At 68.0% G+C, this 455,113-nt stretch carries 404 protein-coding genes, 2 tRNA genes, 1 other RNA gene, 1 pseudogene and 1 riboswitch (1 of these 409 only partly in view); of the genes and pseudogenes, 190 read left to right on the top strand and 218 right to left on the bottom strand.

Going from position 1 to position 455,113, the window contains the following annotated elements:
* From ACK3BB_RS18285 to ACK3BB_RS18295, 3 genes are all read right to left on the bottom strand, one after another.
* Positions 1-735: the 5' portion of an 8-oxoguanine deaminase gene (locus tag ACK3BB_RS18285; RefSeq protein ID WP_428926074.1), read on the bottom strand. Its footprint begins 600 nt before the window's first position; 735 of the gene's 1,335 nt are visible here — the first part of the coding sequence; the start codon lies at positions 733-735; the stop codon falls past the left edge of the window.
* Positions 732-1,532 carry a histidinol-phosphatase gene (gene hisN / locus ACK3BB_RS18290; RefSeq protein WP_428926075.1) on the bottom strand — a complete coding sequence of 267 codons (801 nt, stop codon included), beginning with the start codon at positions 1,530-1,532 and terminating at the stop codon, positions 732-734. Before hisN ends, ACK3BB_RS18285 begins: the two co-directional genes overlap by 4 nt.
* Before the next feature lie 83 nt (positions 1,533-1,615).
* Positions 1,616-1,993 carry a helix-turn-helix domain-containing protein gene (locus tag ACK3BB_RS18295; RefSeq protein WP_428926076.1) on the bottom strand — a complete coding sequence of 126 codons (378 nt, stop codon included), beginning with the start codon at positions 1,991-1,993 and terminating at the stop codon, positions 1,616-1,618.
* Between the two features lie 362 nt (positions 1,994-2,355).
* Between ACK3BB_RS18295 and ACK3BB_RS18300 the strand changes: the two genes are divergently transcribed.
* A complete protein-coding gene (locus tag ACK3BB_RS18300; protein ID WP_428926077.1) occupies positions 2,356-3,315 on the top strand; it encodes an NADPH:quinone oxidoreductase family protein in 960 nt (319 codons plus the stop codon).
* 40 nt (positions 3,316-3,355) lie between these two features.
* Here the strand turns inward: ACK3BB_RS18300 and ACK3BB_RS18305 are convergent, their stop codons facing one another.
* Entirely contained in the window at positions 3,356-4,234 is an 879-nt protein-coding gene (locus ACK3BB_RS18305; RefSeq protein WP_428926078.1) for a LysR family transcriptional regulator, read from the bottom strand.
* Between the two features lie 123 nt (positions 4,235-4,357).
* On the opposite strand from ACK3BB_RS18305, the gene ACK3BB_RS18310 reads away from it, so the two are divergent.
* From ACK3BB_RS18310 to ACK3BB_RS18320, 3 genes are all read left to right on the top strand, one after another.
* Positions 4,358-4,561: a DUF1127 domain-containing protein gene (locus ACK3BB_RS18310; protein WP_428926079.1), complete on the top strand. Its 204-nt coding sequence runs from the start codon at positions 4,358-4,360 to the stop codon at positions 4,559-4,561.
* 435 nt (positions 4,562-4,996) lie between these two features.
* A complete protein-coding gene (locus ACK3BB_RS18315; RefSeq protein WP_428926080.1) occupies positions 4,997-5,767 on the top strand; it encodes a Bax inhibitor-1/YccA family protein in 771 nt (256 codons plus the stop codon).
* A gap of 474 nt (positions 5,768-6,241) precedes the next feature.
* On the top strand, positions 6,242-6,661 hold the full coding sequence (locus ACK3BB_RS18320; protein ID WP_428926081.1) for a GFA family protein: 420 nt from the start codon (positions 6,242-6,244) through the stop codon (positions 6,659-6,661).
* 376 nt (positions 6,662-7,037) lie between these two features.
* Here the strand turns inward: ACK3BB_RS18320 and ACK3BB_RS18325 are convergent, their stop codons facing one another.
* From ACK3BB_RS18325 to ACK3BB_RS18335, 3 genes are all read right to left on the bottom strand, one after another.
* Positions 7,038-7,205 (bottom strand): hypothetical protein, encoded by a 168-nt coding sequence (locus ACK3BB_RS18325; RefSeq protein ID WP_428926082.1) that lies wholly within the window; start codon positions 7,203-7,205, stop codon positions 7,038-7,040.
* A gap of 437 nt (positions 7,206-7,642) precedes the next feature.
* Entirely contained in the window at positions 7,643-7,810 is a 168-nt protein-coding gene (gene rpmG, locus ACK3BB_RS18330; RefSeq protein ID WP_005630270.1) for a 50S ribosomal protein L33, read from the bottom strand.
* Between the two features lie 155 nt (positions 7,811-7,965).
* On the bottom strand, positions 7,966-8,328 hold the full coding sequence (locus ACK3BB_RS18335; RefSeq protein ID WP_428926083.1) for a hypothetical protein: 363 nt from the start codon (positions 8,326-8,328) through the stop codon (positions 7,966-7,968).
* A 318-nt stretch (positions 8,329-8,646) separates the two neighbouring features.
* Here ACK3BB_RS18335 and ACK3BB_RS18340 point away from each other — a divergent pair, with 318 nt between their 5' ends.
* Positions 8,647-9,246 (top strand): hypothetical protein, encoded by a 600-nt coding sequence (locus ACK3BB_RS18340; RefSeq protein WP_428926084.1) that lies wholly within the window; start codon positions 8,647-8,649, stop codon positions 9,244-9,246.
* A 409-nt stretch (positions 9,247-9,655) separates the two neighbouring features.
* Here ACK3BB_RS18340 and rnpB read toward each other — a convergent pair.
* The 6 genes from rnpB to ACK3BB_RS18370 form a co-directional block, all read right to left on the bottom strand.
* An RNA gene (rnpB, locus tag ACK3BB_RS18345) (RNase P RNA component class A) lies at positions 9,656-10,046 on the bottom strand.
* A 73-nt stretch (positions 10,047-10,119) separates the two neighbouring features.
* On the bottom strand, positions 10,120-10,692 hold the full coding sequence (locus ACK3BB_RS18350) for an N-acetylmuramoyl-L-alanine amidase (protein ID WP_428926085.1): 573 nt from the start codon (positions 10,690-10,692) through the stop codon (positions 10,120-10,122).
* 83 nt (positions 10,693-10,775) lie between these two features.
* Complete coding sequence (locus ACK3BB_RS18355; RefSeq protein ID WP_428926086.1) at positions 10,776-11,612, bottom strand: hypothetical protein; 837 nt, start codon at positions 11,610-11,612, stop codon at positions 10,776-10,778.
* Between the two features lie 132 nt (positions 11,613-11,744).
* Positions 11,745-13,190 (bottom strand): Asp-tRNA(Asn)/Glu-tRNA(Gln) amidotransferase subunit GatA, encoded by a 1,446-nt coding sequence (gene gatA, locus ACK3BB_RS18360; RefSeq protein WP_428928765.1) that lies wholly within the window; start codon positions 13,188-13,190, stop codon positions 11,745-11,747.
* A 55-nt stretch (positions 13,191-13,245) separates the two neighbouring features.
* On the bottom strand, positions 13,246-13,533 hold the full coding sequence (gene gatC / locus ACK3BB_RS18365; RefSeq protein WP_428926087.1) for an Asp-tRNA(Asn)/Glu-tRNA(Gln) amidotransferase subunit GatC: 288 nt from the start codon (positions 13,531-13,533) through the stop codon (positions 13,246-13,248).
* Positions 13,534-13,771: 238 nt separating this feature from the next.
* A complete protein-coding gene (locus ACK3BB_RS18370; RefSeq protein ID WP_428926088.1) occupies positions 13,772-14,962 on the bottom strand; it encodes an MFS transporter in 1,191 nt (396 codons plus the stop codon).
* 188 nt (positions 14,963-15,150) lie between these two features.
* On the opposite strand from ACK3BB_RS18370, the gene ACK3BB_RS18375 reads away from it, so the two are divergent.
* The gene (locus ACK3BB_RS18375; protein WP_428926089.1) at positions 15,151-15,843 is read left to right on the top strand and encodes a metal-dependent hydrolase; all 693 of its coding nucleotides are present in this window, start codon (positions 15,151-15,153) and stop codon (positions 15,841-15,843) included.
* A gap of 134 nt (positions 15,844-15,977) precedes the next feature.
* Here the strand turns inward: ACK3BB_RS18375 and ACK3BB_RS18380 are convergent, their stop codons facing one another.
* Both ACK3BB_RS18380 and ACK3BB_RS18385 read right to left on the bottom strand, forming a co-directional pair.
* Positions 15,978-16,379 carry an ATP-dependent Clp protease adaptor ClpS gene (locus ACK3BB_RS18380; RefSeq protein WP_428926090.1) on the bottom strand — a complete coding sequence of 134 codons (402 nt, stop codon included), beginning with the start codon at positions 16,377-16,379 and terminating at the stop codon, positions 15,978-15,980.
* A gap of 266 nt (positions 16,380-16,645) precedes the next feature.
* Positions 16,646-17,101 (bottom strand): nucleoside deaminase, encoded by a 456-nt coding sequence (locus ACK3BB_RS18385; RefSeq protein ID WP_428926091.1) that lies wholly within the window; start codon positions 17,099-17,101, stop codon positions 16,646-16,648.
* Positions 17,102-17,370: 269 nt separating this feature from the next.
* Between ACK3BB_RS18385 and ACK3BB_RS18390 the strand changes: the two genes are divergently transcribed.
* The 18 genes from ACK3BB_RS18390 to ACK3BB_RS18475 all read left to right on the top strand — a co-directional run bounded on the left by ACK3BB_RS18390 (position 17,371) and on the right by ACK3BB_RS18475 (position 39,191).
* Entirely contained in the window at positions 17,371-18,429 is a 1,059-nt protein-coding gene (locus ACK3BB_RS18390; protein ID WP_428926092.1) for a pseudouridine synthase, read from the top strand.
* 464 nt (positions 18,430-18,893) lie between these two features.
* Entirely contained in the window at positions 18,894-19,802 is a 909-nt protein-coding gene (locus ACK3BB_RS18395; protein WP_428926093.1) for a 5-bromo-4-chloroindolyl phosphate hydrolysis family protein, read from the top strand.
* A gap of 36 nt (positions 19,803-19,838) precedes the next feature.
* A complete protein-coding gene (locus tag ACK3BB_RS18400; RefSeq protein ID WP_428926094.1) occupies positions 19,839-21,029 on the top strand; it encodes a toxic anion resistance protein in 1,191 nt (396 codons plus the stop codon).
* Positions 21,030-21,067: 38 nt separating this feature from the next.
* The gene (locus tag ACK3BB_RS18405) at positions 21,068-21,979 is read left to right on the top strand and encodes a DUF2927 domain-containing protein (protein ID WP_428926095.1); all 912 of its coding nucleotides are present in this window, start codon (positions 21,068-21,070) and stop codon (positions 21,977-21,979) included.
* Between the two features lie 97 nt (positions 21,980-22,076).
* Entirely contained in the window at positions 22,077-23,201 is a 1,125-nt protein-coding gene (locus ACK3BB_RS18410) for an SPFH domain-containing protein (RefSeq protein WP_428926096.1), read from the top strand.
* 1 nt (position 23,202) lies between these two features.
* Positions 23,203-23,367: a hypothetical protein gene (locus ACK3BB_RS18415; RefSeq protein WP_428926097.1), complete on the top strand. Its 165-nt coding sequence runs from the start codon at positions 23,203-23,205 to the stop codon at positions 23,365-23,367.
* A gap of 65 nt (positions 23,368-23,432) precedes the next feature.
* Positions 23,433-24,542: a primosomal protein N' (replication factor Y) - superfamily II helicase gene (locus tag ACK3BB_RS18420; protein WP_428926098.1), complete on the top strand. Its 1,110-nt coding sequence runs from the start codon at positions 23,433-23,435 to the stop codon at positions 24,540-24,542.
* A gap of 485 nt (positions 24,543-25,027) precedes the next feature.
* Complete coding sequence (locus tag ACK3BB_RS18425) at positions 25,028-25,702, top strand: nitroreductase (protein WP_428926099.1); 675 nt, start codon at positions 25,028-25,030, stop codon at positions 25,700-25,702.
* A 4-nt stretch (positions 25,703-25,706) separates the two neighbouring features.
* On the top strand, positions 25,707-26,147 hold the full coding sequence (gene dtd / locus ACK3BB_RS18430; protein WP_428926100.1) for a D-aminoacyl-tRNA deacylase: 441 nt from the start codon (positions 25,707-25,709) through the stop codon (positions 26,145-26,147).
* Positions 26,147-27,250, top strand: coding sequence for a glycerate kinase type-2 family protein (locus ACK3BB_RS18435; RefSeq protein ID WP_428926101.1), 1,104 nt, complete (start codon positions 26,147-26,149; stop codon positions 27,248-27,250). The genes dtd and ACK3BB_RS18435 overlap by 1 nt, the downstream gene beginning before the upstream one ends.
* 162 nt (positions 27,251-27,412) lie before the next feature.
* A complete protein-coding gene (locus tag ACK3BB_RS18440) occupies positions 27,413-28,717 on the top strand; it encodes an NAD(P)/FAD-dependent oxidoreductase (RefSeq protein ID WP_428926102.1) in 1,305 nt (434 codons plus the stop codon).
* A 429-nt stretch (positions 28,718-29,146) separates the two neighbouring features.
* Complete coding sequence (locus ACK3BB_RS18445) at positions 29,147-31,141, top strand: CocE/NonD family hydrolase (protein ID WP_428926103.1); 1,995 nt, start codon at positions 29,147-29,149, stop codon at positions 31,139-31,141.
* Positions 31,142-31,508: 367 nt separating this feature from the next.
* Positions 31,509-32,603, top strand: a complete 1,095-nt coding sequence (locus ACK3BB_RS18450; RefSeq protein ID WP_428926104.1) for a leishmanolysin-related zinc metalloendopeptidase — start codon at positions 31,509-31,511, stop codon at positions 32,601-32,603.
* Positions 32,604-33,110: 507 nt separating this feature from the next.
* Positions 33,111-34,694 carry an ABC transporter substrate-binding protein gene (locus ACK3BB_RS18455; RefSeq protein WP_428926105.1) on the top strand — a complete coding sequence of 528 codons (1,584 nt, stop codon included), beginning with the start codon at positions 33,111-33,113 and terminating at the stop codon, positions 34,692-34,694.
* A gap of 1 nt (position 34,695) precedes the next feature.
* Positions 34,696-35,655 carry an ABC transporter permease gene (locus ACK3BB_RS18460; protein WP_428926106.1) on the top strand — a complete coding sequence of 320 codons (960 nt, stop codon included), beginning with the start codon at positions 34,696-34,698 and terminating at the stop codon, positions 35,653-35,655.
* Between the two features lie 112 nt (positions 35,656-35,767).
* Entirely contained in the window at positions 35,768-36,580 is an 813-nt protein-coding gene (locus tag ACK3BB_RS18465) for an ABC transporter permease (protein WP_428926107.1), read from the top strand.
* Positions 36,577-38,208 (top strand): ABC transporter ATP-binding protein, encoded by a 1,632-nt coding sequence (locus ACK3BB_RS18470; RefSeq protein ID WP_428926108.1) that lies wholly within the window; start codon positions 36,577-36,579, stop codon positions 38,206-38,208. Before ACK3BB_RS18465 ends, ACK3BB_RS18470 begins: the two co-directional genes overlap by 4 nt.
* Before the next feature lie 569 nt (positions 38,209-38,777).
* Positions 38,778-39,191: a RidA family protein gene (locus ACK3BB_RS18475; RefSeq protein ID WP_428926109.1), complete on the top strand. Its 414-nt coding sequence runs from the start codon at positions 38,778-38,780 to the stop codon at positions 39,189-39,191.
* Positions 39,192-39,354: 163 nt separating this feature from the next.
* Here the strand turns inward: ACK3BB_RS18475 and ACK3BB_RS18480 are convergent, their stop codons facing one another.
* The 4 genes from ACK3BB_RS18480 to ACK3BB_RS18495 form a co-directional block, all read right to left on the bottom strand.
* Positions 39,355-40,278, bottom strand: a complete 924-nt coding sequence (locus ACK3BB_RS18480; protein ID WP_428926110.1) for an alpha/beta hydrolase — start codon at positions 40,276-40,278, stop codon at positions 39,355-39,357.
* 34 nt (positions 40,279-40,312) lie between these two features.
* Entirely contained in the window at positions 40,313-42,193 is a 1,881-nt protein-coding gene (locus ACK3BB_RS18485; RefSeq protein ID WP_428926111.1) for an acyl-CoA synthetase, read from the bottom strand.
* Between the two features lie 249 nt (positions 42,194-42,442).
* Complete coding sequence (locus ACK3BB_RS18490) at positions 42,443-44,242, bottom strand: ABC transporter transmembrane domain-containing protein (protein ID WP_428926112.1); 1,800 nt, start codon at positions 44,240-44,242, stop codon at positions 42,443-42,445.
* A 508-nt stretch (positions 44,243-44,750) separates the two neighbouring features.
* Complete coding sequence (locus ACK3BB_RS18495) at positions 44,751-45,542, bottom strand: phosphodiesterase (RefSeq protein WP_428926113.1); 792 nt, start codon at positions 45,540-45,542, stop codon at positions 44,751-44,753.
* Between the two features lie 319 nt (positions 45,543-45,861).
* Between ACK3BB_RS18495 and ACK3BB_RS18500 the strand changes: the two genes are divergently transcribed.
* From ACK3BB_RS18500 to speB, 9 genes are all read left to right on the top strand, one after another.
* Complete coding sequence (locus ACK3BB_RS18500; RefSeq protein ID WP_428926114.1) at positions 45,862-46,335, top strand: nucleoside deaminase; 474 nt, start codon at positions 45,862-45,864, stop codon at positions 46,333-46,335.
* 133 nt (positions 46,336-46,468) lie between these two features.
* The gene (locus ACK3BB_RS18505) at positions 46,469-47,602 is read left to right on the top strand and encodes an ABC transporter substrate-binding protein (protein WP_428926115.1); all 1,134 of its coding nucleotides are present in this window, start codon (positions 46,469-46,471) and stop codon (positions 47,600-47,602) included.
* A 73-nt stretch (positions 47,603-47,675) separates the two neighbouring features.
* The gene (locus ACK3BB_RS18510) at positions 47,676-48,545 is read left to right on the top strand and encodes an ABC transporter permease (protein WP_428926116.1); all 870 of its coding nucleotides are present in this window, start codon (positions 47,676-47,678) and stop codon (positions 48,543-48,545) included.
* The gene (locus tag ACK3BB_RS18515; protein ID WP_428926117.1) at positions 48,542-49,318 is read left to right on the top strand and encodes an ABC transporter permease; all 777 of its coding nucleotides are present in this window, start codon (positions 48,542-48,544) and stop codon (positions 49,316-49,318) included. Before ACK3BB_RS18510 ends, ACK3BB_RS18515 begins: the two co-directional genes overlap by 4 nt.
* A gap of 8 nt (positions 49,319-49,326) precedes the next feature.
* Positions 49,327-50,400: an ABC transporter ATP-binding protein gene (locus ACK3BB_RS18520; protein WP_428926118.1), complete on the top strand. Its 1,074-nt coding sequence runs from the start codon at positions 49,327-49,329 to the stop codon at positions 50,398-50,400.
* Positions 50,397-51,908 carry an amidohydrolase family protein gene (locus ACK3BB_RS18525; protein WP_428926119.1) on the top strand — a complete coding sequence of 504 codons (1,512 nt, stop codon included), beginning with the start codon at positions 50,397-50,399 and terminating at the stop codon, positions 51,906-51,908. The genes ACK3BB_RS18520 and ACK3BB_RS18525 overlap by 4 nt, the downstream gene beginning before the upstream one ends.
* Entirely contained in the window at positions 51,905-52,684 is a 780-nt protein-coding gene (locus ACK3BB_RS18530; RefSeq protein WP_428926120.1) for a creatininase, read from the top strand. Before ACK3BB_RS18525 ends, ACK3BB_RS18530 begins: the two co-directional genes overlap by 4 nt.
* Positions 52,681-53,973, top strand: a complete 1,293-nt coding sequence (locus tag ACK3BB_RS18535) for a cytosine deaminase (protein ID WP_428926121.1) — start codon at positions 52,681-52,683, stop codon at positions 53,971-53,973. The genes ACK3BB_RS18530 and ACK3BB_RS18535 overlap by 4 nt, the downstream gene beginning before the upstream one ends.
* Complete coding sequence (gene speB / locus ACK3BB_RS18540) at positions 53,970-54,917, top strand: agmatinase (RefSeq protein ID WP_428926122.1); 948 nt, start codon at positions 53,970-53,972, stop codon at positions 54,915-54,917. Before ACK3BB_RS18535 ends, speB begins: the two co-directional genes overlap by 4 nt.
* A 194-nt stretch (positions 54,918-55,111) precedes the next feature.
* Here speB and ACK3BB_RS18545 read toward each other — a convergent pair whose 3' ends face one another.
* The 9 genes from ACK3BB_RS18545 to ACK3BB_RS18585 all read right to left on the bottom strand — a co-directional run bounded on the left by ACK3BB_RS18545 (position 55,112) and on the right by ACK3BB_RS18585 (position 63,508).
* Positions 55,112-56,035, bottom strand: a complete 924-nt coding sequence (locus ACK3BB_RS18545; protein WP_428926123.1) for a polysaccharide deacetylase family protein — start codon at positions 56,033-56,035, stop codon at positions 55,112-55,114.
* 11 nt (positions 56,036-56,046) lie between these two features.
* The gene (locus ACK3BB_RS18550; protein WP_428926124.1) at positions 56,047-56,775 is read right to left on the bottom strand and encodes an SDR family NAD(P)-dependent oxidoreductase; all 729 of its coding nucleotides are present in this window, start codon (positions 56,773-56,775) and stop codon (positions 56,047-56,049) included.
* A gap of 225 nt (positions 56,776-57,000) precedes the next feature.
* Complete coding sequence (locus tag ACK3BB_RS18555) at positions 57,001-58,200, bottom strand: hypothetical protein (protein ID WP_428926125.1); 1,200 nt, start codon at positions 58,198-58,200, stop codon at positions 57,001-57,003.
* A gap of 38 nt (positions 58,201-58,238) precedes the next feature.
* Positions 58,239-58,949, bottom strand: a complete 711-nt coding sequence (locus ACK3BB_RS18560) for a hypothetical protein (protein ID WP_428926126.1) — start codon at positions 58,947-58,949, stop codon at positions 58,239-58,241.
* Positions 58,946-59,941, bottom strand: a complete 996-nt coding sequence (locus ACK3BB_RS18565; RefSeq protein ID WP_428926127.1) for a VWA domain-containing protein — start codon at positions 59,939-59,941, stop codon at positions 58,946-58,948. The genes ACK3BB_RS18560 and ACK3BB_RS18565 overlap by 4 nt, the downstream gene beginning before the upstream one ends.
* Positions 59,942-59,954: 13 nt before the next feature.
* On the bottom strand, positions 59,955-60,920 hold the full coding sequence (locus ACK3BB_RS18570) for a VWA domain-containing protein (protein ID WP_428926128.1): 966 nt from the start codon (positions 60,918-60,920) through the stop codon (positions 59,955-59,957).
* Position 60,921: 1 nt separating this feature from the next.
* Positions 60,922-61,440, bottom strand: coding sequence for a hypothetical protein (locus ACK3BB_RS18575; RefSeq protein WP_428926129.1), 519 nt, complete (start codon positions 61,438-61,440; stop codon positions 60,922-60,924).
* Positions 61,441-61,522: 82 nt separating this feature from the next.
* Positions 61,523-62,407 carry a DUF58 domain-containing protein gene (locus tag ACK3BB_RS18580; RefSeq protein WP_428926130.1) on the bottom strand — a complete coding sequence of 295 codons (885 nt, stop codon included), beginning with the start codon at positions 62,405-62,407 and terminating at the stop codon, positions 61,523-61,525.
* Positions 62,408-62,530: 123 nt separating this feature from the next.
* Positions 62,531-63,508 carry an AAA family ATPase gene (locus tag ACK3BB_RS18585; protein WP_428926131.1) on the bottom strand — a complete coding sequence of 326 codons (978 nt, stop codon included), beginning with the start codon at positions 63,506-63,508 and terminating at the stop codon, positions 62,531-62,533.
* Between the two features lie 140 nt (positions 63,509-63,648).
* Between ACK3BB_RS18585 and ACK3BB_RS18590 the strand changes: the two genes are divergently transcribed.
* From ACK3BB_RS18590 to ACK3BB_RS18640, 11 genes are all read left to right on the top strand, one after another.
* The gene (locus ACK3BB_RS18590) at positions 63,649-64,515 is read left to right on the top strand and encodes a pyridoxal kinase (RefSeq protein WP_428926132.1); all 867 of its coding nucleotides are present in this window, start codon (positions 63,649-63,651) and stop codon (positions 64,513-64,515) included.
* Positions 64,516-64,717: 202 nt separating this feature from the next.
* Positions 64,718-65,356, top strand: a complete 639-nt coding sequence (locus ACK3BB_RS18595; RefSeq protein ID WP_428926133.1) for a Crp/Fnr family transcriptional regulator — start codon at positions 64,718-64,720, stop codon at positions 65,354-65,356.
* 719 nt (positions 65,357-66,075) lie between these two features.
* Complete coding sequence (locus tag ACK3BB_RS18600) at positions 66,076-69,501, top strand: DUF2126 domain-containing protein (protein WP_428926134.1); 3,426 nt, start codon at positions 66,076-66,078, stop codon at positions 69,499-69,501.
* Between the two features lie 170 nt (positions 69,502-69,671).
* Positions 69,672-72,290 (top strand): circularly permuted type 2 ATP-grasp protein, encoded by a 2,619-nt coding sequence (locus ACK3BB_RS18605; protein WP_428926135.1) that lies wholly within the window; start codon positions 69,672-69,674, stop codon positions 72,288-72,290.
* 11 nt (positions 72,291-72,301) lie between these two features.
* Positions 72,302-73,180, top strand: coding sequence for a transglutaminase family protein (locus ACK3BB_RS18610; protein WP_428926136.1), 879 nt, complete (start codon positions 72,302-72,304; stop codon positions 73,178-73,180).
* Between the two features lie 477 nt (positions 73,181-73,657).
* On the top strand, positions 73,658-74,659 hold the full coding sequence (locus tag ACK3BB_RS18615) for an AAA family ATPase (protein ID WP_428926137.1): 1,002 nt from the start codon (positions 73,658-73,660) through the stop codon (positions 74,657-74,659).
* A 4-nt stretch (positions 74,660-74,663) separates the two neighbouring features.
* Positions 74,664-75,611, top strand: a complete 948-nt coding sequence (locus ACK3BB_RS18620) for a DUF58 domain-containing protein (RefSeq protein ID WP_428926138.1) — start codon at positions 74,664-74,666, stop codon at positions 75,609-75,611.
* Positions 75,608-76,099: a DUF4381 domain-containing protein gene (locus tag ACK3BB_RS18625; protein ID WP_428926139.1), complete on the top strand. Its 492-nt coding sequence runs from the start codon at positions 75,608-75,610 to the stop codon at positions 76,097-76,099. The genes ACK3BB_RS18620 and ACK3BB_RS18625 overlap by 4 nt, the downstream gene beginning before the upstream one ends.
* Positions 76,096-77,070, top strand: a complete 975-nt coding sequence (locus ACK3BB_RS18630; protein ID WP_428926140.1) for a VWA domain-containing protein — start codon at positions 76,096-76,098, stop codon at positions 77,068-77,070. The genes ACK3BB_RS18625 and ACK3BB_RS18630 overlap by 4 nt, the downstream gene beginning before the upstream one ends.
* The gene (locus ACK3BB_RS18635; RefSeq protein WP_428926141.1) at positions 77,067-78,575 is read left to right on the top strand and encodes a VWA domain-containing protein; all 1,509 of its coding nucleotides are present in this window, start codon (positions 77,067-77,069) and stop codon (positions 78,573-78,575) included. The genes ACK3BB_RS18630 and ACK3BB_RS18635 overlap by 4 nt, the downstream gene beginning before the upstream one ends.
* A gap of 395 nt (positions 78,576-78,970) precedes the next feature.
* Positions 78,971-80,248 carry a hypothetical protein gene (locus tag ACK3BB_RS18640; RefSeq protein WP_428926142.1) on the top strand — a complete coding sequence of 426 codons (1,278 nt, stop codon included), beginning with the start codon at positions 78,971-78,973 and terminating at the stop codon, positions 80,246-80,248.
* Positions 80,249-80,378: 130 nt separating this feature from the next.
* On the opposite strand, the gene ACK3BB_RS18645 is transcribed toward ACK3BB_RS18640, so the two are convergent.
* The 4 genes from ACK3BB_RS18645 to ACK3BB_RS18660 all read right to left on the bottom strand — a co-directional run bounded on the left by ACK3BB_RS18645 (position 80,379) and on the right by ACK3BB_RS18660 (position 85,270).
* The gene (locus tag ACK3BB_RS18645; protein WP_428926143.1) at positions 80,379-81,050 is read right to left on the bottom strand and encodes an SOS response-associated peptidase; all 672 of its coding nucleotides are present in this window, start codon (positions 81,048-81,050) and stop codon (positions 80,379-80,381) included.
* A 319-nt stretch (positions 81,051-81,369) separates the two neighbouring features.
* On the bottom strand, positions 81,370-82,776 hold the full coding sequence (locus tag ACK3BB_RS18650; RefSeq protein WP_428926144.1) for a cytochrome P450: 1,407 nt from the start codon (positions 82,774-82,776) through the stop codon (positions 81,370-81,372).
* Between the two features lie 208 nt (positions 82,777-82,984).
* On the bottom strand, positions 82,985-84,547 hold the full coding sequence (locus ACK3BB_RS18655) for a bifunctional metallophosphatase/5'-nucleotidase (protein ID WP_428926145.1): 1,563 nt from the start codon (positions 84,545-84,547) through the stop codon (positions 82,985-82,987).
* A 153-nt stretch (positions 84,548-84,700) separates the two neighbouring features.
* Complete coding sequence (locus tag ACK3BB_RS18660; protein ID WP_428926146.1) at positions 84,701-85,270, bottom strand: TetR/AcrR family transcriptional regulator; 570 nt, start codon at positions 85,268-85,270, stop codon at positions 84,701-84,703.
* 187 nt (positions 85,271-85,457) lie between these two features.
* On the opposite strand from ACK3BB_RS18660, the gene ACK3BB_RS18665 reads away from it, so the two are divergent.
* The 4 genes from ACK3BB_RS18665 (at position 85,458) to arsC (ending at position 87,565) form a co-directional block, all read left to right on the top strand.
* Positions 85,458-85,712 (top strand): hypothetical protein, encoded by a 255-nt coding sequence (locus ACK3BB_RS18665; RefSeq protein ID WP_428926147.1) that lies wholly within the window; start codon positions 85,458-85,460, stop codon positions 85,710-85,712.
* 83 nt (positions 85,713-85,795) lie between these two features.
* On the top strand, positions 85,796-86,134 hold the full coding sequence (locus ACK3BB_RS18670) for a DUF952 domain-containing protein (RefSeq protein WP_428926148.1): 339 nt from the start codon (positions 85,796-85,798) through the stop codon (positions 86,132-86,134).
* A 25-nt stretch (positions 86,135-86,159) separates the two neighbouring features.
* Positions 86,160-87,218: a quinone-dependent dihydroorotate dehydrogenase gene (locus ACK3BB_RS18675; RefSeq protein ID WP_428926149.1), complete on the top strand. Its 1,059-nt coding sequence runs from the start codon at positions 86,160-86,162 to the stop codon at positions 87,216-87,218.
* Positions 87,215-87,565, top strand: coding sequence for an arsenate reductase (glutaredoxin) (gene arsC / locus ACK3BB_RS18680; RefSeq protein ID WP_428926150.1), 351 nt, complete (start codon positions 87,215-87,217; stop codon positions 87,563-87,565). The genes ACK3BB_RS18675 and arsC overlap by 4 nt, the downstream gene beginning before the upstream one ends.
* A 306-nt stretch (positions 87,566-87,871) precedes the next feature.
* On the opposite strand, the gene ACK3BB_RS18685 is transcribed toward arsC, so the two are convergent.
* Genes ACK3BB_RS18685 through ACK3BB_RS18695 form a run of 3 tightly spaced genes read right to left on the bottom strand, consistent with a single transcriptional unit; the run spans position 87,872 to position 90,163 of the window.
* Positions 87,872-89,197, bottom strand: coding sequence for an MATE family efflux transporter (locus ACK3BB_RS18685; protein ID WP_428926151.1), 1,326 nt, complete (start codon positions 89,195-89,197; stop codon positions 87,872-87,874).
* On the bottom strand, positions 89,190-89,744 hold the full coding sequence (locus ACK3BB_RS18690) for a PaaI family thioesterase (RefSeq protein ID WP_428926152.1): 555 nt from the start codon (positions 89,742-89,744) through the stop codon (positions 89,190-89,192). The genes ACK3BB_RS18685 and ACK3BB_RS18690 overlap by 8 nt, the downstream gene beginning before the upstream one ends.
* Positions 89,744-90,163 (bottom strand): PaaI family thioesterase, encoded by a 420-nt coding sequence (locus ACK3BB_RS18695; RefSeq protein WP_428926153.1) that lies wholly within the window; start codon positions 90,161-90,163, stop codon positions 89,744-89,746. The genes ACK3BB_RS18690 and ACK3BB_RS18695 overlap by 1 nt, the downstream gene beginning before the upstream one ends.
* 121 nt (positions 90,164-90,284) lie before the next feature.
* On the opposite strand from ACK3BB_RS18695, the gene ACK3BB_RS18700 reads away from it, so the two are divergent.
* The 9 genes from ACK3BB_RS18700 to ACK3BB_RS18740 all read left to right on the top strand — a co-directional run bounded on the left by ACK3BB_RS18700 (position 90,285) and on the right by ACK3BB_RS18740 (position 99,499).
* Complete coding sequence (locus ACK3BB_RS18700) at positions 90,285-90,653, top strand: MerR family transcriptional regulator (RefSeq protein WP_428926154.1); 369 nt, start codon at positions 90,285-90,287, stop codon at positions 90,651-90,653.
* A 335-nt stretch (positions 90,654-90,988) separates the two neighbouring features.
* Positions 90,989-91,393, top strand: a complete 405-nt coding sequence (locus ACK3BB_RS18705) for a MerR family transcriptional regulator (RefSeq protein WP_428926155.1) — start codon at positions 90,989-90,991, stop codon at positions 91,391-91,393.
* Positions 91,394-91,426: 33 nt separating this feature from the next.
* Positions 91,427-93,208 (top strand): acyl-CoA dehydrogenase C-terminal domain-containing protein, encoded by a 1,782-nt coding sequence (locus ACK3BB_RS18710; protein ID WP_428926156.1) that lies wholly within the window; start codon positions 91,427-91,429, stop codon positions 93,206-93,208.
* Positions 93,209-93,266: 58 nt separating this feature from the next.
* Positions 93,267-93,479 (top strand): hypothetical protein, encoded by a 213-nt coding sequence (locus ACK3BB_RS18715; protein WP_428926157.1) that lies wholly within the window; start codon positions 93,267-93,269, stop codon positions 93,477-93,479.
* Between the two features lie 485 nt (positions 93,480-93,964).
* The gene (locus tag ACK3BB_RS18720) at positions 93,965-94,600 is read left to right on the top strand and encodes a glutathione S-transferase family protein (RefSeq protein WP_428926158.1); all 636 of its coding nucleotides are present in this window, start codon (positions 93,965-93,967) and stop codon (positions 94,598-94,600) included.
* Positions 94,601-94,611: 11 nt separating this feature from the next.
* Positions 94,612-95,823, top strand: a complete 1,212-nt coding sequence (locus ACK3BB_RS18725) for an acetyl-CoA C-acetyltransferase (protein ID WP_428926159.1) — start codon at positions 94,612-94,614, stop codon at positions 95,821-95,823.
* Complete coding sequence (locus ACK3BB_RS18730; protein ID WP_428926160.1) at positions 95,823-96,284, top strand: cupin domain-containing protein; 462 nt, start codon at positions 95,823-95,825, stop codon at positions 96,282-96,284. The genes ACK3BB_RS18725 and ACK3BB_RS18730 overlap by 1 nt, the downstream gene beginning before the upstream one ends.
* Before the next feature lie 51 nt (positions 96,285-96,335).
* Positions 96,336-98,537 carry a 3-hydroxyacyl-CoA dehydrogenase NAD-binding domain-containing protein gene (locus ACK3BB_RS18735; RefSeq protein WP_428926161.1) on the top strand — a complete coding sequence of 734 codons (2,202 nt, stop codon included), beginning with the start codon at positions 96,336-96,338 and terminating at the stop codon, positions 98,535-98,537.
* Positions 98,538-98,572: 35 nt separating this feature from the next.
* Positions 98,573-99,499, top strand: coding sequence for a hypothetical protein (locus tag ACK3BB_RS18740; RefSeq protein ID WP_428926162.1), 927 nt, complete (start codon positions 98,573-98,575; stop codon positions 99,497-99,499).
* A gap of 66 nt (positions 99,500-99,565) precedes the next feature.
* On the opposite strand, the gene ACK3BB_RS18745 is transcribed toward ACK3BB_RS18740, so the two are convergent.
* On the bottom strand, positions 99,566-100,222 hold the full coding sequence (locus tag ACK3BB_RS18745) for a sulfotransferase family 2 domain-containing protein (RefSeq protein ID WP_428926163.1): 657 nt from the start codon (positions 100,220-100,222) through the stop codon (positions 99,566-99,568).
* A gap of 93 nt (positions 100,223-100,315) precedes the next feature.
* Between ACK3BB_RS18745 and ACK3BB_RS18750 the strand changes: the two genes are divergently transcribed.
* Both ACK3BB_RS18750 and ACK3BB_RS18755 read left to right on the top strand, forming a co-directional pair.
* Positions 100,316-101,941, top strand: a complete 1,626-nt coding sequence (locus tag ACK3BB_RS18750) for an AMP-binding protein (RefSeq protein ID WP_428926164.1) — start codon at positions 100,316-100,318, stop codon at positions 101,939-101,941.
* A gap of 75 nt (positions 101,942-102,016) precedes the next feature.
* On the top strand, positions 102,017-103,033 hold the full coding sequence (locus ACK3BB_RS18755) for a hypothetical protein (RefSeq protein WP_428926165.1): 1,017 nt from the start codon (positions 102,017-102,019) through the stop codon (positions 103,031-103,033).
* A 371-nt stretch (positions 103,034-103,404) separates the two neighbouring features.
* Here the strand turns inward: ACK3BB_RS18755 and ACK3BB_RS18760 are convergent, their stop codons facing one another.
* From ACK3BB_RS18760 to ACK3BB_RS18775, 4 genes are all read right to left on the bottom strand, one after another.
* Positions 103,405-104,991 carry an SPOR domain-containing protein gene (locus ACK3BB_RS18760; protein ID WP_428926166.1) on the bottom strand — a complete coding sequence of 529 codons (1,587 nt, stop codon included), beginning with the start codon at positions 104,989-104,991 and terminating at the stop codon, positions 103,405-103,407.
* A 68-nt stretch (positions 104,992-105,059) separates the two neighbouring features.
* Complete coding sequence (gene upp, locus ACK3BB_RS18765) at positions 105,060-105,692, bottom strand: uracil phosphoribosyltransferase (RefSeq protein ID WP_428926167.1); 633 nt, start codon at positions 105,690-105,692, stop codon at positions 105,060-105,062.
* A 99-nt stretch (positions 105,693-105,791) separates the two neighbouring features.
* Complete coding sequence (locus ACK3BB_RS18770; RefSeq protein WP_428926168.1) at positions 105,792-105,989, bottom strand: helix-turn-helix transcriptional regulator; 198 nt, start codon at positions 105,987-105,989, stop codon at positions 105,792-105,794.
* Positions 105,986-106,357, bottom strand: a complete 372-nt coding sequence (locus tag ACK3BB_RS18775; RefSeq protein WP_428926169.1) for a hypothetical protein — start codon at positions 106,355-106,357, stop codon at positions 105,986-105,988. The genes ACK3BB_RS18770 and ACK3BB_RS18775 overlap by 4 nt, the downstream gene beginning before the upstream one ends.
* Positions 106,358-107,020: 663 nt before the next feature.
* Between ACK3BB_RS18775 and ytfQ the strand changes: the two genes are divergently transcribed.
* From ytfQ to ACK3BB_RS18800, 5 genes are all read left to right on the top strand, one after another.
* Positions 107,021-107,974, top strand: coding sequence for a galactofuranose ABC transporter, galactofuranose-binding protein YtfQ (ytfQ, locus tag ACK3BB_RS18780; protein WP_428926170.1), 954 nt, complete (start codon positions 107,021-107,023; stop codon positions 107,972-107,974).
* 78 nt (positions 107,975-108,052) lie between these two features.
* Entirely contained in the window at positions 108,053-109,567 is a 1,515-nt protein-coding gene (locus ACK3BB_RS18785; RefSeq protein WP_428926171.1) for a sugar ABC transporter ATP-binding protein, read from the top strand.
* Positions 109,567-110,613 (top strand): ABC transporter permease, encoded by a 1,047-nt coding sequence (locus ACK3BB_RS18790; protein WP_428926172.1) that lies wholly within the window; start codon positions 109,567-109,569, stop codon positions 110,611-110,613. The genes ACK3BB_RS18785 and ACK3BB_RS18790 overlap by 1 nt, the downstream gene beginning before the upstream one ends.
* A complete protein-coding gene (yjfF, locus tag ACK3BB_RS18795) occupies positions 110,613-111,605 on the top strand; it encodes a galactofuranose ABC transporter, permease protein YjfF (RefSeq protein WP_428926173.1) in 993 nt (330 codons plus the stop codon). Before ACK3BB_RS18790 ends, yjfF begins: the two co-directional genes overlap by 1 nt.
* On the top strand, positions 111,602-112,318 hold the full coding sequence (locus ACK3BB_RS18800; RefSeq protein ID WP_428926174.1) for a FadR/GntR family transcriptional regulator: 717 nt from the start codon (positions 111,602-111,604) through the stop codon (positions 112,316-112,318). The genes yjfF and ACK3BB_RS18800 overlap by 4 nt, the downstream gene beginning before the upstream one ends.
* 1 nt (position 112,319) lies before the next feature.
* Here the strand turns inward: ACK3BB_RS18800 and ACK3BB_RS18805 are convergent, their stop codons facing one another.
* Entirely contained in the window at positions 112,320-113,531 is a 1,212-nt protein-coding gene (locus ACK3BB_RS18805) for a polyhydroxyalkanoate depolymerase (RefSeq protein WP_428926175.1), read from the bottom strand.
* Positions 113,532-113,646: 115 nt separating this feature from the next.
* Between ACK3BB_RS18805 and ACK3BB_RS18810 the strand changes: the two genes are divergently transcribed.
* Positions 113,647-114,300: a glutathione S-transferase family protein gene (locus ACK3BB_RS18810; protein ID WP_428926176.1), complete on the top strand. Its 654-nt coding sequence runs from the start codon at positions 113,647-113,649 to the stop codon at positions 114,298-114,300.
* 402 nt (positions 114,301-114,702) lie between these two features.
* On the opposite strand, the gene ACK3BB_RS18815 is transcribed toward ACK3BB_RS18810, so the two are convergent.
* Both ACK3BB_RS18815 and ACK3BB_RS18820 read right to left on the bottom strand, forming a co-directional pair.
* A complete protein-coding gene (locus ACK3BB_RS18815) occupies positions 114,703-115,593 on the bottom strand; it encodes an NAD(P)/FAD-dependent oxidoreductase (RefSeq protein ID WP_428926177.1) in 891 nt (296 codons plus the stop codon).
* An 11-nt stretch (positions 115,594-115,604) separates the two neighbouring features.
* Positions 115,605-116,048 (bottom strand): RrF2 family transcriptional regulator, encoded by a 444-nt coding sequence (locus ACK3BB_RS18820; protein WP_428926178.1) that lies wholly within the window; start codon positions 116,046-116,048, stop codon positions 115,605-115,607.
* A 455-nt stretch (positions 116,049-116,503) separates the two neighbouring features.
* Between ACK3BB_RS18820 and ACK3BB_RS18825 the strand changes: the two genes are divergently transcribed.
* From ACK3BB_RS18825 to ACK3BB_RS18835, 3 genes are read left to right on the top strand one after another with little or no spacing between them, the layout of a single operon-like run.
* Complete coding sequence (locus ACK3BB_RS18825; protein ID WP_428926179.1) at positions 116,504-116,734, top strand: hypothetical protein; 231 nt, start codon at positions 116,504-116,506, stop codon at positions 116,732-116,734.
* 43 nt (positions 116,735-116,777) lie between these two features.
* The gene (locus ACK3BB_RS18830) at positions 116,778-117,755 is read left to right on the top strand and encodes an ABC transporter substrate-binding protein (RefSeq protein ID WP_428926180.1); all 978 of its coding nucleotides are present in this window, start codon (positions 116,778-116,780) and stop codon (positions 117,753-117,755) included.
* 4 nt (positions 117,756-117,759) lie between these two features.
* Positions 117,760-119,475, top strand: a complete 1,716-nt coding sequence (locus tag ACK3BB_RS18835) for an ABC transporter permease (RefSeq protein ID WP_428926181.1) — start codon at positions 117,760-117,762, stop codon at positions 119,473-119,475.
* Between the two features lie 46 nt (positions 119,476-119,521).
* Here ACK3BB_RS18835 and ACK3BB_RS18840 read toward each other — a convergent pair whose 3' ends face one another.
* The 6 genes from ACK3BB_RS18840 to ACK3BB_RS18865 form a co-directional block, all read right to left on the bottom strand.
* A complete protein-coding gene (locus ACK3BB_RS18840) occupies positions 119,522-120,538 on the bottom strand; it encodes an ABC transporter ATP-binding protein (RefSeq protein WP_428926182.1) in 1,017 nt (338 codons plus the stop codon).
* Positions 120,539-120,674: 136 nt separating this feature from the next.
* Positions 120,675-121,124, bottom strand: a complete 450-nt coding sequence (locus ACK3BB_RS18845) for a MarR family winged helix-turn-helix transcriptional regulator (RefSeq protein WP_428928766.1) — start codon at positions 121,122-121,124, stop codon at positions 120,675-120,677.
* Between the two features lie 209 nt (positions 121,125-121,333).
* The gene (locus ACK3BB_RS18850; RefSeq protein WP_428926183.1) at positions 121,334-121,774 is read right to left on the bottom strand and encodes an acyl-CoA thioesterase; all 441 of its coding nucleotides are present in this window, start codon (positions 121,772-121,774) and stop codon (positions 121,334-121,336) included.
* 55 nt (positions 121,775-121,829) lie between these two features.
* A complete protein-coding gene (locus ACK3BB_RS18855) occupies positions 121,830-123,020 on the bottom strand; it encodes an iron-containing alcohol dehydrogenase (protein WP_428926184.1) in 1,191 nt (396 codons plus the stop codon).
* 111 nt (positions 123,021-123,131) lie between these two features.
* Positions 123,132-123,542, bottom strand: coding sequence for a c-type cytochrome (locus ACK3BB_RS18860; RefSeq protein WP_428926185.1), 411 nt, complete (start codon positions 123,540-123,542; stop codon positions 123,132-123,134).
* Between the two features lie 86 nt (positions 123,543-123,628).
* Positions 123,629-124,237, bottom strand: a complete 609-nt coding sequence (locus tag ACK3BB_RS18865; protein WP_428926186.1) for a DNA-3-methyladenine glycosylase I — start codon at positions 124,235-124,237, stop codon at positions 123,629-123,631.
* Between the two features lie 369 nt (positions 124,238-124,606).
* On the opposite strand from ACK3BB_RS18865, the gene ACK3BB_RS18870 reads away from it, so the two are divergent.
* From ACK3BB_RS18870 to ACK3BB_RS18890, 5 genes are all read left to right on the top strand, one after another.
* Positions 124,607-125,671: an NAD(P)H-dependent glycerol-3-phosphate dehydrogenase gene (locus ACK3BB_RS18870; protein ID WP_428926187.1), complete on the top strand. Its 1,065-nt coding sequence runs from the start codon at positions 124,607-124,609 to the stop codon at positions 125,669-125,671.
* A gap of 4 nt (positions 125,672-125,675) precedes the next feature.
* Entirely contained in the window at positions 125,676-126,458 is a 783-nt protein-coding gene (locus ACK3BB_RS18875; protein ID WP_428926188.1) for an HAD-IIB family hydrolase, read from the top strand.
* 1 nt (position 126,459) lies between these two features.
* The gene (gene ggpS, locus ACK3BB_RS18880; protein WP_428926189.1) at positions 126,460-127,962 is read left to right on the top strand and encodes a glucosylglycerol-phosphate synthase; all 1,503 of its coding nucleotides are present in this window, start codon (positions 126,460-126,462) and stop codon (positions 127,960-127,962) included.
* A gap of 291 nt (positions 127,963-128,253) precedes the next feature.
* Entirely contained in the window at positions 128,254-129,069 is an 816-nt protein-coding gene (locus ACK3BB_RS18885; RefSeq protein WP_428926190.1) for a metallophosphoesterase, read from the top strand.
* Positions 129,070-129,125: 56 nt separating this feature from the next.
* Entirely contained in the window at positions 129,126-129,809 is a 684-nt protein-coding gene (locus ACK3BB_RS18890) for a response regulator (RefSeq protein WP_428926191.1), read from the top strand.
* On the opposite strand, the gene ACK3BB_RS18895 is transcribed toward ACK3BB_RS18890, so the two are convergent.
* The 4 genes from ACK3BB_RS18895 to ACK3BB_RS18910 are packed head-to-tail and all read right to left on the bottom strand — an operon-like array spanning position 129,793 to position 134,050.
* Positions 129,793-130,899 (bottom strand): sensor histidine kinase, encoded by a 1,107-nt coding sequence (locus ACK3BB_RS18895; RefSeq protein WP_428926192.1) that lies wholly within the window; start codon positions 130,897-130,899, stop codon positions 129,793-129,795. The genes ACK3BB_RS18890 and ACK3BB_RS18895 overlap by 17 nt on opposite strands.
* A gap of 41 nt (positions 130,900-130,940) precedes the next feature.
* A complete protein-coding gene (locus tag ACK3BB_RS18900; RefSeq protein ID WP_428926193.1) occupies positions 130,941-131,390 on the bottom strand; it encodes a response regulator in 450 nt (149 codons plus the stop codon).
* Complete coding sequence (locus ACK3BB_RS18905) at positions 131,383-132,861, bottom strand: sensor histidine kinase (protein ID WP_428926194.1); 1,479 nt, start codon at positions 132,859-132,861, stop codon at positions 131,383-131,385. The genes ACK3BB_RS18900 and ACK3BB_RS18905 overlap by 8 nt, the downstream gene beginning before the upstream one ends.
* 4 nt (positions 132,862-132,865) lie before the next feature.
* The gene (locus ACK3BB_RS18910; RefSeq protein ID WP_428926195.1) at positions 132,866-134,050 is read right to left on the bottom strand and encodes a sensor histidine kinase; all 1,185 of its coding nucleotides are present in this window, start codon (positions 134,048-134,050) and stop codon (positions 132,866-132,868) included.
* 252 nt (positions 134,051-134,302) lie between these two features.
* Between ACK3BB_RS18910 and ACK3BB_RS18915 the strand changes: the two genes are divergently transcribed.
* The gene (locus ACK3BB_RS18915; RefSeq protein ID WP_428926196.1) at positions 134,303-135,334 is read left to right on the top strand and encodes a histone deacetylase family protein; all 1,032 of its coding nucleotides are present in this window, start codon (positions 134,303-134,305) and stop codon (positions 135,332-135,334) included.
* Positions 135,335-135,400: 66 nt separating this feature from the next.
* Here the strand turns inward: ACK3BB_RS18915 and ACK3BB_RS18920 are convergent, their stop codons facing one another.
* The 16 genes from ACK3BB_RS18920 to ACK3BB_RS18995 form a co-directional block, all read right to left on the bottom strand.
* Positions 135,401-136,276, bottom strand: coding sequence for an isocitrate lyase/PEP mutase family protein (locus ACK3BB_RS18920; protein ID WP_428926197.1), 876 nt, complete (start codon positions 136,274-136,276; stop codon positions 135,401-135,403).
* A gap of 5 nt (positions 136,277-136,281) precedes the next feature.
* Positions 136,282-137,556, bottom strand: a complete 1,275-nt coding sequence (locus tag ACK3BB_RS18925; protein WP_428926198.1) for a TRAP transporter large permease — start codon at positions 137,554-137,556, stop codon at positions 136,282-136,284.
* Entirely contained in the window at positions 137,553-138,050 is a 498-nt protein-coding gene (locus ACK3BB_RS18930; RefSeq protein WP_428926199.1) for a TRAP transporter small permease, read from the bottom strand. The genes ACK3BB_RS18925 and ACK3BB_RS18930 overlap by 4 nt, the downstream gene beginning before the upstream one ends.
* 94 nt (positions 138,051-138,144) lie before the next feature.
* Positions 138,145-139,122 (bottom strand): TRAP transporter substrate-binding protein DctP, encoded by a 978-nt coding sequence (dctP, locus tag ACK3BB_RS18935; protein WP_428926200.1) that lies wholly within the window; start codon positions 139,120-139,122, stop codon positions 138,145-138,147.
* Between the two features lie 296 nt (positions 139,123-139,418).
* Complete coding sequence (locus tag ACK3BB_RS18940) at positions 139,419-140,975, bottom strand: ABC transporter substrate-binding protein (protein ID WP_428926201.1); 1,557 nt, start codon at positions 140,973-140,975, stop codon at positions 139,419-139,421.
* A gap of 80 nt (positions 140,976-141,055) precedes the next feature.
* The gene (locus ACK3BB_RS18945; protein WP_428926202.1) at positions 141,056-142,132 is read right to left on the bottom strand and encodes a DUF917 domain-containing protein; all 1,077 of its coding nucleotides are present in this window, start codon (positions 142,130-142,132) and stop codon (positions 141,056-141,058) included.
* A 3-nt stretch (positions 142,133-142,135) separates the two neighbouring features.
* On the bottom strand, positions 142,136-143,260 hold the full coding sequence (locus tag ACK3BB_RS18950; RefSeq protein WP_428926203.1) for a DUF917 domain-containing protein: 1,125 nt from the start codon (positions 143,258-143,260) through the stop codon (positions 142,136-142,138).
* Positions 143,253-144,803 carry a hydantoinase/oxoprolinase N-terminal domain-containing protein gene (locus ACK3BB_RS18955; RefSeq protein WP_428926204.1) on the bottom strand — a complete coding sequence of 517 codons (1,551 nt, stop codon included), beginning with the start codon at positions 144,801-144,803 and terminating at the stop codon, positions 143,253-143,255. Before ACK3BB_RS18955 ends, ACK3BB_RS18950 begins: the two co-directional genes overlap by 8 nt.
* Before the next feature lie 15 nt (positions 144,804-144,818).
* Positions 144,819-146,507, bottom strand: coding sequence for a nickel ABC transporter ATP-binding protein NikE (nikE, locus tag ACK3BB_RS18960; RefSeq protein ID WP_428926205.1), 1,689 nt, complete (start codon positions 146,505-146,507; stop codon positions 144,819-144,821).
* A complete protein-coding gene (locus ACK3BB_RS18965; RefSeq protein ID WP_428926206.1) occupies positions 146,508-147,365 on the bottom strand; it encodes an ABC transporter permease in 858 nt (285 codons plus the stop codon). It lies immediately after the preceding gene.
* Positions 147,362-148,393 (bottom strand): ABC transporter permease, encoded by a 1,032-nt coding sequence (locus ACK3BB_RS18970; protein ID WP_428926207.1) that lies wholly within the window; start codon positions 148,391-148,393, stop codon positions 147,362-147,364. The genes ACK3BB_RS18965 and ACK3BB_RS18970 overlap by 4 nt, the downstream gene beginning before the upstream one ends.
* Before the next feature lie 92 nt (positions 148,394-148,485).
* Positions 148,486-151,086 carry a response regulator transcription factor gene (locus ACK3BB_RS18975; protein ID WP_428926208.1) on the bottom strand — a complete coding sequence of 867 codons (2,601 nt, stop codon included), beginning with the start codon at positions 151,084-151,086 and terminating at the stop codon, positions 148,486-148,488.
* A 243-nt stretch (positions 151,087-151,329) separates the two neighbouring features.
* Positions 151,330-152,304, bottom strand: coding sequence for a glycosyltransferase family 4 protein (locus tag ACK3BB_RS18980; protein WP_428926209.1), 975 nt, complete (start codon positions 152,302-152,304; stop codon positions 151,330-151,332).
* A gap of 54 nt (positions 152,305-152,358) precedes the next feature.
* Positions 152,359-153,360 carry a glycosyltransferase family 2 protein gene (locus ACK3BB_RS18985; protein WP_428926210.1) on the bottom strand — a complete coding sequence of 334 codons (1,002 nt, stop codon included), beginning with the start codon at positions 153,358-153,360 and terminating at the stop codon, positions 152,359-152,361.
* 24 nt (positions 153,361-153,384) lie between these two features.
* On the bottom strand, positions 153,385-154,299 hold the full coding sequence (locus tag ACK3BB_RS18990) for a glycosyltransferase family 2 protein (protein ID WP_428926211.1): 915 nt from the start codon (positions 154,297-154,299) through the stop codon (positions 153,385-153,387).
* Positions 154,300-154,302: 3 nt separating this feature from the next.
* A complete protein-coding gene (locus ACK3BB_RS18995; protein ID WP_428926212.1) occupies positions 154,303-155,526 on the bottom strand; it encodes an oligosaccharide flippase family protein in 1,224 nt (407 codons plus the stop codon).
* Positions 155,527-155,799: 273 nt separating this feature from the next.
* Between ACK3BB_RS18995 and ACK3BB_RS19000 the strand changes: the two genes are divergently transcribed.
* Positions 155,800-157,038, top strand: coding sequence for a polysaccharide biosynthesis/export family protein (locus ACK3BB_RS19000; RefSeq protein WP_428926213.1), 1,239 nt, complete (start codon positions 155,800-155,802; stop codon positions 157,036-157,038).
* Here the strand turns inward: ACK3BB_RS19000 and ACK3BB_RS19005 are convergent.
* The 3 genes from ACK3BB_RS19005 to ACK3BB_RS19015 form a co-directional block, all read right to left on the bottom strand.
* On the bottom strand, positions 157,022-159,622 hold the full coding sequence (locus ACK3BB_RS19005) for an ATP-binding protein (RefSeq protein WP_428926214.1): 2,601 nt from the start codon (positions 159,620-159,622) through the stop codon (positions 157,022-157,024). The two genes, ACK3BB_RS19000 and ACK3BB_RS19005, sit on opposite strands and share 17 nt — an antisense overlap.
* A 46-nt stretch (positions 159,623-159,668) precedes the next feature.
* Positions 159,669-160,187 (bottom strand): molybdopterin-dependent oxidoreductase, encoded by a 519-nt coding sequence (locus ACK3BB_RS19010; RefSeq protein WP_428926215.1) that lies wholly within the window; start codon positions 160,185-160,187, stop codon positions 159,669-159,671.
* 115 nt (positions 160,188-160,302) lie between these two features.
* The gene (locus ACK3BB_RS19015) at positions 160,303-161,667 is read right to left on the bottom strand and encodes a WecB/TagA/CpsF family glycosyltransferase (RefSeq protein ID WP_428926216.1); all 1,365 of its coding nucleotides are present in this window, start codon (positions 161,665-161,667) and stop codon (positions 160,303-160,305) included.
* A gap of 363 nt (positions 161,668-162,030) precedes the next feature.
* Here ACK3BB_RS19015 and ACK3BB_RS19020 point away from each other — a divergent pair, with 363 nt between their 5' ends.
* The 3 genes from ACK3BB_RS19020 to ACK3BB_RS19030 all read left to right on the top strand — a co-directional run bounded on the left by ACK3BB_RS19020 (position 162,031) and on the right by ACK3BB_RS19030 (position 165,988).
* Entirely contained in the window at positions 162,031-162,648 is a 618-nt protein-coding gene (locus tag ACK3BB_RS19020) for a LuxR C-terminal-related transcriptional regulator (protein WP_428926217.1), read from the top strand.
* Positions 162,649-163,220: 572 nt separating this feature from the next.
* On the top strand, positions 163,221-164,678 hold the full coding sequence (locus tag ACK3BB_RS19025; protein ID WP_428926218.1) for a GumC family protein: 1,458 nt from the start codon (positions 163,221-163,223) through the stop codon (positions 164,676-164,678).
* Positions 164,675-165,988, top strand: a complete 1,314-nt coding sequence (locus ACK3BB_RS19030) for an O-antigen ligase domain-containing protein (RefSeq protein WP_428926219.1) — start codon at positions 164,675-164,677, stop codon at positions 165,986-165,988. Before ACK3BB_RS19025 ends, ACK3BB_RS19030 begins: the two co-directional genes overlap by 4 nt.
* 106 nt (positions 165,989-166,094) lie before the next feature.
* Here the strand turns inward: ACK3BB_RS19030 and ACK3BB_RS19035 are convergent, their stop codons facing one another.
* From ACK3BB_RS19035 to ACK3BB_RS19070, 8 genes are read right to left on the bottom strand one after another with little or no spacing between them, the layout of a single operon-like run.
* Complete coding sequence (locus tag ACK3BB_RS19035) at positions 166,095-167,183, bottom strand: protein-glutamate methylesterase/protein-glutamine glutaminase (RefSeq protein ID WP_428926220.1); 1,089 nt, start codon at positions 167,181-167,183, stop codon at positions 166,095-166,097.
* A gap of 3 nt (positions 167,184-167,186) precedes the next feature.
* On the bottom strand, positions 167,187-168,050 hold the full coding sequence (locus tag ACK3BB_RS19040; protein WP_428926221.1) for a CheR family methyltransferase: 864 nt from the start codon (positions 168,048-168,050) through the stop codon (positions 167,187-167,189).
* Between the two features lie 11 nt (positions 168,051-168,061).
* The gene (locus tag ACK3BB_RS19045; protein ID WP_428926222.1) at positions 168,062-168,598 is read right to left on the bottom strand and encodes a chemotaxis protein CheW; all 537 of its coding nucleotides are present in this window, start codon (positions 168,596-168,598) and stop codon (positions 168,062-168,064) included.
* 17 nt (positions 168,599-168,615) lie between these two features.
* Positions 168,616-170,547: a methyl-accepting chemotaxis protein gene (locus ACK3BB_RS19050; RefSeq protein WP_428926223.1), complete on the bottom strand. Its 1,932-nt coding sequence runs from the start codon at positions 170,545-170,547 to the stop codon at positions 168,616-168,618.
* Positions 170,548-170,567: 20 nt separating this feature from the next.
* Positions 170,568-171,050, bottom strand: coding sequence for a chemotaxis protein CheW (locus tag ACK3BB_RS19055; protein WP_428926224.1), 483 nt, complete (start codon positions 171,048-171,050; stop codon positions 170,568-170,570).
* Between the two features lies 1 nt (position 171,051).
* Positions 171,052-173,040, bottom strand: coding sequence for a chemotaxis protein CheA (locus ACK3BB_RS19060; protein WP_428926225.1), 1,989 nt, complete (start codon positions 173,038-173,040; stop codon positions 171,052-171,054).
* Positions 173,041-173,044: 4 nt separating this feature from the next.
* Positions 173,045-173,410, bottom strand: a complete 366-nt coding sequence (locus ACK3BB_RS19065; protein WP_428926226.1) for a response regulator — start codon at positions 173,408-173,410, stop codon at positions 173,045-173,047.
* A gap of 14 nt (positions 173,411-173,424) precedes the next feature.
* A complete protein-coding gene (locus ACK3BB_RS19070; protein WP_428926227.1) occupies positions 173,425-173,673 on the bottom strand; it encodes a hypothetical protein in 249 nt (82 codons plus the stop codon).
* 181 nt (positions 173,674-173,854) lie between these two features.
* On the opposite strand from ACK3BB_RS19070, the gene ACK3BB_RS19075 reads away from it, so the two are divergent.
* Entirely contained in the window at positions 173,855-175,525 is a 1,671-nt protein-coding gene (locus ACK3BB_RS19075) for a hypothetical protein (protein WP_428926228.1), read from the top strand.
* Positions 175,526-175,958: 433 nt separating this feature from the next.
* Here ACK3BB_RS19075 and ACK3BB_RS19080 read toward each other — a convergent pair whose 3' ends face one another.
* The 10 genes from ACK3BB_RS19080 to ACK3BB_RS19125 form a co-directional block, all read right to left on the bottom strand.
* Positions 175,959-177,140 (bottom strand): methyl-accepting chemotaxis protein, encoded by a 1,182-nt coding sequence (locus ACK3BB_RS19080; protein WP_428926229.1) that lies wholly within the window; start codon positions 177,138-177,140, stop codon positions 175,959-175,961.
* A 142-nt stretch (positions 177,141-177,282) separates the two neighbouring features.
* Positions 177,283-178,287, bottom strand: coding sequence for an alginate lyase family protein (locus ACK3BB_RS19085; protein WP_428926230.1), 1,005 nt, complete (start codon positions 178,285-178,287; stop codon positions 177,283-177,285).
* 75 nt (positions 178,288-178,362) lie between these two features.
* On the bottom strand, positions 178,363-181,191 hold the full coding sequence (locus ACK3BB_RS19090; protein ID WP_428926231.1) for a hypothetical protein: 2,829 nt from the start codon (positions 181,189-181,191) through the stop codon (positions 178,363-178,365).
* A gap of 3 nt (positions 181,192-181,194) precedes the next feature.
* Positions 181,195-182,586 (bottom strand): alginate O-acetyltransferase AlgX-related protein, encoded by a 1,392-nt coding sequence (locus ACK3BB_RS19095; protein WP_428926232.1) that lies wholly within the window; start codon positions 182,584-182,586, stop codon positions 181,195-181,197.
* Between the two features lie 77 nt (positions 182,587-182,663).
* Positions 182,664-183,449 carry a hypothetical protein gene (locus ACK3BB_RS19100; RefSeq protein WP_428926233.1) on the bottom strand — a complete coding sequence of 262 codons (786 nt, stop codon included), beginning with the start codon at positions 183,447-183,449 and terminating at the stop codon, positions 182,664-182,666.
* Positions 183,446-185,020 carry a NosD domain-containing protein gene (locus ACK3BB_RS19105; RefSeq protein ID WP_428926234.1) on the bottom strand — a complete coding sequence of 525 codons (1,575 nt, stop codon included), beginning with the start codon at positions 185,018-185,020 and terminating at the stop codon, positions 183,446-183,448. Before ACK3BB_RS19105 ends, ACK3BB_RS19100 begins: the two co-directional genes overlap by 4 nt.
* Positions 185,013-186,506 carry a mannose-1-phosphate guanylyltransferase gene (locus ACK3BB_RS19110; protein WP_428926235.1) on the bottom strand — a complete coding sequence of 498 codons (1,494 nt, stop codon included), beginning with the start codon at positions 186,504-186,506 and terminating at the stop codon, positions 185,013-185,015. The genes ACK3BB_RS19105 and ACK3BB_RS19110 overlap by 8 nt, the downstream gene beginning before the upstream one ends.
* 13 nt (positions 186,507-186,519) lie before the next feature.
* On the bottom strand, positions 186,520-188,271 hold the full coding sequence (locus ACK3BB_RS19115; protein ID WP_428926236.1) for a hypothetical protein: 1,752 nt from the start codon (positions 188,269-188,271) through the stop codon (positions 186,520-186,522).
* Between the two features lie 14 nt (positions 188,272-188,285).
* Positions 188,286-189,767 (bottom strand): glycosyltransferase, encoded by a 1,482-nt coding sequence (locus tag ACK3BB_RS19120; RefSeq protein WP_428926237.1) that lies wholly within the window; start codon positions 189,765-189,767, stop codon positions 188,286-188,288.
* 6 nt (positions 189,768-189,773) lie between these two features.
* A complete protein-coding gene (locus tag ACK3BB_RS19125; protein ID WP_428926238.1) occupies positions 189,774-191,093 on the bottom strand; it encodes a nucleotide sugar dehydrogenase in 1,320 nt (439 codons plus the stop codon).
* Between the two features lie 461 nt (positions 191,094-191,554).
* Here ACK3BB_RS19125 and ACK3BB_RS19130 point away from each other — a divergent pair, with 461 nt between their 5' ends.
* The 8 genes from ACK3BB_RS19130 to ACK3BB_RS19165 all read left to right on the top strand — a co-directional run bounded on the left by ACK3BB_RS19130 (position 191,555) and on the right by ACK3BB_RS19165 (position 199,446).
* Positions 191,555-192,028 carry a hypothetical protein gene (locus ACK3BB_RS19130; protein WP_428926239.1) on the top strand — a complete coding sequence of 158 codons (474 nt, stop codon included), beginning with the start codon at positions 191,555-191,557 and terminating at the stop codon, positions 192,026-192,028.
* 197 nt (positions 192,029-192,225) lie between these two features.
* A complete protein-coding gene (locus ACK3BB_RS19135) occupies positions 192,226-194,271 on the top strand; it encodes an ABC transporter substrate-binding protein (protein WP_428926240.1) in 2,046 nt (681 codons plus the stop codon).
* A 111-nt stretch (positions 194,272-194,382) separates the two neighbouring features.
* On the top strand, positions 194,383-195,387 hold the full coding sequence (locus ACK3BB_RS19140; RefSeq protein WP_428926241.1) for an ABC transporter permease: 1,005 nt from the start codon (positions 194,383-194,385) through the stop codon (positions 195,385-195,387).
* A 3-nt stretch (positions 195,388-195,390) separates the two neighbouring features.
* Complete coding sequence (locus ACK3BB_RS19145) at positions 195,391-196,515, top strand: ABC transporter permease (protein WP_428926242.1); 1,125 nt, start codon at positions 195,391-195,393, stop codon at positions 196,513-196,515.
* A complete protein-coding gene (locus ACK3BB_RS19150; RefSeq protein WP_428926243.1) occupies positions 196,512-197,516 on the top strand; it encodes an ABC transporter ATP-binding protein in 1,005 nt (334 codons plus the stop codon). Before ACK3BB_RS19145 ends, ACK3BB_RS19150 begins: the two co-directional genes overlap by 4 nt.
* Positions 197,513-198,376, top strand: coding sequence for an ATP-binding cassette domain-containing protein (locus ACK3BB_RS19155; protein WP_428926244.1), 864 nt, complete (start codon positions 197,513-197,515; stop codon positions 198,374-198,376). Before ACK3BB_RS19150 ends, ACK3BB_RS19155 begins: the two co-directional genes overlap by 4 nt.
* 3 nt (positions 198,377-198,379) lie before the next feature.
* The gene (locus ACK3BB_RS19160) at positions 198,380-199,000 is read left to right on the top strand and encodes a class I SAM-dependent DNA methyltransferase (RefSeq protein ID WP_428926245.1); all 621 of its coding nucleotides are present in this window, start codon (positions 198,380-198,382) and stop codon (positions 198,998-199,000) included.
* Entirely contained in the window at positions 199,000-199,446 is a 447-nt protein-coding gene (locus ACK3BB_RS19165; protein ID WP_428926246.1) for a GNAT family N-acetyltransferase, read from the top strand. Before ACK3BB_RS19160 ends, ACK3BB_RS19165 begins: the two co-directional genes overlap by 1 nt.
* 371 nt (positions 199,447-199,817) lie before the next feature.
* On the opposite strand, the gene ACK3BB_RS19170 is transcribed toward ACK3BB_RS19165, so the two are convergent.
* The 7 genes from ACK3BB_RS19170 to ACK3BB_RS19200 form a co-directional block, all read right to left on the bottom strand.
* Positions 199,818-203,222, bottom strand: a complete 3,405-nt coding sequence (locus ACK3BB_RS19170) for a calcium-binding protein (protein ID WP_428926247.1) — start codon at positions 203,220-203,222, stop codon at positions 199,818-199,820.
* Positions 203,223-203,465: 243 nt separating this feature from the next.
* Complete coding sequence (locus tag ACK3BB_RS19175; RefSeq protein WP_428926248.1) at positions 203,466-203,897, bottom strand: hypothetical protein; 432 nt, start codon at positions 203,895-203,897, stop codon at positions 203,466-203,468.
* Positions 203,897-204,268, bottom strand: coding sequence for a hypothetical protein (locus tag ACK3BB_RS19180; RefSeq protein WP_428926249.1), 372 nt, complete (start codon positions 204,266-204,268; stop codon positions 203,897-203,899). The genes ACK3BB_RS19175 and ACK3BB_RS19180 overlap by 1 nt, the downstream gene beginning before the upstream one ends.
* Entirely contained in the window at positions 204,265-204,828 is a 564-nt protein-coding gene (locus tag ACK3BB_RS19185) for an RNA polymerase sigma factor (protein ID WP_428926250.1), read from the bottom strand. Before ACK3BB_RS19185 ends, ACK3BB_RS19180 begins: the two co-directional genes overlap by 4 nt.
* A 167-nt stretch (positions 204,829-204,995) precedes the next feature.
* Positions 204,996-205,301 carry a hypothetical protein gene (locus ACK3BB_RS19190; protein ID WP_428926251.1) on the bottom strand — a complete coding sequence of 102 codons (306 nt, stop codon included), beginning with the start codon at positions 205,299-205,301 and terminating at the stop codon, positions 204,996-204,998.
* A 117-nt stretch (positions 205,302-205,418) separates the two neighbouring features.
* Complete coding sequence (locus ACK3BB_RS19195) at positions 205,419-205,811, bottom strand: hypothetical protein (protein ID WP_428926252.1); 393 nt, start codon at positions 205,809-205,811, stop codon at positions 205,419-205,421.
* Positions 205,812-206,013: 202 nt separating this feature from the next.
* Positions 206,014-206,598 carry a TetR/AcrR family transcriptional regulator gene (locus tag ACK3BB_RS19200; protein WP_428926253.1) on the bottom strand — a complete coding sequence of 195 codons (585 nt, stop codon included), beginning with the start codon at positions 206,596-206,598 and terminating at the stop codon, positions 206,014-206,016.
* Positions 206,599-206,683: 85 nt separating this feature from the next.
* Between ACK3BB_RS19200 and ACK3BB_RS19205 the strand changes: the two genes are divergently transcribed.
* The 8 genes from ACK3BB_RS19205 (at position 206,684) to ACK3BB_RS19240 (ending at position 216,828) form a co-directional block, all read left to right on the top strand.
* Positions 206,684-207,862 carry an efflux RND transporter periplasmic adaptor subunit gene (locus ACK3BB_RS19205; protein ID WP_428926254.1) on the top strand — a complete coding sequence of 393 codons (1,179 nt, stop codon included), beginning with the start codon at positions 206,684-206,686 and terminating at the stop codon, positions 207,860-207,862.
* Positions 207,863-207,865: 3 nt separating this feature from the next.
* Complete coding sequence (locus tag ACK3BB_RS19210; RefSeq protein WP_428926255.1) at positions 207,866-210,973, top strand: efflux RND transporter permease subunit; 3,108 nt, start codon at positions 207,866-207,868, stop codon at positions 210,971-210,973.
* On the top strand, positions 210,970-212,337 hold the full coding sequence (locus tag ACK3BB_RS19215; protein ID WP_428926256.1) for an efflux transporter outer membrane subunit: 1,368 nt from the start codon (positions 210,970-210,972) through the stop codon (positions 212,335-212,337). Before ACK3BB_RS19210 ends, ACK3BB_RS19215 begins: the two co-directional genes overlap by 4 nt.
* 379 nt (positions 212,338-212,716) lie before the next feature.
* Entirely contained in the window at positions 212,717-213,313 is a 597-nt protein-coding gene (locus ACK3BB_RS19220; protein ID WP_428926257.1) for a DUF4178 domain-containing protein, read from the top strand.
* Positions 213,310-214,596 (top strand): hypothetical protein, encoded by a 1,287-nt coding sequence (locus tag ACK3BB_RS19225; protein WP_428926258.1) that lies wholly within the window; start codon positions 213,310-213,312, stop codon positions 214,594-214,596. Before ACK3BB_RS19220 ends, ACK3BB_RS19225 begins: the two co-directional genes overlap by 4 nt.
* 4 nt (positions 214,597-214,600) lie before the next feature.
* Entirely contained in the window at positions 214,601-214,762 is a 162-nt protein-coding gene (locus ACK3BB_RS19230) for a hypothetical protein (protein ID WP_428926259.1), read from the top strand.
* An 84-nt stretch (positions 214,763-214,846) separates the two neighbouring features.
* Positions 214,847-215,062, top strand: a complete 216-nt coding sequence (locus ACK3BB_RS19235; RefSeq protein ID WP_428926260.1) for a DUF350 domain-containing protein — start codon at positions 214,847-214,849, stop codon at positions 215,060-215,062.
* Positions 215,063-215,307: 245 nt separating this feature from the next.
* Positions 215,308-216,828, top strand: a complete 1,521-nt coding sequence (locus ACK3BB_RS19240) for a polyamine aminopropyltransferase (RefSeq protein WP_428928767.1) — start codon at positions 215,308-215,310, stop codon at positions 216,826-216,828.
* Positions 216,829-216,879: 51 nt separating this feature from the next.
* On the opposite strand, the gene ACK3BB_RS19245 is transcribed toward ACK3BB_RS19240, so the two are convergent.
* Entirely contained in the window at positions 216,880-217,173 is a 294-nt protein-coding gene (locus tag ACK3BB_RS19245) for a DUF2218 domain-containing protein (RefSeq protein WP_428926261.1), read from the bottom strand.
* A gap of 163 nt (positions 217,174-217,336) precedes the next feature.
* On the opposite strand from ACK3BB_RS19245, the gene ACK3BB_RS19250 reads away from it, so the two are divergent.
* The 5 genes from ACK3BB_RS19250 to ACK3BB_RS19270 all read left to right on the top strand — a co-directional run bounded on the left by ACK3BB_RS19250 (position 217,337) and on the right by ACK3BB_RS19270 (position 223,333).
* A complete protein-coding gene (locus tag ACK3BB_RS19250) occupies positions 217,337-218,233 on the top strand; it encodes a siderophore ABC transporter substrate-binding protein (protein ID WP_428928768.1) in 897 nt (298 codons plus the stop codon).
* Positions 218,234-218,249: 16 nt separating this feature from the next.
* On the top strand, positions 218,250-219,194 hold the full coding sequence (locus tag ACK3BB_RS19255) for an iron chelate uptake ABC transporter family permease subunit (RefSeq protein ID WP_428926262.1): 945 nt from the start codon (positions 218,250-218,252) through the stop codon (positions 219,192-219,194).
* A gap of 307 nt (positions 219,195-219,501) precedes the next feature.
* Positions 219,502-220,446, top strand: coding sequence for an iron chelate uptake ABC transporter family permease subunit (locus ACK3BB_RS19260; RefSeq protein ID WP_428926263.1), 945 nt, complete (start codon positions 219,502-219,504; stop codon positions 220,444-220,446).
* Positions 220,443-221,222, top strand: coding sequence for an ABC transporter ATP-binding protein (locus ACK3BB_RS19265; protein ID WP_428926264.1), 780 nt, complete (start codon positions 220,443-220,445; stop codon positions 221,220-221,222). The genes ACK3BB_RS19260 and ACK3BB_RS19265 overlap by 4 nt, the downstream gene beginning before the upstream one ends.
* A gap of 137 nt (positions 221,223-221,359) precedes the next feature.
* Positions 221,360-223,333 carry a TonB-dependent receptor domain-containing protein gene (locus tag ACK3BB_RS19270; RefSeq protein WP_428926265.1) on the top strand — a complete coding sequence of 658 codons (1,974 nt, stop codon included), beginning with the start codon at positions 221,360-221,362 and terminating at the stop codon, positions 223,331-223,333.
* A gap of 67 nt (positions 223,334-223,400) precedes the next feature.
* Here the strand turns inward: ACK3BB_RS19270 and ACK3BB_RS19275 are convergent, their stop codons facing one another.
* Positions 223,401-224,942, bottom strand: a complete 1,542-nt coding sequence (locus ACK3BB_RS19275; protein ID WP_428926266.1) for an AAA family ATPase — start codon at positions 224,940-224,942, stop codon at positions 223,401-223,403.
* Between the two features lie 267 nt (positions 224,943-225,209).
* Here ACK3BB_RS19275 and ACK3BB_RS19280 point away from each other — a divergent pair, with 267 nt between their 5' ends.
* From ACK3BB_RS19280 to ACK3BB_RS19305, 6 genes and pseudogenes are all read left to right on the top strand, one after another.
* Positions 225,210-225,872, top strand: a complete 663-nt coding sequence (locus tag ACK3BB_RS19280) for a paraquat-inducible protein A (RefSeq protein WP_428926267.1) — start codon at positions 225,210-225,212, stop codon at positions 225,870-225,872.
* Positions 225,869-226,462, top strand: a pseudogene (locus ACK3BB_RS19285) (paraquat-inducible protein A); the annotation flags it as partial. The gene ACK3BB_RS19280 and the pseudogene ACK3BB_RS19285, both read left to right, overlap by 4 nt.
* A gap of 272 nt (positions 226,463-226,734) precedes the next feature.
* Positions 226,735-229,557 (top strand): MlaD family protein, encoded by a 2,823-nt coding sequence (locus tag ACK3BB_RS19290; RefSeq protein ID WP_428926268.1) that lies wholly within the window; start codon positions 226,735-226,737, stop codon positions 229,555-229,557.
* 3 nt (positions 229,558-229,560) lie between these two features.
* A complete protein-coding gene (locus tag ACK3BB_RS19295) occupies positions 229,561-230,112 on the top strand; it encodes a PqiC family protein (protein WP_428926269.1) in 552 nt (183 codons plus the stop codon).
* 420 nt (positions 230,113-230,532) lie between these two features.
* Positions 230,533-232,452 carry a primary-amine oxidase gene (locus ACK3BB_RS19300; RefSeq protein WP_428926270.1) on the top strand — a complete coding sequence of 640 codons (1,920 nt, stop codon included), beginning with the start codon at positions 230,533-230,535 and terminating at the stop codon, positions 232,450-232,452.
* Positions 232,453-232,938: 486 nt separating this feature from the next.
* Entirely contained in the window at positions 232,939-233,775 is an 837-nt protein-coding gene (locus ACK3BB_RS19305; RefSeq protein ID WP_428926271.1) for a quinoprotein dehydrogenase-associated SoxYZ-like carrier, read from the top strand.
* Between the two features lie 42 nt (positions 233,776-233,817).
* On the opposite strand, the gene ACK3BB_RS19310 is transcribed toward ACK3BB_RS19305, so the two are convergent.
* From ACK3BB_RS19310 to ACK3BB_RS19360, 11 genes are all read right to left on the bottom strand, one after another.
* Positions 233,818-235,092, bottom strand: a complete 1,275-nt coding sequence (locus tag ACK3BB_RS19310; RefSeq protein ID WP_428926272.1) for an L-fuconate dehydratase — start codon at positions 235,090-235,092, stop codon at positions 233,818-233,820.
* Positions 235,089-235,931 (bottom strand): fumarylacetoacetate hydrolase family protein, encoded by an 843-nt coding sequence (locus ACK3BB_RS19315; RefSeq protein ID WP_428926273.1) that lies wholly within the window; start codon positions 235,929-235,931, stop codon positions 235,089-235,091. Before ACK3BB_RS19315 ends, ACK3BB_RS19310 begins: the two co-directional genes overlap by 4 nt.
* A gap of 11 nt (positions 235,932-235,942) precedes the next feature.
* Positions 235,943-236,662, bottom strand: a complete 720-nt coding sequence (locus ACK3BB_RS19320) for an SDR family oxidoreductase (protein ID WP_428926274.1) — start codon at positions 236,660-236,662, stop codon at positions 235,943-235,945.
* The gene (locus tag ACK3BB_RS19325; RefSeq protein ID WP_428926275.1) at positions 236,659-237,111 is read right to left on the bottom strand and encodes a MaoC/PaaZ C-terminal domain-containing protein; all 453 of its coding nucleotides are present in this window, start codon (positions 237,109-237,111) and stop codon (positions 236,659-236,661) included. The genes ACK3BB_RS19320 and ACK3BB_RS19325 overlap by 4 nt, the downstream gene beginning before the upstream one ends.
* Positions 237,111-238,157 carry a Gfo/Idh/MocA family protein gene (locus tag ACK3BB_RS19330; RefSeq protein ID WP_428926276.1) on the bottom strand — a complete coding sequence of 349 codons (1,047 nt, stop codon included), beginning with the start codon at positions 238,155-238,157 and terminating at the stop codon, positions 237,111-237,113. Before ACK3BB_RS19330 ends, ACK3BB_RS19325 begins: the two co-directional genes overlap by 1 nt.
* Complete coding sequence (locus ACK3BB_RS19335) at positions 238,147-238,476, bottom strand: L-rhamnose mutarotase (protein WP_428926277.1); 330 nt, start codon at positions 238,474-238,476, stop codon at positions 238,147-238,149. Before ACK3BB_RS19335 ends, ACK3BB_RS19330 begins: the two co-directional genes overlap by 11 nt.
* Complete coding sequence (locus ACK3BB_RS19340; protein WP_428926278.1) at positions 238,476-239,594, bottom strand: mandelate racemase/muconate lactonizing enzyme family protein; 1,119 nt, start codon at positions 239,592-239,594, stop codon at positions 238,476-238,478. The genes ACK3BB_RS19335 and ACK3BB_RS19340 overlap by 1 nt, the downstream gene beginning before the upstream one ends.
* Positions 239,594-240,688: an ABC transporter ATP-binding protein gene (locus ACK3BB_RS19345; protein ID WP_428926279.1), complete on the bottom strand. Its 1,095-nt coding sequence runs from the start codon at positions 240,686-240,688 to the stop codon at positions 239,594-239,596. The genes ACK3BB_RS19340 and ACK3BB_RS19345 overlap by 1 nt, the downstream gene beginning before the upstream one ends.
* A 3-nt stretch (positions 240,689-240,691) precedes the next feature.
* Positions 240,692-241,558: a carbohydrate ABC transporter permease gene (locus ACK3BB_RS19350; protein WP_428926280.1), complete on the bottom strand. Its 867-nt coding sequence runs from the start codon at positions 241,556-241,558 to the stop codon at positions 240,692-240,694.
* Positions 241,558-242,454: a carbohydrate ABC transporter permease gene (locus tag ACK3BB_RS19355; RefSeq protein WP_428926281.1), complete on the bottom strand. Its 897-nt coding sequence runs from the start codon at positions 242,452-242,454 to the stop codon at positions 241,558-241,560. Before ACK3BB_RS19355 ends, ACK3BB_RS19350 begins: the two co-directional genes overlap by 1 nt.
* 69 nt (positions 242,455-242,523) lie before the next feature.
* Entirely contained in the window at positions 242,524-243,840 is a 1,317-nt protein-coding gene (locus tag ACK3BB_RS19360) for an ABC transporter substrate-binding protein (protein WP_428926282.1), read from the bottom strand.
* Between the two features lie 178 nt (positions 243,841-244,018).
* Between ACK3BB_RS19360 and ACK3BB_RS19365 the strand changes: the two genes are divergently transcribed.
* Both ACK3BB_RS19365 and ACK3BB_RS19370 read left to right on the top strand, forming a co-directional pair.
* Positions 244,019-244,801, top strand: coding sequence for an IclR family transcriptional regulator (locus ACK3BB_RS19365; protein ID WP_428926283.1), 783 nt, complete (start codon positions 244,019-244,021; stop codon positions 244,799-244,801).
* A gap of 207 nt (positions 244,802-245,008) precedes the next feature.
* Positions 245,009-245,854 (top strand): amidohydrolase family protein, encoded by an 846-nt coding sequence (locus ACK3BB_RS19370; protein ID WP_428926284.1) that lies wholly within the window; start codon positions 245,009-245,011, stop codon positions 245,852-245,854.
* A 504-nt stretch (positions 245,855-246,358) separates the two neighbouring features.
* On the opposite strand, the gene ACK3BB_RS19375 is transcribed toward ACK3BB_RS19370, so the two are convergent.
* From ACK3BB_RS19375 to ACK3BB_RS19385, 3 genes are all read right to left on the bottom strand, one after another.
* Entirely contained in the window at positions 246,359-247,462 is a 1,104-nt protein-coding gene (locus ACK3BB_RS19375; protein WP_428926285.1) for an extracellular solute-binding protein, read from the bottom strand.
* Positions 247,459-248,649: a CaiB/BaiF CoA transferase family protein gene (locus ACK3BB_RS19380; protein ID WP_428926286.1), complete on the bottom strand. Its 1,191-nt coding sequence runs from the start codon at positions 248,647-248,649 to the stop codon at positions 247,459-247,461. Before ACK3BB_RS19380 ends, ACK3BB_RS19375 begins: the two co-directional genes overlap by 4 nt.
* Positions 248,650-248,888: 239 nt before the next feature.
* Positions 248,889-249,545 carry a GntR family transcriptional regulator gene (locus ACK3BB_RS19385; protein ID WP_428926287.1) on the bottom strand — a complete coding sequence of 219 codons (657 nt, stop codon included), beginning with the start codon at positions 249,543-249,545 and terminating at the stop codon, positions 248,889-248,891.
* Between the two features lie 137 nt (positions 249,546-249,682).
* Between ACK3BB_RS19385 and dctP (ACK3BB_RS19390) the strand changes: the two genes are divergently transcribed.
* The 5 genes from dctP (ACK3BB_RS19390) to ACK3BB_RS19410 all read left to right on the top strand — a co-directional run bounded on the left by dctP (ACK3BB_RS19390) (position 249,683) and on the right by ACK3BB_RS19410 (position 255,575).
* On the top strand, positions 249,683-250,669 hold the full coding sequence (gene dctP / locus ACK3BB_RS19390; RefSeq protein ID WP_428926288.1) for a TRAP transporter substrate-binding protein DctP: 987 nt from the start codon (positions 249,683-249,685) through the stop codon (positions 250,667-250,669).
* 207 nt (positions 250,670-250,876) lie between these two features.
* Positions 250,877-251,425, top strand: a complete 549-nt coding sequence (locus tag ACK3BB_RS19395; RefSeq protein ID WP_428926289.1) for a TRAP transporter small permease — start codon at positions 250,877-250,879, stop codon at positions 251,423-251,425.
* Positions 251,425-252,741: a TRAP transporter large permease gene (locus tag ACK3BB_RS19400; protein ID WP_428926290.1), complete on the top strand. Its 1,317-nt coding sequence runs from the start codon at positions 251,425-251,427 to the stop codon at positions 252,739-252,741. The genes ACK3BB_RS19395 and ACK3BB_RS19400 overlap by 1 nt, the downstream gene beginning before the upstream one ends.
* A complete protein-coding gene (locus ACK3BB_RS19405; RefSeq protein WP_428926291.1) occupies positions 252,738-254,048 on the top strand; it encodes a malonyl-CoA decarboxylase in 1,311 nt (436 codons plus the stop codon). Before ACK3BB_RS19400 ends, ACK3BB_RS19405 begins: the two co-directional genes overlap by 4 nt.
* A gap of 12 nt (positions 254,049-254,060) precedes the next feature.
* On the top strand, positions 254,061-255,575 hold the full coding sequence (locus ACK3BB_RS19410) for a malonate--CoA ligase (RefSeq protein WP_428926292.1): 1,515 nt from the start codon (positions 254,061-254,063) through the stop codon (positions 255,573-255,575).
* 568 nt (positions 255,576-256,143) lie between these two features.
* On the opposite strand, the gene ACK3BB_RS19415 is transcribed toward ACK3BB_RS19410, so the two are convergent.
* Genes ACK3BB_RS19415 through ACK3BB_RS19435 form a run of 5 tightly spaced genes read right to left on the bottom strand, consistent with a single transcriptional unit; the run spans position 256,144 to position 260,008 of the window.
* Positions 256,144-256,659, bottom strand: a complete 516-nt coding sequence (locus tag ACK3BB_RS19415) for a DUF3299 domain-containing protein (protein WP_428926293.1) — start codon at positions 256,657-256,659, stop codon at positions 256,144-256,146.
* A gap of 26 nt (positions 256,660-256,685) precedes the next feature.
* Entirely contained in the window at positions 256,686-257,228 is a 543-nt protein-coding gene (locus ACK3BB_RS19420) for a DUF3299 domain-containing protein (protein WP_428926294.1), read from the bottom strand.
* A 15-nt stretch (positions 257,229-257,243) separates the two neighbouring features.
* Positions 257,244-258,491, bottom strand: coding sequence for an ABC transporter permease (locus ACK3BB_RS19425; RefSeq protein WP_428926295.1), 1,248 nt, complete (start codon positions 258,489-258,491; stop codon positions 257,244-257,246).
* Positions 258,488-259,189 carry an ATP-binding cassette domain-containing protein gene (locus tag ACK3BB_RS19430; RefSeq protein ID WP_428926296.1) on the bottom strand — a complete coding sequence of 234 codons (702 nt, stop codon included), beginning with the start codon at positions 259,187-259,189 and terminating at the stop codon, positions 258,488-258,490. The genes ACK3BB_RS19425 and ACK3BB_RS19430 overlap by 4 nt, the downstream gene beginning before the upstream one ends.
* 3 nt (positions 259,190-259,192) lie before the next feature.
* The gene (locus tag ACK3BB_RS19435; RefSeq protein ID WP_428926297.1) at positions 259,193-260,008 is read right to left on the bottom strand and encodes a ZrgA family zinc uptake protein; all 816 of its coding nucleotides are present in this window, start codon (positions 260,006-260,008) and stop codon (positions 259,193-259,195) included.
* 810 nt (positions 260,009-260,818) lie between these two features.
* Here ACK3BB_RS19435 and ACK3BB_RS19440 point away from each other — a divergent pair.
* The 3 genes from ACK3BB_RS19440 to ACK3BB_RS19450 are packed head-to-tail and all read left to right on the top strand — an operon-like array spanning position 260,819 to position 266,213.
* The gene (locus tag ACK3BB_RS19440) at positions 260,819-261,931 is read left to right on the top strand and encodes an efflux RND transporter periplasmic adaptor subunit (RefSeq protein WP_428926298.1); all 1,113 of its coding nucleotides are present in this window, start codon (positions 260,819-260,821) and stop codon (positions 261,929-261,931) included.
* Positions 261,928-263,175 carry an efflux RND transporter periplasmic adaptor subunit gene (locus ACK3BB_RS19445; protein WP_428926299.1) on the top strand — a complete coding sequence of 416 codons (1,248 nt, stop codon included), beginning with the start codon at positions 261,928-261,930 and terminating at the stop codon, positions 263,173-263,175. The genes ACK3BB_RS19440 and ACK3BB_RS19445 overlap by 4 nt, the downstream gene beginning before the upstream one ends.
* On the top strand, positions 263,172-266,213 hold the full coding sequence (locus tag ACK3BB_RS19450; protein WP_428926300.1) for an efflux RND transporter permease subunit: 3,042 nt from the start codon (positions 263,172-263,174) through the stop codon (positions 266,211-266,213). Before ACK3BB_RS19445 ends, ACK3BB_RS19450 begins: the two co-directional genes overlap by 4 nt.
* A 133-nt stretch (positions 266,214-266,346) precedes the next feature.
* Here the strand turns inward: ACK3BB_RS19450 and ACK3BB_RS19455 are convergent, their stop codons facing one another.
* The 6 genes from ACK3BB_RS19455 to ACK3BB_RS19480 form a co-directional block, all read right to left on the bottom strand.
* Positions 266,347-268,248 carry a GMC oxidoreductase gene (locus tag ACK3BB_RS19455; RefSeq protein WP_428926301.1) on the bottom strand — a complete coding sequence of 634 codons (1,902 nt, stop codon included), beginning with the start codon at positions 268,246-268,248 and terminating at the stop codon, positions 266,347-266,349.
* 238 nt (positions 268,249-268,486) lie between these two features.
* Positions 268,487-269,350: a glycosyltransferase family 25 protein gene (locus tag ACK3BB_RS19460; protein WP_428926302.1), complete on the bottom strand. Its 864-nt coding sequence runs from the start codon at positions 269,348-269,350 to the stop codon at positions 268,487-268,489.
* Positions 269,347-270,522 (bottom strand): DegT/DnrJ/EryC1/StrS family aminotransferase, encoded by a 1,176-nt coding sequence (locus ACK3BB_RS19465; protein ID WP_428926303.1) that lies wholly within the window; start codon positions 270,520-270,522, stop codon positions 269,347-269,349. Before ACK3BB_RS19465 ends, ACK3BB_RS19460 begins: the two co-directional genes overlap by 4 nt.
* Before the next feature lie 48 nt (positions 270,523-270,570).
* Positions 270,571-271,812 carry a glycosyltransferase family 4 protein gene (locus ACK3BB_RS19470; RefSeq protein WP_428926304.1) on the bottom strand — a complete coding sequence of 414 codons (1,242 nt, stop codon included), beginning with the start codon at positions 271,810-271,812 and terminating at the stop codon, positions 270,571-270,573.
* A 71-nt stretch (positions 271,813-271,883) separates the two neighbouring features.
* The gene (locus tag ACK3BB_RS19475) at positions 271,884-272,516 is read right to left on the bottom strand and encodes a sugar transferase (protein WP_428926305.1); all 633 of its coding nucleotides are present in this window, start codon (positions 272,514-272,516) and stop codon (positions 271,884-271,886) included.
* A gap of 370 nt (positions 272,517-272,886) precedes the next feature.
* On the bottom strand, positions 272,887-273,831 hold the full coding sequence (locus ACK3BB_RS19480) for a glycosyltransferase family 2 protein (RefSeq protein WP_428926306.1): 945 nt from the start codon (positions 273,829-273,831) through the stop codon (positions 272,887-272,889).
* Between the two features lie 299 nt (positions 273,832-274,130).
* Between ACK3BB_RS19480 and ACK3BB_RS19485 the strand changes: the two genes are divergently transcribed.
* Entirely contained in the window at positions 274,131-275,213 is a 1,083-nt protein-coding gene (locus ACK3BB_RS19485) for a GNAT family N-acetyltransferase (protein WP_428926307.1), read from the top strand.
* 10 nt (positions 275,214-275,223) lie between these two features.
* Here the strand turns inward: ACK3BB_RS19485 and ACK3BB_RS19490 are convergent, their stop codons facing one another.
* From ACK3BB_RS19490 to ACK3BB_RS19500, 3 genes are all read right to left on the bottom strand, one after another.
* Positions 275,224-276,513: a glycosyltransferase family 4 protein gene (locus ACK3BB_RS19490; protein WP_428926308.1), complete on the bottom strand. Its 1,290-nt coding sequence runs from the start codon at positions 276,511-276,513 to the stop codon at positions 275,224-275,226.
* A complete protein-coding gene (locus ACK3BB_RS19495) occupies positions 276,510-278,153 on the bottom strand; it encodes a hypothetical protein (protein ID WP_428926309.1) in 1,644 nt (547 codons plus the stop codon). The genes ACK3BB_RS19490 and ACK3BB_RS19495 overlap by 4 nt, the downstream gene beginning before the upstream one ends.
* 137 nt (positions 278,154-278,290) lie before the next feature.
* The gene (locus ACK3BB_RS19500; RefSeq protein ID WP_428926310.1) at positions 278,291-279,727 is read right to left on the bottom strand and encodes a hypothetical protein; all 1,437 of its coding nucleotides are present in this window, start codon (positions 279,725-279,727) and stop codon (positions 278,291-278,293) included.
* A gap of 654 nt (positions 279,728-280,381) precedes the next feature.
* Here ACK3BB_RS19500 and ACK3BB_RS19505 point away from each other — a divergent pair.
* The 3 genes from ACK3BB_RS19505 to ACK3BB_RS19515 are packed head-to-tail and all read left to right on the top strand — an operon-like array spanning position 280,382 to position 285,561.
* Positions 280,382-282,469, top strand: coding sequence for a GumC family protein (locus tag ACK3BB_RS19505; protein ID WP_428926311.1), 2,088 nt, complete (start codon positions 280,382-280,384; stop codon positions 282,467-282,469).
* Between the two features lie 18 nt (positions 282,470-282,487).
* Positions 282,488-284,137, top strand: a complete 1,650-nt coding sequence (locus ACK3BB_RS19510) for a glycosyltransferase (RefSeq protein ID WP_428926312.1) — start codon at positions 282,488-282,490, stop codon at positions 284,135-284,137.
* Between the two features lie 8 nt (positions 284,138-284,145).
* Positions 284,146-285,561, top strand: coding sequence for an oligosaccharide flippase family protein (locus ACK3BB_RS19515; protein ID WP_428926313.1), 1,416 nt, complete (start codon positions 284,146-284,148; stop codon positions 285,559-285,561).
* A 63-nt stretch (positions 285,562-285,624) separates the two neighbouring features.
* Here the strand turns inward: ACK3BB_RS19515 and ACK3BB_RS19520 are convergent, their stop codons facing one another.
* Positions 285,625-287,202, bottom strand: a complete 1,578-nt coding sequence (locus tag ACK3BB_RS19520) for a glucosamine inositolphosphorylceramide transferase family protein (protein WP_428926314.1) — start codon at positions 287,200-287,202, stop codon at positions 285,625-285,627.
* Positions 287,203-287,523: 321 nt separating this feature from the next.
* Between ACK3BB_RS19520 and ACK3BB_RS19525 the strand changes: the two genes are divergently transcribed.
* The 3 genes from ACK3BB_RS19525 (at position 287,524) to ACK3BB_RS19535 (ending at position 292,386) form a co-directional block, all read left to right on the top strand.
* Complete coding sequence (locus tag ACK3BB_RS19525) at positions 287,524-288,078, top strand: hypothetical protein (RefSeq protein ID WP_428926315.1); 555 nt, start codon at positions 287,524-287,526, stop codon at positions 288,076-288,078.
* 205 nt (positions 288,079-288,283) lie between these two features.
* The gene (locus tag ACK3BB_RS19530) at positions 288,284-288,763 is read left to right on the top strand and encodes a (2Fe-2S)-binding protein (protein ID WP_428926316.1); all 480 of its coding nucleotides are present in this window, start codon (positions 288,284-288,286) and stop codon (positions 288,761-288,763) included.
* Complete coding sequence (locus ACK3BB_RS19535) at positions 288,760-292,386, top strand: molybdopterin cofactor-binding domain-containing protein (RefSeq protein ID WP_428926317.1); 3,627 nt, start codon at positions 288,760-288,762, stop codon at positions 292,384-292,386. Before ACK3BB_RS19530 ends, ACK3BB_RS19535 begins: the two co-directional genes overlap by 4 nt.
* Before the next feature lie 100 nt (positions 292,387-292,486).
* On the opposite strand, the gene ACK3BB_RS19540 is transcribed toward ACK3BB_RS19535, so the two are convergent.
* Together ACK3BB_RS19540 and ACK3BB_RS19545 are read right to left on the bottom strand one after the other, a co-directional pair.
* Positions 292,487-294,220, bottom strand: coding sequence for a hydantoinase B/oxoprolinase family protein (locus tag ACK3BB_RS19540; protein ID WP_428926318.1), 1,734 nt, complete (start codon positions 294,218-294,220; stop codon positions 292,487-292,489).
* Positions 294,217-296,280 carry a hydantoinase/oxoprolinase family protein gene (locus ACK3BB_RS19545; RefSeq protein ID WP_428926319.1) on the bottom strand — a complete coding sequence of 688 codons (2,064 nt, stop codon included), beginning with the start codon at positions 296,278-296,280 and terminating at the stop codon, positions 294,217-294,219. The genes ACK3BB_RS19540 and ACK3BB_RS19545 overlap by 4 nt, the downstream gene beginning before the upstream one ends.
* Positions 296,281-296,936: 656 nt before the next feature.
* On the opposite strand from ACK3BB_RS19545, the gene ACK3BB_RS19550 reads away from it, so the two are divergent.
* The 7 genes from ACK3BB_RS19550 to ACK3BB_RS19580 all read left to right on the top strand — a co-directional run bounded on the left by ACK3BB_RS19550 (position 296,937) and on the right by ACK3BB_RS19580 (position 302,711).
* Positions 296,937-298,451 (top strand): 6-hydroxynicotinate reductase, encoded by a 1,515-nt coding sequence (locus ACK3BB_RS19550; RefSeq protein ID WP_428926320.1) that lies wholly within the window; start codon positions 296,937-296,939, stop codon positions 298,449-298,451.
* Complete coding sequence (locus ACK3BB_RS19555) at positions 298,448-299,323, top strand: UPF0280 family protein (protein WP_428926321.1); 876 nt, start codon at positions 298,448-298,450, stop codon at positions 299,321-299,323. Before ACK3BB_RS19550 ends, ACK3BB_RS19555 begins: the two co-directional genes overlap by 4 nt.
* On the top strand, positions 299,316-299,900 hold the full coding sequence (locus ACK3BB_RS19560; RefSeq protein ID WP_428926322.1) for an amino acid synthesis family protein: 585 nt from the start codon (positions 299,316-299,318) through the stop codon (positions 299,898-299,900). Before ACK3BB_RS19555 ends, ACK3BB_RS19560 begins: the two co-directional genes overlap by 8 nt.
* Positions 299,900-300,484 carry an amino acid synthesis family protein gene (locus ACK3BB_RS19565; protein WP_428926323.1) on the top strand — a complete coding sequence of 195 codons (585 nt, stop codon included), beginning with the start codon at positions 299,900-299,902 and terminating at the stop codon, positions 300,482-300,484. The genes ACK3BB_RS19560 and ACK3BB_RS19565 overlap by 1 nt, the downstream gene beginning before the upstream one ends.
* A 116-nt stretch (positions 300,485-300,600) precedes the next feature.
* Complete coding sequence (locus ACK3BB_RS19570) at positions 300,601-301,185, top strand: MarR family winged helix-turn-helix transcriptional regulator (RefSeq protein ID WP_428926324.1); 585 nt, start codon at positions 300,601-300,603, stop codon at positions 301,183-301,185.
* A 3-nt stretch (positions 301,186-301,188) separates the two neighbouring features.
* Positions 301,189-301,731, top strand: coding sequence for a cysteine hydrolase family protein (locus ACK3BB_RS19575; RefSeq protein ID WP_428926325.1), 543 nt, complete (start codon positions 301,189-301,191; stop codon positions 301,729-301,731).
* Between the two features lie 92 nt (positions 301,732-301,823).
* On the top strand, positions 301,824-302,711 hold the full coding sequence (locus tag ACK3BB_RS19580) for a hypothetical protein (RefSeq protein ID WP_428926326.1): 888 nt from the start codon (positions 301,824-301,826) through the stop codon (positions 302,709-302,711).
* 3 nt (positions 302,712-302,714) lie between these two features.
* Here the strand turns inward: ACK3BB_RS19580 and ACK3BB_RS19585 are convergent, their stop codons facing one another.
* A complete protein-coding gene (locus ACK3BB_RS19585; RefSeq protein WP_428926327.1) occupies positions 302,715-304,907 on the bottom strand; it encodes an MGH1-like glycoside hydrolase domain-containing protein in 2,193 nt (730 codons plus the stop codon).
* Between the two features lie 69 nt (positions 304,908-304,976).
* Entirely contained in the window at positions 304,977-306,044 is a 1,068-nt protein-coding gene (locus tag ACK3BB_RS19590) for an ABC transporter substrate-binding protein (protein WP_428926328.1), read from the bottom strand.
* A gap of 305 nt (positions 306,045-306,349) precedes the next feature.
* On the opposite strand from ACK3BB_RS19590, the gene ACK3BB_RS19595 reads away from it, so the two are divergent.
* The 4 genes from ACK3BB_RS19595 to ACK3BB_RS19610 are packed head-to-tail and all read left to right on the top strand — an operon-like array spanning position 306,350 to position 310,406.
* A complete protein-coding gene (locus ACK3BB_RS19595; protein WP_428926329.1) occupies positions 306,350-307,213 on the top strand; it encodes an ABC transporter permease in 864 nt (287 codons plus the stop codon).
* Between the two features lie 10 nt (positions 307,214-307,223).
* Positions 307,224-308,006 carry an ABC transporter permease gene (locus tag ACK3BB_RS19600; RefSeq protein WP_428926330.1) on the top strand — a complete coding sequence of 261 codons (783 nt, stop codon included), beginning with the start codon at positions 307,224-307,226 and terminating at the stop codon, positions 308,004-308,006.
* 2 nt (positions 308,007-308,008) lie between these two features.
* Positions 308,009-309,088, top strand: a complete 1,080-nt coding sequence (locus ACK3BB_RS19605) for an ABC transporter ATP-binding protein (protein ID WP_428926331.1) — start codon at positions 308,009-308,011, stop codon at positions 309,086-309,088.
* Between the two features lie 13 nt (positions 309,089-309,101).
* On the top strand, positions 309,102-310,406 hold the full coding sequence (locus ACK3BB_RS19610; RefSeq protein ID WP_428926332.1) for an NtaA/DmoA family FMN-dependent monooxygenase: 1,305 nt from the start codon (positions 309,102-309,104) through the stop codon (positions 310,404-310,406).
* A 310-nt stretch (positions 310,407-310,716) separates the two neighbouring features.
* Here ACK3BB_RS19610 and ACK3BB_RS19615 read toward each other — a convergent pair whose 3' ends face one another.
* From ACK3BB_RS19615 to ACK3BB_RS19685, 15 genes are all read right to left on the bottom strand, one after another.
* Positions 310,717-312,180: a right-handed parallel beta-helix repeat-containing protein gene (locus ACK3BB_RS19615; RefSeq protein WP_428926333.1), complete on the bottom strand. Its 1,464-nt coding sequence runs from the start codon at positions 312,178-312,180 to the stop codon at positions 310,717-310,719.
* A gap of 200 nt (positions 312,181-312,380) precedes the next feature.
* Positions 312,381-313,190 carry a reprolysin-like metallopeptidase gene (locus tag ACK3BB_RS19620; protein WP_428926334.1) on the bottom strand — a complete coding sequence of 270 codons (810 nt, stop codon included), beginning with the start codon at positions 313,188-313,190 and terminating at the stop codon, positions 312,381-312,383.
* A 48-nt stretch (positions 313,191-313,238) separates the two neighbouring features.
* Entirely contained in the window at positions 313,239-313,646 is a 408-nt protein-coding gene (locus ACK3BB_RS19625; protein ID WP_428926335.1) for a hypothetical protein, read from the bottom strand.
* Entirely contained in the window at positions 313,639-314,004 is a 366-nt protein-coding gene (locus tag ACK3BB_RS19630; RefSeq protein WP_428926336.1) for a hypothetical protein, read from the bottom strand. Before ACK3BB_RS19630 ends, ACK3BB_RS19625 begins: the two co-directional genes overlap by 8 nt.
* Positions 314,005-314,070: 66 nt before the next feature.
* Positions 314,071-316,134: a hypothetical protein gene (locus ACK3BB_RS19635; RefSeq protein ID WP_428926337.1), complete on the bottom strand. Its 2,064-nt coding sequence runs from the start codon at positions 316,132-316,134 to the stop codon at positions 314,071-314,073.
* A complete protein-coding gene (locus ACK3BB_RS19640) occupies positions 316,131-316,664 on the bottom strand; it encodes a hypothetical protein (protein WP_428926338.1) in 534 nt (177 codons plus the stop codon). Before ACK3BB_RS19640 ends, ACK3BB_RS19635 begins: the two co-directional genes overlap by 4 nt.
* A 203-nt stretch (positions 316,665-316,867) precedes the next feature.
* Positions 316,868-317,890 (bottom strand): phosphatase PAP2 family protein, encoded by a 1,023-nt coding sequence (locus tag ACK3BB_RS19645; RefSeq protein WP_428926339.1) that lies wholly within the window; start codon positions 317,888-317,890, stop codon positions 316,868-316,870.
* A gap of 16 nt (positions 317,891-317,906) precedes the next feature.
* The gene (locus tag ACK3BB_RS19650) at positions 317,907-319,523 is read right to left on the bottom strand and encodes a hypothetical protein (RefSeq protein ID WP_428926340.1); all 1,617 of its coding nucleotides are present in this window, start codon (positions 319,521-319,523) and stop codon (positions 317,907-317,909) included.
* 401 nt (positions 319,524-319,924) lie between these two features.
* On the bottom strand, positions 319,925-320,737 hold the full coding sequence (locus tag ACK3BB_RS19655; protein WP_428926341.1) for a metallophosphoesterase: 813 nt from the start codon (positions 320,735-320,737) through the stop codon (positions 319,925-319,927).
* Entirely contained in the window at positions 320,734-322,587 is a 1,854-nt protein-coding gene (locus tag ACK3BB_RS19660; protein WP_428926342.1) for a dipeptide ABC transporter ATP-binding protein, read from the bottom strand. The genes ACK3BB_RS19655 and ACK3BB_RS19660 overlap by 4 nt, the downstream gene beginning before the upstream one ends.
* Position 322,588: 1 nt before the next feature.
* Positions 322,589-323,407: an ABC transporter permease gene (locus tag ACK3BB_RS19665; protein ID WP_428926343.1), complete on the bottom strand. Its 819-nt coding sequence runs from the start codon at positions 323,405-323,407 to the stop codon at positions 322,589-322,591.
* Entirely contained in the window at positions 323,404-324,351 is a 948-nt protein-coding gene (locus ACK3BB_RS19670) for an ABC transporter permease (protein ID WP_428926344.1), read from the bottom strand. The genes ACK3BB_RS19665 and ACK3BB_RS19670 overlap by 4 nt, the downstream gene beginning before the upstream one ends.
* 66 nt (positions 324,352-324,417) lie before the next feature.
* The gene (locus ACK3BB_RS19675) at positions 324,418-325,896 is read right to left on the bottom strand and encodes an ABC transporter substrate-binding protein (RefSeq protein ID WP_428926345.1); all 1,479 of its coding nucleotides are present in this window, start codon (positions 325,894-325,896) and stop codon (positions 324,418-324,420) included.
* A 392-nt stretch (positions 325,897-326,288) separates the two neighbouring features.
* The gene (locus ACK3BB_RS19680; RefSeq protein ID WP_428926346.1) at positions 326,289-327,035 is read right to left on the bottom strand and encodes a tyrosine-protein phosphatase; all 747 of its coding nucleotides are present in this window, start codon (positions 327,033-327,035) and stop codon (positions 326,289-326,291) included.
* Positions 327,032-327,907 carry a metallophosphoesterase gene (locus ACK3BB_RS19685; protein WP_428926347.1) on the bottom strand — a complete coding sequence of 292 codons (876 nt, stop codon included), beginning with the start codon at positions 327,905-327,907 and terminating at the stop codon, positions 327,032-327,034. Before ACK3BB_RS19685 ends, ACK3BB_RS19680 begins: the two co-directional genes overlap by 4 nt.
* 114 nt (positions 327,908-328,021) lie before the next feature.
* Here ACK3BB_RS19685 and ACK3BB_RS19690 point away from each other — a divergent pair, with 114 nt between their 5' ends.
* The 4 genes from ACK3BB_RS19690 to ACK3BB_RS19705 all read left to right on the top strand — a co-directional run bounded on the left by ACK3BB_RS19690 (position 328,022) and on the right by ACK3BB_RS19705 (position 335,812).
* Positions 328,022-328,618 (top strand): TetR/AcrR family transcriptional regulator, encoded by a 597-nt coding sequence (locus ACK3BB_RS19690; RefSeq protein ID WP_428926348.1) that lies wholly within the window; start codon positions 328,022-328,024, stop codon positions 328,616-328,618.
* A 1,020-nt stretch (positions 328,619-329,638) separates the two neighbouring features.
* Positions 329,639-333,742: a HigA family addiction module antitoxin gene (locus ACK3BB_RS19695; protein ID WP_428926349.1), complete on the top strand. Its 4,104-nt coding sequence runs from the start codon at positions 329,639-329,641 to the stop codon at positions 333,740-333,742.
* Between the two features lie 289 nt (positions 333,743-334,031).
* Positions 334,032-335,102: a hypothetical protein gene (locus tag ACK3BB_RS19700; protein WP_417682790.1), complete on the top strand. Its 1,071-nt coding sequence runs from the start codon at positions 334,032-334,034 to the stop codon at positions 335,100-335,102.
* Between the two features lie 110 nt (positions 335,103-335,212).
* Positions 335,213-335,812 (top strand): hypothetical protein, encoded by a 600-nt coding sequence (locus ACK3BB_RS19705; protein ID WP_428926350.1) that lies wholly within the window; start codon positions 335,213-335,215, stop codon positions 335,810-335,812.
* An 84-nt stretch (positions 335,813-335,896) separates the two neighbouring features.
* On the opposite strand, the gene ACK3BB_RS19710 is transcribed toward ACK3BB_RS19705, so the two are convergent.
* From ACK3BB_RS19710 to ACK3BB_RS19765, 12 genes are all read right to left on the bottom strand, one after another.
* Positions 335,897-336,955, bottom strand: coding sequence for a type IV secretion system protein (locus ACK3BB_RS19710; RefSeq protein ID WP_428926351.1), 1,059 nt, complete (start codon positions 336,953-336,955; stop codon positions 335,897-335,899).
* A complete protein-coding gene (locus ACK3BB_RS19715; protein WP_066009844.1) occupies positions 336,955-337,365 on the bottom strand; it encodes a hypothetical protein in 411 nt (136 codons plus the stop codon). Before ACK3BB_RS19715 ends, ACK3BB_RS19710 begins: the two co-directional genes overlap by 1 nt.
* Positions 337,366-337,529: 164 nt before the next feature.
* Positions 337,530-339,074: a relaxase/mobilization nuclease domain-containing protein gene (locus tag ACK3BB_RS19720; protein ID WP_428926352.1), complete on the bottom strand. Its 1,545-nt coding sequence runs from the start codon at positions 339,072-339,074 to the stop codon at positions 337,530-337,532.
* Complete coding sequence (locus ACK3BB_RS19725; protein WP_428926353.1) at positions 339,068-339,556, bottom strand: plasmid mobilization protein; 489 nt, start codon at positions 339,554-339,556, stop codon at positions 339,068-339,070. The genes ACK3BB_RS19720 and ACK3BB_RS19725 overlap by 7 nt, the downstream gene beginning before the upstream one ends.
* Positions 339,550-340,428: a hypothetical protein gene (locus ACK3BB_RS19730; RefSeq protein ID WP_428926354.1), complete on the bottom strand. Its 879-nt coding sequence runs from the start codon at positions 340,426-340,428 to the stop codon at positions 339,550-339,552. The genes ACK3BB_RS19725 and ACK3BB_RS19730 overlap by 7 nt, the downstream gene beginning before the upstream one ends.
* A 340-nt stretch (positions 340,429-340,768) precedes the next feature.
* A complete protein-coding gene (locus ACK3BB_RS19735) occupies positions 340,769-340,972 on the bottom strand; it encodes a hypothetical protein (RefSeq protein ID WP_417682801.1) in 204 nt (67 codons plus the stop codon).
* 107 nt (positions 340,973-341,079) lie between these two features.
* Entirely contained in the window at positions 341,080-341,871 is a 792-nt protein-coding gene (locus ACK3BB_RS19740; RefSeq protein WP_428926355.1) for a hypothetical protein, read from the bottom strand.
* A complete protein-coding gene (locus ACK3BB_RS19745) occupies positions 341,849-343,021 on the bottom strand; it encodes a tyrosine-type recombinase/integrase (protein WP_428926356.1) in 1,173 nt (390 codons plus the stop codon). Before ACK3BB_RS19745 ends, ACK3BB_RS19740 begins: the two co-directional genes overlap by 23 nt.
* A 148-nt stretch (positions 343,022-343,169) precedes the next feature.
* Positions 343,170-343,259, bottom strand: a tRNA-Ser gene (locus ACK3BB_RS19750).
* A 68-nt stretch (positions 343,260-343,327) separates the two neighbouring features.
* Positions 343,328-344,320: an asparaginase gene (locus ACK3BB_RS19755; RefSeq protein ID WP_428926357.1), complete on the bottom strand. Its 993-nt coding sequence runs from the start codon at positions 344,318-344,320 to the stop codon at positions 343,328-343,330.
* 41 nt (positions 344,321-344,361) lie between these two features.
* On the bottom strand, positions 344,362-344,892 hold the full coding sequence (locus ACK3BB_RS19760) for a flavin reductase (RefSeq protein WP_428926358.1): 531 nt from the start codon (positions 344,890-344,892) through the stop codon (positions 344,362-344,364).
* Between the two features lie 231 nt (positions 344,893-345,123).
* Positions 345,124-346,047, bottom strand: coding sequence for a LysR substrate-binding domain-containing protein (locus ACK3BB_RS19765; protein ID WP_428926359.1), 924 nt, complete (start codon positions 346,045-346,047; stop codon positions 345,124-345,126).
* A gap of 629 nt (positions 346,048-346,676) precedes the next feature.
* Between ACK3BB_RS19765 and ACK3BB_RS19770 the strand changes: the two genes are divergently transcribed.
* The 3 genes from ACK3BB_RS19770 (at position 346,677) to ACK3BB_RS19780 (ending at position 349,831) form a co-directional block, all read left to right on the top strand.
* Positions 346,677-347,420: a GntR family transcriptional regulator gene (locus ACK3BB_RS19770; protein WP_428926360.1), complete on the top strand. Its 744-nt coding sequence runs from the start codon at positions 346,677-346,679 to the stop codon at positions 347,418-347,420.
* 191 nt (positions 347,421-347,611) lie between these two features.
* Positions 347,612-348,694 (top strand): pyrimidine utilization protein A, encoded by a 1,083-nt coding sequence (gene rutA, locus ACK3BB_RS19775; protein WP_428926361.1) that lies wholly within the window; start codon positions 347,612-347,614, stop codon positions 348,692-348,694.
* 441 nt (positions 348,695-349,135) lie between these two features.
* Positions 349,136-349,831, top strand: a complete 696-nt coding sequence (locus ACK3BB_RS19780; RefSeq protein ID WP_428926362.1) for a YoaK family protein — start codon at positions 349,136-349,138, stop codon at positions 349,829-349,831.
* Between the two features lie 148 nt (positions 349,832-349,979).
* On the opposite strand, the gene ACK3BB_RS19785 is transcribed toward ACK3BB_RS19780, so the two are convergent.
* From ACK3BB_RS19785 to ACK3BB_RS19800, 4 genes are all read right to left on the bottom strand, one after another.
* On the bottom strand, positions 349,980-350,471 hold the full coding sequence (locus tag ACK3BB_RS19785; protein WP_428926363.1) for a flavin reductase family protein: 492 nt from the start codon (positions 350,469-350,471) through the stop codon (positions 349,980-349,982).
* 95 nt (positions 350,472-350,566) lie between these two features.
* A complete protein-coding gene (locus ACK3BB_RS19790; RefSeq protein ID WP_428926364.1) occupies positions 350,567-351,562 on the bottom strand; it encodes an ABC transporter permease in 996 nt (331 codons plus the stop codon).
* Entirely contained in the window at positions 351,559-353,241 is a 1,683-nt protein-coding gene (locus ACK3BB_RS19795; RefSeq protein ID WP_428926365.1) for a sugar ABC transporter ATP-binding protein, read from the bottom strand. The genes ACK3BB_RS19790 and ACK3BB_RS19795 overlap by 4 nt, the downstream gene beginning before the upstream one ends.
* Positions 353,238-354,509 carry a sugar ABC transporter substrate-binding protein gene (locus ACK3BB_RS19800; protein WP_428926366.1) on the bottom strand — a complete coding sequence of 424 codons (1,272 nt, stop codon included), beginning with the start codon at positions 354,507-354,509 and terminating at the stop codon, positions 353,238-353,240. The genes ACK3BB_RS19795 and ACK3BB_RS19800 overlap by 4 nt, the downstream gene beginning before the upstream one ends.
* Positions 354,510-355,322: 813 nt before the next feature.
* On the opposite strand from ACK3BB_RS19800, the gene ACK3BB_RS19805 reads away from it, so the two are divergent.
* Together ACK3BB_RS19805 and ACK3BB_RS19810 are read left to right on the top strand one after the other, a co-directional pair.
* On the top strand, positions 355,323-356,564 hold the full coding sequence (locus ACK3BB_RS19805) for an MFS transporter (protein WP_428926367.1): 1,242 nt from the start codon (positions 355,323-355,325) through the stop codon (positions 356,562-356,564).
* Positions 356,565-356,770: 206 nt separating this feature from the next.
* Positions 356,771-357,208 (top strand): hypothetical protein, encoded by a 438-nt coding sequence (locus ACK3BB_RS19810; protein ID WP_428926368.1) that lies wholly within the window; start codon positions 356,771-356,773, stop codon positions 357,206-357,208.
* 245 nt (positions 357,209-357,453) lie between these two features.
* Here ACK3BB_RS19810 and ychF read toward each other — a convergent pair whose 3' ends face one another.
* On the bottom strand, positions 357,454-358,551 hold the full coding sequence (gene ychF, locus ACK3BB_RS19815; RefSeq protein WP_428926369.1) for a redox-regulated ATPase YchF: 1,098 nt from the start codon (positions 358,549-358,551) through the stop codon (positions 357,454-357,456).
* Positions 358,552-358,692: 141 nt separating this feature from the next.
* Here ychF and ACK3BB_RS19820 point away from each other — a divergent pair, with 141 nt between their 5' ends.
* The 5 genes from ACK3BB_RS19820 (at position 358,693) to ACK3BB_RS19840 (ending at position 363,182) form a co-directional block, all read left to right on the top strand.
* A complete protein-coding gene (locus tag ACK3BB_RS19820; RefSeq protein ID WP_428926370.1) occupies positions 358,693-359,115 on the top strand; it encodes a VOC family protein in 423 nt (140 codons plus the stop codon).
* 514 nt (positions 359,116-359,629) lie between these two features.
* Complete coding sequence (trpA, locus tag ACK3BB_RS19825) at positions 359,630-360,421, top strand: tryptophan synthase subunit alpha (protein WP_428926371.1); 792 nt, start codon at positions 359,630-359,632, stop codon at positions 360,419-360,421.
* Positions 360,422-360,590: 169 nt separating this feature from the next.
* The gene (locus tag ACK3BB_RS19830; protein ID WP_428926372.1) at positions 360,591-361,757 is read left to right on the top strand and encodes an alpha-hydroxy acid oxidase; all 1,167 of its coding nucleotides are present in this window, start codon (positions 360,591-360,593) and stop codon (positions 361,755-361,757) included.
* A 24-nt stretch (positions 361,758-361,781) separates the two neighbouring features.
* Positions 361,782-362,396 (top strand): hypothetical protein, encoded by a 615-nt coding sequence (locus ACK3BB_RS19835; RefSeq protein WP_428926373.1) that lies wholly within the window; start codon positions 361,782-361,784, stop codon positions 362,394-362,396.
* 162 nt (positions 362,397-362,558) lie between these two features.
* The gene (locus ACK3BB_RS19840) at positions 362,559-363,182 is read left to right on the top strand and encodes a 50S ribosomal protein L25/general stress protein Ctc (protein ID WP_428926374.1); all 624 of its coding nucleotides are present in this window, start codon (positions 362,559-362,561) and stop codon (positions 363,180-363,182) included.
* 317 nt (positions 363,183-363,499) lie between these two features.
* Here ACK3BB_RS19840 and ACK3BB_RS19845 read toward each other — a convergent pair whose 3' ends face one another.
* Positions 363,500-363,811 carry an antibiotic biosynthesis monooxygenase family protein gene (locus ACK3BB_RS19845; protein ID WP_428926375.1) on the bottom strand — a complete coding sequence of 104 codons (312 nt, stop codon included), beginning with the start codon at positions 363,809-363,811 and terminating at the stop codon, positions 363,500-363,502.
* 66 nt (positions 363,812-363,877) lie between these two features.
* Here ACK3BB_RS19845 and pth point away from each other — a divergent pair, with 66 nt between their 5' ends.
* The 4 genes from pth (at position 363,878) to ACK3BB_RS19865 (ending at position 368,153) form a co-directional block, all read left to right on the top strand.
* Positions 363,878-364,732: an aminoacyl-tRNA hydrolase gene (gene pth / locus ACK3BB_RS19850; protein ID WP_428926376.1), complete on the top strand. Its 855-nt coding sequence runs from the start codon at positions 363,878-363,880 to the stop codon at positions 364,730-364,732.
* Between the two features lie 52 nt (positions 364,733-364,784).
* Positions 364,785-365,813 (top strand): DUF2332 domain-containing protein, encoded by a 1,029-nt coding sequence (locus ACK3BB_RS19855; protein WP_428926377.1) that lies wholly within the window; start codon positions 364,785-364,787, stop codon positions 365,811-365,813.
* Between the two features lie 167 nt (positions 365,814-365,980).
* Positions 365,981-366,361, top strand: a complete 381-nt coding sequence (locus ACK3BB_RS19860) for a DUF2237 family protein (RefSeq protein ID WP_428926378.1) — start codon at positions 365,981-365,983, stop codon at positions 366,359-366,361.
* Positions 366,362-366,398: 37 nt separating this feature from the next.
* Positions 366,399-368,153, top strand: a complete 1,755-nt coding sequence (locus ACK3BB_RS19865) for a mechanosensitive ion channel family protein (protein WP_428926379.1) — start codon at positions 366,399-366,401, stop codon at positions 368,151-368,153.
* 46 nt (positions 368,154-368,199) lie between these two features.
* Here ACK3BB_RS19865 and trpB read toward each other — a convergent pair whose 3' ends face one another.
* Together trpB and ACK3BB_RS19875 are read right to left on the bottom strand one after the other, a co-directional pair.
* Positions 368,200-369,432: a tryptophan synthase subunit beta gene (trpB, locus tag ACK3BB_RS19870; protein WP_428926380.1), complete on the bottom strand. Its 1,233-nt coding sequence runs from the start codon at positions 369,430-369,432 to the stop codon at positions 368,200-368,202.
* A 273-nt stretch (positions 369,433-369,705) separates the two neighbouring features.
* Positions 369,706-370,200: a fasciclin domain-containing protein gene (locus tag ACK3BB_RS19875; protein ID WP_428926381.1), complete on the bottom strand. Its 495-nt coding sequence runs from the start codon at positions 370,198-370,200 to the stop codon at positions 369,706-369,708.
* A 500-nt stretch (positions 370,201-370,700) separates the two neighbouring features.
* Between ACK3BB_RS19875 and ACK3BB_RS19880 the strand changes: the two genes are divergently transcribed.
* On the top strand, positions 370,701-371,099 hold the full coding sequence (locus ACK3BB_RS19880) for a rhodanese-like domain-containing protein (protein ID WP_428926382.1): 399 nt from the start codon (positions 370,701-370,703) through the stop codon (positions 371,097-371,099).
* Between the two features lie 29 nt (positions 371,100-371,128).
* On the opposite strand, the gene ACK3BB_RS19885 is transcribed toward ACK3BB_RS19880, so the two are convergent.
* The 8 genes from ACK3BB_RS19885 to trmB all read right to left on the bottom strand — a co-directional run bounded on the left by ACK3BB_RS19885 (position 371,129) and on the right by trmB (position 378,745).
* Positions 371,129-371,827, bottom strand: coding sequence for a phosphoribosylanthranilate isomerase (locus ACK3BB_RS19885; protein WP_428928769.1), 699 nt, complete (start codon positions 371,825-371,827; stop codon positions 371,129-371,131).
* 16 nt (positions 371,828-371,843) lie between these two features.
* On the bottom strand, positions 371,844-372,191 hold the full coding sequence (locus ACK3BB_RS19890; RefSeq protein WP_428926383.1) for a lipopolysaccharide assembly protein LapA domain-containing protein: 348 nt from the start codon (positions 372,189-372,191) through the stop codon (positions 371,844-371,846).
* Entirely contained in the window at positions 372,192-372,479 is a 288-nt protein-coding gene (gene ihfB, locus ACK3BB_RS19895; protein WP_428926384.1) for an integration host factor subunit beta, read from the bottom strand.
* Between the two features lie 361 nt (positions 372,480-372,840).
* Positions 372,841-374,520: a 30S ribosomal protein S1 gene (gene rpsA / locus ACK3BB_RS19900; protein ID WP_428926385.1), complete on the bottom strand. Its 1,680-nt coding sequence runs from the start codon at positions 374,518-374,520 to the stop codon at positions 372,841-372,843.
* A gap of 356 nt (positions 374,521-374,876) precedes the next feature.
* Complete coding sequence (locus ACK3BB_RS19905) at positions 374,877-375,875, bottom strand: aldo/keto reductase (RefSeq protein ID WP_428926386.1); 999 nt, start codon at positions 375,873-375,875, stop codon at positions 374,877-374,879.
* 9 nt (positions 375,876-375,884) lie between these two features.
* A complete protein-coding gene (locus tag ACK3BB_RS19910) occupies positions 375,885-376,508 on the bottom strand; it encodes a (d)CMP kinase (protein WP_428926387.1) in 624 nt (207 codons plus the stop codon).
* Positions 376,505-377,878: a 3-phosphoshikimate 1-carboxyvinyltransferase gene (gene aroA / locus ACK3BB_RS19915; protein WP_428926388.1), complete on the bottom strand. Its 1,374-nt coding sequence runs from the start codon at positions 377,876-377,878 to the stop codon at positions 376,505-376,507. The genes ACK3BB_RS19910 and aroA overlap by 4 nt, the downstream gene beginning before the upstream one ends.
* A gap of 165 nt (positions 377,879-378,043) precedes the next feature.
* Positions 378,044-378,745 (bottom strand): tRNA (guanine(46)-N(7))-methyltransferase TrmB, encoded by a 702-nt coding sequence (gene trmB, locus ACK3BB_RS19920; RefSeq protein WP_428926389.1) that lies wholly within the window; start codon positions 378,743-378,745, stop codon positions 378,044-378,046.
* Positions 378,746-378,834: 89 nt separating this feature from the next.
* Here trmB and cls point away from each other — a divergent pair, with 89 nt between their 5' ends.
* Both cls and ACK3BB_RS19930 read left to right on the top strand, forming a co-directional pair.
* Positions 378,835-380,250: a cardiolipin synthase gene (cls, locus tag ACK3BB_RS19925; RefSeq protein WP_428926390.1), complete on the top strand. Its 1,416-nt coding sequence runs from the start codon at positions 378,835-378,837 to the stop codon at positions 380,248-380,250.
* A 5-nt stretch (positions 380,251-380,255) separates the two neighbouring features.
* The gene (locus ACK3BB_RS19930; protein WP_428926391.1) at positions 380,256-380,987 is read left to right on the top strand and encodes an endonuclease/exonuclease/phosphatase family protein; all 732 of its coding nucleotides are present in this window, start codon (positions 380,256-380,258) and stop codon (positions 380,985-380,987) included.
* On the opposite strand, the gene metK is transcribed toward ACK3BB_RS19930, so the two are convergent.
* The 7 genes from metK to ACK3BB_RS19965 all read right to left on the bottom strand — a co-directional run bounded on the left by metK (position 380,971) and on the right by ACK3BB_RS19965 (position 387,335).
* Positions 380,971-382,137: a methionine adenosyltransferase gene (gene metK / locus ACK3BB_RS19935; protein WP_428926392.1), complete on the bottom strand. Its 1,167-nt coding sequence runs from the start codon at positions 382,135-382,137 to the stop codon at positions 380,971-380,973. The two genes, ACK3BB_RS19930 and metK, sit on opposite strands and share 17 nt — an antisense overlap.
* Before the next feature lie 6 nt (positions 382,138-382,143).
* Positions 382,144-382,194, bottom strand: a riboswitch (SAM-SAH riboswitch).
* A gap of 31 nt (positions 382,195-382,225) precedes the next feature.
* Positions 382,226-383,746 (bottom strand): apolipoprotein N-acyltransferase, encoded by a 1,521-nt coding sequence (gene lnt, locus ACK3BB_RS19940; protein ID WP_428926393.1) that lies wholly within the window; start codon positions 383,744-383,746, stop codon positions 382,226-382,228.
* An 8-nt stretch (positions 383,747-383,754) separates the two neighbouring features.
* Positions 383,755-384,636 carry a hemolysin family protein gene (locus ACK3BB_RS19945; RefSeq protein WP_428926394.1) on the bottom strand — a complete coding sequence of 294 codons (882 nt, stop codon included), beginning with the start codon at positions 384,634-384,636 and terminating at the stop codon, positions 383,755-383,757.
* A gap of 10 nt (positions 384,637-384,646) precedes the next feature.
* Complete coding sequence (ybeY, locus tag ACK3BB_RS19950) at positions 384,647-385,171, bottom strand: rRNA maturation RNase YbeY (protein ID WP_428926395.1); 525 nt, start codon at positions 385,169-385,171, stop codon at positions 384,647-384,649.
* A gap of 118 nt (positions 385,172-385,289) precedes the next feature.
* Complete coding sequence (locus tag ACK3BB_RS19955) at positions 385,290-386,297, bottom strand: PhoH family protein (RefSeq protein ID WP_428926396.1); 1,008 nt, start codon at positions 386,295-386,297, stop codon at positions 385,290-385,292.
* Between the two features lie 163 nt (positions 386,298-386,460).
* Positions 386,461-386,754, bottom strand: a complete 294-nt coding sequence (locus ACK3BB_RS19960; protein WP_428926397.1) for a hypothetical protein — start codon at positions 386,752-386,754, stop codon at positions 386,461-386,463.
* Positions 386,755-386,765: 11 nt separating this feature from the next.
* Positions 386,766-387,335 (bottom strand): OmpA family protein, encoded by a 570-nt coding sequence (locus ACK3BB_RS19965; protein ID WP_428926398.1) that lies wholly within the window; start codon positions 387,333-387,335, stop codon positions 386,766-386,768.
* Between the two features lie 419 nt (positions 387,336-387,754).
* On the opposite strand from ACK3BB_RS19965, the gene ACK3BB_RS19970 reads away from it, so the two are divergent.
* Complete coding sequence (locus ACK3BB_RS19970) at positions 387,755-388,078, top strand: hypothetical protein (RefSeq protein WP_428926399.1); 324 nt, start codon at positions 387,755-387,757, stop codon at positions 388,076-388,078.
* 66 nt (positions 388,079-388,144) lie between these two features.
* Here the strand turns inward: ACK3BB_RS19970 and miaB are convergent, their stop codons facing one another.
* A complete protein-coding gene (miaB, locus tag ACK3BB_RS19975; protein ID WP_428926400.1) occupies positions 388,145-389,467 on the bottom strand; it encodes a tRNA (N6-isopentenyl adenosine(37)-C2)-methylthiotransferase MiaB in 1,323 nt (440 codons plus the stop codon).
* Positions 389,468-389,605: 138 nt separating this feature from the next.
* On the opposite strand from miaB, the gene ACK3BB_RS19980 reads away from it, so the two are divergent.
* Positions 389,606-390,469: a hypothetical protein gene (locus ACK3BB_RS19980; RefSeq protein ID WP_428926401.1), complete on the top strand. Its 864-nt coding sequence runs from the start codon at positions 389,606-389,608 to the stop codon at positions 390,467-390,469.
* A gap of 122 nt (positions 390,470-390,591) precedes the next feature.
* On the opposite strand, the gene ACK3BB_RS19985 is transcribed toward ACK3BB_RS19980, so the two are convergent.
* Positions 390,592-391,803 carry a THUMP domain-containing class I SAM-dependent RNA methyltransferase gene (locus tag ACK3BB_RS19985; RefSeq protein ID WP_428926402.1) on the bottom strand — a complete coding sequence of 404 codons (1,212 nt, stop codon included), beginning with the start codon at positions 391,801-391,803 and terminating at the stop codon, positions 390,592-390,594.
* A gap of 99 nt (positions 391,804-391,902) precedes the next feature.
* Positions 391,903-392,319 carry an iron response transcriptional regulator IrrA gene (gene irrA / locus ACK3BB_RS19990; RefSeq protein ID WP_428926403.1) on the bottom strand — a complete coding sequence of 139 codons (417 nt, stop codon included), beginning with the start codon at positions 392,317-392,319 and terminating at the stop codon, positions 391,903-391,905.
* Positions 392,320-392,894: 575 nt separating this feature from the next.
* On the opposite strand from irrA, the gene fabA reads away from it, so the two are divergent.
* The 11 genes from fabA (at position 392,895) to ACK3BB_RS20045 (ending at position 403,069) form a co-directional block, all read left to right on the top strand.
* On the top strand, positions 392,895-393,404 hold the full coding sequence (gene fabA, locus ACK3BB_RS19995; protein ID WP_428926404.1) for a 3-hydroxyacyl-[acyl-carrier-protein] dehydratase FabA: 510 nt from the start codon (positions 392,895-392,897) through the stop codon (positions 393,402-393,404).
* A gap of 49 nt (positions 393,405-393,453) precedes the next feature.
* On the top strand, positions 393,454-394,683 hold the full coding sequence (gene fabB, locus ACK3BB_RS20000) for a beta-ketoacyl-ACP synthase I (protein WP_428926405.1): 1,230 nt from the start codon (positions 393,454-393,456) through the stop codon (positions 394,681-394,683).
* A 5-nt stretch (positions 394,684-394,688) separates the two neighbouring features.
* On the top strand, positions 394,689-395,480 hold the full coding sequence (locus tag ACK3BB_RS20005; RefSeq protein ID WP_428926406.1) for an enoyl-ACP reductase FabI: 792 nt from the start codon (positions 394,689-394,691) through the stop codon (positions 395,478-395,480).
* A 316-nt stretch (positions 395,481-395,796) separates the two neighbouring features.
* Positions 395,797-396,063, top strand: a complete 267-nt coding sequence (locus ACK3BB_RS20010) for a hypothetical protein (RefSeq protein WP_428926407.1) — start codon at positions 395,797-395,799, stop codon at positions 396,061-396,063.
* Between the two features lie 380 nt (positions 396,064-396,443).
* Positions 396,444-397,130, top strand: coding sequence for a haloacid dehalogenase type II (locus ACK3BB_RS20015; RefSeq protein WP_428926408.1), 687 nt, complete (start codon positions 396,444-396,446; stop codon positions 397,128-397,130).
* Complete coding sequence (locus tag ACK3BB_RS20020; protein ID WP_428926409.1) at positions 397,130-397,975, top strand: alpha/beta fold hydrolase; 846 nt, start codon at positions 397,130-397,132, stop codon at positions 397,973-397,975. Before ACK3BB_RS20015 ends, ACK3BB_RS20020 begins: the two co-directional genes overlap by 1 nt.
* Positions 397,957-398,937 (top strand): threonine ammonia-lyase, encoded by a 981-nt coding sequence (locus tag ACK3BB_RS20025; protein WP_428926410.1) that lies wholly within the window; start codon positions 397,957-397,959, stop codon positions 398,935-398,937. The genes ACK3BB_RS20020 and ACK3BB_RS20025 overlap by 19 nt, the downstream gene beginning before the upstream one ends.
* Positions 398,938-399,059: 122 nt before the next feature.
* A complete protein-coding gene (gene pcaD / locus ACK3BB_RS20030) occupies positions 399,060-399,848 on the top strand; it encodes a 3-oxoadipate enol-lactonase (RefSeq protein WP_428926411.1) in 789 nt (262 codons plus the stop codon).
* A 23-nt stretch (positions 399,849-399,871) separates the two neighbouring features.
* Positions 399,872-401,212: a lyase family protein gene (locus tag ACK3BB_RS20035; RefSeq protein WP_428926412.1), complete on the top strand. Its 1,341-nt coding sequence runs from the start codon at positions 399,872-399,874 to the stop codon at positions 401,210-401,212.
* A gap of 53 nt (positions 401,213-401,265) precedes the next feature.
* The gene (locus ACK3BB_RS20040; protein WP_428926413.1) at positions 401,266-402,474 is read left to right on the top strand and encodes an MFS transporter; all 1,209 of its coding nucleotides are present in this window, start codon (positions 401,266-401,268) and stop codon (positions 402,472-402,474) included.
* Between the two features lie 307 nt (positions 402,475-402,781).
* Positions 402,782-403,069, top strand: coding sequence for an ArsR/SmtB family transcription factor (locus ACK3BB_RS20045; RefSeq protein ID WP_428928770.1), 288 nt, complete (start codon positions 402,782-402,784; stop codon positions 403,067-403,069).
* Between the two features lie 335 nt (positions 403,070-403,404).
* Here the strand turns inward: ACK3BB_RS20045 and ACK3BB_RS20050 are convergent, their stop codons facing one another.
* The 12 genes from ACK3BB_RS20050 to ACK3BB_RS20105 all read right to left on the bottom strand — a co-directional run bounded on the left by ACK3BB_RS20050 (position 403,405) and on the right by ACK3BB_RS20105 (position 411,968).
* The gene (locus ACK3BB_RS20050; protein ID WP_428926414.1) at positions 403,405-404,436 is read right to left on the bottom strand and encodes a ribonuclease E/G; all 1,032 of its coding nucleotides are present in this window, start codon (positions 404,434-404,436) and stop codon (positions 403,405-403,407) included.
* Between the two features lie 12 nt (positions 404,437-404,448).
* Positions 404,449-405,024, bottom strand: a complete 576-nt coding sequence (locus ACK3BB_RS20055; protein ID WP_428926415.1) for a Maf family protein — start codon at positions 405,022-405,024, stop codon at positions 404,449-404,451.
* Between the two features lie 16 nt (positions 405,025-405,040).
* Positions 405,041-405,259 (bottom strand): translation initiation factor IF-1, encoded by a 219-nt coding sequence (gene infA / locus ACK3BB_RS20060; protein ID WP_023849011.1) that lies wholly within the window; start codon positions 405,257-405,259, stop codon positions 405,041-405,043.
* A 163-nt stretch (positions 405,260-405,422) separates the two neighbouring features.
* Positions 405,423-406,301, bottom strand: a complete 879-nt coding sequence (locus ACK3BB_RS20065; protein ID WP_428926416.1) for a carbon-nitrogen hydrolase family protein — start codon at positions 406,299-406,301, stop codon at positions 405,423-405,425.
* Positions 406,302-406,637: 336 nt separating this feature from the next.
* Positions 406,638-407,219, bottom strand: coding sequence for a GNAT family N-acetyltransferase (locus ACK3BB_RS20070; RefSeq protein WP_428928771.1), 582 nt, complete (start codon positions 407,217-407,219; stop codon positions 406,638-406,640).
* Positions 407,219-407,611, bottom strand: a complete 393-nt coding sequence (locus tag ACK3BB_RS20075; protein WP_428926417.1) for a ketosteroid isomerase-related protein — start codon at positions 407,609-407,611, stop codon at positions 407,219-407,221. Before ACK3BB_RS20075 ends, ACK3BB_RS20070 begins: the two co-directional genes overlap by 1 nt.
* Entirely contained in the window at positions 407,596-408,069 is a 474-nt protein-coding gene (locus ACK3BB_RS20080; protein ID WP_428926418.1) for a low molecular weight phosphatase family protein, read from the bottom strand. Before ACK3BB_RS20080 ends, ACK3BB_RS20075 begins: the two co-directional genes overlap by 16 nt.
* A 4-nt stretch (positions 408,070-408,073) precedes the next feature.
* Complete coding sequence (locus tag ACK3BB_RS20085) at positions 408,074-408,553, bottom strand: UPF0262 family protein (RefSeq protein WP_428926419.1); 480 nt, start codon at positions 408,551-408,553, stop codon at positions 408,074-408,076.
* Between the two features lie 6 nt (positions 408,554-408,559).
* Positions 408,560-409,861, bottom strand: coding sequence for a histidinol dehydrogenase (hisD, locus tag ACK3BB_RS20090; RefSeq protein ID WP_428926420.1), 1,302 nt, complete (start codon positions 409,859-409,861; stop codon positions 408,560-408,562).
* Positions 409,862-410,035: 174 nt separating this feature from the next.
* Positions 410,036-410,515, bottom strand: coding sequence for a DUF2948 family protein (locus ACK3BB_RS20095; protein WP_428926421.1), 480 nt, complete (start codon positions 410,513-410,515; stop codon positions 410,036-410,038).
* Positions 410,512-411,780 carry a UDP-N-acetylglucosamine 1-carboxyvinyltransferase gene (gene murA, locus ACK3BB_RS20100; RefSeq protein ID WP_428926422.1) on the bottom strand — a complete coding sequence of 423 codons (1,269 nt, stop codon included), beginning with the start codon at positions 411,778-411,780 and terminating at the stop codon, positions 410,512-410,514. The genes ACK3BB_RS20095 and murA overlap by 4 nt, the downstream gene beginning before the upstream one ends.
* Before the next feature lie 5 nt (positions 411,781-411,785).
* Positions 411,786-411,968 (bottom strand): hypothetical protein, encoded by a 183-nt coding sequence (locus ACK3BB_RS20105; protein WP_428926423.1) that lies wholly within the window; start codon positions 411,966-411,968, stop codon positions 411,786-411,788.
* An 83-nt stretch (positions 411,969-412,051) separates the two neighbouring features.
* Between ACK3BB_RS20105 and ACK3BB_RS20110 the strand changes: the two genes are divergently transcribed.
* The 8 genes from ACK3BB_RS20110 to ACK3BB_RS20145 all read left to right on the top strand — a co-directional run bounded on the left by ACK3BB_RS20110 (position 412,052) and on the right by ACK3BB_RS20145 (position 419,976).
* Positions 412,052-412,126 (top strand) — tRNA-Thr (locus ACK3BB_RS20110).
* Between the two features lie 713 nt (positions 412,127-412,839).
* Positions 412,840-413,835 carry a BMP family lipoprotein gene (locus ACK3BB_RS20115; RefSeq protein WP_428926424.1) on the top strand — a complete coding sequence of 332 codons (996 nt, stop codon included), beginning with the start codon at positions 412,840-412,842 and terminating at the stop codon, positions 413,833-413,835.
* A gap of 111 nt (positions 413,836-413,946) precedes the next feature.
* Positions 413,947-415,470, top strand: coding sequence for an ABC transporter ATP-binding protein (locus ACK3BB_RS20120; protein ID WP_428926425.1), 1,524 nt, complete (start codon positions 413,947-413,949; stop codon positions 415,468-415,470).
* A 1-nt stretch (position 415,471) separates the two neighbouring features.
* Complete coding sequence (locus tag ACK3BB_RS20125; protein ID WP_428926426.1) at positions 415,472-416,566, top strand: ABC transporter permease; 1,095 nt, start codon at positions 415,472-415,474, stop codon at positions 416,564-416,566.
* Complete coding sequence (locus ACK3BB_RS20130; protein WP_428926427.1) at positions 416,563-417,198, top strand: LysE family translocator; 636 nt, start codon at positions 416,563-416,565, stop codon at positions 417,196-417,198. Before ACK3BB_RS20125 ends, ACK3BB_RS20130 begins: the two co-directional genes overlap by 4 nt.
* 8 nt (positions 417,199-417,206) lie before the next feature.
* Complete coding sequence (locus ACK3BB_RS20135) at positions 417,207-418,172, top strand: ABC transporter permease (RefSeq protein ID WP_428926428.1); 966 nt, start codon at positions 417,207-417,209, stop codon at positions 418,170-418,172.
* 92 nt (positions 418,173-418,264) lie between these two features.
* Positions 418,265-419,185: a sulfite exporter TauE/SafE family protein gene (locus ACK3BB_RS20140; protein WP_428926429.1), complete on the top strand. Its 921-nt coding sequence runs from the start codon at positions 418,265-418,267 to the stop codon at positions 419,183-419,185.
* Entirely contained in the window at positions 419,185-419,976 is a 792-nt protein-coding gene (locus ACK3BB_RS20145) for a TIGR02186 family protein (RefSeq protein ID WP_428926430.1), read from the top strand. The genes ACK3BB_RS20140 and ACK3BB_RS20145 overlap by 1 nt, the downstream gene beginning before the upstream one ends.
* Positions 419,977-420,046: 70 nt before the next feature.
* Here the strand turns inward: ACK3BB_RS20145 and ACK3BB_RS20150 are convergent, their stop codons facing one another.
* The 6 genes from ACK3BB_RS20150 to ccrA form a co-directional block, all read right to left on the bottom strand.
* Positions 420,047-420,778, bottom strand: a complete 732-nt coding sequence (locus ACK3BB_RS20150; protein ID WP_428926431.1) for an SDR family oxidoreductase — start codon at positions 420,776-420,778, stop codon at positions 420,047-420,049.
* The gene (locus ACK3BB_RS20155; RefSeq protein ID WP_428926432.1) at positions 420,775-422,307 is read right to left on the bottom strand and encodes an ATP-dependent DNA helicase; all 1,533 of its coding nucleotides are present in this window, start codon (positions 422,305-422,307) and stop codon (positions 420,775-420,777) included. The genes ACK3BB_RS20150 and ACK3BB_RS20155 overlap by 4 nt, the downstream gene beginning before the upstream one ends.
* Before the next feature lie 42 nt (positions 422,308-422,349).
* The gene (locus ACK3BB_RS20160; RefSeq protein WP_428926433.1) at positions 422,350-422,988 is read right to left on the bottom strand and encodes an acyl-homoserine-lactone synthase; all 639 of its coding nucleotides are present in this window, start codon (positions 422,986-422,988) and stop codon (positions 422,350-422,352) included.
* Between the two features lie 140 nt (positions 422,989-423,128).
* Complete coding sequence (locus ACK3BB_RS20165; RefSeq protein WP_428928772.1) at positions 423,129-423,848, bottom strand: helix-turn-helix transcriptional regulator; 720 nt, start codon at positions 423,846-423,848, stop codon at positions 423,129-423,131.
* Positions 423,787-424,005, bottom strand: coding sequence for a hypothetical protein (locus ACK3BB_RS20170; protein WP_428928773.1), 219 nt, complete (start codon positions 424,003-424,005; stop codon positions 423,787-423,789). Before ACK3BB_RS20170 ends, ACK3BB_RS20165 begins: the two co-directional genes overlap by 62 nt.
* Positions 424,006-424,243: 238 nt before the next feature.
* Entirely contained in the window at positions 424,244-425,533 is a 1,290-nt protein-coding gene (gene ccrA, locus ACK3BB_RS20175) for a crotonyl-CoA carboxylase/reductase (RefSeq protein ID WP_428926434.1), read from the bottom strand.
* A gap of 330 nt (positions 425,534-425,863) precedes the next feature.
* On the opposite strand from ccrA, the gene ACK3BB_RS20180 reads away from it, so the two are divergent.
* From ACK3BB_RS20180 to deoD, 3 genes are all read left to right on the top strand, one after another.
* Positions 425,864-427,831, top strand: a complete 1,968-nt coding sequence (locus ACK3BB_RS20180) for a protein meaA (RefSeq protein ID WP_428926435.1) — start codon at positions 425,864-425,866, stop codon at positions 427,829-427,831.
* Between the two features lie 144 nt (positions 427,832-427,975).
* Positions 427,976-428,305, top strand: coding sequence for an H-NS family nucleoid-associated regulatory protein (locus tag ACK3BB_RS20185; RefSeq protein WP_428926436.1), 330 nt, complete (start codon positions 427,976-427,978; stop codon positions 428,303-428,305).
* 318 nt (positions 428,306-428,623) lie between these two features.
* Positions 428,624-429,328 carry a purine-nucleoside phosphorylase gene (gene deoD / locus ACK3BB_RS20190; protein WP_428926437.1) on the top strand — a complete coding sequence of 235 codons (705 nt, stop codon included), beginning with the start codon at positions 428,624-428,626 and terminating at the stop codon, positions 429,326-429,328.
* 16 nt (positions 429,329-429,344) lie between these two features.
* On the opposite strand, the gene ACK3BB_RS20195 is transcribed toward deoD, so the two are convergent.
* The 3 genes from ACK3BB_RS20195 to ACK3BB_RS20205 form a co-directional block, all read right to left on the bottom strand.
* Positions 429,345-430,193: an urea carboxylase-associated family protein gene (locus tag ACK3BB_RS20195; RefSeq protein ID WP_428926438.1), complete on the bottom strand. Its 849-nt coding sequence runs from the start codon at positions 430,191-430,193 to the stop codon at positions 429,345-429,347.
* Between the two features lie 199 nt (positions 430,194-430,392).
* Complete coding sequence (locus ACK3BB_RS20200) at positions 430,393-430,542, bottom strand: hypothetical protein (protein ID WP_428926439.1); 150 nt, start codon at positions 430,540-430,542, stop codon at positions 430,393-430,395.
* Between the two features lie 128 nt (positions 430,543-430,670).
* A complete protein-coding gene (locus tag ACK3BB_RS20205) occupies positions 430,671-431,843 on the bottom strand; it encodes a type III PLP-dependent enzyme (protein ID WP_428926440.1) in 1,173 nt (390 codons plus the stop codon).
* Between the two features lie 292 nt (positions 431,844-432,135).
* Here ACK3BB_RS20205 and ACK3BB_RS20210 point away from each other — a divergent pair, with 292 nt between their 5' ends.
* Positions 432,136-432,582 (top strand): GNAT family N-acetyltransferase, encoded by a 447-nt coding sequence (locus ACK3BB_RS20210; RefSeq protein ID WP_428926441.1) that lies wholly within the window; start codon positions 432,136-432,138, stop codon positions 432,580-432,582.
* A 60-nt stretch (positions 432,583-432,642) separates the two neighbouring features.
* On the opposite strand, the gene ACK3BB_RS20215 is transcribed toward ACK3BB_RS20210, so the two are convergent.
* The 10 genes from ACK3BB_RS20215 to ACK3BB_RS20260 all read right to left on the bottom strand — a co-directional run bounded on the left by ACK3BB_RS20215 (position 432,643) and on the right by ACK3BB_RS20260 (position 440,488).
* Entirely contained in the window at positions 432,643-433,425 is a 783-nt protein-coding gene (locus ACK3BB_RS20215) for a succinate dehydrogenase iron-sulfur subunit (protein ID WP_428926442.1), read from the bottom strand.
* Between the two features lie 69 nt (positions 433,426-433,494).
* Positions 433,495-434,370, bottom strand: a complete 876-nt coding sequence (locus tag ACK3BB_RS20220; RefSeq protein WP_428926443.1) for a hypothetical protein — start codon at positions 434,368-434,370, stop codon at positions 433,495-433,497.
* Between the two features lie 76 nt (positions 434,371-434,446).
* Positions 434,447-436,252 carry a succinate dehydrogenase flavoprotein subunit gene (gene sdhA / locus ACK3BB_RS20225; RefSeq protein WP_428926444.1) on the bottom strand — a complete coding sequence of 602 codons (1,806 nt, stop codon included), beginning with the start codon at positions 436,250-436,252 and terminating at the stop codon, positions 434,447-434,449.
* Between the two features lie 14 nt (positions 436,253-436,266).
* On the bottom strand, positions 436,267-436,638 hold the full coding sequence (sdhD, locus tag ACK3BB_RS20230) for a succinate dehydrogenase, hydrophobic membrane anchor protein (protein ID WP_428926445.1): 372 nt from the start codon (positions 436,636-436,638) through the stop codon (positions 436,267-436,269).
* 12 nt (positions 436,639-436,650) lie between these two features.
* Entirely contained in the window at positions 436,651-437,034 is a 384-nt protein-coding gene (sdhC, locus tag ACK3BB_RS20235) for a succinate dehydrogenase, cytochrome b556 subunit (protein WP_428926446.1), read from the bottom strand.
* 214 nt (positions 437,035-437,248) lie between these two features.
* Positions 437,249-437,458: a hypothetical protein gene (locus ACK3BB_RS20240; RefSeq protein ID WP_428926447.1), complete on the bottom strand. Its 210-nt coding sequence runs from the start codon at positions 437,456-437,458 to the stop codon at positions 437,249-437,251.
* A 383-nt stretch (positions 437,459-437,841) separates the two neighbouring features.
* Positions 437,842-438,870, bottom strand: a complete 1,029-nt coding sequence (locus ACK3BB_RS20245) for a MaoC family dehydratase (RefSeq protein WP_428926448.1) — start codon at positions 438,868-438,870, stop codon at positions 437,842-437,844.
* A complete protein-coding gene (locus ACK3BB_RS20250) occupies positions 438,871-439,077 on the bottom strand; it encodes a DUF1737 domain-containing protein (RefSeq protein WP_428926449.1) in 207 nt (68 codons plus the stop codon). It abuts the gene before it with no gap.
* Positions 439,074-439,628, bottom strand: a complete 555-nt coding sequence (locus ACK3BB_RS20255; protein ID WP_428926450.1) for an NnrU family protein — start codon at positions 439,626-439,628, stop codon at positions 439,074-439,076. The genes ACK3BB_RS20250 and ACK3BB_RS20255 overlap by 4 nt, the downstream gene beginning before the upstream one ends.
* A 2-nt stretch (positions 439,629-439,630) precedes the next feature.
* Positions 439,631-440,488: an HpcH/HpaI aldolase/citrate lyase family protein gene (locus ACK3BB_RS20260; RefSeq protein ID WP_428926451.1), complete on the bottom strand. Its 858-nt coding sequence runs from the start codon at positions 440,486-440,488 to the stop codon at positions 439,631-439,633.
* 467 nt (positions 440,489-440,955) lie between these two features.
* Here ACK3BB_RS20260 and ACK3BB_RS20265 point away from each other — a divergent pair, with 467 nt between their 5' ends.
* Positions 440,956-441,264 (top strand): hypothetical protein, encoded by a 309-nt coding sequence (locus ACK3BB_RS20265; protein ID WP_428928774.1) that lies wholly within the window; start codon positions 440,956-440,958, stop codon positions 441,262-441,264.
* Positions 441,265-441,283: 19 nt separating this feature from the next.
* Complete coding sequence (locus tag ACK3BB_RS20270; RefSeq protein ID WP_428926452.1) at positions 441,284-441,550, top strand: hypothetical protein; 267 nt, start codon at positions 441,284-441,286, stop codon at positions 441,548-441,550.
* 27 nt (positions 441,551-441,577) lie between these two features.
* On the opposite strand, the gene ACK3BB_RS20275 is transcribed toward ACK3BB_RS20270, so the two are convergent.
* Positions 441,578-442,333, bottom strand: coding sequence for a sulfite exporter TauE/SafE family protein (locus ACK3BB_RS20275; protein WP_428926453.1), 756 nt, complete (start codon positions 442,331-442,333; stop codon positions 441,578-441,580).
* Between the two features lie 158 nt (positions 442,334-442,491).
* On the opposite strand from ACK3BB_RS20275, the gene mdh reads away from it, so the two are divergent.
* The gene (gene mdh, locus ACK3BB_RS20280) at positions 442,492-443,454 is read left to right on the top strand and encodes a malate dehydrogenase (protein ID WP_428926454.1); all 963 of its coding nucleotides are present in this window, start codon (positions 442,492-442,494) and stop codon (positions 443,452-443,454) included.
* A gap of 221 nt (positions 443,455-443,675) precedes the next feature.
* Here the strand turns inward: mdh and ACK3BB_RS20285 are convergent, their stop codons facing one another.
* A complete protein-coding gene (locus tag ACK3BB_RS20285; RefSeq protein WP_428926455.1) occupies positions 443,676-444,881 on the bottom strand; it encodes a phosphatase PAP2 family protein in 1,206 nt (401 codons plus the stop codon).
* A gap of 277 nt (positions 444,882-445,158) precedes the next feature.
* Between ACK3BB_RS20285 and sucC the strand changes: the two genes are divergently transcribed.
* The 7 genes from sucC to ACK3BB_RS20320 all read left to right on the top strand — a co-directional run bounded on the left by sucC (position 445,159) and on the right by ACK3BB_RS20320 (position 455,030).
* Positions 445,159-446,352 (top strand): ADP-forming succinate--CoA ligase subunit beta, encoded by a 1,194-nt coding sequence (gene sucC, locus ACK3BB_RS20290; RefSeq protein WP_428926456.1) that lies wholly within the window; start codon positions 445,159-445,161, stop codon positions 446,350-446,352.
* Between the two features lie 31 nt (positions 446,353-446,383).
* Positions 446,384-447,868 carry a glycosyltransferase family 39 protein gene (locus ACK3BB_RS20295; protein WP_428926457.1) on the top strand — a complete coding sequence of 495 codons (1,485 nt, stop codon included), beginning with the start codon at positions 446,384-446,386 and terminating at the stop codon, positions 447,866-447,868.
* 116 nt (positions 447,869-447,984) lie between these two features.
* The gene (gene sucD, locus ACK3BB_RS20300) at positions 447,985-448,866 is read left to right on the top strand and encodes a succinate--CoA ligase subunit alpha (RefSeq protein ID WP_428926458.1); all 882 of its coding nucleotides are present in this window, start codon (positions 447,985-447,987) and stop codon (positions 448,864-448,866) included.
* Positions 448,867-448,932: 66 nt separating this feature from the next.
* Positions 448,933-449,796 (top strand): hypothetical protein, encoded by an 864-nt coding sequence (locus ACK3BB_RS20305; RefSeq protein WP_428926459.1) that lies wholly within the window; start codon positions 448,933-448,935, stop codon positions 449,794-449,796.
* A 289-nt stretch (positions 449,797-450,085) separates the two neighbouring features.
* Positions 450,086-453,052 carry a 2-oxoglutarate dehydrogenase E1 component gene (locus ACK3BB_RS20310; RefSeq protein WP_428926460.1) on the top strand — a complete coding sequence of 989 codons (2,967 nt, stop codon included), beginning with the start codon at positions 450,086-450,088 and terminating at the stop codon, positions 453,050-453,052.
* A 4-nt stretch (positions 453,053-453,056) separates the two neighbouring features.
* Positions 453,057-454,571, top strand: a complete 1,515-nt coding sequence (gene odhB / locus ACK3BB_RS20315) for a 2-oxoglutarate dehydrogenase complex dihydrolipoyllysine-residue succinyltransferase (RefSeq protein WP_428926461.1) — start codon at positions 453,057-453,059, stop codon at positions 454,569-454,571.
* A 69-nt stretch (positions 454,572-454,640) separates the two neighbouring features.
* On the top strand, positions 454,641-455,030 hold the full coding sequence (locus ACK3BB_RS20320; RefSeq protein WP_428926462.1) for an MAPEG family protein: 390 nt from the start codon (positions 454,641-454,643) through the stop codon (positions 455,028-455,030).
* Positions 455,031-455,113: the final 83 nt, after the last annotated feature.

Below are 455,113 nucleotides of genomic sequence, written 5' to 3' on the forward strand. Positions count from 1 at the left end.
GCCGTAGGTTTCCAGTGAATAGGCCACGTCCTCGGCATTCTCGGCCAGGTGGGTATGCAGCATCACCCCCTTGTCGCGGGCCAGCAGCGCCGCGTCGCGCATCAGCTCGCGGCTGACCGAAAAGGGCGAACAGGGCGCGACGGCCACGCGGACCATGGCATCGGGCATCGGGTCGTGGAAGGCGTCGATCACCCGGATGCAATCGTCAAGGATCGCCGCCTCGTCCTCGACCAGCGCATCGGGCGGCAGCCCGCCCTTGCTCTCGCCGATGCTCATCGCCCCGCGCGTGGCCTGGAACCGCAGCCCGATGGCCTGGGCGGCGGCGATGGAATCGTCCAGCCGGGCGCCGTTGGGATGGATGTACTGGTGATCCGAGGTCAGCGTGCAGCCCGACAGGGCCAGCTCGGCCAGGGCGGTCAGCGCCGAGACATGGATCTCTTCGGGGCCGAACCGCGCCCAGATCGGGTAGAGCCGGCGCAGCCAGCCGAAGAGCAGCGCATCCTGCCCGCCGGGCACCGCGCGGGTCAGGCTCTGGTAGAAATGGTGGTGGGTGTTGACCAGCCCGGGCGTCACCACGCAGCCCCGCGCCTCGATCACCGTGCCGTCGGTGACCAGCCCGTGGCCCAGCTCGGCCACCATGCCGTCGCGCAGCAGCAGATCCGCCCCGGCCAGCTCGCGCCGGTCGTCATCCATGGTCAGGATCGTGTCGGCCCCCCGGATCAGGGTCTCGCTCATCCGACGCTGCCCAACCGTTCCAGCGCCGCCGCATGCAGCGTGGCATTGGCCGCGGCCAGCGCCCGGCCGCCCTGGTGGACCGGCCCGCCTTCCCAATCGGTCACGACGCCGCCCGCGGCTTCGATCACGGCGATCGGGGCCTGGATGTCATAGGCGTTCAGCCCGGCCTCGATGACCAGGTCGACCTGGCCGGCGGCCAGCAGGGCATAGGCGTAACAATCCATGCCATAGCGCACCAGCTTGACCTGGCCCGCCACGGCGTCAAAGGCCGCCCGGTCGGCCGGCGTGCCGATCTCGGGGAAGGTCGTGAAGAGGATGGCATCGGACAGAGCCGCCGTCGCCCGCGTGGCCAGGGCCTGGCGCCCGCGCGGGCCGGTGTATTCGGCCACGCCCATGCCACCGGTGAACCGTTCGCCGATATAGGGCTGGTCGACCACGCCCATCACCGGGCCATCGGCCTCGGACAGGGCGATCAGCACGCCCCAGGTCGGCGTGCCCGAGATGAACCCCCGCGTGCCGTCGATCGGGTCGAGCACCCAGGTCCGGCCGCTGGTACCCGGTTCCTGGCCGTATTCCTCGCCCCAGATCCCGTCGTCGGGCCTGTGCTCGGCCAGCAGTCGGCGCATCGCGGCCTCGGCCGCGCGGTCGGCCACGGTGACCGGGTCGAACCCGCCCGCTTCGGCTTCCTTGTTGTCGGTATCAAGCCCGGGCTGCCGGAAGTACGGCAGGATGGCATCGCGCGCGGCGTCTGCCATGAGATGGGCCAGGTCGAGGTCGGTAAGGGAAAATCCGGACATGGCATTGTCGTGCCAGCCCGGACCACTGAATACAAGCATAAGCAGAGGCCGGACGGATCCGCCCTCGGCCGGGACGTGGCAGATCAGGCTACATCGCTCAGAACACGGGCCAACTCAAAGAGGCGGCGGCGCTGGTTCTCGGGAATCGCATAGTAGGACCGCACCAGGTCCAGCGCTTCCTTGTCGCCCAACAGGTCGTTGGGAACGGCGGAATCGGCATTGGCCGTTTCCTCGGCAGAAGTGTCCTGCAGGCCCTCGAAGAAGAAACTGACCGGCACTTCGAGCGCATCGGCGATATCCCAAAGGCGGGACGCGCTGATTCGGTTCGCACCGGTTTCGTACTTCTGGATCTGCTGGAACTTGATACCGACCCGTTCCGCAAGCTGCTGCTGGGTCATGCCAATCAGCCAGCGACGATGGCGGACGCGCTTGCCCACATGCACGTCGACGGGATGGGTCATTTCGGTTCTCCTTTAGTTAACTATTTAAGCGACACGTGCTACCTAGTAATACGGCCAAAGTACCGCCCGAGCGCCTGCACAACTCCTCCCGGCAGCGCACTGATATCCCCAGCGTCCAGTTCGCCTTCCTCGGTGTCGTGAGTGTACGTTCTTTTCGGTTGAATACAAGCGAGCGATTTCCCGGTTTACGAGAAATTGAATCCAAATCGACGATTTCACCGGGGAATTCCGCCTATGTGCACATTGTTGCGGCGTACTTGGGATACCAAGTGCATCGCCACGGCGACCCGCAAACCGCCACCTTTGCCATGCTTGCCCGAAGCCCCCGCGGCGGGTAATCCGCAATGAGGGAGGGATTCCATATGCTTGCTTACCATGTTCTTGCCGCTGGGTCAGCGCCCGAATTGACGCAGGTGTCGCTGCCGGACCCCGGGGCAGAGCAGATCCGCCTGCGCATTCACGCCTGTGCGCTGAATTTCGCCGACCTGCTCATGATCAAGGGCACGTACCAAGACACGCCCCCGGCGCCCTTCACGCTCGGGCTCGAGGTGGCCGGCGAGATTCTGTCCGTCGGCCGGAACGTCACCGGGCTGGTGCCGGGGGACCGGGTGGCGGTTTATTCCGGCCAGGGCGGGCTGGCCGAAATGGGCAATTTCGATGCCTGCCGGGCGGTCAAACTCCCTGATCACGTGTCCTACGAGGCCGCCGCGGCCTTTCCGATCGCCTATGGCACGAGCCACCTTGCGCTGGACCACCGGGCCCGGATGCAGCCGGGCGAGACGCTCCTGGTGCTGGGCGCGGCCGGGGGTGTCGGGCTGACGGCCGTCGAGATCGGCAAGCTGATGGGCGCGACGGTCATCGCCTGCGCCCGGGGCGCCGAACGTCTGGCCATCGCCCGGGCGGCCGGGGCCGATCACCTGATCGACATCGAGGCGCCGGACCTGCGCGAGCAGATCATCGCCCTCGGCCGGGCCGACGTGGTCTATGATCCGGTGGGTGGCGCGGCCTTCCAGGCGGCCTTTCGGGCCTGCAAGCCCGAGGCCCGGCTGTTGCCCATCGGCTTTGCAAGCGGCGATGTCCCGCAGGTGCCGTCGAACCACCTGATGGTCAAGAACCTGTCGGTGCTGGGCGTGAACTGGGGCGGTTACATGCGGTTTGCGCCCGAAGTGCTGACCGGATCGCTGCACACCCTGCTGGGCTGGATCGCCGAAGGCCTGCTGACCCCGCATGTCAGCCACGTGCTGCCGCTGGACCGCGCGGGCGAAGGGCTGGAGCTGCTGCGCAACCGTGAGGCGACCGGCAAGGTCGTGATCACCACCTGAGGCCTGCCCTCATCGTTTGACTACAAACGACTAACGAAGGTCAGGCCGCCGACTCGACGGCCCGCACGCCCCCCGCCCCGGCAAAGCCCCGGCGCATCATGTCGGCCAGTTCCGCCACCATCGCCGTCTGGGTCGTGGCCGTGTACATGTTGATCAGCTGCACCGGCAGGTCGGGCAGCGCATCGCCATGGGGGATCTGTTCCAGATGCGCCGGCTCGGTCCCGGCGATCATCGTGGTCACGGCCAGGTCGGCCGCCACCGTCGCCTCGATCGTCCGGTCGCTGTCGGTCTCGACGGCCGTTTCCCAGGCCACCCCGGCCCGGTCCAGCGCGGCCAGCGATTGCGGGCGAAAGGCACAATGCTGCTGCGAGGCCACCCGCAGCGGTTTCTGCCGCCAGACCGACCCGCCCGGCGCGCCGATCCAGGCCAGCGGACGGTGGGCCAGCGTCTCGGCCCCTTCGCCGGCGGTGATTTCGGTCGTCAGGATCAGGTCGCAATCGCCCCGGGCGAACTCGGTGCGCAGGCTGGCCGAATAGGATGTCTTCAGATGCACCTTCACCCGGGGATAGGCCGCGTGGAACTGCTGCATCACCCGGGGGATCACCGGGTAGACAATGTCATGGGGCACGCCCAGCGTGATCTCGCCCTCGAAGGCCTGGTCGGTCAGCCGGGCCACCACCTCGTCGTTCAGCGCCACCATCCGCCGGGCATAGCTGAGCAGCTGATCCCCCGCCGCCGTCAGCGACACGCCACGCCGGGTCCGGTCGAGCAATTCGATGCCCAAGAGCTCTTCGAGCCGCTTCAGCTGCATCGACACGGCCGATTGCGTCAGGTTGAGGTAACCCGCCGCCCGGGTCACCCCGCCGGCGTCGGCCACCGCCACGAAAGAGCGCAGCGTGGTGATGTCCAGGTTTCTCATATCACAACCCCTGATGACTTATCGCACGAACATTCGTTTCCGGAATGTACCACGATCCTCCATATGTTCAACATGATTGATGAATGACCGCCCTGACATAACGATCAACGATAGGAGTTCCCGATGACCCAGATGATCCGCCGCACCGTCCTTGCCCGCCCCGCCCCGCGCCTGCGGCTGGCTGCCTTCTATGCCCTGTGGCGCCAGCGCCGCGCCCTGGCCCGGCTGGACGACAGCGCCCTGCGCGACATCGGTGTCAACCGGCGCGACGCCGCCACCGAGGCCGGCCGGCCGTTCTGGGACGTGCCCGCCAACTGGCGCGACTGATCCGGGCGACGGATGCACCGGCCCCCAGGGGGCCGAAGTGACTCGGACGGGCCCCTGTCGGGGCTCGGGTGCTCCCTAAGATCCTTTCGATCCTGAGCCGGCATGCCATGCAGCCCCCATCGGCATCCGGCCAGCCCCCCATCGGCACCCCGACGATCCCCCGTCGGCAGCCCCGCCGGTCCCGCGTCGGCATATTGCCGCAGGGCCGCTCCCTGCCGCCCCCCAATGCCGCCCCACCCACCCCGCGCCGCGCCTTTCGGCCGGGGCCGGGCGGCCCCCTGCGCCCGGGGCGAAGCGGAAACAGTCGGTCGCGACACATCCCGTCGAATTCGCACCGGAAAAGCTTGAACCGGAGCCGGCTTGCCACGATATTTCCCTTCGAGTGCGCGCGACCGAGAGGCCGCGCCCGTTAACGAACCCTAAGGGAGACCTAGAATGGCAGAATACCAAGGTGTCCGGTCCGCGGCTGGCATACGCACGGCAGCGATCGACGAGGGCCTCCGCGCCCACATGAACAAGGTTTACGGCACCATGTCCGTGGGCATGGTGATCACCGCGCTGGCCGCCTGGGCCATCGCCGGCCTGGCCGTGACCAACGTGCCGACCGAATACCAGATCGGCGCCGGCGAATACCTGACCCAGTTCGGCTATGCGATCTACGCCAGCCCGCTGAAATGGGTGATCATGTTCGCGCCCCTGGCCTTTGTCTTCGGCCTGAGCGCCGCCGTGAACCGCCTGTCGGCCTCTGCCGCGCAGCTGCTGTTCTACGTCTTTGCCGCCGTGATGGGCCTGTCGCTCAGCTCGATCTTCCTGATCTACACCGGCACCTCAATCGCCCAGGTCTTCCTGATCACGGCCATCATGTTCGCCGCGCTGTCGATGTACGGCTACACCACCAAGAAGGACCTGTCCGGCTGGGGCACCTTCCTGTTCATGGGCGTGATCGGCCTGGTCATCGCCTCGATCGTCAACATCTTCCTGGCCTCGGACGCGCTGACCTTCGCGATCTCGGTCATCGGCGTGCTGGTCTTTGCCGGCCTCACCGCCTACGACACCCAGCAGATCAAGACGACCTACATCCAGATGGCCTCGCATGGCGATCAGGAATGGCTGGCCAAGTCGGCCATCATGGGCGCGCTGAGCCTCTACCTCGACTTCATCAACATGTTCATCATGCTGCTGCAGCTCTTCGGGTCGCGCGAATAAGACCTGGCAGATCTGCCATTCAGTGACACCGAAAGGGCCGGCCCAAGGGACCGGCCCTTTTTCTTTGGCCATCGGGTTGGCCGGCCCGCGCGGTTGGACGTGTCGAACGGGTGATGCGATTGACCGATGCCGCTTGGCAAAACCCGGGGCATTGCCCATGGCGATCCGGTTCCACGGCCCCAATTGCCGCCTGCGCCATTACCCGCGCCGGTTTCCACGCCCATTTCCCCCGTCGCATTGCTGCCGCCGCTTTGCCTCGCCTATTCCCCGTCGCGCATTCCCCTCTTGCGCATGCCCTTTTCATTCCCCTTTCGCATCCCCCCGACCATTTCCACCTTCGCCCAATACCCAACCTGCCGCCCCTGCCCGGCCGATTGCCAAACCGTTTCCACCACCCGTGGCGGCTTTGCCATTGATCCCGGTGCGGGCCGGACATTACCAATGGCGGGCAATTGCCAGGAGGAGTGGCCGGACATGAGCGAGATTTCGACCGGAGGGTGCCTGTGCGGCGCCGTGACCTACCGGATCACCGGGCCGTTCAAGGGCTTCTTCCTGTGCCATTGCTCGCGCTGCCGCAAGGCCACGGGATCGGCCCATGCGGCCAATCTCTTCTCGGATGCCGCGCAGATCGACTGGCTGTCGGGGGGCGAGACGGTGCAGAACTTCCGGTTGGAGGGCACGCGCTTTACCCGCAGCTATTGCCCGGGCTGCGGCGCCTCGGTGCCCACGGTGTCGCGCGACGGCACGCGGATGATGGTGCCGGCGGGCGGGCTGGACAGCGACGTGGCCCTGCGGCCGGACGCCCATATCTTCTGCGCCAGCCGAGCCAATTGGGACAGCGCCCTGGACGCGGTCATCAAGCTGGAGAACGGCCCCGGCAGCGACGAGACCTGAACCGTGGATCCGGTCATGGAGCGATCTTGGTCGGCGCTCGAAGGCGACGCCGGTTGAACTTGCGTCCAGGCGCCGTGACACCCGATCGCCCGCCGGGCGCCAAACAGACTGAGCGGCATCCGGACACGGTGGCCCTGCCACGTTCCCAGCACGGTACAACAGGAGCAGGACCGAGGGCGCTGCGCAGATCGGACAAGCCCCGGGGCGCGAGGCGGCTTCAACCGGCCCCGCATGGGATTGTCCAGCAAGGCCCCCGAGCGCCGCGCAACGCTGCAAGCGCCCCGCGCACAACACGGCCCGACAGGGCCCGCGTGGTCAAAGACCGCGCGTCTGCCCGGGCGCGCGCCTGTGAACGCCCCGAGGCGATCAGGCGTGATCAGGGCCAGCTGGACTGGTCGACATAGACCAGCGGTTCCGGCGCGGCGGTGGCCTGCGGCTCGGCGCCAATGCCGTTGAACCCGGCCCCGCGCGGCGGCGTGCAGGCGGCCAGCAGCCCGGCCAGGACAAGGCCGGTTGCGGCCGTCGTGAAGATCTTGCGCAGCATGTCACATCCCCTCGTGCATCTGTCTGTCGGTGAACATGCCGCCCCACCTGCACCGCAATGATGACCGTTTTGGCCCGGCTTCGGGGCGGAAATGGGAATGGCCACGCCGGGATGACCCGGCTTGAGCTTGCAGATTGGCAGCGGCCGGACGGCCCGGCGGCGAAAGCCCCGATGGCCCGAGGGCAATTTGCCCGGCCGGGTGGATCTGCCGTGCGGGTCGGCCGGATGACCCCGGGAATAGCATTGGCCTGGATGGCCCTGCGGCAAGCCACGCACTGGACGCCCCCCAAGGCACGGCATCGCGCCCGGCGGCTTGGCCCAACGAGCCCCCGGGGCCGACACATATGGCCGAATGACACGCCAGTCGGCAGATGCAACGCAAAAGGCCACGCGCGGGGCGTGGCCTTGGCAAACCGTTCAAAAGGAACGGGAAAGGCTTACTTGATCTTGCCTTCTTTGTATTCGACGTGCTTGCGGGCCACGGGATCGTACTTACGCACGGTCATCTTCTCGGTCATGGTCCGGGCGTTTTTCTTGGTCACGTAGAAGTGGCCGGTGCCGGCGGTCGAATTGAGGCGGATCTTGATGGTTGTGGGCTTCGCCATGGTTGGTCTCCTGCATCGGGCGCGCAGGGCCCGGGTGTGTCTCGTGAAACCGGCGTTTTACGGAGATTTCGCCCTGAGTCAACCGTGAATTCGGTCACGCCCGGGGGGCCCGGATCCATGATCCGGGCTACCTTTCCGTCACGCCGGTGGCCGGGTCACTCGCCGCTGTAGCCGGCAGTTTCGCCCGTGGTGGTGCTGTCGCTGTCGCCACCGGTGGCCACCACGACGACCAGCAGCGCGGCCGCCGCTGCCGCGGCAACCTGGCCGGCGGTCAGCGCGGTGCCCTGCAGTTCGGCCGGCAGGCCCTGCGTCGGGGTCTGCGATCGGCAGGTCGCGCGCAGCAGGTTGCCGGACAGGTAGGTGGCATCGACCACGGTGCCGGTGCCACAGACCAAGCGCTGGCGCGCTTCGGCAAGGGCCTGGGCCGGAGATCCGACGGGTGTCTGGGCAAAAAGGGTGGAGGTGCTTGCGAAAAGGATGCCTGCGGCGATACAGGCGGATTTAAATGACGTTTTCATTGTTTAACCAAAATTGACCTATCCCATGGGGTACCATAGCCGGAGACGCGGATGTTCACAATTGTTGCGTCATGCGTTTGTCAGGCCAGCGGAATTCGCCCTTTTCTGCTAATTCCCATACGTCGCGGGGCAATCGCCCGGAGGCTTTGATTTCAGACCGATTCGCCCGGCACGCAGGTGCAGGGCCGGCCCACCCGCGACGGATTTGTCGGCGAATTCAATTGCCGGACGCAAAAGGCATGGCCCCATGCGCAGGCAAATTGTGCGACAGGGCAAAACATGCTCTAAATGGGCGCAGTTCTTTCGGAGGTTCATTTCATGTTTATATCCCGCGCCGCTGCCGGCCTTGCATCCATTTCCCTTGCCGTTGCGCCCTTGATTGCCGGGCCGCTGGCTGCCCAGACGGCGCCCGGCGCGCTTTACACCGTTGTCGTGCCGGCCGGCCAGTTCGGGTCCTCGGCCTACCTGACCCACGTGCTGCAGGGGCTGAGCGCGGCCCGGGCTTTCTGCGCGGCACTCAATGACGAGACGCTGAATGTCGATTGCCTGGCCGAGCGGCTGGCCGAGATCGGCGAGGAAGTGCCGGATGACACCGATTACGTCGAGATCCGTTCGATCCTGAACGACACGGCCGACCAGCTGGCCGACCTGGCGCGGACCAACCGCGATTCGGGCCGGTCGCGGGTGACGGCCAGCCAGCCCGGCCAGGAGCCGGGAACCATCGTGGCCCAGACGACCCGGCCGCTGGTGCCGGTGCGCCCCGAGACGCTGGCGGCGGTGAACAGCCAGGCGGTGGCGATCCTGGAAGAGACCGAGACGCTGCTGCTGCGCAGCGCGGCGTCGGGTGAGCAAAGCACGCAATATGCGCGGATTGCCGATGCGCTGGATTCCAACAAGGTGCTGCTGCGCTCGGCCTGACCCGCCGGTGATGGCGCGCGCCGCCGATGGGACGCGGCACGCGCCGGACCAAATCGGCGCGACGGGCTGGCCGTTGCGCCCAGCCCCCTGGACTGCGATGCGGTGTGCGTTGCCAAGTTCCCGCGACGCGGCAAGCGATTTGCGGGCGGCCCGGCACTGGGTCGGGCGATACTCACACGCGACGTGCCTGCCCGGGGGCGGAGCAGCACGCAAATGTCATGTGCCGCCGCGTGGGGGCCATGCGGAATATAGGCGCCCGGCAAGGGCGCGCGGCGATGTGCAAATGACCCGTGCTGCCGCGGCGGCCGCTCGGAATGCGCCTCCGATCAGGGCGGATCAAACCGCGGATACGCCCCACGGGCCGGAGTGAAATGAGGATGTCACCCGCCCGCAAAGGGGGCGAAGCAATTTGCGCGGAGAGCCTGTAAGCCGGATTCTGTCCAGGGGTTGCCCCCTTGGATGACCATTCCTCTGGGGTCCGTGTCGCCACGGCCCTCAAGCTGCCAACCCGACCCCTCTCGGCTGAAGCGGGCCTAGCCGGATCGCCCGAAGGTGACGCGGCGCGGGGGTCCTATTCGGCATTGCTCCCGGTGGGGCTTGCCATGCCGCCCCTGTTGCCAGGAGCGCGGTGGGCTCTTGCCCCACCGTTTCACCCTTACCCCCGGCCAGGCCGGAGGCGGTCTGTTTTCTGTGGCGCTTTCCGTCGGGTTGCCCCGCCCGGGCGTTACCCGGCACCGTTGCTTCAGGGAGTCCGGACTTTCCTCGAACCCTGACGGGCCCGCGGCCATCCGGCCCTCCGCGCGAGGGCTGGATATGCACCGGGCGGGGCCCATGGTCAATGGCGCGCATGTGGCCGGCCCCGGGCAGGGATATTTAGAAAGAGAAAGAAGCAGCAGGGGCCAGCGCCCGGGCATCGGCCGGGTCGAGCGGCCCCGTGGCCCAGGGGCGCAGGCGCAGGCGGACGGCGCGGAGCAGGTCGTCTTCGCCGGCCGTGGCCGGGTAGCCGGCAGAGATCGCGAGATCGCGGAACGAGGCTGCCGGATCCGGCGAGACCGCCCGGGGCGGGCGGGAGAGCCCGGCCCGGTCCAGCCGGGCCCAGTCGAAGCGCGGGCCGGGATCAGACTTGCGCCCCGGGGCCATGTCGGAATGGCCGATCACCCCGTCCGGCGGAATGTCCCAGCGCGCGCGGATACCGGCCACAAGCGTTTCAAGCACCTGCATCTGCGGTTCGGGAAAGGGCTGGCGCCCGTTGTTGTCCAGCTCGATGCCGATCGAACGTGAATTGACATCCGCCCGGCCCTGCCAGCTGCCCTGCCCGGCATGCCAGGCCCGGCGGTCTTCATCGACCAGCTGCCACAGCCGGCCATCCAGCCCGACGAGGTAATGGGCCGAGACCTCGTAGGCCGGATCGCACAGCCGGTCCAGCGCGGCCCGGGCGCTGGCCATGGCCGTGTAATGGATGACGATCAGCCCGGGCCGGGCGCCATCGCGCCGCGGCCCGTGGTTCGGCGAGGGATGGGCGATCGGGGTCAGTTGCCCGCCCGGCGGAAGGGCGCGGGATCCCAGGCGCAGGCATAGCCGTCTCCGTCGGGGTCCAGCCCCAGCCGGTCGCGATCGGGCCCGCCGCGGGCCAGGAAATCCATCTGGGCCTGGTCGGGCGACGGGTATTTCGCGCAGTTCCGCTGGGCCTTGGACGCCAGGTTGATGCCCGAGCGGGTATAGACCCGGGTGCCCTTGGCATGCTGGGTCGACAGGGCATATTGCACGATGTTCGGATCGGTGCCCGTCGGGCGCTGGGGCACGGCGGTCGGCGTGATGACCTCGAACTGGGCGCGCTGCTGGGCCAGGCGTTCGGCATCGGAGGCGATGGATTCGCGCTCGGCCACGGCCTGGAAATCGTTCTCGTCGGAAATGCCCGGGTTGTTCAGGGCCACCGGCGCATCGTTCTCCGGGCTGGCCTGGACCGGGGGCACGCCCGAATTGGCCTGGGCCGCGGCCAGGGCAGCGGCGGTTTCGGCGGCGATGTCGGCGCCGCCCGTGCCGCCCTGCCCGGTCGACAGGTTGGCCGAGGACGCGCCGGTCACCGTCGGGCTGAGCCCCGGGGCGACATTGTCGGAACTGGCCGAGCTGAGCGACGGGGCCGAAGGCGTGGCCGGGGCCAGCGTGACCTGCTGGGCGGGCAGCGCTTCGGAGGAAATGGCATCGGGCGGCGGCAGGGGCGCCCCCAGGGGTTCGGTCGCCGCCGGGCGGGGCGTGCCGTCGAAACCGGCCCCGCTGTCGGGGATCTCGGGGGCACAGGCGGCCAGCCCGAGAAGGGCAAAGGCGCTGATGCCGGTGCGAAACGCGGTGCGCAGGTCTGCTGTCATAGCGGGTCCGCCCCGTCTCCTTGCAGATGTCGCGGGCCGGCCGATCCGGCCCGGTAATGGATATGCGGGCCCGTGCAACCGGCCCGATCTCGGATGACGGGCCGGGTCACCCGGCCCTGTCGATCCGTGGTGCTACCACCATTTCTCGGGCTTGGCCACAAAGCCCGCGGCCTGTTCCAGCGCATAGGCGGTGTTGAGCAGATCGCCCTCTTCCCACGGCCGGCCGATCAGTTGCAGGCCCAGCGGCAGGCCCTTGCGGTCGACCCCGGCAGGCACGGCAATGCCCGGCAGCCCGGCCAGGTTGACCGTAACGGTAAAGACGTCGTTGAGATACATCTGCACCGGATCATCCTCGGTCACTTCCCCGAGACCAAAGGCCGCCGAGGGCGTGGCCGGCGTCAGGATGGCATCGACCCCGGCGGCAAAGGCCTCTTCGAAGTCGCGCTTGATCAGGGTGCGGACCTTGCGGGCCTTGTTGTAATAGGCGTCGTAGAACCCGGCCGACAGGACATAGGTGCCGATCATCACCCGGCGCTGAACCTCGTGGCCAAAGCCCTCGGCCCGGGTCTTTTCGTACATCTCGGTGATGCCGTCGCCCTGGTCCAGCTTGGCACGATAGCCATAGCGCACGCCGTCATATCGCGCCAGGTTCGACGAGGCCTCGGCCGGGGCGATGACGTAATAGGTCGGCAGGGCGTATTTCGTGTGGGGCAGCGAGATGTCGACGATCTTGGCGCCGGCATCCTTCAGCATGGCGGTGCCATCGTTCCACAGCTGCTCGATCTCATCGGACATGCCGTCGAGCCGGTATTCCTTGGGAATGCCGATGGTCTTGCCCTTGATGTCGCCGGTCAGCATGGCTTCGAAATCGGGCACGGCCAGCTCGGCGCTGGTGCTGTCCTTGGCATCATGGCCGCACATGGCTTCAAGCATGATCGCCGCATCGCGCACCGACTTGGTCATCGGCCCGGCCTGGTCCAGCGACGAGGCAAAGGCCACGACACCCCAGCGCGAGCAGCGGCCATAGGTCGGCTTGATGCCCACGGTTCCGGTGAAGGCCGCCGGTTGCCGGATGGATCCGCCGGTATCGGTGCCGGTGGCGGCCAGGCAGAGATCGGCGGCCACGGCCGAGGCTGATCCGCCCGACGAGCCGCCCGGGGTCAGGGCGGTGTCCTCGTTGCCCCGGCGCCAGGGGTTGATGGCATTGCCATAGACCGAGGTCTCGTTCGACGAGCCCATGGCGAATTCGTCCATGTTGAGCTTGCCCAGCATGACGGCGCCGGCATCGGCCAGGTTCTGGCTGACGGTGGATTCGTATTCCGGCAGGAAGCCTTCGAGGATCTTCGACGCGGCCTGGCTCGGCACGCCCTTGGTGCAGAACAGGTCCTTGATCCCGATCGGCAGGCCGCACATCGACGGCGCGTCCCCACCGGCAAGCCGGGCATCGGCCGCCCGGGCCCGCTCGACGGCGATCTCGGGGGTCTTGTGGACAAAGGCGTTCAGTGCATCGGCGCCCTCGATGGCCGAAAGGCAGGCTTCGGTCAGCTCGACCGAGGTGACCTCGCCAGCGCGGAGCATGTCGCGGGCCGCGGCAAGGCCCAGTTTGTTCAGGTCATTTGTCACGTCGCGTTCCTCACTCGACCACTTTCGGCACGGCAAAGAAGCCCTCGCGGGCATCGGGGGCATTGGACAGGACCTTGTCCTGCTGGTTGCCGTCGGTCACCGCATCGGCGCGGCGGCGCAGGCGCATGGGCGTGACCGAAACCATCGGTTCGACGCCCTCGACATCCACCTCGCCCAATTGTTCGATGAAGCCCAGGATCGTGTTGAATTCCGAGGCCAGCGCCGGCAGGCGGTCCTCTTCGACCCGGATGCGGGCCAGCTTGGCCACCCGGGCGGCGGTGTCTTGGTCGATCGACATGGGCGATATCCCTCATCTGGCGTTCAGGGGCATTTACCGCCGCTGGCCATGGCCCGCAAGGGTGGCCGCCCGTGAATGCGGCCACGGCCTTTGCCGGACGTCATGCCGATGGCCACGGCCCGTATGGATACTTGGAAAGAGAAAGAAGCAGCACGCGCGCCCTGTCCTGCTTCTTTCTCTTTGAAAATATCCGGCAGAACGCCGCCGCCCCACGGTGGTTTCGGGCAAGGGCCGCGTCTCAGCCCGCCCGGGCCGTGTCCGGGCGCGGCAGGGTCAGGATCAGCCCCAACGCCAGGGCCACGCAGAGGCTGAGCCCCAGGAATGCCGGGAAATACCCGCCCAGCCGGTCAAAGGCCGCCCCTGCCAGAACCGGGCCGAAGGCAGCAAAGGACGTGCCGCAAAAGACAATGGCCGCAAAGATCGCCCCATGGGCGCGCATGCCGAAATATTCGGCAACGATCGGCGAGATCACCACGAAGAGCCCGCCATGGGCCATGCCATAGACCGCTACCGCCGCAAACAGCGGCCCCGGCGCGCCGGCCCAGGTCAGGCCGTTCAGCCCCGCCAGCAGGCAGCCCATGCACAGCACGAAGGCATTGCGTCCGCCGATCCGGTCGATCCCCTGCCCCACGACCAGCCGCCCCAGGATCGAAGCCGCGCCGATCACCGACAGCAGCAGCGCCGCCCGGGGCGCGGGCAGGCCCATGTCCATCCCGTGCAGGGCCAGGTGGAAGGGCACGGTCATCAGCGCCGGAAAGAACAGCGCCTGGATCGCGCACAGCGTCCAGAACGCCCGCGTTGCCCGGGCCTCGCGCCAGCCCAGCCCCGCGCCCGCCGGCGCCGCCTGCCCGGCGCCGCGGCTGACCTCGCCGTCCCGCGGCCGGCGCATCACCGAGGCCGCGGCCAGCAGCAGCACCCCGGCGGCCAGCCCCAGCCCCGTGGCCGCCACGCGCCAGCCCAGCCACAGGATCAGCGCCGCGGCCAGCGGCGGCACCGCCATCTGCCCCAGCGCCGTGCCGACCTTGGCCAGCGCCGTCATCAGCCCCCGCCGCGCCTCGAACCAGCGCGCCACGCTGCCCAGCGTCACCACGTCATGCGAGGCCAGCCCCGCTCCCAGCGGCAGCGCAAAGACCACGACCAGCTGCCAGGGCGCGCCGATCCGCGCCAGCAGAACCCAGCCCAGCCCGTAAAGCGCCCCGGTCACCGCCAGCACCCGCCCCGGCCCCAGCCGGTCGGCCAGCGGCCCGGCCACCAGCGCCAGCGCGCCCATCATGAAAAACGCAATCGAGGAACAGGCCGACAGCAGCGTCCGCGACCAGCCGAACTCGGCCTCCAGCACCGGGATGAACAGCCCGAAGCTGAACAGCAGCCCGATGACCACGAACTGGGTCAGGGCCGCCCCCACGACGACCAGGTACCGCGCCTGCATGGATCCCGCCCTCCCCCGGCGCCTTCTCCCGACGCCCGAGGCTAGCCCCTGCCGGCCGCCCCGTCCACGCGGATCTTGCCCGCCCGTCATGGACTTGCCACCCCCGCGTGCTAGTCTGACCCGGACACCACACCCGACACCGCCCGGCGCGATCCCCGCTCCGGGCGGCACCGCGAATGGAGGCACCCATGAAGATCACCTGGCTGGGCCACGGCAGTTTCCGCATCGAGATCGGCGGCAAGGTCCTGCTGCTCGACCCCTGGCTGACCGGCAATCCGGTCCTGGCCGAAGACCAGCACGAGGCCGCCGTGACGGGCGCGACCCATATCCTGCTGACCCATGCCCATTTCGACCATGCCGCCGATGCCATCAACCTGTCCCGGAGGCTGGGCGTGCCCGTCGTGGGCCAGTTCGACCTGATGGGCGTCTGGGGCGAAACCGAAGGCATCGAGACCATCGGCTTCAACAAGGGCGGCACGGTCGACCTCGGCGGGGTCAAGGTGTCGATGGTCTTGGCCCAGCATTCCTCGACCTTCACCACCCCCGACGGGCTGAAGGCCGCGGGGTCCGAGGTCGGCTACATGATCGCCGGCGAAGGCCACGTGATCTATGCCAGCGGCGACACCGACATCATGGCCGACATGGACTGGTTCGGCGATTTCTACAAACCCGATATCGGCATCCTCTGCGCGGGCGGCCATTTCACCATGGACATGGCCAAGGTCGCTTATGCCGCCGGGCGCTACTTCAACTTCAAGACCCTGATCCCGGCCCATTACAAGACCTTCCCGATCCTCGAACAATCGGCCCAGCCCCTGATCGATGCCCTGCCCGACGTGCAGGTCATCGAACCCAAGGTCATGACCGCCATCGAGATCTGACCGGCCCGGCGCCGATCCCCCGCCCGGCCGCCGCAACCGGCCGGGCACACCGATGACGCCCGGACCGCCGCCGGGCAAGGGCGCCGCGCCCCTGCTTCTTTCTCTTTGAAAATATCCGGCCCCGGCTTCGGGGTTCAGTCCTCGCGCTCGGTGGTGAAGGCCAGCGGATAGCCCCAGGACCGGCCGGTCTCGCAGCCTTCCATTGCCTTCATCTCGGCAACCTCGCAGGTATAGACCGCCACCACGCAGGCCCCGCGCCGATGCGCCGTCAGCATCACCCCGCCGGCCTCGGCCTCGCTCATGCGGAACACTGCCCTCAGCACCTTGACCACGAAATCGCGCGGCGTGAAATCGTCGTTGAGCAGGATGACCTTGTAGAGCCTCGGCCGGTCGGCCTGTGCCCCGGTGGCCGGGCGAGTCCGGGGGCGGGTCTGGGTGCCCGGCCGGCGGATGGTTTCGGATTGCGGGCCGGATGCAGAGCCGCCCGTAGGAATGGACGGGCAGCCGATCGCGGGACCGGGCGTGGGTCCCGACACGTGGCTGATCGGGGATCTGCTCGGGGAGCCGGTCGCGGGGTCGAAAGTAGGCCTGAACCGGGGCTTGGGTCTGGGCATTGCGCTGCCTTTCCAAGGTCCGTTGCGGGGGATGTCTTGCCTGGGTCTGTCGTGATCCGGTCTGGCGGCTGTCGGGCTGACCGCGGGCCGGCGGGCGATGCGCCCCGGCCACGCCTCATCCTAGCACCATTTCGCGCCTGCGTCAGCCTTTCGGCCCACACCCCCTGCCCCGCGCCCCGACCTGCCCGTCAGCCCTGTCGCCGGTCCCGGAAAAACGCCCGCAGCAAGTCCGCCGCCGCCTCTCCGGCGATGCCGTCATAGACCTCGGGCCGGTGATGGGCCTGGGGATGGGCAAAGACCCGCGCACCATGGGCCACGCCCCCCGATTTCGGATCGGCCGCCCCGTAATACAGCCGGGCGATGCGTGCGGCGGCGATGGCCGCGGCGCACATGGCGCAGGGTTCCAGCGTGACATACAGATCGCAGCCCGTCAGCCGCTCGGACCCCAGCGCCGCGCAGGCCGCGCGGATGGCCAGCAGCTCGGCATGGGCCGTCGGGTCGTTCAGCTCGCGCGTGCGGTTGCCCGCCCGGGCCAGGATGCGCCCGTCGGGACCCAGGACAATCGCGCCCACGGGCACCTCGCCGCGCGCCGCCGCCGCCCGGGCCTCGGCCAGGGCCGGGCCCATATGTGAAGTGAAGACCATGCGCCCTACCTGCCGGGTCGGGCGGCCTCGTGCAAGCACGGCCGCGCCCTTGCCCGTCGCCGGGGCCAGTCGCCTGGCTCCACTTGCAGGCCCATGCGTGGCCCACGGCCATGCCATACGCGCCCCTCAGCGGCCCTCACCCGCCCCGGTGCCTGCATGCCCCTGCCCGTCCCCCGCCCCGCTCCGTGTCCGCATGCCACCGCCACGGCACCACGCCAACGGCAACACGGGCGCTTCCTCCGGCCCGCGCATTGATCTATGAGCATCCCATGAGCGACAAACCCAGCGATACCCCTCCGGCGGGCGACCGGATTGCCAAGGTCCTGGCCCGGGCCGGCGTGGCCTCGCGCCGCGAAGCCGAGCGCATGATCGAAGCCGGCCGGGTGGCCGTCAACGGCAAGCCCATCGACAGCCCCGCGCTGAACGTCACCCCCGCCGACCGAATCACCGTCGACGGCAAGCCCGTCGCCGCGCCCGAACCGGCCCGCCTGTGGCTCTACCACAAGCCCACCGGCCTGGTGACCAGCGCCCGCGACGAACAGGGCCGGGCGACGATTTTCGACGACCTGCCCCCCGAGCTGCCCCGGGTCATGTCGATCGGCCGGCTCGACCTCAATTCCGAGGGCCTGTTGCTGCTGACCAATGACGGCGAGCTCAAGCGCCGGCTCGAACTGCCTTCGACCGGCTGGCTGCGGCGTTACCGCGTGCGGATGAAGGGCGCGCCCAAGGACAGCGATTTCGAACCCCTGCGCAAGGGGCTCAGGATCGGCGACGAGAAATTCCAGCCGATGATGGTCAGCATCGACCGCCAGCAGGGAGCCAATGCCTGGGTCACCGTCGGCCTGCGCGAAGGCAAGAACCGCGAGATCCGCCGGGCGATGGAAGAGCTGGGCTTTGCCGTGAACCGGCTGATCCGCATTTCCTACGGGCCGTTCCAGCTGGGCAAGCTGGGCACCGGCGCGGTCGAGGAAGTGCGCCGCAAGGTGCTGCGCGACCAGCTGGGGCTCGATGGCGAGGACACGCCCGAACCGGCGGGTGGCACCGCCCGGCCCGGCCCGCCGCGCGGCGGCAAGGGCGGTCAGGGCAGCAAGGGCGGCAAACCCGCGCCCAGGGGTGGGCCGCGCAGAGCCGGCCCGTCCGGCGGGCCGGGCGATGCCCCCACGGGCGGCCGCGGCGGACCCGGGCGTACCGGCTCCAAGAGCGGCCCCAGGGACGGCGGCAAGGGCGCGCCCCGTGACGGCCGGCGCCCGGCCGGACGCGGCAGCGATCGCGGCGGCTCCGGCCGCACCGGCGGCGGTGGCCGCCCGCGCTCCGGCCCGCGGTCCTGATCCCGGGCCATCGCGCCCCGGGCCGCCCGGCCCGGTCCCCTGCCCCGCGACCGGTCGTGCCCCGCGACCAATGCCAGCCACCCGGCACAGCGCCCGGCACACCCCGGGCCACACCACCCACCCCGCTCTGCGCCCGGCCATACACCCCGGACCACGCCAACCGGCCGGTCCACGACCGGTCACCCGCCCCTGCACGTTCATCCGCCCCGCCCCTGCACAGCCCTCCACGCCACGCCGGCACCTCCACCCGCAACCACCGGCGGCGAAACCTTGTCCAACGGACGGGAAACCATATCTGATCAGGAACTTGCTGTAGCCTCACGCGCTGCAATGGCCTAATTTGCAACTGCAGACGTCCAGGAGGCGCACCCATGCCCCGATCCGCTTTCCGTAACATCGCCTACGCGGCGCTGCTTGTCGTGCTGTTCGGCACGGCCTCGGGCTGGCTGGGAGGTCTCTGAGCCATGGCGCAGCGTTTCGGCGGCAAGTACAGCCCCACCGGCGCGGATGAGCCCGACGCCCCCGGGGGCGCCGGCGGCCCATCCGACCGGCCGCATTACCACGGCGCCCAGGCCGATCCGGCCGGCGCCCGCACCAATGTCCTGTTCCTGCCGTCGGTCGTGCTGGTCGCCACCTCGCTGTCGGGCGGCGCCATGGCCCTGGCCACCGGGCTGATCGCCGCCGGCCTGCTGGCCGGGGCGGCCTTTCTCACCCGCGAGGGCCTGCGCGCCGAGGTTGCCTTCAACGCCCGCCGGGTCGCCCGCAAACCCGCCCTGCCCCGCAAGATCCTGGCCGCCCTTCTGACCGCCGCCGGCACCGCCGCCGCGGCCTTCCGCAACGATGGCGAACCGCTGGCCGCGCTGATCTACGGCCTGGCCGCCGGCGGGCTTTATGTCGCGGCCTTCGGCATCGACCCGCTGCGCGACAAGGGCACCGCCGATATCGACGATTTCCAGCAGGCCCGCGTGGCCCGGGTCGTCGACGAGGCCGAAGCCTACCTGCGCGCCATGTCCGAGGCCGTGGCCCGCGCCGGCGACCGCACCGTGCAGGCCCGGGTCGAACGGTTCCAGGCCACCGCCCGCGAGATGATCCGCACGGTCGAGGAAGACCCGCGCGACCTGACCGCCGGGCGCAAGTACCTGGGCGTCTACCTGATGGGCGCGCGGGATGCCTCGGTCAAGTTCGCCGATCTCTACCTGCGCACCCGCGACACCCGGGCCCGGGCCGATTACATCGCCCTGCTCGACGACCTGGAACAGAATTTCGCCGCGCGCACCGCCAGGATGCTGCAGGATGACCGCACCGACCTGACCATCGAGATCGACGTGCTGCGCGACCGATTGCAACAGGAAGGGGTCCGGCTGGACGGCTGACCCGCCCCCCACCGACGTAACCGAGGAAATTGAACGATGTCCGATGAAATCCGCCAGAAGGCCCAGGCCAGCGAGGCCATGGTGCGCGAAGTGACCGAGGTTCAGCTGGTCGAACCGGGCGGCGAGGTCGTGGCCGTCGAGGCCGCGGATGCGCCGACGCAGGACGCCATCCGCAAGCGCGTGGCCGAGATCGACATGAGCGACACCAATTCCATCGTGTCCTTCGGCTCGGCCGCCCAGGCGGAATTGCAGCAGATCAGCCAGGCCATGCTGGCCGATGTGCGCAACAAGGATGTCGGGCCCGCCGGCGACAGCCTGCGCGACATCGTGTCCACCCTGCGCGGCTTTTCGGTCGACGAGCTGGACGTGCGGCGCGAGCGGACCTTCTGGGAAAAGCTGATGGGCAAGGCCGCGCCGATCGCCCAGTTCAAGGCCAAGTTCGAAACCGTGCAAAGCCAGATCGACAAGATCACCGACGAGCTGCTGGGCCACGAGCACACGCTGCTCAAGGACATCAAGTCGCTCGACATGCTCTATGACCGCACGCTCGATTTCTACGACGAGCTGGCGCTTTACATCGCCGCCGGCGAGGCCAAGCTGAAGACCCTCGACACCGTCGAGATCCCGGCCAAGTCGGCCGAGGTCGACGCGGCGCCCGAGGCCGACCAGGTCATGAAGGCACAGGAGCTGCGCGACCTGCGCGCCGCGCGCGACGACCTGGAACGCCGGGTGCACGACCTGAAACTGACCCGCCAGGTGACAATGCAATCGCTGCCCTCGATCCGGCTGGTGCAGGAAAACGACAAGTCGCTGGTCACCAAGATCAACTCGACCCTGGTCAACACCGTGCCGCTCTGGGAAACCCAGCTGGCCCAGGCCGTGACCATCCAGCGCTCGGGCGAGGCGGCCAAGGCCGTGCGCGACGCCAACGACCTGACCAACGAGCTGCTGACGGCCAATGCGGCCAACCTGCGCGAAAGCAACAAGGTCGTGCGCCAGGAAATGGAACGCGGGGTCTTTGACATCGAGGCCGTGAAACAGGCCAATGCCGACCTGATCGCCACGATCCAGGAAAGCCTGCAGATCGCCGACGAGGGCAAGGCCCGGCGCGCGGCCGCCGAGGAGGACCTCAAGCAGATGGAATCCGACCTGCGCGACACGCTGGCCGCGGCCAAGGCGCGGGGCGACGGCACCGGCGACAACGCCGGCACCGCGGTGCCCGGCTGACGCGCATGGGACGGGGGCTTTGGATGGCAGGCGCGGGGTTGGCCCTCGCGCTGGCGGCCTGCGAGGAGATCCCGCCGGCCAGCGCCCCCGCGCGCCCCGATCCCGTGGCACCCCAGGCCTCGCCCCGGCCGCAGCCGACCGAGCAATCGGATGCCTCGCTGCGGGTGTCGCAATATTACGCCCGCCGGCAGGCCGATCTTGAGACCCGCGGACTGCTGCGCACCGATGGCGGCGGGCCCGACACGCCTTATTCGCCCGACAAGCTGGCCGCGAATTTCGAGAAGATCGTGTTCTACGACGAATATTCCGGTGGCATCGGCACACGGGCCGGCCAGTCGGGCCAGCTGCGCCGCTGGGACGGGCCGGTGCGCATCGATGTCGAATTCGGGGCCAGCGTGCCCAGCCAGCAGCGCCGCGAGGATGCCGCCGATGTCGCCCGCTTTGCCGCCCGGCTGGGCCGGATCACCGGCCACCCGATCTCGCGGTCGCAGACCGGCACCAATTTCCACGTCCTGGTCATGGGCGAGGACGACAAGGACCAGCTGACCACCCGCCTGCGCGAACTGGCCCCCACGATGTCCGACGACACGCTGGCGTTTTTCCGGGCCATGCCGCTGAGCATCGAATGTTCGGTCCTGGCCTTTTCCTCGGGCGACAATCCGCATGCCTATACCCGGGCCATCGCCCTGATCCGGGCCGAGCTGCCCGACCTGCTGCGCCTGTCCTGCATCCACGAGGAAATCGCCCAGGGCCTGGGCCCGGCCAACGACAGCCCCGAGGCCCGGCCGTCGATCTTCAACGACGACGACGAATTCGCCCTGTTGACCAGCCACGACGAATTCCTGCTGCGCATGCTCTACGATCCGCGCATGAAAGTCGGCATGAGCGCCATCGAAGGCGAAGCCGCCGCACGGATCATCGCCCGCGAACTGATGGGGCAGGACCTGTGAGCGTGCCTCGGTGTCCCGCCCCGTCTGCCACCCGATCTTTCGCCGCCCGCGCCGCATCTGCCGGGTAAGCCCCGCCCAACCAGAAGGACCCAGCCCCATGGCCATCTTCGATTTCCTCAGCGGACAATTCATCGACGTCATCCACTGGACCGACGACACCCGCGACACCATGGTCTGGCGCTTCGAACGCCAGGGCCATGAAATCAAGTACGGCGCCAAGCTGACTGTCCGCGAAGGCCAGTCGGCCGTCTTCGTCCACGAAGGCCAGCTGGCCGATGTCTTCACCCCCGGTCTCTACATGCTCGAGACCAACAACATGCCGATCATGACGTCCCTTCAGCACTGGGACCACGGCTTTCGCTCGCCCTTCAAATCCGAGATCTATTTCGTCAACACGACGCGGTTCAACGATCTGAAATGGGGCACCAAGAACCCGATCATGCTGCGCGATCCCGAATTCGGCCCGGTGCGCATCCGCGCCTATGGCACCTATTCGATCCGCGTCGCCGATCCCGCCCGGTTCATGACCGAAATCGTCGGCACCGACGGCGAATTCACCACCGACGAGATCACCTTCCAGATCCGCAACATCATCGTCCAGGAATTCTCGCGCGTGATCGCCTCGTCCGGCATTCCCGTGCTCGACATGGCCGCCAACACCGCCGACCTGGGCAAGCTGATCGCCACCGAAATCGCGCCGACGCTGGACGGTTACGGCCTGTCGATCCCCGAGCTTTACATCGAGAACATCTCGCTGCCTCCGGCCGTCGAGAAGGCGCTCGACAAGCGGACCTCGATGGGCATCGTCGGCGACCTGGATGCCTATACCCGGTTCTCGGCCGCCGAGGCCATGACCGCCGCGGCCCAGAACCCCGCCGGCGGCGGCATGGCCGCAGGGCTGGGCGCGGGCATGGGCATTGCCATGGCCCAGCAGATGGCCCAGCCGCAGCAGCACCACGCCCCGCATTCTGCCCAACCGGCCGCCGCCGCGCCGCCGCCGCCTCCCCCGCCGGTCGAACATGTCTGGCACATCGCCGAGAACGGCCAGACCCGCGGCCCGTTCTCCAAGGCCCAGATGGGCCGCATGGTCAGCACCGGAGAGCTGACCCGGGGCACCCATGTCTGGACCCAGGGCCAGGACGGCTGGAAGACGGCCGAGGACGTGCAGGAGCTGGCCCAGCTCTTCACCATCCTGCCGCCGCCGCCCCCGCCCGGCGTCTGACATGCGCCTGCGCCTGTTTGCCCCGCTGCTGATCGCCGCGCTGGCCGGTGCCGCCTGCACCGGCCCTGGCGGGCCATCCGCCCCGCGCGCCCCGGCCGAACCGGCCCCCGCCGCCCAGAGCGGCGTCAGCGTCAGCGGCTATGCCCGCGCCGGGATCCGCTTCTAGCGCCTTTCCCACCGCTGCGTCCCTACCGTCCCTGCCCGGACCCCAAGCCGAAACAGGTCCCGCCCATGCCCGATCCGTCCCGCCCGCAAGATCACCGCTTTCCCTGCGAACAATGCGGCGCCGATTACCGTTTCGATCCCGAGAAAGGCGCCCTGGTCTGCGATTTCTGCGGCCACGAGGAACCGATCGACGCCGGCCCCTGGAAGGGCGGCGCCCTGCGCGAACAGGATTTCGCCGCCGCCGCCGCCGGCCACGTGGCCGAGGCCGACATCATCGAGGCCCGGATTTCCAAATGTCCCAATTGCGGGGCCGAGATCACGCTCGACGATGCCACCCATGCCGGCCAATGCCCGTTCTGCGCCACGCCCGTGGTCACCGACACCGGCACCCACCGCCAGATCAAGCCGCGCGGCGTGCTGCCCTTTGCCTTCGACGAACGCACGGCCCACAAGGCCATGGACGACTGGCTGGGCCAGTTGTGGTTCGCCCCCAACGGGCTGAAGGACTACGCGCGCAAGGGGCGCAAGATGGACGGGGTCTACGTGCCCTATTGGACCTTCGACGCCCAGACCGCCTCGCGCTATCGCGGCGAACAGGGCATCGTCTATTACGAAACGCGCACCGTCATGCGCGACGGCAAGCGCGAACAGGTCCAGGTGGCCAAGGTCCGCTGGCGGCCGAAATCGGGAGCCGTGGGGCGGTTCTTCGACGATGTGCTCGTGCTGGGCTCGACCTCGCTGCCCAAGAGCTACACCGACGCGCTGCAGCCCTGGGACCTGTCGGCGCTGGAACCCTACCAGCCGCATTACCTCTCCGGTTTCCGGGCCGAGGCCTATACCGTCGAGCTGACCGATGCCTTCACCGAGGCCCGGGCCCACATGGACCGGGTGATCGAGCGCGACGTGCGGTTCGACATCGGCGGCGACCGCCAGCGCATACACCACATCGACACCACCCTGTCCGACGTGACCTTCAAGCATGTGCTGCTGCCGGTCTGGACGGCGGCCTATCGCTACCAGGGCCAGTCCTATCGCTTCGTGGTCAACGGCCGCACCGGCCAGGTGCGCGGCGAACGGCCCTGGTCGGCCATCAAGATCCTGGTCGCCGTGGTGCTGGGCCTCGGCCTGGCCGCGGCCGTGGGCTATGCCTATGCGCTGAGCCAGGGCGGGTTCTGACCGGCCAGCCGGTCAACAGGGCGCCGGCCTGGAAGGGCCGGCAACCCGGCCAGCCCCCGCCGGTCGGCGGCCCGGCCCGACGCACATGGCATACCCCGCGCCGGCCACCCCGCACGACCAGCCCCAAGCGCCCCGACCCACGCCACCCGACCCGCATGGACCCGGCCCGAGGGCCGGCCCATGCGTCACCAGCTCACCATTTAACGACAAAAAAGATGGCGTCACCCCGCCCGGCTCTCCCTCCGGACGAGGTGACGCTGATCCCGGTCTGCGGGCACGCCCGGCCCCAGCGCAGTTCCCTGCAGGGACGTGCCCGGTCCCTTGCCCCTCTCACCGGACGGCAGGACACCGGAATGCCCCCATCCTGCCCTAACGGAATCGCGGTCGCTTTGATCTGGCTCAAATCGGCGCGATTTTTCGCCCCCTTGCCCTTCGGCTACCGCCGGGTCATCCTGCCCGCCGACAGGGGGGGCCGATTACTGCACATGTCCGACCATGACACGCTCGACGCGATCCTCGCCGCGCGGTTTTCCTGCCGTGGGTTCCGGCCCGATCCGGTGCCCCGCGGTGATATCGACCGCATCGTCGCCTCGGCCCGCCGGGTGCCCTCGTGGTGCAATGCCCAGCCCTGGGCCCTGACCATCAGCTCGCCCGGGCGCACCGAAGACTTCCGCGCCGCCCTGGCCGAACACATCGCCGCCGGCGCCCCCGCCGCGCCCGACCTGCCCTTTCCCACCGGCTATTCCGGCCCCTACCGCGAACGCCGGCGCACCTGCGGCTGGCAGCTCTACGAGGCCGTCGGCGTGGCCCGGGGCGACCGCCAGGGCTCGGCCCGCCAGATGATGGAGAACTTCCGCCTCTTCGGCGCGCCCCACCTGGCCATCCTGTCCTCGCCGGCCGAACTGGGCCCCTATGGCGCGATGGATTGCGGCGGGTTCCTTGCCGCCTTCACCCTGGCCGCCCGCTCGCTGGGCGTCGACACCATCGCCCAGGCCGCCCTGGCCAGCCATGCGCCCTTTCTGCACGATCATTTCGCCATTCCCCGCGACCGGCTGATCCTGTGCGGCATTTCCTTCGGCTATGCCGATCCCGACCACCCGGCCAACGGCTTTCGCACCGAACGGGCCGGGCTGGACGACATCATCACCTGGCAGGACTGACCCCATGCGAGCCCTTCTTCAACGCGTCACCGAAGCCCGCGTCTCCGTCGGCGGGGCCGTCATCGGCGAAACCGGCCCCGGCCTGATGATCCTGGTCTGCGCCATGGCCGGCGACACCGAGGCCCAGGCCGACAAGCTGGCCGCCAAGATCGCCCGGCTGCGCATCTTCCCCGACGAGAACGACAAGATGAACCGATCGATCCTCGACATCCGCGGCTCGGCCCTGATCGTCTCGCAATTCACCCTGGCCGCCGACACCGCGCGCGGCAACCGCCCGGGGTTTTCCACCGCCGCGCCGCCGGCCGAAGGCGAACGGCTCTACAATCATTTCTGCCGGCAGGTCACCCTGCAGGGCATCCCCGTTGCCACCGGCCGCTTCGGCGCCGACATGGCCGTATCGCTCGTCAACAGCGGGCCCGTCACGATCTGGATGGAGGTAGACTGATGTCCCCCGAACAATTGCTCCGCGGTCTCTGGGATGCCGGTGTCGATGCCGTGGGCGGCCATGCCTCGGTCGCCCGGGCCGTGGCCGACATGGACCGGCCCGACCGCATCGTCGCCGTGGGCAAGGCCGCCGGGGCCATGACCCGCGCCGCGCTCGACCGCTGGCCCGACCTGCCCGCCCTGGTCGTGACCAAGGACGGCCATGCCGACGAGGTGCCCGAGGGCGCCACGGTGATCGAAGCCGCCCATCCCGTGCCCGACGACCGCTCGCTGACCGGCGGCCGCGCCCTGCTGGACTGCGTGTCCGACATGGGCCCCGACAGCCACCTGCTGCTGCTTGTCTCGGGCGGCGCCTCGGCCCTGGCCGAAGCCCCTGTCGACGGCGTGTCGCTCGACGATCTCAAGCGCCTCAATGCCCACCTGCTGTCGCGCGGCCTGGACATCACGGCAATGAATGCCGAGCGGCGCAAGGTCTCGCGGATCAAGGGTGGCGGCCTGCTGCGGGCCTTCTCCGGCGCCCGGGCCACCGTGCTGACCATTTCCGACGTGCCCGGCGACGATCCGGCCGTCATCGGATCGGGCATCGGCCTGCCGCCCGAGGCCCCCGATTACGCCTGCACGCTGACCTGCACGGCCTCGAACGCCATCGCCCGCGCGGCCGTGGCCGAGGCCGCCACCGCCGCCGGCCTGACCATCCTGTCCAACAGCGAAACCCTCTACGACGATGTCGACGAGCTGGCCCGCAGCCTGGGCCCGCGCATCGCGGCGATGGACAAGGGCGTGATGATCTTCGGCGGCGAACCCACCGTGCACCTGCCCACCAATCCCGGCGAAGGCGGGCGGAACCAGGCCCTGGCCCTGGCCCTGTCCGAGGCCATATCGGGGCGCGACGACATCACCATCCTGGTCGGCGGCACCGATGGCACCGACGGCCCCACCGAAGCCGCCGGCGGCATCGTCACCGGCGCCACCTGGGGTCCCGGCGCGGCCGAAGCGCTGGCCGCGGCCGACAGCGGCACCTACCTGGCGGGCAAGGATGCGCTGTTGGTCTCTGGGCCGACGGGCACGAACGTGATGGACGTGGCGATCGCGATCCGGGTCTGACCGCACAGCCCGCAGGCTGTGGCCGGGCCTACCACCACACGCTTTAGTGTATTGCAAGGATTGGGAAATTTCGCCGAACCCGGCCCTGGCCACTGGCCAATGCGACAAAACACCCCTATATGGCCGCGGATGGGAGGAGCGTCTTGCAATTTGAGAGACCCCATGGATCGCAAACATCATGTCGTGGTGGTCGGGGCCGGTTTCGGCGGCCTGGCCTGCGTCAAGGCGCTGAAATCCCGTGATGTCGACATCACCCTGATCGATCAGCGCAACCACCATCTCTTCCAGCCCCTGCTCTACCAGGTGGCCACGGCCATCCTGCCCACCTCCGATATCGCCTGGCCGATCCGCACCCTGCTGCGCGACCGCCCCGACGTGGAAACCCTGATGGCCGAGGTCACCGGCGTCGATCAGCAGGCCCGCACGGTCGAACTGTCCGACGGGGCCAGCGTGCCCTACGACACGCTGGTCCTCGCCACCGGCGCGCGCCACAGCTATTTCGGCAATGACAGCTGGGAAGAGGCCGCGCCCGGCCTGAAGACCCTCGAAGACGCGACCTCGATTCGCCGCAGCGTGCTGACGGCCTTTGAAAAGGCCGAACGCAGCACCGATCCGGCCGAGCGCGAGGCTCTGCTGACCTTTGCCGTGGTCGGCGCCGGGGCCACCGGGGTCGAGCTGGTCGGCATCATCGCCGAGCTGGCCCAGCAATCGCTGGTCAAGGAATTCCGCCATATCGACACGCGCCAGGCCCGTGTGCTGCTGGTCGAGGCCGGGCCCCGCGTTCTGCCGGCCTTCCCCGAAAGCCTCTCGGCCTATACCGAGAAGGCCCTGACCGGGCTGGGGGTCGAGGTGCGCACCGGCGTGCCGGTGACCGAATGCGATACCTCCGGCATCACCATCGGCACCGAGCGCATCCCCGCCCGGACCACGATCTGGGCGGCCGGGGTCAAGGCCTCGCACGCGGCCCGCTGGCTGGGCCTCGAAGGCGACCGCGCCGGGCGCGTGGCCGTGCAAGAGGATCTCTCGATCGAGGACCACCCCGAGATCTTCGTGCTGGGCGACACGGCGGCGGTGACGAACGTCGACGGCAAGCCGGTCCCGGGCATTGCGCCCGCGGCCAAGCAACAGGGCGAATACGTGGCCCGCAAGGTGCTGTCGCAACTGGGCCAGCGCCGCGATCCGGGGCGCTTCCGCTATCGCCACCGGGGCAGCCTGGCCACCATCGGCCGCAAGGCCGCCGTGGCCGATTTCGGCTTCATCCGGCTGAAGGGCACGCTGGCCTGGTGGTTCTGGGGCGTGGCCCACATCTACTTCCTGATCGGCGCCCGCCACCGGGTCGCCGTGGCGATGAGCTGGCTCTGGAGCCACGTCTTCCGCGAGAAAAGCTCGCGGCTGATCACCCAGACCAAACCCACGGCACCGCTGTCCCCGGCCGCGCCCACCAGCCCTCCGCTGCTGTCCGAATAACCGGCCCGGGCGGTGCCTGCTGCTGCAGCGCCGCCCCGCCGAAAACGCGGGGGCCGACCCGAACCTGGCCAATCCGCCCCGACGCCCCGACATTTCTGCCCGGCGCCCACCCGTCCCGGCCACGCCGGACCCTGCCAAGCGCCCCACGGCACCAGTGCCCCCGTCACCCCGGCCGCGCGCCCATGCTTCGGAACGGGCCAATCCCCCACACCACCACTGTCTCTCCCCGAATACGGCAAAGGTCCCCGGCCCCGTTTCCCCGTCCGCCTTTGCTGAATTGCACCGCATTTGTTCCGGGCCCTTCCCGGCGGCCCGATCCATCCGCCGCACCAAGCCCCTGATTTCATGGCCTCCGCGCCCTGCCCCACGGCTGCCTCTGGCCGCGCCCCGCTTGACAGCCCCGGCCGCGACCGGCACAGCCTGCGCCCCATGACAGACCGGTCCAACACCCTCCGCGACATCGAAGAGATCCCCGATCTCGGCATCACCCTTTCCGACGGCTGCCGCCTCTCTGCCCGGGTCTGGCGACCCGTGGATGCCGGCGACGACCCCGTCCCGGCGATCCTGGAATACCTGCCCTATCGCAAGCGCGACGGCACCACCGCCCGCGATGCCCTGACCCATCCCTATTTCGCCAAGCGCGGCTATGCCTGCATCCGCGTCGACATGCGCGGCAATGGCGACAGCGAAGGGCTGATGACCGACGAATATACCGCCCAGGAACAGGCCGACGCCGTCGAGGTCATCGACTGGCTGGCCCGCCAGCCCTGGTGCAACGGCGCGGTCGGCATGATGGGCATCTCCTGGGGCGGGTTCAACGGGCTCCAGCTGGCCTACCTTCAGCCCGAGGCGCTGAAGGCCGTGATCACCCTGTGTTCGACCGTCGATCGCTTTGCCGACGACATCCATTACAAGGGCGGCTGCCTGCTGAACGAGAACCTCGGCTGGGGGGCCACGATGTGGGCCTATTCCTCGCGCGCGCCTGACCCGATGCTGCGCGAGGACTGGCGGGCGCTCTGGCTCGACCGGCTGGAAAACGAACCCTTCCTGCCCTCGACCTGGCTGCGCCACCAATCCCGCGATGCCTATTGGCAGCACGGTTCGGTCTGCGAGGATTTCTCGCGGCTCAAGGCCAAGGTGCTGGCCGTCGGCGGCTGGGGCGATGCCTACAAGAACGCCGTGCCCCAGCTGGTCGAACAGGTGCCCGGCGCCAAGGGCATCGTCGGGCCATGGGTGCATAAATATCCCCATTTCGCCGCGCCCGAGCCGCGGATCGGCTTCCTGCAGGAAGCCCTGCGCTGGTGGGATCGCTGGCTGAAGGACATCGACACCGGCGTCGAGGACGACCCCGATTACCGGGCCTACCTGATGGACGGCGTGCGCCCGGCGACATGGTACCTTGAACGGCCCGGCCGCTGGATCGCCGAGGACACCGGCGCCACGTCGCACCTGCCCCAAACCGTGCTGCACCTGAACGCCGACGGGCTGGGCGCGGCGCCGGGCGCGGTCGAGACCGTGATCAACTCGCCCCAGACCTGCGGCATGGCCGCCGGGGAATATTGCGCCATCTGGCTGGGCCCGGAAATGCCCGGAGACCAGCGGCGCGACGATGCCCTGTCGGCCTGTTTCGATGCCGCCCCCGCCGAGACCGCGCTGGATATCGTCGGCGCGCCGCGGGTCACCCTGCGCCTGGCCAGCGACCGGCCCCAGGGCCAGATCGCCGTGCGGCTGTGCGACGTGCATCCCGATGGCGCCTCGACGCGGATCACCTACGGCGTGCTCAACCTGTCGCACCGCAACGGCAGCGGCGAGACCGCCCCGGTCGGGGTGGGCGAGCCGACCGAGGTCACGCTCGACCTCGACCACATCGCCTATCGCCTGCCCGCCGGCCACCGGCTGCGCCTGGCCATTTCATCGGCCTATTGGCCGCTGGTCTGGCCCTCGCCCGAACGGACCGAACTGACCCTGACCCAAGGCAGCCTGGCCCTGCCCCTGCGCCCGCTGGCCCAGGGCGACGAATGTGCCTTTCCGCCGCCCGATGCCGAAACGCCCTGGCAGACCCGCGAATTGCGCCCCGAAGCGCATGTCCGCCGGATCGAGGAAGACCAGGTCACCGGCCGCGTGACCCTGGTGATCGAAGACGATTTCGGCAAGGTCGAGGATTGTGATCACAAGCTGATCAACGGCACCGTGGCCCGCGAATGGTGGTCGATCCACCCCGACGATCCGCTGTCGGCCCGGGGCAAGTGCCACTGGACCGAAGAGCTCGGCCGGGGCGACTGGCAGATCCGCACCGAGACCTTCTGCGAGATGTGGTCGGATGCCACCACCTTCCATCTCACGGCCCGGCTGGAGGCCTGGGAAGGCGACACGCTGATCTATGAGCGCGACCTGACCGACGCCATCGCCCGCCGCGATCTCTGACGCGGGCCTGGCCTCTTTGCCCGCCGGTCACCGGCGGGCCCTGCAAGGCGCGGACCGGCTCCCCGGGGCCGCGCCTTTTGCCTGTCACCGGCGCCATGCCCCGGCCTGACAGGCCGCGCCCCCGGGCCATGCGGGGGTGCCTGCAAGCCATGCCGGGCCGGCCGGCGGTCCGCATGCCAAGGCCAGACGAACGGGCGCATCGGTGCCGGCTCCCCCCAGGGATGCGCAGGTTAATGCCATTGCAACCAGAACGCACGAATTCGGCAATTCCAGACTTGTTTGAAAAAGGGCTTCGCCCGATAAATGAGCTGCCGACCTGGCCTTTGTGCCGCAATTTACCTGTATTTATTCAAACCGGATCACCGACATGCGCTCCATTCTTTCAAATGACCTCACTCTCCGCGATCTCTTCGTCTTTGCCGATACCGACACGGACACCCCCGAGCCCACGCCCGCCGAAACCGCAACGCCGCTGACCCGTGGCGAGACCCTATCGCTGCGCGGTGACCGCGACACCCTGCGCGCCACCCAGGACGATGACGGCGGCCTGATGACCGTCGGCTTCCAGGTCAAGATCGCCAAGGCCGAGGTCACCATGCCCAAGGCCGAAAGCATCGCCCTGCCGGCCGGCGACCTGATCAACCAGGTCATCTTTGGTGCCGACCTCGAAAGCGAGCGTGGCAGCGGCCCGCTGCGCAGCCGCCTGATCACCGACACCTACACCTCGGGCGCCCAGAACGGCGACGGCTTCAACGTCCAGATCGATTTCCGCGGCCAGTGGGACGACGCGCTGAAGCAAAGCTTCATCGACGCGGCCGACCTGATCTCGTCGATCATCACCGGCGACATCGCCGATGCGCGGGTGCCGGGCTTTGGCATCTTCCGCAGCAACATCGTCGACGACGTGCGCATCGATGCCTCGCTGGCGGACATCGACGGGTCGGGCGGCGTGCTGGGCCAGGCCGGACCGACGGCCTATCGCACCGACAGCCTGCTGCCGGCGACGGGCATCATGGAATTCGACGTGGCCGATGCCGCCGATTTCGATGCGATCAACATGTTCAACGACATCGTCTTTCACGAGATGATGCATGTCCTGGGCTTCGGCACCCTGTGGGAGGCCATGGGCCTGGTGACCAACAACGGCAACGGCACGTCGGATTTCAACGGCGCCAACGTGGCCACGGCCTATGCCGCCGAATTCGGCGGCTCGGGCCCGTCGATCGAAACCGAGGGCGGGCCGGGCACGGCGGGCGGCCATTGGAACGAGGACGGCTCGGACGGCTATGCCTTCGAGAACGAAATCATGACCGGCTATATCGACGTGACGGGCAATTACCTGTCCAATACGACAATCGCGGCGCTGGAAGACATGGGCTATGAGACCGTCTTTGACGCCTCCAACCCGCTGGACGCGACCGCGGGGCTGGACCTGAGCATCCTCAACGACCACCTGGCCTGAGCGACGCGCGACGCGACCCGGACGCCACGGGCGAGCGGCCGGCCGGCGGGCCTGCCCCTGCGCCCGCTGCGGGCGAATGATCATCCGCCCGTCGGGGGGCATGCGCCGGGTCCGGCGGGCCTGTCACGGGCCGTCATTCCCACTCATCAGCAGGGCCGGATCCGGGCGCATCCCGGGTCCGGCCCTGGCCGTTCAGGGCGGGTGCAAACGGCCACTCCGGCGGGCACGGGCGAGTGGTTGCAGGGCCTTCCTGCGGCCTCTGTGCGGGCCGGTCCGGAACATGGTCGCCCCGGGTAAATGCACCGGCCACAAAAGAAAATGCGATTACCGCACAACGGCGCCCCGCCCCCGGCCCAGCAGGCAGGCAGAAGGGCCGCGTCCGGCGGGCCATATTTCCACAAAACTGATTATTGCTTGCGGGCCATGGCCGATTGCGCGATCCTCCGCGCGCAATGGAACCAACTGCGCAGACAGAACGCAGGGTAATCAAACGGGAGTTTGAAACCAATGAAAAGTCAACTTTCCTTCTATGCCCGCCGGGTGACGGCCGGGCTGATGAGCCGTCGGGAATTCCTGGGCCGGGCCGCCGCGCTGGGGCTGACCGCCGCCGCTGCCAACAGCTTCCTGTCGCAGGCCGTGCGCGCCCAGGGCGCCCAGACCGGCGGCACGATCCGTGTCGGCGTGCAGGGCGGGGCGACCACCGACAGCCTCGATCCGGCGCTGGCCGCCAACCAGGTCGCGCTGATGGTCACCCGGCTCTGGGGTGAGCCGCTGGTCGAACTGTCCGAGGACGGCGGGATCGAAGGCAAGGTGGCCGAAAGCTTCGAAAGCTCGGCCGATGCCACGACCTGGACCTTCAAGCTGCGTTCGGGCATCACCTTCTCGAACGGCAAGCCGGTGACCGCCGAGGACGTGGCCGCATCGCTGATGCGCCATGCCGGCGAAGACACCAAGTCGGGCGCGCTGGGGATCATGCGCACGATCAGCTCGGTCACCGCCGAAGGCGACACCGTGGTCATCGGGCTGGACAGCCCCTCGGCCGACCTGCCCTACCTGATGGCCGATTACCACCTGATCATCCAGCCCGGCGGGGGCGTGGACGATCCGGCAGCCGGCATCGGCACCGGGCCCTACATCCTCAAGGACGTGGACATGGGCGTGCGCTTCGTGGCCGAAAAGAACCCCAACTACTGGGGTGATCTGGGCTATGCCGCGACCATCGAGCTGATCGTCATCAACGACAACACCGCCCGCGTGGCCGCGCTGCAATCGGGCCAGGTCGACATGATCGACCGCCTGCCCCCGCGCACCGCCGGCCTGGTGGCCCGCGCGCCGAACATCAACGTGCACCAGACCTCGGGCCCGGGCCATTACGTGTTCATCGCCCATTGCAACACCGCGCCCTTCGACAACAACGACGTGCGGCTGGCCCTGAAATACGGGATCAACCGCGAGGAAATGGTCGAAAAGATCCTCTTCGGCTACGGCTCGGTCGGCAACGACACCCCGATCAACGCGTCCTATCCGTTCTTCACCGAAATGGAACAGCGCCCGTTCGACCCGGACAAGGCCAAGTTCCACATGGACAAGGCCGGTGTCGACGGGGCGATCCTGCTGCGCACCTCGGAAAACTCGTTCCCCGGCGCGCCCGATGCCGCGGCACTGTTCCAGCAGTCGATGGCCTCGGCCGGGCTGCAACTGGACATCAAGCGCGAGCCGAACGACGGCTACTGGTCGGAAGTCTGGAACGCCCAGCCCTTCTGCACCAGCTACTGGGGCGGTCGCCCGACGCAGGACCAGATGTACACCACGGCCTACCTGTCGACGGCCGACTGGAACGACACGCGGTTCAACAACGAACAGTTCGACCAGCTGCTGCTGGCCGCACGGGGCGAGCTGGACGAAGCCAAGCGGACGCAGATGTATGCCGACATGGGCAAGATCCTGCATGACGAAGGCGGGCTGATCTGCCCGATGTTCAACGACTTCCTCGATGCCACCAGCGACCGGATCGCCGGCTGGAAGGACGGCGTGGCGGGCTATGCCCTGATGAACAGCTACGCGCCCATGAAGATGTGGGTTACCGGCTGAGATGTCCTCTGTCGTGACACTTCTGGCCCAGCGCATCGCGCTGGGCCTGCTGCTTCTCTTCCTCGTCTCCATCCTGATCTTCGTCGGAACGATCATCCTGCCCGGAGACGTGGCCCAATCCATCCTCGGCCAGTCGGCCACGCCCGAGGCCCTGGCCAACCTGCGCCGCGACCTGGGCCTGAACGACCCGCCCCTGACACGCTATCTCGACTGGGCGACGGGCGTGTTGCACGGGGATCTGGGCACTGCGCTGACCTCCGGTCAGGACATTGCCGAGAGCCTCGCATCGCGGTTGTCGAACACGCTGTTCCTGGCCTTCTGGGCGGCGATCATCGCCGTGCCGCTGGCCGTGTTCCTGGGCCTGCTGGCCGTGCGCTACCGCGACCGCTGGCCCGACAAGCTGATCTCGGCGGTGACGCTGGCCTCGATCTCGCTGCCGGAATTCCTGATCGGCTACCTGCTGATGTTCTTCCTGGGCGTCAAGCTGCGCTGGTTCCCCTCAACAGCCATCGGCTATCGGCCTGACGCAGACGTGTTCACCCGGCTCGAAGCCATCGCCCTGCCCGTCGCCGTGCTGACGCTGGTGGTCCTGGCCCACATGATGCGCATGACCCGGGCGGCCATCCTGAACGTGATGCAATCGGCCTATATCGAGACGGCCGAGCTGAAGGGCCTGTCGACCTTCCGGGTGATCTGGAAACATGCCTTTCCCAATTCGATTGCCCCGATCGTCAACGTGGTGATGCTGAACCTGGCCTACCTGGTCGTCGGTGTCGTCGTGGTCGAGGTGGTCTTTGTCTACCCGGGCATGGGCCAGTACCTGGTCGACCACGTGTCGAAACGCGACGTGCCGGTCGTGCAGGCCTGCGGGCTGATCTTTGCCGCGGTCTACATCGGGCTGAACATGCTGGCCGACATCATCTCGATCCTGGCCAACCCGCGCCTGAGGCATCCCAAATGAGCGTGGCGCAGATGACATCCCGCCCCGCCGCCGGCCCAGAAAATTCGACGAATTTTCTCGGTCCCCGCCCATTGGCAGACCAATACGCCGACATGCAAAGCGAGGCCCTGGCATGAGAATACCCATCGCCGCCCTTGCCGGGCTGATCCTGACCGCCTGCTATTTCCTGGTGGCCATCTTCGCCCCCCTCCTCGCCCCTTACGGCATGGCCGAAGTGGTTGGCGGGGTCTGGGAGCCGTCCTCCGAAGACTTCCTGCTGGGCACCGACAATATCGGCCGTGACCTGCTCAGCCGGATGATCTACGGCGGCCGCACGACGATCTTCATCGCCACGGCCGCCACCTTCCTGTCCTTCACCACCGGCGCCGTGCTGGGCTTCACCGCCGCCGTGCTGGGCGGCTGGGCCGACCAGGTGCTGTCGCGCTTCGTCGACCTGCTGATGTCGATCCCGACGCTGATCTTTGCCCTCGTCGTCCTGTCGGTCATGCCGGTCACCGTGCCCATGCTGATCCTGGTCATGGGCCTGCTCGACAGCACCCGGGTCTATCGCCTGGCCCGGGCCGTGGCCGTGGACATCGAGGTCATGGATTACGTCGAAGCCGCCAAGCTGCGGGGCGAAGGCTATCGCTGGATCATCTTCCGCGAGATCCTGCCCAACGCCCTGTCGCCGCTGGTCGCCGAAATGGGCCTGCGCTTCATCTTCATGGTGCTCTTCGTGTCGACCCTGTCGTTCCTGGGCCTGGGCGTGCAACCGCCCCAGGCCGACTGGGGGGGCATCGTCAAGGAAAACGCCGATGGCATCGTCTACGGCATCGGCGCGGCGCTCTACCCGGCCGTGGCCATCGCCACGCTGGCCATTTCGGTCAACCTGGTGGCCGACTGGGTGCTGAACCGCACGACCAGCCTGAAAGGAGGCCGGGGATGAGCGATCTTCTGGAGATGAAGAACCTTAAAATCGGCGCCACGGTCTATCCTCCGGGCGAGGCGCCCCACGACATCGAGATAGTCAAGGGCGTGTCGTTTTCGCTGGAAAAGGGCAAGGTCCTGGGGCTGATCGGTGAATCCGGGGCCGGCAAGTCGACGATCGGCCTGGCCTCGATGGGCTATGGCCGCGGCGGGGTCGAGATCACCGGCGGCGAGGTCTGGATCAACGGGCGCGACATCCTCAAGGGGGGCATGAAGGGCCTGCGCGCCCTGCGCGGGGCCGAGGTGACCTATGTCGCCCAATCGGCCGCCGCGGCCTTCAACCCGGCGCGCAAGCTGATGGAGCAGGTCACCGAATCCACCCTTCAGCACGGCCGCTGCACCAAGGCCGAAGCCGAGGCCCGGGCCGTCGAGCTTTTCACCAAGCTGGGCCTGCCCAACCCCGAGACCTTCGGCAACCGCTACCCGCACCAGGTCTCGGGCGGCCAGTTGCAGCGGGCGATGACGGCCATGGCGCTTTGCCCGCAGCCCGACCTGGTGATCTTTGACGAACCGACCACGGCGCTGGATGTGACCACCCAGATCGACGTGCTGGCGGCGATCAAGGACGCCATCCGCGACACCGGCGTGGCCGCGCTCTACATCACCCACGACCTGGCCGTCGTGGCCCAGGTCAGCGACCACATCATGGTGCTGCGCCACGGCGAAAAGGTCGAATATGGCACGGCCGAACAGATCATCACGGCCCCGCGCGAAGACTACACCCGCGCGCTGGTGACCGTGCGCCAGATCGACCATCCGGAAAAGGCTCCGGCCGAGCCGGTGCTGACGGCCAGCAACATCACCGCGCGGTATGCCGGTACCAGGTTCGACGTGCTCAAGGATGTCTCGGTGGCCCTGTCGCCGGGCCAGACCCTGGCCGTGGTGGGCGAAAGCGGCTCGGGCAAATCGACCCTGGCCCGGGTGATCACCGGCCTGCTGCCCCCTGCCGAAGGCCAGATCGACTTTGCCGGCCGCGCCCTCTCGCCCGCCCTTGCGGGCCGGTCTCGGGAGGACCTGCGCGAGCTGCAGATGATCTACCAGATGGCCGACGTGGCGATGAACCCGCGCCAGACCGTGGGCACGATCATCGGCCGGCCGCTGGAATTCTACTTCGGCATGACCGGCAAAAAGAAACGCGACCGGGTGCAGGAACTGCTCGATCAGATCGAGATGGGCGAAGGGTTCATCGACCGCTACCCGGCGGAACTGTCGGGCGGCCAGAAACAGCGGGTCTGCATCGCGCGGGCCTTGGCGGCCGATCCCAAGCTGATCATCTGCGACGAGGTGACCTCGGCCCTCGATCCGCTGGTCGCCGATGGCATCCTAAAGCTGCTGCTGGACCTGCAGAAGAAGCAGAACGTGGCCTACCTGTTCATCACCCACGACCTGGCGACGGTCCGTGCCATCGCCGACAGCATCGCCGTGATGTACCAGGGCAAGGTCGTGCGCTACGGGCCCAGAAGCGAAGTCCTGGCCCCGCCCTTCGACGATTACACGGACCTGCTGCTCAGCTCGGTGCCCGAGATGAAGCTCGGTTGGCTCGAAGAGGTCCTGGCTCACCGCAAGATGGAAAGCGCCGGCCACTGAACCGGTCCGCGCTGACCCGGGACCATCGCGGGGCGGCGGCTGCGGAGCCGGGTATTTGGGACCAAGAAGAAGACAGGAGCGCCGCGCCCGTGTCTTCTTCTTGGGTCAAGTACCCTCGGGGGAGTCGCCCCTGGGCGACGGGGGCAGCGCCCCCAGGCAACGGCGGCGCTGGCGACGAGCTTGGCTTTTGTGCACTGGCGACGGCCCCGCTCATCGACACAATCGGTCGAGGTTGGCGCCCGGTTCCTATTCGACGGTGGCCTGCAGGCCGAGGTTGTCCGCCTGACGGCGAAAGGGAAGCCGGGCCGCTTCTGTGAGATTGCTTTCGACAGGTTCGAGAAAGCAGACTGGTCGAACGCCTGGTCCGGCATCCACAGGTCCACGATGCCCGCCCACATCCAGAACCTTGCCGGGCGGTACAGGCTCCAGTTGGTCATTGGCCGCGCCTTGAGACCACCATCGTTGCGGGCGACACCCACAGCGGCCGCGTTCCTGTGGGTGAGAAAACCCATACCGGGGTTCGGGCTGCCAGGCCCTGCCCTCCACATCCCAAACAGAAAGACACAACCATGGCGTCAGAAGTTCTGCAGATCCCGCAAGGCAACGAGATGTTCGAAGGCTATCGGGCGGCATTCGAAAAATACGGCTTCTCCCCGGCCGTCAAATCGCGCGGGTTCCTGTTCATCTCCGGCCAGGTCGGCGCCCGGCCCGATGGCAGCGCTCCCCAAGACGTTGCCGGTCAGACCGAATGGGCCTTGAAACGCGTCGCCGAGCTGCTGCGGATCGCGGGCCTGGATCTTGGCGATCTTGTCGATGTCACCAGCTATCACGTGGACATCGAAGAGACGCTTCCCGCGTTCATGGAGGTCAAGCAGCGCTTCATTAAGAGCCCCTACCCGGCCTGGTCGATCATCGGCATCTCGGGGCTGAGCCGGCCCGAGCTCAAGGTCGAGATCCGCGCCGTTGCCGCCCTGCGGGAATGACCGCCGACAATCGGGCCTTCGCGCTCAATCGGACTGAATTCGCGCGAAAAGCCCAAACCCACGGCCGTTGCGGTCGACTGGTGGCCTCAGGATTGCGCCTCGCCCACGATCACAGGCATCCGGCACCAGCCGCGCCATTTGCCGGCCGGACGGGGGCGCCGGATCAACCGTATGGCCAGATTCCCTGGCCGAGGGCCTCGATGGCCAGGGAGATCCGCTCAAAGCTGTGGCGGGCCCTTTCCGAGCTGGCGCGGGCCCGCAGGTAACCGTGCACCAGCCCTTCCTCGTTGATCCATTCCACCGGCACGCCGGCCGCGCGCAAGCGGTCGCGGTAGCGCGGGCCGTCGTCGCGGATCGGGTCGCAATCGGCGGTGAAGATCACCGTCGGGGGCAGGTCACCGAAATCGCTGTCGTCGAGCGGCGCGAAGGTCGGATCGTCCTTGGGCAGCCCACCCCCGGTGCGGATGGTCCGATAGAACAGCACCTCTTCGCGGGTCAGCAGCGGGGCCTCGGCATGGTCGTGCATCGACGCGCTGTCGGGGTCGAAGCCCAGCCCGGGATAGATCAGCACCTGGCCCAGGATGCCCTTCAGCCGCCCGCGGGCATGATGGGCCACCGCCGCGGCCAGGTTGCCCCCGGCGCTGTCACCGGCCAGCACGATCGGCTCGGGGAATTGCCCGGCCGCCCAGGCCGTCGCTGCAAAGGCGTCGTCGAAGGCCGCAGGGTGCTTGTGCTCGGGGGCCAGCCGGTAATCGACCGACAGCACCCGGTAGCCGGTCTGCTGGCAAAGTTCGGCACAGACGTCGTCATGGCTGTCCAGCCCGCCGACGACAAAGCCGCCGCCGTGGAAATAGACCACCGTGACCGACGGGTCGCCCGCCGAGTAGAGCCGGCAGGGCACCCCGTCGGCCGTGATGTCGGTCACGCCCACGCCTTCGGGATAACCCTGGAAGAACGCCCGGCACATGGCGTCATAGACCTGCCGCTGTTCACTGATCGTGCGGGTCACGGCATCGGCCGGGTAATAGCTGTTCGTCCGGTCGATGAAGGCCCGGATCTCGTCGTCGATCAGCTTGTCGTAATCCATGAATGTCCCGGTGTCCTGGTCCGCCAGTGGTCCGTCAGTCGGACCACTCCCACGGGCGGACGTAGTCATCAAGCACTTTCGACACCGCGTCGGCCTCGGCCCCGTTGCGGGCCAGCCGGGCCGTCAGGCCGCGTTTCTTGTCGTCGATCACCTCGGCCACGCGCGCCGGCAGGCCGGCCTGTTCCAGCGCCCCGTCATAGACCCGGGCGATGGCTTCCTTGCGCAGGTCGGGCTTGAAGATCTTGCCGACCGCCGTCTTGGGCAGCTCATCCATGATGACCACGTGCTTGGGCTGGGCTGCCCGTTCATGCACATGCACCTTGCAATACTCCATCAGCTCTTCGGGCGTCACGCTGGCCCCGTCGACCAGTTCGACATAGGCGCAGGGCATCTCGCCGGTGCGCGGATCGGGCTGGCCGATGGCCCCGGCAAAGGCCACGGCCTCGTGGCCCAGCAGGGCTTCCTCGATCTCGGCCGGGTCGATGTTGTGGCCGCCCCGGATGATCAGGTCCTTGGCCCGGCCGGTGATCCACAGGTAGCCATCGGCGTCGATCCGGCCCAGGTCGCCGGTGCGCAGGTAGATGTCATGGTGGAACAGCCGGTGGTTCTTGTCCTGCTCGATATAGGTCGACCCGGCCACCACCCCGGGGTTCGACACGCAGATCTCGCCGATCTCGTCGGTGCCGCAGGCCATCGGCCCATCGGGCGTGTCCCGCAGGATGCGCACTTCGGTATGGGGGAAGGGAATGCCGACCGAGCCGATCTTCTTGACCCCGTCGACCGGGTTGCACGACACCACGCAGGTGGCTTCGGTCATGCCGTAGCCTTCGATGATCTCGATCCCGGCGGCCTTTTCGAAACGTTTGAACAATTCGACGGGCAACGGGGCCGAGCCGGAAAAGGCGTATTTGACCGTCGACAGGTCGGCATCGACCGGGCGCTGCATCTTGGCCGCGATGGCCGTGGGCACGGTGAAGATGAAGGTCACCTTCCAGCGTTCGCAAAGCTTCCAGAAATTGTCAAAGACGCCCTCGCCCCGGTAGCCCGCAGGGGTCGGAAAGACCACATGCGCGCCCGAGGAAATCACGCCCATGACCACCGGATGGCAGGCAAAGACGTGGAACAGCGGCAGCGGGCACATCACCACGTCCTTCTCGGTATAGAGCATCTGCTCGCCGATCCAGCCGTTGTAGATGGCGCCCGAATAGTAATGCTGGGCGACCTTGGGCATGCCCGTCGTCCCGCCGGTGTGGAAGTAGAACGCCGGGCGGTCGCCGGCGCTGTCGGCAAAGGCCAGGGCCGTGGGCTGGCCGTCGAGGGCCCGGTCGAGATCGAGATAATCGGCATTGGGCGCCGGTTCGACCTTGGGCCGGATCAGCGGGATCAGCCAGGATTTCGGCGGGGCGAGGTATTTCTTGAGGTCGATTTCAAAGACCGTGCGCACGCCCGGCGCGTGGCGGACGGCCTCGGCCACCTTCTGGGCGATGTCGGTCTTGGGAAAGGGTTTCAGCGTGACCACCGCCTTGGAATTGGTCTCGCGCAGGATGGCCGCGATCTGGCTGGGTTCCAGCAGGGGGTTGATCGGGTTGACGATGCCGGCCACGGCCCCGCCGAGAAACGTGATCAGCGTGTCGTTGCAGGTCGGCAGGACATAGGAAATCACGTCGCCTTCGCCGATGCCATGGGCGCGGAACAGGTTGGCCGCCTGGCTGACCCGGTCGAACAGCTCGGCATAGGTCAGGGTCTCGGCCTTGTCGTCCGGCCCCGAGGTCAGCTGAAAGCTGGTGGCCTTGTTCTGCGGATAGCGCCGCGTGGTGCGTTCGAGCAGGGCATAGAGCGTTCGGGGCACGTCCCGGTCCGTCCAGTCCATCTCGGCTTCGAAGGCCAGTTTGTCGGCCAGCGTCGGCATGCCCATGTCTTGATCCTCCCATGTCGGAGCACGTTGCGGCTCCAGTCTCCCTTGGCGACAGGATATGGGAAAGCCCCAAGCGATCAAGGCACTGGCCGCGTTCTGACGTGACGCCACTCGGCCCGCGGGGGCAACCGGAAGCAACGTCACCCGGGTCCTGCCGGCGGCAAACCGCCCGACGCGGGCGCGCGCCCCACCCTCCCCCTGCCGCCGCCCGCCATGGACGCGGACATCGGGCGTGCCGGTTCGCACGGGTTACTCGGCGGCGATGCCGTCGGTGAACTGCAACCGGGCCAGCCGGGCATAAAGCCCGCCCTGCGCCACCAGCGCGTCATGGCCGCCCTGGGCCACGATCCGCCCGCCTTCCATCACCACGATGCGGTCGGCTTTCTTCACCGTGGCCAGCCGGTGGGCGATGACCAGCATGGTGCGGCCCTCGGCCAGCGTGTCGACGGCCTCCTGCACGGCCCGTTCGCTCTCGGCGTCCAGCGCGCTTGTCGCCTCGTCCAGCAGCAGCACCGGCGCGTCGCGCAGGATGGCCCGGGCGATGGCGATCCGCTGTTTCTGGCCGCCCGACAGCATCACCCCGCGCTCGCCCACGTAGGAATCATAGCCCTCGGGCAGGGCCGAGATGAACTCTTGGGCGGCCGCGGCCCGGGCGGCGGCCTCGACCTCGGCATCGCTGGCCTCGGGCCGGCCAAAGCGGATGTTCTCGCGGGCCGAGGCGGCAAAGATCACCGGATCCTGGGGCACCAGGGCCATGTGCTGGCGAAAGTCCTTGCGGGCCACGGCGGCCAGGTCGATCCCGTCCAGCGTGATGCGCCCGCCATCGGGATCGTAGAAGCGCAGCAGTAATTGCAGGATCGTCGTCTTGCCCGCTCCCGACGGGCCGACAAAGGCCACCGTCTCACCCGCGCGCACGGTCAGGTCGATGCCATCCAGCGCCGCCCGGTCGGGCCGCGCGGGATAGCGGAACTGCACGTCCTCGAAGGTGATCTCGCCCCGCACGGGCTGCGGCAGGGCCAGGGGCGCGGCCGGGTCCTGCACGCTGTCTTCCAGGTGCAGCAGCTCGACCAGCCGTTCCGTCGCCCCCGCCGCGCGCTGCAGCTCGCCCCAGATCTCGGACAGGGCGGCGACCGAGCCCGAGACCATGACCGCGTAGATCACGAACTGGACCAGCGTGCCTTCGGTCATCACGCCCGAACGCACGTCGTTGGCCCCGATCCACAGCACACCGACGATGCCCGAGAAGATCAGGAAGATCACGATGATGGTCATCGCCGCCCGGGCACGGATGCGCCGGCGGGCCACGTCATACGAGGTTTCGGTGACATCGCCAAAGGCCGCGCGACTGGCGAGCTCATGGGTGAAGGCCTGCACCGTCTGCACCGAGGACAGCGCCTCGGAGGCATTGCCCGACGAGGCGGCGATCCAGTCCTGGTTTTCCTTGGATATGGCGCGCAGCCGCCGGCCCAGGGTCAGGATCGGCACGATGACCAGGGGCACCAGCAGCAGGACCAGCCCGCTGAGTTTGCCCGAGGTCAGCATCATCAGGATCAGCCCGCCGATGAAGATCAGCGCGTTGCGCAGGGCGATCGAGATCGACGAGCCGATGACCGACTGGATCAGCGTGGTGTCGGTGGTGATCCGGCTGAGCACCTCGCCGGTCATGATCTTTTCGAAGAAGGCCGGGCTCATGCCGATGACCCGGTCGAACACGGCCTTGCGGATGTCGGCCACGACCCGTTCGCCCAGCCGGGTGACCAGCGCGTAGCGCAGGCCCGAGCCCAGGGCCAGCAGGCCGGCAATGCCCAGCGCGGCCAGGAAATAGGTGTCGAGGATCTCGGACGAGCCGACGCGGAAATTGTCGACCACCCGGCGCACGGCCAGCGGCAGGGCCAGCGACACGCAGGCCGTCAGGACCAGCGCGGCCAGGGCCTGGGCGATCAGCCCGCGATAGGGCCGCATATAGGGCCACAGGGCCGTCAGCGAGCCGATCTTCTTCGATTTCTCGCGCGGCTCGGTCTTGCCCGGTGCGGTCCGTCTGTCAGCCATATTCGATCCCCTGGCGTCCTCCCGACCCGGCCGCCGGTGTCGATCGCCGGGGCCGGGCCGGGCAATGTCATGGCCGGTCAGACCGCGATGGTCAAGCCGGCCATAGGGCGCGGGTCGGGGCCGGCCAGGGTGCGGGCATGCGGGTCAGGCAATGCCGGTTGGGCTGAAACGGAGCCGGACAGGGCGGCTGGCCGACCGCCCCGTGCAGAAGGCAACGGCTCACGCCCCCACAACCGCCGCACGGGTTGTGGCCGGGTGGCACCGGGACATGCGCCTTAACTGATGCACGCGTCGCGGCTGGGCCGTACCGGGCCACGCTGATCCAGCCGTCGCGCGGGTTGTGGCCAGGCGGCACCGGAACACGCGCCGCGACCGGCGTACAGTCTGTGGCCAGACGGCATTGAGACACGCGCTGCGACCGGCACACGGGTTGGGACCGGGTGGCCTCGGGCCGCCACCGGCAACCGGCCCGCGGGGGCCGGCTGGGCGGGCGGCGGAGCCGCCGGGATCAGAAGAAATCGTAAGGCCCGTCGAACCGGCCGATGGGCAGGTAATGGGTGACGATCGGCCCCGGCCGCCGGGCATCGTGTAACAGCATGGCCGGCGGTTCGAGCCAGGATGCCCCCGGCGCCCCCGGGTCCAGGCGCAGGGCGATAGCCGTGGCCGTGCTGGGCGCGCAGATCAGCTGGGTGCCGGCAAAGGCCTGCTGCATGTGGCGGTGGATATGCCCGCAGAGCAGCCGCTCGACCTGGGGATGGCGGCTGATCACCGCGGCCAGCAGGTCGGCGCCCCGGCACTTGTAGGCATCGATGCAGGTGATCCCGGTTTCGACCGGCGGCTGGTGCATCAGGATCAGCGTCGGCCGGTCGGGCGCTTCGGCCAGGGTCCGGTCGAGCCAGCTGGCCGCCGGATCGTCGACCAGGCCGTGATGGGCGCCCGGCACGGTCACGTCAAAGCCGATCACCCGCACCGGCCCCTCGATGCAGAAATGCAGCGGGCCGGTTTCGGGCAGGTGGCCGGCCCCGGCAAAGGCCCGGCGAAAGCCCTCGCGCGTGTCGTGGTTGCCCGGGATGGCATGGACGGGCATGTCCAGCCGGGCCAGCTTCTCGGTCACGGTGGCATATTCGGCCGGCGTGGCCTCGTCGGTGAGGTCGCCGCCGATGATCACCATGTCGGGCGCCGGGTCCAGCGCGGTCAGCGTGTCGAGCGCCCGGTCGAACAGCGCATTGCTGTCGACGATCCCCTGGTAGAGCTCTCCGCGCGCGCGCAGGTGCGGATCGGACAGGTGGGCAATCAGCATTTCAATCCTCCGTTGGGCAGATGCGCCGGGCCGGCCCGCATAGGGGCCGCGCCCGGGCCAAAGCCTCTCGCCCACCGGCAGGGGCCGCAAGCCCCCTGCCCGGTCGGTGGCGGCCCGCTGCCCATCGGCGCGCGGGCCGGCCTGCCCCATCGTCACCCGCCGCCATAAATTTGACCATTTGATCCAGAATGCGCCCATTCGCTGGGCGCCGCGTCCCGGCGGCCGACCGCTGGCACCCTCCGCGTTGACATGGGGTCACCCGGCTCGCCCAGTGGCCCCAGTGACAGGGGTGACATCAGTGAACGACCGGGGATCGACCATGCCGGAGCCATCCGACTTCATGGCCCGCGCCATCGAGATCAGCTGCAAGGCCATGCTCGAAGACGGCGCCGCACCCTTTGCCGCGATCATGGTCAAGAACGGCCGGATCGTGGGCGTGGGCGTGAACAACGTGGTCAACAAATGCGACCCGACCTCGCATGGCGAGGTCGAGGCGATCCGCGATGCCGGGCGCAACCTGGGCACCTGGGACCTGTCGGGCTGCGAACTCTACACGACCTGCGAGCCCTGTGAAATGTGCGTGGCCGCGATGTTCTGGGCCAATATCGATCAGCTCTATTACGCGGCCACTCTGCAGGATTGCGAGGCCATCGGCTTTGACCTCGGCCCGCTGACCAGGATGGTGCGCGCCGATCTCGACGACCGCGCCCTGCCGGCCCGGCAGCTGATGGCCAGCGAAAGCCGGGCCGTGCTGCAATTGTGGAGCCGCCAGCCCGGGTTCGACACGTTCTGACGGCCCGCCCCCTGCCCTTAGCGATTGCCCCTTTGCCCCAACCCGACCCGAACTTGCCCCGGCGATCCCGGACAGACCCCGACGATCGCCGACCCATTCCAAGAGCCCCAAGACGACAGACAGGGAAGATACCATGACCAAGCTCATCACACCCCGGACCGGCCTGATCCAGCGCCGGTCGGTTCTCAAGGGGATCGGCGCCGGCGCCACCCTGCTGGCCGCGCCTTCGATCCTGCGCGCCCAGGACAGCGACCGCACGCTGAACCTGCTGACCTGGCCCGGCCATACCGACCCGGCCGTGATCGGCCCGTTCGAGGAAGCCACCGGCATCAAGGTCGTGGCCAAGGAATATGTCGGCGGCGACAACATGGTGGCCCTGGTCAACCAGTCGCCCGTGGGCACCTATGACCTGATCCTGTCGGATGCCGAATATGTCATCCAGCTGGTCCAGGGCGGGTTCATCGACCCGCTGACCCCCGAGGATTACCCGTTCGAGGATTTCTTCCCCGAGTTCCAGCATTTCCCCGGCCACTGGATCGACGACGACCTCTATTCGGTCATCATCCGCTTCGGCTATCTCGGCGTGTCCTACCGCACGGACATGCTGACCCGCGAAGAGGTCGACACCTACCAGGTGCTCAAGGATCCCAAGGTCAGCGGCAAGGTCGGCTATTTCGACTGGTACCTGCCGTCGATGGGCTGCCTCAGCTGCGGGGCGGGCAATGTCGGCCATCCCTACGACATCAACGACGACGAATTCGCCGCCCTGCTGGGCTTCATGGACGAGGTCAAGCCGAACACCACGGGTTTCTATTCCATGGCCGACACCTTCTCGTCGCTGACCAACGGCGATGCGGCGATCATCCCCGGCGTGGGCGACTGGATCACCCAACTGCTGGCCGCCGACGGGGTGCCGGTGTCGTCCTGGGTGCCCAAGGAAGGCGGCGTGCAATGGACCGAAAGCCTGTGCATCGGCAAGGACAGCCCCAAGGCCGACCTGGCCCGGGAATACATCCAGTACATGACCTCGCCCGAAGGCCAGGCCCTGTCGGCCACGATGCCGGCCTATAATGCCTCGGTGCCGTCGAAGAAGGGCTGGGAAGTCCTGAACGAGACCAACCCCGAAGCGGCCAAGCGCCTGCGCCTGACCTTCTCGGACAACAACGTCATGGACGATTACGCCGAGGGCAAGATCAACATCCGCCAGACCCCGGTCCAGCAGGACATCGAGGACTGGACCGACGCCTTCACCGACTTCAAGTCGTAAGCCGCCGGTCGCCTCTCTCTCCATGCAACCGGGCCGCGCCTGACACGGGCGCGGCCCCCCAGCCCAAGACACCATGGCCCAACCAAGCAAATCCCGTCGCCTGATCGACGGTTTCGCCGCCTTCTGGGCGGCCCCCGCGCTGATCTGGCAAACCGCCTTCTTCCTTGCGCCCCTGCTCGTGCTGATCTCGATGAGCTTCTGGGTGGTGAAGAACTATCGCCTGACCCCGGACTTCGTGCTGAAGAACTGGGAGCGGATGTTCACCCGCGACTATTTCTGGGCCGCCTACCTGCATACGTTCGAACTGGCGCTGCTGGTTGCCGTGATGGCCAGCGTCATCGCCTTTCCGGCCGCCCATTTCCTGGCTTTCAAGGCCCGGCCCGCGACCCGCCGCTGGGCCATGTTCCTGCTGATCACGCCGTTCTTCACCAGCTACCTGGTGCGCGTCTATTCGTGGAAGATCATCCTGTCGACCGAAGGGGTGCTGAACGTGGTCTTCGGCTGGCTGGGCCTTGGTCCGTTCGAGTTGCTCAACAACACCTTCGGGGCCTGCGTCGGCTACCTGACGCTTTGCCTGCCGCTGGTCATCCTGATCCAGCTCTTCGCCCTGTCGAACGTCAACCGCGACCTGATCGGCGCGGCGCACAACCTGGGCTGCGGACCGCTCAGGACCACGTTCACCGTGACCATCCCCGCCGCGCGCATCGGGCTGATCCTGGCCGGCACCTTCGCCTTCATCCTCAGCTTCGGCGATTACGTCAGCCCGGCCTACCTGGGCGGAGGCAAGCCGCCAACCATGTCGATCCTGATCGTCGACCAGACCAAATCCGGCAACCACTGGCCACGCGCCTCGGTCGTGGCCGTGACCATGGTCGTCACGCTGATCGTCGTGCTCTTCGGATCGCTCTTTGCCGCCTACGGGCGGTCGGGAGGCCGCAAATGAGGGACCGCTGGCAGGTCATCTGGACGGTGCTCGTCTTCGTCTTCATCCTGGCGCCGATCGCCTCGATCGTCGTCTTTTCCTTCAATGCCGACCGCTTCCCCTCGCTGCCCTGGGGCGGGTTCTCGCTGACCTGGTACCAGGCGATCCTGACCGATGACACGGTGATCGCGGGGTTCATCCGGTCGCTCAAGGTCTCGGCCGTGGTCTCGGTCGTGTCGACCTTCATCGGGTTTGCCACGGCCTATACCGATTACCGCTTCAACTTCACCGGCAAGACGCCCTACCTGGCGCTGGCCGCCCTGCCCCCCACGGTGCCGGTGCTGATCCTGGGCCTGGCCATGCTGTCGTTCTTTTCGATGGTCAACCTCGTGGGCACCCTGCGCGCCGTCATGATCGGCCACGTGGTCATCTGCGCGCCCTTCGCCATGGCGCTGATCCGCATGCGGCTGGCCGACATGTCGCCCGACATCGAACCGGCGGCCTGGAACCTGGGCGCCTCGCGCTGGACGACGATGCGCTCGGTCACCATTCCCTGGTGCCTGCCCTCGATCCTTGCCGCGCTGGCCATCACCGCAGCCGTGTCCTTCGACGAGTTCATGATCGCCTGGTTCGTCTCGGGGCTCGAAGAAACCCTGCCCGTGCGCATCCTCGCGCTGCTGCAAGGCCAGGTCTCACCCCGGATCAATGCCATCGGCTCCATCGTCTTCTTCATCTCGGTGACGCTTGCCGGCGTGGCGCAATTGCTTGCCACCCGCCGCGACCGCAAATCCTGAAGGTCTCCATGCGCCATATCCTTACCCTCGACGGCGTCACCAAGCGCTTTGGCTCCAACACCGCCCTGCACCCGACATCCTTTTCGGTGGAAAAGGGCGAATTCCTGGCCCTGATGGGCCCCTCGGGCTGCGGCAAGTCCACCACGTTGCGGATGCTGGCGGGGCTGGAGTTTCCTTCCGACGGGGCGATCCGGCTCTGGGATCGCGAGATCACCGACCTGCCGCCCTGGGAACGCGACATGCCCATGGTCTGGCAATCCTACGCGCTGTTTCCCTTCATGACCGTGGCCGAGAATGTCGAATTCGGGCTGAAGCAGAAAGGCCGGGCCACGGCGCCCGACCGGCGCCGGAAGGCCGGCGAATGGATGGAACGGCTGGGCATTTCCGATTTCGCCAAACGCAAGGTCGACCAGCTGTCGGGCGGCCAGCGCCAGCGCGTGGCACTGGCCCGCGCCCTGGCTTTGGAGCCGGAAATCCTGCTGCTGGACGAGCCGCTGTCCGCGCTCGACGCCCACCTGCGGCTGCACATGCAATCCGAGCTGAAGCGCCTGCACCGCGAACTGGGCATCACCTTCATCTACGTGACCCATTCGCAATCCGAAGCCTTTGCCCTGGCCGACCGCGTGGCGATCATGTCCGAAGGCCGGGTGCAGCAGATCGGCGCGGCCAGGGATGTCTATCGCGCGCCGGCCAACCGTTTCGTTGCCGAATTCGTGGGCGCCAACACGATCATCGCGGGCCAGGTTGCCCCCGACGGGCGCATCGACACCGCCCTCGGCCCGTTCCGCGCCACCGATGGCCAACAGGCCGCGCCGGGCGACAAGGCCGTGTTCCTGGTGCCGGCCGACCGCGTGACCCTGTCGGCCACGCCCACGGGCGCCGAGAACGAGGTCGCGGCCACGCTGCTGACCGAGGAATTCACCGGGTCCTTCGTGACGCTCCTGCTGGAGCTGGCCGATGGCACCGGGATGAAAGTGCAGAAACAACAGAGCGAGCTTGACCGGCTGTCGCTGGACGTGGGCACGACGATCCATGCCAGCTGGCCGGCCGAGGTTGCCTATGTCCTGAAGGAAGACCAATGAGCATTGCCATCAAGGGCGCGCGCATCCTGTCGATGGATGCCGAGAACGGCGCCCGGCCCTTTACCGCCGATATCCTGATCGAAGACGACCGGATCGCGGCCATCGGCCCGGGGCTGGACCTGTCGTCCGCCGACACGCTGATCGACGGGACCGACAAGCTGGTGATGCCCGGGCTGGTCAACAGCCACATGCATTCGAACGAGGCGCTCTACAAGGGCCGCTATGACAACATGCCGCTCGAGGTCTGGATGCTTTATGCCTATCCGATCCTCGGCGCGCCGGTGCTGTCGCCCCGGCTGGTCTATTTGCGCACCGCGCTCTGCGCCATCGAATCGCTCAAGACCGGCACGACCTGCGTGACCGACGATGTTTACGAAAGCCCCTACCAGACACCCGACCAGCTGGACGCGCTGTTTCAGGCCTATGACGACGTGGGCCTGCGTGCGACGATCTCGGGGCATGTGGTCAACCGGCCGTTCCTCGACACGATCCCCTTTGCCCGCGATTTCGTGCCCGCCGATGTGCAGGCCCGCGCCGATGCCGGCACGCCGATGGCGGCCGAGGACTGGCTGGCCATCTGCAAGGACGCGCTGACCCGGCTGCATGGCCGGTCCGGCCGGCTGAACTTCATGCTGGCCCCGTCCGCGCCCCAACGCTGCACGGTCGAGCTGATGCAGGCGGCGATGGAGCTGGCCGAGGCCCATGACGTGCCCTTCCACACCCATATCCTGGAAACCAAGGTGCAGGCGGTCACCGGGCAGGAATTCTTTGGCGAAACCCTGATCGCCCATATGCACCGCCACGGTCTGCTGAAGAAACGCACGACGATTGCCCATTCGATCTGGGTGACGGATGCGGATATCGAGCTGATAGGCGAGGCCGGCTGTTCCATCGTGCACAACGTGATTTCCAACCAGAAGCTGGGCGCGGGCGTGGCCCCGGTGCGGCGGCTCTTGAACGCGGGGGTGAACGTGGCGCTCGGTTCGGACGGGATTTCAACCTCGGACACCACGCGGATGTTCCCGGTGATGCATGCCGCGGGGCTGATCCACAACGTGCAGACGCCCGACACCGATTTCTGGCTCTCGGCCGAGGACGTCATCCGCGCGGGCACCCTGGGCGGCGCCCGCTCGGCCTGCCTGGGCGACCAGGCCGGCTCGCTGGAGCCGGGCAAGAAGGCCGACATGCTGGTCATCGACCTCAACACCCTGCCATTCACCCCGCTCAACGACATCGCCAACCACGTGGTCTATTGCGAGGACGGCCGGTCGATCACCCATGCCATCGTCAACGGCGAGATCATGGCCGAGAACGGCCAATGCCTGCGCGTGAACGAGGCCGAGCTTCTGGCCGAACTGCGCGAGGAAATGCCCGCCTTCATGGCCGCCCACGAGGAAACCGAGGCGCTGAACCGGGCGTTCGAAGCGGCCTTCTGGCAGGTCCATCGCAAGGCCAATGGCCGCGATGTCGGCGTGCACCGGCTGGGACAGGAGCCCGCCTGGACATGACACGACTGGACCACATGACCTGGGAAGAGCTGGACGCCCGTATCAAGGCCGGCCCGCCGATCGTCATCCTGCCCACCGGCGCGCTGGAACAGCACGGGCCGCACCTGCCGCTGGGCACCGATGCGATGATGCCCACCATGCTGGCCGAACGGGTGGCCGGCCATCTCGATGCATTGGTCGCGCCGACGCTGTCCTATGGCTACAAGTCGCAGCCGAAATCGGGCGGCGGCAACCACATGCCCGGCTGCGCGGCTCTGGATGGCAACACCTACACGCTGATGGTGCGCGACCTGATCTGCGATTTCGCCCGCCACGGGCTGACGCGGATCGTGCTCTTTGACGGGCACATGGAAAACCAGATGTTCCTCACCGAAGCCTCGGACCTGGCCCTGCGCATGCTCAGGGCCGAAGGGATCGAGGGCACGCGGATCGTGAAGCTGGGCTATTGGATCATGATCGACGAACCGCTCGAAGAGATGCTCTTTCCCGAAGGCCTGATCTCGTGGGAGCTGGAACACGCGGCGGTGATGGAAACCTCGTCGATGATGCACCTGCGGCCCGACCTTGTGCGCGCCGACCGGATCCCCGATCATCCGCCCGCAGAGTTTCCGCCCTACGACGTCTACCCGTTCGATCCGCATTCGGTCTGCCATTCCGGGGCGCTGTCCTCGGCGGCGGGCGCCTCGCCGGAGAAGGGCAAGGCGCTGGTGGAGGCCCTGGTCCCCTCGCTCGCCCGCCAGATCGCGGGCGCCTTCGGAATGGAATATCGCGCATGAGCTTCGACACGCTGATCACCAACGCCACCCTGCCCGACGGCCGGACGGGGATGGACATTGCCATCGCCGATGGCCGGATCGCCCGGATCGCCCCGGGCCTGAGCGGCGGCCAGACCATCGATGCCGCCGGGCGGCTGGTCTCGACGCCCTTCGTCGATTGCCATTTCCACCTCGATGCCACCCTGTCGCTGGGGCTGAACGGTGAATACAATCAAAGCGGCACGCTGGCCGAGGGCATCGCGCTCTGGGCCCGCATGGCCCCGGATTTCACCTTCGAGGATTACAAGGAACGCGCCCGGCGCTATTTCGACATTGCCGTATCCCAGGGCCTGCTGGCCGTGCGCACCCATGTCGACGTGACCGACCCGGACCTTGTCGCGGCCAAGGCGCTGGCCGAGGTCAAGGAAGAGGTTGCCGATTACATCGACCTGCAGCTGGTGGCCTTTCCGCAGATGGGGTTCTACTGCCGCGAGACCATGGGCGACACGATCCGCGAGGCGCTCGACCTGGGCTTTGACGTGGTCGGCGGCGCGCCGCACCTGGAAAAGACCGCCGAGCTGGGCCGGGCGTCGATCACCGCGCTCTGCGAGATCGCGGCCGAACGCGGCGTGATGGTCGACATGCATTGCGACGAGAACGACGACCCCAATTCGCGCCACATCGAAACGCTGGTCTACGAGGCCGAACGGCTGGGCCTGCATGACCGCGTGACGGGCTCGCACCTGACCTCGATGCATTCGATGGACAATTTCTATGCCGCCCGCCTGATCACCCGGATTGCAGCCTCGGGCATCAACGTGGCGGTGAACCCGGCGGTGAACACCCATCTGCAGGGCCGCTACGACAGCTATCCCAAGCGCCGCGGCATGGCCCGGGTGCCCGAGCTGATGGCCGCCGGCGTGACGGTGGGCTTTGCCCAGGATTGCGTGCTGGATCCCTGGTATCCGCTGGGCCGCTGCGCCCTGGGCGACGTGGCCTTCCTCGCGGCGCATGTGCTGCACATGACCGATGTGGCCGGGCTGGGCCGGGCCTTTGACAACGTGACCACGGCGCCGGCCGGGATCATGAAGCTCGACCACCTGGGCCTGGAACCGAGATGCAGCGCCGACCTGGTGCTGCTGGATGCCACGTCGTCCTGGGAGGCCCTGCGCCTGCGCCCGGCCCCGCGCATGGTCATGCGGCGCGGACAGGTCATTGCCGAAACCGCGCCGTCCCTGCCCCGGCTGTCGCTGCCCGGCCGGCCGCAAAGCTTTGACCCGGCGACCTATTTCCAGGGAGCGGACAAATGAGCCACGGCTACGAGAGCGGCCGGCTGAACCTGCCCTTCGTGGGCATCGCGACCTTCGGCAAATACCCCTATGTCGAAGATTGGGACGCGATCGACGCCGATGTCTGCATCCTGGGCGCGCCTTTCGATTTCGGCACCCAGTGGCGCGCCGGGGCGCGGTTCGGCCCGCGGGGCATCCGCGAGGCCTCGACGCTGTTTGCCTTCGGCCATGCCGGGGCCTACGACCACGAGGACGACGTCACCTACCTGGACGGCGCGCGGATCGTCGACCTGGGCGATGCGGATATCGTGCATACCGACACCATGGCCAGCCATGCGGCCATCGAACACGGGGTGCGCAAGATCCTGGCGGCGGGCGCGCTGCCGGTGGTGCTGGGCGGCGATCATTCGGTCAACATCCCCTGCATCAACGCCTTTTCCGATCACGGGCCCATCCACGTGGTGCAGATCGATGCCCATCTCGATTTCGTCGACGAACGCCACGGGGTGCGCTACGGCCACGGCAACCCGATGCGGCGTGCTGCGGAAAAGGACTATGTCACGGGGCTCAGCCAGTTCGGCATCCGCAACGTATCCTCGACGGCGAAGGAAGGCTATGACGATGCCCGGGCGCGCGGGTCCGACATCCTGTCGGTCCGCCAGATCCGCGCCCTGGGCGTCGAGGCCGTGGCCGCGCGGGTGCCGGCGGAGGTGGATCTCTACCTGACCATCGACATCGACGGGTTCGATCCCTCGATCGCCCCGGGCACGGGCACGCCCAGCCACGGCGGGTTTGTCTATTACGAGGTGCTGGAGCTGATCGCGATCCTGGCCCAGCGCCAGAGGATCGTGGGCATCGACCTGGTCGAGGTCGCGCCCGATTACGATCCGACCGGCTCGACATCGATCCTGGCGGCGCAGGTGCTGCTCAACATCATCGGTCGGATCCTGCACGCACGGGGGTAAGTGGGGGCGCTGCCCCCGTCCTCCGTTGGAGGACTCCCCCGGGAATACTTGGAAAGAGAAAGAAGCAGGAAGATCGCGCCCTTGCCGACCGATTGCAGCAGCCGGCACAGGGCGCCGGCCTGCTGCTTCTTTCTCTTCTTAAATATCCGGCCGTCCGTCGGCCACCCACACCCGGTTCCGGGCAAGGGCGCGGATCAGTCGCCGGGCATACTCGACGGCAGGGGATCCGGCAGCGGCGATTGCCCACCGTAAAGGGGGAGCGTCTCGCGCCGCAGGGCAAGCGCGCCGCTGTCGTTGAGCGTCTTGCAATGGCTGGCGATCTCTTCCAGCGTGGCAAACCAGACCTCGCCGGTCTCCTGCATGTCCTCGATCATCTGTTCCACCCGCTGCCAGCGCGACAGCCGCCCCGAGACAAAGGGATGCCAGACCGCGATCCACAGCCCGCCGCCGGCCCGCAGCATGGCGTGGAACTCGGCCATGAAGACTTCCATCGCGCGGTCGGGCGACATGACCTGGAACATGTAGTCCAGGTCGATCGAATGCACGTAGGGCGGCCAGTCGTCGGTGGCCCAGCTGACCGGCAGCTCGATCAGCTCGCCCTGCGGCGGGGCCAGCAGGTAGGGCACGTCATCGCCCATCAGCGAGCTGTCGTAGAGAAAGCCCTCTTCGGCCAGGAAGCCCGGCGTATGCTGCGACATGTTGTAGAGCGGCGAACGGTTGCCGCGCGGCCGCTTGCCCGTGAACCGCTCGATCACCTCGATCGAGCGCTGCATCCAGTATCGTTCCTCTTCGGGCGGCAGCGCATTGGGCGCTTCGTGGATATAGCCGTGAAAGCCCACTTCGTGGCCGGCCTCGACGATGGCCTCGACCGTCCGGGGATGCTGTTCGATGCACCAGGCCGGGATGAAGAACGTCTGTTTCAGGCCGAAGCGGCGGTAACCGTCGAGGATGCGCGGGATGGCCACCTCGGGCCCGTAGCGCAGCATCGAGATCGTCGAGAGATAATTCACCCCGGCGCGGCCTTTCTCGATGTGGATCAGGCTGTCGGTATCCATGTCGAAACTGATGGCCACGGCAACCTTGGCGCCGCCCGGCCAGGGGATGGGGGTACGGATCATGGGGATCTCCTTCAGAGCATCACCGCCCCGCCCGACGGGCAGAGCGTCTGGCCGGTCATGAAACCGGCGCCCGGCGACACCAGCCAGAGTACGGCCGAGGCGATTTCGGCCGGCGTACCGATGCGCTGCATCGGGTTGTCGGCCTCCCGGGCACGCCATTCGGCCGACATCGTGTCGGCGCCCAGCATCGGCGTGTCGGTCGGCCCGGGGGCCACGCAATTGACCCGGATGTCCGGGGCGAATTCCCGGGCCAGGGCCCGGGTCAGGCCGATCACCCCGGCCTTGGTCGCGCAATAGCCCGCGAAATCGGCCCGGCCCAGCACACCGAGTTCTGAGGCCGTCAGCACCAGGTTACCGGCCCCGCGCGGGGCCATGCCGCGCAGCGCGCCCTGGGCCACCAGGAAGGACCCGCGCAGGTTGACCGCCACCTGGCGGTCGAACGCGGCGACATCCATGTCGAGCGTCGGGCCTTCGAGCAGGATGCCCGCGCAATGCACGACGATATCCAGGGGACCGGCCGCCGCGTAAAGCGCGTCCACGCTGTCGGCGTCAGCAACATCGACGCGCAGGCCGTCGGGCCCGCCGGTGCGGGCGGTTGTGGCGGCGCAATCGGCCAGGTCGGCGGCGATGACCTCGGCCCCCGCCCCGGCCAGGGCCAGCGCGCAGGCCTGCCCGATGCCCGAGGCCGCGCCGGTGACCAGCGCCCGTTGTCCGGCCAGCTGGCCCTGCCCTTCGTTCATTCCTGCGGTCCTTTCGGTCGTGTCCTGGCGATGTTGCCGCAGCTGAGACAAAGGCCCGGCCGGGGGCAAGACACCCGGCGGGATGGCAGCGGAATGTGCCGAAGAAACGGGCGATGGGGCGGGGAAATGCCCCGGATCGGTCAGGGCGTGAACACCCGGCGCCAGGCCACCGCCCGAGCCCCGGAATTTTCGAAAATTCCGGGCCGTTTTCCGTGGGAAAACGGATCAGGCGGAGAGGCCGGCCAGTAGGTCGCGGCGAAAGGCGGCCAGGTCGGGCGCGGCGGGCGGATCGGCGAATACCGCGGTTTCGAACCGGGCCAGGGCGGCGCGGGCGCCCGGCCCCGGATGGCGGGCCAGCAACCGGCGCGCCGCGCGCCAGGCCGCCGGCGCATCGCCACGCCGGGCCGCCCGGGCCAGCGCCCTCTGGTCGGGGTCCAGCCCCAGCTGCCACAGGATCCGCGCCCGCCCGCCCGGCCGACGCCCGGCGACCAGCGCGCCAAGCCCGACACCCAACCCCAGCACCAGCGCCACCACCGCCAGCCCGGCACGCGGCCGGCCCGGCGGCTGGGGCGGCGGCAGAGCCGCCATGGCCGCGCTGCCCATGGCCACCCGCTGGGGCGAGATCGTGACCAGCCGCATCTCGCGGGCCAGCGTGTCGAAGAACCGGATTTCGACCGGCTCGACAATGGCCGACGGCGGGTCCTGGGGCATGATCGTCCAGCGCCAGAAGGCCACGGCCACCGGCCCCTGGGGCGACAGGTCGACCAGCCGTTTCTCGGGATGGGGAAAGATCACCGCCCCGGGGCTCTTCAGCTCGGGCATCGGCGGCAGAAGGTCGGGCGAGATGCCCAGGGCTTCCAGCCGGATGACGCGCAGCACGCCTTCGCCGGCGCCCAGCTGGTCGGGCGCATTCGACCAATCGTCCGACACGCGCAGCTGGCGGACGGGCAGCCACCAGCCTTCGACCTCGGGCTTGGGCGCAACGGTGATGTCGACCGGCGCCGAGCGGATGTCATGTTCGACCCATTTGTTGTGCGGCCCCAGCAGGGTCAGCCGGTGGGTGAAGGCCCCGATGGTCAGCGGCCCGGCCCGTTCGGGAAACAGGGCCATGCGCCGGCGGAAGACCTTGACCGGGTAGCCGTCGACGCGCTGGTCCGACCAGTAATCGGTGCCCAGCTGCATCCAGCTGAACCCCTCCAGCCTGGGCTGGATCAGCTCTTCGCGGATGATCGGCAGGCGGAAGGTGCCGATCAGCGTGACCAGGACCATCTCACCGACATAGGGCACCGCGGGCCCGTCCTCGATGCGCAGTTCCAGGGTCAGATCGCCCGGGCCGACGTCCTGGGCCCGGGTCGTGACGGGCCACAGCACCAGGGTCACGAGGGCGCACAGGGCCGGCAACAGGCGCGCCAGGGCGACAGCCAAGCGGGCATGCCACGCGCCTGCACAGGCGCCTGCCCGGCTCATTGACCGTCCTCCGCCGGCGGCGGGGCCAGCCCGGCGGCGATGCGGCGCTTGCGTTCCTCGGCGATCCGCGCGGCAAGGAAGGCCCCGGGCACGTCCGACAGCGTGCGCAGCCAGCGGTCGTTGGCCAGCATGAACCGGTCGTCGAACTGCTTGCGCACGCCCAGCCGCTTGCGCGAGGTCAGCTCGGCCATCGACAGCGAGGTCCCCGCGTTGGTCGCTTCGTCGCCGCTGCCCGCCGCGCGGACATTGCCCAGGCCGACCTGGGCCTCGGCTGTCGGCCCGTCGTCCTCGCGTTCGATCAGGGCAAAGGCCGCGTCCAGCGTGATGGCCGTGCCGGCATAGATCCGCGTGACCAGCTCGAAATTCGCCGCCGCCTCGCGGTCGTCGGGATCGGCGGCCACGGCCCGGTCAAAGGCCTCGAGCGCGGCGGCATAGCGACCGTCGCGGGCCAGCGCCACGCCGGCGTTGAAATCACCCCCCGGCGCAAGGGCGAAACTGCGGGCCGCGGCGGCGTGATCACCGGCCCGCGCGGCGGCGGTGGCCTGCCAGGCCGGATCGGCCAGGATCAGCCGGGCCGGCCCGGTCAGCCCCAGCGCCAGGGCCAGCCGCCCGAAGGGCGCACCGCCGCCCAGCACCAGCGCCAGCCCGAGGCAGGCCAAGGCCCCGGCCCCCAGGCCGAGCCGCAGCGCGGCGGGCCGGACGCTCATGCCGGCCTCCGGAACAGCAGCGCCAGCAGGGCCAGGGCCGGCAGCAGCAGCCAGGGCCCGAGATCGCGCAGCGAGACGAGGGCGATGTCGGTCTCGGCCAGGCGCCGGGCCTTGCCCCGGGTGATCGCATCGACCAGCGGCCCGGCCCGGTCGGCCGCAAAGGCCTCGCCGCCGCCGGCCTGCGCCAGGGCCGCAAGGCCCGGGTCTGCCCCCACAGGACCGGAACGGCCCCTGTCCGCGCCCGCAGGGGCCGCAAGGCCCTCGCCCGCCACCGGGACCGCGCCCGACACACCCACGTCACCGCCCAGATCCGCCCCGCCTGGCGCCAGCACCCACAGCCGGTGCCCGCCGGCGGCCAGCGCCCGGGCGGCGGCCTCGGCCGTGGCGTCCAGCCCGCCGCCATCGCTGAACAGCACGACATCACCGGCCACGATCCGCGCCTCGTCCAGCAATTGCCCGGCCAGGACCAGCCCCCGGCCCGGCCGGCTGCCCGGATCGGGCACGATGCTGTCGTCCAGCAGCGCAACGGTCAGGCCCAGCTGGCGGGTGTCGCTGGTCAGCGGTGCGGCGACATAGGCATCCCCGGCAAAGACAACCAGCCCCGCCGGCCGGGCTCCCAGCCGGGCCAGCACCACCCGGGCGGCCGTGCGCAGGGACGCAAGCGCATCGCCGCCGGTCACCGAGGGCGACAGGTCCATGACCAGCACCACCCCGTCAAGATTGCGGAAGCTGGGCGCGTCGCGCCGGTCGACGGCCGGGCCGGCCAGGGCCAGGGCCACCCATCCGGCGGCCACCAGCGGCACCAGCGCCACCCGGCCCTGCCGGGCCTCGGGCACCCGGCCGATCCGGGCCATGGCCGCCAGCAGCGCCGGATCGATCGCCGTGGTCCAGGCTCCCAGCGCCGCCGGCCGGCGCCACAGCCACAGGCCCAGCAGGGCGATCAGCGGCAGGGCCAGCAGCCACAGCGGGCGCAGAAAGACCAGCCCGCTCATCCGCCCCGCCCGCTCATCCGCCCCGCCCCCGCAAGGGCATCAGCACCAGGCAGACCATCCCGGCCAGGGCCGGCCAGATCCACAGCGGCCGATAGACCTCGGCCGGCACGCCGCCCCGCTCGACCGGCTCCAGCGCGTCGATGGCCCGGGCCACGGCCTGAAGATCGGCCATGTCGCGCACGCGGAAGGTCTCGCCGCCGCTCAGCTCGGCCATGGCCGCCAGGGTCGCGGCATCGACCACGCCCTGGGTGCCGGCCTCGGCCGCGGCCATGTCCAGCGGCCCAAGGGCGATGGTGTGCACCCGGATGCCCATGCCCGCGGCGAGCGCAGCCACGTCGCGCGGCCGGGCGGCGCCGGCATTGCTGGCCCCGTCCGACAACAGGATGACCACCCGCGACGGGGCGTCCGAGGCCTCCAGCCGTTTCATCGCAAGGCCCAGCCCGTCGCCGATATTGGTGGCCCGGCCGGAAATGCCGATCACGGCCTCTTCGATGGTCCGGGCGACGGCCTCGACATCATGGCTGAGGGGGGCGGCGACAAAGGCTTCGGAGCCGAAGATCACCAGCCCCACCCGGTCGCCGCCCCGGCCGCGCACAAAGGCCCCGCCGACCTGCTTGACCGCGTCCAGCCGGCTGAGCGCCCGGCCGTCCAGGGCGAAATCCTCGCGCACCATCGAACCCGACAGGTCGAGCGACAGGATCAGGTCGCGGCCCGAGACGGGCAGCGCGGCGGTGGGCACGACCTGGCGCGGGCCTGCCAGGGCCGAGACCAGCAGGGCCCAGGCCACCAGCGGCAGCAGGGCGCGCAGCCGGGCCGGACCGCCGCCCCCGCCCTGCCGGCTGCGGGCGGCAAACCAGCCAAAGGTGGCCTCGGGGGCGATCAGCGCCGGCTCGCCGCCGCGCAGGGGCGGCAGCAGGCGGCGCAGCAGCAGGGGCAAGGGCAGCAGCAAAAGGGCCAGCGGCGCGGCGAGCGAGACCATCTCAGCGATCCTCGCGCAGGGCGCGCTCGATCTCGGCCGCCGGGGGCAGGCCCCCGGGGCGGTAGAGATCGGCGCGGAACCGGGCGGCGGCCCGTGGCGCGTCACGGGCGGCCAGGTTCAGCAGGGCGGGAATGCGGATGTCATCGGGCTGGTCGGCCAGGGCGGCGATCGCGCTGTCGAGATCGGGCGCGGCGGGGCGCGGGCGGGTCAGGCGCAGGACCAGCGGGGCCAGCAGCGCGGCCAGGGCCAGCCCGACCCCCAAAGCGGCGGCCAGGTCGGCCAGGCCCTGGAACGGCACATCGGGCGGCAGGCGCAGCCCGTAGAGCCCGGCCAGCGGATCGCCTTCGTGCGGGGCGACCAGCGGCTGCGGCTCTGTCAGCAGCGCGGGTGCGGCATCGGTGGCGGTCGCGGGGGGCATAGTCGCGGGAGCATTGGCATCGGCCGCCCCAGCCGCATCGGTGGCACCGGAGGTATCGGCCGTGGGTACGGCATCGGCAGCGGGGGCATCAACCGTGGGCATGGCACCGGCATCACCGGCACCCGGGGCACCGGCCGAAGGTTCTGCACCGGCCGCAACGGGGGCATCAGACTGGGCAACGGGATCAGGGCCGGCCATGGGCCATGTCCAGGATCTGCAGCGCGCGGGCCGGCGGCAGCGCCGGGTCGATCACCGGGTCGGCCAGGGGATCGGCCAGCGGATCGGAGGGACCGGCGGGCGGCCCGTCCCCGGCCCCGGAGAACACTGCGCCCACGGCCTGGCCCGACGGGGTGGCCAGCCGGTAATGCCCCGCCGGCAGCCCGCCGCGCAGCCCGTCGTCGATGCGGATGCGGCGCAGCTCGCCCCGGTCGGCCAGCTCGGCCAGGGCCAGGTCGAGGCCCGCACCCGGCGTGTCGAACCCGCTGGCCAGGCAGATTTCGCCCCGCCGGCCGGCAATGCGCAGCACCTTCTGCAGGGCGGCATCGAGCGGCGGGTCGTCCAGCCCGTCCGCCGCCGCGCGCAGGGCCAGGTCATGGGCGCGGACCAGCGCGCCGATCACCGCCAGCATCGCCCGGGTGCGCCCCCGGGCCGGCACGGCGATATTGCCCCGGGCGGTCAGGGCCACGCCCCCCACCCGCCCGCCGGCCTCGACCGCGCGCCAGCCCAGCAGGGCCAGGGCCTCGGCCGCGGCGACCGACCGGAAGGCCCGGCGCACACCCCACAGCATCGACGGCCGGAAATCGGCGACCAGCAGCAGCGTGCGGTCGCGGTCGGCATGGTGGGTGCGCACGTGCAGCGTGCCGGTCCGGGCGGTGACATTGCGATCGACGGCCCGGGCGTCATCGCCGGGCACATAGGCCCGGATGTCGGCCACGTCCTGGCCCTGGCCCTTCTGGCGGGCGCGGAAATTGCCGGGCAGACCGCCCAGCCCCTCGGGCAGGCGCGGGGCGGCCCCGGCCAACCCGCGCAGGGCGACCAGGTCGGCGGCGCGCAGCTCGGCCCCGCTCATGCCCGGCGATCCGATGGCCCGGGGCGGCACGATCCGCCCCCAGGTGGAACGCGACCCGACGAGGAGAGCATGTCGGGCCACGTTCCGTCGCGGCCGAAGCCGCGGCCCGGGAGGAGCCGGGGATCAGAGCGCATGGGTCCGGTCGAGGATCTCGGCCACCAGGGCGCGGGCCGTGCGGCCTTCGGCCCGGGCCGACCAGCTGAGCACCAGGCGGTGGGCCAGCGCATCGCCGGCCAGCGCCTGGACATCGTCCGGCAGGGCATGGTCGCGGCCATCCAGCCAGGCCCGGGCCTTGGCCGCGGCGGCCAGGGCCAGCGAGCCGCGGGGCGAGACGGCGTAATCGACAACCTCGGCCAGCTCGGGCCCGCGCGTGGCCATGACCAGTCGCACGATGTAGTCGCGCAGGACCGGCGACAGGTGGACCTGCATCGCCTCGCTTCGGGCTTCGAGCAGCATGTCGGGACCGATGGGCGCCGGCGCATCGGCGCTGCCGCCCGGCCCGTCGCCCCGGCTTTCGGCCTCGACCAGGTCGAGGATGCGGCGTTCATCGGCCGCCCCGGGCAGGTCCAGCGCGACGTGAAAAAGGAACCGGTCGAGCTGGGCCTCCGGCAGGGGATAGGTACCTTCGTGCTCGATCGGGTTCTGGGTGGCCACGGCCAGGAAGGGATCGGGCAGCCGGTGGGTCTCCCCGCCCGAGGTCACCTGGCCTTCGGCCATGGCTTCCAGAAGGGCCGACTGGACCTTGGGCGGGGCGCGGTTGATCTCGTCGACCAGCACGACATTGTGGAAGACCGGGCCCCGGACGAATTCAAAACCGCCGGTATCGGGCCGGAAGATCGCCGTGCCGGTCAGGTCGGCGGGCATCAGGTCGGGCGTGCACTGGACCCGGGCAAAAGAGCCGCCGACGGCCCGGGCCAGCCAGTTGACCGCCCGGGTCTTGGCCAGGCCCGGCGCGCCTTCGATCAGCACGTGGCCTCCGGCCAGCGCGGCGATCATCAGGCGTTCGATCAACCTTTCGTGTCCGATCAGCCCGGCGGCCAGCCGGTCCTGCACCCCGCGCAGGCCGGCGCGGCTGCGGCTGCGGTCATCCTTCGGACTCATCTGCGTTCTCCCCCTCCCGGGATGAGGACAGGTTAAGGATTGGGCGATTGCCCCCAAATACGACTTTGGTCAGGGGCATGGATGGACGTGGGGGAAGTCGGCCGTTAGGGTCCGCAGGCAAGCGCCCGGGAGGCATCATCATGGACAGGCAGAACACGCAGGGGCCGGGCCGCGTCCTCGCCCTGTCGAGCCAGGTGGCCCTGGGCCATGTCGGGCTGTCCGCGGCGGTGCCCGTCCTGCAGGCCCTGGGCCGGGGCGTGACGGCCCTGCCGACGATCCTGCTGTCGAATCACCCGGGCTGGCCCAACGTGGCCGGCCGGCCCGTGGCCGTGGACGAATTGCAGGCGATGATCGACGCGCTCGAGGCCAATGGCTGGCTGGACGACCACGACACCCTGCTGACCGGCTACCTGCCAAGCGCCGGCCACGTGGCCCTGGCCGCCGGGCTGATCGACCGGATGCGCGGGCGGGTGCCCGGGCTGCGCGTGGTTGTCGACCCGGTGCTGGGCGATGCGCCCAAGGGGCTCTACCTGGATCGCGGCGCGGCGGCGGCCCTGCGCGACGAACTGGCGCCCCGGGCCGATGTGCTGACGCCCAACCTGTTCGAACTGGGCTGGCTGACCGGCCGGACCGGGCCGGACGGAAAGGCGGGCGAGATGATGGGCGAAACCGGCACCGAGCCCCGGGACGCGCAGGGCCAGACCCTTGCCGCGGCCCGCACATTCGGCTGCCGGGTCATCGTGACCTCGGCGCCCGCCGGGCCGGGGCGGACCGGCTGCCTGGATGTCGCCGGGACTGCCGACCCGGCCCCGCGCCTGCTGACGACGCCCCTGCAACAGGGGGTGCCCCATGGCGTGGGCGATGCCTTTTCGGCCCTGATCGCGGCGGGCTGCGAGCCGCCTGCCGCCCTGGGCCACCTGCAGGCCCTGATCATGTCCAGCCTGGGCACCGGGCACCTGCGCATCGCCGAGACCGCCCCGGCCTGGCTGCGCGCCCCTCCGGTCTGACCGGATCACAAGACCGACGGGCATGGCCAACAGGACACGTTAACCGGTACCTGGCCATTGTTCGTTCAACGAAACACATTCATACATGCGGCCCAGCACGCCATGCCGGCCAAAGCCGCCGGATCCCGGATGCAGGATGCATCGTCACGGGAAGGTTCGGGAGAACGCCGTTTTGAAAGCGAAGCCGGGGAGGAACCCTTCGATGTCACTTGACCAGCAGCAGGCCCCATCCGCGTCCAGCTGGATGCTGACCATGCCCGAGCCGCTGATCGAAAAGCTGCTGGCCAACACCCGGTTCAGGACCGTGCAGCGCGGGGAATACATCTTTCGCCAGGGCGAGCCGCCGGAAGGCATCTACCGGGTGCTGCAGGGGGTGATCTCGGTGCAGAGCCCCGAGGCCACGCCGCTGATCGGTCACCTGCTGGGCCCCGGGGCCTGGTTCGGCGAGGGCGCGGCCCTGACCCACCAGCCGCGGGTGGTGTCGACCATGGCCATTGCCGAGACCCGGCTGGCCTTCCTGCCGCTGGCCACGCTGGAAGAGATCGGCCGGCAATATCCCGAGCTGTGGCGCGGGCTGGCCTCGCTGACGGCGTCCAATGCCGAGGTGGCCGTGGGCATCGCCCGCGACCTGATGCTCACCCGGCCCGAGGACCGGGTGATCGCCGTGCTGCGCCGGCTGACGACCAGCCTGGGCCGCGAGGCGGCAATCCCGCTGTCGCAGGAACAGCTGGCCGACATGAGCGTCCTGTCGCGCGGGGCGGTGTCGCGCATCCTGTCGCGGCTGGAAGCCGCCGGCCGGGTGCGCCGGGGCTACCGCGAGTTGTGGTGGCTGGACAATTAGCTGACCCCGGCCACCTGATCGCTGCCACCTGACCCCGGCCACCGGCCCGCGGGCGGATCGATCCCGGCCCTCTGACGGGCGCCGACCCTCTGACGGGCGCCGGTCGTTTCCGGCCGTGGGGCGCCTGTCGGTTGGTTCCGGCCCCCATGCGCCCGCCCGTTGCTCCAGCCCTCTGGGATGACAAGCAACGGACCATGTTGGCGCTGACCCTGGCGCGCCGGCTGTTGGCCGAGAGATGTGCAGCCGGCCTTGTCGGGTCTCCCGACGTTTTGTGGCGTGCCGAACGACAGCAAATCAGCAAATGTCGACGGCGGGGTAGCAGCCACCCGACACGCCGGGACGGGACCGGCCATCGCGCACGGGGCCCGACCGGACGGGCCGCACCGTGCCAAACAGGATGGTCCGGCCCGACTGGCAGGGCAGCCGACCAAGCGACTGTCGCGGACCGGCGCAACCCGGCCGGACCATTGCGCTCCCAGGCGGGCCGTGAAGGAGCCGGCCACGGCCCCCGAAGCCCGATCAAGCCCCTCAGGCACAACCGAACCCGCCGCACCCTGCCGGACCGGAAGACCCGGCGGGGCGGCCGACTAACGGCTAAGCGCCGCTGCGGGTTCTCGGGCACAGGCCTGCCGCTTCGGCAATCGCAGGGTTTACAAGCGCCCCGCGCTCGCCTCTGGTGGTGGGGACCGATCTCATCGACCGAAGGACAGGGCGCTGACATGGCCATCAAGGCAAGCATCCGGCACGTCACCCATTACAAGTACGACCGCCCGGTCACGCTATCCCCCCAGATCATCCGCCTGCGCCCTGCCCCGCACAACCGCACGCGGGTCATATCGCATTCTCTGCGGGTCTCGCCGGCCGGGCATTTCGTCAACCACCAGCAGGACCCCTATGGCAACTGGCTGGCCCGCTTCGTCTTTCCCGAGCCGGTGACCGAATTCAAGATCGAGGTCGACCTGGTGGCCGACATGACGGTCTGGAACCCGTTCGACTTCTTCGTCGAGGAAAGCGCCGAGTTCTGGCCCTTTGACTATCCGATCGACATCGACACCGACCTGTCGATCTACCGCAAGCCCGAGGAAACCGGCCCGGCGCTTGAGGAATATCTCGACACGATCCCGCGCGAAAAGGCCAAGACCGTCGATTTCCTGGTCGAGCTGAACCGCAAGTTGCAAGAGCGCATCGATTACATCGTGCGCATGGAACCGGGCGTGCAGACACCCGACGAGACGCTGAGCATCGGCAAGGGCTCGTGCCGCGACACATCCTGGCTGCTGGTCCAGATCCTGCGCCACCTGGGTTTTGCCGCGCGGTTCGTCTCGGGCTACCTGATCCAGCTGAAACCCGATCTCGAGGCGCTCGACGGCCCGTCGGGCACCGATCACGATTTCACCGACCTGCATGCCTGGTGCGAGGTCTACCTGCCCGGGGCAGGCTGGATCGGGCTGGACCCGACCAGCGGCCTGCTGACCGGCGAAAGCCACATTCCCCTCGCCGCCACGCCCCATTACCGCAACGCCGCGCCGATCGTCGGCGGGTTTTCGGGGCACAAGGACACCAAGACCGATTTCGAATTCGAAATGGATGTCCGCCGGGTGGCCGAACATCCGCGCATTACCAAGCCCTTTTCCGAGGAAAGCTGGCAGGCGCTGGACGCCCTGGGCCACAAGGTCGACAAGGTCATGGCCGAACAGGACATGCGCCTGACCATGGGCGGCGAGCCGACCTTCGTGTCGATCGACGATTTCCAGAGCGCCGAGTGGAACACCGCCGCCGTCGGCCCGATGAAACGCGGGCTGGCCGACGGGCTGATCCGCCGGCTGCGCGACCGGTTCGCCCCGGGTGGCATGCTGCATTACGGCCAGGGCAAGTGGTATCCCGGCGAGACCCTGCCCCGCTGGACCTTCTCGCTCTACTGGCGGCGCGACGGCGTGCCGATCTGGAAGGACGAGGCGACCATCGCCCGCGAAGGTGCGCGCACCGGGGTGACGGCGGCCAAGGCCGGGCTGTTCCTCAAGACCTTCGCCGACCAGCTGGGCCTGGATCCGGGCTTTGTCCAGCCGGCCTTCGAGGATCCGGTGGAATGGATCCTGAAGGAAGCCGACCTGCCGCCCAACGTCACCCCCGACGATCCCAAGCTCAAGGACCCCGAGGCCCGCGCGCGCATCGCCCGGGTCTTTGCCCGGGGCCTGACCGAACCGGCGGGCTTTGTCCTGCCCGTCCAGCGCTGGCAATCCAAGGCCCGGGCCGAACGCTGGCGGTCCGAGTTGTGGCGCCCCCGGCGCGGCCACCTGTTCCTGATCCCCGGCGACAGCCCGGTGGGCTTCCGCCTGCCGCTGGGCTCGCTGCCCTATATCCCGCCCAACGCCTATCCCTATACCTATCCCACCGACCCGACGGTCGAACGGGCCGACCTGCCCGATTACCTCAGCGAGGTCGAAAAGCAGAAGGCCGACATCCTCGACACGCTGGCCCGGATCGCCCGCGAAGAGGCCGCGGCCCTGCCCGATGTCACCCCGGGCCGCGAACAGCCCAGCGAAAAGGGCCAGGACACCGGCGAACGCCAGGAATTCAACCGCCAGAAGCTGATGCCCGAGGATGGCACCGACCCGGCCGGCGGGGCCGTGCGCACGGCCATTGCCGTCGAACCGCGTGACGGGCGGCTTTGTGTCTTCATGCCCCCGGTCGAGGCGCTCGAGGATTACCTGGAAATCCTGGCCCGGGTCGAGGCCACCGCCCGGGCGCTGGACCTGCCCGTGCATGTCGAAGGCTACACCCCGCCCGGCGATCCGCGGATGAATGTCATCCGCGTGGCGCCCGATCCCGGCGTGATCGAGGTCAACATCCACCCGGCACACAGCTGGGAAGACTGCAAGGCCATCACCAACGCGGTCTACGAAGAGGCCCGCCAGTGCCGCCTGGGCGCCGACAAGTTCATGATCGACGGCCGGCACACCGGTACCGGCGGGGGCAACCACGTCGTCGTCGGCGGCGAGACCCCCAACGACAGCCCGTTCCTGCGCCGGCCCGACCTGATGCGCTCGCTGATCCTGCACTGGCTGCGCCATCCCTCGCTCAGCTACATGTTCTCGGGCACCTTCATCGGCCCGACCAGCCAGGCGCCGCGGATCGACGAGGCCCGCCACGACACGCTCTACGAGCTGGAAATCGCGCTCAGCCAGATCCCCGACCCGGGCGAAGGCCTGGCGCCCCAGCCCTGGCTGGTCGACCGGCTGCTGCGCAACATCCTGATCGACGTGACGGGCAACACCCACCGGGCCGAGATCTGCATCGACAAGATGTTCTCGCCCGACGGGCCCACCGGCCGGCTGGGCCTGGTGGAATTCCGCGGGTTCGAAATGCCGCCCGACGCCCAGATGAGCCTGGCCCAGCAGGTGCTGATCCGGGCCCTGCTGGCCCGGTTCTGGAAGGCTCCGGTCAAGGGCCGGCCGGTGCGCTGGGGCACCACGCTGCACGACCGGTTCATGCTGCCCCATTTCCTGTGGGAAGATTTCATGGACGTGCTGCGCGACCTGGGCGACCACGGCTTCGACCTGCGCCCCGACTGGTACGAGGCCCAGGCCGAGTTCCGCTTCCCCTTTGCCGGCGAGGTCGATTACGACGGCGTGCACCTGGAAATCCGCCAGGCCCTGGAACCCTGGCACGTGCTGGGCGAACGCGGGGCGATCGGGGGCACGGTGCGCTATACCGACAGTTCGGTCGAACGGATGCAGGTCAAGCTGACGGCCACCGAGCCCGACCGCTACATCGTGGCCTGCAACCAGCGCAAGGTGCCGCTGACGGCCACCGGCACCAGCGGCGTGCGGGTCGGCGGGGTGCGGTTCAAGGCCTGGCAACCGGCCGAGGCGCTGCACCCGGTGCTGCCGGTCAACGCGCCGCTGACCTTCGACATCTTCGACACCTGGACCGGCCGCGCGCTGGGAGGCTGCACCTATCACGTGGCCCATCCGGGCGGGCGCAATTACGAAACCTTCCCGGTCAACACCAACGAGGCCGACGCGCGCAGGCTTGCGCGTTTCGAAAAGTTCGGGCACACGCCGGGCAGTTATTGGCCCGCCGTGGAGCATACCCATCCGGATTTCCCGATGACACTGGACCTGCGGCGCATGCCCGGGCTGTGATCGTCGCGTCCGGACTGGTCGCAAATTGACGCATTTCGGCCCTTGCGGGGCGGGCCGCGTGTGACCAACTGGATACGGCATTCCGGCCGGGCCCCTGGCCCGCACCGGGACATCGGTGCCACCGGGGAAAGGTGCCACCGGTGAAAACCGGGAAAACGGGGACAACGGACGTGAGAAAGTGGCGGCCCGAGGGCCGCAGACGACATCCCGGCCTGATCGAAGGCTATGACGCGCCCGACGGCGTGGCGGACGAGCTGCTCAAGCCCGACGGTTCCCTGCGGCCGGTCTGGCGCCCGCTGATCAACCACCTGGCCGCCCTGCCGCCCGAGGCCCTGGCCCAGCGGTTCGCCCGTGGCGACCAGTACCTGCGCGATGCCGGGGTCTATTACCGCCAGTATTCCGACGCCGGCTCGACCGAACGGGCCTGGCCGCTCAGCCATATCCCGGTGATGATCGGGCAGGACGAATGGGCGGGCCTCGCCGAAGGCATCGCCCAGCGGGCCGACCTGCTGGAACGGGTGATCGCCGATCTCTACGGCGAGGGCCGGCTGGTGCAGACCGGGGCGATCCCGGCCGGGCTGGTGGCGCAGAACCCCGAATGGCTGCGCCCGCTGGTCGGGACCGAACCGCAATCGGATCATTTCCTGCATTTCCTGGCCTTCGAGATCGGCCGCTCGCCCGATGGAAGCTGGTTCGTCCTGGGCGACCGGACCCAGGCCCCGTCGGGCGCGGGTTTTGCCCTGGAAAACCGCATGGCCACGGCCCGGGTCTTTCCCGATTTCTACGCCCGGGCCCATATCGAACGGCTGGCCGGCTTCTTCCAGAGCTTCCGCACGGCGCTTTACGACCAGCGCCTGGATGCCGAGGGCCGCGTGGCCATCCTGACCCCGGGCCAGAACACCGACACCTATTTCGAACATGCCTATATCGCGCGTTACCTGGGCATCATGCTGCTGGAATGCGAGGATCTGAAGGTCGTCGACGGCCGGCTGATGGTGCGCACGATCAACGGGCTGGAACCGGTGTCGGTGCTGTGGCGCCGGCTGGACAGCCGCTTTGCCGATCCGCTCGAACTGGACGAGGACAGCGCGCTTGGCACGCCGGGCATGGTCAGCGCCCTGCGCGGGCGCAAGGTCACGATGATGAACTGCCTGGGCTCGGGCGTGCTGGAAGCCCGGGCGCTGATGGCCTTCCTGCCCCGGATCTGCCGCGAGCTGACCGGCGAGGAACTCAAGCTGCCCAACATCGCCACCTGGTGGTGCGGCCAGGCCAGCGAACGGCAATACGTGCGCGAGAATCTCGAACGGATGATGATCGGCCCGGCCCTGTCGACCAAGCTGCCCTTCGACATCGATGCCTCGACCGCGCTGGGGGGCAAGTTCCGCAGCGCGGCCCATGTGCCGATCGGCGACTGGCTGGAAACCGAAGGCGCCAGCCTGGTCGGCCAGGAGGCCGTGACCCTGTCGACCACCCCGGCGATGATCGACGGCCAGCTGGTGCCCCGGCCCGTCATCGTGCGGGTCTTTGCCGCGCGCACGCGGTCGGGATGGGAGGTCATGCCGGGCGGCTATGCGCGGATCGGCCGGACCGACGACCCCACGGCCCTGGCCATGCAGGACGGCGGATCGGTGGCCGATGTCTGGGTCGTGTCCGACACCGAGGTCGAGCGCCCGACCCTGGCCGACAGCGATGCCACGCCCTTTGTCCGCCGCCTGCCGGGCCGGCTGCCGGCGCGGGCGGCCGACAACCTGTTCTGGCTGGGCCGCTATGTCGAACGGGCCGATTTCGCCCTGCGCGCGCTGCGGGCTTACCACCTGCGCCGCACCGAGGCCGGGCCGGTGGCCACGCCGCTGCTGACCAAGGTCGAGCCGTTCATCCTGGGCCTGGGCCACGGGCTGGACCGGGCGATCCCCGACAGCCTGATCGATCTCTTCGAACAGGCGCGCAACTGCGCGACCAAGGTGCGCGACCGGTTTTCCACCGATGGCTGGACGGCGCTGGACGAGCTGGCCGAGACCGCCCGGGCGCTGGCCGCCGAAGAGGCCGAGGACGAGCCGCTCATGCCGCCTGCCACCGATGGCCCCGACGGGCCCGGCGCGGACGATGCAGGCAAGGCCCCGGGCGCAAACTCGGGCACCGATGCGGGCACGGATGCGGGCCAGGACACGGGCCAGGACACTGGCGCGGATACGCGCCAAGCTACGCCCCCGGATACCGACACCGATGCAAACGGAACCGATGACCGCGACCTGCGCGCATCGGACGAGATCGACGCCAGCCGCAAGCTGAGCCAGCTGCTGCGCCAGCTGGCGGGCTTTACCGGGCTGGTCCATGACAACATGTTCCGCTTTGCCGGCTGGCATTTCCTGACCATGGGCCGGGCGCTGGAACGGGCCGGGCTGATGACCGACCTGCTGGCGGAATTCTCCGATCGCGACGCGCCGCCGGGCAGCTATGACATGGCCATCGAGATCTGCGACAGCGTGATGACCCACCGCCGGCGCTATTCGGTCGATGTCACCCGCAACACGGTCGTCGACCTGCTGGCGCTCGACACCGACAACCCGCGGTCGGTGATGTTCCAGGTCAGCCGACTGAAGGAACAGCAGGCCCACATCCCCCGCCGGTCCGGCAGCACGGCCATGACCGAGGCCGCCCGGCGCATCCTCAGCCTGGAAACCCGGCTGGCCGTGGCCACGCCCGAACAGGTCTCGGCCGCGGATTTCCGCCAGATGCGTGACGAGCTGCGGGGCATTTCCGATGCGCTCGGCCAGCTCTATTTCGATTGAGGCCGCGACAGATGAGCGTGCTCTACGACATCCGCCTGACGATCCGCTACAGCTACCAGAGCCCGGCCGGGGCCAACCGCACGATCCTGCGCATGCAGCCGGTGACCACGCCGGAACAACGGCTGATCTCGGGCATGCTGTCGGTCGATCCGGCCCCCGATTTCCGAGCCGACGGCCAGGATTTCTTTGGCAATGCCCGCACCGAGGTGGCCTATGACGGCCAGCTCAGCGAATATGCCTTCCGCTTTGCCGGCCGGGTCGAGCGCAGCTTCGATCCCGGCGAGTTCGATCTGTCCTGCCCGCTGATCGCCCTGCCCCGCGAGATTGCCGAAACGGCCTCGATCGCGCCGGGCGCGCCGCATCATTTCCTGGGCGCCTCGCCGCGCATCCCGTCCAGCCCCGATATCGCGGCCTTTGCCCGCGAGCTGCTGGAACCGGGCCTGTCGAGCTACGAGATGCTGACCCGCCTCTCGGCCGCGCTGCATGGCGAGATCGCCTTTGACCCGTCGGCCACCGACGTGACCACCACCCCGGCCGAGGCCTTTGCCGCGCGCCGCGGGGTCTGCCAGGACATCAGCCACATCATGATCAGCGCCCTGCGCGCCGTGGGCATCCCGGCGGGCTATGTCTCGGGCTTCCTGCGCACCGAGCCGCCCGAGGGCGAGGAGCGGCTGGAAGGGGCCGATGCGATGCATGCCTGGGTGCGGGCCTGGTGCGGGGCCGAAATGGGCTGGGTCGAGATGGATCCGACCAACGACATGCGCGTGGGCGAGGACCACGTGACCGTGGCCATCGGGCGCGACTATGCCGATGTCGCGCCGGTCAAGGGCTCGCTGCGCACCGCCGGGGCCCATGTCACGAGCCACGCCGTGGATGTCGTGCCGGTCTGATCGGCCGGCCCCGGGCTGCGCGGCGGGTGAGTGTTCGGCTCGGTGGGCGCTATGGATGTCATGCAGAGCTGAACGCCTGGCACGGGGCGCACGGTAGAGGCAGAACCGGTCCGAAAGCATGGCCCGGGACAGGCACTGGATGGCGCGTCGGCCTGACCACCCGGCCCGAGCCACGCGCTGAACGATGTGCCGATCTCATGACCTGGCATGGGCGCGGACGGCGGATATCGTACCGACCTGAACGCCCGGCACGGGGCCTGCGGCGGGTTTCGCACCGGTCCGAAAGCCCGGCCCGGGGTACTCGGCGGATATCCTCTTGGCCGGACGACCCCGCCCAAGGCCCGCAAACCGAAACCCATTGGAATCACGGCGCTCTACCGCCCGGCCAGCCCGCCTTCCGCAAGGGAAATCCGCACTTGCCATGCCCCCCGCTTCCGCGCAGTCTCGACCCCGGGACAATTCAGGAGAGGCGGGACCATGGCACAGACACGCGAGGCCATCGAGGCGCTGCGCGGGCGCATGGGCGAGGCGATCATCGGCCAGCGCGCGGTCATCGACCGGCTGATCATCGGCCTGCTGGCCAATGGCAACCTGCTGATCGAAGGCCTGCCCGGCCTGGCCAAGACCCGGGCGATCAAGGCCATGGCACGCAATCTCGATGCCAGTTTCAGCCGCATCCAGTTCACCCCCGACCTGCTGCCCTCGGACGTGACCGGCACCGAGGTCTATGCCCAGACGCCCGAAGGCGGCCATTTCCGTTTCGATCCCGGCCCGATCTTTGCCAACATCGTGCTGGCCGACGAGATCAACCGCGCCCCGGCCAAGGTCCAGGCCGCGCTGCTGGAAGCGATGGAAGAGCGCCAGGTCACCGTGGCCGGCAAGACCCATGCGATGGAGCCGCTCTTTACCGTCATGGCCACGCAGAACCCGGTCGAACAGGAAGGCACCTATCCGCTGCCCGAGGCGCAGATGGACCGTTTCCTGATGCATGTGCAGATCACCTATCCCCCGGTCGAGGACGAGGTGGCCGTGATCCGGCTGGTGCGGAGCGAGGAAAACGCCGCCGCCGGGGTCAGCGAGACTGCCAGCGACAACAGCCCGGCAGAGCGGCCCGCGCCGATCCCGCAATCGGTGGTCTTTGACGCGCGGCGCGAGATCGGCGGCATCCATGTGTCCGACCAGATCGAACGCTACATGGCCGACCTGGTCCAGGCCACGCGCACGCCGGCCGGGTTGTCCGACGACCTGGCCTCGTGGATCGAGATCGGCGCCAGCCCGCGCGCCTCGCTGGCGCTGGACAAATGCGCCCGGGCCCATGCCTGGCTGGAAGGCCGCGACTACGTCGACCCGGTCGACGTGCGGGCGATTGCGCCCGACGTGTTCCGCCACCGCATTGCCCGGTCCTACGAGGCCCAGGGCGACGGCATCGTGACCGACGCCATCACCGACGAGATCCTGCGCCTCGTCGCCCTGCCCTGATCCGATGGCCGTGCCGCCCGATATCGCCGAGGATCCGCGCATCCATGTCACCGCCCGGGGCCTGCAACGGCTGGCCGGGGCGGCACGCGACCTGCGGTTCCTGCCGCGCCAGCCGGCCCGGTCGGTGCTCAACGGGCGCCATGGGTCGCGGCTGCGCGGGCGGGGGCTGAATTTCGAGGAACTGCGCGATTACGTCGATGGCGACGACATCCGCACGATCGACTGGAAGGTCACCGCCCGGACCGGCAGCCCCCATGTGCGGGTCTATACCGAAGAGCGCGACCGCCCGGCCCTGCTGCTGGTCGACCAGCGGGTGTCGATGTTCTTCGGCAGCCAAGTCTACATGAAATCGGTGATCGCCGCCGAGGCCGCCGCGCTGGCCGCCCATCGCATCCTGGCCCAGGGTGACCGGGTCGGCGGGCTGGTCTTCACCGACACGACCATAGCCGAACACCGGCCCCAGCGCAGCGCCGCCGCGCTGCACCGGCTGCTGGCCTCGACGGCTCGGGCCAATCGCGGGCTCAGCGCCGATCTGCATGTCGAGACGCCGCTGCCGATCGACCGGGTGCTGCGCGCGGCTCGGCGGATCACGGCGACGGGCGGGCTGATCCTGGTGTTTTCCGATTTCGACGGGCTGACGCCCGACAGCGAGCGCCACATCCGCGCCCTGGCCCGCCACAACGACCTGCTGCTGTTCCAGGTCCATGACCCGCTGATGCGCAACCTGCCCGATCGCGCCCGGCTGCCGATCTCGGATGCCCGCCAGCAGGCCGAGCTGGACATGGGCGCCAATGGCCAGCGCCGGGCGGTCAGCGATTTCCTCGACGGCCGGCTGGCCGCACTGGCCGGCTGGTCGCGGCGCTATGGCGCGCCGCTGCTGCAGCTGTCCACCGACCAGCCCGCCAGCGACCAGCTGCGCCGGCTGATGGGGCTGGCGGAGGCGCGGCGATGACCGAGGAATTCGAAGGGCTGTCGCTGACCGGGCTGATCGACCTGCTGGAGCCGGCCCCGGTGCCCGACCCGGTGTCGATGTGGCCGCAGACCGCGGCCTGGGCCTGGGTCGGGCTGGCCGTGCTGGGGCTGGTCTGGCTGGCCGTTGCGCGCCTGCTGGCGCGGCACCGGGCCAATGCCTATCGCCGGGCGGCGCTGAGGGCGCTGGACGGGGCCGGGCCGGATGCCGCCCGGATCGCGGCGATCCTGCGCCGGGCGGCGCTGGCGGCCTATCCCCGGGCCGAGGTCGCCGGACTGACGGGCAGCGACTGGCTGGCCTTCCTCGACCGCAGCTATGGCGGCACCGGGTTCAGCCAGGGCCCCGGCCAGGTGCTGGCCCGGGCGCCCTATCGCCCCTGCCCGCCCGCGCCCGACCTGCTGCCGCTGGCCCGCGACTGGCTGCGCCGCCACCGCCCCGGGCCGGCGCCCACCGCCGGGGGACGCCCATGAGCCTTGCCCATCCCTGGCTGCTGATCCTTCTGCCCCTGCCCCTGGCCGTGATCTTGCTGGTGCCGCCGCATCGCGAGCGCGTCCAGGCCATCCGCATTCCCTTCTTCCGCGAGATCACCCGCGCCGCCGGGATCGAGGCCCACGATGGCGCCGGCATCCTGGCGCGCAGCCGGGTGCAGCTGGTCGCGGCCGTGCTGATCTGGACCCTGAGCGTCGTGGCCCTGGCCCGGCCCGAACGGCTGGGCGATCCGGTGACCGTCGAGACCGCCGCCCGCGACATCGTTCTGGCGCTCGACATCTCCGGTTCGATGGACGAGCGCGATTTCACCGGGGCCGACGGCCAGCGCCAGCAGCGGCTGGCCGCGGTCAAGGAGGTCATCGCCCGGTTCATCGACGAGCGCGACGGCGACCGGGTGGCGCTGATCGTCTTCGGCACCCGGGCCTTTGTTCAGGCGCCCTTTACCGAGGACCTGGCCAGCCTGGGCGGGTTCCTCGACCAGATCCGCGTGGGCATGGCCGGGCCGAACACCGCGCTGGGGGATGCCATCGGCCTGGCCGTGCGCACCTTTGATGCCTCCGAGATCGACGACCGCCTGCTGATCCTGCTGAGCGACGGGGCCGACACCGGCAGCCGCATGCCCCCGATCAACGCGGCCAGCATCGCCGCCGAACGCGGGGTGACGATCTTTACCGTCGGTGTCGGCGATCCCAAGGGCAGCGGCGAGGGCCGGGTCGACCTGGACACGCTGGCCCGGGTGGCCGAAACCACCGGCGGGCGCAGCTATTATGCCTCGGATCAGGCCGCGCTGGCCGAGATCTATGACGAGATCGACACCCTGACCCCGCGCAAGACCGACTCGCTCAGCTTTCGCCCGCGCGAGGACATGACCCACCTGCCCCTGGCGCTGGCCCTGCTGGTGCTTGTCGGGGCCACCCTGCTGATGCGCCTGCGCGCCGGGCGGCCGGCATGAGCGGCGCGGTCGAGGCCTTTCACTTCCTGCGGCCCTGGTGGCTGCTGGCCCTGCCGGCGGTGGCCCTGCTGTGGTGGTGGCTGCGCCCGCGCCGGGCCGGGGCGGCCGAGGCCCTGGCCGACAGCATCGCCCCCCACCTGGCCGCTGCCCTGCGCACCGGGGCGGGCCGACGCCGGCGCATCCACCCGCTGGACCTGGTCATGGTCACCGGCCTGTTGCTGGGCCTGGCCGCGGCCGGCCCGACCTGGAGCCGCCTGCCCGATCCGCTGGTCGCCGATACCGCGCCGCTGGTCGTGGCGCTGAAGGTGACCGACAGCATGCTGGCCGATGACCTGGCGCCCTCGCGGCTGGACCGGGCGCGGTTCAAGATCCTCGACCTGATCGAGGCCCGGGCCGGGGCGCGCACGGCGTTGGTGGCCTATGCCGGCAGCGCCCACCGGGTGGCCCCGCTGACCGAAGACCCCAACATCCTGCGCCCGCTGCTGGAAGGGCTCAAGCCCCAGGTCATGCCCCAGGCCGGCGACAACCCGGCCGCCGCGGTGGACCTGGCGGCCGAGATCCTGGGCGACGAGGCCGGGGCCGTGCTGCTGGTGCTCGACGATGTCGATCCTTCGGCCGTCCCGGCGCTCGAAGACCCGCCGGTGCCCGTGCTGATCCTGCTGGCCGCGCCCGATGGCACCGGCCTGCCCCAGCTGTCGGGCCTGCCGGTCATCCCGCTGGCCCATGACGGGCGCGACATCACGCGGATCGAACGCCAGCTGCGCGCGGCCCAGGCCGCGGCCCTGCGCGACGACGACCGGCTGCAATGGAACGACCGGGCCTGGTGGCTGGCCTGGCCGGTCGCCCTGCTGACCCTGCTGTGGTTCCGCCGGGGCTGGACGATGCGCTGGCGCATGGCCCTGCTGGCTGGCCTGCTGGCGCCCCTGCTGGGCCCCGGCCAGGCCCGGGCCGACGGGCTGGCCGATTGGTTTTGGACCCCGGACCAGCAGGGCCAGCGGGCCGAGACCTCCCGCGACTTCGCCCGGGCGGCCACGCTTTATGCCGATCCGTACCGCAAGGCTTACGCCATGACCCGGGCCGGCCAGTACGAAGAGGCCATCGACATCCTGGACAAGCTGGACACGCCGGACGCGGCCTTTCTGCAGGGCCTGGCCGAGATCCGCTTCCGGCGCTACCGGCCGGCGGTGCGGTCCTTCGAGACGGCGCTCGAACGGCGCCCGGGCTGGGCCGAGGCCGAGCGCAACCTCGAGGTGGCCAAGGCCATCGTGGAGTATGTCGAGACCACCCAGGAGCAATCGGACACCGGCGAGGACCGGGGCATCGGGGCCGATGACACGGTGTTCGACAACGAGACCCAAAAAGGCGCCGAAACCCAGGTCGAACAGCCCAGCGAGGGCGAGGCGGGCATGCCCACGGCCGAGCAATGGATGCAGTCGATCGACACGGACATGGGCGATTTCCTGAAATCCCGCTTTCGCTTCGACCTGTCGGAGAGCGGATCATGATGCGCCTGCGCCTCTTGTCCGGCCTGTCGCACGTTCGGTCCTGCGGCATGTCCCGGGTCCCGTGCCTGGTGCTTTCTCTCGTCGTGTTCCTCGCCCTGCCCCTCCTGTCTTTCCTCGTTCTCTTCATCGTCCTGTCCGCAACTCTCTCCCCCGTCCTGATCCTTGCCCTGTTGACTGTGCTCCTGCACTTCTCGTCCCTGGTCTTGCCCCGCATCCTGTCACCGGTCCTCTCCACCGTCCCGTCCGGTGTCCTGACCCGCGACTTCCCCTTTCCGTCCCGGCTCCTCGTCTCATTCCCCTCCCGTGTCCTGCCCAGCAGCCTGTCCGCAGCCCTCTCAACCGCTCCGTCCGATATCCTGCCCCACGCCTTCTACCCCTTTCCGTCCCGCTCCCCCTTGCCCTCGCGCATCCTGCTCGCCGTCCTGGCCTGCGCACTGATCATCAGCCCGGCCTCGTCGCGCGCTCAGCAGGCGCCACGGGTCACGGCCGAGCTGTCGGCCGAGGAAACCATCGTCGGCCAGCCGCTGATGCTGCGCGTCAAGGTGCTGGTGCCCAGCTTCATGCCCTCCCCCCCGGTCTTTCCCGATTTCGAAGTGCCCGGCCTGCTGATCCGCCTGCCCGAACGGGCCAGCAGCCCGACCAGCGAGACCATCGGCGGCGAAAGCTGGTCGGGCGTCCAGCGCAGCTATCGGCTCTATCCGCTGGTGCCGGGGCCGGTGACCCTGCCCGGCGGCGATCTGCAGGTGACCTATTCGACCGGCGGGGCCAGCGATGCCGAGACCACGGCCGTGCCGCTGCCGCCGATCACCTTCACGGCCACCCTGCCCGACGGCGCGCGAGACCTGTCGCCGCTGATCCTGGCCAGCGGCTTCACCCTTGAGGAAACCGTCGAGATCCCCGAAGACCTGGCCGTCGGCGGGGCGGTGACGCGGGTGGTCACGGCCAGCATCGCGGGCACCACGCCCATCCTGATCCCGCCGCTGACCGGGGCCGAGACCCCGCCCGGCCTGCGGGCCTATCCCGACGAGCCCCGGGTCAGCGACCGCGAAGAGCGCGGGGTGCTGTCGGGCGAGCGGGTGGAACGGGTGGTCTTTCTGCCCGAGCTGGCCGGGTCGGCCAGCCTGCCGGCCATCGCCTTCGACTGGTACAACATCGAAACGGGCAAGATCGAGCGAGCCGAGCTGCCGGAGCATGCATTCGACGTGGCCCCCGGCCCCGAGCCGGCCCGCCTGCCGCCCGATCCGCGCCAGCTGGCCCTGATCGTGGCGCTGGTGACGGCAGCACTGGCCCTGCTGGAGGCCGTGCGGCGCTTTGGCCTGCCGCTGGCCCGGCGCTGGCTGGCCACGCAGGTGGCGCGCTGGCGGGCCTCTGAACACCATGCCCATCACCAGGTCACGCGGGCGCTGGCCCGGCGCGACCTGACCGCGCTGAACCGGGCGCTGGCGGTGTGGCAACCGCAGCTTGAGGCCATGGCCGACCCGGCGCTGCTGGCCCCGGGCCGGGCCCGCCTGGATGCTGCGCTGGCCCGGATCGGGGCGGCGCGATACGGGCCGAACAGGGGGACGGGCGAGGATGCCGGCTGGACGGCGGCGCGGCAGGCCTGTGCAGCGCTGCGCCGGGTCGCCCGGTCCGGCCGGGCCGGGGTTGCGGCGCTGCCGGCGCTGAACCCCTGAGGCCATCGCAGCGGGGCCGATCCGGGCGACGGCAACCGTTGTCGCGCCGGCACCGAACGTGGCCACGACACCGATCATGGCACGCGCTGTCGCGAACCCGTCGCCATGCCGCCTCCCGCCGCGCAGCGGTCTAGTCGGACTCGTCGAACGGCTCGATCAGCTCCGGCCCGCTGGCCCGGTTGGAATTGACCCGGGGATGGACCCGGTGAAAGCTCAGCAGCTCCTCGTCCCCCGGCCGCATCAGCCGGGCCGCGCCCTTGCCCGCTTCGCCCAGCCACAGCGGCCAATCCTCGGGATCAAGGATCAGGGGCATGCGGTGATGGATGCGCGACATGGCCTCGGAGGCGCCGGTGGTCACGATGGCACAGGTGCTGCGCCGGTCCTCGTCACGGCCCCAATCCTGCCAGACCCCGCCAAAGGCGATCGGCGCGCCATCGGCCCGGCGGATGTACCAGGGCAGGCGGTTGCCCTCGGCGTCCTTGGTCCATTCATAGAAACCCGTGGCCAGGATCAGGCAGCGCCGCGCGCGACAGGCGGCACGAAAGGCCGGTTTCTCGGCCAGGGTCTCGGCCCGGGCATTGATCAGCAGCGGGCCGGCGGTCTCGGAGGCGTACCAATGGGGCAGGAAGCCCCAGCGCATGGGCAGCAGGGAACGCCCGGTCTCGCCCAGGCGCACCACGTGGACCTGCACCGTCGGGCAGACATTGTAATTGGGCACCTCGGGCAGGTCGTTGGCCGGCTGGGCGGCAAAGAGCTGGGCCATGGCATCGGGCGGCAGGGTTACGGCGAAACGTCCACACATGGGCGCAGGTTAGCCGCCCGGCGGCCCGGCCGTCGAGCCTCGGTTGGCACTGGCGGACCCGCGACCGGCCGGAACGGAGCGGGCGCCGGCAGCCGACAGGGACGGACGAAGAGCTTTGGTCTGCGGCCGGCCGAGGCGGAGTGAGGGGACTGGCCTACGCCCGGCAGGGGCGGTGCGAGGGATCAGGAGCGCGGGCGGCCGGGGTGAACGGAGAGCCTTTGGCCCGCGACCGCCAGGGGCGGAGCGAGGGCACTGCTCAGCGACCTGCTGGGACGACGCGAGGAAGCAGGAGCGTGCTCGGCCGGGGCATTGACGGGGATCAGGGACGCGGCCGGATCGTCAGCGGGGTGATGCCCCGGGTGCCCGACAGCCCCCTGAGCCGGGGTGGTGCGCCGGTCATGACCATGTCGGGCCAGGCCGCGGCCACCCCCTTGAGCGCCTCTTCCAGCTCGACCCGGGCCAGCGCCTCGCCCAGGCAGCGATGCGGGCCGGCGCCGAAGGCCGGGGTATGGCGCGGGTGGTCGGTGCGGGAGATGTCGAACCGGTCGGGCTCGGCATAGACGGCCGGGTCGCGCAGGGCGGCGACGAGGTTGGGCGACAGGATCGTGCCCCGGGGAATGCGCGCACCCTCCAGCGCGAAATCGCGGATCGCCACCCGGCCCAGCCCGCCAACCACCGGATCGTATCGCAGCGCCTCCTCGACGGCGGGGCCGGCCCAGGTTTCGGGGTCGGCCTTGAGAAGTGCCCATTGCTCGGGATGTTCCAGCAGCCGGGCCAGGGCCATGGTCAGCTGGGCGCGGGTGGTGTCGGAGCCGCCGAAGATCACGGTGACCAGCTGCACGCGGATCTCGGTCTCGTCCAGCCGATCGGCCGCATCGCGCACGAAGCGCGACAGGAAATCCTGTTGCGGCGCGGCCCGGCGGCGGGCCATCAGGTCGCCGACATAGGCGTTGAGCCGGTCCAGGTCGGCCACTGCCGCGTCGATCACCTCGGGGTTGCGGTTCTGCAGGACGCGGATGGCCGAATAGACCAGGCCGGCGAAATGCGGTGCCTCGTCGGCCGGCACGCCCAGCACGCGGGCAATGACCCGGGCGGGCAGCGGGCCGGCCAGGGCGTCGAGAATGTCGATCTCGCCCTGCGCCCCGGCGCCCGGTCCGGTCCCGGTTCCTTGCCCGCCACCGGTCTCCTGTCCGGCGTCCGTTCCCGGATCGACCCCGGCCCCCTGTCCGGCGTCCACCCCCGGTTCGGCCCCGGGCCCCTGCCCGGCCCCTGCCCATTGCCCGCCCCCCGCTCTCAACCCGATCCCCGCCCCATGCCCGGCCTCGGCCAACAGGTCGTCGACGGCCTGGCGCACCTGCGGCCGCAGCGCACGCATCAGCGGAAAGGCAAAGGTCCGGGCCAGGGCGCCCCGGCGGCGCTTGTGCGGTGCGCCGTTCGAGGTCAGCAGCGAATGGCCGAAGAATTCCCAGGCCGGCGCCGCGCGGATGCCCCGGGCCATCAGCGTCTCGGTCTCGATCTGGCGGGTCACGTCGTCATCGAGAATGGCAAAGAGCGCCGATTGCGGAAAGGCATGCACGATGCCCACGCTGTCGCGGGCGAGCGGGCCCCTGGCCCATTGCGCCCGGACGTGATCGAGATCCGTAACCCCCGGCGCACGCTTCTCGAACCGGGGCAGATCCCGCACCGCCGTCAGCCCGTCGGGCAGCTCTGTCGTTACGTCGGCCATGTGTCACCTCTGTGCTGTGCCCCGGTAGGCATGTCCTGGCCCTTGGTCGGGGCCAGGCGGCGGTGGGTTCAAAAAGAAGGCGGCGCGCCCGGTCCGGGGCGCGCCGCCATGAGCCGTTGCGGCCAGGGTAACATGAAACCGGCAAACCGGCGCCGTGACGTGGCGCCAGTTCCCCCGCCGCGTGTGGACGACGCGGCGGGGCGCGGCCTCACTTGGCCGAGATGCGGCCGTCCTTGTAGGGCGTGTAGGGCGAGTTTTCGGCCAGGAATTCGGCCGTCACGTCGGCCAGGTCGGGGCCGAAATCATAGGCATTGGCCGCGTCCTTGAACATGGCATAGCCGTCGCCACCGTTGCGCACGTAATTGTTGGACACCACGCCATAGGTCTTTTCCATGTCCAGCGGCTCGCCGCCCACGGTGACCTCGACGATGCGGTTGCCCGGCTCGGCGGCGGCATCGAAGACATAGGTCATGCCCGCGACCTGCGGGAAGCGCCCGGCGCCTTCCTCGATCTGGCCGACCCCGTTTTCCAGTGCTTCCTTCAGCACGGCGCCGGTGACCTGGAAGGTCGACAGCGTGTTCTGGAACGGCAGCACGGTCAGCACCTCGCCCATGGTCACCGGGCCGGCGTCGATCGACGCACGGATGCCGCCGCCGTTCTCGATGGCCACGTCGATGCCCTGGTCGGCCACACGGGCCAGCATGGCATCGGTGATCAGGTTGCCCATGGCGCATTCCATCGCCCGGCATTCCTCGCGCACGCCGACGATCTCGGTGGCGGCCTCGGCAACGACTTCGGACCGCACCTCTTCCAGCGGCTTGGCCAGCTCGGCGATGCGCGACACGGTCGCCGCATCCTCGGTCACGGCCGCATCCATGATCAGCGGCTCGCCGGTGGCGCTGGTGATCACGCCGTCATCGTCGAAGACCACGTTCAGCTCGCCCAGGAACTTGCCATAGGCATAGGCCGAGACGATCGCCGTGTCGCCGACCATCGTCGGATAGGGGCCTTCGGCCCGGTCCGAGGTGTTGGACAGGAAGGTGTTGGAATGGCCGCCGACGATGACATCGACGCCCGTGGTTTCCGCCGCGACCTTCTGGTCGACGCCATAGCCCGAATGGCTGAGCACGATGATCTTGTTGATGCCCTCGGCGGTCAGCTTGTCGACCTCGCCCTGCACGGCGGCAACCGGGTCGGTGAAGGTGATGTTGGGCCCGGGGCTGGCCAGCTCGTCGGTGTTCTGGGGCGTCAGGCCGATCAGGCCGATCTTCTCGCCGTCCTTCTCGATGACCGTCGATTTCATCAGCGTGTCGGCCAGCAACTCTTCGCCCGACACGTCGGCATTCGACATCAGCACGGGGAAGTCCACGGAATCCATGAAGCCGCGCAGGACCTCGGGGCCGTCGTCGAATTCGTGGTTGCCCACGGTCATCGCGTCATAACCCATCTTGTTCATCATCTCGGCCGCCGCCGCACCCTTGTAATAGGTGTAGAACAGCGTGCCCTGGAACTGGTCGCCGCCATCGACCAGGATCGAGTTGTCCGACCGCGCGCGGGCCTCTTCGACGGCCGTGACCAGCCGGGCCGAGCCGCCAAAGCATTCGCCGGCGGTGTTGTCCTCGGCCGAGCAGCCGCTGTCGTATTTGCTGATCGGTTCGAAACGGGCGTGGAAATCGTTGGTGTGAAGAATGGTCAAAGCGTAATCGGCAAATGCCGGCAATGCGCCGATGGAAAGGAAGGCGCTGGCCAGGGCCGCGTAAGACGTGCGCATGAGAAACCTCCGTATGCAGACACTCGGTGTTACATCAGCCGCTTTTGATCACGATTTCAAACACGATTTGTGACAGGCGCCCGGGTTCGGCCCGGGTTCCGCAGGGGCCGGCGCGCCGCTGTGCCGCTTTGCGCGCCATCGCCCGGCGGCCGTCTAGCGCGCCCAGCCGCGCACCAGGGTCCGGGCCATCCCCGCCGTATCGCCATCCATCCGGCCGACCAGCAGGTGCAGCCAAGCCATGCCCATCACCGCCCGGGCCATGTCGCGCCGGGGCACGGCATCGCTCAGCTCGCCCCGCGCCGCGGCCCGGTCAAAGATCTCGGCCAGGGTGTCCAGCCGCGATTCGCGGTAGCTGTCGAGCGCCGCGCGCATGTCGTCATCGCCCTGGGCCGCGGCGATGATGTGGCGGAATAGCCGGCCCTCGGGCCGCGACCAGTGATCGAACAGCAGGGCCAGAAGCGCGCCGACATCGCCTTCCAGGCTGCCGGTGTCGGGATAGCCGGCGAATTGCTTTTGCTGCTGGTAGGTCGCCATCAGCAGCGCCCCGCGCGTCGGCCACCAGCGATAGAGCGTGGCCTTGCCGGCCCGGGCCCGCCGGGCCACGGCCTCCATCGACAGCCCGTCAAAGCCCTTTTCGTCCAGGATTTCGGCAGCGGCCTTGAGAATGGCCGCTTCCGTCTCGGGATTGCGCCGGGGGCCTATGGATCTGCGCGGCTCCTTCATGTCACTCCTGCCCGGCCTCCCTGCCCGCATGATGCCCGATCGCGGGTTGTCGCCCCGCCGGCATGTCTTCCGCCCCGGGGCCCTGCATTGGTCCGGCCCCGCGTCCTGCCCCGTCATACCGCCCCTTTACGCCGGGGCCAAGCCAAGATAAGAACGGAACGTATCGTTCACATAGGAACCCCTGCACATGTCCTCCCCTGCAGCCGCTTCCCCCGATGTGCCGCCCGCACCGGCCCGCCCGGCCCCCCGCCGCCACCGCCTGGCGGTTTTTGTCTTTCTCGGGGTCTACCCGCTGGTCACGGCGATGATCTACCTGGTCGGAGCGATGACCCCGGGCTGGCAGATCTGGCACCGCACGCTGGTCATGGTGCCGATCATCGTCACGGCCATGATCTGGTTCATCATTCCGCTGATCCACCGCCGTCTCGGCCACCTGCTTTGACACCGGCCCAGGCCATCGGCCTCCGGGCCCGTCGCCCTGCCGGGGATTGACCGGCCGGGCGTTTCGCTGCATTCGCTGGATCCATGCTGATCTACAAGATTTTCCGCCGCGCCGAATGGGACGACCTGGACGCGCAGGGCGAGACCGCCGGGGCGCCGGTCGACCTGGCCGACGGCTTCATCCATTTCTCGACCGCCGAACAGGCCCGGGAAACCGCCGCCAAGCACTTTGCCGGGCAGGACGATCTGGTCCTGGCCGCCGTCGATACCGCCCCCCTGGGCGAGGACCTGAAATGGGAGCCCTCGCGCGGCGGCGCGCTGTTTCCCCATCTCTACCGCGCCCTGCGCCGGGACGAGATCGCCTGGACCGCCCCCCTGCCCCTGGACGGCGCGGACCATGCCTTCCCGGACCGCATGACATGACCACCATCCGCCCCGGAGATTGCCGATGAAGGCCCTGGAGACCCTGGGCCTTGCCGCCCTGCGCCGGATCGATCCCGAACGTGCCCACGGGCTGGCCCTGCGTGCGCTGGCCTCGGGGCTGGTCACACCCGACGCCCCGGTGCGCTCGCCCCGCCTGGCCACCCGGCTGGCCGGGCTCGACCTGCCCAACCCGCTGGGCCTGGCCGCCGGGTTCGACAAGCACGCCGAGGCCGTCGGCCCGCTGTCAGCCTCGGGCTTCGGCTTTGTCGAGCTGGGCGGGGTCACCCCCCGGCCGCAGCCGGGCAACCCCCGGCCCCGGCTGTTCCGGCTGACCGAAGACCGCGCGGTGATCAACCGCTTCGGCCTGAATTCCGACGGCGCCGAGGCCGTTGCCGCCCGCCTGGCCGCCCGGCCGGCAGGAGGCATCGTCGGCCTGAACCTGGGCGCCAACAAGGACAGCGCCGACCGGGCCGCCGATTACCGCACCCTGATCGAGATCTGCGGGCCGCACCTGGATTTCGCCACGGTCAATGTCTCGTCGCCCAACACCGAAAAGCTGCGCGACCTGCAGGGCAAGAACGCCCTGACCGCCCTTCTGCAGGGCGTGATGGACACCCGTGCCACGCTGGACCGCCACCTGCCCGTGTTCCTCAAGATCGCGCCCGACCTGACCCGCCCCGAGCTGGACGACATCGCCGACGCGGCGCGCGACACCGGGGTCGACGCCATCATCGCCACCAACACCACGGTCTCGCGCGAGGGGCTGACCAGCCCGCACCGGGTGGAAACCGGCGGCTTGTCCGGCGCGCCGCTCTTCGAGCCCTCGACCCGCGTGCTGGCCTACCTGTCGCATGTCACCCAGGGCGCCATCCCGCTGATCGGCGTAGGCGGCATCGCCTCGGCCGAAGAGGCCTATGCCAAGATCCGTGCCGGCGCCTCGGCGCTGCAGCTCTACTCGGCGCTGGTCTACAAGGGGCTGGGCCTGGTCACCGAGATCAACCGCGGGCTCGATGCCCTGCTGGCCCGCGACGGCCATGACAGCCTGGCCGCGGCCGTGGGCACCCGCCGCGAGGACTGGCTGTGAGCACCCCGGTGACGATCTGGCACAACCCGCGCTGTTCCAAGTCGCGCGAGACCCTGGCCCTGCTCCAGGACAAGGGCTGCGAGATCACCGAGCGGCGGTATCTCGATGCCCCGCCCGATGCGGATGAACTGCGTGACGCCCTGGCCCTGCTGGGCCTGCCCGCGCTCGGGCTGGTCCGCCAGCGCGAGGCCGCCTTTGCCGAGCTGGGCCTGTCCCGCGACAGCAGCGACGACGACCTGATTGCCGCCATGGCCGCCAATCCCCGGCTGATCGAACGGCCGGTCGTCTTCGCCAATGGCCGCGCCGCCCTGGGCCGCCCGCCTTCGGCCGTCCTGGCCATCCTCTGACCCGGCCGCCGCCCCCGCCCGATGCCGGGCCGGGGCGCGCCTTGCTGCTTCTTTCTCTTTCCAAATATCCGGCCGCCGGACCGCCACATGGCGCCCCCTCGGAATGGGGCGCAGCAGACGGACATCGGGTCAGGCCACACTGCCCGACCTACGCATGGCGCGGCCAGGACAGCCACGCGACCAGGCCACATCGCGCGCCTTCGGCATGGCGCGGCCAGAACAGCCACCCCACCAGGCCAGGCGACATCCCTTCCGCATTGTGCGCCCCGGATAACCGCTCGCCGCACTCCGGTCTCACCGCATGGCTCAGGCCACCCCTGCCTCCAGCCGCGGATATCGCCGGGCCAGAGTCACGCCCCGGGCCAGGTTCAGCACCATCAGCGCCAGCCACAGCCCGTGATTGCCCATCAGTGGCAACAGGATGGCCAGCGCCATCACGTAGATCGCCACCGCCTCGATCATCGCCCCGCGCATCTGCCGGGTCCAGGTCGCGCCGATGAAGATGCCGTCATACATCCAGGACGCCACGCCGATCACCGGCGCCAGCACCAGCCAGGGCAGATAGGCCCGCGCCTCGCCCCGGACCGCTTCGGCCGTGGTCATCAGGTCGATGATCATCCCCCCGAAGACCCAATAGACCAGCCCCAGCGCCAGCGCCCCGGCCACGCCCCATTGCGACGCGATGATCGCCGAGCGGCGCAGCCGCGCGCGGTCGCGGGCGCCCACCGCCCCGCCGACCAGCGCCTCGGCCGCAAAGGCAAATCCGTCCAGCGCAAAGGCCGTGATCTCCAGGAACTGGATCAGCACCTGGTTGGCCGCCAGCGTCACGTCGCCCAGGTCGGCGGCCAGGAACAGGAAGGTCATGAACGACCCGGTCAGCAGGATCGACCGGATCATGATGTCGACATTCACCGCCATCATCCGCCGCAGCCGCGCCGGGTCGAAAACCCGCGCCCAGTCGCGCCATTGCGCCCCTGAAAACGCCCCGCGGCACAGCCACAGCCCCAGCGCCAGCCCGCTCCACTCGGCGATCAGCGTGGCGCTGGCCACCCCGCCGACACCCCAGCCCAGGCCCAGCACGAACCACAGGTCCAGCCCGATGTTCAGCCCGTTCATCCACAGCTGCAGCATCAGCACGCCCCGCGTGCGCTCCATGCCGATCAGCCAGCCGGTCACGGCATAGATGCCGATCGCCGCCGGTGCCCCCCAGATGCGGATCGACAGGTATTGCCGGGCCAGCGCCTCGACCTCGGCCGAGGCCGGCGACAGCCGGAAGGCCCCCCAGAACACCGCCGCCTGGGCCAGCACCAGCACGACCCCGCCAATCGCCCCGACCAGCAGGCCCCGGGTCAGCAGCGCCCCGGTCTCGGCCACGTCGCCGGCGCCCTTGGCCTGGGCCACCAGCCCGGTCGTGCCCATGCGCAGGAACCCGAAGATCCAGTAGACCGCCGACAGGATCACCGCCCCGATGCCCACCGCCCCGATCGGTGCCGCCGCGCCCATCTGGCCGACAACGCCGGTGTCGACCGCGCCGAGGATCGGCACGGTGGCGTTGGACAGCACGATGGGCACCGCGATCTGCAGCACCCGCCGATGGGTGATCGCCCCGCCCGGGGCCGTGGCCTCACTCACCGGGGGCGGCCGTCTTGGAACTGTCGCCGTCGCCCGCCCCGCCCGCCGGGCCGGGCATCAGGAAATGGCCCGTGGCCTGGGCAAAGAGCCTATCGCGGTTGTCCTGCCAGGCCAGCACGTTGACCGAGGCATAACGCCGGCCGCGCCGCACGATCTGGGCCCGGGCATAGGCATCGCGCGGCAGGCCCGAGCGCAGGTAATCGACCGTCAGGTCGATGGTCTTGGGCAGGCGCGGCAGGTCCCCGGCGGCGATCCGGTCATGATCCAGCACGCCGCTTTCCAAATCGTCCCAGAGCGCGGCCCAGCCCAGCGACAGGATCGCCGTGACCTCGAGAAAGGCCGCCGTCACCCCGCCATGGATCGCCGGCAGGAAGGGATTGCCGATCAGGTCCTCGGAATAATGCAGCACGCCGGTCAGCTCGTCGCCGCGCCGGTCGAAGGAAATGTCGAGGAACCGCACGTAGGGCACGCCATCGACCAGCGCCTTCAGCGCGGCATCGCGGCGCTGCTTGACGACCTGCACGGGTTCGGGACGCGGACGGGCCATCAGCTGCGCTCCGCCGTGAAGGACCCGGCCGCCGAGGCCACCGGCACATTGCTGCGTTCGTCCACCGCCGTCGCCCGCACGAAGGCCACCGACCGGGCCACGTGGTAACATTCGGCCGTGGCCACCAGGGTCTGGCCCGGCGTGGCCGCGCGCATGTAGTCGATGCGCAGGTCGATCGTCGCGGTCTGGCCGGGCTGCGAAGGATGGCTCATGACCGCCGCGCCGCAACAGGTGTCCAGCATGGCCGACACCGCGCCGCCATGGATCACCCCGGTCTTGGGATCGCCGATCAGCTTTTCGTCGTAGGGCATCGAGATCACGGCCCGTCCGGCCCCGATCTCGACCAGTTCCAGCCCCAGCGCGCGGGCGTGGGGAATGGCCTCGATGAACTGGCGGGCTATTGTCGCGATCTCGACCATGGGCGGGCTCCTGCTGTCTGTTACCGACTTTGTGGCCCGCCCCTGCAACCAAGGGCAAGCCCGAGTGTTGCGTCACACGTCAGGACCGCATAGGTTTCGGGCAAACGGGAGAGGGTCTGGAATGGCCGAAAAACGCTTGTCCTTCAAGGAAATGTGCGCCGCTTTCGACGTCACGCCCAGGACGCTGCGCTATTATGAGTATATCGAACTGCTGCAGCCGGACCGCGAAGGCCGGTCGCGGTTCTACGGCGCGCGCGAACTGGCACGGATGAAGCTGATCATGCGCGGCCGCCGCTGGGGCTTTCAGCTGGAGGAAATCCGCCAGTGGCTGACGATCTACGAGCGCGACGGCACCCAGGTGCAGATGCGCGCCTTTGTCGAATCGGCTGACCGCCAGCTGCAATCGCTGGCCGAACAGCGCGCCCAGCTGGACGAAGCCATCGACGAACTGCAGCGCCTGCGCGACGAAACCAACGCCTCGCTCGACTGAATTTCGCAATTTCCGGAAAAAACCACCGGGCGACGTCACGTCACCCGGCCAGACCGGACATGTTCGCGCTCGCCTTCCGCGACGAAATCTGTAGAACCCGCGCCCTGACGTGGGGTCACGGCCTGCAAACCTCCGGTAATCCATACCTTACCGCAGGGCAGGTTCTCCTTATGTCACTGCGACCACGTCGACCCTGTTTTGGTTGACGTGATGTTATCCCACGTCAACTTTGTAGCTGACGTGACGTCCCGCTTACGTAAACTTGGGACGCATGTTGTAACCACTCCAACCAGCGCGGTCGGGGCCGATGCCTGCGTCCGCCAAGGACAAGAAAAATGACCAACGACACGATGACGATTCGGGAAATGTGCGATGCGTTCGAGGTGACCCCCCGGACCCTGCGGTTCTATGAATCCAAGGAATTGCTGTTTCCCCTGCGCCTCGGGCAGAAGCGTCTCTTCACCCGGCGTGACCGCGCCCGGCTCAAGCTGATCCTGCGTGGCAAGCGCTTCGGGTTCAGCCTGGAAGAGATCCGCCAGCTGCTCGACCTGTACCATGTCGGCGACCAGCAGCAGACCCAGCTGGTGCGGACCTACGAAGTCGCCTGCGACCGGCTGCGCGCGCTGGAAACCGAACGCGCCGAGCTGGATCGCAACATCGACGACCTGAAGGAACAGCTCAAGTGGGGCGAGAAGATGATCGCCTCGATCCAGTCGCCGACCAGAACGGCGGCGGAGTGACCCAAGCCAATCAAGACTGACGGGAGGACCACCATGCCCAGCTATACCGCACCCACCAGGGACACCCAGTTCGTGCTGCACGACGTGCTCAAGGTGACCGAAGCCGGAATCCCCGGCTATGACGAGATGGAGGCGAGCTTTACCAGCGCCATCCTCGAGGAAGCGGGCAAGCTGAGCGGTGAGGTTCTGGCGCCCCTGAACGTCGTGGGTGATACCGAGGGCTGCGTGCTTGAGAATGGCGTGGTCCGCACCCCGGCCGGCTTTGGCGAGGCCTTCGACCAGATGAAGGCCGGCGGCTGGACCGGTATCGATTTCCCCGAAGAATTCGGGGGCCAGAACATGCCCTATGTCATGTCGACGGCGGTGGGCGAGTATTTCTCGGCCGCCAACCAGGCCTTCACCATGTACCAGGGGCTGACCCACGGGGCGGCCTCGGCGATCCTGGCCCACGGGACCGAGGATCAGAAGGCCACTTACCTTCCCAACATGGTGTCCTGCGAATGGACGGGCACCATGAACCTGACCGAGCCCCATTGCGGCACCGACCTGGGCCTGATGCGCACCAAGGCCGAGCCGCAGGGCGACGGCAGCTACAAGATCACCGGCCAGAAGATCTTTATCTCGGCCGGCGAACACGACATGGCCGACAACATCATCCATCTCGTGCTGGCCAAGATCCCCGGCGGGCCCGAAGGCATCAAGGGCGTGTCGCTCTTCATCGTGCCCAAGTTCCTGGTCAACGAGGACGGCAGCCTGGGCGCGCGCAACGGCGTGAGCTGCGGCAAAATCGAAGAAAAGATGGGCATCCACGGCAACTCGACCTGCGTGATGAACTACGACGGGGCCACCGGCTGGCTGCTGGGCGAGGAGCACAAGGGCATGCGGGCGATGTTCACGATGATGAACGAAGCGCGCCTGGGTGTCGGCATGCAGGGCCTGGCCCAGGCCGACGCGGCCTATCAGAACGCCGTGGATTACGCCAAGGACCGGCTGCAGGGCCGCGACGTGACCGGGGCCAAGAACCCCGACGGGCCGGCCGATCCGCTGATCGTGCATCCCGACATCCGCCGGTCGCTGATGGACCAGAAGAGCTTTGCCGAGGGCGCCCGGGCGTTTGTGCTCTGGGGTGCGGTGATGATCGACCGGGCCCACCGGCTGGAAGACGCCGATGCCGACGGGATGATCTCGCTGCTGACGCCGGTCATCAAGGGCTTCCTGACCGACAAGGGCTACGACATGACGGTCCAGGCCCAGCAGGTCTATGGCGGGCATGGCTACATCGAGGAATGGGGCATGTCGCAATTCACCCGCGATGCCCGGATCGCGATGATCTACGAAGGCGCGAACGGCGTGCAGGCGCTGGACCTCGTGGGGCGCAAGCTGGCCCAGCAGGGCGGCAAACATGTCATGGCCTTCTTCGAACTGGTCAAGGGCTTCTGCAAGGAAAACGCCGAGGCCGACGAGGCCTATGTGACCGGCTTCATCGAGCCGCTGAAAGCGGCGTCCAAGGACCTGCAGGCGGCGGGGATGTATTTCATGCAGAACGGCATGAAGAACCCCAACAACGCGCTGGCCGGGTCCTATGACTTCATGCACATGTTCGGCCATGTCTGCCTGGGCCTGATGTGGGCGATGATGGGCAAGGCCTCGATGGAGGCGCTGGCCGCGGGCAGCTCTGACGTGACGTTCCACGAGACCAAGCTGGCCACGGGACGGTATTACATGGCTCGACAGCTGCCGGCGACGGCGATGCACCTGGCGCGGATCCAGAGCGGGGCCGAACCGGTCATGGCGCTCGACGCGGCGAACTTCTAAGGTCCGGGCAACGGTGGGTCGCAACGACCCACCCTACCCTGCCGAAGGAGAGGCCCCGATGCCCAAGCGCTTTCGCCTGACCCGCCGTTTTCCCGTCGCGATGACGGAAGACGGGTATCGCCGACTGCGCCGGTTCGCGCGCGAGGCGGGGCTGGACGAAGGCGAGGCGCTGAGCTTCCTCTTCGAACATTTCGACAGCGTGACCGACCTGGACGCGCTGAGCCACAGGCTGCGGCTGTTCAACGCGGAGCTCGACGACCGCAAGCGCTGACGGCAGGCCGGGATCTGCGATCGGGGAGGATCGAGGATGAGGGAAACGGGGATCGCAGGCGTGGCAGGCACTGGCACCCGGTTTTCGGGGGTTGCGCCTGTGTTGTCTGCAGGATGCCTGCGGCAGCGGTATTTTTGCCAAGAAGAAGACAGGGCGTCGCGCACGGGTCCATTTCGTACGGGTCGACGTCGACCGGGCCAACGTCGGGGCCCCTGCCCTACGCGCCCGGCTCCTGCCCCAGGTCTGGTGCCAGGTCCGGTGCCAGGTCCACCCCGCCGCGCGGCCCGACCGCCCGGCGGAACGCAGGCGCGGCGGCGGAGCTTCTCCTTGGGCGGTCATCGGCTCCTCAGCCTGTACCGCGCCTGTCATGAAACGCCATCAACCTTAACAAAGGGTTACGGGAAGGGCGCAACTGCAGCTTCTTCTTGGCCCAAATACCCGACGCCAACCCCGGCCACGGGCCATGACCAGGGAGTATCAGCCCCATGACGATCAAGCTTCATTGCTTCGGCGAATCCGGCCATTCCTACAAGGCCGCCCTGGCCCTGCAGTTCCACGGGCTGGACTGGGAACCGGTCAAGGTCGATTTCTTCAACGGCGAGACCCGCACGCCCGAGTATCGGGCCAATGTCAACGAGATGGGCGAAGCGCCGGTCCTGGTCGACGGTGACATCCGCCTGTCGCAATCGGGCGTCATCCAGCAATACCTGACGGACAAGACCGGCAAGCTGGGCGGCGAAGGCACGGACCGCTACGAGGTCCTGCGCTGGGTGCTCTGGGACAACCACAAGCTCAGCTCCTTTGCCGGCATCACCCGTTTCCTCATGAACTTCCTGCCCGAGGACAAGCGACCCGCCGAGACCATCGCCTTCCTGCAGGGCCGCCTGAAAGGCGCCTATGCCATCCTCGACGCCCATCTCGACGGCCGCGACTGGCTGGTCGGCACCGGCGTGACCAATGCCGACCTGACCTGCTGCGGCTATCTCTACTACCCCGAGCCCTTCGGCTTTGACCGCAAGGACTGGCCCAATATCGACGCCTGGTTGACCCGCCTCAGCGCCCAGCCCGGCTGGAAAGCCCCCTACGATCTGATGCCCGGCAACCCTTCGGACCGGGCCTGAAGGAGACCAAGATGACCGACGCTTATATCTACGACGCATTGCGCACCCCGCGGGGCAAGGGCCGCAAGGACGGCGCCCTGCACGAGATCACATCGCTCCGGCTCTCGGCCCAGACGCTCAACGCTGTCAAGGCACGCAACAACCTCGACGGTCATGCCGTCGAGGACGTGATCTGGGGCAATGTCACCCAGGTCATGGAACAGGGCGGCTGCCTGGCCCGCTCGGCCGTGCTGGCCTCGGATCTTGACGAATCGATCCCCGGCCTGGCCATCAACCGGTTCTGTGCCAGCGGCATGGAGGCCGTGAACCTGGCCGCCAACCAGGTCAGGGGCGGCGCGGGCGAGGCCTATATCGCCGGCGGGGTCGAGATGATGGGCCGCGTGGCCATGGGCTCGGACGGGGCGGCGATTGCCGTCGATCCCAGCGTGGCCATGGACAGCTATTTCGTGCCCCAGGGCATCAGCGCCGACATCATCGCCACCAAGTACGGCTTTACCCGCGACCAGGCCGATGCCCTGGCCGTGGAATCCCAGCGCCGGGCCAAGGCCGCCTGGGACGACAACCGCTTTGCCAAGTCGGTGATCACGGTGACCGACCAGAACGGCCTGCCCCTGCTGGACCATGACGAATACATGCGCCCGCAGACCGACATGCAGGCCCTGGGCGCGCTGAACCCGTCGTTCCAGGCCATGGGCGAGGTCATGCCCGGCTTCGACAAGATCGCCCTGATGAAATACCCCGAGCTGGAGCGGGTGAACCACATCCACCATGCCGGCAATTCCTCGGGCATCGTCGACGGCGCGGCAGCCGTGCTGATCGGCAACAAGGAGTTCGGCGAGAAATACGGGCTCAAGCCCCGCGCCCGCATCCGCGCCACGGCCAAGATCGGCACCGACCCGACCATCATGCTGACCGGCCCCGTCCCGGTGACCGAGAAGATCCTCAAGGACAACGGCATGGCCATCGGCGACATCGACCTCTTCGAGGTCAACGAGGCCTTTGCCTCGGTCGTGCTGCGCTTCATGCAGGCCTTCGACGTCGATCCCGGCGTGGTCAATGTCAACGGCGGCTCGATCGCCATGGGCCACCCGCTGGGCGCCACCGGCGCGATCATCATCGGCACCCTCCTGGACGAGCTGGAACGCTCGGACAAGGAAACCGGGCTGGCGACGCTGTGCATCGCCTCGGGCATGGGCGCGGCAACGATCATCGAGCGGGTCTGATGCCCAAACTCGATCCCGACGCCCTGAAGGCGGCGGCCCATCGCGATGCGGACGAGCTGGGCGCCTTCGAACGCATCACGCTCGGCGATCCCGGCGGGCTGACGCAATTCGGCGTCGCGATCGAGACGCTCATGCCCGGCGCGCGGTCGTCGAACCGGCACTGGCATCTCAGGGAGGACGAATTCCTGCTGATGCTGGACGGCGCGGCCGTGCTGGTCGAGGAGACCGGCGAAAGCGCCATCGGCCCCGGGGACGCGGTCTGCTGGCCGGCCGGGGCGGCAAACGGGCACATGGTGGTCAACCGATCCGATGCGCCCTGCCGGTTTCTCATCGTCGGCACCCGCGCGACGGACGACATCTGCACCTACCCCGACCTGGGGCAGACGCTTTACAACGAAGGCCCGAACTGGCGCCTGGTCGATGATGCGACCGGGGCGATCATCCGGCAGGGCACCCGCTGATCCGGACGCGGCCATCGGCCCGCGATCCGCAGACAAACGACGGAGATGGAAATGAACGATTTCACCATGGCCAAGGGCGACGACGGCGTCGCGGTGATCACCTGGGACGTTCCGGAAAAATCGATGAACGTGATGTCCCTGCATGGCTTGCAGGAACTGAGCGACCTGTTCGATGACGCGCTGGCCGACGAGGCCGTCAAGGGCATCGTCATCACCTCGGGCAAGGACGGCTCCTTTGCCGGCGGGATGGATCTGAACATCCTGGCCAAGATGAAGGAAGACGCCGGCGACGACCCGGCCCGCGGCCTGTTCGAGGGCACGATGCAGATGCATGCCCTGCTGCGCAAGATCGAGCTGGCCGGCATGGATTTCAAGACCAAGAAGGGCGGCAAGCCCGTGGCCGCCGCCCTGCCCGGCACCGCCGCCGGCATCGGGCTGGAACTGCCGCTGGCCACGCACCGGATCTTCGTGGCCGACAATCCCAAGGCGCGGATCGGCCTGCCCGAGATCATGGTCGGCATCTTCCCCGGCGCGGGCGGCACCACCCGGCTGGTGCGCAAGCTGGGCGCCATGGGAGCTTCGCAATTCCTGCTGGAAGGCAAGATGGTCGACCCCAAGAAGGCCAAGTCGGCCGGGCTGATCGACGAGGTGGTCGCCGACCCGCTGGCCGCCGCCAGGGACTGGGTGCTGAACGCCAAGGGCGCCGACCTGGTCAAACCCTGGGACGCCAAGGGCTACAAGATGCCCGGCGGCGCACCCTATCACCCCGCAGGCTTCATGACCTTCGTGGGCGCCAACGCCATGGTCCATGGCAAGACCCAGGGCGCCTTCCCCGCGCCCAAGGCCCTGCTCTCGGCCGTCTACGAAGGCGCGCTGGTCGATTTTGACACCGCGCTGCGGATCGAGGCCCGCTGGTTCACCAACGTGCTGATGAACCCGTCGTCGGGCGCGATGATCCGGTCGCTCTTCCTCAACAAGGAAGCGCTGGAGAAAGGCGCCGTGCGGCCGGCCGGCGTGCCGGACCAGACGGTCAAGAAACTGGGCGTTCTGGGCGCCGGCATGATGGGCGCGGGCATCGCACTGGTCTCGGCCATGGCCGGCATCGAGGTCGTGCTGATCGACCGTGACCAGGCAGCGGCCGACAAGGGCAAGGCCTATGCCGAAAGCTATGCCGACAAGGGCATCAAGCGCGGCAAGTCCACGCCCGAGAAGAAAGAGGCCATGCTGGGCCTGATCAATGCCACGCCCGACCTGGACGCGCTCAAGGGCTGCGACCTGATCATCGAGGCGGTCTTCGAAGACCCATCGGTCAAGGCCGAGATGACCCAAAAGGTCGAGGCGATCATCCCCGAGGATTGCATCTTTGCGTCCAACACCTCGACCCTGCCGATCACCGAACTGGCCAAGGCCAGCGCCCGGCAGGAGCAGTTCATCGGCATCCACTTCTTCTCGCCGGTGGAAAAGATGCTGCTGGTCGAGATCATCAAGGGCGCCAACACGGGCGACCGCGCGGTGGCCAAGGCGCTGGATTACGTGCGCCAGATCCGCAAGACGCCCATCGTGGTCAACGACGCCCGGTTCTTCTACGCCAACCGCTGCATCATCCCCTACATGAACGAGATGCTGCGCATGATCACCGAAGGCGTGGCCATGCCCCTGATCGACCATGCCGCGCTGCAGATGGGCTTCCCCGTCGGCCCCGTCCAGCTGAACGACGAGACCTCCATCGACCTGGGCGCCAAGATCGCGCGGGCGACCAAGGCCGCCATGGGCAATGCCTACCCGGACAACCCGGGCGACGATCTGATCTTCTGGATGGAAGAACAGGGGCGGCTGGGCCGCAAGTCCAAGGCCGGGTTCTTCGACTATGACGAGGCCGGCAAGCGGCAGGGCTACTGGGCCGGGGTGACCGACAAGTATCCGCTGCTCGACGACCAGCCCGACCTGATCGAGGTGCAGGAACGGCTGATGTTCTCGCAGGCCCTGGAAGCGGTGCGCGCGCTGGAGGAAGGCGTGCTGATGGACATCCGCGAAGGGGATGTCGGCGCGATCCTGGGCTGGGGCTTTGCGCCCTGGTCGGGCGGGCCGCTCAGCTGGCTCGACATCATCGGCACGCCCTATGCGGCCGAACGCTGCGACGCGCTGACCGAGGCATTCGGGCCGCGGTTCACCTGCCCGCCGCTCCTGCGCGAGATGGCAGCCAAGGGCCAGAGCTTCTACGGCCGGTTCGGCCCGAAAGCCGCGGCGGCCTGAGCGCCGCCCGACCGGCACCCTGACGGAGGATCGCGATGACCCCGCCGACCACCCTGCCCTGGCCGGCCGTCGCGATCCTTCTGGGCACATCGCTGGGCGCGGCGGCCCTCGCCGCGCTTGTCTCTCCCGCCGCCGCCCTGCCCGCGCTGGCCGGCGCACTGGCCGGGCTGGTGGCCGGGTTCCTGGCCCCGCCCGGGCGCGAGACCCTGCCGCTGCTGGCCGGGCTGGCCGCCCTGGCCCTGCTGTTGGCCTCGCCCGGCCCGGCCCTGCTGGGCCTGCTGGCCCTGGTGCTCTGCGCCCTGTCCGGCTGGGAGGCCATGGCCAGCGGCGGACGCGCCGCGGTGCTGGCGCTCTACATCTGGCTTGCCGTCCAGGTCATCCCGGCCATGCCCGGTACCGCCCTTGCCGTGCCCGTTGCCGCCGCCGCCCTGCTGGCCGGCTGGGGCGTCGCCCGGGCCTCCGGCCTCTCGGGCAAGGCCGCCCGGCCACCCTGTTCGCCCCTGCACGGGTTGATCCTGGCGCTCTACCTCGCCTTCGGCCTGGGCCTGGCCCTGCTGGTCATGCACCATCTCGACAGCCCCTTCGCCCATTGGATCATGCTGATCTTCACCATGCGCGCCCTGGCCCCGCCGGCCATGACCGCCCGCGCCACCCTGCGCTTCGGCCTGGGCGCCGGGCTGGGCTGCCTGGCCGGGCTGGCCGCCATCGCCCTGCATCCGCCCCATGGCCTGGCCATCGCCCTGGCCCTGGCCTGCCTCGTCGGTGCCATCCGCCTGGTCCCCCATCCCCGGCCCTTCACCCCGGCGCTTGTCTCGGCCGCCGTCCTGCTGCTGGTCGCCCCCGATGCCCATGCCGCCCTCTTCCGCATGGAAATCACCGCCCTGGTCGTCACCCTGTCGCTCGGCCTCTCCACGGCCCTGGGCCTGCTGCTGACCGACCCCCGCGCCCGCCCCGCCGCCTGAAGCTTGCCTGGCCGGTCAGGCGCCACGATCCTGCTTCTTTCTCTTTGAAAATATCCGGCCGCTCGGTCAGCCCCCGGGCCCGAACCCGTAAGAAAACCGGGCCACGTCCGCCGCACAGGCCCGGCCCACCGCCTCGGCCGCCGCATCGGTGTAATAGCCCCGGTAATCCCGCTCCCGTTGCGACACGTTCTCGATCGGCAGCTCCAGCCGGAACCCCAGATGCGCCCAGAGCGGCGCGGCATCCGTCTCGAAATGTTCCAGCCGGATATAGGCCGCGCAATGTTCGACCCCGTCGGCCCGGGTCATGTAGCTGGCCGCCGGCGTCGCCCGCAGCGAGGCCAGGATCATGGCATCGGTCGCGAAATCCGCGAATTCCAGCCGCCGGGCCCGGGCCACGGCCGGATGGTCGAACGCCTGCGCCCGCAGCCAGTGGTAATAGCTGACCATCCGGTCCCAGGGATTGCGCACCAGGGTAAAGGCAAACAGCCCGGCCAGCTCCTCGCCCGTCACCAGCCCGTCGATGTCGCGCAGGGTCGAATGTTTCCACAGCCGCCCGCGGCTGGCGACGTCCTTGACCCGGTGCCGCCGGCGCCGGGCCTTGGGCGTGTCGCCCAGCAGGATGTCATCCTTCATCGCCCGGCCTTCCAGCGCCAGCGCCAGCGCCGTGCCCCCGGTCTTGGGAATGTGAACGAAGACATAGCCCCGCCCTCGGCTGAGGATCATGCGCCCCCCTTTACGGCCCTTTTCATTGCCCCGATCGCCCCGCATTATGCTGCCTTGTCAGGACAATAGATCGCATCGGCAGGGAGGAAAACCATGGGCTGGATGAGCGACGAGACCGGGCTGGACAAATGCGAGGCCAACCACGTGCCGCTGACCCCGCTGTCGGGCCTGCGCCGGGCGGCGGCGGTCTACCGGGACGAACCGGCCGTGGTCTACGGCGACCACCGCAAGACCTATGCCGAATACATCGACCGCGTCACCCGGCTGGCCTCGGCCCTGGCCGCCATGGGAGTCACCCCCGGCCAGGTGGTGGCCACGATCCTGCCCAACATCCCCGCCCATGCCGAGGCCCATTTCGGTGTGCCGGCCTGCGGTGCCGTGCTCAATGCCATCAACACCCGGCTCGATGCCGGGACGGTGGCCTATATCTTCTCCCATGGCGAGGCGAAGGTGGTGCTTGTCGACAGCCAGTTCATCCCCCTGGCCGAAGCGGCCATCGCCGCGATGGACGGCCCCGGCCCGGTGATCGTCGAAGTGCCCGACGCGGCCCATGGCCACCCTGCCACCGGCCGTCACCGCTGCTATGACGACCTGCTCGCCGGGGGCGACCCGGCCCAAGGCTGGATCATGCCCGAGGACGAATGGGAAAGCCTTGCGCTCAACTATACCTCGGGCACCACGGGCAAGCCCAAGGGCGTGGTCTATTCCCACCGCGGCGCCTACCTGAACGCCATGGGCCAGGTGATCAGCTGGAACATGGTCCAGCGCCCGCGCTACCTGACCATCGTGCCGCTCTTTCACTGCAACGGCTGGTGCCACACCTGGATGATGCCCATGGTCGGCGGCTGCGTCGTCTGCTGCCGCGACATCACCGCCCCGGCGATCTTTGCGGCCATCGCCGACGAAGGCGTCACCCATTTCGGCGGCGCACCCATCGTGCTGAACATGCTGATCAACGCCCCGCGCCACGAGCGCCGCGATTTCGGCCACGTGGTCGAGGTCTTTACCGCCGGCGCCCCGCCGGCCCCGGCCACCCTGGCCAAGATCGAGCCGATGGGGTTCAACGTCACCCATGTCTACGGGCTGACCGAGGTCTATGGGCCTGCCACCGAATGCACCTGGGGTCCGGGGCTCGACCGCCTGACCGGCACCGACCGGGCCCGGGCCAAGGCGCGGCAGGGCGTGGCCATGCCCTTCATGGAAGACGTCACCGTCGTCGACGCCAACATGGACCAGATCCCCATGGATGCCACCGCCGACGGCGAGATCGTCTTCAAGGGCAACGGCGTGATGAAGGGCTATTACAAGAACCCGGAGGCCACGGCCGAGGCCTTTCGCGGCGGTTATTTCCATTCCGGCGACATCGCCATCCAGCACCCCGACACCTATGTCCAGATCACCGACCGGGCCAAGGACATCATCATCTCGGGCGGCGAGAACATCTCGTCCGTCGAGGTCGAGGCCGCGCTGATGGATCACCCGGCGGTGTCGCTGGCCGCCGTCGTGGCCCGGCCGGACGAGACATGGGGCGAAGTGCCCTGTGCCTTCATCGAGCTGAAGGACGGCGCCGAGGCCGACGAGGCCGGGCTGATCGCCCATGCCCGGGCGCGTATCGCCCATTACAAGGCGCCCAAGCACGTGATCTTTCAGGAACTCCCCAAGACCTCGACCGGCAAGATCCAGAAGTTCGAACTGCGCGCCATCGCCAAGGCGCTGTGACCGGAGTATGTTTGCCGCCCACGCGAGAGCCGTGATAAGCTCGGCCAAAACAATGAGGCAGCAGACCCCATCCCGATGACCGCGCTCACCCGGTACCAACGGATCGAAGCCACGGGGCTTTGGCGGGCCAGTCCCGACGACCAGAGACGCGAAGTCATCGTGTCGCTGGGCGAGGCCACGCTTGTGATCACCGATCTCAACGACCGGGCCCTGACCCATTGGTCGCTGGCCGCCGTGATCCGCCAGAACCCGGGCGAACGGCCGGCGATCTTTCATCCCGACGGCGATCCCGGCGAGACGCTGGAACTGGCCGAATCCGAGGCCGAGATGATCGAGGCCATGGACACCCTGCGCCGGGCCATCGACCGCGCCCGCCCCCGGCCGGGGCGGCTGCGCGTGCTGTCGGTCGTGCTGTCGGTGGCCATCGTGGCCGGGCTGGGGGTGTTCTGGCTGCCCGGCGCGCTGAAGCGCCAGGCCGTGACCGTGGTGCCGTCGATCAAGCGCCAGGACATCGGCGAGGCGCTGATGGGCCGGCTGGAGCGCATGACGGGCCGGGCCTGTGCCCAGAATACGGCCGGGGCGCCGCTGCACCGGCTGGCCCTGCGGACCCAGCTGCGCCAGATCGCCGTGATGCCCGAGGGCGTGCGCGATGCGCTGTTGCTGCCCGGCGGGCTGATGCTGGTGAACCGGCGGCTGATCGAGGATCACGAGGACCCGGCGATCCTGGCCGGCTACATGCTGGCCGAAAAGGCCCGGGCCGCGCAGCGCGACCCGCTCGACGAGTTGCTCAGCTTTGGCGGGCCGGCGGCCTCGTTCCGGCTGCTGACCACCGGCGCCCTGGCCGAGGAGACGCTGAGCGACTATGCCGAACACGTGCTGACCCGGCCCCGGCCCGACCCGGACGAGGCCATCCTGCTGGACATCTTTGCCAAGGCCCGGGTGACAACGGCGCCGTATGCCTATGACCGCGACGCCAGCGGCGAGACGGTGCTGGGCCTGATCGAGGCCGATCCCACCGCCGGCCAGGCCGCGCCGCCGGTCATGACCGACCGCGACTGGGTGCTGTTGCAGAACATCTGCCTGTCGGAATGAGGTCGGATTATTCGCGCTGAGCTGACTGGCCGGCAAGATCGGGCGTGCCGGGCGCTGCTGTGACATGGGCCCTGCGCCCGGCGCGGTGTCCACTGCGCCTTTGCCCCTGCGGGAAGGCATGGATGCCCCGTCCCGATGCCTGACGTTCTTTGGTCAGGCGGGCGCGGCATGGATCCGTTGCGCGCTGCGTATGGCCCGAGCGGCGGGGCCAGCCCCGCCCTACCTTCACCAACGCAATAGAAACCGCGCTCTTGCAGGACAGGCGGGCCTCGGGCACCTGCCCGGTGCGTCCTCCGCCTCTTAGGGCAGGTGGAACATTGCCACCCGCCCCGATGCGTGTCGTCCAGCGGAACAGCCGCGCCGCCCGGCGATCAGCGGGTGATGCGCGCGCCCGAATAGCCGGCGCCGCGCACCTTGCCCAGGGCGGATTGCGCCGCGGCATCCGAGGTAAAGGGCCCGGCCAGCACCAGCTTGTAGGTCCGGCTGCCCTTGGTCGCCGTGCCCAGCCGCATGGTCAGCCCGCTGCGCCGCGCCAGCTGCTGCGCCGCCCGGCGCGCCTCGGCATCGGAATTGAACGCCCCGACCCGCACGTATTGCGGCGCCACGGCCTGGGGCTGCGGTTGCGCCTGGCGGACCTTGCCGACGGTATCGGTGCGCACGGAATCGATCCGGCGAGGCGGGCTCGACGTGGTGGTCCGGGTGGTGGTGCCGACCCGCCGCACCTGGGCGTCCTTCAGCACCGTGTCGGCCGATTGCACCCGGTCGGTGCGGGCCATGGCCACTTCGGCGGGCACCGGCACGGCCCGCGTGCGCGGCACGTCGTCGTTCCAGATCGCCGCCGTCTGGGCATTGCCCGCCGCGCTGGTCACGCCGCGCATCGGGTTCAGCCGGTCGTCCTCCCAGGCCGGCCGGTAACCCGCCGGCACCTGGGGCGCGCGCTGGCTGGCCGGGGCCAGGGTGCGCACGCCGCGTTGCGGGTTCAGCCGGTCATCTTCCCAGACCGAACGATAGCCCTCGGGCACCGGCAGGTTCATCGCGTTGGCCCGCTCTTCCCAGACATGCCGGGGGATGGCCCGGGTGCCCGGCGGCAGGCTGGCGGCGTCGATGACACGGGTCACCGGGGCCTCGTCCTGCGGGCCGCAGCGCACGGCCAGCCGGCTGCCGTTGGAGATGTATTGCTGGCTCAGCGCCGAGGCGCCCGGGCAGGTGCTGGCCGTTGTCGCGGGCGCCGGACGCGCCGTGGGCACGGCGGTGCTGCGCGTGGGGGTCGTTGTCGTGGCCACGGCGGGCGCGGATGCGGCGGCCACCGGCGCGGCGGCAGTCGTGCGCGGCACGGGGGCCGGAGCCGGCGGCGCGCGGTAGACATTGGTCGGCGCGGTGGCAAAGGTCGTCGGCGGGACAACGGCCCGCGCCGGGGCCTGTGTTTGGGCCGGAGCCGGTTCGGATTTCGTGGTCTCGAAAACGGTCGGCGGCGGGGCCGGCGACGGCGTGCGGCCCGACGGCGTGCCGAAGAGCGCGGTGAACGGATCGACCGCCGGTTTCGGCGCCGGGGCGGCGCTGGCGGTGGTATTCGACGTTGTCCCGGTCGTGGTCGTGCCGGTGGTCGTGCGGGCGGTGGTCGTTGTGTCCTGCGGCGCGGCATCGGCCGGGGCCAGGGTGATCTGTTCGACCTGCTGCCCCCCGCCCGACGGCGCGGTCTGGGCCGTGGCCGTGGTGCTGGTCGGCTTGTAGCCGCAGACCAGCTTGCGATCGCGCGACACGCGCGGCACCCAGGTCACCGCTCCATCGATACCCGCCCGGATATAGACGCAGCCCCGGCTGTCGACATATTGGTTGCCCGTGTAGGACGCCGGCGGAAACTCGGCCGGCATCGACCCGTTGCGCAGGCTCTGGGCCTGGGCCGGAGCGACAAGACAGGCCGACAGCAGCAGACCGGCGACAGGTTTCGTAACGCGCATCGTTGCCCCCACAAGATGTAGGCCGATGATGCCGGAAAACCGCGGACCAGTAAAGCGGTGTGCCATGGTCACTTGGTGCCGAACATGCGGTCTCCGGCGTCGCCCAGCCCGGGCACGATATAGCCCTTGTCATTCAGCTTCTTGTCGACCGACGCGGTGACGATATGCACGTCTGGATGGGCCTCTTTCATGCGCGCGACGCCTTCTGGCGCGGCCAGCAGGCAGAGGAATCGGATGTCCTTGGCCCCGGCCTGTTTCAGCAGGTCCACCGCCGCGGCCGAGGAATTGCCCGTGGCCAGCATCGGATCGACGGCAATGACCAGCCGGTCGTCCAGGCCTTCGGGCACCTTGAAGTAATATTGCACCGGCTGCAGCGTGGCCTCGTCGCGGTACAGCCCGACAAAGCCCACCCGGGCCGAGGGCACCAGTTCGAGCACGCCGTCGAGCATGCCGTTGCCGGCCCGCAGGATCGATACAACGGCCATCTTCTTGCCGGCGATGACCGGCGCGTCCATTTCCTCGACCGGGGTGTCGATGGGCTTGGTCGTCATCGGCAATTCGCGGGTGATCTCGTAGGCCAGCAGCAGCGTGATCTCGCGCAGGAGCTGGCGGAATTCGGACGTCGGCGTGTCCTTGTCGCGCATCAGGGTCAGCTTGTGCTGGACCAGCGGGTGATCGACGATCGTAAGATGTTCGGACATGTGACGGCCTCCGGCTTTTGCCCCGTTGTGCGACATGGCGCGGGCCGTATCAAGCGGCATCCCCGGCCCGGCCGCCCCCCGGGCGCGATTATCGGCGGGTCAGTCGGGATCGGGGTGGAAGATCTGTTCGATCGGGCGGCCGAACAGGCCGGCGATACGAAAGGCCAGCGGCAGGCTGGGATCATAGCGGCCGCGTTCCAGGGCGTTGACGGTCTGGCGCGAGACATCCAGCCGCCGGGCCAGTTCGGATTGCGACCAGCCCCGGTCCTGGCGCAGATCGGCGATATCGTTTCTCATCTATGGCGCAGGTGGCCCAGCACCAGGCCCAGCCCCCAGAGCCCGGCCATCAGCGGCCAGACGGCAAACATCGACAGGCGGGGATAGCCGATGTTTTCGAGGAACCCGTAGGAAAAGGTCAGCAGGGCGGTGCCGGCAAAGGCCATGGCCAGCGCGTCGAACTGCAGCTTGCGCTGGAATTCGTCGATATCGGTCAGGGTGCGGATGATGACCAGGCACATGGCCGCGGCCGGGATCATCGGGGCCAGTGTCAGGACCAGCTGGCCGGCGGTCGAGGACACTCCGCCGGAGAGCAGGCGCAGCGACACGACCAGTACGGCGACATAGGCGGCCAGGCTGAGCAGCAATTGGAACAGACGACGGGGCATGGGGTCACCTCGGGACGGGTATTGTAAAGCTTGCTTTACAATAGGCGTGACCGCGACAGCTGTAAAGGTCGCTTTACAAAAGGTAGGCCGCAAGGGAGACGCCATGGCGGATGCAGAGGGCGAGCGCAGCAGGGAGGATACCAAGGGCAGGCACTGGGCAAAGCGGTCCGGGCAAACTGCATTGGGTCAACACAGGGACAGAGGAAAACCCACCGGGCAACTTGCCCCTGCCCCGCCGGGGCGAAGCGGGCGCCTCAAGACCGCTCAGACACATCAGCCCCGGCACCGGATGACGCCCGTCGCCCGGCACACCCTGCCCCTGTCGCCAAAACGTACCGCCCTGTCGCCGCCTCTGCTCCCCTGCCTCGGGCCTGGGCACCCGCCACAAGCGCCCGAAATCACCACATCTTCCTCGCCCTTGGCGCGCCATGTCCGCCTCGGTTGCGCACCATGACTGCCCTTACCCCAGCCGTAAAAACTCACCGCAAGCCCCCGCCTCGCGCAGGCCATTTCACATGCCAGATCGCGTCCGGCCTGGACGAGCCGGCCACAGCTTTAACGCGAACACCGATCACGGAACCGCACGAATCCGGTTTACAAAAGCCATAAAGTAATACTTAATACCTCGCGCCAACACGGCATGTTCAAAGGGAGGAGAACCAGATGAACATCAAGGCCACGCTCATGGCGAGCGCCGTTGCCCTGTCGCCCATCGTCGCCCATGCCGCCGATCTCACCATCGGCTTTTCGCAGATCGGATCGGAATCCGGCTGGCGCGCGGCCGAGACGACGGTCACCCGGCAGGAAGCCGAGAAACGCGGGATCGAGCTGAAATTCGCGGATGCCCAGCAGAAACAGGAAAACCAGATCAAGGCGATCCGGTCCTTCATCGCCCAGGGCGTTGACGCCATCCTGATCGCCCCCGTCGTGGCCACCGGCTGGGACGAGGTTCTGGAAGAAGCCCAGGATGCCGATATTCCGGTCATCCTGCTGGACCGCACCGTCGATGCCTCGGACGATCTGTACCTGACGGCCGTGACCTCGGACCTGGTGCACGAAGGCAAGGTGGCCGGCGAATGGCTGGTCTCCGAGATGGGCGACAGCGATTGCCGCATCGTCGAGCTTCAGGGCACCACCGGCTCGTCGCCGGCCATCGACCGCAAGACCGGTTTCGAACAGGGCATCGACGGCCACGCCAACCTGGAAATCGTGCGCAGCCAGACCGGCGATTTCACCCGCAGCCAGGGCAAGGTCGTGATGGAAAGCTTCCTCAAGGCCGAGGGCGGCGAGAACATCTGCGCGCTTTATGCCCATAACGACGACATGGCCGTCGGCGCGATCCAGGCCATCAAGGAAGCCGGGCTGAAACCGGGCGAAGACATCAAGATCGTCGCCATCGACGCCGTGCCCGACGCCCACCTGGCCATTGCCCAGGGCGAGATGAACGCCACGATCGAGCTGACGCCCAACATGGCCGGCCCGGCGCTGGACGCGCTCGAAGCCTACCTGGCCGATGGCACCGTGCCGCCGAAATGGATCCAGACGGAATCCAAGCTCTTCACCGCCTCGGACGACAACCAGTCGATCTACGAGATGAAGAAGGATCTCGGCTACTGAGCCGGGCCGCGCGGGGGCCCGCCCCCGCGCATTCCCCCATTGCCACGGCCCCCGGGCCGGCGGCCACGAGGCGGACCGATGACAGACGATCAAACAGTGATGCTGCACGCCAGCGGCGTGTCCAAGTTCTTTCCCGGCGCGGTGGCGCTCGACGATGTCGAGCTCAAGCTCTACCCCGGTGAAGTCCATGCCCTTCTGGGCGAAAACGGCGCGGGCAAGTCGACGCTGATCAAGTGCCTCACGGGGGTCTACCGGCGCGACGGCGGCACGATCGTGCTGGATGGCGAAGCGATCGACCCCCATTCGACCCAGGACAGCCAGAAACTGGGCATCGGGACGGTCTACCAAGAGGTCAACCTGCTGCCCAACCTGACCGTGGCCGAGAACCTCTTCCTGGGCCGCCAGCCGATGCGCATGGGCCTGCTGGCCCGCCGCCGCATGGTGGCCGAGGCCCGGCGGGTGCTGGGCGATTACGGGCTGGACATCGACCCCGGCGAGCCGCTGACGGCCTATTCGGTGGCCGTCCAGCAGGTCGTGGCCATTGCCCGGGCGGTCGAGATGTCGGGCAAGGTGCTGATCCTCGACGAACCCACCGCCTCGCTCGACCGCGACGAGGTGCAGCTGCTGTTCTCGGTCATCCGCCGGCTGAAGGACCGCGGTCTGGCCGTGGTGTTCATCACCCATTTCCTCGACCAGGTCTTCGACATTTCGGACCGGGCGACCGTGCTGCGCAACGGCCGGGTCGTCGGAACGCGCACGCTGGAAGGCGTCAGCCAGAAGGACATCGTGACGCTGATGCTGGGCCGCCAGCTGGAAGCCCGGGTGCATGACCGGGCGCCGTCGCGGGTGGGCGAATTGCTGATCGAGATCGACGGGCTGGCGAAATCGGGCATGCTGGACCCGGCCAGCATGCAGATCCACAAGGGCGAGGTCGTCGGCCTGGCCGGGCTGCTGGGATCGGGGCGGACCGAGACGGCCAACCTGATCTTCGGTGCGGTGCCAGCCGACCAGGGCCGCATCCTGCGCGACGGCCGCGAGATCCGCGTGACCAACCCGCGCGAGGCCGTGGCCCAGGGTTTCGCGCTGTGCCCCGAGGACCGCAAGACCGACGGCATCGTCGGCGACCTGTCGGTGCGCGACAACATCATCCTGGCGCTGCAGGCGCGGCAAGGCTGGTCGCGGCCGATCCCCCGGGCCAAGGTCAACGAGATCGCCGAGCATTACGTCAAGGCGCTGGATATCCGGCTGGCCAGCCTCGACATGCCGATCCGCCTGCTGTCGGGCGGCAACCAGCAAAAGGCCCTTCTGGCCCGCTGGCTGGCCACCTCGCCCGATTTCCTGATCCTCGACGAACCGACCCGGGGCATCGACGTGGGTGCCCATGCCGAGATCATCGCGCTGATCGAATCGCTGCGCGAACAGGGCATGGCCCTGCTGGTCGCCTCGTCCGAGCTGGAAGAGCTGGTGGCCTATTCCTCGCGCGTCATCGTCCTGCGCGACCGCCGCCAGGTCAGCGAGCTGACGGGCAGCCGGATCACCGCCCATAACATCGTCCATGCCATCGCGGACGAACCGCTGCAGGAGGCCTCGTGATGGCCGGCACGACCACATCGACCTTTCGCCGCATCCTGCCCCAGCTGGTCATCCTGGCCTGTGCGCTTGTGCTCAACGTGCTGGTCTTTCCCGATTTCTTCCGCATCGAATTCCAGAACGGCCGGTTGTTCGGCAACCTGATCGACGTGCTGAACCGGGGCGCGCCGGTGGCCCTGCTGTCGATCGGCATGACCCTTGTGATCGCCACCCGGGGGATCGACCTGTCGGTCGGCGCGGTCATGGCCATCGCCGGGGCGACGGCTGCCAGCATCGTCGTCGACGGCCATGGCTGGGTCACCGCGCTGATCGGCGCGCTGGCCGTGGGCGCGATCTGCGGGGCGTGGAACGGGGTGCTGGTGGCCGTGCTGCGCATCCAGCCCATCGTGGCCACGCTGGTGCTGATGGTGGCCGGCCGGGGCATCGCCCAGCTGATCACCGAAGGCACCATCCTGACCTTTCTCAACCCCGGCCTGATCCGGCTGGGCGCGGGCACGATCATGGGCGTGCCGACGCCGATCATCCTGTGGATCGCCCTGGGCGCCTTTGCCGCCTGGCTGGTCCGGCGCACGGCGCTTGGCCTGCTGATCGAATCCATCGGGGTCAACCAGGCCTCGTCGCGGCTGGCGGGTATCAACGCCCGGGTGCTGCTGGTCTCGGTCTACCTGGTCTCGGGCCTCTGTGCGGCGCTGGCCGGGGTCATCGTGGCCGCCGACATCAAGGGCGCGGATGCCAACAACGCCGGGCTGTGGCTGGAACTGGATGCCATCCTGGCCGTGGTGATCGGCGGCAATTCCCTGCTGGGAGGCCGGTTTTCCATCGTGGCCTCGCTGCTGGGCGCGCTGATCATCCAGTCGGTCAATTCGGTCATCCTGCTGTCGGGCATGCCGCCCGAATTCAACCTGGTGATCAAGGCCCTGCTGATCCTGGCCATCCTTGTCATCCAGTCGCCCAAGGTCGGCCATGCCGTCTACATGCTGCGCGCGGCCGGGCCGCGGGCCTTCAAGGCCCGGGCCGATGTCGCGCCGCGCCCGCAGGAGGAACAATGATGATCCGCTCCCACCACCTGCCCCTGATGGTCACCCTGGCCACCTTCGTGCTGGCCTATGCGCTCTGCGGCATGCAGTACCCGTCGATGTTCTCGACCCGGGTCGTGGCCAACCTGCTGACCGACAACGCCTTTCTGGGCATCGTCGCCGTGGGCATGACCTTTGTCATCCTGTCGGGGGGCATCGACCTGTCGGTCGGGTCGGTCATCGCCTTCTCGGGGGTCTTCCTGGCCGTGATCCTGCGCGACACCTCGATCCATCCGCTGACGGCCTTTGTGCTGGTGTTGTGCATCACCACGGCCTTCGGCGCGGCCATGGGGGCGGTGATCCACTACCTGGAAATGCCGCCCTTCATCGTCACCCTGGCCGGCATGTTCCTGGCCCGTGGCGCGGCCTACGTGCTGTCGACCGACAGCGTGCCGATCGACCATGCCTTCTATGACGTGCTGAAAGATGTCTACTGGAAGGCCCCCTCGGGCGGGCGTTTTCGACTGATCGGCGGGCTGATGATCCTGACCTTCGTCGTTGCCGGCATCGTCCTGCACCGCACGCGCTTTGGCCAGAACGTCTATGCCCTGGGCGGCGGTGCGGCCACGGCCCGGCTGATGGGCGTGCCGCTGGCCGGCACCACCGTCGGCATCTACGCCGTGTCCGGCGGGCTGGCCGGGCTGGCCGGCATCGTCTTTTCGCTCTACACCTCAGCGGGCTATTCGCTGGCCACCGTGGGCGTCGAGCTGGATGCCATTGCCGCGGTCGTGATCGGGGGGACCCTGCTGAGCGGGGGGTACGGGTTTGTCGCCGGAACGTTCTTCGGCATTCTCATCATGGGTCTGATCCAGACCTACATCGTCTTCGACGGCAGCCTGTCGAGCTGGTGGACAAAGATCGTCATCGGCGGACTGCTCTTCGCTTTCATCCTGCTCCAGAAGGGACTGACTTGGGCAACAACGGCGCGCAGGAAAACCGCGACTGGCTTCGCCACGCAATCATGACACTGGTCTCGCCCGGCGCGCGGCTGGAACGGGCGTCCAACCACACGAATTTCGTGGTGGAGCAGATCGGCCGGGCCATCGTGGCGGGCGAATACCCGGCGGAATCCATGATCCCGCTGGACCCGGACCTGTGCGAGATGTTCGACGTCTCGCGCACCGTCGTGCGCGAGGCCAAGAAGACCCTGGCGGCCAAGGGGCTGATCCAGTCCAAGGCCAAGGTCGGCACCCATGTGCGCCCGGCGGCGGAATGGAACCTCTTCGACGAGGACGTGCTGCGCTGGCATACCTCGATGAAGAACCCCGGGCGGTTCTACGAGGAATTGCTGGAAATCCGCCTGATATTCGAGCCCGCCGCCGCTGCCCAGGCCGCGCGCCAGGCCAATGATGCCGATTGCACGCGGCTCTTCGGGCTGTGCGACCGGCTGGCCGATGCCCGGACACGGGCCGATTTCGTCGTGGCCGATTACGAATTCCACCAGCAGGTGCTGGTCCTGTCGGACAACCGTTTCCTGCAATCGCTGGGCCATATCGTGCAGACGGCGCTGTATTCGCTGTTTCTCAAGGAGCCCGAGGCCAGCTTTCTGGACGCCCGGGCCGAAGTGGCCGGCAATCACCGCCTGATCGCCAAGGCCATCTGCAACGGCCTGCCGGCCGAGGCCCACGAAGCCATGGCCCGGGTCATCCGCGACGGCCACCTGCGGGCGGCCGGCTAGGTCATTCCATCGCCAGGATCATGTTGCGCACCACCGGATAGATCTCGCGTTCCCAGCGCCGGCCGTTGAACACGCCGTAATGGCCGACATTGGCCTGCAGGTGGTGGCGTTTCAGATGCGGGCGCAGCGACCGGCAGAGGTCATGGGCCGCCGCCGTCTGGCCCAGCGAACAGATGTCGTCGCGCCCGCCCTCGACGGTCAGAAGCGCGGTCTGGCGGATCTCGCCCGGGTCGACCAGGTCGCCGCGATAGGTGAATTCGCCCTTGGCCAGCTCGGCACGCTGAAAGATCCGGTCGATGGTTTCCAGGTAGAATTCGGCCGTCAGATCGAGCACGGCGAAATACTCGTCGTAGAAATCCTTGATCTTCATGGCCTCGGCCATCTCACCCCGGGCGAGGTGGCGATAGAGCTTGTTGTGCTGGTCGCGGTGGCGATCCATGTTCATCGCCATGAAGGCCGTCAGCTGGACAAACCCCGGGTAGACCTTGCGCCCTGCCCCGGCATAACGGCTGGGCACCTCGGCGATGACGTTCTTCTCGAACCACTCGTAGGGCTTGTCGAAGGCCAGCTCGTTCACCGTCGTCGGGCTTTCGCGCACGTCGATCGGCCCGGCCATCAGGGTCATCGTCCGCGGCGTGGCCGGGTTCTTGTCCTTCGACATAACCGCCACGGCAATCAGCGCCTGCACGCAGGGCTGGCAGACCGCCAGCAGGTTGCCCCCCGGCCCGATCTCTTCGAGGAAGCGGATCAGGTATGCGACGTAATCCTCGACCCCGAACTCCCCCGCCGACAGCGGCACGTCGCGGGCGTTCTTCCAATCGGTGATATAGACATCGTGGTCGCGCAACAGCACCTCGACCGTGCCGCGCAGCAGGGTCGCGAAATGGCCCGACAGCGGCGCCACGACCAGGACGGGCGGCTGCGGCGTGTCGATGTCCTTGGCGAAATGGCGCAGCTCGCCGAAAGGCAGGTCCAGCGTCACTTCCTCGCGCACGGCCACCTCGCGGTTGCCGACCATGACCGAGGGAATGTTGAAGCCGGGGCTGTGGTGGGTCAGCCGGAACCGGGCGATCATTTCCAGCCAGGCATCGGTATGCGGCACCGCCGGGTTCCAGGCGCCCCACCCCGCCCAGCCATCCAGCCGCATCGTCCGGGCCATGGCCCGCATCGGCGCAATGAGGTCATCCTGGAACTGGTAAAACTGGTAAAGCATGTCAGTTTCCTTATCCGTGCCCGCAGAATTCTCCCTTGGCAAAAAGCCTAGTCCGTTTCATGCTGCACTGCGACATAAATTATCTGCGTCGCAGAATTGCAGCGAGGGACGGGACATGGGCCGTGCGACACTGACGATTTCTTCCAAGAATTATTCCTCGTGGTCCCTGCGTGGCTGGCTTTTGTGCAGGATGGCCGGCATCGATTTCGACGAGAAGGTCGTCGACGTGGATGACCCGGAAAACCGGCAGGAATTGCTGCTTCTGTCGCCTTCGGTCCGGGTGCCGCGCCTGTCCCATCGCGATGTCGAGGTCTGGGACACGCTGGCGATTGCCGAATATCTGCACGAAATTTCACCAATGGCCGGTCTTCTGCCCGAAGACAGCAAGGCCCGGTCACATTGCCGGTCGATCTCGGGCGAGATCCATTCGGGGTTCTACAACCTGCGGTCGGCCCTGCCGATGAACATCAAGGCGCGCCACCAGTCGTTCAAGATCTTCTCGGGCGCCCGGCCCGACGTGGCCCGGGTCAAGGAGATCTGGTCGGAATGCCTGGACGCCCATGGCGGGCCGTTCCTGTTCGGCGAACCGACCATGGCCGATGCGATGTATGCCCCGGTCTGCACCCGGTTCCGCACCTATGCCGTCGAGATGGAGCCCGAGCTGGAAGCCTATTGCCAGGCGGTCTTTGCCTGGGAGCCGATGGCCGAATGGTGCAACGCGGCACTGCAGGAACCCGACGAGGTGGTCGAACTCGAAGTCGAGTTCTGAACGCCCCCGGGCTCGGCCGGTCATTCCTGACACTCCGGCCGACCTGGCCCGTTCGTTCAGCCCCGGCCCGTTCAGGCCGGCTCGCCCGGTCACCCCGACCCGCCCGGTCAATCCGGTCCGCCGTTCAGCCCAACCCGCCCGATCGTCCCGGCCCACCCGATCGCCCCGGCCCGCGCAGTCACTTCAGCCCTCTCAGTCACTCCAAGCCGCCCGGTCAACCCCACATACCGATCTAACCGACCTGCCCGATCAAACCGGCCCGCGCATCCACTCCTGCCCGCGCATCCACCCCAACCCGCCCGGACAACCCGACCCTGCGTGTAGGACCGACCGACCGCGTCAACCGAACCGACCCGGTCAGACCGACCGGCCGGGTCAATCCGCCCCGCCCGATCAGCACCTTCAGCCGTCCGGCCAGACCAGCGAACGATGGATCTGCGCCCCGGCCCAGGCCCCGTCCCCCACGGCCAGCGACACCGAATGGGGCATGCGCGCGACGTCGCCGCAGGCAAAGACCCCGGGGACCGAGCTTTCCTTGGCCTCGTTGGTGCGGATCATCCGGCCCATGGCGTTCTCGGTTGTCTCGCAGCCCATCTGTTCGGCCAGGGGCGTGGCCGGGCGGGTCGTCGAGGCCGTGAAGAGCCCCGCAAAGCCCAGCCTGCGGCCATCGGCCAGGGTCACGTCGGCCGTGCCCGACAGGCCCGTGATCGGCCCTTCCTCGATGGTCACGCCCCGGGTCTCCAGCATCCGCCGGGCCTCGGCATCCGGCCCCTCCGTGCCGTTCAGCAGGAAGGTGACCCGCCCCCATTCCGGCAGAAGCTGGGCCTGGTGCACCGACATCGGCCCGGTGGCAATCACGCCGATCTCGCCCTGGTCCAGCTCGTACCCATGGCAATAGGGGCAGTGAAACACCGACCGCCCCCAGCGCTCGGCCAGCCCGGGAATGTCGGGCAGGATGTCCCGCACCCCGGTCGCGAACAGCAGCCGGCGGCCCCGGTGTGTCACCCCGGTGTCGGTGCCTACGGCAAAGTCATCCCGGGCGCCCTCGGCCGTATGCGCCGTGCCCTCGACCCAGGTCAGGGTGGGATAGCGCATCAATTGCGCCCGGGCGCTGCGGGCGATCTCGGCCGGGTCGATGCCATCCTGGCCGATGAAGCCGTGGCTGTGGCTGGCAAAGCGGTTGCGGCGCAGCCCCGCGTCGATCACCAGCACCTTGCGGCGGGCACGCAGAAGCTGCAGGGCGGCGGCCATTCCGGCGTAGCTGCCCCCGACGACGATCACGTCATGGGTCATTGTCCTGTCCTTCAGTCCTTCGATTGGCGGCGTGCGTCGAACCGCCGTGTGAAATCGCGCGACAGATCCGCCAGCGTCACGCCGGCGAACCGATCCAGCAACAGGGCCTCGGCCTCGGCAAAGGCCCCGTCGAGCGCGGCATTGACCGATTGCTCGACCAGGCATTCGGGCGTCTCGTTGCGGTTGCCGATGGCAAAGATCGCCGGTTCGCCCAGGGCCTCGTGCAGGTGGCGCAGGGTGACCGCCGACAGGTCGGCCGAGATGCGCCAGCCCCCGGCATGACCCCGTTCGGATTGCACCAGCCCGGCCTTGCGCAACAGGCCCATCGTCCGACGGACGACCACCGGGTTGGCACCCAGGCACTGGCCCAGCATGTCGGATGTCATCGGCCCGTCATGGTCGGCCATGTGCAGCAGCGCATGCAGGACCGAGGAAAGGCGGCTGTCTCTTTTCATGTAACTTTATATGTTACGATTCGGGGCGCAGGTCAAGATCCCCACCCGCCGCCGCTCCTTTACCCGGACCAGCCACTGCCCGTGCCGAGCCGCACATTGCCGATCACCGAACCCGGTCGCCTCATGCCCCACATCGGGCAGGTCCCATGGCGCTGGCGTATGGGCCGCGCCAGTCCCGTCCCGCCGCCCATCCCGGGCCGCATCTTGCCGAACGCTGGCCCGCGTCGAGCCCAGCCCCCTGCCGAGCAATTTGGCGGCGCGAGCTCACGGACCGCGCCGGGGCCCGGACCAACAAAACGGTCGGGTCAGCCGCGGCGGGTGGGTCGGACATGCTGGACATGTGGGGTGTGTCTGACGCGTCAGGCGAGCCGAACATATCGTAGGTGCTGATCCCTTCAGGCAGGCCAGCCGCGTCCGATGTCTCCCACCTGTCGGCCGTATCGGACGGGCCAACCGTGTCGACACTGTCGGTCTTAGCGGACATCTCGGGCACCTCATTCACGCTGGTCGCCTCGTTCACGCTGGTCGCCTCGTTCACGCCGGACGTCTCGGGCGTATCGGACCTGTCGGACCAGCCCAACCCGTCGGACCCGTCGGACCCGTCGGACCCGTCGGACGACGCAACGCCCACGTCATCCTGCTCTGTCAAGAAACTGCAATACATCGCTGCTACCCCGCCCCAATAGCCGCCCCGCCTCCTCGGGGCGCCACCGACTTGGGGATGAACACATGAAAACGACGCTTCTTCTGTCCGCGCTGGTCGCGGGCCTTGCCGGCACCGCCATGGCCGATCCGTCGGGCAAGCTGGTCCTTTACACCTCGCAGCCCAATGCCGACGCCCAGCAGACCGTCGACGCCTTCACCGCGAAATATCCCGACGTCGAGGTCGAATGGTTCCGCGATGGCACGACCAAGGTCATGGGCAAGCTGGCCGCCGAATTCGAAGCCGGCCAGCCCCAGCCCGACGTCCTGCTGATCGCCGACATGGTCACCATGGAAGGGCTGGAAGCCGAGGGCCGGCTGATGGCCTATCCCGAGGCTGATACCTCGGCCTATGGCGACCAGCTGATGGATGCCGAGGGCCATTACTTCTCGACCAAGCTGATCACCACCGGCATCGTCTACAACACGTCGGCCGAAATGGTCCCGACCTCCTGGAACGACCTGCTCAAGCCCGAAGCCAAGGGCCAGATCGTCATGCCCTCGCCGCTGACCTCGGGCGCCGCGACGATCCACATGGCCGCGCTGACCTCGAACCCCGACCTGGGCTGGGATCTCTACCAGGGCCTGGCCGACCAGGGCACCAACCCGCAGGGCGGCAACGGCGGGGTCTACAAGGCCGTGGCCGGAGGCGAGAAGCTGTACGGTTTCGTCGTCGATTTCCTGCCCATCCGCGAGCTGTCCAACGGCGCGCCGGTGGCATTTGTCTTCCCCGAGGAAGGCGTGTCGGCCGTGACCGAACCGGTGGCCATCCTGTCGACGGCCCGCAACCCCGAGGCCGCCAAGGCCTTTGTCGATTTCCTCATCTCGACCGAAGGCCAGGAACTGGCCGCATCGATGGGCTACCTGCCGGCGCATCCCGACGTGGCCGCCCCGGCCGGGTTCCCGGCCCTGTCCGACATCAAGCTGATGGATTTCGACCCGGCCAAGGCGCTGGCCGAGGACCAGGCCAACAAGCAGAAGTTCCTGGACATCTTCGGCGGCTGACCTCTTGACCCGCCTGCAAGACCTGTCGCGCGGCGAGGCAATGTCCCTCGCCGCGCTTCTCCTTTTCTTCCTGGTGCTCTTTGCCCTGCCCCTTGGCCTGCTGGCCAAGGTCGGGCTCAGCGATGCCGGCCTGCCCTCGCTGGGCCCGCTGGCCGAGGCCCTGCAAAGCGGCTCGGTCCGGCGCGCGGCCTGGCGGTCGTTCGAAAGCGCCGCCGTCTCGGGCCTGGGCGCGCTGGTGCTGGGCACGGTGCTGGCCCTGGCCCTGGGCCTGACCGACGTACGGATGAAGGGCACGGCGATCTTCCTGCTGCTGCTGCCGATGATGATCCCGCCCCAGGTCACGGCCATTGCCTGGGTGCAGGCCATGGGCCCGGGCAGCCCGGTGCTGGGCTGGCTGGGCATCGCCCCGCCGCCCGGCACGCCGCATCCGCTCTATTCGGCCTTCGGGGTCATGCTGTTGCTGACCTTCCAGCATACGCCGCTGGTCATCCTTGTCGTGCTGGCCGCCCTGCGCGCCATCCCGCGCGAAATGTCCGAGGCCGCGCGGATCTCGGGCGCCGGGCCGCTGCGCCTGTTGCGCCGGGTGCTGTTGCCCCTGCTGGCCCCGACGCTGTTGGCCGGTTTCATGCTGGCCTTTGTCTCGGCCCTGGGCAATTTCGGCATCCAGGCCATCCTGGGCATTCCCGCGCGCTATACCACCCTGCCCGTGCTGATCTGGCGGCGGCTGTCCAGCTTCGGGCCGTCGGTGCTGACCGACGTGGCCGTGATCTCGATCCTGCTGGCCATTGTCGCCGGGCTGGCCATCATCCTGCAGATGGCCCTGCAACGCCGGTTTCGCGCCCATGTCACCGGCCCGCCCCAGCCGCCCCTGCGCATCGCCCTGGGCCGCTGGCGCCCGGCGGTCGAAGCCGGGCTGGGCGTCTATATCCTGGCCACGCTGGTCCTGCCCCTGTCGGCCCTGCTGGCCACGGCCCTGGTGCGCACCTACGGCCTGCCCCTGACAGCCCAGACCGTCACTTTCGACAATTTCGCCGAGATCCTCTTTCGCCAGGCGGCCACCGCCCGGGCCTTTGTCAATTCCTCGCTGACGGCCGGGGCCGCAGCGCTGGTGCTGGCCGCGGTGTCGGTGCTGACCGGCATGTTCCTGGCCCGACCCGGGCGCAACCGCGCCGGCCGGCCCGTCGCCGCGCTGGTCTCGGGCGGGGCGGACATGAGCTATGCCATCCCCGGGCTGGTCATATCCATCGCCTTCATCCTGGCTTTCATCCGGCCGCTGCCCGTGGTCGGCCTGTCGCTCTACAACACCCTGGCCATCATCTTCCTCGCCTATCTTACGGCCTTCCTGTCGATCGCCCTGAAACCGGTTGTCGCGGCCTTTGCCCAGCTGGACCCGGCCCTGGACGATGCCGCCCGGGTGTCGGGCGCGGGGTTCGGCCTGCGCCTGCGCCGCATCCTGGCCCCTGTGGTCGCCCCGGCCGCCGCATCGGGCGCGATCCTGGTGTTCCTGACGGCCTATAACGAGGTCACCGTCTCGGCGCTGCTGTGGTCGGCCGGCAACGAGACCATCGGCACGGCGATCTTCAACTATGAAGACGGGGGCTATACCACCCTGGCCGCGGCGATGTCCTGCGTGACGGTCGTGGCCACCGTTGCGCTGATGGCCGCGCTGGACCGGGCCGGGCGGCACCTGCCCCCCGGGGTCGTGCCCTGGCGGATGTAAGGCCCGGCCATGCCCGGGGCGAACAAGAATTTTCTCCGGAAAATTCTCACCCGGCGGCGGGCAGCGCCCAGGCCCGGGTCAGCCGCACGCCCAGGGTGTCACCGTCGCGGAGCGGCACGGCGGCGCTGACCGGCAGCGGCTCGGCCAGGCCCTCGACCCGGACCAGCGCCTCCCATCCGCCGCCGCGGTAGAACGCGCTTTCGACCCGCCCGGGCAGGCCCTCTCCCAGCACCACGTCACCCGGGCGCACCACCAGCCGCACCGGCCCCTCGCGCCCCGGGCAGGCCACCGACACCGGCCCCGCCACGGCCTGCCCACCGCCGGCCACGGCATCCAGCAGCGCGGCCCGGCCGATGAACCGGGCGACCTCCTCTGTGGCCGGGCGGTCGTGGATCTCCTGCGGCGGGGCGACCTGCAGGAACCGCCCGCCCCACATCACGGCGATCCGGTCGGCCAGGGCCATGGCCTCGCGCTGGGAATGGGTGACATACATCGTCGTGCCCCCGGCCTCGCGGTGGAACCGGGTGATCTCCGTTTCCATCCGCCCGCGCAGATGCGGGTCGAGATTGGCCAGCGGCTCATCCATCAGCACGGTGCTGGCCCCACCCGCCAGGCAGCGGGCCAGCGCCACGCGCTGGCGCTGGCCGCCCGACAGTTCCGCCGGCATACGCCCCGACAGCGCTCCCAGGTCCACCGTGTCGAGATGGGCCATCGCCCCGCGCCGGGCCTCGGCCCGCGACCGGCCCGCCGCCTCGGCCGGAAAGGCCACGTTGCCCAGCACATCCATGTGCGGCCAGAGCGCGTAGGATTGGAACACCACGCCCACCTGGCGGGCCTCGGGCGGCACGTGCAGGCCCGGCCCCGACACCGGGCGGCCGTCCAGCCGGATCTCGCCCCGGTCGAGCGTTTCCAGCCCCGCAACCAACCGCAGCAACGTGGATTTCCCGCAGCCCGACGGGCCGAGCACGACAAAGAACTCGCCCGGCGCAAGGGTGACATCCACCCCGTCGATCACCCGGTTGCCCCGGATGCTCTTGCCCAGCCCCGACATCTGAACCGACATGGACCAATCCCCATCTGACCCGCATCAGCGCCCTAGCCGCGGCGCTGCCGGCGCGCAAGGGAGGGTCATGAAACTGTCATGCGAGACCGCCTGCCAGGGCGGATGAGCGGCGCTGGCGGGGCCCGCGAAACAGACCTCAGCGGTCTTCGGGCCGCACCAGCGGTGCCCGGCTCTGGATATTCCCCGCATCCGTCAAAAGCTTGAGACAACGCATGAATTCCGTCCGTTCGCCATCCGCCAGGCTGGCCAGGATCGCGCCCTGCACATCACTGATCTCGGGCTCGACCCGGGCCAGCACCCGGGCGCCCCGGCGCGTCAGGTTCAGCTCGCGCGCGCGCCGGTCGCGCATGGACACCTGGCGCGAGATCAACCCCTTGGTCTCCAGCCGGTCGACCACCCCGCCAATCGTCGCCCGGTCATAGGCGATCAGCCCGGCCAGCGTGGCCTGGTCGATGCCCGGCCGTTCGGCCAGCACCGAAAGCGCGCCGTATTGCACCGCCGTCAGGTCCAGCCCCAGCGCCGCGATCCGCTCGTGAAACATGGCCATCGAGATCTGGTGCAGCCGCCGGATCAGGTGGCCGGGCATGTCGTGCACACGGTGATTTCCGGGCTCGTTTGCAGTCACTTGGCCCATACCCCCTGTTCGCCGGGGTTGCGCCCGTCGCCTCTTTGCGGCATCCGCCCGCCCCTCCCCGAGCATGGCTGGTGCAATCGCGACCAGATTATGTCGCATGACATACCAGGGCAAGGATTCTTGGCCCCGCGGCCCGTCCCGCCCGGCCTGCCCGGGGCCGGTCAGCCCAGCACCAGCCGGCCCAGGATCGCCCGGCGATCCGCGTCGATGGGCACGGGCCGATGCGATCCGCGGGCCACGTAGACATGCACGAAAAACCCTTCGGCCGCGGCCTCGTCCACGCCCCGGGCAAAGAGTCCGATCTCGTAACGTATTGACGACGTGCCCAATTTGGCCACCTTCAGCCCGGCATCGACCCAGCCGGGAAAGGCCAGCTCGGCGTGATATCGGCAGCCGGTCTCGACGACCAGCCCATAGCTCTCCGAGGTCTTGGGATCGAGCAGACCGTGGTCCATCAGCCAGCCGTTCACCGCCGTGTCGAACAGGGAATAATGGACCACGTTGTTCATGTGGCCATAGATGTCGTTGTCCATCCAACGGGTCTGGAGGGGCACGAATTCTGCGTAATCGGCGCGCGTCGCGCGCGGGGGTCGGTCGGCCATGGCAGGGATTTGGTCCGTTTTGTTCAAAGGGAAGGCTGGGGCAGAGGCAACGGGCTCAAAGCGCGGCGCGATAGATCTGCCGGGCGTGCTCCTCGGTCACCGGCCGGGGGTTGTTGACCAGCAGCCGGGTCTGCTTCATCGCATCCGCAGCCAGCCGGTCGATATCACCTTCGCCAATGCCCACCCCGCGCAGCCCCGGTTGCAGGCCCAGCTCGGTGTTCAGCGCGGCCAGCCGGTCGATCAGCTCGGCCGCGATGGCCTGGCTGTCGCGGTCCCGGTCGATATCGGGAAACACATGCGGGGCCAGGGCGGCATAGTCCGCGGCGCAGGCCGGGGCATTGAACCGCATGACCTGGGCCAGGACCAGCGCGTTGGACAGGCCGTGCGGCACGTGGAACAGCGCACCTACCGGGTAGGCCAGGGCATGGACCGCAGCGACGGGCGAATTGGCAAAGGCCTGGCCGGCCAGCATCGCGCCCAGCAGCATGTCGGACCGGGCAGCCAGATTGCCTCCGTCGGTCACGGCGGTGCGGATGTTGGCGCCCAGCAGGTCCAGCGCCTGGCAGGCCAGCATCCGGCTGAGCGGGTTGTTGTTGGCCGAGGCCGAGGTATAGGCCTCGATCGCATGCACCATGGCATCCACCCCGGTGGCCGCGGTGATGGCCGGGGGCAGGCCCAGGGTCAGATCGGCATCCAGCAGGGCCAGGTCGGGCAGGATCAGGGGCGAGACGACGCCTTTCTTCTCCGAGGTGCCGGTGGTCAGGATCGAGACCATGGTGACCTCGGACCCGGTGCCGGCGGTCGTGGGCACCAGGACCAGCGGCAGGCGCTGGCCGCGGGCCAGGCCCAGGCCATACATCTCGTCCAGCGGCTGATCCGACCGGGCGGCCAGGGCAGCGACCTTGGCGACATCCATCGACGAGCCACCGCCAAAGCCCACCACGCCCGCCGCGCCGGTCTCGCGGGCCAGGGCAGCGGCGGCCAGGACGGTGTCGGCCTTGGGGTCGGGCGCGACCCGGTCGAAGAGCTTGACGGCAAAACCGGCGCGGGCCAGATCGGCCAGCGCGGCATCGGCCAGGCCCAGGGACATGATGCCCGGATCGGTGATGAAGAGCAGCGGCACGGGGGCCGCCCCCCCGGGAGCGGCCCCCAGGGCCGGCATATCGGTCAGCAAGGCGCCCAGCCGGGCGGCGCCGCCCGGGTCCTGGCGGATCGCGCCGGTGGTGTTGAATGTGAAACTGGTCATCTGGCCCTCCCCTGCCCCGATGCCCGACATTTCACACCACGGAATGGCGTTTCGCAAGTCCGACACCCGTAGGATGGGTTTTCAAACCCATCGCGCCGCGGGTGCGGGACGTCACTCGGTGCGTTGCAGGCTTTCGAGATATTCGGCCAGGGCCACCAGCGGCGCGGGCGTGGGCGTCAGCACGCCATCCCCGGCATCGTAGGACACGACCGGCCCGTCGGCCAGGATGGCGCCGAACTCGGGCATGACCACGTCCCCGTGCTGGACCCGGGTGAACCCGTCGATCGTCGACATGACTCGGGTCATCGGAAAGGTGCCCCCGTTGCGCGCGGCGATCAGGGTCAGGTCGGGCACGTCGATGCCGTAGTCCTGCGCCAGGGGCCCGTCGCCCCGGGCCGACAGGCCATGGCACGAGGTGCAATTCTCGGCAAAGAGCAGCGCGCCTTGCGGCTCGGACGGTTGGGTGCAGGCCGCGGCGAGGGCAAGCCCCGCGACAAGGCCGATGGGCAGAAGGGCTTTCATGGCATCTTCCCGGTTGTTCCTGGCCCCAGTCTTGGCCGGTCGCGCCGGCGGGCGCAACCACATCCGCCGCCCGCGATGCGCCCCGGTCAGACCGGGGGCGTGAACGCGGCCCGGGCGGCGGCGGCCTGGTCCCGCAGGGCGCAGCCCGTGGCATGGTCGTTGATCAGCCCCATGGCCTGCATGAAAGCATAGACCGTCGTCGGCCCGACAAAGCGCCAGCCGCGCTTCTTGAGGTCCTTGGACAGGGCGACCGAAGCCTCGGAGGTCGAGGCGCTTTGCGGGATGGCCAGGCTGGCCGGATCGGGCTCGAACCGCCAGACATAGGCGGCCAGGGACCCTTCGGCGGCCACGAGGTCGCAGCAGCGGACGGCATTGTTGATGACGGCCGTGATCTTGCCACGGTGACGGACGATGCCCGCGTCGCCGAGCAGGCGGGCGACATCCGTGTCGTCATAGGTGGCAACCTTGCGGAAATCGAACCCGTCGAAGGCGGCACGGAAATTCTCGCGCTTGGCCAGGATGGTGCGCCAGGACAGGCCGGACTGAAAGCTTTCCAGGCAGAGCTTTTCGAAGAGACGGATATCGTCCCCCACGGGAAAGCCCCATTCCGCGTCGTGATAGGCAAAGAACTCGGGCGCCGAGGCGCACCAGGCGCAGCGCGGGCGGCCGTCGGGGCCGGGGATGGTGCCGGTCATGGCTATGCTCCTTGGGGTTGGGCAATTGGTAGCAGGCCGGGTGCGGGCCGCGCAATCGGGCGAAGGGGCCGGCGCGCCGAAACGGGGGGGCCGGGCTTGTCCGCCGTGACCGGCGGCCGCGCGGACATGCGGACAGGGCGGACATGGGCGGGTTTCTGCGGGTGCGCGGGAAAAATGTTGCGCTGCGGCGGAACCGATCCCGCGCGCGCGCGTTGACCCAGCGTCGGGACCATCAGGCCCCGGCTGGATTTCGCGACTTCGACCGGCGGGGCCTGGCCCCGCCGGTCTGACCTGACACCAACCCGAGAGGCCGGACCGATCCCCGAAGGAACCCTGAACAGCTCCCCCATCCCTTACCGAAACCTTGCCGTGCTGGGCTCCGGCTCATGGGGCACGGCGCTGGCCATGGTGCTGGCCCGCAATGGCCACGCGACCAAGATCTGGGCCCGCCGGGACGACCTGGCCCGCCGGATCAACGCCGACCGGCAAAACGCCGAATACCTGCCCGACATCCTTTTGCCCGCGGGGCTGACCGCAACCTCCGACCTGGGCGATGCGCTGGTCGCGGCCGAGGCCGTGCTGCTGGTCACGCCCTCGTCGTCGCTGCGCGAGATGTGTCGGGCGGCGCGGCCGCACCTGGCCGAGGGCGTGCCGGTGGCGCTGTGCTGCAAGGGCATCGAACGGGGCACCGGGCTGTTGCTGTCGGAAGTGGTGGGACAGGAGCTGCCGGGCCATCCGGTCGGCGCGATCTCGGGGCCGACCTTTGCCCGGGAAACCGCGCTGGATCATCCGACGGCCGCCACGGTGGCCTTTGAATGGCGCTACGAAGACCGGTTGAACCCCGAGAACTCTCCGGCCGCGCGCATGGCCATGTCGCTGTCGGGCGGCGGGTTCCGGCCCTATGTGTCCGACGACCTGATCGGCGTCGAGGTGGGCGGCGCGGTGAAGAACGTCATCGCCATCGCCTGCGGCATGCTGTCGGGCGCGGGCTTTGCCGAGAACACCCGGGCGGCGCTGATCACCCGGGGCACCGACGAGATGAAGCTGATGGCCGAGGCCCTGGGCGGCCGGCGCGAGACGGTGACGGGCCTGTCGGGCGCGGGTGACCTGACGCTGACCTGTTCGTCGACGACCTCGCGCAACATGTCGCTGGGCTTTCAGCTGGGCCAGGGCCTGGCCCGGGCCGATTGCTTTGGCGGGCGCAACGTGGTGGTCGAAGGCGAGGTCAACGCGGTGTCGGTCACCGACCTGGCCCGGCGCATCGGCGTGTCGATGCCGATCTGCGAGACGGTCCATGCCGTGCTGCACGAAGGCGCGGCGCTGGAGGCCAGTTTCAACGCGCTGTGGTCGCGGCCGATCGAGGCCGAGCCCCGGGCGCTGGACCTGTCCCTGGCCCATCCCGAACCGACGATGACCCTGCAATTCGGAAGCTGATCCCATGAACGTCATGCAACCCGCCCGCCCCGCCATCGCGGAGCGCCGCTTCACCCTGGCCACCGACCTCGACGGCACCTTCCTGGGCGGCACGCCCGAAGCGCGCCAGGTGCTCTATGACTGGATCGAGGCCAACCGGTTCACCATCGGGCTGATCTTTGTCACCGGACGCGACCCGGAATTCATCATGCAGATGTGCCGCGAAAACGGCCTGCCCTGGCCGGAATACGTGGTCGGCGACGTCGGCACGACCATCGCCCATGTGACCGGCAACGGCGGCATCGAACCGATCCCGACCTTGGAAGAGGACATTGCCGCCCGCTGGGCCGATCACGGCCCCCGCGTGCGCGAGGTGCTCGACGGCCACCCGGGCCTGCGCCTGCAACCCACGGCCTTCCGCTACCGGGTCAGCTATGACCTCGACCGCGACAGCTTTGACGACAGCGCCTGCGAAAAGGTCAAGGCGCTGGGGCTCGACTGGCTGATCTCGGACAACCGCTATTTCGACGTGCTGCCGCGCGGCGTGTCGAAAGGCCCGTCGATCCGCCGGCTGGTCGAACACCTGGGCATCCCCGAAGACCGCGTGCTGGTCGCCGGCGACACGCTCAACGACCTGTCGATGCTGGAATGCGGCCTGCCCGCCGTGGCGGTCGGCAATTCCGAAGAGGCCCTGATGGCCCGCGTCGGCCCGCTGGCCCATGTGCACAAGGCCCGCGCCCATGGCGCCGCCGGCATCCTGGAAGCGATCGACGCCCATTCCCTTCACGACATTCCGAAAGGCAGCTGACATGCCCTCGAACCTGGTTATCGTCTATCACCGCCAACCCTATGAAGAGGTTGTCGAAAACGGCAAGACCGTCTACCGCGAGAACAAATCCCCCAATGGCATCGTGCCGACGCTGAAATCCTTCTTCGGGCGGTTCGAAAGCGGCGCCTGGGTGGCCTGGAAAGAGGCCGAGGATCCGTCGAACCCCGATTTCGAACGGGTGGTCGAGATCGAGGACAAGTTCGGCAAGTATTCCGTCTCGCGCCTGCCGCTGACCAAGGAACAGGTCAGCAGCTTCTACCATGTCTCGTCCAAGGAAGCCTTCTGGCCGATCCTGCACGGGTTCAAGGAGCGCTACAATTACGACCCCGTCGACTGGCCGACCTTCCGCGAGGTCAACTGGGCCTTTGCCGAGGCCGCCGCCGCCGAAGCGGCCGAAGGCGCGGTGGTCTGGGTTCATGATTACAACCTCTGGCTGGTGCCGGGCTACCTGCGCCAGCTGCGGCCGGACGTGAAGATTTCCTTCTTCCACCACACGCCCTTCCCCGGGGCCGACATCTTCAACGTGCTGCCCTGGCGGCTGGAGATCCTGCAATCGCTGCTGGCCGCCGACGTGGTGGGCTTTCACATCCCGCGTTACGTCAACAACTTCGTCTCGGCCGCGCGCTCGCTGCTTGAGGTCGACGTGACCAAGCGCGAGAAGGTCAAGCCCGAGATGTCGTCGCAGGCCACGGCCCTGTCGGAACAATCGGTGCCCACCGAGATCAGCTTTGAAGGCCGCAAGGTCACGTTGCAGGCCTCGCCCGTGGGGGTGGATGTGGATTACATCGAAACCCTGGCCGGCACCGAGAAGACCCGCGCCCGGGCACGCAAGATCCGCGAAGGGCTGGGCGAGGCGCAGCTGGTGCTGTCGGTCGGGCGGACCGATTACACCAAGGGCGGGATCGAGCAGCTTGAGACCTTTGAGCGGCTGATCGAGACGCGGCCCGACCTGCGCGGCAAGGTGCAGCTGATGCATGTGTCGGTGCCGGCCAATCGCAACATGACGGTCTATGAAGAGATCCAGGAAAGCCTGGAGGCGACAACGGGCCGGATCAACGGGCGCTTTGGCTCTCTCGACTGGCAGCCGATCACGCTGGTGTCGCGGGCCGTGCCCTTCGAGGACCTGGTGGCCTATTACCGGGCGGCCGACGTGGCCTGGATCACGCCGCTGGCGGACGGGATGAACCTGGTCTGCAAGGAATATTGCGCGGCGCGCACCGATGGCGACGGCGCGCTGGTGCTGTCGGAATTCGCCGGCGCGGCGGTCGAGATGGGCTCGGCCGTGCTGACCAACCCGTTTTCCTACCGTTCGATGGACAGCGCCATTGCCCAGGCGCTGGAAATGTCGACCGATGACCGGCTGGGGCGGATGAAGGCGCTGCGCGAGATCGTGCGCAAGCAGGATATCCGCAATTGGGCCGAAGAGCAGATGTCGGCCATGGCCGGGGTGGAATTGCTGGAAACCGCGCCCGAAGTGGCCTGAGGCCGGGCTGTTTCCACGGTTTGCAGGGGCACCGCTTTGGCGGTGCCCTTTGCGTTTGGGCCGGGCGGTCGGCGACAAGCCGCCGTCCCGCGGCCACGGCGGGAACCGGCAGCCGGGCCTGTGCATTTGTCTAGCGCACCTGCCGGGGCTGTACCCAATCGCCCCTCCGGGGCTTTCGTTTGTCGCCCCTCCGGGGACTTCAAATTGTCGCCCCTCCGGGGATTTAAAATTGTCGCCCCTCCGGGGCGAAACCATGTTGCCCCTGGCCGGGGGTTTGCCACGGGAGTTAACATGCTCAAGATCGTCGTTCTCAGTGACCTGCACCTGCGCCCCAAGGGCGTGCTGTCGCACGGGCTGGATACCCATGACCGGCTGGTGCAGGGCATCGACTGGCTGAACCGCATGCATGCGGATGCCGACCTGTGCGTGCTGGCCGGCGATCTTGTCGACCTGGGCGAAAAGGCCGCCTACGAGCGGCTGAAGCACCAGATCGTCCGGGCCAAGGTGCCCATCGAGATGACGATCGGCAACCATGACGACCGCGATACCTTCCTGGCCGTCTTTGGCGAACGCCACCGGGCCGAGACCGGTTTTGTCGACAAGTGTCTGGATCTCAAGGGCTATCGCGTGATCATCCTCGACAGCGCCATCACCGGCGATCCGGCCGGGCGGCTGGAACCGGAACAGCTGCACTGGCTGGGCCAGCGGCTGGACCAGGCGGCCGACCGGCCGGTCATCGTGATCACCCATCACCATGCCAACCCGCTGATGACCCGGGTCGACCGCATCCTGATGCAGAACGGCACGGCCTTTGCCCGGGTGCTGAGCCGCCACAAGGATATCCGCCAAGTCATTGCCGGGCATGTGCATTATACCTCGACGGCGATCTGGCACGGCATCCCCTTCACGACCATCGCCGGAGGGCATTATTCCGTGCAGGCCATGCTGGACCCGGACGAACCCGTGCCGCACCTGACCGGGCCGGCGCAGATGGCCGTGGTGCTGGGCGGGGCGGATGGCACGATCGTGCATTTCGACGACTACATCAACGGCAACCCGGCGCTGGCCCCGGCCGGGCAGACCCTGCGCCAGGCGGCCACGGCTTAACCCTTTGTAAGGCTTTGCCCCCTAGACTTGCCTATTGGTGGAACAGGGGAACAACCATGGGGAAAGCCGAAGAGACCGGCGGCCTTGGGGCCGCGACAGAATTCGAACTGAACATCGTTCTCGTCGATGACGAGGCCTTTGACAGGCGCAACCTGTCGCGGCTGGCCGGCAAGCTGGGCCCGTCGATCAATGTTCAGGCCTGCGCCGACGAGGCCGAGTTTCGCAAGACGCTGGATGGCGGTGTCTTTGACATCTGCTTCGTCGACAACAACATGGGGGCCTGGAACGGGGTGCAGGCGGTGGACCTGCTGCACCATCACCCCCGGCATCGGGACACGCCGGCCGTCATGGTCTCGGCCCGCGACGACAGCGAAACCGTGGTGCGGGCGATGAAGGCCGGCTGTGCCAATTACCTGGAAAAGGGGCAGCTGACGGCCGAACGGCTGCGCGAAACGGTCTATGACGCGCTGAGCGATGCGCTGGCGGAAACCGTCGGGCGGGATCAGCTGGCCCATGTGGCCGATTGCATCGTGACGGGCATGTCCAACGGCTGCATCGGGGAATTGCGCCCCCGGCTGCGCACGATGTACCGCCAGATCAGCTTTATCCGCAGCTGCCACGTCAACGGGCTGCTGCCCTCGCCCGAGGCGCTGGACCTGCTGGAAACCCAATGCCTCGAGATCTGGCGCTTTACCGACGAGCTGGCCAATTACGGGCGCACCTTTACCCGGCTTCACTGATCGGGCCGGCCGCCTGGGCTTCGGCCGCGGGCAGATGCACGATGAAGGTCGACCCGACCCCGGGTCGGCCTTCGCACCATATGCGGGCGCCGTGACGGTCGGCAATCTTGCGGCAGGTGGCCAGGCCCAACCCGGTGCCGGCAAATTCCTCGGATCGGTGCAACCGGCGGAACGGCTCAAAGATCTCGGCAGCGCGGGCCGGGTCGATGCCGATGCCATTGTCCGACACCGCCAGCTCCCATCCACCCTCGACCGGCTCGGCCGACACATGCACGCGGGGCCGGTCGGAGCGGTTGTATTTCACCGCATTGGCCACGAGATTCTGCAACAGCTGTTCGATCTGCGGCTTGTCGCCCCGGATGTTCGGCAAGGCCCCGTCACAGAACACCTCCGCCCCGGCGGCGTCCAACTCGGCGGCCAGTGTCCGGCAGACCATGTCCAGCGCATCGCCCAGGTCGACCGGGCCGAATTGCGGCGGCGCCAAGTCGATCCTTGTATAGCTGCGCAGCGACAGGATCAGCGCCTCCATCCGCGCGGCACCGCCAGTGATGAATCCCATGACCTCGGCCATTTCGGCGGCAATCCCGGCGGGCAGGTCCTCTTCGAGCATTTCGATCGCGCCGCGGATCGTCTGCAACGGCCCGCGCAGGTCATGCACCAGCACATGGGCAAAGGTTTCGAGGTTGCGCCGGTGATCGTCGATCTCGCGCTGCATGGCCGCGCGTTCCAGCGCGTTGGTCACCGACCGGTGCAGCCCCTCGGGCGTGATGTTGCCCTTGGTCAGGTAATCCTGGGCACCACAGCGCATGGCCCGCACGGCGATATCCTCGTTGCCCTGGCCGGTCACCATGACCACGGCGGCAAAGGGCGCCCGGTCATGGATCGCGTTCAGCGCCTCCATCCCGTCGCAGCCGGGCAGCGAATAATCCAGCAGGACAACATCGCTGCGCGCCACCGGGTCCAGCCAGTCCAGCGCCTTGTCCAGCCCGAACACCTCGTCGATGCGCACCGGCGGGTCGGGCATGCGGGCCACCGCCCGGCGCAGCATGTCACGGTCATCCTCGTTGTCGTCGACGATCAGAAGGCGCATCCCATCCCCCTTGCTCTGGTCGGGCGACCCTGGCGGGCCGGTCATTTCGGGCGCAGCGCATAGCGAAACCAGTAATCGTAGAGCTGGGCCATCGAATCGGAAAATTCCTGCCAGGACACGGGCTTGCGCATGTAGGTATTGGCGCCCTCGGCATAACATCGGTCGACATCGCGCTGGTCGACCGAGGTGGTCATGATCACCACCGGGATCCGCGCCAGGTCGTCGCGCGCCTTGATCCGGGCCAGCACCTGGCGCCCGTCGAGCCCGGGCATGTTGAGATCCAGCAGCACCAGCCCCGGCGGCCGGGCGGCGCCCGCCCCCTGGAACCGGCCGGACCCGGTCAGGTAATCCCAGACCTCGGCCCCGTCGCGGAACCGGCGGATCGGGTTGTCGATGCCGCGCTTGCGGATCAGCGCCCGTTCAGCCGCTTCGAAATCGTCGTCATTGTCCTCGACGATCAGGATGTCCTGCTGCACCGCCGTTTCAGCCATGTCGCACCTCGGCAAGCCCGTCGGCCGGCGGCGGAATGACCGCGTCATGGGGCCCGAAATCGATGTAGAACGTGCTGCCCTGCCCCGGCGCCGATTGCAGGGTGATGCCCCCGCCGCGCGCCTCGGCCAGGCGGCGGACAAAGGCCAGCCCGGCCCCGGTGCCGGGCCCGTATTCCCCCGGCTGCACCAGGCGTTTGAACATGCGAAAGACATCCTCGTGGAATTCCGGGGCGATGCCGATGCCGTTGTCGCGGACATAAAAGACATCGCGCAGGACCTGGCCGCCGACGCTGACCCGGGGCGCAAAGCCAAGGTGCACCTCGGGCCGGACGGCATCGGAATAGGTCAGGCCATTGGCGATCAGGTTGCCCAGCACGGTCGCCACATCAGCCGGGTTGCCCCGGATCGGCGGCAGCGGCGTGTCGATGGCCACCAGCCCGCGGCGGGTCTCCAAGAGATTCGCCAACCGGTCGCGGATCGTACCGATGACGCTGGCCGGATCGACATCCTCGATGCCGCTGTCGGGATCGAGCCGCGAATAGGCCAGCAGGGTATCGGTCAGCGCCTCGGCCTGGCCGCAGAGATCCTGCATCCGCGCCAGCCGCCGCCGGGCCGCGTCGGGCAGGTCGTCGCCATGGTCCTCGACCAGGAAGCTGGCATGGTTGGCCACCCCCCGGATCGGCGCCTTGAGGTCATGGGCGGCCACGTGGGCGAATTCGTTCAGCTTGTTGTTGGTCATGTGCAAGTCGTTGTTTGCCTTATGCAATCTGGCATTTTGATCATCCAGAACCCGGTTCAACCCGGCGATTTCGGCAATCCGCCGACCCTTGTCGCGCAGCCCCGCCCACATCAGCACGATGACCGTGCCGGGCAGCAACAGCAGCAGGGTCGACACAAGGCCGAGCAGCACCATCATGTCGCGCCGTCGGGCATTGGCCCGGCCGAGCAGGGCCGTGGATATGGCATGATGGGCCTCGGCCAGGCCGGCGGCGGCGGCGCTGTCGGGAATGCGCACGCGGGCGTCGATCTCGGCGATCGGCAAGCCGGCGCGATGGCCTTCCTCGACCAGGATCAGCGCCCGGCGGTAATCGGCCAGGGTCCGGCGCAGGGCGCCCAAGCGAATGTTCAGCCCGACATCCACGGCCAGCCCTTCGAGAGCCACCAGCGCGCGCAGGGCCTCGTCGTACCGCAGCCGGGCGGCGGCGGCATAGGCCGGCTCATGGCCGCGCAGCACGGCATTCTTGAAATCGTGGATAAAGCCGGAATAGCCGATGGCCCGTTCGAAATCGAGAAGCAATTCAGGCAGTTGCCGGGTGAGCAGCCCCATGTCCGACCGATAGCGGGCCCGCAGGTCCAGAAGCGACACGGCCGCCGGCACATAGATCGCCACGGCGAGGAAGGCGGCCAGCCAGATCCACAGCCGCCGCCCCGAGGTGGCTGGTTTCGCCCTGTTCCGCACCCGCTCGCCCATCCGCTCAGGCTCCCTGAGCCAGGCCGGGCATGGCGCCGGCGTCAGTGGATTCCGCCGGGTCGGGCGCCAGCACGATGTAGAAGGTCGCGCCTTCTCCCGGCGCCGATTTCAGCACGACCTGACCGCCGATGCTTTCGACGACACGCCGAACAAAGGCCAGCCCTGCCCCCGTTCCGGGCCCGAATTCCTCGGGCTGGTGCAGGCGCTTGAACATGCGGAAGACCTGTTCCTGCTGGGCCTCGGGAATGCCGATGCCGTTGTCGCACACGTAGATCACGTCGCGCAGCCAGCGCCCGCCCTGCTCGACCCGGTCGAGATGGCCGATATGGACCGCCGGCGTATCGGATCGGTTGTAGGTCAGACCGTTGACCACCAGGTTGCCCAGCACGGTCGACAGGCCCGCCGCGCTGCCCCGGACCATCGGCAGGGGCGTGTCGATAACCAGGCTGGCGCCCTTTTCGGCCAGGGTTTCGGCCATCTGGTCGCGCAACTCGTCCACGACGGCGGCCAGATCGACGGTACCGTCCGATTCGTCGCGCCCGATCCGCGAGAAATCCAGCAGGGTGACGATCAGGTGTTCCATCTGCCGGCAAAGGTCCTGCATCCGGGTCAGCCGGCGCTGCGCATCCTCGGGCAGATGGGCGCCGTGATCCTCGGCCAGGAACCGCGCGTGATTGGCGATGCCGCGCATCGGCGCGCGCAGGTCATGCGAGGCGATATGGGCAAATTCCGTAAGCTTGTCATTGGCTTCGCGCACCCGACGGGATTCCACGCGACTGCTTTGCAGGGCCTCGTCCCGGGCGGCAAGATCGGCCCGTGACGGCATCGTCAGGAAGGCCGGCAACAGGCGCGCCAGCTCGACCGCCGTATAGACCGACACCACGGCCGTGGCGGCCTTGATCAGCCCCTGGAGGCCGTAGATCGGCAGCCACAGCGTGACCAGCCCGGCCAGGTGGCTGAGCGCACAGGCGGTTATGAAAGCGGCGAACAGCCGGGCGACCTTGGCATCGACCAGGTCCGGCCGGCGGCGCGCGGCCCGCAGGATGACCAGCGGGATGGTGAAATAGGCCAGCGCGATCATGACATCCGACAGCCCGTGCAGCGCCAGCAGGTCGGGCCGCCACAGCAGGCACATGCCATGGGGCATGAAGACATCCGACAGGAACAGCTCCTTCCATCCGTCCAGCATGTCCCGTCCAACCCTTCCCCGCCCGATCCGGGCCAGACCCGCAGCAGATCCGCGCCAGATGGAGACCCGTTTCCGGCCCGATCAACGCCCGGCCCGACACACCCCGTGCCCGGCCCCTGCGTCCGTTGCGCCCAGTCTGGACCCAGGACCTTATCAAAGGGTTAATTCTGCCCCGCCCCCATGACGAACCGCTGGCCCCCGCGGCGATTTGCGCTAGGCTCGCCGCCAGTTCAGACCATCCGGACACGACACATGCGCATCTTCCATTCCGAAACCCACCGCCGCCATTTCCCCCAGGGCGAGCTGAACGGCGGCGAGCTTGTCACCCCGTTCGAGCGCCCCAGCCGCGTGGAATACGTGCTGAACCGGCTGAAGGACCGGGGCCTGACCGATATCGTGGCGCCCGATGCGCCCGACCGGGCGGCGATTGCCGCGCTCTGTGATCCGGGCTACCTGGAATTCCTGGAAACGGCCTGGGATCAATGGGTTGCCGAAGGCTTCCGGGGCGAGATCATCGCCGCGTCCTTCCCCGTGCGGCGGATGCAGACGGCCCGCCCCCCGCGCAATATCGACGGCAAGGCGGGCTATTACTGCCTGGCCGCCGAAACGGCGATCACCAATGGCACCTGGGAGGCCGCGCTCGGCTCGGCGGCCTGTGCGCAATCGGCGACCCGGGCGGTGATCGGCGGCGCCCGCGGAGCGTTTGCGCTCTGCCGGCCGCCCGGCCACCATGCCACGGCCGACATGTACGGCGGCTATTGCTTCATCAACAACGCGGCGCTGGCGGCCGAGGCCCTGCGCGCGGGTGGCGCCGGGCGGGTGGCCGTACTGGACATCGACTTCCACCATGGCAACGGCACCCAGGACATCTTCTACGCCCGCGACGACGTGTTCTTCGCCTCGCTGCACGGCGCGCCCGAAGATGCCTTTCCCTATTTCCTGGGCTATGCCGACGAGACCGGCAGCGGCGCGGGCGAAGGTGCCACGCTGAACCTGCCGATGGCCCCCGGCACGCCCTATGCCACCTGGAGCCAGGCGCTGGACACCGCGATTGCCGCGATCCGCGCCCATGGGGCCGAGGCGCTGGTCGTGTCGCTGGGGGTGGATGCCTACAAGGACGACCCGATCAGCTTCTTCAAGCTCGACAGCCCCGATTTCACCGATGCCGGTCGGCGTATCGCCGGGCTGGGCCTGCCGACGGTCTTCTGCATGGAAGGCGGCTATGCCATCGAGGCCGTGGGCATCAACACGGTCAACGTCCTCGAAGGCTTCGAAGGCGCGTGAGCTGCGGGATGGCGGGCGGGGCGTCGCTGCCCGGGGCAGCGCGCGTCCGTCCCGCCGGCCCGGCCATCAGCTGCGGCGCGACGAGGCGTAGGTTTCCGACATCTCGTAGTAATCGTCAAAGCCGATGCGCTGGCGCAGCTCGGTGAAATCCATCTGGCCGGGGCGCCGGTCCTCGCGCATGGCCCGCAGCGTGGTGACCATGGCCTGCATGGCCGAGGCCATCAGCGACAGCGGATAGGCCGCGATCGAATAGCCGATGTCGCGCAGCTCGGCATTGGTCAGGTCGGGCGTCTCGCCACCTTCGACGATATTGGCCATCTTGGGCCCGGGCAGCTCGTCGCAGATCCGGCGCATCTCGGCCACGTCCTTGGGCGCTTCGACGAACAGGATGTCGGCGCCCAGCTCGGCAAAGCGCGCCGCCCGTTCGATGGCCTCGGACAGCCCGTGTTCATGGCGGGCATCGGTGCGCGCCAGGATCAAAATGTCCTGCCCCTGTTCGCGCAGGGCGCTGCGCTCGTCCACCGCCGCGCGGATGCGGTCAAAGGCTTCCTCGCGCGTGACCACGGCCTTGCCCGGCGTATGGCCGCAGCGCTTGGGCGCCAGCTGGTCCTCGATCATGACCGAGGCACAGCCGGCCTTGGCAAAGCCCGACACCGTCCGGCGCACGTTCATCGCGTTGCCATAGCCGGTGTCACCGTCGCCGATCAGCGGAATGTCGATGGCATCGGTGATGTTGCGGGCCTGGTCCAGCACCTCGGAATAGCTCATCAGGCCAAGGTCGGGCGCGCCGATCCGGCTGGCCGAGGTGGCAAAGCCCGACATGAAGGTCAGCGGATAGCCTTCCTGCTGGATCAGCTTGGCCGAAAGGGCATCGAAACAGCAGGGCATCGTGTGGCACTCCTCCTGCGCCAGCAGGACGCGGAGATTGTCGGCAACGGTCATGGGTCTCACCATTTGAACGGGATATAAAGCGCGAGATCGGGCACGGCATAAAGCGCGGCAACGGTCACGAGCATCAGGACAAGGAAGGGCCAGACCCCCCGGGCGACCTGCGCCAGCGAGGTTCGGGCCACGGATTGGATGACATAGAGGTTCAGCCCGACAGGCGGGGTGATCAGGGCGATTTCGACCATGATGACCATGTAGATGCCGAACCAGACCGGGTCAAAGCCCAGGGCCAGCACGGTGGGCAGCAGCACGGGCGTCATGATCAGGATCATGGACATGGCCTCGAAGACCAGGCCCATCAGCACCAGCACGACCGACACGGCCACGATGAAACCCAGCGGCCCGTCGAACGTCTGGGCCAGGAAGGCCGAGACATCCTGGGGGATGCGATAGAGCGCGATGGCCTTGCCGAAGACCTTGGCCCCGGCGATGATCAGCAGGATGGCCACGGTGGTCAGCGCGCTTTCACGCACGGCGGCCCAGAAATCGGCCAGGCTGAGCGAGCGCAGCCAGAAGGTCGTGATGACCAGCGCCGCGGCAAAGCCCACGGCCGCGCCTTCGGTCGGCGTGAAGGCCCCCGAGTAGAGCCCGGCAATGACCAGCAGGGCCAGGGCCAGCGAGGGCAGCGCGCGCTTGGTGGCCTGCACCCGCTCGGGCCAGCTGGCCGGGGCCATGGGCGTGTAGGCCTGCGAGAACCGGCTGTAGAGCATCGAAAACACGACAAAGAGCGCGATCAGCACGATGCCCGGGGCGATGCCCCCGAGAAAGAGCGCAATGACCGATTGCTCGGTGACAAAGCCGTAGACGATCATCGGGATCGACGGCGGGATCAGGATGCCCAGCGTGCCCCCGGCGGCCAGCAGGCCGTAGACAAAGCGCCGGTCATAGCCCCGGCTGATCATCTCGGGGATGGCCACCGTGCCGATCGTCGCGGCGGTGGCCACCGACGAGCCGGAAATCGCGGCAAAGAGCGCACAGCTGAGGATCGTGGCCACGGCCAGCCCGCCGGGCCAGTGCCCGACCCAGGCCTGCACGGCGGCAAAGAGGTCGCGCCCCACCCCGCCTTTCAGCAGGACGTTGGACATCAGCAGGAACAGCGGCACGGCCAGCAGGATGAACCCGTCCAGCGTCGACAGCACGGCCTGCGGGGCCATCAGGGGCGAGAACCCGCCCAGCATGAGCATGCCAAGCCCCAGCCCGCCCAGGGCAAAGGCCACGGGCACGCCGAGCAGCAGCAGCGCGAACAGCGCCAGAAGGATCAGGATGACGGTCATTCGTGGCTGCTCCCCAGGGTCACGGTTGTGCCGTCGCGAAGGCCGGCCAGTTCGGCCAGGGCCTGCAGCGACAGCAGGGCAAAGCCCACGGGCACCGACAATTCGGCCACCCAGGCCGGCAGGTCCAGGATCGACCCGGTGGTGCGCCCGCGCACCCAGCTTTCATGGAAGATGTCCCAGCCGTACCAGGTCACGATCAGCGAAAAGACCAAGACGAAGACGAGGGCAAAGGCCACGCAGGCCCTCTGGACCGGGCGGGGCAACAGGCCGGTCACGGCATTGACCGTGATGTGGTGGCGCAGGGCCAGCACATGGGCCATGGCCAGCAGGCAGCCCCAGATCAGGCAGAGCTGGCTGAGCTCGGCCGCCCAGATCGTCGGGCGGGTGAAGAAATAGCGGGCGACGACCTCGTAGGTCAGCATCGCGCCGGTCGCGGCCAGAAGCACCGCGCCCAGCATGCCCGCCAGGCGGGACACTTGTGAAATCAATGACATGGGGGCCTCAGACACGAGCCGGGAATGGGGCAACTCGCCCCGGAAAGATCGACCGGCGGGCGCGTGTCGGCCCGCCGGAGAGCGTGCGGCGGCGTCAGTCGCCCAGGCTGTCCAGGATGCCCTGGCCGGCCTCGCCCGAGGCGGCGACGTAATTGTCGTAGACCGGCTGGACGACCTCTTTCCAGGCCGCCAGGTCCTCGTCCGACAGCTCGACGATGGTCATGCCGTTCTCTTCGGCCGCGGCATAGGCCTCGGCCTCGATCTGGGACATGCGGTCGCGCACGTCTTCCTGGGCCACGGCCGCGGCCTCGGTGATCTGGGCGCGGATCTCGTCGGACAGGCCGTTCCACCAGTCGGTGTTGACGACAACGACAAATTCGATGTCGGCATGGTTGGTCACGGTGATCGTGTCCATGACCTCCCACAGCTTGCGCGACTTGACGCCCGACACGCCGGTCATGCCCACGTCGACGGTGCCGCGCTGGTAGGCCAGGTATTGTTCCGATCCCGAGATCAGCGTCGGCGCGCCGCCCGCGGCGGTCACGAAATCGCCCAGGGTCTTGCCGAAGACCCGGACCTTCTTGCCTTCCAGGTCCTCGGGCCGGGTGATCGGGCCGCCCTGCGACAGCAGGATCGCCCCGCCATAGGCCTGCCAGTAGAGGATCTGGCCGCCGGTCTCGGCCACGGCCGTCTCGATCGTGTCGCGCACGGTGCTGCCCTGGGCCACGGCCGCGCGGACCTTGTCTTCGGTGTTGAAGAGGAAGGGCATGTAGAACACGTCGACCACCGGCGCGTCACCGACATAGCGCGTCAGCGAGGCCACCCCGGCCTCGATCGCGCCGGAGCCGACGGCGGCGGGCACTTCCTTGTCCTTGTAGAGCGTGGCGCTGTCGTAGATCTCGACATCGATGGCGCCGCCGGTGCGCTCCTCGACCTCTTTCTCGAACAGCGACAGGTTTTCGCCCAGGTGGCTGGTCAGGGGCAGCTGCAGCGAGATGCGCATCTTTTCCTGGGCCACGGCCGTGCCGGCAACAAGGGCGCCGATGGCGGCGCCAAGCAGAATACTCTTCATGGTGTCTCCTCCCGATGGCCCATGGCCTCCCCGGCCCCGGGCGGCGACCACCTTAGCCGCTGGGCCACGTCGCGCAACCCCCTTGATCTGCGTAATATTTCCACAACTGCACCGGATGGTGCAAAGTCCGGCGACCGTCCGACCGGCCCGGCCGCGCCCCCCCGCCCCCGCGTGCCGCCAGGCGGCCGGACGGGCCGGGCGGTGGGGTAAACCCCACCCTACGGGCGGCCGGCCGAAACGGCACCGCCCGGGCCATGATGACCCGGGCGGCGTTCGGTACGTCCTGCGGGAAGAGGTCAGTCGCAGGTCCAGTACATGGTCGAGAAATCGTAATCCCAGCTCATCATCGGCTTGAAGCCATAGCCCTGCAGGCACTCGCTCATGGCGTGGCGCTTCTGCTGGACCAGCATGTAGACGTCGGATGCGCTTTCATGCAGCTTGACCTGGATCTCCTTGTAGATCGCGTTCTGCTCGGCCACGTCGGTGGTGGCCCGCGAAGCATCGATCAGGGCGTCGATCTCGGGATCCTGCTGCCATTCCATCGACGCCCAGGTGCCGGCGCTGTCGGAATGGTATTGCACGTAGAACACCGAATCCGGCGAAGGATAGGACGGGCCGTTGAAGACCTGGGTGGTCGCCGGCGTGGTCTCGGCGGCGCCGGCCAGTTCGGTGATGCGGTTCCAGGGCTCGGGCTTGAGGTCGAGCGTGATGCCGATGGCTTCGAGATTGGCTTGCATCAGCAGGGCGATGTCTTCCTCGAAGGACAGGCCCGCCACGTAGGTATGGCTGATGGTCAGGTCCTGGCCTGCATATTTCGACTTGGCCAGTTCCTCGGCAGCCTTTTCCAGGCTGTATTCCGGGGCCGGCAGATCCGAGGCATAGGCATCGGCAAAGGCCGGGGCCATCGGGCCGTTCATCGGCGCGCCGGGGTAGATGACCGACTGGATCGTGTCGTAATCGGTGGCATACTGGATCGCCCGGCGGACATGGACGTCATCGGTCGGCGCGACCTTGGTGTTCATCTTGATGTAGAACCCCGTTGCCGTGGGGATTTCCTCGACCCGGTAATTGTCCATCGCGGCGATGGCCTCGAAGGTCTCGTTGGCATGGGCATTGGCCGAGAACGCCAGTTCCCCCGAGCTGGCCAGGGCCTTGACCGTGGCCTCGTCGTTGGTGATCACGAAGCGGATCGTGTCGATCGGCGTGCCCTTGTCCCAGCCGGCGTGGTAATCGGCATACCGTTCGACCACCATTTCCGAACCGCGGTTCCAACTGGCCAGCCCGTAGGGCCCGGCGCCGAAGCTGGCCGCACCCACGGCATCCTCGCCCCATTCCTCGCCCGAGGCGGCCTTGACGGCCTCTTCGTTCAGCACCAGCAGCAGGGGCGTCGTGGTGATGAAGGGGGCAAAGACCTTGGTCAGGCCGATGCTGACGGTCTTGTCGTCGACGGCGGTGACCGCCGCGGGGTCGACCAGGCCGGTGAACAGGTAGGACGGGCCTTCGTTCAGGGCCAGCAGGCGCTGGATCGAATAGACCACGTCCGAGGCCTGGACCGGCGAGCCGTCCTGGAAGGTCGCGCCGTCCTTCAGGGTGAAGGTATAGGTCAGGTTGTCGTCGGAAACCTCCCAGCTGTCGGCCAGCTGGGGCACGATGGCGCCGTCGGTGTCCAGCGTGGTCAGCCCGTCATAGAGGTTCACCGCGCCCATGTACTCGGTGTAATCGTTGACCTTGGCCGGGTCGATCGTGCCGAAGACCTGGGTGGCGTTGACGGTGATCGCCACCTCGGCCAGGGCCGGGGCGGTCATCATCGTGGTTGCGGCCAACGCCGCGAGGGTACGTTTCGTGAGTGTCATCTTTGGTCCCTGTTGTTGTGTCGGAGAGCTTGGGGGGCGCCTCCTTCCCCTCGCCCGCCCGGCGGGCGAAACTGGTGCCCTCACCCGCCCAGCGGGTGAAAGGCGTGGTCGTAGCCAAAGTAGCCCGGCCCGGCGAGCGCGATGCCCGCGGGCGTGCGCCATTGCGGGTCGGACGGCACGCCGGTCAGTTCGATCATCAGCCCGTAGCGCAGCTGTTCGGTGGTCACGGGCATGCCCATGTCGGCATCCAGCGCGCAGATCAGGTCGGGCGTGGAACAGACGACCTCGCCCTGGGCCGTCTCGGCCAGGAGGAATTCGTTCTGGAAGCGCACGACCATGTCCTGACCGTGGAAGGCATCGACGCCGCGCACCTTCAGCGTGCCCCGGGCAAAGCCCCCGGTGGTCGCGCGTTCGACATCGGTGACCCGGCCGGTGAACAGGTGCGTCCCGCCCAGCTTGCCGCGCAGGGCCGGGCCGGGATGTTCCGACCGGGCGCGCGACGACAGGATGGTCTGGCCGATATCGCGGATCAGCGTCATCGTGCGCCGCAGGATCGAGGCCTTCATCTGGGCGCCCGACATCGGGTAGGCCGCGACCAGCGCCGCGCCGCCCATCTGCACGGTGACCGCCCGGGCCAGCCGTTCGGTCCAGGCGTTGTCGATGGTCGAGAAGACCGTCGAATTGCCCTTGTCATCGGCCAGCGCCAGGGGCGTGGCGGCGATGTCATGCATGGTAAAGCTGACCATCTGCAGCTCGGGAAAGGCCCGGCCCATGCCGTCGCCGTCGATCAGCGGCAGGCCGGTGGTGGCGGCCACGGCATAGGGAATGGTCGAATTCAGCCCGCCGGCCTCGACACAGATCAGCGCCCCGGCCTTCTGGCCCAGGAATTGTTCCAGCTCGGCCAGCGCTTTGAGGATCTCGTCGCCCGAGGGCAGCTTTTCGACCATGACGGTCGGCGCGCCCATCATGAAGACCGGCACGCAGAGCGTGTCGTCATCGACCTCGTCGGCATCGATCACCCGGACCGGCCCGCTGTCGGCCAGCGCGTTGCGGGCCATGAGCTTGCCGATATAAGGGTCGCCGCCCCCGCCGGTGCCCAGGAAGGCCCCGCCAAGCGCAATGGCATCGAGATCCTCGGCGGTCACATCGTATCCCATGGCTCAGCCCTCCTTCAGCGGGGTGAAGGTCAGGTCGAGGCCAAAGGCCGCCGGCCCGACGACATCCAGCGCCTGCGGGCTGCGCAGCAGGTCGTGGCAGGGCAGCGCCACGATGGCCACGCGCTGGCCATAGCGCAGCATCTCGGTGGTGATCGCCTCGCCCGTGTCGACATCCAGCACCAGGATCAGGTCGGGCACGCAGCATTCCATCTGGCCGTCGTGGAAGAACACCAGGTTCTCGTTCTGGATCAGCACCGACCCGCTTTCGCCGTTGTGGGTGTCGATGCCCGACAGCTGGACCTCGCCGCGCACGAACCCGCCTTGCAGGTGGCGCTTGAGATCGGTGATCTTGCCGGTGAACAGCTTGCGCCCCTTCTCGACCCGGCAGATCTCGGCAATCGGGTCGTCATGGGCCGCCTGGGCGCGCAGCACGGCCCGGCCGAGGTTGATGGCCTGGGTATAGCTGTCGGGAATGCCGAACTTCTTGATGAAGGCCCCGCGCATCGGCGCCGAAGCCAGGGTCGATGCCCCGCCCTGCGACACCACGCAGGCCCGGGCCATGCGCTCGTGCCAGATCTCGGAGGCCGCGTGCTGGAACACCACGGCATTGCCGTGCACGTCGCACATGGCCGAAGGCGTCGAGCGGTGGCCGTAGATCGAATAGGTCGTCATCTGCATTTCCGGGAAGGCCCGGCCCATGCCGTCGCAATCGATGACCGGCAGGCCGGCAAAGGCCCCGACCATCAGCGGCTCCATCGAGTTCGACCCGCCGATCTCCTCGCAGGCCACGGCATCGACCGTCACGCCCAGGTGCTCTTCGAGCACGCGGACACAGCGCAGGCCCTCGCGGCCCTCGCGGATGCGCTCGACGCCCACGACCGGCGCGCCGATGCCGCCCAGCGACACGCAAAGCGCGTCATCGGCGATCTTCTGGTGCGGCAGGATGGTCAGCTTGAACCCTTCGCGCATGGCCTCTTCGGCGCGCAGCCGGCCGATGTAGGGGTTGCCCCCGCCGCCGGTGCCCAGGATGCCCGCGCCGATTTCCAGCGCGCGCAGGTCGTCGTGATCCAGCACCCACAGGTCGGCGGGATCATAGGCCAGGTCCTTGACCGTTGCGGCTTCAGCCATGGGTCGCCTCCATCTCTCCGACGACCTTGACGTGGATGCGCGTGGCATTGCCCGGCAGGTAGGCCAGCGGCACGTCTTCGCGTTCGATGACCTGGATCGTGTCGCGCGCGGCACCGGCGGCCACGGCGTTTTCGGTCGCCTCGGCCTCGGCCTGGGCCAGGCAATCCTCGCGGGTCAGACCGTTTTCCAGGGCAAAGACCCGGTCCACCTCGCCCGAGATCTGGGCGATGGCCGCGCCGACGGCATTGGCCACGGCAAAGTTGTCGGGCCGGATGACCGTCAGGTCGCCGACCGTGCCGGGCATCAGGATCGACCCGCCGCCCACGGCGATCACCGGGATCGGGTCGGGCGACACGCGCGAGCGTTCGACGGCGTTTTCCAGCATGGTCGTGATCGTGTTCAGCGCGGCGGTGACCAGATCCGAAGACAAAGCGCCAACCCGCTCCGCATCGCCCACCGCCGCCTTGCCGCCGGCCACCGCGATATCCGTGGTGGTCAGCGTGTCACCCCCGAAGACGAGGGCCTTTTCCGTGATGCGGTATCCTACCGATTGGGGACCTACCTTGGCGCCGTCTTCGGCAACGAGCGAACCGCCGCCCAGGCCGATCGAGAAGACATCCGGCATCCGGAAATTCGTGCGCACCCCGCCGACGTCCACCACCGTGGCCGCCTGGCGCGGGAAGCCCAGGTGCAGCGCGCCCACATCCGTGGTCGTGCCGCCGATATCGACGACGATGGCTTCCTTGACGCCCGTCAGGAAAGCCGCGCCGCGCATGGAGTTCGTCGGCCCCGAGGCAAAGGTCAGCACCGGGAAGCGCTTGACCGTCTCGGCCGCCATCAGCGTGCCGTCGTTCTGCGTGATATGGAAGGGACAGTCCAGCCCCGCATCCCGCAGCGCCTGGCCAAAGGCCGTGACGGTCTTGTCGGCCAGTTCCAGCAGCGAGGCATTCATGATCGCCGCGCTTTCGCGCTCCAGGATGCCGATGCGCCCGATCTCGGTCGACAGCACGACCGGCACGCCGGGGCAATGTTCGGCAAAGATCTCGGCCGCGCGCTGTTCCATCGCCGCGTTGATCGGGCCGAAGACACAGGTGACGGCAATGGCCTTCAGCCCGTTGTCGCGCACCTCTCCGGCGATGCGGATCAGCTCGGCCTCGTCCAGCGGCGCGATCTCGCGGCCGTCGAATTCATAGCCCCCGTGCACCAGGTAGCCATGGCGGTCGACCACGTATTTCAGGTCTTCGGGCCAGTCGACGGTGGGCGGCAGGCAGGCCGTGGCCGGCAGGCCCAGCCGCACGGCGGCCACCTGGGCCAGGTGGCGGCGTTCGATCACGGCATTGGTGAAATGCGTCGTGCCGATCATCACGTTGCCGATCGCCGCCCGGTCGATCCCGGCCGCCTCGATCGCACCGTTCATGGCCGCGACAACCCCGGTGGTCACATCCTCGGAGGTCGGTGCCTTGATGCCCGACAGCACCTTGTCGCCATCCATCACGACCGCGTCGGTGTTGGTGCCGCCTACGTCAATTCCAAGTCTCAGCAACGGGTCTCTCCTTCGTCACGCATCCCGGCCTTCCGGCGCGGCCAAGGCCCCTGCCCCGGTCGGCACGAGGAATTTCGCGCGTTCTTCTTCGGTTACAGTCGGTTTCTGCGCCTGCTCGGCCTCGGTCAGGACCGGGATCGCCGAGATCAGCGCGCGGGTGTAGGGATGGCGGGTCTCGGCAAAGACCTGCGCCGGCGTGCCCTGTTCGACGATCCGGCCCTTGAGCATGATCGCAATGCGCGAGCAGAAATTCCGCATCAAGGACAGGTCATGCGAGATGATCACGTAGGTCAGCCCAAGGCTGTCGCGCAGCTCCAGCAGCAGGTCGATGACGGTCTTCTGCACCGACACGTCCAGCGCCGATGTGGGCTCGTCGAGGATGATCAGCCTTGGCTTGGCCGCCAGCGCCCGGGCAATGGCCACGCGCTGTTTCTGGCCACCCGACAGCTCATGCGGGTATTTCGACAGGAACGACACCGGCAGGCGCACCAGGGTCAGCAGTTCCTCCATCCGGGCCTGCCGGTCGCCGGGCGCCTCGGTATGGGCCAGCGGCACGGCCAGGGTCTGGGCCACGGTGCGCTTGGGGTTCAGCGAGGTGCCCGGGTTCTGGTAGACGATCTGGCTCAGCCGCCGGGCGCCCTCGGCCGGCGCGCCATCGACGGCCACGCTGCCCCGGGTCGGCTCCAGCAGGCCCATCATCATCCGGGCGACGGTCGTCTTGCCCGATCCGCTTTCCCCGGCCAGGCCAAAGATCTCGCCCTGGGCGACGTCGATGTTGATGTCGTCGACGGCCAGGTGGCCCGTGCCGCGGCCGAACATGCCGCGCTTGCCATAGACCTTCTGCACGTCCTTCAGCGACAGGATCGGGGCCATGTCGCTGACAGGCTGGTCGGTGACGCCCGGGCCATAGAGCGGCGGCACGGCGGCCATCAGGTCGCGCGTGTATTGATCCTGCGGCGCGTCAAAGACCTGGGCCAGCGGCCCCTGTTCCACGATCACCCCGTGGCGCATGACCAGCACCCGGTCGGCGGTCTGGCGCACGACGCCCAGGTTGTGGGTGATCATCAGCAGCGACAGGCCCTCTTCGTCGACCAGCCGGTTGATCAGGCGCAGGATCTCGTCCTGGGTCGTCACGTCCAGCGCCGTGCCCGGTTCATCCGCGATCAGCATCCGCGGCCGGTGCAACAGGGCCAGCGCGATCAGCACCCGCTGGCGCATGCCGCCCGACAGCTCGAACGGCCAGGCGTCATAGACCCGCTGCGCATCGGCCAGCTGGACCTTGCGCAGGGTGTCGAGGATGCGCGCCTTGCGCTCCCGCGCCGAGGACACCACGCCCCGCCGCCGGTCAGCATGGTACATCACGTCGTCCAGGTGCTGGCCGATGCGGAACACCGGGTTAAAGGACGACAGCGGGTCCTGCATGATGATGGAAAAGGCCGTGCCCTTGAGCTTTTCGCGCTCGGCCATGGATTGGCGGAACAGGTCCAGCCCGTCGAAGGCAATCGCGCCGCTGTCGACCGAGGCATTGCCCGGCAGAGTGCCCAGGATCGCCTTGGCCGTGACCGACTTGCCCGACCCGGTTTCCCCGATCAGCGCGACCCGTTCGCTCTTGCCCACGGAAAACGACACATCGTGCAGCACCTGGCGGGTCTGGCCGTAGCCCGAGAACGAGATGTTCAGGCCCTTGACGTCAAGCAATGCCATTTATGCCTCCACGTCGAACATGTCGCGCAGCCCGTCGCCCAGCAGGTTGAAGCCCAGCGTGGCGTAGAAGACGGCGAAACCGGGGGCGAGGACCTCCCACCATTTCTCGGGCAGGAACTGGCGGCCGTCGGCCACCATCGACCCAAGGTCGGGCGTGGGCGGTTTGACCCCGAAGCCCAGGAAGGACAGCGTCGCCCCGAAGAGGATGACAAAGGCCGCATCCAGCGTTGTCTTGACCGAGATCACGGCGATGCAATTGGGCAGGATTTCCCGGAAGAGGATGTGCACCGGCCCGGCGCCGGCCAGGCGGGCGGCCTCGATGAAATCCTCGCCGGCGACCGACACGGTGACGCGATAGACCAGCCGGGCGTGCCAGGTCCACCACAGCAGCGTGATGGCGAACATGGCGTTGACCAGGGTGGGTTCCAGCACGTTGCCGATGGCCAGCGCCATGACCAGCGGCGGCATGGCCAGCATGACATTGGTGAAGCCGGTGATGATCTTCTCGGCCCAGCCGCCGAAATAGCCCGCGCACATGCCCAGCACGGCGCCCACGGGGACCGAGATCACCAGCACGCCGAAGACCAGCATCAGCGAGACCCGGAAACCGAATATCGTGCGGGTGAAGATGTCGCGCCCGGCCTTGTCGGTGCCCATCCAGTTGGTCGCCGATGGCGGCGCGTGGCGGTTGCGGAAATCGACGACCGATCCGACATGTTCGGGGAACGGCGTGATCAGCGGGGCCAGGGCGGCCATGACCAGCACCGACAGCACGATCAGCGCGCCGATGATGGCGGCCGGATTGCGCGAAAAGCGGTACCAGCCCATGTAAGCGGCGGTCATCTGCGTATCGCTCATGCCTTTGCCCCCCGAAGCCGCAGGCGCGGGTCGATCAGGCTGAGCGCCAGGTCGACCAACAGGTTGGCAAAGATGAAGAACAGGCCCGAAATCAGAACGACGGCCATGAGCGCATTAAGGTCCTTTTGCAGGATCGCCGTCAGCCCGTATGAGGCAAAGCCGCCCCAGCCAAAGACCATTTCGACCACGAAGGCGTTGCCGATGAGCGAGGCGAACTCCAGCCCCATGATGGTCAGCGGCGCGATCGACGACAGTTTCAGCAGGTAACGAAAGACGACGACACGCTCGGGCACGCCGAAACTGCGCAGGGTCAGGACATGGTCCTTGCGCAGGTTCTCGATCATGGCCGAGCGGGTGATGCGGGTGATCTGGCCGATCCCGGCCATGGCCAGGGCCAGGGCGGGAAAGGCCAGGTGCTGGGCGGCATCGACAAAGACATCGAACCGGCCATGGGCCAGGCTGTCGATCAACAGCAGGCCGGTCGGCCCGTCGGGTGCGTTCAGCTTGTAATCGACCCGGCCCAGGATCGGCCAGTTCGGAAAGAACGTGCCGGCCAGCAATTGCAGGCCCACGGCGAACAGGAACGACGGGATCGTCACGCCGAACAGCGAAAAGAACCGCCCGGCATTGTCGATCCAGCGGTCGCGGTAACGGGCGGTCAGCACGCCCAGGGGCACCGAGATCACGAAGACCAGCACGACGGTGACCAGCACCAGCTCCAGCGTGGCGGGCAGGAATTCGGCAATGTCGTCGGTGACGGGCCGGTTGGTCACCAGCGACTGGCCCAGGTCGCCGCGCAGGGCGTTGCCCATGTAGCGCCCGTACTGGACGATGATCGGCTGATCCAACCCCATCTCGGCCTGCAGTTCAGCCACCTGTTCGGCCGTGGCCGACGGCCCCAGCGCCATGCGGGCGGGATCGCCCGGCACCACGCGGGCCAGCACGAAGATCATCAGCGACAGCACGAAAAGGACCAGTAGAACCGCCCCCGTGCGCCTCAGGATGCCTTCGATGATCTGTCGTCCCATTCCGTGACCTCCGTTCTTCGGCCCATCATGGCGGGGCGCCGGGCGGCCGCTCAAGCCGCAGAACGGATAGGTTTTGCCCGGATAGGGATAGGTTATCTGATCCAGCCCAGGGCCCGGGCGGCCTGGACCGCCTCGGCCCGGCGGTGGCAGCCGAGCTTGGCGTAGAGATTCTTGAGGTGGAACTTGACCGTCGGTTCCGACACGCCCAGCTGGCGGGCGATGATCTTGTTCGACGCGCCTTCGGTCAGCAGCATCAGCACTTTCAGCTCCTGCCGGGTCAGATGCGCCCGGGCGGCCTCGGTCCCCGGGATCACCCGGCTTTTCTCCAGCCGGCGCATGACCGACCGGGCCGGGCCGACGGCCGTGAGATAGGCCGCCGTCGCCGCATCGCGCCACATCTCGGTCAGAAAGACCTGCTCCTCGGCCAGCACCGACAGCGCGCCGTTGCGCGCCACGGCATCGAACACCCCGCGCAACAGGGCGCGCATCTGCGACAGTTCGCGGGACTGGCGGGCGACATGGGCCCGCCAGATGTCCAGGGCGATGCGCTGGCGCCCGGTCAGCCGGTCATTGGCCGCCATCTGGTCCAGCTTGCGCCCGAGGTAGGGCAGGCCCGGCCGGTCATGGACGATCTGGCGCAGCCAGCACAGGGCCAGCTGGATGTCGTCGCGGGTGGCCAGCCGGGCAAACTCGGCATCGGCGCTTTCAACCCAGACCCGGTCGATCCGCGCCTGCACCGGGCTCAGCGTGCGCGCGGCCTCGCCCCAGCGGCCGGCATTCTGCAGGACCTGGGCCTTGCGCAGATCGAGCAGCACGCGGAACTGGCGGTTCATCGCCAGCCGCACCCACCAGCGGTCGACATAAGCCAGCGCCGCGCCGGTCGACACCTGTTCGGCAAAGGCCTGGCTGCCGAACAGCACGGCCAGCTCGACCAGGGTGGGCCAGGTCTCGCCCCCGGCAAACCCGTCGAGATCCTCGTCGAGGAAGGCCAGGATCGGCTGGGGGTCGCCATCCTCGTGGCGCACCACGGCTTCGACCAGGCGCAGGATGCGCCAGTCGGACGGGCTGTCGAATTGCAACCGGTCCAGCCAGATCCGGGCATCGTGCAATTCCGGCGCGGCCGCCCCGCTTTCCCCGCGCAACAGCCGCATCACCGCCCGGTGCAGGGCGATGTAGAACCGCAGCAGCGGCGCCCGGCCGCGTTCATAGGATTGCGCCGCGCGCAGGGCGACATCCTCGGCCTCGGCATAGCGGCGCTGGCGCAGGAAGATTTCCAGCAGGGCGTTGTAGACCGTTCCGCGCGGCAGGTGGGCATCGAGCGGCAGCCGGGCCAGCACGTCGAGCAGGGTCTCGATCGTGGCATCCGGCACGGTGATGTCCTCGTAGATCATCAGCGCGACGCGAAAGACCTGCGCGCGCCTCGGCAGGGCGGATGCGGGCGAAAAGGCCCGGGCCAGTTCCAGTTCCGCCGCGCCGAAGCGATCGGCCATCAAGCGGCGGGCCAGCCCGGTCTCGCCGGCCTTCAGGGCCAGCAGGGCGCGGGCCAGAACCAGCTCGGTATCGGTGTCGAGCAGGTCGCGGGGCATGGCGTCGATCAGGGCGGCGAAATCGCCCGGGGCCACGGCATAGAACAGGTACCACCCGCCCGATTGGCGAAACAGGCGCAGGGCCTCGTTCGGTGCGCCAGCCTGCAACAGCCGGTGCACCATGCGCAGGGCCAGCCCCGGACGCGGCGGCAGGATGGAGTCGGTGCCGCCCAGGGGCGTCGGACCATCGGCCAGCAGCCGCGCGCCCAGGGCGGTTTCCAGCGCCTCGGGAAGAAGGGCGCGGAACTGCGTGTCGCCCGGCAGGCGCAGGGGCGGGATCAGCGCGGCCAGCTCCCCGCCCTCGCCGGTCTGACCGGCCGAATCCAGCAGCGCGGCCAGCAGGCTTTCGGCCGGCAGGGCCGACAGCACGTCGCGGGCCAGGAAGGCGGCCAGGTCGGCCGCATCGCCCTGCCCCGCCCCGCCGGCCATCAGCGGCCAGCCGGCCGACCGGGCATGGGCCTCGGCCGGCAGCTCGTCGGGGCCGAACAGCAGGTCATCGGCCGGAATGTCGAAGAGCCGGCCGTAAAGCCGCAGCCGGGCCAGGCCGGGCGGCTCCTGGCCGGGCCGGCAGAGGATGACCAACCGCCCGGGCATGTCCAGATCGAGCGGGTCGAGCGCGGCGGCGCTGGTGGTGACCGGAGGGGCATTGGCGTCGTCGGCGGGAGGGACTGGACCGCCGGAGGTGGCCCGTGCGCTCGCGGCGGCAGTATCGACAGGGACACCGGCGGCGGCCGTCGCTGGGGCGCCAAGGGCGACCGGGACGCCGGCGGCGGCGGGGGGGCCTGGCGGACCGGCTGCGGCGGGGGTGTCTGGTGCACCCGCGGCTGCGGGGTTGACGGCATCATCCGGGGCACCGGGCAGGCCGAGGGAACCCGGAACCCCGGGCGCAATGTCGCGAATGTGCCAGCCGCCGCCGTCGAATGCACCGGGACGCCCCGGCACCGGGTGGGCCGAGACGGCGGCGGCCAGCTGTTCGGCCAGGACGGTCTTGCCAAAGCCCGCGGGGGCCACCAGCAGCGTCACCGGCCGGACATCCGAACGGATCCGCGCGATCAGCGCGGTCCGGTGGATCAACGGGGCGGGCAGGATGGCAGGCGGGGCGGACATGGTCCCTGGGTGTTTCCTTCGAACGGTGCCGGCCTGCCCCGTGTGGTCCTGTTGGCCTTCCCCGGGCCGGGCCGTGCTGACCCCCGGCACTTATCACGTGCCTGGGTGGTTGCACATGCCCGGCCCCGTCCGTGCGGGGCCCGTCCCAAGGCCCCACGGCAAGGCCCGTCCCAAAGGCCCTGATCCGGGAAGGTCACATGGTCGGCCGGGGCAAGATGCCCGGCCCGACCGGTCGTGTCGTGGTCAGGCCGCCGGGGCCAGCCCGTCGAGCAGCTGGCGCCAGCCGCCGATGGTCCGCGTCTCGGCGGTTTCGCGGTCCAGCCGCGGGGCCTGCGGCGGGCGGGTCACCAGGTTGGACAGCGCGCGGGTCCAGCGCGGCTCGGTGAACTCGGGCACCCGGCGAGCGCCGTCGGCCTCGTGCCCGGCCAGCCCGTCGGCGCCCGAAACCAGCAGCGGCCGGCCGCCGGCCAGGGCCTCGGTGGCCACCAGGCCAAAGGGCTCCCAGCGCGAAGGCATGACCACGGCATCGCTGCAGGCCAGCGCGGTTTCCGGCGGGGTATGGCCGTGGAACCGGATGCGCCGGTCGCTGCCGGCCAGGGCCTGCAGGGCGGCCCGCTCGGGCCCGTCCCCGAAGATCTCGAGGGTCACGTCGCGGAAGGGCAGCGCGCGGAAGGCCTGGATCAGCAGGTCAAAGCCCTTCTGGGTGTCCAGCCGCCCGATTGCCCCGATCCGGCGGACCTGGGCGCCCGGGGCGACCAGCTCGGCCAGCGGCGCCAGCGCGACACAGGGCGGGATGACCGTCAGCCGGTCGGCCGGCACCAGGTTCGAACGGGTCATCCAGGCGGCCTGGGGCGCGCTGACGGCGACAACCTTGTCGAACAGGGCATAACCGGTGCGCAGCATGGCCCGGAACCGGCGGCGGCGGGTGACGTTGATCGCGGCAAAGCCTTCGCAATAGCTGTGCTCGACATGGATCAGCGGCGTGCCGGGATACAGCGCGCGCAGGCCGAACAGGCCGGGCAGCCCGCGCCACGACAGGGTCAGGTGCGACACGATCACGTCGGCCTTGATGCCCGACCGGGCGGCCCGGGTGCGCGGCACCGGCAGGATCTCGTGGCGGGCGATGGCTGCCATGCCCGGATGGCTGGCGATGAAATCGAGGTAGCGGGTGACCCCGCCGGGGTTCTGGTCGTCGATGAGGTGAACGATCTTGAGCATGTCGAATACTCCTGGAAACTGGTTAACCGGCCGGCCCCTGCCGGCGGTGGAAGGTCAGGCGGTGCGGCGATCGGTGTCGGCGTCGCTGTCGGTATCGCGGCCCAGCAGCCGGAACAGGGCGTCGGCCCCGATCACGGCCAGCAGCAGCGTGGCGGCCACGGTCGTCGCGGTCTTGACCGGCTCTTCGACGGCCGGGCGCCACGAGGCGGCAAAGGTCGCGCGCAGGTGCCGCAGGGCCTGGGCCCCGTCGCCCGAGCTGACCGCCCGGCGGGCGAGATAGCGGTACTGATACGCCCGGGCCGCGCCGGCGTGGCGGGCGAAGAAGGCCGGGGCGATGGGCGTCAGCTTGTCCACCATGCGTTCCCAGGCGGCCAGCTGCTTGAGCGTCGCCGCCGACAGGCCGCCGGTCACGATGCGATAGCGGGTCAGGTCGCCGGGGATGCCCTCGATCTCCCAATCGGTGGTCAGGGCAAAGCGCAGCCAGCATTCGATGTCCTCGGACTGGCGGAAGGTTTCGTCGAACCACCAGGTCCGGGCCTCCGGCCCGTCGGGCTGAAAGGCGATGCTGTCCAGCGCGGCGCGGCGGATCACCGGGGCCGAGCCGTTGCCGATGGGGTTGCGGCGAAAGACATGGGCGGCGGTGATGCCGGCCAGGCGGGGCGATTGCGACAGGCCCATGGGCTGGCTGTCGGCCGAGATCATCTCGGAGCCGGAATAGCTGATGCCGACGGTCGGGCGCTCGGCCAGGTGACGGACATGGGCGGCCAGCTTGCCCGGGCGCCAGAGGTCGTCGGCATCGCAGAAGCCGATGACCTGGCCACGGGCCTCGGCGATGCCGGTGTTGCGGGCACCGGCCAGGCCGCGGTTGGCCTGGCGCACCACGCGGATGCGCGGATCGGGATGGGCCTCGGCCATGGCGGCGGTGTCGTCGAAGGAACCGTCATCGACGACGATGATCTCGAAATCGGCAAAGGTCTGGGCGCTGAGGCTGTCCAGCGTTTCGATCAGCGTGGCGGTGACGTTGTAGGCGGGAACGACGATCGAGGCGAAGGGCATGGGGACTACTCCGGGTCGACGGGATCAGCAGGCAAAGAGCGACCGGCGCAGGGCGTCGGGCAGCATCGGGGCGGCCAGCGCGCCGGCCAGGGTCAGCGCACCGCGGCGCATGTCCGAGAACCAGCCGCGCGGGCTTTGCAGGCAGCCCTTCAGGGCCAGCGACAGGGCTTCGGACGGCGGCGCGCCGATGCGCAGGGCGCGACGGGCGAGGTAGCGCAGGTAGATGGCCTCTTCCCAGGGGCGCACGTCGAAACCGTAGCGCGCGGCGCTTTGCAGGGCGGCCCGGCGGCCTTCGCGCAGGGCGGCCAGGTCCGACGACAGGCCGCTGACCGAGGTGCGGTAATCGACCAGCACGCGGTTGATCCCGGCAACCCGGTGGCCATCGCCGACGGTGCGGATCAGCCAGTCGAGATCCTCGTTCTGCACCAGCGTTTCGTCGAACCCGCCGGTGGCCATGAAGACATCGCGGCGCACGGTGAGATTGGACAGGGTGCAGACCGGATTTTCGCCCAGCAGCATCGGCAGGGTCAGGTCGCCATCGACCGGGGCCGAGACCGACCGCGCCCGGGTGCCGTCGAAGAAGGCGATGCGGGCATAGGTGGCGCCGACCTCCGGGTCCGAGAACAGCCGGGTCATGCAGGTCAGCTTTTCCGGGCGCCACAGGTCATCGGCATCGAGAAAGGCCAGGATTTCGCCCCGGGCGGCGGCGGCCCCGGCGTTGCGGGCGGCCGAGGGGCCCTTGCCGTCGTGGGTGACCAGGCGGATGCGGGCATCGTCCTCGGCGGCCTCGGCGATCAGGGCGGCGGTGCCATCGGTCGAACCGTCGTCGATGACCAGGGCTTCCCAGTCGCCGCAGGTCTGGGCAACGAGGCTGCGCAGCGTGTCGGCCAGCGTGGCTTCGGCATTGTAGCAGGGCAGGATGATCGAGAAACGGGGCATGGATCAGGCAACCTTTGCAGCAAGCGTGGGACGGAAGGCCGGGGCAAGCGCGGGAAGCGCGGCGCCGACCTGGATGAGCGTGGCGAGCACGAGATAGCCCAGGGCGATGGCTTCCAGCCCGTAGGGCGCGGCCAGGGCGGTGTTGGCGATCAGGGCCAGGGTCAGGGCCAGGGTGACGACGAATTCGACATGCGGCCGGTCATGGGCCCGCAGCCACTGGGCGGCGTTGGACCAGATCACCCCGGGGATGGCGGCCAGGCACAGCAGCGAGACAACGCCCGAGATGTCCTGCCAGCCGGCCCCGAAGAGGATCGGCACATAGACCGGGGCCAGCGCGGCCTGCAGGGCGACCAGCGGGGCGATGACACCGACGCTGAGCTTGAGGGCATGGCGCAGGGCACCGGCGCGGTCGGTGGCGGCGCACAGATGCGGGAACAGGGCGACCGACACGGCCTGCGAGAACGAGGTGGCCAGGCCCAGGCCGGCGTTGAAGGCCATGAAGTAGAGGCCCAGGGCCTCGGCGCCGAGCAGCGCGCCGATGACCAGTTTGTCGGCCTGCAGGCGCAGGGCGCGGACGATCTCGACACCCAGCACGGCCGACCCGTAGCGCAGGAAGGGGCGCACCGGGGCCGGGGCGACATCGCGGCGCGGCGTCCAGGGGTGCAGGCGGCGCATGGCGATCAGCCAGATCGGCGCGGTGGCCAGGCGCGGCAGGACAAGGGCCAGCGGGCTGGGGAAGACAAAGGCCAGCGCGGCCGACAGCAGGTTGGCAGCAACCACCTGGCCCCCGGCAATGGCCGCCGTCTCGCGCAGCTTGCCGGCGCGCATGGCCAGCGCGGCCTGAACGAGACCCGCGGGCATGAAGAGGTATTCGCCGGCCAGGACCAGGATCAGCCAGAACATGACCGGGCTGCCGGTGACGGCCCAGATGATCGCCCCGGCGGCAACCTGCAGGGCAAAGAGGCCCAGGCACCAGGCGTTGAAGATCCGGCGGGCGGTGCGGCAGGTGGCCTCCAGCTCGGCGGCCGGGGCCTGGATGATGCGCTGGCCGACGCCGTTTTCGGTCAGGGCCTTGACGATGTCACCGGCGGCGATGGCCGCGGCGGCGATGCCGATGGCCTCGGCCTCCATGCAGCGCGCCACGGCCACGACCACCAGCAGCCGCGAGGCCTTGGCGGCGGCCTCGGAGAGGCAGTAGGCCATGAGGTGGCGGGTGAAGGGCGGCATCGTCGGGGCTCCTGGTCGGGGTGAGGCGGGTCGGGTTGGCGTTTGGGGGCGGTGCGGGGTCTGGTGCGTGTCTCTTTCGGGCGGCGGTGTCCGCCGCGTTGACCAATGATTACCCGCGGGCGTTCGTCCCGTCCCTTCTCCGGGGGGAGATCGCACCGGCGCGAGTGGCTGACCCCCTATCCAAAGGGGGTATCCGCCGGTTGGTTCGATCAGCGTTTTGAATGGCGGCGCAGATGGTTATACAAAGGGACGGACACCAGCCGGAGACCCGCGATGAAGCTGCCCCGACGCCCCTGCCTGGCCTCTGCGCTTGCGCTTCTGGCCCTTGCCGGCTGTACGTCGACACGCCATGCCAACAACCTGGAGCCGGTGGCCGTGGGCGACGGATACCAGGCGCAGTACCGGGACTTCGATGCAACCGACGATCAATCCTACCTGCGGGCCAAGACGCTGAACGCCCGCGAGTGCCGGCCCCCGGCCGGCGGGGCGGGCGACGGCAGCGGCGGCAAGGCCGCCTCGGTTGGCCGGGTGCCCTCGGCGCTGGCCGGCGACATGCTCAGCCGGGGCGACCTGGTGCGCCTGCGCATGGTCGACGACGTGGAATTCAGCGGCGATTACGTGATTTCCCGCGATGGCACGCTCAAGCTGCCCTATCTCGCGCCGATCCCGGCGCAGGGCCGGTCGACCGCCGCCGTGGGCCAGGACCTGCGCGCGGCGCTGGTGGCCGGGGATTTCTACCTCGACCCGCCGGAACTGTCGGTGCTGGTCATGGATTACGCCGCCGCCCGGGTGGCCGTGTCGGGCGCCGTGTTCGACCCCCAGGCCATGGATATCGGCGGCGTGCCCGGCGACGAGGTCGACAGCCTGCGCCAGGCCGCGCTCGGCGCCTCGACCGAGGCGCGCAACCTGTCCGTTGCCCTGCGCGCGGCCGGGGGCGTGCGCCCCGATGCCGACCTGTCGGCCGTGCGCATCACCCGCGACGGCACGCAATACACCCTGGACCTGCGCGGCATCATCACCGGCCATGATGCCGGCGATGTCATGCTGATCACCGGCGACGAGGTCTACGTGCCCTCGCGCCAGTGTTTCCAGGACGACCTGATGGTGCCCAGCCCGATCAGCCCGCCGGGCGTGTCGCTCTACCTGTCCAACCTGACCCAGCCGGCCACGGCCAATGCCCAGTCGGCCATCGGCCAGACCGTGCGTGAAGTGCCCTATGGCTCGCGCTACATGCAGGCCGTGGTCGACAGCAACTGCGTCGGCGGCGCCCGGGCGACCAGCGCCAGCCGCTCGGCCGCCCTGTTCTCACGCAACCCGATGACCGACGTGTCCGTCGTGATGGAACGGTCGGTCGAGGAAATGCGCGCGCGGGGCGACCGCGACGATTACGACCCCTACCTGCTGCCCGGCGATGCCATCGCCTGCTACGACAGCACGGTGACCAATATCTCCGAGGTCGCCCGGGTGCTGGGCCTGGTCGGGGCGGCGGTGGCGATCAGCACGCTTCAGTGAAGGCGTCGGCGATGTAATCCTCGATCGCCTTGCGGCTTTCGTGCCAGAGCGGCCCCAGCGCGGCCAGGTCGGCCGGCGTCGGCTGGTCGCCCAGCTTGATCGTGGTTTCCACCCGGGCCAGCGCCAGGCGCATCGATTCCGCCCCGAAGGCCCCGCAGGAACCGGCGCATTTGTGGGCCACGGCCTTCAGGTCGGGATCGTCGGGCTCGGCCTCGGTCAGCGACAGCAGCTCTTCGCCCGTCTCGTCCAGGAACCGGCCCACCAGCTTTTCGACCTCGGCCGCCGGCACGCGCGACACCAGCATGCGCAGCACGCCGTCATCCAGCAACCGGCCTTCGCGTTTGGGCGCGGCCGGGGCCGGCGCATCCTCGGCGCGACCGCCATCGACCAGTTCGCGAATCGTGCGCAGCAGCAGGTCGCGGTCCACCGGTTTCGACAGGCAGGCGGCCATGCCGATCCGCTGGAACCGCTCGCGTTCTTCCGGCAGGGCATGGGCGGTCAGGGCCACGATCGGCACGTCGGCCGACGCCTGCCCGCCGCCACGGATCGTTTCGGTGGCCTGGGTGCCGTCCATCACCGGCATCGAGATATCCATCAGGATCAGGTCGAACCGGCGCAGGGCCGCGCAATTCACGCCCTCGCGCCCGTTCACCGCCTCGACGACCACGTGGCCCGCCGCTTCGAGCATTTCGCGCACGATGAACCGGTTGACCTCGTTGTCCTCGACCAGGAGGATTTCGTGGGCCCTGGCCGGCGCGGCCGGCGCCACATCGGTCGCATCGGACGTCTCCGAAGCCTCGGCCTGCGGCGCGTCGGCCGGCGCCAGCGGCACCCGGATCCAGAACATGCTGCCCTCGCCCGGCTCGCTCTCGGCGCCCAGCTCGCCCCCCATCAGCGTTGTCAGGCGGCGCGAGATGCCCAGGCCCAGCCCGGTGCCCTCGGCCTCGCGGGCGTAAGAGCTGTCCAGCGTCTCGAAATCGAGGAAGATCCGCTCCAGGTCCTCTTCGGCAATGCCGATGCCATTGTCGATGACCCGTAGCTCGACCTGGTCGCCGGCCAGGCATTCGCCTTCGATCTCGACCACCCCGTTGCGCGTGAACTTGACCGCGTTGCCGACCAGGTTCAGCAGGACCTGCCGCAACCGCCGGGCATCGCCCATCACGTGATCCGGCTGCGGGCCGACCCATTGCCAGTCGAGGCTGTTGCCATAGCTGCGCGCCACCGGCCGGGCGGTCTCGACCACGCCGTTCAGCAGGCGGTCGAGCTCGAAAGGCGCGTTCTCGGCCTTCATCTTGCCGGATTCGTACTTGGACAGGTCCAGCACGTCGTTGACCAGCCCCAGCAGCAACTGGCCGGAATCGCGCATGCGCGTCAGCAGGTCGGACTGGCGTTCGGTCAGCTGGTGGTCGTTCATCAGCTGGATCGTGCCCAGCAGCCCGTTGAGCGGCGTGCGCATCTCGTGGCTCATCACCGCCAGGAATTCCGACTTGGCCCGTTCGCCGGCCAGCGCCTGGTCACGCGCCGCGCGCAGCTCTTCCTCGGCCCGGACCCGGCGCGAGATGTCGCGGATATGGGCCACGTAGATCGGCTGGTCGGCCTCGGCCCGGTCGATGGCGAATTCGGCCGGGAAGTCGTGGCCGTCACGGCCCCGCAGGACAATTTCGAAATGGCGCTCGTCGGCTTGCGGCCGGCGGCGCTGCTCGGCAAAGGCCAGCTCGTTCTGGCGGGCGCGGTGCTGGTCCTCGGCGGGCACCAGCAGCTCGATCGCGTTGCGGCCCCGGGCCTCGGCGCGGGTATGGCCAAAGATCCGTTCGGCCGCCGGGTTGAATTCGCGGATCGTGCCGACCTCGTCGGTCACCACGATGGCATGGGGCGAGGTCTGCACGATGGTGCGCATCCGCGTGCCGGCCGTCTCGACCATGTCGGCCCGGCGCTCGGACAGCCGGTGCAGGCGGAAATGCGACACGGCAAAGAGCGCCAGCGCGGCAAAGATCACCACAAGCACGACGGCCAGCCAGGCCATCAGGCCCAAAAGGCTCTGGCGGCGCATGTCGGACAGTTCGGCAAAGCCGATCAGGGCAGCCAGCGAAAAGGCCCGCACGTCGTCGCGCGCGGCCTGGGCGGTGGCCGAGATGTCCGGCAGCGCGGCGCGCAGCGTGTCGTCGGACCCGTCGATCAGCGGCACGGTGTCGTCCAGGAAGGCCCGGACCCGGTCGCGCGGGCCGTCAAACCCGGGCGTGCCGCGCATGGAGCGAAAGACCGGGCCCCGCTCGATCGTCGAGATCCGGCTGTAGAACACGTCAAAGCCCCGGCGCATCTCCATCAGCGCCTCGGGGCTGCCCCCGGTGCGTTCGGCCTCGTCCAGGGCCAGCTGGAAGCGCAGGAATTCGACCTGGGCCTGTGACAGGCTCCATTGCAGGTTGTCCGAATTGGCCGACGACATCCCGTCGATCTGCTTGAGCACGGACAGGGCCATCCAGCCCACCAGCCCGACACACAACACCAGGGCCGCCACCGCGGCCCCGGTCGTTCCCTTGAAAATCGGTCGGCGACGACGCGCCGGCCGGTGGTCTTGAACGTCCATCAGCAGGTCCAGTTGCCCGGGGGCTTCGGTCCCCCGCAGGACCACCTTACTCTCCGACAACGATCCGGTCGAGTTGCCAGATGCTGCGCGAGTAGATCACTTCGGATCGGTACTCGGCATCGGAATCATAGGGATAGACGATCCAAAGAGGGCCCTTGTCACGCACCGACATGGGCGCGCCGTTGCGGGCATAGGCCAGCATGGGCCCCTCGCCCGACCAATCCTCGAAAGGAATGTCGACGGCGTAATCGTTGATCGCCGTGGCATGGATCGTGACCTCGTCGGCCGCGACCACGTCCAGCAGCGCCGCCAGCGGCACGCCGGTAAAGGTCTGGGGCCCCTCGGTCCAGATGGTCGTCGTCTCGATGGTGCGCGCCGGCAGCGCCTCGAGCATCTCGCGGTCGAACTGGGCGGTACCGCCGGCATTGGTAACCGCGATGTCGCCCGACACGGTCAGCATGACGGTGCCGGTCGGCGTGGCCAGGTCCTCGGCCAGGACCGCGGCCGGTGCGGCGACAAGGCAGGCGCAAATCGCCACGCCTGCGAGCGTAGAAGACAAGTGCATTTTATCGATTCCTGTTGTCACACGTGTTGATCATGACATTTCGGGGGGTGTCCGGGCAGACGGCCGCCCGGACACCCCCCTATCCTTTCGGATAGGTTTTGACCCCTGATCGGCGTCAATACGCTCCCCGGCCGCTGACCACGGCCCGGGCGGTGAGGGCCAGCAGCATCAGGTTCAGCCCCATCGAGCGCGAGCGGATATAGGCCAGGTCCATGTCGATCATCTGGTCAAAGCCGATCTCGGCACGGCCCGAGACCTGCCAGATGCCGGTCAGCCCGGGCTTGACGGCCAGCCGGCCGAGGGCGCGGGCGGGATAGGCCGCAACCTCCTTGGGCAGCGCCGGGCGCGGGCCGACGACCGACATCTCGCCGCGCAGCACGTTGATCAGCTGGGGCAGCTCGTCGATGGACCAGCGGCGCAGCAGCCGGCCGACGCGGGTGACGCGCGGATCCTGGCGGGCCTTGAAACAGATGCCCTCGCGGTCCGACATGGCCTCGATCGCGGCGCGGCTGGCCTCGGCGTCCTGCGCCATCGAGCGGAACTTGAACATGGTGAAGGGCGTGCCGTCCTTGCCGATCCGCGTCTGGCGGAAGAAGACCGGGCCGGCGCTGTCGGCGCGCACGGCCAGGGCGACCACGGCCAGCAGCGGCGACAGGGCCAGCAGCGTGCCCCCGGCCACGGCCAGGTCAAGCCCGCGCTGCAGGACGGACCGGCGGTCGATGCCAGCCAGGGCCGACAGGCCGGCGCGGGCCAGGAAGCGCGGGTTGCCCATGACATAGCGCCGGGCCATGCGGCGCGGCTCGATCGCCAGGCGCCAGATCCATTCGCAACGCGCCTTGCGCACCCGTTCCGGCGCCCGGGCGACCCGGCCGGCCAGGAAATCGAACAGCGCGCCGACACCCATGGTCAGCCGCGGCGCCAGCCGGGCCTCGTTGCGGGCCAGCCAGCTGTCCTGGAAGGGCACGCCAAGCGCGACCAGCAGGATATCGGCGCCCGAGGCGTTGATCTGGTCGATGGCCGCGTCCTCGTCGGCCATGCCGTCGAACCCGTCGCGGGTGCCGGCGATGCGCAGCCCGGGGATGCGGCGGCAAAGGCCAAGCGCGGCGCCTTCGGCCACACCGGTCCGGCCCCCCAGCAGAAAGACGCTCTGGCCCCGGCGCGCGGCCCGCTCCAGCAGGGCCGGGACGAAATCGGTGCCGTTGAGGTTCTCGGTCAGGCGCTGGCCCCGGAACCGCGCGGCCAGCTCGATGCCGATGCCGTCGGGCAGGACCATGTCGGCGCTGGCCAGGGCATCGCCATAGGCCCGGTCACCGGCGGCGACATTGCTGCAATGGGCGTTCATGAAGGCCACCCGGGCGCGGTGGCCGGGGGTCAGCAGGGTGTCGATCACCTGCGCGGCGGTTGCATCGACAAGGTTGACGCCCATGACCGGCAGGCGCGGCAGGGTGTCGGGCGAGGCGATGGCAAGAGCGAGGGTCATGTCGGCAACTCCTTTGCGAGAACTCTGAACTTGCCGTCGAGATTGCCCGTTAACCTTCCTTTGCATCAGCTGTGCCGGGGGATAGCCCGGGGCCCCGCGCGCAGCATCCCCTGCCCGGCCGAACAGGGTTTGCGCGCCCCGTCCGGTGGCCCCCTTCCCCACCGGAAGGTAGCCACGTCACCCGGCCGGCTATTGACACCTACCCTTCGGTATATGTTTCCTTTACCGATGTTTCTCCTGACGCCCCCTTCGCCTTCGGCTATGACCAATGGTACGGTTTGAAAGCAAAAATTGCGGCGCCGGGTGTGTAATGGGTATAATGGTTCACCGAGGAGCGGAACTTTGACAGGACAGGCCGATGCAATGCGCATCCTGATAGCGGACGATCATTCCCTGCTGCGCGATACGCTGCAGGTCTTCCTGGATGGCGAGGGCAGTTTCGAGACGATCACCGTCGCCAGCTATGCCGAAGCCGAGACGCTGGTGGCCGAAGGCCCGGCCTTCGACCTGGTGCTGCTGGATTACACCATGCCCGGGATGAACGGCCTGGACGGGCTGAAGCTGATGCTGTCGCGCGACAATGCCAAGCGCGTGGCGCTGATCTCGGGCACGGCCAGCCGCGACATCGCCGACGAGGCGCTGGCCACCGGGGCGGCGGGTTTCCTGCCCAAGACCCTGTCGGCCAAGTCGGTGGTCAATGCCGTGCGCTTCATGGCCATGGGCGAACAATATGCCCCTCTGGAATTCATGCGCGCCGAGGAAGACGAGACGCCCGACCATCCGCTGGCCGAACGGCTGTCGCGGCGCGAGCTGCAGGTGCTGGAATGCCTGACCCAGGGCAAGTCCAACAAGGAAATCGCCCGCGAGCTGGATATCCGCGAGCCGACGGTCAAGCTGCATGTCAAGAAACTGTACCGCAAGATCAATGCCAACAACCGCACCCAGGCGGCGATGATCGCCAAGGAAGCCGGTCTGTTCTGATCCCGGCCCCGCGCAGGGGCCGCGCCTCCCCGGCCCGCATGGGTGCATGGCGCGGGATCGTCCTCGCGGATCTGCTGGTCGACACTGCCCCCGGCCCGCATCGGCGCATGGTTAACGCCCTTCAAGGTTAACACCCCCCCGGTGGCGTGGCCCCTGGACCCGTGACACCCACCTCCGCGGCGCCCGTCCTGGCCCCGTTGCACTCGCCCGAGCCCGGCGGCGCCGGCCCAGGCCCCGTAGCGCCCGCCCCAGGCCCGTGGTTCCCCCCGACCAATCGCGTCCGCGCTAGACCCGCGGCCCCCACGCTGAGCCTTTTGCACCCGCGCTGGACCCGTGGCCCCACCCTGGGCCTATTGCGCCCGCACTAGGCCCATGCCCCCTAGCCTCTTGCATTCGTTAACCAAATTTCGCCCTGTCCAAGGCGGTTTTCGCAGGATCAACCGGCACATTCGGTCCAGGCATACCCCTTTCGGACAGGGGGTCCTCCGGGCAGGCAGGCCCCCACATCCCGGCGCGCATGGTGCCCGGCACAGCGTTAACAGGTATTTCCTTGACGGAAAGGAGATGCCCCCATGCCTCGCCAGACCCAAGACGCCCGCAAGCCCCGACTGAGCCTGTCGCGCATCCTGCGCGGGGGCAATGTCGGCGACCGCAGCCGCCTGCCCCGTTACCTGCTGCTGGCCAGCGCCGGCGCGGTGGCGATCTGGGCGCCGATCACCGGCTATCTCTCCAAGGCCCCGCTGACCTACCGGTCCGACATGTCGCTGATCCTGCCCGGATCGGGCGCCTCGGCCTCGGTCAACCTCGACAGCATCGGCCAGGCCTCGTCTTATGCCAACTCGGCCTTTGCCTCGAACGCGGTCAGCCCGACCGAAACCTACAAGCGCCTGATGGCCGCCGAGCGCATCCTGGACGCCGCGGCCGACAGCATGGGCATCGACCCCGAAGATTTCGGCAAGCCCCGGGTCGAGCTGGTCGACCAGACCGGGCTGATCCATGTCTCGCTGACCGGCCCTTCGGCCGACGAGGCCCAGGCTCGGCTAAACGCCCTGCGCGCGGCCTTCTTCGGCGAGATCGAGGCCCTGCGGTCGGACGAGATCAACACCCGCGAGCTCGGCGCCGGCGCGGCGATCGACGAATATCGCCAGTCGGTGACCGAAACCCGGGCCGAGATCACCCGCCTGCAGGAAGAGACCGGCCTGATCTCGCCCGAGCAATACGACGCCCTCGTGGCCGAAACCGATGCCCTGGCCCGGCGCGTCGATGATGCCGCCGCCGACCTGGCCGAGCAGACCGAAGCCGTGGCCGCGCTGGAACGCGCCCTGGGCCTGACGCCCGAGTTGGCGGCTGCAACGCTGAAACTGCATGCCGATACCGAATTCGCGGCCCTGGCCGAAGAGATGTCGGACGCCGCGGCCAAGCTGTCGCAGGCGCGCGGCCTCTATGGTCCGCGTCATCCCAAGGTGCAGGCTGCCGAGGCCGGCCATGACAGCGCCCGTGGCGAAACCCGCGCCCGCGCCCGCCTGCTGACCCGGCTGGGCGATGGCGCGCTCGACCTTCTTGACCTCAGCCATGTCGGCGACCGCGCCGCGTTGCTCAGCGAGTTGGTCGAGCTGGAAACGGCCCGCGCCGGGCTCGCGGCCGAACATGCAGCCCTGGCCGCCCGCCTGGCCCAGGCCCGCACCGATCGTGCCGCGCTCATCGCCCCGGCGGCCCGGCTGGAAGACCTGCAACGCGACTTTGCCGTTGCCGAGGCGGTCTTTGCCTCGGCCATGGCGCGGACGCAGTCCAGCAAGGCGGATCTCTTTGCCTCCTATCCGCTGGTCCAGGTGCTGGAAGATCCCTCGATGCCCGAAGACCCGGCCTCGCCCCGGCGCAAGCTGGCTGTGGCCGCCGGCGGGGCCGCGACGATGTTTCTGTTCTTCGGCATGTTCCTGGGCTGGATGCGGCGCCCGATGATCGACTGGCTGCTGGCCGCGCCTGCGTCCACCCCGGCACCGGCCTATGCCTCCATGGTTCCGGCGGAATGAGCGCGCCCTTCGCCACCCGGTCGCCCGCCGAGGCGCTGGTCCTGACCACGCTGCGCTGGACCTGGCCCTTCTACGGCCTCGGCGCGCTTTACGTGGTCGGGCCGGTGCTGGCCTGGGTGCTGGGCGGCCTGGCGCTGCTGTCGCTCTTTCTCGGCCCGGCCATCCGCGAAGACCTGCGGGCCCGCGGGCCGATCCCGCCGGTGGTCTGGGCCTGGATCCTGGGCATGGCGGTCATGCTGGTCGCGCTCTGGGCCGGGCACCTGGATTGGAACCTCGGCATGATCAAGACGATCAAGTCGTCGATCGGCTGGGCCAAGGGCTGGGCCCTGCTGGCGCTGTTTCCCCTGGCCGGGGCAATCCTGCCGATCCGGCGCAGCGTGCTGGTGCGTGGCCAATGCATCATCGGGCTGTGGACCCTGGCACTGACGCCGATCCTCTTTGCAGCGCCCTATATAGGCCTGCCCGAACGCATCTTCACTTCGCCGCTGCGGGCCATCGGCGGGCCGGGGCCCGAGTATTTCTCGGTCTATTTCTTCACTTGGGATCCGGCCAGCTGGACCCCGCGGTGGCAATTCTATGCGCCTTGGTCGCCCTTTGCCGCGCTGCTGGGCGTGCTGCAGGTCTGCTTTGCCCTGGAAGAACCCGAGAAGCGCTGGCGTTACATCGGCATCGCGGCCGGGGTGGTCATGATCGTGCTGTCGAAATCGCGCATGGGCATGGTCGGGTTGGTGGCCTGCACGCTGGGGCCGCGGATGATGCCGCTGGTGCTGCGGGTCTGGGCCTGGATGGCCCTCGCCGGGCTCACGGCTTCGCTGGCGGTGATCGGCACGGCGGTGGTCTCGGCGCTGAACGACGCGGTGTCGGCTTTCAAGGGCGCGCGGGCGGATTCGACCCGGGTGCGCGAGACGCTTCAACGGATCGCCGGTGAGCGCTGGCAGAACGAGGCCTTCTGGTTCGGTCACGGCACCGTTCAACCGGGCGCGCATATTGTCGAATACATGCCGATCGGGTCGCATCACACCTGGTGGGGGCTGCTTTTCGTCAAGGGACTGGTGGGCATGCTGGCGCTGCTGGTGCCGATGGTCTGGCAGACTGGGCTGGCTCTCTTCGATGCTGCGCGCGGACCGCGCGGGCGGCTGCCCCTGTCGGTCATGATGACGCTGGTCCTGCTGTCCTTCGGCGAGAACATCGAGATCGAAGCCTACATGCTTTGGCCCGGACTGATGGTTCTGGGCATCCATGCAGCGGAGTTGCAGGCGGAAGCCAGGCAACGCCGCGCAACCGGGACGGCCGCCGCCATGGCGGCCTGACGGAGGGGCAACCCGTGGCACCTTCACCCCCATCCCACAGCCACGGGTTGCCCTTTCTTTACAAGGGCATGGGCCACCGGTCGAGCGGTGGGTGCAAGCACCCACCCTACGCATTGGCCAGGCGCACCGCAGCCTGCGCGATCTGGTCTAGGGGCAGTTCCTTTTCCACGCCGCCGGCCTTCATTGCTTCCTTCGGCATGCCGTAGACCACGCAAGTCGCCTCGTTCTGGCCGAGGGTGCGGGCCCCGGCATCGCGCATTTCGCGCAACCCCCGCGCTCCATCGTCGCCCATGCCCGTCATGATGACGCCCACGGCGTTCTTGCCCGCCACGCGCGCCACGGAACGGAACAGCACGTCAACAGAAGGCTTATGGCGCGACACCAGCGGGCCATCGCGGATTTCGACCCCGTAATTGGCGCCTGACCGGGTCAGCAGGGTGTGCAGGTTGCCCGGGGCGATCAGCGCATGGCCGCGCAGCATGCGGTCGCCATCACGGGCCTCTTTCACCGTGATGGCGCAGAGCCCGTCGAGCCGTTCGGCAAAGGCGCCGGTGAAAGTGCCCGGCATGTGCTGCACGACGATGATGGGCGGGCTGTCGAGAGGCATGGCCTCGAGCACGGCGCGCAGGGCTTCGGTGCCGCCGGTCGATGCGCCGATCGCCAGGATCTTTTCCGTCGTCCGTGCCATGGCCGCGCGGGCGCCGGGCGGGGCAAGCATGGCGTCCGCGGTCAGTTTCTTTTCGACCTTCATCATGGGTTGGCGCGGCTTGAGACGGGCCTGGGCCGCAGCCTTGACGGCCGTGCGGATGCGCTCGCAGCTTTCCTCGAAGAATTCGCGCACACCCAGCTCGGGCTTGCAGACCACATCAACGGCGCCGGCCTCAAGCGCCTGCATCAGCGTTTCGGATTGCTCGGAGACCAGCGATGAACACATGACAACCGGGATGGGTTTCTGGGCCATGAGCTTGCGCAGGAAGGTGATGCCATCCATGCGCGGCATCTCGACATCCAACGTGATCACATCCGGCAAGCGCCGCTTGATGCGTTCGGCCGCCGCCACCGGATCGGGCGCCGTGGCGATGACCTCGAGATCGGGATCTTCGGACAGGATGGTCTGCATCGTCTGGCGGACCACGGCGCTGTCATCGACGATCAGCACCTTGTAGGGCTTGGCGGGCGGGCGGTCGAAGGCCATCTGTCACACCTTTCGATAGATCGTCGGCCGCACCGTTTCCAACATGGGATGCGGACCGAGCGGCTCGGCATGGCCGGTGAAGAGAATTCCACCCGGCCGAAGGCGACCGGCAACATTGGAGACCACCCGGTTGCGCCCGTCTTCATCGAAGTAGATCAAGACGTTGCGCAAAAAGGCGATATCGGCACTGAACGGGGCCAGGCCCTTGAGATCCTGCAGGTTGACCCGCTGGAACCGGGCGCGGGCCCGCAGATCGGGCGCGATCCGGTAGATCGGGCACCCGTTGCGATCCCGCAGCTTGCGCGAGCGCAAGAGGAAGCGCGCGGCCCGGGATGGGGTGATCCCGGTGATTTCATCCTCGGCAAAGGTGGCCGCCGTGGCCCTTTGCAGGATCCGCTCCGAGATGTCCGTTCCGATCAATTGCCAATCGGTGGGCCCATGCCCCTTATCATTGCGTTCAGCCAGGATCATGCCCGCCGACCAAAGCTCGGCCCCTATGGACGCAGCCGCGCTCCAGACGACAAATGGCCCGCGATCACGACCCTCGAGCAAGCGGTCGATCCCTTCCTGTTCGAGCCAATCGTAGTGGCGGTGTTCCCGGAAGAAGCTGGTCGTGTGTGTGGTCAGCGCTTCGACGAGGTGGCGGACCTCTTCGCCGGCAGAATCGCGCGACAAGACCTGTAGATAGCCTTCGAAACTGTCGAGGCTGAGCGCGGCAAGCCGGCGCCCGACACGCAGCCGCACGAATTCCAGTTTCCCCGCATCGATGCGAATACCGGAGATCTGTTCCGCCCGGGCCACGATCGCTCGTGCAAGGTCCGGGGTCAACTCGGATTGCGCCGCCGGCATGATGGATTGGGATGACATCTTTGCCGATATCAATCGAAGTCAAATGGCCCGGGCGTGTCCGTCTTGCAGAGGATACGCTCGATTTCCAGGATCATGGCGATACCGTCATCGGTGCGCAGCATGCCTCCAGCAACATCACACCGCCAATCCGACATTGTTTCAGGCACCGGTTCGATATCCGTGTTGGCCATTTCCCGGACCCGCAGCACCTTTTCGGCAACAACGCCCAGCGAGGTTGTCGCCTCACCATTGGGGAATTCGAAGACAATAATACGAGCGTCTTCGTTCCGTGCGGGCGGAGCGCCGATCTTGGCCGCAAGATCCACGATGGCGATGCCCTGACCGCGCAAATCAATCATGCCCAGTACATCATGAGGCGCATTGGGGAGCGGGCTGATATCGGTGAGGTCCAGGATCTCCTGTACACGGTGCACATCAACCGCAAAGACTTGGGTTCCCAGCACAAATGTCAGCACCGTGGGCGGTTGGCTATCCTCTTCACTCCTGTCATCGTCCGCCTCTTCGAAGCCAAATGGATCGAGCGTCATTTCCGAAACGTCACTCATGGTAGCCTCCACTGGTTTTACGACGCCTTTGACATCGGTTCGAACTCGCTGTCGGGGATGTCATCACTGAACAGGTCGAGCGCATATCCTTCCTCAGTCGGCCGATGGCGCGGCGCAGCAGGTTTCGCGGCAGTTGTCTGGGATTGGGTGGTCCCCTCGCCCGTATCTTTTGTTACTTTGGCAGGGATTGCCGCCGTCTTCTCCTTGGTCGAGAGCTTTCCGGCCCGACCGCCGCTTCCTGGTCCCGCCGCTATTGCCGTAGATTTTCCGCCGATGTGAGGAGACTCGGAGGATTTGTTTTTTCGTTCTGAGATCTCGCCAGGCGCAATCTTGTATTGGCCGATAGAGCCGCGCAGTTTGGTCGCCTGCTCCGCCAGGTCCTGGCTAACGCCGGCCGAATGTGTCGCAGCAGCCGCGTTCTGTTGAATGACAGCATCCAGTTCCTGGATCGCCGTATTGATCTGATCCGCCCCGATACTCTGCTCTCGCGTCGCCGCAGACACTTCGCGAACAAGATCCGACGTGCGCTGGATCGCAGGCAGCAATTCCTTCAACTTTCGACCGGCAACTTCGCTGACCTTCAATGTCTCGCTGGACAGTTCACCGATCTCCGCCGCGGCATTCTGACTTCGCTCCGCGAGCTTTCGCACTTCCGAGGCCACTACGGCAAAACCCTTGCCGTGATTTCCGGCCCGTGCGGCCTCCACCGCCGCGTTCAAAGCCAACAGGTCGGTCTGGCGCGCAATCTCTTGCACAATGGTGATTTTCGCCGCGATGATCTTCATTGCTTCCACGGCCTTTTCCACAGCCGCACCACTCTCTCTGGCTTCTTCACTGGCCTGGCTTGCAATCTTTTCGGTCTGTTCCGCATTCTCGGTCGAATGGCGAATATTGGAGGACATTTCCTCCATTGCCGCGCTGGCCTGCTCTGCGGCAGCGGCCTGTTGCGACGTGCCTGCATTCAGCTTTTGGGACGTGTCGTTGACCGCCTGCGCGCTCGCCGCAACGTTTTGGGCATTGGCGGTCATGTCCCCCATGACACCGCGCAACCGCGCGACCATCCGCTGCAGCGATTGCCCCAGTTGATCTTCTGCGGACCGAGGCTGAGCATCAACGGTCAGGTCACCATCCGCGATTCGATCTGCGACACGCGCCATTCCGGACAATTGAGCATTCATGTCGGCCATGGCAGCCAGCAATGCACCGATCTCGTCGTCATGGCGACTTGCGCAATCCACGTTCGGATTGCCTTGCGCCACCTTCGCGACAACACTTGCGGCCCGTTTGAGACCACCCGAGATGAGCATCGACATCCAAACCGCAGCCGCAATGCCGATCACAACAGCCAAAGCAGCCACGGCAACCACGATCGTGACCGACGCATCATAGATTTCCTGCGTGCGGGCCTGATCCTCCTCCATGAGACGAATGTGCCGTTCGGTGATGCGGGCCAAAATCCCCTGAGCTTCGGTCAAGACATCCGTCGCCGGACCAAAGAGCAATTGCGTCGCCTGGGCCCGCTTGATCACTCGTTGACCGGAAGACTGCAGGCCTTCGACCGCCAGGTCGTGGATCTTCTTCTCCATGTCAGCAAATCGCGCCAGTGTCTGATCGAACTCGGCAAGATCCTCCAGATCCTCGGGTGTGGCGACCTCTTTCAACCGTCTGGCTAATTCAGCCACGGCCGCCATCTGCTCGCGCGCCTTGCTGTCGGCCTCTTCGATAGCCTCGAAGTCGGACAGCAGGACAATTCGCGCCTGCGTGTTTGCGAAGGCGTCTATTTCCGCGGTCATCTCGACCGGCAACCGGGCAGCATCCGCGGAGATATCCACGAAATGGCGTAGCGCATGATTGAATTCGGCGAACCGCGACACCGCCACCAGGCACAGCGCGGCCATCAGGGCGAGCACGATCCCGAAACTCACCGACAATTTCGCCTTGATCGTCATTTGTGATCCTCCGTTTCAGGCTACGCAGCCTGCGCGGCGTTGGGTGCGAAAAGAGTTTCGGTTTCCAGTAGCACCACCAGGTCACCGTCGCGCCGTATGGCCCCGCGCAGATAGATTTGCGGCCAACTGGCCCCCAGGTCAGGAACCTTCTCAATCTTGGTCAGATCTGCTTCGATCACCTTTTCCACCGCGTCGGCACTAAAGGCGATCTTGGTCGGGCTGCCATCGACGCAATGCTCGACAACGATCATGCGCGACGTCTCCAGCCCTTCGGCAGGGCCCATGCGAAGCCTTCGTCGCACCTCGATCACCGGCACGACAACGCCACGCACGTTGATAAGCCCCGGGGCAAATGGATCCGCATTCGGAACCATCGTCGGATCCTGCGGGTCGAGGATTTCGTGAACCGAATTGACGGACACCCCGAAACTCTCGCCCTCCAATCGGAAGATCAGCAGCATGGACATGGCGTCTTCAACCGGCTGATTATGGATGACACTCATCTCAAGCCACCTTGCTCAGCGTTTCGCTGTGCCGCGATTCCGCCCAGCGCACGAGCGTAGCCACGTCGATGATGATGGCCACGCGCCCATCGCCGAGAATGGTGGCTCCGCCCAGCCCGGGCAGATCGCGGTGATAGGCGCTGAGGCTCTTGATCACGGTCTGCCCCTGACCAAGGATGTCATCGACAACCAAGCCGATCCGCTGGCCACCAACACAGACAACGACCACCCGTCGTCGAGTCTCTTCACTCGGTGGCAGTCCGAAGATGCGATCCAATGGCAGGTACGGAACGACATGTTCGCGGATCTGCAGAACCGAACGGCCGCTTGTCCGCCCCGTCTCGGCTGCATCCATTTCGACGCATTCTTCGACCGCCGAAAGCGGGATGACATATATGGAAGCTCCAAGCCGCACGCGCAGACCGTCGATAATAGCCATGGTTACCGGCAAGCGCAGTGTCACCCGTGTGCCCTGCCCCTCTCGGGACACCACGTCGATACTGCCGCCCAGACTGTCGATCGTGCTGCGCACCGCATCCATGCCGACCCCACGCCCTGATACCGAGGAAACGGTTTCAGCCGTCGAGAACCCCGGCTCGAAAATCAGGTTTTGCAGATCGCGTTCGCTCAGGTCGTCTTCGGCCTCGATCAAACCGCGATCAATGGCCTTGCGTCGAATGGCATCGGTCTGGAGCCCGCCACCATTGTCTTCGATGGCAATGATGATCTCGCCGCCTTCCTGCCGGGCCGACAACCGTACGATCCCTTGGTTCGGCTTGCCCGCCGCAGTGCGTGCCTCGGCCGTCTCGATCCCGTGATCAATCGAGTTTCGGATCATGTGAACCAGCGGATCACCGATGCAATCGATGACATTCTTGTCGACTTCGGTCTCACCGCCGCGGGTCACCAGGCGGACATCCTTGCCGAGCTCTTGCGACAGGTCGCGCACCACCCGGCGAAACTTGCCAAAAACGGTCTCGATAGGCAGCATCCGGATAGACAGCGTCGCATCGCGCAGCCCAAGAACGAGCCGGCCGACCTCTTCGACCACCGCATCAAGTGTTGAATCGCCCAACCGCTCCGACACGGCATCCAGGCGCGCCTGGGCGATGACCAATTCACCGATACTGTCCATCATGTCGTCCAGCCGCGACGAGGCGACGCGAATGTTCTCGGTCTTGCTTTCCACCCGCGTCGGAGGGCGGGCGGCCGGCTCATCGGCAGCCCCCAAGTTAGGCCCGATTTGCTCTGGATCTGTCGGGGTCTGGCTTTGTGGATCTGCGGCTTCTATCAACAGATCGGCGTCATCAGCGAAGATGAAGACATCCTCCACCGCCGCGCGGCCGGCCGTCGTTTCCACGACGATCACCCAAGTCAGATAGGCCTCGGTCGGGTCGAGTTCGGTCAGATCATGCAGATCAGCCCCCTCGAAACGCACATCCACGGCACCAAGCTCATTCAACTCGCGCAGCAAAAGATCCGGCCGCATCCCGTTGCGCAGGGATTCGGGCAAGGGTTTGAAGCGTATTGAAAAACGCTCCATTGCCTCATCCGTTTCCATGCGGGTTGTGCTGGGGTCGCTCGCGGAAACGGTCGGTTTCGCTGACAGCGTCAGGGATTGTATCCGGTCAATCAACTGGCCGGTTTCCCGAGATTGTGACAGAGCCTCGCTCTCGGGGCCGTCACCTCCCAAGGCGAGAAACCGCACCATCAGATCACGTGCTTCAAGCGACAGATCGATCAGGTTCCTGTCGATCGGCAGATCGCCGGCACGGACCAGTTCGAACGCATTTTCAAAGTGATGTGTAAAATGGGCCAGGACCGTATAGCCAAACATGGCCCCAGATCCCTTGACCGTATGCAACCCGCGGAACACGGCGTCCACCGTCTTCTGATCGTGCTGCTCTTCCAGGCCGAGGATCAGGTCCTCTAGCTCGGAGAGGATTTCCTGCGCCTCCTGTACAAAGGCCGCGACGGCTTGTTCGATCATCCTGTTACCCCAGCAACTTACGCGTGACGGCGATCAGCTTGTCGGCATCGAACGGCTTGTTGATCCAGCCCGTCGCGCCGGCGGCCTTGCCCCTGGCCTTCATGTCCGGCGCGGACTCCGTCGTGAGCATGACGATGGGAATCCCGCTGCCCGCGGCATCACCGCGCGCCTTGGAAATGAATTCCAGGCCATCCATGACCGGCATGTTCAGATCAGTGATCACCAAGGCGGGCCGGTTCGCGCGCAACTTGTCCAGCCCATCGGCGCCGTTTTCGGCCCCCACCACCCGATACCCTTCCGGTTCCAGCGTAAAGGTCACCATGTCGCGCACGGCCTTGCTGTCATCGATTGTCAGAATCGTCTTGCTCATGGGCAGGTCCTGTCTCAGGCGCTGGCTTTGTCGAGAAGAGCGGTCGCGTTGGGGCCGAATGTCATGTCGATCCCGTCGTCCTTCGCGCTGCGCGCCGTGGCGAAGAGCAATTGCAATGCGATCTGGGTGGCATCCGTGCCGGACACTTCGAGTGAAGCGGCGGCATCGCTGGCGGTTTTTTGGCCCAGCCAAGATTGCAACCGGTCGCAAAATTCCCGGGCCGAGGCGACGTCGAGGTCGCCCGGCAAAAGCATGTCGGTCATTCCGGATCCCTTCCAGATGGCGGAGCAAAGTCCCCATTTCTTCCGTCAGGGTAGTTCTCGGCCAAAAACCTTAAGGCATGGTTCCCGTGAATTTAGAATTGTGCCCTTTTCCAGCGGCATGGCTTTACCGGTTGTTTATCCCTGCCGGTCCATCTTCGGGCGAGGAGCGGGAAGCGATAACATGCAGGCATTCGACCTTGGCCATTCGGCCGCAACATCAGTGTCGCGACCGCAGGTCGGTGACCATGTGCGACTGTCCGGTGAGCTGGCCGCCGAAGCGGTGGCCGCCTTTGCGACCGTCATGGACGAATTGGGACGCATTCGGGAATTTCACGCCGAGATTTGCGGCAACCTCGACCAATTTTCGGATCTCGTCGCCAATGGCAACGGCGAAGATGACGCGATTGAAACCCTTGAGGCGGATGTCGACGCGCTGGCCACGGCCCTGCAACGCTTCTCGACCCTGGCGGTCAGCCCCGAGGCGCACCGCCGGTTGCGTTCGGTCAGGGGCGAGCTGGGCACCATCGATCAATGCGGGCAGGTCTTGACGGCCATCGCCTCGTTGATGGGCACGACGGTCGCTTCTCTGGGCCTAGGCAACCTTGGCGCCTTCATCAATGAGCTTCGCAAGACCGCCGACGACATACAGAATTCGGCCACGGCGGTGACCGGACACCTGGATCACCTGGACGAGCGCGGCGCCCGTCTGCTGAACAGCTGCAATCGAGCCGGCTTTGCCCTCGGGGCCTTGCCCGAAAGGGTGGCCGCCCCCCGCGACCGGCTGGACAAACTGGGTGCCGAGGAGCGTCGCGCGGCGGATGCGGTGACCGGGCGGGCCCGGCAATTGACGCAGGACGGGCGCCATCACCTGAAATCCTTTGTCTCCGCCATGCAGTTTTCCGATCGTCTGGCACAGAGGCTGGATCATCTGTCCGCGATGCTGGGCAATGCGGATGGCCATGTGGCGCGGCTGGCGGCGGCCCATGCGCAAAGCTGTTCAGATGACATTGCCGGCATCTCGGCCGAAGTACGCACCACGATGGGCCTGCTGGCCGAGCTCGGTCATGCCGGGGCGCAAGTCTTTTCAGAGGGCGAGTTGGCGCGAACGATTGCAGCCGCGCTGTCGGCCCGGGCCGACCTGACGCAATTGGTGACCGAGGAATTGTCATCGGTCCAGAAGGTGGTCGAAAACGCGCGGGCCGAGGCGGAATACACAACCGAAATGGCCACTGCGACCAATGCCAGTTTCGACGGTTTGAAAGACGCCTCGAAGAACCTGACCCTAGCCTCCTTCAATTCCATGCTGGTGTCCAACCGATACAGCAAGGCCTGCGGGCCGATGAAAGTGTTGTCGAAGGAAGTCCGTCAGATTGCCTCCGATTGCCTGGGTGCGGTCGACCGGGCACGCAGCAGCATCGGCGACATGACATCCGGCAGCGAAGCTGCCCAACAAGACCTGGTCACAGCCGCCGGTGCGCTGGAGGAACGGGTGGGCGAGTTTCGCGGGCGGACTTCGGCTGGCGAGCAACGGCTGGCGGACATCAATGCCATGCGGAAGACCTCGCAGGACTGCGCGCAGAACCTGCTCTACATGGTTGATGCCGTGACCGACAGCATGGCGCGGGTCGATCACGTCGGGGCCCGGCTGAGCACCCTTGCCACATCGCTGCTGGAGGCCCAGCAAACCGATGCGCCCGTGGACGCGGCGCGGATCAGCGCGATCTGGGACAGTTACACGATGGATGAAGAGCGCCAGGTTCATATCAAGGTCTTTCCCGACATCCCCGGCGCCGATCTCGCTGCGGGCCCGGCCGATACGGCGGATGACGATATCGACGACCTCTTGTTCTGACGGGGCGGCGGCCCTGCTTCTGACGGGATGTTGGCCCTGTACCTACCCAAAGGTGGTTGGGGCCGGGTTCCGGGCTCTTGAACAGTCCGAGTCCGGCTGTCGGACTGCTTTGAAGAGCTCTGAACCACGTTGATCCGGCTCGATCGACCGAACGTTTCCAGTGGCTCCTATTGATCCTTGCTCCGCTTTCCAAGCGGCTCCCGCCAGTGCGCTGTCCAGGCGGCACCCATCGCTTCGTCAGCGCCAAGGGGCAATGGCTTTCATGGCTCGCCAGACCATTGAAAGCCGTATCACCACACCCGTTCGGGACATCAGACAGGTTCAACACGGGACGCCCCTGTGTGTCCTGCCCAAATCCCCAAGACCCAACAAAAATGCCCGCCGCCCCCTTGCGGGGCCGGCGGGCGGCTTGGCTGGGAAGCATTCGAAATTGTCAGGCGGCGCGGGCTTCGGAGCCGTCGTTCTGGCGCACCAGGTTGCCGTCCTCGTCGCGGAACCCGTCGATCAGCTCGCGCAGGTTCTCGGCACTGTCGGTCAGCATGTTCGTCGTGCCCGCCGCCTTCTGGGCCGCGGCCGCATTGGCCTGGATGACCCGGTCCAGCTCGCTGATCGCCGAATTGATCTGTTCCGACCCGATCCGCTGTTCCTGGGTCGCCGCCGAAATCTCCTGCACCAGGTCGGCCGTGCGCTGGATTTCCGGCACCAGCGAGGTCAGCTCTTCGCCGGCCTTGCCCGAGGTTTCCGCCGTGGAGCGCGACAGCGACACGATCTCGTCGGCCGCAACCTGGCTGCGCTCGGCCAGGCGGCGCACCTCGGCCGCAACGATGGCAAAGCCGCGCCCGTGGGCGCCGGCCCGGGCGGCCTCGACCGCGGCATTCAGCGCCAGGAGGTCGGTCTGACGGGCGATTTCCTGAATGATGTTGATCTTCTCGGCAATCGTCTTCATCGCCTCGACCGCTTCCTGCACGATCTCGGCCGACGCCCGTGCCTGTTCGAGGGAACGGTTGGCGATCTTCTCGGTCTGGGCCGCGTTCTCGGCATTCTGGCGGATGTTCGCGGTCATCTCTTCCATCGACGAGCTGGCCTCCTGCGCCGCCGAAGCCTGTTCGGTCGCGCCCTCGCTTACCTTGGTCACCGCCGCGGACAGGTCCGTGCAGCCGCTCAGCACGTTGTCGGCGCTGAAACTGACCTGGCCCAGCAGGCTTTCCAGCGCCGCATATTCCGCCGTGATGTTGCGCACAAAGGCCGCGTAGCCCCAGGAATTGCCCACCCGCATCTTGGACAGCGCCAGCGACACCGACACTTCGGTGCCATCCTTGCGCACCAGTTGCAGATCCCGGCTGGACCCCACGATCTTGTCATGGCCGGTCCGCCGGTTGGCCTCGACATAATTGTCGTGGGGCGGCTGATGTTCGCGCGGCACCAGCATCTTGACGTTGTGGCCCAGCACCTCTTCGCGGCGATAGCCCCAAAGCTCTTCGGCCGCGCTGTTGAAGAAGATCACACGGTTCGACGTGTCGATCACGACCACCGCGTCGATCGCGTTTTCCAGCGTCGACATGGCCATGGCCGCCGGAAGCGTTTCCTTTTTGGGCGTCCGGTTCGAGAATCTCATGTGACATCCCTCGCTCGTCATCAATCGAGCGGAGGTTAGGAAATGTCCCTTTTCGAAACCCTAATCCTGCCCCGAAACCGCCCCGGCAAGTGGCTAAAATTCGACCGACCCACTTGAACGGCCTCGGCGGGCGGCACCCGGATCAACCCTCGCCGCCGTAGATCAGCGTCTGGTTGCCGCCCAGCTTGGAATAGCCCAGCGGGCGCATCGAGGCCGCGAGGGCGGCGATCTCGGGGTCGGGATCAAGGCGCAGGTAGGCTTCCAGCCAGGCCAGTTGCCAGGTGTCCAGCGTGTCGGACCCGTCGAAATAGCTTTGCACCTGGCCGGTGATCTCCGCACTCCGCGCGCCGTCCTGCAGATCCGACAGGCCAAAGCGCACGGCCCGGCCCAACGCCCCGTCGCAGCGGGCGGTCAGGTCCAGCCCGCCCTCCTTCAGCACCAGCGCGGCGGTCGTCAGCGGCGCCAGCGCATGCAGCTGATAATGCAGGGCATATTTGCCGCGCCGCATCTCCTGCGGCAGGCTGCCATCGGCATCGGCGCTGCACAGCACATAGGTCACCGACCAGGCGGCCCAGCCGAACATCACCGGGTCGTCGACCAGCCCGGCCGTGGCCGCCCCGGCCAGTGCCGCCCAGGCGCGCAGGTTGTTCTGGCTGGCCCGGTCGGGCGCGGTTTCCCAGAACACCATCTGGGCTTCCATGCGACGGGTCAGCCAGGCGCGGATGTCGTCCAGGTCGGGGCTGTCGGGGGCCAGCGGCGCGGCATGGCCGGCCATCAGCGCAAAGGCCGCCAGGCGCGACCCGATGGTCAGCTCGACCGTCCGCGTGCCCAGCTCGGCCAGGGCATCGGCCCGCGCCCAATCCCCCATCTGCGCCAGCAGGCAGGCCGCCCCTGCCCGGGCCTCGGCCGGATAGGCCGCCGACAGGGCGTCTTCGAGCTCGCCCGCCAGGTCCGAGATGAACCCGTCCAGCGGGTCCAGCGCGGCCTTGGCCGCCGCCTCGCGCTCTTCGTCCAGCGTCGCCCGGGCGGCGTCGCCCTCGGCGTAACGGCTTTCGAAGGCCAGGTTCAGCACGGGGGCCGGGGCCGCCGCGCAATCGGCCCGGGCGGCCAGCGGGGCAAGCCCCCCCGCGCCAAGGGCAAGGCCCATCACCAGGCCTGCCGCACTCCGTCGGGCGTATCCGGGTCCCTGGGTCCGATCAAACCGCATCTGTTCCTCCTGTCGTTACGGGCTGGCCGCGCGGATCATGTGGGCCAGGTCGTCGGCGCGCGGATGGCTGGTCTGGGCGGCCCGGGCCAGCCAGTCCAGCGCCGCCGCGCGGTCGCGCGGGATGCCCAGGCCAAAGCCCATGGCAAAGCCCAGCTCGACCATGGCATCATCCTGTCCGGCCTCGGCGGCAACCTCCAGCCAGCGGGCCGAGCGCGCCAGGTCATCCGGCCCGCGCGCCGTGTCACGCAGGATCATGCCCATGGCAAAGGCCGCCCGGGCATCGCCGCTGTCGGCGCCGCGGCGAAAGACCTGGGCCAGATCGACCTGGCCGGCCACGATCTCGCGCACCTCGGGGCCGGCCTCGCGCCAGGCCGCAAAGGCCCAGGCCAGGTCATCGGCCTCCAGCCCGGCCACGATCTGGGCCGCGGCGGATTGCGGGGCATAGCTGGTCAGGTCGGGATCGCCGCTGAGCAGGAACAGCCGGCGATGGGCCGTGTCCCGGCCCTCGGCCCGGGCCCGTTCGGCCACCGCCGGGGCATCGGGCGCCCGGCCGTCTTCGAACCGGCCCATCTGGGCGTCGGACAGGCGCAGCTTGGACAGCACGTTGCCGCCCTCGATGGCCAGCCCGACCTGGCGCCAATGGTAGGACATCGCCGGCTTGGCGCTCAGCGCATAGGCCTCGCCCAGCTCGTCGCTGTCCTTGGTCCCGCAGGTCATGACCGACACGGCCCGGTCGATGTAATCGTCCAGTCGGTGTTCGCTGATGTAGGGAATGGCAAACATCAGGGCCAGGAAATCGCCGCGCTCCTCGATGACCTCGGCAAATTCGGCATAGACCGCGCCCTGGGGAATGCGATCGGCCCTCAGCCGGGCCAGCAGGCGGATGGCCGCCCCCTCGCCCCGGTTGCCCGCCCGTGTCAGCAGGTCGACGATCTCGGCGGCGATCTCGGGGTCGCGGCCATTGTCCTCGACCAGCGCCACGGCCAGGTCGAGCGCCGTGGTCACGCCGTTGTTCAGATAGATCCGCCGGAAGAACTCGATGGCCTGGGCCCGTTCGGCCGGGCTGGTGGCCAGTTCGAACTGCAGCTCGGCAAAGGCTTCGAGGGCCTGGTCGGAATTGTCCAGCCGGTCGGCCCAGTAGCGCAGGGCGACCAGCGAGGGCATGCCCCCCGATTGCACCCGCTGGGCCTGGTTGGCGATGGCCATGGGCCGGCCGACAACGGCCTGCGACTGGATGTGGGCGATGGTTTCAGGGTCCTTGTAGGGATCCAGCGCGATCAGGTCGGTGGCCGAAATGCCCACCAGCCGGTGCGAGGTATCCGCGTAAGCCCGGGCCCAGTGGTCGGCCTCGTCCCGGCGCGGGGCATCGTTGAGCTGGCAGCGATAGAGCGCGTCGAGCCGGTTCATTGCCGTCGCCGCGCCATGGCGATCGACCGCGTCGAGCAGCAGCGCCTCGGCGCGCTGGACCTGCACGCTGTCGTCGCGGTAGCGGATCAGCCGCTGGGCCAGCTTCTGCTTGCCGTCCGGGTCGTCGCGCCGGGCGGCCTCTTCGAGCAGGGCAATGATGTCGGTCTCGGCGGCCCAGCGGCCCCGGCGCACGGCAACCTCGTCGGCCAGCCGGGTAAAGACATGGCCGGGCGCCTGCGGCAGGGTGGCGATTTCCTCGAGATATTGGAGGTACAGGCTGTCGTCGTCGGCCGTCTTGCCGTCGATGTTGATGTCGAGCTGCAGGAAGGGGATCAGCGACCGCGCCGCCCGGTTGCCCTCGGCGCTGGGGTTCTCGCCCAGGATCGCGGCCACGTCGCCGGGCGTGATCTGGCCGCTGGCCGCCAGCATGTCGGCCTCGGCCGCCGTCACGTTGCGGCCCAGCCCGACGGCCCGGCGCAGGTAATGTCGCAGCTCTGCCGTGTCCTTGCGCTCGGCCGGGGCGTTGAGATGGTATTCCACCACCCGCCAGGCCGCTTCGGCCCCGCCCAGGTCGGCGGCAAAGCGGCGCCAGGCCAGGGCGATCTCGGGGTTGAAGGCCACCAGCTCACCCTTGAGATATTCCTCGGCGATGCGCTCGGCCCGGCGGCAGACGCTGGGCGTCATCTCGCCCAGCATGCCCCCGAAGGCCATGGTCACCGTCAGGTCCAGCGGCGCGGCCCAGCCGTCGACCATGCGGCCCCGGGCCTGCATGCTGGCGATCTCCAGCAGCGCCCCGGCATGGCCGCCATAGGCCGCATCGCGGATCATCTCCTGGGCCAGCGCCTCGTTGCGCGGCACGCCCAGGCCCATGCGGTAATATTGCGCCAGCCTGACCAGGTGGTTGTTGGCCAGGGCCTCGCGGTTGCGTTCCAGCCCGGCCACCAGCCCCGAGGCCGCCAGCGCGTCGAACCGTTCGGCCCGCTGGTAGAGATTGATCCGCGCCAGGGTTTCCTCGACCCCGGCAAAGCCCGGGTCGAGCTGGGCCTTGCGGGTGATCAGGGCATTGATGAAATCGAAGTAAAGGACGGCGTCGCGGCGCTGGTAGGTCAGGATGTCACCCGACAGGAAGCGGATGCGCTGCGCATCGGTCAGCTCTTCCTCGCCGCCCTCGGTGGTCAGGTCGGTCTGGCCCGTGGGCGTGGACGTGCGGTTGCACAGGTCCTGCGGGGCCATGTCGGGCGGCAGGAACGCCAGCGGCAGAGGTAGCGGCCGGGCCTCGGCCGGGGCGGTCTGGGCCGTGGCCGGCCCAAGGGGCACCGTCATCCCGGGCAGCACCAGGGCCGTGGCCAGCAGCAGGGCGGCCACCGGCCGGGGCGCTGTGGCAGGGCGGACCAGCGGTCGGGACGTGGCGGGACGGCGGAACAGCGGTCGGATCATGGCTCAGATCTCCTCGCAGAGGGTCAGGCGCGGCTGGCCGCCGATCGGCCCGTCGGTCACGATGTCGACGCGCGCCGCGCCTTCGGGCCAGAGCCCCGACAGGGGCATGGCCACCCGTGCGGTGGGCGCCTGGCGCGGATGGCGTTCGACAATGCGCGCGCGGGTTTCGCCGCGCACCGAGGTAAAGCGGAATTCCACCCGGTCCAGCGCCCGCCCGCCTGTGTCGAGCAACAGCGCGCCATGGCGCACCGGGCCGGACAGCTCGGCATAGACATTGCCGTCGCGGGCCTGCGACAGCGGCAGGTTCAGCCCGCAGGTCGCCGGCGCCCCGGCCAGGGTGATCAGCTCGTCCATCGGCCGGGCCCCATGACGGCCCAGGTTCAGCCAGACCGGGTTGGCCCAGACCAGCACCCGGGGCCGTTCGGCCGCAAAGGCCGCCGACCCCATGTAGGACGAGATCGCCCCGAAGGCATCGGCCAGGCGGTCCTCGCCCGGCACCATCGCCGCGGCCACGCCCATCCGCGCCTCGGCCGCCAGGAAGCTGGCCAGGCCCAGGGCCGGGTCGACGGCAATCTCGGTGCCCACGACAACCACCGGCGCGGCCTGGCCCAGCGGGCTGTTCGCCGTACCATGTCCAGTGCCATGGCCCGTGCCGATTGCCGCGGGCAGCAACACGCCCCCGCGCGTGGCCTCGATGATCGGCAGGCGCACGTCGGGCAGTTCGGCCACACAGCTGGATTGCAGGCGCATGCGCATGGCCGAAGGCAGCACGATCTCGCCCCTGCGGGTCACCTGCCAATCCTCGTCGGCGCTGTCGGCCATGACGGGCAGCGCGCGGATCTGCGCCGCGATGGCCAGGGCCAGGGCCTCGGCCCCGTCGGGGGTCAGCCGCGGATCGGCCTGGAACACCGGGTCCGCGCCGCGCAGGGCCTGCTGGCGCAGGGCCAGCCGGGCGTCGATGGCAGTGACACCGGCCTCGTCCAGCCGGCGCAACATCTCGCCATAGACCGACGCGGCGATCTCGGGGTCATAGCCCATGCGCACGGCCGAAGGCGGCACACGGTCGGGCATGGTCAGCGACTTGCTCGGCACCGGCACATAGATCAGCCGGGTGCCCTGTTCGGCCAGCCGGGCCGACAGCCGGGCCAGCTGGTCGATGCCCTGGTCGCCGATCCAGTGATAGCTGCTCAGGTCGGGGCCGAACCGGAAGAACATGCCCCCCGCGCCCTCGACGCTGGCCTGGGCGCCGGCCGTCAGGATGTCGCCACAGCCATAGCCGTCATCGGCCCGCGCCGCGCCGGCCCCCGCGCCAAGGCCCATGGCCGCGGCCAACAGCGCCGCCAGCCCGGCGCCCCCGCGCCGTCCTCTGCCCTTTCTCAAGGTCTTGCCCGTCATCTGCCCCACCTTTTTCTGGGCCGGCGGCATCTTGTCTTGCCTGTGCGCCGCTCGGCCGGGAAGTCAGTCCTGTTCTTCTATTCCATGCCGTAACGCTGCTCCATCAGCGTCAGCAGGTTCTCGGCCGTCGCCCGGGCGGCCAGGCTGTCGGCCCGGGCCGCCTGTTCCAGCAACCGGCGCGCCTCGGCCGTCTCGTCCGGGGTCATGCCCCCGCTCACGCCCTTTTCCAGTAGCGCCAGCGCCATGCGCAGTTCCAGCCGGCCGTCGGCATTCTGCCCGGCCTGTTCGATCATCCGGGTGCGGGTCTTGTCCGACAGCGCGCCGAACAGCCTGCCCTCGCCGTTGAACTCGGCCACGGCGTCCAGCGCCATGGTGTTGCCGCCCCAGGCTTGGCCGTAGAGCACCGAGATATACTTGCGCACCCGCGCTTCCGGCTCGCTGGCCGGGTCCAGTTGGCGCATGGCCGCGATCATGTCCGGCAGGGTCCAGATCCGGCCGGTGCCCACGGCGATCGCGGCGTAATAGGCAATGTCGGACGGCCGGGCACCGTCCTGGCCGATCAGCACCCGCGCATAGCGCTGCGCGGCCAGCCCGTCGCCCAGGTCGGCCAGCTCGCGCAGGGCGGCGGGCGGCAGGGCAATGCCGTCATGCATCTGGCGGCGCAACTCGCGCAGGCGGGCCGTCGGCACCTGGCGCATAGAACGCACGCCGGGGGTGATCACGACCGACACCTGGCGATCCTCGGCGCTGTCGGCCAGCGGCACGGGAATGGTCTGGGCCGTTGTGCCCACCGGAACGGCCAGGGCAAGGGCACTCAGGGCAAGGGCCGGCAGGACGGCCCTGGTGAACAGGCGTTGCATCATTGTCCTTCTCCGCCGCAGACGCCGGGCATCTGCGGCACGTCGGCCCGGCCGCCGGCGGTCAGCAGCACCGGTTCGCGGCCCTTGAGATCGCGGGCCACCACGGCATTGACCGGCACCAGGTCGCCGCTGACCAGCCGGGGCATCTGGCCGGTCAGGTCGTTGCCCATCAGCACGATCCGCTGCGCCGTGGCCGTGGCCAGCCCCTCGCCGTTGCCGGCCAGGATGTTGTGGGTCAGGTGGGTGACCGCGCCCTGCGGCTGGCCGGAAATCCAGATCGCCGAACTGTGCGATCCGCTGATCAGGTTGCGATGGACCAGCGTGCCCCGGCTCTCGCGCACCTCGATTCCCTTCTGGCGCCCGTCCAGGGCGATGTTCATGGCCACGTGGCCGCAGGATGTGCGCAGGAACTTGATCGCCGCGCCCTCGCGCCGCCAGATCACGTTGCCCACCACGCGCACCCGGTCGCTGCCCTGGCCGATCAGGATGCCCGCCCGGCGCCCGCCCAGCAGCATGTTGCCCGACAACACCGCGTCGCCGGTGCCGTCCAGCAGGCGGATGGAATTGGTCGGCGCGCTGCCGTGGAACAGGTTGCCCTGCACCCGTGCGCCGGGCGCCCGCGACAGGCGCAGGGCATTGTCGCGCACGTCGTGGAACCGGTTGTCCAGAACCCGCGCCCCCGGCGTGCCACTCAGTGCCAGCGACACCACCCGGTCCAGCCGGCTGCGTTCCACCCGGCTGATGCCCAGCGGCCGCATGAAGGGATGCGCCGCAACCGACACGCCCGAGAACTTCTCGGTCCAGCCAAAGCCCAGCCCGTGGACCGAGCTGTCTTCCATGATCAGCCGGCCGCCGCCGGCGACGGTCAGGAAGGGCACGAATTCGGTGCTGTGCGGATTGGCCCCGCCGGTCACGCTCAGCTCGGTGCCGCGGATCTCGACCTGGCCCAGGCTGATGACAAAGGCCCCGCCCGGACGGCTGAGGGCCAGCCGGGTGCCCGGGTCGAGCCGCAGCAGCGTGTCCTCTTCCAGGACCACCGGCCGCACCAGCACCACGCCCCCGCCGCCGCCCGGGGCGGATACCCCGCCGGGCGCGGCCGGGCGCAGGGCGCCGGCGGCCTGCAGGTCGGCCAGGGTCACGATGCCCGACCGGAAGGACAGGACCTGGCTGTCGGCCCCGCCCGGGGCGGCCAGCACGTCGCCGTTGTCCTCGTCGGAATAGCTCTGGCTCAGGATGGCCAGGGGCAGGCGCAGATCGCTGGTCCCGGCCATGGCCGGGCGGTCGGGCACCGTCAGGCGCACCGGGCGTTCGGGCGTGGCGATCCGTTCCTCGGCCGCCAGCTGGCCCGACAGGTGATCCAGCCCGTGGCGCGTCAGCAGGTCCGACAGCGACCGGCCCGCGGCATGGGTGTCGCGGGACAGCGCGCTGTCGAGCGCCCCAAGCCGGGCGCGCAGGTCATCGACCCGCGCCCCGGTCCGGTTGCCGGTCGCAGCCGCAAGCGGCAGGGCCGCCGCCAGGGACAGCGCCGTTGCCAGCGCCGCCCACAGGGTCCCTGCCCGCCCGGCCCTAGCCATGACCGACGACGGTCAGGGCCGGATCGGCCACCGCGCCCGGCATGGCCGGGCCGCGCGTCTCGACATTGACGTAGAGCAGCTCGACCTGCATGTCGCCGGCGTTCTCGACCCGGATCGGGCCGTTGGCATCGCCATAGATCCGGCCGCCTTCGGACACCGTCTTGGACCAGCCGGCCCCGGTGACATGGACCGTGCCATGCACGATGATCACCTGGCGCGTGGCCGGGCCGGCCGGCAGGTCCAGCGCCTGGCCCACGGCGATCTCGCCCATTCCCAGGTTGAACCGGTCCGATTGCAGTGCCGCGGCCCCGGTGTCGGTGGCCACGTCCAGCGTGATCGGCGCGACCGGCGGGACGATCTCGGCATGGCGCTCGGTCTCGGGCCGGGCCTGGGCCTTGAGCGTCTCGACGATGTGCTTGACGTTCTGGGTGGCATCCATGTGGGCCACCAGCAAGGCGTCGGGCGTGTCGATCACCACGACATCGGACAGGCCGACGACACTGACCAGCCGGGTATCGGCCCGCACCATCGTCTGCGACGCGCCATGGGTGACCACGTCGCCCTGCAACACGTTGCCGTTGCGGTCGCGCGGCGAGATCTCGTACATCGCCCGCCACGAGCCGACATCGTCCCAGGCCACGTCGAGCGGCGCCAGGGCAATGCGATCGGTGCGTTCGAACACCGCCTGTTCGGTCGGCTGCTTGGCCGCCATGCGGAAGGAATCGCCTTCCAGGAAGACCCCGTCCCTGGTCCGCTCGGCCTTGTCCAGCGCGGCGGCCACATGGCCGTGGGTTGCCGGGTCGAACCGGGCATATTCGGCGTCGATCGTGGCCGCGGCGAACATCGACAGGCCCGAGGCCCAATAGGCTCCGCCGCTGGCGATCAGCTTCTCGGCCTCGGCGGCGGGCGGTTTCTCGACAAAGCTGCCGACCTTGCGCAGCACGCCCTGGCCGTCATCCTCGGCCTCCAGCGCGCCGGCATCGATGATGTAGCCAAAGCCCGTCTCGGCATAGCGCGGCGCGATCCCGAAGGTGACGATCCGTCCTGCCCTTGCCCCCGCAAGGCAGGATACGATCGTCCGCGTCAGCGGCCCTTCGATCACGTGATCGGCCGGGATCACGACGACCACGGCCTCGGGATCCTCTTCCATCAGCAGCCGCGCGGCGGCCAGGACGGCCGGCCCGGTGTTGCGCCCCATCGGTTCGCACAGGATGCGCCCGCCCGACTGGATCTCGCGCAGCTGGCGCGCCACGGTGCCCCGGTGCTGGGCGCCGGTGACGATGCAGGGCTCGTGGTACTGCGCCCCCCGGTGCCGCTGCACGGCGGCCTGGAAGAACGTCAGGCTGTCCGGCCCGCTGATCCGCTGGAACTGCTTCGGGCTGGCCGTGCGCGACAGCGGCCACAGCCGCGTACCGGTCCCGCCGCAGATGATCAGCGGATAGATGCGACCCGGCGGGGCATTGGACTGGGCAAGGTCTTGGGACATGGGGGGCAGCTCCTCAATTGATCCCGATACGGTGAAGCAGGTTCGGCGTGATGCGCAGCCGGGCCGTCTGGCCGATGTCGGCATCGCTGAGCGCCGAAGGGTCGGTGGCCCGCAGGGTGACGGGCAGGAACATGTCGCCGGCCAGGGTGGCCGCGCGGGTGGCGGCCGTGGGCACGGCCTCGACCTGCACCGAACGCCCGCCGGCAAAGTCCAGCCACAGGGCATCGCCGTTCATCGTGCGCGACAGGCCCTTGACCGACATCATCGTGTTCATGGTCGGGCCGGCCTCGGGCTGGTAGACCGTGGCGATCAGGTCGGCCGGCAGGACCGTCGTGCCCGCCGTGACGCCGGGCTGCATGTCGATCTCGCAATCGCAGGGCATCTGGAAGTTCAGCACGTCGCCGGTATTGGCATTGACCGAGAAGACCACCTCGCCCTGCCCGGCCGCCGGGTTGACGAAGCCGATCTGGCCGCCGACCGTGGCCTTCATCTGCTGGCCGGCCCGGTCGATGAAGACCGGGTGCATTTCCTGGCCGGTGGTGTAGCGGTTGAAGACGATGACCGCCGCGGCCAGGGCGATCACGGCCGACAGGCCAAGGACCGAGATCGACCGGATCCGTTCACGCCGGCCCTGGGCGGGCGTCGGCGCGGGCTTGGCCTGTTTCGGAGCGGTCGGGCCGGTATAGGCCAGCATGCCGTTCATCGAGACGACATCACCGGCGATGTAGCTGTTGATGACATAGCGCAGCTGCGGCAGGTGATCGCCGGTGGGATCGGTGAATTGCACCACGACCTGGCCGTCGGGCGCTTCCTGCAGCACCGTGACCTCGGGTTCGAGGGTCAGGCCAAAGCCGGAATAGCGCATCAGCACGCTGGCCAGGTGGCGGCCGCCGGTGCCCAGCCGGGCGCCGCCCTCGGCGCGCAGGACCATCTGCGTGACCGAGATCGCCTCGCCGGCATAGCTGTGCCCGTCGATGACCACGCTGAACGGGATGGCCAGCAGCGGATGTTCCTTTTCCAGTCCGAAATCCGCCGGCAGCGCCGGGGCGGGTTGGACCGCAGGCGCGGCCTGTGCGGCGGGCGCTGCGGGGGCGGCCTGTGCGGCGGGGGTGGGCTGTGCCGTAGGCGCGGGCTGTGCCGGGGCCGGAGCCGGGGCATGTGCAGGCGCGGCTTCGGCCGGGGCGGCGGATGCCGTGGCGCCGACGACGGGCGGCGTGCCGGCAAAGACATGGCCGGCCGGTTCGGGCGGCACGGTCGGCTCCGGCTGAAGCTGGGGCATCGCCCGCCCGGACATCTCCTGGCGCGGCTCCTGCTGCGGCGCATAGGCCGGTGCGGGAGCGGCATCGCGCGCCGGTTCGCGCGCTTGCTCGTAGGACGGGTCATAGGACGGCTCGCCGGCCGGGCGGGCCGGCTGGCCCGACCGGTGCAGCACGCGCCCCTGGGGCGCCTGCGGAGCCGGGCGCGGTGCGGGCCCGGCGTGATGGGGGTCATAGACCGGCTGCTTGGCCGGCGGCGCCTGAGGCGGCTGCGGTGCTTGCGGCGCCTGGGGCGCGTGCGGCGCCGGCTGCGGCTGGGCCATGGCCCGGGCCACGCTCTCGGCCAGCCCGCCATGGCGTGCGCCGCCCTGGGGGCCGGCCTGGCTCTCGTCGGCCCATTGCCCCTGGTTCAGTTCTTCGACGGTCAGCGCACGCCTGCGCGCGCCCTCGCCCTGCTGGTTCTGCCCCGACAGGGCATTCATCCGGTAGATTTTCGTTGCTTCCGACACGGTGCGCCCCAACCCTATTCGACGGTGTTCAGAAAAAGGATCGCCAAGGCCAGAAACGTCAGGGCGACCGAGTGATGTGCCAGCGATTCCCATTGCTTGACACGGTCGAAGAGCGACGTGGTGGAACCGCCCGACGACGAAGATTGCCTGGTCCACTTCTGCCGGTCGAGCCGGAAGAAGACATAGGTCTTGAGCATCGCACCGAAGACCTGGCTGAAATACAGGACCAGCGGATGGGTGACCGGGAACCATGTCCCGTTGAAGACCGAGATGATCGCGCAGAAAACATAGCGCGTCAGCATGACCCACCCCAGGTACAGCGGGATCACGTATGGCGTGTGCAGGACAGCCGTGAACAGCACCGACAGCGGGCCGACAAGGGTTGTCCACATCGACACCTTCTGGTCGAGGATCGACCACCAGGTGAAATAGCCGATGCGGGCCGGCGACTGGCGCAGGGCGCGGCCGTTGGTGCGCATCATGTTGCCGAACCAGCGGATCATCAGCGTCTTGGCGCTGTCGACAAAGCCGGGCTTGGGCTGGGTCTCGACCGATTCCGACTGCACGTCGGGCAGGTAGATCGTCTGGTAGCCATGGGTCAGCAGCCAGTACCAGGTCGACTTGTCGTCGCCGGTCAGAAAGTCGACACGGCCCAGCCGCCAGTGATCCAGGTAATCCTGCCCCACTCCGCGGATGAACCCCGGATCGGTGGCCAGCGAGGCGCGAAAGACCGACAGGCGGCCGGTCAGGGTCAGCACGCGCTTGCTCAGGCCCATCGACGACATCATCACGTTGCGCTGGTGAAAGCGCAGGTCGAACCAGTCGCGGAAGAGGCCCCTCTCATCGATCAGCGCCGCCTCGTCGGTGGTCAGGGCACCGACCTGCGGATCCGAGAACACCGGCGCCGATTGCGCCCACAGGTCGTCCGGCGGCGCGGTGTCGCCGTCGATGAAGACCATGATGTCGTGCTGGGTGGGATGGAAGGTGGCCAGGATGCGCAGGGCCTTCATCATCGCGTCGCGCTTGCCGTTGGCCTTGATCCGATCAATCACCAGCCGGGTGTTCGACAGGTCCTCGCGCGAGGTCTCGTAGATCTGGCGGATCAGCCGTTCGTCCGCCCCGTCGACCACCGAGGCCACGATCGTCGCCCCGTCGCGCGCATTGGCGCAGGCCGCGAAGAGACGGCGATAGACCATCAGCGTGACCTCGGGATCGACCATGTAGGACGTGATCATCACGTACATGTGCGACCGCGCGCCGATGGCCTCGAAACCGCGCTGGTACGCGGCCTTGCGGCGCGGCCAGGCCCAGAGCCGGTAGACGAACGCCCGGCCGAAGTTGATCATCGCCCAGCTGTAGCGCCACATCCCCAGGAACCCGACGATGAACAACGTCTTCGTCGTATCCTGGAGATCGCCCAGAAAGCCCATCGGGACCATCGCGAAGAGCAGCGCGATGGTCGAGAAATAGGCGATATGGGTCAGCGCAAGCGTCATTGGTCCTTACCAGCAGATGCCCTGGTAGCCGCCGGCCGAGACCAGGTCGCGGTGCAGCCGCGTCAGGTCCAGCACCTTGCGGGTCTGGGCGGCCTCTTTCAGGCGCTCGACGGTTTCGTTGTAGTAATTGCCGACCAGCACGGCCCCGGCATCGTTGATCAGCTGGTCCAGGTCGCCGACGAGGCGCTGTTCCAGGTCCGGCACGCCGTCGTTGCCCCGGCCCGCCCCGGGCGTGCCCAGGTCATAGGCCTCCTTGACGAAGGGGTCGTAGATATCGACCTCGATGCCCTTGTCGATCAGCCGCGCGGCCAGCGAGATCAGCGGGCTTTCCCGCAGGTCGTCGGTGCCCGGCTTGAAGGAAATGCCGACAAAGCCGACCTTCTTCGCGCCGCTTTCGATGACCATTTCCTCGGCCCGCGCGATCTGGGCGGCATTGGCTTCGAGCACGGCGTTCAGCAGGTGGGCCGGCGTGTCCTGGCTGGCCGCCAGGTGGCGCAGGGCGCGCACGTCCTTGGGCAGGCACGACCCGCCAAAGGCAAAGCCCGGGCGCATGAAGTATTTCGACAGGGCGACCTTTTCGTCGGAACACAGGATTTCCATCACCGTCTGGCCGTCGATGCCGTTGGCCTTGGCGATGTTGCCGATCTCGTTGGCAAAGGTCACCTTGACCGCCCGCCAGGTGTTGGACGTGTATTTCACCATCTCGGCGGTGCGGATGTCGACCTTGTGGATGTCGCAGGGCAGGCCCGCGTTCAGCTCTTCCAGCAGTGTTTCGGTGCGCGCGTCCAGGCTGCCGAAGACGATCAGGCCCGGGTCGTGGTAATCGGCAATGGCCGTGCTCTCGCGCAGGAATTCCGGGTAGTAGCCCAGGCCGATCTGATCACCGACCGTCTTGCCCGAGGACCGTTCCAGCGCCGGGATGCAGGCGCTTTCGGTCGAACCGGGCACGATCGTCGAGCGGATGACAACCGAATGGAACCCGTCCTTGTCGCGGAGCGCCCGGCCGATGACCTCGCAGACGCTTTCGACATAGGACAGCCCGACCGAACCGTCCTCGGCCGAAGGCGTGCCCACGCAGACGATGCTGAGATCGGTGGCCGCGATGGCCGCCTCGGCGTCGGTCGTGGCCCGCAGGCGGCCGCTGGCCACCATCTCGCGGGTCAGCGCGTCGATGCCGTTTTCCACGATGGGCGACTGGCCCGCCTTGATCGCGTCGACCTTCCCCTGGTCAACGTCGACCGCGATGACGTCATGGCCACTTTTCGCCAGGCAAGCCGCCGACACGGCGCCGACATAGCCAATGCCGAAGACACTGATCTTAACCATTTCCTGCCTCATTTTCGGCGCTTTTCAGACACGCCTGTGTTTGAGTTGAGCTAATCCGGGCGGAGTTAACCAAGCAACTGATTTATTGAACTTCGGGCGTTAACCGCTTGGTTACCTGTGCTTTGTCGGAAACATTTCGGACCGGCCATGGGCGCAAATATGGCAGGATTGTGTCAATTTGCCCGCGTTAACATTGTGGAAAAATGCGTTTCACCAAGTGAAACAAATTTATGACGTTTACGGTCTTAACCAAGCGGCCGACAGCAACCGGCGAGAATCGGCCGAGAATTCCGCGAGGGCTGGAACCGATGATTCGCATGCCTAGATCGGGGGTGTCCGGGCCCGGCCAAAATCGCGCCAACAGACCGGACAGCCCCGACCGAGCCCGACAACTTGTCCCGCCAGGTACAAATGAAAAGGTGACCACCTCTCCCGGTGCTCCGATGAAAGGACCCCACGACATGACCTTCGGCTTCCGCTGTCCTCCCCTGGCAGCCGCCTCGCTGATCGCCCTGCCCCTGGCCGCCACTGCCCTCACCCCGGCCCTTGCCGCCGACATGCCCGCCCAGGTCGAACAGGTCGTCCGCGACCTGGACCTGAGCGATGTCGACTACCGGCCCGACCCGCGCGGCACGGACCTGACCGGCCAGCTGCCCGACGGGTCGTTGGTGCGCATCGATTTCCACGACCGCGGCCGCGAAGAGCTGGAAGAGATCGAGGCCCATGGCCGCGATGCCGTGCCGCTGAGCCAGGTGGCCGCCGTGCTGCCCGAAGGGCTGCTGGCCGCCGGGCCGATCGGCCCCGATGACGGGTTCTACGAGATCGATTTCGATGACGATGGCAGCGTCGACATCGAAGGGCTGACGGCCGATGGCCGCCGCTTCGATGCCGAATACGACCGCGCCGGCCGTCTGGACGAGCTGGACTACGACTGATCCCCTGCCCGACCGCCGCGCACCCCGGCGCGCCGGGCATCGGGCGGGTTTCAGCACAGAATTCAGGCGCAGGCCCCGCCGGGCCGCGCCGTCACCGTGGTGCATGGGGCTGGCCGCTTCCCCTGGGGCAGTTCCTTTACAAAAGTGTCGTTCAGGGCCGTTAGGCCCCAATATCAACGACAACAGGGGGATGTACGATGACACGTACCTTCATGACCACCACGGCGATGCTGCTGCTCGCCACCACCGCCGCACGGGCCGCCTGCCCGGCCATGACCATGGCCGACGACCAGGGCATCGCGCCGGGCGCCTTTCCGCAGCAATACGACCTGGCCGAATACGAGGCCGCGGCGGGCTGCGAGATGGCATTCTCGGAAAACCCCGAGATCGCCGATCTGAACGGCGCCATCCAGGGCAACCCCGACCTGCCCCCGCTGGCCGAGCGCCTGCCCGAGGAACCGCTGGTTGTCGTGCCCTATGAGGCCGTCGGCACCTATGGCGGCACCTTCGACGCGCTGTCCAATGCCACCGAGGCCGGCACTTCGGATTTCCTGTCGGTGCGCCACGTCAACCTCGTGCGCTATTCCGACGACCTGGCCACCATCGTGCCCAACGTGGCCAAATCCTGGGAATGGAACGACGATTTCACCGAGCTGACGGTCACCCTGCGCAAGGGCCACAAATGGTCCGACGGCGCGCCCTTCACCTCGGAAGACGTGCGCTTCTACTTCGAGAACCTCGCGCTTGATCCCAACATCATCGAAAAGCCCAAGGATTACGTGCTGGCCGGCGGCGAGCCGATCGAGGTCGAGATCGTCGACGACCAGACCTTCACCCTGAAGCTCGCCGCGCCCAAGCCCGGCCTGCTCGCGCATTTCGCCACGTCTTATGCCCAGCCCTTCCAGCCCGCGCATTTCCTCGGGCTCTATCACCCCGCCCTGGCCGACGATGCCGATGCCAAGGCGCAGGAGCTGGGCTATGAAAACGGCTATGCCCTGATCAACGCCTATTATGGTGCGTCCGACTGGACCGACACGCCGACGCCGATGCTGCGCGATCCGGCCCAGGCCGAGGGCCTGCCCTATGGCACCCAGCCCACGCTGGAAAGCCACATCTACATCACCGACACGACCGAAGGCCGCAAGCTGGTGGCCAACCCCTATTTCTTCCAGGTCGACACGACGGGCCAGCAGCTGCCCTATATCTCGCGCCAGGACGAGCTTTACAAGAACGACAACGAGGTGCGCATCCTCGCGCTGGTCAACGGCGAGGTCGATTACAAGTCGCAATCGCTGCAGCTGCCCTCGGCGCCGATCCTGCTGGAGAACCAGGAAAAGGGCGGCTACACGATCCAGCTGAAGCCGACCATCGCCCTGCCCTCCTTCTCGTTCAACGTGACCTCGCCCGACGAGACCAAGCGCGCGCTGTTCAACGACGTGGCCTTCCGCGAGGCGATGTCGCTGGCCATCAACCGCGACGAGCTCAACGAGATCGCCTTCTTCGGGCTGGGCACGCCCCAGACCTACCTGGGCTTTTCGCCCGTCCCCGATTTCGCGGCCGAATTCGTCGATGCCGGCACCGGCTATGATCCCGACACGGCCATGGTCGCGCTGGACGGGCTGGGCATGGTCGATGCCGATGGCGACGGGTTCCGCGACCTGCCGAACGGCGAGAAGATCACGCTGAACCTGCAATTCACCACCCAGGGCATCGGTGGCGAGGTCGTCGAGCTGGTGGCGCAATACTGGTCCGACGTGGGCGTGGCCACGACGGTCAAGGAAGTCACCCCCGATGAATACCGCGCCGCGCAATCGGCCAACGAGCTGGACGTGCAGATCTGGCAGCAGGGCACGCCCGTGGCCATCGCGCTGGGGTCGTCGGAACGCTTCGTGCCGCCCTACGGGTCCTATTTCGACCACCGCGTCGGCATGGGCTGGGCCGAGTGGATCGACAGCGAAGGGGCATCCGGCATCGAGCCGCCGCAATACGCGATGGACATGATCGCCGACATCGACGCCTTTCAGCAGGCCGTGCCCGGATCGGCCGAAGCCGCCGAGATCGGCAAGCGGATCGCCAAGAACTTTGCCGACAGTTACCTGTTCATCGGCACGGTCAACGCGCCCGCCCCGATCTATGTCCGCAACGGGCTGAAGAACGTGCCCGAGTTCCAGACCTGGAGCTACGAATACTACCGGACCTACCCCTATCGTCCGACCCAGTGGTTCCTGGCCGAGGACAACTGAGCCTTTAACTTGTGCAAATGATCCGGGGACCGGGTGGCCAGGCCATCCGGTCCTTGATCCGAGGGGCCGGCCTCTGGAACGCTCGGCCCGAACAGGGACGCGCAGGATTCCATGGCCAATTTCATTCGTTTCGTCGCCATTCGCGCGGCTCTTGCCATCACGACATTGCTTCTGGTGTCGCTGATCGTCTTCTCGCTGATGGAAATGGTGCCCGGCGATTGTGCCGAACGCTACCTGGCCTACAAGAACACCCAGGGCCAGAACCTGACCCGCGACGACATCGAGGCCGAACGTTCGCGCCTGGGCCTGGACCGGCCGTTCATGGTGCGCTGGGGCAGCTGGGTGGCCGGGGCCTTTGTCGGCGAGTTCGGTGAAAGCTGCATCCTGCGGGTCGGCATCAGCCAGCTGCTGGGCAACAAGTTCCTGATCTCGGCAGCGATCTGCTTTGCCTCGCTGTTGCTGGCCTACCTGATCGCCATACCCGTGGGCATCTATGCGGCCTCGTCACGAAACCCGTTCATCAACAACCTTCTGCGCTTCGTCTCCTACCTCGGCCTCGCCATGCCGAATTTCCTGCTGGCCCTGATGATCATGCTGGTCTCGACCGTCTGGTTCGGGGATTCCATGTCGGGGCTCTTTTCCAAGGAATTCCGCGATGCGCCCTGGTCGATGGCCAAGCTGCTGGACTTCCTGTCGCGCGCCTGGCTGCCGGTCTTCATCTTGGGCTGGTCGGCCACCGCCTTTGCCCTGCAGACCGTGCGGGCCCTAATGCTGGATGAAAACGACAAGCTTTACGTCACCGCCGCCCGCGCCCGTGGGCTCTACGGCCGCCAGCTGCGCTGGCGCTACCCGGCGCGCCATGCGCTGGGGCCGATCGTCAATTCGCTGGGCTTCGATCTCAACCGCATCTTCAACGAATTGCCCATTGTCGCGGTGATCCTGACCCTCACCGAGGCCGGATCGCTGCTGCTCGAAGCGCTGGCCCGGTCGAACGACCAGCAGCTGGCCGGAGCGATCATCTTCCTTCTGACGGCCACCATCGTCACGCTGAACTTCGTCACCGACATCGCGCTGGCCTTCATCGACCCGCGGGTCCGCAAATCGGTGATGGGGTAACACATGACGGCAACCATCGACCGCAAGCGGCGCGAAGCCTATTACACCGCCTCGCAGCGCCAGCTGATCTGGGCGCGGTTCCGGCGCAATACCTCGGCCATGATCGCCGCCGGGGTTCTGCTCTTCCTGATCCTGCTGGGGCTCTTTTCCGATTTCGTCGCGCCCTATGACCCGACCATTGCCGGGGCCGACAAGGAATATACCAACGGCGCGCCCCAGGTGCCGCAATTCTGCGACCACAACGGCTGCTCCGCCAGGCCCTTCATCTACGGCATCAAGCGCGAACGCTCGATCGAGACGAATTTCCGCTGGGTGACCTCGATCGACACCGAAGACCGGCATTACATCCGGTTCTTCGTCCAGGGCGATCCCTACCGCATGTTCGGCATTCCCGGCTCGCTGCATCTGTTCGGGGTCGAGGACGGCTATGTCCATCTCTTCGGCACCGACGACCTGGGCAAGGACATCTTCAGCCGCACCCTGCATGCCATCGAAACCTCGATGGCCGTGGGCACGCTGGGGGTGCTGATCTCGTTCGTGATGGCGCTGATCATCGGTGGCGTAGCGGGCTATTTCGGGGGGATCACCGACGCCATCCTGCAGATGATCACCGATGCCATCCGCACGGTGCCCGCGATCCCGCTCTTCATGGCGCTGGCAGCCTTCGTGCCGGATACATGGTCGGCCGAACAGAGGTTCTTCTTCATCTCCATCATCCTGGGCTTCATCGGCTGGCCGACGCTGGCCCGCCGGGTGCGCACGCACCTGCTGGTCGAGCGCAACCAGGAATATGTCCTGGCCGCCCGGCTGTGCGGCGCGTCCCCGGGCCATATCATCGCCCGCCACCTGCTGCCGTCCTTCACGTCCTATATCATCGTCGACCTGGTGATTTCGTTTCCCTACATGGTGCTGTCGGAAACCGCGCTGTCCTTCATCGGCCTCGGGCTCAAGGACCCGGTGACCTCGCTGGGCGTGCTGCTGCAGAACACCACCTCGGCCGACGTGCTGCTGAACTACCAATGGTATTTCATCCCCGTCCTGTTCTTCATCGCCCTGGTCATGGCCTTCGTCTTTGTCGGTGACGGGCTGCGCGATGCCGCCGATCCCTATGCGGAGGCCCGCAAATGACCCTGCTCTCGGTTCAGGACCTCGACATCAAGTTCCGCACCGACGAGGGCCTTGTCACGGCCGTCGACGGCGTGTCCTTCGACATTGCCCCCGGCGAGGTGCTGGGGCTGGTCGGCGAAAGCGGTTCGGGCAAGTCGGTGACGGCCAAGGCCCTGATGCAGCTCAACGGGCGCAACACGGTCTATGGGCCGGGCAGCCGGATCAGCCTGGACACCGGCGGCGCCACCCCGCTGGACGTGCTGGCGCTGAAACGGGAACGCGACATGCGCCCGATCCGGGGCGGCGCGATCTCGATGATCTTCCAGGAGCCGATGGCCAGCTTTGCCCCGGCGATCACCGTGGGCAACCAGATGGTCGAACAGCTGCTGATCCACACCGACATGTCCAAGCGCGAGGCCCGCGACTATTCCATCCACATGCTGGACCGCGTGGGCATCACCGAGCCGGCCCGGCGCATCGATCAATATGTCTTTGAATATTCGGGGGGCATGCGCCAGCGCGCCATGATCGCCATGGCCCTGTCCACGAAACCCAGGCTGCTGATCGCGGATGAGCCCACCACCGCGCTCGACGTCACGATCCAGGCGCAGGTGCTCGACCTGATGTCGGAACTGGTCGCCGAATTCGGCATGGGCATCCTCTTCATCACCCATGATCTGGGCGTCATCGCCCAGGTGGCCGACCGCGTGGCGGTGATGTACCTCGGCCGGATCATGGAGATGGGCCCGGTCCGCGATGTCATCCGCCACCCCGCCCATGCCTATACCCAGGGCCTGCTGCGCGCCCTGCCCCAGCTTGACGATCTCGACGCGCCGCTGGTGCCGATCCCCGGTGATATCCCCTCGCCGCTCGAACGCCCGTCGGGCTGCGTCTTCCACCCGCGCAACCCGACGCTGCGACCGGGCTCGCGCTATGAAACCGAAGTGCCGCCCCTGTCCGAGGTCGCCCCCGGCCATGTCGCCGCGCTCTTTCCCGAAGACATCCCGGAGCGCCGCGCATGACCCGCCCCCTCGTCAGCATCGAGAACCTGACCGTGTCCTTCCCGCTGGGCCGGCGGCTGCTGGGCAATGCGCCCGAGCTGAAGGCCGTGAACAACGTGTCGCTGGCCATCCCCCGGGGCGGGTTCGTGGGGCTGGTGGGCGAAAGCGGATCGGGCAAGACCACCCTGGGCCGGGCCATCCTGAAGGCCGCGCCGATCACCGGCGGCCAGATCATCTATGACGACGGGCGCAACCAGTTCGACGTCGGCGCCATGAGCCGGCGCCAGGAAAGGGCCTATCGCCGCCATGCCCAGCTGATCTTTCAGGATCCCTATGCCGCGCTGTCGCCGCGCATGACCGTGCGCGACATCATCGCCGAGCCGATCGAGCTGCTGGGCCTGACCAAATCGCGGGCCGAGACCGACGAGATGGTCCGCGACATCGCCGCCAAGTGCCGGCTGAACCTGGAACACCTGCGCCGCTATCCCCATGCCTTTTCCGGCGGTCAGCGCCAGCGCATTTCCATCGCCCGCACCCTGGCCGCCCGGCCCGATTTCGTCGTGGCCGACGAATGTGTCGCCGCGCTCGACGTGTCGATCCAGGCCGATATCCTGAACCTGCTGAAATCGCTGCAACGCGATCTCGACCTGACGATCCTGTTCATCAGCCATGACCTGTCGGTCGTGGCCCATGTCTGTGATCACGTGGCTGTCATATATCTGGGCGAGATTGTCGAAGCCGGCCCGACCCGGCAGCTCTTTGCGAACCCGCAGCACGATTACACCAAGGCCCTTCTGGCCGCGATCCCGTCGCTGGATCCCGACGCCAAGTCGCGGATCCCGCAGTTCGAACGCGGCCGGCCGGCCGTGACGAAAGACTGACCCATGCCCGATTACGACCTGGACCGCGCCTACGAGATCAAGGGCCCGGAAAGCGCCCGCGAGCTCTATGGCAAATGGGCGGCCACCTATGACGACAGTTTCGCCGACGATTGGGGCTTTGTCGCGCCGCAGCGCATCGCCGAGCTGTTCCTGGCCGAAAGCGACGGCAACACGCCAATCCTCGACATCGGCGCCGGCACCGGGCTGGTGACCGAGCACCTGCGCGGCGAAACCGTCGATGCCTTCGACATCACCCCGGAAATGCTGGACGTGGCCCGGACCAAGGGCCTCTACCGCGATCTGATCCAGGGCAACCTGCTGGCCCCGCTCAAGCTGGACGATGCATCCTACGGCGGGGTGATTTCCTGCGGGACCTTCACCCATGGCCATGTCGGCCCGGCCTGTTTCCCCGAATTGCTGCGCGTCGTGCGGCCCGGCGGGCTGTTTGTCTGCGGCACGATCCCGGCGGTGATGGATGGCATGGGCTTCGGCTCGGCGCTGGCCACGATGCAGGCCCGCGGCCAGATCACGCCCCTGCGCTTTGCCGAGATCGAGATCTATTCCAACAAGGACCATCCCCATGCCGATGACCGCGGGCTGGTCATGATCTTCCGCAAGTCCTGATGCTGACCCCTGCCCGGCCCGACGAGGCCCCTGACTTTGCCGCCCTGCTGACGCTGGCCTTCACCGACTATGCCCGCGACATGGGACGCGCCGCGCCCGGCCCCTATGATTGGGTACCCGACCGGCTGGCCCGGGGTGAAGGCTTCTGGCTCGGCGAGCGGCGCGAGGGCGTGGCGGTGATCCACCTCGACGGGCGGATCGCCCGGCTGGACATGCTGGGCATCCGCCCCGGGGCGCAGGGCGGCGGGATGGGCGCCCGGGCGGTGGCCGCGATCGAGGCGCATCTGCGCGATCTGGGCGCCACGGCCCTGCACCTGCAGACGGCCCAGCGGTGCACCCGGTTGGTGGCCTTCTATTCGCGCCTGGGCTTTCGCGTGAACGGCGTGGGCCCGCACCGGGACGGGCTGGACGACCGGTTGCGGGTCTACATGGTCAAGCGGCTCTGATCCGGTCGGCGGGCTGGCGCCCCCACGGGCCGCCATGTGATCCGGCCGGCCGCGCAGGGCACGCCAGGCGCGCAAGGATCGGTCGCGCCCCAAAGTCCTGTTGCCCAATAAGGGCCGTTCTGGCCCGCCCGGCTGGTCCAACGGCGCAAGGCCCGGCTGGATCGGCCCGGCCCAATCAGGCCCGATGAAAGCAATCAGCCGCGTGGGGACAAACCTACCCCGCCGGCCCCGACCAGCGCCGCCGATCCCATCCAGCCCGATAGCCCCCCAAACCAACCAGAGCCACCGGGCCCGACACGGCCCGCCACACTCAAACAGGTCCGACGGTCTTTATCGGCCCCGCCAATCCCAACCGGCCCGGCATAGTCCGGTCAGGCAAAGACGAAATTGGCCGGGTTCAGCAGCTGGCGATAGGTGAAATCGCCCTTCACCAGGATCGTGCCATGGCCGGCCACGGTCACGTAGAACCCGCCGTCATCGCCGTGGTTGGCCTTGATCACCAGGTCGTCGACCGAGGTCACATCCTCGAAGTCCAGCTCGATGACATCCTCGCCCACGGTGAAATCCTCGATCGTGTCGCCGGTCGAAATCTCGTCCTCGGCATAGACAAAGGTGTCGTGGCCGGTCCAGCCGGTGGCCTTGTCGGCCCCTTCGCCGCCCTGGATCGTGTCCCAGCCCACGCCCCCGTTCAGCTCGTCGTCGCCCTTGGCCCCGATCAGCGTGTCGGCGCCCTTCTGGCCTTTCAGCACGTCGTCGCCCTGGTTGCCCGACAGTTTGTCGTTGCCCTCGCCGCCCTCCAGCAGGTCGTCACCGCCCCAGCCATAAAGCCGGTCGTTGCCCTCGCCCCCGTAGAGCCCGTCCGCCCCGAGATCGCCGGTCAGCTTGTCGTTGCCCGCCTGGCCATAGATCAGGTCGTCGCCCTCGCCCCCGGCCAGGTCGTCGGCCCGGCTGGTGCCATGGATCACCCGGTCGTCGATCGCATCGCCGATGTCGCTCCCGTCGCTATCGGACAGGTAGAAGGTCAGCTCGACCATCTCGTAGGGCCGCAGGTCGAATTCCAGCTGGGTGCTGTCGACCTCGTAATCGGTCAGCTCGCCCCGCGTGTCATGTTCGCCGTAATAGAACCGCTCGCCCCCGACGATCAGGTAGGGCGCCTCGACCTTGCCCTCGCCCTGGACGAAATGCACCCCGTCCGAGCTGGTGTTGGTCTGATCCATGCTGACCCGCACGGCCTTGGCGCTTTCGAACTCGGGCAGGACCGACGACAGGTCGAGGTCGATATGGGTCTCGGCCGCCACCCGCGAGGCGACGTAGAACACCATCTTGTCGTCGTCGTGATAGCCGTTGATCTCGACCGTGCCATCGGCGCCGGTGTAATCCAGCGCCAGGTTTTCCATGCCCGGAAGGCTCTCGCGCATCAGCTCGTAGGTCGCCGAACGCACGGTGTTGACCATCCGCCCCTCGTCATCCAGCAGCACGCTGTCGCCCGAAGCCCCGGCCAGGTCGGTTGTCGTGTTGTGCTGGATCGCCCAGATATGGGCCGTGTCGGCGCCCAGGGTCACGGCATATTCCATCTGTTCGGAAAACGCCCCGGTGTATTTCAGCCCGTTCTGCGCCAGGTTCGTCGTCTTGAGGTTCCATTCCGTCAGGTAGAGATCGAGGTCCTTGTCGAAATTCTCGTCCCAGACGGCGTAATCGACATCGATGTTGTTCACCTCGAAACTGCCGCGTTCGAAGATGTCGAGCTTTTCGTTGTAGTAGTAATGCTCGATCACCCCGTCGATGGCCTGTTTCGACTGGGCGTCCAGCGTGTCGATGATCTGCTGGTTGGCCGCTTCGACCCGGGTCAGGAAGCCCCGGTCGTCGACCGAAACGTGGAATTCCGACCCGGCATTGGGCGTGGCCATCTGCACGATGATCTGCGGTTCGTCCTCGGCCGCCACCCCGGCCGCATCAAGGCCCTTGAGGATGGCGTCGATGGCGATGTTGGCCTTGGTCGCATAGGCCGTCTCGCCCATTTCCCAGTATTCGTTGCCGATCTCGAACGCATGGACGACATCGCCGTAATCGGTCATCACCGCTTCGGTGAAACGCTGGATCTGGGGGGCGAAATCCTCGTAATCCTCGGTGTCGAGGAACTTGGTCGGGATGACCAGCGTGACCATCTTGGCATCCGACGTGTCGCCATCGCCATCGGGGTCGCGGGCCCAGTCGAGGAAATCGGTCAGCTCGGGGCGCAATTCGCGTGCGCCGTCCTCGTTGCGCACCATCTTGACGACGTTGAGCCATTCGACCCGGTCATCGGCGGCATCCTGGCCATCGCCCTGGCCGGCCGGAAAGCGGATGTGATCCTGGTCCAGCTCCTGCACGGCATCGATGAAAGTGTCGATCGGGTCGCCCTGGTCGGTGTTGACCTTGTAGACCGCGTTGGCCCCGAACAGCCCGTCTGACACGATGTTGCCCGTGAAGGTCGCGCCGGTGACATCGATATCCAGCGTGCCGGTGGCATCGACGCCCCCCAGGGCGAAATCGGCAAACGAGATCCGCTGCGCCGCATTGGCCGTGGCCGTCGCGGCGGCGGCCGAGACCTCGGCGCCGTTGCCGTCCTCCTGCGCATCGCCCTGGGTCGGCGGCGTGGTGTCGCCGAACTGGGCCTCGTAGGCGTTCAGCGCGAAACCGGTGTCCAGCGCCACGGCCACGACCCGGCCGTCGTAGAGATAGGCCAAGGCATCGTAATCCGAGACCTCTTCGACGACCAGGTTGGCGGCCAGGTCGTCGGCCGGGATGTCGCTGCCGTCGGGCGCGATGAACTGCAGGTTGTCGCCGATGACCAGCCCGCCATCCAGCACATCGGTGACCAGCACCACCGGATCGGCCTCGGCGCTGTCCGAGATCACCACGCGGAAGATGTCGTTGCCCTCGCTGTCGGGCACCAGCAGGCCGTCTTCGAGGCGCACGTCGACCAGGTAATCGCCGTCGTCGCCGGTCAGGATGTCGTCGCCGGCCCCGCCCGAGACCAGGTCGAAATCTTCCGACGGGCCGCTGATCTCGCGGGCGTCGATCCGGTCGTTGCCCAGCCCGCCGTCGAGGTAATCGGTGCCGTCGCCGCCGACGATCACGTCGTCGCCGGCCGCGCCTTCGAAATAATCGTCCTTGTTGTCGTAGAGATCGCCGATCAGGATGTCGTCGCCCTCGAGCCGCGACACCACGGCGGGCGAGAAATTGGCCACCCAGACCGACTGGGTGTTCAGCACGTCGGCATCCTGGCCCAGGATCGTGGCCACGTGCCTGTCGTTGTAATAGAGATCCGCGCCCGTGCCGTCTTCGCTGGCCTCGGCGATCAGCCCGGCTTCGAGCACGCCGCGATAGCTGACGACCTGCCCCGCGCGATTGACGAAGACCACACGGTCGGGCTGGTCCTCCAGGTCGTCGAGCGCGAAATCGAGGTCTTCGATGATGACCGGATCGGCGTCGTCATCGCCGATGACGATCTCGAAGAGATCGGTGCCCGCCCCGCCCGACAGCACGTCGCCATTGTCGCCGGCCAGCACGTCGTCGCCGGCCCCGGCCTCGATCCGCACCGGGGCGGTCTCGGCGGGCGTGATCCCGTCGCCTTCGGCCACGCCGCTCAGAACATCGGTGCCATCGGTGCCGGTGATCACCTCGACCGGTTCGCCGCCATTGCCATCGGTGTCGGTTTCGGATGTGTCGTCATCGTCGCTACCGACATGGACGAAGGCCGCCGCGCCCATGGCGGCGAGAAAGAGAAACGCCAATGGCCCCAATGTCGGATCCCCCGGAAGGTCTTGCGTGTTGTCCGTTGCCGGAGGGCCCTACCCGACGCCCCGGTTAACCAACATTTTATGTACCGTGTGCGGGTTTGGAAACAAAAACACGCCCCATGCGGCTGCGACGCCGGGGCGCAAGGGGGATGGCCGGGGCAACCGTTTCCGCCATGGCGACAATCGACGCCAGGACACGATTTTGACACGATTCGGCGCACCACGGGCCGCGCCCGATCAGGGGCGCTCCGTCGATCCGCCGTTGCCGGCGGCCTCCGGGCGGACACCGGCATGGGTCTCAAGCCCGTCCAGCAGGGCGATCTGGACCGCGTCGAGAAGCTGGTCGATGGCCAGGCGGGTCTCGGCCATCCGGTCCAGGGTGGCCTGGCGGTCGAAAGGCTCGGCCGAGCCCGTCTCCATCGCGGCCATCCGGGCCCGCAGGACGGCGCGCAGGGCCGGCGCGATGGTGTCGCGATGGGCCACGAGCGCGGCGTTCAGGGCCCGGCGGACCTCGGGCTCCTGCAGGCCGGCATAGGCCTGGTCGCCCAGCAGGTCGGCGCGCAGGCGCAGCAGACGCAACCCGGCACCGATCGCCAGGGCATTGCCCAGCAGGGACAGGGCCAGGACGGCCACGAGGACCATCCGCCCGTTGACGGAAAACCGACGCATCAGTGACCTCCGATCATCGTGGTAAAACGGGCCAGGTCGGCCAGGGCCCGGCCCAGTCCGCCATCGACAAGCGGCACCAGCCCATAGCCCAGCCCAGCCGCCAGAAGCAGCAGGCCACCGAACCCCAGCGCCCAGGGCCAGGGCTCGGACAAGACCTCGGACCGGGGGACATCGCGGGCCGCGGATGGCCCTTCGGCCAGCGCGGTCAGCACCGCCCGCGACAACAGGGCGACGTCGGTGTCACCGTCGCGGGCCAGGCGGGCGGCCAGGGCCCGGTCAAACTCCGCATCCGTATCGGGCATGCCCGGCCCTTGCCGGTCATCCGGGCCGGCCGCCGTCGATGCATTGGGCATGTCGGTCTCCCTGGTCATTGTGGCGGGTCCTCTCCTTCGATGGCCCGGCGCAGGGTGTTGCGCGCCCGGACCAGCAATTGTTCCACCGCCCCTTCGCTCGTTCCCAGCGTCGCGGCGATCTCGGCGGTGCTCAGCTCTGCCGATGCCCGCAGCAGGATGGCCCGACGCTGACGGTCCGGCAGGGCGGCGATGGCCGCCCGGGTCCGGGCCAGGCGCTGGCGCGCGGCCATGTCGGCCTCGGGCCCGGGGGCGTCATCCTCGGGTTCAGGCAGGCTGTCCAGCCCGACAAGGCGCCGGAACCCGCCGCGACGGTTGCGGTCGATGCACAGGTTGACCGCGATCCGATAGAGCCAGGTCGACACCGCGCCCTTGTCCGGATCATAGCTTGCCGCCTTGCGCCAGGCCCGCAGAAAGACCTCCTGGGCCACGTCCTCGGCATCGGCACCGACGGTCAGGGCCTGGGCGGCATAGCGCCGGATGCCGGGGCCATAGACCGCGATCAACGCGGCCAGGGCCCGGCGATCCCCGTTCACGAGGGCAGCCATCAGGCCCTTGGCTTCAGCCGGTGTCACCTGCATCGTGGAGCATCATCCATGGGTCGTGGCCGGCGGGCGGGCGGACCGGGCGGCGGGCAATGGCACCGGACAAGCCGGACCAGACGGCGCGCGCCCTGGCAAGGGCCTTGGGGCCCCGGCCCGCCCCCGGGCCGGCCGGTTGCCCGGCCCGGGGAGGCATCTGCACAGAATCAGTTCGACCGGGTGATCTTTCGGGTCTTCGTGCCCGACTGGCCGTTCGGCCCCATGCCCGAAACGGTTGTCGTGGTGCCCCCGGCATCGGTCGTGCGCAGGCGGTTCTTGGTCGCCGTCTTGCCGTTGGCCGTGGTGGCGGTCGACGTGGTCTCGCAATTGGCCGCGCCGTTGCCGCGGATGCAATCGCGATCCTTGGACATCGTGCCCCCGTTGCCGGTGGTCACGGTGACGTTCTGGGCACCGGCCGGCAGGGCCAGGCCGAGGGGCAGGAGCAGGGCAAGGGCAAGCGTGACAGGTTTCATGAGGGTCTTCCTTTCGTGTCGGGGATGATCGGATCGGGGAAAAGGCCCCGGCGGCCTGGGAAACCGCCGGGGCGGGACTGACGGAACGTGACCGGGGATGGCGGTCACCGGGCGCCGTCAGCCCCTGGCCCTGGCCATGAATTGCTCAAGCCGGGCCAGTTCCTGTCCGCCGAGGACGCCGTCCCGGTTGCGGTCGGCGCGCGTGAACCCCGGCGCCTGGGACAGGAATTCGGTTTGTGTCAGGGCACCATCGCCATTTCCGTCACGCGACATGATGTTGCCGGACTTGCCACCCCGGGCGTCGATCTCGGCCCGGGTCAGCAGGCCATCGCCGTTGCCGTCGAGGCCGTTGAACGTGTCGACCTGGGCGGCCTGAAATTCGGTCCGGTCCAGCACGCCATCGGCATTGGCATCATATGCGCTCAGCAGGCTTTGCTGGGCCAGGGCCGCGCCGGCCATGGCAAGAGGCAGGGCCAGGCTGGCAACTGCGGCGGTCAAGAGGGGGCGCATCGGGCTCTCCTTCAAGGTTGCGATACCCTGAATACGTGGCGCCCCGGGCGGCCCTACGCCCGGCAATGCATTTTTCGCCCGGCCCTGAATTTATCCGGGCCTGCCCGGGCATGCCGGGTGCCCTGCCCCGCCTGTCGGTTTCGGATGGATCGTGGCCGTCCGCCTGAGCGCTGCGCCGGGCCGCCGAGCCGCCCGTCCGCCCTCAGGCGGCCAGGAAACAGGCCAGGTCCTGTTGCACCTTCCACGACCGGGCCAGCGCGTCGGACAGGGTGGCATCGTCCTTGCGCACCCAGGACTTGATCGCCGTTCCGGCGCAATTCATCGCCCAGGTCGCCAACGCCTTGCGCAGCTGGGGCGACATGTCGGGCTGGCGCGTGGCCAGCGCGGTTTCCAGGTCGCCCGACATCTCTTCGATGACCTCGTCCATCAGCCAGCGAATCCGGCTGTTTTCGCGCCAGAGCTCGCCGATGGCCTCGATGATGTCACCGCTGTCGACCAGCTGGTCCAGGTGGATGCCCAGCGCCGTGTAGAGATCTGCGCAGATCGCGCCGGTGCCATTTGCGATCAGGTTCAGGGCATCTTCAGGAAAATGCGGTTTGATACCGACGGCCGCGGCTTCCTTGTTCGTATAATAGTTGAAGAAGGTGCGCGGCGAGATGCCCGCCCGCTCGGCGATGGCCTCGGTCGTGACGTGGTCAAAACCGACTTCCTGCGCAAGCGCCAGTGTCGCGCGCTGGATGTCGAGCGCGGTCTGGATCTTGCGGCGTTCCCGCAGCGGAAGTTTCATCAAAAGCAAACCTTGCAGACACTGCAAACTTTTCCTAGATTGCACGCCGAGGGGGATCGGGTCAACCAAGCAGGTACGCCAAAACATGAAACGTCACGTCTCCGCCAGGAGCCATCTCGGGCTTGCTTTGCTGGCCTGCCTTTCGACCGCCACGGCGGCCATGGCGCAGCAGGAAGCGCCCCCGATGCAGGTCGGGACGATCACGCTGGAACGCCAGGCCGTACCGCGAATCGTCACCCTGCCCGGTCGGGCAGTTGCCTATCAGCAGGTCGACATCCGCCCCCGCGTCGGCGGGGTGGTAGAGGAAATTCTCTATACACCGGGTGCGGACCTGTCGGTCGGCGACCCGCTCTTCCGCATTGATGACGCCTCGTATCGCGCCTCTGTCGCGGCGGCGCAATCCGACCTGGCCACGGCCCAGGCCAACCTGCCGGTGGCCCAATCGGCCAAGGACCGGGCCGAACAGCTGGCCGGCCGCGGTTACACCGAGGCCGAGGTCGACAGTGCCCGGGCCTCGCTGGCCGAGGCCCAGGCCACGCTGGATGCCGCCCAGGCCGCGCTCGACTATGCCCAGACCGAATTGTCCTGGACCACGATCACCAGCCCGATCGAAGGCGTGGCCGAGGTCGCTTCGGTCTCGGTCGGCGACCTGGTCACCTCGGGCCAGTCCGATGCCCTGACCACCGTCACCCGGCTGGACCCGATCGAGGTCGAGATGCTCGAAGCCTCGGCCCGCATGCTGGAGCTGCGCCAGGAAATCGCCTCGGGCACACTGGAACAGAACCCCGAGCTGGAAGCCCGGCTGCTGCTGGAAACCGGCGCGGTCTACGAGGGCACCGGCCGGCTGGTCAGCCCGGGCAACACCGTGTCGACAACGACCGGCACCTTCACCGTGCGCTTCCGCTTCGACAATCCCGACCGCATGATCCTGCCCGGCATGTTCCTGCGCGGCGAGATCACCGTCGGCACGATCAATGCCTTCCTGGTGCCGCAACGCGCGGCCGAGCGCAGCAATTCCGGCGCGCTGACGGTCTATGTCGTGGGCGCCGACGGCACGTCCGAACAGGTCACCCTGAACGAGATGGGCGCTTACGAAAACGCCTGGATCGTGCCGAGCGGGCTGGACGACGGCGCACAGCTGATCGTCGACGGCCTGAAATCCATGCAGCCGGGCCTGCCCGTCAGCCCCGTTGCCGTCGAGATCGACGAAAACGGCCTGACCCAGGATCTCCCGGCCGCGGCAGCAAGCGACAGCGGCAACTGATCCATGGCATCTTTCTTCATTCACCGCCCGGTCTTCGCCTGGGTGCTGGCGATCGTCGTCATGCTTGCCGGGGCGTTCTCGCTCTTCAGCCTGCCGATCTCGCAATATCCCGACATCGCACCGACCACGGTGCGGATCTCGGCCACCTATACCGGGGCTTCGGCCGAAACCGTCGAGAACTCGGTCACCACGGTCATCGAGGACGGCCTGACCGGCCTCGACGGGCTGACCTACATGACATCGTCCTCGAGCGAGGGCTCGGCCAGCATCTCGCTGACCTTCGATGACACGATCGACCCGGACATGGCCCAGGTCCAGGTGCAGAACAAGCTCCAGCTGGTCGAATCCTCGCTGCCCACCTCGGTCACCCAGAACGGCGTCCGCGTGAACCGGTCGACCTCGTCGATCCTGATGGTCGGCGCGCTGGTCTCCGAGGACGGCACCTATTCCACCGTCGAGCTGGGCGACATCCTGGGCTCGACCCTGGAGGACCCGGTGCAGCGGACCGAGGGCGTCGGCTCGATCAACGTCTTCGGCACGCAATATGCCATGCGCATCTGGCTGAACCCGCTGCGGCTCTACCAGTACCAGCTGACCCCGTCGGACGTGACCTCGGCCGTGTCCGAGCAGAACACCAACGTGACCGTCGGCTCGCTGGGCGACCAGCCGGTCGTCAAGGGCCAGCAATTCACCGTGTCGCTCTCGGCCCAGTCGCAGCTGACCTCGATCTCGGATTTCCAGCAGATCCTGCTGAAGACCAACGAGGACGGCTCGGCCGTCTACCTGGCCGACGTGGCCACGGTGGAACTGGCCGAAGAGGATTACGGCTCGCGGTCGCGCTACAACGGCAAGCCCGCCGCCGGCTTCGGGGTCAACCTGGCCACCGGGGCCAATGCCGTGGAAACCGCCGAGCGCGTGCGCGCGGTGATCGAAGGCCTGGAAGGCGCCCTGCCCGAAGGCGTGACGATCGAATATCCCTACGACACCTCGCCCTTCGTCGAACAATCGATCGAACAGGTCTACCACACCCTGGGTGAAGCCATCGTGCTGGTGTTCCTGGTCATCCTGCTGTTCCTGCAGAGCTGGCGGGCCACGCTGATCCCGACGATTGCCGTGCCGGTCGTGCTGCTGGGCACCTTCGGGGTGCTGGCCGCCTTCGGCATGTCGATCAACACCCTGTCGATGTTCGCCCTGGTGCTGGCCATCGGCCTGCTGGTCGACGACGCCATCGTCGTGGTCGAAAACGTCGAACGGGTGATGGAGGAAGAAGGGCTCGACCCGGTCGCGGCCACCGAGAAATCGATGGGCGAGATCTCGTCGGCGCTGGTCGGCATCGTGCTGGTCCTGTCGGCGGTGTTCCTGCCCATGGCCTTCATGTCCGGCTCGACCGGCGTGATCTATCGCCAGTTCTCGGTGACGATCATCTCGGCCATGGTCCTGTCGCTGTTTGTCGCCCTGATCCTGACCCCGGCCATGTGTGCGTCGCTGCTGAAACCGTCGCACGGCCCGGCGCGCTTTGCGCCGATCCGCTGGTTCAACGGCGGGCTGGACCGGCTGACCAACGGCTATGGCAACACCGCCCGGCGCATGGGTCGCCGGCCGTTCCGGGTCATCCTGATCCTGGCGGCCATCGGCTACGGCGCGTGGTGGGTCTATGACCGCCTGCCCTCGTCCTTCCTGCCGACGGAAGACCAGGGCGTGCTGATGGCCATGATCGAACTGCCCGAAGGCGCGACGGTCGCCCAGACCGAAGACGCCGTGGCCAAGATCGAGCAGCACCTGCTGACCAATGAAAGCGAGATGGTCGACAGCGTCTTTGCCGCCGTGGGCTTCAGCTTCAGCGGCTCGGGCCAGAACAACGCCATGATGTTCGTCAAGCTGAAGGAATATGCCGACCGTCCGGGCATGGATGCCGGCGACCTGATGATGCGCACCAACGGCGCCTTCTGGAACAACCGCATGGGCCAGGTCTTCTTCCTGCAACCCCCGGCGATCCAGGGCATGGGCACCAGTTCGGGCTTCACGATGTATCTCGTGGACCAGTCGGGCAACGGCCAGATCGACCTCAAGGCCGCGGCAGACGAGCTTGTCGCCCAGGCCCAGGCCGACGGCCGGGTGGCCAACCTGCGCGGCAATGACGACGCCACCAAGCCTTCGCTGCGGCTGGACATCGACCAGCAGAAGGCCGAGGCCCTCGGCGTGTCGCTGTCGGATGTCAACTCGCTGCTGGCCACGGTCTTTGCCGGGTCCTATGTCAACGACTTCCCGCTGGGCAACGACCTGCGCGAGGTCATCGTCCAGGGCGATGCGCCCTGGCGGATGCAGCCCGGCGACATCGATGCCTGGTACGTGCGCAACTCGGATGGCGACATGGTGCCCCTGTCGTCCTTCGTCACCCGCAACTGGGACACCGTCACCCCGTCGCTGGCCCGCTACGGCGGCACCCGGGCGATGGAAATCTCGGGCGCGGCCAATGGCGTCAGCTCGGGCGTGGCGATGGACATCATGGAAGAGATCACCGCCGATCTCGATGGCGGCTACGGCTCGGCCTGGACCGGGTTGAGCTATCAGGAACGGCTGTCGGGCAACCAGGAACCGCTGCTCTACTCGCTCTCGGCCCTGGTCGTCTTCCTCTGCCTGGCGGCGCTCTACGAAAGCTGGACGGTGCCCTTTGCCGTCATGCTGTCGGTGCCGGTCGGCATCCTGGGCGCGCTGGTCGCAACCTGGTATTTCGACCAGTCCAACGATGTCTACTTCAAGGTCGGCCTGCTGACGACAATCGGCCTGGCGGCCAGGAATGCCATCCTGATCGTCGAATTCGCCGAGGCCCTGAAGGCCCAGGGACAGGATCTGCTGGAAGCGACGATCACCGCCTCCCGCCAGCGCCTGCGCCCGATCCTGATGACCTCGCTGGCCTTCGGCTTCGGCATCCTGCCGCTGGCCATGGCCGATGGCGCGGGGGCCAATGCCCAGCATTCGATCGGCATCGGCATGCTTGGCGGCATCATCTTCTCGACCCTGTTCGGTATCATCCTGGTTCCCGTCTTCTACCTTGCAGTCCTAAAGGCCGTGGACCTCTTCCGCCGCCGTCCGAAGGAAGCCACGTCATGAAATACGCCTCTCTCCTCGCGCTGCTCGCCGCCGCCGGCTGTGCCGTCGGGCCGGATTACCAGCGCCCGGCCGCCGATCTGACCACGCGGTTCGTCAATGGCGATGCGGCGTCGGTCGGCCAGGTCGCGGCCGACCGCTGGTGGCTGGATTACCAGGATGCCACGCTCAACGACCTGGTGGCGCGCGGGCTGGACCAGAACCTCGACGTGCTGCAGGCCATCGAGGTCATCAACCAGGCCCGGGCCAACCTGCGGGCCACCGGGGTCAATGCCCAGGCCAGCGGCGGCCTCGACGCCGCGGGCACGGAATCGGGCGGCAGCTCGATCAACGGCACGGTCGACGGGTCCAGCGCCACGCTGGGCGCGGCCTATGTCATCGACATCTTCGGCGGCTACCGCCGGGAACGCGAGGCGGCCGAGGCCAATCTCGTCGCGGCCCAGGCCGATGTCGAGACCACCCGCCTGGCCTGGCTGGCCGAGCTGGTCGCGGCCTATTCCAACGCGCGCTACTACCAGGCCGCGCTGGAGCTGACGCGCCAGACGATCTCGGCCCGGGAAGAGACCGTGTCGATCACCGAAGGCCAGTACAACGCCGGGGCGGCCACCGAATACGAGGTAGCCCAGGCCCAGGCCCTGCTGGCCACGGCGCGGGCCAACCTGCCGCAATACGCCGCGCTGTTCGATTCCAACGTCTATGCCATCGCGACGCTGCTCAACGAACCGGCCGGCCCGATCCTGTCGGCCATGCAGCGCGGCGCGCCCCAGCTGCGCACGCCCGGCGGCCAGGCCACCGGCGTGCCGGCCGACCTGCTGCGCAACCGGCCCGACGTGCGCAGCGCCGAGGCCGACCTGGCCGCGGCGGTGGCCAATGTCGGCGTGGCCGAGGCCGATCTCTATCCCTCGCTGACGCTCAGCGGCACGGTGGCCCGGGCCAGCGCGGCATCGACCTGGTCCTTCGGCCCGACGCTGTCGCTGCCGATCTTCAACCAGGGCGCGCTGCAGGCCAACCGGGATGCGGCGGTGTCGCAGGCCAAACAGGCCGAGATCACCTGGCGGGCCTCGGTGGTCAATGCCGTCGAGGACGTGCAGGTCGGCGCGTCGAACCTGGCGCGCTATCGCCAGCGGGCCAGCGCCCTGCGCCGGGCGGTCGACGATTACAACCGCGCCCTGACCCTGGCGCAGGAGAATTACCGCGTCGGCGCGATCACCCTGCTGGACCTGCTGGATACCGACCGGGCCACGGCCACGGCCCGGATCACCGCAGCCTCGGCGGTCAACGATTCCGCCCAGGCCTGGGCCTCGCTCAAGATCGCCACCGGCGCCGGCGCCACGGCCACCGTCGCGGGCAGCCCCGCAGGCGGCTGACCGTCCCTCCGACCGACAAGACAAAAGCCCCCGCATCCCCCGATGCGGGGGCTTTTTCATGACCGCCCGTACACTGCCCCCCGTACACTGTGCCCCGTACACTGCCCCCCGTACACTGTGCCCCGTACACTGCCCCCCGTACACTGGGGGCCCCTGTGCACTGTGCCCCCGCACACTGTGCCCCGCCCGTGCACTGCGCCCCCTCGCCCGCCCTTTGCCCATCGCCCGCACCTCGCGTCGAAACCGCCGCCTCCCTTGCGCCAAGGCCCTGCCCCACCGGCCTCGTCCCCAGCATCCCCGGCAACCTGCGCCCCGGCGCCCTTGGCAGCCCCCCCGCTTATCCCGTAGACAGCGGACGAACCCCAGCAGGACGCCGCCCATGGCCCAATGCCCCAATTGCGGAGACCACGTCGCCGAGGCCCTGGCCACGGCCCCCATGGCCGTCTGCCCGTCCTGCGACACCACGGTCTATGCCCTCGACGGCCGCCTGCTGGCCGCCGGGACGGCCGGCCAGATGCATGATGCCCCGCTGCTCTTTGCCCTGGGCGACAGCCTGCGCCTGGGCGATGTCTGGCACCAGGCCGTGGGCCATGTGCGCCTGGCCTATGCCACCGGCTGGTGGGACGAATTCTGGGTCGAGGACCACCACGGCGCCGGCCAGTGGGTCAGCATCGACGAAGGCGACATCGTGGCCCAGCAGGCCATGGCCGATCCACCGCGCATCGCCCCGCCGCGCCGGGTCGGCGCCGTGCTGTCGCATGGCCCGGGCTTCCGCGTCACCGAGATCGACCAGGGCCGCTGCATCGCCCTGCGCGGCCGCTTCCCCGAACGGCTGGCCGTCGGCGACACCCATGATTACGTCAATGCCATGGCCGAGGACGGCCGCCTGCTGTCCTGCGAAACCCATGCCGGCCGGTCCGAATGGTTCCTGGGCCACTGGCTCGATCCCTTCGACCTCGAGATCCGCCGCGCATGACCGCCGAGATCCGCGCCATCAACTGCCCCACCTGCGGGGCCGGCCAGACGGTGCCCGGCGGCGGCCGGATCCGCACCCATGTCTGCCCCTATTGCGGCTCGGCCCTCGACGCGCTGGACGATTTCCGCCTGCTCGCCCGCTACGACCGGATGTCCCGCCCGGCCGGGGCGATGGACCTGGGCCGGACCGGCCGGATCCGGGGCGTGGAGTTTACCGTCATCGGCATCGCCGGCTGGGTCGAACGCCACGGCGGGCGCAGCTGGCGCTGGACCGATCACCAGGTCTTTTCGCCGACCCATGGCTATGGCTGGGTCACCCGCGAGGACACTGGCCACTGGACCTTTACCCGCAAGCTGCGGGCCTATCCCCGGCAATGGCTGTCGCCCACGGCCGTCGAGATGGCCGAAACCCGCCCCCGCCTGTGGGTCGACGGCCAGCGCATGGCCTATTACGAAACCTCCCTGGCCCGGATCGATTTCCTGGAAGGCGCGTTCAACTGGCTGCCCGAGATCGGCACCCAGGTGCAATCGGTCACGCTGGTCGGCATCGGCCGCATGGTCACGCTGACCGGGTTCGACGCCCGCACCGAACGCGAGATCGAGCAGACCCGCCTGCTCGACCCGGATGAACGCGAGAGCTTTGGCCTGGGCGAGGAACGCCCCCGGGGCCGCCACCCGCTGCAGGCCGGGCGGACCTGGCGGCACCATGACTTTGTCATGGGCATGTCGGCGGCCTTCCTGGCCCTGGCCCTGGTGACCGGCGTCATCGCCCGCGGCGCCGGCGCCGACGCGCTGGCCAGCACCGGCCCCGTCGCCGTCCAGGATCTGCCGGTCACGCTGGAATTCGACGCCCCGGCCCGGGCCAGGCTGTTCCGGCTGCAACTGGACACCGACCTGTCCAACGGCTGGGCCTATTTCGACGTCGGGCTCGAACATGTCGCCTCGGGCGACGAGCTGGAAGCCGGGCGCGACATGGCCTTTTACTGGGGGCGCGACGCCGACGGGCGCTGGAGCGAAGGCTCGAACACCGGCCGGCTGGTCTTTCCGGCCGGGGCGCCGGGGCCCTACCGCATGACCATCGACATGCCGGAATACGGCTCGGGCGAGACCGGCACCGAGCGGACCAACACCATGGTCGAAGCGCGGGTCATCGGCCTGCGGTTCTCGTGGCGGCCGCTGCTCGCCGCGGCCGGGGTCTTTGCCCTGATGGCCGGTGCAACCTTCCTGCGCGAGACCTGGCGGCACCAGCGGTTGCTGACCGGGTCGGACTGGACCGAGGATTGATCCGATGAGCCCCGCCCGCCTGATGTTCGTCCTGTTCTGCCTCGCCATCCTGGGCGGCGGCTATTACCTGTCGTCGCAGGGCGTCTGGGGGGCCGTCGGCGGCGTGACCTCGGTGCGCGCGGGCAGCCCGGGCGCCACGGGCGGCGGCATCGGCCGGGTGAAGTAACACCGGGCAACTGACACCGGGCAAACGACACCGGGCCCACCAACACCGGGCAAACCGACACAAGGACAACAAGAGGACAACGCGATGGACGCCATCGAACTTTCCGAGATCATCAGCACGATCTTCTACACCTTTCTCGGGCTCGGCCTGCTGGTGATCTGCTGGCTGGTGATCGAACGCATCACCCCGCTGTCGCTGCGCAAGGAGCTGGAAGAAGACCAGAACACGGCCATTGCCATCGTCATCGGCGCGCTGTTCCTGTCGCTGGCCATCATCATCGCGGCCGTGATCCTGTCTTGACCGGCGGCCCGCCCCGGGAACCGGCCGCGCCTGCCTCTGCCACCCGCACCGGGCAGGCCCCCGCGCAGACGGCCGCGGGACCCGCCGACGCGGCCAGGCCGGCCGCCGGCCATGACGCTGCACCGGCCGGCACGGACCCTGCCGCGCCCAACCTGGCCGGAACCGCCCCTGCCGGAGCCGGCCCCGACCCGACCGGAACCGACCCGACCGGCCCCGCCCCCACCGGACCAAAGGGCCGGGCCGGGCTGGCCTGGCTGCTGGTCGCCACCTTCCTCGTGGCCGTGGCCGGGCTGGTCTACGAGCTGATCGCGGCCACGGCATCCAGCTACCTGCTGGGCGACAGCGTGCGGCAATTCTCGCTGGTGATCGGTGTCTTCCTCAGCTCGATGGGCCTGGGCGCCTGGCTGTCGCGCTTTGTCGGCGACCCGGCCATCGGGTTCATCCGCGCCCAGATCGCCCTGGGCCTGATCGGCGGGTTCAGCGCCGTGGCCATCTTTGCGGCCTATGCCGGCTATGGCGTCATCGGCCTGCCTCTCTATGGCTCGCTGATCGCCATCGGCGCCCTGTCGGGCATGGAAATCCCCCTGATCGCCCGCGTGCTCGACCAGATCGGCGCCCGGGATTTCCGCTTTGAAAACGTGCTGACCTTTGACTATCTCGGCGCATTGGCGGCCTCGGTCGCCTTTCCCCTGCTGATCATTCCCCATCTCGGCCTGATGAGCGCCGCCCTGGCCTTTGGCTGCCTCAACCTGGCCGTGGCCGGCCTGTCGCTGTGGCTGTTCCGCGCCCGGGCCGGGCGGGGCAGCTGGATCGCCTGGGCCCTGGCCCTGGGCCTCAGCGCCGGCGCCCTGGCCCAGTCCGAACGCATCGTCTCGGCGCTGGATGCCGCGCTGTACCAGGACGACATCATCCTGGCCGAGCGCACGCCCTACCAGGCCATCACCATCACCCGGTTCCGCGACCGGGTGCGGCTGTTTCTCGACCAGTCGATCCAGTTCGACAGCCGCGACGAGCACCGCTACCACGAAGCCCTTGTCCATCCGGTCATGGCCCGTGTCGCGCGCCCGGCCCGCGTGCTGATCCTGGGCGGCGGCGATGGCATGGCCGCCCGCGAGGTGCTGCGCCATCCGGCCGTGGAATCGGTCACGCTGGTCGATCTCGATCCCCGGGTGACCCAGATCTTCCGCGATCACGACGACCTGGCCGCGCTGAACGGCGGGTCGCTGCGCGATCCCCGGTTGCGGGTCGTCAATGCCGATGCCTGGACCTTCCTGGCCGGGGACGGGCCGGCCTATGACGTGATCATCGCCGATCTGCCCGACCCGCGGAACCTGGCCCTGTCCAAGCTCTACAGCCGCGAGTTCTACCAGCTGATGGTCCAGCGCCTGGCCTTTGGCGGGGCCTTCGTGACCCAGGCCGGATCACCGCTCTATGCCCGCCAGGCCTATTGGTCGATCGTGGCCACCCTGGCCGACACCCCCTCGCCCGCGGCCCCGGGCGACAGCCTGGCCGTCACGCCCTACCACGTGCTGGTGCCCAGCTTCGGCGATTGGGGATTTGTCCTGGCCCAGCCGCTGGCCCCGGCCGCCGATATGCAGGCCGGGCTGACCCTGCCGCCGGGGCTGCGGTTCATGTCGGCGGATGTCTGGGCCACCGCGCAGGTCTTTGACGGTGATACCGGGCCGGTCGCGGCCGAGGTCAACTCGATCCGCAACCACCCGTTGGCGGCCTATTACCAGGACGGCTGGGATTACTGGTTCGAATAACCCATGCGGGCATGGCGGGAGTCAAATGGGGCCAGTACGACCTCCCGCCCGTCACTCGGCCAGCGGCTGCCAGCCCATGCCGGTAAACGCCTCGCGAAAGGCAAACCGGCCGAGGTGATCGTCGATGATGTGGCGGGCCAGTTCCAGCCCCTGTTCGTCGGCGGCCGAGATCTCGACCCGCAGCGCCTCGGGCGTGGCCGTCAGGATGGCCAGGCCCGGGGGCAGATCGGCCTCGCCCCGGGTGTCGTCATAGCGCACGTCGACCTTGTGGGCGAAATGCTTGCACAGCTGTTGCAGGTACCTGGCCGCGTTGGGCGTGGCAAAGCTGCCGGCTTCCTTGCGCATGGCTCACTCTTTCGTGAATATCTGAATGTTTTAGTCAAGTTTCGACTTGTATGCCTCAGGCCATGCCCCTAGGCAAGTCTGGCGGCGGGCGCCCCCCGGGGCCCGTCCGCCGCCCGCATTTCAGTTCAACAGACCTTCCGGAGGTCCCATGTTCGCAAAACCGATGGCCATCCTCGCGCTTGGCGCCACCCTCAGCGGCGCGGCCGCCCTGGCCCAGGAGACCACCGTGGACACCGCCCGCGGGCCGGTTGCCGTGCCGCAATCGCCCGCGCCGCTGGCCGTGTTCGACATTGCCGCCGTCGACACGCTGGACGCGCTCGGCGTGACCATCGACGGCATGCCCCAGCCCAACTACCTGGGCTATCTCGATGACGTGGCCGGCGCCGCGGCGCCGGTGGGCACGCTGTTCGAACCCGACATGGAAGCCCTGGCCCGCATGGCCCCGGAGCTGGTGATCATCGGCGGGCGGTCCTCGACCCAGCTCGAGGCCCTGTCGAAACTGGCACCGACGATCGACATGACGATCTGGGGCGACGGCCATGTCGACCAGGTCCATGCCCGCCTGGCGGCCTATGGCGAGATCTTCGAACGCCAGGCCGAGGCCAGCGCCCTGGCCGATGCGCTGGACGACAAGATTGCCACGGCGACCGCCGCGGCTGAGGGCAAGGGCGATGCGCTGATCCTGCTGACCAATGGCGGCAAGCTGTCGGCCTATGGCGCGGATTCGCGGTTCGGCTGGGTACATGGCGCGCTGAACCTGCCCGAGGCCAAGCCCGGCCTGTCGACCGACACCCACGGCCAGGCCGTGTCCTTCGAATTCCTGGCCGAGGTCGATCCCGATTGGATCCTGGTCATCGACCGGGGCGCGGCCATCGGCCAGGCCGGCGAAGCCGCGGCGGCCACGCTGGACAACAAGCTGGTGGCCGGGACCAAGGCCGCGCAGAACGGCCATATCGTCTATCTCGATGCCGGCCCGATCTATATCGCCGGTGGTGGCGTGCAATCCATGATGGGCACGCTGGACGAGCTGATCGCCGCCTTCTCGGACAGCGACAGCTAAGACCGGACGACCGCCGATGCGCTTGCTACTGCCCGGCCTGGTGCTGCTGGCCCTGTTCGGGCTGAGCCTGGCCATCGGTGCGGCCTCCGTCGGGTCGGGGGGCGACCTGTCGCTGGCCACCCTGCTGTCGGTCAGCCGCCTGCCCCGCACCTGCGCGGCCCTGCTGGCCGGGGCCGGGCTGGCCCTGGCCGGGGTGGTCGTGCAGCAGGCCGTGCAGAACCGGTTCGTCGAACCGGGCCTGACCGGCACATCCGAAGCGGCGATGCTGGGCCTGCTGGCCATCACCCTGCTGGCCCCCGGCGCGACGGTCGGCTGGAAGATGACCATCGCCGCGATCACGGCCATGGCCGGCACCGCCGGTTTCCTCTGGCTGGCCCGCTACGTGCCGCGCTCGGACCCGATGCTGCTGCCCCTGGTCGGGCTGATCTACGGCGGCATCCTGGGCGCCGCGCTGGCCTGGATCGCCTGGATGACCGACCTGATGCAATATGTCGGCATCTGGCAGCTGGGCGAGTTTTCGGGCGTGGTCCAGGGCCGCTACGAGCTGCTCTGGATCATCGCCGGGCTGGGCGTCGTGCTCTACCTGCTGGCCGACCGGTTCACCCTGCTGGGCCTGGGCGAGGCGCAGGCCCGCAGCCTGGGTCTGGATTACCGCCAGACCCGGGCGCTGGGGCTGGTCATCGTCGCGGCGATCACGGCGGTTGTCGTGGTGACCGTCGGGGCCTTTCCCTTTGTCGGGCTGGTCGTGCCCAACATCGTGTCGCGCTGGCGCGGCGACAACCTGAGGGCCAACCTGCCGGTCGTGGCCCTGGGCGGGGCCGGGCTGGTGCTGGCCGCCGACATCATCGGGCGGGTGGTGATTTTCCCCTACGAACTGCCCGCCGCCACGATCTTTGCCGTCTTCGGCTCGGCCGTCTTCCTGTGGCTGCTCTTTGCCTCGCCGGGCGGTTCGCGGGGCTGAGCTGAACATGTCGTCTTTCACCTCTGTCCCCGCCCAAGGCACCGCCACCAACAGTGGCACCGTCCAGGGCGCCGTCCAAGACACCGCATCTGACACCGGCACCACGCAAAGCACCGCCCCCGGCCACGGCCCCACCAACGGCGCCGTGCAAGGCGCCTGCCCTGACAACGGCACCGCTCAACGCGCAGGCACGAACTACGGCCCCGCCCAAGGCAACGGCGCCATCAACGGCCCTGCCCACGGCAGCGCCCGCGCCGACGGGTCCGACAATGGCCGCCTCCCGGGTCCGCGCCGCCCGCTGGGTGCCTTGCGACGCCTGCCGCCGCTGGCCCTGCTGGGCCTGTTGCTGGCCGGCTCGGTGGCCCTGTTCCTGGGCTGGGACCTCAGCGGGCCGGTGGGCTTCATCCTGTCGCTGCGCGTGACCAAGCTGGTCGCGCTGGTGCTGGTCGGCGCGGCCGTGGGCATGGCCACGGTGCTGTTCCAGACCCTGGCCGCCTCGCGCCTGCTGACCCCGGGCATCGTCGGCTTCGACGCGCTTTTCGTCTTTCTGCAGACCCTGCTGATCCTGACCCTGGGCGGGCTGGGCTATACCACCCTGCCGCCGATGGCCAAGTTCCTGGCCGAAACCGCGATCCTGGTCGCCGCCGCCCTGCTGCTCTTCGGCCTGCTGCTCAAGGACGGCGCCCGCGACATGACCCGCATGATCCTGGCCGGAGTGATCCTGGGCGTACTGCTGCGCGGGCTGGCCGGGCTGGGCCAGCGGCTGATGGACCCGTCGGAATTTGCCGTTGTCCAGCAGGCCAGCTTTGTCAGTTTCACCTCGGTGCCCGAAGACCAGCTGGCCATCGCCGCCGCGGTGCTGGCCGTGGCCGCCGGGCTGGCCCTGCGCCTGGCCGGGCGGATGGATGTCGCCGCCCTGGGCGAGCGCACCGCGCGCAGCCTGGGCCTGGCCTATCGCCGCACCGCCCTGCAGGCCCTGGCCCTGGTCGCCGCCATGGCCGCCGTGTCGACCGCCCTGGTCGGCCCGATCACCTTCCTCGGACTGCTGGCCGCCAGCCTGGCCCACCACCTGGCCGGCACCCACCGTCATGCCATCCTTCTGCCCGCCGCCGGCCTGATCGGCGCGACGATCCTCGTCTTCGGGCAATTCGTCTTCGAAAGGCTCCTGTCCATGCAATCCTCGCTGGCCCTGCTCGTCGAATTTGCCGGCGGGCTGCTCTTTCTCGCCCTGGTCCTGAGGCGCCAGCGATGATCCGCGTCGAAGGGCTGGGCCTGTCGATCCATGGCCACGACATCCTGCACGACGTCTCGGCCGAGATCCCGAAGTCGGGCATCACCGCGCTGATCGGGCCCAATGGCGCGGGCAAGTCATCGCTGCTGCATTGCATCGCCGGGCTCAGCCGGCCCAGCACCGGCCGGGCCGAGGTCGATGGGCTGGACATTGCCCGGGCCGGCGACCTGGACCGCGCCCGCACCCTGGCCATCCTGACCCAGAGCCAGGCCGTGTCCAGCCGCCTGCGCGTGGCCGACCTGGTGGCCTTCGGGCGCTGGCCCCACCACCAGGGCCGGATCACGCCCGAGGACCGCGAGATCATCGACGAGGCCCTGCGCTGCTTTGGCCTGCAGGACCTGCGCGACCGCTATCTCGACACCCTGTCGGGCGGCCAGCGCCAGCGGGCCTTCGTGGCCATGACCCATGCCCAGGCCACCGGCTGGCTGCTGCTGGACGAACCGCTGAACGCGCTGGATCCGCGCCATGCCCATGACCTGATGAGCCGCCTGCACGCCATGTCGCGCCCCGGCCCCGAGGCCCGGGCCGTGGTCATCGTGGTGCATGATCTCAACGCTGCCGCGGCCTGGGCCGACCGGGTCATCGCCATGAAGGACGGCCGGATCACCGCCGCCGGCCCGCGCGACGCGGTGCTCACCGAATCCACCCTGACCGACCTTTTCGACACACCCTTCGGCGTGACTGCGCAATCAGGGCGGCTGTTCATCTTTACAACCGACCGGACCGACGCGCATTAGATACCTGACGCAATGATTCAGGTATAAGTGAACAATAACCGGACTTGCGTCCTGGCTGCTGCCAGATCCGCCACGCCAGGTCCGGGCCGTCCGAGGTTCCTCCCCGCAAGGCATTTCAGAGAGAGAGGAACTGGGACATGGTTCGATCCACCATGGGCCGTCTGCTGCTGGCGACGGCCCTGACCACATATGCGGGTGTCACGACGGCCCCCGCCGCCCTGGCACAGGACAGCGAAGAGGACAGCGCCACCTACCTGGGCGAGATCCGCATCGGCGAGGCCGCCGCGCAGGACGTGCTTGGCAACAAGACGATCTCGGAAGAGGAGATCGAGGAACGCAACCCGTCGAACATCCGCGAGGTCTTCGATGGCGAAAGCTCGGTCCAGACATCGGGCGGCGCGGCGATCGGGACCAAGGTCTTTGTCAACGGCATCGAGGAAAGCCTGCTGTCGGTGACCATCGACGGCGCCCGCCAGAACAAGTCGGCCTTCCACCACACCGGCAACGTGCTGCTTGATCCGGCGATGCTCAAACAGGTCGAGATCAGCGCCGGCCTGGCCCCGGCCGATGCCGGCCCGGGCGCCTCGGCCGGTGCGATCGCCTACACGACCAAGGATGCGTCCGACCTGCTGCAGCCGGGCGATGCCTTTGGCGGGCGGATCATGCTGTCGGGCGGTGACAACGGCTATGGCTTCCGGGGCAACCTGTCTGTCTTCGGCCAGGCCCAGGGCTTTGAGTACCTGCTCAGCGGCACCTACCAGCATGGCGACGATTACGACGATGGCGACGGCACGACGATCCAGGGCACCGGCGCCGACATCCAGGATTACCTGGGCAAGTTTTCCTACACGTCGGACAGCGGGTCCAGGCTGACCTTCTCGGCCAGCGTGACCGAAGACACCGGCCCGCGCGCCGCCCAGCCCGGACCGGGCGGGCTGCTGTTCATCCGCCCCGATTTTGCCGGGGTCGACGGGGTCGACAACATCATCATCGACGGGCTGAGCCGGCGGACCTCGCTGTCGCTGACCTATACCGAAGAGGCCCCGGCCGGCTGGTGGGATCCGTTCATCCAAATCGCCTACAACGAACAGGAAATCGACGCCGGTGGCGTGTTCGGCACCAACAAGAGCTTCAGCGGCGTGGTGCGCAACGAGTTCTTCATCGGCAACGGCACGCTGACGACGGGCATCGATTTCTTCGACGACAGCGCCGAGGGCGGATCGGATGCGCCGCTGAGCACCTCGGGCAAGGAAACCCTGAGCGGCATCGGCGTCTTTGCCCAGGCCCGGCAGAACCTGGGCCAGCGGGTCTCGGTGTCGTACGGGGCGCGGTATGATTACCAGTCCTTCGAAGGCACCGGCGGGCAGGAATTCGACGACGGCGGGTTCAGCTTCAACGGCTCGATCGACGTGATGCTGTCGGACATCTGGACGCTGAATGCCGGGCTGAGCCATGGCTGGGGCGGGTACCAGCTGGGCGAGGCCGCGGTCATGAACCTCAGCGGGCCGTGGGATTACACCGGCTTTACCTCGTCGACGTCCAAGTCCGCGCGGCTGGGCCTGCGTTTCGACACCGGCACGTGGCAGGGCCGGGCGGCGCTGTTCTACACCGAAGTCGACGACCTCAGCGCCATCCTGCCGACCGGCGGCGCCCGGGGTGAACTGGCCGACGTGGTCAGCCAGGGTGTCGATGCCTCGCTGGGCTACCTGTGGAACAGCGGCTTTGCCCGGCTGAACTACACCTATGCCGATGTCGACATCAACGGCGACCCGGCTTCGACGACGGCCTATTACTATGGCCGCCCCCTGGGCCACATCTTTGCCCTCGAAGCCGGCTGGGACATCGACGACCAATGGCGCATCGGGGGCACTGCCGAGATCGCGCTGGAAAACGACGATGCGGCGGTGACGCTGTCGGGCTACGAGGTGCTCAACCTCTACGCGGCCTACGTGCCGCGCCGGTTCGACAATCTCGAACTGCGGCTGGACCTGCGCAATCTCTTCAACGAGACTTATTCCAGCCGGTCGTCCGACGGTCTGGACAGCTCCCGGGTCATTGCGCTGACCGAACCGGGGCGCACCGTCACGCTGACTGCCGCGCTGTGGTTCTGACCGGAGCCTGATGGGGGCTTCTGACGGGGCCCCCTGACCGGGGGAGCCAGACCTCCCCGCCAAACCATCAGCCCGGGCGCGCGATATCCAGCCGGACACGCGCCCGGGCTTCAAGGTCGTCCATCGGCCCGCCGGACTGCAGGCGGGTCCAGTCGATCGCCCCGGGATCGCGGGCCATCTGGCCGGCGACAACCGCCGCATCGGCATCCGAGGCATCGCCCCGCCGGGCATCGACCCGGGCCGTCAGCACGTCCTGCGGCGCTTCCAGCCAGATCCCGTCAAAGGGCACCCCCGCCCGGCGCGCCAGTTCGGCCGCGGCCCGGCGTTCATGCGCATCCAGGAAGGTCGCATCCAGGATCACCGACTGGCCGGCCGCCAGCAGGGTTTCGGCCCGGGCGCACAGGCGGTCATGCACGGCCCGGCTGGCTGTCGGCGCATAGGCCGTTGCCGGCAGGCGGGTCAGCGGGTCGACCCCGGCCAGGTGCTTGCGTTCCAGGTCGCTGCGCAGGTGCACGGCCCCCGGCGCGGCGCCCAACCCCGGGGCCAGGCGGCGGGCCAGCGTGGTCTTGCCGGTGCCCGAGGGCCCGCCCACGGCGATCAGCCGCGGCGGCGGCGGAGCGAGAAAGCGCAGGGCCTGGGAAAGGTAGGCCCGGGCGTCCTCGTTGGCCCCGGCGGCATCGTCGGCGGCCCTGCCGGCCTGGACATCGACCATGGCCCGGATGCCCGCGCGGATGCCCAGGAAGAACGGCAGGCAGGCCAGGGCGGCATCCTCGTCGCCCCCGGCCTCGAAGAGCCAGGCATTCAGCGCCAGGGTGGCCGGCCGGGCCAGGTCGCGATGCAGCAGGTCCATGACCAGGAAGGCCATGTCGTAGAGCACGTCGCAGGTGCCCAGGACCTCGTCGAATTCCAGCGCGTCGAAGGGCACGGGCCGGCCGTCGATCAGCACCAGGTTGCGCAGGTGCAGGTCGCCGTGACAGCGGCGCAGGCGCCCCTCGTCCGACCTTGCGGTCAGCCTCGGCCCCTGCCCGGCCAGCGCGGCGGCCACCGCGTCGCCGAACCGCGCGACCGGCGTGGCGCCCAGCTCGGCGGTCATGCCGGCAAAGGCCGTATCCAGCTCGTCGACGATGGCCGCCATCATCGCCGCGCCATCGCCGTCGCGCCGGGGCGCCCGGGCGTGGTAGCGGGCGACCGACCGGCCCAGCTCTTCGGCCAGGGCATCATCCAGCGCGCCCCGCTCGGCGACGGCTGCCAGCTCGTCCTCGCGGGGGAAACGGCGCATGCGCAGGACCCATTCGACCGCCTCCGCGCCGGGGGCTGCCCCGTCGCCAAAGGCCAGCCCGCCATCGGTCCGCACCACGGGCACGACATCGAGATAGATCCCGGGCGCGGCGGGCTGGTTGAGATCGAGCTCGCGGCAGAGCATGTCGCGGCGCTGCCGCAGGGTCGAGAAATCCATGTAATCGTACTTGACGGCCCGCTTGATCTTGTAGGCCTTGTCGCCGGCCAACACGACATGGGCGCCGTGGGTCTCGACATGGCGCGGCCGGTCGCCACCATGGGTCGCCGGATCCATCAGCCAGTCGATCACCGCGCTCTGGTCCTGTGCCATCGGGGGTCCTTTCCGGGTCCGTGGGGGATGTCAGGCATCAGCCTAGGCCATCGCCGCAGTGCAGAGAAGACGGCAGATTTGCCCGGGCGGAGCCTTGCCGCAGCCGGTGCAAGGCCATCGCCGGGCGGGAGCAGACACAGGCACCAGACGTCTTTGGGGCAAGCATCGCCCGGCCCGGGGCGAAGTTGATCGCCCGATTGGCCTGCCAGCCATGGATTTCACCGCCTTCACGCTATATCAAGGGGCCGACATCCCTGCGAAGACGACATGCAGCCGCTGACCCCGAATGACACCGCCCACCCGTTGCAGGACACCGATGGCGCGGACCTGATCGCCTGCCCGTCCTGCGACGCGCTCTACCGTGAGCAGATCCCGCCCAAGGGCGGCCGGGCGGTCTGTGCGCGGTGCAGTACCGTTCTGATCCGCCCGCGGGCGCATGCCGGGCTGCGCATCATCGCCCTGACCCTGGCCATCAACATCCTGGTCACGGCCGCCGTCTTCTTTCCCTTTCTCGAGATCCATGCCGCCGGGCTGGGCAACCGCACCTCGCTGCTGGATATCGCCACCTCGTTCCGCTCGGGCATCCTGGTGCTGGTCTCGGTCGCCACGATCAGCATGATCGTCCTGATCCCCCTGCTGCGCACGGTGCTCCTGCTCTATGTCCTGGTGCCCGTGGTCTATGACCGCCCGCCGGCCCGCCACGCCCGCACGGCCTTTCGCCTGGCCCAGGAGGTCAAGCCCTGGGCCATGACCGAGATCTTTGCGATCGGCTGCGCCGTGGCCCTGGTCAAGATTTCCGACATGGCCCGGCTGGATTTCGGCCCGGCCTTCTGGATGTTCTCGGCGCTGGTCGTCATTGTCGTGGTCAACGACGCCTACATGTGCACCTGGTCGGTGTGGAAGAGCCTCGAAACGGAGGATGACGCATGATCACCGCGCGCGAGGCCGGGCTGGTGGCCTGCCAGGTCTGCGCCCGGGTCTGGCCGGCCGGGCAGAGCCATTGCACGCGCTGCGGCAGCCGGCTGCGATCACGCGACGAGACCAGCCTGCAGCGGGTCTGGGCCTGGTGGTTTGCCGGGGTGCTCTGCTACATCCCGGCCAATGTCACGCCGATGCTGATCACCCGCACGCTGATCTCGAAACAGGACAACACGATCATCGGCGGCGCCGTCGAGATCGCCCGCCATGGCGACGTGCTGATCGCCCTGATCGTGCTGGTGGCCTCGGTGATGATCCCGGTGGGCAAGTTCATTGCCATCGCCTATCTCGCCCTGACCCTGCGCCGGGGCACGATCCAGAGCGCCCATGGCCGGCAGGTCATGTACGAAGTGGTCGATTTCATCGGGCGCTGGTCGATGATCGACGTCTTCGTCGTGGCCATCCTCAGCTCGCTGGTGCAATTGTCGGTCGTTGCCTCGATCCGCCCGGGTCCGGCCGCCCTGACCTTTGCCATGTCGGTGATATTCACGATGTTGTCCGCCCAGTCCTTTGACAGCCGCCTGATCTGGGACACCGCCCGGCGCGATCCTTCGGCCGGGCCCGATAGACCTGATGCCCCCACGGCCGGGCCCGACACGCCCGCCGCCCCGATGGCCGGCACCGTCACCCCCACCAACGCACCCGCCGCCCCGACAGCCGGCCCCGGCACGCGCGCCGCCACGCCAATCGCCCCGACGGCCGGGCCCGACACCGCGGCCGAGGCCGGCGGGGCGACCGCACGCCCCGCGCACCGGACCGCCCCCCAGACCGACAGCGCCCCGGCGCCCACAGCCCCCCGCGAAGGCCATACCGCATGACCGACACTCCCAATTCCGCCCCCCATCCCGACGATCTGCCGGTCGAGGACGGCAAGCCCCGCCGCCAGGTCTCGCTGGTCTGGGCCGTGCCGGTGGTGGCCCTGGTCATCGCCCTGGGCGCGACATGGCAGAACTTTTCCCAGCGCGGGCCGCTGATCCGGGTGTGGTTCACCGATGCCGCCGGCATCCGGGCCGACGAGACCGAACTGCGCTTTCGCGACATCCCCGTGGGCATCGTCGAGAGCGTGGGCTTTTCCGACGATCTCAAGAAGGTCGTGGCCGAGATCCGCGTGCACAAGGACGTGGCCCACCGGATCGATGCCGATGCCCGGTTCTGGGTCGTCCGGCCGCAGGTCACCGCCCAGGGCGTGCGCGGGTTGGATACCGTCCTGTCGGGGGTCTACATCCAGGGCGCCTGGGACAATCACCCCGGGCCGCATGTCGACGATTTCGAAGGCCTCGACGAAGAGCCCCTGCTGAAGGCCGGCGAGAGCGGCACGATGTTCACGATCTATTCGGACACCACCCTGCCCTCGTCGGAAACACCGATCTTCTACAAGGGCATCGAGGTCGGGCGCATGGATGGCGGCAAGATCTCGGGCGATGGCATGCGCGTCGAGGCCCAGGCCGTGATCCTCGACCCCTACCAGAAACTGGTGACCTCGTCGTCGCGGTTCTGGAACGTCTCGGGCTTCAGCTTCACCCTGAACCCGGGCGGGGCCAGCCTCGATTTCACCTCGATCGCCTCGCTGGTGGCCGGGGGCGTGACCTTTGACACCCTGGCCTCGGGCGGCGAAGAGCTGCGGGCGGGGATGGATTTCGAACTGCATCCCGACGCCGAGAGCGCGCGCGAGGATTTCTATCTCGACGGCCAGGGCAACAGCGTCGAGCTGATGATGATCTTCGACGAGAACCCCCCGGGGCTGGCCGCCGGGGCAGCCGTCGAGATGGGCGGGCTGAAGATCGGCGAGGTCCAGGCGATTTCCGGCATGGTCGATGTCGAACGTTTCGGCGATCCCGACGTGCGGCTGGTGGCCACGCTCAAGGTCAACCCAGGCCGGCTGGGGCTGGAAGACGACGGCGATGTCGAACCGGGCCAGGAAGACCTGCTGGATTACCTCGACCTGCGCATCGCCGCGGGCATGCGGGCGCGGCTGACCAATGCCTCGATCCTGACCGGCGGGTTGAAGATCGAGATGGTCGATGTTCCCGGCGAAAGCGGGGGCAGCGTCGACCGCACGGCCCAGCCCTTCCCGGCCGTGCCGACGGCGCCGTCCAACATCACCGACGTGACGACCACCGCCCAGGGCCTGTTGCAGCGGGCCAGCGAATTGCCCATCGAGGACCTGATGGCCTCGGCCGTGGGTTTCCTGAACTCGGCCCGCGAACTGGTCGGCAGCGAAGAGCTGCAGGCCGCGCCGGGTGAGCTGCGCGCGGCGCTGGCGGCGATCCGCGACGTGGCGACCAGCGATGCGATCCAGGGCCTGCCCGGCCAGGTCACGGCCGTGGCCGACGACATCCGGGGCGTGATCGGCCGGGTCGACACGCTGCTGGCCCAGCTCGACGAGGAACAGGCCACCGAAAAGCTGGTGGCGGCCATCGAAAGCGTGACCCGCACGGCCGACAGCCTGCCCGACCTGGTCGGCGATGCGCGCGGCTTGCTGGAAGACGCCCGGGCCCTGCCGCTGCAGGACCTGGCCGACCGGGCCGGCGCGCTGCTGGCCTCGGCCGAGGCCGTGCTCGACCAGGACAGCACGCGGGCCATCCCCGCCGAGGTCAACGCCGCGCTGGAAGACCTGCGCGACACGCTGGCCTCGGTCCGGGCGATCACCGCCGGCGAGGAGGTCCAGCGCCTGAGCACCGAGCTGGCCGATGCCTCGGCCCGGCTGAATGCCATCCTGACGCGGATCGAGGATGACGACGTGGTGGGCAGCGTCACGGCCACGCTGGGCAGCATCGACGATGCCGCCGCCAGCCTGCCGCCGCTGACCGAAGATGCCCGGGCGCTGATCGCCCAGGCCCGGGCCCTGCCGCTGGACGAGCTGACGACGCAGGTCTCGGACCTGCTGACCGCCGCCCAGCAGATCATCGACCAGGGCGCGGCCCGGGCGATCCCGTCGGAAATCACCGCCGCCCTGGGCGAGATGCGCGACACGCTGGTCGCCGTGCGCGGGCTGGCCGAAGGCGACGACCTGCAATCGATCCCGACCCGGGTGGTCGAGTTGACGGCCCAGCTGAGCCAGGCGACCGAGCGGGTCAACGGCTTCCTGGCGACCTTCGATGCCGATGGCACGGCCGACAAGATCACCGCGGCGATCGACGACCTGGCCACCGCGGCCGACAGTCTGCCCGGCCTGGCCGACCAGGCCCGCGCCCTGCTGGACGAGGCCCGGGGCCTGCCACTCAACGACCTGGCGGCCCGGGCATCCGAGCTGCTGGACGCGGCCGAGCGCATCCTCGACCAGCCGAGCGCCCGCGACCTGCCGGCCGAGCTGAACGGCACGCTGGCCTCGCTGCGCATCACGCTGGACGAATTCCGGGCCGGGGGCGTGGTGGAAAACACCAATGCCACGCTGGCCTCGGCCCGCCAGGCCGCCGAGGCCGTGGCCCGGGCCTCGGAAACCCTGCCCGAGCTGTCGGACCGGCTGGGCCGGCTGGCCGCGCAGGCCTCGACCACGCTGGCCGGCTATGACCGGACCAGCGAATTCTCACGCGACATGCTGGTGGCCATCCGCCAGGTCAGCGCCGCGGCCGAGTCGATCTACCGGCTGTCGCGGCAGCTGGAGCGCAATCCCAATTCTCTCATCTTCGGGCGGTAAGTCATGCGTCATTTCCTGATCCCCCTCCTCTGCGCTGCCGCCCTGGCCGCCTGTTCCTCGGACACCCGCTATGGCTTTCCGACGCCTGCGCCCGAAGAGCGCGTGGCCTCGCGCTATGGCGAGCTGGAAATCCTGCAGGTCACCCTGCCCAGCTACGGCTCGTCGGAAGAGATCTACATCCGCAAGGCCGACGGCAAGATCGAGCCTCTGGGCCCGCTGTGGGCCGATGATCCGATCCGGGCCGTCACCCTGCAGGTCGCCCGCGACCTGGGCCAGATCACCGGGGCCGTCGCCGCGCCCTCGCCCTGGCCGTTCCGCGACCTGCCCGATGCGCGGGTCGACGTGCGGATCGAGGAATTCCTGGCCACCGATGACGGCACCTTCCTGTTGACCGGCCAATATTTCGTGGCCCCGGAGAGCGGCGCGCGCAACCGGGCCAAGCGGTTCTCGATCTCGGTGCCCCTGGTCCAGCCGCCCACCCCCGGAGCCATCGTCAGCGCCCGCGGCGCCGCCGTCTCGCGGCTGGCCCTCGACATCGCCCGCACGGGCCTCTGACCCGCTGATACCCGCCCGGCGCGCCTCTCCGCGCGCCGGGTCTGCCGGCCCTGCCCCGGCACTCCCCCCCCTCGCGCCCGCGGCCCGCGACCCTTCTGCCCCTCACGGCCCTTGCCCGGCACAGGCCCCGCGGGGCGCCTGATCTCCGACCCACCGCCCATCCCGGCTCTGCCCGATACGCCTTGCCGCTCGCCCGCCCCGCCGCGACCGATGCGGCAGTTTCGCCCTCAGCCCGGTACGCGGCCCCGACCATCCCGGCCCCCGCCCAGCGCGAAAATCGGGCCATGGAGCCGATCCGCGCCCGCGAAATGGTCATCGCCGGCCCACCGCCCCCTGCCCCGGCCCGCCCGGGGCGTTCCGGCCATGGTCCCGCGCCCGCCCTCGCCTACCCTGATCGCGACCGAGTGACAGGAGTGAGCCATGAACGTTGCCGACCGCACCGCCTTCGACACACGGGTGTCCCACCCGCTGGACCCGCTGTCGGGCGCCGAGATCGAAACCGCCGCCAAGCTGGTCGCCCGCCACATGGGCGGCGACGACCTGCGCTTCGAGACGATCGAGCTGAAGGAACCGGCCAAGGCGGCCGTGCGGGCCTTTGGCCAGGGCGGTGCCCGGCCCCGGCGCGAGGCCCGGGTCAATGTCTTCCGGCCCGGCAGCATCGGCGTCTGGCGCTTTGTCGTGGCCCTGAGCGACGGGGCCATCGCCAAGGAAGAACACCTGCCCGAAGCCTGCCCGATGATCATGCTGGAAGAATTCATGCTGATCGAGGACACGGTTAAGGCCCATCCCGATTTCATCGCCGCCTGCGCCCGGCGCGGGATCGAGGACATGGACCTGGTCTGCGTCGATCCCTGGTCGGCCGGCAATTTCGATGTCGACGGCGAAGAGGGCAAGCACCTGGCCCATACCTTCTGCTGGGTGCGGATGCGGCCCGACGACAATCTCTATGCCCATCCGATCGAAGGCCTGAACCCGGTCGTCGACATCAAGGCCATGGAGGTCGTGCGCGTCGATGATTACGGCGCCGTGCCGGTGCCAGAGATGGAGGTCAATTACGACGCCCAGTTCATCGACGAGACCCGCGAGGACCTGCGGCCCATCGACGTCATCCAGCCCGACGGCGTGACCTTCACCATGGAAGGCCGCACGATCAAGTGGCACGACTGGTCCATCCTGATCGGCTTCAACGGCCGCGAGGGGCTGACCCTGCATGACATCCGCTACGCGGGCCGGCCGATCCTCTACCGCGCGTCGATTGCCGAGATGGTGGTGCCTTACGGGTCTCCGGACAGCCAGCACGCGCGCAAGAACGTCTTCGACATCGGCGAATACGGGCTGGGCAAGCTGGCCAATTCGCTGGAGCTGGGCTGTGATTGCCTGGGCGTGATCCATTACCTGGATGCCGAGATTTCCGGCATCGAAGGCAAGGCCGAGACGATCAGGAACGCCATCTGCATTCACGAGGAAGACACCGGCATCCTCTGGAAACACTGGGATTTCCGCACCGACAAGACCGAGGTCCGGCGCGGGCGGCGGCTGGTGATCTCGTCGATCTCGACGGTGGGCAATTACGAATACGCGTCCTATTGGTATTTCTACCTCGACGGCAAGATCGAGTTCGAGATGAAGGCCACGGGCATCATCAATACCGTCGGCAAGACGCCCGAGACCGACATGCGCTTCGGCACCGAGGTCGCTCCGGGGGTGATCGGACAGATCCACCAGCACCTCTTTGTGGCCCGGCTGGACCTGGCCGTCGACGGCGACGAAACCCGGGTGGTGGAATGCAACACCCGGGCGCTGCCGATGGGGCCGGACAATCCCTATGGCAATGCGTTCTATGTCGAGGAAACGCCGCTGACGACGGAATGCGGGCGCAAGATCGCGCCCGAGACCCAGCGCTACTGGAAATTCGCGTCAGCCGGGACGACCAATTACATGGGCAAGCCCACGGCCTACAAGCTGGAGCCGACCCATGCGGTGACGCCCTTCAACCATCCCGACGGGCCGTCAGGCCAGCGCATGCCGTTCATCTACAACCACCTGTGGCTGACCGAATACCATGCCGACGAACGCTTTCCCGCCGGGGATTTCATGAACCATTCCGACGGGTCCGAAGGCGTGCACAAGGCGGCCGAGCGGGGCAATTCGATCGATGGCAAGGACGTGGTGGCCTGGCATGTCTTCGGGCTGCACCACAATGTCCGGCTTGAGGATTTCCCGGTGCAGCCGGTGATTTCGACCGGGTTCATGCTGATGCCCAACGGGTTCTTCGACGGCAATCCCTGCCTGGACCTGCCCCCCGAACGCAACGCGGCCAGCTGCTGCGCGGCCGGCTGATCCGCACCCCGTTCCGGGGCGATTACGGAGTGGAAAGGGGTGGCGCCTGGGCGGCGGGGGTTGTCCGGCGGGAGGACCGTCTTGTGCAGCGGCCGGATAAGGCCTTGCGGCATGGCCCGGTGACAGCCCCCATGGGCCGGAGGACAGGGTGTGCAAGGCCACCTGTACGGCCGCCGGGTCGTGGCCTTACCGCAAGGCCTGCGGGCGGCCAGTGGCAGGCATATTGGCGCGCCCGGGCATCGGCGGGCCCTCTGCCTAGCGGCGGGCAAGTCGCGTGGCGGAATGGGGGCCCTCCAGGCCATCAGCCGGCCCCATGGGACGGCCTGCAGCCAACCGGGGGCTGCCAGTCTGTACGGCGTCCGGTCCAAGGCGCGGCGAAACGGGCCGAAGGGTGGCGGGTGAGACCATCGACCTATTCGGCGGCATGCGACTTTCGTGCTAGTCATGGACCATGGGGACCGGACGAGGCCGGTCCGGAGGAACGCCATGAGACCCGAACGACCCGCCCGCCGGGGCGCGAATATCCTGTCGGCCGTGACCGGCCTGGCCCTGGCCGTCCTGTCGGGGCCGACCACAGCCGGCGAAAGCTGGGATTACATCCGGGCCGAGCTTTACGATGCGCGGCCCCTGCGCGACGGCGGGGACATCATTGCCATCGACGCGCCCATGCGCACGCGCGACGACGCCCGCACCCAAATCGCCGCCCAGGTCGTGGCCCCGCCCGGCCTGCGGCTGGGCCGGGTGACGCTGGTGCTCGACGAGAACCCGATGCCCGTTTCGGCCGTCTTCGCGCTGGACGACCCGCTGGAGAGCTTCTTCTTCGATGTCACCATGCGGGTGAACGGGCCGACGCCGCTGCATGTTGTGGCCGAGACGACCGACGGCCAGCTCTGGGTGGCCGAGACCTTCGTCAAGACCTCCGGCCAGGGCGCCTGTGCCGCGCCGCCGGTGGGCGATCCGGCGCTGGCCCTGGCCAGCCTGGGAGAGATGCAGCTGGAGGTCACCGCCCTGCCCGGGGCCGGGGGCACGCTGGCGCAGCTGTCGGCGCGGTTGCGGAAGCTGGACGTGGATATCTCGCATCCCTCGCATTCGGGCATGCAGATGGACCAGGTGTCGCTGCTTTACATCCCGATGCGCTATGTCGAGGACGTGCAGATTGCCCTGGACGGTGCGGGCTATGTCGGCGTGACCGGGTCGATCTCGCTGTCCGAGAACCCCCGGCTTGGCCTGTCGGTGCCGGCGCGGACCCAGTCGGTCGACGTGACGATGACCGATACCGAGGGCACCGTCAGCCGAGCCCACAAGCGGCTGGCCGGGTATTAGCGGTAGGATGGGTGCGAGCACCCATCCTACGGATCCAGCCTGTCAGCCGGCGAACCGGAAGGCCGCGCGGGTTTCGGCCTTGATCTCGATCGAGAACCCCGGCGCCGAGGGCGCGAGATAGGCGCCGTTGTCCACCCGGCAGGGATCGGTGAAATGCTCGTGCAGGTGATCGACGAACTCGGTCACGCGGCCCTCCTTCGTCCCGGCCACGGCGACATAGTCGATCATCGACAGGTGCTGCACGTATTCGCACAGCCCCACGCCCCCGGCATGAGGCCAGACCGGCAGGCCGGCCTTGGCCGCCATCAGCTGCACGGCCAGCACCTCGTTCAGCCCGCCCAGCCGGCAGCTGTCGATCTGCACCACGTCGATGGCCCCCGCGGCGATGAACTGCTTGAACATCACGCGGTTCTGGCACATCTCGCCCGTCGCCACCTTGACCGGCGCCACCGCCTCGCGGATCGCCTTGTGGCCAAGGATGTCATCCGGGCTGGTCGGTTCCTCGATGAACCAGGGCTTGGCAAATGACAGCTGTTTCACCCAGTCGATGGCCTGGCCGACCTCCCAGACCTGGTTGGCGTCGATCATCATCGTCACGCCCTCGCCCAGCTCTTCGCGGGCAATGGTCAGGCGGCGGATATCGTCCTGCAGATCCCGGCCGACCTTCATCTTCACATGGGTGAACCCGCTGTCCTTCGCCTCGCGGCAGAGCCGGCGCAGCTTATCATCCGGGTATCCCAGCCAACCGGCCGAGGTCGTGTAACAGGGATAGCCCTCGCCCAGCAGTGTCTCGATCCGCGCGGCCTTGCCGCCCTCGGCTTCCTGGAGGATCTCCAGCGCCTCGCCCGGATCCAGGTAATCCGTCATGTAGCGGAAATCGGGGATCTTCACGAGCTGCTCGGGCGCCATCTCGCCCACGAACCGCCAGACAGGTTTCCCCGCCTCCCGCGCCATCAGGTCCCAGACCGCGTTGATCACGGCACCGGCGGCCAGGTGGATGACCCCTTTCTCCGGCCCGACCCAGCGCAGCTGGCTGTCGCCGGTCACCGCGCGCCAGAAGGCGCCCGGATCAGCCAGGATGTCATCGGTGTCGCGGCCCACGACCTGCGGCGCCAGCGCCTCGATCGCGGCCACGCACAGCTCGTTGCCGCGCCCGATGGTGAAAGTCAGCCCGTGGCCCTCGTGGCCCCCGTCCGTCTCCAGCGCCACGTAGGCGGCCGAGTAGACCGGATCGGGGTTCATCGCATCCGACCCGTCCAGCCCCCCTTCGGACGGGAACCGCAGGTCCCAGGTCCGAAGGCCCGTGATCCGGCTCATGCGTCCGCCACCACGTCCTGGCGCTGGGTGCCCAGCCCTTCGATGCCCAGCTCGACCACGTCACCGGCCTTGAGGTAGCGCGGCGGTTTCATGCCCAGGCCAACCCCCGGAGGCGTGCCGGTCGAGATCACGTCACCGGCCTGCAGCGACATGAACTGCGACAGGTAGCTGACCAGGTGTTTCACGCCGTAGACCATGGTGTTGGTCGAGCCGTCCTGCATCTTTTCGCCGTTGACCGTCAGCCACATGGGCAGGTCCTGCACGTCGGCGATCTCATCCGGCGTCACCAGCCACGGGCCGATCTGGCCGAAATTGTCGCAGCTCTTGCCCTTGGTCCACTGGCCTTCGCGCTCGATCTGGAAACCGCGTTCAGAGACGTCGTTGGTCACGGCAAAGCCCGCGACGTGGTCCATGGCATTGGCCTCGTCGATGTACTTGCCCGGCTTGCCGATGATCACGGCCAGCTCGACTTCCCAGTCGGTCTTTTCCGAGTTGCGCGGGATCACGATCGGGTCATTCGGGCCGCAGATGGCCGAGGTGGCCTTCATGAAGATGATCGGCTCGGGCGGAACGGTGGCGCCGGTCTCGGCGGCGTGGTCGGAGTAGTTCAGCCCGATGCAGATGAACTTGCCGGTGCCGGCGACGCAGGGGCCAAGGCGCGGATCGCCCTCGACCAGAGGCAGGGTGGACGGATCCACGGCGGCGATCTTGGCGATGCCTTCGGGGCCGATGGCGTCTCCGGCGATGTCGGGGACGATGACCGAGAGGTCACGGATCGCACCGTCATACAGAAGGCCGGGTTTTTCGGCGCCGGGCGCGCCATAACGAAGCAGTTTCATAGGTTTGTCCCTCAGATGGTCCAGCCGCCGTCGATGCAGACAGCCTGGCCGGTGGTGTAGGTTGCGCCCGCCAGTTGCACGGCGAGATCGGCGATTTCTTCCGGCTCGCCGATGCGGCCCATGGGCTGGCGGGCGATGAAATCGGCGCGGGCCTTGTCGTAATCGCCCGTGTCTGCAAGGCGCTGGTCGAGCGATGGCGATTGCACCGTGCCCGGGCAGATCGCGTTGCAGCGGATGCCCTGGGTCACGTAATCTGCGGCGACCGATTTGGTCAGGCCCAGCACGGCGGCCTTGGTGGCGGAATAGACAAAGCGGTTCGGCACACCTTTGATCGAAGACGCCACCGAGCTCATGTTGATGATGGCGCCGCTTTCGCGCTCCAGCATGCCCGGCAGGACGGCCTTGATCATGCGGACCATGGCCTTGACGTTCAGGTCAAACGCGAAGTCCAGGTCGCTGTCCGGCGCCTCGAGGATCGAGCCGCCATGCACCACGCCTGCGCAGTTGAAGAGCACGTCCACCGCGCCGATCTTTTCGACTAGGGCATTCACGGCGTCCGTGTCCAGCACGTCCAGCTTGGCAGTCTGGCACTCCAGCCCCGCCAGCGCCTCGGCATTGATATCCGTTGCCCAGACATTGCATCCGGCCGCGATGAAGGCCTCGGCCGAGGCGCGGCCGATGCCCTGGGCGGCGGCGGTGATCAGGACGGTCTGGCCGGCGATTTTGCTCATGCCATCACCTCTTTCTTTTCAACGATGTAGATATGTTCACAGGCCAGAACGACCTGGTCGCGCTGGTTCAGCACTTCGACCTTTTCAAAGAGCTTGCCGGAGGTCGGCCGTTTGGGGTCGTCTTCCTTCCGTGCCGCCGTGACGCGGGTGCGGATCGTGTCGCCGATCATCACCGGGCGGACAAAGCGCAGCCGGTCGTAGCCGTAGGAAAACGCCAGCGGGTTGATCTCGGTCGCGGTGAGGCCGACGCCGATGGCGAAGATCATCGTGCCATGGGCGATCCGGCCGCCGAATTCGGATTTCGCCATGAACTCGGCATCCATGTGATGCGGGAAGAAATCGCCGGTATGGCCGGCATGGACGACGAAATCGGTTTCGGTGATCGTGCGGCCATAGGTCTCGCGGCTTTCGCCGATCTCGTAATCTTCAAGGTAGCGGGGGCGTTCCATCAGGGCCTCTTCTCGATTGGGGTCATGGGCGCGGCAGAGGACGCATAGGCGGCCTCGACCAGCGCCATGGTGCGCCAGCCGTCGGCGACGGGCGCGATGAGGGTGTCTTCTCCAGCGGCGGCGCGTTGCAGGTTGTGCATGCGGGCGGTGAAGCTTTCGGTGAACCAGGATCCGCGCAGGGGGATGTCGTGCCATTGCCCGCCGGTGTGGATCTGCAGGATGTCCGGTTCGCCCTTCGGGTAGTCGAGGTTGACGCCCAGCTTCATGTAGGCGGCGCCTTCGGTGCCCGCGATGCGCATCTCGCAGGCCTGGTGCGGGCGGCCGTAATCCCAGTCGTGGTTGACCGACAGGACACAGCGGATGTCCGCGCCGTAATCCAGGATCGCCGCTGTACGCGTCTGGGCGACCTTGTGGGACGGGTGGCCGATGGTCTTGGCGTGGATGCCAGCCGGGTCGCCCAGCAGGTGGCGGATCAGGTCGAGGTAGTGGATCGAATGCATGGTGATCTCGATCCGGGGCAGGCCTTCGAGGAATTCCCAGAGGCCCCATGGCGTGGCCAGCACGCCGTGCATCTCGATATCGACGACGCGGCCCAGCAGGCCCCTGTCGATGGCGTCCTTCAGCGCGACGGCCATGGGCGCAAAGCGCAGCTGGAAGTTCATCGCGGCCTGAAGGCCCCGGGCCTCGCAGATGTCCAGCACTTCGGAGGCGCCTGTCAGGTCGGACCCCATGGGCTTCTGGATCAGACAGGGCGCGCCCTCGGGGAGGGTCTTCAGGATCGAGGCATGGGCGGCGGGCGGCGTGGCCAGGTCGTAGACGGCGTTCTCGACGGCCAGCGCCTGATCGACGGTCAGCGCCTGCGTGCCGTGTTCCGAGGCCAGTGCCTGGGCCTTGGCAAAGTCCGGGTCGGTGATCCCGGCGACCGTGTAGCCCCCGGCCTTCCACGCCGGCAGATGCGCGTCGCGGACGATGGAGCCGGCGCCGAAGATGACGATGGGGCGGCGGACGGAGGGCAGATCCCATTCCTGTTTCAGCTCAATCGACATGGAAGACCTCCTCCATGTCGGCCCACCAATCGCCGTCCTTGCGGGTGTCCAATGGCACCTGACAGGGCATGCAGACGGCCCACCAGCGCTGGGTTTCCTCGTCGGCGGCCATCTTGGCGGCGTCGGCGGCCCAATCGTCTCCGTGATATTCGAAGGTGGCGAACAGCAGGTTCTCCGGCTCGCGCAGGAAGATCGTGTAGTTGCGGATGTTGCATTCGGCGATCTTCGCCAGCACGCCGGGCCAGACTGCGGCGTGCAGCTCCTTGTACTCGGCGATCTTCTCGGGGCTGACCCCGATCACCTGTCCCATGCGGACCATCAGACCCCCTCCCCGAGGTTCATGGTGAATTCGGCGACCGACCGGCGGTCGATCTCGGCAATGTCCCAGTCGATGCCGATGCCGGGGGCTTCGGGCGCCTGCGCCATGCCGTTTTCTATGACCAGCCCCTGCCCGGTGATCTCGTCGAGCTGGGGGATGTATTCCACCCACATGCCGTTGCGGATCGCGCAGACGAGCGAGGCGTGCAGTTCCATCAGGAAATGCGGCGCCACGGCGAGGCCATGGCATTCGGCCATATGCGCGACCTTGAGCCAGGGGGTGATGCCGCCGATCCGGCCGGCATCGACCTGGATCACGCTGGCAGCCCCCCGCGCGACGTAATCGGCGAAATGGCGGATGGAATAGAGGCTTTCACCCACCGCCACAGGCATCGACGCGATGCGCGCCAGCTCGGCGTGGCCTTCGATATCGTCGGCGGCCAAAGGTTCCTCGAGCCAGCCCAGGTCGAAATCCGCGAGCGCATTGGCCCGGCGACGGGCGGTGTCGCGCAGGAAGCCCTGGTTGGCGTCGACCATGATCTCTTGGCTTGGCCCCACGGCATCGCGGATGGCGCCGATGCGGGCGGCGTCCTCGGCGGCGGAAGGCTTGCCGATCTTGACCTTGGACCCCTTGAACCCGGCCTCTTTCGCGGCAATCGCGTCGTCTACCAGCGCTTGCGTCGGGATATGCAGCCAGCCGCCTTCGGTGGTGTAACAGGGTGCCTGCGCCTTCGCGCCACCGGCCAGTCGCCAGAGCGGCAACCCGGCGCGTTTGCAGCGCAGATCCCACAGCGCCGTATCGACAGCCGCCAAGGCAATGGAAGTCAAAGCCCCCACCGTCGTCGCATGGGTGTGGAATTCGAGGTCGGTCCAGATCGCCTCGACCTCTTCGGCCTCGCGGCCCAGCAGACGCGGCGCAAGGTGGTCGGACAGCAGCCGCATGACCGACGACCCGCCGGTGCCGATCGTGTAGGAATAGCCCATGCCCACCGCCCCGTCGGTGTCGGTGATCGTGACGAGGGGCGTCTCCTGGCTGACGAAGGACTGGATCGCGTCGGTGCGTTTCACCTTGGGCGCCAGGTCCACCATCTGCAGCTTGATATGGGCGATCCGGGCCATCAGGCGCCCCGCAGCGACAGGCCGCTGTCGGCATCGAAGAGATGCGCGTTCGACAGGTCGAGATGGAAGGTCATGATCTCGCCCGGCGTCACTCGCCGGGGGTTGAGCATCCGCCCCGTGAACCGCTGCCCGGCCAGGTCGGCGAAAAGCAGCGTCTCGTTGCCCAGCGGTTCGGACAGATCGACGGTCAGCTGCATCGAGGTCACGGCATGGCCGCCCTCGGAATGGATGCCATGGCCTTCGGGGTAGAGATCATCGGGGCGCAGGCCAAAGACCACGTTGCGCCCGGGGGCGACGTTGAAGGCCGGGGGCATGGGCAGCTCGGTGCCATCGGCAAAGCGCAACCCGGTCTCCGTGGTCACGGCCTCGGCCATGTTCATCGGCGGCGAGCCGATGAAGCCCGCGACGAATTGCGAGGCGGGGCGGTTGAAGACCTCGTCGGGGGTGCCGACCTGCTCGATATTGCCGTCCTTCATGATCACGATCCGGTCGGCCAGGGTCATCGCCTCGACCTGGTCGTGGGTCACGTAGACAACCGTGGCCTTGAGCCGGGCGTGCAGCTGCTTGATCTCGGTCCGCATCTGACCGCGCAGCTTGGCATCGAGGTTCGACAGCGGCTCGTCAAAGAGGAACACATCCGGGTTGCGCACGATGGCCCGGCCCATGGCCACCCGCTGGCGCTGACCACCCGACAATTGCGCCGGGCGGCGTTCCAGCAGCGGGGTGATTTCCAGGGCACGGGCGGCCTCGGCCACGGCGGCGTCGATCTCGGCCTTGTCCTTGCCGGCGATCTTGAGCGTGAACCCCATGTTCTCGGCCACGGTCATGTGCGGGTAAAGCGCGTAGGACTGGAACACCATCGAGATGTTGCGCTGGCGCGGGGCCAGGTCGTTGACCACCCGCGCGCCGATGCGGATGTCGCCGCCGGTGATGTCCTCCAACCCGGCGATCATCCGCAGGGTGGTGGACTTTCCGCAGCCCGAGGGGCCGACGAGCGCCACGAATTCGCCGTCGGACACGTCGAGGTCGATGCCCTTGACCGCGTGGAAGGCGCCATAGTTCTTGTCGAGTTTGGAAAGCGTGAGCGTTGCCATGTCTTACCCCTTGATCGCGCCGGACGTCAGGCCCGAAACCAGGTGCTTTTGCACCGCGTAGGTGAGGATGAGAGCCGGGATGATCATGACCACGGCCAGGGCGCACATGCCCCGCCAGTCGATCGTGAACTCGGCGGTGTAGTCGAGAAGGCCGACGGGCAGCGTCTTGCTGTCGGTCGAGCGGGTCAGCTGCGAGGCCAGGGCAAACTCGTTCCACGAGGTGAGGAAGGCGAAGATGCCGGCGCTGGCGATGCCGGGGCGGGCCAGCGGGAATTCGACCTGCCAGAAGGCCTGCCAGCGGGTGCAGCCGTCGATCTGGGCGGCCTCGGCCAGGTCACGGGGCACCTGCCGGAAGAACCCGTCGATCAGCCAGATGGTGAAGGGCACGTTCAGGGCGGTGTAGGCCAGGATCATGCCCATGTGGGTGTCGATCAGCCCGACCTTGGCGAAGACGAAGAACAGCGGCAGCGACAGGGCGATACCCGGCACCGTGCGGGTCAGCATGAGCCCAAGGAACCAGCCGTTCTTGCCCTTGAACCGGTAGCGGGCAAAGGCGTAGCCGCCCGACATGCCGATGGCCAGCGAGATGATTGTCGAGGTGACGGCGATGATGACCGAGTTGCGGAAATAGCTGATCACCGGGATGCCGCCCTCGCCCACGCCGGAAAACATCGCGACATAGGCATCGAAGGACAGCTGCTGGGGGATCCAGATCGGCGGCTTGGCCATGATCTCGACCGTGGGGCGCAGCGAGTTCAGCACGATCCACAGGCCGGGCAGGCAGATGATCGCCATGGCCACGAAAAGTGCGATGTTCAGCGTCCAGTTCGAGGCCGTCTTCTTCAGGCGGGCTGTTGCGTTCTCGTCCATTACCAATCCGCCCCGACCTGGGCCCGGGCCTTGCCGAGTTGTGAGAAGAAATATGCCGTGAAGGCGATGGACAGCAGGATCGCGACATAGGCCATGGCATTGGCCATCCCCATGCGCGCGTCCGAATAGGCGGTCCGCGCGATCAGGGTCCAGAGCACCTCGGTCCGGCCAGCCGGCCCGCCGTCGGTCATGATCTTGATGATGTCATAGGCCCGCGCCACGTCCAGCGACCGGATCGTCATGGCGATGAAGGCAAAGGGCATCAGGAAGGGCCAGGTCACGTATTTGAACGTCTGCCAGGGGGTGCAGCCGTCGACGCGGGCGGCCTCGAGCGGGTCGCGCGGCATGGCCATCAGGCCGGCCAGGATGAAGATCGCGAAAACCGAGGTCGAAGACCAGATCTCGGCCGCGCAGATGGCGATGAAGGCCAGCGTGCCGTCGATCAGCCAGGGGATGGCGCTGTCGGTCAGGCCCAGCGATTGCAGGGCGTTGTTCACCAGGCCGATATTGTCGTTGAACATGAACTTGAACTGAAAGCCCACGAGGATCGGCGAGAACATCATCGGGAACATCAGGATCGTGCGCAGGATGCGCTGGCCCCGGGAAAACCGTTCGACCAGCATGGCCAGGCCCAGGCCCAGCAGCATTTCCAGGTTCAGCGCCACGGTCAGCAACAGCACGGTCCGCCCGAAGGCGATCCAGAAATCGGCATCGGTGAAGATGCGTTCGTAATTGCGGAACCCGACCCAGTCATAGATCGTCTCGGGCCGCGTCAGCCTGAACGGGGTAAAGCTCGAATACAGGGACAGCAGCAGCGGCAATAGCACGATGGCTGCCAGCACGATGACGGCAGGCAACAAGAGCAACACCGGCGGAGGCAGACGCCAGGCCTTCATGGACTTCTCCAGTGGGGATGGGGGCATGGGTCGGGGGCCGCGAGGGGAGCGGCCCCCGGACGGGCGCGCTTAGAGCTCGCCCGCGTCTTCAAGGATGTAGGTCGCTTCCTTGGCGGCATCATCCAGCGCCTCCTGCGGGGTCTTGTCCCCCAGGATGGCGGCTTGCAACTCGGGATAGAGCACGTTGGTGATCTCGATCCAGCTGGGCGTCTGCGGCACCGGGAAGGCCGTCGCGGCGGCTTCCTGGAAGGCCATCAGCACTTCGGACCGGTAAGGGTCGTCCTTGGCCTGTTCGATCACGTATTCCCAGACAGAATCGCGGGTGGGCAGCGGGCCGGCGGCGCTTTCCAGCTTCTGGCTGTCCTCGTTGGTCAGGAACCAGACCAGCGATGCGGCGGCCTCGGGGTTTTCGCAATCCTCGGTGACCGAGAAGCCGTGGAAGCCCGACCAGCCGGTGCGCTTGTCGGCCGAGCCTTTCGGCGGCGGGGCGACGCCCACGTTTCCGGCCACGCGGCTGGCATCGGGGTCATTGAAGAAGGCGGCCCAGCCCGGCCAGTCCAGGTTCAGCGCGACGGTGCCCGAGGCAAAGCCCTGGCCCAGGTCGTCCCACAGGTAGTTCGGCACGCCGACCGGCACGGCCTTGGCCGAATAGAGATCCACGAACCATTGCAGGGCCTCGACCCCGGCCTCGGAATTGAAGGCCGGCTCGCCGTCGGCGTTCAGGAATTCGCCGCCATTGGCCACCAGCAGTTCATAGAACCGGCCGGCGATGGCTTCTTCCTTGCCGGCGTATTGGGTGCCGTAGAAATTGGGCGCATCGGCAAAGAACTTGGCCTGGTCGGCCACCTGGTCCCAGGTTTCCGGCACCGCCAGGGCATAGCCGTACTCGGCCTCAAAGGCCGCCTGGTTGTCGGCGTCGTCGTAGATGTCCTTCTGGTAATACAGGGCCGAGACATCGAATTGCGCGCGCGGCAGCATGACCAGCTTGCCGCCCAGCGTCGCCGCGCCGAGGTTGGCATCGACGAAATCGGCCAGCGCGTCCTCGGACAGCAGGGCGGACAGGTCGGTGTAGATGCCCGGATATTGCGGTGCAAAGGACGAATGGTTCGACCCCACGCACCAGCCCAGCTCGCCCGTGGCGATGTCGGACTTGATCTCGCGGTCCAGCTCGAAATGGTTCTTCTTCGAGATCACGTTGACCGTCGCGCCGGTGGCCGCTTCCCATTCGGCGATGCGCCCGTAAAGCGACTCGTATTGCTGGCCGCCGATCAGCTTGGCGTCGATCGTCACGCCGTCGTAGCTGCCCGGCAGATCCTGGGCCGAAGCGCCCGTGGCGCCGACGGCCAGGGCCAGCACGGCGCACATCGTCGTTGCAGAATATCTCATGTCTGTCCTCCCTGACATCCGTGAGGTCTTCCCTAAGATCCCCACTTATGGATAATCTATTCATATGCAAATCTCACCCGGGCGGCGCTGTCAAGGTTTTCCGCTGGATATGAGAGAACTATTCACCTATGAACGCCCAGCTTCACAGGGGCGTAACAGGGGGGCAAACGGAGGCAAGATGACCGACGACACCGACCGTTACCGCGCGCCGGCGCTGGACAAGGGGCTGGACATCCTCGAACTGCTGTCGGGCATCGACGGCGGGCTGACCCAGGCCGAGATCGCCAAGGCCCTGGGCCGCAGCCCCAACGAATTCTACCGCATGCTCGACCGGCTGGCCCGGCGGGGCTATGTCGCCCGGGTCGATGGCGACCGTTATGCGCTGACCCTCAAGCTGTTCGGCCTGGCCCATCTACACACGCCGGTGCGCCGGCTGGCCTCGCTGGCCACGCCCTTGCTGCGCGAGCTGGCCAAGCAGACCTGGCAGGCCAATCAGCTGGTCGTGCTGGACCGGGGCAACCCGGTTGTCGTGGCCCAGCAGGAAGCGCCGGGCTACTGGGGCATCTCGATTCGGGTGGGCTCGCATATCGGGCTGTTCGACACCGGGTCGGGCCATGTGCTGCTGGCCTTTGCCACCACCGAACGCCGGCGCGAGATCGTGGCCGAAAACCGCGACACCGGCGCCCCCGCGCGCGAGATCCCGCCCGAGCTGGAGGCCCGGTTCGAAAAGATCCGCGCCCAGGGCTACGAGGCCATGCCCTCGGCCCAGACCGTCGGCGTGACCAACCTGTCGGCCCCCGTCCTGGCGCCCAACGGCGAGGTCGTGGCCGCCGTCACCATTCCCTACCTGCCGCTCAAGGACACCACCGGCGCGCCCTCGATTGACGATGCCGTTCCGGCCCTGCTGGAAACCACGCGGGCGCTGTCGGCGCTGATCGGCCGCGACGAAACCCCGGACTAGGCCCCGCCCCCCTGCACCGCACCGCACCGCACCGCACCGCACCGCACCGCACCGCACCGCACCGCACCGCACCGCACCGCACCGCACCGCACCGCACCGCACCGCACCGCACCGATGGGTGCGCGGCAATCGGCGGCGATGCAAGGGGGAAGACATTCGCATCTGAATGATCCATTTTTGGGTGAATGAACCACGCGGGAGGACACCATGCAGACCGAGACCCTGATCGACACACATCTCCACCTCGTAGACCGGACCCGGCTCGACTACCCCTGGCTGAAATCCGCCCTGCCCCTGCGGCGCGACTGGCCGCTGGCCGATTATGCCACCCAGGCCCGCCAGCTGGGCATTTCCGAGGCCCTCTTCATGGAAGTCGACGTGGCCGAGCCGCGCATCGAGGACGAGATCACCTGGGTCGAGGAACAGGCCGCGGCCGGGGTCTTTCCCATCACGGGCATCATCGCCTCGGGCCGGCCGGAATCGCCCGATTTCCCGGCCTATCTCGACCGGCTGGCCGACCGGCCGCTGGTGCGGGGCATCCGGCGGGTGCTGCATGTCATGCCCGACGAGCTGTCGCAGGCCGCGGCCTTCCGCGAGAATGTCGCACGCATGGCCGGGCCCGACCTGCCCTTCGACATCTGCGTGCTGGCCCGGCAATTGCCCCTGGCCCAGGACCTGGCCGATGCCGCGCCGAACGTGCGCTTCGTGCTGGACCATTGCGGCGTGCCCGACATTGCCGGCGGGGCCTGGGACGAATGGGCCCTGAACATCCGCGACCTGGCCCGCCGGCCAAATGTCTGGTGCAAGATCTCGGGCGTGGTGGCCTATGGCGGCGACGGCTGGGCGCTGGACGACCTCGGCCGCTGGGTCGACCACGTGGCGGAATGTTTCACCCCCGACCGGCTGTGCTGGGGCGGCGACTGGCCGGTCTGCACCCTGGGTGGCGGGCTGCCGACCTGGGTGGCCGCTACCCGCGCCATGGTCGCCGGCTGGAGCGCCGACGAACGCGCCCGGCTCTATGCCGGCACGGCCCGGGAGATCTGGCGGATCTGACGCGCCGCGGGCAGCCTGCGACGGCGGGGTGGGCGGGCGGGAGCCGTCGCGGGCTGCCCGCCCCCGCCACCTGCACCTACGGTTTGCGTCCGTCTCGCAGCCCGGGTCCGCCGCTTTCCGCCCACAACAGGTCTACATCCAACGCCCGACTGTGACCTACCGGCCCGGTGCCATCGCCATCGCGCCGATCTGCTGCCACCCGCCCGGGCCCTGCGATCATCGGCGCCGTCCTGCACCTCTCGGACCGGTCCTGCCGCTCTCAGCCCCGGCCCGCAGCTTCCGCCCCGGTCCCCTCCCAGGCCGGCAGTCTCCCGGCCCGGTCCCGTTGTTGTCGCCCTTGGCCTTTGGTCTGCCAGCCCGGTCCCGTGGCCATCGGCATGACGTCTCACGGTCAGATCCTGCCGTCATCGCCCCGGCCTGCAGCCTCCCGCTCCGGCCTGCCCTACAGCCCCGGCCGGCTACACAAAGGCCGAGGCCAACCTGGATCCGCCCTGTCACGCCGCCCTAACCGAAGCTCTGCGTGAACATCGCGTCCAGGTCATCCAGCGCGGCGGTGATCCGGCCGTCTGTCAGCGCCTGGTTCACCCGTTCGGCCGCCGCCTGCTGGAACGGCATGTAGCCATCGTGGCGCGGCCGCATCCAGGCCCCGTCCAGCGTGGCCAGCGTGCCCGAATAGAACCCGCCGGCCGCCGCATCCCCGCCCGCGCTGGTCCAGCCGGCCCGGTGCCCGGCCTGTCCGCCGGCCTCGATGTAAAGCCCGGCCTGGGCCTCGGGCCCGGCGATATGGCGGGCAAAGGCCAGCGCGGCCTCGGGCGCCTTGCAGAACGCCGACACCGCAATGCCCGTCCCGCCCAGGGCGCTGCCTCCCACGCCGCCCGCACCGGTCGACGGGATGTCGTGAAAGGTCACCCGCTGCGGCCGCATCCCCGGGATGGCATAGGAAATATAGCCGTAGATCAATGGCGCGCAGGCAATGGTCCCGCCCGAGGTCATCTCGTCCAGCACCTCGATCGGATCCTGGCCGAAACAGCGCGGATCGACCAGGTCGGCCAGCGCCTTGAGCCGGTCCAGCGCCTCGCCCGCCCCGTCGCGGTCACAGAACGCCTGGCCCCGGCCGGTCCGGCAGGGATGGCCCAGGTTGGCCGCCAGGGTGAAGAACGACATCAGCCCGTGCGGCGGGCGCAGCGGGATGGCCACGCGGCCGTCGCGGGCCAGCGCCATCACGTCGTCCCAGCCGGTCAGCGGCCCGGTCAGGTCCGGCCGCACCGCCTGCACCTGGGCCGCCGCGTCGATCGGCCAGGCCCATTGCCGACCCTCCCAGGTATAGCTCTCGAACGACCCGCCCACCGAACCGGCGGCAATCTCGGGCGCGTCGGGCAGCGGATGCAGGCAGCCTTCGGCCGTGATCTGGCCGACATGGGGGTGATCCATGACGATCAGGTCGAAATTGCGGGCCAACTCCTCGACCGGGTAACTTTCGAAATCCTGCAGCGAGCGTTTCTCCCAGGTGATCTCGACACCGTGGCTGTCGGCCCAGCTGCGCGACAGGGCCAGCAGCGGGTCGATGCCGCGCGGGTGGTCCCAGGTCATGCCTTTCAGACGGATCATAGGTCGAACTCCTTGCGGATCGCGTCACTGTGTTCCCCGACCTGCGGCGCGGCCCGCCGGCCGCGCGGCCGGATGCCGTCGAAGGTCAGCGGCGCGCAGGTCGTGTCGATCGACACCCCGTCGTCGCGGGTCACCGTCTGCAACAGGCCCAGCCGGCGAAAGGCCTCTTCCTCGACCAGGTCGCCCCAGTCCAGCACCTCGGCGCACCAGATGTCGGCCGGCTGCAGCACGGCCAGCCAGTCGGCCACCGTGCGCTCGGCCACCCGCCCGGCGATCCGCGCCTTGATCCCGTCGCGCTCGGCAAAGGGCGCATTGGCCGGCAGCCCGGCCAGCTCGGGGATCTCCATCAGCGCGGCCAGCCGGTCCAGCGGGGTCATGGCCAGGGCCAGGTGCCCGTCGGCCGCCGCATAGACGCCATAGGGCGCGCCCAGGTAGGCATGGGCGGAATTGCTCTGCGACCGGCTGGGCAGACGTCGGCCGTCGTTCAGCCAGGTGGTCAGCACTTCGAATTGCAGGTCGACCAAGGCTTCGAGCAGGCTGGTTTCCACGTGGCGCCCGCGCCCGTCGATGCCCCGGCGCACCAGCGCCGCCAGGATGCCCTGGCTCAGCGCCACGCCGGCAAACATGTCGCCCACGGCCAACCCCATGGGCACCGGGCCCTGGTCGGCATCACCGGTCAGCCACATCAGCCCCGACCGGGCCTGGGCCAGCAGATCCTGCCCCGGCAGGCCGACCCAGGGCCCGTCGGTGCCGTAGCCCGAGACCGAGCCCATCACCAGCCGCGGGTTCAGCGCATGGACGGTGTCCCAGCCCAGGCCGATCCGTTCGGCCACGCCGGGCCGGAAGTTCTGGATCATCACGTCGGCCCGGGCCAGCAGCCGCTTGAGCGCGGCCAGGTCGGCGGGCTGCTTGAGATCCAGCGCCAGGCTTTCCTTGCCCCGGTTGATCGCGTGGAAAATCGTCGAATCGCCGCCGATCTCGGTGTCCGACAGGTAGAGCTGGCGCGAAAGGTCCCCCTGCCCCGCGCGCTCGATCTTGATCACCCGCGCGCCCAGGTCCGACAGCCGCAACGAGCAATAGGGCCCCGACAGGAACTGGCTGAGATCCACGACCAGCAACCCCTCGAGGGGCCGTTCGGGCGCGGGGTCGGTCTGATCCGCCACGGCGTTCGTCTCCATTTGGCTCATGATAATTCTTCTGTGAATGTCTCCCTCACATATGAATGATGCATCGGGACATGGCTCGTCAAGGCCGGTAACGCCACCGGTTGCCCATCGGCCGCCCGCAATCAGGGCACAGGCCGGTGAAGGAAAGGACACGGACAGGGCATCGGCCGGCCGAAAGCCGCGCGGCCGCCGGTCACGGCGGACAAGCAGGGCACGCGCCAGAACAGGACCGGAACCGGGCCGAAACCGCCCCGCCTGCCTTACTCGGCAGCCGGTTTCAGGCTGGCCATCAGGTGGTGGAATTTCTCGCCCTGCACGGCCACATGGGCGTGGATCGCCTCGGCCGCCCCAGCCTCGTCACCTGCGGCCAGCGCATCGACAACCGCCTCGTGCTCGGCCATCGACTGGCCCAGGCGCCCGCGCAGGCGCAGTTGCAACCGGCGAAAAGGCTTCAGCCGCCGGTGCAGGCGCAGGCATTCCTGTTCCAGGAACCCGTTGCCCGATTGCCGGTAGAGCATGTGGTGGAACCGCTCGTTCTCGCGGTAATAGAGATCGGTGTCACCGGCCTGCACGGCCTGCTGGCACAGGGCATTGACCGCCCGCATGCCCTCCAGCGCCGCATCCGAGATCCGCCGGGCGGCCAGCCGGGCGCAGATCGCCTCCATCCCGGCCATGACCTCGAACATCTCGATCAGCTCGACCGGCCCGGGCTGGCGCACGAAGACGCCCCGCCGGGGGATCTGTTCGACCAGGCCGGACAGGGCCAGCCGCTGGAAGGCCTCGCGGATTGGCGTGCGCGAGACATCGAACCGCGCGGCCAGCTGGACCTCGTCCAGCCGCGCCCCGTCGGCAAAGGTGCCGTCGAGGATCATGCCCTCGAGCGTTTCGGCGATGATCTCGGCGCGTCTTGGTTCCATGGGCCATGCGTACCACGGCATCGCCCATGTGCGCAACGACCTGCTTCTTGTATACAAAAACGTTGACGTGCGGAACATGAAGTGAGACCCATTGAGGCGTCCGATCCACGAATCGGACACGCCAAGGGAGGAAAACCATGCACCTGAAATTCACGGGGGCCACGGCTGCGCTTGCGCTCTTTGCCGGCACCCTGACCGCTCATGCGACCGAACTGCGCCTGTCCCACCAATGGTCCGACAAGGACGTGCGCCACCAGGTCGCCCAGATCGTGGCCGACGAGGTCGCCGCGGCCGATGTCGACCTGGAAATCAAGATCTTCCCCACCCAGTCGCTGTTCAAGGCCCGCGAGCAATACACGCCCCTGTCGCGCGGCCAGCTCGACATGACCGTCCTGCCCCTGTCCTACGCGGGCGGCCAGCAGCCGGCCTATAACCTGACGCTGATGCCCGGCCTGGTGAAGAACCACGACCATGCCGCGCGGCTGAACGACAGCGAATTCATGGCCGAGATCGAGAAGATCCTCGAAGGCGACGACATCATGACCCTGGTGCCGGGCTACCTGGCCGGCGGCTTTGCCGGCAAGGACGGCTGCATCACCGGACCCGACGACATGCCGGGCAAGCAGACCCGGGCCGCGGGCAAGGCCTTTGAACAGATGCTGGCCGGGGCCGGCGCCTCGATCGCCTCGATGGCCTCGTCCGAGATCTACAATGCCATGCAGACCGGCGTGCTGGATGCGGCCAATACCTCGTCGTCGTCCTTTGTCAGCTACCGGATCTACGAACAGGTGGCCTGCTACACCCCGGCCGGCGATTACGCGCTGTGGTTCATGTACCAGCCCATGCTGATGAACAAGTCGACCTTCGACGACCTGACCGAAGAGCAGCAGGCCGCGTTGCTGGCGGCCTCGGAAAAGGCCACGGCCTTCTACCTCGACGAGGCCAAGAAGGAAGACGCCGCCAGCCGCCAGGTCTTTGCCGATGCCGGGGTCGAGATCGCCGAGATGACCGAAGAGGAATTCAACGCCTGGCGCGAGTTGGCCAAGGAGACCTCATACAAGATGTTCATCGAACAGACCCCGGGCGGCGACAAGCTGCTCGACATGGCCCTGTCGGTCGACTGATCCGCCGCGGCCCGGCCCCGGCCGGCCCCCTTTTGCCCGTCCCGGCCCCGCGCCGGCGGCCGGCATGGGGCCGCACCGGGCCGGCCGCGACATGCGCGGCCCCGGGCAGATCGCCGGGCCGCATCCGATCCGCCGGCCCGCCGGGGCCGGTGCAGACGGGTGGCCCGGAACGGGGCCGCCCGCCCATGAACAGATTTGGAGTGACCCATGGCGGGCCACAGCTCGGCGGCGGTTGCAAGAACCGCCAACAATCCCTTCCTGCGCGGCGTTGCCGCCCTCTCGACCCTCGCCGGCTGGTGTTCCGCCGGGATGATCGTGGCGGCCGTTGCCATCACCTGCCAGATGATCTGGATCCGCTTCGTGCTGAACGGGTCGACGATCTGGCAGACCGAGGCCGTCATCTACCTGATGATCGCCGCGACCCTCGTGGGGCTGGCCTATGTCCAGCGCCTGCGCGGCCACGTCAATGTCGACCTGCTGCCCCTGACCTTCGGGCCGAGGGGCCGCCGGGTGCTCTGCGTGATCACCCTGGGCCTGTCGATCCTGGTTGTCGGGGTCATGCTGTTCTACGGCTATGAATTCTGGCACTTCGCCTGGGATCGCGGCTGGCGGTCCGACACGGTCTGGGGCGTGCGGCTGTGGATCCCCTACCTGGCCATCCCCGTGGGCTTTGGCCTGCTGCTGCTGCAACTGGTCGCCGACCTCTATGCCGTTCTGATCGGCATCGACGCCCCCTTCGGACTGGAGGACGCCTGATGGATCCCCTTCTTCTTGGCGCCCTTGTCGCCATTGCCACCATTGTCGTGCTGTTTTCCGGCGTGTCGGTCGCGCTTGGCCTGCTGATCGTTTCGGGCGGGTTCCTGATCGCCTTCGACGGCATGCGCTCGCTAGAACTGATGCCCGAGATCTTCTTTGGCAAGCTCGACAATTTCGCCCTGCTGTCGATCCCGATGTTCATCATCATGGGCGCCTCGATCGCCTCGACCCGGGCCGGCGCGGACCTGTACGAGGCGCTGGAACGCTGGCTGACCCGCGTGCCGGGCGGGCTGGTCGTGTCGAACCTGGGCGCCTGCGCGCTCTTTGCCGCCATGAGCGGGTCCAGCCCGGCGACCTGCGCGGCCATCGGCAAGATGGGCATCCCCGAGATGCGCAAGCGCGGCTATCCCGACGGCGTGGCCGCCGGCTCGATCGCCGCGGGCGGCACGCTGGGCATCCTGATCCCGCCGTCGGTCACCATGATCGTCTACGGCATCGCCACCGAAACCTCGATCGGCCGGCTGTTCCTGGCCGGTGTCGTGCCCGGACTGCTGCTGGTCGCGCTGTTCATGGCCTGGTCGCTCTATTCGACCTGGCGGTCGGGCCAGGCCAGCGTGCTGTCCTCGGGCAGCTACACCTGGCGGCAACGGTTCGAGATCCTGCCCCGGGTCCTGCCCTTCCTGGCGATCATCCTGGGCGTGCTCTATGCCATGTACGGCGGCGTCGCGACGCCCTCGGAAACCGCGGCCGTCGGCGCGCTGCTGTGCCTGCTGATCGCCATGGTGATCTACAAGCTCTGGAACCCCAGGGACCTCTGGGTCGTGCTGCGCGACAGCACCAAGGAATCGGTGATGATCCTGTTCATCATCGCCGCTGCCGGGGTGTTCTCGTTCATGCTGTCGTCGCTGTTCATCACCCAGTCCATCGCCGAATGGATCGGCACGCTGGATGCCAACCGCTGGGTGGTCATGGGCGCGATCAACGTCTTCCTGCTGATCGCCGGGTTCTTCCTGCCGCCCGTCGCCGTGATCCTGATGGCCGCGCCGATCCTGCTGCCGATCATCACCTCGGCCGGCTTCGACCCGATCTGGTTTGCCGTGGTGCTGACGATCAACATGGAAATCGGCCTGATCTCGCCGCCCGTCGGTCTGAACCTCTACGTGATCAACGGCATTGCGCCCGACATCTCGCTGAAGACCATCCTGGCCGGCTCGCTGCCCTTCGTGGCTTGCATGATCCTGGCCATCGTGCTGCTGTGTCTGTTCCCGGGGCTGGCCACCTGGCTGCCCGACATGGTGATGGGAACCGCCCTGTGACCCTGCTTGCCGATCTTCTGACCACCGTCTTCGACCGCCGCGACAGGTTTTCCTGGCGGTCGAAACCGGGCGACCGCCCCCTGCCCGACCTCGCCGCCGAGCTGGTCGCGGCCGAAGGCGAGGTGACCGGGCTGACCATCGCCCAGCAATTGCTGGCCGGCTACCGCGAGGCCGACGATGCCACGCGGCTGGCCTTCTTCCGGTTCCTGGCCCAGGAGATGACCATCTCGCCCGATGCCATCCGCCAGGCGCTGGCGGCCTATGAACAGGGCCAGAGCAAGGCCAGCTACCGCGCCTACATGGAGGCCGCCGAACCGCCCCGCCAGGAGCTGATCCGCCGGCTGAACCGGGTGCCGGGCGCCACGCGCACGCTGGTGCGCATGCGCATGGATCTCTTGCGGCTGGGCGGGGACGACGATGCGATCCAGGCGCTCGACCTCGATTTCCGCCATCTCTTTGCCAGCTGGTTCAACCGCGGGTTCCTGGTGCTGCGCCCGATCTCGTGGGAAAGCCCGGCCCATATCCTGGAAAAGATCATCGCCTACGAAGCGGTCCATGCGATCAATTCCTGGGACGACCTGCGCGACCGGCTGGAACCGGCCGACCGGCGCTGCTTTGCCTTCTTTCACCCGGCCATGCCCGACGAGCCGCTGATCTTCGTCGAAGTCGCCCTGACCCGGGGCATCCCCGGCACGATCCACGAGGTGCTGACCGACCAGCGCCCGCGGCTCTTCCCCGAAGATGCCGACACGGCCGTGTTCTATTCGATCTCCAACTGCCAGCAGGGGCTGGCCGGGATTTCCTTTGGCAATTCGCTGATCAAGCAGGTGGCTTCGGACCTGGCCCATGACTGGCCCGGGCTGAAGACCTTTGTCACCCTGTCGCCGATCCCCGGGCTGGTGCGGTGGCTGGACACCCAGGGCATCGCGCCGCTGTCCGGCGACGGGCTGCGCGAACAGGCCGCGCGCTACCTGCTGCAGGCCCGGCGCCCCGATGGCCAGCCCGTCGACCCGGTGGCCCGGTTCCACCTGGGCAACGGCGCGCGCATCCTGCACCTGCATGCCGATGCCGACCTGTCCGACAAGGGCCTGGCCCAGTCGGCCGGGGCCATGGTCAATTACCATTACGATTTCGACACCGTGACCCAGAACCACGAGGGCTATGCCACCCGCCACCAGATCGCGGCCTCGTCCGAGATCCGGGGGCTGGCCGCGGCCGCCGAAAAGGCCGACAAGGCCGCGCAGACCGCCCGCACCGCCCGCCAGCCGAAATCCGACAAGACACCTGACGACAAGACAACCGCATGAGGAGCCATTGATATGGCGAACCCCCTTTATGACCGTCTCTTCGGCGCCCATGCCGGCAAGACCACGCCCTTCCTGATCCTGGCCGATGGCAGCGTCCTCAGCCATGCCGATTTCCTGGCCCGGGCCGCCCGCATCGCCCATGTGCTGACCGGCCTGGGGCTGCAACCCGGCGACCGCCTGGCCGCCCAGGTCGACAAGTCGCCCGAGGCCCTGGCGCTCTATGCCGCCTGCGCCCAGACCGGCGTGGTCTTCCTGCCCCTGAACACGGCCTATACCGTCGACGAGCTGACTTATTTCATCGACAATTCCGGCGCCCGCCTGGTGGTCTGCGACGGCGCCCGGGCCGAGACGCTGGCTCCCGTGGCCCAGGGCCTGGGCGCGGCGATCGAAACGCTGAACGGCGACGGGTCGGGCACGCTGACCGACAAGGCCGCGGACCGGCCCGACACCTTCGAGACGGTCGCGCGGTCGGGCGACGACCTGGCGGCGTTTCTCTATACCTCGGGCACGACCGGCCGGTCGAAAGGCGCGATGCTGACCCAGGACAACCTGCTGAGCAATGCCCGGACCCTGGCCGGGGAATGGCGCTTCACCGACCGGGACGTGCTGCTGCATGCCCTGCCGATCTTCCATACCCACGGGCTGTTCGTGGCCACCAACATCACGCTGATCGCCGGCGGCGCGCTGATCTTCCTGCCGAAATTCGACGCCGGCGAGATCATCCGGCTGATGCCCCGGGCCACGGCGATGATGGGCGTGCCGACCTTCTACACCCGGCTGCTCGACGATCCGGCCTTCACCCGCGAACTGGCCCGCGACATGCGGCTCTTCGTGTCCGGCTCGGCCCCGCTGCTGGCCGAGACCCACGTGCGTTTCGAAGAGCGCACCGGGCATCGCATTCTCGAACGCTACGGCATGACCGAGACCAACATGAACACGTCCAACCCCTATGACGGCGAGCGCCGGGCGGGGACCGTGGGCTTCCCCCTGCCCGGGGTCGAGCTGAAGATCACCGGCGCGGGCGGCGAGACCCTGGCCCAGGGCGAGGTCGGGCTGATCGAGGTGCGCGGGCCGAACGTGTTCAAGGGCTATTGGCAGATGCCCGAGAAGACCCGCGAAGAGCTGCGCGAGGACGGGTTCTTCATCACCGGCGACCTGGGCATGATCGACGCCGATGGCTATGTCCATATCGTCGGGCGCAACAAGGACCTGATCATTTCCGGGGGCTACAACATCTATCCCAAGGAAATCGAACTGGTGCTGGACGACCAGCCCGGCGTGCTGGAAAGCGCGGTGATCGGGGTGCCCCATGCCGATTTCGGCGAGACGGTGCTGGGCCTGATCGTGGCCGAGCCGGGCGCCACGCCCGACCTCGAGGCCATCGCGCAGGTGGCCGGCGAAAAGCTGGCCCGGTTCAAGCATCCGCGCAAGCTGGTGGTCATCGAGGCCCTGCCGCGCAACACGATGGGCAAGGTGCAGAAGAACATCCTGCGCGACACCTACAAGGACACCTTCGCCCCGGCCTGACCGTCGGGGAAGGCCGGCCATCGGCCCCGCCCCTTGGCCCGGCCCCGGTGAATCCCGTGACCAGCCGCCCCAATTGACGGTCTCAATTGATCTCCCGGCCGGCCGCCGCACCCATGGCACCGGCCGGATCATGCCACCGGCCCGCCCACAACGGCCCGACCTCGATAGTCACCGCCTTGACCGGATGGGGAGTCGTGAGCCGCCAGCCTTGACCTGGTTGGGGAACGTCAGCCGCCAGCCATCGCCGGGTCGGGCAACTTGAACGGCCGGCCTTCTCTGACCTGACCTCATCAACGGCCGCCCTTCAACCGGCCCCCCTCAACCAGCCGCCCCCTTCAGCGCCCCGGTCACCTGCCTGGCATCTAAGGCTGCTCGCCTGGGTCAGGCCGGACCCGGTGGATTGGCCGGCCGTCAGCCGCTGAACCGCTCCAGCGGCCCGTCTCAAATGATCTGCCCCCATAACGGACGGCCGTCGTCACAGACCGCCCCCGCCACAGGTCCACATTGCCGACAGGCCCCGGTCCACCTTCGCGACAGGCCCGCCCCTGCCACCAGCCCGCCAAGGGCCCTAGCTGTAAGGTTCCACCTTGTCGGCCGACAGCGCATAGCCGATGTCGGCCAGCTGGGTCGAGGTCTGGGCCGTGCCGAACATGCCCGTCACGACAACCGGCGCGAACAGCCCGTCATCCTCGTAGGGCGTTTCGGTCGTGACCAGCACCAGCTGGTTCGGCGGCGGCGGCGGCACGTGGATGCAGGCCCCGACATAGGGCACCAGGATAAAGGCCGTCACCCCCGTGCCCGAGTAATCCAGCGGGATGATGAACCCGGCCAGCCGCACGATCTCGCCGTTCCAGTCGGTGCGCACCCCGGTCGACATGGCCTGCCCGGCCGGGGCCGCTCCCTCGTCATGGGGCACCACGCCCTGCAAGGACGGCGGCAGCGCCGGGGCATCCTCGGGCAGGAGATCGTCCCAGGACAGGTCGTGGATCTGGGCGGCCAGGGCCGCGCGGGGGCCAAGGCCCAGCCCGGGCAGGGCCAGCGCGGCCAGCAGCAGCTGGCGCCGGGAGGTCGTAAGGCAGGTCATCGGGTCATCCTTCGGGGCGCGCGGGTTCAGTCGAACCGTTCGATATGGTCGGCCACGATGCTGTAACCGGCTTCGGCAATGTCTGTCGCCCGGGTCTCGGCGCGCATGGTGCCCGACACCCAGACGGCATCCCACAGGTCGGTCGACGGCCAGGGCGGATCGGCCTCGACCACGACCAGCTGGTTGGGCGGCGGCGGCGGTACGTGGATGCAGGCCCCGACATAGGGCACCAGCAGAAAGACCGTCACGCCCTTGGTCCCGGCTTCCAGCGGCACGATGTAGCCCGGCAGCTTGATCAGCTCGCCGTTCAGCGCCTCGTTCAGGCGCAGGGCGTTTTCGTCGTAGACCGGTTTCCAGATGTCGTTGACCACGTCGATCTCGCCATCGCCGACGATCTCGCCATAGGGCACGCCGGGGGGGATCAGGTCATCCCATTCGATCTGGCGCGCCCCTGCGGCGCGGGCCGGGCCGGGCATCAGACCCCCGCCGGTCGCGAGGGCGGCCGCAAGGCCGGACGAGGCCGCCCGGCAAAATGCGCGGCGGGTCGGGAAACGGGTCGTCGACGTCATGGGCACACCCCCGGATCAGATACGCACCATCATACCGTCGGCCAGCGACAGGCGGTAGGCCCGAAGCGCGGGCAGCAGGCTGGCCAGCGCCGCGGCGCCGACAACCGCCGCCAGAACCTGCAGTTCCCGCAGGCTGGGCGGGTCGATCGGCAGCCACAGCCCGAAGGCCTGGTCGACCAGGGGCCGGGCCACGGCCAGCGCCCCGTACAGCAGCGCCACGCCCAGCACCGCCCCGATGGCCGCCATGCAGGCGGCCTCGGCCACCAGCAGGCCCAGGATCACCGCCGGCCGGGCGCCCATCGCCCGCCAGATCGCCATCTCCCGGCGCCGTTCGTTGAGGCTGGAAAAGATCATCGCCATCATGCCGATCAGCGCCGTGACCACCACCATGCCCGACACGCCGATCAGCGCCGTTTCGGCCACTCCGACGATCTGCCACAGCTCCTGCAGCGCCACGCCCGGCAGGACGGCCAGCAGCGGCTCTTCGGGATATTCGTTGATCCAGCGTTGCAGCCGGAAGACCTGCAGCCGCGATTTGACCCCGACCAGCGCGGCGGTGATGGCCTGGGGTTGCAAGTCCATCTGGCGGATGACCTCGACGGGCGTCACCGCCCCGGTCTTGGCCCCGCTCTTCCAGTCGACATGGATGGCCTCGATGGCCTCCATCCCCACGATCACGGTGCGGTCGACCGGCGTGCCGGTCTTGGCCAGGATGCCCGCCACGCGGAACGGCTGGTCGTCATGTTCGGTGAACGAGGCCAGCCCATGGGCCACGACGATCGGATCGCCGACCGCATAGCCCAGCGTGCGCGCCACGTCGGCCCCGATCACCGTGTCATAGAGATCGTCCAGCCCGCGCCCCTCGGCATAGGCCAGGGCCCGGCCGCCGCGATACTTGTAGCGCGTGAAGAACTCGGGCGTCGTGCCCATCACCCGGAACTGCTTGTGGCTGTCGCCCAGCGAGATCGGCACGATCCAGTCGACCTCGTCGCGGGCGGCGATGTCCTGGTAGCTTTGCCAGGTCACGTTGTTGGTCGCATTGCCGATGCGGAAGACGGAATAGAGCAGCAGCTGCACCGAGCCCGACCGCGCGCCGACGATCAGGTCGGTGCCGGAAATCGTGTCGGCAAAGCTGGCTCGGGCGCCGGTGCGCACTTTCTCGACGCCCAGGAACAGGGCCACGGACAGGGCGATGGACAGGATCGTCATGCCCACGGTCAGCGCGCGGGCGGTGAGCGAGCCCAGGACAAGCCGGCCGATCATGCGGTCTTCCTTTCGCTGCGGGCGATGTCGTCCAGGCGCAGCACCCGGTCGAACCGGTCGCCCAGCCGGTCGTCATGGCTGACCATCAGCAGGGCCGAGCCGGCCGCGCGCAGCTGGTCGAAGAGCAGGCCCAGAAAGGCATCCTGGCTGCGGGCATCCAGCGCCGATGTCGGCTCGTCGGCCACGATCAGCGGCGGCTGGCCGATCAGCGCCCGGGCCACGGCCACGCGCTGCTGCTGGCCGACCGACAGCCGCCCGGCGGCCACGCCCAGCAGGTCGGCCGACAGGCCCAGCCCGGTGCAGAGCCGTTCGGTCTCGGCCGCCGCATCCCCGGCCCGGGCCCGCCGGTCGGGGGCAAAGCGAAGCGGCAGGCGGATGTTGTCGCGCACGGTGCCATAGGGCAGCAGGTTGAACTGCTGAAAGATCACACCGATCCGCTCGGCGCGGAACCGGTCCCGCGCCCCGGCGCCCAGCCCGGACAGGTCGGTGCCATCCACCGACACCCGCCCGTCCTGCGGCACGACGATGCCGCAGATCAGCGACAGCAGGGTCGATTTCCCGGATCCGCTTTCGCCCAGCAGCAGGACGGTTTCCCGCGGGGCCAGCGTGAAGTCCGGCACCGACAGGCCGAACCCGCCCCGCCCGGGCCAGCGAAAGCCCACGTCCTCGAGGACCAGCGGAGAGGCGGATCCGGTCATCGCTCAGAGACGCCCGCCAAGCGGCAGGGCCGGCCGGTCGCGGGTGATCTCGGCGGACAGTGCGCCGGTGTCGGTCACCAGCTGCACATCCAGTTCCTGCGCATTGGGGAAGACACCGAAATAGGCGAATTCGATGCGGTCGGCGGCCGTGATGTCGGCACAGACCAGCTCGTATTCGGCATGGAACTCGGAATGGCCGCCTTCTTCGTGGTCGTGGTCGGCATGATCGTCGTGGTCATGATCCCCGTCGGCATGTTCTCCGTCGGCATGGTCCTCGTGCGCGTGATCTTCGTCGGCATGGTCCGCATCGTGGTCATGCTCTTCATCATGGGCACGATCCTCGTCGTGGTCATGGCCTTCGTCATCGGCATGATCCTCGCCATGATCTTCGTCATGGGCATGGTCGTCATCGTGATCATGCTCTTCATCATGCGCATGATCCGCGTCGTGGTCATGGCCTTCGTCATCGGCATGATCCTCGTCGTGATGCGCCTCGGCCTCCAGCGCGGCATGGGCATGGGCGACGGTGCACCCTGCCGCCTCGGGCAGGACGAACAGGTACAGCGGCTGTTCAAGGGCCTCGATGGCCGCGGCGATCGTTGCCTTGTCGGCGTCGCTGGTCGCGGCATGTTCGAACCCGGCGATATCGGCCCCCGGCACATGCAGTTCCATCGCGATCCGGTCGCCTTCCAGCGCGATGCCCAGCTGGCCGGTGCCATGTTCATGGGCGCCCAGTTCGCGGTGGTCCTGCGCCATGGCGCCACCGGCGGCCAGCAGCGCAACAGAGAAATTGGCCAGGGCCAGAGCTTTGAAATCCATGACGGTTCCCTTCGTCTCGATGAGGAGCGTTATACCAATGCCCGCGCCGCCGCCATGGGCCGGCCCGTGACAATCCGGTGACAGGCCCGGAGGGGCGGCGACTCGTTGGCAATCTGGTAATGTTATAACATACGCACTGCAACCCCGAACCCGTGCCACCGATCCGCCCCGGATCCGGCCCCGATGCGCGCACGACGAGGCCCGCCCCCGACCTGCCGCGCCGCTCGATGCCAACCATCCGCCAGATCCAACGCGTCACGCTCTCAAATCCCGGCCATCACCCGGAACCGGCCTGTCGCGCCCCTGATTAAGGCTCACCCCCGGATCCAGCCCGTCACATCCCTGCTGCCGACCATCCCCCCGGAACCGGCATTAACGTCGGACCATCCCGGCCGTCCCCCGGATCCGGCCTGTCGCGCCCCTGATTAAGGCTCCCCCCGGAGTCAGCCCGTCACATCCCTGCTGCCGGCCACTCACCGGAACCGGCATGTCACGTCGGCCCATCCCGGCCGTCCCCCGCATCCGGCCTGTCGCGCCTCCAGTCTCGGCTGCCCCCGGACCCAATCGCCCACCAGTTACGCCCGACCGCGCCCTTGCCACGGCCGGTGCTCCTCGCCGTTTTATGGCGCTTTTTCCCCGCATCGGCCCGGCGGATGGGCCTGTGCCGGGCGCCGCGACCAATTGTCCGCCGATGCACGTTCGGAAACTGAACCATTCAGTTTACTTTTCACCTTTAATCCGCCACAAACCGATTCTGGCGCTATATCCCCGTCGCAACCGTGACCGTCAGCTGTTCAGGATAACCTCCCCTTGCCCCATCTCGGCCCTCTCCACCGGTTCCTCCTGGCCGTACCGATCCTTGCCCTCGGCCCGCTGGCCCCTGCCCTGCCCGCCCGCGCCCAGGACGCCCCGGCCCCGGCCGGCGAGACCGTCCTGGCCGTCACCGCCGTCACGGCCGAGGTCATCACGCCCCTGTCGCAACATGTGCTGATCGGCGAGATCACCGCCCCGGAAACCGTGCAGGCCTCGTTTCCCGTCGGCGGCCGGCTGACCGACGTCATGGTCCAGGTCGGTGACCAGGTCGCGCCGGGCGACACGCTGGCCCGGATCGAACAGGTCCAGCAGGTCCAGGCCCTGCGCGCGGCCGAAGCCCGGCTGTCGGCCGCCGAGGCCGAGTTCACCGCCGCCGAAAGCCAGTCGGAACGCCAGGCCGAACTGTTCGAACGCGGCGCCACGACCCGGTCGGACCGGGACCAGGCCTCGGACCGATACGCCGCTGCCGTGGCCACCCGGACCCAGGCCCAGGCCTCGCTCGACCAGGCCCGCCAGGCGCTGGACGACACCGTTCTGACGGCCGGCGCCCGGGCCACGGTGACCGACCGGTTCGGCGAGCCCGGCCAGGTTGTCGGCGCGGCGCAGCCGGTGCTGGAACTGGCCGTGGGCCCCGGGTTCGAAGCCAAGTTCAACGTGCCCGAAGGCGTGCTGACCGCCGCTCAGACCGCGCCCCAGACCGTGACCCTGAGCGGGCTGGACCGGCCCGGCGTGACGGTCATGGGCCGGCTCAAGGAAATCTCGCCGCTGGTCGATGCCGCCCGTGGCACCGTCGAGGTGACGGTCACGCTCGACGAGCCGCTGCCCGGGCTGACCTATGGCGATGCCGTGCGCGGCGCGACGGCCTGGACCGACGATCCCCAGATCGTGCTGCCCTGGTCGGCGATCTCGTCGGGCACCGACGGGCCGAGCGTGTGGATCGTCGATCCCGCCGACGACACCGTGTCGGAACATCCCATCACCATCGGCCGCTATTCCGAACACCGGGTCATGGTAGCCGATGGCGTGACGGCCGGACAGGTCGTTGTCACCCGCGGCGCCCAGCTGCTCTATCCCGGCCGCCAGGTCCGCATCGTGGAGCCTTCCGAATGATCCGCCCCCTTCCGGCCCCCGGGCCCTTGCCCCAGCCGGCCCCGCAGGCCGGCCCCGCAGCGGCATTTACACGCCCGGCATCGGCGCAGGCCGGCCCTGCTCTGGCCCTGTCGCGCACCCTGCTGCCGGTCCTGTCCCGCATCCTGCGCCCGGCCCGAGCGCTGGCCCCCGCCCTGGCCCTTCTGCTGGCCGCTGCGCCGGCCCCGGCCAGCGATGCGCCCGAGGCCGAGGCCGGTCCTTCCAAGCCCCGGCCCGTCGTCTCCGAAGTCATCCGCCCGCAGGCCGAGATCAGCCGCGCCTGGGTCGGCTCGGTCGAGGCCGAACATGAAATCTCGCTGGGTTTCCTGGTGCTGGGCACCATGGCCCAGCGGCAGGGCGAGCTGGGCGACGTGGTGTCGCGCGGCGACGTGCTGGCCCAGCTGGACGCGGCCGATCTCGATTCCGGGGTTCGCGCGGCCGAGGCCGGCGTGGCCATCGCCCGCGCCCAGCGGGACACGGCCCGCGATGCCAATGACCGGGCATCCGAACTGCTGGACCGCGGCGTGTCGAACCAGGCCGCCCTGGACGAGGCGGCCAACACCCTGGCCGCGGCCGAAGCCACCCTGCGCGAGGCCGAGGCCCAGCTGGAACAGGCCCGCGAGCAGCGCTCCTATGCCGATCTCAAGGCCCCGACCGACGGCATCATCACCGCCGTCCATGCCGAGGCCGGAGCGACGCTGGACGCCGGCGATCCGGTCTTTGACCTGGCCGCGGGCGACCGGCGCGAGGTTGTCGTCAGCCTGACCCAGGACGTGGCCTCGGCCATGCAGGTCGGCGCGGTCTTCGACATCACGCTGATCTCGAACCCGGCGATCACGGGCATGGCCACGCTGGTACGCATCGATCCCGTCAGCGAGCGCACCTCGCGCACCCGGGCCGCGCACATGATGCTGGGCAAGGACAGCCACCCGGCCTTTCGCATCGGCGCGCTGGTCAATGCCCGGCTGACCGCTGCCAACGGGCCGATCATCACCCTGTCCGAAGGCGCCCTGATCGCCGATGCCGATCCGCCCGCCGTCTGGGTCGTGACCGGCAACGACCGCCACCTGGCCCGCACCCCCGTCGACATCGGCGCCCGCGCCGCCGGCCGCGTGCTGGTGCTGTCGGGCCTGGCCGAAGGCGACGAAGTCCTGACCCGGGGCGTCAATTCCGTGACCGAGGGCCAGCAGGTCGGCCCGCGCACCGCACCGGAGGCCATCCGATGAGCCGTTTCAACCTGTCCGACTGGGCGCTCAAGCACCGGTCCTTCGTCTGGTTCCTGATGATCGTCTCGCTGGTCGCCGGCGCGCTGGCCTATGTCCAGATCGGCCGCGAGGAAGATCCCAACTTTGCCATCAAGACCATGGTCATCTCGGCCTCGCTGCCCGGCGCCTCGGTCGAGGAAACGCTGGAACAGGTCACCGACCGGATCGAGAAGAAGCTCGAGGATCTCGACGAGCTCGACCGCACCCGCTCGCTGACCCGGCCGGGCGTGGCCGTGGTCTATGTCGACCTGCTCGACACCACCCGGGCCCGCGAACTGCCGCGCATCTGGCAGGACGTGCGCAACATGATGGCCGATATCCGGGCCGATTTCCCGTCGGAATTCCAGGGCTTCCAGTTCAACACCGATTTCGGCGACGTGTTCGGCAACATCTATGCCTTCACCACCGACGGCTATACCCCGCGCGAGCTGCGCGATTACGTCGAAGGCGTGCGCCGGGCCGTGCAGGGGCTGGACGATGCCGGCAAGGTCGAGATCTTCGGCATCCGCGAAGAGGTCATCTATGTCGAGTTCTCGACCGAACGGCTGGCCGCGCTGGGGCTGAACCAGGACGAGGTCGAACAGGTGCTGGCCGCCCAGAACGCCATCCTGCCCTCGGGCGAGATCGACACCGGGCCGGAACGGGTGCTGGTGCGCGTGGGCGGCGAATTCACCGGGGCCGAGAGCATCGGCGACGTGAACCTGCGGGTGGGCGACAATTTCTTCCGCCTGACCGACGTGGCCACGGTGACCCGGGCCTATGCCGATCCGCCCTCGGAAATGTTCCGCTACAAGGGTGCCGAGGCCGTGGGCCTGGCCATCGGCATGCGCGAGGGCGCCAACATCCTGGATTTCGGGGCCGAGCTGTCGGCGCTGATGGCCGACCTGGAACAGCGCCTGCCCATCGGCATCAACGTCCACCACGTGGCCGACCAGCCGCATGCCGTCGACGAGGCCGTCAGCCATTTCATCCAGGCCCTGATCGAGGCCGTGGTCATCGTGCTGGCCGTCAGTTTCATCAGCCTGGGCGTGCGCGCCGGGCTGGTCGTATCGCTGTCGATCCCGCTGGTCCTGGCCATCACCTTCGTGGTCATGCATGCCTGGGGCTTCACCCTGCAGCGGATCTCGCTGGGCGCGCTGATCATCGCGCTCGGCCTGCTGGTCGATGATGCCATGATTGCCATCGAAACGATGATCTCGCGGCTGGAAGTGGGCGAGAGCCTGGGCAAGGCCGCGTCCTTTGCCTGGACCTCGATCGCCTTCCCGATGCTGACCGGCACGCTGGTCACCGTCGCCGGGTTCATCCCGATCGGGCTGAACAATTCGGCGGCCGGCGAATTCACCTTCTCGCTCTTCGTGGTCATCGCCGTGTCGCTGCTGGTGTCCTGGGTGGTGGCCGTGCTCTTTGCGCCCCTCCTGGGCGCCACGCTGCTGCCGGCGAAATGGGATCACCACGATGCCGAGCCGGGCCGCGTGCGCCGGACCTTTCACCGCGTCCTGCGCGGGGCGATGCGGGCGCGCTGGCTGACCATCCTGGTCACCGTGCTGGCCTTTGCCGGGGCGATCTGGGGCATGCGCTTTGTCGAGAACCAGTTCTTCCCCAGCTCGGACCGGCCCGAGCTGATCGTCGACATCACCCTGCCGCGCAATGCCTCGATCGAGGCCACCCGCGCCGAGATGGACCGGTTCGAAGAGGTGCTGGCCGATCATGACGACGTGTCCTTCTGGAGCTCTTACGTCGGGCGGGGCGCGCCGCGTTTCATCCTGAGCTTTGATGCCGGCACGCCGGGGCCGAATATCGGCCAGATCATCATCCAGACCCCCGGAGTCGAGGCCCGCGACCGGCTGCGCGCCGATCTCGAAGCCCTGGCCCGCACCGACTTCCCGGGCACCGATGTCTTCGTCAAGCTGCTGGAGATCGGCCCGCCGGTCGGCCGGCCTGTGCAATACCGGATCACCGGGTTCGACGTCGACCGCCTGCGCGAGATCGCCCGCGACTTTGCGGCGATCATGGCCGCCGATCCGCGCACGGGCAATGTCGTGCTCGACTGGAACGAACCGGCCCGGCTGGTCCGGGTCGACATCATCCAGGACCGGCTGCGCCTGCTGGGCCTGACCTCGCGCGATATCGCCGGGGCGCTGAACACGATCTACGACGGCGCCACGATCACCGAGCTGCGCGACGATACCTACCTGATCGACGTGGTCGGCCGGGGCAGCGACGAGGCGCGGTCCTCGATCGAAGGGCTGATCAACCTGCAGCTTTCGGCCCCCGACGGCACGGCCATCCCGCTGTCGTCGCTGGCGGTGTTCCACTACGACACCGAACAGCCGGTCATCCGCCAGGAAAACCGCATACCGACGATCACCGTGGCCTCGGCGATCCAGACCTCGGACCAGCCCGACACCATCGTGGCCGACCTGGCCGACCAGGTCGAAAGCTTCCGCCAGTCGCTGCCGCCGGGATACGATGTCGAGGTCGGCGGGTCGGTCGAAAGCTCGGCCGAAAGCCAGGCGCCGATCGCGGCGGTGGTGCCGATGATGCTGCTGATCATGGCCTTCCTGGTCATGGTCCAGATGCAGGGCTTCCGACGGTCCTTCGTGGTCTTTGCCGCCGCGCCGCTGGGGCTGATCGGCGTGGTTGCTGCGCTGGTGCCTTCGGGCGCGCCGCTGGGCTTTGTGGCGATCCTGGGCGTGCTGGCCCTGATCGGCATCCTGATCCGCAATTCGATCATCCTGGTGCACGAGATCGAGGTGCAGCGCGAGGATCACGGCCTGTCGGCCTGGGACGCGGTGTTCACGGCCTCGGACAGCCGGGCCCGGCCGATCCTGCTGACCGCCGCGGCGGCCTCGCTGGCGCTCATCCCGATCTCGCGGCAGATCTTCTGGGGACCGATGGCCTATGCCATGATGGGCGGCATCATTGCCGGCACGCTGATCACCCTGCTCTTCGTGCCGGCGCTCTACCTGGCGGTCTTCCGGGTCAAGCGGCCGGGCTGACCCGGCGTGCCGGCGGCCGCCGCTTGGTCGGTTGTGTCGCCGGTCGGGTCGCGGGTCATCACGGGGCCGCCAGCCGCGCGGCTGGCCCCCTGCCCGGCGCGATCACCGGCTTGATCACTGGCCCGGTCGTTGGCTACGTCACCGGCCGGATCATTGGCCGCGCCATCGCATTGGCCCCGTCACCGGTCTGGTCATCGGCCTGGTCCTTGGCCGCGCCATCGGCCCGGTCGTTGCCCACGGCATCGGCTCGATCGTTGTCCACCGCACCGGCTCGATCGTTACCCAAACCACCGGCCCGATCCGCCGCCAGGTGATCGGCCAACCGCATGGCCAGGGCGCAGATCATCAGCGTCGGGTTGGCATGGCCGCTGGTCGCAAAGACCGAAGCCCCGGCCACGTGCAGGTTGTCGACCCCGTGCACCCGGCAATCGGCATCCACCACGCCCCGCCGCGGATCGGCGGCCATGCGCGTGGTGCCGGCCGAATGGGCCATGTCGATGACCGGCGCGGGCGCGTCCTCGGCGATCCAGCCGGCCAGCTCGGGCACCGGCAGCCCGGCCCGCCCGAATTCCTCGCCCAGCAGCCGGCCGAAACGGGCCAGCGTGCGGGTCTCTAACTCGCCCACCTGCCAGCGCACCTGCGGCAGCGGCACGCCATGGCGGTCGCGCGCCGTGCCCAGCGACACGCGGTTGGCCGGGTCGGGCACCTGTTCGCAGACCGCCTGGATCGACAGGCCGACCAGCTTGTGGGGCATGCCGCCGGTCAGGTATTCCTCGGCCGCCACCCCGGGACGAAAGCGCACCACCTGGTTGACCGCAAAGCGCGACAGCCCGGCCGGCACGTGGCGGCTTTGCAGGGCCATCCGGCCCAGCCCCATGGCCACGATCCCCGGCGAGCGCGCCACCGCCCGCATGTCCTGCCAGGGCGCGGCGCTGTCGCGCCGGATCAGCCGGCGCAGCGCCGGCAGCGGGTCGTCGGCCGCCCGCTCGCCGGGCATGAAGCCGGCGCAGTTCAGCAACCCCTCGTCGCGCTGCAGCCGGGCCGTGGGCGCCAGGCCCCGCATGTACATCGTCGCGCCCTGCCCGGTCTTCAGCCCGAAGAACCCGTAATGCACCGACATCCGGGCAATATCGGCCGGCCGGAAGGCCCCGACCACAGCGCAGGGGTGATCCATCAGGCAGCGCCCGACCTGGTCATGGGCATTGCCCAGCCCCTGCCCCTCGCGCGCGATCAGCAACAGCCGGGCGTTCTCGATGGCCGAAGCCGCCAGCACCACCGACCGCGCGGTGATCCGGTGGGCCCGGCCGGCGGCATCCACCGCCCGCACGGCGCAGACCCGGCGGCCGGCCGCATCTGTCTCCAGCCCGGTCACGGTCGCTCCGGTCAGCACCCGGGCATTGGCCGGCGGCGCGGCCAGGAATTCGCGCCCGGCCTGCATGACCTCCATCGGCGACAGGGTCGACCGGGCGAATTGCCAGAAGAACGACCGCAGCCGGTCGGGATCGGGCGTGGGCCGGGGCGGTTCGCGGCGCAGCCGGTGCCACAGCCCGTCGTCGTAGCAATTGGGCCCGAGGTTCAGCACCTCCGCCGCCCGGTCCAACGGGCCGTCCAGGTCCCGGGCGGAGATCGGCCAGCCGCTGTTGGGCACCCAGTCGCGGGCGGCAAAATCGATGTCGTCAAAGGCCGCCGACTTGCCCGCCCAGGATTGCGTCGACCCGCCAAGCAGGCGGCAGCGCACGCCGTAACCCTGGCGGTCATGGTCCCACAGCCGGGTCTGGTCGCCGTGGTAGGCCCGGCGTTTGGCCACCTGCTCGTCGGTCCAGTTGCCCGGGGCCACGGCCACGCGGTTCAGCTCTTCGGCCCCGGCGTCCTCGTCCAGCCCGCCGCTTTCGAGGATCAGCACCTCGCGCCGGCTGTCGGCCAGCCCGCGGGCCAGGGTCAGCCCGGCCGGCCCGCCGCCGATGATCAGCACATCGGCCCGAAGCGTTGCGCCGGTTTCGACATCGGCCAGCGGCCGCACGGCGGAGTGGCCCATCACGCGGTCCCGCCCATCACTTGGCCCCGCCGGCGCCCGGCATTGCACATCGCGCCGATCCGCCTGCGTCCGGCCCTGTGCATGTCATCGCCCCTGCACATCACGACGCGACGGCCCAAGACGGGCAACCGCCCCCGTCCGCGCCAACACATCACGCCGCCGCGGCACGTCACATCGTCCCCGTCGATCACGCAGCTCTGCCGACGCCCGGCCCGGCCCATCTTGCGGCCCCCGCCCATCACACCGACCCGCCCGCGCCTGGCTCCGGCGCGCCGACCTGGTGAAAGTCCGCGGCCCGCCCGCGCATGGCCCGGTCGCGTCCGCGCAAACGCCAGTTGGCCAGCGCCTTGCCCAGCCGGTTGCCCAGCCTGCGCCGCAGGAAGCGGGCGTGGTCGACCGGCCCCAGCGGCTCGATGTCGAGCATCGGCACCGAGGTCGGCGAAAACCGCTCCAGTGCCGGGAAGGGATAGACCGAGTAGAGCGGCAGCCCGGTCTTCCAGAAGGCATCCAGGGCCAGGTCCCAGGCGGTATCGACCTGGCGGCAGGTCTCGGCCACCCGCCGCGCGCCCTCCTTCGACAAGAGATAGGCCTGGGCGCCGGAAGGGCTGGTGCGGTAGCGGATGATCGACCGGTCGTGAAAGAACCCCAGCTGCGCGCCGGGCGCGTAATACATGCCGAAGAGGCGCATGTAATGGATGCCCTCGTCGCGGCACAGGACCATAAGCTCGTCCAGCGGAAAGCCGGTGTCGAAGATCACGTCGTCCTCGAAGACCAGCAGGTAATCGCTGGCCCCGGTCTCGGCAAAGTCGGCGATCACGGTGTAATGGCTGGACCACAGCGCCAGCTGGGCCGGCGACAGGGCCCGGCCATAGGTCCCGCGGATGCGCGCCGGGTCGTGGCGCAACCGGGGGTTGGCCAGGTTGGTATGGGCCTCGAAGAACGACCAGGGATGGGCCAGCCCGGCCAGTTCGTCCTGCATCCAGGCCCGGCGGCGTTCGGCGCTGGCCAGGTTGATCACCCGCACTTCCAGCCCCGGCCGCGCGGACTGCCCTGTCTGACCGGCCCGGCCTGGAGGCCCGGCAAAGGCCGCCTCGTGCCTCATGCCACGGCCTCGTGATAGCCCGGCGCCCGCCGGGCCAGCGCCCGGCGCAGCACGCGGGCGCGGTAGGCCATGACCGGCAGCGGGTATTGCGCGCCAAGCGCCACGCGGCAGGTCCGGCCCAGGATGTCGAGCGTGCGGGCATGGTCTTCGACCCGGTGCTCGATCTCGCGGTTGGCCCAGGCATAGGGGTTCATCCGGGGGTGGTGGGCGCGTTTCGACAGCACGGCCTCCCAGTTGGCAAAGACATGGCGGTCGGTGTCCAGCAACCGTTCGACCCCGGCGATGTCCCCGAAGGCCCTTGCATCCTCGGCCCGGTCGAAGATCACCGTCAGCCCGACCGCCGCATCGGCATCGTTATGCGGCGAGATCCGGCAGCCCGGCGCGCCTTCCAGCGCCCGGGCCATCAGCCCGTGACGCCGGCGCAGGCGTTTCATCAGGGGCGCCAGCCGGGGCAGCTGGGCGTTCAGCATCGCCCCCGTCAGCTCGGACACCCGCAGGTTCATCGCCGAAAAGACCGGCTCTTCGCTGGACTTGAGGCCACGGATGAAATTGCCCGGATCGTGGTACATCTGGGCCCGCACGAACAGCCGTTCGTCATCGGTCAGCACGGCCCCGCCCTCGCCGGCGGTCATGTTCTTGTGGTGGTTGAAGCTCATCGCGCCAAGATCGCCGATCGTGCCCACCGGCCGGCCGCGATAGGTCACGCCGATGGCCTGGCAGGCGTCCTCGACGACGACCAGCCCGTGGCGCCGGGCGATGTCCATCACGGCCGCCATGTCGCAGGGCAGGTTCAGCATGTGCACGGGCATGATCGCCCGGGTCCAGGGCGTGATCCGCGCCTCGATGGCCGCAGGGTCGATGGTCAGGCTCTCGTCGATATCCACCAGCACGGGCACGGCGCCCACGGCCAGCGGGGCGATGGCCGTCGACACCCAGGTATAGGCCGGCACCAGCACCTCGTCGCCGGGGCCGATGCCCGCCGCGGCCAGCGCCGCGATCAGCGCGCTGGTGCCGCTGTTGACGGTCAGCACATGGGCACAGCCCATCTGCGCGGCAAAGGCCGTTTCAAAGGCGGCGGTGGCGCCCCTTGCGCCCTTGCCGTAGCGCAGGAGCCGGCCGTCGGCCAGAACCCTGGCCAGGCTGGTGAATTCGCGAAGTCCGACTTTCGCCATCTGCTTGGTCCGTGAACGGGCCGCCCGTGACGGGCGGCGGTGAAATGATCAGAGCATCGGCTCCAGCACCTGCCAGAGCCGGTCGCCGGCGATGTCCCAGGTCAGCGCCCTGGCCCGCGTCCGGCCCCGGGCGACCTGGCCGGCCCGGGCGGCATCGTCGCCGGCCAGCCGGGCGATGGCCGCGACCCAGCCGGCGGTCTCCCCGGCCTCGACCAGCACGGCGCCCTCGCCGCAGACCTCGGGTATGGCCCCGCCCCGCGCGGCCACGACGGCCGTGCCGCAATGCATCGCCTCGACGGGCGGCAGGCCGAAGCCCTCGGTTTCGGACGGAAAGAGGAACATCCGCGAGGCGCCATAAAGCGCGCGCAGCGCGCCGTCGCTGACCCGGCCGGCAAAGATGACATTGGGCGGCACGGCCCAGCCCCTGGCCTCATAGGCCCGCCGGTCGGCCGCACCGGTCAGCACCAGCGGCAGCCCGGCCAACGCCGGGTCGTGGAAGGCCGCGAAGAGCCGGCGCATGTTCTTGTAGCCCGACACCGACCCCAGGGCGAGGGCGAAGGGCCGCCCGGCCAGGCCCAGCCGGTCGAGAATGGCCGTGTCGGGCACCTGGCGCAGCAGGTGGTCGGTGCCGTTGTGGACCACGTGGATCTTGTCCAGCGTGCCGATGCCATGGGCGGCCAGCGCCTGGCGCGAATGCTCCGAAACCGTCAGGATCGCCCGGGCCCGCCGGCCGATCAGCGGCCACAGCATGCGGTAGCCCGCGACCTGCCGGGCCGGGTAGGCCTCGGGCACGGTCAGGGTCTGCACGTCGTGGATCATGACAACCGAATTGGGGTGCAGCACCGGCGCGAGGTTGCAGAAATTGACCAGCAGCTCGCCTCGGGCCAGCGCCGGCAGGGTCAGCATCTCCCAGGCCTGGCCCGGACCCAGCGCGCCGGGCCGCAGCTCGGGTGTCAGCCCCAGCGCGGCCAGGGGCTCCCGGTCGCCCAGGGCCGGGGCCAGCAGCCGGCCGGGCGTGCCCCCGGGCAGCCGGCGCAGCAGTTCGGCGGCAAAGTTCAGCGCCACCCGGTGCACGCCGTTGCCCGTCAGGTCGCCCTGCAGGAACTTGCCGTTGATCGTCAGCCCCCGGGACGCCGCGCGCCCGACGCCCGCCCCGGCCCCCGAAACCATGCCGGGCATCGCCCCGCGCGCCGGGCGCAGGGTCGGAACGCCGGACAGCCGGTCCGCAAGGACCGGCCCGCCCGGACGGATGTCCGGGACCTCGGCGCAATGGCTGGCTGTCTTGGCCATTCAGGTTGTCTCCATTCCGCGACCGGGCGCGCGCGCTTCGGGCCGCAGGGGCCGGCCCGCCCCGCGCCCGCTCACACCGCCCCGCGCCGGGCCAGCACGCAGACCACCGTCCGCGCGAGGATCTGCAGATCGGTGCCCAGCGTGGCATGGCGCACATAGGCCACGTCGAGCGCGATGCGTTCGTCATAGGTCGTGTCCGACCGGCCGCTGACCTGCCACAGGCCGGTCAGCCCGGGCCGGACGCGGATGTAGGATTGATAGTCGCGGCCATATCGCGCGGCCTCGGTCCGGGTGATCGGGCGCGGCCCGACCAGCGACATGTCACCGCGCAGCACGTTGATCAGCTGGGGCAGCTCGTCCAGGCTGGTCTTGCGCAGGATGCGGCCGATCCGCGTGACCCGGCTGTCGCGCTCGAACTTGAAATCCTCGACCCATTCGGCCCGGGCCACCGGATCGCTGGCCAGGATCAGGTCCAGCCGGGACTGGGCATCGGGCACCATGGTGCGAAACTTGAGACAGCCGAAGGGCCGCCCGCCGAGCCCGACGCGGTCATGCGAGAAAAACACCTTTTCGCCGGTGCTGAGCCGGATGGCCAGGGCGATCAGCCCCATCACCGGGGCCAGGACGATCAGCGCGGCCAGCGCCAGCCCCCGGTCGAGGCTGGACTTGACCAGGCCGGCCAGCGCCCCGCGCCCGGCGCCCAAGCCAGTCCCGGCATTGGCCCGCGCAGCGCGCGGTCTTGCCTGTGTTGGACCGGGACGCACGCCCATCTTTGGCCGGCGCCCAAAACGCCAGCCCCCGCCCAGGCCAAATCCCCTGGCCCCGGCGGACTTCTGTTCGATCAATGCCATTCTGAAATACTCCCCCGAAGACCGAGGGTCTTCGTGTCAGGCTGGCGGCCAAATGTGTCACCAGCATGGACATAAAGGCAAAAACAAGACGTCAAGGGTAGCGGTGAACTGGTTAACAATTCGTTTCGCTTCCCCTTGGTTACGCCCGCTCCTGCGGCACACGCGAAACGGACCGGTTCCGTTTCGCAAACAATCCGTCGGCCTCCGGCCGGCCCGGCCCGACTCACCATTGCAGGATCCTTTCCGGATCGGCCCGCCCGGCCAGGATGTCGCCCAGCCCGCGCCAGTTGCCGCGCATCCGCCCGGCCCGGTCGATCCAGGGCTCGGGGCGCAGGGCGCGGGCATGGTTGGCGGCCATGTTGCGCAGGGCCAGGGCCAGGGCATGGCCGGCGGTCACGTTCCCCTTGCGCCAGAGGTAATGCATGTTGACGACCTGGCTGTAGCCCAGCCGCTCGCCATTGGCCTCGCGCCCGGTCTTGGTGCCCAGGTGCACCCCGGTAAAGGCCGGGGTCTCGATCCGCCGTCCGGCCAGGCGGGCGGCGAAATCGACGTCTTCCTGCCAGCCGTAGAGCGGCAGCCGTTCGTCGAACTCGATCCCGGCGATGGCGGCGCGCCGGAAGGCCATGTTGCACCCGTAAAGGCCCAGCGTGTCGCGGCGGATCTCGGGCACGACACCGGGGGCACGGGGATGGGCCATGTCCCAGTCATCCAGCATGCGGCGGGCCGTTTCGGGCGCGATGCCCGGGCCGCTGATCCCGTCGGCGATCAGCGCACCGGTCACGCCGTCGACATCGCGGTGACAGGCCATCACGTCGGCCAGCCCGGCCAGGGCATGGCGCGAGGGGAAGAAATCGTCGTCATAGCAGACCACGTGGTCGATCCCCTCGGGCAGCGCCCGCAGCGCGGCGTTGCGCTGCGCGCAAGACCCCGGCGGGGCGATCAGGACACGGCCGTCGATGCGCGGGTCGAGCAGCCTGTCGAGATCGAAATCGGCATCCTCGGGCGCGGTCACGGCGATGACCAGGGCCACGGGCAGCAGGCTCTGGCGGTTCAGGTAGGGGATCATCTGGGCCAGGATGGCCGAACGCCCCTTGGACGCGATGACCACGGCAATGCGCGCGTCGGGGATCGTGGCCGGCGTGACTTCGGGCCGGGTGGTCGGAGCCACGGCCGAAGCTCCTTCCGGCCGTGTTCCGGATGTCAGGGGCGTCGGCGCTTGGGACCGGGCGCCGGGTGTCGTGGGCGGGGTGACTTCGGGCCGGGTGGCAGAGGTCATGGGCGGCACTCCTTCGGGCCGGGGGTGACGACCGTGGCGGGGGCGGCTGCGCAGCTTTGCCCCGGCTGTTCCTCAATCCTGTCGCCTTTGGCTGCTATGCCCATCACAGGCAGGCGCGCGGCCGCCGACCGGGCGGCCGGCCCGGTCCGGCGGCATGGCCCCGGGCGACAGGTTTGGCTATGGGCAGGCGCATGACGACGGATCAGCGGATGGAACGGATCACGGCCGACGAGCTCGACAGCGGGCTGATCGCCCGTTGGCGCGCCCTGCAGGGCGCCGAAAGCGGTTACCGCAGCCCGTTCTTCTCGGTCGAATTCCTGCAGATCGTCGCCCGCCACCGCAGGGACGTTGAAATCGGCCTGCTGCGCGACGGCCCAGCGATCACCGGTTTCCTGCCCTTCCACCGTCGCCCCGGCGGGCGCGGCGTGCCGCTGGCCGGGCCGATCGCCGATTACCAGGGCCTGCTGGGCCGTGCGCCGGGCGGGCTGCGGCCGGCCGAGATGCTGGGCGCCTGCGGGCTGAGCCATTACGATTACGACCATGCCCTGGGCAGCAGCACGATCTTCCGCGAGGCGGCCTTTCGCCGGACGGCCTCGCCACTGATCGAACTGGGCGGCGGGTTCGACGGCTGGCACGGCGCGCGGCGCAAGGCCACCAGCGCGATCCGCAACACCGAGCGCAAGATGCGCAAGATGGACCGCGAGATCGGACCGCTGCGCTTTGATCCCGACAGCCGCGATCCGGCAGCCTGGGACAGCCTGATCGGCTGGAAACGCGCGGCGCTGGCCGACAAGGGCGTGGCGCTGATCCTCGACACGCCCTGGGTGCAGGGTGTGACCGGCGACATCCGCGCGACCGAAGGGCCGGGTCTGGCCGGACGGCTGTCGACACTGCATGCCGGCGACCGGCTGGTGGCCGTGCATTTCGGCATGCGCTCGGACCGGGCCTGGCACTGGTGGTTCCCGGCCTTCGACCCGGCCATGTCTGCCTATTCGCCGGGCCTGGCCCTGTTGCTCATGTGCGCCCGCCAGGCCGCGGCCGAGGGGCTGGACGAGCTGGACCTGGGCCGGGGCACCGAACGCTACAAGCGCGAGTTCGCCTCGGGCGCGCGGGATCTCTGCGAAGGCTCGCTGGAGCGGGCCACCGCCCCGTCCGGCGCGGCGCGCCGGCTGCGCAAGGCCCTGCACCGACTGGCCGGCCCCATCCTTGCCGAACGCCACCTGGACCTCAAGCGCCGGGCGTTCAACCGGCTGCTGCGCGCCGGACGGCTGTGAGAACCCGGCCCTAGACATCGCCGGCTCCGGCCAATGCCCGGGCATAGAGCGCGACCAGCCCGTCGGCCCAGGCCGCCGGCGTCAGGGCCAGGGCATCGCCCCGGGTCATGCCACGCTCGCTCATCCTCCGCAGGTCGTCGACGGCCATGTCGCGCATGCGGGTCATCGCCGCGTCCATCGCCGCGGGATCAAAGACATCAAAGGCCAGCCCCACGCCCAGCCGTTCGACATCGCCGGCCAAAGCCCCGGTCTGCGAGACCAGAACCGGCAGGCCGGACTTGACCGCCTCGGCGATGACCAGCCCGAAGGGCTCGGGGTGATGCGAGGGCACGACAAGCGCCCGGGCATCGCGGACCAGCGCGCCCATGTCGTCGGGGCTGCGCCAGCCGGCCAGCTCGACCTCGGGGTGATCGCGGCGGATGCGCCGGACCAGCGCACCGTCACCGATCAGGCGCAGGGGCTGGCCCGTCCGCCGGGCCGAGCGCACCAGGTCCATCACGCCCTTGTCCTCTTCGAGCCGGCCGACATAGACCAGCCGGTGGTTGGTCTCGGCCGGCACGCGGGTGTCGCAATAGGGCCGGGCCGGGTTGCGCAGCACGTGCAGCAGGCCGGCCGGATAGCCCGCCCGTTCGAACCCGGCGACCTGGCGGGGATGGATGGCGATGATCCCGCCCCAGGGCGCGTGCCGGTCGAGGCAGCGATAGAGCACGCCATGCCGGGCCGCGCGCCACAGCTTGTGCGGATAGCTGCGCTTGTCGCAATGGGTGCGCAGGCAATCCGCGCCCAGGGGCACCCGCTGGCAGACCGCGAGATGGCGGTAATCCATGTACATGCCGTTGGGACAGGCCAGGAAGCTGTCATGGGCGTGCAGCAGGCAGCGCCCGGCCACCGGGCGCAGGGCCTGAAAGATCGCAGGGGTCAGGATCTGCGACCAGTTGTGGACGTGATAGACCACCCCCGGCCCGTCCAGCCGGGCGATGGCCGCGGCGACCATGGCCCGGGCATCGGGATCGTGCAGGCCCCGGGTCGCAGCCTGGTGGCGCGGCCGGTTCAACAGGTCGGCGCCCCCGGCGGCGATGACCTCGACGCCCAGTTCGGCCAGCTCGGGATTGTCGCCGGCATCGCCGGTGATCAACGTGACGGCCATCCCCCGTGCGCGCAGCATGCGCAGGGCCGACAGCATCAGCACGGCGGCCCCGCCATTGGGCCGGCAATGATCGTTGATCATGACCACCCGGCTTGGTTCCGGCGCCGCGACCGGCTTGGCGGTCGGTGCCGTTATGGGGGCAAGGCGGGTCATTCGGCGCGCCTCAGCGTGATGCGCAGGTCGGTGTGATCGCCCGTTGCGTTCCGGTTCGGGCCCAGCACGATGTCCAGCACCTGGCCCGCCCGCAACGGCACCGCCCGGGCGCCCAGCCGGTCGGGCCGGGTCAGCAGGCGGCGGCTGAGCTCGCGGCCGTCGCGTTCCAGGGCCAGGGTCACGCCGTCCTCGCTGGCCTCCGAGGGCGCGGCGCCGATTTCGACTTCGACCAGCAGATCGGCCGGCGCGGTGTAGCGATAGACGATTTCCAGCGGATCGTCCGGCCCCCAGGCCGAAGGCCGGGCCCAGCCGGCGCCCACCCGCAGGCTGCCGTCGTCGTCGAACCCCAGGTAGGGCGTCCAGGGCACGCCATCGGCCTCCTGCCCGGGCCGGGGGACCAGCGGCAGGGCCGCGCCCGCGCGACGGACAAAGACATCCGGCCCGCCTTCCTGGGGAAACTGGTCGAAGCTATCGGCCAGCACCCGCTGGGGGCCCAGCCGCACGCCGCCGCCCAGGCGGGGATCGGGGCCGATGATGACCAGCGGATCGGCACGGTCCAGCACCACCGGCGCGGCCACCGGCCGGCCAAGCACGTCCAGCGCGACATGGTCCGGCCCCAGGGTCACGGCCCGGGGGGCTCCCCAGATCACCAGGGTATCCTCGCCGAAACGGCAGGCATAGGTGAAGGCATCGGGCGCCACGTCGCGCACCGGGCGGCCTTCGAGCCGGGCCAGGATCAGCGCCCAGGCCGCCCCGGTGGCCGTGATCGCACCATCCGCGCCGACCAGCGGCACCAGCCCGTCGCCGCGCGGGCTGAACGGGTACCAATCGGCCCGGGTGACCCCGGCCAGGGCCATCTGGCAATAATAGCGCACCAGGTAGCCCGGCGCGGCGGTGGCATCCTTCGTGCCGAACTCGGTCACCGCCAGGGGCATGTCGGCCAGCCCGGGCACCCGGCGCAGCACGGCCACCTGGCGGCGGAACTGCTCGGGCGCGGTGGTATAGGGATGCAGGACGAAGGCATCCATATGCGCCCCGGCCCCGGCCGCCATCACCGCCCGGGCCCAGGCCACGGGCACCGAATGGGCCGCCCCGCCCAGCACGGTGATGCCGGGCCGTTCGGCCCGGGCGGCGGCGGCAGTGCGCGCCAGCAGATCGACATAGACCCGCGCACGGGCCGCCATGTCGCCGGGCCAGCCCTGGGTGCTGGCGAAGTCGTGGGAATTGTATTCGTTGCCCACCTCGATCGCGTCGATCAGGGGAAAGGCGCGCAGGATGCGGGCGTGATAGCTGGCAAAGGCCGCCTGGCCGTCGGTTGTCCGGGGAGCGCGGCCGCCGTCGTGGGCGGGATGGCCGGTATAGCCCAGCAGGGTCATCGCCGCCCCGCGCCCGGCCAGCACGCGCGGATAGCTTTCGCGCGGCGAGCTGAAGGCCAGGGTGCCGTCGGCCTGTTCGACATGGTTCCAGATGACCTCGTCGCGGAACCGCAGGATGCCGATGTCGGCCCCGGCGGCCACGGCCTCGGGTTGCCAGCTCTGGCCGAAATTCGACGCCGCGCCCAGCTTCGGCCCGCGCAGCTCGGCCATGGCCGGCCCCCCGCCCAGTCCTGCAACCAGCCCGGAAGCCAGTCCGATGCCCATCCCCAGGACTGCCCTGGGAACCAAGCCAACACCCAAACCGGCAGCCGGCCTGACGACCGGCACAACGCTCCCCCCGACACCCGGCCCAACGCCCCGCCCGGCGGCCGCCAGCGCGCCGCAGATCGCCTGCACCAGCCTCATGTGCGGCCCAGCCTGTGGCTGACCGGCACCGGCAGGGCCGTGGCCGGCGGGGTGGCCGGCAGGACAACCGCGCTGCGCGACAGGCCGACGACCAGCCCGGCCAGCACGAAGAAGATCGTGCCCAGGTTGGGCGTGGCCGCCGTGGGCATGGCCGCCACGATCTGGGCCAGGCAGGCGACCTTGAGCGCCTGGATGACATGGTCGCGCCGGGTGTTGCCGCTGTGGGCCGGGGCGCGGAACATCGACGCCAGGAAGGCCAGGTAGGCCGCCGTGCCGATCAGGCCCAGGCTGCCCAGGCAGGACACCAGCCAGTTCGACGCCCGCACGCTGCCCAGCCCGGCGCCGATCATCCAGGTGTCGGTGAAATTGCGCAGGGCCTGCACGTTCCAGCTCATCCGCTCGACGCCGCTGTCGCTGGCCAGCTTGTTCAGCAGCGTATCGTCGAGGAATTCGGTGACCGCCGGCACCAGCTGGTAGCCGGTCGCGATGGCCACGCCCAGAAGCCAGGTGCCGATGATCATCCAGACCAGCAGCCCGGCCACCCGACGCGAGAACGCCCCCCGGGCGGCAACCCAGAGCAGCCAGCAGGAATACAGCCCGAGCAGGCCGATCAGGGCGACATAGGCCCCCGAGGATGTCGAGCGCAGGACACAGAAACCGGTCATGGCAAACATCGCCGTGACCAGCCTCGACCGGGGCGCAACCGTCCAGTAATGCAGCCAGAATCCCAGCAGGACGACCGAGAAGGCGCCAAAGGCCGACGCCTCGGGCATGCCGCCGACCATGCGCTTGATCCCGGCCATCGTGTGCTGGGTGGCCATGGCGTAATTGGCCGTGCGGATCGGGTCCATCAGGTCGGGCAGACCGACAAAGGACGACAGGACATCAACCAGGCCCAGCCCGAAATTGAGGCTGGTGCAGACGACCATGGCCTTCAGCACGGCGCCCTCGTCGGGCCGCACGCGGTACAGCGTGGCCACGGCCAGGAAACAGGCCGCCGACAGCAGCATGTAGAAACTCTGGGTGATGTTGCCGCTGTTGGGCCGCAGCGGGATCGAGATAATGCGATCCTCGTTGACGTCGCGCGACAGGCCGAAAATGTCCGTCGCGCCGGAAAAGACCCGGGGAAAGAACGCCGCCGAGAGCACACCGTAGAGGATGACCAGCAGCAGCCAGAACCCCGGCTGCCCCGGGCGCAGGGTGCCCAGCAGCCGGTCGGGCCCGCCGGGCGAGGCGGCGGCGATCAGCAGCACGACACAAAGGGTCAGCTCCAACTGGCCGATCGTCGCGCCGCCGAGCGCGGGCAGGTTCAGCGCCGCCGCCGCGCCGAAGGGCGCCAGCCCCACGAAGGCCCAGAGCCCGCGATAGGGCCCCACCGCCAGCAGGGTGGCAATGGCGGCAAGCGCCAGGAATGTGCTGGGTACGATCTCCAACCGGGACCCCGAGTTTCAAGACGGCGTGGTGGCCCGCCAAGCTTGCGTTCCACCGGCTGACCGGGGGGAGACGACCCCGCCCGGCTGCCACGTTGCCGCCACAATCACCGCCCCCTGAGGTGATGCGGCCCCCCGTCTTTGTCAAATTCTTTGCCCGCATCCCTGGCCCGGTCAGCGCAGAATTCAGACCGCCGCCCGGTTGATTGCCCCGTCCTCCGGCAGGCACCCTGTGCCGGGAGGCAGGCCGGCGGCCATGGGAAGGGACGAATTTAGTCAATCGAAAACAAGGCGATAGCCCTGCGCGTTCAAGACACGCCCCGGCCCGGCGCCGGGATGGGCGGAGATCTGCCACATCTGAAGAATCGTGAAATCACGGCAAAATGATGGCCCGGGCCACGCCGTGCCGTTTCGGAAACGAAAGACCCTCTCGTTAAGGATTATTAACCTTCACAGGGTTAATCTTCGTATTTTGACCACATTCGTTGACTTTCCGTGGGGTCGCACCTTTTTGAATGAACACAGTTAACCGTTTCCGGTCGTCAGGCCCCATGAAGCGGCAGAACACCTGCGGCGCACACTCACGCGCTCCGCGTCGGGCCCGGCGGTGACAACCGGCCCCGGCGTGACGACCAGCCTACCTGGGATGGGCAAAGGATGAACACGGCTTTCACCCGATCCGAGCAGATGCGGATCGACCCGGCCTTGCGTGCCGGACAGAAACCGCGCGACCCCGACGCGATCGAATTGCGCGGGCTGCTGCGGCTGTTTGCCCGGCGCTGGAAGCTGATCTTCGGCGCGGCCATCGTTGCGGCCGTCTGCGTCTACCTGGCCGTGGCGCAGATGACCCCGGTCTACTCGGCCCAGGCCAAGGTGCTGCTCGATCCCGGCGGGGCGCAGCTGTTGACCGGCGACGAGCTGTTGCAGACCCGGACGCCGTCGCAACAGGTGATCAACGGCGAGCTGGCCATCCTGCGGTCCAACCTGCTGATCGAGGATGTCATCGGCCAGCTGGGCGCCGAGAGGGTGCTGACCATCGCGCCCGACCTGGCCGCCCTGCCCGCCGACCAGCAGATGGATGCGCTGGTCTGGGCGGTGCGCGAACGGCTGGCGGTCTATGCCGAGAACGACAGCTATGTCATCGCGCTGTCGTTCCAGTCGCCCGATCCGGCGCTGGCCCGCGATTTCACCAACACCCTGGCCGACCGCTACCTGGTGCGCCAGACCGAGACCCGGCGTGAAACCATCCGCCAGGCCGCGACCTGGCTCGAGGAACGGCTGCGCGTGCTGGGCGCCGAGGTGGCCACCAGCGAGGAACAGGTGGCCCAGATGCGCACCGACAGCCTGATCGCAAATGGCGGCACGCTGGAAAACGCCTCGCAACAGATCGCCCGGCTGAACAACCAGCTGGTCGAGGCCCGCGCCCAGCGGGCCACGGCCGAGGCCCAGGTGCGCCAGCTGGAAGAGGCGCTGGATGCGGGCGGGGCGCTGGGAGCGGTGGGCGTGGTGACCAGCCCGGCGCTGGAGGACCTTCAGACCAAGGCCGTCGAGCTGCGCCAGCAAGAGGCCAGCTGGGCCCAGTCGGTCGATGTCGACCATCCCCGGCGGGCGGCCATCCTGCGCGAGCTGGAACAGGTCGACAAGGAAATGTCGGCCGAGGTCCAGCGCATCCTGCAGAAGCTGCGCGGCGAATTCGAGGTCGCCCGGCTGAGCGAACAGAGCCTGGGCGAGACGATCATGCGCATGGAAGAGCGCGTGGTGGCGATTTCCCGGGGCGAGATTTCCCTGCGCCAGCTGGAACGCGAGGCCCAGACCGCGCGCCAGACCTACGAGGCGCTGTTGTCGCGGCTGACCGACACGCGGACGCAGGAGCGGATGCAGACATCGGAAGCGCGGATGATCGAGCGGGCCACCCTGCCGGTCACGCCCAACGCCCCGCGCCCCAAGCTGATGGCCGCGCTGGCCGGGTCGGTGGTCTTTGCCGTGGTGGCCGTGGCGGTATTCCTGACCGAGATGACGGCCACGACCTTCCGCTCGGCCGGCGAGGTGCGCAGCGAGACCGGCCTGCCGGTGCTGGCCGCCCTGCCCGACGGGCGCTGGGACGGTCCGCGCGCCTGCCTGGACGCCCTGCGCGACGATCCCTACGCGCCGTTTTCCGAGGCCATGCGCAAGCTGCGCACGCGGCTGATGATGCGCGACGAATATGCCATATCGACCTCGGCCGTGGTGCTGTCGTCGGTCCCGGGCGAAGGCCGCAGCACGGTGGCCCTGGCCCTGGCCGACATGGCCGTGCGCGCCGGCCGTTCGGCCATCGTCGTCGATTGCGACCTGCGCGAGATGGGCATCGGCCAGCAGATGGGCTGGTGGGCCGATCACGACCTGGCCGACGTGCTGGCCGGGGTGGCCCGGGTCGAGGACGCGATCTGCCAGCCGGCCGACACCGGGTTCGACGTGCTGGTCAATGCCCGGCCCCATCCCGACGTGGCCGAAGAGCTGACGGCCATGGCCCTGAAACCGGTGATCGAACAGCTCAAGACGATCTACGAAGTGGTCATCCTGGAAGGCCCGGCGCTGCTGGCCGCCGCGGATTCCATCATCGTCGCCAAGGCGGCGGACAGCTGCATCTACGTGGTCGAACACGACCGGACCGAGCGCAGCGCGGTGCAGGACGGGCTTGGCCTGCTGCACGAAATGCAGGTGCCCATCGAGGGTGTCGTGCTGAACCGGGTTCCGGCAGGGACCTGACAGGAAGGTAAGAAGACCATGGGCCAATCCGACAGCCCTGAGATGATGCGCCGCGCGGCCTGGACCGACCGGCCCGGCGAACCGGCCAATGCCAACGCCAATGCAGCCGGGTCGGCCGGCACCCCGCGCCGCGAGGCCGGCGGCCTGTCCGCCCCGGGGATCAACCGGCGGGCCCGGCCCCGGGTGGCGCTGATCCACTACTGGCTGGTCGGCATGCGCGGCGGCGAGAAGGTGCTCGAAGCGCTCTGCCGGATGTTCCCCGAGGCCGAGATCTTCACCCATGTCTACGCGCCCGAAAAGGTCAGCCCGCTGATCCGCAGCCACAAGGTCCACACCACGTCGATCGCCCGCCTGCCCCTGGCCACCCGGCTTTACACCAAGTACGTCTCGCAGATGCCCCGGGCGCTGGAAGAGCTCGACCTGAGCGGGTTCGACCTGGTGATCTCGTCGGAATCCGGGCCGGCCAAGGGCGTGATCCCCCAGCCCGAGGCGCTGCACCTGTGTTACGTGCATTCGCCCATGCGCTACATCTGGGACCATTACGGCATCTACCGGCGCAATGCCGATCCGATCACCCGGCGCATGATGGCCCCGCTGACCTCGCAGCTGCGCCTGGCCGACGTGGTCAGCGCCGCCCGGGTCGACGGCTTTGCGGCCAATTCGCGCTTTGTCCAGCAGCGGGTGATGAAATACTGGCGCCGGCCGTCGCGGGTGATCCACCCGCCGGTCGACGTGGCCCGGTTCCACCCCGCCCCCGACACCGAGGTCGGGTCGTTCTATCTCTATGCCGGCGAACTGACGGCCTACAAGCGGCCCGACCTGGCCATCGAGGCGTTCAACCGGCTGGGCCTGCCGCTGGTCGTCATCGGCGGGCCTTCGCGGGCCGAACATGCCCTGGCGCGCAAGGCCGGGCCGAACATCCGCTTTCTCGGCCGGGTATCCGACGACAAGCTGCGGCGCTACTTCGCGGCTTGCCGGGCGCTGGTCTTCCCGGGCGAGGAGGATTTCGGCATCCTGCCGGTCGAGGTCATGGCCGCCGGGCGGCCGGTGATCGCCTATGGCAAGGGCGGCGTGCTGGATTCGGTGATCGAAGGCGAGACCGGGCTGTTCTTCGACGAACAGAGCGCCGAGGCGCTGGTCGAGGCCGTCGAGGCCTTCGAGGCCCATCACCTGCATGCGCTGGACAACCGCCGGATCATTGCCCATGCCCAACGTTTCGACGAGGCCCATTTCCGCGCCGGCATGGCCGGGTTCCTGGCTGATCACGGCATGGCGGTCGATCTGCCCGAGGCCAGGATCGGAGCGCGGCCCGACGCGCGCACGGCCACGGCCACGGCCGCTGGCTCCCGGCCGGTCACGGGGAACGTCACTGGACAAATCACTGGGCAAATCACTGGGCAAGCCACCGTGCCAGGCACCCTGCCCGGCACCGAGCAAGACACCGGGCTTGGCACGCGGCCCGGAGGCCGCACGGCCGGCGCAACCGACGGGCGGACAGGCGGCACGACCGACGGGCGCGAGGGCGCCCCGGACAGCCCCGGCCACAGCGGCCGTGGCGGTTCCGACACTGGCGGCCAAGGCGGCGGGCACGGCGACAGCCATGACGGCCGGCGCGACAGCGGCCCGACCATCACCCGCGGCCCGGCGCCCCTGCGCCATACCGGCTAGGCCCGGCGATGCTGCGCACGCTCACCTCGGCCTTTGCCATCGGCGTTGCCGCGCGGATCACCGCGCAGGTGGCCAGCTTCGTGCTGATCCTCGTGGCCTCCCATGCCCTGGACCTGGCCCAGTTCGGCAGCTACGCCATTGCCTCGGCCCTGATGGTGATCGCCACGACGCTGGTCTACACCGGCATCTACCACCTGTTGCTGCGCACCGACGACCTTGACCGCGACCGCGACACGTTCTTCCTGATGCAGCTGGCCATCGGCGGCGCCGGCGCCCTGCTGATGGCCGGGCTGGGCCTGGCCATGGGCGGATTCGCCGCCGGCGGCACGGCCATGGCCCTGCTGGCCCTGGCGCCCAATCCCGCCCTCTCGGCCCTGTCGGCCTGGCTGGAGGCCCAGCTGGTGCGCGACCGGCGCATCCGCACCACTGCCCTGGCCGTGCTGATGTCGGAACTGGCCGCCCTGGCCACCTCGGTTGCCATGTTCCACGCGGGTTACAAGATCGAAGCCCTGATCGCCGGGCGCTATGCCGCCATGGCCCTGGTGTTGCTGGTCTACCTGGCCGTTTTGCGCCGCCTGCCCCGTCCGCGCTTTCGCCGCGACAGCGCCCGGCGCGGGCTGCAGCAGGCCTGGCCGCTCTGGGGCTCGTCGGGCCTGGGCATGCTGTCGAATTACGGCGCCGACCTGGTGCTGGGCGCCTTTCTCAGCCCGGCGGCCGTGGGCGCCTATCGCGCCGGGTCGCGGGTGGCCAATACCGCCGCCGACGTGGTGCTGCAGCCGCTGGGCACCATCAGCTGGGCCCGGTTCGCCCGGCTGGAAACCACGGCCAACCGGGCCGAGATCCGTGGGGCCTGGAAGGAAAACCTGGCCCTCTGCGTGGCCATTCTGGCCCCGGCCATGCTCAGCGTCAGCCTGCTGGCCCCGGGCATCGTGTCGGTGCTGCTGGACCCGGCCTGGGGCGCCGCGGCGGGGGTGGTGGCCATCCTGGCCCTGTCCCGTTCGGTCGACGCGCTGGTCTTCCTGCTCGAACCGACGCTGACCTGCCTGGGCCGGGGACGACTGCAATTCCTGGTCCGGCTGGGTGACGCCGCGCTGCTTGTCGTGCTGCTCCTGAGCCTGGGCCGGTTCTCGGCCGAGGCCGCGGCCTGGGCGATCCTGCTCAAGGCCGTGCTGACCGGGGTGGCCGCGATGTGGGTGATGTGTGCCGCGCTGCAGGTGCGCCCGGCCGACCTGGCCGAGATCCTCGCCCCGGGGCTGGGGCTGGCGCTGGTCTGCCTGCTGGTCATCATCACCCTCGGAGCCATGCCCCTGGCCCGGGGGCCGGCGGCCGAGCTGTTCCTGACGGCCGGCGCGGTGATCGTGACCTGGGCGCTGGCCGTGGCCGGGCTGATGCGCGGGCGCTGGCTGGTGCTGCCGACGCCCTGACGCCTTGCTCTCGGTCCCCGCCCTGTGCGTCTCATCCTGACCGCGCCCCGCGCCCCGCCCGGCCTAGCGCCGGCGCATGTCGAACAGGACAACCCCGTCCAGCGCATCCACGTGGTGCAACCCGATCAGCCCGCCGATCCCGGCGTTCTCCGGAGTCACGTGGCGCACCGGCCGTTCGCGATAGGTGGTTTCGCTCAGCGCCTCGATCTCGGCGATGACCAGCCCGTAGCCATAAGTGCCATGGGTGTTGTCCTGCGCCGTGCGATAGAGCCGTCCGCCCCGGGCAAAGACCCGCCCGCCGCCCCGCGCCGAGCCCGCGCCGATGACCACCGGGTTCAGCGGATGGGGCGTCACATGGCGCAGCTGCGGGCCGTCGACGCGGTAGAGATGCAACTCGGAACAATGATCGCCGAAGCCGTCACGGCAGAGATTGGTGAAGAGCCACCATTGCCCGTCCCGTTCGACCAGCGTGCTGTCGGCCGGCGCCAGCCCCTCCAGCGCGGTGGCCTGCAATTCCCAGCGCATGGGGAAATCGACCGCCCGCCAGATTTCGAGCCGGCCGGTTTGGTGGCTTTCCGGCAGCATCAGGATGTCGGTGCCATGGCGGAAGACAAAGGGATAGGACAGGTGGTGATCCGGGGCCAGGACCGGGCCGAGATGGGTCAGCTGGCCGTCAACGATGCGCCCGGCGGCGATATGGCCGCGGCCGGTGGCGTAATCATAGACCTCGTAGAAGGCATGCAGGCCGGTGTCGTGGGCAACAAGGAAGGGATCGGCCCAGTACTGGCCGGCGGGAGCGTCGAAGATGCGGGCCGAGGCCGGGTCGAAATCGAGCGGATCGCCGGTGGCCAGGCCCAGGCAGAAGCGGCCCGGACGGCCGCCGGCGCGCGCCCTCAGCCGGTCGACCAGGCGGCGGCCGGCCTGGGCGCAGGCACGGGCGAGATAGCCCGGCAGGCGCGACGGGCGGGGCGGCTCGGGCGACGGCTCGGGCGACGGGGCCGGTGCGGCGGAGAGAGGCTGGCCCAGCGACAGCCGGGCCAGCTCGCGTTCGATCAGCTGCACGGCCTTTTCCCGCTGGAAGGCCCGGTTGCGCGTGGCGATGAACTTGGTGTCATAGCCGGCCCGCGCGATCACCTGCCAGGGGCCGCCACCGGGGCCGAGCGCGGACAGGCTTGCCGCCCCTTCCGGCGCGGCGCGCATCGCCGGGGCCAGCCCGGCGGCGGGATCGGCGGTGCTCAGCCGCCACAGCCCGGACGTGGCCAGCCCGGCCAGGGTATCGGGCGCGGTGCCGGCGAGGTCGATGACCACGTCGAGGCCGGGCGGTCCGGCGGGCCGGGCCATGTCCAGCCGGGCAAGGCCCGGGCGTTGCGCATCGAACCGCGGCGTGGCCGGCGCGGCGACGCGCCCGAAGATCCGCGCCTCGGCCCGCATGTAGCGCCCCAGCAGGCCGGGCAGATCGGGCGGGCCGGGACATTCGGCCAGGGCAGCGATGCGGATGTGATCGGCCCCGGCCAGCGTTTCGACCAACCGGGCGCATCCGGCCTCGCCCCGCCAGCCCTCGGGCAACACGAGGGCCAGGCGCAATATGCGGCGCGGCGCGGGGGTTTCGGGCCGGGAAACGGGGGCGATCGCTACGGTCATGACCGGGGCATCCTTTCGCAGCCTTCCCCGGGGGGCAAGGCTGGCACCCGACATCGCACCAGGGGGCCGCATGGATGACCCGAATGCGCAACAATCACGCCATAAGGGAAATATTTATCACGATTGAGATTCAATTCCTGGCCATAAATCACCCCCCTGAAGCCGCGGAAAAGCCCATGAATGCAAGGCCCTGACCGATATCGGGCGGTTCCCGGCGCGGAAAACTCCACCTTTGCGGGAATCGTTGACGAAACAACACGTTGTGTGTTTCTTCGACCGCGTTCGGAACATTATTCCACAGGTCGGCCACCGGGGGGACCGATGAGCGACAAGCGCAACCGGCCGGCCGCCCCGGCCAGCCCCGATGCACAGGCCGAAACCATCCTGGACCGCCTGGCCCGGTTTGCCGCGCCGGAGGGGGCCGAAGAGACCGAGATAGACCGGCTGGACCGGGTGATGCGCGCGGTCGAAGACCACCTGGACAAGGCCCGAGTCACGGCCCGCGACATGGCCGAAGGCGAGGCCCTGCTGGCCCGGTTCCACCAGGCCCTGGCCGAGGTCGATGCGGCCATCGCAAGGCGCCGGGCGGTGCGCGACATGATCCGCGAGGATCTGCGCGGGCTCGAAGCAATGGTCCCCGCCTGCCCTGCGCCCTCCCTCGCCGCCGCCCTGCATGCGGCGCGGGCGGCGGTGGAGCTGGCGATCACCGGTCCGGCCAACGCGGCCGCCCGGCAGGCCGTTGATGACCTGGCCAGGGCCATTGCCACCGCCGGCCCGGCGATGCGCCCCGATGTGTCGCCCCCGACGCGCCCCGGACAGGATGACAGGAAGGATGACGGGCAGCACTCGGGGCCCGATGACAGGCCGCCGGGCTGACCGCCCCACTGCCAAGCCCGACAGCCGCCGAAAAATCCGTCACCCGGCCCGCGCCCCGGCCCTGGCCCCGGCATGGGCGACAGGGGCATATTGACGGGACGGGGGTAAGACGAATTTATTCGTGTACAAACGCAATGGGGAGCCACGCCGCCACCCACCCGGCCCGACGCGGCCCGGACGGGCGCGCGCCGCGACAAAGACACGGATGACCACGGAATTCACGGTGAACGGCCAGGACGTGGCGGTGGATGTGCCGCCGGGCACCCGCCTTCTGGAAGTGCTGCGCAACGACCTGGGCCTGAACGGGCCGAAATTCGGCTGCGGCTACGGCCAGTGCGGCGCCTGTTCGGTGCTGGTCGACGGCCAGGTCGCCCGGGCCTGTGTCATGCCCGTCGAGGCGGCCCGGGGCCGCGCCGTGACCACGCTGGAAGGGCTGGCCGGTCCGGGCGGGCCACACCCGGTTCAGCAGGCCTTTGTCGCCTGCCAGGCCGCGCAATGCGGCTATTGCCTGAACGGCATGATCATGCAGAGCGTGGCCCTGCTGGCCGCCCATCCCGATCCCGACGAGGCCACGATCCGCCGGGCCCTGCGCGACAATCTCTGCCGCTGTGGCACCCACCTGGAAATCCTGGCCGCCGTGCGCCGGGCCGCGGCCATGATGGCCGATGCGGAGGGCGGGGCATGAGCGGCGGACCGGCGGTCGATCCGCGCCTGACCATCTGGCGCAAGGGGCCGGACGGGCCCGAGACGCTGTTGCAGATCGACGCCCGGGGCGCGGTCACCGGGTTCAATGGCCATGTCGACCTGGGCACCGGCCTGCGCACGGCGCTGATCCAGATCGTGGCCGAAGAGCTGGACCTGGCGCCCGGCCAGGTGACCATGGTCATGGGCGACACCGCCCGCACCCCCGACCAGGGCCCGACCATCGCCTCGGAATCGATCCAGATCGCGGCCGTGCCCCTGCGCCAGGCCGCGGCCCAGGCCCGGCATATCCTGGGCCTGCGCGCCTCGGCCCGGCTGAACGCCGCCCCCGACGAGCTGCGCTTTGCCGACGGCCGGGTGGCCTCGGCCCAGGGCCAGGTCACCCTGGCCGAACTGCTGGCCGGCCCGCCCGAACGGGCCGAGCTGGACCCCGGCGTGCAGGTCAAGGCGCCGGCCGATTACCGGCTGGTCGGCACGGGAACGCCCCGGGTCGACATTGCCGGCAAGGCCACCGGGGCCTGGAGCTATGTCCATGACGTGCGCCTGGCCGACATGCTGCACGGCCATGTCATCCGCCCGCCCTATGCCGGGCGCGACAGCGGCGATTTCATCGGCCGCAGCCTGCTGGGGTTCGACGAAGCGGCGGTGGCCGGGATGCCCGGTTTTGTGGCCGTGGTGCGGCTGGGCGATTTCCTGGGCGTCGTGGCCGAGCGCGAAGGCCAGGCCCGCGAGATCGCCCGCGCCCTGCCCGTCCAATGGGCAACGCCGCCCGATCTGCCCGACCTGTCGGACATCCCCGGCACCTTGCGCGACCTGCCCTCGACGCCCCGCCTGCTGCAAGACCGTGGCGATGTCGACGGCGCGCTCGACCGGGCGGCCACCCGGCTGACCCGCAGCTATGTCTGGCCCTGGAACCTGCATGGCTCGATCGGGCCGTCCTGCGCCGTGGCCCATTGGCAGGGTGACCGGCTGGTGATCTGGTCGGGCACCCAGAACCCGCACATGCTGCGCGGCGACATCGCCCGGCTGATGGACCTGCCCGCCCCGTCGGTCGAGATCATCCGCCACGAGGCCGCGGGCTGTTTCGGGCGCAATTGCGCCGACGATGTCTGTGGCGATGCGGCGCTGCTGTCGCGGGCGGTGGGCCGGCCGGTGCGGGTTCAGCTGACCCGCGAACAGGAACACCTGTGGGAGCCCAAGGGCGCGGCCCAGCTGATGGATGTCAGCGGTGGGCTGGACGCCGCAGGGAATTTCGACGTCTACGATTTCGAGACCCGCTATCCGTCGAACCGCGGGCCCAACCTGGCCCTGCTGCTGACCGGGGTCATCGACCCGGCGCCAACGCCGTCGGACATGGGCGACCGCACGTCGATCCCGCCCTATGTCGTGCCCAACCTGCGCGCGGTGGTCCATGACATGGCGCCGATCGTGCGGGCCAGCTGGTTCCGGGGCGTGTCGGCCATGCCCAATTCCTTTGCCCATGAGTGTTTCGTCGACGAGCTGGCCGCCGAGGCCGGCGAAGACCCGGTGGCTTTTCGCCTGCGCCACATCGACGATCCGCGCACGGCCGAGCTGATCCGGCGCACGGCCGAGGAAGGCGGCTGGCAAGAGCGCAGCACCCCCCGCATGGAGGGCGATGGCGACATTGCCCGGGGCCAGGGCTTTGCCCATGCGACCTATGTGCATGGCACCTTCCCCGGCGTGGCCGCGGCGCAATCGTCCTGGCTGGCCGACGTGTCGGTCAACCGGCGCACCGGCGAGGTCGTGCTGGACCGCATCGTCGTGGGCCAGGATTCCGGCCTGATGATCAATCCCGACGGGGTGCGCCACCAGCTGCACGGCAATGTCGTGCAATCGATCAGCCGGACCATGGGCGAGGCCGTGAGCTTTGACCGCCAGGGCCCGACCGACCGCGAATGGGGCGGCTATCAGCTGGCCCGGTTCGAGACCCTGCCCGAGGTGCAATCCTTCCTCGTCGAACGGCCCGAAGAGCCACCCCTGGGGGTCGGCGAAAGCGCGGCGATCCCCTCGGCCGCGGCGATTGCCAACGCGATCTACGATGCCACCGGCGTACGCATGCGCGAGCTGCCCTTCACGCCCGAACGGGTCAAGGCCGCGCTGGACGGCGCCACGATGCCCCCACCCGGCGTGCTGCCCGCCCCGCCGCCCCGGCGCGGCTGGCGCGGCTTGGCCCGGGGCGCCGGAGCGGCGCTGGCCGGCGGGCTGATGGCCGGAGCCCTGGGCCTGGCCGTGCGGGCCGAGCTGCCCCGGGTGCCAAGGGCCGAGGCGCTGTGGTCGGCCGAGACGCTGGAGCGCGGCCGGCTGCTCTTTGCCGCCGGCGATTGCGCCACCTGCCACACCGCCGAGGGCGGCGTGCCCCTGGCCGGCGGGCGGGCGATGGAGACGCCCTTCGGCACGGTCTACACGACCAACCTGACGCCGGACCCCGAGACTGGCCTGGGCGCCTGGTCCTACCCGGCCTTTGCCCGGGCCATGCGCGAGGGCGTGTCGCGCGACGGCCGCCATCTCTACCCGGCCTTTCCCTATACCTCCTTCGCGCGGATGACCGAAGGCGACCTGCAGGCGCTTTATGCCTATGTCCAGTCGCTCGATCCGGTGGTCGCCCCGACGCCCCCGGCCCGGATGATGGCCCCGGTCAACCTGCGCCCGGCCATGGCCGCCTGGAACGCGCTGTTTCATGATGCCACGCCGATGACCGCCGATCCGACGCGGTCCGAGGCCTGGAACCGGGGGGCCTACCTGGTGGAAAGCGTGGGCCATTGCTCGGCCTGCCATTCGCCGCGCAACGTGCTTGGTGCCGAACGGTCGGGCGCCGCGCATCTGTCGGGCGGGTCGGTCGACGGCTGGATCGCCCCGGCGCTGAATGGCAGCGGCCCGGCCCCGCTGGCCTGGACCGAGGCCGATTTCCTGGCCTACCTGCGCGACGGCGTGTCACCGCGCCACGGGGCGGCCGGCGGGCCGATGGCCCCGGTCATCGCTGAACTGGGCGCCCTGCCGGATGCGGATCTGCAAGCCATGGCCACCTATCTCGCCTCGCTGGCGGAACCGGCGGAAACGGCCGCCGCCGATGCGCCTGTTGCCGCCGTGGCCTTTGCCGATGCACCCTCTTCAGGTGCGCTTTCTACAGGTGCGCCCTCCGCCGCTGCGGCCTCCGTTGCTACGGCCCGTGCCACCATGGCCTCCACCGATACGGCCGCCGTCGATGCGCCCCCCACCGATGCAACCCTGCCCGACAGCGACCAGCTGCTGGAGGCCGCCACCGGCCCGGCGGCCCGGCTGTTCCGGGCGTCCTGCGGATCGTGCCACATCGCCGGGCCGGTGGCCTCGGCCACGGCTGCGCGCGTGCCTCTGGGCTTGTCATCGGCGGTGCATGCGGCCGGGCCCGAAAACCTGGTGCGCGTGATCCTGCAAGGCATGCCGGCCGTGGGCACCCGTGATCCCCGGGCCATGCCGGGCTTTGCTGAGGCGCTGAGCGACGACAATATCGCGGCGCTGGCCGAATACCTGCGGCAGACCCTGGCACCTGGCAAACCGGCCTGGCCGGACCTCGCCGGGGCCGTCGCCCGGGCCCGCGCCGCGCCATAACCCGACCCCGCACCCTGGCCCAACCCGTGGTGGGTCCACGACCCACCCTACGCGGGCGCAACCCGTAGGGTGGGTTTTCAACCCACCGCCTCGGCGCGGCTCAGCCCGCGCGCAGGGCCTCGGTCGCGGCCATGTTCGCCGCGCCCCCGACCACGACCACCCCGAAGAGCGCCGCGGCCTGGTCCGCCGTGTACCGGCCCAGCCGCACATCCTCGGCCACCAGCGCCGGATCGCGGGTCATCGGATCGCCATAGCCCCCGCCCCCCGGCGTGGCCACGCGCACCCGGTCACCGGCCTGCAGGGGGATGTCCTGCGCCTTGGACAGATGCTCGGGCGTCATCGCCTGGCCGCCCCGCGTGACCGTCACCCGGTTGACCTGCCCCGCACCGCCGCCCAGCGCGCCCTGCGGACCAAACCGCCCGTGATCCATGACAAAACTGGCCTGCGCCGTGCCCTTGCGCAGCTCGACCTCGTAATCCAGCCCGAACCCTCCGCGATGGCGCCCCGCCCCGCCCGAGCCTTCGTGCAGGGCGTAGCGGTGATAGAGCACGGGGAATTGCTGTTCCATGATCTCGACCGGCGGGGCCTTGGAAATGCCGATGGTCGAACAGCCGTTGGAAATCCCGTCGCCCCCGGCCCAGCCGCCATATCCGCCGCCCGAAATCTGGTACATGACATAGCTCCGCCCCTCGTCGGGCACGGTGCCCCCCAGCGCGAAATTGCCCGAACTGCCGGCGGGTGCTGCGGTGACGCGTTCGGGCAGCGCGTCGACCAGCGCGGCAAAGACGGCCTCGGCGATGCGCTGGCTGACCTCGGCCGCACAGCCCGACACCGGCCGGGGATATTGCGCGTCGAGAAAGGTGCCTTCGGGGCGGATGACCTCCAGCGGCTCGAACGCCCCGGCCGAGATCGGCACGTCGGGGAAGATGTGGCGCGTGGCCAGGTAGACCGACGACAGGGTGGTGGCCAGGACCGAATTCATCGGCCCCGCGCAGGGTGCCGAGGACCCGGCAAAATCAAAGACCAGCCGGTCGCCCGTGGCGGTGATGGCCAGCCGGATCTCCAGCGGTTCGTTGACCACCCCGTCGCTGTCGACAAAGGCCACCGAGGTATAGGTGCCCGGCGGGATCTCGCGGATGCAGGCGCGCATCTGGTCGGCCGCCCGGCGGCGCAGTTCGGCAATCGCCGCGCGCACGGTGTCATCGCCGTAACGATCCAGCAGGCGGTTCAGCCGGGCCTGGCCGACATAAAGCGCCGCCGCCTGGGCCTTGACGTCGCCGATGCGCTGGTCGGCCACGCGGATGTTGGAACAGATGATGCCGTAGATCTCGGGATCCAGCACACCCTCCTTGAACAGCCGCACCGGCGGCAGGCGCAGGCCTTCCTGTTCGACCGACGTGGCCGAGGCGGAAAACCCCCCCGGCACCGCCCCCCCGGTATCGGGCCAGTGGCCGGTGTTGGACAGCCAGCAGAAGATCTCGCCATCGCGGTAGAACGGCATGGCAAAGCGCACGTCCATCAGGTGGGTGCCGCCCAGGTAGGGGTCGTTGACGATATAGATGTCGCCGGGCTTGGGCGCCGCCGCCCGGCCGTCGGCGATCCACTCGATCAGGGTGCGCGTCGAATATTGCATCGTGCCCACAAAGACCGGCAAGCCTTGCGAGCCTTGCGCGATCAGCGAGCCGTCCTCGGCGGAATAGATCCCGTCGGACCGGTCGTTGGCCTCGGCGATGACGGGCGAGAACGCGGCCCGGGAAAAGCTCAGGTCCATCTCGTCGCAGACCTGCTGCAGGCCGGACTGGATGACCGACAGGGTGATCGGATCAAGGCTCATGCCGCGCCTCCAAGCGTGATGATGATGTTGCCGTCGCCGTCCTGGGCCGCCATGTCGCCGGGCTCCAGCACGATGGTCGTGTCCATCTGCTCGATGATCGCCGGCCCCGTCAGCGAGGCCTCTGCCGGCAGGTGGTCGCGCCGGTAGACCGGCGTGTCGTGCCAGCCCCCGAACCAGACCTTGCGGGACCCGGTGCGCGCCTCGGCCAGGCTGTCCTTGCGCCCCGAGGCATCGATCAGCAGGCCCAGGTCGATCTCGGGCCGCCGCCCCACGACCGAGCAATTGACGTTGACCAGGGCCGGGCGGATCTCGGGCAGCTCGACCTGGAAGCGCTTGAAATAAGCGGCGGAAAACAGGCTCCGCAGGTCGTCAAGCGAGGGCGTCGGCGTGTCCAGCGGCACCCGCAGCAGGTGGGTCTGGCCGATGAACTGCATGTCGACGCTGGGCATGATGCGGATGTCGCTGACCTCGACGGCCTCGGCCCCGATCGCCGCCCGGCCCGCGTCGATCTGCTGGGCGAACAGGGCGTGCACGGCGTCGATATCGACGTGATCCAGCGGCCGGTTGACGGTGTTGACGAAATCGTGGCGCAGGTCGGCCACGACGCATCCCAGCGCATTGGTGATCCCCGGCCGGGCGGGCACCAGCACGCGGGGCACGCCCAGCTCGCGGGCGATGGCGCTGGCATGCAGCGGCCCGGCCCCGCCGAAGGCAAAGAGCGCGAAATCCCGCGGGTCCTCGCCCAGAGACACCGACACCATGCGCACCGCATCGGCCATCTTGGCGGTGGCAATGCGCAGCACCGCATCGGCCGCCGCCTCGGCATCCAGCCCCAGCGGCGCGCCCAGGGTCTCGGCAAAGATCGCCCGGATCTGCTCCAGGGTCACGGGCGCGTCCGGGGTGGTGAAGGTCGCCGGATCCATCCGGCCCAGCAGCAGGTTGGCGTCCGAAATCGTGGGCCGCGTGCCGCCCCGCCCGTAGCAGATCGGCCCGGGGGTCGACCCCGCGCTTTCGGGGCCCACCTGCAGCAGGCCGGCCGCGTTGACCCGGGCGATCGAGCCACCGCCCGCGCCCACGGTGCGCACGTCGACCATGGGCACGTGGATGGGCATGGCGTACTCGATCTCGATCTCGTGGCTGACCGCCGGTTCGGCGCCCCGGATCATCGCCACGTCGGTGCTGGTGCCGCCCATGTCATAGGTCAGCAGGTCGGGGATGCCGGCGCGGCGCCCGGTATAGGCGGCGGCCATCACCCCCGAGGCCGGGCCCGACATCACCGTCTTGGCCGCCTCGCGGGCCACGATCCGGGCCGAGACCATGCCCCCGTTGCCGTTCATCACCAGCAGGTCGTGGGCATAGCCCCGGGCGACCAGCTTGTCGGCCAGCCGTTCGACGTAGCGGCGCAGCAGCGGCTGGACCGAGGCATTGACGGCCGCCGTCACCCCCCGTTCGTACTCGCGGCTTTCCGACAGCAGGGCGTGGCCCATGGTGATGTTGTCGTTGGGCCAAAGCTCGGCCGCGATCTCGGCGGCGCGCAGCTCGTGGGCGGGGTTGGCATAGGCGTGCAGGAAGTGGATGACCAGCGCCTCGCAGCCGTCGTCGACCAGGGTGTGCAGGGCCACGCGCAGGGCGTCTTCGTCCAGGGCGACCAGTTCGGTGCCGCTGGCATCCATGCGCCCGGGCACCTCCAGGCGCAGGTCGCGGGGGATCAGCGGGCGGAAATCGCCCTTCATGCCATAGGCATTGGGCCGGGTGCGCCGGCCCAGTTCCAGCACGTCGCGGAAGCCCAAAGTGGTGATCAGGCCGGTCTTGCACAGCTGGCGTTCCAGCACCGCGTTGGTCGTGGTTGTCGTGCCATGCACGATCAGGTCCAGCGCGGCGATCTCAGCCCCGGCGGCATCCAGAGCGCCCAGCACGCCGGTCGACTGGTTGTCGAGCGTGGTCGGCACCTTGGCCAGGCGCACCCGCCCCGCGCGGCTTTCGAACAGCACCAGGTCGGTGAAGGTGCCGCCCACGTCGATCCCGGCGACGATACCTGAACGCGATGGGGTCTGGGTCATGTGTGTCTCCTGTCTCGCCCTGTTCGGGATGTCCCGTGCGGGATCGGCCGGGGGCGGCGTTGCGGCCAGCAAGACTGCCGCATGTAAACCTGTCAACCGAAGATCCCCCCGGCCGGAGGTGGCGGCAAACATGTTGGCACACAAATGACATTGGCAGGGGCCGCACCCCGGTCCGGGCGACCAAAAAACGGGCAGTGGCCGGGCCGTTGCTGCGGGGAAGCCGGGTGTGCAATCAGATGGGCGCCGGGAGTTGCAGGCGATTGCCGTCCCCGGGCCGGGCCTGGGTCAGCCCCAGGTCGTTCCACGGCCGAGCCCGGCTCGCTTTCGTGGCCGGGTGATTGATCTGGCCAAGGACAGGACCAATGATCAGGCCAGTCGTCCGACCCGTCACAGGGGCAATCATGGGGTCAGTCACGGGGCCACTTCACGCGCCGAACGCCGCCTTTCTGTGCAACGCACCGCGCCCACGGGCTTTGGCGCCGATGCAGGCCGTCGCGGGGGCCGAACCGACGGCCAAGACGATTGACAGCTCTGCCCGGTGATGTTCGCTTGTACACCAACGATATTGCCACCCCTGCGGTGGCCCGCATGAATGCCGCCTCCGGGCGGTCAGCGAAATTGCCGCCCCCCGGGACGGCCAGCGAAAGGCCAGCTTCGTGAGCGCCACAGCCAAAGCCGATGCCCCGCAGAAGATCCGCTGCGACGCCTGCCCGGTCACCTGTTTCATCGCCGAAGGCCGGTCGGGCGCCTGTGACCGCTATGCCAACCAAGACGGCGCGCTGGTCCGGCTGGACCCGCTGACCATCCTGGAAAACCGCGCCCGCGACGGTGATGCCGAAGGCCGGCTGGTGCCCTTTCTCGATGCCGAATGGGACGGCAACCCGGTCACCGGCGAACGCCAGTTCGTCACGGCCATCGGCGCCGGCACGACCTATCCCGATTACAAGCCCGCGCCCTTCATCGTCGCCTCCGAATATGACGGCGTCGACATGGTCACCGTGGTGACCGAGGGCATCTTTTCCTATTGCGGGGCCAAGGTGAAGATCGACACCGACCGCCATCTCGGCCCGGAATGCGCCCCCGTGCGCGCCGATGGCGAGGTGATCGGCCATGTGACCACCTCGGAATACGGCAGCCAGATGCTGTCGCTTGGCGGGGTCGAGCACCTGACCGGCGGATCGAAAAAGGAAGGCCGGGTGACCTGCGCCGCGCTGCTGGCACTGTGCAATGGCGAGGCGGTCGACCTGACCATCGACGGCGGCGCCGAGGTGACCGTTGCGGCGGGCCAGGCGCCAGTGGTCAACGGCGTGGCCGAAGAGCGCATGCGGGTGGGCTGCGGCTCGGCCACGGTGGGCATCTTCGCGGCGCAATGGCAGGGGCTGGTCGACGAGGTCGTGGTCGTCGACGACCACATCACCGGGGTGATGAGCGAACACCAGGCCGGCAAGGTCATCGGCTGGGAACCGACCGGGATCAAGATCCTCGGCCGCCGCTCCACCCCCGGCCGCTATTTCCAAGTGGCCGAGCCGGGCACCGGCTGGGGCGGCACCGACATGACCGACCCGCTGACCATCCTGGGCCCCTGGAACCCCAAGGTCGCCCGCCCCGGCCTGTCGTTGCTGATGGTCTCGACCACCGGCGAACACGCGGCCTATTACGAGCTGGACGACGATCTGCGCCCGGTCCAGATGGAGATCCCCGACCGGCTGGTGCCCTCGACGAAGCGGATCGAGGAGAATTGCGAGCCGGCGCATTGTTCGGTGCTGTTCATGGGTGGGGCCGGCGGCAGCCTGCGCGCCGGGGTCACCGAGAACCCCGTCGGCCTGACCCGGTCGGTGCAATCGGCGCTGACCCGGGTGACGGTGGGCGGCGCGCCGGTCTATCTGTGGCCCGGAGGTGGCATCACGATCATGGCCGACGTGACCCGGATGCCCCGGGGCGCCTTCGGCTACGTGCCCACTCCGGCGCTGGTCGCGCCCATCGAATTCACCATGCGGCGCAGCGATTACGAGGCGCTCGGCGGGCACATGGACCACGTCGTGCCCCTGTCCGAGGCGCTGGCCGGCATGCCCGGACGTCAGAGCGATCACATCCTGTCGGGCCGGCGTGGGGTCGGCCGGGCCGGCGACGACCCATGGCCGGTTGCGCCGCTGGCCGGCGGGCGCGGGTGAGCGGCTTTGCCGAAACGCCTTCGGCCCGGCTGTCTGCGGATGGCCGGCGGCTGCGCCTGCTGCACGGGCCGATTGATGTCATCGTGACGGCCGAAGGCCCTCAGGCGGCGCAGATGGCAGCCTTTGCCCGGGTGCGGGCCGCGTTCCTGCCGGTCCTGGGCACGCTGGTGGGCGAGCTGCCCCGCCTGCGCGCCGCAGACGGGCCGATGCCCGGCGGGCCGGTGGCCCGGCGCATGGTGGCGGCCACGGCGCCTTTTACACCTGCATTTGTCACGCCCATGGCCGCCGTGGCCGGCAGCGTGGCCGACCACCTGCGCGATGCGGCGCTTGGGTCCGAGGAACCCCGCACCACAGCCCGGGGGCTGGAACGGCTGATCGTCAACAACGGCGGCGACATCGCCCTGTGGCAGGCCGGCGGCACGGTGACCGCCGCGATCTGCGACGACCCGCTGACCGGACGCGCCGGCGGACGGATCGCCATCCCCCATGATGCCGGTGTCGGCGGGCTGGCCACCTCGGGCTGGCGCGGCCGGTCGCATTCGCTGGGCATCGCTGACGCCGTGACCGTTCTGGCCGCCGACGCGGCCCGGGCCGATGCCGCGGCGACCCTGCTGGCCAATGCCGTCGACCTGCCCGGCCACCCGGCCGTCACCCGCCTGCCCGCCCGGGACCTGGCCCCCGACAGCGACCTTGGCCCGCGCCCGGTGACCACCGCTGTCGGCCCGCTGTCGGTCGCCGATGCGCGGAAAGCCATCGACAACGGCCGGGCCATGGCCGAAAACTTCCTCGCGCGCGGGCTGATCCACGCGGCCTACCTGTCGCTGCAAGACACCCGCGCCACCGTTGCCGAAAAGGACCTGCTCGATGCCTGAACCCGAGATCCGCAAGACCGCCCTGCAGCTGGAAACCATCTGGCACGAAGGCGGCCCGGTGGCTGAAGTGCCCCTGAAGAAGGCGGCGGCGATTGCCGTCATCCGCAACCCCTTTGCCGGTCAGTACCACGCCGAGATCGCCGGGTTCATGGAAGACCTCAAGCCGCTGGGCCTGCGCATGGCGCAAGAGCTGATCGACGCGCTCGGCGGCGATCCGGCGGCGATCCAGGGCTATGGCAAGGGCGCCATCGTCGGCACCGCCGGCGAGCTGGAACACGGCGCGCTCTGGCACGTGCCGGGCGGCTATTCCATGCGTGAACTCATCCCGGCCAGCATGGCCATCGTGCCTTCGACCAAGAAGATCGGCGGCCCGGGCGCGCGGCTGGACGTGCCGATCACCCATACCAACGCCTCTTACGTGCGGTCGCATTTCGACGCCATGGAAGTCGGCCTGGCCGACGGGCCGAAGGCCGACGAGATCGCGCTGGTGCTGGTCATGACCACCGGCGCGCGGGTGCATGCCCGGGTCGGCGGGCTGGCCCATGACGACGTCGGCGGCCAGGACGGCCTGCGCTGATGCCCGCGGGCCTGCGCAAGCTGGTCACCCTGGCCGAAACCGTCGAGCTTGAAATGGGCCGGCCGGTCGTCCCGCCGTGCCGCAAGGCCGTGGCCGCGGCGGTCATCGCCAACCCTTTTGCCGGGCGCTACGTCGAGGACCTGACCGCGCTGATCGACACCGGCGCCGAGCTGGGCGCGCTGCTGGCCGGCGAGGCCCTGGCCCTGCTGCGGGCCGATCCAGCCGAGATCCAGGGCTATGGCAAGGCCGCCCTGGTGGGCGAGGCCGGCGAGCTGGAACATGCCGCCGCCCTGCTGCACCCGGCGCTTGGCGCGCCGCTGCGCGCGGCGATCGGCGGAGGCGTGGCGCTGGTGCCGTCGTCCAAGGCGATGGGCGGGCCGGGTGACGTGATCGACGTGCCGCTGGGCCACAAGGACGCGGCCTATGTGCGCAGCCATTTCGACGGCATGCGCCTGCGCATCGCCGATGCACCGCGCCCGGCCGAAATCGTCGTGGCCGTGGCCCTGTCGACCGGCGGCCGCCCCCTGCCCCGGGTCGGCGGGCTGACCGATGACGCGGCCCTGCGTCAGGACGGCTTGCGCTGATCGTTTGTGCAACAGCACCCCCGCGACCGGGTTTTGCCCCCCTGCGGGCGGTCCCGGGGCTTGCCGCATTGCGCCCCATCGACTAGCCATTTCAGGCCGCCAAGGGAGGGACACGCTTGGACAAGGACGCCGAACCGGACCTGGTCCGCCAGGACGATCTTTCGGACGATGCACCGGACGACACGGTCGCGGATACCGGGCCTGATGCGGGGCCTGAAACCGGGATCGATGACGATGCCGCCCCTCCGAACGGCTCCGAAACCGGCCCCCGGGTCGTGACCAGCGCCGAACATGGCTACCTGCTGGACGAACAGGTGGGATACCTGCTGCGCCGGGCCTATCAGCGCAATTCCCTGATCTTTTCCGATCTCATTCCCGGCGGGCTGACCACCACGCAATTCTCGGTCATGTTCCGCCTGGGCGAGGACGGGCCGATGTCGCAGAACATGCTGGGCCGGTCGGTGGCCATGGACGGAGCCACGACCAAGGGCGTCGTCGACCGGCTGGTCGCCCGCAACCTTCTGCGCACCGACCGCGATCCCGACGACCGCCGGCGCTACATCATCTCGCTGACGCCCGAGGGGATCGACATGCTCAACGCGGCCATCGACCGGGCCAAGGAAGTCACCCGCACCACGCTGTCACCGCTCAAACCGGCGGAACGACAGACCTTCCTGCGCCTTCTCAAGCGCATCGTCTAGGCCATGGCCACCGCACCCTGGCTCTTTCTGATCGACCTGCAACCGGCCTTTTCCTCGGCCGACAGCCCCTGGTTCACGCCCGGCACCGACGCGCTTTATGCCCGGCTGCGCCCGCTGGTGGCAGCGTTCGGCCCGCGCGTCCTGTTCTCGCGCTTTGTCCCGCCCGAAGGTCCGCCCGAGGGCAGCTGGGCGCCCTATTACGCCGAATGGCCCTTTGCCCTGACCGCGCCCGCCAGCATGTGGGCCTTGGATGACGACTGGGCCGGCGGGCGATCCATCGCGGCCGATACCTTCGGCAAATGGACGCCCGAGGCCCGGGCCATCCTGGACGGGGCCGGCGAGATCGTGATCGGCGGCGTGGCCACCGAATGCTGCGTGATGAACACCGTGCTGGCCGCGCTGGACGATGCCCGCCAGGTCTGCCTGCTGACCGACGGCTGCGCCGGCAGCACGGCGGATGCCCACGATGCGGCCGTCGCGCTGATGGCCATGCGCGCGCCCCAGATCCGGCTTTCGACCATTGACAAGGCGTTGGCCCCGACCTGACCCGCCCGGCGCGCGACCCCGGGTCATTTCGTTTGTGTGACAACGGATTTCCGGCTTTCATGGGGCCGACCAACCCCATCGGACACCACGCCATGACACCCCATGACATTCCCGCCAAGCCCTATTCCATCATCGGCGGCAGCGCCAATTGGGGCCTGCGATTCCCCGAGGATATCGACCAGCCGGGGGTCAGCGTGACGGCCTCGGACCTGACCTTTGACACGCCCTTCGGGCCCAGCCGCGACTGGAAGATCATCCGGTTCGACGGCTCGATCACCGCCGACGGCCAGCCGCGCGAGGCGCTTTACGTCTTTTCCCACGGCACCACCTCGGGCGACGAGATCGACCACGAGGGCCATCGCAAGGTCTTCTGGGTGCTGCGCGAGGCCGGTACGAAACGGGTGGTGGCCCTGTCGACCTCCGGGTCGTTGAACCGGGCGATCCGGGCCGGCGACCTGGTGATAGCCTCGGACATCCTGGAACTGACCCAGACGCCCTATTCGCTGCTGCCCGGCCGGCTGCGCTATGACGCGTCGGGCAAGCAGCTGATCTGCCCCGAAACCTCGGACCTGGTGGAGCGGATCGCGCAGGACCTGTGGCCCGTGGGCAACCGGGTCTATGGCCGCGATGCCCAGCTGGTCTGCGCCCATGCCTGGGGGCCGCGGCTGACCAGCCCGGCCGAGGTCATGGCCTATCGCTCCATGGGCGCGGATTTCATCAACCATTCCTTCGCGCCCGAGGTCACGCTGGCCCGCGAGATCGGGGCCTGCATCACCAATGTCAGCTTCATCACCGCGCCGTTCAGCGCCTATTTCGCCCCGCCCGAGGTGACGATCCTGGGCGCATCGCCCGCGCAGGCGCTTGGCCCGCTGGCCTCGCAGATCGCGCTGCGCACAATGGCCGCTCTGCCGGCCGAACCGGGGTGCATCTGCGCCGGGCTGCTGAGCCCGCAGGACCCGGCGCACCAATCCCACCGCTGAGCGTCAGAGCAGCGACACCACCAGCCGCGTACCGTCCGAGATGCCTTCGAGCGGCACGCTGGTGCCGCTGACCTTGACCGGCTTGCCATCGACGAAGGCCAGCGCGCCGGCCATGTGATCGGGCAGGATCAGCGTGCCGTCGCCCAGGTCCGGGTGCAGGGTCATGGCCAGCCGGGTCTTCGAGACCGACAGGTCGCTCAGCCGCCCACGGAAACCGCGGGTGCCAAAGACCAGCGCCCCGCCCCGGGTCAGGGACATCGCCTCGCCTTCGATGGTCAGCATGACCTCGCCGGCGGGGGAGCGCACCGGTCCCAGTTGCACGTCGTCTTCGACCGCGATCTGCCAGCCGCCCCAGGGCGAGATCTCCATGACCTCGCCGACGCCGATCAGGGGCAGCATCGCGCCCCAGCACAGGAACGGGTCGGTGTCGGGCTGATCCATGGCCTCGCCGGTGTCGGCGTTGTAATTCTCGGCCACGATGCGCCGGTCCTCCCAGTTCTGGCGGAACATGGTCATGCTGCGCGCGGCGAAATCCCGGGCGCGGTCGTCCAGCCCGGCCCGGCGCAGGCCCTGCCAGACGAACCAGTTGACGTTCGGCCAGATCCGCCCGCGCCAGTAGACATTGTCGCCATAGGCCGGGTCGTTGCGGCTGACATTGGGGATGACGTAGTCGCCGCCGAACATGTCGGGATCGTCCAGGTGGGCCATCAGCCGGTCGACCTGGTCGGCCGAGGCCGCGCCGCAGATCAGCGGGTAGAACGACGTCGGCCCGACCGAGCGCACGAACCCGCCGCCCCGCTGCCGGTTGGCAAAGATGCCCCGTTCGTCGTCCCACAGCTCGGCCCGGATACGGTCGCGCGAGGCGGCGGCCAGGCCGGTGAACTCGGCGGCCTGCTCGGCATGGCCCAGCTCGGCCGCGATCAGGGCCAGCATCTCGGCATCCAGGGCCAAGGTGCAGTTCAGGCCCACGTCCAGCAGCGACAGGGTGCGGGTTTCGGCGGAATAGATCGCCTCGTCATGGGTGGGCGAATTGTCCATGCCGGTCTCGTTGCGGGCCCCGAAATGGGTGCCCTTGTAAAGCGCCTCGCCCACGTCCGAGGTGCCGCAGGACACCAGCCCCCGCCCGTCGGGATCGCGATGCGCCCGCCACCAGCGCTGGTTGGCGGCAAGGGCCGGGAAGGCGAGTTCCAGCAGGGACCGGTCGCCGCTGCGCTGGTAGGCCATCCAGGCCATCAGGGCCCCGTTGGGCGCCTGGGTCCGGTCGACCCATTCGTCGTTCGAGGTCAGGATGCAGGCGAAATTCCCCTGAGGCGTGGCGCTGGCCATGGCACAGGCCATGTTGTCTCGCGACAGGGCCGGATCCAGCAGCCCGGCCATCAGGGCATTGTAGGTCGTGTCGTTGTACCAGACGGCATAATCGCCCAGGTTCCAGATCCGGCTGACCGGCGAATAGACCCGGTTGTTGGTCCCGTCCCAGACCGTGTTCCAGGCCAGCACGTCGCGGATGGCGTCCAGCGCCCCGGCATTGCGCCCGGTCTGCAGGGCGGGCAGATCGGCCGGGGCCGGGGTTAGCGCGGCACGGGCCTTGGCCACGGCCAGGTCCTCGCGGTCGGCCACGCCGGCGGCAAAGCGGCAGTCGCGCATCATTTCCAGGTTGAAGCGCAGGGCCAGCACCGGGGCCTCGGTGCCCCGGGTGGCGGTGTTCCAGTAGCCGTTGGTCTCGAAATCCCGGGCCAGGTCGGCGATGCTGTCATGGGCCGTGACCTGGGCCGGGGCCTGGTCGGCCTCCAGGGCCACGTAGCGCCGGCCCACGCGGATCACTGCGGCCCCATCTGTCCAGTGCACCGTCTCGCCCCGTTCGCCCGACAGGCACAGCGTCACCCAGTAGCGCAGCCCCCATTCGCCCTGCGCCCCGGCCGACCAGCCTCCCGACACCGTCCAGGGGTCGTGCTTGTCATAGGCCCAGCTCAGCTCCGTGCCGCCATGATCGGTGTCGAAACGTACGTAGCGCCCGTCGGTGGCATGTTCGAGAAACCGGATATCCTTTCCCGCCACGATGTCCGAGGCGCTGCCCGCGGCCGAGGAATACAGCACCGGCGTCAGTCGCACGCCAAGCGGCAGAAAGACCATTTCGGCCGGGCGGGACGACCAGGTGTTCCAGGCGCGATCAAGCGCGATATTGGGGCAGATCAGCACGAAGGGGTCCTTTCGACAAAGAAGGGCGGCGACCGGCGGCCGCCACCCCTTGGTCTGCTATGGCAAGGTTTACTGCGCGTAGGCCGTCTTGACCTCGGCCCAGAGCTGCTGGATCGCCTGGCGTTCGTCATCCGACAGCGGCGCCATGAAATGCAGCCGCGAGGTCACCGCCGGGTCGCCCATGACATCGCGGTTGAACGCGCCTTCGGGCAGGGCGTCAAGCGCCTTGGGGTTGGCCGAGGTGGCCGCGCCGATCTCGGTGTCCCACTGGACGTAGAATTCCGGCGAGATCATGTAGTCGATGAACTTGGCCGCCGCTTCGGCGTTCTTCGAGCCGGCCGGGATGCCCAGCGTGTCGAACCAGGCGATCGCCCCGTCTTCGGGGATGACGAAATCGACCGGCAGGCCATAGGTCGTCTTGGCCCGCATCGCGCCGCCGGCCCAGATCTCGGCCAGGTCATAGGCCCCGTTGGCCATGCCCTTCATGAACTCGTCTTCCGAGGCCCAGAGCGATTTCACCTGCGGCTTCAGCTCCAGCAGCTTGACCTTGATGGCTTCCAGGTCCTCGGGGTGGTTCATGTCCTGGCCCAGCACCAGCGCGGCCTGCTTGACCTGCCATTCGGCATCGTCGCGCAGCGACAGGCGGCCTTCGAAGGCCGGGTCCCACATGGCCGCCGCGCTGGTCACCGGCGCGTCGACCGCCGAGGTGTTATAGGCCAGCCCGTTGACGCCCCAGACCCAGGGCGCGCCCCAGACCTCGCCCTCGACCGTGACGGACGGGTCTTCCTTGAAGGGCGCGCTGAGGTCATCCCAGTTCGACAGCGCCGCGGTGTCCAGCGGCTGCAACAGGCCCAGTTCGCGCACCTTGTCGACCATCGCCGCGTTGACCACGACCACGTCATAGGCCCCGGCCCCGGTCTGCAGCTTGGTGATCATCTCCTGTTCGGAGGTGAAGTAATCATGCACCACGGTGATGCCCGTGGCCTCCTTGAACGCTTCCAGCCCGAATTCCGCATCGGTGCCATAGCTGTTCCAGTTCAGAACCCGAATCTCCTGGGCCAGGACCGGCAAAGCCGGGGCCAGGGCGGCCACCAGCCCCGCAACGAGGGTCAGGCGCGTGTGTTTGAGGACGTTCATCTTGCTTCCCTGTCTGAAATATTCGTTTGCTTGCTGACGTTCCCGGACAGCCCATCCGGGCCCTGTGATCCCAGTTGGGAACCGGCCCGGATCAAAAGCAAAGACTTTCTGGCCTTGCCCCAGGGGAAACCGAGAATGCACATTTTTACGACAGCAGCGACATTTGTTCGCCCGGAAAATACGTTCGTGTGCAAATGATACCTCCTGTGACCGAATGGGCATTTGCCTGCCATCTTCGGATCGGACCCAATAGGAAGACGTGCAGGCGCCTGACCACGGGGCCGCCAACCGAGAAAGACCTTGTCATGCCTACAGCCACCCAGCAACGGCGCGCCATCTTCTCCCTGACCGGACCGGCCTATCTCTGGCTGCTGGTCACGATCCTGCTGCCCCTCTCGGCCATGCTGTGTTTCAGCTTTCTGACGGTATCGCCGTTTTCCGGCCAGCAGCCGGAATGGACGCTGGAGCAATATCGCACCTTCTTCACCCAGGACGTCTACATGGTGAATGCCTGGCGCTCGATCGGGCTGGCCACGCGGGTCACCTTGCTGTGCCTGCTCTTCGGCTATCCGGCGGCCTTCATCCTGGCCCGCACGATCAAGGGCCGCTGGCGCGAGGCCATGCTCTTGCTGATCGTTCTGCCCTTCTGGTCGAACGGGCTGGTGCGCTCCTTTTCCTGGACCATGGTGCTGACCGATTACGGCATCATCGGCCGGGCCCTGCACGCGGTCTGGCCGGGCGCGCCCTCGATCGAGATCATGAATTCCTATGCCGCCATCCTGATCGGCCTGGTGCATGCCTACCTGCCCTACATGGTGCTGACCTGCTATGTCGCCCTGCAGGGCATCAACATGTCCCTGACCGAGGCCGCCCGGTCGCTGGGTGCCTCGCACCTGCAGGTCTTCCGGCGCATCATCCTGCCGCTCAGCCTGCCCGGTGTCGTCGCCGGCTGCCTGCTGGTCTTCGTGCCGGTGCTGGGATCCTTCATGGAGCCGCGCATCCTGGGCGGCACCCAGGCCATCATGCTGGGCACGCTGATCGAGAACCAGTTCACCGCGTCCTTCAACTGGCCCCTGGGCGCGGCCCTTGGCTTTGTCATGCTGGGCATCGTCTTCGTGATCATGGCCGTGTTCTACCCGCTTGCGCGCAAGCACCTGTCGGTCAGCTGAGGAGCCCCCAATGTCACGGATCATCGGAACCTTCAGCCGCGGCTACCTGCTGGCAATGCTGCTGTTCCTCTATACGCCGATCATCGTGATGATGATCATGTCCTTCAACAAGTCGCCGCTGTATACCCTGCCGTTCAACTTCGACCTGGTCTGGTGGGAGAAACTGATGGCCAACGACCGCCTGCTGCGCGCGACGTGGAATTCGGTCTGGATCGCCGCGCTGAACACGGTCATCGCCACGACGCTGGGCACCATGGCCGCCCTGGCCTTTGCCCGCTACGAATTCCGGGGCAAGAAGCTGCTGCAATCCCTGCTGATGCCCTCTCTGGTCATTCCCTGGCTGATCACCGGCACGGCCATGCTGATCTTCTTCTTCTGGACGGGCATCGGGCGCGGCCTGCATGCCATCCTGCTGGGCCATGTCGCCCTGTCGCTGCCTTACGTCATCATCGTCATCGGGGCCCGCATGCAAAGTTTCGGCGTCGAACTCGAAGAGGCCGCCACCAGCCTTGGCGCCTCGTCCTGGCAGACCTTCCGCCGGGTGTCGCTGCCGCTGATGGCCCCGGGCATCGTGGCCGCCGCGCTCTTTGCCTTCGCCGTGTCCTTCGACCAGTTCGTGATTTCCTATTTCCTCGCGCCCGTCGGCACCTCGATCCTGCCGGTCGAGATCTATACCTCCATCCGCCAGGGCTTCACGCCCGAAATCAACGTCATCTCGACCATCGTCATCCTGGTGTCGATGGCCGCGATGATCGGGTTTGCCCGCCTGTCCAACTTCTCGGGAGACCGCTGACCATGGGGTCCGTCGACATCCGCAACGTATCGAAATCCTACGGCCCGGCGCAGGCGCTGGCCGATGTGTCCCTGTCCATTGCCGAGGGCGAGTTCTTTGGCCTGCTGGGCCCGTCCGGCGGGGGCAAGACAACCCTGCTGCGGGCCATCGCGGGCTTCGTGGAACCGGATGCCGGCACCATCACCGTGGACGGCAAGCCGATCCAGAACGTGCCCGTCAACAAGCGCGACATCGGGCTGATGTTCCAGAACTACGCGCTGTTTCCCCATCTCAGCGTGCGCGAGAACCTGGGCTTCGGCCTGTCCGTCCGCCACCGGCCCAAGGCCGAGATCGACGCAAGGGTCGATGAACTGCTGGCCCTCGTCCGGCTGGAAGCCTTCGGCGACCGCAAGCCCAGGCAATTGTCCGGCGGCCAGCAGCAGCGCGTGGCCCTGGCCCGGGCGCTGGCCACCAATCCGCGGGTCCTGCTGCTGGATGAACCGCTGGGCGCGCTGGACAAGAACCTGCGCGAAGAAATGCAGATCGAGCTGAAGCAGATCCAGCGGGAAATCGGCATCACCACGATCTTCGTCACCCACGACCAGGAAGAGGCCCTGACCCTGTCCGACCGCATCGCCATCATGCGCGACGGCGGCGTCGAACAGGTAGGCGCCCCGCGCCAGATCTACGAACGCCCCGACACCGCCTTTGCCGCCCGTTTCCTGGGCGCGGCCAACTTCTTTACCGGAACGGTCGAGGGCAACGACGGCGCCCTCACCCGCGTCCGACTGGGTGACGGCACGGTCTTTACCACCACCGATGCCGCCGCGCCGGGCCGGCAGGTCACGCTGGCCGTGCGCCCAGAAAAGATGTTCACCACATCGCCGGACACCGCGCCCAACCGCATCTCGGGGCGCATCCTGCAAGAGGTCTTCACCGGCACCGCCGTCACCTACCGCCTGGACGCCATGGGCCAGACCGTGTCGGTCTTTGCCCAGAACGGCGGCAGCGCCCTGCCCGCGACGGGCGACATGCTGACCGTCGGGTTCGATCCGGCCAATGCCGTGATCCTGGCCGATACTCCCGCCCCTCAAGCCGCCTGAAAGGTCCTGCCCGATGTCCCGCAAGATGCACCTTGTCGCCTATCTCAAGACCGGCCCCACGGCCAACCACGTCGGCGGCTGGCGCCACCCCGAGGCGACGCTGGACGACATCCTGGAACCCTCGCGCTATGAACGCATCGCCGGGGTGCTGGAAGACGCCTGCTATGATGCCTGTTTCTTCGCCGACCTGATGGGGCTTTATGACATCCACGGCGGCAATTACGACGTCTACGTCCGCCACGGCGGCCAGATCAGCTTTATCGACCCGCTGATGGTCCTGCCGATCATGGCCCGCGCCACCCGCCACATCGGCCTGGGCGCGACCCTGTCGACGACCTTCTACCACCCCTACCACCTGGCCCGGCAATTGCTGTCGCTGGACCTGATCAGCAAGGGCCGCGTGGCCTGGAACGTGGTCACCTCGGCCACTGCGCTCGAGGCCCAGAACTTCGGGATGGAGGACCTGCCCCCCAAGGACCTGCGCTATGACATGGCCGACGAGGTGGTCGAGGCCTGCATGAAGCTGTGGCACAGCTGGGAGCCGGACGCCTTCGTGCTGGACAAGGAGAGCGGCGTGCTGGCCGACCCGTCCAAGGTCCATTACGCCAATTACAAGGGCAAGTACGTGTCCTCGCGCGGGCCGCTGTCGATCCCGTCCAGCCCCCAGGGCCACCCGGTGATCATGCAGGCCGGGGCCTCGCCCCGGGGCCGCGAATTTGCCGCCCGCTGGGCCGAGGTGGTCTTTGCCGCCCCGGGCGAGCGCAAGGCCATGGGTGCCTTCTACGAGGACGTCAAGGCGCGCACCGTGGCGGCCGGGCGGCGGCCCGAAGAGTGCAAGATCCTGGTCAATGCGACCTGCATCATCGGCGAGACCGAAAGCATCGCCCGCGAGCGGGCCGATTTCGTCAATGCCCTGGCCGAGGAGGAACTGGCCGTGGCCTGGCAATCCAATTCGATCGGCGTCGACCTGACCCGCCATGTCGAGGGCGCCTCGATCGCCGAGGCCCAGGGCACCCAGGGCATGCAGGGCTCGGTCGACTCGCTGATGAACCAGAGCAAGGCCCGCGGGCTCAGCCTCAGCGAGATCGTCCGCCAGCCGGTGCCCGACCAGATCGTCGGCACGCCGATGCAGGTGGCCGACATCCTCAGCGACATGTTCGAAAGCAAGCTCTGCGACGGCTTCGTGCTGGCCCCTGTGACCCATCCGATCAGCCACGAGACCTTCGCCCGCTCGGTCGTGCCGATCCTGCAGCGCCGGGGCCTGTTCCGCACCCGCTACGAGGGCAACACCCTGCGCGAGAACCTGCGCAACCCCTGACGCTCCCGCCCCGCGCCATCCTTGCGCCGAGCGCGTGGCCCATTTGTGCGGCGGCCGAAGGCGGGCTCGGCGTAGAGCCTGTCCATTCCGGGCGCACCGGCGGGCCCGACGTTAGACATATCCATTCCGGGGGCACTCGCGGGTCCGGCGCGAGATCTATCGATTCCGGGTGCACAGACTGACCAGGCGCGGGGCCTATCCAGTCCGGACGCACCGGCGGGTGCGACATGGCCTCCATCCGTCCCGAGGCCGCAGGCGGTCCGACATGGCCCCCACCCGTTCCGACGCCGCGGGCGGGCCAGGCGTGGCCCTATCCATCCCGGAGGCGCAGGCGGGCCAGCCCGTAGCCGTCCTGCCAGGCCCCGCGGTTCAGCCCGCCATCGCCCGGCTCGACCTCGGCCGGGCCTTCCGGGGTCTCGATGATCAGCGGCAGGCCCGAATGAAGCCCGGCGCTGTCCGGGGCCAGCCGCAGATCGCCGCCCGGCCCGTCGCGGAACAGCGGCGCGGCCTGAATGATGCCCCCTGTCTCCCAACCGTGGCGGGCATGGACATCGCGCAGGTAATCGCCGCGATTGGTCAGGCTGCCGTCGAACACGACCCCGTCGTCCTCGCGCTTGTGGAAATGGCGGACGAGGTCGATCCAGGCACAGGTGTAATCGTCGTAATCCTGCGGGCCGCACCATTCGAAGACATTGTTGGCAAAGGTCAGGCGGGTCGTGACATCGGGCCCGATGGCAAAGAGATCCGGGTGGTTCACCGAAGCCGCCGCCCCGCCGATCAGCGGACAGCGCAGGAAGAAGGAATTGTTGACCACGTACCAGGGCATCTCGGGCGACAGCGCCTTGCTGGCATAATCGGGGTTGGGCGACAGGTAGCTGAGCTTGAGCACCCGGCCCATGGTGTGATGCAGGCTGCCGGGCTGGCCCTGGCGGGTCTCGAACCGGCCGATGTTGCCGTAGATGTAGATATGCCCGCCGCGCACCCCGTCGAAGGACAGCCAGCCATGGGCGTCGATGATCCGGTTGTGGCGGATGTGCCAGTTGCGGGCCCGGTGTTCCGGTTCGATCGGGTTGTCGCGGATACGCCGGAAGGTATTGCCGGCAATGACGAAATTGTCGTTGTTCAGCGCGTCCGACGCTGTCGGGTCATGCTTGGTGCGGATGCCGTTGTAGGCATCGCTGATGACATTGTTCTCGACCCGGACATTGCCCAGCCCCTTGCCGGCCAGGAAGGAGCCGTTGAAATGGGCATAGGTGTTGTTGCCGCCTTCCTCGCCATGGGCTTCGACCCAGTCGATCCGGTGCCACAGCGCATGGTCGGGCGAGGTATCCTGCTGCCAGTGGCAATCGCGGATGGTCAGGCCGGTCGTGGCCTTGGCATAGATCGCATCCGTGCCGCCCCGGATGCGGCAGTTCTCGATGGTGATGTCCCGGCACTTGTTCATCAGCAACCCGGTGGGCCAGGCATTGGCCAGGCAGAGGTTGCGCAGGATGACGTGCCGGCAGTCCTTCAGTTGCAGGAAGATATGGTCATAGCGGTCGGCCCGGGGATCGGGCCGGCGCGCGGCGTCGATCCAGCCGGGCACCAGCGGCTCGATGATGACCTCGTTGCCGGAATGGCCGCGCAATCCGTCGATGCGCAGCTGATCGCCATGGACCCCGGGCGCGATGCGCAGGATCTTTGCCTGCCCGGCCCCGGGCAGGGTGAATTTCGTCGGGTGGCCGGCCACCGGGGTCAGCATCCGGAAATCGGTTATCTCGCGAAGGGTCGTCATCGATCTGCGGCCTCCGTTCGGCAGCTGTGACAGGGTCGTAACGGTCCGGCTCAAGGCACGGGCCCGGACCATGGCCATACTGCACGGGGCAGCGGGCCGGGCATAGACCCGCGCCGGCCCGGTCGGGCCGGCAGGGCCCGGCAACTTCCCCGGCACCGCCCGTCGGTTGAAGAGCGGGCAATGCCGGGGGCCATCGCGCCTCAGACCGGCACGGCCTGTGCCGCGCAGTCCCGGCGTGCCGGAACCGGCAGCGGCGGGCGGAAATGGCTGAACGGGCGCATCAGCTGCACGGGCGTACCGTTGACATGGTCCAGCGTGCCGCTCCAGACCTCCTGGTACAGCGTATAGAGATCCTGGCGGTCGGTTTCCGTCAGCGTGCTGTCGGGGCCGTAGTTCATGATCGTGAACCTGTCGTGCCGGCCGAAGACCTCGCTGGGAAAGGCCGTTTCGCTGACCTGGGCGAAGAAATGGCGCAGGCCGAAGACATGGCCCAGCTCGTGGGCCATGGTTTCGATCTGTTCGTCCCGGCTCTGGTCGAACATGCGGGGATAGAGCACCAGCTCGTGCTGGCCGGCATCGGGGAAGAAGGCGCTGGCCAGCACGCAGCCCGCCGGGTTGCAATTGTCCTGGTCGCGGATGACGATCTCGAAATCCCAGCGCTCGTGCACCTCCTGGAACCGGACGGGCACGGCATAGCCCCAGCCCACCAGCGCCTCGGCGAAAAGCGCGCGGATATAGGCCTTGACCGCCTCGGGATCACGGAAGGGCAGCAGGGATTGCTCGCGGAACCGGAAGCGCAGGGTGACATCGCGATCCCACAGCGGGATGAACCCGTCGGGCGCATGCAGGACCAGGTCCAGCGGCGAGCGGTTGTCGGGCGTGGGATAGCCCAGCTTGTCGGTCTCGCAGACCGCCCCGCCGTGGTAGAGGTGGATGAACGGCTTGAGCAGGCTGGCGGCGTCGGCCGGGTCGCGGCGGTCGAATGGACCGGTCTTTTGGCAATTGCACATGGTCTTGTCCTCCTTGGGTCGGGGTTTGGTCGGATCACCGGTCCGGGGTCAGCCGGCCCGGTCGGCCCGCGCGGCGGCATGGGCCGCGCGGATCAGCTCGTCGGTCAGGCCACCATGCAGATCGGTGCGCCTGTCGGTGACATGGAACCGTTGCGCGGTCAGGGGCTGCAGCGACGGCTGGTCCTGGGGAAACTCGGCAAAGGCCAGCACGGCGGGCCGGCGGGCGCCGTCGATCTCGAGCCCGCGCTGGTCTTCGAGCGTGATCATCAGGACAAAGCAGAGGCGGTAGAGGAAATCCAGGTCGGCCTCGGCCAGCACGTCGGTGTCGTCAAGCCGGCCGTCCTCCAGCATTTGCCCGATCAGGCGGGTAACGAAATCGGCCAGGAACACCCCGGCCACCCGGCCGTAGGTCTCGTTGTCCAGGACCAGCGGGCCCAATGCGCTCGTGTCAGACATGCTCGATCACTCCGACGCCCAGAACGGACGGAAACAGGAAACACCAGAGAAAGACCGCCCCGGCCCCGGCCAGCGCGGCGCCGCCGGGAATGCGCCCGCGTTGGACCCCGCGGACCTCGATCTGGGCGCCAAAGCCGTTGCCCGTGCCCGGCAGGCGCAGGAAATCGGTGGCCACGGCCTCGGCGGCGGTCAGGTCGCCGCTGACCGAGATGGCAAAGCCCGGTGCGGGCGAGCCGTCGAAATGGAAATCGTCCGAGGTGGTCAGCCAGGTTTCCCCGTCGGCCTCCTCTTCGATGCGGAACGTGCCGGCAAGGCTATGCCCGTTGCGGCCTTCGAAATGTCCCTGGGCGATCAGCATCGCGGGGTCTCCTGTCTGGTGGTGTCGGGATGCGCCCGGTCCCGCCAGGGGGCCGGGCGCCGCCGGTCAGCAACGGCCGGGGGTGGGTTGGGCCGCGGCCAGCGTGCCGTCGGACAGGATCTTGACCGCCGCGACGACCTCGGTCGCGCCGATGGTGCTGCCGTTCAGCAGGCAGGCCGGCAGGGTGCGCGGGACCAGCAGGGGCACGGTCATCTCGACCCGTTCGCCGGGGTGATAGGCCAGCATCTGCTCGCGCAGGATGCCGATGGTGATGGCCTCGCCCAGCAGGGCGCTTTCGATGTAATCGGTGTAATAATGCACCCCGGCGATGTTGCGGGCATTCGAGATGTTCCACATCAGCTTGTTCAGCTCGCCTTCCAGGGTCAGGCCCTTGGGGATCGCGACGCCGAGCATTTCGATGTCGGTATCCTCGGCGGTCGCGCCACCATCGGGCACCAGGGCGGTTTCGCCCGGGTCGACCAGGTAGACCGGCTTTTGGGGATGCGCTTTCTGGGTCATCGCGAAGAAGGCCTTGAGCAGGGTCACGCAGGCGCCGGCGACGGTGGCATGACCGGCGCCATAGGCCGGGTGCATGGGCGAGCCTTCGGGGAAGGCCATGGGCAGAAGCCAGGTCGCCTGGTCCAGGTCCCCGCCCGTGCCGTTCTTGGCGTCATTGTGCTCGCGGATGTCTTCGAGGATGTCCGCGAGCGTCGGGTCGAACCCCGCCTCGGTCTCCACACCGTCGAACGTGTAGGTGGCCAGCGTGCGGCCCAATTGCCGCCGGGCCTCGGCATCGGGGCTGTTGCCGGTCTCGGCATAGGGCGTGCTTCCGGCGAGCCCCCGGTCGGGCTGGTAGCCGCTGTAGATCGTGTGGAACAGCGCGCCTGCGGCCTCGGGGCGCAACCGGCGGTGCACGGTGAATTTCTGCAGGCGCACGGCCTTCAGCGCACGGCTCGACACTTCGGTCACCAGCGTCAGAAGGTGCGGCCCGCCGAACAGCGCAAAGGGCTCGCGGTTGTCGTGGCGCGCGGGGTTGGACGTGTTCCTGTGAAACGGGATGCCCGGGTCAAAGGCGAATTTTTCGGCCAGCAGGATCAGCGCGGCGTTCAGGTAGGCCTGGTAGAGCTGGTCGTCATGGACATAGGTTGCCATGTCGCGCAGCCGGGCCATGGTGCGCCGGGCATCAAAGCCGTTGCCGTCCTTTTGGTATTCCTCGTCCCGTTCCCTGACAAACCCGCGCTTGTCCAGCCCGTTCTGCACGTCCAGCCAGGCCTCCCAATCGGTCATGTAGTCCTTTTCGGGCAGGGCCACGGTCACGCGCTGGTCGATGGTCTGGGCGCCATAGGCGATCAGGCCGTTGGCCCGGTTGCCGCCCGTGCCCATGATCATGAATTGCGACAGGAACGGCGTGTCCCAGCCATCCTCGCCCTGACCGCGAAAGACATTGGCCGCCGTCTGGGGCGTTCCGCAGCGCCGCCAGCCCTGCTGCAGCGGGTCGGCCACGTCGTTCATGGCGGTGGTGCCCCGGAACCAGCGCATATTCGACAACCGGGTGGCCGCGGCGACCACGGCGCCATTGCCGGCCTGCAGGGCCGTGACCTTGGCCGGATCGGCGGCCGAGCCATCGGCGGCGGTCAGGGCGTTGACCAGGCTGGCGGGCATGAAGGCGGCAATCGGCCAGTCACGGCACAGCGCCATCTGGTAGACCTCGGCCATTTCGGCGGCAAACTCGGCCGAGCCGGCCGGCGGGGCCGGCGGCATGGTCACGGCATAGGGATCGGGCCCTTCCAGCACGTAGGCATGGCCGCAGGTCGGGCTTTCCCACTGACGATAGACATCCCAGTCCGGCAGCCCGCCGATCGTTTCGGTCCGGAACGTGCCGCGATACGGGTCGACCCCGGCAAAGACCGCGGGATCGTGGGACAGGGTGCCGGCGGCAAAGGCCTCGAATTCGGCCGGATCGCTCAGCAACCCGTTCTGCTCGTGGCCGAGGCCCTTGGTAAAGCTGAAGATGTAGGGCGCTCTTTCGTCGTTGTTGGCTTCGTGGTCCAACAGCCCGGCCTGGCCGGACAATTCGGCCGCGGCCACGCGCACGGCGGTCGGATCACGGCTTGGGTCGCTGAATTTCATCTGTCTGTCCTCTCTGGGGTTGCGGCCGTCCAGGGCCGTTCCTCGGCCGCGAAATGCCAGTTGATCGCGCCGTCGGCGTTGGGGGCGGGATGGGGAATGTCGTGCAGCACGGACCGGCCGCCGACCGTGCCGCGACTGTGGGCATGGCGGCCAAAGGCCACCAGGCGCAGCCCGTCGTCGGCCCGCGACAGGGTCACCACACCATCGGCCGGAAAGAACCGGCCCGGCAGGACAAGGGCCGCGTCCAGCCCATCGGGCAGATGTCGCAGCATCATGTATTGCGGCGCCTGGGCATCGGCCTCGGCCAGGATCGCGACGATCGAATTCTGTTCGGCCAGGCCCGCCGGGGCGGCGGCGGCCCCCGGGGTGACCGGCACCGAGGTGTCGGAAATGACCAGGAAGGCGCCTTCGGGCCCGCCGCCCGACAGGATCAGCCATTCCTGCACCGGCGGGTTGGTCTGGTAGGGTCTGTCATAGGGCCCGATGCGCAGGGTGTTCAGCATCGCGGTCCGGGTTGTCTGGGCGATCATGGGCGGCCTCGTCCTAGGATGCCACCACCCTGCCGCCCGACCGTCAGCGCAGGGTCAGAGCATCGTCAAAACAGCATCAAAACCGCAGGCCCGCCGTTCACGGCCCGGTGATGACCGGCCCAAAAGGCCGCGACCGCTACGCGTAGGGCGCTGCGGTCGCGATGATGCGGGCGATGGTGGGACCAGGGATCGTCCGGCGGGGGTCACGCCGGGGCGGCGGCCTCGGGGTAATAGGCCAGCAACATCTCCCGCGCCGGGTCGGCCGGGTCGAAATGGGCCAGGATGTCGGCAAAGACCCGGCTGTGCGTGGTCAACGCCTCGACGGCAAAGGCCTCGACCTCGTCGGCATGGGTGAACAGATGCGGGATGATCCGGCGGGCCAGCGTCCAGGACGCGATGTTGTCGGTCATGTAGTGCACCCCGGCAAAGACCCGGCGGTCGCCGAAATCGACCATGTATTTCTGCATGGCCCGCCGGCGGTCCGCCGAGACGCCCTGCCCTTCACCCAGCCAGGCGTCGTACACCGCGCACCCGCCCAGGATGCCCTGGATGCAATGACCGCTGATCATCGAGGGATGGATGCCGGTATGCGAGGCGAATTCGTGCCCGGCCGTTGTCCATCGGAACCCGTCCACCCCCAGCGCCACGGCCGCCGACCACGGGCGCGGCCGTTGCAAATGCTGCTTGATCCGCACGGTCGAGGGTTCAATGTCATCCATGCGTGCAAAGAACCTTTCGGCAAAGGCACCTTGCTGATCCGTGGGATCGTAGACCAGGTAATTTGCCGCGATGCCATTGCTGGCCCTGAAGTCGAACGAAGGGGGCTCGCCACCGTCCTGAACGAAGCGGAACCGAAGATCCAGGACCAGGGCATCCTCGATGTCGAAATGCCATTTCTGCGTGCGCGGCTTGCCGTCCGGCGCCGGGGGGATATCGGGCACCTCGTCCAGAATGTCCGTGCCGCCCTGACCGTGATAGAGCGCCACCGCCAGTTCCAGTTCGCGGCGGGTGGCCTCGTCCATCGATGCCGCCGCCCCGCCCTGCCATGCGCCATCGACCCAGGCGGGCCAGAGCCTGTCGGTGACGTCGGCCAGCCAGGCTTCGACAAGCGCGCGATAGGCGGTCGCGCTGCCCTTCCAGCCCGGCATCGGATTGACGATGCTCACTTCCTGGGCAAGCCGGCGATCGTTGTTGTTGCTCAAGACACCAAACGGGGCGAGAGGCATGGGGGTGGCTCCTGTTTCAGGCCAGGCCCAACTGGCCGGCCGCCTCGACGACGGCCGTCCTGTGGGCCAGGTTCACGATCGGGTAATCCGGCGATTTCAGCAGGTCGACGCTCAGGTCGGGATCGCGCGAAGACAACAGGCGCAGCTTGGCACGCCCTTCGCGGATGCGGCCTTCGCGGGCGTAGGCGGTCATCAGATCCATTGTCGTGGGTCGGAAATCGATGACACCCGATGCCATCTCGCCGGCCCGGATCGCGCCCCGTGTGTCTCCGGCCATGAGCCGGGCGTACAATTCCGTGCTTTGCGCCATCGGTTGCGCCATGGTTCCCCGGCACAGCGCCACCGCACGACCCGCGGCCGACACCGCCTCGGCATAACGCCCGCAATAGGTCAGCGAGATCGCGTGGAAGTCCCAGCAGACACCGCTGCCGGGCAACAGCCTGACCGCTTCCGCCGTCATTTCGGCGTTGCGTTCCAGGTCGTGAAGGAAGAACCCGAAGGCATGGCCTGACAGGGCCTGCACCAGACCGTTGCCCGGTGACAGCTGCAGCGCGGTGCGAAAGCTCTGCATGATCACGTCGGCATCGATGGCCGCGCGCGCCTCGCGCTCGCCCATCATCTGCAGATGCGACAGGCCAAGCAGCGCGTGATAGATGCCCTTTTCGTCGGCCGCGATGGCCGCCTCGCTGCATTGCGCGATCTCGCGCGAGGACACCGAACCGGGCACCAGCATGCCGACAAGCGCCTGGCAGCCATTCGCATGGGCGCTCCACCGGTCGCCCTTCAGGCTGGCCGCCTCGGTGCGGATGGCGAAATCCTGCAGCAGCTGGGCCATTTCCATCTGCACGGCCCGCAACTCCGCCCAGCCGTGGCGCGCGACCTCGCGCCGGACCTGCCATTGCAATGCCCCGAACCCGTCGGTCACCCCCAGCGACAGCACCCGCCCGTCGCCAAAGCCCAGGCCGCGCATCCGCAGCACCATGTCCGTCGCCCGCGGCGGCGGCGCGGTGGTTCCGGCCCGGCGATCGACCACCGCATGCAGCCCGATCACCGACAGCGCCTCGACCAGGCTGTCGCAGATCATCTCGCAGGTTTCGGCCAGGCCGTCCGCACCCATCAACCCGTCGCCGGTGCCAAAGACCGGCGGATCGACATACCAGCGCCGGTCCGGCTGCACCGGCATGCCCACGGCGCCCCAGCGGCCGTCCTGGGCGGCCTGCTCGGCCCGGCACTGGCGCAGCCAATCGTTGAACCCTTCCTCGCGCAGATCCAACCCGCGCAGGATCTCGTCGCCCCCGCCCTGCCCGCCCGGGGCCATGTGATCGAAATCGCACAGCGCCGGGTCCAGCCAGACCCAGGTCCGGTCGGCCCGCAGCACCTCGGCCCCGCCGTTGAGCACGGCCCGCAGAGTGGTCAGCGCCTGCCGCAGGCTCGCCGCGCCCTGCGCCGGGCCGCGATCCCCCCACAGCTTTTCCTGCAGCCAGGTCCGCGTCTGCCGATGGGTGCCGGTCAGCGCCAGCATTGCCAGCAGGGCACAATCCTTCCGCCCCGCCGGCCGGACGGATTGCCCGTGCCGGTCGAACAGGTCGAAGGCGCCGCACACCTTGATGGAAAAGAGCTTGCCCGAATGCATGCGAAAAGATCGCGTTAAAACTGCCGCAGCGTCAATGCGATTATTTCCGAAATCGGAAAATCGCAACTAATCCCAAGATCGCAATCAATTATTCCCCAAATTAATTCAGGAAACATCCTGCCACATACCGGAATTCCGCCCCGAAACAGGCAGAATTATCTTAAAAATCCCGAATCACGCCAATTTCCAAGGCGCTTTTCAGCGAACATCACACCGCCAGGCGGGCCCCCTCGACCCAAATCGCCGAAATTGCGCGGCCATCCCGATAGACACAGGACATTCCAAATCACGCCCCGACAACGCGGCCGACGGGAAATTCGAAATACCCGACCGGGCGATCAAACACCCGCATTTCGAATTATTCGAAACAGGCCCGCGGCCGCGTCGCCATTTGCCCGCCCCTATGCCAGCCCGTTCAGCCGGTCGAGCGGCACGCGCCGGATCACGCGCCCGGGGTGGACGGGCACGAAACTGGCCGACAGACCGCCCGGCAGCAGGTCGCAGATGGCAAAGCCCGCGCCCTCGACGATGCGCACCTCGCCACGGGCCAACAGGTCGACCGAGGCATGCTGGCCGACCGAGATGACCACCGGGATGCCCAGCCAATGGGCCACGCGGTTGTAATGCACATGGCCCGACAGGATGCCGGCGATGTCATGGCCGGCCACGACCCGGGCCAGGGCCTCTGTGCTGGGCTGGTCCAGCGTCGTCCAGCGCCCGGCCCGCCCGGGATCGAGGCTGGGCGGGTGGTGCAGGACCAGGAGCTTGCGCCGGCCCGGTTCGCGGGCCAGGGCAGCAGCCAGCCAGTCGAGCTGTTCCGCATCCAGCCGGCCGCCGACACGGCCCGGCTCGGCCGTGTCCAGCGTGATCACGTGCAGGCCGCCCAGCACCCGGTCATGGTCCAGCGGCGCATCGGGATGGGCGCCCAGGCCCGGAAAGGCCCGGTGGAACCCGGCCCGCCGGTCGTGGTTGCCAAGCGCCAGGAAGATCGGGATCTCGACCGGGGCGATCATCCGGGCCAGCAGATCATAGCTTTCGTCATGGCCCCGGTTGGTCAGATCGCCGCTCATCACGATGAAGGCCGGCGCCGGGTTCAGCGCCGCGACCTGGTCCAGCACCCGCTGCAACGTGGCCACGGTATCGCTGTCGAGCGTCGCGTCGGCAACCTCGGGTGCGGACAGGTGGATGTCGGTCAGGTGGATGAAACGGGTCATGCCAGGGTCCTTTCGCGGGCCGGCGGGGTCGCCGCCGGGCCGGCCATGTCGGCGGCGGCCAGCAGCGTGCGGGTATAGGGCTCGGCCGGTTTGCCCAGGATGCGGGCGGTCGGGCCGGTTTCGACGACGCGGCCGTCCTTCATGACCATGATCCGGTCGCAGATCGCGCCGACCACGGCCAGGTCGTGGCTGATGAACAGCATGGCCAGGCCCAGCTCGTCCTGCAGGTCCATCAGCAGGTTGAGGATCTGGGCCTGCACCGACATGTCCAGCGCGCTCACCGCCTCGTCGGCGACGATTAGCTCGGGTCGGGTGATGATGGCCCGCGCGATGGCGATGCGCTGGCGCTGGCCGCCCGAGAATTCATGGGGATAGCGCGCGGCATCGGCCGGGCGCAGCCCGACCTGGTCCAGCGCGGCGGCGACCTGCCGGGCCCGGTCCGGGGCCTCCGCCCGGCCGGCCACGCGCAGCGGCTCGGCGATCGACCAGCCCACCGTGCGGCGCGGATCGAGCGAGCCATGGGGGTCCTGGAACACCATCTGGAAACGCGGGCGCAGGGCACGCAGGGCCCGGCGATCCAGCTGGTGGATGTCCTGGCCGTCAAAGAGCACCCGGCCCTCGTCGGGCGGCTCGAAGCCCATGATCATGCGGGCCAGGGTCGATTTGCCGGACCCGCTCTCGCCGACGATGCCCAGGGTCTCGCCGGGCAGGATCAGCAGGTCGGCCCGTGACACGGCGGTCAGCCGGGGCCGCGCTCCCAGCAGCGTGCTGCGCGGCTGGCGGTAGACCCGGCGCAGGCCCATGGCCTGGACCGTGGGCCGGGGCACGATGCGCAGGGCACGCTCGGCCACGGCCGGCGCCGGGGCGGCGGGATGGGGCGCGTCGCCCCCCGGCCCGGCCAGGTGGTGACAACCGACCAGGCCCGTGCGCGTCGGTTCGGGCGCGGGACGGGTGCCGGCGCAGCGGGGCAGCTCGACCGGGCAGCGCCCGGCAAAGCGGCAGCCCGCGGGCAAATCGGCCAGCGCCGGGATCGTGCCCGGGATCGTGGGCAATCGCGGCCGGGGCGCCCCGGGGTGGCGCATCGCCCCGCCGGGTCCGGGCCGGGCGGCCAGCAGACCGCGCGTGTAGGGATGGGCCGGGTCCCGCAGCACGGCCGCCGTCCGGCCGCGCTCGACGATGTCGCCGCCATACATCACCAGGATATCCTCGGTCGCCCGGGCCACGACCGACAGGTCGTGGCTGATCAGCACCAGGGCCATGCCCCGGCTGCGCGACAGCTGCACCAGCAGGTCGGTCACGCGCAGGGCGACCTCGGCATCCAGCGCGGTCGTCGGCTCGTCGGCGATCAGGATCGCCGGATCGCAGGCCAGGGCCAGGGCGATCATGACACGCTGCCTCTGGCCGCCGGACAGCTCGTGGGGATAGAGCCGCAGGCGGGTTTCGGGCTGCGGCAGGCCGACCTCAGCAAAGAGCGCCAGGGCATGGGCCCGGGCCTCGGCCCGCGACAGGCCGCGCAGGGCGCAGAGCGGTTCCATCACGGTCTCGCCCACCCGGCGCAGCGGGTTCAGCGCGGCCATGGGTTCCTGGAAGATCATCGCGATGCGCCGGGCCCGCAGCGCCCGCCATTGTGCCTCGGTCGCCTGCGACATGTCGGCCCCGTCGACGGTGATCCGCCCGGTGACCCCGGCGCCCTCGGGGGCCATGCCCATCAGGCACTGGGCCAGGATCGACTTGCCCGAGCCGCTTTCGCCGACGATGCCGATCCGCGCGCCGGGCCGGATGTCGAGGCTGGCCCCGCGCAGGGCCTGGGCGGTGCCAAAGGTCACACGGAGATCTTGGGCGGTGAGCATCTCAGCGCTCCCTTCTCAGGCGGGGGTCGGTCACGTCGCGCAGACCGTCGCCCAGCAGGCCAAAGCCCAGGACGGCCAGGATGATGCAGACCCCGGGATAGATGGCCAGCTGCGGGGCCAGGTAGAGCAGCGTCTGGCTTTCCGACAGCATCCGCCCCCAGGACGCGGCGGGAGGCTGGACGCCCAGGCCGAGATAGCTCAGCGCCGCTTCGGCCAGGATGGCCACGGCGAATTCGATCGTGGCCTGGACGATGATCGGGGCGGTGATGTTGGGCAGGACGTGATGCAGGGTCAGCGCCGCGCGGCCGGCCCCGGCGGCCTGGCCGGCCAGGACGAATTCGCGCGGCCAGACCTGGTTGGCCGCGCCGCGGGCGACCCGGGCGAAGACCGGAATGTTGATGAAGGCGATAGCGATGATCGTGTTGGTCAGCGACGGGCCGAAGACGGCGGCCAGCATGATGGCGAACAGCAGGGCCGGAAAGGCAAAGCTGAGGTCCGACAGGCGCATGACCAGGTCTTCGACCCAGCCGCCGACGGCGCTGGCCGTGACGCCCAGGATCACGCCGATCCCCCCGCCCAGCAGCACCGAGACCAGCGCCACCGACATCGACGTGCCGGCCGCCGCCATCAGCCGCGACAGCACGTCCCGGCCCAGCTGGTCGGTGCCCAGCCAATGGGCGGCCCCGGGCGGGGCGAACTTGTTGGTGACATCCAGCAGGGCCTGGTCATGCGGGGTCCAGACCAGCGACAGGGCGGCGATCAGGACCATGGCCCCGACCAGCCCCGCACCGATCCGCAGGTTCAGAGGCAGGGGTGTCATGCGTGGCGGGCCTTCAGGCGCGGGTCGATCAGCCCATAGGCCAGGTCGACGAGGAAATTGGCCGTGACAACCACGGCGGCGACCAGCAGGATCAGGGCCTGCACGGTGATCAGGTCGCGGTTCGAGATCGACTGGAAGATCAGCCGGCCCAGCCCGGGCAGGTAGAACACGCTTTCGATGACCAGCGTGCCGGTCACGACCCCGGCGAATTGCATGCCCACGATGGTCACGATCGGCACCAGCGCATTGGGCAGCAGGTGGCGCCACAGGATGCGGCGCGGCGACAGGCCGGTGGCCCGGGCCGTGCGCATGAAATCCAGCCGCATGACATCCAGCGCCGCCGAGCGGGTCACCCGGGTCAGCACCGCGGCCTGGACCAGGGCCAGCGAGATCGTCGGCAGGATCAGCGCGCGTATGGCGGCCAGCGGATCGTCCCAGCCGGGAAAGCCCCCGGGCGGCAGCCAGCGCAGCTTGACCGCGAAGAGGATGACCAGGAGGATGGCCAGCCAGAAGGCCGGCACGGCAATGCCCAGCTGGCTGGCGACCATCACGGCCCAGTCCCCCGGCCGGCCATGGCGCGAAGCGGCGAAGATGCCCGCGCCCAGGGCGATGACCAGGGTCACGGCCATGCCGCTGACGGCCAGCGACAGGGTCACCGGCAGGCGCTCGGCGATCAGCCCGGCCACCGGCACGTCAAAGGAATAGCTGGTGCCGAAATCCCCGCGCAGCACCCCGCCGACCCAGTCGAGATAGCGCTGCCAGGCCGGCGCATCCAGCCCCAGCTCGCGGGTCAGGGCCAGCCGGGCCTCTTCGGAGGCGTCGATGCCCAGGATGGTCAGGGCCGGATCGCCGGGCAGCACGTTCATCACCGCGAAGACGATGATCGAGATCGCCAGCAGCGTGGCCACGAACTGGGCCAGCCGGCGCAGCAGGAAGAAGGTCATGGGGGATCGTCCGGTCGGAGGACGGGACGCGCGGCGGCGTCCCGTCGGTCACGGGCGTGACCGGGCTCAATCGGCCCAGTGCACGTCCTTCATCGGCGCGAAGGTCACCGGCGCGTCGGTCCACAGCCCTTCGATGCCGGCCCGCGCCACGGTGACCTTGGGCAGCTGGAAGAGAAAGCCCATCACCGCATGATCGGCCAGGTATTGCTGGGCATCACGCTGCAGCGCGTTGCGCGCCTCGGGGTCGGCCTCGGTGCGGATTTCTTCCCACAGCGCGTCGAACGCATCGCTCTGGTAGCCATAGAAATACTCCGGCCCGCGGGCGAAATTGCCCAGGTCGTTGGGGCTGGTATGGGCGATGATCGTCATGTCGTAATTGCGCTGCTTGTAGATCTCGTCCAGCCAGTAGCCCCATTCGACGGTCTCCATCCGCGCGTCGATCCCGGCCTCGGCCAGCTCGGCCCGGATGATCTCGGCCGACCGGGTGGCATAGGCAAAGGGCGGCACGGCGATGGTCATGGTCGTCCCGGCGACACCGGCCTCGTCGAACAGCGCCCGGGCCTTGTCGGTGTCATGCGGCCAGCGGCCGGTCAGGTCGAGATAGGCCGGCCCGTGCGGCGGGTAGAAGCTGCCGATCGGCACGGCGCTGCCATACATCGCGCCTTCGATGATCTCGGCCCGGTCGATGGCATGGTTGACGGCCTGGCGCACCCGGTCGTCGGTGAAGGGCGCGCGGGAATTGTTCATGGCCAGGATGACCTCGCCCTCGGTCGAACCGACGGTGACCGCGAAACGCGGATCGGCCTGGAACTGGGGCAGCATCTCGGGGGCCGGGCTGGCCACGTCGACCTCTTCGGCCATCAGCGCGGCGGCCGTCGCGGCGGGATCGGCGATGAAGCGGTATTCCACGCGGTCCAGCGCCACCGCATCGGCATCGCGGTAATCGGCATTGCGTTCCAGCACCAGCCGGTCGCCGCGCGTCCAGCCGGCCAGCTTGAACGGCCCGGTGCCGACCGGCGCGGTGCTCAGCCCGTCGACGCTTTCGGGCGCGACGATCGAGGCATCGCCATTGGCGATGTTGAACAGGAAGAAGGCATCCTGGCGCTTGAGCCGGATCTCGACCGTGGCCGGGTCGATCACCGTGACGGCATCGATCGGGGCAAAGATCGAGGTCGAGGGGTTGGTGCTTTCCTCGGCCATGGCCCGGTCGAAGGTGAACTTGACGTCCTGGGCATCAAAGGCCGTGCCGTCCTGGAACAGCGCGCCTTCGACCAGGTGGAACGTATAGGTCAGCCCGTCGGGCGAAATCTCCCAGCTGCGGGCCAGGTTCGGCTGCACGGCCCCGGCGCCATCAACCGTGGTCAGGCTTTCCAGCACGTTGTTGGTGATCATGGCGTCGATCGAGGCGGTGGCATCCGAGGTCGGATCCAGCGAGGTGGGTTCCTGCGCCAGGGCGATCCTGAGGCTGCCCCCGGCAAGGGCGGGCTGGGCGAGACCGGCCAGCAAGGCCAGCCCGGCAATGGTCGACATGAAGGTGGTGCGCATTTCAGGCTCCTGATGGTGCGGCGGCGGGCCGGCAAGGACCCGGGTTGGCCAAGTGTCGCGCCGCGGTGTGACGCGGCGCCGATGGGCGGATGACGTTTCCATGACGCGGTGCCCGTCCGGCTGCGGTACAGGCGGCGCGGAAGGGGGGCACCGCGTGGCGGGACAGCGCGGGGGACGGGGCGGCAAGGCGTGGCCGCGCGGGTCGTGCGACGGCATGGCGGGACGACCCGTGGGGTTTGGCGCCACGGCCTGGCCGCGCGGCTGTCGTGGTGGCCCTGCATGGCGACGCCGGGTGTGTGGCTGCGCGGCGTGGTTGCGCGAGCGGCATGCGGGGGCCGAGTGACGACGCGTGGGGGATGAAGGCGCGGTATGGCCGCGTGGTGTGGCTGGGCTCAGCCATCGGCCGCCCCCAACCGCCGTTGCAGCACCCCCAGGTCGGCCGGCGACAGCCCATGGGCCAGCAGGTAACCCGCGGCCCCGCCATGGCGGTCGGCCAGGTGATCGAGAAAGCCCGCCATGGTCGGCGGATCAGAGCGCAGGAACGGCGCATAGCTGTCGAAATCGCCTCCCTGCCGGGTGATCAGCAGGCGGGTGGCCTCGACGAAGGGCGCGATGTGATCGGCGGTGCAGGCGTAATCGTCGAGGATGCAGGCCCGCGACACGCCTGCCAGTTCCAGCATCATGGCCGCGATCATGCCCGTGCGGTCCTTGCCCGCCGAACAATGGAACAGCACCGCGCCCTGGGGCGTGCCGGCGATCAGCCGGGCCACCTCGACAAAACCGGCGGCATTGGTTTCGGCCGCCTTGAGATAGAGCGCCAGCAGCGGATCGGGCGCGGCGCTGATCTCGGGCGCTTCGGGCGACAGCCCGGCCAGCAGCGAGACCTGCGAATAGCGCGTGGCCCCGGTCCGGCCGGCAAAGGGATTGGGCCGCTTGGCGATCTCGTCGGCATAGCGCAGGTCGATGACATGGCTCAGGCCAAGCGCTTCCAGTTCGGCGATCCCGGCCGGATCGAGGTCATGTAGGCTGGCCGCGCGCAGCACCCGGCGCCAGGCCGTGTCACCCCGGCCCGTCGGATAGCCGCCCAGGTCGCGCAGGTTCAGCACGCCGGGCACGGGGATATGGCGGGTCAGGCTCATGCCTCGACCGCCCCGGCGCCCTGGCCCGTCCGCGCGAGATATTCGTGGAACGGCCCGAATTCGAGCCGCCGCAGCACCCGGCCAGAGCGCGGATGGGCGACATAGGTCATGGTCAGCCCGCTGTCGCGCAGCGTGCCGATGGCCAGCCCGGCCCCGTCGGTCATGCTCATGCCTGTCGACAGGTCCAGCGGGTCGGTCTCGGCGTGATGGCCGGCCCCGACATAGACCGGGATGCCGTGCCAATGGCTGACCCGGTCGGAATGGATGTGGCCGCAGAGGATACCCGCGACGGCATGGCCGGCCAGCGCCGCGCGCAGGGCCTCGGTCGCCCCGGCGGTGAGGCTGGCCCATTGGTCCTGTTCCCGCTCGGGGTCCAGCATCGGCGGGTGGTGCACGACCAGCAGCTTGGGCAGATCGGGATGGGCCGTCAGCGCCTCGGCCAGCCAGGCCATCTGGCCGGCCTCCCAATCGCCGCCCACGCGGCCGGGCACCGCGCTGTCCATCACGATGACATGCACGCCGGCCACGGCCCCGTGGTGATCCAGCGGCCTGTCGTCCGGCCCATCGCCCCCGGCAAAGACCGCGCGATAGCCCGCCCGGCTGTCGTGATTGCCCAGCCCCATGATCACCGGCACCCGGGCACACAGATCGGCCAGCTCGGCGCGCAGGGCCTGGTAGGCCGGCACGTCGCCATTGTTGGTCAGATCGCCCGAGATCACCACGAAATCCGGCGCCGGCGCCATCCGCCCGATCGCCGCCAGCGACCGGCGCAGCGTGGCCGTCGTGTCCGACAGCAGCGTCGGGTCCAGCGTCCGCGGCGCGTTGAGGTGCAGGTCGGTCAGGTGAACAAAGGTCGTGGGGCGGCGCGTCATGGTCTCTTTCGGTGGTCGGTGCCGGCGCAACGGGTGTTGCGCCTGATTCACGGGCTAAGTAGTCTGCCTTCGTGACAGCTGAATGAACGTTCATTCAGTCGGTGAGGAGATGTCATGAACCAGCCCACGCCCGCCCCCGACGCACGCCCCGAGGCGGAACCCAAGCACGCCCGCATCCTGGCGGCGGCGGCCACCGCGCTGGTGGCCGAGGGGCCGCAATGTTCGATGGCCTCGATTGCCCGGCGGGCCGGCGTGGCGACGGGCTCGCTTTACACCTATTTCGCCGGCAAGGACGAGCTCGTCCTGGCCGTGCACCACCAGTTGGCGCGCGACATGCAGGCGGCCCTGGTGCCCGATGTGCCGGCCGCGTCGGCCCGGGCGCGGTTCGATGCCTATCTCGACGGTTACATCGATTTCTTCTGGTCCGATCCCGACCGGGCGATCTTGTTCGAGATGCTGTCCAACCTGCCGATCATCCCCCCGGCCGAGCTGGTCGCCTCTTACGCGCCATCCTCGCGGTACATCCAGTCGGTCCTCGCCGATCTGACGGCCGGTCCCGCCGCCCCCCTGCCCGACCCGGCCACCACGGCGGCCTTCCTCGGAGGCGCGATCCGCAACGCCCTGAAATGGCACCGCGCCCGGGGCGACACCCTGACCCCGGCCGCCGCCGGGACCCTGCGGGCGCTGTGTTGGCGGTTGGTGCCTGGTTAGGCGGGATTTTGCGTCGCTTGTAGCCGGGCCGACATCGAAACTGCGGGCGTCGCGGCGAGAAAGTCAGCCGCTACCGTCATGGTCTTCGCCGCGCGGTGTTTTGCTTGGCCTGAGGATGGATCGCGGCCAGTGACACTTCAAACGTGGATCAAGGCAGGACTACAAACGGGCGAATTCGATGAACGCCCCAAACGCCGCCGAACGGGCATTCGGGACCTCACGAGATTGGGCTGTGTGACGCGGCCATAGCCCCACTGGCTATGTGGGCCTCGTAATAAACAAGATTGGCAAACCGCCAAATCATCGAACGAAATCAATGGTAGGTGGCGGAGACGAAGGGAGAAGAATAACTCACGCAAGATGCTGAAATATAATTATAAATTATACAGAAAAACTTTACGTACCTCATTTCGCACCACAACACGGAGGCTAAGCAACTGCCGCCAACTTCGCCGCTGCGGCCAAGCAATCCGAGCTTCATTTGGAGTGCCGCACCCCACGGCACATAGCTTATGAACTCGCAAAGCACCTGTCGCCCCCCCCCGCAACAAATCAGAAGTGTCATCCGTCAAGTAACCGACTGTCACGAGGAACTTCCCTTTCTGCTTCTGACAGGCGGCTTTGCAATGCCCTCAAGATGACCTCCTCGATCTCGTGGACGCGTAGCCCATGGTCATATGCGAGCCTGTCAACCAGATTGGCGATCTCCGGGTCCTTAGGGCCATATATGGGCCAGTCATGCAGCTCGTGGCTGTCCGGGTGCGTTCGCGGTCTCATCAAGCTCATCTCCCCAAATGGCCAGCACAGCCCCAAGACTTCACTTACACAAAAAGCTGCTGTTGAGAAAACGTAACTCACGCGGAAAAGTAGCGGTTCGCGTGCGATCACGTTGCGTACCGACCATAGAACCCGCCATCCAACCGCCCGCCATTCTCGATCAAAGGTGCCATTCACCTAGGTGTGCTGGATGCAAACCACAAAGCATTTGTATTGTGTAGCGCTACACGATACACACGCTGCATGGCAACTTACTTCGTGGGCGAAATTATGTCGAGCAAGATCACCAGCGCGGGTCATCCCGGCCCATACATCAAGAGCGATGTCATCCCGAAGGGGATGAATGTGACCCAAGCCGCCAAGGTGATTGGCGTCGGACGGCCCGCCCTGTCGAACCTTCTGAACGGGAACGCAAGCCTTTCGAGTGAAATGGCCATGAAGCTCGAGAAAGCATTTGGCGTGAGCGCGAGTGAACTGCTTGCGATGCAGAGTGTTTTCGATGCCGGAATGAGTGCGGCGACGACAAACATGACCGCTGTAAGGAGCTTCGTGCCGCCGTTTGCTGCCCCGAAGGCAAATGACATCGAGCAGTGGGCAAACAATTTGGATTCACGCTCCAAGTTGGCGGCGTTGTTGAGGATGCTAGTTCACTCGACCGGTGACGGTCTTCAGAAAGTGGACTTCCCCGCTCATGACGACTCCCAGCGTCCCGGCTGGGACGGAGAGGTCGAGACGCTGACAGGTAATCCGTGGGTACCTACTGGCGCGTCCGGCTGGGAGTTCGGAACAAACCGGAATATCAAAGAGAAAGCGGACGGCGACTTTTCAAAGAGCGTGAAAGCAATCTCTAAAACCGAAAGACTTAAGACGACATTTGTCTTTGTCACGCCCCGGCGTTGGCCAGGAAAGGATGCGTGGAAAACAGCACAGCTGGCCAAAAAACAATGGAAAGATGTTGTCGTCTTGGACTCCAGCGATCTTGAGCAATGGATGGAACAGTCCATTCCTGCTCAGGTTTGGTTTGCCAACGAAAGCGGCAAAGACTTTCGTGGCACGAAGTCACTGGAACGCTGTTGGGTGAAGTGGAATGCTGACTGCGATCCAGCCTTCACAACACAGATTTTCGACGAAGCGTCAATTATCGCCGGTAAGAAGCTCCTTACACATTTGAGAGGGGCGGATCGAACGCTTCGGATCGCGACAGACTCGGTACTCGAAGGTCTTGCGTTCGTTTACGCAATGTTGAGCGGAGACGACCCTGAGCTTTCAGCGATACGCGACCGCGCTGTTGTCTTCTCCGAAACCGGGCCAATCACTGAACTCGCCAACAAGTCATCCCGCTTCATACCGATCGTTACGAACCGCGAAACCGAGGTAGAACTGGCCGAGACGGGAACCCGCCTTGGTGGAATATCAATCGTGCCGCGCACGATGGTACAGAGCGAGGCGGATATTGTTCTTGATACGCTCAGCGGCGAAGCATTCCGCAAAGGCCTCGAAACGATGGGGCTGGGTGGCGATGCGATAGAACGCCTCAAGGACGAGTCGGGGCGGTCTCTCACTGTGCTGCGCCGCCGCCTAGCACGAGACCAGGCAATCAAGTCACCGGCATGGAGCGCTGACAAGGCGCTTGCGCGCTCAGTGTTTCCTTTCATGCTGGCAGGTGCATGGAAGAATGACAACGAAGCTGACCGAATTGTCCTTTGCCATTTGATGGGTGAGGACAGATATGCGGAGGTCGAGAGGGAATTCGGCGATCTTCTTCCAATCGAGAGTTCGCCCGTCTGGTCGATAGGTTCCTTCCGAGGGGTCGTGTCCAAGATTGACGCCCTCTACGCGGTCCATCAATGGGTGACGACGGAGGATCTTGAGCGCTTCTATCAGGCTGCTGACCTTGTGCTTTCGGAGCCCGATCCTTCACTCGACCTTCCAGAAGGTGAACGCTGGGCGGCCAGTATCCATGGCAAGACCCGCGACATCTCTTCTGCGCTGCGAGAAGGCATCGCCGATAGCTTGGTTATTCTGGCGATGCACGGCAACGGGCTCTTCAGGAGCAAGCTGGGGGTGGATACGCAATCTCAGGCCACGCTACTGGTGAGAAAGCTCTTCGCTAGCATGGACGGCGAGACAATGGAGTCTCAATCCGATGAATTCCAGCGGTATGCTGAGGCCGCGCCCGAAGAGTTCCTGGGCATTATTGAGCGGGACTTGGCCAGAAATGATCCGAGCACACAGGTCTTGATGCGCCCGGTCGGTGACCCCCTGTTTTCCAGAAATCCTAGAGTTGGCCTGCTGTGGGCACTGGATTTGTTGGCATGGTCGCCGGAATACCTCCAGCGTGTCGTGGATGTGCTTGCAAAGCTTTGCGAACTAGAGCCTGAGGATCGTAGCGGCAACAGTGCGAAGCAAAGCCTGCTTTCGATCTTCCGTAGCTGGATGCCCCAAACCTCCGCCAACGTAGAGCAGCGGATTGCAGCCCTTGATCAGTTGGTGAAGCACTTTCCCGAAGTCGGATGGGCGGTTGCGAGGGACCAGTATGACACACGGTCGCGGACCGGCGACTACAGCGTCAAGCCGAAATGGAGGGACTATGCCTTTGGTAGCGGCGAAGTGGTGACCAACGGAGAGCGCTGGAAATTTGAAGAACACTGCCTTGAAGTAGCCCTTTCTTGGACGCCAATGACAAGAGAGAAGCTTGCGGATTTGGTGGATAGCCTGGAGGGTTTTGGAGACGAGTATCGCGCGCGCGTGTGGGATCGCGTGGTGGACTGGGCAAAAGCGGCCACCGACGAGGATCGGGCTTGGTTAAGGGAGCAAATCCGCGTGGGTGTTAGCAGGAGTGCCCGCCGCCTGAGCAAGAAGGGAGCGCCGAAGACGGCCACGCAAGCCAAGGTAAACAAGGCCCGCGATATCTATGACGAGTTGGAGCCTAGCGATATCGTCTGGAAGCACGCATGGCTGTTCAAGAATTCATGGGTAGAGAGTTCGTGGGAAGATATCCACGACGATGAGTACGACTTCGAGGCACGAGACGTGCGCATCGCCAACCAACGAAAGGCGGGCGTCGAAGCTGTGTTGGCGCAGGAAGGTGTTTCTGGTGCCGTGCGCCTTGCTCTTTCTGGGAATGCTTCGCACCTAGTGGGTAACAACCTCGCGCAGATCATGAACTCCGAGGCGGATCAGCTCGCCTTCATCCGGCGCATCGTTGGCGATCCCGAGTTCCTGACTTCGACCAAGCTACAGTTCCTGCTGGACGGCTTCTTTTTCTCGTTGGGTGGCAAGAACGCGGTTGGCTTTATCAACGGATTGCGCGGCGAACTGACTGATGATCAACTGGTGCGCCTCTTCTGCCTTTGCCGGTTTGGGCGGACAGTTTGGGAGGCTGTGGAGGCTTCAAGCAGCGCAGTGTCCGAAGGGTACTGGAAGACTGTGCCCGCACACTGGGCGAGGCAGACAGAAGATGAGCTACGCTACGCTGTAACAAAACTAATTGAAGCCCGACGCGGCCTAACGGCGCTGAAATTTGTCCATCTGGACCTGAAAAGCATCGAGTCCGAGCAGCTCTACGAAATCCTGCAGGCTCTTCCCCGAAGCGACGAAGCTGAGCGAGGAGCATCCTCGATGGATCGACACTCCATTGAGGAGGTGTTCAAGATCCTCAATTCGCGCGGCACAATTGGCCGCGAGAGGATGGCTGGTCTGGAGTTCCTGTATCTGGAGGTCTTCAGGTTCGATAGAGGGAATATTCCTAACCTTGAGGCCGAAGTAAACGACAACCCGTCTCTCTTCTGCGAGGCCATTCGCATGGCCTACAGGGGCAAGAATGAACCCAGAGATGTGGAACCTAGTGATGAGCAGAAGACTGCAGCCAGAAACGCGAACACCTTTATTGATGCACTTTCTTCAGTACCTGGGGTCGATGAACACGGTGTCCTCCGGACCGAAAAACTGAAGGAATGGATTATCGAGGCAAGGCGAATTAGTGAGCCGACAGGTCATCGCGCCATGCTTGACTATCGGATCGGGGAAATCCTCGCACACGCCCCTCTGGCAGAAGATGGGTCATGGCCTTGTGAGCCTGTGCGGGAGGCTGTCAATGATTTGTATAGCGTCGAGATTGAGCGCGGCATCACAATCGGGCGCTACAATGCGCGCGGTGCGACTTTGCGGGGGGAAGGCGGAGCGCAAGAGCGAGAGCTGGCGGAACAGTACGAGGGCTGGGCTAAAGCTTGCGAGTTCGAGCATCCACGCATGGCAAGAATCCTGCGTGAGATGGTTCGCAAGTACATCTCTGAAGCCGAGTGGCATGACAATGAAGCCATGATCCGCAGACGCATGCGTTACTAGCGGTCGACTGGAAATCGCGTTCTTAAGCGCGTGTGGGAGTGTAGCGGAGAGGACGAGCTTGCGATCACCGGTTTTGGATGACTTGGCGGCGCTTCTTGAGCGAGCTGAAAGGGCACTCCCTGCACCACCCTACGCGAACCAAAGCGGTTGAATTCAGGGAATAATCCCGTCAAAAAAGAAACACCAGGTGGGGGCTCGCCCGACCTGGTGCTCTAATCTGATGTCGACGGCGCGTAGCAAGTGCCAGTGGGGCCAGTTCGACTGCTCTGGAAGGGTATGTATCGCCGCGATGGCCGAGAGTCAAGTTCCATACCCGTACGATGCGGCAACGATCGCTTCACTCAAGGCGTCGCTTTCAGAGCCAAGATTCGCAACCTACCTCGCGAAAGCCAGTGGCAATGAGGCTTTCGCGTTCGCGCTGTACCTCTACAACGCAAGGCTTGCGAAATCGTTCCTTTTCCCGCTTAGCGTGGCGGAAGTGACCCTGCGCAATGCCGTGGATGGCGTCCTACTGCAGCTTTTTGGGGCAGCTTGGCATCAGGATGCCAACTTTCGCGATACAGTTCTGACGCCAGAAAGTCTCAGCGCCTTGGACAAGGCAATGAAACGAGCTCGGTCAGTCGAGCGCGGCAAGGTGATCGCGGAGCTTACCTTTGATTTCTGGTCAAACCTGTTTCGCAATGAATACGCAGTTCTTTGGCGAACTAAGGCCAATGTCGCGTTTCCGGGCCTTGCCCACGGTGAGGGGCGGCATGAAATCCAGTCGCTTGTGAGAGAGATCAACCGCCTGAGAAACAGGGTCGCGCATCATGAGCCAATTCTGGATATGAACGTCCCTGATCTGCATTCGAAAATCATTAAACTGGTGGAGCTTCGGAGCAAAGTCACGGCCGACTGGATGCGGCATCACTCAACCGTGAGTGTCGTGATGCGAACCCGGCCAAATCTGGCAGGGTCCGCACCCGTCACCTTGGCGAGTAAAGCGGATCAACGGTTCGAAATCGTTGAACTTGCCTCCACGCTGGTCAGATTGGCAGGGGAAGAGGCGCAAACATGCGCAGCATTCGTTTGCATCGATGAAGGCGTTGTTGTCGGTGCAGTCACGCACCAGCAACTAGCTCATTATATAGCTACCAAAGCCTTAGAAATGGATGGCATGATCGACTTAAGGGACCACACTGTTTCAGACATCCTGAATAATCCAGCAGTCGCGGATGGCTTTAGGGCAGTGCTGGCAGGATCGTCGTTCTTTGATGCCGTAAAAATACTGAAAGAACCAAAGACGCGCGTCGTCGTGGCCGTGGACCCTGATGATGGAGCGCCGGTTGGAGTGGTACTGCGTGCCCACAGGCGATACTGACTGCCAAGCTGCCGAAGCTACCCTTTATTGAAAGCATCTCACATTAAATAGTTATTTATTTGTTCCCGCCCGAACCTTAAAGTTTTGGACGAGGCCAGACAGGAAAAACGATGAAGATCAGGGTTAGTCAGTTCGTCGATTTCGCGTACGGCGACAAGCGCAAAGACAGGGCGAAAGTCAGAAGCATAATCGACGAGCTCGATTTGCCATATGATCCGGCCAAGGATCGCTACAAGCAGTTTCGGGAAGCTTTGGTATCTTTCGAAGATCAAAAAATTTCGAATAAAGAATTTTTAAACCTTCACTCCAAAGTGTCGGCAAACAAGGCTTCTGGATATAAGATTTTATGCCAAAATTACCTAGATTTGAAAGAGGATCACGCGCTCATTTGGCAGGGGCGCAGCCCTGTCGAAGCGGAGATTTCTGGCCTACATATCGCAACGGCCTGGTACTTGCGTACAGAAGCAAACAATCAGAGACGCATCATTTTCCTACATTTTGGAAAAGAACAGCTGCCACGAAAGAAGGAGCGGGGCCTTCTAACTATACTGAGGTTGGCTAAACCAGATTCGGCAGGAGTCGGCATCCTGAACATCCAGCCGGGGACGCTGATAACTGCGACACGGCTAGACCAGAGCGAGGCCGACTACCTACACAAGCGGGCTGAAAAGTTTGTAGCACTCGCCAAGGACATTAACGCAGGCGACTAACGGGATAGATCGCCGCTGAAATGCTCACGCGCTGCGGCAAAGTATTGCATCCTTAGCCGCAGCGCAGTTGTCAGCGTCGAACCATCACCGTTTCTTCGTCTCGTCCGCACTGAGGCGCTCCGCGCGGTCCATCATGCGTTGCATCTTGGCCCCTGTACCGGTTGAGGGGCGGTGATCTGTTGCGGCGGCTGAGGAACGGGTCGCGTCCGCTCCTGGCTTCAACCTCCGGCTTGCATCGCTCTTTGCGTTCGGGGACATTCGGTTCGGTTGAATCGGGCGGGATTGCGGCATCATTCGCCGGACACTGCCACCAACGGTTGCAGCCGCCCAGCCTGCCTGCAAGTTGCCCGATATCATCGGCACGATGAACGGGATCGCCACGACCATCACAAGGGAAAGTATGACTACAGCCAAAAAGGGAAGCGTCGCTCCAACCTGCTTGACAGAATCCGGCGATCCGATCTGGCCGACCAGCTGGCTCACCAGGCCGAAGACCATCGAGAAAACGCCAGCCATCACGACAGGGTAAAGTGCAAAACTCGCCAGTGAAGACACCCATCGGTGGAAATAGTCCTTCGTCACCGGGAACATCGAGCAGAGGATCATGATGGGCGCGATACCTATCAGGAATGTCATCATCATCTTTGCCAGGACGAGAACAGCGCCGGCCGCCCCGCCGATGACAGCCAGAAGAGCCATGAAGAAGACTCCCATCACAGCCTTACTGACCGCCCCCATATGCGATGTGGCCGAGTTGCCGTATTCGGCCAGTCTGTCGAGCTGAAGGTCAAAACGAAGGGCGAAATATCTGGGTCCCGCGAGGTCTACCCCGATTGCCGAGCCGACCAAGCGCCCAGCCAGTTCGTCGAGGCCGTCGATGATATGACCGCTGACGAAGTTAAAATTTGCCCAATTGAACGCGAATGTGTTGATCAAAGCGATCTTGAATGACAAGACCAGCAGCTCTTTCCCGTCCATGGGGCGGATTTGCCATGCCATATTGATAAACAAAACGATCATCGCGAGAGTCGCAGCCCCGACAACTATCGTGCCGGAGACCTCCGCGACCGCCGCGAACTGCGAGGTAGCCACTTTCTCGAGACCCTCGTCTGCGGCTGATACGATAAAGTTAACGATACCCATCACTCAGCCTCCTGGCACTGGGTGCGCAACCGATCCCGAAGGTCGGAAATGACAGGGAAATACTCTTCCGCCGACCATGTGATGTGCAGGCTGTCGGTGCCGGTCGGGGCGGCAAAACCCAGTTCCGCGTACTCATCCTCGATGATCGCCCAGTCGGGCCATAGTGTCTCGCAATCGCAAGAACCGGCCTTCAGCGCCATCTGATGCCGCTTCAAGCTATAGAGGTCGTCCGCCGCCACCGAGCGCCATGCGTCTCGAAACGACCGGAAGGTCAGATGTTCCGGTCGCGGGCGGATCGCGCAACCGTAGCGGTCGGTCTCTGCGGGTTGGATGGAATTGCTCAACTTGATCTGGTCCGCCATCACCGGAGCGGTAGTCAAAGCCAGAAATAGGATAGCTCGATAAATCATGCGGTTACTCCCGTCGTTTGTTCGGTGTTGCGTGTCGCCTGTCGCTTGTCCGGTGTCGTCTGTTGCGTGTTGACTGTCCGGTGTTGAGTGACCACGGTCGCGTGTCGCGTGTCGCGTGTCGCTTGTTCAGTGTTGCGTGTCCGGGGGAGAGCTGGATTTGCTCCTCAATGGCGTAGGCCATGCACGTCCTCCTCGATCTCGTCTGTCACCGCGTCTGGAGGCGCTTCTGCGCCTCCAGGGCGAGCGACAGGCTGTCCTTCAGCTTCGATGGTGCCTGCGCGGTGTCGGGGCCATCCTGCATCCAGCCGTTCAAGGCTTCGACCAATGAGAGCTGCGACCTGAGCAAAGCGATCATGGAGCCGCGTAACCCATCCAGTTCCGTCCGCCTGTCCTGCCCAGAGGCGGTCAATTCCTGCGCGGATGCCTTCGAGGCTTCCGTCAACTGCTCGACGTAGCCCAACAATTCGCGTTCGAGTGGCGTCAGACCATCCATCACTCACTCCTTCGGGATCGTCAGACAGTCCACGGGTTCCCCTGCCAGCGAACAGCGTGTCAGCGCCGCGCGGCCGCTGCGCGGGATCAGATAGACCGCCTCCGGCCGCTCGATCACCCTGAGCCCCATCGTGTTCAAGTTCGGCGTCAGCCATGTCATGACTGACCAGGTCGAAATCCCGGTGCAGATCATCAGGCAGCAGGCCACCAGCATCGGCCACATCAGAGCCTTCCATTCCGGTCGAGCTGCGTTCGCGCTCTGCCGCATGAGGTGCTTCCTCACGCGCAGCAGGTAGCCTTCCGTATCGGTCTTGATTGTAGCCAGCGCGTTTTCGGCGATGACCGTCAAATCGGTCCTGAAGTTCTGCAACTGTGTGTCGATCAAGGCGGCGTTCTCTGCCCTGATCCGCTCCATGTCCGCGTTCAACTTCTCGCTCAGCCGTTGCTTCGGCTCTCCAGTCGTCATGGAAAATTTCTCCTTTCAGGCGAAACCGTTCTTCGGTCTCCGGATCTTTGACGGTGAGGTAATTCTTGCCTGCGCGGGGCACCTCGAAGCCTGCATCGGTCAGGGCGGCGACCATGCCGGTGCGATCCTCGATCAGCCCCATGGAAATCTGGTCGGCGATCCAGGCATGGAGCCCGTCGCGCCCGGCGGCGCGGTCCGGGGCTTCCGTGACCGGCTTGACCTCGGCCACACGCTCCACGTCCATGGGGTCGGCCCAGCCGTGGGTCTTGTTCATCAGGTCGCGCAGGCTGTCGAAGGCGCGTTCATAACCAGGCGGGGCGATGTTGAGGCTACGCCCGCTGTGCAGCTCCATGCGTGGCGTACAGAAATGCAGCTCGACGCGATCCTCATGGGTGTGGCGCACCCAAAGGCAGGCGTAGCGGTCGGCATCGAGCCCGGCGAAGGCGATCTCCTCGAAACGGTCGATCACCTCGTGCTGCTGGTCCTCGGTCGGGGCGTCCTCGCGGGCGAAGCTGACAACACCGGCGCGATAGGTCCATTTGTGCGGGCAGGCGTCGATCAGGTCGGTCATGCCCTGAGGATCGCCGCGGACGACCTCCGGCAGCGGTTCGCGCGTCACGGTCATCGGCTGGCCGGACGCGTCGCGGATCAGATCGCGGTTGTCGTCATAGGCCAGTACGGTGCGGGCGATCAGGTATTCGACCGGCCCCGCGCCGCCGCCCTTGCCGTTGGGGAAGAACTTGATCAGCATCCGGGCGGCCTACGGTGCTGGGCGATGATCTCCGCCAACCGCCGCTCGATGCCGACCAGCGCCGCCGCCACGCGCAGGGCCTCGACCTCGCTGGCCCGACCCGCGCGGGTCGCCGTGTTGAGCCACCGCGCAATCTGGTTGAGGTTGCCGCCAAAGCGGGACACAGCCAGCACAAGCGCGGGATCGACACGGGGCGCGGGCTTGCGCCGCTTCGGAGCCGCGCCGGTGGCGAGCTGCCGAAGCAAGGCGGACATGGACAGTCCGCGATCCGCAGCCGCCTGCCGGATCAGCGCCTTTTCCTCGGAAGAGCAGTAGAAGAACACGGCTTCCTGCTTTTCCGAGGAGACCGCGCCCCGCGCGGTCCGGTTGGGGTTCGAAGGGGAGGCTTGCCGCCCCTCGCAAGGCCCCGGTTCAACGGTCGAAGACCTAGAACCGGGTCGCCTTGCTCTTTGCTCAGACTGCTTGATGTTCGAAGTCACCATGCCACCTCCGCACGGCGAAGCTCCGGTTCAGAAACCAGACCACGCAACAGCAGCTCACCGGCCTGATTGCGCGAGATGTGCTGGCACATCCAATTGCGCTCGCGGACCCACCCGGCAAGCTGACGAAAATGCTTTGCCTCAAGTTCAGCGGCGTCGATTTGCGCTTCACGGGCCTCCTCGACAAATCGTTGCCAACGGCTCTCCCGGAACCAGTTGTCGGAGAAGCAAACCTTCGAGCGAGTGTAGCCTTCGGTCTCTGTCGCGTAGGCATTGACTGCGCAGATAAATTCCTCGGTGGTGGTGCCGTCCTTGATGGCCCGCTCGAATTGCAGCCGGCAGGTGGTCTTGTTCCGACGCCGATCCGGCGGATAGGCGGTCCATGCTTTCTCGAAATCCTGATCCTCCGCCTCGCGCGTGTCCGCGCGCGTAGGTGGTTTCTGGATGGTTTTAGGATGGTTTGGGGTTCGTGGAGACCCCGGGGGTGGGGTCATGGTGACCTCGGAGGCCGGATCATTCGCATCCGGGGTCTTGCTGACCCCGGATTTCTGCTGTCCCCCTTCGGTGTTCGCTTTTCTCTTCGTCAGGTCATGCAGCTCGGACACGGCGGCAAGGCAGATGCGGTACTCTATAGTGTACCCGTAGTCACATTCGCGCTTCCCTGTCTGAACTAGAATACCCTCGGCGATGAAGTCTCGAACGATGCGCTTGACTGTGGCCAAGCTCAGTTCGGTGAACTTCGCGATGCTGTGTTTGGAGCAATAGACGCCCTCGCCATCGTCAGAAGCCTTGTCCGCCAAAAACATGATGACTTGCTTGCGTGGGGCGCTGCCGAACTTGCGTGTATTGCATTGGTTTGAGACCTGCCAACTCATGACGTCTCCCCCCTCAGGAGGGCCGCGCCGACATATCGCGGCCGGAAGCCTATAAGGGAGGGCAGAACAGACATCGACGCCGTTGCAGATAAATTTAGCCGAACGCGACCACGTAGATCAGTGTGGCCCTCGTTAGGCGCGCGCACCATGAGTGCAGCGCCAGGCTCATTTGTGTGCATCATTGAGCAAGCCTTTCCCGTCAGCCCGCCTCAGGCGGTCTGGCGATACCGACAACGGTATCGGCTACAGGGTTGAGTATTGGGGCGGCTTTGGCTTAGACTTCGGGTGCGCAAGAAATCAAAGCAAGGCTCCGCCCGGTGCGGGGTTTTGCTTTATTTGCTCAGGCCATGTCGCCTGGCAGAACGCGATTATCTTCGATATAGGCGTTCAGATCGCTGCCGAGGTATTTAACGCGACGGCCGAACTTTAGGAAGGGTGGCCCCACCCGGCGGTGTCGCCATTGCGCCCGTTTTGCTTTGGGAGCAATCAGGTCTAGCTCTCCGTCACTGTCGTCGTAGACACGTTTATTGTCAAAAACTTCCATCGGATTTCAGTCGCCTCCAGTTTCCGTTTCGCTTTCCGGTTCGGTTGCGTCTGGTTGTGCTAGATTGCGCCGAAACTGTCCAAACTGAGCACCAATAGAAAAAAAATCTACAAAGTTATCGTCGTGTAAGGGTCTTCTAGGAAAATCAAAACTGCCCACGTGGAGAACTCATCATCGCCATCAGAGAGCGCTAGTCTAGACGGCTCGTATGCATCCACTTCCAAGCCGACATGGTGAAACAGTCTTTCTACGCCGAGAGCAAAGGCAGAGCAGATATATCCGTCTGGGTCTTTGGAAGCTCGACATACGGTGTTTGTGTACCGTTCAAATCCAACCCGTAGGAAGCGCGCAAGGACAACGGCCCTTTCGTTGGCTTTGGTTTGCACCTGCGCTTTTTGATGCTGATAGAAAGATTGTAGCCTTTCGATTTTACTGAGATTTTGCTGATGAATAAGGTCATCGAGGATGGGCTTCACCTGTAGGTTCGCAGGGTAAGGAAGTGAACTGAGTGCTTTTATTGCTTTGGACAGATCTCGATGAGCTTTTTCCAATTGCTTCAGAACTTCAGTTTGCCGTCCTCGATCGAGCTGATTTGGCCCCAAGGCAAATCTCGGAGCCAAGATGCCGTGCATTGCTACCGCAAGCTTGTAATTTTCAAACTTGCAGAATTTTGTCTCGTATAGATCTTCGAGGAAGTGATTGAGCTCTTTCACGACACCCACATAATTCTGAAAAAACGGACTCGAACGATCCAGTTCCAGCCCATCTTCCGGCCACCATTCGGGCGGGAGTCTACGTTTTGAAGACTGCATTCTTCTGAGCGTGGGATTTCGCGAAGAATCTAGTGAGTCAATCATCTCGTAAAACCGTTCATATTCAGGCGAACCGAACATAAGCATTCCAACTCTCCATCAGTTCTCGCCGCTTGCTCAGCAAATCACTTCGCGCATAGGCACGCTCCACCTCCGAGCCGACCTTGTGCCCCAAGCTCAATTCCGCCACTTCGCGGGGGTGGTTGCCCTCCTCAGCAGCCCAATCCCGAAACGCAGACCTAAACCCGTGTACCGTCACACCTTCGATCTCCATGCGTCGTAGCAGCATCAACATCGACATGTTCGAGAGCGGCCTGTGTCGGCGCTGCCCCTCAAAGACGCATGCGGAGCGAAGCGCCTTCAACGGCTCAACAATTTCCATCATCTGATCGGTAAGCGGAATACGGTGCTCGGTCCCCGTCTTGGTCCTTTCTTCAGGAATCGTCCAAATTAGCTCGTCGAAATCAAACTCCTCCCAGACTGCTTGCAGGACCTCGCTGGTCCGGCACCCTGTCAGGCAAGTGAACATCAATGCCTTAGCCGCCATGCCACTTTGCTGAGAAAGCTGGGCGTAGAACGCCGGTACGTCCTGCCAGCGCATCGCGTTGTGGTGCTTCACCCTCGCCTTCACTCGCGGCAGAACACGAGCGTCCATGACGACCGCCACGGGATTCTCCCCTTCGCGGAAGCCGCGTGAACGGGCGACGTCCAGAACCGCCTTCATGCGTTGTGCGACACGACGAGCGGTCTCATGCTTCTCGGTCCAGATAGGGGAGAGGACTTGCAGGACTTCTGGCTGGTCAATCTCCGATACGGGCAAACGGCCGATCTTGGGGAAAGCGTAATCTGCGAGCGTATTGATCCACTGCTGGCCATGCTTCGGGTTCTTCCAGGTCGGCAGACGTTCGATATGGACCTGACGTGCGACTTCCTCGAAGCACGGCACCTCCTTGTTGCGGTGATACTTCGGGTTTAGCCCTTGCTTGGCGAGGCGTCGGTATTCAAGCGCTCGTTCGCGGGCGACTGTCAGCGTAATGATGTCAGCGCCGCCTAGACCGAAGTCCGTTCGGTTGGGCTTGCCTTGGCGATTACGCTGCCCCTTTACGGTGACGCGCACGATCCAGCGACGGGCACCCGATGGGTCTACTACGAGGTAGAGGCCATTGCCGTCGCCGTGCCGCCCCGTGCCCAGGGTGCGGACGAGATTCTTAGTCAGTTTGCCAGAGGTGTAGGCCATCAGACGTACCACCTTTCATACCACGGAACGAATAGAACCGAGCGCAATCGAAGTGAAACGAACGCAACCAACGAACGAGAATAAGCGCATAAGTCCATAGACTTATACGCTATCAAGCGCCCCAAGGCCATTCAATGAAAATGGTAGGTGGCGGAGACGAAGGGATTCGAACCCTCGAGACCCTTCCGGGCCTACTCCCTTAGCAGGGGAGCGCCTTCGACCACTCGGCCACGTCTCCGCCGGCGTGTCTATTGGCTCGCTCCACCGGAGACAAGCCAAAATGACACCACCACCGCCCCAAATTTCTCAGCAGGTCGCGAAAAACCGCGCGATCTCGGCCGGGTCGGCGGTTGACGACAGGGCAAGCGCCAGCAGCACCCGGGCCTTCTGGGGCGTCAGGTTGTCGGCCGGCAGCACACCGGCCGCGCGCATGCCCGTCAAGCTGTTCACCCGCCCCGACCCGGCCCGCGTCGATTGCATCACCACCACGCCGGCCGCAACGGCCTCGCCCAGGGCGGCCAGCTCTTCGGGGGTCGTCATGCCCGGCGCAAACCCGGCCGACACGATGCCCCGCGCCCCGGCCTGGACAAAGGCCCGCACCGCCGTGCCATCGGCCCCGGCGTGGCAATACGAGATATCCACCCGCGGCAGCCCGTCCATCCCGGCCAGGTCGAAGGGCGTGTCCACCGTGTGGTGCCGCATCGGCCGGCGATAGAATTCCACGCCATGGGCATCGGCATGGCCCAGCACGCCGAAATCGGGCGTGCGGAAGGTCTGCAGCCGCCAGACCGAGGTCTTGGTCACCTCGCGTGCGGCCTGGATCTCTTCGTTCAGCACGACCATCACGCCCATGCCCCTTGCATCGGGATGCAGCACGGTGCGGATCGCCGCGACCATGTTGGCCTCGGCATCGGTCGAAATCGCGCTGGACGGGCGCTGTGCCCCGGTCACGGCCACCGGCAGCTCACAGGTCAGGCCGAGGTTCAGCGCATAGGCCGTTTCCTCCAGCGTTGCCGTGCCATGCAGGATGACCACCCCGGCCATCTCGGGATCAGCGGCCAGCCCGTTGATCGTCTCGGCCAGAAGCTTCCATTCGGCGAATCCCATCTGCGTCGACAGGACCGGCGGGAAAGGCACGGCCACGACCTCGCAGAGTTCGGACAGGCGCGGGTAGCGGTCCAGCATGCCCGCGCTGTCGAGGATCATGCCGTGGCGGCTGTAATCCTGCACGTCGAACCCGTCGACACCCAGCGACGAAATCGTCCCGCCCGTCCCGATCAGGGCAACCTTGCCAGCCATCGCTCAGACCTCCGCCACGCTCATGCGGCCTGCCACGGCGCTCATGCGCCGTTCTCCAGCTCGTGGAACTTGCGCGCGAAATAGGCCAGGCCCGGGCCTTCGGCATCACCGGCGATGCCGTGGATCTGGCAGAACATGACCTCGTGGCTGCCCACGACGGCCCGTTCGGTGATGGTGCAGTCAAAGGACACGACCGCCTCGGCCAGGATCGGCGCACCGGTCACCCCGGCCGACCATTCGGCGGCTTCGAACCGTTCGTCCATCGGGGTCTTGCCCCCGAACAGCATGGCCAGGTCCTTGTGCTTGGGGCCCACCGTGTTGACGCAGAGCGCGCTGTTCTCGGCAAAGGCCTGGGCGGCGGACGAGCCCCGGTTCAGGCAGACCAGCAGGGTCGGCGGCTCGGCCGTGACGGAACAGACGGCCGACGCGGTAAAGCCCGCCCGGCCCGACGGCCCGTCGGTCGTCACGATGTTCACCGCCCCGGCCAGCCGTGCCATGCCGGACTTGAAATCGTCCTGGCTGACATGCGGGGGCATGGGGATCTCGGTCGGGGAGTTGAGCGTTTCGGACATCATCACTTCCATTCTTCGGCCGGCTTTCCGGCAATTCCGTTTCCATCGGGCGCGGCCATGGCCCGGCGCCCGGCCGCTGCGGGCACGGGTCGGGGCGCTGGACGGGCGGCCACGCCACGTCGCGCCCATAGAACCACGTGTCGCCGGCAAACGGCAGCACAAGTTTCTAAGCCGGGGGCTGAGAATTCCTATCCCCCCACTCGGGGGCAGGTCCGGGGCAGCCGGCCGCGTTCAGGCCGCCTGCATCAGCGCATCCGGCCGGGCCGTTTTGAGCAGCCAGTCGCGGAAGGTGTCAAGCGATCGCCGGCTGCGCGGCTTCAGCGGGGTGAGAAGATAGCTGGGGATGCGCTGCGGATAGGCTTCGGCCACGGGCACCAGCTTGCCCGCCTGCACCGCCCGTCCGATCAGCAGAGACCGGCCCAGCAGCACGCCGGCACCGGCCATTGCCGCCTCGACGGCCTGGCCCGACTGGTTGAACCGCAGCCCGTGGTTGAAATTCGGCCGGCTCAGCCCGTATTCCGTGAGATAGCGCGCCCAGTCGGGGAAATCGGCCTCGATCCCCAGGTGCCCGCGGTCGACATGGATCAGCGGCGCATGGCGCAGGATCTCGCGCCCGTCGCCGGCGAACCGGGCCGCAAGGTCCGGGGAGCAGACCGGCGTGGTGCTTTCCTCGACCAGCGGTTCGGCCTGGAACCCGCTCTGCCCGCGCCACGGGCAGATCTTCAGCTCGCTGTCCTGCGCCTCGGCTTCCTTGCGCGTCAGGAAGGTGCGCACGTGGATATCCGTCTCGGGCGCCCCGGCCATGAATTCGCCGATCCGCGGCACCAGCCAAAGCGACGCGCACGAGGCCGAGACCGAGATCGACAGCGAGGAATGCGCCCGCTCGTCGGTCACGCCCAGGTCGCGCACCGCATCGTCGATCAGGTCCAGCGCCTGGCTCACCCGCGCCACGTTGGCCAGCGCCCCGGGCGTCGGAAAGATCCGGCTGTTGCGCCGGCTGAACAATTCGACCTGCAGGAAATCCTCCAGCAGCCGGATCTGGTGGCTGACCGCCGTGGGCGTCACACAAAGCTCATTGGCCGCCCGGACCACCGAGCCATGCCGGACCACGGCCTCGAAGGCGCGGATGGCATTGAGCGGAACGTGACGGCGCATGGCGATACTCCTTGGGGCGGGCTGTCTCAGCCCAGTGGCCAAGCATGCGCATGCAAGCGCAAGACCCCGCCCGCCGCTGCCCGCCGCGCCACGGGCTCTGCGCGCGAATTCAGCCTCCGGCAGCGCCCGCGCCCAAATCATTGGCGCAACATGTACGGACTTATTCAACGCGCGTCCTTGCCCTGCCCCGCCCCTCGCCACCCCGATTCCGCTCCGGGCCGCCCATGCCCCCTGCCCTGCCGATCCGGCCCCGGTCATCCCGGCATCAACCTAGGCCGTGCCTCCAGTACCCTGCCTCCCAAGTGCGCCGCGCTCCCGTTTCCCCGTTCCCCGACCCGCTTTGGCATTGACGCGCCCCGCCTAGGCCCTGCCTGGTCTGCGCAGCGTTTCCCAAAGGCCCACTCCGCGTCCCCGCCCGGATCCTGCGGCCGCGCACCCGCGTCCCGGCCCCTTCGCCTGGCACTGCCGCGCCCACCCGCCCGTCCCTTGGCGTCGCCTCGCCGCCACCCAACATCCCGTCACCCCCTGGCCTGAGAATTGCTCAGCCCGGCGCTCCGCCCCGCTGGGCTAGGCTCGCCCTGCCCTGCCGGTGCCGGCCGGCACCCTGACCCCGAGACAAGGAGCACCCGATGCCCGGCGATCTGCGCTTCCAGGACGGCACCCCGCTCTATCTCCAGGTCTCGCGTCACCTGCACCGGCTGATCACCGATGGCACCTATCCGCTGGGCACCCTGCTGCCGCCCGAGGCCGAGCTGGCCGCCGACCTCCGGGTCTCGCGCCATACCATCCGCCAGGCCATTGCCCTGCTGCGCCGGCGCGGGTTGCTGTCGGTCCGCAAGGGGGTGGGCACCCGTGTCGCCGCCACGGACGACGATTGGCGCGGCCGGTTCACCGCCTCCAGCCGGGGCGAGCTGTTCGATTTCGCCCGGGCCTCGGAATTCCATGTCACCGACCGCACCACGATCGAGGCCCGGGGCCGGCTGGCCGGCGAGATGGGCATCCGCCCGGGTCGCCGGCTCTACCGCATTGCCGGCCCGCGCTTTCTGGCCGGCGAAACCACGCCCTTCAGCTATAACGAAGTCTATCTCGATCCCCGGCTCGAAACGGTCGTTTCCCGGATCGACGTGCTGCGCGAGGCCATCTTCACCCTGGTCGAAACCCATGCCGGCGACCGGGTCGAGGAAATCCGCCAGGAGGTCCGTGCCCTGCACATGCCCGCCACCGCCGCGCGCTGCCTGGGCCGCGCGCCGGGCGATCTGTGCCTGCGCATGACCCGCCGGTTCAACGGCTCGGGCGGCCGGTTGCTGGAATATGCCGTCCAGTACCACCCTGGCGACACGTTCTCTTACCAGACGACCCTGTCCTCGACCTGATCGTCCGCCGCGCCGGAACGGCCCCGCTGACTACGCAGGCGCACGCTGTCGCACCGGGCCGCCCGTCACCGCCCAGCGAACGGGCACCAGGGGCCATGAGATATTTTTCAGCCCCCCGGCTCAACAAATCTCCTTAGGCCCCGGCCGCCGATTTTGTCACACTGCGGCCAACTCAAAAAGGAGACCCCCTCATGGACATGGGCGTATTCATTCCCATCGGGAACAATGGCTGGCTGATTTCCAAGACCTCGCCGCAATACATGCCGAGCTTCGAGCTGAACAAGCAGGTCGTCCAGACCGCCGAGAAATACGGCCTGGAGTTTGCCCTTTCCATGGTCAAGCTGCGCGGCTTCGGCGGCGAAACCGAATTCTGGGATCACAACCTGGAAAGCTTCACCCTGATGTCGGCCCTGGCCGCCGTCACCTCGAAGATCAAGCTCTTTGCCTCGACGGCCATCCTGACCCTGCCGCCGGCCATCGTCGCCCGCATGGCCTCGACGATCTCGGACGTGGCCCCGGGCCGGTTCGGCGTCAACATCGTGACCGGCTGGGCGCCCAACGAATACACCCAGATGGGCATGTGGCCGGGCGATGAATATTTCGGCCACCGCTACGAATATGCCGCGGAATACGTCCAGGTCATGAAGGACCTGTGGTCGACCGGCACGTCCGACTTCAAGGGCGAGCATTTCCAGATGGACGATTGCAAGCTCAGCCCCGCGCCCAAGGGCGACATCGAGATCGTCGCCGCCGGCCAGTCGGACAAGGGCATGGCCTTTTCGTCCAACTATGCCAATTACTCCTTCGTGCTGGGCACCGGCGTGAACAAGCCCACCGATTTCGCGCCCGTCGCGGCCAAGCTGGCCTCTGCCGCCGAAACCGCCGGCCGCGATGTCGGCGCCTATGTGCTGTTCATGATCATCGCCGACGAGACCGACGAGGCCGCCCAGGCCAAGTGGATCAGCTATCGCGAAGGCGCGGACCTGGAAGCGCTGTCCTACATGGGCGTCCAGGGCGCGGCCGACACCACGGCCGAAGAGAATTCGACGGCCAAGGCGATCAACCTGCCCGAGGGGGCGGTCAACTTCAACATGGGCACGCTGGTCGGATCCTATGAAAGCGTGGCCCGGATGCTCGACGAGGCCGCGGCCGTGCCCGGCGTGAAGGGCATCATGATGACCTTCGACGATTTTGTCATCGGGCTGGAGGATTTCGGCACCAAGATCCAGCCGCTGATGAAATCCCGTTCGGACGTGCAGATCGCCGCCGAGTAAGACAGGCTGGCGGGGGCCGTTGCGACGGCCCCCGCCCGTCGATCCGGGCAAGCTATACCTGCGCCTTTGTACATGCGCCCGGGGGCAATCCCTGCATGGCCTGCCCGCTCTCGACACCATCCGACCGGCCTGACCCTCATCCGCGGGTCGCGCCTTTCCGCACCTGCCCCATCCGCTCTCGACCCGATCCGATCCGGCCCAAAGCCCATCACCCCCAACCCCGCCCCGCGCCCAACCGTACCGCCCCGCACCGCTCTCTCTTGACCCCGGGCCTTATCGGCCCCTAACCCAATCCGCTCCGCCCGAACCTCAACGCCCGCGCCGATCCCGCCACGATCCCGCCGGCCTCGGGCGACAGACCGGACCCTCCGCCCCGCATCCGCAGGCCCTGCGTCGACAGGCCCTCCTGCAGCCGGGCGGCAGACATGCAAAGGTGGCGCCATGCTGATCCGTGTAGGCCCCGACAGAACCGAAAGCATCGACCTGACGCTGGCCGCCCTGCTCTCGACCATTGCCGGCGGGCTCAATGCCGTGGGCTTTGTCCTGGCCGGATCCTTCACCGCCAACATGACGGGCAATGTCTCGGGCCTGGCCGAGGATGTCGTCGCCGGCCGCCTGCTCTCGGCCCTGTCCTTTGCCGGGCTGCTCGCGGCCTTCATCTGCGGCGCCTGGCTGACCGCCCTGGCCATCGGGGCCGGTGAACGGCGCGGGTGGCGCGGGATCTATGCCCTGGCCATCGTCGGCGAAGCGCTGATCCTGCTGGCCCTGGGCCTGGCGCTGCTGCGCGACAGCTCGGCCCAGCTGGCCATGGTCTTTGTGCTGAGCTTTGTCATGGGCCTGCAGAACGCGGCCACGACGATGATCTCGAAGGCCCGCGTGCGCACGACCCACGTGTCGGGCATGGCCACCGACCTGGGCATTTCCCTGGCTGCCCTTTTTGGCGCGGCACCGGCCCGGGCCGAGGCCCTGCCCCGGCTGCGCCTGCACGGGCTGACCCTGGCTTGCTTTGCCCTGGGCGGCATCGCCTGGCTGGTGGCCTACGGGCTGCTCGGCACGCTGGTTTTCGAGATCACGGCAATCATGCTGCTGGCCATTGCCCTTCCCGAGGTCATCCGCGCCCGGCGCCTGCGCAGCTGACCACCCGCCCCGAACGCAATGGACCCGGCCCGAGGTCGCCCCCCGGCCGGGTCCATTTTATGCCTGGCATAAAATCGGCCTGACACACCGGTCAGTCACATCGGCCTGTCAGACCGGCACATCACACCGGCCCATCGGGACGCGCCGGTCAGTCGCTCAGGAACTTGCCCCGGTGGAAGATCAGCGGCGCGCCTTCGCCGGCCGCCCGCACACCGACCACGGTGCCCAGGATGATCGACGTGTTGCCATGCTCGATGACCTTCTCCAGCTTGCAATCGAACACGCCCAGGGCCTCGTTCAACACCGGCGCCCCCGAGGCCAGCGTGCCCCACTTGCCCTCTTCGAACACCTTCTCGCCCTTGCCGCCAAAGGCATTGGCCAGCTCGGCATAGCCCTCGGGCAGGAAGTTCACCGCGAAATGCTCGTTTTCCAGCACCCCGGCCAGGGCCGAGGTCTTCTTGTCGATCGACACCAGCATGGTCGGCGGGTTGGCCGAGACATGCGCCGCCGACAGGCCGAGGAACCCGTTCGGGCCGTCGGCGCCCTGGGTCGTCACCAGCGTCGCCCCGATGGGCCGTTCGCCCAGGGTCCGCCAGAATGCCCCGATATCGACGCCTTCGCCAGTCGCTTCGAAACTCATCGTGTCTTTCCTTCAGTCGTTTGTCTTCACCGCCGGGGCCGGGCGGCCAACCCGCCCCACCCCGGCGCCATTTCGCCGCAGCACCCCGGGCCGTCTCAGCCCAGGGCCTGTTCCTCGCGCTTGCGCGCAAGCTGCGACAACGCCACGGCAAGCACAAGGGCACCGCCGTAGAACAGGTTCTGCACGTAGGTCTGGATGCCCAGCATCGTCAGCCCGGTGATCCCGATGACGATGAAATAGACGGCCACCAGCGAGCCCAGCGGGTTGAACCGCCCCGGCGTGATCGCCGTGGCCCCCAGGAAGGCCGAGGCAAAGGCCGGCAGCAGGAAGGTGTTGCCCGAATTGGGATCGGCCGCCCCGATCGTGCCGGAATAGACGATGCCCGCCAGCGCCGCGATCAGCGCCGAACACATCAGCGCGCCGAACCGCACCCGGTCGACATTGATCCCCGACAGCCGGGCGACCTCGCGCCCGCGCCCGACGAACAGCAGCCGCCGGCCGACGGCCGTGTAGCCGAAGACGTACCAGATGATCAGGCACATGATCAGCGCATAGTAGAAGGCCAGCGGAATGCCGAAGAGCCGCTTGGCCACGACCCAGTTGACCAGGGCGAAATCGATCCCCCCGATGGTCGCCGAATTGCTCATCCACAAAACGATGCCGTTGATGAACGTCCCGGTGCCCAGGGTGACGATCAGCGACGGGATGCGGAAATAGAGGATGAAGAACCCGTTGACCGCCCCGACCGCGCCGCCCACCGCCAGCGCCGCCAGCATGGCCAGCCCGACCGGCACGTCCATGCGCACGTTCAGCACGGCGATGGTCATGGCCGACAGGGTCAGCGTGGCGGCGATCGACAGGTCGAAATCGCCCGATGTCAGGGGCACGATCAGCGCCAGCGACAGAAAGACCAGCACGGCCTGGCTGCCCAGCATGGTCGAGACATTGGGCCAGGTGAAGAACCGGTCGGGCAGGATCGCCGCGAAGACGAAGAACAGCACCAGCAGGGCCAGGACCAGCGCATAGCGCTCGGCCAGCTGCGCCCAGTTGCGCCCCGCCGGGGCCGTCGGGTTGGTGGTTTGCGCGCTCATGCGACCTCCTGCCTGTTGCGCCGGCCTGTCGCCGCCCTGTCATTGTCCCGCGGGGCCTTGCCGCCCCCGCTTGCCTCGGCCGTCCCGCCGGCATGGCCCGCCGCCCCCTGGGCGCGAAAGGTCTCCTGCGAGATCCGGTCCTTGTCGATCTCGCCCGGGCCCAGCTCGGTCACGATGCGCCCGGCCGAAAAGATCAGCACCCGGTGGCAGATCTGCGCCAACTGCTCGGCATCGGTCGAGGCCACCAGAACGGCCGTGCCCCGGGCGCTGGCCTCGCTCAGCGCCTGGAACAGCCGCTGGCGGGCGCCCACGTCGACGCCCTGGGTCGGCTCGTCGAGCATCAGCAGGCGCGGGTCGGTCTGCAGCCACTTGGCCATCAGCACCTTCTGCGCATTGCCCCCCGACAGCGCGCCCAGCGTCAGCTCGGGCCGGTTGGGCCGGATGTCATAGGTCCGGCCCAGGGCCAGGCAATGATCGTGGATCGCCTGCCAGTCGATGCCGAAGGCATTGCGGAACCGGCCCAGCACCGGCAGGCCGATGTTCTCGGCGATCGACAGCGCGCCCACCCCGGCCTTGCCCAGCCGGTCGGCCGGCAGATAGGCCATGCCCCGTTCCATCGCCGCGCCCGGGGTCATGCCGGCCAGCGCCATGTCCCGGCCGTCGATCTCGATCCGGCCGGCGCTGGCCGGGATCGCCCCGTAGAGCGCCTCAAGCGTGCGGTCATAGCCCGTGCCGATCAGGCCCGTCAGGCCCAGGATCTCGCCCTCGGCCACGTCCAGGCTGACATCGGCAACCTGGTCGGCCACCAGCCCGCGCACCCGGGCCGCCCGCCGGCCGCCCTCTGGCGGCACGGCGGCCGACTGGAACAGCGAGACCTTCTCGCCGACGATCAGCTCGATGAACTGCTCGCGGTCGGCCTCGGCCGACACCACCGTGCCGGCCACCTGCCCGTCGCGCAGGATCGTCGCCCGGTCGGTGATCTCGCGGATTTCGTCGATGTCATGGGCCACCAGGATCACGCTGGCCCCGTCGCGCACGACCGAGCGGATCAGCCCGAAAAGCTGTTCGACCCCCGACCGGGGCAGGAAGGGCGTGGGCTCGTCCAGGATCAGGATGCCCTCGCCCGCCCGGCCATGGGTCTGCACCTCGTCAAAGGCCCGGGTGATGGCGATCAGCGCCCGGTCGGATTGCGACAGGTCGGCCACCCGGGCGGTCGGGTCGATCGACAGGCCGAACCGGGCAAAGGTCTCTTCGACCCGCGCCCGCGCCCGGCCCCAGCGGATCGCCCAGTTCTGGTCGACGGCCAGGTCGTTGAGCATCATGTTCTCGATGACCGTCAGCGAAGGCATCAGCGCAAGGTGCTGGTGGACAAAGGATATGCCCTGCCGCCGGGCGCCCCCGGCCGGCATCGGAAAGGGCGCCGCCCGGCCATAGAGGATCAGCTCGCCGCCCGGTTCGGGCGCATGCAGCCCGGCAATGGTCTTGATCAGCGTCGACTTGCCCGAGCCGTTGGCCCCGAGCAGCCCGTGCACCTCGCCCGGCATCACCGCCAGGTCGACCCCGTCCAGCACCCGCGTCGTGCCGAACACCTTGGACACCCCGCGCGCCAGCAGCGCCGGAGCCTCCCCCGGCCTGCGCCGGGGAAGGTGGTCGCTCAGATCCGGCCCGCTGGCCGTCATTCCAGCCCCCAGAGCGCCCGGTAGCCGCCGACATGGGCATCGCCATAGCCCTGGTCGTAATCGGCCGGCACCCCGGCGGTCTCGGCATTGCTTTCGTCGAAGATCAGGAAGGGCACGTACAGCTCGTCGGGCACGTCCCCCGTGCCGCAGAGATCCCGCATGTAGGCATCCAGCGTCGACCGCGCGATCCAGCCCAGCGATTCCCCCAGGTCCATGGCCACGTCGCCATTCTGGACCAGGTCCAGCACGAAGGGCGTGCCGTTGAACGATGCGATCGGCACCTGGCCGCGCTTGCCGGTGATGGCCAGGGCCGGCAGGATAAACTGGCTCATCGAATCGTAGAGCGGCACGATGTAGTTGATCCCCGGATCCGACAGCAGCGCCGATTGGGCCGTGGTCTGGATCTTGGTCGCCCATTCCGGCACCGTGACGTTGAAATAGACGGCCTTGCTGTCGGGATCGAGCCGGGTCAGCTCGGCCTCGAAGGATTTCCAGTAGGGCTGCGAGGGCAGCACGTCGTCCGAGCCGATGACCAGCACGTTGGCCCCGCCCCCGGTTTCGGCAATGACCCAGGCCGCCATGATCTGGCCGACCTCGGTGTAGGAAATCGGCAGGTTCACGTCGGCCGCCGGATCGGGATCGTTGGTCACGTCGGCATGGTGCGTCGCATAGACCCTCAGCCCGGCCTCCTTGGCCATGGTCAGCTGCGGCCCCACGGCCGAGGGGATGATGCCCGCCGTCATGCCCACGGCGTCAAAGCCATTGGACACCGCGTATTCCACGCCCTGGATCCATTGCGTCGGGTTGCCCTGGTTCTGCCAGGTCTGGATCTCGACGCCCACTTCCTTGCCGGCTTCGACCAGCGCTTCTTCGATCCCCGCCACGAAGGGGATGGCCGAGGTCACCGGGATCGACAGGATCTTCTTGCCGGCCATGCAGGTCGCGGCATCGAAGGGCGCGCCGGGCGGAGCAAAGGTCGGGATCTGCTTGTGGGCTTCGACCACGGCCTTGGCCGCGTCGACATCGGCCTCGGCCCGGGCCATGCCGCCGGGACCTGCCACCGAGCAGGCCACCAGCCCGGCCAGCGCCGCCGTCAGGCCACGGCGCGCCGCGTGGCCGCGCGAACGGGGCCCGGCATGGACCGTTGCGTGTCCACCGGAATGGCCGCCGGGATGGTCCACGAGTTGATCCCCGGATTGTCCTTCGAATTGACCCGTCACATCGTCCGTTACCGGCCCGCGACCGGCGCTCTTCATCGTCTTCGTCATGTTCCGCTTTCCCTGTTGCCGTCCGGGTCTTTGGCCATCCGACGGTCCGGCGGCCGGCTGGAGAGGAAGAGGAGGAAGCGCCAGCCGCCGGATCCGTTCACATCGCCCGGGTTGATCCCGCCCGATACGCCCTTGATCAGACGGCAGCGGCCGGAAAACTGTCAACGTCAAGTATATGCACCCCGAGGCTGAGAATTTCTAAGTTCCGGCCAGATGATACCGTGTTAGGCATTGGCCCCGCACAAAGCCGCAGAAACCCGCAGCCCCTGCCCCACCGGGCCGCACCCTGTCCTCTCACCCTGTCGGGCCTTGCCCGTCCCCGCCACACCGCCGGACCCGCCCGGCCGATCACCACACCGGGCATAGCCCGGCCCGCTCATCACCGGGGCGCAGCCGGCCCTCTCATCACCGGGCACTGCCCGAACCGCTCACCGCCCGGCCGATCACCCCACCGGGCACGACCCGGCCCGCGCATCACTGGGGCGCAGCCGTCCCGCTCATCACCGGGCACTGCCCGAACCGCACATCGCCGGGTCCCGCCCAGCCCGCTCACCGCCGGGTCCAGCCGGCCCCTCTCACCGCCGGGCACTGCCCGATCCGTTCACCGAGGCAGGCCAAACAACCGGCCAGCGCTCCCACCACAGGCCAGCCCGGCCAGGCCAAGCGCCCCGCCGGCCAGCTCCAACGGGCCAGCCCGCACCGGCCCCGAAACGGCCCCGCAGAAGGGCCGCCAAGACCCGGAAAACAGGCCCCGCAGAGGGCCGCCAACAGGTCCCGTGCCGCCCTTTCCCTGACTTCAGACCAATCCCTTCCATGACCGACACGCCTGCTTCGACAAGCCCCCTCTCGCCCCCGCCCTCCTCGGGCCATCCCCGGCCGACCTCGCTGGGCACCGCCCTGGCCCTGACGACCTTTTCGCAGGTTGCCGCGACCTCGTCGGTCCTGGCCCTGACGACCATTCCCACCATCGTCGCCGGGGCCATCGGCGTCGCGCCCCACCTGATCGGCTACCAGGTCAGCCTGATCTATGCCTCAGGCGTGTTCTTCTCGATGATCGCCACCGGGCTGGTCCACCGCTGGGGCGCCGGCCGCGTCGGCCAGCTGGCCCTGGTCGCCGCCGGGCTGGGCCTGGCCGGGTTGGCCAGCGGCAGCCTGACCGGCATTGCCCTGGCCTCGATGCTGATCGGCGTGGGCTATGCGCTCAACAATCCGTCGTCCTCGCATATCCTCCAGGCCCTGGCCCCGCGCGACCGGCGCAACCTGATCTTCTCGATCAAGCAGGCCGGCGTGCCCCTGGGCGGCATGCTGGCCGCCCTGGCCCTGCCGCCCCTGGCTCATCTCATCGGCTGGCGCCCCGCGCTGCTGGCCGCCGCCGCCCTGCCCCTGAGCCTGGCCGTGATCTACCAGGCCTGCCAGCGCCCGTGGAATGCCGATCGCGCGCCCGATACCGCCCTGGCCTCGGGTCTGTGGCTGGGCCAGCGCATCGTCTGGCGCGACCCCTCGCTGCGCACGCTCTGCGTGCTGGGTTTTCTCTATTCCGGTGTCCAGCTGTCGCTGTCGACCTTCCTTGTCGCCATGCTGATCGAACAATTCGGCTGGAGCCCCATCCGTGCGGCCGCCGTGGCCGCCCTGGTCCAGGCCTTCGGCGCCTTCGGCCGGATCTTCTGGGGGCTGGTCGCCGACCGGCTGGGCAGCGGGTTCCTCGTGCTGGCCCTGATCGGCCTGATCGCGGGGCTGTCGCTCTGCGGGCTGTCGCTCTATGGCCCGGCGCCGGGGCTGGCCCTGGGGCTGACGATCGTCGCCGGGCTGACGGCCTCGGGCTGGAACGGCGTGCTGCTGGCCGAAACCGCCCAGGCCAGCCCGGGCAGCGGCACGCTGACGGGCGAGGTGCTGACCTATACGTTCCTCGGGGTCATGGTCGGCCCCGCGGGCTTTGCCGCGCTCTTCGCCCTCAGCGGCGATTTCGCCCGCACCTTCCTGGTGTTTTCAACACTGGCGCTGACGGGCAGCCTGCTGTCCTGGCTGCGCCACCGCTCGGCCCGGCAGGCGGGGTGAGGGGGCTTTGAGCCCCCTGTTTTCCCGGCTGGGCCAACGCAACAATTGTTTATTTCCAATTTATTTCGCTGCCCGTCGCGACCGCCTCAGAATTCAAGAGAAGCAAAGAATTGCAAGAAAATTAACAATCCGAAAACAAACTCCCAAATAGTTCCAGAAATGAATTGCCATCCCCACACCGAATGGAATCAGGGAGGAACCTGAAATTGAATATCGACGAACTTGTGGAACAGGCCATTAACAAAAATAAAATGGTCGAAGAAATGGGCGAGGACTTCATTTTTGCAGAAGCCGACGCTGCCCTCGATATGATGCTGGCAGATACGGCCGCAGGAGTCATTCCGGACGAGCTCAAAGCAACGTTCCCGTCTCTCGACCTTGCGCAGAAGAGCCTTGAGGATTTAAAATTCTTAAACAAGGAACGCGGCCGCCAAGCGGTCAAAGACATTGCGGACAAGCTAAAGCCTGTCCTGTGTGATACCGAAAGCGCACTCCGGAAACTCCTCGATCAGGGTGTCGAATGGGCGCTTGCAATCATTATCCCTGCGATCATCGCGGCGGTTTCTTCCCCGCTTCCAGCTGCTCTGGTCGTTGCCGTCGCGATCTACATCTACCGCATCGGCTTTGCCATCTATTGCAGTTAGTAAATCGCGATCGCAAACACCATACTGGGATTCGGCGCCGAACGCGCTGCGATACGGCGCCGAATTCCCTGCACGCACTCCCAGCCGTTTCAATCCTCCAACGCGCCACCCTGTCCTTTTCAAAGGCCGGTCGCTCGCTAAAGGATCGCCGCCCGCCCCCCAAAAAGCAAAGGGGCGGTAAAACCGCCCCTGCACCGCGTTGATGCCTCTTTGCCCCGGTCTGCCCGGCGCGCGGGTCGACCCGGTCAGGTGTTGAACAGGAAATGCAGGACGTCGCCGTCCTTGACCAGGTATCCCTTGCCCTCGGCCCGCATCTTGCCGGCTTCCTTGGCCGGCTGCTCGCCGCCCAGCGCGACGTAATCGTCGTAGGCAATCGTCTCGGCCCGGATGAAGCCCTTTTCGAAATCGCCATGGATCACCCCGGCCGCCTGCGGCGCCAGCGTGCCCTTGGCAATCGTCCAGGCCCGGGCTTCCTTGGGGCCGACGGTGAAATAGGTCTCAAGGTGCAACAGCTCGTAGCCCGCCCGGATCAGCCGGTCGAGGCCGGGCTCTTCGAGCCCCATCTCGCCCAGGAATTCCTCGGCCTCGTCGGCCTCCAGCTGGCTGATCTCTTCCTCGATGCGGGCCGAGATGATCACATGGGCATTGCCCTGGTCTGCGGCCATCTGCGCCACGGCCCGGGAATGGGCATTGCCCTCGGCGGCCTCTTCCTCGGACACGTTGCAGACATAGAGCACCGGCTTGGTGGTCAGCAGCTGCAGCATCTTCCAGGCCTTGGCATCCTCGGCATCCACCTCGACCACGCGGGCCGGCTTGCCCTCTTCCAGCACGGCCATGGCGGCCTTCATCAGGCGTTCCTGCTGGACCGCTTCCTTGTCGCCGCCGCGCACCTTGCGGACGATGTTCTGCATCCGCTTTTCCAGCGATTCCATGTCGGCGAGCATGAGTTCCATCTCGATGGTCTCGGCATCGGCCACCGGATCGACCCGGCCTTCGACATGGGTGACGTCACCGTCCTCGAAACAGCGCAGGACATGGGCGATGGCATCGACCTCGCGGATGTTGGCCAGGAACTGGTTGCCCAGCCCTTCGCCCTTGGACGCGCCCTTCACCAGGCCGGCGATGTCGACGAAGGTCATCCGCGTGGGGATGATCTGTTTCGAACTGGCGATCCCCGCCAGCTTGTCCAGCCGCGCGTCCGGCACCGCCACCTCGCCGACGTTCGGCTCGATCGTGCAGAACGGGAAATTGGCCGCCTGCGCCGCGGCGGTCTTGGTCAGCGCATTGAACAGCGTCGACTTGCCCACGTTCGGCAGTCCGACGATTCCCATCTTGAAACCCATGGCACCCGCTCCGTTCCTGATTTCGCCGCCTTCTAGGGCGAAGACCGGCCCTTCGCAATGGCAGGCTTGCCCGACAGGCCCGGCCATGCCAACAATCCGGCCAGCGGCCCCGTGCGGGACGCCCTGACAGGAGGACCGGCCATGCAGCCCACACCCTACCTCTTCTTCGCCGGCAATTGCCACGAGGCCTTCACCCGATACGGCGAGATCTTTGGCAGCGATCCCATGATCATGACCTTTGCCGCCCTGCCCGAGGCCGAGCGCGCGGACATGCCCGGCGCGCCGGTCGATGCCGTGATGCATGCGGCGGTGCGGATCGGCGAGGGCGAGATATTCGGCAGCGACGACATCGGCGGCGCGCCCCCGGCGATGGACGGTTGCAACATCGCCGTCTCGTTGCCCGATGATGGCGAAACCCGGCGGGTCTGGGACGCGCTGGCCGAGGGCGCCGAGGTGCGCATGCCGCTGGAGCCGACGTTCTTCGCCCCGCTTTTCGGCACCCTGACCGACCGGTTCGGCATCCGCTGGATGATCATGCAGGACATGGACGCGCCTCCGGGCTGAGAGCGACGGGCCGCCGGGCCCGGTGTCTTCGCCGCTTTTCTGCCGACGGTGCCGTTTTGCCGGCCCCGCGCTGCGGCCAGTCCCTGCGCGGCGGGCGTCGCTGCACAAAGGTCAGACGGGCACCGTGGCCGTTCCCAAGCCACGGCCCCCTTCCCCTCTGTTGTCCCCGCTTCAAGGCGCGCACATCACCACGTCCAGTCCCCACGCCACGGCCGACCCAGGCACCACGGCCAGCCTCCAACACGGCCGGCCCCGCATTCCTTCCGTCCACGCATTCTTGCCGCCCACGCATCGCGACAAGGCCCGACGCCACGGCAGTCGTCCCACCACGGCCAGCCCCCTGCACCATGGCGCGCCCCGTGCCACACCCCCGCCACGGCCAACCCCGCACCACGGCCCCGCCCGGCGCCCGGCCCGGAAAATTCGAATTTTCCGGATCCCCGCCCACCTGCCGGCGCTTGATTTCCGCGTTCCGTTTCGGCAGGACGGTCGGGCCTTTGGAAAGGGACCCCGAATGACCCGCATCGACGCCAAGTTCGCCGCACTCGAAGAGGCCGGCAAGAAAGCCTTCGTCGCCTACGTTATGGCCGGCGACCCCGATTACGACACCTCGCTCGAGATCGTGAAAGGCCTGCCCGGCGCCGGCGTCGACATCATCGAACTGGGCCTGCCCTTCACCGATCCCATGGCCGACGGCCCGACGATCCAGGCCGCCGGCCAGCGCGCGCTCGAAGCCGGCATGACCCTGCAGCGCACGCTCGACCTGGCCGCCGCCTTCCGCGAGACCGACGACACCACGCCGATCGTGCTGATGGGCTATTACAACCCGATCTATTCGCGCGGCGTCGATACCTTCCTGGCCGATGCCCGGGCCGCCGGGATCGACGGGCTGATCGTCGTCGACCTGCCGCCCGAGGAAGACAGCGAGCTCTGCCTGCCCGCCCAGGCCGCCGGGCTGAACTTCATCCGCCTGGCCACGCCCACGACCGATGCCGAGCGCCTGCCGGCCGTGCTGCAGAACACCTCGGGCTTTGTCTATTACGTCTCGATCACCGGCATCACCGGCGCGGCCGAGGCCCAGGCCGGCGACGTCGCCCCCGACGTGGCCCGCATCAAGGCCGGCACCAAGTTGCCCGTCGTCGTGGGCTTTGGCGTCAAGACCCCCGAAACCGCCCGGTCGATCGCCGGCATCGCCGATGGCGCCGTGGTCGGCTCGGCCATTGTCGGCCGCATCGGCGCGGGCGAAGCCCCGGCCGATGTGCTGGCCTTCGTCAAGACCCTGGCCGACGGCACCCACGCGGCCTGACCGCCCCCCTTGCTTCGGCCCCGGTCGCCCGCCCCGCAGGCGCCTTCGACGCCCCCCGATGACCCGATCCACCGCCCGGCAGCCCCCTGCCGGGCGTTTGTCATCCTGCGCGTTGCATGCGGGGCCGGGAATTGGTAACGAAAACTTACCAGTCTCAAGGAAGCTGCCCATGCCCGTCATCACCACAATTGCCGACCTCAAGCGCATCCACGAACGGCGTACGCCGCGGATGTTCTACGATTACTGCGAAAGCGGCAGCTGGACGGAACAGACCTTCCGCGAGAACACCACCGATTTCGAAAAGATCCGCCTGCGCCAGCGCGTGGCCGTCGACATGTCGGGCCGGACCACCGAAAGCACGATGATCGGCCAGGACGTCACCATGCCCGTGGCCCTGGCCCCGGTCGGGTTGACCGGCATGCAATGCGCCGACGGCGAGATCAAGGCGGCCCGGGCGGCCGAGGCCTTTGGCGTGCCCTTCACCCTGTCGACCATGTCGATCAACTCGATCGAGGACGTGGCCGAGGCCACGACCAAGCCCTTCTGGTTCCAGCTCTACACCATGAAGGACACCGATTTCACCTCGCGCCTGATCGAACGGGCCAAGGCGGCCAAATGCTCGGCCCTGGTGATCACGCTGGACCTGCAGATCCTGGGCCAGCGCCACAAGGATCTCAAGAACGGCCTGTCGGCCCCGCCCAAGATGACGCCCAAGACCATCGCCAACCTGGCGACCAAGTGGCAATGGGGCATCGAGATGCTCAGCGCCAAGCGGCGCTATTTCGGCAATATCGTCGGCCATGTCGAAGGCGTGTCGGACATGGCCGAGCTGGGCTCGTGGACGGCCGAGCAATTCGACCCCCAGCTCGACTGGGGCAAGGTCGAGAAGCTGATGGAACAATGGGGCGGCAAGGTCATCCTGAAGGGCATTCTCGACCCCGAGGATGCCAGGATGGCCGCCAAGCTGGGCGCCGATGCGATCACCGTGTCGAACCACGGCGGCCGCCAGCTGGACGGCGCGCTGAGCTCGATCCGCATGCTGCCCTCGATCCTCGACGCCGTGGGCAGCGATGTCGAAGTGCATCTCGACAGCGGCATCCGTTCGGGCCAGGACGTGCTCAAGGCCCTGGCCATGGGCGCCCGGGGCACGATGATCGGCCGGGCCTTCGTGCACGGGCTGGGCGCGATGGGCCAGCAGGGCGTGACCACGGCCCTGGAGGTCATCCAGAAAGAGCTCGACACCACGATGGCCCTGTGCGGCGAAACCGACGTCAAGCGGCTGGGCCGCCACAACCTTCTGGTGCCCGAGGATTTCGAGGGCCGCTGGCAAAGCTGAGCCGGCCGGGATAGACCGTCAGCCATGCTGGTCTTTTCCGCTCAGAACCTGGCCTTCATCGCCGTGCCCAAGACGGGCACGACGGCGGTGGAGATGGCGTTGCGCAACCATGCCGACATCATCTTCACCAAGCACCGCAAGCACATGACGGCCCAGAAGTTCGACCGCCGCCTGGCGCCCTTCCTCGACCGCAGCTTCGGCATCCGCCCCGAGCGGATGGCCGTGCTGCGCGACCCCGAGGAACAGATCCGCTCGTGGTACCGCTATCGCAAGGGCAAGCGCCAGAAGGGCTCGGACAAGAGCACCTTCGACATCAGCTTCGATGCCTTCGTGCGCGACGTGATCTCGGACGATCCGCCGCCCCATGCCGGGATCGGCAGCCAGTGGAACATGGTCACCGGCGGCGGGCGGGTTCTGGTCCACCACCTGTTTGCCTATGAAAGCCAGCCCGTCCTGCGCGCCTTTCTCGACGAGCGCTTCGGCGAGCGCATCGAGATCCGGTCGCGCAATGTCTCGCCACCGGTCGATGCCCCGCTCGACGACAGCACCCGCCGTGCCCTGCGCCGGGCCCGGGCCGAGGAATTCGCCCTGCACGACCGCATCCGCGAGGCCGGAGGCCACCTGGTCAGCCCGGTCTGACCGCCCCCGCGGCCACGGCGATCGGCGGCCCCACATGCCGCTTGACCCCGGCCCTGCCCCACCCCGAATCCCCTTTACAAACGCCCGGTCCTCGTCCATACGCGCGTCTTCACGCGGGCGCGACAGCCTTGGAGGCGCCCCGCATCATTAGGAGATATGTACATGGCTGGTGAGATTCCTGATCTCGAAGCCCTGGAACGGACGGGGACAGGCAAGGGCGCCGCTCGTCAGGCCCGCCGCGAGGGTCTGGTTCCGGGGATTGTTTTCGGTGGCGACAAAGAGCCGCTGGCAATCAACATCCCGTTCAACGCGCTGTTCAAGCGCCTGAAGGACGGTCGCTTCAAGTCGACGCTGTTCAACATGAAGGTCGAAGGCCACGAAGACGTCCGCGTCATCTGCCGCGACGTTCAGCGTGACGTGGTCAAGGACCTGCCGACCCACGTCGACTTCATGCGCCTGCGCCGGACCACCAAGATCAACCTCTACATCCCCGTCGAGTTCATCAACGAGGAAGCGGCACCGGGCATCAAGAAGGGCGGCATGCTGACCGTCGTTCGCCCCGAGGTGGAACTGGTCGTGACGGCCGGCGACATCCCGGAAAAGATCACCGTCGACCTGACCGGCCTGAACATCGGCGACATCGTCCACATCTCGGACGTGACCCTGCCGACCGGCGCCAAGCCGACGATCGACCGCGATTTCGTGATCGCCAACATCTCGGCCCCGGCCGGGCTGGCCTCGTCGGATGACGACGAAGACGGCGACGGCGAAGCCGCCGAAGAGTGATTGTCGCGCCCCTTGCGGCACGATGACCTCAACTGATCCGATGTGGACGGGGCTCCTTGCGGGGCCCCGTTCTGCTTTGGTGGGGTGCGGGACGCCGGGATGGCCGGTCAACCCGTGCCCGCCGGTGACCGGCGCGACCGGCCGCAAGGCCGGACAAGCCCGCCCCGCCCGACCGGCGTCAGGCACCCCCGCACCCGACCTGCGCCATGCCGGCCCTGGCCCACTCTGGTCAGATCCGCGCCGACACGCGCGCACCAGACCAGACCCCCTCCGGCCCACTCCGGCCCGGGCCCGGTCTGCGCCCATGCGCCCTGGCCTCAGACCAGCTCCTGCACGCTTTCAAAGATCTCCAGGCTGGGCGGCCCAAGGTAGAGGTCCTTGTTGCCCCCGGCGCCCTTGTGGGCCTGGCGAAAGGCCTCGGACTTGGTCCAGTCCTCGAAATGCTGCTGGCTCTCCCAGGTCGTGTGCGACGCGTACAGCACGTGGTCCTCGGCCTCCGGGCCCTTGAGCAGGTGGAAGGCCACGAAACCCGGCACCTGTTTCAGGTGGCTGTCTCGGCTTTTCCACACGGTTTCGAACTCTTCGGCCGCGTCCTTGCGGACCTTGAATCGGTTCATGGTCAGATACATCTGCGCCTCGCTGGCAATTGGGGAAGGTTCGGGGCATAACGGCTGGGAACCAATCGAGGTTGCACCATGAAACTCTTTGCTGGCCTTGGCAATCCGGGCACCGAATATGCGCGCAATCGCCACAACATCGGCTTCATGGCCCTCGACCGCATCGCCGAGGACCACGGCTTTTCGCCCTGGAAGGCCAAGTTCCAGGGCCGCATCGCCGAAGGCCGGCTGGGCCGCGAAAAGGTGCTGCTGCTCAAGCCCGAAACCTACATGAACCGCTCCGGCCAGTCGCTGGGCGAGGCCATGCGCTTCTACAAGCTGGAGCCGGACGACATCACCGTCTTCCACGACGAGCTCGACCTGGCCCCCGGCAAATGCCGGGCCAAGACCGGCGGCGGCCATGCCGGCCACAACGGGCTGCGCTCGATCCATGCGCATGTCGGCGAGGCCTATCACCGCATCCGCCTGGGCATCGGCCATCCTGGCCGCAAGGAGCTGGTCTCCGGCTACGTGCTGCATGATTTCGCCAAGGCCGACGAGGCCTGGCTCGATGACCTGATCCGAGGCCTGTCCGACGGCGCCCCGGCCCTGGCCGAGGGCGACACGGCCCGGTTCATGAACGCCGTCTCGCTGCGCACCGCCCCGCCCCGCTCGGGCGGCGGTGGCCGGCCGGCCCAGCCCGGCAAGGGCGACGGCAAGACCAAGGGACAAGGTAAAGGCGGGGACAAAGGCCAGGGCAAGGGCAAGCCCGCACCTTCCATTGCATCCGGGGCCACTGCATCCGGGGCCACCGCACACGGGGTCACGGCACCCGCGCCGGGGCCCGGGGCCGCGCCCACCGCGCCAACCACCGGGGCCAGGGCCGCCGCCCCAGCCGAGGCCCCCGAAGACGACCGCTCGGCCCTTCAGAAACTGGTCGACAAGTTCAAGTGACCCGCCCGGGGCGCTTGCCCCGGTTCTCCATCCCCACCCGGAGCACAGCGCAATGAGATTCCCCGATGCCCTGCGCAGCCAGGCCCGCTCCTGTGCGGCGCTCGGCTCGCCCTTCATGGGCCGGCTGCTCATGCTGCTGGCCGATCACATGCCCCTTGGCACGCCCCTGCGCGACCGGATCGAAGGCTGGCCCGCCCCGCTCGGCCCCTCGCATGCCTCGCTGCCCCTGCGCCTGGCCGGCGGGCTGCACAACCTGGTCCTGACCGGCGCAGACCCGGCCCTGGCCGCCGTCTATCCCCCCCACGAGGCCGACGATGCCCGGCTGATCCGCGAAACCCTGGCCGCGCTCGACCGCAACCAGGCTTTCCTGCTGAACTGGATCGACAGCCCGCCCCAGACCAACGAGGTCCGCCGCTCGGCCGGGCTGATCCCGGCCGCCCATGTCATCTCCGCCCGGTTCTCGCTGCCCTTCGTCCTGTCGGAACTGGGTGCCAGCGGCGGGCTGAACCTGATGTTCGACCGCTACGGCCTGCAGGCCGGCGATGCCACGCTGGGCGCCCAGGATCCGGTGCTGACCTTCACCCCCGATTGGCAGGGCCCGCCCCCGGCCGCCACGCCCTTTCACGTGGCCGACCGGCGTGGCGTCGACCTGACCCCGATGGATCTCCACGATCCGGCCCAGGTCACGCGCCTGCTGTCCTATCTCTGGCCCGATCAGCCCGAGCGCCGCGCCCTGACCCGCCAGGCCATCGGCGCTCTGCAGGCGCCCGTCGACCCGGGCGATGCCATCGACTGGCTGACCACCCGCCTGTCCGCCCCCCGGCTGGGCCATGTCCATGTCATCTTTCACACCGTGGCCTGGCAATATTTCCCCGAGGCCGTCCAGGACCGGGGCGAAGCCCTGATCACCGAGGCCGGCGCCCGGGCCACGGACGAGGCTCCGCTGGCCCGCATTGCCATGGAAGCCGACGACAGCGACCGGCGCGGCGCGGCCCTGACCCTGCAATGCTGGCCCGACGGCGAGCGGCGCGAACTGGCCCGGGTCGATTTCCATGGCCGCTGGATCGACTGGACAGGCTAGCCCCGCCCGCTAGATCGGTCTGACAACGCCCGTCCCCACCCGGCCCCCGCGCATCGGCGGGGCACCGGGCGGCGCCGCGGCGGCCGGACATGACAGGCCCGGACATGACAGGATAGCGCACGACACCCGGACGGACGGACGCCCGGGGCCAGACAGGAGACCGCCCGATGATCCCCGAAGCCAGCATCAATGTCCTGGGCGGCCCGCTTGCCGCCTGCTCGCGCGATCCGCTGACCGGCTATTTCCGCGACGGCCATTGCAACACCTGCACGGCCGACGCCGGCAGCCACACCGTCTGTGCCGTGATGACCGAAGAATTCCTGGCCTATTCCAAGTATGTCGGCAACGACCTGTCGACGCCCCGCCCAGCCTTCGGCTTTGCCGGGCTGAAACCGGGCGATCAATGGTGCCTCTGCGCCGCCCGGTTCCTGCAGGCCCATGACGAGGGCTGCGCCCCGCGCATCCACCTGGCCGCCACCCATGAACGCGCCCTGGACATCGTGCCGCTGGAGGTGCTGCGCAGCCATGCCCTGGATGCCGGGGCCTGAGCCCGCCCCGCCTGCGGCCCGCCCGATGATCCGTCCGATGAACGTCCTGCCCTCTTCCCTCCCCGCCCCCGTTCCGCCGGCCCCGCACCGCCGCACGGGCCGGACCGGAGGCGCTCATCCGGCCCTGCGGCTGGCCCGGCTCTGCCTGATGCTGGTCGTCCTGGCCCTGCCCCTGATCGCCGCCCCGGCCGCGCCCGTGGCCGCCCAGGAGGGCGAATGGTTCGAGACAGGCCCGCTCAATCCCGGACTTGGCCCGGCGCCGGGCTGGCTGGACCGTTCGACGCCCCAGGGCACGATGGAAAGCTTTCAGCAGGCCATCTACATGGGCGATTACCGCGCCGCGGCCCACCTGCTGGACCTGTCCGACATTCCCGACCCCCAGCAGGGCGTGGCCGGGCCCGAACTGGCCGGCGATCTCAACACCGTGCTGGCCCGCAAGGTCATCATCGACTGGAACGCCCTGTCCGACCGGCCCGACGGCATCCCCGCCCATACAACCGCCGACCAGGCCGCGACGCCGCAACGCTCGATCCTGGTCTGGAGCATCGACCTGGCCGACCGCCCGGTGCCCATCCGCCTGAACCGCGTGGCCCCCGAGGGCGGCGAGCCTGTCTGGGTCTTTGCCCGCCAGACCGTGCGCAACCTGCCCGCCCTGGCCCGGATGCACGGGCCCACGGCCTTCGAGGAATACATGCCCGAAGCGCTGCGCCAGCGCGCGGCCTGGGGCCTCTTCTGGTGGGAGATCATGGCCCTGCCCGTCGTCGCCGGCCTGGCCATTGTCATCGGCATCATCGTGCACCGCCTGCTCAGCCTGCTGGCCCGCCGCGCACGCGGCAGCCTGGCCACGGCCGTGCTGCGCTCGGTGCGGATGCCCGTCATCCTGGTCGCCGTGTCGGGCCTGGCCTGGGCCTGTTCGACCTGGCTCTTCGTCTTCTCAGGGCCGATCGACGTCATCCTGTCGCCGCTGATCGCCACGGGCTTTGTCGTGGCCATGATCACGCTGCTGATGAACACCGTCGACGAGATCCTCGACCGCATCCTGAATTTCGACGAGATCGACCTGTCGGCCGTCGGGCCGGAATTGGAAGAACGTCGGTCGCTGGCGACCAAGGTTGCCGCCGCGCGGCGGGCGGCGCTGGTCATCGTCTTCCTGATCGGCTCGGGCGTGGTCCTGTCGGCCGCCGGGCTGTTCCGCACCATCGGCTTTTCGATCCTGGCCTCGGCCGGGGTGCTGACCCTGATCCTGGGTTTTGCCGCCCGCGACATCCTGGCCAACATCATGGCCTCGCTGCAGATCTCGGCCAACCAATCGGCCCGGATCGGCGACATGGTCATGTTCCGCGACCGGCTGTGCACGGTGGAACGGGTGAACTTTACCTTCGTCCAGCTGCGTATCTGGACGGGCGAACGGCTGGTCGTGCCGGTCACGACCTTCACCGAAGAGGTCTTCGAGAACTGGATGATGGGGTCGGCCGATGCCATCCGCACCATCGAGATGACCGTGACCCCCGAAACCGACGTGCCCCGTCTGCGCGAGATCTTCCTGGCCATCCTCGAGGACGGCCGGGAAAACGAGTGGCTGCTGGGCGAAGCCGAGCTGGCCGGGGTGCATGTGACGGGGGTGGGGCTCTATGGCAAGCAGCTGATGTTCAAGGTGCCCACGACCGATCCGAACACGGCCTGGGACATCGTCTGCGACGTGCGCGAACGGTTGATCGACGAGATCGTGCAGCTGGAAGCGGCAGGCGATGCGGCGATCTTTCCCGCCCTGCCGCCGGTCGACCCGGCCTGATCCGCCGGGCCCGCTTGCCCGGCCTTTCGGCCGGGCGCGCAATGGCTCAGTCGGCCTGTTCCATGTCGAAGCCCAGGTGCTTGGCGACGGTGAAGATATCCTTGTCGCCCCGCCCGCAAAGGTTCATGCAGATGATGTGATCCTTCGGCAGCTCCGGCGCGATCTTCATCACGTGGGCCAGCGCATGCGAGGGTTCGAGCGCCGGGATGATGCCTTCGGTCGTGCAGCAGAGCTGGAACGCCTCCAGCGCCTCCTTGTCGGTGATCGAGACATATTCCGCCCGGCCGATGTCGTGCAGCCAGGAATGTTCGGGCCCGATGCCGGGGTAATCCAGCCCGGCCGAGATCGAATACCCTTCGAGGATCTGCCCGTCGTCGTCCTGCAGCAGGTAGGTCCGGTTGCCGTGTAGCACGCCCGGACGCCCGCCGGTCAGCGAGGCGCAATGTTCCATCTTGGCGTTCACGCCCTTGCCGCCGGCTTCGACACCGATGATCCGCACGCTTTCGTCGTCGAGGAACGGGTAGAACAGGCCCATGGCGTTCGACCCGCCACCGATCGCGGCGATGATCGTGTCGGGCAGACGGCCCTCGGCGGCCTGCATCTGTTCCTTGGCTTCCTTGCCGATGATGGCCTGGAAATCACGCACCATCGCCGGATAGGGGTGCGGCCCGGCCACCGTGCCGATGCAGTAGAACGTGTCGCGCACGTTGGTCACCCAGTCGCGCAGCGCGTCGTTCATCGCGTCCTTCAGCGTGCCCCGGCCGGAGGTCACCGGCACCACCTCGGCGCCCAGCAGGCGCATGCGGAAAACGTTGGGCGCCTGGCGCTCGACGTCGTGGGCACCCATGTAGACCACACATTTCAGTCCGAACTTGGCACAGACCGTTGCCGTGGCCACGCCGTGCTGGCCCGCGCCGGTCTCGGCGATGATCCGGGTCTTGCCCATGCGCCGCGCCAGGATGATCTGGCCCAGCACGTTGTTGATCTTGTGCGCGCCGGTGTGGTTCAGCTCGTCGCGCTTCATGTAGACCTTGGCCCCGCCCAGGTGGTCGGTCAGCCGCTCGGCGAAATAGAGCGGCGAGGGCCGGCCCACGTAATGGGTCCACAGATCGTGCATCTCGGCCCAGAAACTGTCGTCGGTCTTGGCGATTTCATACTGCTTCTCCAGTTCCAGGATCAGCGGCATCAGGGTTTCCGACACGAAACGCCCGCCGAAAAGGCCGAACCGGCCGTTTTCATCGGGGCCGCTCATGAAGGAGTTTTTCAGATCATTGGCCATGATGGTCCCCTCTCTCGTCGCACGCCATCTCATATGGCGCGGCCGGGCGAAATGCCATGGCAAAAGCGGCAGGCCGGCTGTCGAAAACCGCCCGGGCCCGGCCCGCGCGGCATGAAAAAGGCGCCGATGCCCCACGCATCGGCGCCCCGCCTGCCCGGCCCCCGTCGATCCGAAGGGGCGGGCGGCGCCGGACCGGACCGGCCGGGGGCCGCCCCTGCCGATGCGCCTCGGGGTCAGTCGGGGCCACGCCCCGACCGGCCCGGCCCGACCCGGTCAGCTCTCGGGCATCAGCACGGTGTCGATGACATGGATCACCCCGTTCGAGGCTTCGACATCGGCGGTCACGACCTTGGCGTCGTCGACCTTGACGCCGTTGCGGGCATTGACGCTCAGCCGGTCGCCTTCGACCGTCAGAACCTGGGCCTTCTTGCCGGCGATGTCGCCGGACATGATCTTGGCCGGCACGACGTGATAGGTCAGGATCTGCACCAGCTTGTCGCGGTTCTCGGGCATCAGCAGCATCTCGACGGTGCCATCGGGCAGCGCGGCAAAAGCCTCGTCGGTGGGCGCGAAGACGGTGAACGGCCCGTCGCCCTTCAGCGTGTCGACCAGGCCGGCGGCCTGCACGGCGGCGACCAGGGTGCCGAACGATCCGGCCGACACGGCGGTGTCGACGATATCCATGTCGGCGGCCCGGGCCGGCTGGGACAGGGTGGTGCCGGCGACAAGGGCGGCGCCGATGATGCTCAGGAAGCTGCGACGGAACATGGTTGGGTCCTCCTATTCGGGTTGGAATGAACGGGATACGGGCCCCCCGCCCGATCGGATCACCCGCGCCCGCCCTGTTACAGCCCGCTCACGCAGCCGTTATCCACCATCCTTGCCGGCCTGCCCTCGGGCTGCACATGTGGCAGGTACAAGGCGCTGTACTTGCCGACCCGCTCAAAGGTTCGCGCACCTGGCCGACGCAATCCGCTACCCCTGCCAGCCTGCCTCACAGGCCGCACATGTGACCGACACGATCCGCTGTCCTTGCTGACCCGCCGCCCCCTCACTTGACCGACACGATCCGCCACCATTGCCGACCCGCAGGCAAACACATGGCCGGCGCGACCGCCCCCTTGCCGACCCACTCCAAGGCCCCCAACACCTGGCCAACGCGATCCCCTGCCCTTGCCAGCCCGCACCACAGGTCGCACACTTGGCCGACGCGGGGCGCCGTCCCGCGCGAGACCCACGCGCATATCCATCGAGGAGAGGAGACCGCCATGGCCCTGGCAAAAGGCTACAAGGACCTGCTGGCCGAGGCCAACGCCCGGATCGAGACCCTGCCGACCGCGGCGGCCATCGCCCGCCACGGCGACCCCGAGGTGGTCTTTGTCGATCTGCGCGACCGGCGCGAGCTGGAACGCGAGGGGCGCATTCCCGGGGCCTTCCACTGTCCGCGCGGCATGCTGGAATTCTGGATCGACCCGGACAGCCCCTATCACAAGCCCATCTTCGCCGAGCCGAAGACCTTCCTGTTCTACTGCGCCAGCGCCTGGCGCTCGGCCCTGGCCACCCAGGCGGCCCAGGACATGGGGCTGGCCCCGGTCGCCCATGTCGACGGCGGGTTCAAGGCCTGGAAGGCCGCCGGCGGTCCGGTGGAAAAGGTTGAGAAACGTTAATCGGGCCGGGCGCGATCAAACGCTGCGGATCAGCCTTGGCTTGCCGCCGCCCCGAAGGCCGCGATCAGCCCGGCATCCTTGACGCCCCGCTCGCGTTCGATGCCCGATGACACGTCGACCTGGCGCGCGCCGGTCAGGCGCACCGCCTCGGCCAGGTTGTCAGGCGTCAGCCCTCCGGCCAGCATCCAGGGCACCGGCCAGCGCCGGCCGGCCAGCAGCCGCCAGTCAAAGGCCAGCCCGTTGCCCCCGGGCAGATCGGCGCCCCGGGGCGGCTTGGCATCGACCAGCAGCTGATCGGCCACCCGGCCATGCGCGTCCAGCCCGGCCAGGTCCGCCGCATCGGCCACGCCCACGGCCTTCATCACCGGCAGCCCGTACCGCGCCCGGACCTCGGCTACCCGCTCGGGGCTTTCCGAGCCGTGCAGCTGCAGCATGTCGATGGGCACCTCGGCCAAAAGCGCGTCGAGCATGGCATCATCGGCATTGACCGTCAGCGCCACCTTGCAGATGCCCTGGGGCACCAGCGCGGCCAGCGCGCGGGCCTGATCAGCGCTGACGCAGCGCGGCGATTTCGGGAAGAACACAAAGCCGACATAGGCCGCCCCGGCCGCGGCAGCCGCCGCAACGTCGTCGGCCGTCTTTAGCCCGCAGAACTTGACCCGCAGGCTGTCGGATGGATGCGCCGCGCCCGGCGCGGGAACCGGGCCGGGCGACGACAGGTCGGTCATGTCGGACATGGCCGCCTCAGGCGTCCTCGAGAATGGCCAGGACCTCGTCCTTGCCCTTGTTCTTCTCGGTCTTCAGCCGCTTGACCTCGCGCTCCAGCTTGCGCACCTCGCGCGAGGACGTGCTGGCCTCGCGACGGTGGCGGTATTCGCGCATCCATTCCCAGAAGAACCCGACCAGCAGGCCGACGCCGATGCTGGCCAGGATCACCGTGAAGACCGGCAGGGTCACCACGATGTTCCAGCCCATGAAATCCGCCACGGGATCGGGGAATAGCGCCAGCGTCAGCGGCCCCCGGTTAGCCAGCGACATCGAGACAAGCACAATGGCCAGCAGACCCCAAACAACGTAGCGAACATAGCGCATCTATTCGACCTTTCCGTTCAGCCTGTCCCGCAAGAGCTTGCCGGTCTTGAAGAACGGGACATACTTTTCTTCGACATGTACCGTTTCGCCGGTGCGCGGGTTGCGGCCGACGCGCGCATCCCGTTTCTTGACCGAGAACGCGCCAAAGCCTCGCAGCTCCACGCGATCACCGCGGGCCATGGCCCCGGTCACTTCCTCGAAGAACGTGTTGACTATGCGCTCCACGTCCCGCTGGTACAGATGCGGGTTTTCTTCGGCGATCTTCTGTATCAGTTCTGATCTGATCATGACGTCCTACCCTCCCCGTCCGGCAAGGTTCGATCCGAGCCTTCAGGGGACTATAGGAACAATTCTCGCACGCGCAAACGACAAGTTATTGTCTTGGGACGGGAAATTCCGCCCCAGACGGCAAAAACCGGCCTTGACTCGGGCTCTGCCGTTCCTAGGCCCCGGCCCGTGGCACGCCCCCGACCCACCCGCGCGCCTGCCTGGCCGAATCAAGAAAGGGGCCCCGCGCGGCCTGCGCGGAGCCCCCTTTTGTCTTGTGATCCGGACAGGTTGGCCGTGGCCCCCTGCCCCGTCACGCACCCCCGGCCCGGTCTGATCCGGCCCCGAAGGCCCGGATCGCCCGGCCCGAAGGCCGCGTGGATCAGTCGTCGCCCTTGAGCGCGGCGCCCAGGATGTCGCCCAGCGATGCACCCGAGTCGGACGAGCCATACTGTTCGACGGCTTCCTTCTCTTCGGCGATCTCGCGTGCCTTGATCGACAGGCCCAGGCGGCGGGTCTTGTTGTCGATGTTGGTGACGCGCACGTCGATGTGGTCACCGACCGAGAACCGCTCGGGGCGCTGCTCGGAACGGTCACGCGACAGGTCGGAGCGACGGATGAAGGACTTCATGCCCTCATAGGTCACTTCGATGCCGCCGTCCTCGATGGCCGTCACTTCGACGGTCACGATCGAGCCACGCTTCACGGCGCCGGTTGCATCAGCGAACTTGTCGCCGCCAACGGCCTTGATCGAGAGCGAGATGCGTTCCTTGTCGACATCCACTTCCGAGACAACCGCCTTGACGACGTCGCCCTTGCGGTAGTTCTGGATGGCGTCTTCGCCACGCTCGTCCCACGACAGATCGGACAGGTGAACCATGCCGTCGATGTCGCCCGGCAGGCCGACGAACAGACCGAATTCGGTGATGTTCTTGACTTCGCCTTCGACTTCGGTGCCCTCGGGATGCGTTTCCGCAAAGACTTCCCACGGGTTGCGCATGGTCTGCTTCAGGCCCAGCGACACGCGGCGCTTGGCACCGTCGATCTCCAGGACCATGACGTCGACTTCCTGCGAGGTCGACACGATCTTGCCCGGATGGACGTTCTTCTTGGTCCAGGACATCTCGGAGACGTGGACCAGACCTTCGACACCCGGCTCCAGCTCGACGAATGCACCGTAATCGGTGATGTTCGTGACGCGGCCCTTGTGGACGCTGGCCAGCGGGTACTTGACGGCCACCAGATCCCACGGATCTTCCTGCAGCTGCTTCATGCCCAGGGAGATACGGTGGGTTTCCTTGTTGATCTTGATGACCTGGACCTTGACGGTCTCGCCGATCGACAGGATCTCCGAGGGGTGGTTCACACGGCGCCAGGCCATGTCGGTGACGTGCAGCAGGCCGTCCACACCGCCCAGGTCGACGAATGCGCCGTACTCGGTGATGTTCTTGACCACGCCGTCAACCGTGTCGCCCTCTTTCAGGCGGCTGATGACCTCGGCGCGCTGCTCGGCACGCGATTCTTCCAGGATGGCGCGGCGCGACACGACGATGTTGCCCCGGCGGCGGTCCATTTTCAGGATCTGGAACGGCTGCTTGAGACCCATCAGCGGGCCGGCGTCACGCACGGGGCGAACATCCACTTGCGAACCGGGCAGGAAGGCCACGGCGCCGCCCAGGTCGACGGTAAAGCCACCCTTGACGCGGTTGAAGATCGCACCTTCGACGCGCTGGTCGTCGGCATAGGCTTTTTCCAGGCGGTCCCAGGCTTCCTCGCGGCGGGCCATCTCGCGCGAGATGACGGCTTCGCCACGGGCGTTCTCGGCGGCGCGAAGATAGACTTCGACTTCGTCGCCGACGCCGATTTCGGCGGCTTCACCGGGGTTCGCGAATTCTTTCAGATCGACGCGGCCTTCCATCTTGTAGCCGACATCGATGATGGCCTGGCCCGCCTCGACGGCGATGACCTTGCCCTTGACGACAGTGCCCTCATCGGGCGTGTCCATTTCGAAGCTTTCGTTCAGGAGGGCTTCGAATTCCTCCATGGATGCGCTTTGAGCCATACGGGTCTCGGTTTCCTTTTAAGCGTTATACTGGCCGCGCGGTTGTCTCCGCCGGTCTATGGATTGGATGAAGATGCGCAAAACAAAGAGGGCCGGATGGTCCGACCCTGCTCGCCTCATGTCTTGCGGTGATTTCACCTTCTGGGCGCGCGTCGTAGATCGTTTGGGCCCGAAAGGCAAGGGGAAAGCGCCTGTTTGCCGGCCCCGCCCGCCCCGCGATGTCCCGTAGGATGGGTGATGTCACCCATCCTACCCCTGCCCGGCCGTCCGGGCGCCAGGTCAAACCGCACGACCCGAGACACCTGACCGATGCCCGATCCGCCCCTTCGCCGCCGAGCGCGCAGGCACAGCGGCCCTCAGCAATAGCGCTCCGGGCCGATCCACTGGACATCCGAATAGCGATCGCCCCAGGCCCAGCCCACCGGCAGCACCTCTTCGATCCGGGCCAGGTCACCCTCGGACAGCGCCAGCTTTTCGCCGGCCACGCATTCGCGGAAATGCTCGACCGACCGGCTGCCCGGGATCGGGATCACGTGGTCGCCCTTGCTCAGCAGCCAGGCATTGGCCAGCGCCGCGGCCGAGGTGCCCATCTCGGCTGCCAACGCGCGGAAGCCTTCCAGGATGCGCAGGTTCTCGGTCAGGTTGGGCTCCATGAACCGCGGGTTGGACGCCAGGAAGGGAATATCCTTGAGCCGCTCGCGCGGGATCGGCGCGTCGGTCAGCAGCGACCGGCCGACCGGCGAAAAGGCCACCATGGCCACGCCCAGCTCGGCGCAGGTCTGCACCAGGCCCATGTCGGGCGCCCGGGTCGACAGCGAATATTCCGATTGCACGGCCGCCACCGGAAAGGCCTTCATCGCCCGGCGCAGGGTTGCCGGGGCGATTTCCGACAGGCCGATGGCCCGGGTCTTGCCCTTCTCGACCAGCCGGCCAAGATTGGCTGCGGTTTCCTCGGGCGTGAACCGCGGGTCGCGCCGGTGGGCGTAGAACAGGTCGACGCAGTCGACGCCCATCCGCTGCAACGACTTGTCCAACTCGGCCTCGAGATGTTCGGCCGAATTGTCAAAGGCCCGGTCACCGTTCTCGTCGGTCGTGATCGTCGCCTTGGTCGCGATGACAAATTCGTCGCGCGCCCCCGGATTGGCCTTGAGATAGGTGCCGATGGCCGTTTCCGACTTGCCCATGCCATAGATGTTGGCCGTGTCCAGGTGGGTCACCCCCCAGTCGCGGCAGGCATCCATGATGCGGTGGCTCGCCGCCTCGTCCGTCGCCCCGTAGATGTCGGAAAACGACATCGCCCCGTAGCCGATTGCCCCGACCTCCGGTCCGTTCGCTCCAAGTCTGCGCTGTTCCATGGCCGCCTCTCACGCCTGGGGCAGCCGCGCCTCCACCGCCCGGGTGGCCGCCGCGACCGCGTCTTCGATACTCATTTCCGTGGTGTCGAGCGTCACCGCCCCCTCGGCCGCCCGCAGGGGCGCGTCCGAGCGGTTCATGTCGCGCTCGTCCCGGGCCTCGATATCAGCCAGGACCTCGGCATACGAGATCCCGTCGCCCCGTTCGGCCAGTTCCCGGTGCCGCCGCCGGGCCCGTGCCTCGGCAGAGGCAGTGACGTAGAGTTTCACCTCGGCCTGGGGACAGATCACCGTGCCGATGTCGCGCCCGTCCAGCACCGCGCCGCCCGCCCGGCGGGCAAAGGCGCGCTGGAAATCCTTCAGCGCGGCGCGCACGGCGGGCATGGCCGCGACCTTGCTGGCCGCCTGGCCGGCCTGCGAGCTGCGCAGGCCCGGGTCGTCCAGCACCCCGGCGGTCAGGCTTTCGGCCGCCTCGACCGCATCGCGGCCGGCATTCACCTGGGCGCCCACCGCGCGATAGAGCAGCCCGGTGTCCAAATAGGCAAACCCGAATTGCCGGGCCAGCGCCCGGGCGATGGTGCCCTTGCCCGAGGCCGCCGGGCCGTCGAGCGCAACGGTGAAGGGCCGGGTCGTCATGCCGCGGCGTCTTCGGTGCGGCGCAGGTCGGCGCCCAGCCCGCCCATCAGCCCTTCGAAGATCGGGAAGGACGTGGCGATCGGCCCGCCGTCATCGACCGACACGGGCTGGTCGGCGGCCATGCCCAGGATCAGGAACGACATGGCGATCCGGTGATCCAGATGGCTGGCGCAGGTCACCCCGCCCGGCACGCCCCCGGCATTGCCCCGCCGGGGCGAGCCGGTGACGTTCCACCAGTCGGGCCCGTCCTCGACCGGCACGCCGGCCGCGCGCAGACCGCTGGCCATGGCCTCGATCCGATCGCTTTCCTTGACCCGCAGTTCCTTGACGCCCTGCATGACGGTCACGCCCTCGGCAAAGGCCGCGACGACCGACAGGATGGGATATTCGTCGATCATGCTGGCCGCACGTTCGGGCGGCACGTTGATGCCCTTCATGTCGGGCGAGTACTTCGCCCGCAGGTCGGCCACCGGCTCGCCGCCTTCCTCGCGCATGTTCTCGAAGGTCAGGTCGGCGCCCATGTCCTGCAGCGTGTAGAACAGCCCGGCCCGCGTCGGGTTCAGCCCGATCCCCGGCACCAGCACATCCGACCCCGGCACGATCAGCGCCGCGCAGACCGGAAAGGCCGCGCTGGACGGATCGCGGGGCACGGCGATGGTCTGGGGCTTCAGCTCGGGCTGGCCGGTCAGGGTGATGACCCGGCCCTCGTCGGTCTCTTCGGTGGTGATCTCGGCCCCGAACCCTTCGAGCATGCGCTCGGTATGGTCGCGGGTGGCCTCCTTCTCGATGACCACGGTCTGGCCCGGGGCGTTCAGCCCGGCCAGCAGCACGGCCGACTTGACCTGGGCCGAGGGCATCGGCGTGGTATAGCGCACCGGCACCGGATCGGCCGCTCCGGTGATCGTCAGCGGCAGCCGCCCGCCCGATCGGCCATGGGCCACGGCACCGAACAGGGCCAGCGGATCGGTGATCCGGGCCATCGGCCGCTTGTTCAGCGAGGCATCGCCGGTGAAGGTCGCGGAAATCGGCGAGGTGGCCATGGTGCCCATGATCAGCCGTACGCCGGTGCCCGAATTGCCGCAATCGATGACCTGGTCGGGCTCGGCAAAGCCGCCCACGCCCACACCGCTGACGGTCCAGGCGCCGGGCCCGTGATGGGTGACCTGAGCGCCAAAGGCCTGCATGGCCTTGGCCGTGTCCAGCACGTCCTGGCCTTCGAGCAGGCCGGTGATCTTCGTCTCGCCCACGCTCATCGCGCCCAGGATCAGCGCCCGGTGCGAAATCGACTTGTCGCCGGGCACCTCGGCGGTGCCGGTCAGCGGGCCGCAGGGGAAGGAGGTCATCGGAATCGTGGGGCCATGGGCGGACATGCGGAACTCCTCATCTGGTGCAGTCTGAAGCTGTCTGACCGGGTCTGACGTGCCGTCCCGCGTTTAACCGCAACCGGCCGTGAGCGTCCAGCCGGAAAGCCCGCGCCGACCGGGCGGGCCATGCCCGGCACGGGCCGGCACGGGCCGGGCGCCCCCGCGCCAGGCTCAGCCCTGGCGGCGGAAAGTCAGGTAATGCGGCACCCGGCCCTCGCGCAGGGCCTTTTGCTCGTAGCGCGTCGAGATCCAGTCGTCCCAGGGCGCGCGCCAGTCGGCCGGCCGCTCGGCCAGCCAGTCAAACCCGGCCTTCGGCACTTCTTCGAGCGTCTGGCGGACGTAATCGGGAATATCGGTGGCCACGCGAAAGATCGCCCCGGGCTTCATCACCCGGGCCAGCGGTTCCAGGTGCTCGGGCGTGACGAACCGGCGCCGGTGGTGGCGCTTCTTGGGCCAGGGATCGGGATAGAGCAGGAAGGCCCGCGACACCGAGGCCGCGGGCAGCACGTCCATCAGGTCGCGCGCATCGCCGGGATGCACGGCCAGGTTCTCGACCCCGGCCTTGCGGATCTTGCCCAGCAGCATGGCCACGCCGTTGATGTAGGGTTCCGCCCCGATGATGCCCACGTCCGGGTTGGACGCGGCCTGGTGCACCAGGTGTTCGCCGCCGCCAAAGCCGACTTCCAGCCAGACCGGGCGCCCGCCGAACAGCCCGTCCAGGTCGAGCGGATGGCGGTCGGGATTGGCCTCCCAGTCGACGGCGCCCGGCGACAGGGCGGCCAGGTCTTCGTCGAGATAGGTCTTCTGGCTCTTCTTCAGGGCCTTGCCCTTGAGGCGGCCGTAGAAATTGCGATGCGGGCGGTCAGGTGTCATGCCCGGGCGTTTATCGCGCGCAGGCTGCGGGGGCAACGAGACAAAGGCCCCTGCTTCGTGTTTGATGGCGCAAATTGACGGAGCACCCCATGATCCTTGCCATTGTCCTGCCTCTCCTGACGCTTGCCGTGCTGCTGGCCTCGCTCTGGTCCGCGTGGAAGGCCGTGCGCACCGCGCGCACGCCGCAGGGGGCGGTGGGCTGGGTCGTGTTCCTGCTGACCGCGCCCTACATTGCGCTGGTCGCCTACCTGTTCCTCGGCCATCACCGCTATCGCCATTACCTGGTCTCGCGGCGCGAAAGCGGCCGGGTGATCGAGGCCGCCGGCGATTTCGCCGTGCGCTTCGCCCCAGGCCATGCGCCCGACGGGCTGAACCCCCGGCCCTTCGAAAAGCTGGCCGCCATGGGCGCCACGCGCGGCAACGACATGCAGCTGCTGATCGACGGCGATGCCACGTTCGAAGCGCTCTTTGCCGCGATTGACGGGGCCCAGCGGTACATCCTGGCCCAGTTCTTCATCATCCACGACGACGAGATCGGCCGGGCCTTTGCCGACCGCCTGATCCAGGCCGCCGACCGGGGCGTGACCGTGCGGCTGATCTTCGATCCCATCGGCTCGCGCACCCTGCCCGTCGACTACCTGCGCCGGCTGCGCGATGCCGGGGTCAAGGTGCCCGGCAAGCGCAAGCTCAGCCGGCGGGCCGGGCGGTTGCAGATGAATTACCGCAACCACCGCAAGACGCTGATCGTCGACGGCCGGCAGGGCTTTACCGGCGGGCTGAACGTCGGCGACGAATATCTCGGCCGCGATCCCAAGTTCGGCCATTGGCGCGATACCTTCGTGCGCCTGACCGGCCCCATCGTGTCGCAGCTGCAGCTGGTCTTTGCCGAGGATTGGCACTGGGGCACCGGCGAGACGCTGATTTCGCCGCTGCACTGGGAGCCGGAGCCGGCCGAGGCCGACATGACCGGGCTGATCCTGCCCGCCGGGCCGGCCGACGACATGGAAACCGGCACGCTGTTCTTCCTGTCGGCCATCGTCGCGGCGAAACACCGGCTGTGGGTGGCCTCGCCCTATTTCGTGCCCGACACCGACATCCTGAGCGCGCTGAAACAGGCCGCGCTGCGTGGCGTCGACGTGCGCATCCTTGTGCCGGACGCAATCGACCATACGTTACCCTGGCTGGCGGCCTTCGCGGCTTTTGACGAATGCCGCGCGGCAGGGGTGGAAATCTGGCGCTACGGCGACGGGTTCCTGCATGAAAAGGTCGTGCTGGTCGATGACAGCATGGCCGCCGTAGGATCGATGAACATGGACAACCGCTCGTTCCGGCTGAATTTCGAAACCATGGCCGTGCTGTTCGACAGCCGGGCCGCCCGGGACGTGGCCGCGATGCTCGAAGCCGATTTCGCCCAGGCCTGGAAGCTGGACCGCCCGCTGTCCCGGCAAAAGCTGGGCATCCGGCTGGGCGCGCCCTTTGCCCGGCTCTTCGCACCGCTGCTGTGACGCCGATGCGAGTGGCAAGCTACAATATCCGCAAGGCGCGCGGGATGGATCAGAAACGCTCGCCCGAGCGCATTCTCGAAGTGGTCTCGCGGCTGGGCGCCGACGTGGTCGTGCTGCAGGAGGCCGATCTGCGGCTGGGCCCCCGGCCCACCGCCCTGCCCCGCGACCTGATCGAGCGCGAGACCGATTATCACGTCGCGCCGCTGGCCGAGAACGATGTCAGCCTGGGCTGGCACGGCAATGCCATGCTGGTGCGCAAGGGCTACGAGCTGGGCGAGATCGGGCGCTATGACCTGCCCGGGCTGGAACCGCGCGGGGCGGTCTCGGCGCTGATGACCGGCGGTGGCGAGCCGCTGCGCATCGTCGGCGTGCACCTGGGCCTGCTGCGGCCCTCGCGGCGGCTGCAGCTGGAGATGATCCGCGACGTGCTGGACGACGACCACACCCATCGCACCGTCATCGCCGGCGATTTCAACGAATGGTCGGCCCGTCACGCCCATGGCCCGCTGGAACCGTCGTTCCACATGGTGCCCGAGCAGCGCAGCTTTCCGGCGACCTACCCGGTGGCCGCGCTGGACCGCATCGCCCATGGCCCCGGGCTGGGGCTGGTCGACAGCGGAGTCGAAAACGGCCCGGAAAGCCGGGCCGCTTCGGATCACCTGCCGATCTGGGCGGAATTCGAGGCGCGGCCGGACGAGTCCCACCGCGCCACGGCGCCGCTCAGACGGCCTTCTTGAGCGCCTCGACCAGGTCGGTGCGCTCCCACGAGAACCCGCCGTCGGCCTCGGGCTCGCGCCCGAAATGGCCATAGGCCGAGGTCCGCGCGTAGATCGGCTTGTTCAGGTCCAGGTGGGTGCGGATGCCGCGCGGGGTCAGGTCCATGACCTGGGCCGCGGCCTTTTCGATGACCTCTTCCGGAACCTTGCCGGTGCCGTAGGTGTCGACATAGACCGACAGCGGCTTGGCCACGCCGATGGCATAGGACAGCTGCAGCGTCGCCTTGTCGGCCAGGCCCGCGGCCACGATGTTCTTGGCCAGGTAGCGTGCGGCATAGGCCGCCGAGCGGTCCACCTTGGTCGGATCCTTGCCCGAGAACGCACCGCCGCCATGGGGCGCCGCGCCGCCGTAGGTGTCGACGATGATCTTGCGGCCCGTCAGGCCCGCGTCACCATCCGGCCCGCCGATCACGAAGGTGCCCGTCGGGTTGACCCACCATTCGGTCTCCTCGGTGATCCAGCCCGCGGGCAGGACCTCGCGGATATAGGGTTCGACGATGGCCCGGATGTCGTCGCTGGTCTGGTCTTCGCTCTCGTGCTGGGTCGACAGCACGATCGACGACACGCCCACCGGCTTGCCGTCTTCATAGACCACCGACAGCTGGCTCTTGGCGTCAGGCTTCAGCGTCGGCTCGGCGCCGGATTTGCGCGCTTCGGCCAGGCGGCGCAGGATGGCATGCGAATACTGGATCGGCGCGGGCATCAGCTCGGGCGTCTCGTTGGTCGCGAAACCGAACATGATGCCCTGGTCGCCGGCCCCGTCCTTGTCGACGCCCTGGGCGATATGGGCCGATTGCTCGTGCAGGAAGTTCAGCACGTGGCAGGTGTTCCAGTGGAAATGTTCCTGCTCGTAGCCGATGTCCTTGATGCAGTCGCGGGCGATCTCGGGGATGCGCCCCATGTAGTTCTTCAGCTTTTCCTGGTCGGACAGGCCGACCTCGCCGCCGATCACGACCATGCCCGATGTGGCAAAGGTTTCGCAGGCGACGCGGGCATTGGCCTCTTCCGTGAGGAAGGCATCGAGGATGGCGTCGGAAATCCGGTCGCAAACCTTGTCCGGGTGACCCTCGGACACGGATTCCGAGGTGAAGGTGTAGTTATCGCGGGTCATGGGAGGTGCTCCATTGGAATGTCTGTCCGTCACGCCAGGAAGCCGTTGTGACGGTGTCCGTCTGGCGTAGGCCCGCGCAGGCCCACGGTCAATCGGAATCTCGGTCTTGCTTGACGATACGTAACGACAGCCCCGCCCCAAGCAGCAAAAGCGCCACAATCAGCCAGGGCCAGTCGCCGCTGCGGGCATAGGGCGTGGCGGGCAGCGGCGCGGGCAGCGCGGCCTGGGCATAGCCGGCCCGGCCAAGGGCCAGGCTGTCGAGGATGCGGCCATGCGGGTCGATGATGGCCGAGATGCCGGTATTGGCCGCGCGCAGCATGGGCAGGCCCTGTTCCACCGCGCGCATCCGGGCCTGGGCCAGGTGCTGATAGGGCCCGACGCGCTGGCCGAACCAGGCATCGTTGGTCACCTGCAGCAGGAAATCGGCCCGGCCCGGCGCGCCGTTGACGTCCTGGGGAAAGACCGCCTCGTAGCAGATCAGCGGCAGGGCCCGGCCCAGCGGCCCGAAATCCATCAGCGCGGGCCCCGGCCCGGCACTGTAGCCGTCGCCGTCCTCTGCGGCCAGGCCACGGATGCCAAGGCGCTTGGCCAGCCCGCCCAGGGGGATGTATTCGCCGAAGGGCACCAGGTGGTGCTTGTCATAGACATCGCTGGCCAGGCCGTCGCCGTCGAGCCGGACCAGCGCGTTGTAGAGCCGCCCGTCATAGCGCCGGATCCCCAGCGCCACCTGCGCCCCGCCGGCGGCCTGGGCGATGGCCTCGTACCAGGGCGCGGCCTGTTCATGCACCGGGGCGATGGCGCTTTCGGGCCAGATCACCAGGTCGGGCCGTGGGCCTTCGGCCGTCAGCTCCAGCTGGCGGCGAAAGAAGACGGGCACCATTTCGGGATCCCATTTCTGGTCCTGCGGCGCGTTGGGCTGGATCACCCGCACGATGCGCCCGGTGCTGTCGACCGGCGCCTGCATTTGCCATGCGGCCAGCGTCAACCCGACAACCAGCAGCGCCGGCCCGACCAGCAACAGGCGCCCCCCGCCCCGGCCGCCCATGGCCCAGAGCCCCAGGCAGATGCAGGCCCCGGTGACCAGCAGGCCCAGCCCGTGCGGGCCCAGCCACGCCAGCAGCGGCAGCATCGGGCTGTCGACCAGCGCCTGGGCCGGCGCGGCCCAGGGAAACCCCGTCAGCAGGTAGGCCCGGCCGAACTCGGCCAGGGCCAGGCTGGGCACCAGCAGCAGCCCGCGCTGCATCCAGTCGCGCCCGGCCCGGTGCGCCGCCCAGAAGGCCGCGGCCCAGAACAGAGCCAGCCCGCCGGCCAGGAAGACCAGCGCAAAGGGCGCCATCCAGCCATGGCGCTGCACGTCGACCAGGAAGGGCTCGACGATCCACATCAGCCCGTTGGCAAAATATCCTGCCGCAAAGGCCCAGCCCATGGCCGCGGCCCGGCCCCGGCTTTCACCCAGGGCCAGCAGGCCCGGCAGCAGGATCCAGCCGGCCAGCGCCAGCGGCCATTGGCCGTAGGGCGCCAGCCCCAGCCCGGCGACCGCGCCCAGCAAGGCGGCGGCCGTCATCCGGGCCCAGAGCGGCCAGCGCGTCATGGCGGTGGCGGCGGTCATGTCGCGGCTCAGTCGGTATCGCCCGGCAGGCGCACCCGCAGCCGCTTGATCCGGCGCGGATCGGCATCGACGACCTCGAATTCGGCGCCGTCGGGATGTTCGACCACCTCGCCGCGCGCCGGCACCCGGCCCGAGATCATGAAGACCAGCCCGCCCAGCGTGTCGATCTCTTCCTCGTCGACCTCTTCGCTTTCGGTCAGCGAGCGGCCGATCTCTTCCTCGAATTCTTCCAGCGGCGTCTTGGCCAGGGCCAGGTAGACCCCGGGCTTTTCCATCACCCAGGTCCGGTCCTCGTCGGTGTCGTGCTCATCCTCGATCTCGCCCACGACCTGTTCGACCAGGTCCTCGATCGTGACCAGCCCGTCGACCCCGCCGTATTCGTCGATCACCAGCGCCATGTGGCGCCGTTCGGCCTGCATCTTGGTCAGCAGCACGCCGATCGGCATCGACGGCGGCACGAAGAGCAGCTCGCGCAGCATCGACGACAGGTCGAACGGCGTGTTGTTGCCGTTGAACCCGTGCATCAGCGCGAAATCCTTGAGGTGGATGAAGCCCAGCGGCGTGTCGAGCGTGTTCTCGTAGACCGGGATCCGGGTCATGCCGCTCTCGCGGAAGACCTGCACCAGCTCGTCGGCCGTCACGGTGTTCGGCACGGCCACGATATCGGCGGACGGAATGGCCACGTCCTCGACCCGCATGCGACGCAGGTTGATCATGCCGTGGCGCACGGGTTCCAGGACGACATCCTCGGATTCGTCCCGGCCATTGGCCGCCTGCCCCGGGGTCAGCGCCCCGACAATCCGGCCGAACAATCCACCCTGGCCGGAATTTTCCTCGTCATCTTCAAGCGCGCGCTGCGCCGCGCCAGACGAACCTTCTATGTCGCCCATTTGTCCTATCTCAAACCGGGCCCTCGGCCCCATCGGCGACGATATATGGATTTTCCAGACCCAGTCCAGCCAGTATCTCGGCTTCGAGCCCTTCCATCACCGTCGCATCCGCATCTTCGACGTGATCGTAGCCCAGAAGATGCAGCAATCCGTGCACGACAAGGTGCGTCACATGGTCCTGCATCGGCTTGTCCGCCGCCTCGGCCTCGCGGGCGCAGGTGTCCCAGGATATCGCGATGTCGCCCAGCACCAGCTCGCCCGTCGGATCGGGTTCGGGAGCCAACGGCATGCCCCCGGGCGTGTCGGGCGACAGATCCTCGGCCGGCCAGCTCAACACGTTGGTCGGCGACGGCTTGCCCCGGAATTCGGCATTCAGCACGGCGATGCGGGCATCGTCGCAGGCCAGCAGCGACACGTCGGCCGCCCCGGCGTCCAGCCCCAGATGGCTCAGCGCCGCGCCGGCCACCCGGTCGGCCAGCGCCTCCAGTGCCAGCGCCTGCCAGCGGTCGTCCTCGATGATCGTGTCAACGGCCATGGCCTGCCCCCGTTGCCCGGGCCAAACGCACGGCCCCGTCTCTGGGGCCGTGCCTTACCCGCCTTTGCCGCCATCCGAAAGCCCAGCCCGGGTCGGATATGGGCCGGAACAAGCCGGGTCAGCCCGCCTCGTCGGCCTCGTAGGCCTCGATGATCGCCGCGACCAGCGGGTGGCGCACGACGTCCTTGGCGGTGAAGTAGTTGAACGAGATCTTCGGGATCGCCTTCAGCAGCCGTTCCGCATCGGCCAGCCCCGAGGGCACGCCGCGCGGCAGGTCGACCTGGGACCGGTCGCCGGTGATGACCATGCGCGAGCCCTCGCCCAGGCGGGTCAGGAACATCTTCATCTGCATCGCCGTGGCGTTCTGGGCCTCGTCGAGCACGACAAAGGCATTGGCCAGGGTCCGCCCGCGCATGAAGGCCAGCGGCGCGATCTCGATCTGCTTCTCCTCGCGCAGCTTGGCCACCTGCTTGCCCGGCAGGAAGTCGTTCAGCGCGTCGTAGAGCGGCTGCATGTAGGGATCGACCTTTTCCTCCTGCGTGCCGGGCAGAAAACCCAGCCGTTCGCCCGCCTCGACGGCGGGGCGGCACAGGATGATCTTGTCGACATGGCCCTGGATGAACATGTTCACGCCCACGGCCACGGCCAGGTAGGTCTTGCCCGTGCCGGCCGGGCCGATGCCGAAGGCCAGCTCGTTTTCATAGAGCGACTGGACATAGGCCTTCTGGGCATCCGTCCGCGGCTCGACCAGCTTCTTGCGCGTCTTGATCTCGATCGTGCCGCGCTGGAACATCTCCAGCTGGTCGCCCGGGGCATCCTCGTCCTCGGTCGCGCCCATGCGGATCTCGCGGTCGATGTCGCCGGCCTCGACGGTCTTGCCGCCTTCGAGCCGCTCGTAGAGCGCCTGCAGCACATGGGCCGCGCGTTCCATCGCGCCGTCTTCGCCGTGAATGGCCAGGGCATTGCCCACGCGCACGATCTGCACGGCCAGCTTCTGCTCTATATCGGCCAGGTTCCGGTCGAATTCGCCGCACAGGTCGATGAGCAGCCGGTTGTCAGGAAAATCCAGTCGCACCTCGCGCGGTGCGCTATCGGAGGGGGGCGGGGTCAGGGCGCCTATGGCCAAGCCGGTCTCCTTGTCAGGCATGTGCAGCAAGGGTGCCAATATCCGGCCCGACGCGCAAGCCGAGCGTGGTGAAAATTCACGTCATTGCAACAAAACGGCCGCCCGATTGGGCGGCCGTGGCGGCATCCGGCGCCCGGCGATCGCCGGGCCGGCAAAAGGCCGCTCAGAACACGTCGGGGAAGCCCGAACCGGATTTGAACGGCCCGGTGGCCGTGGTCGGCGGGGCGACGCCCGAACAGACCGGCTTGCCGTACTTGTCCAGCCGCTGCGACAGGTAGCCTTCGAAGCCGTCGTCGATGATCCAGTGGTCGCAGCCCACCGGGTCGACCCAGATCCCGGCCTTGAGCGTCGACAGGTCCTTGCGATCGATGAACCCGTCGCGGCCCTTGTCCTCGCCGACACAGGCGCCGAGGCTGCCCGCGACCAGGGCCAGACCGATGAATGTTCTGATTGCCATGATCGGGCCCCCTACTGGATGCAGATGATTTCGACGCGCCGGTTCTTCGACATGCCGTCGCGGGTGTTGTTCGACGCCACGGGCATCCGTTCGCCATAGCCCCGCACATCGGCGATGCGCGCACCGTTGGCCGCCGCGACCTTGGCCACGGCATTGGCCCGGCGCTGCGACAGGGCCAGGTTGTATTCGTCCGAGGCCCGGGCATCGGTATGGCCGATGATGATGAAGGACGTGGCCGTCGCACCGGTGAAGAACTGGCCCAGGCGCTGCTGCCCGGCCGAGCTGATCGCCGAGCTGTCGGTCGCAAAGAACTGGTCGGTGTTGAGCACGCCGCACAGGTTGCCCCGGCGGCAGACCGGGATGCCCTGGCGGTTGACGTGGGGCGTCATGTAGCCCTCGGCGCCGTCATCCATCACCCAATGTTCGCAGCCGTCCGGATCGACCCAGATGGTCGGCACGTAACGTTCGCCCTTCACCGTGTTCTGGGCCGCCGCCGTCCCGGCCCCTCCGACGAGCAGGACCCCGGCCAGGGCGCAGATCAGCGCCCCCCACCGAGCCCGTGTTCCAGTCCATTCAAACACCGCAGTTTCCCCTTGTTCTGTCTCCGCTCCGCCCTGTGCCGGCGGTTTGTCGCGGAAGCCTGCTTAACGTTAGGAAAGTCCCGGATAATTGTGAAGGAAAATAAGCAACCCTGCCCCGCGGGAAGCGCGGGGTTGGTGGCGCGGACCGGCCGCGCGGCGCCCGGGAGTCGGGCAGGACGGGCCCCGTGGCACGGGCCGCGGGTGACGCTGGCCGGCCAATCGGCAGCGGGATCGCCGCATGGTTTCCGCCGACAGGACAATCGCGCCTTTGCGGCGCAATTGTGACGAATGAGCGCCTTTATTTTGTCACAATCGTTAACGGAACTTGGCAAGCGGTCCAATCGTTAACACATTGCCTTTCACACTCTCGGACGGGCTGCGCCACTCACCCGCCGGCCGTCCAACGACAGGACATACCGATGACCAAGACATTCCGGGCCGCGCTCGGGATCGGCCTTGCTGCGCTGATTCCCCTGCCCGCGGCGGCAATCGACTATCCGACCGCGCCCAACAACACGCCCAACCGCATCACCATTTCCTGCTTTCGCGGCTTCCTGCCCGACGTGATCTGGGACCGGCCCAACTCGGTCTTCGTCGATGACCTGGTGAAATACGGCTATGATTACCCGCAGGCCTTTGCCATCGCCGAGGCCATCTGCCGCGACGAATATGGCGTCAACAACCAGGGTTACATGACCCAGCGCCTGCAGCAGCTGATCCGGGACACCCCGCCCAAGGGCTGAACCCCCTGCCCGGCCCCGCGGCCCGGATGACGGATCGCGGGGTCGCGGGCCGGCGCCGTGGTCGGGTCAGACCAGCTCGCCGGCCAGCGAATTGGGCCCCGATGCGGTGATGCGCACGCGGGCCAGGTCACCCACGCCCACCTTGTCCGACGTGACATGCACGGCATGCAGGTGATCGGACTTGCCGACCATCTGGCCCGGGTTGCGCCCGGGCTTTTCGAACAGCACGCCGACCTCGCGACCGACCATGCCATCCTGCGCCGCGCGCTGCTGGGTCGTGATCAGCGCCTGCAGCCGTTGCAGCCGGTCGTCGGCCTCGGCCGGATCGACCTGGGCGCGTTCGGCCGCCGGGGTGCCCGGGCGGGTCGAGTACTTGAACGAAAACGCCGAGCCATAGCGGACCTCTTCGATCAGGGCCATGGTCTCGCGGAAATGCTCTTCGGTCTCTTCGGGGAAGCCCACGATGAAATCGCCCGACAGCAGGATGTCGGGCCGCGCCGCGCGGATGCGTTCGATCAGGCGGATATAGCTTTCGGCCGTGTGGCTGCGGTTCATCCGCTTGAGGATGAAATCGCTGCCCGATTGCACCGGCAGGTGCAGGTAAGGCATCAGCTTGTCGCAATCGCCATGGGCCGCGATCAGGTCGTCTTCCATGTCGTTGGGATGCGAGGTCGTGAACCGGATGCGCTTGAGATCGTCGATCTCGGCCAGCTCGCGGATCAGCCGGGCCAGGCCCCAGTCGCGCCCGTCGGGACCTTCGCCGTGATAGGCATTCACGTTCTGGCCCAGCAGGGTGATCTCGCGCACGCCGCGCTCGACCAGGTCGCGGGCCTCGGCCAGCACCCGGTCGACCGGGCGCGACACCTCGGCGCCACGGGTATAGGGCACGACGCAGAAGGCACAGAACTTGTCACAGCCTTCCTGCACGGTCAGAAAGGCCGCCGGCCCGCGCTTGGCCTTGGCCCGGCCCTTGAGATGCGCGAACTTGTCCTCTTCGGGGAAATCGGTGTCCAGCGCCTTTTCGCCGCTGCGCGCCTTGGCTTCCAGCTCGGGCAGGCGGTGATAGCTCTGCGGGCCGACCACCAGGTCGACCATCGGCTGGCGGCGCATGATCTCTTCGCCCTCGGCCTGGGCCACGCAGCCGGCCACGCCGATCTTGAGATCCGGCTTGTCGGCCTTCAGCCCCTTGAACCGGCCCAGTTCCGAATAGACCTTTTCGGCGGCCTTCTCGCGGATGTGGCAGGTGTTGAGCAGGATCATGTCGGCATCGTCGGGCGACGCGGTTTCGACATAGCCCTGCCCGCCGAGCGCTTCGGCCATGCGTTCGCTGTCGTAGACGTTCATCTGACAGCCATAGGTCTTGATATAAAGCTTCTTCGGAGCGGACATGGGCGCTGGATCCGGTCTGGCGGGGAAAACGGGGCCCTGCCTAGCGCAAGGCGTCCGATCTTGCAATGCGGCTCGGTTTGTCGGACCTTCGCGACGTTGCGCGGCCGCTGACATTCCCTGCCCTCCGGAGGACCAAAGGTGCACCACAAGTCGATCGATCTTTTCCTGCAGGACAGCGCGACCTGGGCCCGGGGGCCGCTGGCCCTGGTCTTTGTCGAGGACGAGGTCGAGATCGACACCACCCTGCGCCACCTGCGCGATTGCCGGTTTGCCACCATCGCGGCCTTCATGCCCGATGCCTTCCCGCTGGCCGCCGATCTCGGCCCCGACGTGCACCGGGTCAGCTATGACACCGCCCAGCCCGATGCGGCCGTGCGCGCGGTGAACCGGGTGATCGCCACCGCGCCGGGCCTCTGGATGCATTATTGCTACAATGCCGAATATCTCTTCTACCCGTTCTGCGAGACCCGCAGCATCGGCGAGATGCTGGCCTTTCACGCCGAGGAACGCCGCGACGCCATGCTGACCTACGTGGTCGACCTTTACGCCGACGACCTCGAAACCTGCCCCAATGCCGTGTCGCTGGAACGCGCCCATCTCGACAGGACGGGCTATTACGCGCTGGCGCGCACCGATCCCGAGACCGGCCATGCCAAGGAACGCCAGCTGGATTTCTTCGGCGGGTTGCGCTGGCGGTTCGAGGAACACGTGCCCCGGCCCAGCCGGCGGATCGACCGGATCGGGCTGTTCAAGTCCAAGCCGGGCCTGAACCTGCGGCCCAACCACACGTTCGACGATGACGAGTACAACACCTTCGCCTGCCCCTGGCATCACAACCTGACGGCGGCGATCTGTTCCTTCCGCACGGCCAAGGCGCTCAAGCGCAACCCCGGCTCGACCTATGACATCCGCACCTTCCGCTGGCACAATTCCGCGCCCTTCGACTGGCATTCGCGGCAATTGCTGGATTTCGGGCTGATGGAGCCCGGCCAGTGGTTCTAGGGCCGGTCGGGCCACGGTCTTAGCGTGATGCCCGACGTCGGGCATCACGGCCTGCGTCAGGGGCAGGGTTACGGCCGGCAACGGGATCAGGGCCAGCGGCTGTTTCCGGCCCGGCGCCGGGATCAGGGCAGCGGATCGGTGCGGAACAGCCGGATCTTGAGCCCGCCATGGGGGATCGGCGGGCCGGGCGGCAGCCAGGGCAGACCGGTGGCCCGGGCCAGGGCGGTATCGGATGTCACCAGCCCCACGCGCCAGCCGGAAAACCGGGCCTTGAGCGTGTCGCCAAGGGCACCGTGCAGGGCAAAGAGCAGCTTCTTGTTGCCGATCCGCGTGCCATAGGGCGGGTTGATCATGACCAGCCCCGGCGGGCCGTCGGGCCGGCCGGCATCGGACACGGCACAATTCACAAAGTCGCAGACCGCTCCGACCCCGGCCCGCGCGGCATTCTCGCCGGCCATCTTCACCGCGCCGGGATCGCGGTCCGAGCCGTGAAACCGCAGCCCCTCGGCCAGTGCCGCGCCGGTCTCGCCGGCCACGCGCATTTCTTCCCAGGCGGCGGCATCGAACCCGGGCAGCCGGGCAAAGTCAAAGGCCCGGGCGCGGCCCGGGGCCAGGCCCATGGCCCGTTCGGCCGCCTCGATCACGAAGGTACCCGAGCCGCACATCATGTCCAGCACCGGTTCGTCCCCGGCAAAGCCGCATTGGCGCAGGAACATCGCGGCCAGCGTCTCGCGCATCGGGGCCTTGCCCACGGCCAGCTTGCTGCCCCGCCGGTGCAGCGGCGCGCCCGACGAATCGATGCTCAGCGTGCAGAGATCATCCTCGATTCGCGCCCGGATCTGCAGCGGCTCTCCGGCACTGGGCGCGGCCTCGCCGATCGCCTCGCGGATCGCCGCCTCGATGCGCTGGGTCGCCGCGCCGGCATGGTAGACCCGTGATTTCCGGCAGGTCGTCTCGACGCTGATCGCCTGGCCCCGGCCCAGCACGGCGGCCCAGTCGATCCGGCGCACGCGCTTGTCCAGCTGGGCGATATGCATCACCCGGAACTCGGCCAGCCGCACCAGCACGCGCGTCGCGCCCCGGCACCACAGGTTCAGCCGCCAGACCTCGGGCCAGCCGCCCTGCAGCACCACACCGCCCGGCACCGGCGCGGCCTGGTCAAAGCCCAGCCCCTGCACCTCTTCGGCCAGCACGTCTTCGAGCCCCGGCGTGCCGGAGAGAAAGATCTCGAACGGGGGTTCGGGGCGGATCGGCTGGGCCGGCGGCGGCGGGGCCGTGACCGGTGCGCCGGCGGGTTTCTTGCGCCGGCGACGGGATGACGACGTGCGGGCCATCAGCGCGCGCCCCGACGGGCCGGGCGGGCCATATGCAACAGGGCGGGTCCCCGGCGGGGGCCAGGGCAGGCCGGCAACATGATCATGCGGAACGGGCCGTCAGTCGCGGCGGCGCAGGCGGATCACCACGTCGACCGAGGCGATCTCGGCCCCTTCGGGCGCTTTCGGCAGCTGGGTGATGACCAGCTCGTCGGCCGGCGCGTCAAAGAGCTGAGCCTCGTCTTCCCAGAAGAAATGCGGGTGATCGTGGGTCTTGGTGTCGAAATAGCTTTTCGAGCCGTCGACCGTGACTTCCTGCAGCAGGCCGGCATCGCAGAAGGCGCGCAGGGTGTTGTAGACCGTGGCCAGCGACACGGCGACGCCGCGTTCACGCGCGGTGTCGAACAGGATTTCCGCCGTGACGTGCCGGTCCTTGCCATCCCCCACGAGCAGCTTGGCCAGGGCCACGCGCTGACGCGTGGGCCGCAGCCCCGCCTGGCCCAGCCAGGTCTTCGCTCTTTCTTCGGGTTGTGCCACGCGCACCTACTCCAAGACGACTAGCAATGGCTTATATAGGGCTTGAGAGGGGCCGAACTCAATGGGAATCCGGAAAAAGCCATGAAAGCTGGCCGGATTGCCGCAGGTTTCCGCCGCGGCATCCTGACGCTGGGCCGGTCCGATCCGGATGTGACCGGGGCAATGTGCCGCCAGAGGCGCGCGATGGTGCGCCCGGGGTCCCGTGCGGGCGGCAGTATCGGCAATGGCATGGGCCGGCGCCCGGGGCCGTCACGGCCATTGTCATGCCGACGCCATGCAACGATGCCAGAATCGGCCCGGCAAACGGCCCGCCGGGCGCGAAACCCGCCACAATCGCCGCCCCGCAACGGCCCGCCCCCGCGCCCCCGATGCTGGCCAGGCATGGCTGGCACAGGGCACAACCAGGGGCCTGCCAGCCCCTGCCCCGCGCCCGGCGGGGCGCCCGATCGCCGCCGTGCCGCCCGGGGCCGGCGGATGCCTGGGTCGTGTCGGGGCCGACATGGCCTTGCAGGACATCGGCCGCCGGTGATAGAGGGGGCGAAATGCAGAACCGAGAGAGCAGGAGACGCGCCAGCATGGCGAAATTCCCCACCTTCTTCGACAAGGATGCGCTCCTGAAATGCGCCCGTGGCGAGCTTTTCGGCCCGGGCAATGCTCAGCTGCCGGAACCGCCCATGCTGATGATGGACCGGATCACCGATGTCAGCGCGGATGGCGGCAGCCATGGCAAGGGCCATGTCGTCGCCGAGTTCGACATCACCCCGGACCTGTGGTTCTTCAAATGTCATTTCCCGGGCAACCCGATCATGCCCGGCTGCCTCGGCCTGGACGGCCTGTGGCAGCTGACCGGTTTCAACCTCGGCTGGCGGGGCATGCCCGGCAAGGGCATGGCGCTTGGCGTCGGCGAGGTGAAGCTGTCCGGCATGGTCACGCCCGAACGCAAGATGCTGACCTATGTCGTCGACATGGTCCGCGTCATCGACCGCAAGCTCAAGATGGGCGTGGCCGATGGCCGGGTTGAGGCCGACGGAGAAGAGATCTATTCGGTCAAGGGTATGAAGGTGGGGCTCTCGACCGGAGAGTGAGAGAACGCCCGGGGCCGAAACCAGGCCACACCAGACAAGGGAGACCCCCATGCGCCGCGTCGTCGTAACAGGACTGGGCATCGTGTCGTCGATCGGCACCGACTCCGGAATGGTCCTTGAATCACTCAAGCAAGGACGGTCCGGGATCACGGCCAATGCCGACATGGCGGAACACGGGTTCCGCAGCCGTGTGGCCGGTGCCATCGACCTTGACCCCAAGGAGCACATCGACAAGCGCACCCTGCGCTTCATGGGGCCGGGCGCTGCCTTTGCCTATGTTGCCATGCAGCAGGCGATTGCCGATGCCGGGCTCGAGGAAAAGGACATCGTCAACGAGCGCACCGGCCTTGTCGCCGGCTCGGGCGGGCCGTCGACCAGCGCCATGTTCGCCGCGCACCAGACGGTGCTGAAATCCGGCGCGACCAAGCGCATCGGGCCCTTTGTCGTGCCCAAGGCCATGTCGTCGACGATCTCGGCCAACCTGGCCACGGCCTACAAGATCAAGGGCATCAACTATTCGATCACCTCGGCCTGCACGACGTCGCTGCATTGCATCGGCAATGCGGCCGAGCAGATCATGATGGGCAAGCAGGACGTGATGTTCGCCGGCGGCGGCGAGGAACTGGACTGGACCCTGTCCTGCCTGTTCGACGCCATGGGCGCGATGTCGTCCAAGTACAACGACACGCCCGAACGGGCCTCGCGCGCGTTTGACGCCGACCGCGACGGCTTTGTCATCTCGGGCGGTGGCGGCATCCTGGTTCTCGAAGAGCTGGAACATGCCAAGGCCCGCGGCGCCAAGATCTATGCCGAGGTCACGGGCTATGCGGCCACGTCGGACGGCCATGACATGGTCGCCCCCTCGGGCGAAGGCGGCGAGCGGGCCATGCGCGGCGCGCTGCAGACCTTCGACCGCGACCGCACCATCGGCTATATCAACGCCCATGGCACCTCGACCCCCGTCGGCGACGTCGGCGAGATCGAGGCCGTGCGCCGGGTCTTCGGCAACGGGCCGGCGCCCGTCGTGTCGTCGACCAAATCCATGACCGGCCATGCCCAGGGCGCGGCCGGCGCGCTGGAGGCGGTGTTCTGCCTCCTCATGCTGCAACACGATTTCATCGCGCCGTCGATCAATATCGACACGCTGGATCCGGACCTGACCGAGGGCGAGATTGCCACCGGGCTGGTTGAAAATGCCGGGCTCGACAGCGTCATGACGAATTCATTCGGCTTTGGCGGCACCAACGGATCCATGATCCTTTCCAGATACCACGGATAAGAATGATGTCGGACGTTTTGAAAGGAAAGCGCGGCCTGATCATGGGCGTTGCCAATGATCGCTCGATTGCCTGGGGTGTGGCCCGCGCCCTGAACGAAGCCGGTGCGGAACTGGCCTTCACCTACCAGGGTGAAGCCTTTGGCAAGCGGCTGGAGCCGCTGGCCCAGTCGATCGGCTCGGATTTCATGGTCGATTGCGACGTGACCGACGATGCCTCGCTCGACAAGGCCTTCGGCGCCCTGGCCGCGCGCTGGCCGACGATCGATTTCGTGGTCCATGCCATCGCCTTTTCCGAGAAATCGGAACTGGCCGGACGGTTCCTCGACACCAGCCGGGCGAATTTCAAGAACTCGATGGACATCTCGGCGTTTTCCTTCGTCGAGGTCGCCCGCCGGTCCTACCCGATGATGAAGGAAAACGGCGGCACGCTGCTGACCATGACCTACCAGGGCTCGCAGCGCGTCGTGCCGAACTACAATGTCATGGGCGTGGCCAAGGCCGCGCTGGAATCGGCGACGCGCTACCTGGCCAACGATCTCGGCCCCGACGGCATCCGCGTCAACGCCATCTCGCCCGGCCCGATGAAGACCCTGGCCGGGGCGGCCATCGGCGGCGCGCGCAAGACCTACAAGCATTGCGAGCAGAATGCGCCGCTGCGGTCCAATGCCACGCTGGAAGCCGTGGGCGGCACGGCCGTCTACCTGATCTCGGATGCCGGCAGCTACACGACCGGCGAGATCATCAAGGTCGATGGCGGGTTCCACGTGCTGGGCATGCCCCAGCCCGACCACCTCTGATATCGCGCCGGCCCGCGGGCCGGTCATCTTTTCGCCATCAGGCCCGGTGCACCGCATCGGGCCTGATGCGTTTTCCGACCGGAAAACGCGCCCGCCCTGCGCCCGGTGCCGGATTCTTGGGCAGCCGGGTTTCCCCGCCCGAACCCCCTGCAAAACATGGCCGAACCGGCTGGCCCCGTAAAAAATCGCACCAAATGTGCATCAGTTAACAATGTTAGGCAACGGCTAACCCCTATGGCCATGCCCCTGCCATCTGAGCGCCCCTTTTCGCCGATAGCCCTGCGGTTGCATCAACGATTGCGGGAAACCGATCAAGATGAATGATTACGACGACCAATACGGCACTGCATTTCACCGCCCGGCCTGGGCCCGGTGGCTCAGCGGCATCTTCCTTGCAACCTGCGGGATCGGCGTCGGCGTCATCTTCCTGGCCCAGCCCAAGATCACCTCGCGGATCCCCCTCACCCCGGCCCAGTTCTCGGCCCTGCCCGACTGGATGCAGGACCAGATGAAGGGCCGGCGGCTGACCGAGGCCGAACCCGGCATCGACTGGTCGTCGTCACAGGGCTACGACCTGCCCTGACGCGGCCGGTCGTTCGGGCCGCTCCTACATCCCCGTTGCACCATTCTGGGTTCAATCCCCCGGGGCAGGTGCCGCCGCCCGACCAATCCGGCCTGGGGCCTGTCGCCCGACCGCCCCGGCCAAGGGCCATCGCCCGACCGCCCTGGCCCCGGTCATCGCCTGACCGCCCTCGCCCCGGCCATCGCCCGACCGCCGCGACCCGAGCCCATTCCCCACCCGGCCCGGGCCCATCACCCGCCCTCCCAGGCGGGCTCTGAACGAACACGACGCGCCTTGGCGCCGGGCTGTCCGCATTCCGCCCGGCCGGCCCGAACGGCCCCTCGCCCCCCTTCCCTCTGACGCGGGTGTGTGTCACTCTCGCCGCGTAGGGAGGAGGCGATATGCCCATCAGGACCTGTATCTTCGATGCATACGGGACGTTGTTCGACGTGTCCGCAGCGGCCCGCCAGGCAGCGGCCGAACCCGGTCATGACCGGCTTGCCGCCCATTGGCAGACCCTGGCCCGCGACTGGCGCCTGAAACAGCTGCAATACACCTGGCTGCGCGCGGTCACCGGGGCCCATGCCGATTTCTGGGATGTCACCGCCGACGGGCTGGACTGGGCGCTTGAGGACTGCGGGCTGCAGGGTGATGCCGCCCTGCGCCAACGCCTGCTCGATCTCTACTGGGAGCTGCAGGCCTATGACGAGGTGCCCGCCATGCTGGCCCGGCTGAAAGAGGCCGGGCTGGACACCGCCATCCTGTCCAACGGCTCGCCGGCCATGCTGGACGGCGCGGTGCGCTCGGCCGGGATCGGCGATCTGCTCGACGACGTGCTGTCGGTCGAAAGCGTCGGGGTATTCAAGCCCGATCACCGGGTCTATGACCTGGTCGGCCAGCGGTTCGGCACGGCCCGCGACGAGGTGCTCTTCGTGTCGTCCAACGGCTGGGATGCCGGGGCGGCCACGGGCTATGGCTTTGTCACGGCCTGGGTCAACCGCGCCGGCGAGCCGGTCGACCGGCTGCCCTGGACACCGCCCCACATCCTGACCGACCTGACCGGCATTCCTGAACTCGCGAGGCGTTGATGGCCACTTTCCGAACATCCGACGGGCTGACGCTCTATTATGAAATCACCGGCACCGGCCCGGCCCTGCTGTGCCTGGCCGGGCTGACGCGCAACAGCCGCGATTTCGATCCCCTGCGCGCGGCGCTGGACGGCGTGCAGGTCATCACCCTGGATTACCGCGGCCGCGGCCTGTCGGAATTCGACGAGGACCACGCCAATTACAACGTGCTGCGCGAAGGCCGCGACACGCTGGAGCTGATCGCCCATCTCGGGCTGGACCGGGTCACCGTGCTGGGCACTTCGCGCGGCGGGCTGATCGCCATGGCCCTGGCCGCCGGCCACCGCGAGAAACTGGCCGGCGTGATCCTGAACGATGTCGGCCCCGAGGTCGGCCCGGCGGGCATTGCCCGGATCATGGAACATCTCGGCCAGGCCCCGGCCGTGCCCGACCTTGATGCCGAGGCCGCGCGGATGCAGGCCGACACCCGGCACAGCTTTCCCGGCGTGCCCCTGGCCCGCTGGCGCCAGCAGGCCGAGGCACAGTACCGCGAGACCGAAGAGGGCCTGGCCCTGCGCTATGACCCGCATCTGCGCCATGCCATCCTCGAGCAGGCCGCGGCCGAGGCCACGCCCGACCTGTGGCTGTTCTTCGAGGCGCTGAAAACGCTGCCCGTCGGCTTGCTACACGGCGTCAATTCCGACATTCTGCTGCCCGAAACGGTGGCCGAGATGCGACGGCGTCATCCCGGCCTGATCGTGGCCGAGGTGGCGGACCGGGGTCATGTGCCATTCCTGGACGAACCCCAAAGCCTGGACGTGATCCGGGCAGTACTGACCGAGGCGGAATGTCTGACTTTGACATGATCGCGGCGGCTGCCGGACGGCTTGACGGCCATGTCCGGCGGACGCCTCTCCTGACTTCACCTTTCCTGGACGATATCGCCGGACGGCGCGTGCTGGTGAAACCCGAATGCCTGCAGCATACCGGCAGCTTCAAGTTCCGCGGCGCCTGGTCGGCGATCTCGGCGCTGGATCCGGCGCTGCGCGGGCGCGGGGTGATTGCCTATTCCAGCGGCAACCACGCCCAGGGCGTGGCCCTGGCCGCCCGGCTGCACGACGTGCCCTCGGTCATCGTCATGCCGGCCGATGCGCCGGCGCTCAAGATCGCCAACACCCGGGCGCTTGGCGCCGAGGTCGTGCTGTACGACCGGGGCCGCGAATCGCGCGAGGAGATCGGCGAGGCGCTGGCCCGCGACCGCGGCCTGACCCTGATCCGGCCCTATGACGAGCCCCAGGTCATCGCCGGCCAGGGCACCTGCGGGCTGGAGATTGCCGAACAGGCCGCTGAGCTGGGCGTGACCGACGCCCAGGTGCTGGTCTGTTGCGGCGGCGGCGGGCTGACCTCGGGCGTGGCCCTGGCGCTGGAACGCACGGCCCCGGCCCTGCGCGTCCGCCCGGTCGAGCCGCAGGGGTTCGACGACGTGACCCGCTCGCTGGCCAGCGGCCGGATCGAGCGCAACGCGGCCGAATCCGGCGGGCTGTGCGATGCCATCCTGACCCCGGCCCCGGGCCAGCTGACCTTTCCGATCCTGTCGCGGCTCTGCGGCCCCGGGCTAGTGGTGACCGAAGACGAGGCCCTGCGGGCCATGGCCCTGGCCTTCCTGCGCCTGAAGATCGTGATCGAGCCGGGCGGGGCCGTGGCCCTGGCCGCCGCGCTGTTCCATGGCGACAAGCTGGACGGCGAGGCGGTGATCGCCGTGGCCTCGGGCGGCAATGTCGATCCGGCGGTCTTCCGCATGGCGCTGGACCGGCTCGACGCGGCCTGATCCCCGGTGATCCCCGCTGCGGGGCGGCCTGCGCGCCCCGCGCTTTACGCCGCCCCCCGCCCGGCCTATCACGGCCGGCAACGGCCCGATCCCGGCGGCCGGGCCACCAAGGGGACCGACGCATGACCATTGCCGACCTGGGCGACGTCCAGCTGCATTACCGCCTCGACGGGCCCGAGGACGGCGCGCCGCTGCTGCTGGTCAATTCGCTGGGCACCGACCTGCGGCTCTGGAACGACCTGCTGCCCCTGCTGCCCGACGGCCTGCGCATCATCCGCTATGACAAGCGCGGCCATGGCCGGTCCTCGCTGCCCGATGCGCCCTGCACCATGGGCGCGCTGGTCAAGGATGCCGAGGCCCTGCTGGACCACCTGGACCTGCGCGATGCCGTGGTCGTCGGCCTGTCGATCGGCGGCATGATCGCCCAGGGCCTGGCCGTCAAGCGGCTGGACCTGGTGCGCGGGCTGGTGCTGTCGAACACCGCGGCCAAGATCGGCACCCGCCAGATCTGGCAGGACCGCGCCCGGGTCGTCGAGGCCCGCGGGCTGGAGCCTCTGGCCGACGGGATCCTCGCGCGCTGGCTGCCGCCGCGTGCCCTGTCCGGGCCGCAGGCCGCGCGCTGCCGCGAGATGCTAATCGCCCAGCCCGCCCGGGGTTATGCCGCCTGTTGCCTGGCCATCGCGGGCACCGATTTCTACACGCCCACGGCCTCGCTGCGCCTGCCCCTGCTGGGCATCGCCGGGTCCGAGGACCGCGCCACGCCGCCCGACCTGGTACGCGAAACGGTCGATCTGGTGCCCGGGGCGCGCTTTTGCCTGATGCGCGGGGCCGGCCATCTGCCGCCGGTCGACGCGCCGGCCGATTATGCCACCATCCTGGGTGATTTCCTGCGCGAAATCGGCCATATCTGACGTTCCAACCCAAGCGAGGTCCCATGCCCGGATCTGTCTTCGACAGCCTTCTCTACGGTCGTCTCTTCCAAGCCGGAGAGGTCGGCCGCCTGTTCACCGATACCGCCGAGATCCGGGCCATGCTGCTGGTCGAAGGCGCGCTGGCCCGGGCCCAGGGCGGGCTGGGCGTGATCCCCGAAACCGCCGCGACCCAGATCCACCGCGCGGCGATGGAAGCCCAGATCGACCCCGCCGCCCTGGCCGAGGCCACGGGCACCAACGGCGTGTCGGTGCCGGCGCTGGTGGCGGCCTTTCGCGAAGCCATTCCCGCGCCCGAGGCCCGGCCCCACGTGCATTGGGGCGCCACGTCGCAGGACATCGCCGACACCGGGCTGATGCTGCGCCTGCGCCAGGCCCTGACGCTGATCGAGGCCGATGTCATCGCCACGCTGCAGGCCCTGGGCCGGCTGGCCACGGATCATGCCGAAACGCCGATGGCCGCCCGGACCTATGGCCAGCACGCCACGCCCACGGCCTTTGGCGCGGTGGTGGCCGGCTGGGGCGCGCCGCTGCTCGACCTGCTGGACGAGCTGCCGGCCCTGCGCGACAGCTGCCTGCTGGTGTCGCTGTCGGGTGCGGCGGGCACCTCGGCGGCCCTGGGCGACAGCGCCCCGCAGATCCGCGCGGCCCTGGCCCAGTCGCTGGCCCTGCGCGATCCCGGCCGCAGCTGGCACACCGATCGCGGCCCGGTGCTGCGCATCGCCGACTGGCTGACCCGCTTGTCGCTGGCCTTGGGCAAGATGGGCGAAGACCTGACCCTGCACGCCCAGTCCGACCTCGGCGAGATCCGCCTGGGCGGGGCCGGCGGGTCTTCGACCATGCCGCAGAAACAGAACCCGGTCGGACCCTCGGTGCTGGTGGCCCTGGCCCGGCAGGCCACGGCCCTGCACGGCGCGCTGCAGGCGGCGGGGATGCAACGTTACCAGCGTGACGGCGCGGCCTGGTTCACCGAATGGATGGCCCTGCCCCAGCTGGTGCTGGGCGCGGCCGCCGGCGCGGGGACGGCCCTGCGGCTGGCCGGTTCGCTGGCACCCGACACGGCGGCCATGGCACGGGTCTTTGACGGGCCGGGCCAGATGATGATGGCCGAGGCCCTGTCCTTTGCCCTGGCCCGGACCATGCCCCGGCCCGAGGCCCAGGCCGCCGTCAAGGCGCTGTGCCGCGAGGCCACGGCCAGCGGCCGGCCCCTGGCCGAGGTCGCGGCCGGCCAGTATCCCGACCTGCCCGGCGATCTCTTCGATCCGCGTACACAAATGGGGCAGGCGCCGGAGGAGGCCCGGGCCTTTTCCCGCCGTGCCGCTACGGCCACCGGCAAGAAAGATTGACCTGAACGGGCCCCCGCGCCTAGCTGGTAGGCGAAATACACTGGACGGACATTTTGCGCCTACCCGTTGCTGTCATCCTGTTCACCGTCATGATCGATGCCATGGGTGTCGGCCTGATCCTGCCCGTGATGCCCGACCTGATCCTGGATGTCCGGGGCGGGTCGCTGGCCGAAGCGGCAGTCTGGGGCGGCATCCTGTCGACCTCCTTTGCCGTGATGCAGTTCCTGTTCGGCCCGCTGGTCGGCAGCCTGTCCGATGCCATCGGCCGGCGCCCGGTGATCCTGGTGTCGCTCTTTGCGCTGGGGGTGGATTACCTGGTCATGGCCACGGCCGGCTCGATCTGGCTGTTGCTGCTGGGCCGGATGCTGGGCGGGCTGACCTCGGCCACCTATGCCACCGCCACGGCCTACATGGCCGACATTTCCGAGCCGGGGCAGAAAGCGGCCAATTTCGGGCTGGTCTCGGGGGCGTTCGGCGCGGGTTTTGTCCTGGGTCCGCTGATCGGCGGGCTGCTGGGCGAATTTGGCCCGCGCGCGCCGTTCTATGCTGCCGCCGCCCTGGCCATGATGAACGGGCTGCTGGGGCTTTATGCCCTGCGCGAAACCGTGACCGACCGCATCCGCCGGCCGTTCTCGTGGCGCCGGGCCAATCCCTTTGGCGCCTTTCGCCACATGGCCCGGCTGCCCGGCATCCTGACCCTGCTGGTCGTGCTGCTGCTCTACCAGCTGGCCATCAATTCCTATTCGGCCGTCTGGGCCTATTTCACCCAGGCCCGGTTTGCCTGGACGCCGCAGGTCATCGGCCTGTCGCTGGGTCTGTATGGCATCACCGTGGCCCTGGTGCAGGGCGGGTTCATCCGCCCGGCCCTGCGGCGCTGGGGAGAATGGCGGACGGTCGTGCTCGGCCAAGGGTTTGAAATCTGCGCCTTCGTGGCCATTGTCGTCATGCCCTGGAGCACGGGCCTGTTGGTCCTGACCCCGCTGGCCGCCTTCGGGGCGATCACCATCCCCGCCCTGCAGGGCCTGATGAGCCGGCGCGTCGGCGATGACGAACAGGGCGCGCTGCAGGGGGTGATCGTGTCGGCCAATGCCCTGGCGATGATCCTGTCGCCGCTGGTCATGACCTCGATCTTCGCGGCCTTCACCCATGATGGCGCGGCGCTGCACTTTCCCGGTGCGCCCTTCGTGCTGGCCGGGCTGCTGGTCGTGGCCAGCCTGGCCGTCTTTCTGCGCGCCGGGCCGTCCGAGCCCCCGCCCACCTAGGTCGTCCGGCTATATCTTGCGGCCAGGTTACCCGGGTGAATGCCCCGTTTCAGCATCCGCCGGTGCAGGGCGCCGGGGGCAGCCGATGGGGCCATAGGTCTGGGACACGGGCCGGAGCCGCCGGATCGGGCATCGCGCGGGGCCACGGCGGCCGGACAGGCGGGGGCATGCCGAGAAGGGGTGACAGGGCCGATCCACTTGGGGCATTATGCGGCCAGATTGGAACCGCCGGTCCCCACCCGGCGCCGCGCCGAACGCCTGAGCCTTGAAAGACACCGACACGATCCCGCCCGACGCGCCCGTCAGCATGGCCGATTCCGCGGCCCGTGCGGCGGCCTACCTGAAAACGCTGGCCCATGAGGGGCGGCTGATGATCCTGTGCCATCTCGGCGGGGGCGAGAAATCGGTGGGCGAGCTGGAGCGGCTGCTGGACATGCGCCAGGCGGCGGTGAGCCAGATGCTGGCCCGGCTGCGCGACGAAGGGCTGGTGTCGACCCGGCGCGACGGCAAGACGATCCACTACGCCCTGGCCGATGACAACACGCGCGAGATGATCGGCGTGCTGTATTCCATGTTCTGCGAACGTCCCGAATAGGCCCCTTGCCCGGCCTCAGGTGGCCGTTCCGGGCGCCCAGTGGATGGAAGGGGGCGGTGGGTGCAAGCACCCACCCTACGGCGGCAGACGGGTCACGTTTGAGACAGAAGGCCGAGGCCAGCGGCAGGCCGGGGCGGCTGGGCCAATTGGACGGAGCAAGCCAGAGGCAACCGACGCGTTTGAGGCAGGCGGCTCGGGCCAACGGCAGTCGGATGCGCCAGTTGCGGACAGATGGGGCAAGCCAGCGGCCACCAGGGCGCGCCCGTGACAAACGGGCAGGCCAGAGGCAACCGCTTCACGCCAGCCACGGCCCCCTCACGCCACGGGCAACCGGGTCACGCCAGCGGCAGGCGGGCGCGCTTGCGCTGCAATTCGAAATTGCCCAGCGGGGTCCAGCCCGAGAACACGGTTTCCACCGGGTCCGACTTGAACGCCGCGCGCAGGGCGCTTTCGAAGATCCGGCGTTCCTTCTTGGGCAGCGGCGCCAGGTCCAGCACGACCTGCCCGCCCAACCCACGCACGCGCAGCGCCCGGGGCAGCGCCCGGGCGGCGGCGATGTTGGCCTTTAGACCGGCGGCCATCGACCCGTCGGCCCCGGTGTTGACATCAACGGCCACCAGCGCCCGCGTCGGCTCGACATACATCGTGCCGCCACCGGCCAGCGGCACCCGCGGCCCGCGGGCCGCGTCGATCGCCTCGGTCACGCCGTGGCTGTCGAAACAGCCCTTGTCCGACACCACCTCGGCCGGGTCGGTCCAGTCGCGCCAGGCCAGCAGGTGCGGCCCGTCGCCTTCGACCAGCTTCTCGGGCGCGCCCTGGGCATCGCCCATCACCCGGCGGGCCAGCTCGGCCATGGCCGCGATGTCCTCGGCGATCTCGCCGGCCTCGGCGCCCTCGGCCCCGGTCCGCACGATCAGGCCCAGATCGCCGGCCCCCTCGCCCCCGGCCCCCTCGCCCATCGTCTCATGGGCGATTTCCAGCAGCCGGTCGCGCTCGTCCTCGTCGCGGATGCCCCGCGACACGTTCAGCCCCGGCGCGCCGGGGGTGACAATGGCATAGCGGCTCTTGAACAGGATTCGCGTGGTCACCGGCATGGCCTTGCCCGGCTCGGCATAGCCCGTCACCTGCACCAGCAGGTTCTCGCCCGGCGACAGGCCCTTGACCTGGCGCAGGAAGGCCGAGCCGTCGGGCGTGGACAGGAACATGCCGCCCTGGCCCTTGACCGGCCGGTCGGCCCGCGCGCGATAGATCGTGCCGGGCGCCGGAGCGTCGCCGTCGATCAGCAGGTCGTCGAGCTGGCCGTCGACCATCAGCGCCGCAGCCTCGCGGTCGCCCAGGTGGTCGAGCAGGATCTGGCGTCCCTTCATGGTCGGTGTTCCTTACCTGTCCTGGTAGAGCGGATAGCCCGCCGCCTGCAAAAGCCCGGCCGTCTCGGCCAGGGGCAGACCGACGATGCCGGTGAACGATCCGCCGATCCACGGGATGAAAGCCCCGGCGGGGCCCTGGATGCCGTAGCCGCCGGCCTTGCCGTCCCAGTCGCCGGTGGCGAGATAGGCATTCACCTCGACATCCGACAGCCGTTTCATGCGCACCGCGCTGACCACGTCGCGTTCCCACAGCCGGTCGCCCAGGCGCAGGGCCACGGCCGTGATGACCTTGTGACGCCGGCCCGACAGGGCAAAGAGGAATTCCGCCGCCTCGCCGGCATCCGCGGGCTTGCCCAGGATGCGCCGGCCCAGGGCGACGGTGGTATCGGCACACAGCACGAGGTCATCGGGCGCGGCCGTCACGGCCTGCGCCTTCTCGCGCGCCATGCGCGCGCAATAGGGCCGGGGCAATTCGCCCGCGGCCGGCGTTTCGTCGATATCGGGCGGCCGGATGTCATCGGCCACCACGCCCAGCTGCGCCAGCAGATCGCGCCGGCGCGGCGAGCCAGAGCCCAGAATCAGCCGCATCGACGCCGAAGGGCCGTCACTTGAAGCGATAGTTGATTCGGCCCTTGGTCAGGTCGTAGGGGGTCATTTCCACCTGGACCCGGTCGCCGGCAAGAACACGAATCCGGTTCTTGCGCATCTTTCCTGCCGTGTGAGCGATGATTTCATGGCCGTTGTCCAGCTCGACCCGAAACGTCGCATTGGGCAGGAGTTCCTTCACGACACCGGGAAATTCGAGCGTATCTTCCTTGGCCATGTTGTCTCCATCCTTGCTCGCCCGCCAAGTTACGGGCGCGCCTTAAATGGACCTTTGCCGGGGTGAATTCAAGTGGATTGATTCCGGTTGCGCCAACAGCGCGACCGGGGACCGGCCGGAACGTTCCGTCACCGCGCGGGCCGCCCCCGCAGGGGCCGCCGGATCAGCGCAGCGCGACCGGCTCGGGCGGGCCGTCGCGGCCGGCCTGGTCGTCCCAGTGGCGGCGGTTGAGCACGACACCATCGGCGCGCACATCGGCAATGGCCGCCAGGTCGATATCGGCCAGGGTCCAGCCCGGCGCATCCATCACGCCCTCTGCCAGCACGCCGGTCATCGGGAAGCCGCGGTCGGGCGGGCAGAACACCCCGCCCCGGCCGGTGTTGATCTCGACCGCTTCGTTCCACTCGGCCCGGCCGATCAGCGAGGACATGACCGAAACGCATTGCTGTTCCAGCGCCCGGGCCATGGCCCCGATGCGCACGCGGGAATAGCCGGCCAGGGCCTCGGTGCAGGATGGCACCAGCAGCACGTCAATCTCGCGCAGCGCGCGGCCGAACAGGGGAAATTCGCTGTCATAGCAGATCAGCACGCCGATCCGGCCAAGGGCCGTGTCGAAGATGCGCAGGGGGCAGCCGCCGACCACGTCCCAATCCTCGGCTTCGAAGCGGGTCATGATCTGCTTGTCCTGGATGCCGATCTGGCCGGTCGGCGAGATCAGCCGGGCGCGGTTGACCGGGCGGGCGCCATCGTGGCGGGCCGGGCCGGACCCGGCCAGCACGTGAACGCCGTATTCGGCGGCCAGGCGGGCATGCAGGGCATCGGCCTCGTCCAGCTTGTCGGCCACCGACCAAAGCGATTTTTCAAGGTCGCCGGCCACGTCCTGCCCGTCGAGCGTGGCCAGTTCCATGGCCCCGTATTCGGGAAAGACCAGCAGCTCGGCCCCCTGCCCTGCGGCATCGGCAAACCAGGCGGCAAGCTTGTCTTCGTATTGCGACCAGCTGTCGAGCCAGTCGAGCGGATAGGCGGCGGTGGCAACTTTCATGGGCCCATCGGTAGCCGGGCGCCGGGCCGCGTGCAAGGCCCGGCCCGCGTCCGGGCAGGGGTCTGCCGGCGGGTGGGGTGGTTTGGGCGGCGCGGGGCCGGTCGGGTGGAGACGGCGCGGTGTGGAACGGGCCGGTCGGACCGGGCACCGGACCCGTCAGGCCGAAGAACCGGGCGTAGAGGGGACCGAAACCGTCAGACCGGCGAACCCGGCGCGAAAGGGGCCGGACACGCGAGGGGCACGACCCGGGGCCAGGGACCAGCGATCAAGGGCATGCAGTCAAAGGCCAGAGAGCGGCCGCAACGCCGCGGCATCCCGGGGCACCGCGCACCGGGCCTAAAGGCTGCGCATCCAGAATTGCAGCGGGTGGTCGGTTTCGCCCGGCTGGTCGATGTCCTTCCAGGCAAAATGCGCCACTACACCGGGCACGGGCGCATAGCCCCTGCCCCGCCAGAACGGATCGAGCGCCCGCGCCCCGGCCGGGCGCAACGGGTGATCGGCCGGCCGGACCACGCCGCAAAAGGCCACCCGGGCCAGGCCCAGCAGGCGGGCATGGGCCTCGCGCTCGTCAAAGAACCGGTGGCCGATGCCCTGGCCCCGGCATTCGGGCAGCAACACCGATTCGGCGCAGTAGAAGACCTGGGTCATGTCGATGCCCGACCCTTCGAAGGCCTCGGCGAAATCCTCGGCATGATCGGCCAGGGGCATGCCCGTCGCCGCGCCGACCAGCCGGTCGCCATCAAAGGCCCCCACGACCACCGCCGCATCGCTGTCGCGGTAGACTTGGAGGTAGCGCCGTTCGTAATCGACGTCGCCGTCGTAGAGATAGGGCCAGTCGCGGAAGACCCGGATGCGCAGCCGGGCCACGTCATCCAGCGCGGCATCCAGCGCCGCGCCGGTCAGGACCCGAACCGTGATCACGAGACCTGGGCCACCCAGTCGGCCAGGTTGTAATAGGTCGTCACCCGGGCGATCTTGCCGTCCTTGATGTCAAAGAACGATCCGGCCGGCAGGCGATAGCCCTGGCCCCGGGCCTCGGGCAGGCCTGCGTCGGTGGCCAGGTAGGTGCCATTGACCACGTATTCCGCCGCCGCCCGCGTGCCTTCGGCGCCCTCGAAGACGACCATGTCGGTCAGCTCTTCCTTGTAGCAGCGGCTCATGTGCGCGCAGAACTCGGCGAACAGGGCCTTGCCCACGCGGATCTTGCCTTCGTTGACGTGGTGGGCCACCTCGTCATCCAGGCAATCGAGCATCCCGGCGACGTCACCGGCGTTGAACGCCTCGAAATAGGTTTTCACGATGTCGGACATGTCTTCTCCCTCGGGCCACCCCAGCGGTCGGTCAAACGGCCGACGATCTGGTCCCGGGCCTTTCTGTATTGCACCAGCTTGTCGTTGCGCGTCTCGCCCAGCCCCGTGGGGTCGAGGATCGGCCAGTATTCCACGTCCAGGTGGAAATAGCGGGTCAGCTCCAGGGCCCGGCGCTGGCTGGCCGGGGACAGGGCGATGACCAGGTCGAAGGACGACAGGTCGTCGCCCCATTGTTCCATCTCGTCGAAGGACCGCGAGCGGTGGCGGCCCAGCTCGACCCCCATCTCTTCGCAGACGGCCACGGAAAAGCCGTCGATCTCCATGTCGTTCTTGACACCGACCGACTGCACATAGGTGCCTTCGCCGTAGAATTTCTTCATCAGCCCCTCGGCCATGGGAGACCGGACGGCGTTGTGGTCGCAGCAGAACAGAACCGATTGCGGCAACGGTTCCGACATGCCCTCACCCCCCGAAATGGAGCACGCAGATCAGGGTGAAGAGCCGGCGCGCGGTATCCTCGTCGACCTCCACCTTGCCATCCAGCCGTTCCCGCAGGACCCGGCTGCCTTCGTTATGGATGCCCCGGCGCGCCATGTCGATGGTTTCGATCTGGCTGGGCGGCAGGGTCTTGACCGCGTCGAAATAGCTTTCGCAGATCTGGAAGTAATCCTTCACCACCTGGCGGAAGGGCCCCAGCGACAGGTGGAACTCGGCCGCCCTGGTGTCGTCGACCGTGTCGACCTCGAAGACCAGCCGCTTGTCGCGGATCGACAGGGTGACCCGGTAGGGCCCGTCGGGCACCGCCCGTTCGTCGCGCTGGGGCAGGACAAAGGTGTTGTCCTCCAGCAGGTCGAAGATGGCCACCTTGCGCTCCTGCTCGATCTCGGGCGTGGGCGGCGGCAGGGCGGAATCGTCCAGCGTGATCTCGGCGATATGGGACATCGGCGCTTACCTGTTCAGTTTGTCGAGCCGGGCCCGCACCGAAAGCCCGTGGGCCTCGAGGCTTTCCGAACGGGCGAGACGTTCTGCGATGGGTCCGATAGCACGGAGCGCCTGCGGAGTCATCCGTGCCAATGTCGTACGCTTGAGGAAGTCCATGACCGACAGGCCCGACGAGAACCGCGCCGAGCGCGCCGTGGGCAGCACATGGTTGGGGCCGCCGACGTAATCGCCGATGGCCTCGGGCGTCCACTGGCCCAGGAAGATCGCCCCGGCATGGGTGCACAGCGCCGACAGGGCCTGGGGATCGGCCACGCAGAGTTCCAGGTGTTCCGGCGCGATGCGGTTCGACAGATCGGCGGCGGTGGCCAGGTCGGGCACGGTGATGACCGCGCCGAAATCCCGCCACGAGGCCGCGGCGATGGCCCGGCGTTCCAGCGTTTCCAGCCGGGCCTCGACGGCCCGGGCCACGGCCTGGCCAAAGGCGGCATCGGTGGTGATCAGCAGGGCCTGGGCGCTTTCGTCGTGTTCGGCCTGGCTGAGCAGGTCCAGCGCGATCCAGTCGGGATCGTTGTCGGCATCGGCAATGACCAGGATCTCGGACGGCCCGGCGATCATGTCGATGCCCACCTTGCCGAAGACCCGGCGCTTGGCCGCGGCGACAAAGGCATTGCCCGGCCCGGTGATCTTGTCGACCGGCCGGATCGTCTCGGTGCCATAGGCCAGGGCCGCGATGGCCTGGGCCCCGCCGATGCGATAGACCTCGTCGACCCCGGCCAGACGGGCGGCCAGCAGGACCAGCGGGTTCACCACCCCGTCGGGCGTGGGCACGGTGATGGCCAGCCGCTCGACCCCGGCGACCTTGGCCGGAATGGCGTTCATCAGGACCGATGACGGATAGCTGGCCAGCCCGCCGGGCACGTAGAGGCCGGCCGCCGACACCGGCGACCAGCGCCAGCCCAGCGTGGCCGTGTCGGCATCTTCCCAGGACATGTCCGACGGCATCTGGCGTTCGTGGTAGGCCCGGATGCGGGCGGCGGCCGTCTCGAGCGCCGCGCGGTCCTCGGCCGAAACCCGCGCCACCTGCGCGTCGATCTCGTCGGCGGTAAAGGCCAGCCCGTCGGCGGCCAGGGTCAGCCGGTCGAACTTTTCGGTCAGGGCGATCAGCGCGGCATCGCCATCGCGGCGCACCTGGGCGATGATCCCGGCGACGATGTCGTCGACATCCGGGCTGTCCTCGCGCTTGGCCCCGAGCAGGGCGGTGAAGGCCGCTTCGAAATCCGCGTCGGCGCTGTTGAGAAAGACCGGCATCTGCTGTTCCTCGTGGTGTCAGGGGCTGATAGCCGCCGGGGCGCGCAGGCTCAAGATCCCCACCCCCGCGACCATCGGATCATCGCGCGCCGCCAGCCGCCGGGCGGCCCAAATTTCTTCAAAGAAATTTGCCAAGATTTTTCGAAAAATCTTGTTCCGCCCGGTGGCCGGCCGTCACGCGCCGTGTTCGGGGGCCTTGCCCGAGGGCGCCTGGTAGGGCCGGGTCACGTCGCGCAGGGTGACGTCGAGCGCTTCGACCTGCAGGCGGATCGCACCATCGCCGGCCAGGGTCAGCAGCACGTGGCCGGTGCCGTCCTCGCCCGGCTCAAAGCTCACCGACAGCAGCGACAGGATGATGTCCTTGTCGCCCCGGTCGATCCCCTGCGAGGCCACGCGCAGCACGTTTTCCACGCTGAGCACCGATTGCACCCGTTCAAAGCTGCGCGACCGGCGTTCGGCGGCCGGGGCGTCTTCCCAGCGGAAGCGGTTGAGCAGCAGGGCGAACTGGCGGGCCTTGGGCCGCCAGGTCATCTCGGTGATCGGAAAGACCGCGTCCTGGACCAGCGCGGCCAGCACGCCGAGATCCTCGGCATCCAGCGCGCCGAGGTAGAGCGGCGCCTCGCGGCCGTCTTCGAAACGGGCGTCTTCGGTCATTGGCCCGGCACCCGCTCGATGATGGCGCCCACGGCGCGCAGCTTTTCCTCGACCTGCTCATAGCCGCGGTCCAGGTGATACACCCGGTTGACCCGGGTCTCGCCCTCGGCGGCCAGCCCGGCCAGGATCAGCGAGACCGAGGCCCGCAGGTCGGTGGCCATCACCGGCGCCCCGCGCAGCGAGGACACGCCGGTCACCGTGGCCGTGCCGCCATGGACATCGATCTGCGCGCCCATGCGCATCAGCTCGGGCGCATGCATGAAGCGGTTCTCGAAGATCTTCTCTTCCAGCACGCTGACCCCTTCGGCCGTGGTCAGCATGGCCATCATCTGGGCCTGCAGGTCGGTCGGAAAGCCCGGGAAGGGCGCGGTGGTCACGTCGACGGCCCGGATGCCGTTGCCATTGCGCGTGACGGTGATGCCGTTCTCGCTGTCGGTCACCGACACGCCGGCCTCTTCCAGCTTGTCGACGAAGGCGCTCAGCAGATCCCGCCGGCCGCCCAGCAGCTCGACCTGGCCGCCGGCAATCGCCGGGGCCAGCATGTAGGTGCCCAGCTCGATCCGGTCGGTCACCACGGGATGGGTCGCGCCCGACAGCCGGTCGACCCCTTCGATGGTGATCGTGTCGGTGCCCTCGCCGTCGATATGGGCGCCCATCTTGCGCAGGCACTGGGCCAGGTCGACGATCTCGGGCTCGCGGGCGGCGTTCTTGAGCACCGTCGTGCCCTTGGCCAGCGTTGCCGCCAGCAGGGCGTTTTCGGTGGCCCCGACCGACACGAAAGGAAATTCGACAACCGCGCCCTTCAGGCCGCCCCGGGCGGTGGCATGGACATAGCCGTCGCGCAGGTCCAGCTCGGCCCCCAGCGCCTCGAGCGCCTTGAGATGCAGATCGACCGGCCGCGCGCCGATGGCACAGCCGCCGGGCAGCGAGACCACCGCTTCGCCCGCCCGGGCCAGCAGCGGGCCCAGCACCAGGATCGACGCCCGCATCTTGCGGACGATGTCGTAATCGGCCGTCAGGTTGTTGAGGTCGTGGCTGGACATGGCCAGCACCTTGCCGTCGTGCAGGGTCGACACCTCGGCGCCCAGCGATTGCAGCAGGGTCGTCATGGTGCGGATGTCCGACAGCCGCGGCGCGTTGGTCAGCGTCAGCGGTTCATCACTGAGCAGCGTCGCGGGCATCAGGGTGAGGCAGGCGTTCTTGGCGCCTGCGATGGGAATCTGTCCGTTCAGCGGGCCATTGCCCGTCACGATGATGGAATCCATGCCTGTCAGTCCTCGTTGCCGGCCGTTCGGGGCGTTTCGCCTTCTCCGTCGCGGGGCGTATCACTGGCCGATCGGGCACGCGACTGCGCCTTGCGCCGGGCCAGATTGGCCTTCAGCGCGGCCTTCAGCCGGTCTTCCCTGGTCGTTGCCTGTCTCTTGCCGCCCGACGGGCTTTTCTTATCCGTCATGCCTCTCTGTATCGCAGCCGCAAAAAACCGTCCAGATAGCCCTTGCGCCCCCTCGCCATTGCCATTAGAGAGCCGCGCACGGCGCTGCTGTAGCTCAGAGGTAGAGCACTCCCTTGGTAAGGGAGAGGTCGAGAGTTCAATTCTCTCCAGCAGCACCATTACCCCCCATTCGCCAAGATGAGCCACTTTGGATGGCATCGTCCCGCCTGGGATCCGGCGTCGCCGATGGCCATTTCCCTTTGCCCGTGCCCGGCCATCGGCGGGCAAGGCCCCCGCCCGGCCCGGCGTTTCCCCCCTGCGCTCAACGGCTTGCCCCGAACCGGGCCTTTGGCGCCCCGTCCCGCATCATCCGTGCGACTCGCCTTTGTGCCCGGCCCCTGCCCCGCGGCGCATGACCCGGCACCTGGCCACCGGAGCGCCCCCCCGGGCGCCTGCCGGACGGGCAATCGTGTCGCCGGGCCACATGACGTGGCGTCCGCCTGCGTCACCCGAATCCCACTGGCCCGCCGGGCCGGGCGGGGGCCGGTTTCGGGGCCGCGCAAAGCTGCCGACGAATCGCATCACGGGCCGACCAGCCCTGACCCGGCGCCCCTGCCCCGCATGTTCCTTGCCGGGGGAACGCACCGGCCCGCCGCCGACCTGCCGCGCCTTGCCACGCCCGCGGCCCGGCCCGCGCCCTGCCTGCCTTCTGCCCCGGCGGTGGCGGACGTCGCGGCAGGCCGGCCGGGAAAGCTCTGCTGCGGCAGCAAAAACGGGTTGACCCCCTGCGTGGCCCTTGTCTTTGATTGATCCGATCACAGCCGATCTGAACCAGAACGGGCCGGGCCATGCCACGCGCCCCAAAAGACGAACCAACCGGGAGTACACCAACATGCGTGTTATGACGAAACTTCTTGGCGCTGCCGCCGTTGCCGCCATGGGCGCCGGCGCTGCCATGGCCGAACCCGCCCTGATCTTCGACCTGGGCGGCAAGTTCGACAAGTCGTTCAACGAAGCGGCCTTCAACGGTGCCAAGCGGTGGGCCGACGAGACCGGCGGCACCTTCCGCGAGATCGAGCTGCAATCGGATGCACAGCGCGAACAGGCCCTGCGCCGCTTCGCCGAGGCCGGGGCCAACCCGATCGTCATGGCCGGCTTCTCGTTCGGCGACTCGCTGGGCCAGGTCGCGGCCGATTACCCGGACACCAAGTTCGCCATCATCGACATGGTCGTCGACGCGCCCAACGTGCGCTCGGTCGTGTTCAACGAACATGAAGGCTCGTATCTCGTCGGCATGCTGGCGGCCATGGCCTCGGAAAGCGACACCGTCGGCTTCATCGGTGGCATGGACATCCCGCTGATCCGCAAGTTCGCCTGCGGCTATGCCCAGGGCGTGCTGGCCGTGACCCCCGAGGCCACTGTCATCGCCAACATGACCGGCACCACCCCGGCGGCCTGGAACGACCCGGTCAAGGGCTCGGAACTGACCAAGGCCCAGATCAGCCAGGGCGCCGACGTGGTCTATGCCGCGGCCGGGGGCACCGGCGTGGGCGTGCTGCAGACCGCGGCCGACGAGGGCATCCTGTCGATCGGCGTGGACAGCAACCAGAACTACCTGCATCCTGGCCAGGTCCTGACCTCGATGCTCAAGCGCGTCGACAATGCCGTCTACGATGCCTTCACCGACGGCGCCGAGCTGGAAACCGGCTTCAACGTCATGGGCGTGGGCAACGGCGGCGTGGGCTATGCGCTGGACGAGTACAATGCCGAGCTGATCACCGACGAGATGAAAGCCGCCGTCGATGCCGCGGCCGAGCAGATGGCCTCGGGCGACCTGGCCGTGCACGACTACATGTCGGACGAGACCTGCCCGGGCCTCTCGTTCTGATCCGACACTGATCCGCAAAAGGCCGGGGCGCTCGCCGCGCTCTGCCATGCGCGTCTCGCGAGACGGTCCGCAAGGACCGGCGAGCGCCCCGGCCGGCACAGGAAAACCCCCATGACCGCCCCCGCCATCGAACTGAAGGGCATTTCCAAGTCCTTCGGCCCGGTCCAGGCCAACAAGGACATTTCCATCCGCGTCATGCCGGGCACGATCCACGGCATCATCGGCGAGAACGGCGCCGGCAAATCGACGCTGATGTCCATCCTCTACGGCTTCTACAAGGCCGACAGCGGCGAGATCCACATCAACGGACAGCCGACCGAGATCCCCGACAGCCAGGCGGCCATCGGCGCCGGCATCGGCATGGTCTTCCAGCATTTCAAGCTGGTCGAGAATTTCACCGTCCTGGAAAACGTCATCCTGGGCGCCGAGGACGGCGGGTTGCTGCGGCCGTCGCTGGCCAAGGCCCGCAAGGCCCTGGTCGACCTGGCCCAGGAATACGGGCTGAACGTCGACCCCGACGCGCGCATCGACGAGATCGGCGTGGGCATGCAACAGCGTGTCGAGATCCTCAAGGCGCTCTACCGCGAAGCCCAGATCCTGATCCTGGACGAGCCCACCGGCGTGCTGACCCCGGCCGAGGCCGACCAGCTGTTCCGCATCCTTCATCGCCTGCGCGAAGAGGGCAAGACGATCATCCTGATCACCCACAAGCTGCGCGAGATCATGGAGGCCACCGACCAGGTCTCGGTCATGCGGCGCGGCCAGATGGTGGCCACCCGCACCACGGCCCAGACCGGGCCCGAGGAGCTGGCCGAGCTGATGGTCGGGCGCAAGGTGCTGCTGCGCGTCGACAAGGTGCCCGCCCGGCCCGGGGCCAATGTCCTGGACATCCGCGACCTGCACGTGCGCGACGAAAAGGGCGTCGAGCGGGTCAAGGGCATCGACCTGACCGTCCGCGCGGGCGAAATCCTGGGCATCGCCGGGGTGGCCGGCAACGGCCAGTCGGAACTGCTGGAAGTGCTGGGCGGCATGCGCCCGGGCACCGGCACCGTGCTGATGAACGGCCAGCCGCTCGACCTGGTCGGGGCCAACGGCCGGGCGATCCGCGACAAGGGCATCGCCCATGTGCCCGAAGACCGCCAGCGCGAGGGGCTGATCATGGATTTCCATGCCTGGGAAAACGTGGCCTTCGGCTATCACCACGACCCGGCCTATTCCAAGGGCCCGCTGATGGACAATGCCGCCCTGCGCGCCGATACCGAGGCCAAGATCGCCAAGTTCGACATCCGCCCGCCTGACGCCTGGCTGGCCGCCAAGAATTTCTCGGGCGGCAACCAGCAGAAGATCGTCGTGGCCCGCGAGATCGAGCGCAACCCCGACCTGCTGCTGGTCGGCCAGCCGACCCGGGGGGTCGACATCGGGGCCATCGAGTTCATCCACAAGCAGATCGTCGCCCTGCGCGACGCCGGCAAGGCCGTGCTGCTGGTCTCGGTCGAACTGGAAGAGATCTTTTCGCTGTCCGACCGCATCGCGGTCATGTTCGACGGTCACATCATGGGCGAACGCCTGCCCGACCAGACCGACGAAAAGGAACTCGGCCTGCTGATGGCCGGCGTCGCCGGGGAGGCCGCCTGACATGGACAAGATGCCCCGCTGGGCCGACGTGGTCCTGATCCCGCTGATTTCGCTGCTGCTGGCCGCGTTCCTGTCGGCCCTGGTCATCCTGGCCATCGGCGAAAACCCGGTCGAAGCGCTCAAGCTCATGGTCCAGGGCTCGTTGGGCTCGACCTATGGCTGGGGCTACACGCTCTATTATGCCACCAGTTTCATGTTCACCGGCCTCGCCGTGTCGGTGGCCTATCACGCCCGGATGTTCAACATCGGCGGCGAAGGCCAGGCCATGCTGGGCGGGCTGGGCGTGGCCCTGATCTGCCTCTACGTGCCCTGGCCCCACTGGTCGCTGGCCCTGCTGGGCGCCACGGCCATGGCCGCCCTGTTCGGCGCGGCCTGGGCGGCGATCCCGGCCTACCTGCAAGCCGCGCGGGGCAGCCATATCGTGATCACGACGATCATGTTCAACTTCATCGCCTCGGCCCTGCTGAACTACATGCTGGTCAATGTCCTGCGCCCCCAGGGCGCGATGGAACCGGCCACCGCCCGCTTTGCCGAGACCATGCACCTGCCCACCCTGCACGAGCTGCTGCTGCCCTTCGGCATCGAGTTCTCCAAGGCCGCGCCGGCCAATGTCAGCCTGCTGGTGGCCATCGTGGCCTGCGTGCTGGTCTGGCTGCTGATCTGGCGCACCCGGCTGGGCTATGAAATCCGATCCTACGGCAAATCCGAGCCCGGCGCGCTTTATGCCGGCATCTCGCCTTTCCGCATCACCATGATCGCCATGCTGATCTCGGGCGGGCTGGCCGGCTGCATGGCCATCAACAACGTCATGGGCGAGGCCGAACGGCTGGTGCTGAATGCCACCGAAGGCGCCGGGTTCATCGGCATCGCCGTGGCCCTGATGGGGCGCAACCATCCCTTCGGGGTCTTCCTGGCGGCCATCCTCTTCGGCTTCCTCTACCAGGGCGGGGCCGAGCTGGCCCTGTGGACCTCGATCCCGCGCGAGCTGATCACCGTGATCCAGGCACTGGTCATCCTGTTCACCGGGGCGCTGGACAACATGGTGCGCATGCCGCTGGAACGGCTGTTCCTGGCCATGCGGAGGCGCCGGGCATGAGCGATCTGCACGCCCATCTGTCGGGGTTCGTCGCGGCCTATTCGATCCTGCTGGTCGCGGCCTCGTCGCCCGGCCCGGCGGTGGCCCTGCTGCTGGGCATCGCCAACGGCCAGGGCCGCAAGGCCGCGCTGATCACCACGCTGGGCATCACCGTGGGCAGCATGACGATCAACCTGCTGACCCTGGTCGGCGTCGGCCTGCTGCTGTCGCAGGCCGCCTGGGCCATGTCGCTGCTGCGGCTGGCCGGCGCGGCCTACCTGCTTTACCTGGCCTGGGGCGCCTTTCGCCGGGCCGCCCGGCCACCGGCCGTGTCGAGCGCCGACAGCCCGCGCGCCGGCCCGCTGCGGCTCTTTGCCGAGGGCTACCTGCTGCAGGTCACCAATCCCAAGGCCATTGCCTTCTGGCTGGCCATTGCCGCGATCGGGGCCACCGAAGGCGGCAGCGCCGGCGTGGTCGTGGCCTTCGTGGCCGGCGCGGCGGTGATCTCGTTCGCCTGCCATGCCTTCTGGGCCCTGGCCCTGTCGGCCGCCCCGGTGCGCCGGGCCTATGCCGCCGGCCGGCGCTGGGTCGAGGCGGGGCTGGGCGTCTTCCTGGCCTTCGCCGCCTTCAAACTGGCCACGTCGCAGCGATAGGAGCGGGCATGGATTTTCTCACCCTCATCCAGGTCCTGGATTCCACCATCCGCCTTGCCACGCCGCTGTTGCTGGCCTGCCTGGCCGGGCTGTTCTCGGAACGCGCGGGCATCTTCGACATCGGGCTGGAAGGCAAGATGCTGGCCGCGGCCTTCCTGTCGGCCGCCGTGGCCTATGTGACCGGCTCGGTCTGGCTGGGCCTGCTGGCCGGCATCGCGGCCTCGCTGATGCTCAGCCTGCTGCACGGGCTGGCCTCGATCACCTTTCGCGGCAACCAGCTGATTTCCGGCGTGGCGATCAACTTCCTGGCCTCGGGCCTGACCGTGCTGGTCGCCCAGGACTGGTTCAGCCAGGGCGGGCGCACGCCGTCGCTGACCGGAGGCGGGCGGTTCACGGGCATCACCCTGCCCTTTGCCGAGGCGCTGGACGGCGTGCCGATCATCGGGCCGATCTATTCCGAGCTGATCTCGGGCCATTCGATCCTGGTCTACATGGCCTTTGCCCTGGTGCCCCTGACCTGGTGGGTGCTCTACCGCACGCGGTTCGGCCTGCGCCTGCGGGCCGTGGGCGAAAACCCGGCGGCCGTCGATACGGCCGGGATCTCGGTCAAGGGCCTGCGCTTTGCGGCGGTGATGATCTGCGGCGTGCTCTGCGGCATTGCCGGGGCCTACCTGTCGACCGCCCTGCAGGCCGGTTTCGTCAAGGAAATGACCGCCGGGCGGGGCTATATCGCCCTGGCCGCGCTGATCTTTGCCAAGTGGCGGCCCTGGCACGCGCTCTGGGCCTGCCTGCTGTTCGGCCTGCTGCAGGCAATCGCCCTGCGCTACCAGAACATCAACCTGGGCGGCCTGGTCATCCCGGTGCAGGTCATGGACGCCCTGCCCTATATCCTGACCGTGGTCATCCTGGCCGGCTTCGTGGGCAAGGCCATCCCGCCCCGCGCCGGCGGCGAGCCCTACGTCAAGGAACGCTGACCCAAACCCGGCCCGGGGCGGGCCCGCGCCTGCCCCGGCCCGCCAAGAACTGAGGGGGTGCAATGGCGCGCCCCCGCGCCTAGTGTGGATCCATGCAGGTTTACCTTCCCGTCGCCGAAGTCTCGGTCAATGCCTTCCTGATCCTCGGGCTCGGGGGGCTGGTCGGCGTCCTGTCGGGCATGTTCGGGGTCGGCGGCGGCTTTCTGGCCACGCCGATGCTGTTCTTCATCGGCATCCCCCCGGCCGTGGCCGTGGCCACCCAGGCCAACCAGATCGTGGCTTCGTCGGTCTCGGGCCTGCTGGCGCATTTCCGAAGGCGGACGGTGGATTTCAGGATGGGCACCGTGCTGCTCGTCGGCGGGCTGGTCGGTTCGGCCAGCGGGATCTCGATCTTCAACTACATGAAGAGCCTGGGCCAGGTCGACCTGCTGGTCCAGCTGTCCTACGTGGTGTTTCTGGGCATCGTCGGCGCGCTGATGTTCGTCGAAAGCCTGGTGGCCATCCGCCGGGCGCGCAAGGTCGGGCCCAAGAAGCCGCGCGACCGGCGGCACAAGGGCTGGATCTATGCCATGCCCTTCAAGATGCGCTTTCGCACCTCGGGGCTGTACATCTCGGTCATCCCGCCGCTGCTGGTCGGGGGCATGGTCGGCGTGCTGTCGGCGATCATGGGCGTGGGCGGAGGCTTTGTGATGGTGCCGGCGATGATCTACCTGCTGCACATGCCGACCAAGGTTGTCGTGGGCACGTCGCTGTTCCAGATCGTCTTTGTCGCGGCCTTCACGACGATGCTGCATGCCACGACCAATTACACCGTCGATGCCATCCTGGCCCTGCTGCTGCTGATCGGCGGGGTGATCGGCGCCCAGTTCGGCACCCAGATCGGGCTGCGGCTGAAGGCCGAACAGCTGCGCATCCTGCTGGCCAGCCTGGTCCTGCTGGTCTGTGGCAAGCTGGCGCTGGACCTGCTGTTGCGGCCGGGCGAGCTTTATTCCCTGAACCCGGTGCTGAACTGATGCGCGGGCTGCTGCGGGCCATGGTGCTGGGCCTGGGGCTGGCGGCCGGGGGCGCCGGGCTGATGGCGCCGCTGCCGGCCCGGGGCGAAGAGGTCGTGCTGGGCCTGTCCAGCGACCGGGTGTCGATCACCACCAGCTTCAACGGCTCGCAGATCCTGGTCTTTGGGGCGGTCAAGCGCGAGGAGGCGATCGTCGAGGATCCGCCGCTGGAAGTGGTGCTGACCGTGGCCGGGCCGTCGCAGCCGGTGATGGTGCGGCGCAAGGCGCGACGGGCGGGGATCTGGGTGAACACCGATGCGGTCGAGGTCGACCGGGCGCCGAGTTTCTACGCGGTGGCCAGTTCAGGCCCGCTGGCCCAGGTGCTGAGCGCGACCGAGAACCTGCGCCACAACATCACCATCGACCGGGCGATCCGGTCGGTCGGCGCGCCGGCCCATATCCGCGACGCGGCCAATTTCACCCGGGCGCTGGTGCGCATCCGCACCGCCGAGGGGCTTTACCAGCGGCTGGAAGGGGGCGTGGCGATCGACGAGCACACGCTGTTCCGGTCGTCGATCTCGATGCCGGCGAACCTGACCGAAGGGTCTTATGTCACCCGGATCTTCCTGACCCGGGCGGGCGAGGTCGTGTCGCAATACGAGACGATGATCGAGGTGCGCAAGGTCGGGCTGGAACGCTGGCTCTACAACCTGTCGCGCGAGCAATCGCTGATCTACGGGCTGATGTCCCTGGCCGTGGCCGTGGCGGCAGGCTGGGGGGCGTCGGCGGCGTTCTCTCTGCTGCGGCGTTGAGCCAGGCGGCCACGCCCGGCCGGATATTTTCGAAGAGAACGAAGCAGGGGCGCGGCGCCCCTGCCCCGGGTCAGCCGCGGCCGATATAGGGCATCTTGGTGGCCATGACGGTCATGAACTGGACGTTGGCCTCCAGCGGCAGGTTGGCCATGTACATCAGCGCATCGGCGACGTTCTGTACATCCATCGACGGGTCGGGCTCGCGGCCGGCGGCGATCTGGCGTTCGTTCTGGGCGGCGACCATGTCGGTGCGGGCATTGCCGATGTCGATCTGGCCGCAGGCGATGTCGAAGGGCCGGCCGTCGAGGCTGAGCGTGCGGGTCAGGCCGGTGACGGCATGTTTGGTCGAGGTATAGCAGACCGAGCCTTCGCGCGGGACATGGGCCGAGATCGAGCCGTTGTTGACGATGCGGCCGCCCTGCGGGTCCTGGGCGCGCATGTGGCGAAAGGCCTGGCGGGCGCAGAGGAACATGCCGGTGAGGTTGACGTTGACGACCTGCAGCCAGCTGTCGACGGGCACTTCGTCGATCGGGCCGGCATGGCCGAACATGCCGGCATTGTTGAACAGCATGTCCAACCGGCCGGTCTGTGCGACAAAACGGTCGAAGGCGGTTTCGACCTGGTCCGGGTCGGTCACGTCGCAGGGCAGGACGATGGCATTGGCCCGGTCCCCGGCCAGGTCCTGCAACGGGGCCTCGCGCCGGGCGATCAGGCCGGTCGTCCAGCCGGCGTCGAGGAAATGGCGGGCCGTGGCCGCGCCGATGCCCGAGCTTGCCCCGGTGATGATGATGGTCTTGTTCATGGTTCCTCCCCTTCCAGTTCGAGCGCCGCGGCAGGGGCAGCGCGCAGGTCTTCGGTGCTGAGCGGCATGGTCGGCTTGGCCAGCCGGTTGCGCACCACCCAGATCAGGCGCTCCTGCGCCCGGGTGATGGCCACGTAGGCCAGCCGTTTCCACAGCGGCTGGCCGGCCTCGGTCCGGCCCATGCGGGCGGCGGCATAGAGATCGGGGGCAAAAACCTGGACGGTGTCCCACTGGCTGCCCTGGGCCTTGTGGATGGTCACCGCCGCGCCGTGCAGGAAGGCCGCGCCCATGCGGGCGGCATAGGGGATGAAGGGCTCTTCCTCGTCGGGTTTCTCGATCTTGACGATCGAGGCGGCCGAGACCTGGGGATCTTCGGCGCCGATGACATGCAGGCGCGAGAAGCCGGGTTTCCGGCCGGGGCCGAGATAGACAACCTGGGCGCCCTTGATCAGCCCGCGCGCCTCGAGGTCGAGCCGGCGCTTGCGGTGTTTCATGGGCAGCTCGATCCCGTCGCAGATCAGCGGCTCACCGGGCAGCAAGGCGTCTTCGGGCGCGTCGTAGACCGCGCGGAAAGCATTGATCAGGCGGATGCGCGTGGCATTGCGCCAGACCAGGACCGGCGAACGGGCCATCAGGTCGACCTCGACGCGCTGGCCCCAGACCACGCGGTCGTCCTGGCGGGCCTTGTCCTCGACCATGCGCTCGAAATCCTCGAACCCGACCGCCGGATCGGCCAGGGCATGGGCCAGGTCGAGGATCGGGTTGTCGGCTTCCTGGCGGTGGATGCGGTTGAGGATCAGCTTGCGCGGTTCAGGCAGGCCTTCGAAGACCATCGAGCCGGATTGGTTGACCGGGGCCAGCTGGGCCGGGTCGCCAAAGAGCAGCAGGGTGGGAAAGATTTCCTTGAGATCGGCGAACTGGCGGTCGTCGAGCATCGACGCCTCGTCGACGAAACCGATGTCCAGCGGATCTTCACGGCGTTTCCAGCCGGTGATGAAATCCGACCCGCGCAGGCCGATGGCGGCCAGCGTCGCGGGGATCGACTTGTTCTTGGCATAATAGGCCACGGCCCGGTCAAAGGCCTCGTCGGTCAGCCCTTCGATCTCGGGGCGCTCTTCCTCGTTGCCGGCCAGCCATTCGGCCAGCTTTTCGTATTCGGGGTCGTAGACCGGGGTGTAGAGGATGCGGTGGATCGTCGTGGCCGGCACGCCGCGGAAGCGCAGGACCGAGGCGGCCTTGTTGGTCGGTGCCAGGATGGCCAGGGTGCGGCGGTCGGACTTGCGGCGGCTTTCGTAATCGCCCGAGACCACGTCGACCCCGGCCTCGGCCAGCGCCTTGTAGAGCTCGGCCAGCAGCAGGGTCTTGCCCGAGCCGGCCTTGCCGATCACGGCGGCCACCCCTGCCCCGTCGGCCTTGGCCTGGATCATCAGACCGTCGGACAGGTCGACACCCGCCCGTTGCAGCATGTCGGCCACGGCATCGTAAGCCGTGGCCTGGTCGTCGGAAAAGGTAAGCATGGGCGCCGTCATGGCGCGACCATAAGGCCGCGCCGGGGCGGGCGCCAGATGGGCTTAGGCCGATTTGGCGAACATCGGGCGGATCGCCCCGCCAAAGTCGCGATCGAACCAGCGGCGCGAGATGGCCGGCGAGATCCTGGCGCGCACCGCCACCCGGGCGCGGGCCTCGGCGGTGAAGTCCCACAGGCCGACCGACACCTGGTCGCGGCCTTCGCCCTGGCTGCCCAGCACCTCGGGCGAGGCACCGATGGCGCGGTAGATGCGGGTCATGCGCTTGTCGAAGACACCGACGAAATGGCGGATGCCGAAACCGGTCATGATCTCGCCGCCGCCCAGCATCAGCGCTGCGGCAACGGTGCTGCCGGCGTCCCTGGACAGGCAGAACCGGGTGCATTCCCAGATCAGCGGCGAGACCACCGTGCCGCCGCCCAGGACATGGGTGAAATGGTCGTTGACCATGGTCGGGCCGGTCGTCGGCAGGAAGCGCATCGAGCCGCCGTGGCGGCCGTCGGCGTTCTGCCAGATGACATAGAGCGGATCGAGCGCGTCATAGCCGTCGCGTTCCTGGCCCTGTGCATCGACCTCGACGGGCCAGCCGAGGCGGTCGCGGAACTGGCAGGCGCGGTCCTGGAACATCGAGCGGGCCAGGTCGGGATGCCGGTGCAGATCGTGAGCGTAGATATAGCGCAGCATTGGTTGTCCCCTTCGTCATGCGATGGGGAAAGCCTGCGCTTATCATGGTTAAGGACAGCCGCGCAGGGCGGCCGGTGCGTTAACCATTGGCCGCGCAACAGGTGGGCGGCGGGCGCGGTCCGGGGCCGGACGACGGCCTGTCACACCACGATCAGCCCCCGGGCCAGGGCCCGGGCCACGGCATGGGTGGTGTTCATCGCGCCCAGCTTGAACCGGGCGCTTTCGATATAGACCCTCAGCGTATGTTCCGAGATCGTCAGCGCGTCGGCGGTCTGGGCCCGGCTGTATCCCATGGCCAGCAGGGTCATGGCATCGATCTCGCGCGGCGACAGGGTCTGGGCGGCTTCGGGCTGGCGGGTCGGTTCGAATTCCAGCGCCTTGCGGTTGAAGTAATGGGCGATCAGGATCAGGTCGCGGCTGTTGGCTTCGGTAAAGGCCGCCCATTCGTCGTCGTCGCAATCGTGGCTGACCGTGAACAGCGCGAATTGCCCGTTCGGCCCGCGGATCGGCACCGAGAACCCCTGGTTGCCGACACCATAGGCCTGGGCCTCTTGCAGGAAGGCCCGGGCCGCCTTGCCCGACCAGTCGAGCCGCTTCCAGTCGACCGGGTGGAACCGCTTGTAACAACCGATGATCACCGGATCGACGCGGATGTAGTTCTGTTGCAGGTACCTTTGCCGCCAGGCGTCGGAATAGGTGCCGCACCCGTATTGATCGCCCGCGCTGTCGACCCAATGGTAGACGACATGATTGATGCGATAATGCCCCTGTATCGCCTCTGTCGCCTTCTGGAGCCCGTCAAGCTCGTTGGTGGCGTCCAGCGCCTCCAGTATGGTGTTCAGCGCGCTCTGCCGCGCCAATTTCGAGCCGTCCACGCGTGTTCTCCGCCTGTGACGCAATCTCGGCCGCCGCGATGAGAGTGGCATCGTCCAGTTGCTCGGCCAGGGTTGTCATGCCGTTCGCCGTGGCAAAGGATTTGAGGTCGGCGAGAACGTCCAGTATCCAATCGTTCTGCATGGTCAAACTCGCTCCTAGAGGGTTAATGAAGAATTAACACAACTGTAGCACGAGCCGCATTGTTAGGAAATTCGCGGGTTTTTACTCCCCAGATCCGGTGAGGGGGGCCCGCGGCAAGCCGTTGATATGCCGCCAGCGGGTCCGAGAGGCGAAATCGCCCGCTCTTGCGAACGGGCGATTCGGTCGTCTCATCGCCCCTTGCAGGGCGCCGCGCGGCTCACCACCGCAGGTTGCGCGGTCAGCGGCGCCCGGCTTCCAGCGCGTCCTCGAAGGTGCGCAGGCCGGTGCGCGGTGCCTGGACCAGCACCGACATGTTGCCCGGCAGATGCTCGTTGCGCAGCATCTTCATATGGGCCGCCGGCAGGTCCTTCCATTCAAAGACCTCGGACATGCAGGGATCGAGCCGGCGCTCGAGCATCAGCTTGTTGGCCGCCGCCGCCTGTTTGAGATGGGCGAAATGCGAGCCCTGCAGGCGTTTCTGGTGCATCCACATGTAACGCACGTCGAAGGTGCAGTTGAACCCGGTGGTGCCGGCGCAGATGACAACCATGCCGCCTTTCTTCACCACGAAGGTCGAGACCGGAAAGGTCGATTCGCCGGGATGTTCGAAGACGATGTCGACGTTGTTGCCCTTGCCGGTGATGTCCCAGATCGCCTTGCCGAACTTGCGCGATTCCTGGAACCACTCGGCATATTCCGGGGTGTTCACCGTCGGCAGCTGGCCCCAGCAATTGAAATCCTTGCGGTTCAGCACGCCCTTGGCGCCCAGGCTCATGACAAAATCGCGCTTGGTCTCGTCCGAGATCACGCCGATCGCGTTGGCCCCGGCCGTGTTGACCAGCTGGATCGCATAAGACCCCAGACCGCCCGACGCGCCCCAGACCAGCACGTTCATGCCGGGCTTGAGTTCATGCGGCGGGTGGCCGAACAGCATGCGGTAGGCCGTGGCCAGGGTCAGCGTGTAGCAGGCCGCCTCTTCCCAGGTCAGGTGCTTGGGCCGGGGCATCAGCTGCTGGGCCTGGACCTTGGTGAACTGGCTGAACGACCCGTCGGGGGTTTCATAGCCCCAGATCCGCTGGCTGGGCGAGTACATCGGGTCGCCGCCGTTGCATTCCTCGTCGTCGCCGTCGTCCTGGTTGCAATGGATGACAACCTCGTCGCCCACTTTCCAGTTCTTGACGTTCGACCCGACGGCCCAGACGATGCCCGACGCATCGGAGCCGGCAATATGATAGGGCGCGCCGTGGCCGTCGAAAGGCGAGATCGGCTTGCCCAGGCCCGCCCAGACACCGTTGTAGTTCACGCCCGCCGCCATCACCAGGACCAGCACGTCATGGCTGTCCAGCTCGGGAACCTCGACAACTTCCTGCAGCATTGCCTTGTCCGGCTCGCCGTGGCGTTCGCGCCGGATGGCCCATGCGTACATCTGCTTGGGCACATAGCCCATCGGGGGCATTTCGCCCATTTCATACAGGTCTTTTTCGGGCGCCTCGTATTGGGCGATGCCGCTTTCGGTGTCCAATGCCATCGGAGCCTCCTGTTGCTCATCGGTGTCGTGCCGCGGCGCAGAACGCGCCGGTCAGAGGATGACCTAAAAAGGTTCGCGCAACATTGCAACACCAAATCGACGTGTTTTGTAATTTTATGACCCAGCGACCGCAGAAAGTGCCTTCGCAGGCGCGGCATACGCGGGGAAATGCCGGTCGGAGCCCCCGGATCGGCCCCAGGACGCGGTCAAGAGAGGCCAACCACCGATTATCAGCCTGCGCCGCGTTGCAGCGAATTGACAAGGGTTGATAATTTCGGTTTAGACGCATCACACGCAAGATTATTTCAATCTTTAAGCCGAGAGCCCGTGATGACCGAGACAAAGAAAGACCGCCCCTGGCTGATCCGTACTTACGCCGGCCATTCCACCGCCAGCGCGTCCAATGCGCTCTACCGAGGCAACCTGGCCAAGGGCCAGACCGGGCTTTCGGTGGCCTTCGACCTGCCGACCCAGACCGGCTATGACAGCGACCACGTGCTGGCCCGCGGCGAGGTCGGCAAGGTCGGCGTGCCGGTCTGCCACCTGGGCGACATGCGTGTCCTGTTCGACCAGATCCCGCTCGACCAGATGAACACCTCGATGACGATCAATGCCACGGCGCCCTGGCTGCTGTCGCTTTACATCGCCGTGGCCGAGGAACAGGGCGCCGACATCTCGACCCTGCAGGGCACCGTTCAGAACGACCTGATCAAGGAATACCTGTCGCGGGGCACCTATATCTGCCCGCCCAAACCCTCTTTGCGGATGATCGCTGACGTTGCGGAATACTGCTATTCCCACGTGCCGAAATGGAACCCGATGAATGTCTGTTCCTACCATCTGCAGGAAGCCGGCGCGACGCCGGAACAGGAGCTGGCCTTTGCGCTGGCCACCGGACAGGCCGTCCTGGACGAGTTGCGCCCCCGCGTTCCGGCCGAGGATTTCCCGGCGCTGGTCAGCCGCATTTCCTTTTTCGTCAATGCGGGCATCCGATTTGTGACGGAAATGTGCAAGATGCGCGCCTTCGTAGATCTCTGGGACGAGATCTGTGAAAATCGCTATGGCGTAAAGGATCCGAAATTTCGACGTTTCCGTTACGGCGTCCAGGTCAATTCGTTGGGGTTGACGGAACAACAGCCGGAAAACAACGTTTACCGTATTCTCATCGAAATGCTTGCGGTGACCCTGTCCAAGAAGGCCCGGGCCCGCGCCGTGCAGCTCCCGGCCTGGAACGAGGCCCTTGGCCTTCCCCGCCCCTGGGACCAGCAATGGTCGATGCGGATGCAGCAGATCCTGGCCTTTGAAACCGACCTGCTGGAATATGACGACCTCTTTGATGGCAACCCCGCCGTGGACCGCAAGGTCGAGGAACTGAAGGCCGGAGCGCGCGCCGAACTGGCCAATCTCGACAGCATGGGCGGGGCCGTGGCGGCAATCGACTACATGAAATCCAGACTTGTCGATTCGAACGCCGACCGTTTGAATCGGATCGAGGCTGGCGAAACCGTCGTCATCGGCGTCAATCGCTTCACGGCCTCCGAACCTTCGCCCCTGCTGACGGGCGACGGCGGCATCATGGTGGTCGACCCTGCGGTCGAGGAAGAGCAGATCGCCCGCCTGCAATCCTGGCGCTCGGAACGGGACGAAGCGGCAGTGGCCAAAGCCTTGGAATCGTTGCGCGAAGCGGCGGTCACCGGGGCCAACATCATGCCCCCGTCCATAGCGGCGGCCAAGGCCGGGGTGACCACCGGTGAATGGGCCGAGGAAATGCGCCGCGCCCATGGCACCTATCGCGGCCCGACGGGCGTGTCGCGCGGGGTGTCGAACAAGACGGAGGGACTTGACGATATTCGCTCTATGGTTGATCTTGTCAGCGACAAGCTCGGCCGCAGGCTGAACTTCCTCGTCGGCAAGCCCGGCCTGGATGGCCATTCCAACGGGGCCGAGCAGATTGCCTTCCGGGCCCGCGATTGCGGCATGGACATCACCTATGACGGCATCCGCCTGACCCCGGCGGAGATTGTTGCCCGGGTGAAGGAAAACGACAGCCACGTGCTGGGCCTGTCGATCCTGTCCGGCAGCCATCTGCCGCTGGTGCGCGACGTGCTGGCCCGCCTGCAGGAAGACGGCCTGGGCCATGTGCCGGTGATCGTCGGCGGAATCATTCCCGACGAAGATGCCGAGGCCCTGCGCGCCGCCGGTGTTGCCCGGGTCTATACACCAAAGGATTTCGAGCTGAATTCCATAATGCTGGATATCGTCCGGCTGGCGGATCCGGCTTCCGTTGCTGCGGAATAATTTTCCGCTTTGGTGTCCCAGATGCGAAATAGCGTCATTTACTTTCCCGGCGACAATTAGCCAAAAAAAGTGAATTGACGCTATTCTCTTTCTCGCCGCGCCATCTATAATTAAATCGTGCGCTGGGGATAAGAAGGAGAAACAATGCCTATTGACCTGACCACCATGACAAGCCGAGAACTTGAAGATCTTCGGATACAGGTAGACACCGCTCTCAAGGATGCCGTTTCGCGGGAACGGGCGCAGGCGCGCCAGGCCGCGGAAAAGGCAGCTGCCGAGTTCGGTTTCTCTCTTTCCGACGTTCTCAACGGGCTGGACGGAAATCGGCGGAAGAGCGACGAAAAGACTGTTTCGCCGCCCAAGTACCGCAACCCCGACGACCCGACACAAACCTGGACCGGTCGCGGCCGCAAGCCCGGTTGGTTCAACGATGCGCTTGCCAATGGTTCCGCGCCCGAAGATCTGGAGATCTGAGGACGCCCGTAGCGAGTAAGCGCAGCGGGGACGTGACCGGACCGCAATTCCGACCACGCCAGATCCGCTGCGCTTTATACCCCGCCTGACAGGGCACCCCGTTACCGGCCCGGATGGGCACCCGACCACCCGCCCCCAAAAGGGCACCGCATACCCCCGCCCGACAGGGCAACTCACCAGACACGCACAGACGAAAACCGGCCCTCGGCCGGTTTTTTGTTGCGTGGCGGCAGGAGCGAAGTGGACTTGACGCCGCGGGTGCTTTGAAATCCTGTCGCGCCCAATCGCGGAACACAGACCAGCAAAGGAACGCGCCCCATGACCATCCATATCGGCGCCGCCGCCGGAGACATTGCCGAAACCGTCCTGATGCCGGGCGACCCCTATCGCGCCCGCTGGGCTGCCGAGACTTTCCTCGACGCGCCCAAGCTGGTGAACGAGGTTCGCGGCATGCTGGGTTACACCGGCACGTGGAACGGCCACCGGGTCACGATCCAGGGGTCGGGCATGGGCATGCCGTCGCTGTCGATCTATGCCAACGAGCTGATCCGCGACTACGGGGCCAAGACCCTGATCCGCATCGGGTCCTGCGGGGGCATGCAGACGCATGTCAACATCCGCGATGTCATCGTGGCCATGAGCGCAACCTCGATCAGCACGCCGTCGCTGGGCATCTTCAAGGAGCTGAACTTTGCCCCGACGGCCGATTGGTCGCTGCTGAAGGCCGCCGTGGTTGCGGCCGAGGCCAAGGGCACGCCGACCCATGTGGGCGGGATCTATTCCGCCGATGTGTTTTACGACGAACGGCCCGATCTCAACGAACAGATGGTGCGCCACGGCATCCTGGGCGTCGAGATGGAAGCGGCCGAACTCTACACGCTGGCCCTGCGCCACGGCTGCCGGGCGCTGGCCGTTCTGACCGTGTCCGACCACCTGCTGACCGGCGAGGCCCTGCCCGCCGAGGATCGCGAGAAGAGCTTTGGCGACATGGTCGAAATCGCCCTGACGGCGGCCTTCGCCTGACCGCAAGCGGGGCGGCTCAGCCCGCCCCGTGCGTGCCGTCGTAGCCGTTGGACAGCGGCGGCGCCCAGCCGTCCAACGCGCCTTCGGCCGGGGCAAAGACCTCGACCAGCAGGGGGTGACAGGCGGCCGTATCGCTGGAATGCTCGGCCGAACAATCGCCCCCCGGGCAGGCGCTGAGCGCGCCCAGCAGGTCGATCTCCGCGAAGAATTCCAGGTAATCGCCGGGGCGCACCGGGCTGGCCTTCATGAAGTACTGGCCGGTGTCGCGGGTGAACCCGGTACACATGAAGACGTTCAGCACGTCATGCACCAGCGGCTCGGCCTCGGCCCGGCTCAGCCCGGTATGGGTGGCCAGAGCGCGGGTCAGGTTGGAATGGCAGCAATGGTGGTACTGGCTGCCCGACAGCAGGTTGCCGGTATAGGGATCGCAGCGCGTGCCGATCACGTCATGCACCGAGCCGCCAAAGGCATCGATGCCATACCAGCCCAGCGTGTCGGCGATGATCGTGGCCATCGGGCGCAGCGCCGGGAACGACGACCACATCCGCTCGCCCGTGGTCAGGTGGGTGCCATGCAGGGCGCGGGTCTTGCCGGAATAGAATCGCTCGCCCAGGTCATGGGCATTCCACAGGTTCAGATCGCCGACCTGCGGCCCTTCGACCGACGTGATGCGGAACATATGACCGGCGGCCACGGTGAAACAGGCGGCCTCGCGCGCGGGAACCAGCGTTTCGGAGACCTTCCGCGCCCCCTGTCGTGCCGCGCGATAGAGGTCCAGATCGGGGCGTGGGAGGGTCTGCGTCGGATAGCAGATCACCGGCGCGACGGCACGGCGTTGCTCTGCATCTTCGGGGGGCGGAAACATCGGCCGGTCCTGCGCTTGGGGCGGTTCGGCAGAGCCTAACAAGGCCCGTGGCCGGGGACCAGAGCGGGCCATGGACACGGCCCGGGGGACGATCGGCGCCGGCAATCCGAGCCCCTGCCCCATGCGGCACGGCCGGCCACAAAATGAAACGGCAGCAAGGATCCGCCGGGGATCATGCTGCCGTGAGCGTCAGGGCCATTCAGGCGGCTTCGTGATACTGGAAGAGCTCGGGCTCTTTGTCGTCCAGTTTCAGCGCCGGCTCGGGCGTGTAATAGGTCCAGGCCTCGGCCAGGATGTCCAGCGCCTCTTCGGCAGAGGTCTTGGCGGGTGCGTTTTTCGACAGATCCATCAGGAACTCCGTAAGTGTCAGAGCTCCTCCCTGTCCGTTCATGTAGGCCGTGTGACAGCCGGGGTCACCCGACAATGCTGCATTGCAGGCATTCATTTGCCGCAACGCAGCATCGCGCGGATGTGACCTCAGAGCACCACGACGTCGAGCGGCGGGAAACCGTTGAACCCGACCGAGGCATAGCTCGAGGTATAAGCGCCGGTGTTGCGGATCACGATCCGGTCGCCGGCGGTCAGGCCCAGGGGCAGCTGGACCGGGGTTTTCTCGTAGAGCACGTCGGCGCTGTCGCAGGACGGGCCGGCCAGAACGCAGGCGCCGGTGGGCTCGTGGTCGCGGTCGGTCGTGAACTGGTAGCGGATCGCCTCGTCGATGGTTTCGGCCAGCCCCGAGAACTTGCCGATATCCAGGTAGACCCAGCGATGCAGGTCATTGGCCGATTTCTGCGACACCAGCAGCACCTCGGCGGCAATTGCCCCGGCATTGGCCACCATGCCCCGGCCCGGCTCGGCCATGATCTCGACCGTGTCGCCGAAACGGGCGCGCACCATGGAAATGACCGACGCGGCATAAGGCGTCGGCGCCTCGACCACTTCGCCGTAGAAGGCCGGGAAACCGCCACCGATGTTGAGCAGGCGCAGGTCATGGCCGGCCGCCAGGGCGGCATGCCAGGTGCCGGCCACCTCGTCCAGCGTCGGGCCCCACATCGCCGCACGGCGGGTCTGCGAACCGACGTGAAAGCTGAAGCCCACGGGCACCAGACCCAGCGCAACGGCGCGGTCGAGCAGCGACAGGGCCATCTGCCGGTCGCAGCCGAACTTGCGGCTGAGCGGCCAGTCGGCCTCGGAGGCTTCGACGATCAGGCGGATGTAGACCTGGGCGCCCGGCGCATGATGGGCGATCTTGACCAGTTCTTCTTCGGCATCGGCGGCAAAGAGGGTCACGCCGGCACGATGGGCAAAGGCAATGTCCGAAGCCCGTTTGACCGTGTTGCCGAACGAAATGTGATGGGCGGGCGCGCCGCGCGACAGGCACAGCTCGATCTCGCCGCGCGATGCGGCGTCGAAATGGCAGCCCAGGCCGACCAGCGTTTCGATGATCTCGGGCGCCGGGTTGGCCTTGACGGCATAATGGATGCGGGCCTGGCCCAGGCCGGCCTGCAGCGCATGGAAATTGTCGGCCACGACAGCGGTGTCCAGAACCAGCGTCGGGCGCTCGAACGTGTTCAGGGCAATGAAGGCTTCGACACGGGAGAGATCGCGTGCGCGATCGCGCACCGAGAATTCGGTTACGTAGGCGGTCATGGTCATCTCCAATAGACCCGGCCATCTATGGCCGCTCAGTTCCACGGGAGACGTTACCGTCGCTACATAACCCTAGGGCCTGTCAGAGCACCGTTTCCGGTTGTCCCCGACCCTTCCGACAGAGGCGCGTGCGTTGGCGTCTTGAGCGCGCATATCGGGCCAAACGGCGAGTCGATCAAGAGGGTTTTTCATGCCCGAGTGCAGATTTTTTCGCGCCGCCGTTCATGTTGCGTTAAAGACTCGATCCGGTTGGCTGCGCCCCCTCGCCAGGACCACAGAAAGGACAGGCATGATGTCCCCAATCACCACCGCCTTGGCCAGCGCTAACGATGCGGACCGGCTGGCCGACATCCGGGTGGAGGCCATGCGACCCAGCCTGCAAGCGGCGGGCCGGTTCGACCGGGATCGCGCGCGGGCCCGCTTTCTTGTTGCCTTCCGACCAGAGGACACGCGCCTGATCCTGGCCGCTGGTGTCGTGATCGGTTTCGTCGTGGTCCGGCACAGGGATGACCACATGTACCTGGACCAGCTCTGCGTTTCACCGGCCCACCAGGGAGGCGGGGCTGGCCGGCATATCGTTCGGATGATCCAGGACGAGGCGCGCTCTGAAGGCCTGCCCCTGCGCCTGATGGCGCTGAACGTCAGCCGGGCCAACGCCTTCTATGTCTCTTGCGGGTTCAGGGCCCTGTCGTCGGACGCGCTTGATACCCAGTACGAATGGCGGCCCGACGCGCCCTAGGCCGAAACGCAAAAACCCCCGCCGTTTCCGGCAGGGGCCTTGTTTCGAAGGGGCCGCAGGTCAGGCGACCCGGTCGACCATCATCTTCTTGATCTCGGCAATCGCCTTGGCCGGGTTCAGCCCCTTGGGGCAGGTCTTGGCGCAGTTCATGATCGTGTGGCAGCGATACAGCTTGAACGGATCTTCCAGCTCGTCCAGACGCTCGCCGGTGGCCTCGTCACGGCTGTCGATGATCCAGCGATAGGCATGCAGCAGCGCGGCGGGGCCGAGGTACCGATCGCCGTTCCACCAATAGGACGGGCAGGACGTCGAGCAGGACGCGCACATCACGCATTCATAGAGGCCGTCCAGCTTCTTGCGGTCCTCGATGGATTGCTTCCATTCCTTGGCCGGCCGGTTGGTCTTGGTTTCCAGCCAGGGCATGATCGACGCATGCTGGGCGTAGAAATGGGTCAGGTCGGGGATCAGGTCCTTGACCACGGGCATGTGCGGCAGCGGGTAGATCTTGACCGTGTCGCCCTTGATCTCGTCCAGGCCGAAGATGCAGGCCAGCGTGTTGCCCCCGTCGATGTTCATCGCGCAGGATCCGCAGATGCCTTCGCGGCAGGACCGGCGGAAGGTCAGCGTCGGGTCGATCTCGTTCTTGATCTTGATCAGCGCGTCCAGAACCATCGGACCGCACTTGTCCATGTCGAGGAAATAGGTGTCGACACGCGGGTTCTCGCCGTCGTCCGGGCTCCAGCGATAGATCTGGAACTTGCGCACGTTCTTGGCACCTTCGGGCTTGGGCCAGGTCTTGCCGGTGCGGATACGCGAGTTTTTCGGCAGCGTGAATTCAACCATGTCTCGTCTCCTGGTGCGCGTCACCGGCGTGGTTGAACCGGAAACTCTGGGGTCGGAACCGATGGGTCATCAGCGGACTCCTTCGGGCAGATGGAAAGTCAGCCCGGCCGTTTCGGCCAGGCGCAGGATTCGTTCGGCATCGGCCGGGAAATGCGCGGCGATGCGCTCGGCCAGGTCCGGCTCGTGGGCAACAAGCCAGAGCAGCAGGCCGAATTCGGGATCGTCGGCCAGCATCTCGGCGCGGCGGTCGGTGGCCAGCGCCCGGGCATCCCGGGCGTCAGGCTGAAAGGATGACCCGCCGCCATAGCGCTGGACCTCGCCCAGGCCCAGGTCACGGGTGTCGAGGCCCAGGGCCTGCAGGGTGTCGCGGCGATAGCCCTCGGACGCGATCCAGCGATCATAAAGCACCGCGTGCACCGCGCCGGGGCGCGAAACCAGCTCCAGCGCCCGGCCGTAGGTGCGGCAGGCATTGGTCATGATCCGGGCCCGTTCCATGGCACCGTAGCGGCTGTTGCCCTTGATCTTGCGCAGCAGCGACGCCGCCCAGTTGAGGAACCCGCGGTAGATGACCACCACCTGTTCCTCGCTGTCCCAGATCGGCCGGGGGCAGGCCAGGTCGCGGTCGCCGGGCATGGCATCCTCGACCGACACGATGGTCAGCGGACGGGGCCCGGCCTGGGCCAGCGTGGCACCCAGATCGTTCAGCTCGTCCGTCACCCGCACCGGGGCACCCCCACGGCGCAGCTCCAGGCTGCGGTGGCTGGCCAGCGGGTCCTGGGCCTTCTTGCAATTGTTCAAGAAGACCGCGTTGCCCCCCGGCGCATTGCGCAGAAAGCCATCCAGGATCGCATGGTTGCCCGAACGCCGCATGCCAAACACCCGCAGCACCGGACCGGGCCGGAAATCGGGCGCAAGCGACGCTGCCGGGCGGACGGCCATGTTCATGCCATCCCCCGTTGCCGTTCCCTGCCGGACAGAGGGCCGCGCGGCGCGGCGTTGCGGCCCCCGGTCGCCGGCATCATCAGAAGGTCCGTGCCTTGGGCGCGATCTTCTTCAGCGAGATGCCGCCTTCGTCTTCGGTGGTCAGCGGATCCAGGACAACCGGACGATATGTAAGGTCGACCTTGTTGCCCTCGACCCGGCTGATCGTGTGGACACGCCAGTTCTCGTCGTCACGCGTGGAATAATCCTCGTGGGCATGCGCCCCGCGGCTTTCCTTGCGGGCCTCGGCGCCATAGATCGTGGCCAGCGCGTTGGGCATCAGGTTGGTCAGTTCCAGCGTTTCCATCAGGTCCGAGTTCCAGACCAGCGAGCGGTCGGTGACCTTGAGGTCGTCCAGCTTGGCGGCGATCTCGGTCATCTTGACCACGCCTTCTTCCAGCGTCTTCGACTCGCGGAACACGGCGGCGTCCGATTGCATCGTGCGCTGCATTTCCAGCCGCAGGTCGGCCGTGGGGATGCCCCCGTCGGCGTTGCGGACGGTGTCGAACCGGTCAAAGGCCTTGTCGATCGACGCCAGGTTCGGCGCCGGCGTCGGCGCGGCGGGGTTGACGACCTTGCCCGCCCGGATGGCCGAGGCGCGGCCAAAGACCACGAGGTCGATCAGCGAGTTGGACCCAAGGCGGTTGGCACCGTGCACCGAGGCACAGCCGGCCTCGCCCACGGCCATCAGGCCCGGCACGATCGCATTCGGGTCCTCGGCCGTCGGGTTCAGCACCTCGCCCCAGTAGTTCGTCGGGATACCGCCCATGTTGTAGTGCACGGTCGGCAGAACCGGGATCGGCTCCTTGGTGACGTCCACGCCGGCAAAGATCTTCGCCGATTCCGAGATCCCCGGCAGCCGCTCGGCCAAAGCTTCGGCCGGCAGGTGGTTGAGGTTCAGGAAGATGTGGTCCTTGTGCTCGCCCACGCCGCGGCCTTCGCGGATCTCCATGGTCATCGAGCGCGAGACATAGTCACGCGGCGCCAGGTCCTTATACTGGGGCGCATAGCGCTCCATGAACCGTTCGCCTTCGGAGTTGGTCAGGTAACCGCCCTCGCCCCGTGCGCCTTCGGTGATCAGGCAGCCCGAGCCGTAGATGCCGGTGGGGTGGAACTGCACGAATTCCATGTCCTGCAGCGCCAGGCCGGCCCGCGCGACCATGCCGCCACCGTCGCCGGTGCAGGTATGGGCCGAGGTGGCCGAGAAATAGGCGCGTCCGTAACCGCCGGTGGCCAGAACGACCATCTTGGCGTTGAAGACATGCATCGTGCCGTCGTCGAGCTTCCAGCACACCACGCCCTGGCACACGCCGTCGTCGGACATGATCAGGTCGATGGCGAAATACTCGATGTAGAATTCCGCGTTGTTCTTCAGCGACTGGCCATAAAGCGTGTGCAGGATCGCGTGGCCGGTCCGGTCGGCGGCGGCGCAGGTGCGTTGCACCGGGGGGCCTTCACCGAATTCGGTGGTGTGGCCGCCGAACGGGCGCTGATAGATCTTGCCCTCTTCGGTGCGCGAGAACGGCACGCCGTAATGTTCCAGCTCGTAAACCGCCTTGGGCGCTTCGCGGGCGAGGTATTCCATCGCGTCCGTGTCACCCAGCCAGTCCGACCCCTTGACGGTGTCGTACATGTGCCACTGCCAGTTGTCCGGGCCCATGTTGGACAGGGACGCGGCGATGCCGCCCTGTGCGGCCACGGTGTGGGAACGGGTCGGGAAGACCTTGGTCACGCAGGCCGTGCGCAGCCCCTGCTCGGCCATGCCGAGGGTTGCCCGCAGCCCGGCCCCGCCGGCGCCCACGACCACGACGTCATATTCATGCGTCTCGTATGTGTACTCAGCCATTGCTTCCAGGTCCTTCAGAGCGCGAGTTTGACGAGGGCGAACAGCCCGGTGGCGATGATCACCCAGGCGACGGCACCCGCCGCGACAAAGGCGATCTTGCCTGCCACGCCATGGACATAGTCGACGATGGCGTCCTGCACCTCGTGCATCATGTGCAGCACGCCGACCACCAGGGTCAGCGCGGCGATGACGGCCGGGAACGGCCGGCTGTAATAGGCCAGCACCTCTTCATAGCTGCCCCCCAGGGCCGAGCCGAAGGTGAAGATGAACAGCGGCACAAGCACGACAAGTGCGGCCGAGCTGATCATCATCTGCCAATGTTCATGGGTGCCCGCCCGTGCGGATCCGAGCCCCTGCGCGCGCTTGCGATCGGTCAGAAATCTCATGGTTGGGGCTCCTTATACGACGATGGCCGTGAACAGGGCGAGAACGGTGGCGCCCACCAGCATGGCGATCGACATCTTTTCGGCGATCGGGATTTCGACGGCATAGCCGAGGTCCCAGATCACGTGCCGCAGCCGGCCCAGCATGTGGTACCACAGCGCCCAGGCAGCACCGAACATGACCAGGTCACCGAGGAAGCTGGTCAGCAAGCCATCGACGATCTCGAAGGCGCGCTCGGAGGTGGCCGCCGACAGCAGCCAGGCCACGACCAGGATCGCCAGCCCGTAGCAGGCGATGCCCGTGATCCGGATAAGAATGGAAGTGATGGCGGGCAGAGGCATCCTGTAGACTTGCAGGTGCGGCGACAGGGGGCGATTGCCGCGGTTCACGTCGGCCATGGCGTGTCCTTTCCGTTGGATACCCCTGTTCTACGGTTTTTTGCGCGACTGTCACGGCACGACGCTGCCGTGCAGCGCGGTTTTTTGGCGCGGATTGTCACTTTTTACCACGTTGTGATCACACTTTTGATTTGTGTGATCACAAAGATCTAGGTGAGTGATTTTGTCGGGAATTGCCCGGCCGCAAGCGGGTGATTCCCTGCGGGCGAAAGGCTCAGTCCTGCCACATGCCCATGCGCGAGAGCGCGGCGACCGCCCGGTCGCGTTCGTCCTTGGCGCCATCCAGAACCGCGGCGTTCAGCTTCTGGACAAACGCCCCCAGCTTGCGCGTGCGCGACAGCTCGGACATCAGCCCGAAGACCTCGCCATCACTGCCCATGTTCAGGATATGCTCCGCCGGAGTCGTTTCCACCGAGTCATACATTCGCAGAACTCCCATGCCCAAGCGTGAGCATATTAACTATTTTTCATTTTCGTGACAATGCCGGCTGCTGCGCTGCAGAATTATCCACAATGATTGCCGGCACTTGCGCCAAATGCCGCCGATATCGCGGTTTCTGCCTGCGCGGCTGTGGATAACCCCGGCACGACGCCCATGTAACAGGCGGTTTCCGCCCGGCTCACCCGCCCTTCCGGCGGGGTGTCCCCGGGAATCACCTGCATCGCCTTGCCACCCGGCCGGGCCGTGGGCGCCGGCATCGGGGCCGTTGTCTTGCAGGTGGTCATGACTGGTCTGCCTTTCCCGGAAACGGCAGAGCCGCGGTCGTGCCGCGGCTCTTAATCCGTCCGGTCAGCGAAGGAAAGACGTCAGATCGGCATCAGGGCCCAGTAGTCGAGATCCAGCAGCACCTCGGGCTTGTAACGTCCGTCCTCGCCCCGCAGGTCGAAAGGCGCGCCGCCCTTGGTGGCCACCAGCCGCAGCCGGATCGCGCCGACGCCGGGCGCGGCGGTCTCGGCCTTGTCCAGCACTTCCGACCAGGCGCGGATCGTGTCGCCGGCCAGGCAGGGATTGGCATGGGCCCCGGCATTCAGCCCGACGATCATCTGGGCATTGGCCAGCCCGTTGAACGACAGCGCCCGGGCCATCGAGATGACATGACCGCCATAGATCAGCCGGCCTTCGGGGCGCTGGGTCAGGTCGAAATGCACCTTGGCCGTGTTCTGCCACAGCCGCGTGGCCATCATGTGTTCGGCCTCTTCGACCGTCACCCCGTCGACATGGTCGATCGTCTCGCCGACCTCGTAATCGCCCCAGCGATGCGGCTCGCCGGCCTGGGCGAAATCGTAGCCCGTGAAATCCAGCCCCTCGGGGATCACCAGGTCGGCCGGGTCCAGCACCGGTTTCAGCGTGGGAACGACCGTGTCCGGCGCCGGCGCGGCCGGGTCCTTCTTGCGCACCATCACCCAGCGGCAATAGTCCATGACCGGCGTGCCATGCTGGTTGCGGCCCGTCGTGCGGACATAGACCACCCCGGTCTTGCCATTGGAATTCTGTTTCAGGCCAATGACTTCGGATTGCGACACCAAGGTATCGCCAGGATAGACCGGATGCAGCCAGCGGCCCTCGGCATAGCCGAGATTGGCCACCGCATTCAGCGACACATCGGGCACGGTCTTGCCAAAGACCACGTGGAAGGTGACCAGGTCGTCCAGCGGGCTGGCCGGCAGGCCGCAGGACCGGGCAAATTCATCCGACGAGAACAGCGCATGCCGCGCCGGGTAGAGCGCATGATACAGCGCCCGCTCGCCGCCCGACACGGTGCGCGGCACCGCATGGGTCAGCACGTCGCCCACGGCGTAATCCTCGAAGAACCGTCCCGCGTTGGTCTTGGCCATTCACTGTTCTCCCAGTTTCATCTCGGGGGTGTAATCGCCCTCGATCTCCTTGGTCACGGCCTGGCCGCAGCGCATCACGCCATTGGCCGCGTCGAAAGCATAGGTGGGCGCGCCATGCAGCACCCAGCCCTTGGCCAGCGCGGCCGAGACCTTGTGGCAGAACGCGGATGTGTCGTCTTCGGTGAGGAATCTGTAGATCGTTGTCATGAGCCAAACGGAGATGGGCCGACGAGGCCGTGAATGAAGCCAATGACCGCCATGAGGACGATCGAGGCGGCGAAGAACATGGCATCCTTGCCATAGGTGCCGGGTGCCGGCGGGGTCCAGTCGGGGTCGGCCGCTGTCAGCACACGCATTTCGACCAGCGCCCAGGCCAGCAACCCGCCGAACAGAACAATGGCGGCCAGGTCGCCGTTGACCAGCAGGTGGGCAAGGGCCCACAGCGCGAAACCGGTCAGCATCGGGTGGCGCATGCCGTTCAGCAGGCGGCCCTTCTTGGGCGCGGGGCTCATCATGAAGATGGCCACCAGCACGATCAGGTTGTTGAGATGCACCAGGAAGGTCGGCGGATACCAGATGTTGACGAAGGGCGTGGCCCGGAAGCCGAAGATCATCAGCACGACGGCCAGGCCCAGGGCGATGGCCACATGGCCCCTGCCCCGATCCCCCAATGCCGCGCGCCGCTCGGGCGCCATGCGTTTGAACAGATGCGCGGCCCACCAGAGCCCCACGCCGATTACCAGTACCACCCAGCCCATAGCTAGCTCCCGTGCATCGCTGCGATTGCCTCGGCTTTTGCCAGAGTCTCCCGGGCTGTTGCAACGTGCAGGTTTTCAACAATCTTCCCGTCGACGACAGCCACCCCCTGCCCCGCGGCCTCGGTTTCCTCGAAGGCCGCGATCTGGCGGCGGGCCAGGTCGATGTCGTCGTCCGACGGTGCAAAGGCGCGGTTGGTGACGTCAAGCTGGGCAGGATGGATCAGCGACTTGCCGTCAAAGCCCATGTCGCGGCCATGCATGCATTCGACCAGCAGGCCCTCGTCGTCCTTGAAGGCATTGTAGACGCCGTCGATGATGATCAACCCATGCGCCCGGGCCGCCAGAAGGCACAGGCCCAGGGCGGTCAGCATCGGCTCGCGGTCGGGGCGGAACCGGGCGGTCAGTTCCTTGGCCAGGTCGTTGGTCCCCATGACCATGCCCTGCAGCTTTGGATGGGCGGCAATGGCCCCGGCGTTCAGCATGCCCAGCGGCGTTTCCATCATCGCCCAGATCGGCAGGTCGCCGGTGATCTCGGCCAGCCGGTCCAGCTGGTCGGGGCTTTCGACCTTGGGCAGCAGCACCGCATCGCAGGCCATCCCCGCCGCCGCCCGGGCATCATCCAGCCCCCATTCGGTATCGAACCCGTTGATCCGCACGAGCCGCACCCGCGCACCATAGCCGCCCTGGTCCAGCTGCGCGGCCAAGGTGGCACGGGCATTGACCTTTTCGGCCGGGGCCACGGCGTCTTCGAGATCGAAGATGATCGCATCGGCGGCCAGCCCCCGGGCCTTGTCCAGCGCGCGTTCCTTGGACGCGGGGATGTAGAGAACGGAACGGAAAGGACGGGCGCGCGGATCCATTGGGGCCTCCATGGGACATAAAGTTGCGCAGGATTGGACCTTTTTGCACTAAAAGATCAAGGCAAAATCGCCGCGTTGCAGCAAATTCTTGCTGCACAGGCGCGGCCCGCGCGCTGCGCAGGACCGGACAGGGCCGATCCCGGCGGGCCTGTGGCGCTGCGTTCAGGTGCGCACATGGGGCCGGTCCAGACGCCCAAGTGAGGCAAATCCGCTGGGCACTCTGGACCGGTTCGGGTGGGGATTGGGGGCCATCCCGGCGGACATGGAGCCATATTCAGGTCAGCATGGAGGGCCCCGTTCAGGCGACCGAGCGAGGCTGGCGCGGACGGCGCCATTGCGGGGCCGTTGCGTGACCGGCGCACGTTGGTTTTACGCCGCTTAAGCCCCGCCGGGATCACCGTCATCGCCATCGACCGGTCCGCGCCCGCTGCGCGGGAACAGATGGAAAGGTGACGCAGATGAACACGATGGCAATCCGCATGACGATCGGGCTGGGCGTGATGGCGCTTGGCGCCCATCAGCTGGACGCCCAGCAGGCCGGCGGCAATTGCGCCCCGCGCCCGGTGGTGCTGGAACGGCTGGCCGACGGCTATGGCGAGACCCGCCAGAGCATCGGCCTGGGCGGCAACAACCAGGTGGTCGAGGTCTTTGCCTCGCATCGCACCGGGTCCTGGACGATCACGGTCACCCGGCCCGACGGCATGACCTGCCTGGTTGCGGCGGGCAATGCCTTCGAACGGGTCGAAGAGCTGCTGCCCACCGGCGATCCGGCCTGATCAGCAAGGGACACGCCCGATGGCCAACAGCTATACCCTGACCTCCGACTGGACCACCGCCAACCGGTTCGACGTGACCGGCGATCGCGACGTGCTGGTCAGCAACACCTGCGCCTTCGACATCCGCTGGGCGCGCACCTCGGGGCCGGACACCCCGGCAACCGCTCCTGCCATGTCGCACCTACTGCGCCCCGGCCAGAGCATGTCGCTGTCGCTGCGCAGCGGCCAGGCGATCTGGCTGGCCGCCCTGCCCGGCGGCACGGCCCTGGTCGAGGATTTCGGCTGAGATCCCGCGACCCGGGGGGCCGGCCGGTCAGGTCAGCCCCTCCCACACCAGCTTGATGCCGGTGATCCCCAGCGCGACATAGGTGATGCCGAAGAACAGGCGTTCGTTCATGCGGCGATGGGCCTTGACCCCGATCCAGGTGCCCAGCAGGGCGACCGGGGCCAGGATCAGGTTGGCCGTCAGCGATGTCGCGGTGAACAATCCCAACAGCACGTAAGGCACGAACTTGGCGATGTTGATCGCCCAGAAGACCAGGACCGTCGTGGCCTGGTAAGTTGTCTTGTCCAGCCGCTGTGACAGCATGTAGGCCGCGGCCGGTGGCCCGCCGGCATGGCTGACAAAGCTGGTGAACCCGGCCGTGGCCCCGGCCAGCAGGCCCACCCAACCCGGCAGGCGTTCGCCGGACGGCTGGAACAGCTTGTACTGCACGGCCAGTTGCCAGGCGATGAACGCCAGGGCGATCCCCCCGATCAGCACGCGGAAGACATCCGGTTCGGCGACCTGGTAGAGCAGCGCGCCCAGGGCCACGCCCGGCAGCCCGCCCAGGATCAGCAGCCGGGCATCCGGCACGCTCCAACGTTTCCAGAACGGGCCCAGCGTGGCCAGGTCGATCAGCATCAGCAGTGGCAGCATCACGCCCAGGGCCTGGCCCGGCGGCAGCACCAGCGCCAGAATCGCCGACGAGGCAAAGGCCGCCCCCGAGCCGAATCCACCCTTGGAAATACCAGCAAACAGCACCGCCGGCACGGCGACGGCAAAAAAGAACGGTGTCAGCTCAAGCACGAGAGATGCTCCCAAAATCTGCGCGACCCACCAGCTTTAGCCCGCCCGATAGCGCCGGAACACCCCCTGCCGCCATCGGCCGCGCCACGCCTCCCTTGCGCCAAGCGCCGGAACGCACTACGCAATCCTCGTTTTTCACTGGATTGGAGACCCATCCCATGGCCAGACCCAAGATCGCGCTCATCGGCGCAGGTCAGATCGGCGGTACGCTTGCCCATCTCGCCGCGCTGAAGGAACTGGGCGATGTCGTGCTCTTCGACATTGCCGAGGGCACCCCCGAGGGCAAGGCCCTCGACATCGCGGAATCGGGCCCTTCGGAAGGCTTCGACGCGGCGCTTTCGGGCACCCAGTCCTATGCCGACATCGCCGGCGCGGATGTCTGCATCGTCACCGCCGGCGTGCCGCGCAAGCCGGGCATGAGCCGCGATGACCTGCTGGGCATCAACCTCAAGGTCATGAAATCGGTTGGCGAAGGCATCAAGGAACATGCCCCCGACGCCTTCGTGATCTGCATCACCAACCCGCTCGACGCCATGGTCTGGGCGCTGCAGCAATTCTCGGGCCTGCCCCCGCACAAGGTCTGCGGCATGGCCGGCGTGCTCGATTCGGCGCGCTTCCGCCACTTCCTGGCGAGCGAATTCAACGTGTCGATGAAAGACGTCACCGCCTTCGTGCTGGGCGGCCACGGCGACACGATGGTGCCGTCGGTGCGGTACTCGACCGTTGCCGGCATCCCGCTGCCCGACCTGGTGCAGATGGGCTGGACCACGCAGGAAAAGCTGGACGCCATCGTGCAGCGCACCCGTGACGGCGGCGCCGAGATCGTCGGCCTGCTGAAGACCGGCTCGGCCTTCTATGCGCCGGCCACCTCGGCCATCGAAATGGCCGAAGCCTACCTGAAAGACCAGAAACGCGTCCTGCCCTGCGCGGCCTATTGCGACGGCGAGCTGGGCGTGAAGGGCATGTACGTGGGCGTGCCGACCGTGATCGGCGCCGGCGGCATCGAGAAGATCGTCAACATCACGCTCACCAAGGAAGAGCAAGAGATGTTCGACAGCTCGGTTTCGGCCGTCAAGGGCCTGGTCGAGGCCTGCAAGGGCATCGACGAAACCCTGGCCTGAGCCCGGCGATCACCGGCGCCCGCGCGGCGCCGGGCCACAAAAGAAAACGCCTGCCGGTCACCATGCCGGCAGGCGTTTTTTCTTGGTCGATGGTGCTGTGCTTGCCCAGTTCGACCCGGCTTAGCCCCCGGAATTTTCGAAAATTCCGGGCCGGAAAATTCGAATTTTCCGGTGCCCGGCGCGGCCAGTCAGATCAGGCCAGAACAAGTCAAACGACCGGATCAAAAGGCCAGCGACACCCCGAAGTTGACCGCGTTGGTCCAGATCTGGGTTTCCAGGCTGCCGCCCCCGTCGAGGTCGGCATCCAGCCAGGAATAGGTGCCCTTGTACTCCCCGAACAGCCGCCAGCGGTCGTTCAGCGCATAGCTGACCCCGGCCAGCCAGGCCACGTTCGGCCCGGTGACCTGGTACCCGAAGGTCTTGGTCGCGCTTGCGCTCGATTGCACCTCGACATGCGGGAAGGCCACGCCGGCGCCCAGGCCGACATAGGGTGTCGCCCGGCCCCACCATTGGTTCAGCCAGCGCCGCGACACGCCCAGGGTGATGTTGTTCAGCCCGTCGGTGAATTCCAGCGTCTCAAAGCCCGTGGCCGCCAGGGTTTCATCGCTGGCATAGGCCTTGGAATGGGTGAAATCGAGGTGAAAGCCCCAGTCGTCGGTCCGCCACCAGGTCGCCCGGACGCCGTAATAGGGCGGGGCCGAGAAGGACTTGCCGTCCCAGCTGGCCGAGAAGTTGAAATCGCCCACGCCGGTCGGATCGGTGCCCGACACGTCGTTGCTGTGGGCGTTCTGGAACCCGGTGTAAAAGCTCAGCTCCAGCTCGGCCTGCGCCGCCGGCGCGGCCATCATCCCGGCGCCGGCCAGCAGGGCCACGGCCATCAGGCGCCCGCCCGACCGGCCAAGCGCCCGGCCGATCGCCCCGCCCGCCCGGCGCGACAGCCGGTCGAGCCCGGTCAGCGCCATGGCCTGGGCCAGCCAGCCGATCAGCGCGCCGGCCACGACCTGCAACGTGGTATGGGCCCCGGCCTCGACGCGCGAGGCGCCGGTCGCCCCGGCAGCCAGCAGCGCCACGCCCTGGGCCGGGGCATTGCCCGCCAGGCAGGTCTGCGTCAGCCCGACCGCCCCAAAGGTCGCGGCCGCCGTGTGGCCGCTGGGGAACCCTTTCGATCCGCCGTTCGGCCGGCGGTTCACCGCCAGATCGCCCAGGGCGAACTTCGGTGTCTTGATCGCTGCTTCCAGCAAGATGTATCTCCCGATGTAAGTCATGCCGCGCCCCGACGCCGCGGCGCAGGCCAGCCCGAGAACGGGCAGGACGACCTGCAACCGGTCCCCGGTCCGTTCGGCCGAAGGCCAGAACAGGGCCGCCACCAGCAGCACGATCCCCAGGACCGACCACAGGCTGAGCCGTCGGAAGAGGGAATGCAACATGAAGCGGCCTGACCTTGGCAATGTGTCGCGTGGCAAATGTCAGCCTCCTAGGCAGCCCGGCCGGAGGAAGCAAGGGAATGCCGCCCCGCCGCCGATCACATCTTGCGAATCGCCTGTCGCGCTGCCAGCCGGCCACTTGTGATCACACCCCGAAAACGTGTGATCACAAACCCGGTTTTTTTCCGCCGAAATGCGCATTCCGGCAAGAAAATCTTTAACCCCGCCCGTCATGCAGGCTTATAGGTGAATCAACGCACACAAGACGGGACGGATTTCCATGAACATCCACGAATACCAGGCAAAGGCCCTGCTGCGCAGCTACGGCGCTCCGGTGTCGGACGGTCGCGTCGTCCTCAAGGCGGATGAAGCCAAGACCGCGGCGGGCGAACTCGACGGCCCGCTCTGGGTGGTCAAGGCCCAGATCCACGCAGGCGGCCGCGGCAAGGGCTCGTTCAAGGAAGCCGATGCCGGCGAGAAGGGCGGCGTGCGCCTGGCCAAGTCGGTGGAAGAAGCCGCCGAGGAAGCCAAGAAGATGCTCGGCCGCACCCTGGTGACCCACCAGACCGGCCCGGCCGGCAAGCAGGTCAACCGCATCTACATCGAGGACGGCTCGGGCATCGAGACCGAACTCTACCTGGCCCTGCTCGTCGACCGCGTGACCAGCCGCGTGTCCTTCGTCTGCTCGACCGAAGGCGGCATGGACATCGAGGAAGTCGCGGCCAGCACGCCCGAGAAGATCCTGTCGTTCTCCGTCGACCCGGCCACCGGCTACCAGGCCTTCCACGGCCGCCGCATCGCGTTTTCGCTGGGCCTCAAGGGCGCCCAGGTCAAGCAATGCGTCGCGCTGATGGGCCTGCTCTACAAGGCCTTCATCGAGAAGGACATGGAGATGCTCGAGATCAACCCGCTGATCGTGACCGACAGCGGCGATCTGAAGGTGCTCGACGCCAAGCTGGGCTTCGACGGCAACGCGATCTATCGCCACGCCGACATCGCCGAACTGCGCGACACGACCGAAGAGGACCCCAAGGAACTCGAAGCGTCGAAATACGACCTGAACTACATCGCGCTGGATGGCGAGATCGGCTGCATGGTGAACGGCGCGGGCCTGGCCATGGCGACGATGGACATCATCAAGCTCTACGGTGCGGAACCGGCCAACTTCCTCGACGTGGGCGGCGGCGCGACCAAGGAAAAGGTCACCGAGGCGTTCAAGATCATCACCTCGGACCCGAACGTCAAAGGCATCCTGGTCAACATCTTCGGCGGCATCATGCGCTGTGACGTCATCGCCGAAGGCGTGATCGCCGCGGTGAAAGAGGTCGGCCTGCAGGTTCCGCTGGTTGTCCGCCTCGAAGGCACCAATGTCGAGCAGGGCAAGGAGATCATCAACACCTCCGGCCTCGCCGTGATCGCCGCCGAGAACCTCAAGGACGGCGCCGAGAAGATCGTGAAAGCGGTCAAGGGCTGAGGCTGCGCGCCCGGCCGGTGCGGACAGCAAGATGACGAGCATGACGCAGCATATCGATATCGCAGGGTCGCATGACCGCGACGATCGGCTGGCCCGCATGGTGCCGGCGGCGGTGCTCGTCTATCTTGCCGTCCAATGCGCGGCCCGGGTGGCAGCGCCCGGCGGGCTGACCATCGACGAAGCCGAACAGATGGTCGCAACGCAAGCTCTGGAGTGGGGCTACAGCACGCAGCCCCCTCTTTATACCTGGATCCAGATGGCCGTGTTCGAGGCCACCGGACCGGGCAAGCTGGGCCTGGCCGCCGTCAAGGCCGGGCTGCTGGCCAGCACCTATCTCGGTGTCTGGACACTGATGCGCCAGCTGCGCGCCGGGCCGACCCTGGCCGCCGTGGCGGTGGTCGGCGCGCTGCTGCTGCCCTCGCTGTCCTACGAGGCCCAGAAGGACCTGACCCATTCCGTCCTGGCCACCGCGCTGGCCGTCTGGACGACCTGCCTGGCCGTGGCCGCCCTGCGCCGGCCGACGATGCCCGGCTTTGCCGCGCTTGGCCTGCTGATCGGCGCCGGGCTGCTGGCCAAGTGGAACTTTGCCATTCTGCTGATCGGCCTGATCCCCGCCATTGCGCTCGATCCGCGCGCCCGGGGGCACCTGGGCGGCTGGCTGCTCTGCGCCGCCGTGGCGCTGGCCGTGATCGCCCTGCCCGCTGGCTGGATCCTGTCCAACTGGGCGGTGTCCACCTCGGGCGCCTCGAAATTCGCCATCACCCAGGCGCCCTACCTGCAACGTGTCGTGCAGGCCGCCGGGGAATACGGCATGGCCCTGCTGTCGGCCTGCGGGCTGCTGGTGCTGGCCTTTCTCGCCGGGTTCGACCTGCGCGCCGCGCGGAAGGCGGCCGGCGACGAAACCGATGCCGACCGGGCCCTGCTGCAGCGCTGCGTGATCCTGGCCATCGCGGCCACCGGCCTGCTGACGATTGCCCTGGGCGCGACCGAAGTGCGCGAGCGCTGGCTGCTGCCCGTGCTGGTGCTGGTGCCCGCCGCCCTGGCCCTGTGGCTGGGCGCCGGGCTGACCGCCCGGCGGTTTCACCTGTTCCTCGGCCTGGGCGCGGCACTGATGCTGGCGCTGGCCGTGGCGCTGCCGCTGAACATGGCCCGTGGCGGGCGCAACCCGGCCCATGCGGCCATTCCCTTCGACCGGGCGGCCGAAGCGATGGAGCTGAACGACCAGCTGGTGCTGGTGTCCGACCGGATGATCGCCGGCAACCTGCGCAACGTGCGGCCCGACCTGGCCGTGGTGACGCCCGACATGCCCGGCCTGCTGGCCGGCCGGCCGGCCGATTTCGCCATCTGGGGCGCCCGCGACGACCGCCCCGCCGACCTGCCCGCCCCCCTGCCCGCGCTGGTCAGCGCCCGGGGGGACCAGGCCGATTTCGCTCAACATTCCGTGGTGACGCTGCCCTATCCGGCGCCGCACCAGGACCGCAACTACAGCTTCTACCGGGTGGAGGTGGCGCAATGACACGACGCCCCGGCCCCGCCCGGCCGACCCCGACAGGGCCCACAACGATCTGAATTGGGCCCGGGCCCGCCGACCGGCGGGCGAACAGAAACAAGCAAGGAAGAACGGATACAGACATGGCAGTTCTCGTCGACGAAAATACCAAAGTCATCTGTCAGGGCCTGACGGGCTCGCAGGGTACGTTCCACACGGAACAGGCCATTGCCTATGGCACCAAGATGGTCGGCGGCGTGACCCCCGGCAAGGGCGGCATGGAGCACCTGAACCTGCCGGTCTTCGACTCGGTCCACGAAGCCAAGGCTGTCACCGAAGCCAACGCCTCGGTCATCTACGTGCCGCCGCCCTTCGCGGCCGATTCGATCATGGAAGCGATCGACGCCGAGATGGAGCTGATCGTCTGCATCACCGAGGGCATCCCGGTTCTCGACATGATGAAGGTCAAGCGCGCGCTGGTGGATTCGAAATCCGTGCTGATCGGCCCCAACTGCCCCGGTGTCATCACCCCCGACGCCTGCAAGATCGGCATCATGCCCGGCCACATCCACAAGCGTGGCAAGGTCGGCGTCGTGTCGCGCTCGGGCACGCTGACCTACGAAGCCGTGAAACAGACCACCGACGTGGGCCTCGGCCAGTCGACCTGCGTCGGCATCGGCGGCGACCCGATCAAGGGCACCGAGCACCTGGACGTGCTGGAATGGTTCCTGGCCGATGACGAGACCGAAGCCATCATCATGATCGGCGAGATCGGCGGTTCGGCCGAAGAGGACGCCGCCCAGTTCCTGGCCGACGAAAAGAAAAAGGGCCGCTGGAAGCCCACCGCTGGGTTCATCGCCGGCCGCACGGCGCCTCCGGGCCGCCGCATGGGCCATGCCGGGGCCATCGTCGCCGGCGGCAAGGGCGGTGCCGAGGACAAGATCGAAGCCATGAAATCGGCTGGCATCGTTGTCGCGGAAAGCCCCGCCCAGCTGGGCGAAGCCGTGCTGAAGGCCATCGGCTGACACTGACAAGAACCGGGGATGTCCCAGGACCGGGACATCCCCCCATTCGCGGAGAGTACAAGGGTCATGGAGACGGTTTCAGCTTTGGTTGACGAAACGCCCCGCCCGGGACGCCGGCTGCTGCCGGCCGGCCGGCGGGGTGCTGTCGTCTCTGCCCTTGTCCTTCTGGCCGCGGCCACCGCGCTGACGGGCTGCGGCCGACGGTCGGTCGTGGGCGCTGCGGTCAATGCCACGACCAGCGCCGTGTCGACGGCCGCCAATGTCGCCGGCACCGCCGTGTCGACCACGGCCAATGTCGCCGGGGCGGCCGTCTCGACCACGGCCAGCGCCACCAGCGCCGCCGTCTCGGGCGTTTCGGCGGCCGCATCGGCCGGCAGCAGCGCCGCCGCGGCCGGCACGACCGCCGCCGCAGCGGGCACCACCACGGCTGCGGCCGGCACAGGGGTCATCACGCCGACGCTGGTCGCCGGCACCGTCGGGCTGGGCCTGGCCGCCGGCTATGACCAGGACAGCCGCCAGATCAATGCCGCAGCCCAGGCCGAAGGCTCGGCCAATTGCCTGCAGGCCGGGGGCAACGCGGCCAATGCCATCCAGCTGCTGACCGCCGCCGGCTGGCAGGACGCCGGATCGGAAGGCAGCATGCGCGTCTTCATGAAAAACGACACCCGCGGCCTCGTCACGCCCGAGGGCAATTGCCTGTTCCGCTCGGAATTCACCACCCCGACCGAAGCCGACAGCGCCGTGCGCAACCTGGTCGGCACGCTCTACCCCGGCGCCGTGCTGGGCGGCGCGCCGTCAGGCGCGACAACCGGCTGCGACGGCTTCACCGTATCGACCGCCCGCAACCGCCAGGGCTGGATCCACTACACCTCGGCCAACGGCACCGCATGCGGTGGGCTGGGCTCGGGCGTGACGATCCAATTCTTGTGATGCGCCATGACCCGACGTGATCCGATGACCCGCCACCCCGCATATCGCAACAGCAAAGCCGCCCCGAACCAGACAATCCGCCCGTTGTAACCATTCTGAAACCGAAATACCGGCACATGCACATTGACCGCAGGCCCGACCGGGCCAACGCATATGACACGGCCCTGACCCCGGGGGGGATGACATCCCGCCGTCCGGGGCCATCTTGTCCGGTGCCGGACCGACAACACCACTTGCCGGAACGCAAGACAAAGATCAGCAGCCCCGATTGCCAGAGGAAGGCAAGACGATGACAGAACAAAGCCCCAACGACCTCTTCCACGCCTCCTCGTTCATGCAGGGGGCCAACGCGGCGTACCTGGAACAGCTCTATGCCGAATATGCCAATGATCCCGGCAAGGTAGACGCGGCCTGGGCCGAGTTCTTCCGCGCCCTGGGCGACACCGAGATCGACGTCAAGAAAGAGGCCGGCGGGCCGTCCTGGGCGCGGCGTGACTGGCCGCCGGTGCCCGATGACGACCTGACCGCCGCGCTGACCGGCGAATGGCCGGCAGCCCCCCCGGCCGAGGCCAAGGGCGCCGCCAAGAAGATCCAGGACAAGGCCAAGGCCGTCGGCGCCGAGGTGTCCGACGAGCAGATCAAGCGCGCCGTGCTCGATTCGGTCCGCGCCCTGATGCTGATCCGGGCCTATCGCATCCGCGGCCACCTGGCCGCCGATCTCGACCCGCTGGGCATGCGCGACACGGAAAACCACCACGAGCTCGATCCGCGTACCTTCGGCTTCACCGAGGCCGATCTCGACCGGCCGATCTTCCTCGACAACGTGCTGGGCCTGCAGGTGGCCTCGATGCGGCAGATACTGGAGATCGTGAAACGCACCTATTGCGGCACCTTCGCGCTGCAGTACATGCATATTTCCGATCCCGAGGAAGCCGCCTGGCTGAAGGAACGCATCGAGGGACTGGGCAAGGAAATCCAGTTCACCCGCGAAGGCCGCCGGGCGATCCTGAACAAGATGGTCGAGGCCGAGGGCTTCGAAAAGTTCCTGCATGTGAAATACATGGGGACCAAGCGTTTCGGCCTGGACGGCGGCGAGGCGCTGATCCCGGCGATGGAACAGATCATCAAGCGCGGCGGCGCGCTGGGAGCCAGGGAAATCGTCATCGGCATGCCCCACCGCGGCCGGCTGAGCGTACTGGCCAACGTGATGCGCAAGCCCTACCGGGCGATCTTCAACGAATTCCAGGGCGGGTCGTTCAAGCCCGAGGATGTCGACGGTTCGGGCGACGTGAAATACCACCTTGGTGCCTCGTCGGACCGTGAATTCGACGGCAACACCGTGCACCTGTCGCTGACGGCCAACCCCTCGCACCTCGAAGCGGTCAACCCGGTGGTCCTGGGCAAGGCCCGGGCCAAGCAGGACCAGATGCATGACGATGCGCGGACCGGGGTCATCCCGATCCTGCTGCACGGCGACGCGGCCTTTGCCGGCCAGGGTGTCGTGGCCGAATGCCTGCAGCTGTCGGGCATCCGCGGCCACCGCACGGGCGGCACGATCCATATCGTGGTGAACAACCAGATCGGCTTTACCACGGCGCCGCATTTCTCGCGCACCTCGCCCTATCCGACCGACATCGCCCTGATGGTCGAGGCGCCGATCTTCCACGTCAACGGCGACGACCCCGAGGCCGTGGTGCATGCCGCCAAGGTGGCCACCGAGTTCCGCCAGAAGTTCCGCAAGGACGTGGTCATCGACATCTTCTGCTACCGCCGGTTCGGTCACAACGAGGGCGACGAGCCCATGTTCACCAACCCGGTCATGTACAAGAAGATCAAGACCCACAAGACGACGCTCAGCCTTTACACCGAGCGTCTCGTCAAGGACGGGCTCATCCCCGAGGGCGAGATCGAGGACATGAAGGCGGCCTTCCAGGCGCATCTGAACGAAGAGTTCGAGGCCGGCAAGGATTACAAGCCCAACAAGGCCGACTGGCTGGACGGGCGCTGGTCGCACCTGGACAAGCACGGCGAGGAATACGTGCGCGGCGAGACGGCGATCACGCCCGAAACGCTCAAGGAACTGGGCGACGGGCTGACCCGCCTGCCCGACGGCTTCCCGGCGCACCGCACCGTGTCGCGGCTGATGGAAACCAAGAAGCAGATGTTCGAGACCGGGCAGGGCTTTGACTGGGCCACCGGAGAGGCGCTGGCCTATGGCGCGCTGCTGTCCGAGGGTTACCCGGTGCGCCTGGCCGGCCAGGATTCGACGCGGGGCACGTTCTCGCAGCGGCATTCGGCGCTGATCAACCAGGAAACCGAAGAGCGGTATTACCCGCTCAACAACCTGCGTGCGGGCCAGGCCCAGTACGAGGTCATCGACTCGATGCTGTCGGAATACGCGGTCCTGGGCTTTGAATACGGCTATTCGCTGGCCGAGCCCAACGCGCTGACCCTGTGGGAAGGCCAGTTCGGCGATTTCGCCAACGGCGCGCAGATCATGTTCGACCAGTTCATCAGCTCGGGTGAATCGAAATGGCTGCGGATGTCGGGCCTGGTGGTTCTGCTGCCGCATGGCTACGAAGGCCAGGGCCCGGAACACAGCTCGGCCCGGCTGGAACGCTTCCTGCAGATGTGCGGCCAGGACAACTGGATCGTGGCCAATTGCACGACGCCGGCGAACTATTTCCACATCCTGCGCCGGCAGCTGCACCGGTCCTTCCGCAAGCCGCTGATCCTGATGACGCCCAAGTCGCTGCTGCGCCACAAGCTGGCGGTCAGCACGGCGGCCGATTTCACCACCGGGTCCAGCTTTCACCGGGTGCTGTGGGACGATGCACAGCACGGCAATTCGGACACCCAGCTGGTGTCGGACGACAAGATCAAGCGCGTGGTGATGTGTTCGGGCAAGGTCTATTACGACCTGCTCGAAGAGCGCGACGCGCGCGGCATCGACGACATCTACCTGCTGCGGATCGAGCAATTCTATCCCTTCCCGGCAATCTCGCTGGTCAAGGAACTGGAACGCTTCCCGCAGGCCGAGATGATCTGGTGCCAGGAAGAGCCCAAGAACCAGGGCGCCTGGACCTTCATCGAACCGAACATCGAATGGGTGCTCGGCCGGACCGACGCCGTTCACAAGCGGCCGGTCTATGTCGGCCGCGCCACATCGGCCTCGCCCGCGACGGGCCTGGCCAGCCAGCACAAAGCACAGCAAGAGGCGCTCGTGAACGACGCGCTGACGATCAAAGGAAACTGAACACATGACCACTGAAGTGCGCGTGCCCACCCTGGGCGAATCGGTCACCGAGGCCACGGTCGCAACCTGGTTCAAGAAGCCCGGCGATGCCGTGGCCGTCGACGAGATGCTGTGCGAGCTGGAGACCGACAAGGTCACCGTCGAAGTGCCCTCGCCGGCCGCCGGCACCCTGGGCGAGATCGTGGCCGCCGAAGGCGAGACGGTCGGCGTCGATGCCCTGCTGGCCACCATCGCGGAAGGCGGCGAAGCCGCCGCCGCCCCGGCCGAGCCGAAGGACGAGGCCACCCCGGCGGAGCCGGCCGGCGATGCCGGCGGCGACAGCGTCGACGTCATGGTCCCGACCCTGGGCGAAAGCGTCAGCGAAGCGACGGTGTCGACCTGGTTCAAGGCCGTGGGCGACAGCGTGGCCCAGGACGAGATGCTCTGCGAGCTGGAAACCGACAAGGTGTCGGTCGAAGTCCCTGCGCCTGCCGCCGGCGTGCTGGTGGAAATCACCGCGGCCGAAGGCACCACGGTCGATGCATCGGCCAAGCTGGGCGTGATCTCGGCCTCGGGCGCGGCCCCGGCCGCCAAGCCCGCCGGTGCCGATGCCGCCCCCGCCGCCCCCGCGGGCAGCGGCCGGTCGGATGTCGAAGACGCACCGTCGGCCAAGAAGGCCATGGCCGAAGCCGGCATCTCGGCCGATGCGGTCACCGGCACGGGCCGTGACGGCCGCATCATGAAGGACGACGTGGCCAAGGCCGTGGCCGCCGCGGCTTCGGCCCCGGCGCCCCAGGCACCCGCCGCCGCCCCGCGTGCCCCGGTGGCCGCCGAGGACGCCAGCCGCGAAGAGCGGGTCAAGATGACCCGTCTGCGCCAGACCATCGCCCGCCGCCTGAAGGACGCGCAGAACACGGCGGCTATCCTGACGACCTACAACGAGGTCGACATGACCGAGGTCATGGCCCTGCGCAGCCAGTACAAGGACCAGTTCGAGAAGAAGCACGGCGTGCGCCTGGGCTTCATGTCCTTCTTCACCAAGGCCTGCTGCCACGCGCTGAAAGAGGTCCCGGAAGTCAACGCCGAGATCGACGGCACCGACATCGTCTACAAGAACTTCGTGCACATGGGCGTGGCCGCCGGCACGCCCCAGGGCCTGGTCGTTCCGGTCATCCGCGACGCCGATGCCATGTCCTTTGCCGAGATCGAGAAGGCCATCGCCGAAAAGGGCAAACGCGCCCGTGACGGCAAGCTGTCGATGGCGGAAATGCAGGGCGGCACCTTCACCATCTCCAACGGTGGTGTCTATGGCTCGCTGATGTCCTCGCCGATCCTGAACCCCCCGCAATCGGGCATCCTGGGCATGCACAAGATCCAGGACCGGCCGATGGTCATCGGCGGCGAGATCAAGATCCGCCCGATGATGTACCTGGCGCTGAGCTACGACCACCGCATCGTCGACGGCAAGGGCGCGGTGACCTTCCTGGTGCGCGTCAAGGAAGCGCTGGAAGATCCCCGCCGTCTGCTGATGGATCTGTAAGGGAGCGGCGGGGCAAGCCCCGCCCTACACCCCCGGCGCAGGCTGGCGGAAGGCGAAGGAGATCGGACCGTGACACCGGAACTTGTCGTACTTGCCCTGGCCGGCCTGCTCCAGGGGCTGCAATTCGCGGCCTATTCCATCACTGCGCAACAGCAGGTCGGCACGAGATACGCGGCATCGCCCCGGGATGAACCCCGACAGCTGACCGGGCGGGCGGGGCGCTATCAACGCGCCCTGAACAACCATTTCGAAGGGCTGATCCTGTTCACCCTCGCCGTGGTCGTGGTGGTCCTGGGCGACGGATCCTCGGGCCTCACCGCCACCTGCGCCTGGATCTACCTGGCCGCCCGCATCGCCTATGTCCCAGCCTACGTTCTGGGCTGGGCGCCCTGGCGGTCGCTGATCTGGGCCTTCGGCTTTGCCGCCACGATGCTCATGCTGATCGCGGCGCTCTTATGACTTCTTCTTGGGAAAAATACCCTCGGGGGTAAGGCGCGCAGCGCCGAGGGGGCAGCGCCCCCTGCCCCACGGAAACAGAAAGG

It is taken from the genome of Marinibacterium sp. SX1, from assembly GCF_050389775.1.
GTDB lineage: Bacteria > Pseudomonadota > Alphaproteobacteria > Rhodobacterales > Rhodobacteraceae > Marinibacterium.

Excerpts from the sequence above, each read along its gene's own strand:
- hisN (WP_428926075.1), bottom strand. The coding sequence starts at position 1,532 with ATGTCCGGATTTTCCCTTACCGACCTCGACCTGGCCCATCTCATGGCA.
- ACK3BB_RS18295 (WP_428926076.1), bottom strand. The coding sequence starts at position 1,993 with ATGACCCATCCCGTCGACGTGCATGTGGGCAAGCGCGTCCGCCATCGT.
- ACK3BB_RS18300 (WP_428926077.1), top strand. The coding sequence starts at position 2,356 with ATGCTTGCTTACCATGTTCTTGCCGCTGGGTCAGCGCCCGAATTGACG.
- ACK3BB_RS18305 (WP_428926078.1), bottom strand. The coding sequence starts at position 4,234 with ATGAGAAACCTGGACATCACCACGCTGCGCTCTTTCGTGGCGGTGGCC.
- ACK3BB_RS18310 (WP_428926079.1), top strand. The coding sequence starts at position 4,358 with ATGACCCAGATGATCCGCCGCACCGTCCTTGCCCGCCCCGCCCCGCGC.
- ACK3BB_RS18315 (WP_428926080.1), top strand. The coding sequence starts at position 4,997 with ATGGCAGAATACCAAGGTGTCCGGTCCGCGGCTGGCATACGCACGGCA.
- ACK3BB_RS18320 (WP_428926081.1), top strand. The coding sequence starts at position 6,242 with ATGAGCGAGATTTCGACCGGAGGGTGCCTGTGCGGCGCCGTGACCTAC.
- ACK3BB_RS18325 (WP_428926082.1), bottom strand. The coding sequence starts at position 7,205 with ATGCTGCGCAAGATCTTCACGACGGCCGCAACCGGCCTTGTCCTGGCC.
- rpmG (WP_005630270.1), bottom strand. The coding sequence starts at position 7,810 with ATGGCGAAGCCCACAACCATCAAGATCCGCCTCAATTCGACCGCCGGC.
- ACK3BB_RS18335 (WP_428926083.1), bottom strand. The coding sequence starts at position 8,328 with ATGAAAACGTCATTTAAATCCGCCTGTATCGCCGCAGGCATCCTTTTC.
- ACK3BB_RS18340 (WP_428926084.1), top strand. The coding sequence starts at position 8,647 with ATGTTTATATCCCGCGCCGCTGCCGGCCTTGCATCCATTTCCCTTGCC.
- ACK3BB_RS18350 (WP_428926085.1), bottom strand. The coding sequence starts at position 10,692 with ATGGCCAGCGCCCGGGCCGCGCTGGACCGGCTGTGCGATCCGGCCTAC.
- ACK3BB_RS18355 (WP_428926086.1), bottom strand. The coding sequence starts at position 11,612 with ATGACAGCAGACCTGCGCACCGCGTTTCGCACCGGCATCAGCGCCTTT.
- gatA (WP_428928765.1), bottom strand. The coding sequence starts at position 13,190 with ATGCTCCGCGCTGGCGAGGTCACCTCGGTCGAGCTGACCGAAGCCTGC.
- gatC (WP_428926087.1), bottom strand. The coding sequence starts at position 13,533 with ATGTCGATCGACCAAGACACCGCCGCCCGGGTGGCCAAGCTGGCCCGC.
- ACK3BB_RS18370 (WP_428926088.1), bottom strand. The coding sequence starts at position 14,962 with ATGCAGGCGCGGTACCTGGTCGTCGTGGGGGCGGCCCTGACCCAGTTC.
- ACK3BB_RS18375 (WP_428926089.1), top strand. The coding sequence starts at position 15,151 with ATGAAGATCACCTGGCTGGGCCACGGCAGTTTCCGCATCGAGATCGGC.
- ACK3BB_RS18385 (WP_428926091.1), bottom strand. The coding sequence starts at position 17,101 with ATGGTCTTCACTTCACATATGGGCCCGGCCCTGGCCGAGGCCCGGGCG.
- ACK3BB_RS18390 (WP_428926092.1), top strand. The coding sequence starts at position 17,371 with ATGAGCGACAAACCCAGCGATACCCCTCCGGCGGGCGACCGGATTGCC.
- ACK3BB_RS18395 (WP_428926093.1), top strand. The coding sequence starts at position 18,894 with ATGGCGCAGCGTTTCGGCGGCAAGTACAGCCCCACCGGCGCGGATGAG.
- ACK3BB_RS18400 (WP_428926094.1), top strand. The coding sequence starts at position 19,839 with ATGTCCGATGAAATCCGCCAGAAGGCCCAGGCCAGCGAGGCCATGGTG.
- ACK3BB_RS18410 (WP_428926096.1), top strand. The coding sequence starts at position 22,077 with ATGGCCATCTTCGATTTCCTCAGCGGACAATTCATCGACGTCATCCAC.
- ACK3BB_RS18415 (WP_428926097.1), top strand. The coding sequence starts at position 23,203 with ATGCGCCTGCGCCTGTTTGCCCCGCTGCTGATCGCCGCGCTGGCCGGT.
- ACK3BB_RS18420 (WP_428926098.1), top strand. The coding sequence starts at position 23,433 with ATGCCCGATCCGTCCCGCCCGCAAGATCACCGCTTTCCCTGCGAACAA.
- ACK3BB_RS18425 (WP_428926099.1), top strand. The coding sequence starts at position 25,028 with ATGTCCGACCATGACACGCTCGACGCGATCCTCGCCGCGCGGTTTTCC.
- dtd (WP_428926100.1), top strand. The coding sequence starts at position 25,707 with ATGCGAGCCCTTCTTCAACGCGTCACCGAAGCCCGCGTCTCCGTCGGC.
- ACK3BB_RS18435 (WP_428926101.1), top strand. The coding sequence starts at position 26,147 with ATGTCCCCCGAACAATTGCTCCGCGGTCTCTGGGATGCCGGTGTCGAT.
- ACK3BB_RS18440 (WP_428926102.1), top strand. The coding sequence starts at position 27,413 with ATGGATCGCAAACATCATGTCGTGGTGGTCGGGGCCGGTTTCGGCGGC.
- ACK3BB_RS18445 (WP_428926103.1), top strand. The coding sequence starts at position 29,147 with ATGACAGACCGGTCCAACACCCTCCGCGACATCGAAGAGATCCCCGAT.
- ACK3BB_RS18450 (WP_428926104.1), top strand. The coding sequence starts at position 31,509 with ATGCGCTCCATTCTTTCAAATGACCTCACTCTCCGCGATCTCTTCGTC.
- ACK3BB_RS18455 (WP_428926105.1), top strand. The coding sequence starts at position 33,111 with ATGAAAAGTCAACTTTCCTTCTATGCCCGCCGGGTGACGGCCGGGCTG.
- ACK3BB_RS18460 (WP_428926106.1), top strand. The coding sequence starts at position 34,696 with ATGTCCTCTGTCGTGACACTTCTGGCCCAGCGCATCGCGCTGGGCCTG.
- ACK3BB_RS18465 (WP_428926107.1), top strand. The coding sequence starts at position 35,768 with ATGAGAATACCCATCGCCGCCCTTGCCGGGCTGATCCTGACCGCCTGC.
- ACK3BB_RS18470 (WP_428926108.1), top strand. The coding sequence starts at position 36,577 with ATGAGCGATCTTCTGGAGATGAAGAACCTTAAAATCGGCGCCACGGTC.
- ACK3BB_RS18475 (WP_428926109.1), top strand. The coding sequence starts at position 38,778 with ATGGCGTCAGAAGTTCTGCAGATCCCGCAAGGCAACGAGATGTTCGAA.
- ACK3BB_RS18480 (WP_428926110.1), bottom strand. The coding sequence starts at position 40,278 with ATGGATTACGACAAGCTGATCGACGACGAGATCCGGGCCTTCATCGAC.
- ACK3BB_RS18485 (WP_428926111.1), bottom strand. The coding sequence starts at position 42,193 with ATGGGCATGCCGACGCTGGCCGACAAACTGGCCTTCGAAGCCGAGATG.
- ACK3BB_RS18490 (WP_428926112.1), bottom strand. The coding sequence starts at position 44,242 with ATGGCTGACAGACGGACCGCACCGGGCAAGACCGAGCCGCGCGAGAAA.
- ACK3BB_RS18495 (WP_428926113.1), bottom strand. The coding sequence starts at position 45,542 with ATGCTGATTGCCCACCTGTCCGATCCGCACCTGCGCGCGCGCGGAGAG.
- ACK3BB_RS18500 (WP_428926114.1), top strand. The coding sequence starts at position 45,862 with ATGCCGGAGCCATCCGACTTCATGGCCCGCGCCATCGAGATCAGCTGC.
- ACK3BB_RS18505 (WP_428926115.1), top strand. The coding sequence starts at position 46,469 with ATGACCAAGCTCATCACACCCCGGACCGGCCTGATCCAGCGCCGGTCG.
- ACK3BB_RS18510 (WP_428926116.1), top strand. The coding sequence starts at position 47,676 with ATGGCCCAACCAAGCAAATCCCGTCGCCTGATCGACGGTTTCGCCGCC.
- ACK3BB_RS18515 (WP_428926117.1), top strand. The coding sequence starts at position 48,542 with ATGAGGGACCGCTGGCAGGTCATCTGGACGGTGCTCGTCTTCGTCTTC.
- ACK3BB_RS18520 (WP_428926118.1), top strand. The coding sequence starts at position 49,327 with ATGCGCCATATCCTTACCCTCGACGGCGTCACCAAGCGCTTTGGCTCC.
- ACK3BB_RS18525 (WP_428926119.1), top strand. The coding sequence starts at position 50,397 with ATGAGCATTGCCATCAAGGGCGCGCGCATCCTGTCGATGGATGCCGAG.
- ACK3BB_RS18530 (WP_428926120.1), top strand. The coding sequence starts at position 51,905 with ATGACACGACTGGACCACATGACCTGGGAAGAGCTGGACGCCCGTATC.
- ACK3BB_RS18535 (WP_428926121.1), top strand. The coding sequence starts at position 52,681 with ATGAGCTTCGACACGCTGATCACCAACGCCACCCTGCCCGACGGCCGG.
- speB (WP_428926122.1), top strand. The coding sequence starts at position 53,970 with ATGAGCCACGGCTACGAGAGCGGCCGGCTGAACCTGCCCTTCGTGGGC.
- ACK3BB_RS18545 (WP_428926123.1), bottom strand. The coding sequence starts at position 56,035 with ATGATCCGTACCCCCATCCCCTGGCCGGGCGGCGCCAAGGTTGCCGTG.
- ACK3BB_RS18550 (WP_428926124.1), bottom strand. The coding sequence starts at position 56,775 with ATGAACGAAGGGCAGGGCCAGCTGGCCGGACAACGGGCGCTGGTCACC.
- ACK3BB_RS18560 (WP_428926126.1), bottom strand. The coding sequence starts at position 58,949 with ATGAGCGTCCGGCCCGCCGCGCTGCGGCTCGGCCTGGGGGCCGGGGCC.
- ACK3BB_RS18565 (WP_428926127.1), bottom strand. The coding sequence starts at position 59,941 with ATGAGCGGGCTGGTCTTTCTGCGCCCGCTGTGGCTGCTGGCCCTGCCG.
- ACK3BB_RS18570 (WP_428926128.1), bottom strand. The coding sequence starts at position 60,920 with ATGGTCTCGCTCGCCGCGCCGCTGGCCCTTTTGCTGCTGCCCTTGCCC.
- ACK3BB_RS18575 (WP_428926129.1), bottom strand. The coding sequence starts at position 61,440 with ATGCCCACGGTTGATGCCCCCGCTGCCGATGCCGTACCCACGGCCGAT.
- ACK3BB_RS18580 (WP_428926130.1), bottom strand. The coding sequence starts at position 62,407 with ATGAGCGGGGCCGAGCTGCGCGCCGCCGACCTGGTCGCCCTGCGCGGG.
- ACK3BB_RS18585 (WP_428926131.1), bottom strand. The coding sequence starts at position 63,508 with ATGAGTCCGAAGGATGACCGCAGCCGCAGCCGCGCCGGCCTGCGCGGG.
- ACK3BB_RS18590 (WP_428926132.1), top strand. The coding sequence starts at position 63,649 with ATGGACAGGCAGAACACGCAGGGGCCGGGCCGCGTCCTCGCCCTGTCG.
- ACK3BB_RS18595 (WP_428926133.1), top strand. The coding sequence starts at position 64,718 with ATGTCACTTGACCAGCAGCAGGCCCCATCCGCGTCCAGCTGGATGCTG.
- ACK3BB_RS18600 (WP_428926134.1), top strand. The coding sequence starts at position 66,076 with ATGGCCATCAAGGCAAGCATCCGGCACGTCACCCATTACAAGTACGAC.
- ACK3BB_RS18610 (WP_428926136.1), top strand. The coding sequence starts at position 72,302 with ATGAGCGTGCTCTACGACATCCGCCTGACGATCCGCTACAGCTACCAG.
- ACK3BB_RS18615 (WP_428926137.1), top strand. The coding sequence starts at position 73,658 with ATGGCACAGACACGCGAGGCCATCGAGGCGCTGCGCGGGCGCATGGGC.
- ACK3BB_RS18620 (WP_428926138.1), top strand. The coding sequence starts at position 74,664 with ATGGCCGTGCCGCCCGATATCGCCGAGGATCCGCGCATCCATGTCACC.
- ACK3BB_RS18625 (WP_428926139.1), top strand. The coding sequence starts at position 75,608 with ATGACCGAGGAATTCGAAGGGCTGTCGCTGACCGGGCTGATCGACCTG.
- ACK3BB_RS18630 (WP_428926140.1), top strand. The coding sequence starts at position 76,096 with ATGAGCCTTGCCCATCCCTGGCTGCTGATCCTTCTGCCCCTGCCCCTG.
- ACK3BB_RS18635 (WP_428926141.1), top strand. The coding sequence starts at position 77,067 with ATGAGCGGCGCGGTCGAGGCCTTTCACTTCCTGCGGCCCTGGTGGCTG.
- ACK3BB_RS18645 (WP_428926143.1), bottom strand. The coding sequence starts at position 81,050 with ATGTGTGGACGTTTCGCCGTAACCCTGCCGCCCGATGCCATGGCCCAG.
- ACK3BB_RS18650 (WP_428926144.1), bottom strand. The coding sequence starts at position 82,776 with ATGGCCGACGTAACGACAGAGCTGCCCGACGGGCTGACGGCGGTGCGG.
- ACK3BB_RS18655 (WP_428926145.1), bottom strand. The coding sequence starts at position 84,547 with ATGCGCACGTCTTACGCGGCCCTGGCCAGCGCCTTCCTTTCCATCGGC.
- ACK3BB_RS18660 (WP_428926146.1), bottom strand. The coding sequence starts at position 85,270 with ATGAAGGAGCCGCGCAGATCCATAGGCCCCCGGCGCAATCCCGAGACG.
- ACK3BB_RS18665 (WP_428926147.1), top strand. The coding sequence starts at position 85,458 with ATGTCCTCCCCTGCAGCCGCTTCCCCCGATGTGCCGCCCGCACCGGCC.
- ACK3BB_RS18670 (WP_428926148.1), top strand. The coding sequence starts at position 85,796 with ATGCTGATCTACAAGATTTTCCGCCGCGCCGAATGGGACGACCTGGAC.
- ACK3BB_RS18675 (WP_428926149.1), top strand. The coding sequence starts at position 86,160 with ATGAAGGCCCTGGAGACCCTGGGCCTTGCCGCCCTGCGCCGGATCGAT.
- ACK3BB_RS18690 (WP_428926152.1), bottom strand. The coding sequence starts at position 89,744 with ATGGCCCGTCCGCGTCCCGAACCCGTGCAGGTCGTCAAGCAGCGCCGC.
- ACK3BB_RS18695 (WP_428926153.1), bottom strand. The coding sequence starts at position 90,163 with ATGGTCGAGATCGCGACAATAGCCCGCCAGTTCATCGAGGCCATTCCC.
- ACK3BB_RS18700 (WP_428926154.1), top strand. The coding sequence starts at position 90,285 with ATGGCCGAAAAACGCTTGTCCTTCAAGGAAATGTGCGCCGCTTTCGAC.
- ACK3BB_RS18705 (WP_428926155.1), top strand. The coding sequence starts at position 90,989 with ATGACCAACGACACGATGACGATTCGGGAAATGTGCGATGCGTTCGAG.
- ACK3BB_RS18710 (WP_428926156.1), top strand. The coding sequence starts at position 91,427 with ATGCCCAGCTATACCGCACCCACCAGGGACACCCAGTTCGTGCTGCAC.
- ACK3BB_RS18715 (WP_428926157.1), top strand. The coding sequence starts at position 93,267 with ATGCCCAAGCGCTTTCGCCTGACCCGCCGTTTTCCCGTCGCGATGACG.
- ACK3BB_RS18720 (WP_428926158.1), top strand. The coding sequence starts at position 93,965 with ATGACGATCAAGCTTCATTGCTTCGGCGAATCCGGCCATTCCTACAAG.
- ACK3BB_RS18725 (WP_428926159.1), top strand. The coding sequence starts at position 94,612 with ATGACCGACGCTTATATCTACGACGCATTGCGCACCCCGCGGGGCAAG.
- ACK3BB_RS18730 (WP_428926160.1), top strand. The coding sequence starts at position 95,823 with ATGCCCAAACTCGATCCCGACGCCCTGAAGGCGGCGGCCCATCGCGAT.
- ACK3BB_RS18735 (WP_428926161.1), top strand. The coding sequence starts at position 96,336 with ATGAACGATTTCACCATGGCCAAGGGCGACGACGGCGTCGCGGTGATC.
- ACK3BB_RS18740 (WP_428926162.1), top strand. The coding sequence starts at position 98,573 with ATGACCCCGCCGACCACCCTGCCCTGGCCGGCCGTCGCGATCCTTCTG.
- ACK3BB_RS18745 (WP_428926163.1), bottom strand. The coding sequence starts at position 100,222 with ATGATCCTCAGCCGAGGGCGGGGCTATGTCTTCGTTCACATTCCCAAG.
- ACK3BB_RS18750 (WP_428926164.1), top strand. The coding sequence starts at position 100,316 with ATGGGCTGGATGAGCGACGAGACCGGGCTGGACAAATGCGAGGCCAAC.
- ACK3BB_RS18755 (WP_428926165.1), top strand. The coding sequence starts at position 102,017 with ATGACCGCGCTCACCCGGTACCAACGGATCGAAGCCACGGGGCTTTGG.
- ACK3BB_RS18760 (WP_428926166.1), bottom strand. The coding sequence starts at position 104,991 with ATGCGCGTTACGAAACCTGTCGCCGGTCTGCTGCTGTCGGCCTGTCTT.
- upp (WP_428926167.1), bottom strand. The coding sequence starts at position 105,692 with ATGTCCGAACATCTTACGATCGTCGATCACCCGCTGGTCCAGCACAAG.
- ACK3BB_RS18770 (WP_428926168.1), bottom strand. The coding sequence starts at position 105,989 with ATGAGAAACGATATCGCCGATCTGCGCCAGGACCGGGGCTGGTCGCAA.
- ACK3BB_RS18775 (WP_428926169.1), bottom strand. The coding sequence starts at position 106,357 with ATGCCCCGTCGTCTGTTCCAATTGCTGCTCAGCCTGGCCGCCTATGTC.
- ytfQ (WP_428926170.1), top strand. The coding sequence starts at position 107,021 with ATGAACATCAAGGCCACGCTCATGGCGAGCGCCGTTGCCCTGTCGCCC.
- ACK3BB_RS18785 (WP_428926171.1), top strand. The coding sequence starts at position 108,053 with ATGACAGACGATCAAACAGTGATGCTGCACGCCAGCGGCGTGTCCAAG.
- ACK3BB_RS18790 (WP_428926172.1), top strand. The coding sequence starts at position 109,567 with ATGGCCGGCACGACCACATCGACCTTTCGCCGCATCCTGCCCCAGCTG.
- yjfF (WP_428926173.1), top strand. The coding sequence starts at position 110,613 with ATGATCCGCTCCCACCACCTGCCCCTGATGGTCACCCTGGCCACCTTC.
- ACK3BB_RS18800 (WP_428926174.1), top strand. The coding sequence starts at position 111,602 with ATGACACTGGTCTCGCCCGGCGCGCGGCTGGAACGGGCGTCCAACCAC.
- ACK3BB_RS18805 (WP_428926175.1), bottom strand. The coding sequence starts at position 113,531 with ATGCTTTACCAGTTTTACCAGTTCCAGGATGACCTCATTGCGCCGATG.
- ACK3BB_RS18810 (WP_428926176.1), top strand. The coding sequence starts at position 113,647 with ATGGGCCGTGCGACACTGACGATTTCTTCCAAGAATTATTCCTCGTGG.
- ACK3BB_RS18815 (WP_428926177.1), bottom strand. The coding sequence starts at position 115,593 with ATGACCCATGACGTGATCGTCGTCGGGGGCAGCTACGCCGGAATGGCC.
- ACK3BB_RS18820 (WP_428926178.1), bottom strand. The coding sequence starts at position 116,048 with ATGAAAAGAGACAGCCGCCTTTCCTCGGTCCTGCATGCGCTGCTGCAC.
- ACK3BB_RS18830 (WP_428926180.1), top strand. The coding sequence starts at position 116,778 with ATGAAAACGACGCTTCTTCTGTCCGCGCTGGTCGCGGGCCTTGCCGGC.
- ACK3BB_RS18840 (WP_428926182.1), bottom strand. The coding sequence starts at position 120,538 with ATGTCGGTTCAGATGTCGGGGCTGGGCAAGAGCATCCGGGGCAACCGG.
- ACK3BB_RS18845 (WP_428928766.1), bottom strand. The coding sequence starts at position 121,124 with ATGCCCGGCCACCTGATCCGGCGGCTGCACCAGATCTCGATGGCCATG.
- ACK3BB_RS18850 (WP_428926183.1), bottom strand. The coding sequence starts at position 121,774 with ATGGCCGACCGACCCCCGCGCGCGACGCGCGCCGATTACGCAGAATTC.
- ACK3BB_RS18855 (WP_428926184.1), bottom strand. The coding sequence starts at position 123,020 with ATGACCAGTTTCACATTCAACACCACCGGCGCGATCCGCCAGGACCCG.
- ACK3BB_RS18860 (WP_428926185.1), bottom strand. The coding sequence starts at position 123,542 with ATGAAAGCCCTTCTGCCCATCGGCCTTGTCGCGGGGCTTGCCCTCGCC.
- ACK3BB_RS18865 (WP_428926186.1), bottom strand. The coding sequence starts at position 124,237 with ATGACCGGCACCATCCCCGGCCCCGACGGCCGCCCGCGCTGCGCCTGG.
- ACK3BB_RS18875 (WP_428926188.1), top strand. The coding sequence starts at position 125,676 with ATGAACGTCATGCAACCCGCCCGCCCCGCCATCGCGGAGCGCCGCTTC.
- ggpS (WP_428926189.1), top strand. The coding sequence starts at position 126,460 with ATGCCCTCGAACCTGGTTATCGTCTATCACCGCCAACCCTATGAAGAG.
- ACK3BB_RS18885 (WP_428926190.1), top strand. The coding sequence starts at position 128,254 with ATGCTCAAGATCGTCGTTCTCAGTGACCTGCACCTGCGCCCCAAGGGC.
- ACK3BB_RS18890 (WP_428926191.1), top strand. The coding sequence starts at position 129,126 with ATGGGGAAAGCCGAAGAGACCGGCGGCCTTGGGGCCGCGACAGAATTC.
- ACK3BB_RS18895 (WP_428926192.1), bottom strand. The coding sequence starts at position 130,899 with ATGCGCCTTCTGATCGTCGACGACAACGAGGATGACCGTGACATGCTG.
- ACK3BB_RS18900 (WP_428926193.1), bottom strand. The coding sequence starts at position 131,390 with ATGGCTGAAACGGCGGTGCAGCAGGACATCCTGATCGTCGAGGACAAT.
- ACK3BB_RS18905 (WP_428926194.1), bottom strand. The coding sequence starts at position 132,861 with ATGGGCGAGCGGGTGCGGAACAGGGCGAAACCAGCCACCTCGGGGCGG.
- ACK3BB_RS18910 (WP_428926195.1), bottom strand. The coding sequence starts at position 134,050 with ATGCTGGACGGATGGAAGGAGCTGTTCCTGTCGGATGTCTTCATGCCC.
- ACK3BB_RS18915 (WP_428926196.1), top strand. The coding sequence starts at position 134,303 with ATGCGCATCTTCCATTCCGAAACCCACCGCCGCCATTTCCCCCAGGGC.
- ACK3BB_RS18920 (WP_428926197.1), bottom strand. The coding sequence starts at position 136,276 with ATGACCGTTGCCGACAATCTCCGCGTCCTGCTGGCGCAGGAGGAGTGC.
- ACK3BB_RS18925 (WP_428926198.1), bottom strand. The coding sequence starts at position 137,556 with ATGACCGTCATCCTGATCCTTCTGGCGCTGTTCGCGCTGCTGCTGCTC.
- ACK3BB_RS18930 (WP_428926199.1), bottom strand. The coding sequence starts at position 138,050 with ATGTCATTGATTTCACAAGTGTCCCGCCTGGCGGGCATGCTGGGCGCG.
- dctP (WP_428926200.1), bottom strand. The coding sequence starts at position 139,122 with ATGAAGAGTATTCTGCTTGGCGCCGCCATCGGCGCCCTTGTTGCCGGC.
- ACK3BB_RS18940 (WP_428926201.1), bottom strand. The coding sequence starts at position 140,975 with ATGACACTCACGAAACGTACCCTCGCGGCGTTGGCCGCAACCACGATG.
- ACK3BB_RS18945 (WP_428926202.1), bottom strand. The coding sequence starts at position 142,132 with ATGGGATACGATGTGACCGCCGAGGATCTCGATGCCATTGCGCTTGGC.
- ACK3BB_RS18950 (WP_428926203.1), bottom strand. The coding sequence starts at position 143,260 with ATGGCTGAAGCCGCAACGGTCAAGGACCTGGCCTATGATCCCGCCGAC.
- nikE (WP_428926205.1), bottom strand. The coding sequence starts at position 146,507 with ATGGCATTGCTTGACGTCAAGGGCCTGAACATCTCGTTCTCGGGCTAC.
- ACK3BB_RS18965 (WP_428926206.1), bottom strand. The coding sequence starts at position 147,365 with ATGAGCGATACGCAGATGACCGCCGCTTACATGGGCTGGTACCGCTTT.
- ACK3BB_RS18970 (WP_428926207.1), bottom strand. The coding sequence starts at position 148,393 with ATGGGACGACAGATCATCGAAGGCATCCTGAGGCGCACGGGGGCGGTT.
- ACK3BB_RS18975 (WP_428926208.1), bottom strand. The coding sequence starts at position 151,086 with ATGTCCGCCCCGCCTGCCATCCTGCCCGCCCCGTTGATCCACCGGACC.
- ACK3BB_RS18980 (WP_428926209.1), bottom strand. The coding sequence starts at position 152,304 with ATGCTCAAGATCGTTCACCTCATCGACGACCAGAACCCCGGCGGGGTC.
- ACK3BB_RS18985 (WP_428926210.1), bottom strand. The coding sequence starts at position 153,360 with ATGCCCTTCGCCTCGATCGTCGTTCCCGCCTACAACGTCACCGCCACG.
- ACK3BB_RS18990 (WP_428926211.1), bottom strand. The coding sequence starts at position 154,299 with ATGCCCCGTTTCTCGATCATCCTGCCCTGCTACAATGCCGAAGCCACG.
- ACK3BB_RS18995 (WP_428926212.1), bottom strand. The coding sequence starts at position 155,526 with ATGCCGCCCTTCACCCGCCACCTCATGGCCTACTGCCTCTCCGAGGCC.
- ACK3BB_RS19000 (WP_428926213.1), top strand. The coding sequence starts at position 155,800 with ATGAAGCTGCCCCGACGCCCCTGCCTGGCCTCTGCGCTTGCGCTTCTG.
- ACK3BB_RS19005 (WP_428926214.1), bottom strand. The coding sequence starts at position 159,622 with ATGGACGTTCAAGACCACCGGCCGGCGCGTCGTCGCCGACCGATTTTC.
- ACK3BB_RS19010 (WP_428926215.1), bottom strand. The coding sequence starts at position 160,187 with ATGCACTTGTCTTCTACGCTCGCAGGCGTGGCGATTTGCGCCTGCCTT.
- ACK3BB_RS19015 (WP_428926216.1), bottom strand. The coding sequence starts at position 161,667 with ATGACCCTCGCTCTTGCCATCGCCTCGCCCGACACCCTGCCGCGCCTG.
- ACK3BB_RS19020 (WP_428926217.1), top strand. The coding sequence starts at position 162,031 with ATGCGCATCCTGATAGCGGACGATCATTCCCTGCTGCGCGATACGCTG.
- ACK3BB_RS19025 (WP_428926218.1), top strand. The coding sequence starts at position 163,221 with ATGCCTCGCCAGACCCAAGACGCCCGCAAGCCCCGACTGAGCCTGTCG.
- ACK3BB_RS19030 (WP_428926219.1), top strand. The coding sequence starts at position 164,675 with ATGAGCGCGCCCTTCGCCACCCGGTCGCCCGCCGAGGCGCTGGTCCTG.
- ACK3BB_RS19035 (WP_428926220.1), bottom strand. The coding sequence starts at position 167,183 with ATGGCCTTCGACCGCCCGCCCGCCAAGCCCTACAAGGTGCTGATCGTC.
- ACK3BB_RS19040 (WP_428926221.1), bottom strand. The coding sequence starts at position 168,050 with ATGTCATCCCAATCCATCATGCCGGCGGCGCAATCCGAGTTGACCCCG.
- ACK3BB_RS19045 (WP_428926222.1), bottom strand. The coding sequence starts at position 168,598 with ATGAGTGACGTTTCGGAAATGACGCTCGATCCATTTGGCTTCGAAGAG.
- ACK3BB_RS19050 (WP_428926223.1), bottom strand. The coding sequence starts at position 170,547 with ATGACGATCAAGGCGAAATTGTCGGTGAGTTTCGGGATCGTGCTCGCC.
- ACK3BB_RS19055 (WP_428926224.1), bottom strand. The coding sequence starts at position 171,050 with ATGAGTGTCATCCATAATCAGCCGGTTGAAGACGCCATGTCCATGCTG.
- ACK3BB_RS19060 (WP_428926225.1), bottom strand. The coding sequence starts at position 173,040 with ATGATCGAACAAGCCGTCGCGGCCTTTGTACAGGAGGCGCAGGAAATC.
- ACK3BB_RS19065 (WP_428926226.1), bottom strand. The coding sequence starts at position 173,410 with ATGAGCAAGACGATTCTGACAATCGATGACAGCAAGGCCGTGCGCGAC.
- ACK3BB_RS19070 (WP_428926227.1), bottom strand. The coding sequence starts at position 173,673 with ATGACCGACATGCTTTTGCCGGGCGACCTCGACGTCGCCTCGGCCCGG.
- ACK3BB_RS19075 (WP_428926228.1), top strand. The coding sequence starts at position 173,855 with ATGCAGGCATTCGACCTTGGCCATTCGGCCGCAACATCAGTGTCGCGA.
- ACK3BB_RS19080 (WP_428926229.1), bottom strand. The coding sequence starts at position 177,140 with ATGAGATTCTCGAACCGGACGCCCAAAAAGGAAACGCTTCCGGCGGCC.
- ACK3BB_RS19085 (WP_428926230.1), bottom strand. The coding sequence starts at position 178,287 with ATGGGCCTTGCCCTTGGCGCGGGGGGGCTTGCCCCGCTGGCCGCCCGG.
- ACK3BB_RS19090 (WP_428926231.1), bottom strand. The coding sequence starts at position 181,191 with ATGATCCGACCGCTGTTCCGCCGTCCCGCCACGTCCCGACCGCTGGTC.
- ACK3BB_RS19095 (WP_428926232.1), bottom strand. The coding sequence starts at position 182,586 with ATGACGGGCAAGACCTTGAGAAAGGGCAGAGGACGGCGCGGGGGCGCC.
- ACK3BB_RS19100 (WP_428926233.1), bottom strand. The coding sequence starts at position 183,449 with ATGATGCAACGCCTGTTCACCAGGGCCGTCCTGCCGGCCCTTGCCCTG.
- ACK3BB_RS19105 (WP_428926234.1), bottom strand. The coding sequence starts at position 185,020 with ATGGCTAGGGCCGGGCGGGCAGGGACCCTGTGGGCGGCGCTGGCAACG.
- ACK3BB_RS19110 (WP_428926235.1), bottom strand. The coding sequence starts at position 186,506 with ATGTCCCAAGACCTTGCCCAGTCCAATGCCCCGCCGGGTCGCATCTAT.
- ACK3BB_RS19120 (WP_428926237.1), bottom strand. The coding sequence starts at position 189,767 with ATGACGCTTGCGCTGACCCATATCGCCTATTTCTCGACCATCGCGCTG.
- ACK3BB_RS19125 (WP_428926238.1), bottom strand. The coding sequence starts at position 191,093 with ATGGTTAAGATCAGTGTCTTCGGCATTGGCTATGTCGGCGCCGTGTCG.
- ACK3BB_RS19130 (WP_428926239.1), top strand. The coding sequence starts at position 191,555 with ATGACCTTCGGCTTCCGCTGTCCTCCCCTGGCAGCCGCCTCGCTGATC.
- ACK3BB_RS19135 (WP_428926240.1), top strand. The coding sequence starts at position 192,226 with ATGACACGTACCTTCATGACCACCACGGCGATGCTGCTGCTCGCCACC.
- ACK3BB_RS19140 (WP_428926241.1), top strand. The coding sequence starts at position 194,383 with ATGGCCAATTTCATTCGTTTCGTCGCCATTCGCGCGGCTCTTGCCATC.
- ACK3BB_RS19145 (WP_428926242.1), top strand. The coding sequence starts at position 195,391 with ATGACGGCAACCATCGACCGCAAGCGGCGCGAAGCCTATTACACCGCC.
- ACK3BB_RS19150 (WP_428926243.1), top strand. The coding sequence starts at position 196,512 with ATGACCCTGCTCTCGGTTCAGGACCTCGACATCAAGTTCCGCACCGAC.
- ACK3BB_RS19155 (WP_428926244.1), top strand. The coding sequence starts at position 197,513 with ATGACCCGCCCCCTCGTCAGCATCGAGAACCTGACCGTGTCCTTCCCG.
- ACK3BB_RS19160 (WP_428926245.1), top strand. The coding sequence starts at position 198,380 with ATGCCCGATTACGACCTGGACCGCGCCTACGAGATCAAGGGCCCGGAA.
- ACK3BB_RS19165 (WP_428926246.1), top strand. The coding sequence starts at position 199,000 with ATGCTGACCCCTGCCCGGCCCGACGAGGCCCCTGACTTTGCCGCCCTG.
- ACK3BB_RS19175 (WP_428926248.1), bottom strand. The coding sequence starts at position 203,897 with ATGCGTCGGTTTTCCGTCAACGGGCGGATGGTCCTCGTGGCCGTCCTG.
- ACK3BB_RS19180 (WP_428926249.1), bottom strand. The coding sequence starts at position 204,268 with ATGACCAGGGAGACCGACATGCCCAATGCATCGACGGCGGCCGGCCCG.
- ACK3BB_RS19185 (WP_428926250.1), bottom strand. The coding sequence starts at position 204,828 with ATGCAGGTGACACCGGCTGAAGCCAAGGGCCTGATGGCTGCCCTCGTG.
- ACK3BB_RS19190 (WP_428926251.1), bottom strand. The coding sequence starts at position 205,301 with ATGAAACCTGTCACGCTTGCCCTTGCCCTGCTCCTGCCCCTCGGCCTG.
- ACK3BB_RS19195 (WP_428926252.1), bottom strand. The coding sequence starts at position 205,811 with ATGCGCCCCCTCTTGACCGCCGCAGTTGCCAGCCTGGCCCTGCCTCTT.
- ACK3BB_RS19200 (WP_428926253.1), bottom strand. The coding sequence starts at position 206,598 with ATGAAACTTCCGCTGCGGGAACGCCGCAAGATCCAGACCGCGCTCGAC.
- ACK3BB_RS19205 (WP_428926254.1), top strand. The coding sequence starts at position 206,684 with ATGAAACGTCACGTCTCCGCCAGGAGCCATCTCGGGCTTGCTTTGCTG.
- ACK3BB_RS19210 (WP_428926255.1), top strand. The coding sequence starts at position 207,866 with ATGGCATCTTTCTTCATTCACCGCCCGGTCTTCGCCTGGGTGCTGGCG.
- ACK3BB_RS19215 (WP_428926256.1), top strand. The coding sequence starts at position 210,970 with ATGAAATACGCCTCTCTCCTCGCGCTGCTCGCCGCCGCCGGCTGTGCC.
- ACK3BB_RS19220 (WP_428926257.1), top strand. The coding sequence starts at position 212,717 with ATGGCCCAATGCCCCAATTGCGGAGACCACGTCGCCGAGGCCCTGGCC.
- ACK3BB_RS19225 (WP_428926258.1), top strand. The coding sequence starts at position 213,310 with ATGACCGCCGAGATCCGCGCCATCAACTGCCCCACCTGCGGGGCCGGC.
- ACK3BB_RS19230 (WP_428926259.1), top strand. The coding sequence starts at position 214,601 with ATGAGCCCCGCCCGCCTGATGTTCGTCCTGTTCTGCCTCGCCATCCTG.
- ACK3BB_RS19235 (WP_428926260.1), top strand. The coding sequence starts at position 214,847 with ATGGACGCCATCGAACTTTCCGAGATCATCAGCACGATCTTCTACACC.
- ACK3BB_RS19245 (WP_428926261.1), bottom strand. The coding sequence starts at position 217,173 with ATGCGCAAGGAAGCCGGCAGCTTTGCCACGCCCAACGCGGCCAGGTAC.
- ACK3BB_RS19250 (WP_428928768.1), top strand. The coding sequence starts at position 217,337 with ATGGCCATCCTCGCGCTTGGCGCCACCCTCAGCGGCGCGGCCGCCCTG.
- ACK3BB_RS19255 (WP_428926262.1), top strand. The coding sequence starts at position 218,250 with ATGCGCTTGCTACTGCCCGGCCTGGTGCTGCTGGCCCTGTTCGGGCTG.
- ACK3BB_RS19265 (WP_428926264.1), top strand. The coding sequence starts at position 220,443 with ATGATCCGCGTCGAAGGGCTGGGCCTGTCGATCCATGGCCACGACATC.
- ACK3BB_RS19270 (WP_428926265.1), top strand. The coding sequence starts at position 221,360 with ATGGTTCGATCCACCATGGGCCGTCTGCTGCTGGCGACGGCCCTGACC.
- ACK3BB_RS19275 (WP_428926266.1), bottom strand. The coding sequence starts at position 224,942 with ATGGCACAGGACCAGAGCGCGGTGATCGACTGGCTGATGGATCCGGCG.
- ACK3BB_RS19280 (WP_428926267.1), top strand. The coding sequence starts at position 225,210 with ATGCAGCCGCTGACCCCGAATGACACCGCCCACCCGTTGCAGGACACC.
- ACK3BB_RS19290 (WP_428926268.1), top strand. The coding sequence starts at position 226,735 with ATGACCGACACTCCCAATTCCGCCCCCCATCCCGACGATCTGCCGGTC.
- ACK3BB_RS19295 (WP_428926269.1), top strand. The coding sequence starts at position 229,561 with ATGCGTCATTTCCTGATCCCCCTCCTCTGCGCTGCCGCCCTGGCCGCC.
- ACK3BB_RS19300 (WP_428926270.1), top strand. The coding sequence starts at position 230,533 with ATGAACGTTGCCGACCGCACCGCCTTCGACACACGGGTGTCCCACCCG.
- ACK3BB_RS19305 (WP_428926271.1), top strand. The coding sequence starts at position 232,939 with ATGAGACCCGAACGACCCGCCCGCCGGGGCGCGAATATCCTGTCGGCC.
- ACK3BB_RS19310 (WP_428926272.1), bottom strand. The coding sequence starts at position 235,092 with ATGAGCCGGATCACGGGCCTTCGGACCTGGGACCTGCGGTTCCCGTCC.
- ACK3BB_RS19315 (WP_428926273.1), bottom strand. The coding sequence starts at position 235,931 with ATGAAACTGCTTCGTTATGGCGCGCCCGGCGCCGAAAAACCCGGCCTT.
- ACK3BB_RS19320 (WP_428926274.1), bottom strand. The coding sequence starts at position 236,662 with ATGAGCAAAATCGCCGGCCAGACCGTCCTGATCACCGCCGCCGCCCAG.
- ACK3BB_RS19325 (WP_428926275.1), bottom strand. The coding sequence starts at position 237,111 with ATGGAACGCCCCCGCTACCTTGAAGATTACGAGATCGGCGAAAGCCGC.
- ACK3BB_RS19330 (WP_428926276.1), bottom strand. The coding sequence starts at position 238,157 with ATGTCGATTGAGCTGAAACAGGAATGGGATCTGCCCTCCGTCCGCCGC.
- ACK3BB_RS19335 (WP_428926277.1), bottom strand. The coding sequence starts at position 238,476 with ATGGTCCGCATGGGACAGGTGATCGGGGTCAGCCCCGAGAAGATCGCC.
- ACK3BB_RS19340 (WP_428926278.1), bottom strand. The coding sequence starts at position 239,594 with ATGGCCCGGATCGCCCATATCAAGCTGCAGATGGTGGACCTGGCGCCC.
- ACK3BB_RS19345 (WP_428926279.1), bottom strand. The coding sequence starts at position 240,688 with ATGGCAACGCTCACGCTTTCCAAACTCGACAAGAACTATGGCGCCTTC.
- ACK3BB_RS19350 (WP_428926280.1), bottom strand. The coding sequence starts at position 241,558 with ATGGACGAGAACGCAACAGCCCGCCTGAAGAAGACGGCCTCGAACTGG.
- ACK3BB_RS19355 (WP_428926281.1), bottom strand. The coding sequence starts at position 242,454 with ATGAAGGCCTGGCGTCTGCCTCCGCCGGTGTTGCTCTTGTTGCCTGCC.
- ACK3BB_RS19360 (WP_428926282.1), bottom strand. The coding sequence starts at position 243,840 with ATGAGATATTCTGCAACGACGATGTGCGCCGTGCTGGCCCTGGCCGTC.
- ACK3BB_RS19365 (WP_428926283.1), top strand. The coding sequence starts at position 244,019 with ATGACCGACGACACCGACCGTTACCGCGCGCCGGCGCTGGACAAGGGG.
- ACK3BB_RS19370 (WP_428926284.1), top strand. The coding sequence starts at position 245,009 with ATGCAGACCGAGACCCTGATCGACACACATCTCCACCTCGTAGACCGG.
- ACK3BB_RS19375 (WP_428926285.1), bottom strand. The coding sequence starts at position 247,462 with ATGATCCGTCTGAAAGGCATGACCTGGGACCACCCGCGCGGCATCGAC.
- ACK3BB_RS19380 (WP_428926286.1), bottom strand. The coding sequence starts at position 248,649 with ATGAGCCAAATGGAGACGAACGCCGTGGCGGATCAGACCGACCCCGCG.
- ACK3BB_RS19385 (WP_428926287.1), bottom strand. The coding sequence starts at position 249,545 with ATGGAACCAAGACGCGCCGAGATCATCGCCGAAACGCTCGAGGGCATG.
- dctP (WP_428926288.1), top strand. The coding sequence starts at position 249,683 with ATGCACCTGAAATTCACGGGGGCCACGGCTGCGCTTGCGCTCTTTGCC.
- ACK3BB_RS19395 (WP_428926289.1), top strand. The coding sequence starts at position 250,877 with ATGGCGGGCCACAGCTCGGCGGCGGTTGCAAGAACCGCCAACAATCCC.
- ACK3BB_RS19400 (WP_428926290.1), top strand. The coding sequence starts at position 251,425 with ATGGATCCCCTTCTTCTTGGCGCCCTTGTCGCCATTGCCACCATTGTC.
- ACK3BB_RS19410 (WP_428926292.1), top strand. The coding sequence starts at position 254,061 with ATGGCGAACCCCCTTTATGACCGTCTCTTCGGCGCCCATGCCGGCAAG.
- ACK3BB_RS19415 (WP_428926293.1), bottom strand. The coding sequence starts at position 256,659 with ATGACCTGCCTTACGACCTCCCGGCGCCAGCTGCTGCTGGCCGCGCTG.
- ACK3BB_RS19420 (WP_428926294.1), bottom strand. The coding sequence starts at position 257,228 with ATGACGTCGACGACCCGTTTCCCGACCCGCCGCGCATTTTGCCGGGCG.
- ACK3BB_RS19425 (WP_428926295.1), bottom strand. The coding sequence starts at position 258,491 with ATGATCGGCCGGCTTGTCCTGGGCTCGCTCACCGCCCGCGCGCTGACC.
- ACK3BB_RS19430 (WP_428926296.1), bottom strand. The coding sequence starts at position 259,189 with ATGACCGGATCCGCCTCTCCGCTGGTCCTCGAGGACGTGGGCTTTCGC.
- ACK3BB_RS19435 (WP_428926297.1), bottom strand. The coding sequence starts at position 260,008 with ATGGATTTCAAAGCTCTGGCCCTGGCCAATTTCTCTGTTGCGCTGCTG.
- ACK3BB_RS19445 (WP_428926299.1), top strand. The coding sequence starts at position 261,928 with ATGATCCGCCCCCTTCCGGCCCCCGGGCCCTTGCCCCAGCCGGCCCCG.
- ACK3BB_RS19450 (WP_428926300.1), top strand. The coding sequence starts at position 263,172 with ATGAGCCGTTTCAACCTGTCCGACTGGGCGCTCAAGCACCGGTCCTTC.
- ACK3BB_RS19455 (WP_428926301.1), bottom strand. The coding sequence starts at position 268,248 with ATGGGCCACTCCGCCGTGCGGCCGCTGGCCGATGTCGAAACCGGCGCA.
- ACK3BB_RS19460 (WP_428926302.1), bottom strand. The coding sequence starts at position 269,350 with ATGAGGCACGAGGCGGCCTTTGCCGGGCCTCCAGGCCGGGCCGGTCAG.
- ACK3BB_RS19465 (WP_428926303.1), bottom strand. The coding sequence starts at position 270,522 with ATGGCGAAAGTCGGACTTCGCGAATTCACCAGCCTGGCCAGGGTTCTG.
- ACK3BB_RS19470 (WP_428926304.1), bottom strand. The coding sequence starts at position 271,812 with ATGGCCAAGACAGCCAGCCATTGCGCCGAGGTCCCGGACATCCGTCCG.
- ACK3BB_RS19485 (WP_428926307.1), top strand. The coding sequence starts at position 274,131 with ATGACGACGGATCAGCGGATGGAACGGATCACGGCCGACGAGCTCGAC.
- ACK3BB_RS19490 (WP_428926308.1), bottom strand. The coding sequence starts at position 276,513 with ATGACCCGCCTTGCCCCCATAACGGCACCGACCGCCAAGCCGGTCGCG.
- ACK3BB_RS19495 (WP_428926309.1), bottom strand. The coding sequence starts at position 278,153 with ATGGGCATCGGACTGGCTTCCGGGCTGGTTGCAGGACTGGGCGGGGGG.
- ACK3BB_RS19505 (WP_428926311.1), top strand. The coding sequence starts at position 280,382 with ATGAACACGGCTTTCACCCGATCCGAGCAGATGCGGATCGACCCGGCC.
- ACK3BB_RS19510 (WP_428926312.1), top strand. The coding sequence starts at position 282,488 with ATGGGCCAATCCGACAGCCCTGAGATGATGCGCCGCGCGGCCTGGACC.
- ACK3BB_RS19515 (WP_428926313.1), top strand. The coding sequence starts at position 284,146 with ATGCTGCGCACGCTCACCTCGGCCTTTGCCATCGGCGTTGCCGCGCGG.
- ACK3BB_RS19520 (WP_428926314.1), bottom strand. The coding sequence starts at position 287,202 with ATGACCGTAGCGATCGCCCCCGTTTCCCGGCCCGAAACCCCCGCGCCG.
- ACK3BB_RS19525 (WP_428926315.1), top strand. The coding sequence starts at position 287,524 with ATGAGCGACAAGCGCAACCGGCCGGCCGCCCCGGCCAGCCCCGATGCA.
- ACK3BB_RS19530 (WP_428926316.1), top strand. The coding sequence starts at position 288,284 with ATGACCACGGAATTCACGGTGAACGGCCAGGACGTGGCGGTGGATGTG.
- ACK3BB_RS19535 (WP_428926317.1), top strand. The coding sequence starts at position 288,760 with ATGAGCGGCGGACCGGCGGTCGATCCGCGCCTGACCATCTGGCGCAAG.
- ACK3BB_RS19540 (WP_428926318.1), bottom strand. The coding sequence starts at position 294,220 with ATGAGCCTTGATCCGATCACCCTGTCGGTCATCCAGTCCGGCCTGCAG.
- ACK3BB_RS19545 (WP_428926319.1), bottom strand. The coding sequence starts at position 296,280 with ATGACCCAGACCCCATCGCGTTCAGGTATCGTCGCCGGGATCGACGTG.
- ACK3BB_RS19560 (WP_428926322.1), top strand. The coding sequence starts at position 299,316 with ATGCCTGAACCCGAGATCCGCAAGACCGCCCTGCAGCTGGAAACCATC.
- ACK3BB_RS19565 (WP_428926323.1), top strand. The coding sequence starts at position 299,900 with ATGCCCGCGGGCCTGCGCAAGCTGGTCACCCTGGCCGAAACCGTCGAG.
- ACK3BB_RS19575 (WP_428926325.1), top strand. The coding sequence starts at position 301,189 with ATGGCCACCGCACCCTGGCTCTTTCTGATCGACCTGCAACCGGCCTTT.
- ACK3BB_RS19580 (WP_428926326.1), top strand. The coding sequence starts at position 301,824 with ATGACACCCCATGACATTCCCGCCAAGCCCTATTCCATCATCGGCGGC.
- ACK3BB_RS19590 (WP_428926328.1), bottom strand. The coding sequence starts at position 306,044 with ATGAACGTCCTCAAACACACGCGCCTGACCCTCGTTGCGGGGCTGGTG.
- ACK3BB_RS19595 (WP_428926329.1), top strand. The coding sequence starts at position 306,350 with ATGCCTACAGCCACCCAGCAACGGCGCGCCATCTTCTCCCTGACCGGA.
- ACK3BB_RS19600 (WP_428926330.1), top strand. The coding sequence starts at position 307,224 with ATGTCACGGATCATCGGAACCTTCAGCCGCGGCTACCTGCTGGCAATG.
- ACK3BB_RS19605 (WP_428926331.1), top strand. The coding sequence starts at position 308,009 with ATGGGGTCCGTCGACATCCGCAACGTATCGAAATCCTACGGCCCGGCG.
- ACK3BB_RS19610 (WP_428926332.1), top strand. The coding sequence starts at position 309,102 with ATGTCCCGCAAGATGCACCTTGTCGCCTATCTCAAGACCGGCCCCACG.
- ACK3BB_RS19615 (WP_428926333.1), bottom strand. The coding sequence starts at position 312,180 with ATGACGACCCTTCGCGAGATAACCGATTTCCGGATGCTGACCCCGGTG.
- ACK3BB_RS19620 (WP_428926334.1), bottom strand. The coding sequence starts at position 313,190 with ATGTGCAATTGCCAAAAGACCGGTCCATTCGACCGCCGCGACCCGGCC.
- ACK3BB_RS19625 (WP_428926335.1), bottom strand. The coding sequence starts at position 313,646 with ATGTCTGACACGAGCGCATTGGGCCCGCTGGTCCTGGACAACGAGACC.
- ACK3BB_RS19630 (WP_428926336.1), bottom strand. The coding sequence starts at position 314,004 with ATGCTGATCGCCCAGGGACATTTCGAAGGCCGCAACGGGCATAGCCTT.
- ACK3BB_RS19635 (WP_428926337.1), bottom strand. The coding sequence starts at position 316,134 with ATGAAATTCAGCGACCCAAGCCGTGATCCGACCGCCGTGCGCGTGGCC.
- ACK3BB_RS19640 (WP_428926338.1), bottom strand. The coding sequence starts at position 316,664 with ATGATCGCCCAGACAACCCGGACCGCGATGCTGAACACCCTGCGCATC.
- ACK3BB_RS19645 (WP_428926339.1), bottom strand. The coding sequence starts at position 317,890 with ATGCCTCTCGCCCCGTTTGGTGTCTTGAGCAACAACAACGATCGCCGG.
- ACK3BB_RS19650 (WP_428926340.1), bottom strand. The coding sequence starts at position 319,523 with ATGCATTCGGGCAAGCTCTTTTCCATCAAGGTGTGCGGCGCCTTCGAC.
- ACK3BB_RS19655 (WP_428926341.1), bottom strand. The coding sequence starts at position 320,737 with ATGACCCGTTTCATCCACCTGACCGACATCCACCTGTCCGCACCCGAG.
- ACK3BB_RS19660 (WP_428926342.1), bottom strand. The coding sequence starts at position 322,587 with ATGCTCACCGCCCAAGATCTCCGTGTGACCTTTGGCACCGCCCAGGCC.
- ACK3BB_RS19665 (WP_428926343.1), bottom strand. The coding sequence starts at position 323,407 with ATGACACCCCTGCCTCTGAACCTGCGGATCGGTGCGGGGCTGGTCGGG.
- ACK3BB_RS19670 (WP_428926344.1), bottom strand. The coding sequence starts at position 324,351 with ATGACCTTCTTCCTGCTGCGCCGGCTGGCCCAGTTCGTGGCCACGCTG.
- ACK3BB_RS19675 (WP_428926345.1), bottom strand. The coding sequence starts at position 325,896 with ATGCGCACCACCTTCATGTCGACCATTGCCGGGCTGGCCTTGCTGGCC.
- ACK3BB_RS19680 (WP_428926346.1), bottom strand. The coding sequence starts at position 327,035 with ATGAGCCTGACCCGCCATATCCCCGTGCCCGGCGTGCTGAACCTGCGC.
- ACK3BB_RS19685 (WP_428926347.1), bottom strand. The coding sequence starts at position 327,907 with ATGACGCGCCGCCCCACGACCTTTGTTCACCTGACCGACCTGCACCTC.
- ACK3BB_RS19690 (WP_428926348.1), top strand. The coding sequence starts at position 328,022 with ATGAACCAGCCCACGCCCGCCCCCGACGCACGCCCCGAGGCGGAACCC.
- ACK3BB_RS19695 (WP_428926349.1), top strand. The coding sequence starts at position 329,639 with ATGGCAACTTACTTCGTGGGCGAAATTATGTCGAGCAAGATCACCAGC.
- ACK3BB_RS19700 (WP_417682790.1), top strand. The coding sequence starts at position 334,032 with ATGGCCGAGAGTCAAGTTCCATACCCGTACGATGCGGCAACGATCGCT.
- ACK3BB_RS19705 (WP_428926350.1), top strand. The coding sequence starts at position 335,213 with ATGAAGATCAGGGTTAGTCAGTTCGTCGATTTCGCGTACGGCGACAAG.
- ACK3BB_RS19710 (WP_428926351.1), bottom strand. The coding sequence starts at position 336,955 with ATGGGTATCGTTAACTTTATCGTATCAGCCGCAGACGAGGGTCTCGAG.
- ACK3BB_RS19715 (WP_066009844.1), bottom strand. The coding sequence starts at position 337,365 with ATGATTTATCGAGCTATCCTATTTCTGGCTTTGACTACCGCTCCGGTG.
- ACK3BB_RS19720 (WP_428926352.1), bottom strand. The coding sequence starts at position 339,074 with ATGCTGATCAAGTTCTTCCCCAACGGCAAGGGCGGCGGCGCGGGGCCG.
- ACK3BB_RS19725 (WP_428926353.1), bottom strand. The coding sequence starts at position 339,556 with ATGGTGACTTCGAACATCAAGCAGTCTGAGCAAAGAGCAAGGCGACCC.
- ACK3BB_RS19730 (WP_428926354.1), bottom strand. The coding sequence starts at position 340,428 with ATGAGTTGGCAGGTCTCAAACCAATGCAATACACGCAAGTTCGGCAGC.
- ACK3BB_RS19735 (WP_417682801.1), bottom strand. The coding sequence starts at position 340,972 with ATGGAAGTTTTTGACAATAAACGTGTCTACGACGACAGTGACGGAGAG.
- ACK3BB_RS19740 (WP_428926355.1), bottom strand. The coding sequence starts at position 341,871 with ATGCTTATGTTCGGTTCGCCTGAATATGAACGGTTTTACGAGATGATT.
- ACK3BB_RS19745 (WP_428926356.1), bottom strand. The coding sequence starts at position 343,021 with ATGGCCTACACCTCTGGCAAACTGACTAAGAATCTCGTCCGCACCCTG.
- ACK3BB_RS19755 (WP_428926357.1), bottom strand. The coding sequence starts at position 344,320 with ATGGCTGGCAAGGTTGCCCTGATCGGGACGGGCGGGACGATTTCGTCG.
- ACK3BB_RS19760 (WP_428926358.1), bottom strand. The coding sequence starts at position 344,892 with ATGTCCGAAACGCTCAACTCCCCGACCGAGATCCCCATGCCCCCGCAT.
- ACK3BB_RS19765 (WP_428926359.1), bottom strand. The coding sequence starts at position 346,047 with ATGCGCCGTCACGTTCCGCTCAATGCCATCCGCGCCTTCGAGGCCGTG.
- ACK3BB_RS19770 (WP_428926360.1), top strand. The coding sequence starts at position 346,677 with ATGCCCGGCGATCTGCGCTTCCAGGACGGCACCCCGCTCTATCTCCAG.
- rutA (WP_428926361.1), top strand. The coding sequence starts at position 347,612 with ATGGACATGGGCGTATTCATTCCCATCGGGAACAATGGCTGGCTGATT.
- ACK3BB_RS19780 (WP_428926362.1), top strand. The coding sequence starts at position 349,136 with ATGCTGATCCGTGTAGGCCCCGACAGAACCGAAAGCATCGACCTGACG.
- ACK3BB_RS19785 (WP_428926363.1), bottom strand. The coding sequence starts at position 350,471 with ATGAGTTTCGAAGCGACTGGCGAAGGCGTCGATATCGGGGCATTCTGG.
- ACK3BB_RS19790 (WP_428926364.1), bottom strand. The coding sequence starts at position 351,562 with ATGAGCGCGCAAACCACCAACCCGACGGCCCCGGCGGGGCGCAACTGG.
- ACK3BB_RS19795 (WP_428926365.1), bottom strand. The coding sequence starts at position 353,241 with ATGACGGCCAGCGGGCCGGATCTGAGCGACCACCTTCCCCGGCGCAGG.
- ACK3BB_RS19800 (WP_428926366.1), bottom strand. The coding sequence starts at position 354,509 with ATGACGAAGACGATGAAGAGCGCCGGTCGCGGGCCGGTAACGGACGAT.
- ACK3BB_RS19805 (WP_428926367.1), top strand. The coding sequence starts at position 355,323 with ATGACCGACACGCCTGCTTCGACAAGCCCCCTCTCGCCCCCGCCCTCC.
- ychF (WP_428926369.1), bottom strand. The coding sequence starts at position 358,551 with ATGGGTTTCAAGATGGGAATCGTCGGACTGCCGAACGTGGGCAAGTCG.
- ACK3BB_RS19820 (WP_428926370.1), top strand. The coding sequence starts at position 358,693 with ATGCAGCCCACACCCTACCTCTTCTTCGCCGGCAATTGCCACGAGGCC.
- trpA (WP_428926371.1), top strand. The coding sequence starts at position 359,630 with ATGACCCGCATCGACGCCAAGTTCGCCGCACTCGAAGAGGCCGGCAAG.
- ACK3BB_RS19830 (WP_428926372.1), top strand. The coding sequence starts at position 360,591 with ATGCCCGTCATCACCACAATTGCCGACCTCAAGCGCATCCACGAACGG.
- ACK3BB_RS19835 (WP_428926373.1), top strand. The coding sequence starts at position 361,782 with ATGCTGGTCTTTTCCGCTCAGAACCTGGCCTTCATCGCCGTGCCCAAG.
- ACK3BB_RS19840 (WP_428926374.1), top strand. The coding sequence starts at position 362,559 with ATGGCTGGTGAGATTCCTGATCTCGAAGCCCTGGAACGGACGGGGACA.
- ACK3BB_RS19845 (WP_428926375.1), bottom strand. The coding sequence starts at position 363,811 with ATGTATCTGACCATGAACCGATTCAAGGTCCGCAAGGACGCGGCCGAA.
- pth (WP_428926376.1), top strand. The coding sequence starts at position 363,878 with ATGAAACTCTTTGCTGGCCTTGGCAATCCGGGCACCGAATATGCGCGC.
- ACK3BB_RS19855 (WP_428926377.1), top strand. The coding sequence starts at position 364,785 with ATGAGATTCCCCGATGCCCTGCGCAGCCAGGCCCGCTCCTGTGCGGCG.
- ACK3BB_RS19860 (WP_428926378.1), top strand. The coding sequence starts at position 365,981 with ATGATCCCCGAAGCCAGCATCAATGTCCTGGGCGGCCCGCTTGCCGCC.
- ACK3BB_RS19865 (WP_428926379.1), top strand. The coding sequence starts at position 366,399 with ATGAACGTCCTGCCCTCTTCCCTCCCCGCCCCCGTTCCGCCGGCCCCG.
- trpB (WP_428926380.1), bottom strand. The coding sequence starts at position 369,432 with ATGGCCAATGATCTGAAAAACTCCTTCATGAGCGGCCCCGATGAAAAC.
- ACK3BB_RS19875 (WP_428926381.1), bottom strand. The coding sequence starts at position 370,200 with ATGTTCCGTCGCAGCTTCCTGAGCATCATCGGCGCCGCCCTTGTCGCC.
- ACK3BB_RS19880 (WP_428926382.1), top strand. The coding sequence starts at position 370,701 with ATGGCCCTGGCAAAAGGCTACAAGGACCTGCTGGCCGAGGCCAACGCC.
- ACK3BB_RS19885 (WP_428928769.1), bottom strand. The coding sequence starts at position 371,827 with ATGACCGACCTGTCGTCGCCCGGCCCGGTTCCCGCGCCGGGCGCGGCG.
- ACK3BB_RS19890 (WP_428926383.1), bottom strand. The coding sequence starts at position 372,191 with ATGCGCTATGTTCGCTACGTTGTTTGGGGTCTGCTGGCCATTGTGCTT.
- ihfB (WP_428926384.1), bottom strand. The coding sequence starts at position 372,479 with ATGATCAGATCAGAACTGATACAGAAGATCGCCGAAGAAAACCCGCAT.
- rpsA (WP_428926385.1), bottom strand. The coding sequence starts at position 374,520 with ATGGCTCAAAGCGCATCCATGGAGGAATTCGAAGCCCTCCTGAACGAA.
- ACK3BB_RS19905 (WP_428926386.1), bottom strand. The coding sequence starts at position 375,875 with ATGGAACAGCGCAGACTTGGAGCGAACGGACCGGAGGTCGGGGCAATC.
- ACK3BB_RS19910 (WP_428926387.1), bottom strand. The coding sequence starts at position 376,508 with ATGACGACCCGGCCCTTCACCGTTGCGCTCGACGGCCCGGCGGCCTCG.
- aroA (WP_428926388.1), bottom strand. The coding sequence starts at position 377,878 with ATGTCCGCCCATGGCCCCACGATTCCGATGACCTCCTTCCCCTGCGGC.
- trmB (WP_428926389.1), bottom strand. The coding sequence starts at position 378,745 with ATGACACCTGACCGCCCGCATCGCAATTTCTACGGCCGCCTCAAGGGC.
- cls (WP_428926390.1), top strand. The coding sequence starts at position 378,835 with ATGATCCTTGCCATTGTCCTGCCTCTCCTGACGCTTGCCGTGCTGCTG.
- ACK3BB_RS19930 (WP_428926391.1), top strand. The coding sequence starts at position 380,256 with ATGCGAGTGGCAAGCTACAATATCCGCAAGGCGCGCGGGATGGATCAG.
- metK (WP_428926392.1), bottom strand. The coding sequence starts at position 382,137 with ATGACCCGCGATAACTACACCTTCACCTCGGAATCCGTGTCCGAGGGT.
- lnt (WP_428926393.1), bottom strand. The coding sequence starts at position 383,746 with ATGACCGCCGCCACCGCCATGACGCGCTGGCCGCTCTGGGCCCGGATG.
- ACK3BB_RS19945 (WP_428926394.1), bottom strand. The coding sequence starts at position 384,636 with ATGGGCGACATAGAAGGTTCGTCTGGCGCGGCGCAGCGCGCGCTTGAA.
- ybeY (WP_428926395.1), bottom strand. The coding sequence starts at position 385,171 with ATGGCCGTTGACACGATCATCGAGGACGACCGCTGGCAGGCGCTGGCA.
- ACK3BB_RS19960 (WP_428926397.1), bottom strand. The coding sequence starts at position 386,754 with ATGGCAATCAGAACATTCATCGGTCTGGCCCTGGTCGCGGGCAGCCTC.
- ACK3BB_RS19970 (WP_428926399.1), top strand. The coding sequence starts at position 387,755 with ATGACCAAGACATTCCGGGCCGCGCTCGGGATCGGCCTTGCTGCGCTG.
- miaB (WP_428926400.1), bottom strand. The coding sequence starts at position 389,467 with ATGTCCGCTCCGAAGAAGCTTTATATCAAGACCTATGGCTGTCAGATG.
- ACK3BB_RS19985 (WP_428926402.1), bottom strand. The coding sequence starts at position 391,803 with ATGGCCCGCACGTCGTCATCCCGTCGCCGGCGCAAGAAACCCGCCGGC.
- fabA (WP_428926404.1), top strand. The coding sequence starts at position 392,895 with ATGGCGAAATTCCCCACCTTCTTCGACAAGGATGCGCTCCTGAAATGC.
- fabB (WP_428926405.1), top strand. The coding sequence starts at position 393,454 with ATGCGCCGCGTCGTCGTAACAGGACTGGGCATCGTGTCGTCGATCGGC.
- ACK3BB_RS20005 (WP_428926406.1), top strand. The coding sequence starts at position 394,689 with ATGTCGGACGTTTTGAAAGGAAAGCGCGGCCTGATCATGGGCGTTGCC.
- ACK3BB_RS20010 (WP_428926407.1), top strand. The coding sequence starts at position 395,797 with ATGAATGATTACGACGACCAATACGGCACTGCATTTCACCGCCCGGCC.
- ACK3BB_RS20015 (WP_428926408.1), top strand. The coding sequence starts at position 396,444 with ATGCCCATCAGGACCTGTATCTTCGATGCATACGGGACGTTGTTCGAC.
- ACK3BB_RS20020 (WP_428926409.1), top strand. The coding sequence starts at position 397,130 with ATGGCCACTTTCCGAACATCCGACGGGCTGACGCTCTATTATGAAATC.
- ACK3BB_RS20025 (WP_428926410.1), top strand. The coding sequence starts at position 397,957 with ATGTCTGACTTTGACATGATCGCGGCGGCTGCCGGACGGCTTGACGGC.
- pcaD (WP_428926411.1), top strand. The coding sequence starts at position 399,060 with ATGACCATTGCCGACCTGGGCGACGTCCAGCTGCATTACCGCCTCGAC.
- ACK3BB_RS20035 (WP_428926412.1), top strand. The coding sequence starts at position 399,872 with ATGCCCGGATCTGTCTTCGACAGCCTTCTCTACGGTCGTCTCTTCCAA.
- ACK3BB_RS20045 (WP_428928770.1), top strand. The coding sequence starts at position 402,782 with ATGGCCGATTCCGCGGCCCGTGCGGCGGCCTACCTGAAAACGCTGGCC.
- ACK3BB_RS20050 (WP_428926414.1), bottom strand. The coding sequence starts at position 404,436 with ATGAAGGGACGCCAGATCCTGCTCGACCACCTGGGCGACCGCGAGGCT.
- ACK3BB_RS20055 (WP_428926415.1), bottom strand. The coding sequence starts at position 405,024 with ATGCGGCTGATTCTGGGCTCTGGCTCGCCGCGCCGGCGCGATCTGCTG.
- infA (WP_023849011.1), bottom strand. The coding sequence starts at position 405,259 with ATGGCCAAGGAAGATACGCTCGAATTTCCCGGTGTCGTGAAGGAACTC.
- ACK3BB_RS20065 (WP_428926416.1), bottom strand. The coding sequence starts at position 406,301 with ATGAAAGTTGCCACCGCCGCCTATCCGCTCGACTGGCTCGACAGCTGG.
- ACK3BB_RS20075 (WP_428926417.1), bottom strand. The coding sequence starts at position 407,611 with ATGTCCGACATCGTGAAAACCTATTTCGAGGCGTTCAACGCCGGTGAC.
- ACK3BB_RS20080 (WP_428926418.1), bottom strand. The coding sequence starts at position 408,069 with ATGTCGGAACCGTTGCCGCAATCGGTTCTGTTCTGCTGCGACCACAAC.
- ACK3BB_RS20085 (WP_428926419.1), bottom strand. The coding sequence starts at position 408,553 with ATGTCCCATATCGCCGAGATCACGCTGGACGATTCCGCCCTGCCGCCG.
- hisD (WP_428926420.1), bottom strand. The coding sequence starts at position 409,861 with ATGCCGGTCTTTCTCAACAGCGCCGACGCGGATTTCGAAGCGGCCTTC.
- ACK3BB_RS20095 (WP_428926421.1), bottom strand. The coding sequence starts at position 410,515 with ATGACCGAAGACGCCCGTTTCGAAGACGGCCGCGAGGCGCCGCTCTAC.
- murA (WP_428926422.1), bottom strand. The coding sequence starts at position 411,780 with ATGGATTCCATCATCGTGACGGGCAATGGCCCGCTGAACGGACAGATT.
- ACK3BB_RS20105 (WP_428926423.1), bottom strand. The coding sequence starts at position 411,968 with ATGACGGATAAGAAAAGCCCGTCGGGCGGCAAGAGACAGGCAACGACC.
- ACK3BB_RS20115 (WP_428926424.1), top strand. The coding sequence starts at position 412,840 with ATGCGTGTTATGACGAAACTTCTTGGCGCTGCCGCCGTTGCCGCCATG.
- ACK3BB_RS20120 (WP_428926425.1), top strand. The coding sequence starts at position 413,947 with ATGACCGCCCCCGCCATCGAACTGAAGGGCATTTCCAAGTCCTTCGGC.
- ACK3BB_RS20125 (WP_428926426.1), top strand. The coding sequence starts at position 415,472 with ATGGACAAGATGCCCCGCTGGGCCGACGTGGTCCTGATCCCGCTGATT.
- ACK3BB_RS20130 (WP_428926427.1), top strand. The coding sequence starts at position 416,563 with ATGAGCGATCTGCACGCCCATCTGTCGGGGTTCGTCGCGGCCTATTCG.
- ACK3BB_RS20135 (WP_428926428.1), top strand. The coding sequence starts at position 417,207 with ATGGATTTTCTCACCCTCATCCAGGTCCTGGATTCCACCATCCGCCTT.
- ACK3BB_RS20140 (WP_428926429.1), top strand. The coding sequence starts at position 418,265 with ATGCAGGTTTACCTTCCCGTCGCCGAAGTCTCGGTCAATGCCTTCCTG.
- ACK3BB_RS20145 (WP_428926430.1), top strand. The coding sequence starts at position 419,185 with ATGCGCGGGCTGCTGCGGGCCATGGTGCTGGGCCTGGGGCTGGCGGCC.
- ACK3BB_RS20150 (WP_428926431.1), bottom strand. The coding sequence starts at position 420,778 with ATGAACAAGACCATCATCATCACCGGGGCAAGCTCGGGCATCGGCGCG.
- ACK3BB_RS20155 (WP_428926432.1), bottom strand. The coding sequence starts at position 422,307 with ATGACGGCGCCCATGCTTACCTTTTCCGACGACCAGGCCACGGCTTAC.
- ACK3BB_RS20160 (WP_428926433.1), bottom strand. The coding sequence starts at position 422,988 with ATGCTGCGCTATATCTACGCTCACGATCTGCACCGGCATCCCGACCTG.
- ACK3BB_RS20170 (WP_428928773.1), bottom strand. The coding sequence starts at position 424,005 with ATGCAGAACGATTGGATACTGGACGTTCTCGCCGACCTCAAATCCTTT.
- ccrA (WP_428926434.1), bottom strand. The coding sequence starts at position 425,533 with ATGGCATTGGACACCGAAAGCGGCATCGCCCAATACGAGGCGCCCGAA.
- ACK3BB_RS20180 (WP_428926435.1), top strand. The coding sequence starts at position 425,864 with ATGACCGAGACAAAGAAAGACCGCCCCTGGCTGATCCGTACTTACGCC.
- ACK3BB_RS20185 (WP_428926436.1), top strand. The coding sequence starts at position 427,976 with ATGCCTATTGACCTGACCACCATGACAAGCCGAGAACTTGAAGATCTT.
- deoD (WP_428926437.1), top strand. The coding sequence starts at position 428,624 with ATGACCATCCATATCGGCGCCGCCGCCGGAGACATTGCCGAAACCGTC.
- ACK3BB_RS20195 (WP_428926438.1), bottom strand. The coding sequence starts at position 430,193 with ATGTTTCCGCCCCCCGAAGATGCAGAGCAACGCCGTGCCGTCGCGCCG.
- ACK3BB_RS20200 (WP_428926439.1), bottom strand. The coding sequence starts at position 430,542 with ATGGATCTGTCGAAAAACGCACCCGCCAAGACCTCTGCCGAAGAGGCG.
- ACK3BB_RS20205 (WP_428926440.1), bottom strand. The coding sequence starts at position 431,843 with ATGACCGCCTACGTAACCGAATTCTCGGTGCGCGATCGCGCACGCGAT.
- ACK3BB_RS20210 (WP_428926441.1), top strand. The coding sequence starts at position 432,136 with ATGTCCCCAATCACCACCGCCTTGGCCAGCGCTAACGATGCGGACCGG.
- ACK3BB_RS20215 (WP_428926442.1), bottom strand. The coding sequence starts at position 433,425 with ATGGTTGAATTCACGCTGCCGAAAAACTCGCGTATCCGCACCGGCAAG.
- ACK3BB_RS20220 (WP_428926443.1), bottom strand. The coding sequence starts at position 434,370 with ATGAACATGGCCGTCCGCCCGGCAGCGTCGCTTGCGCCCGATTTCCGG.
- sdhA (WP_428926444.1), bottom strand. The coding sequence starts at position 436,252 with ATGGCTGAGTACACATACGAGACGCATGAATATGACGTCGTGGTCGTG.
- sdhD (WP_428926445.1), bottom strand. The coding sequence starts at position 436,638 with ATGAGATTTCTGACCGATCGCAAGCGCGCGCAGGGGCTCGGATCCGCA.
- sdhC (WP_428926446.1), bottom strand. The coding sequence starts at position 437,034 with ATGGCCGACGTGAACCGCGGCAATCGCCCCCTGTCGCCGCACCTGCAA.
- ACK3BB_RS20240 (WP_428926447.1), bottom strand. The coding sequence starts at position 437,458 with ATGTATGACTCGGTGGAAACGACTCCGGCGGAGCATATCCTGAACATG.
- ACK3BB_RS20245 (WP_428926448.1), bottom strand. The coding sequence starts at position 438,870 with ATGGCCAAGACCAACGCGGGACGGTTCTTCGAGGATTACGCCGTGGGC.
- ACK3BB_RS20250 (WP_428926449.1), bottom strand. The coding sequence starts at position 439,077 with ATGACAACGATCTACAGATTCCTCACCGAAGACGACACATCCGCGTTC.
- ACK3BB_RS20255 (WP_428926450.1), bottom strand. The coding sequence starts at position 439,628 with ATGGGCTGGGTGGTACTGGTAATCGGCGTGGGGCTCTGGTGGGCCGCG.
- ACK3BB_RS20260 (WP_428926451.1), bottom strand. The coding sequence starts at position 440,488 with ATGGATCCGCGCGCCCGTCCTTTCCGTTCCGTTCTCTACATCCCCGCG.
- ACK3BB_RS20265 (WP_428928774.1), top strand. The coding sequence starts at position 440,956 with ATGGCAATCCGCATGACGATCGGGCTGGGCGTGATGGCGCTTGGCGCC.
- ACK3BB_RS20270 (WP_428926452.1), top strand. The coding sequence starts at position 441,284 with ATGGCCAACAGCTATACCCTGACCTCCGACTGGACCACCGCCAACCGG.
- mdh (WP_428926454.1), top strand. The coding sequence starts at position 442,492 with ATGGCCAGACCCAAGATCGCGCTCATCGGCGCAGGTCAGATCGGCGGT.
- ACK3BB_RS20285 (WP_428926455.1), bottom strand. The coding sequence starts at position 444,881 with ATGTTGCATTCCCTCTTCCGACGGCTCAGCCTGTGGTCGGTCCTGGGG.
- sucC (WP_428926456.1), top strand. The coding sequence starts at position 445,159 with ATGAACATCCACGAATACCAGGCAAAGGCCCTGCTGCGCAGCTACGGC.
- ACK3BB_RS20295 (WP_428926457.1), top strand. The coding sequence starts at position 446,384 with ATGACGAGCATGACGCAGCATATCGATATCGCAGGGTCGCATGACCGC.
- sucD (WP_428926458.1), top strand. The coding sequence starts at position 447,985 with ATGGCAGTTCTCGTCGACGAAAATACCAAAGTCATCTGTCAGGGCCTG.
- ACK3BB_RS20305 (WP_428926459.1), top strand. The coding sequence starts at position 448,933 with ATGGAGACGGTTTCAGCTTTGGTTGACGAAACGCCCCGCCCGGGACGC.
- ACK3BB_RS20310 (WP_428926460.1), top strand. The coding sequence starts at position 450,086 with ATGACAGAACAAAGCCCCAACGACCTCTTCCACGCCTCCTCGTTCATG.
- odhB (WP_428926461.1), top strand. The coding sequence starts at position 453,057 with ATGACCACTGAAGTGCGCGTGCCCACCCTGGGCGAATCGGTCACCGAG.